The sequence below is a fragment of the Aeromonas sp. R10-1 genome (genome assembly GCF_040908465.1).
GTDB lineage: Bacteria > Pseudomonadota > Gammaproteobacteria > Enterobacterales > Aeromonadaceae > Aeromonas > Aeromonas caviae.
In genome coordinates this window covers 1-404,968 of sequence record NZ_JBFODT010000017.1, presented here as the reverse complement: position 1 = coordinate 404,968, position 404,968 = coordinate 1, and the positions used below count along the sequence as shown (strand labels likewise).

Below are 404,968 nucleotides of genomic sequence, written 5' to 3'. Positions count from 1 at the left end.
AGTGTAGTGGTCAACTAAATCCGGACACACAGTTAAGCCGATTTTCGGCCTCTGCTGGCGGTATCCCATCATTGTGTTGATGCGGGCGCCGCCAGTTGTAGTAATCCATCAGGTAGTAGCTGATATCCCGCTTGGCTTCCCGCAGGCTCATGTACCCCGTGGTCGGAAGCCATTCCGTCTTGAGGCTCCTGAACAGCCGCTCCATCGGCGCGTTATCCCAGCAGTTGCCACGCCGACTCATGCTCTGGGTCATGCGATAGCGCCACAGCCGTTGCCGAAATACCCGGCTGCCGTATTGGCTGCCCTGGTCGGAGTGAAACAGCACGCCAGACGGGCAGCCCCGTTGCTGATACGCCATGTCGAGCGCTTTCACGGCCAACTCAGCATCAGGCCTGCCGGACATCGCCCAGCCCACGACCCGTCGGGTGTGGAGGTCGAGCACCGCGGCCAGGTAATGCCAGCGGCCACCTGCCCATACGTAAGTGATGTCGCCGCACCACACCTGATTGGGTTGCGGGGCAGCAAATTCACGCGCCAGATGATTGGGAATATCCGGTCGTTCAGACCGCACGACCTGATAACGATGAGCTCCCGGTTGTTTGGAGACCAGCCCGACCTCCTTCATCAGACGACGCACCTTGAACCGGCCAATCTGATGCCCCAGTGCCCGCATCATTGACATCAAGGCCCGGCTGCCAGCTGAGCCTCTGCTCTCTTTGAACAGACACCGTAACTCACTTCTCTGCTGCCCCCGTTCACGGTTAATTGTGCGCCTGCGAGCCAGATAGTCGTAAAAACAGGCGGTTGGTATACCGAAAGCGCAACAGACCAGGGTGGTGGGGGCTTGCTCCCTTAATCGGTCTATCAGCGCGTACGTTCGAGTTCGTCCGCCATCAAGAGAGCAGTAGCCTTTTTTAGAATGGCCTTTTCGCGTTCAAGCCGGTTGATGCGGGCTTCCAACTCCTGAATTTTTTGCTGCTCAGGGGTCAGCGCCCGGTTAGCAGGTGTAGCGCCACTTCGTTCTGATTGAAGTTGCTGAACCCATCGACGCAGCACGGTTTCGCCGACATCCAGTGAACGGCTGGCTTCGGGGACTGAATAGCCTTGGTCGAGCACCAGGGATGCGGCTTCCAGCTTGAACTCGGCAGTAAATGAGCGACGTAATCTTGTCATTGAACACCTCAAATAATGGTGGCGACTGTACCACCTAAAACGGTGTCCGGGATGATTAGACCACTACATAGTGGATGTCGCTGAGCATAGACGAGGGAGGGCGCAGGAAAGGCAAGGGCGCTACTGAGGCTACATCTGATGGCTATACAAACAGATTATTCAGGATGCAGGTGATATCTGGTAAGAGCGTGATGTTGGAGGATCGCTCAGGCTGATTCCATTTTCTGTTGTGTCGCGGGCATGGGGTTCACAAAAGAAAAGGGGACAGCAGATGCTGTCCCCTCAAGTCATTTCGTCCATTCCCTGAACTGCCATGCTCCCTGCAATCCTTGACGCTATCCTTTCCTTTGGAAATTCCCCTTCCCAATCCGTTGGGGTGTCCTGTGGCCTTCCTAGCCTGGCAATCTGTCCTGATTGCTTCACCCTCTCCTTCCTGGAGGTGTCCATTACCACATCCCGTGGTGTTCCTGCGTCATCCTGACTGATAACCATCCTGGCTATCACGCTTCATCTTGAAGCTGTTCCTGACCGCGTCTTGCGGTGTCCTTTCATCCTTGATGAGCGACAATCCGTGCCACTCAACCTCATCCCCAGGTATCCAACTACCGCATCCTGCGGTTGTCCTGTCGATCCTTGTGATAACCATCCTGGCTATCAACCCCATCCCGAGGTGTTCCTTGCCCACATCCTGCAGGCTATTCCTTGTTTATGCGCTGTTTCTGCATCCTGCCGAATCAGCTCGTCCTTGTGAGACCCATACTAAGGCAATTGCAGGCTCGAACAAGGTGTGCAATCGGATTGAGCTCCGTGACATGTGGTGCAGAAATGGGCTGGTGTGGAATATTGTTTATGTTTATCAGTTATTTAGATGGTTTCCGTGGAAAGCATACCCAGTGCGGGATGGCTTCACGTACGGTTCAACACTGAGGGGTCTTACAGGGGGAATGGCAGATCTCTTACAAGCAGAAATCGGTAGGAAAACGATGGTACAGCCGCTTCAATCAGGGGTGTAAGAGTTCAAAATTAATTGAATACTTATGCTTTAAAAGTAGACAAAAGCCGAGATAAATCTCGGCTTTGTATTGTCTGCTGGTTTCTTTAGCTGACCCTTGTCCCAGGAGTCGGGTAGGCCTTGCGCAGTGATTCGGGTGCAAGCACCTCCAGGTTGCCGCTCATGTTGTTCAGCCAGGAGCGGAACTCGGGCGTATCCTGCACTTCGGTCTCCACCACCACGCTGCGCTTGTCGTAACGGGTCATACGCGGGTTATGTCCCGGGATTTGTCCATCGATCAGGGTCGGGCAGTTGGCATCGATGCGCCCGACGAAGCGGATCGGACCGCTGACGTCCTGATAACCCTGGTCGCGGATCAGCTTCTGGATATTGAAGTCCTTCGGCTGGGTCGCGCTGAAGTTGGTCAACTCCACGTTCTTGATGTGATCGAACGGAATGCCGTAGACCTTGGGATCCAGCTCGGACAGGGTACAGAGCAGGATGGGGCCATCGGGCTGGTTCAGGATGCCGAGGGGATTGATGCGGTCATAGCAGAGCCAGACAGTACGCTCCTTGATGACACGCTGGATCTCGGCGCTGAACTTGCGGCCACGCCAGAGGGCGTCGCGGATCAGGGTGCTGCGGCGGATCTCCGGATTGCCAGCGAAGGGGCGAGGTGACTGGTGCACGCTCTCCAGCCAGCGCTCGGCCAGTTCGCTCTGGCTGTCGCGGATCACCTGGCCAGCCTTGTCGATCAGCGGGTTCAATTCGGTCAGCACGCTTGCCGGCAACAGTTGGCTTGCCTGGTCGCTCCAGGTTTTCAGGGCCACTGCCAGCGAGAGCGGCATGATGTTGGCAAAGTCATTGAGACCATGGCGCTCGAAGCACCAGCCATGAGGCTTGCTGCGCTCATCGGAGGTGAGGTCGAACAGTCCCATGCCGGACATCTCTTCCAGGTCCCGTTGCACGGTACGGAGACTGACGTGAATGCCTTCCTCTTCCAGTTTTACCTGGAGTTGGCTGGCGGTCAGCTTGTAAGGGCGGTGCGGGATGCAACGCGCCAAGGTCAGTTGTCGTAACAGCTTCTTACTCATGGTGCATGCCTTCACTGGTTTAGCGTTGAGTGTATCCTAGCCATGGACTGCGACAGTCTATGTCGCAAGTTTTGCTGCGACAACTGTCGCCATTTTCATACATGAAGAAACAAAGCATTGATAAATAAAACAAAATAACAATGGAAAGGGGTTTTTTGAGCCCTTTTTTTATTGAAAGCAAGCCTTGCGAGAATGCTCGCGACCAGGGTGACTGGAAGGAAATGGAAGCAGTATGGAGGGGGAGGTGGGAAGGAGGTGAGGGACGGGCCCCCACCTCGACACGTCGTTATGCCAGCCAGGACCAGGCTGATTTGGTGATGGCTGCGCCCACCATGTAGCCGAATACTGCGAGAGCGGCCACTCCGGCCACCAGCTTCTGACCGCGGGCAGGACGCTTGAGCGCCATGACGCCCAGGCCGATGTAGATCACCAGGGCAATCAGCTTGGCCATCAACCAGGGCTGCTGGCCAGGGCTCATCTGCAGGGTCACCGCCAGCAGCACGCCAAACAGCAGCAGGAAGGTGTCGTTGATGTGGGGCAGCACCTTCAACCATTTCTGTTGCAGCCGCCCGCTACCCGCCAGCGCCAGGCTCCAGCGGTAGAGGAAGAGCAGCAGGCTGACCAGGGCCAGGGTCATGTGAAGGTGTTTGAGCATGGGGTAATAGGCAATCATGTTGCTTCCTTGTCGTTGTCGGGCAGACCGCTGTTCCATTGATGGGCGTGGGTACGCTCCTGTCCTTCCTGATCGTCTTGCAGCAGGTCGGAGAGGATGTCGCGGTATTGCAGGCTCTTGTTGATATAGGTGTGCTCGTCGTCCAGGTAGTTGACCTGTTCCCGCAGCAGCCGGTTGTCATACTGCTTGAACATCTGTCCCGCACGCCAGGCCTGATTGGCCCTGAACCCCAAGAGGGTGAGTGCTTCTACTCCAAGATCCACGGCCGATCCCAGGGTTTCGCGGTGCACGCTGTCTATCCCGTGGCGCAGGATCTCGTGGGCATGGGGTCTGTCCTGGGCACGGGCCAGTATTCTGAGGTGCGGGAAGTGCTTTTTCACCATCTCGATCACTTCGAGGGAGGTGGCCGGGTCATTGAGGGAGAGCACCAGCAGTTTGGCCTTGTGGGCGCCGGCCGCGTGCAGCAGATCGAGTCGGCTGGCATCCCCATAAAACACCTGGTAGCCGTACTTTCTCAGCATCTCTATCTGGCTGGCATCCTGCTCCAGGATGGTGGTGCCAATACCATGGCCGTGGAGCAGACGCCCCACTATCTGACCGAAGCGACCGAAGCCGGCGATGATGACCGGGTGTTCCACCAGCTCGGGCTGTTCGTGTTCGGGGGTGTCGCTCTGGTTGCGGTAGTCGAACCAGGGCTGGATCACCCGATCGTTGAGGATAAGCAGCAGCGGTGTCAGCGCCATGGAGAGGGCGACGACCAGAGTCAGCAGTGAGATGGTGCTGCCCGGCAGCACCTTGTTCTGGGCGGCGAACGAGAACAGCACGAAGGCGAACTCCCCGCCCTGGGCAAGGGCCAGGGCGAAGGTCCAGCGTTGGTTCGGGGAGAGGCGAATGACAAAGCCGAGCCCCATCAGCACCAGCCACTTGAGTACCATCAGACCGATCACCAGTGCTGGGATCAACAGGGGATGGGCGGCAAAGAGGCTGAAGTCGATGCCGGCACCCACCGACATGAAGAAGAGGCCGAGCAGCAGCCCCTTGAACGGCTCAATGTCCGCTTCCAGCTCGTGGCGGTATTCGCTGTCCGCCAGTACCACGCCGGCGAGGAAGGAGCCGAGGGCGGGGGAGAGGCCGACGGATTCCATCAGCACGGCGATGGCGATCACCAGCAGCAGGGCGGCAGCGACGAAGATCTCCCGCATGTGGGACTGGGCGATGGCGCGAAACACCGGCCGCATCAGGTAATGACCACCCAGCACGATGCCGGCGATGGCGGCCACCACCAGCAGGCCGTGCTGCCAGCCTGCCAGCTCTGAGCTGCCGCTGCTGGCGACCGGTGCGATGGCCAGCAGCGGCAGGATCGCCAGAATGGGGATGACGGCGATGTCCTGGAACAGCAGCACGGCGAAAGCGGAGCGGCCGCTCTCGCTCTGCATCAGTTTGCGCTCCTGCAGGCTCTGCAGCACGATGGCGGTGGAGGAGAGCGCAAGAATGAGACCTATGGCGAGCCCCTGCTGCCAGGGCAGACCCAAAAGATAACCCACCCCGGTCAGGGCGACACTGGTGAGCAGCACCTGCAGGCCACCGGTGCCGAGGATGGGCCCTTTCAGTTGCCACAACAGGGCCGGGCGCAGCTCCAGACCGACCAGAAACAGCATCAGCACCACCCCGAACTCGGCGAAGTGCATCACGTCTTTCTGCTCGCCCACCAGACCAAGCAGGAAGGGACCTATGATGATCCCCGCCAGCAGGTAGCCAAGGACGGAGCCCAGCCCCCACCGCTTGGCCAGCGGGACGGCGATCACCGCCGCCGAGAGGTAGATCAGGGCGTCAAACAGCAATCCATGTCCCATCAGCGGCTCCTCCTTAACATGATGAATGCCGGTGAGGGCTGGCCGGGCCTGCGCCCGGATCGAGTGTGTGTCATGGGAGTACCCCCAGCAGATCGCGCAGATAGGGGCTCTCGGCCAGCTGGGCCGGGGTCAGCTGCTCGTCACGCAGGGCGCACAGCAGTTGGCGATAGTCCTGGCCGCAGCGGCGCAGCGCCTCGGGATCCTCGAGTTTGTGGAAGGAGTGCAGCACGAAAGGGGGCAGCCAGCGCATGCCGCACAGCTGTGCGGTCTGCTGGAAGGGGAGCAGGAAGTCGAGCAGCGGGCGCTGGTTGTAGCCGGCGCGGCAGTAGGATTCGGGGCCGCCCCCCGTGGTGATGGCGCTGAGCCACTGCTTGCCGCTGAGGGCGTGGGCCTCGGGGCCGTAGGCATAGCCGTACTCCAGCACCAGGTCCATCCACTCTTTCATGATGGCCGGGCAGGAGTACCAGTAGAAGGGGTGCTGGAAGACGATGATGTCGTGCTCCGCCAGCAGGGCCTGTTCCCGTTTCACGTTGATGAACATGTCCGGATAGCGCTGGCAGAGATCGTGCAGGGTGATCCCCTCCAGCCCCTCGATGGCGTGCAGCAGTTGTTTGTTGGCCCGGGAACTCTGTAGCGCCGGGTGTGAAAAGATGACCAGAATGCGTTTCATGGGATTCCTGAAGAGGGTCTGCTGCCGGCACATGCGACAGACTGTGAGCTGAAACGTTATCAAGAAGCTCCCTGGCCCGCCAGTTCCGGGATCAGTGTGCGCAGCGCCGGATTCAGGGTCTGGTGGGCGGGGTAGCAGAGGCCGATGCGGCGGAACATCCGGGGGCCGCTCACGGGCAGGGTGCACAGGCCCGCTTCGTCCTCCACCAGCCCGTCGGGCAGGAAGCTGATGCCCACTCCGGCCAGCACCAGCGCCATCACTAGCCCCTTGCTCTCGGCCTTGGCCACCAGATTGAGGGTGAGCCGGTCACAGGCCAGCAGGCCTATGGTTTGCTGATGGGCTTCGCAGGGGGGACACTCAATGAAATCATGGTGTTGCAACTCAGCCAGCTCGATACGCGCCCTGCCCGCAAGAGGGTGTCCCCTGGGAACGCACAGCACGTACTCCTCTTCCCAGAGCGGCAGGAAGATCTCGTCCTCCCGGCGCAGGGCATCCAGGGTCAGCCGGCAGTCGGCCGGAGTGCCGTAATCGGAGAGGGTGAGATCCAGCTCGGGCAGTACCCCCTGCACCCGCCGAAGCAATCCCGCCAGCCGACGGCGGCTGAGGTCGGGCATGATGGCCATGTTGAGTCTCGCACGCGTCGCCTTCTGGCGAAACAGGGTCGGCAGGCGACGCGCCTCTTCCACCAGCTTGACGGCGTGGGGATAGAGATAGTGGGCCGGATCCTTCGCTTCCACCCCCTTCTTGCCCCGGATGAAGAGGCTGTCCCCCAGGCTCTCTTCGAGCTGGCGAAGGCCGGCGGAGAGGGAGGGTTGGCTCACGTGGCAGCGGGCTGCTGCCGCCGTGATGTTCTTCTCTTCATAGATGGCGATGAAGAAGCGCAGCAATCTCAGGTCCAGCATGGGGATACCATAGTTAATTCAGATGATAACCAGCGGAAAACTATATTTATCGCCGATGGATGTAGCGACTATAGTGACTGGGTCCCGTGCTGGCCAGCCCTTGTTTGACGCCCATTTCAACGCATCAGAAGGAAAACTCCATGTCCAAGTCCCTCGTGGTGATCACCGGCGCGTCCGCCGGGATCGGTGCCGCCATTGCCCGCGCCTTCTCCGCCGCCGGCCATCCGCTGCTGTTGCTGGCCCGCCGGGTCGAGCCCATGCAGGCGCTGAACCTGCCCGATACCCTCTGCATCGGGGTCGATGTCACCGACACCGCCGCCATGAAGGCCGCCGTGGCGCAGGCGGAGGCGCAATTCGGCCCGGTGGGATGTCTGGTCAACAATGCCGGCGTCATGCTGCTGGGACAGGCCGACGTGCAGGATCCCGCCGAGTGGCAGCAGATGCTCAACATCAACGTGATGGGGGTTTTGAATGGCGTGCATGCGGTACTGGCCGGTATGAAGGCCCGCCGCAGCGGCACCATCATCAACATCAGCTCCATCGCCGGTCGCAAGACCTTCCCGAACCATGCCGCTTACTGCGCCACCAAGTTCGCCGTTCACGCCCTGACCGAGAATATCCGGGAAGAGGTGGCCGATGTGGGCGTGCGGATGGTGACCATCGCTCCGGGCGCGGTGGAGACCGAGCTGCTCAGCCACACCACGGACGAGAGCATCAAGGCGGGCTATCACGACTGGAAGGATCAGATGGGAGGCGTCATTGCACCCGAGGTGATCGCCGACGCCGTGCTCTACGCCTGGCTCCAGCCGGCCAACGTCTGCGTGCGGGAGATCGTGCTGGCGGCCACCCGCCAGCAACCCTGATGCAGACGGGGGAGGGGTTGACCCTCCCCCTGGGCCAAGGGTTACCATAGGCCCTCTTTCGTCATTGAGTCGTCTCATGGTCCTGACCCGTCGCCAACTCGCTCGCGCCCGCCGCTGGCTCCCCCTGTGGAGTCTGGTGCTGGTGCTGATGTCGTTTGGCAGCCGTGCGGCCGCCGATCTCTGTACCCTGACGCCCCATTGCAGCCAGAGCGAGCGTACCCTGGAAAAAGCCATGCCCTGCGGCAGCTTCACCTCGGCGCTCGCCATGACGGTGCTCACCAGCGACAGCCTGACGGTTGCCCGGCTTGAGCCCGACAGGCCGACATTCCTCTCTCCCTCTCTGTTCATGCCGGAGGCGCCCCTGGAGCGTCTCGAGCGTCCGCCCCGTCACCACGGCTGAGTCGAGTTTCCCTTTCCGGGCATTTCTTCTTAACCGAGGTGAGATATGTACAAGTCCCTGTTACTGGCCGTGCTGGCCGGTACCGTCAGTTTTTCTGCTCTGGCAACCGGGCAGATGACCGTCTACAAGTCCCAGTATTGCGGTTGCTGCAAGACCTGGATCAAGCACATGGAAGAGAACGGCTTTGAGGTCAAGGTCGTGGAAACCGAGCAGCTTGACCCGATCAAGCAGCAGCATGGCATCACCCCGCAGCTGGCCTCCTGCCACACCGGGGTGGTGAACGGCTATGTGGTGGAGGGGCATGTGCCCGCTGCCGACGTGCAGAAGCTGCTCAAGGAAAAACCGGCGATCCGCGGTCTGACCATTCCGGGGATGCCCCAGAGTGCGCCGGGCATGGATATTCCGGGTCAGCCCTATCAGGTGCTGAGCATCAGTGACGAGGGCGCGACCAAAGCCTGGTCGAGCTACCCCGGCTGATGGATGCTGACCGTGAGCAGACACACTTCCATCATGTGAGGCACACCTGAGCGAACCCGTGTCGCCTACGGTCAGGGAGGAGGGCCGCCATCGCGAGATGGCGGCCCTTTTTCGCCGATTTGGGGGGTAATGTTCGGGGAGCCCTTGCAACCCCGGGCGACAAGGGGCAGATTGATCGCCAATTTTTATTTTCTCAGGGACGCTTTTCCCACTGCCTGCCGGTGTGCTGTCTGGATGCGTGCAGCACCAGCGGGAGGGGCTGCCCTGTGACAGCGCAAAGGATGCGACATGTTCACCTTTTCCCGGGGGTTGCTGCTGGCTTGCCTGCTTGCTGCGCCCTGTTCCCATGCCAACGAAGAGTCCGCCATGCCTACAAGCGATACTTCCACCCAGCCTGTCATTGTCCCCCCGGTGGCTGCCAAGCACCCCCATACCCTGAAAAAACACGGGGACACGCGCGTCGACAACTACTACTGGCTGCGTGACGACGAGCGGCAGAAGCCCGAGGTGCTGGACTATCTCAAGGCCGAGAATGCCTACACCGAGGCCATGCTCGCACCGATCAAGCCGCTGCGCGAGCAGCTCTACAAGGAGATGGTGGCCCGTATTCCCCAGCAGGACGAGTCTGTCCCCTATGTGAAGAACGGCTACCGCTATCAGACCCGTTACGAGCCGGGCAAGGAGTACGCCATCTACTCCCGCAGCAAGGTGGAAGGGGACGGGGCGCCCGCCCTGCTGCTGGATGGCAACCAGCGCGCCGAAGGCCACGAGTTCTATGCCCTTGGGGCGCTCGAGGTGAGCCGCAACAACCGTTGGCTGGCGGTGGCGGAAGATTATCTCTCCCGCCGTCAATACAGGATCCAGTTCCTCGATCTGGAGAGCGGCGCCTGGGCCGCCGACACCCTCGAGAACACCTCCGGCAACCTGGTGTGGGCCAACGACAGCAAGACGGTCTTCTACGTGCGCAAGCACCCCAAGACCCTGCTGCCCTACCAGGTCTATCGCCACGAGCTGGGCACGGATCCCGCGAAGGACACCCTGGTCTACGAGGAGAAGGACGACTCCTTCTATGTGAGCCTCTACGCCACCACCTCGGAAGATTTCATCGTCATCTCCCTCTCCAGCACCACCACCAGCGAGGCGCGCCTCATTGATGCCAATGTGCCGGGCCAGACGCCACGCCTGTTCCTGCCCCGCCAGGTGGATCACGAATACAGCCTGGATCACTACCGCGGTCGCTTCTATGTGCGCTCCAACAAGGACGGCAAGAACTTCGGCCTCTATGAGACCAAGGAGAGTCCGGTGGATCGCTGGAAGGCGGTGATCGCCCCCAATCCGGACGTGCTGCTGGAGAGCTATGCCCTGTTCAGGGACTGGCTGGTGCTGGAGGAGCGCAGCCAGGGGTTGACCCGGTTGCGTCAGGTCAACTGGCAGAGCGGCGAACAGAAGGAGATCGCCTTCGACGATCCCGCCTATGTCACCTGGCTTGCCTACAACCCGGAGCCGGACACCAGCGCCCTGCGCTATGGCTACTCCTCCATGACCACGCCGTCCTCCACCTATGAGCTCGACATGGACAGCGGCAAGCGGACTCTGCTCAAGCAGCAGCCGGTGGCGGGCTTCGTGCCTGCGCAATATGCCAGCGAGCGGCTCTGGATCACCGCCCGTGACGGCGTGGCCGTGCCGGTGTCGCTGGTCTATCGCAAGGACAAGTTCAAGAAGGCAGGGGGGGGTGCAGGCACCAATCCCCTGCTGGTCTACGGCTATGGCTCCTACGGCGCCAGCATGGACCCGGACTTCAGCAGCTCACGCCTGAGCCTGCTGGACCGGGGCTTCGTCTACGCCATCGCCCATATCCGGGGTGGCGAGGAGCTGGGCCGCACCTGGTATGAAGAGGGCAAGCTGCTCAAGAAGCAGAACACCTTCAACGACTTCATCGACGTGACCGAGGCGTTGGTGGCGCAAGGCTACGGCGCCAGGGATCAGGTCTATGCCATGGGAGGCAGCGCCGGCGGCCTGCTGATGGGGGCCGTCATCAACCAGGCGCCCCAGCTCTATCGCGGCGTGGTGGCCCAGGTGCCCTTCGTCGACGTGGTCACCACCATGCTGGACGAGTCCATTCCCCTCACCACAGGGGAGTATGACGAGTGGGGCAACCCGAACAAGAAGCGCTACTACGACTACATGAAGGCCTACAGCCCCTACGATCAGGTCAAGGCCCAGGCCTACCCGAATCTGCTGGTGACCACGGGGCTGCACGACTCCCAGGTGCAGTACTGGGAGCCGGCCAAGTGGGTGGCCAAGCTGCGTGAGCTGAAGACGGACGACAACCAGTTGCTGCTCAGCACCGACATGGAGGCCGGTCACGGCGGCAAGTCGGGCCGTTTCAAGGCCTATGAGGACATCGCCCTGGAGTTCGCCTTCATTCTGGAGCTGGCTGGCAGCAAGGCGTGATGGCCGGGCCCAAATGAAATCAGCTTGTTACCAAACCCCGTTCCGGCAGCCCCGGATCGGGGTTTTTGCATCTTGGCGACAAAAGCGTCATTAACGTCGTGTTTATGCTGTTCAGTATGCATTTCGCGATATAACGGACCAGGTATCTAATCCTTGCCAGTCAAGGGTTGCGAAAGAATCTGGGCGTGCTTTTTATTGCTTCCCTTTGATAGTTCATGTAATTAATCTGCCCTTGAGAAATGAATGATCCGCTTCAAACTTCTCGCTATTTAAATCCGCCATTTTGCTGTTTTGTTTGATTTATGTTGGTGTTATGTGCTTAATCGGAGCGTTAATGCTTTTGAACTGACCCGTTTCTGGTCAGATCACCTCCGATCGGCATGACGCTGATTATCTCACCGCAGGATGATGGTGGCTTTTGGAAGGGCGCGTGCCGCTCGACCATTTCCTCGTACGAGGTCGTATAGGCGAACCCCGTCTTGATGCGGGTCTGTCTCATATTCTCCCGGGAAACGGGTGAAATAAATCAATGAAAAGGATGAAGAACATGAAAGGATTATCCTTGGCGTGCGCCTTGTCGGCGGCTCTGGTCGGTGTGTCGTTTGGTGGTCCGGTGCAAGCGCAGGAGCGCTTCGTGACCATAGGCACCGGCGGTCAGACCGGCGTCTACTACGTGGCGGGCCAGTCCATCTGCCGCTTCCTCAACCGCGGCGCCGCCGATCACCAGATCAAGTGCAACGCCCCGGCCAGTGGCGGCGGTGTTGCCAACGTCAACGGCATCCGCTCCGGCGAATTCAACTTCGGCATCATGCAGTCCGACCACCAGTACAAGGCGATGAAGGGCGTCGAGCCGTTCAAGGCCGAAGGTCCGATGGATGACATCCGCGCCGTCTTCTCCCTGCAGAGCGAAGTGTTCACCATCCTGGCCCGCAAGGACGCCAAGGTAGCCAGCTTCGACGACTTGAAGGGCAAGCGCGTCAACATCGGCAACCCGGGTTCCGGTCAGCGTGACACCTTTGAAGAGATCATGACCGTGAAGGGCTGGGACAAGTCCGCCTTCAGCCTGGTTTCCGAACTGAAACCCGCCGAGCAGGCTTCTGCCCTGGGTGACAACAACATCGACGCCATGAGCTACTTCGTCGGCCACCCGAACGGCGCCATCCAGGAAGCCTCCACCACCACGGACACCGTGCTGGTGCCGGTCACCGGCCCCGAGATCGACAAGCTGCTGGCCGAGAAGAGCTACTACAGCAAGGCCGAGATCCCGGGTGGTCTCTACAAGGGCAGCCCGAACCCGACCCCGTCCATCGGTGGCAAGGCGGTGCTCTCCACCAGCGCCAAGGCTGACCCGGAAGTGGTCTACCAGCTGGTCAAGTCCGTGTTCGACAACCTGGACCGTTTCAAGCGCCTGCACCCGGCCTTCGCGGATCTGAAGGAAGCCGACATGATCAAGGTGGGTCTCTCCGCTCCGCTGCATGAAGGCGCTGTGCGTTACTACAAGGAACGTGGCTGGATGTAATCCGGCTGCGTCTTCGGATGTGCCCCGGACTCGCTCCTCCTTCGGGGGAGCGAGTCTCATTTATTGCAGTACCTACAGAGTCACACTATGCAGCAAACACAACAACAAGAGGCGTTCTCGGCCGAGGAGCTGATCGCCCAGGACGTCGGCGCCAGGCTGCCCGTCGGCCCCATGAGCTGGATCATCGCGGGTCTTGCGCTGATCTGGTCCCTGTTCCAGCTCTGGATTGCCTCGCCGCTGCCCTTCTCCCTTGGCATCGGCGTCCTCAACGACACTGAAACACGCTCGATTCACCTGGCCTTCGCCATCCTGCTCGCCTACCTGGTGTTCCCCGCCATGCGCAGCTCGCCGCGAGACAGGGTTCCCCTTGCCGACATCGCCCTCGGCCTCGTCGGTGCCGCCGTCGCCAGCTATCTGTTCGTGATGTACCAGGAGCTTGCCCAGCGTCCCGGCAACCTGACCACCATGGACTTCGCGGTGGCCTGCGTCGGCATTCCGCTCCTGCTGGAAGCGGCCCGCCGCGCCCTGGGCCCGGCCCTGGCGGTCATCGCTATCGTCTTCCTGGCCTACAGCCTGGCCGGCCCCTGGATGCCTTCCCTGCTGGCCCACCGCGGGGTGAGCCTGCATGCGCTGGCCAACCACCAGTGGATCACCACCGAAGGGGTGTTCGGCATCGCCCTTGGGGTCTCCACCAGCTTCGTCTTCCTGTTCGTGCTGTTTGGCGCCCTGCTCGAGCGCGCCGGTGCGGGCCATTACTTCATCCAGCTCGCCTTCAGCCTGCTGGGTCACCTGCGCGGCGGCCCGGCCAAGGCGGCCGTGGTCGCCTCGGCCCTGACCGGCGTCATCTCCGGCTCCTCCATCGCCAACGTGGTGACCACGGGCACCTTCACCATCCCCATGATGAAACGGGTCGGTTTCTCCAAGGAGAAGGCCGGCGCGGTGGAAGTGGCCTCTTCGGTCAACGGCCAGATCATGCCGCCGGTCATGGGGGCTGCGGCCTTCCTGATGGTGGAGTACGTGGGCATTCCCTATGTGGAGATCATCAAGCACGCCTTCCTGCCGGCGGCCATCTCCTACATCGCCCTGCTCTACATCGTGCACCTCGAGGCGCTCAAGCTCGGGATGCAGCCCATCGGCAACCGTCAGCCGCGCCCCTGGCTGCGTCGCCTGACCGGCTTCGCCTTCGGTGCCGCCCTCATCAGCGGCCTCTCCATGGCGGTCTACTACGGTCTGGGCTGGCTCAAGCCGGTACTGGGTGACTATGCCCTGCCGGGGATCAGCGTGCTGCTGGCCGTCGCCTATCTCGGACTGCTGAAGATCGCCGCGAGCAACGCGCCGCTGCCGGCGGAAGACCCGGACAAGCCGCTGGACGAGCTGCCCGAGACCCGCGCCGTGCTGCTCTCCGGCCTGCACTTCCTGCTGCCCGTGGTGGTGCTGGTGTGGTGTCTGATGGTGGAGCGCCTCTCCCCCGGCCTGTCGGCCTTCTGGGGTTCGGTGATGCTCATCATCATCCTGCTGACCCAGCGACCGCTGCTGAACTGGCTGCGCACCGACGGCAAGCATGACTACGGCTCCTTCACCGATGGCGTGGTGGACCTGCGCGAGGGGCTGATTGCCGGTGCCCGCAACATGATCGGCATCGGCATTGCCACCGCCACTGCCGGCATCATCGTCGGGGCCGTCTCCCAGACCGGCGTCGGCCTGGTACTGGCGGATCTGGTGGAGTTCCTCTCCATGGGCAACCTGCTGCTCATGCTGATCCTCACCGCGCTGCTGAGCCTCATCCTCGGCATGGGGCTGCCGACCACTGCCAACTACATCGTGGTATCGAGCCTGCTGGCGCCGGTGATCGTCACCCTGGGTCAGCAGAACGGCCTCATCGTGCCGCTCATCGCGGTGCACCTGTTCGTCTTCTACTTCGGCATCATGGCGGACGTGACCCCGCCGGTGGGGCTGGCCTCGTTCGCCGCGGCCGCCGTCTCCAAGGGGGATCCCATCAAGACCGGGATCACGGCGTTCTACTACAGCCTGCGTACCGCGGCGCTGCCGTTCCTGTTCATCTTCAACACCGATCTGCTGCTCATCAACGTGGACTTCGCCCATGGCGTGCTGATCTTCATCGTGGCCACCATCGCCATGCTGATCTTCGCTGCCGCCACCCAGGGCTTCTTCCTAGTGAAGAGCCGCTGGTACGAGAGCGTGCTGCTGCTGCTGGTGGCTTTCACCCTGTTCCGTCCTGGCTTCTGGATGGATCTGCTGCACGACCCGTATCGCGACACCGCCCCGGCCGAGCTGGTCCAGACCATGGGGCAGGTGGAGGCCGAAAGCACCCTGCGCCTGCGCATGGAAGGGGAAGATGCGGTGGGCAAGTTGCGCCGCTTCACCGTGCTGCTGCCGGTGCCGGAGGGCGCCAGTGGCGAGGATCGTCTGGCCAAGCTGGGGATCCAGACCTATGAGCAGGACGGTAAGATCCTGATCGACACCGTCACCTTCGGCAGCCAGGCCGCCGATCTGGGGCTGGAGATGGATCAGCAGATCCTGAGCGTCAAGGCGCCCACCGAGCGCTGGCCCAAGGAGCTGATGTGGCTGCCGGGCTTCCTGCTGTTCGGGGCCGTGGTCTGGCTGCAACGCCGCCGGGTCGCTCGACCCTGATCATCACCCAATAAAAAACGGCGCCTTCGGGCGCCGTTTTTTATGCTGGGCTGTGATGCCGGCCGCTTCGGGCCATCAGTCCAGGGCATCAGTTGGACTGGGTCTGCTTCTGTTTTTGCAGTTGGTCGAGGGTCTGCTGCTCCTGCGGGCTGAGGCCAAGCTGCTCGCAGGCCTGTTCAAAGCTGATGCCAAGATGGCACATCATGATATCGATAGCGGGCAGGTAGTTGGTCATAGCGTCTTCCATGGTGATCCTCCAGAACTGTCTCTTATGCCCGAGGGCGGGGATGGGGGCAATTAGACTTTAGGTGTAGGGTGCCATCTGCTTCAGCCTCTGCCACTGGCCGGGGGAATTTGCTACTCTTGCGGGCACTAAAGAGGTTGCCGCCCCAGGGTGAGCAGCCGGTGAGGAGCAGGGCATGTTATTGAGTTTCTTGATCATCGCATCGGGCTGGTGGCACATCCGCGCGGCTTACGGCTCAGACTCCCGTCAGTTCTACATCAGCAAACCCCTGACCATGCTGTTCATCATCGCCCTGGCGTTTGGCTACCAGAGCGACGATCACAACGGCTCCCACGCCTGGATCCTGCTCGGTCTCTGCCTGTCGCTGGCGGGGGACGTGCTGCTGATGCTGCCACGGGATCGCTTCATCCAGGGGCTGGCGGCATTTTTTGTCGCTCACCTCTGCTACATCGTCGGTTTCGCCCAGGGGCCCCTGGTGCTCAAGCTGGTGGACGGCCTGCTGCTGTTGCTGGTGGCCGGCATGGTGTTCGGGCTCCTGTGGGGCCAGCTCGGCGAGATGAGGATCCCCGTCTTCTGCTACATGCTGGTGATCATCGCCATGGCCTGGGTGGCCGCCGGTGCCTGGCATGCCTCTCTCACTGCCGGCAGCGCCGCCGCCCTGGTGGGGGCGCTGATGTTCCTCTTCTCCGACAGCATGCTGGCGCTGGACAGATTCCGCCGCCCCTTCCCACATGCCACGGCCTGGATCATGAGCAGCTACTTCGCGGCACAGTTCCTGATCGCCGCCTCCCTGGCGGGCTGACCGGCGGGCAGCCATGAAAAACGGGCCTTCTGGCCCGTTTTGCTATGTGATCCCCACCTTTCACGCCTCGACCGGTTCTGCGTCAGGGGCCCTCGGGGCCGGCTGCTTGAGCAGCAGCATCAGGGCGCTGGCGATCAGCAGGAAGATACCCATCACGTAGAACACCTGGTTGTAGGCCATGATGGCCGCCTCGCGGCTGATGGTGTTCGACAGCATGGCCCGGGCCTGCAACTGGGCCTGCTCCGGCCCGGCTCCCTGGGCCATCATGTTCTGGGCCAGCTGCATCAGATAGGCCTGCCCCTCGATGCTGGTGGCGGTCAGGGTGCTGCCGATCTGGCTGACATGAGTCCGGGTGTCGTTGTCGATCAGGGTGGCGATGATGGCGATGCCAAAGGCGCCCCCCAGGTTGCGCAGCACGTTGAGCAGGGTTGAGGAAGAAGGGATCTCGTCCGGCGTCAGGCTGGCGGTCGCCACCAGGGAGAGGGGTACCATGATGAAGGGCTGCCCCAGGGCCCGCACGATGAGGGACTGGATCAGCTGGGGCCCGGCGTAGTCGGCATTCATGTTCACGTTCATGAAGCAGCTGATGGCGAAGACCAGAAAGCCGAAGCTCACCAGATAGCGCGGATCTATCTTGTGGGTCAGCTTGGGGACCAGGGGGAGCACCAGCAACTGGGGCAACCCCATCCACATCAGCACTTCACCGATTTCCAGGGCGTTGTAATTGTGGATCTGGGTCATGTAGAGGGGCAGCACATAGATGGAGCCCATCAACCCCATACCGAGCACCAGGTAGGCGAAGCAGGCCAGGGCGAAGCGCGGGTTGTGCAGCAGCCGCAGGTTGACCAGGGGGTGGCGGCGCAGCAACTGGCTGATGACGAAGAACACCAGGGCCACCACCGAGATGACGGTGAGCCGCACGATGAAGCTCGAGCCGAACCAGTCCTCCCGGTTGCCCTCTTCCAGCACCACCTCCAGGAGGCCGAGACCCACCGCCATGGTGAGGATACCGATGAGATCCACCCGCTTGATCACCTCCCAGTCCACCGGCTTCCTGTCCAGTCCGTGGGCCAGCATGGCCATCACCAGCAGGCCGGGCGGCACGTTCAGATAGAAGATGTAGTGCCAGGACATCTGCTCCGTCAGCCAGCCCCCCAGGGTCGGGCCGATGGCGGGGGCGAAGGTGGCGCACAGGCCGAACAGCGCCATGCCGGTGGCTCGCTTGTGCAGCGGCAGCAGGCTGACGATGAGGGAGAAGGCCATGGGGATCAGGGCCCCGCCGGTAAAGCCCTGCAGCGCCCGAAAGACGATCATGCTGGTGAGGTTCCAGCTGAACGAGCAGAGCACGGAGGCGACGATGAAGGCGCCCGTGGTCCACAGCAGGTAGCGCCGCACGCTCAGTCCCCGGCTCAGCCAGCCGCTCAGCGGTATGGCGATCATCTCCGCCACCAGATAGGAGGTGGAGATCCAGGAGCTCTCGCTCAGGGTGGCCGAGAGTGTCCCCTGAATGTCTTTCAGGGAGGCGTTGGTGATCTGGATGTCGAGGATGGCCATGAAGGCGCCGATGAGGCCCCCCATGACCGCGATCCAGTTGCGGCGTGGTATGGCGTCCATCAGTGGGCGGCCACCACGGGATCAGGGGTGCGGGTGTCGACGATCACCTCGGTGGAGAGGCCGGGCAGCAGCTTGCCCGCCAGGGCGCCCGGATCCGGGATGCTGATCTTGACCGGCACCCGCTGCACGATTTTGGTGAAGTTGCCGGTGGCGTTCTCCGGCGGCAGCAGGGCGAACTTGGCGCCGGTGGCCGGAGAGAGGCTGTCGATGATCCCCTCGACCGGTTGATCCGGATAGGCATCCAGGATCACCTCCACCTTCTGGCCCGGCTGCATGTGCTGCAACTGGGTCTCCTTGAAGTTGGCTTCGACCCACACCTGGCTCAGGGGCACCAGGCTGGCCACCTGCATACCGGACTGGACGTAGAGCCCTTCCCGCAGGCTGCGTTTGCCGATGATGCCATCAGCGGGGGCTCGCAGCTCGGTGTAGCCGAGTTCCAGCCTGGCTTGTTCAAGCTGGGCCTCGCTCAAAGCCAGCCTGGCCTGGTTCTGCTTGGCTTCGGCATCCAGCACCAGCAGCCGCTCGCGGGCGGCCTGCAGGGCGGCTTTGGCCTCCAGTGCCTGGGCCTGGTTGACCTGCAAGCCGGCGCGCACCTCGTCCAGGCTGTCCTGGGAGCTGTAGTGACGCTCATTGAGCTGGCTGACCCGGCGCACCTGCTGCTGGGCCCGGACCTGCTCGGCGTTGGCCGAGCTGACTTTTGCCTCGGCCTGGCGGATCAGGCTCAACTGCTGGATACGGGTGGCGGCGAGGTTATCCGCCGTCGCCTGGTTGAGGTGCAGATCGGCCTCGGCCTCCGCCACCTTGGTCCTGTATTCGCGGTCGTCGAGCCGGGCGATGAGCTGGCCGGCCTTCACCGCCTGGTTGTCGGTCACCAGCACTTCGCTGATGTAGCCGGAGAGCTTGGAACCGATGCCGGTCACCTCGCTTTGCAGGTAGGCGTTGTCGGTGCTCTCGAAGTAGCGGCCATGCAGATACCAGTAACCGGCAAACAGCAGGCCGAGCAGGGCCAGCACCAGGGCGGCCAGCAGGGGGATCTTCTTGTGTTGACTCATGATATTGGTTTTCCTGAACTGTGGCGGGCAGGCTAACATCGTGCAACTGTTTCGATTAGTATCCATTCATGAGATATACAGTTTCACTGGTGAAACAATGGACCTGAATGCTGCCTTAATCCTCGTTCGTATCGTCGACAAGGGCTCCTTTACCGCCGCTGCCCAGGAGCTGGGCATGACCAAGGCGACGGTGAGCCGCCGCATCGCCGAGCTGGAGCAGCGTCTCGGCGCGCGGCTGCTCTATCGCTCCACCCGGCAGCTCACCCTGACGGAAGCCGGTGAACAATATTATCTACGCTGCAGCAAGGCGGTGGAGGAGCTGGCCCAGGCCGAGCTGATGCTCAGTGCCAGCCAGCAGGAGGTGACGGGGACCCTCAAGCTGGCGGTGCCCATCGAGACGGGACAGCTGGTGGTGGGCAGGCTGGTGGCGAACTTCCTGCAAGCCTATCCGGGCATGAAGGTGGAGCTGGAGCTGACCAACCGCATCGTGGATCCCATCAGCGAGGGGCTGGATGCCATCGTGCGGGTCGGCGACATGAGCGACTCCAACCTGGCGGCGCGGCGTCTCTGGAGCACCGAGCGGCTGCTGTGCGCCAGCCCGGACTATCTGGCGCGCCACCCGGTGATCCAGAGGCCCGCCGATCTGGTGCATCACGAGCGGATCGCGGTCAGCACGGGGTTCCTCGCCTCGCACTGGTGTTTCGAGCTGGATGATCGCGAAGTGCTGGTGGATCCCCCGTCCCGCTTCCAGGTCAACAACATCACCTGTGCCAGGGAGGCGGCGAAGGCGGGGCTGGGGCTGGCTTCCCTGCCCGCCATGCTGTGCCATGATGAGCTGGCGAACGGGACGCTGGTCTCCTTGCTGCCGGAGTGGCAGCAACCCAGGGTACCCATCTACCTGCTGTTTCCCGAGCGGCGCCTGATGCCGCGCAAGCTGAGGGCATTCATCGATTTTCTGGTGGCCAACGGCCCGGCTTACGGTATCGACAAGCTGCTGTAAGGGTTTCGAGGACAACGTATGGGGCGGTGGATGAATCTGTATCGGGCATCTCGCTCCCGGAAGATGCTCGCCCTGGAATGATGGTAGTGCTGGTGATGATGGCACTGGCAAGGGTTTCGAGGACAACGTATGGATCAGTGGATTAACTTGTATCGCGCCTCTCACTCCCTGGAGGCGCATGCCCTGAAAGGGGCCTTGGAGGTAGAGGGAGTCAGGGTGCGCCTCAGTGGCGAAGGGCTCTCCGGCGCGCTCGGGGAGCTGCCGGTGGATCTGCTGCAAGTGACCCTGATGGTGAACGAGCGGGATCGTCAGCGGGCGGGCCGGATCATCGAGCGCTACCAGCAGCGCCAGGGCAACGGCTGGCTGTGCGGTCAGTGCGGGGAGGAGAACGGCGCCAACTTCGATATCTGCTGGCGCTGCCATCACGATCCCCAGGATCACTGAACGCCCCTCGCGCCCTCAGCGCAGGGTGAAGTCGATGTCATCCCCCGCATGGGCATCGTGGTAGGTGGCGAGATCCAGCTCCTTCTCGCTGCGGGCGATGAGCACGGAGACCAGGATGTCGCCGGAGACGTTGACCGTGGTGCGCGCCATGTCGAGGATCCGGTCTATGCCGGCGATGAGCGCCACCCCTTCCAGCGGCAGTCCCACGGCAGTGAGGGTCAGGGTCAGCAGCATCAGCCCGGTACCGGGTGTGCCCGCCGTGCCGATGCTGGCCAGCGTGACGATGCTGATGATGGTCAGGTAGTCCACCAGATGCAGATCCACCCCGAAGGCCTGGGCCACGAACAGGGCGGTGACCCCCTGATAGAGGGCGGTGCCATCCATGTTGATGGTGGCGCCGATGGGCAGCACCTTGGCGGTGATGGCGGGGGAGACCCCGAGCCTGCGTTCGGCGCAGGCCAGGCTGATGGGCAGGGTGCTGCTGCTTGAACTGCTGGTGAAGGCCACCGCCTGGGCATCGACGATGCTCTTGAAGTAGTGCAACGGGTTGAGGCGCGCCATCAGGAGCAGCAGGCTGCTGTAGACGCCGAGCACGTGGAGCAGGCAGCCGAGGTAGACGGCGCCGATCACCTTGAGCAGCGGCAACAGCAGGCTGACGCCGTACTTGCCGGTCATCCAGGCCATCAGGGCGCAGACGCCATAGGGGGCCAGGGCCATCACCATCTGGGTCAGCTTGAACATTCCCTCCGCCAGAGAGGTAAAGAACAGGATGGCGGGGCGGCCGCGTCGTCCGGTGGCGTTGAGGGCGAGAGCGAGGGCCACGGCGAACACGATCACCTGCAATATCTTGCCATCGCCCATGGCCTGCACCGGGTTGCGCGGCACCAGGTGGCTCAGCACGCTGGCCAGGGTAGGTTGCTGCGCCATGGCGCCCCGTTCATAAGGACCCATGTTGGCGCCCATGCCCGGTTCCAGCAGCCAGCCCATCATCAGGCCGATGCAGATGGCAACGGCGGTGGAGCAGAGATAGAAGCCGATGGCCTTGCCGGCGATGCGGTCGAGCCGCTTGCCCTTGAGCAGGGCGGTGAGGCCTGCCAGGACGGAACAGAAGATGAGGGGCACCATCAGCATCTGGATGGTGTTGACGAACAGGACGCCGATGGGCTTGAGCAGCAGGGCCTGCTCGCTGAAGCAGAGCCCCAGACCTATCCCGGTCAGCATGCCGAGCAGGGTCTTCAACCAGAGCGGGCGACGGGTCCAGATCCGCCAGGGTTTGAAGACCAATCCATGGAACAGCATGACGCCAATGTCCTTATTTTCTGTCTGCGGTGGCAAAAAGGGGCGACAGTGTAGCCATCCCCCCGTCAGGTTGCCACATTATCGACAAAGCGGCGCTCACGACCAGCCCGCTGGCGTTAAAAAAGGCGTTTTGTTGGCCTATATCAAGAACCCTCTCCGGGCTTCGGGCTTTAATTGTCATCTGACATGATGATTAAAGAGGTTCGAAATGTCCCAATCGATACACGGTCACGAGGTGATGGAGATGATGCTGGAGCAGGAGAGTCCGTTTACCCGGGCCAGCCTCAGGGCGGCGATCGCCTCGCGCTTCGGTGCCGAGGCCCGGTTCCACACCTGCAGCGCCAGCGAGATGGACGCCGACGCCCTGATCGACTTCCTGGCCAGGCGCGGCAAGTTCATCGACTCGGAGTCAGGGTTCCAGACCCGCGCTGACAAGATCTGCAACCACGGATGATCGCCAGCGGCGGGCGCGGTGGTGCGCTCGCCGAATCCCGCCACCTTTGTTATATTTCGCCCTCCTTCCCCTCTTGTTGAAAGGTTCTGCCCGGGCGCTCTATGGACACATTCTCCGCTGCCGTCATGCTGTTTCTGATCATGGATCCGCTGGGCAACCTGCCGGTCTTCCTCTCCATCCTGCGCCATGTCGACCCCAAGCGTCGACGCAAGGTAATGCTGCGGGAGCTGTTGTTTTCACTGGTGATCATGATGGGCTTCCTGTTCGCCGGTCAGCAGATCCTGAGCTTCCTCAACCTGCGTCAGGAGGCGGTCAGCATCGCGGGGGGCATCATCCTCTTCCTCATCGCCATCAAGATGATCTTCCCGAGCCCCGGTGGCGTGACCGGGCTGGCGGCGGGGGAGGAGCCCTTCCTGGTGCCCATGGCCATCCCCATGATTGCGGGCCCCTCCATCCTGGCTTCCCTGCTGCTTCTGGCCAACCAGGAGCCGACCCGGATGGTGGACTGGTCATTGGCCCTGCTGATGGCCTGGGGGGCCAGCGCCGTGATCCTGATGTTCTACGAGCTGTTCAACAAGCTGCTGGGTGAGCGAGGACTCACCGCGGTGGAGCGGCTGATGGGCATGCTGCTGGTGATGATCTCGGTGCAGATGCTGCTGGACGGGGTACACCACTATCTGGCGGTGACGGGTCAGAACTGACGGGGCGAATGCTGACGTCAACGTGAAACGGGGCTTCTTGAGCCCCGTTTTTTTTGCGCGTCAGGCGGCAGCGGCCGGGCTATCCGCCGAGGTTTCCAGCTTGCCCATGATGAGGACGAGCAGGGTCTCCCGCAGCCAGCGATGGCCCGGATCCTCCTCGTGGCGCTGATGCCAGATGAGCAGGTGGGAGATGCTGTCCAGGGCGATGGGCAGTGGCAGCGGCACCAGGGGATAGACCTGGGTCGCGTGGCGGGCATAGAGCCTGGAGAGGGTCACTATCATGTCCGAGTGCATGCCCATGCGCAGGGCCGCCTCGAAGGAGGGCACGGTCGCCTCGATCCGGCGATAGAGATCCTGTTCCGCCAGCTTGTGATCCAGCATCCAGCGATCCCGCCCCTCGCAGTAGGTCTGCACATGGGGGTAGGCGAGGTAACGGGCGAGATCCCACTCGGGCTCCTGCAAGGCAGGGTGATCCCGCTGCACCAGGCAGGTGAGATCGTCGATGGTGAGCAACCGCTGGCAGATGGCGTTGGGCAGGGTGTCGAGGCGAAAATCCGAATTGATGCAGTTCTCCCGCACCGTGAAGGCGATATCCACCTGGCCCTGGCTCATTTCGGTCAGGCTGTGCTCGGTCCACTCCTCGTAGCGCAGGCGGATGCCAGGGGCCTGACGCTTCAGTTCGCTCAGGTAGAGGGGGGCAAACAGGGTGAAGGCGCTGTCCATGCTGGCGATGACGAACTCCCGCTCCGTGCTGGCGGGATCGAAGTCCGGCGGCTGGATCAGGTTGTCCAGGGAGAGCAGTATGGGCTGCAGTTGCTGCTGGAGATCCAGGGCGCGCGGAGTGGGATCCATCCCGTAGGCCGAGCGCACGAACAGGGGATCGTCAAAGGTCTCCCGCAACCGTCCGAGGGCCTTGCTGACGGCGGACTGGCTCAGGTGCAAACGGCGTGCAGCCCGGCTGCCGTTGCGCTCTTCCAGCAAAACTTGCAGGATTATCAACAGATTAAGGTCTATGCGTGCAAGCTGTTCCAGCAACATGATATGAATCCTCTTCAATTCCTAGATGAATATATACCATTTGTTTTCATATCTTGGCGATCCTATGCTCGACGGGTCTCTCGCCCTGGTGGCGGCTGGTACAGGATGTAGCGGTTGAGGGGACAAGTAGCACCGACTCATACGGCGGCCCATGGTCGCCGTATTTTTTTGCGCCTCGTCGCCGTTTTTGCGCGATTTTTTCGCCAACTTGCACCTGCCTTGATTTTGCCCAACAATCGATACGCTTTCTTTTGATACAACCTCCAGGTATCTAACAGTCAGGAGTCTCCCTATGGGACTGGGTGGCATTCATATCTGGCATCTGCTGATCCTGCTCGTGGTCGTCGTCGTGGTGTTTGGCAGCAAACGCCTGGCTGGCGCCGGTGAGGATCTGGGCACTGCCATCAGGGATTTTCGCAACGCCTTGCGCGACGATGACAATATCCGGAATAAGTAGGAGTGAACGTATGTCTGTAGACGAGAAAGTGGAACTGAACGAGACCTGTGACAGTTGCGGCTGTTTCGCCGAAATCGGCACCATCATCGGCGAAGGTGACGACGTCATGGAGCTGGTGATCGAGGCCGCGGCCGAAGCCGACGCCCGCGAGAAATTTGCAGCTTACGAGGCGCTGGCCAAGCAGGTCACTGCCGAAGCCAAAAGCAGCTGCGAGCTGAGCCGGGGCCCGGATGGCGTGCTCCTGAAGGCCCGCCTGCAATTCACCTGCACCGCCGAGAAGCTGATCTTCGAGATGCGCGCCCGCTCCCTCTGAGATCGTGATGACACGGCAGGCTTGCCTGCCGTCTTGCTCTGCCCCTCGCTTTTTCCCTCCCTTTGCGTTGTATAGTGAGTTATCCCACGGACGATCCGTTTTCCGTCCGGCATGCGCCGATCGGCAGAAGATCCCGCGACGCCCCATGACTTGGCGCAGGCGCCTTCTCTGACAGACCCGACGGTGCGCACCGGCCCACAGCGAGGTGGTTAAATCATGATGCGGCGATGGATCTGGGCCCTGCTGGCTCTCTGCTCTCTCCCTCTGCTGGCGGCGGATCTCAAGCCGCAGTTGCTGCCCCAGGCCGGTGATCTCGAACACATCCTGCAAAAAAAAGAGCTCAGGGCCCTGGTGGTCTATGAGCGGGGGTTTTTCTTTTTCGACAAGGGAGCCCAGTACGGCATCCTGGTCAATCAGCTTCAGGGATTCGAGCGCTGGTTGAACCAGACCTACCTGGCCAAGGAGAAGCTCAAGCTCAAGATCATTTATATCCCGGTGCGCCAGGACAAGCTGCTGGACTATCTGGCCGAGGGGCGCGGGGATCTGGTGGCCGCCAACCTGACGGTCACCCCCACCCGGCGCGAGCAGGTGACCTTCTCCCAGCCGCTGATCGCCCCCATCGAGGAGTGGGTGGTGAGCCAGCGGGATCTCCCTGCCTTCAATCGCATCACCCAGCTGTCCGGCCGGCGGATCTGGGTGCGCGCAAGCTCCAGTTATTTCGAGAGCCTGCACCAGCTCAACTGGCTGTTTCGGGAGCTGGGGTTGCCCCCGGTCTACATCGAGACGGTTCCCGAATACCTGCAGGACGGGGACCTGCTGGAGATGGTGTCAGCCGGGATCATTCCGCTGACGGTCACCGACAGCTTCAAGGGGCGGATCTGGCTCGACATGATTGGCGGCCTCAAGGCCCACAGGCTGATTCCGCTGCGGGACAAGGGGCGCAGCGCCTGGGCCCTGCGCAACAACAGCCCGGAGCTGCTCAAGGCGGTGAACGCCTACATCTCGGAGTCGAGCAAGCGGACCCTCTACAGTGACATGACATTGCGCCGCCTGCTGGCGCAGAGCGACCGCATGAGCAACATACTGGCGCCGGACCCGCTGGGGCGACTGTCGACCATTCGCAAGGTACTGGAGGCCCAGGCGGACAAGTATCAGCTGGACTGGCTGATGCTGGCCGCGCTGGCTTACAAGGAGTCGGGGCTCAATCCCAATGTCGGCTCTCACCGGGGGGCCGTCGGCATCATGCAATTGCTGCCGAGCACCGGCAAGGAGGTGGGGATCCGCGGCGCCAGACTCACCAGTCTGGAGGGCAATGTGGAGGCGGCCTGTCGCTACATGCGGCTCATCCTGGACACCTACTTCAATGATCCCGGGATGGACAGGCTCAATCGCCATCTGTTCGCCCTGGCCGCCTACAATGCGGGTCCGAACCGTGTCCAGGCATTGCAGGCCAAGGCGGCCGACAAGGGGCTGGATCCGAACGTCTGGTTCGGCAATGTGGAGCAGCTGGTGGCCAACGATGTGGGCCAGGGGCCCATCAACTACGTTGGCACCATCTACAAATACTACGTGGCCTACCGTTTCAGCCTGCCCCAGCTGGAGGGCAAGTCAGAGGCCATCGAGGCGGTGCAGCCCTGAGCCTGTCAATGCTGGCCGGGGAGGAGATCCTCGTGATGCTGCGCAAAGGGCTCCCAGCCCAGGTCCCGGTGCTGCTGGTACCAGGGCATCAACAGCCTGGCCGGGGTGGGATCCGGTTGGCTGGCATGAGGTCTCTGACTGAGGGAGGGGTGGTCGCGCAGTTCCATCATCGGCTCCTTGACACTGGGCTATCGGGGCGGTTGTCTGGGTTATGCCACCACCAGATGACAGGGAGATGACCCTTGATCCCCGCCGAGTTTGCCTTGCTCGCCGATCCCGGCGCAGCCCTCAAGGCCCGATGCCAGTTGATCCGCCAGGCTCGCCACCGAATCCTCGCCCAGTATTACAGCTGGGAAGAGGACGGCAGCGGCAAGCTGCTGCTGGCGGAGCTGGTGCGGGCGGCCCGGCGCGGAGTGGTTGTGCAACTGCTCATCGACGATCTCTACGGCGGGGAGAACCGCTTTCTGGAGGCGGTGGCGGCGGAACCGGGCATTGAGGTACGCCTGTTCAACCCCTTCTGGCTGCGGGGCTGGCGTCCTTTGACCCTGCTGCTGGAAGGGGTGCTGAGCTTTCGCCGCATCAACCACCGGATGCACAACAAGCTGCTGCTGGTGGATGGCAGCCAGGCGGTGATCGGCGGGCGCAACATCGGTGATCGTTACTTCGGGCTGGGGATGTCGCCTCACTTCATCGATCTGGATCTGGTCTGCCGCGGCCCCCTCTGTCAGCAGGCCGAGCAGGGGTTCGCGCTGTTCTGGCACAGCCGCTGGAGCCACCCGGTCCGTCGCCTGTTGAGACGCCCCTTGCTGCCAGCCGAAACCCGGGCCCTGAACGACTTCCTGCTGACCCTGACCGACCCCGCCATGGCGGCCGCCTATGATCTGCCGGCCACTTTGTTTGATGAGTGCCCCGTTCCCCTTTGCTGGCATCCCGGGCAAGGGCAGTGCTGGTTCGATCGCCCCGGCAAAGGGCTGGTCGCCCGGCCGACCACGGCGCCCCTGCTGGGACGCATGCTGGCGAGCAATCAGGGGGCCCTGAGGTTGGTGAGCCCTTACCTGATCCTGACACGGGGGCTGCGTCGCCGGCTCAAGGGGCAGCGACGGCAGGGGGTTGACATCGAGATCCTGACCAACTCCCTGGCCAGCACGGATGTGCCCCTGGTCTATGGCGCCTATCGACGTCACCGCCCCTGGCTCGAGCGTCAGGGGGTCAACCTGTTCGAGCTGACGACGGAGGCGTTCAGTCTGCATGCCAAGCTGATCCTGATGGGGAAGGAGGAGGCGCTGCTCGGCAGTTTCAACCTGGATCCCCGCTCCCTGATGCTCAACACCGAGTTGATGCTGCACCTCCATAGCCCGAGGTTGTGCGACGAGTTGCAGCAACTCATCGATGGCTGGTTGCAGCAGGCCGTGCACCCGGTGGCGGCGTCCCCCTCTGCATGGCGGCGGCTGCTGGCGCAATTGAGCGATTGGTTACCTTTGCACCGTTGGTTGTGAGTGGGATCCGCCTTGTGCGAGATCTCGCAAAGCCTTGTGCGCCTTCGAAGATAACGTTTGCCATCCAAAAACGGGACTGGATTGCATCGTATTGTTTTTAATCGATTTATATTAAGAGCGGAGTAACAATCCAGGTTCCTCGACTGCATAGAGGTGCGTGTAGAACGGTTTTTTATTTTATTTAACTGCGTAGTATTTCGAGTGCAAGGACAAACACGGCGGCTGGTCTGCCGTGTGGGTGACGGCAACAGGGGAAATGGGCCAACCGGATTGCTCCGGCAGGCGAGGCGGATCGGGAGCGGAAACCCGTGATGCCAGACAGGCCCCCGTGGTTGCGGGATCCCAATATGGAACATGCTATTTGCGAGGGGGTGACATGCGAATGTTGCCCCATTTTTTTTATGCCCGCCGTCCGTTTGCCCAATCAAAAAGACCGCCTGCTGGCGGTCTTTTGCGTGATGTCTCGGCGATCAGGCGAGGCCCGCCAGCAGACGACTCCAGTTGCGCTTGGCAACGAGGAAACCGTCTCGCAATGTGCGGTACTCCAGTTGCAGCCTGAGCCTGTCGTAGCGTGCGAGGGCTGTGCGCTTGCGCTGCTCCAGCAGTGACTTGCGGCTGGCATAGTAGTGCTGGATCTGCAGGCTCAGCTTGTCGTACTCCTCCTGCAGCAGTGCCTGCCAGCGTTCCCTGTCGTCCTGCTGGTGCACTCTGGCCTGGGCGCGCTTGAGCTGCATCTCCAGCCTGGCCTGCTCGATGCGTTCCTCCGGGCAGGATCTCAGGTCTTTGGCGAGCCCGCACCAGGCGGCGGTGCGGATCAGCCACTTGGTGGGATCGAACTGCCACCACTGAATGCCGTTGCGGTAGTCGTTCTCGAACAGGTGATGGAAGTTGTGATAGCCCTCGCCAAAGGTGAAGAAGGCCAGGATGCCGTTGTCCCGGGCGCTGTTGCGATCCGTGAACGGTTGGCTGCCCCAGATGTGGGCCAGGGAGTTGATGAAGAAGGTGGTGTGATGGGTCATCACCATGCGCAGCACCCCGGCCAGCAGCAACATACCGAGCAGATCCCCGTGCAAGAGGCCGAGCAGCAGCGGAATGCCGATGTTGGTGACCAGAGCCAGGGTCAGATAGTGCCTGTGCTGGAAGGCGACCACGGGGTTGTTTTGCAGGTCGCGCACATTGCTGTAGTCGTGGTAGGTATCGCGCTGGTATTCCCGCAGCATCCAGCCGATGTGGGAGTACCAGAAGCCGCGACCCGCACTGTAGGGATCCTTCTGGTTGTCATCCACGTGGCGGTGGTGGCGGCGATGATCCGAGGACCAGTGCAGCGCCGAGTTTTGCAGGGCGAGCGCGCCTCCGATGGCGAAGATCCATTGCAGGGCCGGGTGCGCCTTGTAGGACTTGTGGGACCAGAGCCTGTGGTAGCCGGCGGTGATGGAGATGCCGCAATAGCAGAACAGCAGCAGGAAGCAGAGCCACTGCCAGAGGTCGTAGCCCTGGCTCAGTCCATACCAGGGGACCGCTATCAGTGCCGTCAACCCGGAGAGGGCGAACAGCAAGGTGTTGGTCATGATGATCGGGGGGCGGTCCATTTCACTCGGCTCCTTTCAGCGAACAGCTGTTCACTATTCTCCATTGAGCCGGAATGCGGGTCAATGGTAAAAAAGTCGGAGACAAACCTGATCCCGGCCCCGCCTTCGGGTTATCATCTGGCCTCGCTAATCTCAAGGTGACTGTTTTCGTGGGTATTCGCGCGCAACAAAAAGAAAAAACCCGGCGTACGCTGATCGAGGCGGCGTTCAGTCAACTCTGCGCCAACCGCAGTTTCTCCAACCTCAGCCTGCGGGAAGTGGCCAGAGAGGCGGGCATAGCGCCGACCTCCTTCTATCGCCACTTTCGGGACATGGAAGAGCTGGGGCTGACGCTGGTGGACGAGGGAGGGCTGACCCTGCGCCAACTGATGCGCCAGGCGCGCCAGCGCATTGCCGGTGGTGGCAGCGTCATCAGCACCTCGGTGCAGACCTTCATGGAATTCGTCGAAAACAACCCGAACATCTTCCGGCTGCTGCTGCGCGAGCGCTCCGGCACCTCGGCTGCATTCCGTCAGGCGGTGGCCCGGGAGATCCAGCACTTCATCGCCGAGCTGACCGATTATCTGGAAGCCACCACGCAGGCGCCACGGGAAGAGGCCTATATCCAGGCCGAGGCCATGGTGACCATCGTCTTCAGCGCCGGTGCAGACGCCCTCGACATGACTCCGGAAGAGTGCAAGGCACTGTCGGAGCGCACCATCAGCCAGCTGCGGATGATCGCCATGGGCGCCGAGGTGCAGAACCGCAAGCGCCACGAATCTCTCACATAACGCAAGGATGGACAGCCTCATGCATGAACCGAACGCGATTCCGAAGAAGCCCCTGGTGCTGGCCCTGCTCATCGGCATCTGCGGTGATGCCTTCCTGTCGGCCTTGATGGAGTCGGTCGTCCCCTTCTCCTTCTACCCCCTCATCGCCCTGTTGCTGGCGGCCAGCCAGCTCTATCAGCACTATCGCCATGAGCCCATGGTGGGCAACACACCCAGCTGCATCCTGCTCTGCTTCTTTATCGGCGTGTTCGGCCATTCTGCCCTGGTCAAGGTGCAGTACCCCGAGCTTGGCAGCAACTTCTTCTCCCTCATTGCCATGCTGCTGCTGCTCGCCGCTCTCTCCATCAAGCTGGGAATCAGCCTCGGAAAAACGCAAAAGGAGTGACGAATCACTCCTTCTGGTCGGGCCGGGGGTGGCCTAGTCGGCCCTGGGGGGAGTCTCTCCCTTCTTCCTGGCGTCTATGATGGCCTGCAGCTTGGTTCGGATATCCATCATGCCGAACACCCCGAAGATCAGCACCTGGGTGAATTCGAGACGAGTGACCGCGAAGTAGGGTTTGCATGCCGCCTTGATCATGCTGGCCTGTACCCAGTGCATCAATATCACGATGACGCCGCACACCGGCAGAAAGCCGTTCAGTTTGCCCGGCAGGGTGCCCAGCAGGGCGAGTGCCACACCGAACCAGAAGAACAGCAGCACCCCCATCGCCAACAGATTAAACACCCGCTTCATCGTTTACCTCCCGTACATAGAGTTGATAGCAGGCCTGATGTGATCGACCTGCTTGTCCTTGAGCCGTTGTCCAAATTGACGGAGAAGGGGACTGTTCCCATCTCCCCTTTAAACAGCAGCGTCATGCTTGGTGTCCCGCAGATAGAGCTGATAGCAGACCTGACCAGCCTGCTTGTCCTTGAGTAGTTTCCAGTTGGCGGGCAGCGTCAGATCGGCCATCTCTTTTTCCCGCTCCAGATAGATGAGGGCATCGGATGCCAGCCAGCCGCGTTGCTCCAGAAGCTCGCACACCTGGGGCAGCAGCTCGCGACGAAACGGTGGGTCCAGAAAGACCAGATCGAACGGCGTGGCCGGGCCTTGCAGCCAGCTCACGGCATCAGCCTGGATCACCTGCCCCTGGCTGCTGCCCAGGGTCGTCAGGTTCTTCTTGAGCTGGTCGGCGGCGCCTCTGTCCATCTCGATCAGGGTGACCTGTTCGGCATAGCGGGACAAGGCTTCCAGCCCCAGCCCGCCGCTGCCGGCGAACAGATCCAGGCAGCGGGTACCGCGCACGTGGGGAGCCAGCCAGTTGAAGATGGTCTCCTTGACGCGATCCGTGGTGGGTCTGAGCCCTTCCACATCCCTGACGGGGAGTTTGCGCCCCTTCCATTGGCCGCTGATGATTCGTACCACGCCCGCTCGCCCCTGGGGGGCCGGGCTCTTGCTCGGGCTGTTACGGCTGGATTTCACTCTGGGCATCGCGTTTCGTCGTCAGAAAATAAAGTGATAGTATAAGGCGGTTCATTTTTATGCCGACCCGCCGAGGGACGGCTATCTTAGCAGTCAGCCTTTGATGTGAGTATTTTTAGATGGCAAAAGGTTTGTTTTCCTGGCTGGGTTTCGGCCGCAAGAAAGAAGAGGCTGAGGCCGTTCCATCGCAGGCGCCCGACGCTACCCCGGCGGTAGTCGAGTCGGAGGCCGCCGCTGTTCCCGCGCCTGTCGCCGATGTTGCCCCGGCTGATGCCCCCGCCGCCAAGCCCGAAGCGCCGCTGAGCGGCCCTGACGAAGGCCCCCTGGTTGTGGAAGAGCCGGAGGGCGAGCTTGAGCCCGTCATCGTCAATGAGGCCTTGATCGCCACCGAAGCTCAGGTCGCAGAAGAAGCCATTGTCGCCGCCGAAGCCCGCGCCGCAGAAGAAGCCCGTGTTGCCGCCGAGGCTCGTGCTGCAGAAGAGACCCGTATTGCCGCCGAGGCTCGCGCTGCAGAAGAGGCCCGTGTTGCCGCCGAAGCTCGCGCTGCGGAAGAGGCTCGCATCGCCGCAGAAGAGGTCCGTGTTGCCGCCGAAGCTCGCGCTGCGGAAGAGGCTCGTGTTGCCGCCGAGGCTCGCGCTGCGGAAGAAGCTCGTCTTGCCGCCGAAGCCCGCGCCGCAGAAGAAGCCCGTGTGGCCGCCGAAGCCCGCGCTGCGGAAGAAGCTCGTATTGCTGCCGAGGCACGCGCCGCAGAAGAGGCTCGCATCGCTGCCGAAGCCCGTGTCGCCAAAGAGGCCCAGCGAGCGGAAGATTTGCGTCTGGTCGCCGCGATGGAGGCTGAGGCCGCCGCCCTGGCCGCTCTGCCACTGGCCGCCAAGGTGGACGACGACACTCAGGAGAAGCCGCAGCGGGAGGGCTTCTTTGCCCGCCTCAAGCGCAGCCTGGTGCGTACCAGGGAGAATATCGGTTCCGGTTTCTTCGGCCTGTTCAGCGGCAAGAAGATCGATGACGATCTGTTCGAAGAGCTGGAGACCCAGCTGCTGACCGCCGATCTTGGCGTCGACACCACCACCCGCATCATCGAGGGGCTGGTACAGCACGCGGATCGCAAGCAGCTCAAGGACGCCGAGGCGCTCTACGGTCTGCTCAAACAGGACATGGGCGAGATGCTGGCCAAGGTCGAGCAGCCCCTGGTGATCGACACCAGCAAGAAGCCTTACGTCATCCTGATGGTCGGCGTGAACGGCGTCGGCAAAACCACCACCATCGGCAAACTGGCCAAACAGTTCCAGGCCGAGGGCAAGAGCGTGATGCTGGCCGCTGGCGATACCTTCCGTGCCGCTGCGGTCGAGCAGCTGCAGGTGTGGGGTCAGCGCAACAACATTCCGGTGATTGCCCAGCACACTGGTGCCGACTCCGCCTCCGTCATCTATGACGCCATCGAGGCAGCCCGCTCCCGCGGGGCTGACGTGCTGATCGCCGATACCGCTGGCCGCCTGCAGAACAAGAGCAACCTGATGGAGGAGCTCAAGAAGGTGGTGCGGGTGATGAAGAAGCTGGACGATGCGGCACCCCACGAGATCATGCTGACTCTGGACGCAGGCACCGGCCAGAACGCATTGAGCCAGGCCAAGCTGTTCAGCGAGGCGGTGGGCCTGACCGGCATCACCCTCACCAAGCTGGACGGTACCGCCAAGGGTGGCGTCATCTTCGCGGTGGCCGACAAGTTCCAGATCCCGATCCGCTACATCGGGGTGGGCGAGGGGATCGACGATCTGCGCCCGTTCGTCGCCAACGACTTCATCGAGGCGCTCTTCAGCCGCGAAGAATAAATCCGGCTGACATGAGTCGGCCCGGCCGTGACAAGCACGTGTTCCATACCCCGACTCCGGTCGGGGTATGTCACTATGAGGGCGCAGGCATGGCTCATCCGGGGAAGGATGACACGCGGCATGGTTGTGAGCGGTGTTGTCATCCAGGTGTTGTACCGGTACGGGGGAGTGAGCGCCCCATGCTTTATCCCGGTCGGGGTTTGTCAATCTCAGGGAACCGTTATGATTCGTTTTGACAAGGTCAGCAAGGTCTACAGTGGCGGTCATCAAGCGCTGCAAAAGGTCAGTTTTCACCTGCGCAAGGGGGAGATGGCCTTCCTGACCGGCCATTCGGGGGCGGGCAAGAGTACCCTCCTCAAGCTCATCAGCGTGATGGAACGGCCGACCGACGGCCGCGTCTTCTTCCACGGCGATGACGTCAGCCACATCCAGCGCAGTCAGATCCCCTACGTGCGCCGCCAGATCGGCATGATCTTCCAGGATCACCGCCTGTTGATGGATCGTACCGTGTTCGACAACGTCGCACTGCCCCTGGTGATCGATGGCTACAGCCATGGGGACATCAACAAGCGGGTGGCGGCGGCGCTGGACAAGGTCGGGCTGCTCGGCAAGGAGCGCTACCAGCCGCGCATGCTCTCCGGTGGTGAGCAGCAACGGGTCGGCATCGCCCGCGCCATCGTCAACAAGCCGCCCCTGCTGCTGGCGGACGAGCCGACCGGCAACCTGGATCCCCAGCTTTCCATGGACATCATGCGCCTGTTCGAGGAGTTCAACCGCTTCGGCGTCTCCGTGCTGATTGCCACTCACGATCTGGGGCTGATCGCCCGGATGCGCTACCGCACCCTGACCCTCAAGGCGGGTCGCATGTATTCGTCCGGGGAGGATCGCTGATGGCTATTGTTCGTCATAAACAGCCGCCGTTGCGTCGTTTGATGATGTATGGGGTGGATCATGTGCGTCAGGCCTTTGCCAGCCTGGGTGAGCTGTGGCGCAACCCGCTCGCCTCCCTGATGACCCTGGCGGTGCTTGGCGTGAGTCTGGCGCTGCCTTCCTGTTTCCACGTATTGCTGAAGAATGCCGAAGTGGTAGAGGGGAGCTGGCAGACCAGCTCCCAGATCTCTCTCTATCTGCGCAAGGATCTGCCGGAGCAGAGCATCCTCGACATGAAGCAGCGGATCCTGCTCTATCCGGAGGTGGAGTCCGTCACTTATATGAACCGTGACGAGGCGCTCAGGGAATTTCGGGAGATCTCCGGCTTCGGTGATGCCCTGGATTATCTGGACAGCAACCCGCTGCCGCCGGTGCTGAGCGTGATCCCGGATCCGCGCTGGCAGAATCCCGAAGGGGCCGCCGAGCTGCTCGCCAAGCTGGAGAACGAGCCCGGTATCGAGCAGGGCAAGCTGGATCTGCAGTGGCTGACCCGGTTGCAGGGGATCATGAACCTGCTGCGCCACACCATCACAGGTATCGCGGTGTTGCTGCTCTCCGCCGTGTTGCTGATCGTGGGCAATACCCTGCGCCTGAATATCCTGAACCAGCGTTCCGAGATTGAAGTGCTCAAGCTGGTGGGAGCGACCGATGCCTTCATCCACCGTCCCTTCCTCTATACGGGCATCTGGTTCGGGGTCATTGGCGGCATGCTGGCCTGGTGGCTGACCGAGGTGATGGTGATCTGGAGCGAGGGGGTGGTGAAGGAGCTGGCGGGGCTCTACAACAGCAACTTCCGTCTGGTGGGGATGGGGGCGTTCGACGGCTTCAATCTCATACTGCTGGGCGCCCTGCTGGGGTTGATCGCCTCCTGGTTCTCGGTACACAGGCACATTCGCGACATAGAACCGTCCTGATTAATTTGTCAGCATTTTAAAGCGCTGGATTTTGCGAACTGGATCAAGTAAAAGAGTGGCCCGTTTCTGGCACGGGCCACTTTCTCAGAGTAATCTGAATGGTGTCTGCGCCGAGGATCATATGTGGATCCTCTGAACCTTTTGATTTATCAATGGTCTATTGACTGCAGCAGAATGAATACGGGTATGGCCCCTATGCCTTGCTCGTCTGACTTGGCAAGCATGTGAAGGTTGCGAGCTCCGCAACAATGGACTTAGCATGCTACTTTTCAGGGGTCCTTTACTGTGACCCCTTTTTTTTGACTGTTCATTTATGATTCATGCCGTCAGCCTAAGATAGGCCGGGTTCATGCTGGGGTGATGTATGATGCAGCACGCAGAATGATACCTGGTCGGTAGACACGTCTTCTCAGGGTGTTAGACTGATTCGATAGAAAAGTAAGAGGTAGAACATGGGAACTTCATTGCAACGCACTATGGCTCTGATTCCGCAAGGTAGTCTGGAAGGCTATATCCAGGCCGTCAACTCGATCCCTGTGCTGAGCGTAGAGGAAGAGCGCGAACTGGCGATGCGTCTGCAGCAGGATGGCGATCTCGAAGCTGCACGCCAGCTCGTTATGTCGCACCTGCGTTTTGTCGTTCACGTGGCCAAGAGCTACTCCGGCTATGGCCTGCCTCAGGCCGATCTGGTGCAGGAAGGCAACATCGGCCTGATGAAAGCCGTCAAACGCTTCGACCCGAGCGTGGGCGTGCGTCTGGTCTCCTTCGCCGTGCACTGGATCAAGGCCGAAATCCACGAATATGTGTTGCGCAACTGGCGCATGGTCAAGGTGGCGACCACCAAGGCCCAGCGCAAGCTGTTCTTCAACCTGCGCAAGTCCAAGAAGCGTCTGGGCTGGCTGAACCACGAAGAAGTGCAGGCCGTGGCTGCCGACCTCGGGGTATCCGCTGCCGACGTCACCGAGATGGAAGCGCGCATGAGCAATTACGATCAGGCTTTCGATCTGGTCGGTGACGATGAAGACGAGGGTGGCTTTGCGCCGGTGCACTATCTGGAAGACAAATCTTCCGATCTCGCCGCGAACATCGAGAACGACAACTGGGACAGCCATGCCACCCGTCGTCTGAGTGCGGCCATGGCGACCCTGGACGAGCGCAGCCAGCACATCATTCGTGCCCGCTGGCTCGATGACGAGAGCAAGACCACCCTGCAGGAGCTGGCCGATACTTACGGCGTCTCGGCCGAGCGGGTGCGCCAGCTTGAGAAAAACGCGCTCAAGAAGCTGAAAGATGCCATGGATGCCTGACGGCCTCCTCCGGTAAGAAGCAGGGCCTGATGGCCCTGTTTTTGTTTTGCGGGGATCTGGTCGGCCTTGCCTTGGTTACCCTTGTGTATGGTATGTTGCCGCCACTGCCACAGTAGGGAGAGCAGAAGTGAAACTGTTGAACGACTTGTTTACCAACAACCGCGAGTGGGCGGAACGGATCAAGGCCGAGGATCCCAATTTCTTCGCTACCCTGTCCGCCCAGCAGGCACCCGAGTACCTCTGGATCGGCTGTTCCGACAGCCGGGTTCCCGCCAACCAGCTGATGGGGCTCTTGCCGGGGGACGTCTTTGTCCACCGCAACGTCGCCAACCTGGTGGTGCACACCGACTTCAACTGCCTCTCGGTGCTGCAATACGCGGTGGAGGTGCTCAAGGTGAAGCACATCATCGTCTGCGGCCACTATGGCTGCGGTGGCGTCAAGGCTGCGATGCAGAACCAGGAGCTGGGTCTCATCGACAACTGGCTGCGCAACATCAAGGACGTCTACTTCAAATACGGCGAACAGCTCGAAGCCATCGAGGATGAGCACGAGCGCTTCGACTACCTGTGCGAGCTGAACGTGGCCGAGCAGGTCGCCAACGTCTGCCACACCACCATCATCCAGAATGCCTGGCGCAAGGGGCAGGAGCTGGCGGTGCACGGCTGGATCTACGGCATCAAGGATGGCCTGCTGCACGATCTCGATCTCTGCATCAGCGGCCCTGACCAGATCCCGGACGTCTATCGCGCCTGGCCGGACATGCGTCCGCCCCACCGTCGCCGCTGAGGACCATCCGGTGGCTCCTGCGCTCTACCTTCAGATAAAGCAGCACATCCTGGACGGGATCCGCGAACGCCACTATCAGGCGGGCGACCGGATCCCGACCGAGGCCGCCCTGTGCGAGCAGTTTGCCGTGAGCCGCATGACGGTGAACAAGGCGCTGCGTGAACTGGTGGCCGAAGGCTGGCTGGTGCGCACCGCCGGATCCGGCAGCTTTGTGGCCGACAGGCGCACCGAGTCGCCGCTCCTGGCGATTCGCAATATTGCAGACGAGATCGCCGAACGGGGCAGCGAGTACAGCGCGCGGGTGATCCGGCTGCAACGTCAGGCCGCCGACGAGAAAGTAGCGGTACGTCTGGGCCTGCGGGTCGGGGCGCCCACCTTTCACAGCCTCATAGTCCATCAGGCCGATGGGGAGCCGCTGCAACTGGAGGAGCGCTTCGTCGATGCTGAGCGACTGCCCGGCTATGGCGAGCAGGATTTCACCCAGCAGACGCCAAACAGCTATCTGATGGAGATCTGCCCCCTCTCCGAGATGGAGCACGTGGTAGAAGCCGTGTTGCCGAGTGCTGGTGAAGCCGGACTGCTGCAAGTGAGGGTCGACACCCCCTGCCTGCTGCTGCACCGGCGAACCTGGTCAGACGGCTTTCTGGTCTCCTATGCCAGATTGTTGTCGCCGGGTTCCCGCTACAAGCTGAGCTCCAAGACGCGTCTCGCATAATTGTATATACATATTAAGCATTTAAAAGCCCACCTCTCGGTGGGCTTTTTTGTGCTTACACTCTAATAAAGCCGCTGTTATCAAGATGTGAACTTGATCCTTTCTTTCTTTTCAGAGATCGGCTATAAATTATTGTATATACATTTAGAGGTCGGTATGAACAAGGAACTGTTGAACTGCGAGCGGGTCTGGCTCAACGTGACACCCGCCACCCTGCGCCCCGATCTGGCGGACTACGGCCTGCTGGAGCCCCATGCCCTTGGCGTGCGGGATGGCAAGATCCACGCTCTGGTCCCCATGCAGGATCTCAAGGGCCCCTATGCCGCCTCCTGGCAGGACATGAAGGGGAAGCTGGTCACCCCCGGTCTTATCGATTGTCACACCCACCTCATCTTCGCCGGCAGCCGCGCCGAAGAGTTCGAACTTCGCCAGAAGGGAGTCCCCTATGCGGAGATTGCCCGCAAGGGGGGCGGTATCATCAGCACGGTGCGCGCCACCCGGGCAGCCAGCGAGGAGCGGCTCTATGAGCTGGCGTTGCCGCGGATCAAGTCCCTGATCCGGGAAGGGGTCACCACAGTCGAAATCAAGTCCGGCTACGGCCTCACCTTGGAAGATGAGCTCAAGATGTTGCGGGTGGCCCGTCGTCTGGGAGAGACGCAGCCCATCCGGGTCAAGACCACGCTGCTGGCGGCCCATGCGGTGCCGCCGGAGTATCGCGACGATCCCGACTCCTGGGTCGAGACCATCTGCCAGGAGATCATCCCGGCGGCGGCCGAGGCAGGTCTCGCGGATGCGGTGGATGTCTTCTGCGAGCACATCGGCTTCTCCCTTGCCCAGACCGAGCAGGTCTATCTGGCGGCGGATCAGTACAACCTCGCGGTGAAAGGGCACATGGATCAGCTCTCCAACCTGGGGGGCAGCACGCTCGCCGCCCACTTCGGCGCCCTCTCGGTGGATCATCTGGAATATCTGGATCAGGACGGGATCCAGGCGCTGGCCCACCGTAGCGTGGTCGCCACCCTGCTGCCCACCGCTTTCTATTTCCTCAAGGAGACCAAGCTGCCCCCGATCGCTGCCTTGCGCAAGGCGGGGGTACCCATGGCTGTCTCTTCCGACATCAACCCGGGCACGGCTCCCATCGTCTCCCTGCGCATGGCCATGAACATGGCTTGCACCCTGTTTGGCCTGACCCCGGTGGAGGCCATAGCCGGGGTGACCCGCCACGCCGCCAGGGCGCTCGGCGAGCAGGAACGGCTGGGGCAGCTCAAGGTCGGCATGCTGGCGGATTTCCTTGTCTGGAACTGCGGCCATCCGGCCGAGCTCAGCTACCTCATCGGCGTCGATCAGCTGGTGAGCCGTGTGGTCAACGGGGAGGAGACCCTTCATGGATAAGTTCAACGGGATCGACATGTCGGTCTGGCAGGGGCGTCAGGATCCCGAAGACGGTGAGTTGGCCCTGCGCTGGCACGATAGGGTGCAACCCTGGCAGGGGAATCGCGAACCCGGCGTGGTGCTGCTCGGCTTTGCCTGTGACGAAGGGGTCCGCCGCAACAAGGGACGAGTAGGCGCGGCCGGTGCACCGCTGGCGCTGCGCAAGCTGCTGGCCAACACGGCCTGGCACCTGGGCGCCCCCGTCTATGACGGCGGGGATCTGGCCTGTGAGGACGGCGATCTCGATGCCGCCCACGGGCGCTTGGCCGAGCGGGTCGCGAGTGCGCTGGATCAGGGACACTTCCCCCTGGTGCTGGGAGGCGGCCACGAGGTGGCGTTTGGCAGCTGGAGCGGCCTGAACCGTCATCTTGGCGGCGAAGGACGGGTCGGGATCATCAATTTCGACGCCCACTTCGATCTGCGCATGAAACAGGAGCAGGCGAGCTCGGGCACCCCCTTCTTCCAGATTGCCGAGCAGTGTGCTGCCCAGGGCACCCCCTTTCACTATGCCTGTCTCGGGGTGGCCGAAACCGCCAATACCGCGGCGCTCTTTGCCCGCGCCGAGGCGCTGGGAGTCTGGCACGTGCTGGACGAGGCGATGACGCCGACCGAACTGCCAGCCTTGCTAGGCGGGCTGGATGCCTTTATCGCCCGTTGCGACCACCTCTATCTCACCATCGATCTCGACGTGCTGCCGGCGGCGGTGATGCCGGGAGTCAGCGCTCCCGCCGCTCGCGGCGTGGAGCTGGCGGTCATCGAACCGCTTATCGCCCATATCCGGGCCAGCGGCAAGCTCAGGCTCGCCGATCTGGCCGAGTACAACCCGAACCTGGATCAGGACAACCGCAGTGCCCGCGTGGCCGCGCGCCTGGTTCACCAGTTGACCAAGTAGTGGCGCACCGCGCCGCCTGATTGCATCGCTAAACAAGGAGTGTCTATGTCTGTACAACACCAGGATCCCCGCCACGATCCGAGCCGCGTGATCCGTGCTCCCCACGGCACCCAGCTGACCGCCAAGAGCTGGCTCACCGAAGCGCCACTGCGGATGCTGATGAACAACCTGGATCCGGATGTTGCCGAGCATCCCCAGTCCCTGGTGGTGTACGGCGGCATCGGCCGCGCCGCTCGCAACTGGGCCTGCTATGACAAGATCGTCGAGGTGCTGACCCGGCTCGAGGACGATCAGACCCTGCTGGTGCAATCCGGCAAGCCGGTCGGGGTGTTCCAGACCCACAAGGATGCGCCGCGGGTGCTCATCGCCAACTCCAACCTGGTGCCCCACTGGGCCAACTGGGAGCACTTCAACGAGCTCGATAAAAAGGGTTTGATGATGTACGGCCAGATGACCGCCGGCTCCTGGATCTACATCGGCACCCAGGGGATAGTGCAGGGCACCTACGAGACCTTCTTCGCGGTGGCCAACCAGCACTTCAACGGCGAACCCAAAGGGCGCTGGATCCTGACCGGGGGCCTGGGTGGCATGGGCGGTGCCCAGCCTCTGGCCGCCACCATGGCCGGTTTCTCCATGATCGCCGTGGAGTGCGACGAGACCCGTATCGATTTCCGTCTGCGTACCCGCTACGTCGACAAGAAGGCCCACAGCCTGGATGAGGCGCTGGCCATGGTCGAGGAGGCCAAACGCAGCGGTACCGCCGTCTCCGTCGGCCTGCTCGGCAACGCCGCCGACGTCTTCGCCGAGCTGGTGGCTCGCGGCATCACGCCGGACGTGGTGACCGACCAGACCTCCGCCCATGACCCGGTACACGGCTACCTGCCCCAGGGCTGGAGCGTGGCCCAATGGCGCGATCTGCAAAAGAGCGCACCGGACGAGGTCAACGTGGCGGCTCGCCGCTCCATGGCCCGTCAGGTCGAAGCCATGCTGACCCTGCAATCCCGCGGCGCCGCCACGCTCGATTACGGCAACAACATCCGCCAGATGGCGCTGGAAGAGGGGGTCAAGAATGCCTTCGACTTCCCGGGCTTCGTGCCGGCCTACATCCGCCCGCTGTTCTGCGAGGGCATTGGCCCGTTCCGCTGGGTGGCGCTCTCCGGCGACCCGGAAGACATCTACAAGACAGATCAGAAAGTGAAAGAGCTGATCCCAGACGATCCCCACCTGCACAACTGGCTCGACATGGCCCGCGAGCGCATCGCCTTCCAGGGCCTGCCGGCGCGGATCTGCTGGGTCGGTGTCAAGGATCGGGTGCGCCTGGGCCTGGCCTTCAACGAGATGGTGAAGAATGGCGAGCTGAAGGCACCGGTCGTCATCGGCCGTGACCACCTTGACTCCGGCTCGGTGGCGAGCCCGAACCGCGAGACCGAGTCGATGATGGATGGCTCCGACGCCGTTTCCGACTGGCCGCTGCTCAACGCCCTGCTCAACACCGCCGGCGGCGCGACCTGGGTCTCCCTGCACCACGGTGGCGGTGTGGGCATGGGCTTCTCCCAGCACTCCGGCGTGGTGATCGTCTGTGACGGCACCGATGATGCCGCCAAGCGGGTCGGCCGCGTGCTGCGCAACGACCCGGCCACCGGGGTGATGCGTCACGCCGACGCCGGCTACGAGATTGCCATCAACTGTGCCGTTGATGCGAAATTGGATCTGCCGATGATCGACGCCACCGGCAAAGGGGTGAAATAAGATGTTCGAACTCAATCTGCAACCGGGCAAACTCTGCCTCGCCACCCTGCGCCGTGTCAGCCGCGAGCCGGTACACGTCAGCCTGGATCCGGCTGCCCTGGCGGGGATCCACGCCTCCGCCGCCGTGGTCACCAAGGTGATCGAGCAAAACCGGGTGGTGTACGGCATCAACACCGGCTTTGGCCTGCTGGCCAACACCCGCATTCCGGTGGAGCAGCTGGACGAGCTGCAGCGTTCCATCGTGCTCTCCCATGCGGCAGGGATTGGCGAGTACATGGATGACGCCACCGTACGGTTGATGATGGTGCTCAAGGTCAACTCGCTCGCCCGTGGCTTCTCCGGCATCCGGCTGACGGTGCTCGAGGCCCTGATGACCCTTATCAACGCCGAGGTCTACCCCGTGGTGCCGAAGAAGGGCTCCGTCGGCGCTTCCGGCGATCTGGCGCCCCTGGCCCATATGAGCTGCCTGCTGATCGGTGAAGGCAAGGCCCGTCACAAGGGTGAGCTGATCGACGCCGCCACTGCCCTGAAGATTGCCGGGCTGGAGCCCATCGCCCTGGCGCCGAAAGAGGGGCTGGCCCTGCTCAACGGCACCCAGGCGAGCACCGCCTTCGCGCTGGAAGGGCTGTTCCATGCCGAGGATCTCTACGCCGGCGCCATCACCATCGGTGCAATGAGCGTTGAAGCGGCGCTGGGCAGCCGCCGGCCGTTCGATGCCCGCATCCATGAGGTGCGCGGTCAGCGCGGCCAGATCGATGCGGCCGCCTGCTACCGCCACTTGCTGGTGGACGGCAGCGAGATCGGCATGTCCCACCACAACTGCGAGAAGGTGCAGGATCCTTACTCCCTGCGCTGCCAGCCCCAGGTGATGGGTGCCTGCCTGACCCAGATCCGTCAGGCCGCCGAGGTGCTGGTGTGCGAGGCGAACGCGGTCTCCGACAACCCCCTGGTGTTTGCCGAGGATGAGGAGATCATCTCCGGCGGCAACTTCCACGCAGAACCCGTGGCCTTTGCCGCCGACAACCTGGCCCTGGCCATCGCCGAGATCGGGTCGCTGTCCGAGCGGCGCATGGCGCTGCTCATCGACTCGCGCATGTCCGGCCTGCCGGCCTTCCTAGTGAACAACGGCGGGGTGAACTCCGGTTTCATGATCGCCCAGGTTACTTCGGCGGCCCTGGCCTCCGAGAACAAGACCCTGGCCCACCCGGCCTCGGTGGACAGCCTGCCCACCTCGGCCAACCAGGAGGACCACGTCTCCATGGCCACCTTCGCCGGTCGCCGGCTGGCGGACATGGCCGAGAACACCCGTGGCATCCTGGCGGTGGAACTGCTGGCAGCGGCCCAGGGGCTCGACTTCCGCGCACCCCTGCGCTCCACCGAGCTCATCGAGCTGGCCAAGGGCCGTCTGCGGGAAGAGGTCAGCTTCTATGACAAGGACAGGTACTTTGCACCGGACATCGAGGCGGCCGCCGCCTTGCTGGGCCGTGCCAGCTACAACGACCTGATCCCGGCCGGGACTCTGCCCAGCCTCTGAGACCCAGAGTCTGAGCAACCATAAATAAGACCGCCCATGGGGCGGTCTTTTCATTTCCGTCTCCCGCGCCTCGCGTCGGGGCCATCGGAAGCGCGCTGCGCAGAGTGGCAGCAGGCAGGTGGTGGCGGCCTTATCCGTGTTCAAACATCCGGAACAGATAAACCACGAACAGCACTGGGGTGAGTGCTGGCAGCCTTATCCGTGTTCAAACATCAGGAACAGGTAAACGACAAACAGCACAAGATGGGTGGCGCCGTGCAGGGCGTGGGTGCGGCCGCTGCTGAAGGTCACTTTACAGACCATGAGGGTGGTGATGAGCAGCACCATGTCGGCAGGGGAGAGGCCCAGGCGCACTTCCTGCCCCATCAGGGAGCCGATGAAAAGTACGGAGGGTACCGTGAGGGCGATGGTGGCCAGCACGGAGCCGAAGTAGAGATTCATGGCCCGCTGCAACTGGTTGTTGAAGGCCGCCTTGATGGCGCCGACCGCTTCGGGGGCCAGTACGATACAGGCGACGATGAAACCACCCAGCGCCATCGGGGCTTCCATCACGTGCACCCCGTAGTTGATGGGGATGGCCAGGGTCTTGGCCAGCAGGATCACCACCACCAGGTAGGCGAGCAGCAAGAGGGTGTGATAGACGTTGCTCTGCAGCGGGCCGTGGTGATCCTCGAGATCCTCGTGATCGCTGTCGACGAAGAAGTGGCTGTGGCTGCGGGTCTGGATCAGCAGGAAGACACCATAGAGCAGGATGGAGATGATGATCAGCATCCATGACATGGCCTTGGAGAGGCTGCCCAGGGTGCCGCCCTGGGTGAAGTTCGGCAGGACCAGACAGAGCAGTGCCAGGGGAATGATGGCAACCAGATAGGATTTGACCCCGTCCAGATTGAAGTTCTGGGTGTGATAGCGCCAGCCGCCAAACAGCAGGGTGAAGCCCACCAGACCGTTGGTGACCAGCATCACCACCGCGAACATGGTGTCACGGGCCATGGTGGGATTGGGATCGCCGGTCAGCATGACGGAGGAGATCATCACCACTTCCAGGGAGATGACCGAGAGGGTCAGGATCAGGGTACCGAAGGGTTCCCCGAGCTTGATGGCGAGGGCGTCAGAGTGACGCACGACGGAGAAGATGGCCCAGGTCACGATGGCAAGCAGGGCCAGCGACACCGGCAGGTAGACCGCAAGGGGGGTTGTCTCTGCCAGCAGGTCGCTCCCCAGGGTTTTGAAGAAGAGCAGGGTCAGCAGACCGGCAGGCAGAGCAATCTCTTGTCGGATAAAAGACTTCATAGGCAGTGGTTCTCATCTCGGGGCGGCCTCGGCCGACGGGGTATGGAGCGACTTGGTGCACCCAAGGTGCACAGACCCATGATAAGGGGAGATGCTCCTCATGCGGAGCATCATTTTGTTGCAAAGGGTGAGAGGCGGGGCAGGTACCGCCTCAGTGCGGGTCGGAGGGGCTGGTTGTCTCGCCCTCTTGCCATGCCATCAGCCAGAGCTTCAGTTTGCTCAGTGGCATGGGCTTGGCATAGACGTAGCCCTGGATCAGGTGGACTCCGTGGCGATGCAGGTATTCCACCTGCTCCTGGGTTTCGACCCCTTCGGCGATCATCTCCATGCCCGATTTGAGGCCGAAGGCGATGGTGGCATCCAGCACGCTGCGCTTGAGGTCGTCCGTGCCTATGGTATCCACGAACATCTTGTCGATCTTGATCTGGCGAATGCCGAGCCGTTGCAGGTAGGCAAAGCCGCCATAACCGGTGCCGAAGTCATCCAGCTTGAAGTGATAGCCCCTCTCCTGCAGAGCGGCGATCTCCGCCATGGCCCCCTGGATGTGCTTGATGGGATCCCGCTCGGTGAGTTCGAAGGTGAGGCGGGCCGGCGAGGGCCAGCCATGGCGCTGCAACTGGGTGCGCAGACGAGGCTGCTCGATATGGCCCGCCACCAGATTGACACTGACCCACTGATGCGGGGCCAGGACGGGAAGATCCGCCAGGATGCGCTCCAGCAGTTGGTCCGTCATCGGCAGGATCAGCCCCTGCTCCTCCGCATAGGCGATGAAGGTGCCTGGCGACACCAGATCCCGTCCTCGCTGCCAGCGCAGCAAGGCCTCGAATCCCACTACCCTTCGGTTTCTGCTGTCCACTATGGGCTGATAGAAGGGGATGAACTCCCGCCGAGCCAGCCCTCTTTGCAGCAATCCTTTGAGGGATCGCCGGTAGTTTCTAAGGCCCCAGTAGAGGGCCGCCAGCAGCGCCCCCAGCGCCCCGGCCGACCAGAGGCCATAGCGGTGTATCTGTGAGCGGGCGTAGCGTTTCAGTGCCTCGCCAGCCCAGAGGGTCTGTTCCACCTGATGCTGGGGATCGAAACTGAGCAGCCGCATCGGGTTTGTCTCTTCTCGAATGTGTTTGTTGCCACGGGGGAAAAAGAGCCCGAACTGGGCCGGGTGCTTATGGTTGAACTCCAGATAGAAACAGTCGTTGCAGGGGGGGCGCAGCAGCTCATGGCTCCAGCTGCTGTCGAGCACCCAATAGGCCAGATTGCCGTTGCGTCTCGCATAGACCAGGGTTTCGCGTTCGGTATCGAACATGGGGGCCGTGCTGGAAATATGAAAGTCGGGGGAGACCGGTATGCCGGCGTCGGCAAGCTGGGGCAGGGCTGGGCCCAGGGTGGAGCAGCCGCTCCCGTTGGCAAGCTGCAGGCCGGCCAGGCGAATATGGCGGTTGTAATACTGGGGTGAGCGCAGCAGCGCCATGTCTGTGGGGCCGCAATCGAAGGCAAAGTGGGCGAGTTGGGCGGGGACATCGTGATCCAGGAGCAGGTTGCGCTCCTGCTGGTAGTCGAGCAGAGCCCTTTCCTTTGTCTGCAACAGGTGGTGAGCCAGTTTGTCGCTCAACAGGGGGGTGAGCAACAGCATCAACAGCGGGGGCACACAGAAGAGGGCCAGAGGAATCCATAGCGGAGATCGTGCTGACATGGTGAGCATCCTTCTTCCCTGAAATGAAACAACCCGATTGAGACTCAAGCATCATAGCATTAGCTGCATCGATTTGAGCCAAGTTGGTCACACTTGGAACAAAAACGATAATTAATTGATAAATAAAGGATATGGCTACACACCTGAACAAGATTCAATCGCTGACCTGTCATAAATGACAATTGTCCAGCTTATCTGAAGTGGCTAAAGTAGCGGTGCGGTTTGACTCACCGTGTGTTCAATACTCCTGTATCTATTTTTGTCAGTAGCACAGAGTGTTAGTTTTGATATGAGTGTTTCTTTTGGTCCCCGTTGTGGGACCATTTTTCTGTCCGCTCCTCAGCCTGTGTCCCCTCGCTCTCTCCCTTGATGCCTCTCTCTTTTGCGACCTGCACTACGGCGCCGCATGACGCAGCCGCCCGCTTATTTGCAGAAGCGGGATCTTCATCCATAGGCGGCGTTTGGTCTGGGCTGATACCATGATGCCCTATGGATGCTGTCGGCTACGGAAAGGCACATGAAACTGACCACTCAACTCGTCTCTTTTATTACGCTGTGCGTGATCTCGGCCATGGCCATGGTGATGCTCGGCGGGGTCTTCAGTTTCCGCCAGATGGGAATGGAGCTGCAGCAGAACCGGGTCGACTCCCTGGTGGAGATCATCGACAAGCAGCTCGGGGTGACCGATGACCAGCAAGCCCTTGCCCGCTGGCTGCCCTCCCTGTTGCGGGCCTCCCATGTGGTGGAGCTGGAGATCCGTCAGGACAAGCAGCGGGTCTACTGGTTTCGCGATGTGCAGCAGCAGACGGACGAGAGCCTGCTGATCGCCTACAGCGAGGCGATCCCCAATCAGGCCGGGATGCGGGCCGACTTCAAGCTGGACAGGCCGTTCAAGGAGTTCGAGTACTCCATGAAGGCGATGTTCGGCATCTCTCTGGGTATCTTCATCGTGGTGTTCGGGCTCTGGTACTCCATCCGCTGGCTGCGTCTGCAGTTGCGCGGTGCCGAGCTGCTGGCGGAGCGTGCCCAGCTGATCCTGGATGGCAAGCTGACCAAGCTGGCCCATGACCCTGCCGAAGAGTGGCCTGTTTCGGCCAGTCAGGCCCTCACCCATCTGCTGACCGAGCTGGCCGACGCCCGCAAGGAGCGCAGCCGCTTCGACAACTTCATCCGCAGCAACGCCTTCGTTGACAAGACAACGGGCATCGGCAACCGCCTCTTCTTCGACAACCGGCTGGAGAGCGCCATCATGGAAGCAAGCGTGATCAGCGGCGGTGTGCTGCTGATCGAGCTGGCCGGTCTGGAGGAGCTGGATCCCGAGCTGAGCGGGCGCCCGAGCCAGGAACTCCTGATGGAGGCGAGCGCCACCATCGCCGCCTTCGTGCGAAAGCACAGCGGAGCCCTGCAGGCGCGCTATGCCGGTCAGGTCTTTGCCGTGCTGCTGCCTAACATGTCAGAGAGCGAGATGGTGGACGGTGCCAGCCAGTTGCTCAAGAGTCTGCAGCGGCTGCACTGGCCCGAAGCGGTCAATGCCGACACCGCCGTCTATCTCGGTGCGGTCTGCTACCAGGCACAGGATTCCCTGCTCAAGGTGCAGGAAGAGGCAGAGCTGGCGCTCAAGAGCGCACGCCTGCAAGGACACAGCGGCTGGTTCCTGTTCGAGAAATCCCTCAACGAGGAGGCGAGCAGCAAGGGAACGGTGCGCTGGCGCACCCTGATCAGCCGTCGCATCGAGGAGCAGGGCATCGACTTCTACGTCCAGCCTGTGCAGCAGGAGCGGGATCAGGTGGTGTTGCAGCAGGAGCTGCTCATCCGCCTTCACGACGAGCAGGGCCGGGAGCTGCAGGCGGGGGTCTTCATGCCCATGGCGGAGAAGGCCGGTCTGCTGCTGCCGCTGGACAGACTGGTGGTGGCCCGAGCCTTGCGACTGCTGCGCCAGCGACCGGCATCGAGCTGCCCTATCAGCCTCTCTCTGTGCGCCCAGAACCTGCTCACCCGCGAGTTCCAGCGCGAGCTCTTCTTCGAGCTGTTCCAGTTGCCGCGCAGTACCAACGAGGGGTTGATCCTGCAGTTGTCGGAGTCCCAGGTGACCCGCCACTACGAAGCCCTCAAGCGGCCGCTTCGGGCGATGCGCATGCTGGGGTGCAGGCTGGCCATCGATCATGCGGGCCAGGACGTGGTGAGCACCCAGTACATCAAGGAGTTCGAGATCCACTTCCTCAAGCTGCACCCCAGCCTGGTGCGGGAGATCCACCTGCGCCAGGTCAACCAGATGGCGGTACGCAGTCTGGTGGGGGGCTGTGCCAATACCCAGACCCGGGTCATCGCTGTGGGGGTGGAGAGTGGCGATGAGTGGAAGATGTTGCGACACCTGGGCGTGCATGCCGGTCAAGGTCCCTGGTTTGCCGACCCCGAGCCCCTCAACCTGCCTGACTAGCGCCCCGGCCGGGGTGACAGGCGGCCCTGCTCCTGCAGGCCCGCCAGCCCCTGCAAGCCACCGGTGTGGATGAAGATGATCTTGCTGCCGCGCGCAATGCGGCCTGCCGCCAGTTCGCGAAACAGCCCCCACATCGCCTTGCCACTGTAGATGGGTTCCAGCGGCAAGCCGGTTTCGGCACTGAATGCCTGCACCCATTGCCAGAGTGCCGGACTGAACCTGGCATAGCCGCCGTCGTGGTGATCCAGCGCGATGCGCCAGCCCGGGATGGTGGCCGCCGCCGGATGCAACCGGCATACCTCGCCGGTGATGAAGTCGGCCCCCTTGAGCACCGTGATGGCCAGGATCTGCTCCTGCGCCCGCTTGCCCGCGATGAGCCCCGCCAGGGTGCCGCCGCTGGCGCAGGGCAGCACCCAGAGATCCGGCGAGAAGGGCACCTCGTCGACCAGCTCGGCCACCCCGGGGATGGCCAGCGGGCTGCTGCCTCCTTCCGGTACCAGCAGGGTGTCGTCATCCTCGAACCGGGCAAGCCATTCGGGATCCTGGCGCCGGCGATAGTCCTGGCGGTCGACAAAAACGAGATCCATGCCCCAGCCTTTGGCCGCTTTCAGGGTGGGATTGCTGACGGTATCCCCTTCACCGCGTATGATGCCCGTGGTGCGCAGTCCCAGTCTGAGTCCTGCTGCGGCCAGGGCGTGGATGTGATTGGAGTAGGCGCCGCCAAAGGAGAGGATGTGGCCCTTGCCCAGCATCTGTGCCTGTTGCAGATGGTATTTGAGCTTTCGCCACTTGTTGCCGGAGAGGGTCGGGTGGATCAGATCGTCCCGCTTGCACCAGAGCGTGACGTCATGGGCTGCCAGCAGAGGATGCCGGATCCGGTGCAGGGGGGAGGGGAGCTGAAGGGGGGCCATGGGATCGTCTCCCGTGGGTGCCAGCGTGGTCGTCGATGCGTCGTTTGTCATAAAGTTGGAGGCTAATAGCCTGTTTATGTTAAGGTTTAGTCCGTTTTACGCGGCCAGGTGAAGATCCAGATGAAGTCACTGTTCAGACGTTCTCCCTCCAGCCATCAGGTCGGGATCCTGCTGGCCAGCGATCGCATTCTGCTGGCCTGCGTGGACCCCGTTCCCGTGTTTGCCAGCCAGCCTGTCAACGGCCCCCACGACTGGTCCAAGGCCCTGGCCGAGCTGTTTTCCCGGCACGGTCTGGCCAAGTCTAAGGTGCGGGTGGCCCTCGCGGCCAGCCTTTATCAGCAGATCCAGATCGACAAGCCTGCCGTCCCCGATGCCGAGATGGCGGGGGCCCTGCCCTGGGCCATCAAGGATTTCGTCAACGAGCCGGTGTTGCAGCTCGCCATGGATTATGTGGACCTGCCGACTCCCCCTGCCGGGCGTCCGCGCATCAATGTTGTCTGCATGCCCAAGAGCCGGGTGCAGCAGGTGGCGGATGCGGTCAACGGCGCGGCGACCCTGGAGGCCATCGTCAGTGACGAGCTGGCCATGACGGCCCTCTACGAGGCGGACCAGATGGTGCGCATGCTGCTCTGGCAACCCCGGGGGCAGGAGCTGCAACTGCTGGTCTTCCATCGGGGCGGACTCTGTTTCTCCCGCCAGTTGCGCGGATTTGCGAGCCTCACCGGCAGCCATGAGCCAGATGCCGACCAGCTCGACGCGCTGGCGCTGGAGATCCAGCGATCCATCGATTATCTGGCTGGCCATCTCAAGCTGCCCGAGCCCGGCCAGTTGCAACTGGCCATCGCCTCCTCCGCCATGGGGGTACTGGTGCGTCATCTGGAACAGACGTTCGGTTTCCCGGTGTCGGCCATGGCAAACAAGGCGGTACTGGCAGGAGTCGAATACCTCAGTGCCTATGGCGCGGCCCTGGGCAGGAGCGACTGATGAAACACCAAATCAACCTCTATGGCGCCGAATTCCGGCCAAGACGCCTGTGGGCCAGCCTGCCCCAGATGGCGTTGGTCTGGGGCGGCGTCCTGGTGCTGCTGCTGGGGGCCACCCTCTTCTATGGCTGGCAACAGCAGGGCCTCGATCGTGAATTGGCTGGCGTGCGGGCACAGCTCGACGTGCAGCGCGGCGAGGCCAGGCGTCTCGATGCGGAGCTGGCGCGCCATCTGGCGAATGCAGACTTGCAGCGGCAACTGGCCGACAAGCGGGAAGAGCTGGGGGCCAAACAGGCGCTGATGCAGCAGCTTGGCCACCTCTCCCTGCAAAAATCCCAGGGCTATGCGGGGGTGATGGCGGACCTTGCCCGCCTGCGGGATCCCCGCCTCTCCCTGCAACGGATCGAAATAAGCGACGGGCGCATCAACCTCGCGGGCGTGGCCGAACGCAGTCAGGACGTGCCCGCCTGGGTGAACCGCTTCAAACAGACCCCCTCCCTGGCGGGCAAGCAGTTTGGCGAGCTCACCCTGAGTCGGGACAAGGAGGGCCAGCTTGCCTTCCAGCTCAGTGGCATAGCGCGGGAGACTCCCTGATGGACATGAAGGCACAATGGCAGGGATGGGCGCAGCAGATCGCAGCCCTCAGCCTGCGTGAGCGGATCCTCATTCTGTTGACCGGGGTTGTGCTGCTCGGGGCCATGGGCATCTATGGCTGGCTGGATGACGCCGACACCCGGCTGGGCCAGGATCGGCAGGCCCTGGCTGCGGCGCAGCGGGATCTGGAGATCCTGACCCTGGAAAACCAGGGCAAGCAGGCCAGGCTGGGGCGGGATCCCGATGCCCAGGTGCGCGAGCAGCTCGCCGGCGTCGAGACGTCTCTGCGCCAGATGGATGCCGAGCTGCTGGCTCAGACGGTGGATCTGATCCCCGCCCACGAAATGCCCGCGGTGCTGGAAGCCCTGTTGTCCCGCTCCGCCAACCTGCATATGCTGGCGCTCACCTCCCTCAAGCCCGAGCCGCTGATGGCCGGGGAGCAGAAGGTGAACCTGTTCAGGCACGGCATCCGGCTTCAGCTGGAGGGCGGCTATTTCGATGTCTACCAGTACCTGAAAGCGCTCGAAGCCCTGCCTCGGCACTTCTACTGGAAGGGCTTTGACTACCGGGTGGTCGAGCATCCCAAGGCGGCGGTAGCGATGGAGATCTACACCCTCAGCACCAGCAAGGAGTTCATCCGTGGTTAAGCGGCATGTCGGCGGGACGGGAGCCCGCATTTTTGCCTTCCCATCCTGGCGCTGGCTGGCCTTGTGGGGGAGCCTGCTCGCGCTGCAGGCCCAGGCCGAGGTGCTGCAGGATCCCACCATGCCCCTAGCGGGATCCGGCTCTGCGGCGAGTGTCGCCAAGGAGGCCGGTCTGCCCAGGTTGCAGAGCGTCATCCTGGGGAGCGGGCCCGCCCTGGCGGTGCTCGACGGTCAAAGCTACCGGGTCGGCCAGCAGGTCAACGGATTCCGGCTGGTGGGGATCAGCGCCGACAGCGTGGTGCTGGAAAAAGCGGGCAAACGCCAGACACTGACCCTGTTTGGCAGCAAGATCCGGATGTGAAGTGGGTGTCGCACGGGATGGTGCGGGCCAGGTTTGTCGAGTTTCATAGCGAGTCAGGTGCACGAATAACATGAAAAAACACCATTTTTGTCTGCTTCCCCTCGCGCTGGCGGTGGCGGGTTGCACTACCTATCGCCACCCCGAGCCGGTACAGGCCAAAGATGCACTCAAGCAGGCGATGAGCGAGCAGAGCCCGACCGCCCCCCTGACTTCCCTGCCGCCCTCGGTGCAGAGCGAGCTGTTGCAGCTCAATCGTCCCCAGCAGCCGATGACCATTCCCGAGAAGCGGATGCGCATCGCGGCCCATGACGTGGATGCGGTGGAGTTCTTCGGCTCCCTGTTCAAGGGCTCCCGCTACAGCGTGGCGGTCCATCCCGGTGTGGCGGGCGTCATTTCGGTAGAGCTCAAGGACGTGACCCTGCAGGAGGCGCTGGCGACCGTCGGCGACATGTACGGCTTCGATGTGCAACGCAAGGGCAACGTGTTCCACGTCTATCCCGCCGGTCTGCGTACCGAGACCATTCCGGTCAACTACCTGATGATGGCCCGGCGCGGTCTCTCCCGTACCTCGGTGAGCACAGGCGGGGTGACGGCCAACGACAACAACAATGGCAACAACAACAACTTCGACAACGGCCTGAACAACAGTGGCAACAACAACAGCCAGGGCAACACCGCCAGCGGTGACAACAACACCAACAGCAACGGTACCCGCATCGAGACGGACAGCAACAACGACTACTGGACCGATCTGCGGGATGCCCTGCAGACCCTGATCGGCACAGGGGAAGGGCGGGCCGTCATCACCAGTCCCCAGGCGGGCCTGGTCACGGTGCGTGCCTATCCCAAGGAGCTCAAGGCGGTGCGCGAGTTCCTGGACCAGTCCGGCGAACACCTCAAGCGCCAGGTGGTGCTGGAGGCGCGGATCCTGGAAGTGTCCCTCAACGAGGGTTACGAGCAGGGGGTGGACTGGAGCGGCCTCTCCGCGAGTTGGGACGGCGGCAAGGGCATCACGGGGGGCGGCTCCCTCATGGACAGCCCCATCGCTTCGACCCCCAACCAGATCTTCCGGGCTCTGGGGGGCGGCGCCGGTTTCACCATCTCCGATGGCAACTTCAACGTCGCGGTCAGCCTGCTCAAGACCCAGGGGGACGTGAACACCCTCTCCAGCCCGCGCGTGACGGCCACCAACAACCAGAAAGCGGTGATCAAGGTGGGGACGGACGAATACTTCGTCACCAACGCCTCTACCACAACCACCACCTCGGGGACTTCGGCCCCCATCGTCACCCCGAACGTGGAGCTGACCCCCTTCTTCTCGGGGATAGCCCTGGACGTGACGCCCCAGATCGACGAGCAGGGCAAGGTATTGCTGCATATCCACCCCTCCGTCATCGACACCGAGGAGCAGAGCAAGACCATCAGCGTCGGCACCGCCGATCCCCTGGTGTTGCCGCTGGCCAAGAGCTCCATCCGCGAGTCCGATACAGTGGTGCAGGCCAACAATGGGGACATCATCGTCATCGGTGGTCTGATGAAGACCGACAGGCAGGAGATTGTCAGCAAGGTGCCCCTGCTGGGTGACATCCCCTGGGTCGGCGAGGCCTTCACCAACCGCCGGGAGAGCAACCGCAAGGTGGAGCTGGTGATCCTGCTCAAGCCCACCGTGGTGGAAAAAAACACCTGGCAGAAAGAGCTGCAACGCTCCTCCGAGCTGCTCGACAAATGGTATCCCCCCAAGGGCTGATCCGGGATGACGCGCCTGTTGAGCACTCCCTCTCCCATGTGGCGGCGCCTCCCGGCTGCCGCCACTCTGCCCTGCCTGACTGCGGTGGCGCCATGTCGCTGATCCGGGGCTGTCTGCGGCTGCGTGCCCGGGACTCTGGCCGGGAGGATGCATGTATCTGAGTCACTTCGGACTGCGGGAGGCCCCCTTCGGCCTGACCCCGAACACCGGTTTCTATTACGGCCTGCCCCCCCACGAGGAGGCCATGCAGGTGCTCAACTGGGCGCTCTCCCAGGGGGAGGGGTTCATCAAGGTGACTGGCGAGGTCGGCACCGGCAAGACCCTGCTCTGTCGCAAACTGCTGAGCGAGCTCGGCTCCGAGGCCTGCCCGGTGCGCCTGGCCTGGCTGCCCAACCCCCATCTCACTCCGGGGGAGCTGCGCACGGCCCTGGCCCTGGAGCTGGGGTTGACGCTGGCGGGGGAGAGCGAGCTGGATCTCACGGATCGTATTCACCGCCATCTGATCTCCCTGCATCGGCAGGGGAGCCGGGTGGTGGTGCTGATCGACGAGGCGCAAGCCCTGCCGGACGAGACCCTGGAGGCAATCCGGCTGTTTGGCAACCTGGAAACCGAATCTAGCAAGCTGCTGCAAATCGTGTTGTTCGGCCAGCCCGAGCTGGATGCCAGGCTCGGGCAGCCCCGTCTTCGCCAGTTGCGCCAGCGCATCGGTTTTTCCTACCGCCTGCGGCCGCTGCGGCTCGACGAGACCCGGGCCTATCTGGAGTACCGGCTGCAGGTGTCCGGTTATCGCGGGGCCGCCCTGTTCGATGGCCGCGCCCTGCGCAGGCTGTGGCGCGCATCCCGCGGCATTCCCCGCCTCATCAACATACTGGCGCAGAAGTGCCTGATGCTGGCCTATGGTCGCGGTGTGCGGCGGATCGACAGCGCCCTGGTCCGGCTCGCCATCCGGGATACCGATGATGCCCGCCGTGGCCGTCTCACCCTCTGGTGGCCCCTGTTGTTGTTGCTGGGCACCGCCCTGGCGTATGGAGTCTGGTCATGAGCGTGATCAATCAGATGCTGAAAGATCTGGATAGGCGTCAGCAAGAGGCCGAGGGAGCCGCCGTCTATGTGGCGCCGGTGCGCCAGCAAGGCTGGTGGATGCTGGTGCTGACCCTGCTGTGTACCCTGGCCCTGGGGATCCTCGGCTGGCGCACCTGGATCTTCTGGCAGCAGAGCCAGCGAGCCTCCCTGCCAGCGGCGCAGGTCGAGGCCCCCCGCACCGCCCCTGCGGTGGCGCCATCCGCGCCCCTGGCGGTGGTGGCCACCACGCAGGCGGTCTCCTCCGCCGCGCCAGTGGCAAAGGTGCCCGCTGCCAGTGCCGAGTCGACCGCCGCGAGAGTGGCCCCCTCCGCAGCCGAGCAGGCTCCGGCCGATGAGGCCGTGCTCGCCGATGAGGGCAATCCGGAGGAAGCGCTGGGGGACGAGACGATCCCGAGCGACGAGGAGCTGCAGCCGGACCTCTATGCCGAGCTGGCCGCGGAGCAGAGCGCCGAAGAGGCGCCTGCACCCGCCGCGCCGCGCAAACCCGGGATCCTGAAGATCGAGACGGTGGAACTCTCCGACGCCGAGCTGGCCACCCTGGCCGAGCGCAAGGCGACCACGGCCATGGCCAAGGGACGGATGCAGGAGGCGCAGGATGGCTACTACGAAGTGCTGGCCCACGATCCCCACAACCAGGGGGCGCGGGAACAGCTGGCGGGCCTGCTCTATGGCGCCGGACGGCTGACCGAGGCCGCCCAGGTGCTGGAAGAGGGGCTGAGGCTGGATCCCGCGCAGGCGGACCTGCGTCTGCTGCTGGCCCGTGTGGCCATCAGCGGAGGGGATCGGCAGAAGGCGCTGGATTGGCTCACCGGCTATCAGCCCGATATTGCCAGCAATCTGGATTATTACGCCACCTGGGCCGGCCTTGCCCAGGAGCTGGGGCAGCCTGTCCAGGCGTCCGAGATGTACGTCAGGCTGCTGCGCCAGCAGCCAGATCAGGGGCGCTGGTGGCTGGGACTGGGGGTGGCGGAGGATGGTCAGGGACACCGTCAGCGGGCACTGGATGCCTATCGCAATGCCCAGTTGCACGGCAATCTGGGGGAGGCCTCCACCCAATGGCTTGAACAACGAATTGGCCAACTGACCCATTGATTAAAGCGGCAGTTCGATGAGCCCATGCCATCGGACCAGGCAGCGGGCGTGAAGCAACAGAGATCGGAGCAACAATGGCACAACCCAGACTGAAAATGCGCCTAGGCGACCTGCTGGTACAGGAACAGATCATCTCGGATGATCAGCTGCAGCTCGCCCTGCAGCAGCAGCGCCAGACCGGCCGCAAGCTGGGGACCACCCTCATCGATCTCGGCTTCATCAGCGAGGTGCAACTGCTGACCTTCCTCGCCCGTCAGCTGGATGTGCCCTTCTTCGATCTCAACAACCTCACCATCGACGTCTCGGCCGTGGCGCTGTTGCCCGAGGTGCAGGCGCGCCGCTACCGGGCGCTGGCCGTCAACCTGAGCGACGACAAGGTCACCGTGGTGATGTCGGATCCGGCGGATCTGAGCGCCCTCGACGCCATCGCTGCCCTGCTCAGCCCGCGGGAGCTGGTGCTGGCCGTGGCCCGTGAAGGCCAGCTGCTGGAGTATTTCGACCGCCTCTATCGCCGCACCCGGGAGATAGAGAACTTCGCGGTGCAACTGCACGAAGAGCACCAGGAGACCGGCTTCGAGCTGGGGGCCGGCAGCCTCAATGCCGCAACCGACGAGGGGGAGGCGACGGTGGCCAAGCTGCTGCGCTCCCTGTTCGAGGACGCGGTACAGGTGGGTGCCTCCGACATCCATATCGAACCGGACGAGAAGGTGCTGCGCATTCGCCAGCGTATCGACGGCGTGCTGCACGAGAACATCCTCAACGAGGTGCGCATCGCCCAGGCGCTGGTGCTGCGCCTCAAGCTGGTGGCCGGGCTCGACATCTCCGAGAAGCGTCTGCCCCAGGATGGCCGTTTCAACATGAAGGTGCGCGGCCGCGACGTGGATGTGCGGATGTCCACCATGCCGGTGCAGTATGGCGAGTCCGTGGTGATGCGGCTGCTGGATCAATCCTCCGGCATCTTGTCGCTCGCCGAGACCGGGATGCCGCCCGCCATCCTGACCCGCTTTCGTCGTCAGCTCAAACGTCCTCACGGCATGATCCTGGTGACGGGCCCGACCGGCAGCGGCAAGACCACGACGCTCTACGGTGCCCTCTCCGAGCTCAACCAGGCCAGCCACAAGATCATCACGGTGGAAGACCCGGTGGAGTACCGCCTGCCCCGCATCAGCCAGGTGCAGGTCAATCCCAAGATAGGGCTCACGTTCTCCCAGGTACTGCGCTCCACCCTGCGCCAGGATCCGGACATCCTGCTGGTGGGGGAGATGCGGGACAACGAGACGGTGGAGATCGGCCTGCGCGGCGCCATCACGGGTCACCTGGTGCTGACCACCTTGCATACCAACGACGCCGTGACCAGCGCTCTGCGTCTCATCGACATGGGGGCGCCCGGCTATCTGGTGGCGAGCGCCCTGCGGGCCGTGGTGGCCCAGCGCCTGGTGCGGCGGGTGTGTGAACACTGCGCCTGCGAGACGGCGCCGGACGAGGGGCAGGCCACCTGGCTCTCCGTGCTCTCCGGTGAAGCGCCGGGGCAGCATCGCTATCGCAAGGGGCGGGGCTGCCAGAGCTGCAACTTCACCGGCTATGCGGGCCGGATCGGGGTCTACGAGTTGCTGGAGCTGGATCAATCCATGATGGATGCCCTGCGCCGCAACGATGCCGAGGGGTTTGCCCGGGCGGCGCGGGCGCACGAGCACTACCGCCCCCTGGCCCTGACGGCGCTCGACTATGCCCGCGAGGGGATCACCTCGGTGGACGAGGTGCTTCGGCTGGCCGAGGACCTGGGGTAACGCATGAAGCATCTGGATCGTACTGAATCACTCTGCCGGGGTCGCCCATGAACCGTTTTGCCTACAAGGGGCGTGACAGCCAGGGCCAGGCCGTCAGCGGTGTGGTGGAAGCGGTGAGCGAACTGGCCGCCGCCGAGCAGCTGATGCGCCGCGGGGTGATGCCCACCGAGCTGAAGGCCGGCAAGGCCAGGTCTGCCAGCATCGACTGGTCGCTGCTGCTGGAAGGGAGCGTCAAGCTGGAGGAGCTGGTGGTCTTCAGCCGCCAGATGTATGCCCTGACCCGGGCAGGCATCCCCATCCTGCGCGCCATCGCGGGGCTGGAGGAGAGCGCCCACAGCAAGCCCCTCAAGCGGGCGCTTCACGCCCTGGGGGAGGATCTGGCCAACGGCCGGCCGCTGTCGAGCGCGATGCAGTCGCACCCGAAGGTGTTCAGCAGCCTCTTCGTGGCCATCATCCACGTGGGGGAGAACACGGGTCAGCTGGAGGAGGCCTTCCTGCAGCTCGCCAACTATTTCGATCTGGAGCTGGAGACCCGCAAGCGGATCAAGACCGCCATGCGCTACCCCACCTTCGTGCTGATTGCCATCGCCGTCGCCATGGTGATCCTCAACATCATGGTGATCCCTGTCTTTGCCGGGATGTTTGCCAAGTTCGGGGTGGAGCTGCCGCTGGCGACCCGGATCCTGCTGGCCACCTCCCACTTCTTCGTTCACTACTGGTGGCTGCTGCTCGCCATCCTGGTGGGCGCCGTCGTCGGCTGGCGACGCTGGGTCGCCACCACCAAAGGCAGGCTGACCTGGCACAGATGGCAGCTGCGGCTGCCCATCGTCGGCTCCATCATAGAGCGCTCCCTGCTTGCCCGTTTTGCCCGCAGCTTCTCCATGATGCTCAAGGCTGGCGTGCCGCTCAACACGGCGCTGACCCTGGTGGCCGATGCGGTGGACAACGCCTGGATGGCGGGGCAGATCCGCGACATGCGGGGCGGCATCGAGCGGGGGGAGAGCCTGCTGCGCACCGCCGGGGCCAGCGGCCTCTTCACCCCTCTGGTGATGCAGATGATCGCGGTGGGGGAGGAGACCGGCCAGGTGGACGAGCTGCTGCACGAAGCGGCCGAGTATTACGAGCGTGAGGTGGATTATGACCTCAAGAGCCTCACCGCCCGCATCGAACCCATCCTCATCGGCATAGTGGCGGTCATGGTACTGGTGCTGGCGCTGGGTATCTTCACTCCCATGTGGGACATGATGAGAGCGGTGCGCGGCCAGTGACAGGGTTTAGCATCTTCACTCCTCTTATGGCGGGACATGATGAGAGCGGTGCGCGGCCAGTGACAGGGTTCAGCATCTTCACTCCCCTGATGGTGGGACATGATGAGAGCGGTGCGCGGCCAGTAAGCAGTATCTTCACGGTCATCCGGATGCCGCCCGTGCCGGGCACAGAGAACAAGGTATAAAAGAGCATGAGCAGAGAGTCCGAGCAGGATGAGCACTGGCTGGGGGGATATCGGCGGGTCGTCGTCTTTATCCTGCTGGCAGTCATCGTCACGACCCTGGTCATGAGCTATCGCAATCACAGGGAAGAGGCGCTGGCCATCAGCGCCAGCCTGCTCGGTGAGCAGTTTGCACAGCGGGCCCAGCGCCTGCACGGACGCTGGCTCGACGAGCGGCGTCCGTCGGTGCTCCATGCCGAGGGCACAGCCTGGCAGTTCGATGAGCGGGGCTGGCCTCTGGCGGTGCTGCCGCGCCAGTCGCCATCGGCCGATTGCCGTCAGCTCTGGCTCGCCCTGCTGGGGCACGATGAGGGGCTCTCATCCTGGCAGGCCCTTGCCAGCGAAGGAGGCGACGGGTGTGAATTTGGCCAGGAAGGACACTGGCTGCACTACAGCTTCACCGATGGCCGGGTGGTGGCCCGCCCCTGATTGGGTGCTTCAAGTATTTCATTGACATGATTTTTTTCTATCCGCATGAAATAATGCGGACCATTACGGAGGCAGCATGGCAGCAAAGAGAGTGAGACCCGTTAGGGCGCTTGGCCGGATGGCCGGTTTTTCCCTGATTGAGCTGGTGATCGTCATCGTGATCCTGGGGATCCTGGCCGTCACCGCCTTGCCCCGTTTTCTCGATGTGACCGACGAGGCGAAGAAGGCGAGCGTGGAAGGGGTGTCCGGCGGTTTCGCCACCGGGGTGTCCCTGGTGCGGGCCCAGTGGGAGGCCGAAGGGCGTGCCAGGCAGGATGGGCTCAACACCGTGCTCTATGACGGCTCGCGTTTCTATCTGACCACGCCGACCGACAGCCAGGTCAGCAATGGCGAGCTCTCTCCCGGGTATCCCATGGACACGGCAGCAAGTGGCACGCCCGATGTGGATCCGGCCAGCCTGACGGCGGCCCGCTGCCTCAATATTTGGGAGGGGTTGTTGCAGAATCCTCCCAAGGCTACTGCCCGCTTTGACGAGGTGCGCGGTAGCGGCAATGACCTGAAGTTCTATGCCACGGTGAGCAACAATGGACTGGATTCGGTCTGCCGTTACTATCTGGTCAACAGCCTGAGCAAGGGAAGTGATGGACGTTATCAGGACCCGCAAGGGAGCACGGATGCGTTCATGAGTTTCAGTTATCGCCCGGCCTCCGGCCAGGTGACCACCCATATCAATTGATAAACCGAGGAAAGACGTAATGAAAAAGCAATCGGGCTTTACCCTGATCGAACTGGTCATCGTGATCATCATTCTGGGCATTCTGGCGGTCACCGCCGCACCCAAGTTCCTGAATCTACAGGATGATGCGCGCACTTCTACCCTGAAAGGCGTTGAGGGCTCCCTGAATTCTGCTGGCGCCATGGTGTACAGCAAAGCCGTCATTGCAGGTAAAGACGCTGCCGAATCCGAAACGCTGGACATAGGCAATGGTGTCAACGTGGGGATCGCGTTTGGTTACCCCAAGGCAACCCAGGATGATCTTTCCAAAGTGCTCGAGCTGAGCTCTGGTGACTGGAGCTATAAAACTTCCGGTGCAAGCAGCATTCTGATCTTCCCGGCCGCTATTTCTTCCTCCACCGCGACCGATTGCTTCGTCACTTATACCCAGGCTACTTCGGTATCCCTGCCGACCTCTGAAGTGACAGCCTGTAAGTAAGGTCAATTTCAATCAAGATGGAGAGAGGGTCTCTCTCCATCTTCCTCCCAAGGAGTGCTGTGTCATGGCGGCACGAAGTGATGGTTTCACCCTGATTGAACTGGTGATCGTGATCCTGTTGCTCGGGATTCTGGCCGCCTTTGCCGTGCCTAAATGGCTGGGCAAAGGCGGCTTTGAAACCCATACCCTGCGTGACGAGCTGGTGGCCCGGCTGCGGCTGGTGCAGACCATGAACATGCAGGAAGGGGACGCGCGCTGCACCCAGCTGGTGCTGGAGGCGGGGCGTTTTGGCCATCTGACCGGGGCGAGCTGTGCGCCTGCCCCCATTTCGGGCTGGAGTGGGAATGAGCAGCGTCGCGGGCGCCTGGTGCAGGCGTCCGGCAACCTGCAATTCTCCCCCCAGGGGACATTCCATTTCGACAAGCGCAGCGGCAGGCCCCTGTGGCCTGGCTGCATCAATGGCTGCAATCTGGTGGTGAGCAGCGGCCAGGAGAGTGCCCGGCTGCGCATCGAGCCGGAAGGCTATATCCATGCGATCCCCTAAGGCGCGCCGCGGCTTCACCCTGGTCGAGTTCGTGGTCGGCATCGTGCTGCTGGCCATCGCCCTGACCGGCATCCTGGGGCTGCTTATCAATCAGGCTCCCCAGGCGGTGGACCCGGTGCAGCAGGTACGTGCCGCCCAGCTCGCCCAGCGCATCCTCGGCGAGATGCTGGAGAAGTCTTTCGACGAGCATTCCGATCACAACGGCGGTCGTTTTCGCTGCGGCGAAACGGCCGGTGTGCCCGCCTTCACCTATCCCCCCTGCACGGCGAGCGCCGACTATGGTCCCGATGGTGGCGAGACCCGCCCCTACGGGTTCAACGACGTGGACGATTTCGACACGGCAGGCCGCTGGGTGGACGCCAGCTACTTTACCCAGGCCTCGGCCTCGGCCGCGAGCAGCGAGGAGGAGTATCGGCGTTACCAGGTGAAGATCGCGGTGGTGCCGGACACCCTCTTTGGCAGCGCGGGGGAGGGGGCCGAGTCCATCGGCAAGCGCATCACCCTGACCGTGCGCCTGCCGGACGGGAGCGAGCTGGTCTTCGGCCTCTATCGGGGGAACTACTGATGGGCAAGCCACATTCCCGTGATGCCGCGTGGGAACACCCATGTGCCAGACTCGCCTGTTACCGCGTTCGACCCGGGCGTGAGGGGGGCTTCACCCTGGTGGAGCTGGTGATGGTGATCCTGCTGCTCGGGGTGATGGCGACATTTTCCAGCCAGTTTATCGGCATCGGTACCCAGATCTACGGAGATGCCAGCCGCCGCGAGCAACTGATGAGCGATGCCCGTTTCGCCCTGGAGCGGCTCAATCGCGAGGTGCGCGACGCGGTCCCCGGTTCGGTGCGGGTCGAGGACGAAGGGGGCGGTGCCCAGGAGCAGGGGGCCTGTCTGCGGTTCTGGCCCATCGCCACCGCTGGCCGCTACCTGGAGACGGCGAGCAGCACAGTGCTTCGCATCGTCGAGCCAGTCACCATGCCGGCAAAGGAAGATACGGCCATCATCTATCCGCTGCCTGACACGACCTCTGGCAGTACCATCACGCTGGACAAGGGGTGTGTGCAGGGGCGTTGCACTGCCAGAGTGACCGAGGTAGGAACTCCCGTCTCCGGGGCCGTGCCGCTGACCCTGGCTGGTGCGCTCGCCAAGGACTCGCCGGGCCAGCGCATCTATTTTGCGAATCAGCAGGTGCTCTATTGCGTGAGAGGGGGCAACCTCTGGCGCATGGCCAGGCCCCTCGACGACACCCTGAGCAGCAGCGAGACCACCCGGTTGATGGCCGAGCATATCCGCCCCGCGCGCTATTACTTCTATCGGGAACCAGCCGCCTTCAACCAGAGCGAGGTGGGGCTGCGGCTGGAGTTCGAGCAGCGCGACGAGGGCGTCGTCTTCCACCACAAGCTGGAGACCCTCAATGTGCCCTGACACTCCCTCCATGGTGAGGTCCCAGCGGGGCAGCGCCATCCTGATCGCGCTCTTTGTCATCGTCATCATGGCCCTGCTGGCGGCGGCCATGGGGCGTTTCCTGGTGGACAGCAGCGAGAAGCATACGGTGGAGGTGCGCGGCGTGCGTGCCCTGATGGCGGCCCAGAGCGGTCTGGAAGTTGCACTGTACCGACTCTATCCCAATGGGGAGTGGCAGGGGCAGGCCAGCCGGTGCGTCCCCGTGGCGCTCGACTTCACCGAGCCCGGGCTTGCCGGGTGTCAGGCCAGCATCACCTGCAACAGGGTGACGGTGAGTGCGGCCGGCGGGACCCAAACTGGATACCGATTCAGCAGTGAAGGGCGCTGTGGCCAGCCCGATGCCGGCAGTGGCCCGAACCCCGATTTTGCCGTCAGCCGCACCCTGGTGGCGGAAGCCTTTGATGGAGCGACGCCATGAGCCCCCTGCCAAGGAGCCAGACCCCATGAAGTCCAGCCAGCCTCTTCGCGGCGCCCTGTTGTGGATCTTGCTGGGATCCACCTCGGTGCAGGCCGCCAGCCAGTGTACCGAAGCCTTCCTCTTCCCGGTGCAGAGCCACGCCTCCCCCGGCGTGCTGAGCATGAACAATGAAAGCAAGATCATCAGCACCACAGTGGGGGCCAGTTACCCCTTCCTGACCAAAAACATCCAGCCCAACGCCAACTGCAACAACGGTGGTTTCTGGAACAACGGCACCTGGGTCTCCAATTGCAACGTCAGCGGCGCCCTTGCCAGCCCGCTCAAGGATGTGACCTTCATCAGCGACCCCGACGCGTTTCCGGCCAACCCGGGGGGCTTCCCCTCCTACAGCGGGAAAAATGATCTCGCTTGCGACGGGGTCATCTCCCCTGCTGCCGGTGACTACAAGAACGCCTCGTGGGGGGGCAACAGCTGCGTGGCGACCCTGAAATCGGGCCAGACCTATCGCTTCGATACCTTGTCTATCAGCGAAGGGGCGATGATCAACCTCAACGGTGCGACCGTCTATGCCCAGAAGATGACCATCAAGAATGGTTACAACAGTGGCGTCACCGGGTCGGGAGACCTTCATGTGAACGATCTGACGGTGACTGGTCAGGGCAAGCTCAATGACGCCAGGGTCACCGTCTACAGCACCCTTGAGGTCTCGGGCAATGGCAATACCGGGACTGCCGTCTTCCAGCCGCACTACCTGGACAAGGTCACCATGGAGGTCTCTGCCAGTGGCCAGAGCGTGCTCATGGGGGCAGGGGACTGGTTTATCAAAAGCCTGGGGATGAAGAGCAACAGTGCCATGACCTTCCAGGGGCAGAGCTCCCTCGCCGTCTATGGGCTCAAGATGGAAAACGAGAGCCGGATCTCCGCCGCAGGGAGTCGCAGCGATCTGACGCTTCTGCTTCACCAGACCCTGGAGGTGAGCGGCAACGGTACCCTCAACGGGTATCTGCAGGCCAGCTACCTCAAGACGTTCAAACACCAGAGCACCTCCAACATCAATTTCTACTTCCGTGGCGGCAACCACTGGATAGACAAGATGGAGCTCGGCCAGAACGACAGGCTGATCTTTGACAGCGGCAGTGCCGCGAGGTTGTACATCAAGAGCGATCTGGCCCTGAGCGACCAGATGGAGGTCAATGCGGGGGGCAAGGCCAACGACCTGATGATGTATCACTTCGGCAAGGTCACCATGAGCGGCAATACCAAACTCAACGCCATTCTCTATGTGAACGCCGGGGATCTGGCCATGAGTGGCCAGGCCGTGCTGACCGGTGCCGTGTCGGCGGTGAACGTCTCCATGACCAACAACAGCCAGGTGATCCACGAGCCCTTCAACGGCGACTGGCCGGGCATGTGTGAAGACCCACTGACCTGTTTTAGCGACGACTTCTCCGCCAGTACCCTCAGCAGCAACTGGGTGGTGGCTCAACGCAATGGCAGCACCTTGCCCTCTTTGCAAAACGGTCGCCTGCGGCTGACCCAGAATACGACCAACCAGGCCACCTCTGCGACCTTCCAGCGCCTCTTCCCGGGGGCCAGCAATCTGGTGACTATCGAGTTCGATCAGTATGCCTACAAGACCTCCGGCTCGAGCGGGGCGGACGGGATGGCGGTGGTGCTCTCCGATGCGACGATCACGCCCCAGCCCGGCGCCTTCGGTGGCCCGCTGGGTTATGGCTTCAAGACCGGGATCAGCGGTTTTGCCGGCGGCTGGATGGGGGTCGGTATCGACGAATACGGCAACTATGCCAACGAGGGGGGCTCCTATAATCCCGGGTCTCGTCCTCAGGCCGTTTCCATTCGTGGCTCCGGTGCCAGCTCGGGGACCTCGGGCTATCGCTATCTGGCGGGAACGGCGAGCAACCTGAGCCCGGCAGTGGACAGCGGAACCAATGGCAACCGCCCCCATCGTTACCGCATCACCATTGACTCGCGCACTGCCGGCAGTTCACTTGCGTCGGTTGAGCGGAACACGGGCTCGGGTTACACCATGCTGGTGGGGCCCATCAATATGGTGAACCAGACGGGGCAGGCGGCGGTGCCCGCCAACTTCCTGCTGTCGCTCACCGGCTCCACCGGTTCTGTGACGAACTACCATGAGCTCGACAACGTCCGGATCTGCGCCCTCAAATCCAATCCGGTGGGGACCCAGATCGATCACTTCGAGTTCGATCACTCCGGTCAGGCCCTGACCTGCAACCCCGAGACCCTCACCATCCGGGCCTGCGCCAACGCCAGTTGCAGCCAACTGTTCACGGACCCGGTGAGCGCCGTCCTGGCCCCCCTCAAGAATGGCAGCAACGGCTGGATAGCCGACAGCCAGGTGAGCTACAACGGTAACACCGCTACCGTGACCTTCAGCAACGGCACCGCCAAATTGCAGCTGCGCAACAATCTGGCGACGGCCATCACAGTGGGAGTGAGCGGCTCGACGCCGTCCACCAAACCCCTGAGTACCACCCTGTGCCGCGCCGGCAGTGGTGCCCTGAGCACCGCCGCCTGTACCTTGAGCTTTGCCGACAGCGGCTTCCTGTTCAATGTGCCGGATACCCTGGCCAACAGGCCCCAAGATGTAGTGATCAGTGCCGTCAAAAAGGACAATGCGACCCAGCAGTGTGTCCCCGGTTTTACCGGTGAGCGTTCGGTCGGCTTCTGGGGAACGTATGTCACCCCGAATGACAATTCGGCCGGGAGTCAGATGGCGATAGATGGCAAGACGATTTCGACTTATGCCGCCAATGTAGTCTCGCCAGCGGCGACAACCCTCAATTTGACCTTCGATGGTCAAGGCAAGGCGACGTTGAAGAGTGTTCGCTATCCGGATGCAGGCCAGATGCGGCTTAATGCCCGCCATGATGGCAGCGGTGATACCGCAGGACTGGTGATGACAGGGTCGGATCTCTTCGTCAGCCGCCCGGTGGGGCTCTGCATCACGCCCACCCAGGGGGCCTGCGCGGCAGGTGATATCACCTGCCCTGTGTTCAAGAGGACGGGAGACAGCTTCTCGCTCAATATCCAGGCCATGGCGTGGCAGAGCGACAGCGATAGGGATATCTGCACCGGCAATGGCACCACCCCCAACTTCGTGTTGTCCGACATCGCCCTGACCAGCGAGCTGGTGGCCCCTCAGGGGGGCGTGGCCGCCCAGGTCACTCCGACCAGGTACAGCCACGTTGCAGCCAGTGCCGGCCTCAATACCCCCGCCCTCAGTCTCAACGAGGTCGGGGTCTTCAGGATCAAGGCGACGCCACCGGTGGCAACGTCGCCAGAGGGAAGCACAGTATCAACGGGCTATTTCGGTTACACCATCCCTCCCGCCACCAGCGTGCCGCTGGGGCGCTTCGTACCCTGGGACTTCAACATGACGAGCGGCATCGTCACCCCGGCCTGCGGCGGTTTCAGCTATATGAGCCAGCCATTCGGGGTACAGACGGTGGTGGAGGCGCGCAACAAGGAAGGGAGTGTCACGAGGAACTACCGTGATGCCTTTGCCAGGGGGGCCCTCACCCTGGTGGCCGCCAACAATCAGGACGGGGTGGACAGATCCAATCGGCTGGCGCCGCTGGCCGCCAGCTGGACCGAAGGAACAGGCAAGCAGTCAGGTCAAACCCGCTTTATGCGGCTGCGCGAACTGACCCCTAGCCTGACCGCACCGGAAGAGCCCTTGCCGCTCCTGCGACTAGGGCTCAGAGTGACGGACGGTGAGACTCCTGAGACCAGCTTCCTCAGCGGTCGGAACATGAATCCGTCCGTCAGCGGCACTTGCCAGAGCGGGGTGAACTGCACCGCCAAACAGCTCTCCATTCCGAAGGGATCGGACGATACCATGATCGCCTACTACGGCCGGCTGCTCGCCAGCACCCGTCAGGGGGTCGATAGCGCCCCGCTGGCGCTGCCCCTGCAGGTGCAATATTTCGAAGGGGGCCTGTGGCGAGCCAATTCGCAAGATAGGCGAGCCAATTCGCAAGATATCTGTACCCAGATCTCCCTGGCGGGAGGTGGTATCGTCTTTACCGATGCGGAGCAACGCTATGACTCCGCGACGGGGGATCTGATCCTCAAAGACGGTACCCGCATTCGCCTTGGTCTCGGCAATGTGGCTCCGGGCGGTACTCAGGTCGGTTTCGACGCAGGCGAGACCCGGTTCCACTTCGCGCCACCCAATCAGGCGGTGCGCATTCCCTATCGGATCGTGCTGGAGCAACAGCCATCCCAACCCGTCTGGTTGGCGGATCCCGCCACGACGGGTCATCTGCAGGGGGAGGCGATTTTTGGTCGGGATCGGGGCAATGATCGGATTATTTATCGCCGCGAAGTGATGCCCTGACACCCGGGCTGACACGGGGAGATAGACGCATTGCTGTACAGTGGCGTCTTATCTCCTTGTTTCGTAGTGTTTGTCGGCCTGAGCGGGTGAGTGATGACTCGCATTTTTGTCGCGCCTGATTGATTGGCGACAGTTTGAGCGCTTGCCCATTGGGGTGGGCATTGGTAAAGTTAGCCGGTTTTCTGCACCTCCAAATTCTTAGGATTTCCCGTAGCCATGTTCAAAAAGCTCAGAGGCGTCTTTTCCAACGATCTGTCGATCGACTTGGGAACTGCCAACACCCTGATCTATGTAAAAGATCAAGGGATCGTCCTTAACGAACCCTCAGTTGTCGCCATTCGCCAAGAGCGCGGGAACGCCAAATCGGTCGCTGCTGTCGGTCATGCCGCCAAGCAGATGCTGGGTCGTACCCCGGGTAACATCTCCGCCATTCGCCCGATGAAAGACGGCGTGATCGCCGATTTCTACGTGACCGAGAAGATGCTGCAGCACTTCATCAAACAGGTTCACGACAACAACTATTTCCGCCCCAGCCCGCGCGTGCTGGTGTGCGTGCCCTGCGGCTCCACCCAGGTGGAACGTCGCGCCATCAAGGAATCCGCTCTGGGCGCCGGCGCCCGCGAGGTTTACCTGATCGATGAACCCATGGCTGCCGCCATCGGTGCCGGCCTGCCGGTCTCCGAAGCGACCGGTTCCATGGTGGTGGACATCGGTGGCGGTACCACCGAAGTGGCCATCATCTCCCTGAACGGCGTGGTCTACTCCCAGTCCGTCCGTATCGGTGGCGACAAGTTCGACGAAGCCATCATCAGCTACGTCCGTCGCAACTACGGCAGCCTGATCGGGGAAGCCACCGCCGAGCGCATCAAGCACGAGATCGGCTCCGCCTATCCGGGCGAAGAGGTGCGCGAGATCGAAGTGCGCGGTCGCAACCTGGCCGAGGGTGTGCCCCGCAGCTTCACCCTGAACTCCAACGAGATCCTGGAAGCGCTGCAAGAGCCGCTCTCCGGCATCGTCTCCGCCGTCATGGTGGCCCTGGAGCAATCCCCGCCCGAGCTGGCGTCCGACATCTCCGAGCGCGGCATGGTGCTGACCGGTGGTGGAGCTTTGCTCAAGGACATCGACCGTCTGCTGATGGAAGAGACCGGCATCCCGGTCGTCGTGGCTGAAGATCCCCTCACCTGTGTCGCCCGTGGCGGTGGCAAGGCGCTGGAGCTGATCGATATGCACGGTGGCGATCTGTTCCACTACGAATAAGACCCAAAGCCGGCCGAGCGCCGGCTCTTTTTTGACGACTCATGAAACCCATCTTCGGTAGAGGCCCTTCGCTTCAGTTACGGTTGTTTCTCGCCGTCATCATCTCTGTCGCTGCCATCGTCGCGGATTCCCGCTTCGGTGTGTTCAGCCATGTCCGCGTTTATCTGAGCTCCCTGGTGAGCCCGCTGCAATACATCGCCAACGCCCCCGGCACCCTGCTCGACACCATGTCGACCCAGGTGCAGACCCGCGCCGATCTCATCGAGCAGACCAAGCAGCAGGAGCAGCAACTGTTCACCCTGCGCTCGCGCCTGCTCAAGATGGATCAGCTGGAGCACGAGAACCAGCGTCTGCGCGAGCTGCTGGGGTCGCCGGTACACAAGGAGTCCCGCAAGATGGTGGCCGAGCTGCTGTCGGTGGATTCCGACCCCTTCAGCCATCAGGTGCTGATCAACAAGGGGGCGCTGGATGGCGTCTACAACGGCCAGCCGGTGATCAACGATCAGGGGGTGGTCGGTCAGGTGCTCCACGTGGGCTCCACCACCAGTCGCGTCCTGCTCATCACCGACTCCAGCCACGGTATCCCGGTGCGGGTGCTGCGCAACGACTTGCGCGCCATCGCCTCCGGCAGCGGCGAGCTGGACAAGCTGGAGCTGCGCAACCTGCCCCGCAACACCGACGTCCAGGTCGGCGATCTGCTGGTCACCTCGGGCCTGGGCGGCCGCTTCCCGGAAGGTTATCCGGTGGCGACCGTGACCCGCTCCGACTACGTGGAGGGCAAGCCCTTCGCCCAGATCGAGGCCAAGCCCCTGGTGGCGCTGGACCGTCTGCGCTACCTGCTGCTGCTGTGGACCGACAAGAAACCGGAAGTACACGACAAGGATGCCCTTGAGCCTGCGGCGAGCGCCTCGGCGGCCACGGCAACCTCGGCGGCGGGGGCGACGCGCTGATGCTGCAACCCGCCAGCGGCAGGATCTGGATCTGGTGTTCGATCCTGCTGGCCCTGTGCCTTTCCATCCTGCCGCTTCCCTTTCAATTCGAACCCTTCCGTCCGGACTGGCTCGCCATGGTGCTCATCTACTGGGCGCTGGCGCTGCCGCACCGGACCAACGTCGGCACCGCCTGGGTGGCGGGCCTGCTGCTGGACGTGCTGCTCGGCAGCACCCTCGGCGTGCGGGCCATGGCCATGGCCATCACCACCTACCTGGCGGCCTTCCAGTTCCAGAAGATCCGCAACTTCTCCCTCTGGCAGCAGGCGCTGATCATCGGTCTGCTCTCCCTGGTGGGGAAGATCACCGTGTTCTGGGCGGAGCATCTGTTCAGCCGGGCCAGCCTCAACTTCGCCTACTTTTGGTCGACGTTGACGACGATGTTAATATGGCCCTGGATTTTTATGGTCTTGCGCAAGGTGCGGCGTCGCTTCAATATCAAGTGAATGTGAATAAAAACAACGCATTGTAACTGCGCATCGTCTCATTGAGTGAAGTATGAACAAGCACAACGAACTGCAACTCTATCTCGCCTCGGGCTCCCCCCGCCGGCACGAGCTTCTGACCCGCCTGGGCTACCGTTTCGAGGTCCTCAAGCTGGATGTGCCGGAGCTGCGCAACGACGGTGAGAAGCCCCAGGATTACGTCTGCCGGCTGGCCCGCGACAAGGCGATGGCCGGTGTGGCCGCGGCGCCCACGGCGCTGCCTGTGCTGGGGGCCGACACCATAGTGGTGCTGGGGGAGCGGGTGCTGGAGAAACCCTCCGACCTGCTGGACGCCAAGGACATGCTGGAAGCCCTCTCCGGGCGGGTACACCAGGTGATGACGGCGGTGGCCCTGGCCACCCCGGAGCGGTGCGATGTGCGGCTGGTCACCACCAACGTGGCGTTTCGCAAACTGGACGAGGCCGAGATCGAAGCCTACTGGCGCACCGGCGAGCCGTGCGACAAGGCGGGCGCCTATGCTATCCAGGGCATTGCCGGCAAATTCGTCAGTCGCCTCGAGGGGAGCTACAGTGCCGTGGTCGGCCTGCCCCTGCTGGAGACGGACCTGTTGATCAAGCAGCACCTCGAGCAGACCCGGTAATCCTCTCGTCAGCAGTGCGCTGCTGAGTTACCCGTTGTTCGTCGTGCCAGAATTCAAAACTAGAAAGGCAAGGTAACTTATGTCGGTAGAACTGCTGGTAAACGTCACCCCCTCCGAAACCCGGGTCGCCTTGGTCGAGAACGGTCTGCTGCAGGAAGTGCATGTGGAGCGTCAGGCCAAGCGCGGCATCGTGGGCAACATCTACAAGGGCAAGATCAGCCGCGTGCTGCCAGGCATGCAGGCCGCCTTCGTCGACATCGGCATGGACAAGGCCGCCTTCCTGCACGCCTCCGACATCGTCCCCCATACCGAGTGCGTGGCGATCAAGGAGAAGGAGCAGTTCCAGGCCGGCAACATCGCCGAACTGGTGCGCCAGGGGCAGGACATCATGGTACAGGTGGTCAAAGACCCGCTCGGTACCAAGGGGGCCCGCCTCACCACCGACATCACCCTGCCATCCCGTTATCTGGTCTTCATGCCGGGCAGTGCCCACGTGGGGGTCTCCCAGCGCATCGAATCCGAGGCGGAGCGCGAGCGCCTCAAGCGCACCGTGGCCGGCTATGTGGACGAACTGGGTGGCTACATCATCCGCACCGCCGCCGAAGGGGTGGGGGAGCAGGAGCTGGAACAGGACGCCGCCTTCTTGAAGCGCCTGTGGCGCAAGATCCTCGAGCGCAAGCAGAAGTATCCCCCCTGCAAGATCCTCTATGAGGATCCCAGCCTGGCGTTCAGGGTGGTGCGTGACTTCGTCGGTGCCGAGCTCGACAAGATCCGGGTCGACTCGCGCCAGAGCTTCGATCAGCTCAAGCGCTTCACCGAGGAGTACGTGCCCGAGCTTGCCAACAAGCTGGAGTACTACACCGGCGAGTCGCCGATCTTCGATCTCTACGACGTGGAGAACGAGATCCAGCGGGCCCTGGAGCGCAAGGTGGAGCTCAAATCCGGCGGCTACCTCATCATCGACCAGACCGAAGCCATGACCACGGTGGACATCAACACCGGGGCCTTCGTCGGCCATCGCAATCTGGAAGAGACCATCTTCAACACCAACGTCGAGGCCACCGCCGCCATCGCCCGTCACCTGCGCCTGCGCAACCTCGGCGGCATCATCATCATCGACTTCATCGACATGCAGTCCGAGGATCACCGTCGCCGGGTGCTGCACAGCCTGGAGCTGGCGCTGGCCAAGGACAGGGCCAAGACCAACGTCAACGGTTTCTCCCAGCTCGGGCTGGTGGAGATGACCCGCAAGCGCACCCGGGAGAGCCTGGAGCACGTGCTCTGCGCCGAGTGCCCCGAGTGCAAGGGGCGCGGCCGGGTCAAGACGGTGGAGTCGGTCTGCTTCGAGATCCTGCGGGAGATCATCCGGGTCAACCGCGCCTACGACGCGGATCAGTTCACCGTCTATGCGGCCCCCTCGGTGGCCGATTACCTGCGGGGGGAGGAGTCCCACAGTCTGGCGGAGCTGGAAGTCTTCATCGGCAAGCAGGTCAGGGTGGTCTCCGAGCCGCTCTGTGGGCAGGAACAGTTCGATGTGGTGATGATGTAATTGGTCTATCGCTGGCTGAGTCGGGGCTGGTTGGCCCTCGGAGTCTTCTTCGTGCTGCTGGCCGTTCTGGTCAGCGTGGTACGACTGGGCGGCCCTTTGCTCAACCAGCACCGAGCGGCCGTGATAGGGACCCTGCTCGGAGAGAGTCAGCTCGAGGTGAGCGTGGATCACGTCGGGCTGGAGTGGACTCCCCGCGGCCCGGCCATCGGGCTGGAAGGACTGGCCATCGCCCCCGATTCGGGGCGTTTCTCCCTGCGCCTTGGCAAGGTGTGGGCGCACCTCGACTTCTGGCGCTCCCTCAACGAACTCAGACCGGTGTTTGGCCAGTTGATCCTGAGCGACGGCAACATCGCGCTGGACATGACCCAGCCCGCTACCCCCGTCAGCGGGAAGAGCGCGAACCAGCAGGAGGCCCTGCTGCGCTTCCTGCTGACCCAGCTCTCCACCTTCGATATTCACGACACTCGCCTGAGCCTCACCACGGCACTGGGGGAGGTGCGCGCCCTCGACATCGCCCAGTTGCGCTGGCAGAACCGCGGCAAGCGCCATCAGGGGGTCGGCAAGGCCTATCTCATCAACGGGGTGGGGGAGAGCACCCTGGACCTCATCATCGATGTGGATGCTCCCGAGGTGCGGCTCGACCGCCTCAAGGGCCAGCTCTATCTGGGGGCCCGGGAGCTGGACATCAGCCCCATGCTGGCCCGGATCCACGCCGGCGCGCCGCCGGTGAGCGGCCAGCTCGACTTCCAGCTGTGGAGCGAGTTCGAGCAGGGCAGGCTCGGCAACTCCCTGCTGGCCTTTGGCAACAACCACCTGATCTGGAAGGACGAGATCAAGGGGGAGCCGCACCGCCTCGACCTGCAGGGGGGCAAGATCCAGCTGCGCCGGGACGGCGAGGCGTGGCAGCTCGCCAGCCACGACGTCATCTTCAAGCTCGATGGCGCCACCTGGCTACACAGCCGCCTGCAGCTCGAGCGCATCGGCTCGCGCATCCAGGGCTATGTGCCCGCCATCGATATCGACCAGATTGCCAACTTGAGCCAGCTGGTCTCCGGCCTCTATCCCGAGCTGACCGAGACCCTCAAGCGCACCCGGCCAAGGGGACAGTTGCAGGAGCTGGTCCTGCAGGCCGACGGGGACTGGCAGGGGCTCTCTCTGCAGGGGCAACTGCGCGGCTTCGGGACCCGGGCCTGGCACGATGTGCCCGGTCTGCAAAAGCTGGACGGCGACTTCTGGCTGACCCCGAACGGGGGACGCGCCCGCCTGACCCTGGGCAAAGGCAAGGTGGATCCGGCCCGCCACTTCAAGGAACCCATCCCGGTGGACAGCCTGAGTGCGGCCCTCGACTGGTGGCGGGCGCCGCAAGGCTGGGTGCTCTATGGTCAGGACATTGCCCTGGAGAACCCGGATCTGCGCCTCGCCAGCCGGTTTCGCCTCGAGCTGTTCGAGCACCCCTTCCTCGCCCTGACCGGGCGGATCGACGTCAAGAACGCGGCCCATGCGGATCGCTACTACCCCCTGGCGGTGATGGATGAGGGGCTGGTGAGCTACCTGAGCGGCGCCATCAAGGGGGGCAAGGCCAAGGGGGCCGACCTGCTCTGGTACGGCGAATTCCGTGACTTCCCCTACGACAACGGCAAGGGCGTCTTCCAGGTGGCGGTGCCGCTGCAACAGGCCACCTACGAGTTTTTCCCGGGCTGGCAGCCGCTGACCGACCTGCAGATCGATCTGCTGTTCCAGAACGCCAGCCTCGACATGAACAGCCGCGCCACCCAGCTCGGCAAGGCCAGCTCCGACTCGGTGCACGCCTGGATCCCGGACCTCTATCCGGGGGCTCACCTCTACGTGGATGCCAAGGTTGAGGGCGAGGGCAAGGCCATCAGCGACTATTTGCAGGACTCGCCGCTGGGGGGATCCGTCGGTCAGGCGCTGCGGGAGGTGGAGATCCGCGGCCCCATGAAGGGCACGGTGAAGCTTGACATACCGCTGGATGGCGAGGGGGAGGTCAAGGCCAGCGGGGAAGCCAGCTTCAAGGACAACAAGGTGAGGATCGCCTCCCTGGATCTGCCCCTCGACGGGGTCGCAGGGACGCTCGAGTATGACAACGAGCAGACGCGCATTCACAACCTCAAGGCCAGCCTGTGGAACCAGCCGCTGACCCTGGATTATCAGGGGCGGCAACTGCCCCACGGCTATCAGGCCGATCTCAAGTTCCAGGGGCAGTGGGACAGCCGCCGCCAGCGCCGGGACATACCGGCCCTCGAGATGCTCCAGGGGCGCAGCAACTGGTCGGGTACCCTGGGGCTGACCCTGCCCGAGAACAAGGCGTTCAGCTTCCAGCTGGCGCTGGATTCCAACCTGCAGGGCATGGGGCTGGATCTGCCCGTGCCCCTGACCAAGGCGGCGGGTACCCGGCTGCCCCTCAAGGTGACGGCCCGTGGGCGGGATGGCAGCGCCGACATCCGCGCCGTGCTGGGGGCGGACATCGACATGCAGAGCCGCCTGGTGTACGGCGACGGCGTGCCCTATCTCAGCCGGGTGCGGGTCAACATCGGCCAGCCCGGGGCGCGGGTGATGCAGGACAAGCCCATGCTGCTCGCCATCAACCAGCAGCAGGCGGACGTGGCCGGCTGGCTGGCTCGTCTCAAGCAGTGGCTGCCGGTCGGTTCGGCGCCGAGTGACAATGCGGTGGTGGGCCCCTCTTTCTTGCCCCAGGAGTGGTGGGTAGATGGCCAGCTGGCCCGTGCCGACATCGGCAGTGCCAGCCTCAAGGCGGTGCACTTCACCCTGGGGCCGGTGAACCAGGCCACCGAGGTGATGATCGACAGCCCCGACGTGATGGGGGTGGTGCGGGTGCCGGTGGCCGATGGGCGCCCCATCGATGCCAAGTTTGCCCGCATCTACTGGTCCGGCAAGGGGACCGATCTCAGCCCGGATCCCGATGAGCGCCAGGACAGGGCCATCATGAATGCCATTCCCTGGCTCACCTTCAGCTGCGTGGATTGCCGCTTCGGCGAGCTGCCCCTGGGTGAGGTGAAGGGGGAGCTGCTGCCCGGGGCCAACCGGCTGGATCTCAAGGGACTGGAGATGCGCCTGGCGGGCAGCACCCTGCGCGGCAGCGCCGAGTGGCTGGCCCGTGGCAGCCAGATGCAGACCCGTGCCAGGGTGAACCTCGAGACCCGCAACAGCGAGCTCCTGCTCAAGCGGCTCGGCTACACCTCGCCCATCGGGGATGCCCCGGGCAAGCTGGCGCTGGATCTGAACTGGCGTGACGTGCCCTACCGCCTGAGCCTGCCGACTCTGGCGGGCAGTGCCGACTACCAGCTGGAGGGAGGCACCCTGCGGGAGGTCAACGACAAGGGGGCCCGGCTGCTCTCCCTGCTGAGCCTCGACTCCCTGATGCGCAAGCTGCGCCTCGATTTTCGCGATGTATTCGACAAGGGCTTCTATTTCGAGTCCATGTCCGCCTCCGCCAAGGTCAATCAGGGGGTGGTGGAGAACAACGACTTCTACATGAAGGGCGCCGCGGGCAACCTGCGGGGCAAGGGCATCGCGGATCTGGTGCGCTGGCGGCTCGACTTTGATCTGAGCTTCTCCCCCAACCTGGGCGGCACCCTGCCGGTGGTGGCGGCCTTCTCCCTGACCCCCATCACCGGGCTCTATGTGCTGGCCCTCTCCAAGCTGCTGGAGCCTGTGGTGGACGTGGTGACCCGCATCGATTTTCGGGTCTCCGGCCCGCTGGACGCCCCCAGGCTGGTGGAGGCGGGGCGGGATCGCGCCCGCATCAAGCTCAACCAGCACCAGAAGGATGCGGTGGATGCGGTGGCGCCCGGCCTGCCCGCCAAGGAGGTCACCCCCTTCCTGCTCGATCCCAAGCACCAGGGCTCGGGTCAGCGCTGAGGGCATGCTCCGGGCTGGGGGACTTTCCCCCGGCCGCCAAACCCCTCATAGTGCAGATATTGCCCCGCGAGCCGAGAAGGCCTTCTGTCACCGGTCACCGGCTCGCCCAACAGATGAGTGCGGATATTGCCCCGCGAGCCGAGAAGGCCTTGTGTCACCGGCTCGCCCAACAGAAGAGTGCGGATATTGCCCTGCGAGCCGAGGAGGCCTTCTGCCACCGGCTCGCCCAACAGAAGGAGCGCGTCATGTGGCTAGCCGCCATGCAGTTGATTTCGGGTCGTACCTGGCAGGATAACCGGGAGCGGATCGCCGCCGAGCTGGCGAGTCTGCCCGGGGAGCGCCCCTTGCTGGTGCTGCTGCCGGAAAACTTCGCCCTCTTTGGCGAGCGGCAGGGGTATCTGGACGGGGCAGAGCCGTTGGGAAATGGCCCAATCCAGCAGCAACTCTCTGATTGGGCCAAATCCCACGGCATCTGGCTGGTGGCCGGGGCCATGCCCACCGCCATCGCCGGTGCCGACCACATCCACACCAGTACCCTGGTGTTCGATCCCGACGGCGAGCTCAAGGGGCACTACCACAAGATCCACCTGTTCGACGTGGACGTGGCGGACAATCACGGCCGCTACCGGGAGTCGGAGACCTTCAGCCCGGGTGATCAGCCTGTGCTGGTGGACTCCCCCTTTGGTCCCCTCGGCCTTTCTATCTGTTATGATCTGCGCTTTCCCGAGCTGTACCGCCAGTTGGCCCGGGCGGGTGCCCGGGTGCTGCTGGTGCCTGCCGCCTTTACTGCCGTCACCGGCGAGGCGCACTGGGAGCCCCTGTTGCGGGCCCGCGCCATCGAGAACCAGTGCTACGTGGTGGCCGCCAACCAGGGAGGCACCCACGAGACGGGGCGCCAGACCTGGGGCCACAGCATGGTGATCGACCCCTGGGGCCGGGTGCTGGCCTGTCGGGCGTCGGGGCAGGGCACTGTGCTGGCGCCGCTGGATGGGGCCCTGATCGATGAATTGAAACGCACCATGCCGGTGCTGCAACACGCCCGCCTGCTGTGAGCCCGCGGCCGTGGATTTAACCGTTACGACATCTCGCATGAGAGTGGAGAGAAAGATTTGAGTCTATTGAGCCAGGTTAGTGCCTCCCTGTTGGCCCCGAACGATCTCGACGAAGGGCGGCTGCAACAGCTGCTCGGCAGCCTGATGAGCCATCAGGTGGAGTTCGGCGACCTCTATTTCCAGCGCAGCTGGCACGAGTCCTGGATGCTGGAGGACGGCATCGTCAAGGATGGCAGCTACAACATCGATCAGGGGGTGGGGGTGCGTGCCGTCAGCGGCGAGAAGACCGGTTTCGCCTACTCGGACGAGCTGAGTCTGCTGGCGCTGCAACAGTCGGTGACTGCCGCTCGCGGCATCGCCGCCGCCGGTGCTCACGGCAAGGTAAAAGCATGGGCTCGCACCGAAGCAAACCTGCTCTACCCGGCGCTGGATCCCCTGCAGACCCTCGACAAGCAGCAGAAAATTGCCCTGCTGGAGCAGATGGACAAGTTCGCCAGAAGTCTGGATCCCGCCATCAATCAGGTGATGGCCTCCATCAGCGGGGTCTATGAAGAGATCCTGGTGGCAGCCACCGATGGCACCCTGGCCGCCGACGTGCGTCCGCTGGTGCGCCTCTCGGTGACCGTCATCGCCGAGAAGGGGGATCGCCGTGAGCGCGGCAGCGCGGGGGGCGGTGGCCGCTTCGGTTACGACCATTTCCTCGAGCTGGACGGGCTCGAGAGCCGGGCGTTTGGCTATGTGCGCGAAGCGGTGCGCCAGGCGCTGGTCAACCTGGAGGCCATCGATGCCCCGGCCGGCACCATGCCGGTGGTACTCGGTGCCGGCTGGCCCGGTGTGCTGCTGCACGAGGCGGTGGGTCACGGCCTGGAAGGGGACTTCAACCGCAAGGGCTCCTCCGCCTTTGCCGGGCGCATCGGCGAGCAGGTGGCTTCCAAACACTGCACCATCGTCGATGACGGCACCCTGCCGGGTCGGCGCGGCTCCGTCTCCATCGATGACGAGGGGACGCCGGGCGGCTACAACGTGCTGATCGAGAACGGCATCCTCAAGGGTTACCTGCAGGACAAGCAGAACGCCCGCCTGATGGGCGTGCCGCTCACCGGCAACGGCCGCCGCGAATCCTACGCCGCCCTGCCGATGCCGCGCATGACCAACACCTATATGCTGGCGGGTCAGTACGATCCGGCCGAGATCATCGCTTCGGTGAAGAAGGGCATTTACGCCCCCAACTTCGGCGGCGGCCAGGTGGACATCACCTCCGGCAAGTTCGTCTTCTCCGCCTCCGAGGCCTACCTCATCGAGGATGGCAGGATCACCGCGCCCATCAAGGGGGCGACCCTGATCGGCAACGGCCCCGAGGCGATGAGCCAGGTTTCCATGGTGGGCCGTGATCTCGCGCTGGATCGCGGGGTCGGGGTCTGCGGCAAGGAGGGGCAGAGCGTGCCGGTCGGCGTCGGCCAGCCCACCCTCAAGCTGGATCAGCTCACCGTGGGCGGCACCCAGTAAGGGCGCCGCAGAACAAGCAGCAGAGAGAACCCATGCTTACCCTGTCGAAAATTTCCAATATCCGCAGTCAGCTCTCCCCCAGCGAGCTCAAGATCGCCGATTACATCTTGGCGTGCCCGGAGCAGGTGACCCATTTCTCCTCCCAGGAGCTGGCCCAGCAGGCTGACGTCAGCCAGTCGAGCATAGTGAAGTTCACCCAGAAGATCGGGTTCAAGGGCTTCACCGCCTTCAAGCTGGCGGTGAGCGAGGATCTGGGGCGCAAGCACGCCATCAAGACCGACAACGTAGGGGATCTCTACAACGGCATCGGCCGCGACGACGATCTGGAGACCATGGCCAAGAAGCTGGCCCAGGAGAAGATCAACTCCATCGTGGAGACCACCCAGGCGCTCGACAATGCCACTTTGGCGCGGGTGCTGGACGTCATCAACCAGGCTGGCCGGGTCCAGCTGGTGGGGATCGGCGGCTCGGCGCTGACCGCCAAGGATCTCTGGTACAAGCTGCTCAAGATCGGGGTCACCACCCTGTTCGCCCAGGACAGCCACGTGCAGATCTCCATCGCCCAGACCCTGGGCCCGGGGGACGTGCAGCTGGTGGTCTCCTATTCCGGCGCCAGCCGGGACGTGCTGGCAGCGGCCGAGCTGGCCAAGCGCAACGGCGCCACCCTGATCGCGGTCACCTCGTTTCGCAACACCCCTCTGCGGCAGATGGCCGACATGGTGCTGGACACCGTGGCCGACGAGAACGAGCTGCGCATCTCCTCCATCTCGTCGCGTACCGCCCAGAACACCATCACCGATATCCTGTTCCTCGGCCTGGTGCAGCGCCGTGACGAGGCCTGGGCGCTGATCGACGGCACCCGCGGTGCTATCGACCGACTCAACAAGGAGTGAAGCGGCCCGGCTGCAACAGACGCCGAGACCTGCCGAGAGAGAAAAACCACCCGCCTGCGGGTGGTTTTTTTATGGGCCAGTGCCGGCTCAGAGGGCGAGAGCCCAGCGCAGGAAGGCCTTGCGCTGAGCCTCGTCGGCGGCGAGGTAGCGTCGTTGCAGTTCAGGGTCGACGGGCACGGCGCCCGGGGTGGTTGCGGGCTGGGCGAGGGTGGCGGGCGGCGGAGTGATGGCCGCGCGAGCCGGTGCGTCGTAGCGGGCCAGCAGCGCCTGATAATCCGTCATCAGACTGTCCTGGCTGCGGGGGAGGGTGGTTGCCGACAGGGGGTGGCTACCCTCGGGGGTCTCAAGCCGCAGGTTGGGGTGGGTGGCAAAGTGGCGAATGGCCCGGGAGTCGGCCAGCGGCGGAGTGGTCAGTTTCAGGGTGCCGCTGGCGGGCAGGGTCAGGGTCAGCAGCAGCGGGGCGGAGCGGACGCGCCCCTGGCTCTCGTTGGTGGAGCCGGGGTCGAGGGGGCTGTCGAAACGTACCAGCAGTCGGGTGTCGCCAGCGGGCAGGGTGAGCGCTCGCTCGAAGGGGGAGACCTGGCCCCGGGATGAGGCCAGCAGGACGAGGGTGTCTGCCAGCTCCAGCCGGGCGGCCTGGACCGACAAGGTCATGGGCAGCAGCAGGATGAAGAGGAACAGGAGGCGGATCATGGGGAGCTCCAGCAGAAAGAAAATGCCGGCCAGAGGCCGGCAGGGGATCAGAACTCGTAGCGCAGGCCGAGGTGGTAGAAGCTCTCGCTGTTGCTGCTGCCGCCAAAGCTGGTGATGGTGCTGCCGGACAACCCGTCTTCACCGCCCCGGAACACGTAGGCGCTGTAGAGGGAGGATCGCGGGGTGAGCTTGTACTGCAGCTCCAGGGTGGTATCCCGCAGACTCATGCCGTCTCCCCCGTCGTTGTCGAGGTGACGATAGCCGGCGCGGGCTGCCCACTTCTGGCTGATGTCGTAGACGGCGGTCAGTTCCCATACCTTGTCTTCACTTTCTGCCCGGCCGTTGCGATAGCTCACCTGATCCTTCGCGTAGAGGGCGCCCAGCATCAGCGAACCCAGAGTGTAGCGGGCGCCGATGCCGCTGAAGCGGTACTGGTCGGCGTCGGGATCCACCTTGCTGGCATCGGTCTGGGCCGCCTTGCTCTGCTGGTAGGCGATGACCGGTGCCAGCTTGCCCGCCGCGCCGAGGTCGAAGGTGTAACGCAGGGCGCCGTTGTAGCCGTAGTCGAGATCCGAGGTGCCGTTGCCGAGGATGTAGGCCAGCGATACATCCAGATTGCCGAGAGTGTTCTGGTATTGCAGGGTACCGTCCTGGCGGAACACCTGGACCGCAGTGGAGTCTACCTTGCTGGCCTGGCGCGCCATGGAGACATCGGAGGCGGCAAACACGTCGCCGATGTCGGTGAACATGATGAGGCCGGAAGAGACCCGGCCACCGGTCACCTTGCCCCACTCGCCGCCATCGATCCCGGCCCAGACGTAACGGGCGGTGAGGTCGCTGCTGTTCTTCTGCACGTTGTTGGCGTATTCGGCGGCATTGACCTGGTACTGGGCCATGCCGATCACGGCCACCTGGTCGTTGACGGTCTGGCGGGCGGTGAAGCCGATGCGACCGTCGAAGTCCCCCTGGCTGTTGCCGTTTTTCTTGTCCGAGACGTTGAAGCCGAGGCGACCGTAGAGATCGACGTTGGAGCCGTCATCGGCCTGGTAGATGACGGCGGCCTGCGCCGTACCGGCGGCAAACAGGGCAGGAATGGCCAGGGCAAGCATGGACTGTTTCATTGTTGTCTTTCCTGTGTGGGCTCTTGTGCCAGAGCCGGGGTGAGTGAAGCCGTGACCCCGATTGCTCGGGGCCAGATAGCCAGCTGGATAGAGGAGAGAGGGTTAGCTCAGATCGACGTTCTTGCAGCCGAAGAGCAGGGTGAAGAGGTAACCGCCGAAGTAGGCAACCGCCAGACCGAGGCCATAGACCATCATGCCGGGGAAGATCCCCTGGGCCGAGGTCATCAGCGGCAGCGCGACGATGCCGGAAGGGCCGAACACGGTGTTGAGGCCGACCGGAAGGCCCATCCAGGAGATGAGACCGACCACGAACCCCCCCAGCGATCCGCCGCAGCAGGCGGTGATGAAGGGTTTGACCCTCGGCAGGGTGACGCCGTAGATGAGCGGCTCACCGACCCCGAGCAGGCCGGGGATGATGGTGCCCTTGACCTGGGTGCGTAGCAGGGAGTCCTTGGCTGCGCGACTGTAAAGCGCCAGGGCGGCGCCGACCTGGCCGGCCCCTGCCAGTGCGAGGATGGGGAACAGGGAGTTGAAGCCCTGGGCATCCATCAGTGCGAAGTAAACGGGCACGAACCCCTGGTGAATGCCGAACATCACCGAGATGAGGAACAGACCGGCCAGGATGGCGGTACCGAACGGGTTGCCATTGAGGTGGATGAAGAGCCAGGACATGCCGTTGTAGAGCTGCACCCCCAGGGGCATGATCAGGACGAAGGTGACGGCCCCCATGATCAGCAGGGTGATGCAGGAGGTGAGTATCATGTCGAGGCTGTCCGGCATGAAGCGACGCACCTGGCGTTCCACCGAGGCGCCGATGATGCAGGCGATCAGCACCCCGATGATGTTGCCACGGGGATCAATGTGGTGGCCGAAGAAATCGGTGATGCCTGAGTAGATGCCGCTGGTGGCTTGGGGGTCATAGCCCATCACAAACAGGGAGGCCAGAATGGCACCGTTGACCCCGGAGCCGCCGAACGCTTTCTGGGCGTTGTAGCCGATGAGAATGCTGAGGAAGCTGAACAATCCCTTGCTGAACAGTTTCATGTAACCGACCAGCTCCACCAGCATTCCGCCGGTGGCTGCGCTGTCCTGCAGCAGGGTCTGTTCGATCAGGGTGGCAAAGCCGAGCAGCAGCCCCGCGGCGATAAAGCCGGGGATCAGTGGTGTAAAAATGCTGGCAAACTTGGCCAGAAAGCGGTGGGCCGCACTGCTCTGTTTCTGCTTGAGTGCCTGCTTGTTGGCCGAGGCGATGTCGCCAAGCTCGGTGGGGGCCGCAGCCGGAGCCTCCAGCGCCCCCAGTCCTGCGCTCAGCATGTCGTTCATCAGCTCGCAGGCGGTCTGGGCCTTGCCCGGCCCCAGCACGATCTGGAACTGGTTGTCGCTCTCAATCACCCCCATGACGCCGGCGATGCGCTTGATGGTATCGCGATCCGCATGCAGGCTGTCCGCCAGGCTCAGTCGCAATCGGGTCATGCAGTGGCCGCAGTGGGTGATGTTGTCCCGGCCGCCGATGGCCTGGATGATCTGGCCGATCATGGTGTCAGTTATTTTTGCCATAAAGAACCCAGTCAGTCTGTGGTGTCAGCAGGGTGCCTAGCACCCCGTTCTCGTTATGTGATGGCCATCCCTGGCCAATGTGCGGTTGGCCGATCAGTGGGTGCACTGGCTGATGAAGCCGTTGCTGCTTTGCAGGCGGTGGCGGGCCTCATCGGCCGTGAGTCCAGCCAGGATCATCACGATGGCGGTCTTGCAGTGGTTGTCCGCCTCGGCCAATGCCCGCTCTGCGGTGGTGCGCTCGCAGTCGGTGGCCTCCATCACGATGCGTTTTTGCCGCTCCACCAGCTTGGCGTTGGTGGCTTCCACGTCCACCATCAGGTTGCCGTAGACCTTGCCGGTGCGGATCATGGCGCCGGTGGAGAGCATGTTGAGGATGAGCTTCTGCGCCGTGCCCGCCTTCATGCGGGAGGAGCCGGTGACGATCTCGGGGCCGACCACCGCCACCATGCTGATGTCGGCGGCCCGGGCCAGCGGACTGCCGGGGTTGCAACTGATGCTGCAGACCGTGGCACCCACCGCGCTGGCGTGGGCCATGGCGCCCAGTACGTAGGGGGTTCTGCCGCTGGCGGCGATGCCCACCAGCACATCGTTGGCGCAGAACTGGATGTTCTTCAAATCCCGGGCACCCAGCTCTGCGTCATCCTCGGCGTTCTCGACCGCCTGCAAGATGGCCTTGTGGCCGCCAGCAATCAGGCCTATCACCTGCTCGGCAGAGACGCCATAGGTGGGCGGGCATTCGCTGGCATCCAGGATGCCGAGCCGGCCCGAGGTGCCGGCGCCGATATAGACCAGTCGCCCACCCTTACCAAAGGCTGCCGCGATGGCATCGACCGCCCGGGCGATTTCGGGCAGCAGTTGGCCCACCGCCAGCGCCACCTGCTGATCCTCCTGATTGATGACGCGCAGCATCTCCAGGGTCGACAGCTGGTCGATTTCGACGCTGGCCGGGTTGCGGGTCTCGGTAATCATGCTTGATAGGTCAATGGTCATCGTTTCCTCTGCTTAAGGTCATCGCCACTCCCGGCGTAAAACATCCCTCTCGATGATGAACATGATCATCGATTTTTGATTTCTGTTATGAGATCAATGTCGCATAATTAATTATTCCATTTACTTCTGATTCTAAGTTGTGAAAATTCCTGCACGGAGAGGGCTGGGTGGGATCGGGGTGATGCCGATGGCACTAGAGGGGGGAGAGGCTGAAGGAGAGCCAATAAAAAGCCCCGGCAGGCGCCGGGGCTGGGAAAGGGGTCGGGTCAGTTGACCGAAATGGCGCGGGCGTCGATGAAGAAGCGGGCGTGGCCGTGGTCATCCACCCTTATCTGGGCGAGCAGGCGATCCTTTCGCTTGAACTCCCATCCTGTCTTGATCCGGGTCAGCGCGGGGCTGGCGGCACCGACCACGTTCAGATACTCATGAAACAGGCTGTAGCTTCCAATCTCGGTCAGCATCTTTTCCATTTGCATATCTCCTCAAGTGATGGGGTCAGCACATGCCACGCTAGCGGCAACCTTCTGAACCCTGCCTGTACAAAAACCAGACTACCCCATCAAGATGAAGGCAATATGATCAGGCGCAAGATCAGGAGGGATTTGCACGAAAAATGACACCGTTTTCAATCAGGGCTGGCGCGGCACGGCGAGATGATCGAGGGCGGTGGATCCGGCATGGGACGGCAAGGCGGCAGCGGGTTGTTCCATCACCTGACCATGGAAGACGGGATCCTGCGCCACCTCCTTGACGCCGTTGATGCAGAACTGCATACCCATGCACACCAGCAGGAAACCCATGATGCGGGTCATGGCGTCGATGCCGGTGGCTCCCAGGATCTTGCACACGGGATCTGCCAGCTTGAGCACACCCCAGCTGATCAGGCTCATCAGGGCGAAGGCGGTGACCATGGCGGCATAGATGACGACGCGATCGGCCTCGGCCGGCAGCTCGGCGATCTGGGCCGCGCCGCTGATCACCAGCGCCATGGTGCCGGGTCCGCACATGCTGGGCATGGTCAGGGGCACGAAGGCGATATTCTGGTTGGCCTCGACCCCGGCAGACTGGTTTGGCGAGGGGAACAGCATGCGAAAGCCGATGAAGGCGATGATGAGGCCACCGGCCAGGCGCAGGCCGGGAATGGAGATCCCGAACAGATCCAGGATGGAGGATCCGATGAAGAAGCTGACGCACAGGGTGGCGAACAGATAGAGGGCGGCCATGTTGATCTGGCGGCGAATGTGCTCGCGGGACATGCCCTTGCTCAGCCCCAGCAGCAGGGTGGCCGTGGTGGGCGGGTTGACCATGGGCAGCAGGGCCAGCAAGGCGAGAAAGACGACCTGGAAGAACATAGTGGACCTCGGGCAGATGGATGGATTGGGGTGAGCGGGCGGGTCGCCACCCGGTCGATGATATCCGCAAAGAACAAGCCCCGACAGTGCGGGGCTTGCTTGGGAAGGATCAGGCGGCCTGCGGGGTGGCCTGGCGTTGGCCGCGCTGGCGCAGCCAGAGCCAGATGCCGAGCACGAAACCGAGGGCGGCCAGGCTGACCACATAGTGGGAGGGGGCCAGCACGTCCTCCTTCATCCAGAGGGTGACCAGCATGGGGGTGAGGCCGCCGAAGATGGCGTAGGCCACGTTGTAGGAGAACGACAGCCCGGAGAAGCGCACCACCGGCGGGAAGGCATTGACCATGACGTAGGGCACGGCGCCGACGATCCCCACCGCAAAGCCCGCCAGCATGTAGAGGGGCACCAGCTGATCCGTGCCGACTGCCAGGCTGTGGTAGAAGGTATAAGTGGCGCCGGCCAGCAGCAGGGAGCCCAGGATGAAGGTAGGACCGCTGCCGATGGCATCGATCAGGCGACCATAGACGATGCAGCCCAGGGTGAGGGCGACGATGGCCAGGGAGTTGGCGGTCAGGGCATCGGCCGGGCTGATGCCGTGCACCTTCTGCAGATAGGTCGGGGTCATCAGGATCACCACCACGATGCCGGCGGAGAGCAGCCAGGTCAGCAGCATGGAGACGACAACGCTGCCCTTGTGTTCACGCAGCACCGTCTTGAGGGGCAGCTCCTCGGCCAGGGACTTGTTGGCCTGCATCTCGGCGAAGACCGGGGTTTCGTGCAGCCAGCGGCGCAGGTACATGGCGACGATGCCGAACACGCCGCCGAGCACGAAGGCCAGACGCCAGCCCCAGTCGCTCACATCGCCCGGGCTCATGCCACGGTTGATGGCGGTCGCCACCAGGGAGCCGAGCAGGATGCCGGCGGTCAGCCCCGCGGTGAGGGTGCCGCAGGCGACACCGACCCGGCGGGCGGGCACGTGTTCGGCCACGAAGACCCAGGCACCGGGGACTTCCCCGCCGATGGCGGCCCCTTGCAGGATCCGCAGCAGCAGCAGCAGGAGGGGGGCGGCGATGCCGAGCACGGCGTAGGTGGGCAACAGGCCGATCAGCAGGGTCGGCAAGGCCATCAGGATGATGCTGAGGGTGAACATCCGCTTGCGGCCGATGAGATCGCCAAAGTGGGCCATGATGATGCCCCCCAGGGGACGAGCCAGGTAGCCGGCGGCGAAGATGCCGAAGGTCTGGAACTGGCGCAGCCACTCGGGAATGTCGGCCGGGAAGAAGAGCTCGCCGATGACCACGGCGAAGAAGACGAAGATGATGAAGTCGTAGAATTCGAGGGCGCCGCCCAGCGCCGCCAGGCTCAGGGTTTTGTAATCCTGTCGATTGAGGGGGCGACCGTGGTCGTGCGATGTGCTGACTTTACTCATATCCTTATGTTTCCCATCGTTTTTTTAGTTATTCTCCCCGGTGTGCTGCGGGGATACGCTCACCCACGAGGGTATGCTTTTGTGTCCCGCAATGTAAATCGCACAATTCGCAACACTGTCTTGCAGCACGGTGCGGCAAGTAGCTGGAGAGATCATGACGAAGAAAAAGGTACTGCTCTCCTGGAGCAGCGGAAAAGACAGCGCCTGGGCCTTGCATCGCCTGCGCCAGGATCCGGCCATCGAGGTGGTGGGGCTGTTCACCACCCTCAACCAGGCGTTCGAGCGGGTGGCCATGCACGGGGTGCGCAAGCAGTTGCTGCTGGCACAGGCTGAGTGTGTGGGCTTGCCGCTGACCACCATCGACCTGCCCTGGCCCTGCAGTAACGAGGAGTATGGGCGCATCATGACGGGCTTCATCGCCGATGTGCAGGCCAAGGACATTTACCACATGGCGTTCGGGGATCTCTTTCTTGAGGATGTGCGCGCCTATCGGGAGCGGCAACTGGCGGGGACCGGCATCACGCCGCTCTTCCCGCTCTGGGGCAGCGACACGACCGAGCTGGCGCAGGCGATGATCGAAGCCGGGCTCAAGGCCAGGGTCTGCACCCTGGATCCGGGCAAGCTGGACGCCGGGTTAGGTGGTCATGAATTCGGCTCGGCCTTCCTGGCTGCCCTGCCCGCCGGGGTGGATCCCTGCGGCGAGAACGGGGAGTTCCACACCCTGGCCTGGGACGGCCCCATGTTCCTGCATCCCTTGCCCATCCGGGTGGGGGAGACGGTGCTGCGGGACGGCTTCGTCTTCACCGATCTGCTGCCCGCCACCGCCTAGTCGCGATTGGACTCCCGCTCGCCCTTGTCGTCGTTGTAACGCAGGGCGATCTCGTGGAACTGCTGGTGGATGCGGGCAAAGGCATCCGTGATGTCGGGGTCGAAGTGATTGCCTCGTCCCGCCAGTATGATCGGCACCACCTCCTGGTGGGACATGGCAGCCTTGTAGCAGCGCTTGCTGATGAGGGCGTCGTACACGTCGGCCAGCGCCATCAAGCGGGCCGAGAGCGGGATCTCGTCACCGTGCAGGCCATAGGGATAGCCGGTGCCGTCCCACTTTTCGTGGTGGTAGCAGGCGATCTCCTTGGCCAGTCGCAGAAACTCCACCTCTACCCCCAGCGCCTCCTCGGCATGGACGATGGCCTCCTTGCCGAGAATGGAGTGGTGCTTCATCTGGGCAAACTCGTCCGCATCCAGCTTGCCAGGCTTGAGCAGGATCCGGTCTGGCACGCCGACCTTGCCGATGTCGTGCAGCGGGGCCGATTTGAACAGCAGATCGATGGTCTTGGGGGTCAGCTCTGCACGAAAGCGGGCATGCTCGCAGAGGGTCTCCGCCAGCAGCCGCACATAGTGCTGGGTGCGCAGGATATGGTTGCCGGTCTCGTTGTCGCGGGTTTCGGCAAGAGAGGCGAGGGAGTGGATGGTGATGTTCTGGATCAGTTCGTTCTCCCGGGTGCGCCGCTCTACCTCCTGCTCCAGAAAGGCGTTCTGGTCGTGCAGCAGATCCCGCGCCGTTTTCAGCTCCAGGTGGTTTCTGACCCGGGCCAGCACGATGGCGGGGGTGATCGGCTTGTGGATGTAGTCGACGGCCCCCAGCGCCAGGCCGTGCGCCTCCGCACTCTCCTCCACCTTGGCGGTCAGGAAGATCACCGGGATCTCCCGCACCTGCGGCATCTCCTGCAGCGCCTGCATCACCTGATAGCCGTCCATCTGGGGCATCACCACGTCGAGCAGGATCAGATCCACCCGGGTGCCGGCCGAGAGGATCTCCAGTGCCCGCTGGCCGCTGATGGCGACCTTGACCCGGTAGTGGGGGCTGAGCAGGGCGCTGAGCAGGGAGAGGTTCTCCGGTGTGTCATCGACCACCAGCAGGGTGGGTTTGGTATCGGGATCCAGCAAGTTGAGCATGATGGCGCCTCACTCTTGGTTGAACAGATCGGGTTTGAGGGCCCGGACTTGTTGCAGATATGCCAGGGCATCGGCGAAGCGAAAACGGGTCATGGCATCGTGCATGGCCGGTGCTGCCTCGCCCAGCAGGGGGGCGAGCCTGGCCTGATTGCGCTGGAACAGGATGAAGGCTTCCGCATCGTCTTCCAGCAGCAGCCCGGTCAGTTGGTGCAGCAGGGGGGCCAGCTCGGCGGGGGTAGCCTCCGGCAACCCGGAGGTGGCAGGGGCCGGCAGCAGTGTCAGCAGGCTGGCGGCCAGTTGCTGCTGCTGTTGCAGCCCCAGCTCGGCCAGCGGCCGCAGGCTGGCGGCATCGTCTCCCCGGGCGAGGGCGCTCTCCAGCCGGGCCGAGACATCCTGCAGCGACCCGGCCCCCAGCGTTGCGGCTATGCCCTTGAGGGTATGGGCCTGTCGATGCGCTTCTTCCCGGTCATTCGCCTGCAGGGCGGCCAGCAGGGTTTCCATCGGCTGACTCCCCTGGCGGGCGAAACGTTGCAGCAGATCCCGATACCACTCCCAGTTATGTATCAATCGTTGCAGGGCTGGCTCGGCGTTGAGCCCGATCGCCTGCAGCTGTGGCAGCAAGGCGGTGGCGGGTGATGCGTGTGAGGCAGTGAGCGTGCTGTTGACCTCGCGGCTGAAGGAGGTTGCCCAGCGCTGCAGGGCCGCATACAGCCTGTCGGGGTCGATGGGCTTGGCAATGTGATCGTCCATCCCGGCAGCGAGGCAGCGTTCGCGGTCACCGGTCATGACGTTGGCCGTCATCGCCAGGATCGGGGTGTGTTGCCCGATGTCTTCCCGCTCGCGCAACAGCAGGGTGGCGGCCAGGCCATCCATCACCGGCATCTGCATGTCCATCAGGATCAGGTCGTAGTGGGTCTGGGCCACCATCTCCAGCGCGATGGCACCATTGCCGGCGATGCTGACATCGGCACCGACCGCCCGCAGCAGCTCCAGCGCGACTTGCTGATTGAGCTCGTTGTCTTCCGCCAGCAGGATCCTGAGTCCGTCGAAGCGGTAGCGATGGGCCACCTGCGGTGGTTTGAAGGTGAGTGAACTGGTTTGCTGGCCAAACAGGCCGATGACGGTATCGAACAGCACGGAGGCGCATACGGGCTTGACCAGCACCCGATCAAAGCCGGCGGCATCGGCCTGGCGAAAGACCTCTTCCCGTCCGTAGCCGGTCACCATGACCCGATAGGGACGCGGGCCCATGCTGCGGGCGATGAGGCGGCGACCGGTCTCGATGCCATCCAGCCCCGGCATGTGCCAGTCCAGCAATACCACTTCGTAGGGCTGCCCCTCCTGCTCGGCGCCGGCAATCATCTGCAGTGCCTGCTGGCCCGACTCGGCGGTGTCCACCACAAAGCTCATGCTGCGCAGCAGGGCGGCCATGATGGTGCGGGCGCTGGCACTGTCGTCGGCCACCAGCATGCGGCGTCCGCGCAGATCCAGGCTCGGCAGATAGCGGGATCTGCGCCTGCCCCTACCGAGTCGGGCGGTAAACCAGAAGGTGCTGCCCTGGCCCGGTTCGCTCTGTACCCCCACCTCGCCGCCCATCAGCTCCGCCAGTTTGCGGGAGATGGCGAGGCCGAGGCCGGTGCCGCCGTACTTGCGGGTGGTGGAGCTGTCCGCCTGCTGGAATGACTGGAACAGCCGCTGCTGCTGCTCCTGGCTCATGCCGATCCCGGTGTCCTGTACCGAGCAGTGCAGCAACACCTCCTGGGGTTGTTTCTCCAGGCAGCTGACCTTGACCAGGATCTCCCCCTGCTCGGTGAACTTGACCGCGTTGTTGGCGTAGTTGATCAGGATCTGGCCGAGGCGAAGGGGATCGCCATAGAGCAGGGTATCGAGCTGGTGATCGACCTCGAACAGCAGTTCTATACCCTTGGCCTCCGCCTTTTCGCCCACCAGAGTGGCCAGATTCTCCAGCACATGGTCGAGATCGAACTCGATCCGCTCTAGATCCAGTTTGCCAGCTTCGATCTTGGAGAAGTCGAGGATGTCGTTGATGATGCCGAGCAGATGCTGGGCCGAACGCTGGATCTTGCTGACATAGTCGAACTGCTGCGGATCGAGCCGGGTCTGCAGGGCGAGGTGGGACATGCCGAGGATGGCGTTCATGGGGGTGCGGATCTCGTGGCTCATGTTGGCGAGAAAATCGCTCTTGGCCCGGGTCGCGCCCTCCGCCAGCTCATAGGCCACTTCCAGCTCCTGGTTCTTGGCCTGCATCACCGCAAACAGCTCGTCCCGGGTCGGTTCGGCGAACTGCTGCTGCATCTGTTGCAGCAGCGGTTCATCGGGCCAGCGGGGCAGGCGGTAGACCAGGGCGATGGCGTTGTCCGCGTGCGCTACCAGCCGGATGCCACGTGAATGGCGGCCGTCCGGCTCGGGGGAAATAGGGGCATCAGCGGAGAGCGAGAGCCACAACTCCTGCGCGTGCGGCTCCAGCCACAACTGCAGTTGCAGCGGCTCAGCGTTTGCCACCAGCTGGCGTACCAGCTCGGAGGTAGCGCCTGCCAGCGGTGCCACGAAGGTGGGACTTCTGTCGAGGCAGGTGAGTACCTGGATCACCTTGCGCCGGGCGGTGAGTGCCGCCGCCGGGCCTGACAGCAGGGTTTCGCCGATCAGTTGCCGCATCTAGTCCTCCTCCCCTGCCTGCACACGCAGCACGATGCAGCTGGCATCGTCGGTGCTGCGGCCACTGTGGGCGATCACCTGGCGTGCCAGCTGGGCGGGCTCGGCGGTCAGCTCCAGCGCACCATCGCGCAGGTTGAGGGATTCGCTGATACCGTCCGAATAGAGCATCACCACGTCCCCCGCGACGAGTGGCTGGCGCTGCAGCAAGGGGGTGGGGAAACGCTCTCCCAGCACCCCGTCGCGGGAGATGCCGCGCCAGGGTTCGTGGCCGCGCAGGCAGATGCGGGTATTGCCGATGCCGGCATAGCTCAGCTCACCCCGTTCGCCGTTGACCAGGGCCACGCCGGCGGCGGCGCCCCGGGTACCGATGCAGTGCTGGTGCAGCAGTTGCAACAGGCGGGCCGGTTCCTGCTCGTGGGTTTGCTGCAGCGCAGCCTCCAGCACCTGTACCAGCTTGTTGGCCGAGGCACCGTGGCCGCTCACGTCGATCAGGATCAGCGATACCCCCTCCGGCCCCGGTCGGATGAAGGCCAGATCACCGGAGACCCGTTCCGGATAGCAGGGGCGGTTCTCGCTGGCCCATGTCAGCTGCAGGCCGGCGTGCGGCTGGCCTGTGCAGGCGAGAGGAGGGATTGGTCTGGATACCAGGGGCGCCGCGCCCAGCCACTTGCGGGCCTGCACCAGAGTTCCCCCTTCCGGCGGGGTACTGATGGTGAGCTCCGACATCATGCGGCGCACGCCGGGCAGGCCTAGCCCCAGGGTGCCCGAGGTGCTGTAGTGGTCCTGCATGGCCTGATGCACATCCCCAATGCCGGGTCCCTGATCGCGGGCGATGATGTCGATGCAGGGACGCCCGCTGGGATGGTGGAGGGTGAGGGTGATCTCCCCCCGCTCGGCGTATTTCAGGATGTTGCTGCCAAGCTCGGAGACCACGGTGGAGAGCATGGCACGGTCCACCTCGGACAGGTTGGCGATGAAGGGGAGGCGGCGTACCGCCATCACCGTCAGGTGCAGGTCGATGTCGTGGCGCAGCGGGTAGCTGGCTTCTTGAAGGCTCTGTTCCAACTGCATGATGCGCTACTCCTCATCCTTGAGCGTCCTGCGAACATGGGCGAAGGCATCGTCCATGTCGAGAAAGCAGCGCAGCGGCCCGGGCTCGGCATCGGCTAGCGCCAGGAAAGCGGCGATCCCTGCATTGAGCCCAACCAGCAGACAGACGGCACCGAGCAGGCGGCACACCTCGGCCAGTTTGCGTACCTGCCTGAATTCGTGGTGATCGAGCAGCATGACCCCGGAGAAGTCGAGCAGTACCGCGTGCTGGCGGCCCAGCATCAGCCGCTGGGAGAGGGCCTGCATCAGTTGCTGCATGCCCTCGTCACCGAGGTCGGGGCGCATGCTGACCACGATGCAGTCGGCCACGTCGGCGATGCCCAGATCATTGTTGAGCAGCATGCATCTCTCCTGGAGGCCTAGAGGGTGGATCCGACCCGCTTGAGGGCTATCTCGAAGGCATCCCGCAGGGTCGCCGTGGTGCGGATGTCGCCGACAGAGACCCCCAGCTCCACCATGGTGCGGGCGATGGCCGGCGAGACGCCGGAGATGATGGCCTCGCACCCCATGAACTGGGTCGCCTTGGTGATCTTGATCAGCTGATTGGCGACGCCGGTATCCACGGTGGCGACCCCGGCGATGTCCAGTACGAAGACCCGGGCCCGGGTCTCGGCAATCTTGGTGAGCGATTTGTTCATCACGTCGGCGGTGCGCATGGAATCGATGATCCCCACCAGCGGCAGCAGCAGGATCCCGTCCCAGATGGGGGTGACCGGGGTCGACATCTCCTGCAGCGACTTGTGCAGCTCCTCGCGCACCCTGGCGGCCTCTTCCGCCTCCTCCATGGCGCGCTTGAGCTGGTGATGCTGTTCTACTTGGGCTGTGATGTCGGTGGCAAACTTGACGATCTTGCTGGGCTTGCCGGTGAGATCCAGCACCGGGTTGTAGGAGCCCTGGATCCAGATCTCTTCACCCTGTTTGCCGATTCGGCAGAACTCTCCCGCCAGGAATTCACCGCGGCGCAGGGTTTCCCAGAAGGTGCGATAGTCGGCCGACTGGGCGTAGTCGGGATCGACCAGCAGCCTGTGGTGCTGGCCCTTCAGCTCTTCCAGCTGATAGCCCACTGTCTCCAGGAAGCGGGCATTGGCGTCAAGGATGATGCCATCCAGTGAAAACTCCACCTTGCCCATGACCCGGCTCAGGGCGTTGAGCTGTCCCTCGAAGTTGGCGTTCAGCTGCTTCTGTTCGGTCAGGTCCATGGTGTATTCGATGACCTGAACCAGCGCGCCCTGTTCGTCCAGCAGGGGGCTGCAACTGCCTCGCAGCCAGATGTCCCGCCCTTGGCGATCCAGCCGGTGAAACTCTCCCTCCTGTGCCTGCCCCGTTCGCAGCGCCTGCCAACGGGCGGCCTCGCCGGCGGATTCTTCCGCCTCAGCGGGGAGCAGCATGCTGTAGTGCTGACCCTTGAGCTCGGCCAGCTGGTATCCCATGATGGCGAGAAAGCGGGAGTTGGCATCCAGGATCAAGCCGTCTGGCGCGAGCTCGAGCCGTGCCATCAGCTGGTCGACGGCCTCCAGTCTGGCCTGGGGTGAAGCGGGAGTGACTGTGTTCGAATGGGCAGCGGCGGTGTGCACGTCCATGGCATCTCCGGTAAATGGTGCAATTGATTTGAATGCCATTAGAAGGCGTACAGCAGTTATAGCCCACCGGGGCGAGAGCGGGGGACAAGAAGTGCCGAAAGAGCCTGCTGGTAGGGGGGGCTTGGGCCTGGAGAGTTCGTCATGAACATCTTATATCGGGATTAATGTCATTATCGCCCCGCTTTGCCCTGGTTGCTGCCCGCCGTGGCAGTCGAAATCCCGACCAGCCCCGCCGGTGTCATTGCGGTGAGCCTGGCCCAGCAGGCCCCTTTCACTGGGTGTCGGTGACGCAGATTGCCAGGAGCCTGGATGGGCTGCTGCCGATGGCGGTGGGTTTCGACATCGACGACACCCTGCTCTTCTCCAGCCCGGGGTGCTATCGCGGCAAGCAGGCGTTCTCCCCCAATGGTGAGAGCTGCCTGAAGAATCCGGCCTTCTGGGAGAAGATGAGCAACGGCTGGGACGCGTTCAGCGTGCCGAAAGAGGTGGGCAAGGCGCTCATCGCCATGCACTTCCCGCGCGGCGATCACATCTACTTCGTCACCGGCCGTTCGGCCAACTCCACCTACTTGCCCCTGCCGCTGGCTGGCGCATGGGAGGAGGAGGTGATCGTCAACTCCCTGTACTGAGGTTCCCATGCATGGCAAAAGGGCCAGATCCTGTCAGGTTCCGGCCCTTCTTTTGGGCGTCTAGCGGGCGGCGAAGGTGTCGCAACTGGCGGGCTTGCCGCTGTCAAAACCGCGTTTGAACCAGGCGAGGCGCTGGGCCGAGGTGCCGTGGGTGAAGCTGTCGGGAACGACCCGGCCCTGACCTTGCTGCTGCAACCTGTCGTCGCCGATGGCCTGGGCGGCATTGAGCGCCTCTTCCAGATCGCCACGCTCCAGCACCTGCTCTTTTTCCATGTAGTGGCCCCAGACCCCGGCGAAGCAGTCCGCCTGCAGTTCGAGCTTGACCGACAACCGGTTCTGGGCGACCTGGCTCAGCCCCTGTTGCTGCTGGCGCACCTTGGTGGAGATGCCGAGCAGGTTCTGCACGTGGTGGCCCACTTCGTGGGCGATCACATAGCCCTGGGCGAAGTCGCCGTCGGCCCCCAGCTTGTCGCGCATGTCCTGATAGAAGGAGAGATCGATGTAGACGGTGCTGTCGGCCGGACAGTAGAAGGGCCCCATCACCGACTGCCCCTGGCCGCAGCCGGTGCGGGTCGCACCGCGATAGAGCACCAGTCTGGGGGCCTGATAGTGGTTGCCGCTTTGCTGGAACATCTCGCCCCAGGCGTCCTCCGTGGAGGCGAGCATCACCGAGGTGAAGCGGGCGAGGGGATCGTTTGCAGCCTGGGACGAGTTCTGACGCTGGGGCTGGCTCTGCGGGGCCGGATCCTGCAGCAGGGGGCCGAGGTCCACGCCGTAGTACCCCGCCACCATGACCACCACCAGCAGGATAAGGCGCCCCTTGCCGCCGATGGGCAGGCCGCGACCCCCGTTGCCGCCGCCTTGCTGGCGTCGGTCTTCCACATTGTTGCTCTCACGGCGATCTTGCCAGCGCATATCCCCATACTCCCGTCATTGGTGGTGGCAGTAATGATAATGGCTGGCGCCGGGGCTTGCCTAATCGGCCCGGGTCATTCGGCCCAGGGCATCTCGGGCAGGCTGTCGAGAAACTCGCCGTAACGGACGAGGTTGAAGGGGCCCTGTTCGGCCTCCATGGCCATGAGCTCGGCACCCAGGGCACAGGCGATATATTGCAGCGCCTCTTCACGGGGAGTGCCCTTCATCACCAGGCGCATCAGGGTGGCTTTCACCTGGAGGGGGTGGCCCTCGGCGAGCTGGTTCTCCACCATCTCCAGCAGTGTCTCTTCATCAAAAAATTCGGGGGTATCGGTCATGGCCGTTCTCCTGCCTGTTCCATGGGGTGGGCAGTATAGCGGGGACGCGGCTCCCGGGGGCGAAAATATCGTCCGGGACTTGCCAAGGGGGCGGGGCGGGAGCAGTCTTGGACACTCTCTCTGCCGAACGAGCCCATGTCATGATCCTCTCCGAGCGCCTGGAACTGCGCGAACTGACCGTTGTCGATGCCCCCTTCATTCTCGAACTGCTCAACGATGGCGATTTTCACCGCTACATCGGCGATCGCGGGGTACGTACCCTGGCGGATGCCGAAAACTACATCCAGCAGGGGCCTGCGGTCAGTTATGCCCGCCACGGTCACGGACTCTATCTGGTGGTGCGGCGGGAAGACGGGGCCAGGCTCGGCATCTGCGGTCTGATCAAGCGCGATACCCTGCCCTGTGAAGACATCGGCTATGCCTTCCTTCCCGCCTGGCGCGGTCAGGGTTATGCCATCGAAGCCGCGCGGGCGGCCATGGCAGATGGCCGCGAACGGCTCGGCATCGAGCGGGTGGTCGCCATCGTCACTCCGGGCAATGAGCGTTCGGTCCGGCTACTCGCCAAGCTGGGGCTGAGTCAGGGCAAACGGGTCAGGCTGGGAGCCGGCGAGGAGGAGTGCCTGCTGCTGGAGGCGCCGGACAAGGAGACTTGCGGGGTCTAGCCACCGCTCTGGGAGCGGGGCCATGCAGACTATGACGTCAGGCAAGGAGGCCGCCGTGAGCTGCGGCCTGTCTGCATCGGGCGCTGCCGGTGGGCAGGCAAAGTCAGTTGAGCTCTTCGATGGAGAACTCGCCGGCGATGCCATCACAGGAGATGGCGAAGCCGCCGCTGAAGCGGGTGCTGAACTGGATCAGGAACGTATCGTCGTCGTGCTCTTGCACGGGCAGGTTGATGGGTTTGCTGCGACGCAGGGGTTTGCGGATCTGTACGTGTTTCATCATGGTATTTCTCTATATAAATTAAGTGTTTGCTCCTTGTATTGGCAAATGTCAGGTCAATGGGCGCGGTCAGCACGATAGCGGACGAGCGCGCAGGAATACCCAGCCCGGTTCAGGGGCGTCTGCACTTTCAAGGAAGGCGCCAAGGACCACGCGGATGCATGATGCTACTTGGGAGTGGGCAGATCGGGTCTGCACCGTGAGAGCCGGGCAACGCAGGCAGACAGCCTGAACGGTTCTCAAGGCGAGTAAATCAGAAGAAGGTTATGCGGGTACTGGCAGGATTCATCGTGAGGTGAAGCATTGCGAACATAATCAGGGCTGATTAACTAGCCGACGCGCATTCTCTCCTCGAAATGTGTAAAAAGCAAACACTAATTGTGCGTTCACCCAGTCATTCCCTGTTTTTCACTGCCACGGGGGTGACAAAAGGGCTCCCGAGGGAGCCCTTTTCATTGCCGGTCAGGGACGGGCTCAGGCGTCGCCACAGGCCTTCTTGGCGGCGGTGATCATGGGGGTAATGGTCATGCCCTGTACCACGATGGAGAACATCACCACCGAGTAGGTCATCACCAGGATCACCTGGCGCAGATCGACGTTGTGCTCCGGGATCATCATGACACCGGATGGCAGTGCCAGGGCCATGGCCATGGCCAGACCGCCACGCAGGCCGCCCCAGGTGAGGATGCGCACCGAGAAGGTGTTGTAGCTGCGGAACTTGCGGAACGCCACATAGGGCAGGGAGACGCTGATGAAGCGGGCGGCCAGGCAGAGCGGCACCGCGATGACCAGCAGGATCCAGTCGCGCCAGGCCAGATCCAGCAGCACCAGTGCCAGACCGATCAGCAGGAACAGCAGGGCGTTGAGGAACTGATCCATCAACTCCCAGAAGTGATCCAGGTGGTGCTGGCTCTGCTCGGAGAAGCCGGAATGACGGGTCCAGTTGCCGATCATGATGCCGGTCACCACCATGGCCAGGGCGCCGGAGACGCCGATCATGTTGGCGAAGGCGAAGCCCGCGGTCGGGATGCAGAGGGTCAGCAGCAGCTCCAGGGAGCCGTCGTCGGTGGCGCTGATCATCACGTGGGCGATGAGGCCCAGCACGGCCCCGAACAGGATGCCGCCGAGGGCCTCATGCAGGAACAGACCGGCCACGCTGCCGAAGGTGGGCTCCACGCCGCCAAAGGCCACGGCAAACACGGTGGCGAAGATGACGAGGCCAACACCGTCGTTGAACAGGGATTCCCCCTCGATCTGGATGGCGATCTGGGGTGGCGCCTTCATCTTCTTGACGATGGCCAGTACGGCGATGGGGTCGGTGGGGGAGATCAGGGCACCGAACAACATGCAGTAGACCAGCGGCACATCCCAGCCCAGCAGCTTGGCGATGAACCAGAAGCCGTAGCCGATGAGGAAGGTGGAGAGCAGGGTGGCGGCTATGGCCAGAATGGTGATTTCCCACTTCTGGCTACGCAACGCCTTGAGGTTGATGCCAAGGCCGCCGGCGAACAGCAGGAAGCCCAGGATCCCCTTCAACAGGAAGTTCTGGAAGTCGATGCTCTCCATGGTCTTGATGGCGAGAGGCTCCAGATTGAACCAACCCAGTTTGCCAAACAGCACCAGCAGCGCGGAGATCAGCATGGAGCCCGCAGTGATGGCGATGGTGGTCTGGATCTTCACAACATACTGGTTGGCAAAGGCGATGAAGATCGCCAACGCTGCCAGGAAGCAGAGTGTGTAGTAGACGCTCATAGTTATTTTTCTCTTTGGTAAACAGCAAGCACGTATCCCTCTTGAGGACGGGCATAGGGTACTCCCGGGTTAGATCATGCTCATTACCTATTTATGGTTATATTTAATCGTCATCACGGACAGATAGACGGCTAGATTTCCATTTAATTTGATTGCTGCTAGGATGGGCATCACGCAGTTGCATGGATGTAAGGGGTACGAGCGGTGTCGAGCAGAGAGTCGAACAAGAAAGCGGATGTCACAACCAGGCTGGAAGCCTGTCTCAAGGAGCGGATCCTGATCATCGACGGGGCCATGGGCACCATGATTCAGGGTTACAAACTCGGTGAGGCGGACTATCGGGGGGAGCGATTTGCCGACTGGCATACCGACATCAAGGGCAACAACGACCTGCTGGTGTTGAGCCGTCCAGCCGTCATTCGCGAGATCCACGACCAGTATTGTGCCGCCGGGGCCGACATCCTCGAGACCAACACCTTCAACGCCACCCGCATCGCCATGGCGGACTACGAGATGGAAGCGCTCTCGGCCGAGATAAACCGGGAGGCGGCCCGCCTGGCCCGCGCCGTGGCGGACGAGTGGACAGCCAAAGACCCAGCCAAGCCGCGCTTCGTGGCAGGGGTCCTGGGCCCCACCAACCGTACCGCCTCCATCTCGCCGGACGTGAACGACCCGGGCAAGCGCAACGTCACCTATGACGAGCTGGTGGCTGCCTACACCGAATCGACCCACGCCCTCATTGAGGGCGGTGCCGACATCATCCTGATCGAGACCATCTTCGACACCCTCAACGCCAAGGCGGCCGCCTTCGCGGTGGACCTGGTGTTCGAGGAGCTGGGTTACAGCCTGCCGGTGATGATCTCCGGCACCATCACGGACGCCTCCGGTCGTACCCTCTCGGGCCAGACCACCGAGGCCTTCTATCACTCCCTTCGCCACGTCAAACCGGTCTCCTTCGGCCTCAACTGTGCGCTGGGGCCGGACGAGCTGCGCCAGTACGTGGAGGAGCTGTCCCGCATCAGCGAGACCCATGTCAGCGCCCACCCCAATGCCGGTCTGCCCAATGCGTTTGGCGAGTACGATCTGGACGCGGTAGAGATGGCGGAGCATATCCGCGAGTGGGCTTCGAGCGGCTTTCTCAACCTGGTGGGCGGCTGCTGCGGCACCACCCCGACCCACATCCGCGCCATGGCGGACGCCGTGGCGGGCATCAAGCCCCGCGCCCTGCCGGATCTGCCGGTAGCCTGCCGGTTGTCGGGCCTGGAGCCTCTCATCATCACGGCGGACTCCATGTTCGTGAACGTGGGTGAGCGGACCAACGTCACCGGCTCGGCCAAGTTCAAGCGCTTGATAAAAGAGGGGCTCTACGACGAGGCCCTCGACGTCGCCAAGCAGCAGGTGGAAAACGGTGCCCAGATTATCGACATCAACATGGATGAGGGGATGCTGGATGCCGAGGCGGCCATGGTGCGCTTCCTGAACCTCATCGCCGGGGAACCGGACATCGCCCGGGTGCCGGTGATGATCGACTCCTCCAAGTGGGAGGTGCTGGAGGCGGGCCTCAAGTGCGTGCAGGGCAAGCCGGTGGTCAACTCCATCTCCATGAAGGAGGGGGAGGACAAATTCATCGAGCAGGCGAAACTGCTGCGTCGCTACGGCGCCGCCGTCATCGTCATGGCGTTCGACGAGGTGGGCCAGGCCGATACCCGGGCCCGCAAGTTCGAGATCTGCCAGCGCGCCTACCGCATTCTGGTGGACCGCGTCGGCTTCCCGCCGGAAGACATCATCTTCGACCCCAACATCTTCGCGGTGGCGACCGGCATCGACGAGCACAACAACTACGCGGTGGACTTCATCGAGGCGGTGAAGGACATCAAGGTGCACCTGCCCCACGCCATGATCTCCGGCGGCGTCTCCAACGTCTCCTTCTCCTTCCGTGGCAACGAGCCGGTGCGCGAAGCCATCCACGCCGTCTTCCTCTACCACGCCATCAGGAACGGCATGGACATGGGGATCGTCAACGCGGGCCAGCTTGCCATCTACGAAGACATCCCGGCCGAGCTCAAAGAGAAGGTCGAGGCGGTAGTGCTGAACCTCAACGACAACGCCACCGAGGCGCTGCTGGCCATCGCCGAGAAGTATCGCGGTGCCGGCGCCCAGGCCGAGGATCCGCGGGATCAGGAGTGGCGCAGCTGGCCGGTGGGCAAGCGACTGGAACACGCCCTGGTCAAGGGGATCACTGATTTCATCGAGGAGGATACCGAGGAGGCGCGCGCCCAGGCCGAGAAGCCGCTGCACGTCATCGAGGGGCCGCTGATGGACGGCATGAACGTGGTGGGCGATCTGTTCGGCGCCGGCAAGATGTTCCTGCCCCAGGTGGTGAAGTCGGCCCGGGTGATGAAGCGGGCGGTGGCCTACCTGCAGCCCTACATCGAGGCGGAGAAGTCCGGCGGTTCCAGCAACGGCAGAATCGTGCTGGCCACCGTCAAGGGCGACGTGCACGACATCGGCAAGAACATCGTCGGGGTGGTGCTCCAGTGCAACAACTTCGAGATCGTGGATCTCGGGGTCATGGTCTCCTGCGAGACCATCCTCAAGACGGCCCGGGAAGTGAACGCCGACATCATCGGCCTGTCGGGCCTCATCACTCCGTCCCTGGACGAGATGGTGCACGTAGCAAAAGAGATGGAGCGTCAGGGGTTCAAGCTGCCGCTGCTCATCGGCGGAGCCACCACTTCCAAGGCCCACACCGCGGTGAAGATAGAGCAGAACTACTCCGAGCCCGTGGTCTATGTCTCCAACGCCTCCCGCGCCGTGGGGGTGGCCCAGAGCCTGCTGAGCCCGGAGCTCAAGCCCGCCTTCGTGGCCCGCATCGACAAGGAGTACGAGATTGCCCGGGATCAGCATGCCCGCAAGCAGCCGCGCTCCAAGCCGGTCAGCCTGGCCCATGCCCGGGCCAATCGCCATCAGCTGGACTGGGTGGGCTATGAGCCCCCGGCGCCCCGGGAGCCCGGCGTGCAGACCTTCGAAAACGTGCCCATCTCGGTGCTGCGCCCCTACATCGACTGGACGCCGTTCTTCCTGAGCTGGGAGCTGGCGGGCAAGTTCCCCCGCATTCTGGAGGATGAAGTCGTGGGGGAGGAGGCGACGCGCCTCTACGCCGACGCCAACGCCATGCTGGACCAGCTGGAGAAGGATGAGAGCGTGCGCTGCGCCGGCATCATCGGCCTGTTCCCCGCCAACGCCGTGGGGGACAGCATCGAGGTCTACACCGACGAGACCCGCACCCAGGTGCGCAAGGTGCTGCACCACCTGCGCCAGCAGAGCGAGAAGCAGGGCTTCCCCAACTACTGTCTGGCGGACTATGTGGCGCCGAAGGAGAGCGGCAAGCCCGACTGGATCGGCGCCTTCGCGGTGACCGGCGGCATCGGCGAGGAGGCCATCGCCAAGGCCTACAAGGCGGACCACGACGACTACAACGCCATCCTCATCCAGGCGGTGTGCGATCGCCTCGCCGAGGCCTTTGCCGAATACCTCCACGAGCAGGTGCGCAAAGTGCACTGGGGCTATGCCCCGGACGAGGCGCTCAGCAACGAGGAACTGATTCGCGAAAATTACCAGGGGATACGTCCGGCGCCGGGCTACCCGGCCTGCCCGGAGCACACCGAGAAGGGGAGCATCTGGGAGCTGCTGGACGTGGAGCAGGCCATCGGCATGCAGCTCACCGAGTCCTACGCCATGTGGCCGGGGGCGGCGGTATCCGGCTGGTACTTCTCCCACCCCGAGAGCAAGTATTTCGCCGTGGCCCAGATCCAGCAGGATCAGGTGGAAGACTACGCCATGCGCAAGGGGATGACCCTGGCAGAGGCCGAACGCTGGCTGGGGCCCAACCTGCACTGATCCCCGTCTGCCCCGCCTCACGCGGTGCGGGGCAGGCGTCGGGTACGCACGCCATATCGAGGTTGCCATGAAGATTGGATTTGTCGGTCTGGGGGCCGTGGTGCAGACAGCCTATCTGCCTGCACTTGCCGCACTGGCGGAAAATACCGAGATATGGGGTTTTGATCCCGCCATCACCCTGCCCGGCGTCATGTCCGCCCCGACCCTGGAAGCCCTGCTGGCCGAACCCCTGGATCGGCTGGTGATCGCCACGCCTTCCCTGCTGCATCTGCCCGTGCTGGAGCAGGCACTGGCCAGCGCCATTCCCCTCATCCTGGTGGAGAAACCCGTGGTGGCCACCCTGGCCCAGCACGATCGCCTGCGCGCCCTGCTGGCGGACCCCGAGGTCGCAGCCAGGGTGCTTGCACTGGATCACTGGATGGCCCGCAATGCCGTCCAGCAGTTGCTGCTGAGCGGCAAACTGGATGAAGGCTGGCAGCCTCGGGAACCAGAGGGTGCCGGGGTCGGGCTGGCCACCCTCGCCGATATCAGCGCGGTGGAGGGCTTTTTGCTGGAACCCTGCGGCCTGGACGAGGCGGGGCATCCCTGTGCCCTCAACTTCGCCACCGGGGAGCCGGATCAGCGGGTCCTGCGCCATCCAGACGGTGTGATCCTCGACATCGGTACCCATCTGCTGGCGATGATCCGGGAACTGCTGGTGGCCCTGGGTGGGGACGACCGCCTGCACCTGATCGCGGAGGACGTCTGCGACCGGCTGGGGCAGCCCATCCGGCGCGGGGATCTGGAGACCGCCGAGGGGCGGGCCTGCCTGCGCGGCGAGGCGGCAGGGGTGCCCCTGACCCTCTGGCTCGACAAGTATGCAGGTCCCGGGGTGGAGAAGAAGGGGCTTTGCCTGCACCTCAAGGACGGGCGGCGCATCGAGCTGCTTCGCTGCGGCAACCTGGAGTGGTTGCACCATCACGACGTCGACGGGATGCGGGGCTGGCAACATGAGGGGCCCCTCTATCGCCACTGCATCGCCCAGACTCTGCTGGCCCCCGTGCCTTTGGGAGGCTGGGTCGGCACCACGGCGCGCCGTTTGCAGGAGGTCGCCCTGCTGCTTGAGTTGCAACAAGGGCTGCGCGGCCCCCATTGACGTCGTTGTGCGCCATCGGACATGAGGGCTGGTGGCGGGCGCCGTCTTGCAGAACGGTCCGTTCTTGAGTGCGGCACTCTCGGTTTTTGCCTGTTCTTGCAGAACCGCGCATGGTGAGGGGAAAGGATTGGCGTTGCCAGTCGTTCATGGCACCTTATACTCTCCAGTCCGATTATCAGGTCTGCCATTTCCATGAATATTGCCATTTTATCCCGTGAGCCCAACAACTACTCCACCCGCCGTCTGGTCGAGGTGGCCCGGGCCCGTGGGCATCAGGTCGAGGTGCTCGACACCCTGCGCTGCTACATGAACATCGCCTCCCACAGCCCCTCCATCCATTACGAAGGACGGGAGCTGGAGAGCTATGACGCCGTGATCCCGCGCATCGGTGCCAGCATCACCTTCTATGGCACCGCCGTGCTGCGCCAGTTCGAGATGATGAGCACCATGGCACTCAACAGCTCGGTGGCCATCTCCCGCTCCCGGGACAAGCTGCGCGCCATGCAGCTGCTCTCTCGCCACGGCATCGGCCTGCCGGTGACCGGCTATGCCCACAGCACCCACGACGTACCGGATCTCATCACCATGGTGGGGGGCGCCCCCCTGGTGGTGAAGCTGCTGGAGGGCACCCAGGGGATTGGCGTGGTGCTGTGCGAAACCCAGAAGGCCGCGGAGAGCGTCATCGAGGCCTTTATCCAGACCAACAACAACATCCTGGTGCAGGAGTACATCCGCGAGGCCAACGGTGCCGATATCCGCTGCCTGGTGGTCAACGGCAAGGTGGTGGCCGCCATGCGCCGCCAGGCCCAGCCGGGGGAGTTTCGCTCCAACCTGCACCGGGGCGGCACCGCCGAAGCCATCAAGATCACACCGGAAGAGCGTGCCACCGCCGTGCAGGCCGCCAAGATCATGGGGCTGGACGTGGCCGGGGTGGATATTCTGCGAAGCGCCCGCGGCCCCCTGGTGCTGGAGGTGAACTCCTCCCCCGGCCTGCAGGGGGTGGAAGCTGCTTCCGGCAAGGACGTGGCGGGCAAGATCATCGAGTTCCTCGAGCTCAAGGCGAGCCGCAAGCACAAGCCGGCGGAATGAGTCCCAAACGAGTGTCAGACAGGTAAACACAGGGCGCCCTCGGGCGCCTTGTTGCTATCTGGGGGGGCTGGAAGGCAGCGGGCTTGCCGGGAACTGTCTCCCTTCTCCCGTTGTGTTGAACAGCCGGGAAGAAGGGCCGGGAATGAGGGGGCTATACCGCCCCGGGGGCGCCGGGGATCATCACCAGCCGGGCGCTGAAGACCCCATCCACCAGGTGGGTCTCAATCTGCCAGCCCAGCTTCTCGCAGATGCGCTGGATGATGGTGAGGCCGCAGCCGTAGCCGAGGATCTGATCCGGCGCGGCGGCGGTGGGGTTGCTGATGGTGAGCACCTGCTCGTGCAGGGTGATCTCGATGTGCCCCTCGGCGTAGCTCAGGGCGTTTTTCAAGAGGTTGCCGAGGGCGATGGCGAGCAGGGAGAGGGGGGCCTGCACCTCGCTCTCCTCGTCCAGTTGCAGGCGAATGTCCAGCGTCTCCCGTTGCAGCAGGGGGGCGAGGCGGGTCAGCTCCCGGCGAATGAGCGGCGCCACCTGCTGGGGCGGGCGCTCCACGGCCTCCTTGCGTCCCAGCAGCAGGAAGGTTTCGGTGAGCAGGGCCATCTCGTCGGCGGCGGCGCGGATGCGGCTGACGGCGCGGGCTGCCGGGGCGGGCAGGTCATTCACCTTGCCGAGCAGGGCCGCGGATCCCTGGATCACCATGTTGGGGGTGCGCAGCTCGTGGCTGGCAAAGCGGCTGAACTCCTGTTCACGGGCAAACACGGCGGCTACCTCGTGCTTGCCCGCCAGCAGCGCCTGCTCTATCTCTCGCAGCTCCTGCCAGGGGGCATCGGGCACGAAGTCCCCCTGATCCGGGGTCAGGTGGGCGACCCGCTGGCGCAGCCGCTCCAGCGGCCTGGTGATGTGACGCACCAGCCAGATGCCGAAGGCGAGGCTCCCCAGCAGCAGGGCCAGGCCGATGAGGCGGGTCACCAGATGCAGCTTGGCTTCGTAAGGGTCGAGGTAGTCGTCCGCATCGTCGTTGAACACCAGATAGAGCAGCCCCTGACCCGAGGGGTGGGCGCGTACCAGGAAGTGCTTGTCCTCCCGGCCCAGCTGATGCTCGAAGAAGCCTGGGCTCTGGTAGGCCTTGAGCCAGGCGGGCAGGCGGCCCGCCTCTGTCCAGTAGCTGGAGAACTGGCGCGGGCTGGGGGCGGGGGCCGCCATTCCGAGGCGCAACCAGTCGTCGTCATAGCGGGTTGCCTCCGCCTCCAGCCAGTGGCGCAGGCTCAGCTCCTCCATCTTGTTCTCGGCCACCACCATCAGCAGGCTCAGGATCACCAGCAGCAGCAGACCGGCCCCTCCCAGCGCCAGCACCAGGCGCCGGCGCAGGCTCGGCAGACCGGAGGCAAGGGGCGGCGTCGGGTTCGTCATGGGGTCACCAGCCGGTAGCCCTGGCCGTGCAGGGTCTCCAGCATGGGGGTGGGGAAGGGCTTGTCGAGGGCGCTGCGCAGGGCATAGATGTGGCTGCGCAGGGCGTCTGAGTCGGGCTCCTCGTCGCCCCAGACGGTGTCGAGCACCTCCTGGCGCGTCACCAGCTGGGGGGCGCGCTTCACCAGCAGGGTGAGGATCTGGAACGGGATCTTGCCGAGCTTGAGCTCCACTCCGGCGCGGGTGGCGCGGCCGCTGGCGGGATCCACCGTCAGATCGCCAAAGCCGAGGACGCCCATGTCCCCTCTGGGGCCACGCAGGCTGAGGGCCTCCAGGCGCACCTCCAGCTCCTCCATGGCGAACGGCTTGACCAGATAGTCGTCGCCCCCCGCCCGAAAGCCTGCCAGCTTGTCCTCCAGGCTGTCACGGGCGGTGAGAAAGAGCACCGGGGTCGCGATGCCGTCCGCACGCAGCCGCTCCACGGTACGCAGGCCGTCGAGGCGCGGCATCATGACGTCCATGATGATGACGTCGAAGCGCTCCTGGGCCAGCAGTTGCAGGGCGGCCTGGCCATGATAGGCGCAATCCACCCTGTGCCCGGCCAGCGCCAGATAGTCCATGATGGTCTCCGCCACCTGGGGACTGTCTTCCACCACCAGTATTTTCATGCTCTGATCTCCTGGTCTGTGCCGCTATTTCACGGCCATTTCACACCGGATGGGTCATCCTGTGTGCCAGTGTAACCCCGAGGATCCCCGATGAAGAAGTCTCTCTGCGCCTTCTGGTTATTGATTCTATTGCCTTTTGGTCTGGTGCAGGCGGCCGAGTTCAAGCTCACGGGCCGCACCACCTGGCAGCTTGGCCAGTTGATGGTCAACGGCATTCCCTTCGTGATCGATGAGCGCACCCGCTTCAAGGATGGCCTGGATGAGGACGATCTCGGCGGGACCTGGGTCGATCTGGAAGGGGTCGTGCAGGAGACGGCGGCAGGGGCGCGGCGGCTCGTTCGCGAGGTGGAGGCGCTGGAAGAGGAGGACGAGATGGAACTGGAAGGGCCGGTGGAAGGGGGACGGATCTGGGGCTATGTCACCTCGGATGGGAGCCTCTCCCCGTTCGAGGGACGCTGGCTGGAGCTGGAGTGCAAGTTTGACGGCATGCGCCTGAGCCAGTGCCGGGAGGATGACTGACCGGTCAGGGCGGACCGGGAAAAATTGCCCGTCCGGGGCCATAGTTAAACCTCACCCCGTGACCCCGGACCGCCTGCCATGACCCGAACCGCACTCTGCCTGCTGCTGTTGCCCTTCTGCACCCTTGCCGACGACGCCGAGCTCTGGCTGGTGGAGCTGGAGCACAACGACGGGGTGCGCCTGCAATTCCAGGGGGCTGAGCTGGAGCTCGGCAGTGCCGAACTGCACGGCGTGGCGCAGCCGGACGGGCTCGTGCCCGGCATGCACCTCGCGATCCAGAGCCGCTACGGCGTCGCCGAGACGATCCGGGTGCTCGACGGGGCGCCGGATCCGGCGCTCGGGGCCAGCTGGCGGAGGGCGGAGGATCGACTGCTCACCCATAATCAGCAGGCATTGCTGCTACAGGAACTCGGCGTGCTGGTGTTTGATGCTGACACTCGCTGGATCAACGGCAGCGCCGCCGATCTGCAACCGGGTCGCCGCTTGGTGCTGAGCCGGGATGAAGAGGGCCGCCTCACCGATATCCTCATTCCCGACCCCGAGGATCCCCTCGACGCCGAAGAGTGAGACCTCTCTCCCTTTCCCCTTGTTAATGGCTTGTACTTTAAATTTCCCCACTTATACTGGCGCACATCTTGTCGGAGTGCTGACCGTCGAACGACGCTAAGCTGAGACCGTTAATTCGGGATCCGTGGAACCTGATCAGGTTAAGACCTGCGAAGGGAAACAAGGGTAACTTGCGGGTTACCGCGCCGGGGAAGGCACACCTTCCCGCCAGCTGGAGGCAGACCGCCTCTGGCTGCCACAGGCGCACAGGGGGAGGTTGTCCCGCCGGGCCGTCAGGCCTGCGGATCTGCCACACAGGGCAGAGGGACGGCAGAGCAGGGAAGATCCATGCCCGACTCACTCCCCCGAGCACACCCCGCCGCAAGTTCATCTTCTCCTCGAACTCCAGACAAGCAAACACCCATAACTTCAACCAGTTAATGTGAGTTTTGCTATGTCTACCAATGTTTCTGATACCACCAAATCCAGCCGCCGCGAGCAGCGCTCCAGCGCCCAGACCTTTATCGACAACTTGAAAGGGATGGCTCATCCCAACTCCCGCCGCATCTTTATCCAGGGTTCTCGCCCTGACATCCGGGTGCCTTTGCGGGAAATCCAGCTGGCCGACACCTTCGTCGGCGGCACCAAGGAGGCTCCCCAGTTCGAGCCCAACGAGCCGGTGCCGGTTTACGATACCTCGGGCCCCTATGGGGAAGAGGCCGCCCCCATCGACGTGCGCCGTGGTCTGCCGCGCCTGCGCGAAGCCTGGGTGCTGGAGCGTGCTGACACCGACGCGCTGGACGGGCTGAGCTCCACCTTCACTCAGGAGCGGCTGGCGGACGAGGGGCTGGATCACCTGCGTTTCGAACATTTGCCGAGCGCCCGCCGCGCCAAGCCGGGCCGCCGGGTCACCCAGCTGCACTATGCCCGCCAAGGCATCGTCACCCCCGAGATGGAATTTATCGCCATCCGCGAGAACATGGGCCGCGAGCGAGTGCGCTCCGAGCTCCTGCGCACCCAGCATCCGGGTCAGGGCTTTGGCGCCAGACTGCCCCAGAACATCACCCCCGAGTTCGTGCGCGATGAGGTGGCTGCCGGTCGCGCCATCATCCCCAGCAACATCAACCACCCGGAAGCAGAGCCCATGATCATCGGCCGCAACTTCCTGGTGAAGATCAACGCCAACATCGGCAACTCGGCGGTCACTTCCAGCATCGAAGAGGAAGTGGAGAAGCTGGTGTGGTCCACCCGCTGGGGCGCCGACACCGTGATGGATCTCTCCACCGGCCGCTATATCCACGAGACCCGCGAGTGGATCCTGCGCAACAGCCCGGTGCCCATCGGTACCGTGCCCATCTATCAGGCGCTGGAGAAGACCAACGGCATCGCTGAAGACCTCACCTGGGAGCTGTTCCGCGACACCCTGCTGGAGCAGGCCGAGCAGGGGGTGGACTACTTCACCATCCACGCCGGCGTCTTGCTGCGCTTCGTGCCCATGACCGCCAAGCGCCTCACCGGCATCGTTTCGCGCGGTGGCAGCATCATGGCCAAGTGGTGCCTGTCGCACCACAAGGAGAACTTCCTCTACGAGCACTTCCGCGAGATCTGCGAGATCTGCGCCGCCTACGACGTGAGCTTGTCGCTGGGTGACGGTCTGCGTCCGGGCTCCGTCTACGACGCCAACGACGAGGCCCAGTTCGCCGAGCTGCGCACCCTGGGCGAGCTCACCAAAATTGCCTGGGAATACGACGTGCAGGTGATGATCGAGGGGCCTGGTCACGTGCCCATGCACATGATCGAGCGCAATATGACCGAGCAGCTCGAGCACTGCCACGAGGCGCCGTTCTATACCCTGGGCCCGCTCACCACCGACATTGCCCCGGGGTACGATCACTTCACCTCCGGCATCGGCGCCGCGCTCATCGGCTGGTACGGCTGCGCCATGCTCTGCTACGTGACCCCCAAGGAGCACCTGGGCCTGCCCAACAAGGAGGACGTGAAGCAGGGGCTGATTACCTACAAGATCGCCGCCCACGCCGCCGATCTGGCCAAGGGCCACCCGGGCGCCCAGATCCGCGACAACGCCATGTCCAAGGCGCGCTTCGAGTTCCGCTGGGAGGATCAGTTCAACCTGGCCCTGGATCCCGACACCGCCCGCGCCTACCACGACGAGACCCTGCCTCAGGAGTCCGGCAAGGTGGCCCACTTCTGCTCCATGTGCGGGCCCAAGTTCTGCTCCATGAAGATCACCCAGGACGTGCGCGACTATGCCGCCAAGCTGGAAGCCGTAGAGATAAAGCTGGTCGGCATGGACGGTCAGCAGGAGCGGGTGGTGGCCGAGGTGGAGAGCGGCATGGCCCGCATGGCAGAAACCTTCAAGGAGACCGGCGGCGAGATCTACCATCAGGCGGCGACCCTGAAGCAGGCCGCAGGGGAGGAGGCGTGAGCAGCGAGCGCGGGGCTGTCAGCCCCGCCGACCTGTCGCCTGTGACGCAGGCCCGCCCCGTGGTCTGGACCATCGCCGGGTCCGACTCCGGCGGCGGGGCCGGCATTCAGGCCGACTTGCACGCGATGCATGACCTCGGCGTGCACGGCTGCTCCGTCATCTCCGCCATCACGGCCCAGAACTCGGTGGCGGTGAAGATGGTCGACCCCGTGCTGATGCAGACCTTCGCCGCCCAGATCGATGCCCTGGGGCTGGATCTGCCACCCGCCGCCATCAAGATCGGCCTGCTGCCGACCCGGCTGCATGTGGAGGTGCTGGCACGCAGGTTGTCGACCGTCGAGGCTCCCTTCGTGGTCTACGACCCGGTGGCCATCGCCAGCACCGGCACCCCCATGGCGGAGCCCGGCATGCTGGTGGCGGTGCGCGAGCACCTGCTGCCGCGCCTCTCCTTGATCACCCCCAATGGTCCCGAGCTGGAAGCCCTGACCGGCCTGCCCGCCACCAGTCCCGAGCTGGTGCGCCTCGCCGCCCGGCGGCTGCGCGAACTCGGCGCTCGCGCCGTGCTGGTCAAGGGGGGCCACCTTGAATGGGGCGGGGATCTCTGCCTCGACTACTACCAGGATGAGACCCGCGAATTCTGGCTCGCCGCGCCGCGCCTCGATACCCGCCACGGTCACGGCACCGGCTGCTGTTACGCCAGCGCCATCGCCGCCGTGGTGGCGCAGGACTATCCGGTGGAGGACGCCATCACCCTGGCGCGCGCCTACCTGCAACAGGGCTTGGCGGCGGCGCAAGGGGTGGGGGCAGGCCCGGGGCCCATCGCCCATCTCGGCTGGCCTGCCGATCTGGCCCACTTCCCCCGTGCCGTGCTGGCGGGCTCACCGCTCGATCGCCGCTTTGGATTGTATGAAGCGAGCAGCGCCCGTCTGCCGCAGGGCCCCTTTGCGCCGACCGAACACAACCTTGGCCTCTATCCGGTGGTGGACTCGGTCAAGTGGCTCAAACGCCTGCTGGGGGCCGGGGTCAAGACCATCCAGCTGCGGATCAAGAATCTGCCCGCCACAGAGGTGGCGCCGGCCATTCGTGATGCGGTCGCGCTCGGTCGCCGCCATGGGGCGCGGCTCTTTATCAACGACTACTGGCAGCAGGCCATCGAGGCGGGCGCCTGGGGCGTGCATCTGGGGCAGGAGGATATGGAGACCGCCGATCTCGCCGCCATTCAGGCGGCGGGGCTGCGTCTTGGCATCTCCACCCACGGCTACTTCGAGCTGATGCGGGCCCGCGAGCTTGCCCCTTCCTATATCGCGCTGGGCCATATCTTCCCGACCAACACCAAAGCGATGCCTTCGCGCCCCCAGGGGCTGGCGCGGCTGCACCACTACCGCGCCCTGATGTGCGACTGGCCGACGGTGGCCATCGGTGGCATCAGCGAGGAGCGGGTGGCGGCGGTCAAGGCAAGCGGGGTCGGCAGCATTGCGCTGGTCTCGGCCATCACGGCGAGCGATGACTGGCAGGGCGCGACCGAGCGGCTGCTCGCTGCCGTGGGGGCGGGGGATGAACCGCGCTCGGCCTGCGTGATACGGGAGGCAGAACATGCGCTCTGATGCCGCTTCTCTTAGTGACAAAGAGTATCTGAGATACGGCCGCCAGCTGATGCTGGCGGAAGTGGGGGAAGCCGGTCAGGCGCGGCTCAAGGATAAGTCCGTGCTGATCGTGGGCTTGGGCGGGCTCGGCTCGCCGCTCGCCCTCTATCTGGCGGGGGCCGGGGTGGGCACTTTGTGGCTGGCCGATGGCGATACGGTGGACTCCAGCAATCTGCCGCGCCAGATCCTGTTCGATAGCGAGGCGGTCAACCACTCCAAGGCGGAGCTGGCCCGCGAGCGCTTGGCCGCCCACAACCCGCTGGTGGAGCTGATTGCCATCAATCAGCGACTCGATGCCGCCAGCCTGCCGGAGTTTGTGGCCGAGGTGGATCTGGTTGTCGACTGCTGCGACAACCTCGTCACCCGCCAGGCCATCAACGCCGCCTGCGTGGCCCAGGGCAAGCCCTGGATCTCCGCTGCCGCGGTGGGTTGGCAGGGGCAGCTGATGGCGCGCACCAGCAGTGAGCACGCCTGCTACGCCTGCCTCTATCCGCAGGATACCAAGATCAAGGAGAGCTGCGAGACCAGCGGCGTCACCGGCCCGCTGGTCGGGGTGATGGGCTCTTTGCAGGCGCTGGAGGCGCTGAAACTGCTGCTCGGGATGCCGAGCCCGGTCGCTGGTACATTGCGCCGTTTCGATGCTTTGACCCATCAGTGGCAGACCCTCACGCTGGCTCCCGACCCCGATTGCCCGGTCTGCGGCAGCACCCACCCGGCTCAGGAGAATTAACCATGAAGATCCGATTGAACGATATCGAGCTGACGCTGCCCACCGGTCAGCGCCTGACTGAGCTGCTGGCGGTGCAGGAGATTTCCCCTCAGGGGGTAGCGGTGGCCCTCAATGGCGCCGTGCTGCCCCGTGGCCGCTGGGCCGAGACCCGTCTCAATGACGGGGACGAACTCCACCTCTTCACCGCCATCGCGGGAGGCTGATCCATGATGCTCGCAGTCCCATCTTCGCGTGCTCTGCCTTGCGGCGGGGCCTCATCTCTTCTTATCGCAGTGGCCGGAGGCTGACATGCTCAAAATTGCCGATCACACCTTCTCTTCGCGCCTCTTCACCGGCACCGGCAAGTTTGCCCGCCCGGAACTGATGGCCGCCGCCATCGAGGCAAGTGGCTCCCAGCTGGTCACCATGGGCATCAAGCGGCTCGAACCGGGCAAGGCCCACGACGATATCCTCACGCCCCTTCGGCAACTCGGTGTCAAGCTGCTGCCCAACACCTCGGGGGCCAAGACCGCCGCCGAGGCGGTATTTGCCGCCCATCTGGCCCGCGAGGCGCTGGGGACGAACTGGCTCAAGCTCGAGATCCACCCCGATCCTCGTTACCTGCTGCCAGACCCCATAGAGACCCTCAAAGCCGCCGAGCAGCTGGTGAAAGAGGGCTTTGTGGTGCTGCCCTACTGCGGTGCCGACCCCGTGCTGTGCAAGCGGCTCGAAGAGGTGGGCTGCGCTGCCGTGATGCCGCTGGGCGCCCCCATCGGTTCCAATCAGGGGCTGGTGACCCGGGAGTTTCTCTCCATCATCGTCGAGCAGGCCAATGTGCCCGTGGTGGTGGATGCGGGGATCGGTGCGCCGAGCCACGCCGCCGCCGCCTTTGAACTGGGGGCCGATGCCGTGCTGGTCAACACCGCCATTGCGGTGAGCGGCGACCCGGTCGCCATGGGCCGCGCCTTTGCGCTGGCCTGCACTGCCGGGCGCAGCGCCTATAAGGCGGGCCTCGGCGCCCGCGCCCTGCAGGCCCAGGCCTCCAGCCCGCTTACCGATTTTCTGGGGGCGTTATGAGTCAGCATGCCAATGACCCCACCCCGATCCTCCCCTTGCCAGGGGAGGGAGTGTCGACTCCGCCCTCTTGTGAAGTAGGAGATCGGGGGGGCGGATTAACACCTCCCCCTTGTGAAGGGGGAGGCCGGGAGGGGGTTGAGAGAAAGTTGGAGAGTTTTCTCGATAGATGGCTCGAGCTGGAGTGGGACGATATCGGCATGCAGATCCGCGCCAAGACCGCCGCCGATGTAGAGCGGGCGCTGACTACCTCCCGCCGCACCCTGAGCGATTTTATGGCGCTGATCTCCCCGGCCGCCGAGGCGTATTTGCCGCAGATGGCAGCCGAGGCCGAGCGCCTGACCCGCCAGCGCTTTGGCAACACCATCGGCTTCTATGTGCCGCTCTATCTGTCGAACCTGTGCGCCAACGACTGCACCTACTGCGGCTTCTCCATGAGCAACCGCTTGAAGCGCAAGACCTTGAATAGCGAGGAGATTGAGCGCGAGTGTCTGGCCATCAAGGAGCGCGGTTTTGACAGCGTGCTGCTGGTGACCGGCGAGCACGAGCACAAGGTGGGGCTCGCCTACTTTCGGCAGGTGTTGCCCATCATCCGCCGTCACTTCAGCACGGTGGGGATGGAGGTGCAGCCCCTCTCTCAGGACGAATACGCCGAGCTGAAAACCCTCGGCCTCGATTCGGTCATGGTCTATCAGGAGACCTACCACGCCCCCACCTACGCCCGCCATCACCTGCGCGGCAACAAGCGGGACATCGCATGGCGCCTCGCCACGCCGGATCGGCTCGGTCGCGCCGGTATCGACAAGATCGGGCTGGGGGCGCTCATCGGTCTCTCTGCGGACTGGCGTGCCGACAGCTACTTTGTCGCCGAGCACCTCGCCTGGCTAGAGCGTCACCACTGGCAGAGCCGCTACTCGCTCTCCTTCCCGCGCCTGCGCCCCTGCACCGGTGGGCTGGAGCCTGCCGTGGTCATGTCGGATCGCCAACTGGCCCAGCTTATCTGCGCATGGCGTCTCTTCTCGCCCACGCTGGATTTGTCCCTCTCCACCCGCGAGTCCGCCACCTTTCGCAACGGCGCGGTGCGTCTTGGCATCACCCAGATGTCGGCCGAGTCGCGCACCCAGCCGGGTGGCTATGCCGAGGGGGATACAGAGGAGCTGGAGCAGTTCGCCATCCATGACGATCGCCCTGTGGGGGAAGTGGCCGCCGCCGTGCGGCAGGCGGGGTTGCAACCGGTGTTCAAGGACTGGGAACCCTTCTTGGGCCGATAGGGGCGGCCACGCCCCCCTTTGCCGTGCAGGACGCGAGGCCGCTGGCCTCGAAGGGGTTTCGCCCGCCCTTCGGGCTTGGGCGAGTAACTTTTCTTTGCGTGGCCAAAGAAAAGTCACCAATCGAGCGGCCACCCCCGCTTATTCGCCCGACTTCGTCGGGTTCCTTCGTCTCACCCGCTTGTCCGACGGCACGCGCCGACGGGCCTCTGGCCTTCGCCATCCATGGCTTCGGCCAAAGCCCGCTTCGAACATCCCTGTTCTCGCGCCAAATCGGGTCGAGCTGCGCTCGCCCTTTTCCGATTTGGCCCATGGCCCGGCGCCGCTCGCTCGACATCCTGTCTCGCGGCCTGGACAAGCGGGTTCGTCTCAGCGAATAAGAGGGGGAACCAAGACCGCGCCCGATCTTGGCCAGTTAGTACGGTGTGCGTTGTAATGCTCGTTCATGTCACACCTCTCAATATCAACAGGGAAATATCCCCAACTATCTGATATATGGCGTAGTATCGGAAATAACTGACTCTGGATGAGGCTTTCAAACTAGCGAAGAAAGACCCTCCAGCGATTCCAATACACAGGTTTCTTGTTCCTATGACGTCGATGTTTTATCTCCCGCGCAAGCTTTCTGGTGATAGCCAGATATACACAGAAGCAGAGCTATTGGCTGCTTCGAAGTTTGTTGTCGTTTTGGCGGAGCCTGGTGGGGGAAAAACCGAGCTGATGGAAAGTCTTGCGCGGCAGTTGGGGACAAAAGCCGTAACCGCAACCCGATTCCGGCATATGGGGGCAGAGGTAGAAAATAGTCCACTGGTGATCGATGCATTCGATGAACTGGCCAAGATAGATCAGTCAGGAATTCACTTAGTTCTAGCTAATGCCTGTAAGGCAAAAGCAACGCGAGTCATCATTTCAAGCCGTTCCAGTGAATGGAGCAATGCAGATACCCAGTTATTCGGCGAGTTTTTTGGGGAGCAACCTCTGGTCGTCAGGCTGTGTGAATTTGATGAGAGCGACCAGCAAGCTATTTTCCTGCATCATTACCCAGAAGAGAACTTCATCGCCTTTCGTTCAGAGGTAATTCGATTTGAACTGGAGCCATTACTGCCCAATCCACTGTTCCTGCAACTGTTTGCGGGTGCCTATATCGAGAGCGATAGACATTTCATCGACAAGCGATCCATTTTCAGCACGGCAGTCGAGCGTCTGGCCAAAGAGGCCAACTCCAGAGTCAGGAGCGCAGCCCACACTCTGACCTCACAGCAAAAAATTGAATTGGCAGCAGAAGTATTCGCCAAGCTACTGTTGTCTGGGGCTGAGGGGGTCAGTACCCAAGAGGCTATGGCAGATCGGATCTACCCGACGCTGGCATCATTGCTTCACCCTATTGCTTCCAGAAACGACATTCTGGCAACACAGCTCTTTAAACCGGGTGAGCGAGTGGATCTGCATCGTCCAGTGCATAAGATCGTTGCCGAATATTGCGCAGCGCACTATCTGACTCAACGGATTGCGGATCCAACCAAACCACTGATGCTTGCAAGCTGTTTCGCCGTCATCGCACCCAACAATACGGTGCGAGATGAATTACGGGGGCTATTGGGCTGGATGGCGGCACTGGGTGACCAAGCTATACAGGAAGAGGCCATCAGGATCGACCCTTATGCTGTGCTGGCCAACGGAGATCCTTCCCAATTGCTTCCTGGCTCAAAACGAATGCTGCTGGCGCAATTGAGGAAATTTGCAGCTCAAGATCCCTACTTCAGGCGGGGTGATTACTGGCGCAGGTTCAGCATCGCTGGTTTCTTCACGCAGGATGTGGCAGACGAACTAAAGCCACTGCTAGCAACTGGTGATGAAGGACATTTGCGCGACTTGATTCTTGAATTGCTGGCGGGGTCTTCGGCAATCGACTCACTGCAAGATGAATTGCACCAACTCGCCTTAGCTTCGCAAGAAAGCGCCCATACACGTATTCTGGCAACGAGATGCTTGCTCAAGATAACAGGCCGCGATCACTACGCAGACTTGGCCAGTCTCATTATTGAAGCGAGTGAAGTATCGCTTGAGATCGCGGCAGAAATCATTATTGCGTTGGGGTATCAAACATTCGAAAGGCAGTATTTATCTGATTTTCTTCTGGTTTGTGCAACGCTTTATCCTGGCCATGACGTACGAGAACGTACCATCGGGGCCCGCTACTTTATAAAAAAGTTTATTGCCAAAATTGATTTGGGATCTACCGAGTGGCTATTGGATGAATTGACCCGAGACCTTGCCTGCCATTGTGGTAAAAAATGCTACGAATGTGATTGTCGTAACGGTATAAGCAAAATCGCCGGCGCACTGCTTGATCACTATTTTGATACGGCTCAAGCACCATTTGATCCAGTGAAAGTTTGGCGGTGGACACAGGGTCTTAATTTTCATAAAAGTAAGAGGCCAGATGAAAGCAGTTCTGTTCGCACACTGTGTGCAGACCACCTTTTAAGGCAAGGTGTTATCGAGCTGGCATTTTCTAAGCTAATAGATAGAGACGATATTTTTCATACTAGACTGTATAATTTTGGCTGGCATGCTCACTCCGGACTAACTTTTCAATCGACAGATTATGAATTTATTGTAGACCTTGCTTTTGAAATGGAAAATGTAACGCTATGGGGATTTTTTATTGAAAGGCACCAATATTACCGCAAAAGTGAAGAGCGAGGGGCGAATGCTCTCAGGCGGCACATGCGTGAGCAAGCTTTGTTAAAGCCGGAGTTTATGAAGCTATGGGCAAGGTCTAACAAGGTAGCTAAGGAAGAGTTTCGATGGGAACATTATGAACGGAGTCGCAAACTAGCAAGGAAAATTAGGTGTCGTAACAAAAAGGATATGGCAGTACATGCAGCCAATATAAAGTATATAGAAGAGAATCGAGCGTTAGTTGAAAGTGGTCGTCATTGGGGGTGGTTGGTTCATTTTTCAGAACTTTTGTTGATGGCGCCAGACAGGATTGAATTGGAGTGTGGTGACAAAAATATTGTTCATAATGCTCTTATAAATTGTCTAGATTTTATTGCGCCGAATATACCAACTTTAAATAAGCTTGCAGAACTGCAGTGTGCTTCGCAGTACCTTAAAGTGGAAGTTATTCTCTATGCAGCCTGTATTGAAATTATGCGTGTCAACGGTAATCTGGAGGTCGTTGAATCTAGATTGTTGTCCGCGTTACGAACCAATATAAATATGGGTTATAGTGCAATATCAAATGAAGAAAGAGACCTGCTTAAAGCTGAAGTGGATCGCCTCATATTTTCCAACCCGGCAAAAGCAGAGAACTTTATTCGACAGTATCTAGAACCCCAACTTGTAAATAAAGCATGTAACAATACTGAGCTCTGGTTATTAAAAAGAGATGACAATTTCAGCCATCTACGCGCATCTCTTTCAATTGAGTGGCTCCAAAGTTATCCAGAACTAAATCTTTCTACATTGAGTGAACTTTTTGACATTGCTGCTCAGTATGGAGATCGTACTGACTTGAATGAGATTATTGCTAGTCGCTGTGGCGAGTTAATGTCTGTATGGCCTTCCTTAACTGACAATGATGAGATCGAGCAGAAACGTACGTTCTGGCTATTAAGATCGTTTTATTTTATTGAAGATACACCCGAGCAGTATTGGGACTGGCTTAAGAGAGACAGAGACACAGTTTTACTCTTCTATAGGTTCTCTAGCAGCATAAACAGGAGTGAAAATCCAAGCTGGCCTGCCTTAACTGCGGGTAAATCATATAACATATTGGACGCATTTATTGAACAGTGGCCAAAGGTAGATTTGCCTAGTGGCTGGGGAAGTGATAGCCCCCAAGATGAGAAAGCCTATCGATTTTTAAAGGACTTACTCTGGTCATTCAATACAGATGATGGAGCATCATACATTAAATTGTTACTCGCTGATCCTCGCTTTTCCGACTTCCATATGGATTTGCAGAGCATCTATGCCACCCAAATAAGGAAGAGGGCATTGCGAGATTTTACTCCTCCGCTGCCACAAGAAATCATCAAGCTGCTGGATGGTAATGAAGTCGTCACAGTGGAAGGCTTGCGCAAGCTGGTTCTTTACGAGTTGCAACGATATCAGCAAGATATAAATGGGGGCGAGTTCAATTCAGCAGAGCGCTTTTACGAAAAAGATGAAAGGCTGGATGAAGTGCGTTCAACCGAAATCATTGCTGAACGTATCAAGTTACGGCTTGAGCCCCAAAGCATCACCGTCACACCGGAACATCAGCTAAAAGATCGAAATCGGAGTGATTTCACTGTCACCAAGATGATTGGCGGTCAGAGACGGCTATTGGTGACGGAGGTCAAGGGGCAATGGCATCGAGAACTTTACACTGCCGCATCAGCCCAGCTCTATGAGCGTTATTCCATCCACCCAGATGCCGAACAGCAAGGCATATTCTTGGTTATCTGGTTTGGTGCTGACGAGGTGGTTGCAGGGAGAAAGAGTCATGGTATTGAATCTGCCGAGATACTGAAATCAGATATTGAGGAAAAACTCCCAGCCGAGTTATTAGGGCTAATTGACGTGTTTGTGTTGGATGTTTCTCGTTCATAAGTGGTCAATCTGGGGAAAGGAGTCTCGATATTGTGGGGGGGGCTGCGGATTGATGTTGCTTGGTTGAGATTCACATGACATCTGTATTGTGTTCTTGTCCTGCCTTATACACCTGTCTGGGCCAATCCCTGTCGCCTGATTGCCGGCTGCGCATCGACCCGGAGCCGGTTTGTCTCTAGCATGGGAGGGATGCGGGGCTGGTGCTCCGCCCCCACGGGCTTTTGGCGAAGTCCGTCCTGCGGACTTCTGGCGGAGAGAAAAGATGAAGCTGCGTTCCTTGTTGATGGTGGGTGCCCTGCTGCTGGGCGGATGTGCGGTCAATCCCTATGGGGGGACGCCTGCGCCGGTCGGCGAGCCGGACAAGCCGGTGACCAAACCAGAGAAACCCGTGGCCGAGCCTGACAAGGCCGAGCCGGTGCCTGCTCCCAAACCCGTGGCACCGACGGGGCTGGCGGTCGCCCTGGCCGATGACTTCCTGAAGGCCGCCGATGTGCAGGCGCTGGCGGGCAGCAGCCCGGTACTGCTGCTGATGGCGCCCCAGAACGGTACAGGTGAGCCCTTCAGCACCCAGCCCCTGGCGGTGGCCATGATCCAGCGCATTCAGGCCAATAGCGGCTTTCGTTTCGCAGACCCGGGCCAGGTGGCGGCCATCACGGGTCAGCTCGAATACCAGCAGGGGGGCATGAACCCCGCCTCCCTGGTGCGCCTGGGTCGCCAGACCGGGGCGGGTTACATGCTCTACGGGGATCTCCTCTCTGAAGGGGGCCGCTACCGGCTCGCCATGAGCCTGATGGATCTCAAGAGCGGCGAACTGCTCTGGAATGCCAGCCGATCCGCTGCCCGCTGATGTCGGCTCGCCGGATCCCTCTTGACCGGGATCCGGCCCTGCCCCCCTTGTCCGGGGGCGGGAATGCCCCTGTGGCGCCCCTGGCGTCACAGGGGGTGGCATGTCGCACTGCCTGAGGGCAAAAAACCTTCCTGACTGTCTGACAACCCTGGTTCTGACAGCATCCCCGATTGCTACTATTCACTTTGCCGGAGGCTTGTCCGGTGAACACGTCACCGACCGCATCCTTCCCGCCCGGCAGGCAGCTTTCTGCCCCTGTGCGATACTCCATGAGTCTTGTATAACAGGAGTACAGGGACCCACTCCCACGGATAGCAAGGAGCTCGGATGGCGCTCTCAGTGGCACAACTCTACGAAGTGATGGCCCAGTTGCCGGATCCCGTTTTCATCCTCAGCGAAGATGGCTACTACATCGAGTACATCGGCGGGATGGAGCAGCAGTCCTACCAGAACGGCAACCCGCTGATCGGCAGACAACTGCTGGACGTGCTGCCCGAGGACAAGGCGCAGTGGGTGATGGCGCAGGTGGCTCAGGCCCTCGCCAGCGGCCAGGTGCAGGTGGTGGAGTATGACCTCTCCCCCGCCGAGGTGGACGGCATTGACGCCGACGCCGGGCCCCAGGGAATGCAGCGTTTCGAGGGCAAGATAGCGCCCTTGCCCTCTTTATATGAGGGGAAGCGGGCGGTGGCCTGGATGACCCGCAGCATCACCCGCCAGCACGAGCTGCAACAGCGGCTCAAGCGGCTCGGGGAGACGGATCAGCTCACCGGCCTCTACAACCGCCACTTCTTCTTCGACCAGTATCACCACAGGGTGCAGGGGCAGCATCTCACCGGCCTCATCATGCTGGATCTCGATCACTTCAAGCAGATCAACGATCGCTTCGGCCACCAGACCGGTGACAAGGTCTTGTGCCGGGTCTGCGAGTGCGTCTCTGCCCAGTTGCGAGGGGAGGATCTCTTCGTGCGCAGCGGTGGCGAGGAGTTTTTGATCCTGCTGCCGCAGATAGACGAGGGGATATTGCTGAAGGTGGCGGAGCGGATCCGCGCCGCAGTGGCGGCCATGGCGCCGGATCCCGCCCCCGTGACCGTGAGCCTGGGCACCACCCTGATCCGGCCGGGAGAGGATCTTGGCACCGTGCTGGCCCGGGCGGACGAGTGGCTCTATCGGGCCAAGCGGGGTGGGCGCAACCGGGTGGCCCACGATGGGGTGCCCTGAGGGGCGCAGTGAACAGGAAAGAGGGCGACCCGGGGTCGCCCTCTTTCATTTGGCCGGGCCAGATCAGCCGAACAGGGTCGAGATATTCTGCCCCGCCATCAGCAGGCCGATGGCCAGGGCGCTGAACCAGACCAGGGTAGCGGCGACCAGGGCATAGCCGAGGGCGACGAAGAGCCCGTCCCGCTGCAACATGCCGATGGCCAGCAGCAGGATGGCCCAGGCGGGCATGGCGTTGGTGAAGGGAATGGCGCCCAGCGGCAGCATCAGCAGCAGGGCGGCCAGCATGATGAGCAGGCCGTTGCAGCGGTTGATGGTCACGCTGCCGGTCAGGATGAGCAGGCGCGGGCGGATGAAGCGGTCGATGCGGGCCAGCAGATCCGCCCCCTTGTGCAGGGTCGGCTTGAGGTGCTCGGCGGCGAAGCGGCGCTCCATCAGGAAGGCGGGCAGCCAGGGCACCCGGTTGAGGGTGATGCCGATGCCGATGAAGAGGATCAGCAGGCCAAAGGGGGTGCTGACGCCGGGAATGGAGACCGGCAGCAGGAAGGGAACCGTGAGCAGCACGCAAAACAGCAGCATGCCCTGCTCGCCCACCAGGGCCAGCATCTGGCGCAGGCTGATGTGGCTCTCCTCGATGGCGTGGGCGGTGGCCCTCAGGGTATCGGAGAGCGTGCTTTGGGGGTCGTTGAGTTGCGCGGCAACCATTCCTGAGATCCTCGTCTGTTGATGCCACCGCTGTGGCGCTGCCAGCTTACGGGGACGAGGTTAATCCCGGATGAATAACCCCGGGGAGCACAGATTTTTCCATCGGGAGCGGGGCTATGGGGCTGGTACAGCCCCCGTCCAGTGTGGGAGACGGGCGCTCTGATATGCTTTGCGCAGGTCTTTTCACCAAAGGATGAGCACATGAGAGGAGCGATGGGGATGGTGCCGGGGCTGCTGCTGCCCCTGGCGGGCTGGGCAGCCGAGTCCCCGGCGACGGGCTGGCAGCTGACTCCCTTTGCGGGATACAGCTCGGCCATCGACTTTCGGGCCATGGACGAGCCGGCCCCCACGCCGCACGGGAGCGACATCGACACCCTGCAAGGGGAGCGCTCCGGCAGCTGGGGGCTCTTCATCAGCAGGGAGGTGGATGACCCCGGCATGGTGGAGCTGCTCTACAGCCACCAGTCAACCCGGGTGTCCCCCGAACTGCCCGACAGGCTGACGGTGGACACCCTGCAGTTTGCCGGGGCCCTGACCCTCTCTGACAACCTGATGGCCCCCTATATCGGTGCCGGGATCGGGGTCACCCGCTTCGATGCCTACGACAGCGAGACGGCCCCTTCCATGTCCCTGGCCCTCGGGGTGCAGCCGCGCCTGACCGAACATCTGGCCGTGCGGGCCGAGGTGCGCGGTTATGGTGCCCTGGTCAACGACGACAGCCAGTTTCTCTGCAACCCCGAGATCTGCGCCTTTCGGGTGCGAGGGGAGCTCATCACCCAGTGGCAGGCCAATATCGGCTTGACCCTGAGGTTCTGAGCCCCGCTCGGACTAGGCGATGCCCTTGGTGACGCGGCTGAGGGGCTCGTTGACGTCGAACACCTTGTACTGCACCGCGCTGGCGCCCATGGCGAGCACCCGCTGCTCATGCATGGTGGCGTAGGCGAGGGCGCTCCCCTCATCCTCGAACAGATAGATGCCGCCCGCCTCGCCGGTGCGCGGGTTCTCGGTCCAGATCTTGGAGATGAAGCCCGGCTCCCGGGTGATGGAGTCGGCCAGCGGCATGGCCGCAGCAGTGAGGGCCGGTCCCATCATCTCGGCGGGGAAGTTGAAATGGATCTGCAGCAGGCTGGGCATGATAAACCTCTCGTGGGCGTTGATTGACGGAATCCGCATCATAGGAAGTCGGCATCTTGGCTGCAAGAAGGCACATTTTCGTGGCATAGTTACCGCAAAGTAACCACTCGCGAGCCATACCGTGCCCTCACTGCCCTGTCCCGCCTATCAGGTATTGCGCCTGCTGACCGGCAAATGGAAGCCGGCCATTCTGTTTCATCTGCGCGAACAGACCCTGCGCTTTGGCGACTTGCGCCGCTGCCTGCCCGAGGTGAGCCAGAAGGTGCTCACCGCCCAGCTCAAGGAGCTGGAGAGCGACGGTGTCATCATTCGCACCCTCTACCCCGACGTACCGCCCAGGGTGGAGTACAGCCTGAGCCCCCTTGGCGTCGCCCTGATCCCCCTGCTCCAGCAGATGCACGATTTTGCGCTGAACCACGTTGATCTGCTGGCTGGTCAGGGTCCTGTTTCTAGCGAGCCCGCAGCAACCAGCGGCTGAGGGCGGTGGCCGCCAGCAGTCGGTAGCCGAGCAGAGTGAGCGCCAGCAGCGCGGGTACCTTGAGGAGTTCCCACCACACCTGTTTGCCCTGGGGGCCGAAGATCATCAGCCACACCACCAGCATCATGTGCAGACAGTAGAGGCCGAGCACCTTGGGGGCCTGGCGCTCCAGCCAGCTGCCTTTGCCCCATGCGGGGTTGGCCAGCAGCAGGCCGAACAGCCCCAGCGCCCAGGGGAGCGAGCCCAGCAGGAAATCATGACGAGCGAGGGGGACGGCGGCAGCGCGCAGCAGACCTGCGGCCTCCAGGGCGTAGAGCCCCATCCCCGCCATCATCATCAGGGCGCAGCGCCTGGCGTCCGGCTGCCAGGCACGCAGGCGCAGCTCGGCGCCGAGAGCCACGAACAGCAAGGAGAAGAAAGGGCCGTTGCGGGTCAGCAGGGCCCACTCGCCCCCCGGCAGCAGCGGGCCATAGGAGCCGCCGATCAGGGCCAGGGCGTAGAGCAGGGCCCCCAGCAGCAGGGCCAGCCTCGGCAGGCGGACCTGCTGGCAGAGCCCCAGGATCAGCACCGCCACCATCAGGGCGGGCAGGAACCAGAGGTGGATCATGCCGCCCACCCACCAGACGTTGAGCGGATCCCCGAGCTGCATCTGCCACTGGCCTGCCATGGCGGGCAGGTAGCCCTCGCTCACCGCCGCGAGCGGGTTGAAGGGTATCAGCACGTAGAGCAGGCTCCACGCCAGCCAGAGCCCCAGCAGGGGTCGGCAGTAGCGCAGTGCGACCGTCAGCGGGTGGCCTGCGGTGAGGGCGGGCTGCAAGAAGTAACCGGCGCACAGGAAGAACAGCGGCACCGCGAAGCGGCAGAGCTGGTTGATGACGGCCCCGACCAGAGGGTAGGGCGTGCCGTCCCACAGGGCGGGGTCGAAGGGGTTGCTGAAAGGGGAGAGATGGATGGTCATCACGGCCAGGATGGCCACCACTCGCCCGCATTCGATGCTGGAGATGCGCATGATTCCTCGTGGCGTTCGGGAGCTGGGCGCACCCTATCAGCCGCAGGTGCTCCCTATCCAGCCGCCTGGTCGCCAACTGTGACCCCCATCGGCGGCCGGTTACCCTTTGTTACCCGAGGTGCGGGCAAGGTTACCGCCGCCGGGAGCGGGATCCCGTTTTGGTGTCGGTAAAAGGGCTAGAGCAGGGCCACCAGCACGGTGACCAGGGCGCCCAGCAGCAGCAGGGTGATGCCGCGACCGGCGGGGCCGTGCAGCTTGTTCCACATCAGCAGGCTGGTGAGGGCCAGCAGCAGCATGGCCAGGGCCGCCAGATCTCCCACCAGTTGCCAGGGCAGGCCGGTGCCCATGCCACGGTGCAGCCGGTTGAGGCTGGCAGCGAAGTTGGCCTGCTGCAGCTCGGTGCGCACCAGCAGAGTGCCTTCCACATAGCTGGCGGCCACGCTCTGGCTGAGGGTGACACCGCGCAGCTCCCAGCGGGCCGGCAGGGTGAGGGCGCCGGATGGTGTGGGCAGGGTCTGGGGCGGGGTGATCTGGGGTCGCCCCTCCTCGAACATGTCTGCATAACGCTGTTGCAGCAGGGCTTTCAATTCATCCGGGCTGGCCAGCGGCGTGCTCAGTACTATCTCTTCGCTCGACTTGGCGGTGTGGGGACCGGGCAGGGGCTGCACGGCCCTGTGTTGCAGCCAGAGGCCGGTGAGGCCGTAGAGCAGCATCAGGGTGAGGGTGGCAAAGCCTGCCCAGGCGTGGATGCGGCGCACCCACTTGTTGTTGTGCAGGGGGAGTTTTCTGCGTGTCATCGTTCGGTGCTTCATAACAATCTGGCCAGCGAACGCTGGCCAGAGGGGTCGGTAAACAGGGAGGATCAGAAGCGGTAGGCGGCGGTCAGGTGCAGCTGACGGGGCGTGCCTGGCATGATCTGGGCCGCGCTGGTGGCGCTGACGAAGTAGTCGTGATCGGTCAGGTTCTCCACGCTCAGCTGGGCTTCCCACTGGGGCCAGCGGTAGCCGGCACGGGCGTCGAAGCGGGCGTAACCGGGCAAGGTGGTGGTGTTGGCGTTGTCGGCGAAGCGATCCCCCACCGCCGTCATCCCGGTCTCGCCGAACCAGCCCTGCTTGCCGCTCTGGTAGCCGGCGAACAGCTGGCCGTTCTGGCGGGAGACGTTCATCGGTCGCTTGCCTTGCAGGTCCGCGTCTGCCTTGACCTGCTCGGCATCCTGGATGGCGACGCCGCCGCGCAGATAGATCTCGTCGGTCAGCTGGGCACGGGCGCTCAGCTCGATGCCGTCGGTGCGCTGCAGACCGGTGAGGATCACCTTAGTGGGATCCAGCGGATCCTTGCTGCGCTTGTTGTACATCTCCAGCCGGTAGAGAGAGAAGGTGGTGGCGAGGCGGCCGTTCAGCCAGTCGCTCTTCACGCCCCCTTCATAGAGCCGGGTGTGCTGGGGATCCAGGTTGTTGTTCTTGTCCCCCGGGGTGATGCCGATAAGCTCACCGCCCACCGGGGTGAAGGTCTTGCTGTAGGAGGTGTAGAAGGCATGCTCCTCGATGGGGTTCCACACCAGGCCCAGGCGCGGACTCAGGCTGGTGACCGAGAGGGTCTCTTCCTTGTCGAGGTCGTTGCGGCGGCTGGTGACGGTGAAGTCGTCGCGGCGCAGGCCTGCCAGCAGGTGCCAGTCGCCCAGGCTGAGCTGATCCTGCACATAGAGGCCGACACCGCGCACCCTGTGATGGGCGTCGCTGGAGAGTTTCATGGCGCCGTCGTAGGTGGGCAGGGAGCCCGGATCATAGAGGTTGCCTGCCGGGATCGGGTTGGCGTTCTGGTAGAGCTTGGGGGTGCGATCCTGCCAGCCCTGCTCCAGGCCCACCAGCAGACGATGGGCGATGGGGCCGGTCTGCAGCTGGCCTTCCGCCTCGGTGTTGCTGGTGAGGCTGCTGGCCTTGAGATCCTGCTGCCAGCGGGCGCGGGTCACCTTGTCACCCTTGACGCTGGTGACATAGGTATTGTCGAACTGGCTGTCGAGGGTGGTGTAGCCGAGCTGCTGGCGCAGTTGCCACTGATCGTTGATGTCCCAGGTGAAGCGGGAGCGGGTGGACTGGGCCACATCGTCGATGAAGTCGCGGCGTGTGTCGCTGTAGACGCTCTCGATGGGGACATCCGCCGGGCGACCATCGACGCCGGGAATGCCGCGATCCGGGGTGCGATCGTGCTCGTTGCGCTCGTATTGCACCAGCCAGTTCAGGGTGTCGGTGATCTCCCAGTTGACGGAGGGGGCCAGCAGGGTGCGCTTGCTGGTCACGTCGTCGCGAAAGCTGTCTTTGTCTTCCTGGGCCAGGTTCAGGCGCACCTGTACCCGCTCTCCTGCCTCGCCGTTGAGGTCGGCGGCGAAGCGTCGGCTGTCGAAGCTGCCGACCTGGGCGCTGACGCTGGAGGCTTGCCCCTTCTGGGGAACCTTGCTGACCCGGTTGACGATGCCGCCCGTGCTGCCACGGCCGTAGAGCACGGCGGCGGGGCCCTTAAGCACTTCGACCCGTTCGATGTTGCCAAGGTCGCGGGTGTATTGCATGTCGTCGCGCAGGCCGTCGAGGTAGAAGTCATTGCTGGCGCTGAAACCGCGGATGGTGACGCCGTCAAAGCGGGTGTCGCCGCTGGCGTTGACGCCAGGGATGCCGGTCAGGGCTTCACTCAGGGTGGGCTGGCCGAAGGCGGTCAGCTCGCTTGCCTTGACGCTCTCGATGCTCTGGGGCACCAGCTTGGCCGGGGTGGCGGTACGGGTCGCGGTGGCGACCTCTTCATGTTGGCTGCGTTTGCCGACCACGGTCAGGGTTTCGTCTTCGGCACGGGGGCTGGTGCAAACCGCCAGCAAGGCGACGCCCAGCAAGGCGCTCGGGGGGGTGGAATGGTTCATCTGGGTGTGACTCTTTGTCGACCAATCGGCCTGAACTTGTTGATTTATTTGTAATTATTGATTTCTCTCATCGCGAGAGGTTGCTAATGATATTGATTTTCATTTGCCTTGCAAGGAGAAGATGCAAGAAAAAGAGATCATTGGCGGGCAGGTACTGAGGGGGCTGGAATCTCGGGGAAAAGGCCGGGGGTGCCTTGGTTCGGTTCGGAGGGGACGCTACCATGGTGGCCTCGCGCCTTGGCGCACCATCCGGCACACACAGGGAGAGAAACATGGTCGAGATCATCAGGGCGGATCTGCACAACCCTCGCCACGGCGAGGCGCTGATCGCGATGCTGGACGAATACGCCAGGGACGAGATGGGGGGCGGCAATGCACTGGCGGACGAGGTGAAGGCGAATCTGGCCGACGCCCTGGCCGCGCGGCCCGGTGCCCATGTGCTGCTGGCCTGGGTCGATGGGGAGCCCGCTGGCGTTGCCACCTGCTTCGAGGGCTTCTCGACCTTCGCCTGTCAGCCGCTGCTCAATATCCACGACATGGCGGTGCACCCTGCCCATCGCGGCCACGGCATCGGCAAGCAGCTGTTGGCGGAGGCGGAGCGGCTCGCCCGGGAGCTCGGTTGCTGCAAGCTGACCCTGGAGGTGCTGGAGGGGAACAAGGTGGCCCAGGCTGCCTATCGCGCCAGCGGCTTTGCGGGTTATGAGCTCGATCCCGAGGTGGGCCGGGCCATGTTCTGGCAGAAGAAGCTCTGAGCCTCAGTGACAACGCGATCTTCCCAAATGAAAAACGGCGCGCAGAGTGCTCTGCGCGCCGTGTCGTCAGGTGGTGGCCGACTTAGAAGTCGTAGCGGGCCGCCAGCTGGAAGTCATCCTTGGTGTTGAGCTTGCCGCTGTCATGGCTGTCGAGGTTGTTGATGCGGTACTCGCCGATGACGCGCAGGTTCTTGTTGAACTTGTACTGGGCACCCAGGGTGTAGTAGTCGATGGAGTCGTAGTCAGACTTGCCAGCCTGCTCCACCTTCTGCTTGTTCCACAGGGCCATCAGGCCGAAGCCGCTCTCGAAGTTGTAACCCAGCGCCCCTTCCCAGCCGGTGTGATCCTTGCCAGTGGCCAGGAAGTCGCTGCCGTCGGCATAGCTCAGGGCGGCGTAGAGGGCCTTGTTGTCGTACTTGGCGGAGAGCAGCCACAGCTTGGCATCCTCTTCACCGCTCTTGTCGCGGATGCCCACGTTGTAGGCGGTCCCCAGGGAGAGGTTGAACGGGAAGGTGTAGGCCACGGCGGCACCGTAGGCGGCATCGCTGTCCTTGCTGGAGGTCTCTTCGGTGTCACCGCCATCGAACTTGTAGCTGGTATCGACCTGGAAACCGTTGAACAGGCCGGAGTACTTCAGCACGGAGCCGGCGCGGTTGGTGGCGAAGGTGTCGGTCTTGGCGCCCAGTGCCTCGTTGCCGTAACCGTCGGAGAGAGAGACATCAGTCCAGTCCGCCAGGAAGCCAGGAGCCCCCTTCTGGCGACCGAAGGTGACGGTCCCCCAGTTGGCGCCGACACCGGCGAATGCCAGACGGGTACGCAGGTTGTCGGAGTTCTCGCTGACGGTCTTCTCGCTGTCGTTGATGTACATCTGCAGTTCGTACTGGGCCAGCGCCTTGAGACCCGGGTTGATCTCGCTCTCTACCTTGGCGCCCAGACGGACAAACTGGTTGGCCCCCTGTTTGTCGCTGTATTCGTTCTTGATGTCACCGTTGGCGTCCAGCTCTTTCTTCTCGCCGAAGAACTGGCCGGCGTAGATGCGGCCGTAGAGGTCGAGCAGGGTGCTCTCGTTTTTGTACACTTCGACGGCTTGAGCCTGGAAGGCGGCGGTAAGAGCCAATGCTACTACTGTCAGCTTTTTCATCATGATCCCTTGTGTTGCAAGCTTTTGTTTTAAAAGACGGGGCCATGCTAGAAGTGACAGATGACAGTCGGGTGACCGTGCAATGAACAAACCGTGTCGGTTCCATGTCAGCGGGATGAAAACCGGGATTTATGTGGCTGGTCGCCACTTTTACGCGCAAAGGTTTGCCCTTGTGGTAGAATGCCGCCCGTTTTCGAGCTCCTAAGGTTGGATATGCGATGAGACGTGAACTGGCAATCGAATTTTCCCGAGTGACGGAAGCGGCTGCACTGGCTGGCTACAAGTGGCTCGGACGTGGTGACAAGAATATCGCCGATGGCGCGGCCGTGGCGGCCATGCGCCACATCCTCAATCAGATCCAGATCGATGGCGAGATTGTGATCGGCGAAGGGGAGATCGACGAAGCCCCCATGCTTTACATCGGCGAGAAGGTGGGCACGGGTCAGGGCGACGCCGTGGACATCGCGGTCGACCCCATCGAGGGGACCCGCATGACCGCCATGGGTCAGGCCAATGCCCTGGCCGTGCTGGCGGTGGGCGACAAGGGATCCTTCCTCAAGGCTCCCGACATGTACATGGAAAAGCTGATCGTGGGCCCCAAGGCGAGAGGCGCCATCGATCTCGATCAGGCCCTGGAGCTGAACCTCAAGGCCGTGGCCAAGGCGCTCGGCAAGCCCCTCTCCCGTCTGACCGTCATCACCCTGGCCAAGCCGCGTCATGACAAGGCGATCAAGGAGATGCAGGGCCTGGGGGTGCGGGTGTTCGCCATTCCCGACGGTGACGTGGCCGCCTCCATCCTCACCTGTCTGCCGGACAGCGAAGTGGACATGCTCTACGGCATCGGTGGCGCACCGGAAGGGGTGATCTCCGCCGCGGTGATCCGCGCCCTGGACGGTGACATGCAGGCTCGCCTGATCCCCCGCCACCAGGTCAAGGGTGACAGCCCCGAGGTTCGCGCCCTGGGTGAACAGGAGATCGCGCGCTGCGAGGAGCTGGGCATCGACGTGAGCAAGGTGCTCAAGCTCGAAGATCTGGCCAAGAATGACAACGTCATCTTCTCGGCCACCGGCATCACCAAGGGTGATCTGCTGGAAGGGATCACCAGCGACGGCGTCATGGCGACCACCGAGACCCTGCTGATCCGCGGTAAATCGCGCACCATCCGTCGTATCAAGTCGATCCACTTCCTGGATCGCAAAGACAGCGTGGTACGCGACATCATCCTGTGATGTGCTGACTCCCGCAGCAAGAAGCCCGGCACTGCCGGGCTTTTTGCGCTCTGCAGGGCGCCAGGGTACCCGGGCAAGGATAAGGCTTAGGAGAAACCGGACTCCTTGCTACACTGCGGTGCCCCACAGAGGAAAAATCACATGGAATGTCGTCAGGGATGTGGTGCCTGCTGCATCGCCCCCAGCATCAGCAGTGCCATTCCCGGCATGCCGGATGGCAAGCCCGCCGGTGTGCCCTGTGTGCAGCTCGATGCGCACCTGGGGTGCAAGATCTTCGGCCAGCCGGAGCGCCCGGCGGTGTGCGGCGGCTTTCGCCCCATGGCGGACGTGTGCGGCTCCCATCGCCAGGAGGCCATCTGGCTTATCGGCGAGCTGGAGCGGCTGACCGCCTGAGCCCTTGACCCTCTCCCTCGGGGAAAGGGTGTCTGCTTGTCTCCCTTCATCTCCGCCCCTTCTCCCGCAAGGGGAGAAGAGAGCCACCATTCGGAACAATGGCAATAAACAATACCAATAAAAAGAGGCCACAATTGCGGCCTCTTCCTGTTTCGTGACGAACTGGCGTCAGACGTCGGCCAGCTGTAATGCCTGGCGGTAGTACTCGTTGGCCTTGTTGGTCAGGCGGCGCTTGTCCATCACCTGGCCGAGGGCGTGGTAGAGGGCGGCATCAGGCGCCTTCGCCACTTCCTGCTCCAGCAGGCGCTGGGCTTCGTCCAGTTGACCGGCCAGCAGGCAGACCCGGGCCAGCGCGGCTTCGGCGCCAGGCTGATCCTGGATCTTTCTGAGCAGGGTCAGCATGGGCTGGTAGTCGTCCAGTTTGAGCTTGGGCAGGCGGGCGAACAGCTCGGGGGAGGGATCCTTGCGCAGGGCCTCCAGCCAGAGATCGGCGGCTTCGGCATCGGCCCCCAATCGGCGCAGGCGATCCCCGTAACTGGCCAGCAGCACGGGATCCTGGCGCTGTTTGCGGGGCAGACCCTGCCAGACCGTGCGCAGGGTGTCGAGGGAGCCGCTGGCGGCCTCCAGACGACCGCACCACGCCTGGTGCAGCAGGGTCTCTTCCTGCTGGGCGGTCAGCTTGCCCACCTTGCGCAGGGCAGGGGCGAGATCGATGAGGGCCGCCCAGTCTTCACGGGCCAGATACACCTGACGCAGCTGATCCAGCACCATGGGGTGGCGCGGGTTGAGGGCATAGATGGACTCGAGGCGACCGAGGGCGCTGTCGTACTGGCCCTGCTCAATCTGCAACTGGGTCTGGATCAGGGTCAGTGCCAGCTCTGCCTTGGGGTTCTCTTCCTGAGCTTTCTGCAGGTAGTGATCCCGGCGCACGTCATCGCCCCGGGCCTGGGCCACCCGGGCGGCGCTCAGGTAGTTGAGTAGCGGGGTGTCGCTGTTGTCGGCGCCCTTGATGAGGAGCTTCTCGGCCTGGTTGTAGTGCCCCTCTGCCATGGCCAGGGTGGCATTGACTGTTTGCAGGTTGGCCTTGCGGCGGCGGCGGGAGCCGAACCAGCCCTGGGTCTTGCGGCGCAGGCCGAACAGGCGGGCCAGCACCCATTCCACGATGAGCAGGGCGCCGTAGAACAGCACCGCCAGGATCACCGCGCTGGTGACCGAGGATTCCACCGTGTAGTTGCCCAGCGAGATGAGCACATAACCCTTGTTGCCGGAGGCTTCGGGACCGAAGATGAGGCCCGCCACCATCACGGCGACTATGACGATCAGACGAATCATGGTCTCCTCCTCAGTTGCCGGCCAGGATGCGTTGCAGGCGTTCGGTCAGCACCTGTTCCAGCATGGTCTGGGTCTTGAACTGATCCGGGTAGTCAAACTGGATCTGCTCGCCTTTGAGCTTGTCGAGCTCGGACTGCATGTACTGGGTGGCGCTGTTGTCGGCATCGAAATACTGGGTCAGCCAGCGCTGGGCCTTCTCCAGGCTGTCGACATAGAGGGACTGCTGTTCGCGATAGACGGCGAGCTGGGCCTGCAGCAGCTTGGTCTTGAGGTTCTCCCGCAGGAAGATCTCCTGCTGCGGGGAGAGCAGGGCTTCCACGGCGCCATCGCGACGACGGATGGTGATGAAGTTTTCGGTGAACTTGACCCAGTTCTTCTTCAGGTTGCTCTGCCACTCGTCCGGGTTGGTGCTGACGGTCTGGTCGGGCTCGCTCTTGGCTTCCGGCATGCTGACGGTGGAGAGGGGCAGCAGCTCGATCTGGTCCGAGAGGGCGGCCAGCTTCAGGGTCAACCCTTCGCGATCGACTCGCGGCATCCCCTTGAGCTTGGCGATGTCTTCCGCCAGCGCCTTGCGGATGGGCATCAGGCTGGGGTCGTTGAGCGCCTTGATGCGCTCGTCGGCGTTGCCGAGCAATGTGATGGCGGAGACGATGTCGTGTTCGAGCCACAGCTTGCGGCCCGCCATGCGCACCAGGTATTCGGATTCGGCCAGCATCCAGTCATTGGGGCGCTTGTCGTCCAGATCCAGCACCTTGGTCTGCAAGGCGTCCAGCGCCTCCTGCAACTGCTGCTGGCTCTTGCCGAGGGCACCGATCTGTTCGGCATCCTTGCTGCTGCCCTGATCAATTCTGGTCATGGCGTCGGCCAGTTGCTGCTTGAGGGCTACCAGTTCGGCCTGCTGGGCAACGGCGTTCTGGTGTCCGTGCACATAGAGACCACCGGCCAGCCCCAGGGCCAGCAGGATGGCGATGCCGCCAAGCACGGTGCCAGAGCTGCCCTTCTTGCTCCCTGTCGTTCCGGGCGCGGGCTTGTTGTTGTCGGCCACGGTGGCCGCGGCACTCGGCTGGACTTCTTGCTGTTCAGTCATTCCATCTTCCTCAGTTCCAGGGCGGCCACCAGAGCCTGGTTGGATGCACCTTGGGCAATCACGATACGGGTAAAACCAGCCCCTTCTGCCATCTCGGCCACCCGGGGACTGGGCACCACCAGCAGGCGGTCATAAAGCCAGGGGTGCTGCGGGCCGGGCACTAGGGCCAGCAACCGCTGCAACAGTTCGCCACTGGTGATGAGCAGGCTGTCGAGCCCGGCTGCCTGCCAGTGGCGGGTCAATGCGTCCCCGTCAAGATCGGGGTAGTGGCGCTCGTAGGTGGCACAATAGTGCACCAGTGCGCCCCGTGAGGCCAGCGTCCGGGCGATGAGATCCCGCCCGTCGTTGCCGCGCAGGATCAGCACCCGGCGGCCACTCACCCCTTGCAGTGCCGGCAGGGCCAGCAGCCCTTCGCTGCGGGGATCGGCCGGGCACAGGGCCTGGATGCCAACCTCGGCAAAGGCATCCGCACTCGCCTGGCCGACTGCAAAGTAATCAATATGTGGCCAGGTCTGACCAGTTTGCAACAGAAAATAATGTGCAAAATGAACGGCATGCATGCTGACGGCGATAACGAGGTCCGCCTCTCGCAGCATGTCACCCAGGTGAGGGAGGTCGCATCCCGGCCGGGTTTCCAGCAACGGACAGCAGAGCGGTGCATGACCCAACTGGTGCAGCATCTGCACCAGCTGGTTGGCCTGGGCGGCCGGGCGCACCACCAGGGGGACCATCAGGCGGCGCTCCGGGCAGATGACCGCGAACCGGTCCGTACTGCACTCATGCCCGGTAGACCTCGGCCAGGATGACGTCGGCGCCGGCGGCCAGCAGGCGCTGGGCCAGGGTGTGGCCCAGTGCCTCGCCCTCTGCCAGGGGGCCGCGGATCTCGTCGCGAATGACGCGGGCACCGTCCGGGCTGCCCACCAGGCCACGCAGCCATACTTCTTCTCCCTGTACCAGGGCATAGGCCCCGATGGGCACCTGACAGCCCCCTTGCAGGGCGCGGTTCATGGCGCGCTCGGTCAGCACCCGGATGCGGGTCTCGGCGTGCTCGAGCGGCGCCAGCAGGGCGTGCAGCTCGTGATCGTCGAGGCGGCATTCGATGCCGACCGCCCCCTGGCCGTTGGCGGGCAGGCTCTGCTCGGGCTCTATGAAGGCGGCGATGCGATGGGCCATCTCCAGTCGTTTCAGGCCGGCGGCGGCCAGGATGATGGCGTCATATTCACCGGCATCCAGCTTGGCGAGGCGGGTGTTGACGTTGCCCCTCAGGTCGCGGATCACGAGATCAGGGCGGGCAGCGCGCAGCTGGCACTGACGGCGCAGGCTGGAGGTGCCGACCACGGCCCCTTGAGGCAGCTCGTCTATCTGGTTGAAATGGTTGGAAACAAAGGCATCACGTGGGTCTTCGCGCTCACAGATGGTGTGCAGGCCGAGTCCGTCGGGGAACTCCACAGGTACGTCTTTCATGGAGTGGACAGCGATGTCGGCACGCCCTTCCAGCATGGCAGTCTCCAGCTCCTTGACGAACAACCCCTTGCCACCGACCTTGGCGAGAGGGGTGTCGAGGATCTTGTCACCCTGGGTGCTCATGGGCACCAGTTCGACCTGCAGATCCGGATGGAGTGCCTCCAGCCGATCTTTCACAAAATTGGCCTGCCACAGGGCCAGTGGGCTCTTTCGAGTGGCAATTCTCAGGGTTCGGGCTGCCATATCAATCAGTTGTTTCATCTTTTGAGAGGAAAACGATCTTACCACCCTTTGCAGGGGCTTTCATGGCGCAGCCCGCAAAAGCGGGGCCAAGCTCAAAAACGGGGGCTGAAAATTATTTTCATTCAGTCAATAATTGATTTTAAGTTATTGAAAATAGCTGGTTTTATTGCTTTCCTCTGATACCGTTACGAACGGGGTCAGAAATAATCCGGTGATTGTGTGCGGGCTTGTTTACCACTGCTGTTTGCATTGTTAACATGATCACACTTTTTTGACGTCTCCCCGTTTTGGTGCGTCATTTCTCTTCCCCATAGGTAGGGCATTGCTGGTTAAACTCGACACGCTGGTGGCGCGCTACGACGAACTCAATCGTCTCAAGACGCAACGAGCGCTGGATCTCATGAGTCGCTACGGGCAGCAGGTTTTCCACTTGCTGCCTGTCATGCTGCACTTCAATCACCCCCTGTTGCCCGGTTATGTGGCAGGGGATGTGCCTCATGGTATCTGGAGTTTTGTCGCCAACGAGGCCCAGCAGGCCTTCATCCAGGATCTCTGCCAGAACGCCAACTGCCAGGGCGGTCTCAGTACCCACGACAAGTCCATCCAGGGCCTCTACTCCATGGGGAGCACCTCCTCCATCGGTCAGTGCTGCCACTCGGATCTCGACATCTGGGTCTGTCACGTGGCCGGTCTGTCGAGCGAGCGCCTCGCCCTGCTGGAACAGAAGTGCCAGCACCTCTCCATGTGGGCCGAGCAGCGGGGGGTCGATCTCAACTTCTTCCTGATCCCCGAAGACAAGTTCCGTCAGCGCAACGATGCCCAGATGCAGGGGGAGAGCTGCGGCAGCGCCCAGCACCTGCTGCTGCTCGACGAGTTCTACCGCAGCGCCATGCACATCGCCGGCAAGCGGCTGCTCTGGTATCTGGTGCCGGCCGAATATGACGATCACTACGACGACTACGTCAACGGCCTGTTTGCCCACGGCAAGTTGAGCCAGGATGACTGGCTCGATCTGGGGGGCTTTGATCGCATTCCTGCCGAGGAGTATTTCGGCTCCGCCCTGTGGCAGCTCTACAAGGGGATCGACTCCCCCTACAAGGCGGTGCTCAAGTCGGTGCTGATGGAGGCCTACTCCCACGAGTATCCCAACACCCGGCTGCTGTCGGTGACCAGTCGCGACTGGTTCCAGCACAACGAGGGGATGCACTACCGCCTCGACAACTACTGTCTGATGCTGGACAAGGTGACCAACTACCTCAAGTCCATCGGCGACATGCAGCGCCTCGATCTGGTGCGTCGCTGCTTCTATCTGAAGGTGTGCGACGGGCTGAGCCATCCCAAGGAAGATCACTCCCCGGACTGGCGCCGGGAGCAGATGGCCCAGCTGGTAGCCTACTGGGGCTGGAGTCCGGAGCGCCTTTACCACCTTGATCACCGTCAGGAGTGGAAGGTCGAGGACGTCAAGGTGGCCTACGCCGAGTTGCTGGAGGCCCTGATGCAGAGCTACCGCAACCTCATCCAGTTCGCCCGGCGCAACAACATCAGCGAGTCCATCAACCCGGAAGACATCGGCATCCTGTCGCGCAAGCTCTATGCCGCATTCGAGAGCCTGCCGGGCAAGGTGCAGCGCATCAACCTCAAGATTGCGCCGGATCTCGGCGAGCCGGATCTCAGCCTGGTACAGGTACCCCACGGCCGCCTGAATCGCGCAGGCTGGTATCTCTACAAGCATTCCCTCGAACCCGCCGACATCATTGGCCGGGCGCCGCTCGAATATAACGGCTACATCAGCAAGCTGGTGGCCTGGGCCTATTTCAACGGCCTGCTGACGCCCCAGTCCCGGGTACACCTGTTCAACCAGGGCTCGGATCTGCACATCGACAACCTGCATCAGTTCTGTCGCGATCTTTCCGGGACCTTCCCGGTCAAGTATCCCCGCGCGACCAACCTGGCCCTGAGCCGGCCGTGCGAGATCCGCCAGCTCTCCATCTTCCTGAACCTGGAGACGGACCCGTCCAGCCACTGGGTGGGGCAGGTGATCGAGTTCGATGCCAACGCCGCGGACGTCTTCTCGTTCGGTCGCAACCAGGAGTGTCTGGTGGGATCCGTGGATCTTGTCTATCGCAACTCCTGGAGCGAGATCCGCACCCTGCACTTCGAGGGAGAGGAAGCCGTGGTGGACGCCCTCACCACCATCCTCGGCAAGATGCACCAGGACGCCGCGGCCCCCGAGATGATCGAGGTGTTCTGCTACAGCCAGCACTTCCGCTCCCTGGTGCGCACCCGCTTCCAGCAGCTTGTGGCTGAATGCATCGAGTTGCGTCTGGCCCGGGACAAGCAGCAGCTGGTCAAGACGCTGGCGCTCGGCAAGGAGAAGTACGGCATCTTCTTCGAGCGGCGCGGGGTGTCGGTCAAAAAGCTGGAAAACGCCATCGATTTTTACCGTCACATCTCCCACAACAAGCTGGATCACCTGCCGCTGCGCCTCGACAAGACTCACAGCCAGCACCTGCCCGGCATCGTCGACGCCTACGCCAGCGAAGGGCTGGTGCAGTTCTTCTTCGATACCCGGGATGCAGGCACCAACATCTATATCCTGGACGAGGCGAACCGGGTGGAGATCTACCAGCACTTCGCCGGCAACAAGGACGAACTGGTACAGGGGGTGAACCGGTTCTACACCTCGGGTCACGAGCGATTCAGCAATGCGGGTCAGTTCAGCAACTTCAACCTGCCCCAGTACTACGAAATCGTGCAGGTGGGTGACAAACTCGATGTGATCCCCTACCGCAGCCAGAGCCCGCAGCGGGACACCCCAGGAGCGGCGCGGGAAGTAGGATGATGCGCTGATAGCCGCACCGGCAAGATGGCAAACGGCCTGCATGATGCAGGCCGTTGTCGTATCCGTGGTGCGGGAATCTGGTGTGGAGGGGGCCGCGGCCAGTGGGGGATGCCGTCGAGCATCGCCGTCAGGGATGAAAGCAAACGGCCTGCTGATGCAGGCCGTTGTCTTACCCGTGATCCGACAATCAGGCGCCGAGGCGGGCCAGCAACCAGCTGCGAATGTCGCCCAGCTGGGGGCGGCAGATCTCGTGGCGCATGGGGTATTCGTGCCACTCGGGGCTGAGTCCCGCCGCTTCCAGCCGGTTCTTGGCGTCCCAGCCCATGGAGAGGTTCACCACGTCGTCATAGATGCCGTGCATGTAGCAGATGGGCAGGGCGCGGGCCGCCTCGCTCATCTCGCCGGGCAGGGCATCGGGTACCGCCAGGTAGGTGGACATGCAGAGCAGGCCTGCCAGTGGCACCGGATGGCGCAGGGCGGTGAAGGAGGCGATGACGCCCCCCTGGGAGAAGCCGGCCAGCACGATGCGCTCGGGGGTGAAACCCTCGGCCACCAACTGGTCGATCAGCGCGGCGATACGGGCCGCTGACTCCCTGACATGGGACTCCACGGCGCGATCCGCCGGATCCTCGAAGCTCTTGATGTCGTACCAGCCGCGCATCCGGTAGCCCATGTTGATGGTGATGGGACGCTCGGGCGCATCGGGCAGCAGATGGCGGACGGGCAGGTCGGCGGGCAGGGCCAGCGCCTCCACCAGGGGGGCGAGGCCTGCGCCGGAGTCCCCCAGCCCGTGCAGCCAGATCACCGCATGGCGGGCACCTTCGGGATGCAGATCCGTCATGAGAAGACCACGGGCTCGCCGGCCTGGGTGGTGCAGGCCCGGGTCAGCAGGGCCTTGAGCTCGTCGCCGAAGCGGTTGTCGATCCAGCGGTCACCGCGCAGCTCGAAGTGGAAGCCGTTCTCCCGGGTAGCGACCCAGATCTGGTGCAGGGGCTCCTGCTTGTTGATGATGACCTTGGTCTTGTTCTCGAAGCTCAAGGTCAGCACCCCGCCGGCGCGTTCGCAGTCGATATCCGGATACCCCTCGTCGATGGTGTCTTCCACATACTGGAAAAAGGCGTCGGTCAGGGCGTGATACTCGTGATCCTTCATCGGTTTATCCTGTTGCTTTTAACAATGTGAGTGCGATTATAGAGGGCCAAAAATTTTTTCGCAGCGAACCATTATGATTACCCAGTTCACCAAGTGCCTGTTTGCCGCGTCGCTGTCGCTCGGGTTGGCCGCCTGTGGCCTGACGGGGCCGCTCTACATGCCGCCGGCCGAACAGCCCGCACCTGCAGAGCAGACACAGCCCAAGACAGAGAGTACACCGCAAGCCGTCTCGCCTGCGACCGCTACACCGGCCTCAGAGGCCGCGCCGCAATAATCTAGGAAGGAACCGCCCCCTTGGATCACTTTAACTACGACGCAGACGGTCAGCTTCAGGCCGAACAGCTTCCCCTGCAACAGCTTGCCGACCAGTACGGCACTCCGCTCTATGTCTACTCCCGCGCCACCCTGGAACGCCACTGGCATGCCTTCGACCAGGCGGCTGGCGACATTCCCCACCTGATCTGCTACGCGGTCAAGGCCAACTCCAACCTGGCCCTGCTCAATCTGCTGGCACGCCTCGGTTCGGGCTTTGACATCGTCTCCGGCGGCGAGCTGTCCCGGGTGCTGGCGGCGGGCGGTGATCCGGCCAAGGTGGTCTTCTCCGGCGTCGCCAAGAGCGAAGCCGAGATGCGCCTTGCGCTGGAAAAAGAGATCCTCTGCTTCAACCTGGAGTCCGAAGCCGAGCTGGAGCGCCTGAATCGGGTCGCAGGCAGCATGGGCAAAAAGGCGCGGGTCTCGGTGCGGGTCAACCCGGACATCGACGCAGGCACGCACCCCTATATCTCCACCGGCCTCAAGCAGAACAAGTTCGGCATCCCCATCGAACAGGCGCCCGCCATCTACCGCAAGGCGGCGGCCATGGCCCACATCGAGATCAAGGGGGTGGATTGCCACATCGGCTCGCAACTCACTGAATTGAATCCCTTTATGGAGGCGGCGGACAAGCTGCTCAAGCTCATCGACGAGCTGGCGGCGGAAGGCATCCACATCCATCACCTGGACGTGGGCGGCGGTCTGGGGGTCAACTACGGCGCCGAGCAGCCGCCGCACCCCACCGAGTATGCCGAGGCGCTCAAGCAGAAGCTGGCGGGCCGGGATCTGACCCTCTTGTTCGAACCGGGCCGCGCCATCGTCGCCAACGCCGGTGTGCTGTTGACCCGGGTCGAGTTCCTCAAACCCGGCGAGACCCGCAACTTCGCCCTGATCGACGCCGGCATGAACGATCTGCTGCGCCCCTCCCTCTACGGCGCCTGGATGAACATCATCGAGGTGGACAGCCGCGCGACTCACGAGAAGGCACTCTATGACGTGGTGGGCCCGGTGTGCGAGACCGGCGACTTCCTCGGCAAGGAGCGTACCCTGGCGATTGCCGAGGGCTCCCTGCTGGCGGTGCGTTCCGCTGGCGCCTACGGCTTTACCATGTCCTCCAACTACAACACCCGACCCCGTGCGGCCGAGGTGCTGGTGGACGGTGACCAGGCGCACCTCATCCGTGAGCGGGAGCAGTTGGCGGATCTCTGGCGTGGCGAGCACCTGCTGCCGTGATGGATGGATTTTCAGCGTTCCTCCATGTGAGAGCGTGATTAACGGTGAGACAGGAACGCGCGATGTTGATTGAGTTTTCCAAAATGCACGGCCTCGGTAACGACTTCATGGTGGTGGATGGCGTCACCCAGAAGGTGTTCTTCAGCAACGACATCATCAAGAAGCTGGCGGATCGTCACTTCGGTATCGGCTTCGACCAGCTGTTGCTGGTGGAGCCGCCCTATGACCCCGAGCTCGACTTCCATTACCGCATCTTCAATGCCGACGGCAGCGAGGTGGAACAGTGCGGCAACGGGGCCCGTTGCTTCGCCCGTTTCGTGCGTCTCAAGGGGCTGGTCAACCGGGATCGCATCGCGGTCAGCACCGCCCGGGGCCGCATCACTCTGCAGCTGGAAGGGGAGAACCAGGTCACGGTCAACATGGGGGTGCCCCAGTTCGAGCCGGGCAAGATCCCGTTCCGTGCCCAGAAGGCGGAGAAGACGTATCTGCTGCGGGCCCAGGATCACACCGTGATGTGCGGTGCCGTCTCCATGGGCAACCCTCACTGCGTCATCGAGGTACCCTCGGTGGCCGATGCGCCGGTGGAGACCCTGGGACCCATCATGGAGCGCCACGAGCGCTTCCCCGAGCGGGTCAACGTCGGCTTCATGGAGATGGTCAACGCCAGCGAGATCAAGCTGCGGGTCTTCGAGCGCGGGGTGGGGGAGACCCTGGCCTGCGGGACCGGGGCCTGTGCGGCCGTGGTGATAGGCATCAGCCAGGGCAAGCTCAAGGAGCGGGTCACCGTCACCCTGCCGGGTGGCAAGCTGACCATCGCCTGGAAGGGACCGGGTCAGCCCGTCTACATGACGGGGCCGGCCGAGCACGTCTTTGACGGCCAGATAGAGTTGTAGACAAGGAGCGGGTGATCCCGCTCCATCAACGGATCATATCGGGGCCCTTGGCCCCTTTTTCGGATGGATCAACCAAGTTATGAGCGAACTCAAACGGCAGGAATCACTGGTGGATGAAGCCACAGTGCTGGAGTACCTGGCCCGTTATCCCGAGTTTTTCCTGCGTCACGGGGCCATGCTGGACAAGATCCGCATTCCCCATGCGCAAAAGGGCACCATCTCCCTGGTGGAGCGCCAGCTGGATAGACAGCGGGAGCGCATCGAGCAGCTGGAGCAGGAGATCACCGAACTGATGGGGGTCGCCAGCGAGAACGAGCGGATCTTCCGGGTCTATGCGGATCTCTACGGGGAGATCTACGGCTGCCAGACCCTGTTCGAGCTGAGCGCCGTGATGGGCAAGGCCTTCGTCCAGCGGCTGCGACTCACCGGCCTGCGGCTCTGGCTCAATCCCAGGCATTTCCAGCTGAGCGGCCCCGAGCAGCGTTTCCTGGCGCAGGGCAAACAGCTCGAACAACTGCTGGGGCAGCGCCTGCCCGGCACGGACTACTATTTCGGTCGCCTCAACCAGAGCGAGAAGCAGGCGCTGTTTGGCAATGATGTGCTGGTCAACTCGGTGGCCCTGATGCGGCTCGGGGAGCTCGGCGTGCTGGCCTTCGCGAGCTCGGATCCCAGCCACTTCACCCCCCACAACGACACCCTGCTGCTGGGTCAGCTGGGGCGTCTGCTGCAGCTGCGTCTGCCCGAGCTGGCCCGTGGCTAAGGCAACGACCCGATCCCCTGCCAAGACGCCCCCTACCGCCGACCCCCTGCCGGTCGCACTGGCGGGGGAGCTGGACGCCTTTATCGAATACCTTCGGGTCGAGCGCCAGCTCAGCCCCCACACCCGCAGCAACTATCAGGCTCATCTGGAAGCCATGACCGCCGAGCTGGTGAAGCTCGGGGTAGACGACTGGGCCCGGCTCGAGGCGAGCCAGGTGCGCAGTCTGGTGACCCGGATGCACAAGGGAGGGCTGGCGCCCCGTTCCCTTGCCACCAAGGTGTCGGCCCTGCGCAGTTTCTGCGACTGGCAGGTGCGCCAGGGGCGGCTCACCGCCAACCCGGCGCGTGGCATCGTCACCCCCAAGCAGGGGCGGCCCCTGCCCAAGAACCTGGACGTGGACGAGATGTACCAGCTGCTCAACATCACCGACGAGCAGGATCCGCTGGCGGTGCGGGATCGCGCCATCATGGAGCTGATGTACTCCTCCGGCCTGCGCCTTGCCGAGCTGGTGGGGCTCAACCTCGCGGACGTGAAGCTCGACGAGCGCCAGCTCAGGGTGATCGGCAAGGGCTCACGGGAGCGGGTGCTGCCCATCGGGCGGATGGCGGTGGAGTGGTTGCACAAGTGGCTCAAGGTACGCCCCCTGCTGGCCGGTGACGAGGGGGAGGCATTGTTCGTCTCCAAGCGCAGGCAGCGGCTCTCGGCCCGCTCGGTACAGGAGCGGCTCGACGGCTGGGGCAACAAGCAGGCTCTCAATGCCCACGTGCATCCCCACAAGCTGCGCCACAGCTTCGCCACCCACATGCTGGAATCCTCCGGCGACCTGCGGGCGGTGCAGGAGCTGCTGGGGCATGCGGATCTCTCCACCACCCAGATCTATACCCACCTCGACTTCCAGCATCTGGCCAAGGTATATGACAGTGCCCACCCGCGGGCGAAGCGGGATCCGGAAACGCCGGAGGATGAGTGATGTGGTGTGCGATCTGCGGGGATGACAATCTCCACGTCGCCTGGGTCAGGCGGGAGCCCGCAACGCCAGAGGATGAGGAGTAAAGAGGAACAGCCATGCAGTTTTACCGTCGCTGGCAGCCGGTGGCCGCCATCTCGTTCGATCTGGACGACACCCTCTATGACAACGGCCCCGCCATCGCGCGGGCGGAACAGTGGATGCTGGACCACCTGCGCAGCGAATACCTGGCTACCGCCATGCTGGACAAACCGCGCTGGCTCGCGCTCAAGCGCCAGTTGCTGCTGGACCACCCGGCGCTTAGCCACGACGTCAGCCTGGCGCGCCAGCGGGGCATTCGCGAGGCCCTGGTGCAGGGGGGCATGGAGCCCGGGCTGGCGGAGCAGCAGGCCCGGGCGGTGTTCACCGGTTTCATGGCCGAGCGCTCGAAGATAGAGGTGAGCGAGGCGACTCACGCCCTGCTGGCTCGTCTGGCGGCGCGCTACCCGCTGGCGGTGATCACCAACGGCAACCTGGATCTGGAGCAGGCGGGTCTGGCTGGCTACTTCACCCTGGTCTGCAAGGCGGGAGCGGGAGCCAGAATGAAACCGGCGCCCGACATGTTCGTGCAGGTGCAAGAGGCCCTGGGGCTGACCCCCGGCCGCATCCTCCATGTGGGGGATCACCCGGTGACCGATGTGCTGGGGGCCAGGCTGCACGGCTTTCGGGCCGCCTGGCTCAACGAGAGCGGTCAGTCCTGGCAGTCGCTGTCGCTGCTGCCGGATGTGGAGCTGGGGCAGTTGCAGGATCTGGCCACCCTGCTGCTCTGAGCTGGGGATGAGGGACAGATTCCGTGATCTATATCTGGCAATAACAACAAGGGAGCAAGGGTGTGAAGGGAATGAAGGGTGTCATCTGGCTGGCGATCCCCGTGATGCTGGCGGGATGCGATCTGGTGCAAGACCGTTACCGGATGGAGTTCAGGGACGGATCCTGGCGGGAGATCGCCATCTCCCCGTTTTCCGACGAGGCGCGCTGGCGCGAGGGGTGTGCCACCGGCGAGATCCAGGTGGACATGACCCTGCCCCTGAAACGGGGCAAGGTGGTGAATGGCCGGGAGCAACTGCTCATCGGCGGCGAGCTGTTCGAGCTGGAGGATGCCCGTCTCTATCGCGGCAACGGCATGGTGCTCGGGCAGGCCCCGGACCATATCCAGCGGGGTCTCAAGGGGCTGGATATCTGCCGAACCCTGCGCCCTGATCGCGGGGCCCTGCCCAAGCTCAAGGGCAAGGGATTTGGCGACTAGCCCGTCTGCTGCCTGAGCGGGCAGGAGGCGTCGCCGAAGGCAGTGGACAGCTTGATGGCGTGGGGGTTTCACAGGCCCGTCACGTCGGATGCCTCTGGGCAGCCCCCGATGTACGAGGCCCTCCCCAGGCTCAAGGGCAAGGGGTCGGCGACTAGCCGACCTGCTGCCTGAACCGGCGACAGGCGTCGCCAAAGGCGGTGAAGAGCTTGATGGAGTGGGGGTTCTCGCTGGCCTTCCACTCCGGGTGCCACTGCACCGCCAGCAGGAAGGGGGAGAGGGCGGGAGCGTGGATCGCCTCGATCAGCCCGTCTTCGGCATGGGCCAGGGGGGCCAGCCCCTTGGCCAGCGTCTTGATCCCCTGCCCATGGAGGGAGTTGACCGGAATCGACGGCTGCCCCATCAGCTCGGCCAGCCAGGTACCGGGCACCAGCTCGACCTGATGGCTCTCGCCATACTGCTCGTCCACCGGGTCATCCGCATCCTCCCGATGATCGTCATAACCCGGCTCGCAATAGACCTTCTGGTGAATGTCGCCCCCCAGGGCCACGTTGATCTCCTGCATGCCGCGGCAGATCCCGAGGATTGGCAGGCCACGGTCGAGGGCGGCGCGCACCAGGGGAATATCGAACAGATCCCTGTCCCTGTCCTGGGGCTTCTCCGGGGTGAGGTTCTCCTGGCCATAGAGGGCAGGATCGATGTTGGATCCGGCACCGCTTAGATAGACCCCGTCGGCGAGGTCCAGATACTGCTCCAGATCCTCGGTGCCACAGCAGGTGGGCACCAGCAGCGGCACGCAGCCGCTGATCTCCACCAGAGGCTTGATGTATTTGTGGGTCATGACCTGGTAGGCGTGGCCACTGCGGGCCTGGGCCCCCATGGTCATCAGCACGACGGGTTTGTTATGGGGACTGGGGTTGGGCATAGGTCACCTTGGCTATCCTTGGCGGTCTCATCCTGCGCCTTGGGAAGGCCCTTGCCGCCTCGGCTCGCAAGGGCATGCCTCAAGGCATGGTCGTGGGATCAGGGTCGCGCCAGCGTGCCAGAATCGTCGGTCAGCCTTGGCAACGACAGCCTGGATCCTGCCTCCAGTCTGCCAAGGCCGTTCAATATGTCAAACAAAATGATGCAATTATGTTAACCATTGATGCCGGGATACGGCTGTGAGTCCCATTTAATGGGGCTTGAGGGGGGATGCCTGGTGCGGCGAGCGATTTGATGGTGGATATATTAAACATCTGGCCGGGCGGCCGGATAGCAGAAGGGGCCCACAGGGCCCCTTGTCGACTCAGGCGTTCAGGATGAAACGTTCGATCACCTGGGCGACCCCGTCTTCATCGTTGCGCCCCGTAGTGTGCTGTGCCAGCGCCTTGATCTCGTCGGTGGCGTTGCCCATGGCGACCCCGAGTCCGGCGTAGGCGATCATGTGGTGATCGTTGCCCGCATCTCCCACCGCGATCACCTGGGAGGCATCCAGCCCCAGGTGCTCGGCCAGGGCGGCGACGCCGGTGCCCTTGTTGCTGCGCTTGTTCATGAACTCGAGGAAATAGGGTGCGCTGCGCACCACGGTATAGCGCTCGTGGAGTTCGGCGGGCAGCTGGGCGATGGCACGGGAGAGCAGGGGCTCTGGGTCAATCATCATCACCTTCATGATCTGCTCGTCGTCGGGCAGGGTGGCGAAGTCCACCAGGTTGATGGGTTGACCGATGAGGCGGGATTCGTGCTCGGTATAGGGGCTGATCCTGGGGCTGATGAGCCCCTGGCGGACGGAGAAGCCGTGGATGTTCACCCCCAGCTCACAGGCCAGGTGGGCGATGGCACGGGCATCGCTGCCGGTCAGCAACTGGCTGCGGATGATGCGTTGCTCGGACACCTGCTGCACCAGGGCGCCGTTGTAGCAGATGACGTAGTCATCCTGGCCGGTGAGGCCGAGCTCGGTCAGGGCGGCGGTCATGCCTTCCAGCGGGCGGCCGGAGGCCAGCACCACGGTCACGCCCCTGGCGCGGGCTGCCGCGATGGCGGCCTGGGTGCGGGGGGAGATTCGGCCCTCTGGGGTCAGCAGGGTGCCATCCATATCCAATGCGATCAGCTTGTACATCTTCTCACTACCTGAGTCTGGCCGGCCCGCCCGATGGGGCCATGGGGAGGCCGAGTGTAGCGAAAATCGCCGCCGGGATCACGCCGCCTGCCGACGCGGGGGCACGTTGCCCCTCAGCGCTGGCCCTGGTAGGGGGTCAGTTGCAGCTGATCTTCCCGGATGGCGAAGTGGATGGGGCCGTGCTCGATGTCGACCCTGTTGTGGTGGTGGGCCATCTCCACCTCGACGCCGGGGAAGAGGCGCTGGGTGGCGATGATGTCCATGTTGGCCATGAGCGCCTGCAGCTCCCGCTGCGCCTCGGCGAGCTGCTCGTCCAGGCTCTTGCTCTCGTCGAACTGGCGGGTGCGCAGCGCCTTGATCTTCTGCAGGGTCTCGGGATTGCGCTTGTCACGAGGCAGTTGCAGCAGACGCAGGATGAGATCCTGCAGCTTGTCTATCTGCTCGGCGCAGGTCTGTTTGCGCTGGCGCAGCGCCAGCTCCTGCTCCTTCTGGCTGAAATAGCCACCGAGGATCTGCAACCGGGTCCGGTTGGCCGCCGAGGCTCCGAGCACCGGGGCCATGATGAGCCGGTTGGCGATGTTGATGCCGCCGATGAGGTGCCCCTTGCGCATGGCGCTGTCCCCCACCTTGAGATCCTGGCCGCTGCGGCAATAGCAGTGACTGAGCTGGCTCAGGATATGGATGTCGCCATCGGCCTCCAGCTTGGCGTACTGGGCATAGCTGGCGTGGATCTCTCCCCCGGCGTTGAGGTGGCAGAGGTATTCGTCGTCTGCCAGCTTGCGCCCTATGATGCCGTTGCGCACCGTGATGGTGCCGCCGGATTCGATGTAGCCGCCCTCGACGAAGCCGCCGATCACCACGTCCCCGCTGGTCTTGACGCGCATGCCGGGCATGACGTCCCCGGTGACCAGCAGCGATCCCTCGAACTCGACGTGGCCGTGGCGGATGTCGACCTGCTTGACGTTGAGTACCTCGTCGACCCGCATCCCGGCACGCTCCTGACAGGGGAGCCCCGGGCGGGTCGCCAGCAGCAGGTCCGGATCCTCGGGGGAGAGGCAGGTGCCGTCACCCGGCGTCATGGCGCTCTCCTTGCCGTGGCGGGCGGTCAGGGTCTGGCCCGTCACGGTGAAGCCGTCGATGCCCTGGGTGGCGGGGTGCCTGCGCATCAGCAACGCCCCCGCCTTGACGGTGAGCAGGGTGCCGAGGTCGCGCATGTCCACCTTGCCGTGATCCCGCTCCTGGGGTTTGAGGATCCGCTCGGCTGCGGTCTCCACCAGCCGCTCCAGGCGGGTATCCAGGCCGTGCCTGGCGGCCTTGCCGAGGGCGATGACGGGATTGAGCTGGGCACCGGGTGCCGCCTCACCCGCTGCCTGGATGGCGGCGGCAAGCAGCCGCTCGCTCGCCCCCTGCTTGACCGTGCTGGCCGCCAGGGCCTCCTGCAACTGGGCCAGGGTCAGGGGCTGGCCGCCCCAGTCCGCGGTGATCTGCGCCCTGGCGCTCATCTGGTCCTTGTCCACCTGGATGAGCAGCCTGGCATCCTGGCGCCGGGCAATGGGGACTGGCGGATGTGCGGGGGCATCCGGCTCTGCGATGAGGGCGTTGAGCAGGGTGACGGCTTCGCGGATCCCCTCGCCGAGGGGTTCGTAGCGCCGGCAGTTGGAGAGTCGCAGCAGGGCCAGGACGTCGCTTTCCTGGATGGGCTCGGTGAGGCCTGGGGTGATGCGCAGGCAGACATAGCTCATGTCGGCCGACAGCTGAAACCACGCTTTGCTTAACACCGGGCCCTCCTTCGTTGTCCCTGTCCTGTTTGCCCCATGCCGGGGCCTCTCCTTGCCGGCATCCAATGCCGCCGGGGCGGATCCAACGCGCAGTATTCGGGTATTTTTCCTTCCGGGTCAACGATCTGAATGCAAATGGGTGAGCCGGGTTGAGGAAATATCGGCTGACGGGAGAGGGGCGGAGCCGGCCATGTCATGGGCTCCATTGCAGTTTTTTAGCGCAATATGCTGACTTTTTATTCTTTCGCTATCCAGAGTGTCCATCACGTTTAAGGTGGCGATGCAAATCACCTTGCCAGGCAGGAAGAGAAGGATTTTAATCTGCCGCCGCCCCAGGGCGAGGACCCTGGTCGCCATCGATCAGCCCCTTTTTCTGTCCAACCGAACGAGCCCCATGACCGCCCAAGGCCACCTGCTGTTTTCCGTCACCTGCGTCCTGCTTGCCCACAAAGTCGAACTGACTCCGGCCCTGGCCGATGCCAGCCTGTGGCACATCGTCCCCATGGCCCTGGCGAGCGCCCTGCTGCCGGATCTCGATCACCCCCGTTCCCTGCTCGGGCGGCAACTGCCCTGGATCTCGGGGCCGCTCTCCCGGCTGTTCGGCCATCGCGGCTTCACCCACAGCCTGCTGGCGGTGGGGATGGGGGTCTGGGGGCTGGCCCAGGTGGAAGCCCCCTGGTTACTGTCGGGGGCGGTGAAGGATGCACTCATCGTGGGCTATCTCAGCCATCTGCTGGGGGACTGGCTCACCCCCATGGGCATTCCCCTGCTCTGGCCCTGGCGTCGGCGCTTTCGCCTGCCCGGCCTGCCCCTCAAGAGCGGCGGGGGTTACGAGAGGGCCTTCTGCCTGCTGACCCTGGCGCTCGCCGGGTACTGGGTCCATGGCGGTGCAGGCTTGGCTCACTTCTAGCCCCGGGCGCCCTCCTAGCATGTGGCCGTTCGGGTCAGGGTGAGGTAGTCGGCGAACACCGGCAGCCCCAGCAGGTGGCGGCGCAGCATGTCGAGGGCGGCGAAGGCGAGGATCCGGCGACCGCTCGCGGGATCCGAGTGGCTGACCCTGAGCGTCTGGCCGTGCAGTTGCCCGTCGGCGCAGAGCAGCAGCGGCACGCCGTCCGGCCCGGCACGGCCTATGGTGAGGCTCAGGGGGGCGGCGGGCACCGCCAGTTGAGTGAGGTCGTCGCTCAGGGTGTGGCTGAAGCCGGCGGTCAGGGCCGGGTGCCCGTGACACATGGCCAGCAGGGCGCCCCGGCTCTCCCCTTCTTGCAGGTGCAGCGACCGCTCCCCCAGCAGGGCCAGGATCTGGCTGGCAGGCGCCTCGTTGCCACGCCCTACCAGCCAGGGGGCGATGGCCGCAAGCAGCCTCGCCTCGGCGGCGTCCATGTCGGCGGTGCTGGCACCGTGGCCGATGAGCTTGAGCTCGATGAGAGGCATGGAGGAGCGGTAGCCCAGCTCGATGCCGGCAGGCCAGGGGGCCGCATCCAGCATGTCGCTGAGGGCGGACTCCGAGACGCCGAAGGTGTAGAAACGGCGCAGCTCGGTGTCGGTCTCTTCCCCGGCCAGCGCCTTGAGGCGGGGCATGATCTGTTCGCGCACCATCTGCTTGAACTCGAACGGCACGCCCGGGGTGAAGAAGAGCCGGCTCTGGCCGTGGCTGGCCTGGTGGCGGACCACAAAGCCGCAGGCGGTGCCCACCGGGTTGTCGAGGATCTCGCAGTCCCGGGGCAGCCAGGCCTGCTTGGTGTTGCTCCGTGCCATGGTGCGGCCCCGGCAGGCATAGCGTTCGGCCATGGTGGCGAGCCAGTCCGGGAACAGGGTCAGGGGCTGGTCAAACGCCTCGGCCGCGGCCTGGGCGGTGAGGTCGTCCGCCGTGGGGCCGAGCCCCCCGCACACCAGTACCACCTCGGCGCGGTTGGCGCTCTCCTGCAGCACGGCTGTCAGATCCGCGAGGTTGTCCCCCACGGTGGCGCGGCGGCGCACCTGCCAGCCCTGCTCCAGCAAGAGGGCACTTAGCCAGGCGGCATTGGTATCCACCACCAGGCCGGTCACTATCTCGTCGCCTGTGCTGATGATCTCGATGCGCATGGGGACTCCTTGGGTGGGGCCAGCCCTCTCAGGGCTTGCCGTGTTCGAAGTAGTAGCTGATCCGGGTGCGGGGGTTGAGGTATTCGAACACCGCCGGGGGCAGGCGTTTGGGCTGGATCACCTTGGCGATGGTCAGCCCGGCCGCGTCGAGGTCGATGATGGCCGCCTCCTGGCGCGGAATGCGGGGGTCGTATACCAGCACTGCGGGGTAGAGCAGGCGGGAGGCGTTGACCGACATCACCAGCCCCACCTGGCCGTTGGAAAGCTGCACCACGCTACCCGGGGGGTAGACCCCCATCAACCGGATCAGCATGCCGAGGTGATCGGCGTTGAACTGGGACTTGCGCTGCTTGTAGAGGCTGCCGAGGGCCGCGTAGGGCACCTTGGCCTCCAGGTGGCAGAGGTTGTCGTACTCGTTGATGAGGGAGACGATCTGGGTGAGGGGATCGAGCTGATCGCCCTTGAGCCCCTGGGGGCCGGTGCCGTCCAGGTACTCGTGGTGGTTCTGCACTATCTGCTTGGCTGCTTCCGGAAAATCGCTGACCAGCCCCAGCAGTTCCAGGCCGTAGCGGGGATGCTGGGCCATCAGGTTCTGCTCCGGCTTGGTCAGCGGCTCCGTCTTGCGCAGGATCTGGCTCGGGATCCTCAGCTTGCCGATGTCGTGGAACAGGGCCCCCATGCCGACCTGACGGATCGCCTCGGCCGGCAACTTGCACTCCCGGGCGAGCAGCATGCTGAGCACGCTGACGTTGAGGGAGTGAAACTGCAGGCTGTTGCCATCATCGCTGTCTGAGACCAGGTGCAGCACCATCTCGTCCACCGAGAGGAGCTGCTCCGTCATGGCGTTGATCAGCTCCTGGGCCTCGCTGATGGCGTTGAGGGGGCGGGACTGGATCTTGCCCATGAGGTTGCGCACCTGGGCCAGGGATTGGCGGAACTGTTTCTCGCACTGCTGCAGGTCGCGGCGATAGCGCTGCAACTGCTCGATGCGCCGCAGTTTCTCCTGCTGCATCTCCTCCTGGCGGGCGACGAGACCCTCCCCCTCAACCTCATCCGCCTGGGGCTGGGTCTGGCCGAGGGGCTTGGGCGGCGTGTCGCTCTTGTCGGGAATGATGGTCACCAGCTTGAGGCCAAGGCGACGAATGAGCTCGATCTCCTCCTCGCTCTTGAGCTTGAAGCTGGAGAACAGAAACGGGTGCTCACGCCATCCCAAAGGCAGGGAGACATAATTGCCGACTTGCAGCCGTTCTACGGAGATCTTGATTCCTGTCATGGGGTTGGGCACGAGGGACACACTGAGCCGTATGCTAGTCAAAGGGCGGGGTGAATACAAAAGGTATCTGATGACAGCGGGAGCGCTTTATTATAGGCTTCTAGATGTCCAGACATATTTACCGATGCAGTACAGGGAGTCAGCATGCCGATCAAGATCCCGGACCAGTTGCCCGCCGCCGAAGTGCTGGGGCAGGAGAACATCTTCGTGATGACGGAATCCCGGGCCGTCACCCAGAACATCCGCCCGCTGCGGGTGCTCATCCTCAATCTGATGCCCAAGAAGATAGAAACCGAGATCCAGCTGATGCGGATGCTCTCCAACTCGCCCTTGCAGGTGGACGTGGATCTGTTGCGCATCGACGATCGGGAGTCGAAAAACACGCCCCAGGCGCACCTGGAGAACTTCTATCACGACTTCGAGCAGGTGAGAGGCAACAACTACGACGGCATGATCATCACGGGGGCGCCGCTCGGGCTGGTGGAGTTCGAGGAGGTGGTCTATTGGCCGCGCATCGTCGAGATCATCGAGTGGTCCCATCAGCATGTCACCTCCACCCTCTTCCTCTGCTGGGCGGTGCAGGCGGCGCTGAAAGCCTTGTACGGCATGGAGAAGCAGACCCACGGCGAGAAGCTCTCCGGGGTCTATCGCCACCACCGCCTCGACGAGCACGAGGCGCTGCTGCGCGGCTTCGATGACGAATTCGTGGCGCCCCACTCCCGCTATGCGGCCTTCGACGGGGATCTCATCCGCGCCCACACCGATCTGCAGATCTTCGCCGAGTCGGAAGAGGCGGGCGTCTATCTGGCCGCCACCAAGGATTGTCGCCAGGTGTTCGTCACCGGCCATCCGGAATATGACGCCCTGACCCTGGATGGGGAATACCGGCGGGATCTGGCGGCCGGGCTCACCCCCGTCATTCCGGTCAACTATTACCCGAACAACGACCCAAGCCAGACCCCGCGCGCCACCTGGCGTAGCCACGGTCACCTGCTGTTTTCCAACTGGCTCAACTATTACGTCTACCAGTTGACCAGCTACAAGGTGGAAGACATCGGCAAGGTGTTTACCTACCAGCAGCCCAAGGGATAGAGCCCATCAGTCCGCCCCGGCCAGCCGCCGTCCACGGGTATCGAGCCAGTGACGGTGGCTGGCCAGGGTGAAGGCCCGTGGCCGTCTGGCCCGGATGAGGGTCATGGCCTCCTGCTGGGGCAACCCCTGGGCCATCAGCAGCAGGGCGGCCGCCAGCCCGGTACGCCCGCTTCCGCCGTGGCAGTGAATGGCAAGGTGACGCCCCTCGCGCAGCAGGGCGAGCAGTCGGGGTTGCACCCCGGGCCAGGCCTGTTCGAAGGGGGCATCCGGTGCCTCGTCATCCGCAATGGGCAGATGGAACCAGCTCATGCCTCTGGCCTGCACCAGCTGCCCGAGAGAGAGGGGCCCGCACAGGGCCAGCTCCTCCACCGTCATCAGGGTCAGCACCCCGCCGGCACCGGCCAGCTGCAACTGGGCAAGGGCGTCGGCCATGGGGACCTGCTGGCTGCCGGGGCAGGGGGTGAGCAGGAGCTGGCCGTCGAGCCGTGGAACGTCCAGGCTCCAGAAGGGATGGGCACTGAGCATGGGGTTCCTCGTGGTGGCCGGGGTCAACGGGATCGGCATCCCGCGGGTGCGGCACAGCATAGAGGGGCCGGAGGCGATGTCAATCTGCGTTGTGTTCGGCCCGGTTTACGGGCAGAGTCTAAAAAAATCGAGTGATGCAAGGAGTAAAGATGAGAAACCTGGATCAACTGGACTTGGACATCCTGGCCCATCTGTTTCGCGATGCGGGCATGACCAACAAGGATTTGGCGGCCCTGGTCGGGGTGGCGCCGTCCACCTGTCTGGAGCGGGTGCGCAAGCTGCAGCAGGATGGCGTGCTCAAGGGGGCGCACTGCGAGGTGGATTACCAGGCCCTGGGCGGACACATCCAGGCCATGGTCTCCCTGCAACTGGCCCGTCACAGCCGCCAGATCATCGATGCGTTTCGCGACGCCATCCTGGCCCTGCCCGAGGTGATCAGCCTGTTCCACATGGGCGGCAAGGATGATTTCCTGGTGCACCTGTGCGTCTCCGATACCGAACACCTGCGCAATTTCGTCTTCGATCACTTCACCTCCCGGGAAGAGGTGGTGCACCTCGAGACCTCCCTGGTGTTCGAGCACAGGTTCAGCCGCTCGCTTCCCTGCTTCCCCCACCCCTGATGGGGTGAGCCGCAAGAAAAAACCGCCCGAGGGCGGTTTTTTTGTGGGCGGTTCCTCAGTTGAGAGCCAGCCGGCTGTCCTGCGCCGTCCGGTAGAGCCCCTGCTGATAGGCCAGGCTGCCCCACAGGACCAGCCCCAGGGCGGCATCTTTCATGGTGTCCGGCTGCTGCGCCGGGGTGAGCGTTTCGGTCGCATCCTCGTAGATGAAGCCTTCCGGCGCCCGCTCGGGCTGCAGGATCACCACATCCTTGCCACGCATCAGGGCGAAGTTCTTGTCGTACTGCATGATGGCGCGTCCCGGCCAGTCGGCGGGCATGCGAGTGAGATCCTTGCCCAGCATGGGGTAGTCGGCACTGATGCCCATGAGGGAGAGCAGGGTCGGGGCCATGTCGATCTGGCTGACGATGCGGGGATCCTTTCTCGGTGCTATGCCGTCCCCCAGGATGACCCCCGGGATGTGGAAGCGGGGGATGGGCACCAGGCTGGCTCCCCCGACCCGGCTGTCGTGATCGGCGATGACCAGGAACAGGGTGTCCTTCCAGTAGTCCGATGCCCTGGCCTTCTTGAAGAACTCGCCGACGGCGTAGTCCGCGTACTTGGCGGCGTTGTTGCGGGTCTGCTTGGGCTGCTCGTACAGGGCGATGCGGTTGTCGGGGAACTCGAAGGGATCGTGGTTGCTGGAGCTGAACACCAGGCTGAAGAAGGGTTTGCCCTCCTTGTGCAGCGCCGCGAAGGTCTCGTTGGCCTTGGCCATCAGATCTTCATCCGAGGCGCCCCAGGATCCCTCGAACACCGGGTTCTTGAAGTCCTTCTGCTCGACGATGGTGGTGAAGCCGTTGCCGAGGAAGAAGCTGCGCATGTTGTCGAAGTGGCTCTCGCCGCCATAGATGAAGCTGGTGTCATAGCCTCGCTGCTTGAGCAGGTCGGCGATGGTGAAGAAGTTGGTCTGGCTCTTGCCGAGCTTGACCACGGCCTGGGCCGGGGTCGGCGTGAAGCCGGTGAGCACCGCCTCGATGCCGCGTACCGAACGGGTACCGGTGGCGTAGAGCTGCTCGAACGCCCAACCCTCTTTCGACAAGGCATCGATGTTCGGGGTGAGCGGCAGGCCGCCGAGGGAGCCGACGAACTGGGCCCCCAGGCTCTCTTGCAGCAGGATCACCAGGTTTTTGGGCTTGCCCTGGTAGCTGGCCGTGTTGAAAGTCTGGCTCGGCAGATCGGCAGAGGTGAAATCGCCGAGAGGGCGGCCGCTCTCCTCGCGGACTATGTCGAGTACCTGATGGTCAGCCATCTTGCCGTAAAACTGGCTGGCGTCCTCCTCGGCCCCCATCTGCTTGATGGCAAAGAAGAGGGAGTAGGCGGAGTTGACGGTGAGGGCGTTGACCAGGGGATCGTCCGCAAAGGCCACCATGGCCGGATTCAGGGCGCGATGGCCGAGACTGGAGCGGGCGCCGAGGAAGCCGACGGCGAGGATCAGCAGGGCGAAGGCGGGGCGCCAGTACCAGCGGGGGAAGCTTAGGTCACGCACCAGGCGGCCGCTCAGCCACCAGCCACCGCCCAGCACGGCGCCGCTGAAGATCACGGCCAGCAGCAGCTCGCCCTTGCGGCCAGCCCACAGCATGGAGAGCACCTCCTTCGGATAGATGAGGTACTCCACATAGAGGCGGTTGGGGCGCACCCCGTATTCGGTGACGAAGGCGGGAGTGGAGATCTCGAGAAAGAGCATCAGCCAGAGCCCCAGGGTGAGCCAGATCCGGATAAGCTGCATCCAGAGCCGCCCCGGCGCGTGGGGCCCGGCCAGCAACTGGGTCAAGACGGCGGGTACGCCCCAGACCCAGCAGAGGGTGGCAATGTCGACGCGAATGCCTTGCAGCAGCATCTCCTGCCAGCCAGAGACGGCATCCACCCGTTCCAGTTGCCAGAGCCCCAGGCCAAGGCGGCTGACGGTCAGGGAGATGAGCGCGATCAATGAAAAGACGGCGATGGGCCAAACCGGTCCCAGCCATTGTCTGATGGTGGTCATATTGTTCCTGCAAACCTGTTTGCGCCCAGTCCCCGGGCGCATTGTTGTTATGGTGCAGGAGTATGACAGTGGCGCCTGGCAAAGGTTGCATGGGGGGAGGTATAAATGGAGAAACTGGCACGTTTTATGATTTTTTGTGACGGGATGCAGGGTTCGAAGAGAGCATAAAACGCTGGGGAAACTGTGATCCTGCTGGCACATCGAGACAATGGTCGTGCCTATAATGGCGCCGGATTTCTCAATCGGAGCCGAAGGGATGCCGGTCTTCATCGATGTGGAATATATGCAGGGCTGGTCTCTGTTCGTGGTGCTCTCCGACGGCACCACAGGCGTGCTGGATCTCACCCCCTGGCGCGGCCAGCCGCTGTTTGCGGCCATGGAGACCGAGCGTCGCTTCGCCCGTGTCTTCATCGATGATCGCCATCAACTGGCGTGGCCCTCGGGCTTCACCCTGGCGGCCCACGAGGTCTACCACCTGATCCTGCCCATCGACGAGCGTGCCGCCTTCCCCGATCGCAACATGCATCGCTTCTGACATGCTAACTCGTTGAGTCAGGTAACGTTTTCAGTCACAGACCCGCGTCGGTCAGGTCGTTATCATGACCCCAGTGCGGCGCTTTGGGCGCCCATCCACCACAGCGGGAACATAACAATGAAACAAGGAACGTTGCGTCGTGGCGGCCTCATCGGGGCCGCCCTGTTACTGACGGCTTGCGGCAGCGGGGGAGGCGGTGGCAGCAGTGACCCCCAGCCTCCGGTGGTCAATCCGCCCCCCGCGTCGGCCAGCCGCGCCTGCTACGGCAATGATCAGCCAGCCTGCAACCTGCGCACCTACCAGGTGATGGTGGAGTCCTTCGTCGACGGCGACGGCAGCGCCAACTACGGCGTCGGCTACGGCCCCTCCCGGCACAACGGCGATCTGCAGGGGATCATCGACAGCCTCGACCACATCAAGAGCCTCAACGTCAACGCCATCTGGCTAACGCCGGTGTTTGACTCCTGCGCCGGCCAGGCCGGGGACGACCGGCTGGATGCCACCGGTTACTTCGCCTGCGACTTCTTCAACGTGGATCCCAACTTCGGCAGCAACGCCCAGCTTAAAAAACTGGTGGACGGGGCGCACCAGCGCGGGCTCTATGTCTTCCTCGACGGGGTGTTCGGCCACGTCAACAAGGTGGGGGTGAGCAAGCCTTCACCAGAGGGGCGGCTGCCTGCCCTCAAGAGCGGCGGCGCAGGCTACCCGGGTCAGCTGGTGGATTACGGCCAGCCCGAGAGTCTGGCCTACTTCAAGGAGGTGGCCCGTTACTGGGTCGAGCAGTACGGCATCGACGGCTGGCGCCTCGATCAGGCTTATCAGTTGGGGCTGGATGACTGGCGCGCCATTCGCAGCGAGGTGGCCCAGGCCAGCGCGGCGCGCAAGGCCGCCGGCCAGCAGTGGGGCACCCTCGGCTACATGGTGGGGGAAGTGTGGAAGGGCGCCGACGAGATCCGCACCCAGGCCTATGGCCCGAGCGACAACCCGGCGCTCTCTTCGGCGTTCGACTTCCCCCTGCGCTACGGCTTGGTACAGGCGCTGGCGGTGGAAGAGTCCGGCAAGGGCGGACAGGGGGCCAGCGTGCTCGACGCCAGCTGGAACAAGGTGGAGAACTACCCGAATCACGCCATGCCCAACCTGATGCTGGGCAACCACGATCTGGTGCGCTTCGGCGATCTGCTGGAGCGGGGCAACTTCAATGGGGCGGACTACTGGCAGCGCCACAAGGCGGCCTTCAGCTTCATGGCCGCCCGCTCCGGTCCCATTACCTTCTACTATGGCGAGGAGTTTGGCGACGAGGTGCCTGGCTTTGCCAGTCAGGTGGGGGGCGACTGTGCGGCCCAGGGGCTCTGCGATGATCACGTGGCCCGCAGCGATGGCAAGGTTCCCGGTGTCACCGGCTTCGTGCCGAGCAGCGAGCAGAGCGATCTGAAGCAGTGGCTCAGCCAGCTGCTGGCCCTGCGCGCCGCCCACCCCGCCCTCTATCAGGGGGAGCGGGTCAAGCTGGTGGCCGAGGGGAGCGTCTATGGCGACATCAAGCAGACGGCGGGCGAGCAAGTAGTCTACCTGCTCAACGTCTCCACCACGCCTCAGAGCTACGCCGTGCCGGTCGGCAAGCTGCGCAGCGGCAGCGCCCTGGTGGATCTGCAGAGCGGCGAGAGCCTGGCCATCGGCGGCAGCAGCGTGACGGTGGACTTGCCGCCCCTCACCGGCCGCTTCCTGCTGGTGCGCTGAGGGAGGCAGACAACAGAAAGGGCTCCATAGTGGAGCCCTTTTTCATGGTGGCGGCTTACTTCTCGATGCCGCTGCCCAGATCGTCCCGGCGGGAAGAGACCGAGGGCTCGGCCCCGTGGCGCCAGTGTTCCAGCCGATTGTGCACCCCGCGGCGCAGGCTCTTGAAGCTGGCTTCCAGGTAGTCCACCCCCACCAGGATGGAGAGGGTGACGCCGGTGAGCAGCAGCGCCTGATGCAGCATGTCCATGCCGATGAGGGCGCCGAGGGCGGCCAGCATCCAGATGGCGGCGGCGGAGGTCACCCCTAGCACCTGACCATCCCGGGTCATCATCACCCCGGCCCCGAGAAAGCCGACCCCGGTGATGAGCTGACCCAGCACCCGCGCCTGATCGGCGCCCTGAGGACTGACGGCGGCGCCGATGGCGAGAAAACAGTAGGTGCCGAGCACGATGAGGGAAGAGGTGCGGATCCCCACCGGTTTGCCGCGAAGCTGCCGCTCCAGCCCCACCAGGGTGCCACACACCAGACAGACCAGGATGTTCTCCCAGCCAAGGGGCGCGATGTCCCACCACTGCATTGTCGTCATATCCACCTCTGCTCGCGATGCTTGTTATCCTGTCGCGCTCTGCCCCCGGTTCTCCAGCCGCTGGCGGAAGGCCCGGGCGAGGCGCTCGTAGAGGTCCTTTGCCTCCCTGTCTTCAATATCGCCACGTATCCAGGGGTTGTCGATGATTTCCAGCAACACGCAGCCCTGACCCTGCTGGCGCAGATCCACCCCGAACAGGCCGTTGCCGAGCTGGTGCACGGCGCGGCGGGCGGTTTGCAGCACCCGCTCCGGCACGTCGCTGAGGGGCAGCGCCTCGATGCGGCTCATGTCGAGGGGGTGTTTGCGGCGACGGATGCGGTTGCCGGGTTCGGGTCGGTAGCGGCGGCAGGCGAACAGCGGCGAGCCGTCGAGAAAGCCGATGCGCCAGTCGAACTCGGCAGGGATCCGGCTCTGGACCAGCAGCAGGGCGGAGCGGGCCAGCCCCTCGTCCAGCAGGCGGGCGAGCTGGATGTCATCGCTGGCCATGGCGAGGTCGCGCCCCTGGGCGCCGTCGGGGATCTTCACCATCAGCGGCAGACCGAGGCGCTGCACCAGTTCGTCCACATGCTGGCGGCCGCGGCGGGTCACGACGGTGGTGGGGGGCATGGGCACGCCGCTGCGCACCATCAGCTCGTAGAGATAGAGCTTGTTGCTGCAGGCGAGGATGGCGCGGGAGCTGTCGATGACCGGCATCTTGAGCTGCTCGGCACGGCGGGCAAACTCGAAGGTGTAGTGACCGACCGCGGTCTCGGCGCGCAGCCAGAGGGTGTCGAACTCCGGCAACCGCTCGATGGCCGAGGGAGGCAGGATCTCGGCCTGGATCCCCTGGGCAGCGGCCGCCTTGATGAAGCGCTCCAGCGCCAGGGCATCGCTGCTGGCGCGGCCGTCGTTGGGGTCGACCAGGATGGCGAGCTGGTAGCGTGGCGCCGTCAGTTCCTTGTCCCCCGTGCCCACCAGCGCCTGGGCGTGCTGCACCATCAGCGCCTTCTCGCTCGGGCTCAGCGCCAGCGGTGACAGGCTCTCCTGCTGGCGCACCGACCAGCCGTGGCGACCGCGCTTGAGGGTCAGCTCCTGCAGCGGCAACTGGCTCAGGCCGTAGTAATAGCGGGCGAGCCCCGCCAGCTCGCTCTGTTCGCACTGGCCGAAGATGGCGCGCACCCGGATCCTGTCTTCGCTCTGCTGGGCCAGCCAGCCCTGCAATTTGCGCCACAGCTTGGCGGGAGGCTGCTGGGGTTGCAGCCGGCTGATGGCCTGCAATCCCGGCAGGCAGTGGTGGCCGCGGGCCTGGGCCAGCAGGGAGCAGTAATAACCGGCCCCCAGGTGTTCCAGGCTGCGGCAGAGGTTGATGATGCGCGGACGCCCCCCTGTGGTGGGCAGACCGTGTTGCAGGTAGGTGCGGGCGGTCAGCAGATAGTCGGCATGGCAGGGCCAGTCGCCCGGCTCCTCGACGATGACATAGGTACTCATATTTTCAGGCTCCACAGAAAGGACTGCCAGAAACGGCAGGATCCCCAGTGGGCTTCGATGCACCGACAAGCACGACAATGGCGCGAGGGGAAACAAGAGGTTACAGTGCCTAATATTCTGCCTTGGTAACTTGTGATACAAGTCGCATTTCTGGTGCTGAGGATAAATAACCGAACAAGGACTCCCCGTGTTGACCGTGCGCGCCGCCCGAGCCGATGATTTGGGCGCCATCGTGAAGCTGGAACGCTACTGTTTTCCCCCCGAGGTCGCCTTCGGCCGCAGCCGCTGGCACTATCTGCTCAATCAGGCCAAGGGGCGCACCCTGCTGCTGCAAGACGAGAAGGCGCAGGTGATGGGCTATTTGAGCGTGCTGGAGCACAAAGGCTGGGATCGTCTCATCATCCAGACCCTCGCCATCCGCTGGACCATCCGCCGTCAGGGGTGGGCACGCCGCCTGCTGGAGCAGGTGATCCGGGAAGGGCGCGAGGCCGGCTGGGGGGCGATTCGCCTCGAGGTCGCCGACGCCAACCCAGAAGCCAGGACCCTCTATCAGGGGCTGGGGTTTCGCCCCGGGGTACGGCTGCCCGATTATTACGGGCCCGGCCAGCATGCCCACCGCCTGGTGCTGGCGCTGGGGGATGAGCGGCAGGAGCCATCATGAGTTGCGAGGATTGCCTGGCTACGGCCATCAGGGCCAAGCTCGGGCGCTGCCCGGTCTGTGCCGCCCAGACCTTTCTCATCGGGGTCGTCGGCTGGCTGGTCTGGTGGTGGTGCGGCGCCGATACCTCGGTCAACGCCCTGACCGGCCTGCTGTTTGCGCTGGGGGGCTCGGGTCTCTTCCTGCTGCATCTGGCGGTGTTCGCATGGCGAAAGCTGGGCAAACGCGACATATAACGTGCTGATTTTTCAAGAAGACAAATAACAATGGAGGTTCACATGATTGCAATGGTAACGGGCGCCTCGTCCGGCTTTGGCGAGGCCATCAGCCGCCTGCTGGTGAGCGCAGGCCACCGGGTGATCGGCACCGGGCGCCGCGCCGAACGGCTGGCCGCCCTGACCGAGGAGCTGGGCGAGCAGTTCCTGCCCCTGGTGTTCGATGTCCAGGACAAGGCCGCCACCCGCGCCGCCATCGAGGCGCTGCCGACCGAATGGCAACAGGTGGACCTGCTGGTCAACAACGCCGGCCTGGCACTGGGGCTGGAGCCTGCCCACAAGGCGGATCTGGAAGACTGGGAGCAGATGATCGCCACCAACATCAGCGGCCTGACTCTGATCACCCGGTTGCTGTTGCCGGGCATGGTGGCGCGCAACCGCGGCCACGTCATCAACATCGGCTCCATCGCAGGGACCTACCCCTATCCGGGCGGCAACGTCTACGGCGCGACCAAGGCGTTCGTGAAGCAGTTCAGCCTCAACCTGCGTGCCGATCTGGCGGGCACGGCGGTGCGTGTCACCAACGTGGAGCCCGGCCTGTGTGGCGGCACCGAGTTCTCCAACGTGCGCTTCCACGGCGACGACGCCAAGGCGGCCACCGTCTATCAGGGGGTGCAGGCCATCCTGCCGGAAGACATCGCCAATACCGTACTCTGGATCAGCGAGCAGCCTGCCCACGTCAACATCAACAGCATCGAGATCATGCCGGTGGCCCAGACCTTCGGTCCGCTCCACATCAGCCGTCGCTGATGTCATGACGAGCCGACTCCTGTCCACAAGAGGCGCCTTCGGGCGCCTTTTTTGATGGATCTGGTCGCACTCGGCATGGAGTGCAGAAGGAGGCGTGCTGTGACCCGTGCTGAACCGTCGGAAGAGGGGGTACTCAAGTTGGCCTGCATTTTGCTGTCTCCGGCTCATGGCGGGGAACCCATCCCCGGAGCCGGCGAGGCCGGCAGTGAGCGTGGAGCCTTCATGGATATCAAACCCTATGGTCATCAACTCGCCCAGAGCGCGTCCCAGAACCGTGCCCTGGCGACCCTCAGCGACAGCGACGACAAGCAGAGCGGCTGGTCTCAGCAGGTCAGCCTCTCCAGTCAGGTGCTGACCGGCAAGGCGCAGCAGGCGCTGACCTACGAGCATCTGGCCAGGAACGGCAAGAACACAGTCCTGACCAGTGGCGTCAAGGATGCGCGGGTGCAGCAGATGGTGGACAAGGCCCTGGGCTTTGATCGCAAAAAATTTGACGATCTCGAGCGTCAGCTCAAGGGGATAGCGGATGACAAGACCCTCTCTGCCGAGGAGCGCGAGACGCAGAGCAAGGACCTGGCCGCACAGCGCGATGCCATGCTCAAGGAGGCAATGGATCGCCTCACCGGCAAATCCGCCTCCCAGGCATGATGTGATTCAAACGGCAACCTTTGAGCGTTAAAGGTAAGGGGTTGCCCCCTTGCCACGGGGCCGGCAGGCCGTGGGAGGCACGGCCTGCCGTGATCAGGGCTCAGGGACTCTGGGGGGCGATCCCGATGGCGATGGCGGTGGTCTGCACGGCCTTGATCTGGTCCCCCTTGGCGATGAGGGCGAACTGGGCCGGATCCTGCACCTTGAGGGTCAGGGTATGGTCAACCCCCTTGACCCGGATGGTCTGGTGCGCCTTGTCCACGTCGATGACATCGGCATAGATGGTTACCTGCATGCCGGCGCCTGCAGCGGGTTTCTCCCCGGCGGCCGCCTTGCCCCCTTCTACTTCCACCACCCGTTTTCTCACCCCGGCGGTGCCCTTGAGCAGGGTCAGGTCCAGCAGTTGCAGATATCTCAAGGCCACGACATCTCCCACCTTGAGCTGGGGAAGGTTGGTCACCTCCTCCCCGGCGATCAGATCCAGGGTCTGCCCTTCGGCATTTTTCAGGCTGACCTTGCGGGTGGCCAGGTCGATGGCGGTGACGGTTGCCCTGGCCGTCAGTTCTTCGGCCAGGCTTGCTTGTCCGGGGGCCACGGCCACATGGGTGGTGACCTCGGCGGCATAGAGCGGGGGAGGGGCACAGAGGGTGAGGGCACCCGCAATCCAGGCGTGCTTCAGTTTCATGATAGAGACCCTGTGAGTGGGAAAGGGACCCCGGGAGGGGCTTGAGGGGGCGACGAACTCGTCTTCCCGCTATCACCATAGCAAAGCCGGGCAGGAGCGCCCGGCATCGGCAGGCTGGCATCGTATTTTTGACGACAGGCTCCCGTTTTTGACCTGATGGCACGGCAGGCGCACAATTCCCCGGCATGCAATCAACCGAGGGCTCTGCCGTGTACAACTTCCAATATGCCAATCCCACCCGCATCTGTTTTGGTGAAGGCCAGATCGCCAGGCTGCCCGAGCTGATCCCGGCCGGCAGCCGTCTGCTGGTGCTCTACGGGGGGGGCAGCATCAAGCAGAACGGGGTCTATGAGCAGTTGACCCAGGCGCTGGCGGGCCGGGAGTGGCTGGAGTTTCCCGGCATCGGCGCCAACCCCCAGTACGATCAGCTGATGGAGGCGGTGGCCCTGGTCAAGCGCGAGCGCATCGACTTCCTGCTGGCGGTGGGTGGCGGTTCCGTGGTGGATGGCACCAAGTTCGTGGCCGCCGCGGCCTGCTTCGAGGGGGACGACCCCTGGGAGATCCTGCGGGACAAGGCCTCCATCAAGGGGGCGCTGCCGCTCGGCTGTGTGCTGACCCTGCCGGCCACCGGTTCGGAGAGCAACCCCGCCGCCGTGGTGAGCCGGGGGGAGGCCAAGCTCTCCTTCTACAATCCGCTGGTGCAACCGGTGTTTGCGGTGCTGGATCCCGCCACTACCTACAGCCTTCCGCCGCGCCAGGTGGGCAATGGCGTGGTGGATGCCTTCGTCCACATCCTCGAGCAGTACCTCACCTTCCCGGTGGGGGGCGAGGTGCAGGACCGGCTGGCGGAGGGGCTGCTGCAGGTGCTGGTGGACAACGGTCCGCGGGCGCTGGCGGAGCCCACCAACTACCAGGTGCGCGCCAACCTGATGTGGGCGGCCAGCCTGGCGCTCAACGGCCTCATCGGTCGTGGCGTGCCCCAGGACTGGTCCACCCACGCCATCGGTCACCAGCTCACCGCCCTGCACGGGCTGGATCATGCCCAGAGCCTGGCTGTGGTGTTGCCCTCCCTGCTGCGGGAGCAATCGGCCCAGAAGCAGGAGAAGCTGGCCCAGTTCGCCGAGCGAGTATGGCACTCCAGCCGCGAGGACAAGGCACTGCGGATCGAGGAGGCCATCATCCGCACCGAGCAGTTCTTCCAGCAGATGGGGGTGGGCACCCGGCTTGCCGACTACGGGCTGAGCGAGAGCTGCATCCCCGGTATCTGCTCCAACCTCAAGCGTTTCGGGCTGACCGCCCTCGGGGAGCAGCAGGACATCGACCCCGACAAGGTAGCGCGGATCCTTTCTCACGCCCTCTAGGCCTGAGGCCCTTGGCCAAGGGGCGATCTGGACAATAAGTGCGGCCAGGATCCTTTCCCACGCGCTTTGATCATCTGGCTGAAGGCCGGAAAAGAGAACGCCCCGATCATCGGGGCGTTTTGCAGGGTGTCACCGGGGCACCGCCGTTTATTCGGCGCTGTGGTCCAGCTCGCGCTCCAGCGCCGCCGCCTTCTGGCGGGCCGGGTGAGTGTTGAGGCGCTGCCAGTAGGCCTGCAGATGCGGGAATTGGGCCAGCTGGCCGCTTTGGGCCAGCAGATCCACCAGGAAGGAGTTCAGGATGTCGGCGCCGGTGAGGCGATCGGCCACCAGGTAGCGGCGGTTTGCCAGCACCTCATCGAGATAACCCAGCACCTTGGCGCACTCGGCTTTGGCGTAGTCCGGCAGGAAGCGCATCGGGCTGCCATCCTTGCGCACGAACATGTCGAGCAGCAGCGGCAGAATGCCGGAGCTCTCGGCGAAGTGGAGCCACTGCAGGTATTCGGGATACTCCGGGCTGTCGGTGGCCGGTGCTAGCCGTACCGGGGCGTGGCGGGCAATCAGGTACTCTGTGATGGCACCGGATTCCGCCAGCACCCGCCCGTCAAACTCGATGACCGGCGACTTGCCGAGAGGGTGGACGGCCTTGAGCTCGGGCGGCGCCAGAAAGGTGGCGGCATCGCGCTGGTAGGCCTTGATCTCATAGGGCAGGCCCAGCTCTTCAAGCAGCCAGATGATGCGCTGGGAGCGGGATTTGTTCAGGTGGTGCAGGACTATCATGGAAACCTCGACGCAGTGACGGAAGGCGGTGATACGCAGCGCCCCGGCAGCAGGTTCACTTATGGATGAAAAAGAGCGGGCGTGGTGCCCGCTCCTTCGTCGATTGACTCAGGCCTCCAGCGCCTGATCCAGATCCGCCAGTATGTCCTCGATGGCTTCGATCCCCACCGACAGCCGGATCATCTCAGGTTTCACTCCAGCCTTGGCCTGCTCCTCTTCGCTCAACTGGCGATGGGTGGTAGAGGCGGGGTGGCAGGCCAGGGACTTGGCGTCGCCGATGTTGACCAGCCGCTTGAAGATCTTGAGGGCATCGTAGAAGCGCACGCCCGCCTCGTAGCCGTCCTTCAGGCCGAAGGAGAGGATGGCCGAGGGGCGACCGGCCATGTACTTCTCCGCCAGCGGGTAGTGGGGGTGACCCGGCAGACCGGCGTAGCTGACCCAGGCCACCTTGGGGTGGTGCTTGAGGTGGTGGGCCACCCGCAGAGCGTTGTCCACGTGGCGCTCCATGCGCAGGCTCAGGGTTTCCAGCCCTTGCAGCAGCAGGAAGGCGTTCATCGGCGCCAGCGCCGCCCCGGTATTGCGCAGCGGCACGGTGCGCACCCGGCCGATGAAGGCCGCCGGGCCGAAGGCCTCGGTGTAGACCACCCCGTGATAAGAAGGCTCGGGTTGGGTCAGCTGGGGGAAGCGCTCGGCGTGATCCGCCCAGGGGAACTTGCCCGAGTCGACGATGACGCCCCCCAGGGAGTTGCCGTGGCCGCCGACATATTTGGTCAGGCTGTGCACCACGATATCGGCGCCGTGTTCGATGGGTTTGCACAGCACCGGGGTGGCGACCGTGTTGTCGACGATGAGCGGCACGCCGCGGGCGTGGGCCACCTTGGCCAGGGCGGCGATGTCGACGATGTTGCCCGCCGGGTTGCCGATGCTCTCGCAGTAGACTGCCTTGGTCTTGTCGTCGATGAGGGCGGCGATGGCCTCGGCGCTGTCATCCTTGGCGAAGCGCACCTCGACCCCGAAGCTCGGCAGCATGTGGGCGAACAGGGTGTAGGTGCCGCCATAGAGCTGGGGGGTGGAGACGATGTTGTCACCGGCGGCGGTCAGCGCCTGGATGGCGTAGGTGATGGCGGCGGAACCTGCCGAGACCACCAGGCCGGCGATGCCCCCTTCCAGCGCGGCCATCCGTTGCTCCAGCACATCGTTGGTGGGGTTCATGATGCGGGTGTAGATGTTGCCCGGCACCGCCAGATTGAACAAGTCCGCCCCGTGCTGGGCGCTCTCGAACTCGTAGGCCACCGTCTGGTAGATGGGCACGGCCACCGCCTTGGTGGCGGGATCGCTGGAAAAGCCGTGGTGCAGGGCCAGGGTCGCATCTTTCATCACACACTCCTTGTTGGATGTCACCATTATGGATGGATAGACGTCCAATCTAGCAGTCCTGGCGCCGATGTAAACCACCCATTCCGGCAAAGCAATGCCGGGGGATGGGGGTGACCGGATGGCGTCGGTGACGGCGACCTCAGAGACGGCGGCGATACTCCCTGTCGTCTATCTGGTGCATGTCCCACTGCATCAGGCGGTTGAGCTGCACCATGGGATCTTCGACCAGCGTCAGAGGGCGGGGCAGGATCCTCAGGAAGTAGCGACGAAGGGTTTGCTGGATCCGGTTCGGTTTGAGGGGGTTGGCATGGCTCATGATGGTGCTCCTGTGCTGTGGTGTTCACGTTCGCCAGCAGTATTGAGCTAAAATGCGGAAGTAAAAACTGATGACTTTCAGAGACAGGATTTCCTCTTTTATGCCTACCACCCGCCTTTATCAGCAATTTCAACGGCTCGCCCAGCAGCTTGGCTGCGACGAGCGGGAAATCAGCCTCGCCGAGGTGGCGGACCTGCTCTGCTGCACCCCCCGCAATGCCCGCCTGCTGCTGCGCCGCATGGAAGGGCAGGGCTGGCTGTGCTGGACGGCGGAGGCAGGGCGGGGGCGGCGCTCCCGCCTCACCCTGCTCGACAACCAGGAGAGCCTGACCCGGCGCCGATTGCGGGATCTGCTGAGCCAAGGCCAGCTGGCGCAGGCGGTACGGCTGGCCGAAGATCGCCTGGATCTGCTCACCCCGCTGCTGATCGAGCAGCTCGGCCAGGCCACCCGGGAGGGGCGCCAGATCCTGAGGGTGCCCTACTACCGGCCCCTGCCCGGTCTGTTGCCCACCGCGCCCTTGCGCCGCTCCGAAATTCACCTGAGCCGCCAGATCTTCAACGGTCTGACCCGGCGAAACGAGGAAAATGGGGAAATCGAGGGGGATCTCGCCCATCACTGGGAGTGTCTGGCCCCCTGTCACTGGCGCTTCTATCTGCGCCCCGTGGTGCGCTTTCACCATGGCCGCGAACTGGTGGTGGAGGATGTGATGGAGAGCCTGCAGGCCTTGCGGGATCGCCCGCTGTTCGCTCATCTGGCTCGGCTGGAGAGCCGCTGGCCGCGCACACTGGACATCCATCTCGACAGCCCGGATCCTCTGCTGCCGCACCTGCTGGCCGAGCCGGTGGCCGCCATTCTGCCGCGGGAGCTCAAGGGGGAGGCGAATTTCGCCCTACAGCCGGTGGGCACCGGCCCCTATCGGGTGAGTGCCAACGATCCCCTGCACCTGTGCCTCGAAGCATTCGACGACTACTTCGGGCTGCGGGCCCTGCTCGACGAGATCGACATCTGGATGCTGCCGGAGCTGGTGGAACGGCTGGAGAGCCACGTGAGGCTGGGCAGCGACACCCCGGAGCTTGGCTCCATGCGCGGGGAGTCAGAACTGGAATCCGGTTGCTACTTCCTGCTGCAGGACGACAGATCGGCCCCCCTGCAGGACCCGGCCCTGCGCCAGTGGCTGACCCGGCTGCTCAACCCCATCGCCCTGATGGCCCGGGTGGCACCCGAACTGCAGCGGGGCTGGACCAGCGCATTGGGCCTCCTGCCCCACTGGCGCGAGAGCCTGCCTCTTCCCGAGCCCGGCCCGGTCAGCCTGCCAGCGCGGCTGGTACTGGCCTGCTTCAACCAGCATCTGGAGTTCAACGAGTGCGCCAGCGCCATGAGCAGCCTGCTGGCAGAGCAGGGGATCCAGCTCGAGGTGCGTACCCTGGACTACGGGCGCTGGGTGAGCGGGGAGGATGAAGATGTGGATCTCTGGTTCGGCACCCTCAACCTGGAGCATGAGCACGCCTTCGCCCCTTACGCCTGGCTTCAGGGCACCCCCTTGCTGCGCCGGGTGTGGGGCGGCCAGCAGGCCCTGTGGCAGGGATTGACGCAGTGGCGCGCCCATGGTGAAGAGCCCGGCCCCCGCGCCCTGCTGGCCGAGGTTCAGCGCCAGAGCTGGTTTGTGCCGCTGTTTCACCACTGGCTGGAGCTGGAGAGCCGGGTCGGCGTGCACGGCGTGCGCATGACGGCCCTTGGCTGGTTCGATTTTCGCTGCGCCTGGTTAAAGCCCGAGCAGGTGGCGCAGGAGCCGGAAACCGGTGGTGGCTCTCACCCCCAGGCAGGGACGCTTGAGTCGGGCGGGTTGGCGCGCTAGCCTGTGCGCGGTCCTACGACAAGGAGTCGACATCCATGCTGGAAATGCAGATCCAACCCCGTTTTCAAGAGACGGATGCCCTCGGCCACATCAACAACACGGTGCCGGCGGTCTGGTTTGAATCGGCCCGTGATCCCCTGTTTCGCCTCTTCTCGCCCGAGCTGGATGTGCATGACTGGCATCTGATCATCGCGGGCTACACGGTGCAATTCAAACGGGAGCTGTTCTATGGCCAGATGGTGTCGATCAAGACCGGCGTGCGGCGTATCGGTACCAGCTCCTTCACGCTCTGGCAGGAAGCCTGGCAGGGCGGCGAGCTGGCGGTGACCGCCGAGACGACCCTGATCCATTTTGACTACCGGACCCGGCAGTCCATCCCTTTGAGCGAGGCTCACCGGGAGGGACTGAGGGGCTGGCTGGTAGAGAGTTAATCCGGCCTTCGGGCCCACCACAGGACACTTATGCGCACAACCGCGATCGCCCTGAGCCTCGGCTTGGGACTGGGACTCTGCTCCCTGCCTTCATTTGCCGCCTCCCTGGCCGAGCAGTTCACTCTGATGGAGAAGGGGGCCGACAGCGCCCTCGATACCCGCTTGTTCAGCCACGATGGCGTTGACATCAAGGCCTGGGTCGACGGCACGCCCGTCATCATCGCCGTGCCCATCCTGAACGAGCAGGGCAAACAGGAAGGGGAGAGCCGTTACTACTTCAAGGGCGGCAAGCTGTTCGGGGTGAAGGAGCCCGCCGCCCAGTTCGCTTTCGATGACAGTGGCAAGCTGACCCAATGGCTGGACGACAAGGGGCAGCCTGCGGAGTTCGTCAGCAAGATGAGCATGCAGCAGCGGGAAGCCTGGCTGACCAGACGGGCGGCCGAGCTGGGCGGGTTGTTTGCACCGAGCACCGCCGAGGAGAGGGCTGACAAGGGCGTCAAGCTCAAGGGGGCCGAGCTCGCCCAGTGGCTCTGCAACGGCAAGCTGATGGCGCTCGCCGGAGGTGACAAGGTGACCTTCGAGCCGGCCAAACTCAAGAGGAGTGCAGAGGGCATCAAGGGAGAGGTTTCCCTGCGCCAGGATAAGGGGTGGCAGGATCTCTGCCTCACCTGCGAGGTGCAGGGCAACCGGGTGACTCGCCTCACCTGGCAGCCGCTGCCGGGTGCCAACAAGCCGCAGTAAGGGCGGCAGCGTCAAAGAATGGGGGCCCACTTGCGGGCCCCTTTTTCATGCCGGTTACTGCTCGCCCAGGGTGAGCCGGGTGAGGGCCTCCACCCGTCGCCACTGACCGGGCTCGAACCAGCGTGCCAGGATCTCCGGCTGCTGGCTGACCCGGGCCTCGGCAGGCAGGGGCCTGATCTCGTCCAGATAGCCGGCCAGCTGCTGCTCGAACCCCTGCTGGCTCTCTGCCAGCTGGTGCAACCGGTCTGCCGCCTCCGGTCCCAACTGTTCGCGCAGTGCGGCGTCACGCCCGGCTGAGGGCAGTTGTTCCAGAGCCTGCAGATCGCCGAGCAGGCGGCTGTTGGCCTCCGCCTCCCGAAACCACTGGGGCTGCTCCGCCAGCCAGAGCTCCAGCTCGCTCGCCAGCAGCGACTTGTCGGCATCGCTGGCCTCCGCCAGCGCCTTGCGGCGCAGGGTCCACTGCTCCATCAGCCTGTCCTCGGCAAACAGTTGCTCCTGCTCGACCGGGGTGAAGCGCTGCCTGCGCAACTGTTCGCGCTCGTCGAACAGCTTCTGCAAGCTGGCGAGGCCCGGATCCGCCGGCACCGTCAGGCTGCCCTCAGCCGCGAGAAAGGCTTCATGGCGGGCCTGTAGCGAGGACTTATCCGACGGCGGTGCGGCCTGCCTGACCAGAGGGGAAGCGGGCCCGGCATGTTGCGGCGAAGGGGCGGTTGCGTCAGCGGAGGGCCAATACTGCCAGCCCCCCAGCAGCAGGGCCGCCGCCAGCGGAGCAGCCATCAGCCATGCCCTGTTCATAGTCCCAGCCTCTGCAGGCGGTTGGCGTGCTGGCGATAGAGGTTGACCGGGTCGGTCTCGAACAGGTGGCGAATGCCGAACGACTGGTTCACCTCGTCCAGATGGTTCATGCGGTAGTGGGTGCCGATCACCTTGCCGAGGTGGCTGCTGCATACCCCGACCAGGCCGTCACTGGGCTCCTTGAAGAAGCTGCCGGTCAGCGCCAGCGCGGGATCTACCGGATCCAGGATGTTGGTCATGGTGCCGCGTCCGCTCCAGGAAAAGTAGTAGACCCCGTTGGCGGCCTGCATGGGCCCTTCGCCGCAATGCTGGCTCGGCAGCCCTTCCGGATAGCGCTGGTTGAAGCGCTGGGCGCCGGTGCTGGTGAGGGCGTCGAGGGCGGCGAGGGGATCCTGCGGCAGCTGGCTGCCCCCGGAGAGCAGCGAGATGACCCCGGACAGGGCCGAGGCGGCGGCCACAGCCAGACCTTCGGCCGCCGAGCCCGGCGTCACCTTGGCCCGCACCAGGTCGGCAATCTCAGAGCCATGGTTGACCCCGCCCACGCTGGTGGCGGAAGCGACCAGCTCGGGGGCGACCGAAGCGACGTAGCGAATGGTGGGGCCACCTTGAGAGTGGCCGATGAGGTTCACCTTCTCCGCCCCCGTGATGGCGAGCACCTGCTGCACCTGCTTGAGCAGCTGTTCACCGCGCAGCTCCGAGCTCTGGGTGGCGGAGACCTGTGCCACGTAGACCTTGGCGCCATCCCGGGTCAGGGCCTGGGGGATGCCGTAGAAGTAATCGACTCCGAGCAGCTTGTCGAAACCGAACAGACCGTGCACCAGCACTATGGGGTAGCGGGTCTGGGTATAACCGGCCCCCTGACCCAGCATGGGCAGGGCGCACAACAGCATCAATAGCCATCTTTTCATCTTCACCGTCCTTGTGAAAAAACCGGCTGCATTCTGGTCGTCACCGGGGCAGCCACCGGCCTCATGCCAGTACCGGCAGCATGGTGGCTGAACTCAGATGTATCTGTGGATGGGATCACTAAACCGGGGATTGCAGAAAAACCCTACCCATATGGGCAAAAAAGGCGGCACCAACTATTCCTTGTGTCTGCCCATTAAATAAGTTAAATAATAATTATTATCATTTGAATAGTCGAGTCATGACGGGAACCTGGGTGAAGGGGTGGGTCGGTACCACCGGAGCGGACAGCAGCATGGCGCACTGGAAGGCGCAGACCCTGAGTGGCAACCGTCATTTCGATGCGGGGGAGTACGCCAGGGCGCTCGACTGCTATCAGCAGGCGCTGTGGCTTGCCCGCCAGCAGTTTGCCGACTGGCACGATGCCGACGAAGCGGTGGCGGCCCTGGTGGTGGCCCATCACAACCTGGCGGATCTGCTGGTGGCCATGACCCTGCCGGATCGGGCCGCCGACCTGCTGTGTCACATCCATGATTGCCTGCTGGCCACCAGCCAGTCCCCCACCAGTTCCGCTGCCCTGCAGGAGGCGGCTGTTCGCCACGCCCGCAGCACCCGTACCGAGCTGCTCGCCTTTCTGGACAAACACGGTCATCACGACGGCATCCAGCGCAGCCTGGGTCAATGTCTGTGTCAGACCGGCTCTGCCCATCAACTGCATTGAGCCCAACAGGAGAGACAATGAACATGAGCCATACCCTGCCAGCCCTTCCTTACGCTTATGACGCGCTGGAACCCCATATCGATGCAAAGACCATGGAGATCCATCACAGCCGTCACCATCAGACCTATGTCACCAACCTCAATGCAGCCCTGGCCGATCTGCCGGAGCTGGCTGCCCTGCCGCTGGAGGCATTGCTTGCCCGTATCGACAGCCTGCCGGCCCAGGTTCAGGGGGTGGTGCGCAATCACGGCGGCGGCCACGCCAACCACAGCCTGTTCTGGCAGGTGATGAGTCCACAGGGCGGCGGCGAGCCGGACGGCGAGCTGGCCGCAGCGATGGAGCGGGATCTGGGTGGGCTGGAGGCCTTCAAGCAGGCCTTTACTCAGGCGGCGCTGAGCCGTTTTGGCAGCGGCTGGGCCTGGCTGGTGGTCGATGGGCGCGGCAAGTTGCAGGTGGTGAGCAGCGCGAACCAGGACAGCCCCCTGATGGAGGGGCTCACCCCGATACTCGGGCTGGATGTGTGGGAGCATGCCTACTACCTCAAGTACCAGAACAAGCGTCCCGACTACATAGCCGCGTTTTACAACGTGATCGACTGGGATGAGGTGGCACGGCGTTATGTGGCAGCGCTGGCCTGATCGCCGGAAATACCGAGCCCAATGAAAGAGACCCGCCTGTTGGCGGGTCTCTGCTATTGAGGAGTCAGTGTGCTGCCGGTTGGCTTTGCCGCACTGGCGGCAGCCGGATTATCCACGGGCGTAGCTTCGCTCGACACGGCTGCGCTGGTGGCCAAGGCACTGCTGGTTGCAGCCGCTGCACTGGTGGCGGTTGCCGCGCTCATGGCCGCTGCCGGCTTGGCTTTCGGCTGATGAGGGGGCGGTGCAATGGGCAGGCAGGGCTGGCTTGCCCCTATGGTGCTCAACGCCTGGCAGGGGACCGGGCCGCCGATGACGATGGGCTCGCCGAGGAACTTGGGACCCTTGTCCAGCACGTAGAGGTCGAGCAGCCCCATCAGGCGGGCGAACACCTCGCGCACCCGGGTCTTGATGCCCTGATAGGCGCTGGGATCCACGGCGTTGAAGCCGACCGCCTCGATGCCGAAATGGCGGGCGATGAAGATGGCACGCTCGTTGTGAAAGGCCTGGGAGACCACGGTGAAGTGGGCCTGACCGAACACCTCCTTGGCACGCACGATGGAGTCCAGAGTCCGAAAGCCGGCGTAGTCGCTGTAGATGGCGTTGGCCGGAATGCCGGCCTGGATCAGGGCCCGCCGCATTTGGCGCGGTTCGTTGTACTGCACGGTGGCGTTGTCGCCGGAGACCAGGATGTAGTCCACCTTGCCGTTGTTGTAGAGCTCGGCTGCGGCCTTGATCCGGTATTTGAAGTAGTGGTTCGGGCTGCCGCCAATCAGGTATTTGGAGGTGCCGAGCACCAGGGCGACCCGGTTGTAGGGCACCGCGTTGACGTCGTCGTAGGTGTAGTGACGGGCGTCCGAGACGGTCCACTCGCTGTAGCCAAGCAGGGCGGCGATGGAGGCCAGCAACAGGCAGAGGCAGGCGAGCAGGATCTTGGCAAACTTCTTCATGCGCGGTGCGGTTCGGGTCTGAAGTAAGAGAAGACAGGGGGCCATTCTATTACAAGTTGTTGTGGCGCGTCAGGTTTGATGGCGGCGCAGGGGCTCACTCGGGCAGAGGTTGTCGCAGCGCGCGCCAGGATCCCGGGCTTATCAAACGGCGCCATAAACAAGGGGCGGCCATGGCCGCCCCTTGTCATAGCCGTCTCGTTCTCAGTGGGAAGAGTCGTTGGCCTTGCACTCGTCGGAGTCCTTGTTGGTTTCCCACCAGGGCAGCAGCTCGCGGCCGAGCCACTGCTGGTAGGCCTCGCTGTCATTGGCAATCAGCTGGTCCAGCTCTGCTTCGAAGGCGCTCATGGCCTGCTCTCGATCTGGGCCTCGCAGGGCCCGGGCCATGGCCAGCCAGCTGGCGCTGCGACCGGTCTCGTTCAGGAAGCGGTGCACGGTGTAGGACCAGGAGTAGACCATCTCGCCGCCCTTGTCGTAATCCAGGTGCAGGATGTCGGCCAGGGTCGGACGATCCCCTGCCGGGCGGCCGGCGACGTTGTCCAGACCGCGGGCGAAGCACTGACCGTGGGCGATGAATTCCGCCAGCCCTTCCGACCACCAGGTGGTGCGGTTGAGCGGGTAGTGGCCGAAGCTGCCGTACTGGTTGAAGCGGCCGTCCAGGTAGTGCACGTACTCGTGGCGCAGGTTCCACACCTGGAACGCTGGGTGCTTCCACTCCGCCTCGTAGGCGAAGAAGCGGGCCTGGTTGCCGGGGCGCGCCGGATCCCCTTCGAGGTAGATGCCGCCGTTGTCGGTGGCGACGCCGCCAAACAGAGCACTGCCGTAGCGTTTCCAGTCGGCGGAGGAGTTGAAGACCACCAGTTCCAGCGCCTCGTTGTGATCGTCCGCCACCGGCTGCCAGCCGGTCTCCATCTGCTGGTGGAACTGCTGCTCTTCGGCACCCAGTTCACGGCAGATCCCCTCGGCCTGGCTCATGGTCAGATCCTGGGCCCGCAGGCGCAGGGTCGGCGAGCAGGTATGCTCGAACGGCAGCACGTCCTCCACCCGGACAGGGGTGCAGAGCCCGGCGAAGTCACCGCTGATGCAGGCTTCGCTGGTGCGGTCCGTGTAGGTCAGGTAGTAGGTGGAGAGGGTCAGTGACATGTCTTCCAGCAGATCCTGGCTCTGCTGGCCACCGGGGATCAGGTCGTGGTGGCGAATCAGTGCGATGACGGAGTCATCCAGCAGCTTGCGGTAGCCGTCGAGCTCGTCCGGGCGGGTATAGCGGGCGACCCGGTAGAGGCGGGTGTAGGCATCCAGCACGTTGTTGAGCAGGAACAGATCGGCACCATCCCTTCCTTGCCACAACGCGAGTTCGCTCATGCCGAGGGCGTGCAGCTGCTTGCGCAGCTCGCCATCCTGCTGGCGGAAGTCGTTGGCAAAGGGGTCGCTGTAGTCGCTGGCGAAGTCGAGGAAGTTGAGCAGATCGAACAGGCCGGTTGCCCAGGCGTGCTGACCGTTGATCTCGCTGGCATGGCGGGTGCTGTAGGCCAGCATCTGGTTGAACTCGCCGAGCAGGGTGCCAAAGCGGCTCTGCACTGCCGGGCTCTTGAACTGACCGTGCAGGGCGATGCTCCAGGCACCCATGACGGCGCCTACTTCGTCGCTGGCCTGCTCCGGGAAGAGCAGCGGATGGGCGCCCAGCGCGGTCAATGCCTCGGCCAGCGCCTCAGCAGCAGCCGGGCCGTCTTCCTTGTGCTTGCCGTAGTTGTGGTAGTTGTGGGCACGCACGTATTCCAGCAGCAGCTTCATGGCCGGATGGGCCGGCTGATTGGCCGCCAGCAGGCTCTGGATGCCGCGCGACACGGCCAGCAGCTTGGTGTCATTGTGACCATAGTTCTCCTGCCAGACCGGTGCGGGCTGGCCACTGGCATCCTGCACTATCTTGGCAGCTTCGGCGTCCAGTAGCTCGGTGCCCGGCAGATCCGGCTCGGAACAGGCGCAGCCGTCGGCACGGCGACAGTCGAGCTGCTCTTCCTTGCTGGCCAGCACGATGGGGCGATTGAGCACCCGGCTCTCCTGCCACTCGGTTGTTTCCGGCAGGGTCTGCCATTCGCTGCCCCCGACCGGGTATTGATAGCCGGTGTCCTTCAAGACCACCTGCACTTCGCTGCCGGCGGGCAGGGTTTGACGGCACACCCGGTAGCTGATGGTCTTGTCCCCTTCCTGACGGGTCTGGGGTTCATCGCACTCCTGCTGGGCCTTGATCTCATCCAGCAACCAGGTGTACTGGCGCCAGACGTGCAACTCGCTCACCTGCTTGGCGGCCTGGCTGCCCGCGATGGGCTGCAGGCGGAAGAAGATCTGCTCGAGGCGGCCATCCCGTTCATTGGGGGTCTCTTCCAACACCTTCAATTGCTGCCAGTTTTGCGGCTGGTACTGCCATGCCTGCTCGGCGCAGCGACCTTCGGCGTTGAGCTCGCAGCGATCCAGCTCCTGCTCGCTGTGACCCAGGATTACCCGCTCCGCCAGCGGCAGACGATCCTGACGCGGCGCGGTCGGGGTGCCCGCCAGCGGCTCCCAGCGGCCCTGCTTCATGCCGTAGCCATAGTCATAGCTGCTGGCCGGGACGGCCTTGCCGGCCGGTACCACCTCTTCACAGCTGAGGTAGCGGATCTGCCAGCCCTGCTCGATCTTGAGTTGCGGCTCGCTGCACTGCTGCTCTGCCAGTGCAGCCAGGTTGGCATCGCGCCAGTCGAAACGACGATACACCCTCAGCTGCTGATAGGGGGCACCGCCACTGCGGGCGCTCAGCTCGTAGGTCACTTCGGTGAGACGATCCCCCAGCTGACGGCTGGATTCGCCTTTGAGTTGATACTGTTGCCAGTCGGAGGGGGAGTAGTTGGCCAGCGCCGAAGTGGCAAACAGGCTCGGTGCTGCCAGGAGCAGCAGCCGGGGAGAGAGGTGCTTCATCATGATCCCTTTGGTGGATGGAGAGGCGTGGGGACCAGAGAGGGTATTGGGCTCCAAAGGAATATCAATTGGCCAGATGGCGCAGCGAAATGATGCATTCGGGAGCAAACAACATAAAAACAGCCCCAAAGGGGGCTGTGTTGATAGCAAGGACTCCGCCCCATATGGGGGAGGCGTCACTCCTCTTGTCGCAAGCTGCGGGCGAGCAGGGTGCGGGAGGGTTTCAGATTACCGCCGAGATCCGGCCAGGGATGCCACTGGTCCGGCACCATGAAGCCGGGTAACGACAGCCTGATCCAGGCGGCCAGCTCGGCAGATGGTGCCGGTTCGCCGTGCCAGTCGATGAAGGCGGCGGGCCTATGCCCCCACTCGTCGCTCGGTACAGGCACCACCAGGGCCTGGGCCACGGCGGGGTGATCCACCAGCCGCTGCTCTATGGTCTCGGGCTGGATGTTCTCCCCCCCCGAGATGAAGAGGTTGTCGAGCCGCCCCTCCACCACCAGATCGCCCTCCGGAGTGAGGCGGCCCTTGTCCCGGGTGTGGAACCAGCCCTCTTCATCGAGGGGGCGCACCAGCTCGCCCTCCCTGAAATAGCCGGCAAACAGGGTCTCACCGCGCACGCAGATCTCCCCCTGGCGGATGCAGACCTCCCGCCCCGGCAGCGGGCGACCCACCACGCCGGCGGCGCAGGGTTGCCCGGTGCAGACCTGGCTGCCCATCTCGGAGAGGCCATAGCTCACCTTGGGCTCCAGCCCCAGAGCGGTCAGCCGGTTGACCAGGGGCGCCGGGATGGCGGCGCCCCCGAGCAGCAGTTCTCGCACCCGGGTGCGGGATGGGTCGAACCCCTGTGCCAGCAGGCGCCAGAGCTGGGTCGGCACCAGCGAGAGGTGGGTGATGGGCTGATCCTCGAGCCGCGCCTTGAGGGGCCGGGTGCGATCGTCCAGCACCAGGGCGGCTCCCGCCAGGAAGACCCGGAACAGGATGGCGTAACCGCCGACGTGAAACAGCGGCAGGGAGAGCAGCCAGCCGCAGGCTTCGTCCAGGGGGATCAGGGTGGCGGAACCCCGGGCCGAGGCGAGGTGGTTGGCGAGGCGGTGTACCACCGCCTTGGGGGGACCGCTGGATCCCGAGGTGAGGATCATGTTGTTCGGCTGGTCGGGTATCAGCGGGGACTCCCCATCTGCGGCCAGCTCGCCCGTGAAGTCGAGGCTGAGGGCTTGCCAGTCGCCCGCCGGGATCTCGCCTGCCGACCAGAATGCCCGGGCCTCGAGCTGGCTCGCCAGTTCGCTGTGTCTGGTTGCCGGAAAGGCGGGATTGAGGGGGCAGAAGACGATGCCGCTGCGCACGCAGGCCCAGGCCAGCAACACATCCTCCAGAGCGCCGCGCACCACGGCGGCGAGATGATCTCCCCGTTCCAGCCCGGCCCGGGCGAGCTGATTGCACAGGCTGTTGAGGCGCAGGTCGAGGCGCTGGTAGCTAAGAGGCTCCCCGCTGTGGATGGCAATGCGATGAGGGGCCAGTGTCGCCCAGCGTCGTACCGGGCAGGTTTCCTGCCGTGGGATCTGACGGGTCACCATGGATCAGTCACGGTGAAACAGGGGGTCCATCCTGCCCGGATCGGGTTGCCCCTGCTTATCCAGCAGATCCCTGGCCAGCCAGCGGCGGGTATCGAGGCCAGGGGCCTGATCCGGCGCCCACTCCCCCGCGAGGCGGGCGAGCTGACCGAGGCCGAGACCGGACTCGAAACAGGAGGAGACGATCACCTTGAGCTTAAGTTCGCGAGCGCGGGCCACCAGGGCCTCGCTGTTGGCCAGGGACCCGAGCAGGGTCGGCTTGAGCACCAGGGCACGCAGTTGCGGGATGGGCTCCCAGGACTTGCCCTGGGCCAGCAGTTCGTCCAGCGCCACCGGCATGCCGGTGCGGCTGGCGACGAAGGCGATGTCCTCGAAGTCGGCGCACAGATCTTCGAGGTATTCGATGCGATTCGGATCCAGGTGGCCGCAGAAGGCCCAGGCCTCCTCGCGGGTCCAGCCCTGGTTGGCGTCCAGGACCAGCTTGAGGTTGGGGCGCCGATCGAGCAGCAGCCGGATCAGCGCCAGCTCGTCGCGCATGGGGTAGCGGGCTACCTTCAGCTTGGCCTTGAGGGGGGTCTCGTGCAGCCACTGTTTCCAGTTCTTGAGCAGCTCCTGGGGGGAGCCCTGGATCAGCGGATAGGGCTCGGGCAGGGGGGCACCCTGCTCGGGCCAGCTACGACGGGCGCAGTCGAGCCCGAACTGCACCGAGGGCAGCTGTGGTGTCGGGGTCTGTCCCCGCGCCAGCTGCGCCAGACAGTCGAGGGCGTCGGCCTGGGCGTCGGCCAGGGTCTCTTTGGAAAATCCTGGCAGGGGGGCTATCTCCCCCCAGCCATCGTCGATGCGTACCAGCAGGCCCTCGCGCGCTACCTGCAACTGACCGTGAAAGGCCAGGGGCTGGGTAAAGGGCAGTTGGTAGCGGTAGAGGGCGAGTGTCATCAGGGATTCCGCTTGTATTTGGAGAAGTCGGGACGGCGTTTCTCGTTGAATGCGTTGCGCCCTTCCTGACCCTCTTCGGTCATGTAGAACAGCATGGTGGCATTGCCTGCCAGCTCCTGCAAACCGGCCTGGCCGTCGCAGTCGGCGTTGAGGGCCGCCTTCAGGCAGCGCAGGGCCATGGGGCTGTGTTGCAGCATCTCGCGGCACCAGCGCACGGTTTCACGCTCCAGCTCGGCCAGGGGCACGACGGTGTTGACCAGCCCCATGTCGAGGGCCTGTTTGGCGTCGTAGAGGCGGCAGAGGAACCAGATCTCCCGAGCCTTCTTCTGGCCGACGATGCGGGCCATGTAGGAGGCGCCCCAGCCGCCGTCGAAGGAACCCACCTTGGGGCCGGTCTGGCCGAACTGGGCGTTGTCGGCGGCGATGGTCAGGTCGCACATCATGTGCAGCACGTGGCCGCCACCGACGGCGTAGCCAGCCACCATGGCCACCACGGGTTTGGGGCAGGTTCGAATGTCACGCTGGAAGTCGAGCACGTTGAGGTGATGGGTGCCTTCATCGTCCTTGTAGCCACCGTAGTCGCCGCGGATCTTCTGGTCGCCGCCGGCGCAGAAGGCCTTCTCGCCGAAGCCGGTGAGGATGATGGAGCCGACCTTGTCGTCGTAGCGGGCATCGGCCAGGGCTTGCAGCATCTCTTTCACGGTGCGGGGGCGGAAGGCGTTGCGCACCTGAGGACGGTTGATGGTGATCTTGGCAATGCCCTCTGGGGACTTGTGATAGAGGATGTCCTCGTAACCGGCGGAGCAGTCGTGCCACTCGACAGGGGCATAGAGCTCGGCTTCCGTCATTGCTTCAATCATGGATCTTCTCTTCTGGTTGGTGAGCCCACTCCCGCAGGAGCCGGGCAAAGGTATCGGGCTGGCTTGTGTGCAGATTGTGTCCGCCATCCAGAGCCAAGTGTTTGATATTGCAGTCTTGCTTTACCAACTGGCAAGCGAGGGCATGGAATTTGTGATCCCGGTTGCCGGAGACCCACTGCACCGGCAGCTGGGTATCCCGAAGCCAGGGGGCGAGATCCGGCTGCCGCCCTAGGGACGTGGCCCTCAGCATGGCGGCCACGGCCTTGCCGTCGTTGCCAAGGCGGCGTGCGGCCTGGCGGGTGCGGGCATCGTCGTCCAGGTCGGCGAAGACGCCCTGGCGGTACCAGTCGGCAAGCACCCGGGTCAGAGGCTCGCACTCGAAACGCCGGGCCCAGGCTTCATCGTGAGCGATGCGGGCCGGACGTTCACCGGCAGGCAGCCCGGGGTGGCAGTTCTCCAGCAGCAGGGCCTGCAACCCCGCCGGGGAGTGGCTGGCGTGATGAAGCGCGAGCCGCCCCCCCAGCGAATACCCCACCAGCCGGTAGTGGGCTATATCCCGTGCGGCCAGCTCGTCGCAGAGCCAGCGATGGGCCTCGTCAAAGCCGCTCACCCGCAGTGCCCGGTTGCGGCCGTGGCCAGGCAGATCCAGGGCATGGCACGAGACGCCGGGCAGGGCCTGGATGACAGGTCGCCAGTCGTCGGCGTCCCCCAGCAGACCGTGCAGCAGCACCAGCGGCGCGGCGGGGTCAGAGACCACGGATAGCGGCTCCCAGTGCCTTGAGATCCTCGGCGACCTCACTGCTCGGTACCTTGATTTCAATCAGGGTTACCCCGTTTTTCAGGGCTGCGGCATAGTCCCGCTCAAATGCGTCGAGGGTGGTGGGGGCCCGGTAGTGCAGGCCGAACATGGCGGCGGCGTGCTCGAAGTGCAGGCCGTGGGGCAGGCAGTAGTAGGTCTCCAGCAGGGCGTCCTGGGTGGGCACAGGCAGCATGCGGAAGATGCTGCCGCCGTCGTTGTTGAGCAGGATCACCACCAGGGGGCGGCTCCCCTTGCCGAGCAGCGCCAGGCTGTTGAGATCGTGCAGGGCGCTGAGATCCCCGAGCAGCAGGGTGGTGGGCTCGCGACTGTCAGGCGGGACCGACTGTGCGAAGCCGTATGCGGTGGCGATAAGGCCATCGATGCCGGAGGCGCCGCGGTTGGTCATCACCCGGCTGGGGCCCTTGCCCACCTCGCCCAGCATGTCCATCAGCCGGGCCGGCATGCTGTTGCCGACGAACAACTGACCCTGGATGAGCTGATTCAGGCGGTGGCACACTCCGAGCTCCGAGAAGCGATCACAGGCGGTGCGGATCTGCTGGCTGATGGCCTGCTGGCGCGTGGCCAACTGGTGCCAGGGCTGCTGCGAATGGGGGATTGGATGGGCGGCCGCAAAGGCGGCGGGGTCGCACACCAGGCGACGGCGCAGCCGGTAGTCGGGGTCGAGGCGTGCCGGCTGCGGGTCCACCAGCCAGTAATCCTGCCAGGGATGTTGTTTGATGAACTGGCCGAGGCGCTTGGAGATGAGGCGGGCGCCGAATTGCAGCAGTACCTCGGCGCGGGCCAGCTCGGCCACGAAGTCGCTGTGTTGCAGGGCGAGATCCGTGTGGACGAGGTTGCGATCATCGAAGCGGATCTGGCTTTGCAGATCCGCCAGCAGGGGCCAGCCGAGGCGGTCGGCCAGCTCGGCCACCGCCTTGCCTTGCACCGGATCCTGGATGCGCCCGGCGACGATGACACCGCGCTTGCCCTTCAGCTCCTCCCAGTCCGGCTGGGCGGGGCAGCCCGGCTCGCCCGCCAGCCAGGGGCTCCAGGGCTTGGCCGAGTGCAGCCAGTCGCCGAGGGGCGCCAGGTAATCGGAAAAGTCCAGATAGTGGTCGCCGGGGTAGAGGGGCTCAGGGTACATGCAGTTGAAGTGCACCGGCCCCGGGGTGTGCGCCTGTCGGGCCAGGGCCTGATCCACCGAGCTCAGCACGAAGGCTGCCGGAATGGTGGGAGTGGGGCTCGGCAGATTTTGCTGATAGACGGGGTAGCGACCGAAGATCCCCGGCTGATCGATGGCCTGGTTGGCCCCGTTGTCGATGAGCTCGGGTGGCCTGTCGGCAGAGAGAATGATGAGTGGGACCCCGGTGAGCTGGGCTTCCGCCACCGCGGGCCAGAGGTTGGCCACCGCGGTGCCCGAGGTCATGATGACCGCCACCGGGCGGCCGCTCCCCTTGGCCAGCCCCAACGCCATGAAGCCCAGACCCCGCTCGTCGAAGTGCAGATGGCGGCGAAAGCCCGGGTGGGCTGCGGCGGCCATGGTGAGCGGCGCCGAGCGGGAGCCGGAGGCCAGGGCGATGTCGCGTACGCCGAGGCGAAAGAGCTCTTCCAGCAAGAGGGAGGACCAGACATGGTTGAAGGTGGCGTGATGGCTGGCAAAGGCGTGATGCGCGGACACGTGGCTGGCGGACATGAAGCTCTCGCAGTGAGGAGTCGGTGAGAAACGCTATCCCAGCAGGGAGAGCACGTTGGCGATCTTGTTGTCGAGTTCGGCCCACTCGGCGGCGGGCTCCGATCCCGCCACTATGCCGGCACCGGCGAACAGGCTGATGCGCGGGCCCCTGATCCGGGCGCTGCGAATGGCGACGGAGAACTCCGAGGTCTCCCGGCTCAGCATGCCACAGGCACCGGCATACCAGCCGCGATCATGGGGCTCGCATTCACGGATGAAGGCGAGCGCCGCCTCGCGGGGGGCGCCCCCCACGGCGGGGGTGGGGTGCAGGGCAGCCAGCAGTTGCCAGTCGCAGACGCCGGGTTTGAGCTCGGCCTCGATGTCGCACTTGAGGTGTTGCAGCAGCCGCAATTTCAGAATGCGCGGCTCGGTCAGGGTGGCATCGGTCGTGAGGGGGGCCAGGCGGCTGAGAATGTCGGCGTGAACCAGCCGGTTCTCCAGCCGGTTCTTGCTGTCGGCCAGCAGCTCGGCGGCCAGGGCCGCGTCGGTCGCCTCCTCGCCGGAACGGCGAATGGTGCCTGCCAGCGCCTCGGTAAAGAGGTGGCCCTTCTCCCGGCGGTAGAGGCGCTCGGGGGAGCAGGAGATGAAGCTCTGCTCGGGGGAGAACTGGAAGCCGAAGTGGAAGCACTCCTGGGCGTGGCGGGCCCACTGTGTCAGCAGGGACCAGGGGCAGAGGGGCGCATCGTGCGCCTCGCTCTGGAGCAGACTCTCCCGCGACAGTACCACCTTGGGGGTGCGGGCCTGGAAGTCGGGGGCCGTGACCTGCTCCACCAGGGTCCGCCACTGGGCAGGGCCCGGCAGGTCCTGGCGCTGCCATGGCCGCTTTTGCAGGGCGGGCAGGGGGGCTTCGGGTTGCAGGGCATCGAGCGCCGCCTCGGCGGCGCAGAGTTCGGCTTCGAATGCGTGCCCCTCTTCCCGGGCAGGCAGCCAGAGATTGAGGCAGAGGCTGGTGCACTCCCCCCGGCGTACCAGTTCGATGCGGGGCAGCACGAAGCGGCAGGGGCCAAACCCCTGCCAGCCGGGCAGATCCGGGTCGAACGCCAGACCGCCGTAGTAGCGAGGGCTGTCTTCACTGGCCGTGCCGGCAAGGTCGCAGACCCGCTGGATATCCTCCGGCCGGGTCAGCTCGTGGATGGCGCCAAGCGCCACGTACTCGGGGCTCTGTTGCCCTCTGGCGTGCCAATAGATACGGGGGTAGAGCGTCTGGGCCGCCAACCAGCCGGGAAAGACGTCGACGTGAGCGGCCACGCGCAGTCGCACGAAACCGCTGACAGTGCTGTGACGCAGGGCGTCCAGTTGTTGCTTGAGGTGGGTCTGAGCCAACATGGATGTCTAGTCTGAGCCGGATAATCGCGATCGCTCCGGGGGAGGATGGCGCAGGTTGATGCCAAAGGGCGACGATTTCCTATATATTATCTGCCCATTCGTCCATGTAAATTGCCCGGGGGAGCCGACGCCCCCGCGCAGCCAAGTATACCTAAATCCGGTTCGATAACCCTTAACACGATCAATATCTGATTGTTTGGCCATCACAATATGACAAATACCTTCTCTGTTTGGTTGCTGGCGGCGCGTTTGCGAACTCTGCCCCTGGCGTGCTCCTCCATCTTGCTGGGCTCGGGGCTGGCAGCCAGCCGGGGAGCGTTCGACGGCACCATCATGGGGCTCTCCCTGCTGACCGCCATCCTGCTGCAAATTCTCTCCAATCTGGCCAACGACTATGGCGATGCGGTCTCCGGTGCCGACAACGGGGAGCGGATCGGTCCCCAGCGCGCCGTGGTTTCCGGCCTCATCACCCGGCACCAGATGTGTGTGGCCATGGGGCTGACCGCCCTGGCGGCCGTGGTGAGCGGCCTCTCCCTGCTGGTCTGCGCCTTCGGGGAGGCGTGGCAGCAGATCCTGACGTTCATCCTGCTGGGGGGAGCGGCCATCGTCGCGGCCATCACCTACACGGTGGGCAAGAGCCCCTACGGCTATCGCGGCTTCGGGGACATCTCGGTATTCCTGTTCTTCGGCCTGCTGGGGGTGCTCGGTTCCTACTACCTCTTCACCCATAGCCTGGAGTGGGACCTGTTGCTGCCTGCCACCGCCTGCGGCCTGCTGGCGACTGCCGTGCTCAACATCAACAACGTGCGGGACATCGAGACCGATGCCGCCAGCGGCAAGATCACCCTGGCGGTGCGCCTTGGCCGCAACCGGGCCATCGCCTATCACTGGGTCTTGCTGGGGGCTGCGCTGCTGGCGACCATCGCCTTCCTGCTGACCCAGCCTGCGAGCCTCTGGCCCTGGATCTTCCTGCCCGCCATGAAGCCCCTCACCGATGCCGCCCGTACCCTGCGAGAGAGTTTCGATGGCGAGGTGCTGACCGGCGCCCTCAAGAAGACCGCCATCAGCGCATTTCTGTTCAGCCTGCTGCTCTCCGCCGGGCTGGCGCTCACCTGAGGCCGACGCGTTTGGCAATGAAAAGGGCTCCCGAACGGGAGCCCTTTTTGCTGATGTGTCGATGCGTTGTTGTTCATCAGACCGATGTGATGATCGCCAGGGGAGGAGCATGCCGCCAGGCAAAGGATGATGCCAGGTGATGCAGACGACGAGGGCCCCCGACAGGGAGCCCTCGTGTGGATGAGGCGGGCTTGCCCCTGGGTCAGCTTGCCTGGGCTACGGCCGTGCGGCGAGAGAAGAAGAGACAGTCCAGCAGCCAGATGGCAACCATGGAGGCCCCCACCAGCGGGAAGCAGATCCCGAGCACGACCAGCACCGCGATGGCACCGCCCATGGGAGGCAGCTTGGCGGGCAGGGGCGGGGCGGCGAGGCGACCACTGGGACGGCGGCTCCACCAGATCCAGAGCCCGCTCACCGAGCTTGCCAGAATCATCAGGCAGATGAGCAGCATGACGAGCTGGTGCGGCCAGCCGTAGAGCTTGCCCATGTGCAGCATGACGCCGGTTTCCACCGTCTTGGCGACCGGGCCGTAATCCTGCCAACGCACGTCGACCAGCACCTTGCCGCTGTATTGGTCGATGTGCAGGGTGGCGTCGTTGCGGGGATCATCGGCAAAGATGGCGATGGTATAGACGCCGGTTTCACCGACCGGGGGGGTGATGCTGTAACCCGGGCTGACCCCCCGCTCGCTGGCGATGTCGACCACCTGTTGCAGCGGAATGCGATGGCTGGCCATGACCATGCCCTCGTGTCCGCCGCCATGGGTCATGGCGCTGTGATCATGGCTCTCTGCCGTGGGTTGGGAGCTCGGCATGGGCAGGGTCTCAGCCCCCCAGGAGACGGTCTGTTCGTGAGCCTGGTTGAGGCTGCGGGTGAGGGGGGCCGACTTGGGCACCTCGTTCCACATGGCCGCAGGGAAGCGGTTCCAGACATCGGCGAACTGGCCGCCCCAGAAACCGGTCCAGGTCATGCCCGTCAGCAGCAGCAGCAGCAGGAAACCTGCGCCCCAGAAGCCGACCACGGCGTGCATATCACGCCACCAGAGACGGCCGCGCTGGTGCATTCTCGGCCAGAGGATGCCTCCCACACCCGGTCCCTTGCGGGGCCACCAGAGATAGAGTCCGCTGACGAGGAGCACGATTCCCCAGCCTGCGGCCAGCTCGATCAGGCGATCACCCGTGGTGCCAAGCATCAGCTCCGCATGGAGAGCGCGCGCCACCGCCTGCAGGTTCCACTTGTTGTCCATGGTACCGAGCAGGGCGCCGTTCGCGGGATCCATGAAGAGGGTCAGCTCCTGCCCTTCACGCATCACGACTATCTGGGCGCTCGCGTCCGCTGCCACCGGGGGCAGGTATTTGCGCAGGCTGGCGTCCGGCATGGCGATGGTTGCCTTGGCCAGCAGCTGGTCGGCACTCAGGGTCTGGGTGGCGGGCGTCACCTTCATCAGCTGGGGGTAGAGCAGGTTGTCCAGCTGCGGTTTGAACAGATAGACGATGCCGGTGAGGGAGAGCAGGATCAGGAAGGGGGCGACGAAGAGACCGGCATAGAAATGCCAGCGCCAGATCCGTTGGTAATAACTTGCGTCTTGTTGCTTCATCGTTGATCCCTGGGTGAACGCCAAAAGGTTTCAGTAGGTGGAATGTTTTGAGTGGCGCGGATAATAGCAGCAACGTTTTGTTAACTGCAACAGAACATGTCGAAGAAATGTACATTCCGCCACCGGGGTAAAAACGGGGGTTGAATGGAGCTTTCCGTTCACAATGCGGGGAGCTTCATGGACTTTTCGGGGATAAATTCTTACTTTGTGGCAACACAGGGCATATCAGCCGCAGCGAAGGACTCAAGGCAGGAGGCGAACGTGCAAGTACACGGCCATTTTGAGATGCAGCGACAAGGGCAACTGCTGATCTGTCGGCCGAGCGGCCCTTTCAACCTGGCAGGCGCCATGGCCTATGAGGGCAAGTTCAGCCAACAGATAAACCGTTTGCAGGGAGCCCCCTGGGGCATCGTCGAGGTCGCGACCGAGTTCGAGGCCGCCGGCCCCGAGGTGCTGGCCCGTTTTCGTCGCCAGTTCAACTGGTGCGCCACTCATGGCTGCGCCTTTCTGGCGGTGGTCATGATCGGGGATTTCAAACGTTATCTGGCGGATCACGTCTTCAGCGAGCTTCCCTTTCAGGAGGTGCGCTATTTCGAGGAGGAAGCACAGGCCATCCACTGGCTGACACAGCGCCTCGAGGGGCTGCAAGGCAAGGAGATCCACGTCAGCACGGGTTGAACTTCCCGTTCATTCCAGCCTGATGAACCACTTGTCCCGCTCGTCGAGGCAGTCGGGCTCCCCCATCTCGAATTCACGGCAGATAAGCGGCCGCACCTCGTAGATGCGACACATCATGGTGTTGCGGTCGAGGGCGGCGCACCAGCCATCTTCCAGTCTGTGCATCACGGGCACTTCTCCTTCCCGTTCCTCGATATAGCGGTCCGGCACGCCGGTGTCGGTGAAGAGCATCACCTCGAGGCGGCAGCAGCAGGCTTCGCAGTTCTGGCAGCTCACATCGCTCTGGATTGCTTGGGTCATGTCACCTGTCTTGCCGCATGGCGGCGAATGATATGAAACAGGCGCCTGTCAGGCGCCTGTGGTCTGGCCGGGCGTGTGAAATACCTTAGCCCAGTTTGTGGGCACGGTAGCTGCGCCCCTTGATCTTGCCTTCCTGCAACCGCTTGAGGGCGGCGCTCGCCACCTGGCGCTTCACCGCCACGTAGGAGTACTGCTCGGAAATCTGGATCTTGCCCACATCGGCCCCGGCAATGCCGCCTTCGCCGGTCAGGGCGCCGAGGATGTCACCGGCACGCACCTTGCTCTTGCGGCCCGCATCGATGGAGAGGGTCACCATCTGCGGCGCGATCGGCTTGATGTCGCGGCCGATCCCGGCCAGGTCGCCCTGGGGAATGGGGGCCTGCTGGTACTCCTCGATGAAGTTGACGCGCTGGGCCTCGTTCGGCTGGTAGAGGCTCAGGGCCAGGCCCTGCTGGCCGGCACGGCCGGTACGGCCGATGCGGTGCACGTGCACCTCGGGGTCGTAGGTGAGCTCGTAGTTGATGACGGCCCCCAGCTCCTTGATGTCGAGGCCGCGGGCCGCCACGTCGGTGGCGACCAGTATGGTGGCGCTGCCGTTGGCGAAGCGCACCAGCACCTGATCCCGCTCACGCTGTTCCAGGTCACCGTTCAGCGCCAGCGCCGAGAAGCCCTTGGCGGCCAGGTGCTCGGCCACGTCGTTGCAGGCGCGCTTGGTGTTGCAGAACACCACGCAGGAGCCCGGTTGGTAGTGGCTGAGCAGCCAGGTGAGGGCATCGAGGCGCTGGCCGGCCGGCACTTCATACAACTTCTGTTCGATGGCGCTCTCTTCGTGCAGGGACTCCACGCTCACCTCCACCGGGTTGCGTTGCACGCCGCGGCTCATCTGGGCGATCCCTTCCGGATAGGTGGCGGAGAAGAGCAGGGTCTGGCGATCCCGCGGGGCGTGGCTGATGACGCGGTTGATGTCTTCGCCAAAGCCCATGTCCAGCATGCGATCCGCTTCGTCCAGCACCAGCGTCTTGAGGTCGTCGAGCTCAAGGGTGCCCTGCTCCAGGTGCTTGAGGATCCGGCCCGGGGTGCCGACGGCGATGTGGGCGCCAAAGCCCAGGGTGGCGGATTGCGGTGCGGTCGGGGTGCCGCCGCACAGGGTCACCAGCTTGACGTTGGGCAGGGTGCGGGCGAGACGGCGGATCTCGGTGGCCACCTGATCCGCCAGCTCGCGTGTCGGACAGAGCACCAGCGCCTGCACGGCTAGCCGGTTGACGTCCAGCTTGGCCAGCAGACCCAGGCCGAAGGCCGCGGTCTTGCCGCTGCCGGTTTTCGCCTTGGCGATCAAATCTTTGCCGTCGAGCACCAGGGGCAAGCTCTGGGCCTGGATCGGGGTCATCTGCAGATAGCCCAGGCTGGCGAGGTTGTCCTGCAGGGCGGAGGAGAGGTTCAGGCTGCTAAATTCGCTGTTGTTCACAAAAGGACTCTATGTCGGAAAACCAGAAATGGGGGTGCGCGGTGCGCAAGGGGGCGCATCATACCAGAATGTGCCGCCGGATGCGGTGAATATTTGAACGGTTGGTGTCATGGGTTGCCGATGGAGGCTTCTGTCTGCGTTGGCGGGCTTGCGGTATGTAAAAAGAGCACAATGGAACAGGGTGGTCATGGCCAGATCAGGATGAATGGCGAGAAAACGTTTTTAATTAAACATGTCTTGGTGATGATGAGTCATCGGAGGATGCCATATGGGATATAGCCGTTATAAAATATATATACGAATGAGGAATAAAATTAATAAAAGAGCATAACTTATTGTTTTTGATTTATTTTTAAGCTTTCTCAATGACGATTAATAATCATGTGTCTTGGCAATTAATTTAAAAACGTTTGTATTATTCCGCATGCATATTTTTACCGCGGATTGTGATGATTCTCTGATTTTTAAATATGCAGTTCTTTATGATGGCGCCGGTCAAAAATAACAATTCAATGGGTGCTACTGGTATGGAATACGTTCATTTCGTGCTCGGACTCGTGATGGTCCTGGCATTGGCGTTGCTGGCAAACCGCCGCAACTGGAAACAGATCAAGCTGCGTTACATCGGCCAGCTGCTGGTGGTCGAGCTGGCGCTCGCCTGGTTCATGCTCAACTCCGAAGTGGGTCTGGCGGTGGTGGGTGGCTTTGCCGCCGGCTTCACCAAGCTGATGGAGTTTGCCAAGCAGGGGACCGACTTCGTGTTCGGCGGTCTGGTCAACGAAGGGGCCTTCTCCTTCTTCCTGATGGTGCTGATGCCCATCGTCTTCATCTCCGTGTTGATCGGCATTTTGCAGTACATCCGTCTGCTGCCCATCGTCATTCGTGGCATCGGCACCGTGCTGGCCAAGATCAACGGCATGGGCAAGCTGGAGTCCTTCAACGCCATCAGCTCCATGATCGTCGGTCAGTCCGAGAACTTCATCGCCCTCAAGAACATACTGCCGCACCTGAACGAGAAGCAGATGTACACCCTGGCGGCGACGGCCATGTCCACCGTCTCCATGTCCATCGTCGGTGCCTACATGCAGCTGATCGAGCCGCGCTACGTGGTGGCCGCGCTGGTGCTCAACATGTTCAGCACCTTCGTGGTGCTCTCCCTCATCAACCCCTACGAGCCCGACAACACCGTGACCGATGCCAAGGCGCTGGCCGAGGGTGACGAGCACCACACGCCGAAGAAGGAGAACTTCTTCGAGATGCTGGGGGAATACATCATGGCCGGTTTCACCGTGGCGGTGATCGTCGGTGCCATGCTGGTGGGCTTCATCGCCCTGATCGCCCTCATCAACTACCTGTTCGAGGCGGCGTTCGGCGTCAACTTCCAGCACGTCATGGGCTACATCTTCTATCCCGTTGCCTGGATCCTGGGCATCCCGGGCAGTGAAGCGCTGCAGGCCGGCTCCATCATGGCGACCAAGCTGGTGACCAACGAGTTCGTGGCCATGATGGATCTGGGCAAGATTGCCGCCGAGCTCTCCCCGCGCACCGTCGGCATCCTCTCCATCTTCATGGTGTCGTTCGCCAACTTCAGCTCCATCGGCATCATTGCCGGTGCGGTGAAGGCGCTGAACGAAGAGAAGGGCAACATGGTTTCCCGCTTCGGTTTGAAGCTGGTCTATGGCTCCACCCTGGTGAGCCTGCTCTCCGCCGTTATCGCCGGTGTGATGATCTAGGTCCTCCCCCCGCGCTGCTCATGACGACCCCCTGCCTTGGCAGGGGGTCTTTTTTTGGGCAGATGAGCGGGTGAACAGAGGAGGGGAGTGGTCGGCAGCCCGGCCATCAAGCGCGGGGGTCTTCCACCTTGATGTTGGCGGGGACCCGCTTTTTGCCCAGCACCATGGCGCGGACCAAATCGCTGCGGGTGAGGCGATCGGTCAGGAGTACCACTGCCGCATGGATGCCAACGGCGGCCATCAGGGTGTTGGCGATGATGCCGTGCAGCTCCTCCAGCCACTCCTCGCCCCAGAAGGCATCCCAGGTGGTGAGCCAGCCGGTGACGACGGTCCCGACCAGGGACAGCAGCAGCAGCCAGATCATCAGGGAGCCGACCGGATTGTGGCCGAGGTAGTAGGGGTGGCGCCCCTGGGCGAGCTGGCGCAGGTAGTAGCGGACCCGGGCAGGGGTTGGCCACCACTGGCCGAAGCGGGCGTAATAGGGGCCGACCAGCCCCCACAGCAGGCGGATGATGAGCAGGATGCCCACCGCGTAGCCAGCATATCTGTGGGGTTTGCTGCCCTCTTCCAGCACGAAGAAGTTGAGCAGGCAGAGGGTGACGGTCGCCCAGTGAAACACCCGGATGAGGGGATCCCAGACTTTCACTTCAGAGGCAGGTGTCATGGCAAGGCTCCATGGTGGGGGCCGGGGGAAGACCGGCCCGGGGCGGCGTTACTCGTCGATCTCTTCTTTCACCTTTTTCAGGTCAGTCGGGTCGAAGTAGATCTCGACCTTGCGCTTCTCCTTGTCCCAGCCGTAGATCTCGTAGCAGCCGGTCTTGGTGGCCTTGAACTTCTTGATGTCGTAGCCCATCGCCTTGATCTGCTGCTGGGCGTCGGCTTCGCTCATCCACTTGCTCTTGTCGGCCTGGGTGCATTGGGGGTCGGCCAGGGCTGCGCCGCTCAACAGGGGGATCAGTAACAACAGGGGGGTCAGTTTCATTGCTTGCTCCTTGCGGGTGGTTGGGTCAACAGTCGCAAGGCTAATCAAGGAGCATTAAGGAAGAATTAAGGGAAAAGGGAAATGAATGGCTCTCCCCGGCAGGGGGCCGGGGAGAGGGTGATCAGCTCAGCTTGCCCCTGACCAACCACTTGTCCAGCGCATTGGCGAAGCGCTGCTTGTCGGCGGCGTTGAAGGGCGCAGGGCCACCGGTCTGGACGCCGGCAGAGCGCAGCTCCTCCATGAAGTTGCGCATCCCGAGCCGTGCCTGGATGGTCTCCCGGGTGTAGATCTCGCCCCGGGGATTGAGCGCCTCGCCCCCGGCGTCGATGACCCAGGAGGCGAGGGGAATGTCGCCGGTGATCACCAGGTCGCCGGGCTTGACCTGCTGGGCGATGACATGATCTGCCACATCGAAGCCCTTCTCCACCTGCTGGGTCTTGATGAAGGGGGAAGGGGGGACTCTGAGCCCCTGGTTGGCCACTAGCGTGGTCACCACCTGGGCGCGGTGGGCGGCGCGGTAGAGGATCTCCTTGACCGGGATGGGGCAGGCATCGGCATCAACCCAGATGGGCATGGCATGGCTTCCTGTGTCTGGAACGGGTGGCGCATCTTAGCATGGCTGGTGCGGGGCGGCTGCCCCGGGGCTGAGTCGTCCCCGCCTTTGGTGTAAGCTGGGGCCTGCACATGAAACGAGAAGGAGACGAGATGGATCGGGTGCCCGGTGACGTGATTTATGGCCTGACCCTGGACGGCAAGGGGGGCATGACCCCGCTGGCCGAAGGTAGCGAGATCCCCTGTGCCCAGCCCGGCTGGCTGCATCTGGACTACGGCAACCCGGAGTCGGCGCGCTGGCTGCTACAGACGCCGCTGCTGGGGGAGGCGGCCCGGGAGGCCCTGCTCGGCCAGAGCAATCGTCCCAAGCTGGTGCGGATGGGGGAGACGGTGCTGCTGATCCTGCGCGGCATCAACCACAACAAGGATCACAGGCCTGAAGAGATGGTGGCCCTGCGGATCTTCATCACGCCGGATCTCATCATCAGCAGCCGACGTCGTCCGCTGCTCTCCGAGAAAGATGTGTTCGAGCAGCTGTCGCTGGGGGGCGGTGCCGACACTCCCGCCGACTGGCTGGTGGAGATATGCGACGCCCTGACCGACCGGGCCGGGGAGTTCGTCGAGGAGCTGCACGACCAGATCCTGGATCTGGAAGAGATGGTGCTGATGCGCGACCTGCCCGCCAACGGTCGGCTTGCGCGCATCCGCAAGCAGCTCATCATGATCCGTCGCTACCTCTCCCCCCAGCGGGATCTGGTGGCGCGCCTGGCCAACGAGAAGATCAGCTGGCTGGACGAAGATGACAGGCGACGCCTGCTCGACATCGCCGACCGCTTGCGGCGCTGGCTGGACGATCTGGATGCCGGGGTGGCGCGCACCGCCGTGCTGGCGGACGAGATCAACAACCTGATGGCGGAGGCGACCAACCGCCGTGCCTACCAGATGTCGGTGATGGCGCTGCTGTTCCTGCCCGCCAGCTTCCTGACCGGCCTGTTCGGCATCAACCTGGGGGGGATCCCCGGGGCCGAGAGTCCGACCGCCTTCTGGGTGTTCTGTGGCTTCCTGCTGGTGCTGGCGACCGGACTGGCGGTCTGGCTCAAGCACAGGCGCTGGTGGTAAGGAGTGAACATGACGACATGGGAATCTTTTGGCGTGACCCTGCTGTTGTTGCTGGGGCACACCCTGGTGCGCGGCCTCATTCACAAGAGCCTGATGGCCCTTGGCCAGAGCCGGCAGGTGAGCGAGAACCGGGTACTCTACGTGGAGCACGTATTCCACTTCCTGCTGGGCTGCGCCACCCTGCTGATCCTGGCCGGGGTCTGGGGGCTCGACTTCTCCCGGCTGGTGGTGCTCGCCTCCTCCTTCTTCGCGGTACTGGGGGTCGCCATGGTGGCCCAGTGGTCGATCCTCTCCAACATCACCGCCAGCATCACCATCTTCTTCGCCTTCCCCTACAAGATTGGCGATCGCATCCGCATCCTCGACAAGGATGACTCCGTCACCGGCATCATCACCGAGATCGGCCTCTTCTACGTGCGGGTGAGGGATGACAACGGCGATCTGGTCACCTATCCGGCGAACCTTATTCTGCAAAAGCCGGTGAGGCGGCTGGAGGGAAAGGAGGCTGAGTCCACGCAGCCGGAATGAGAAAAGGCTCCCTCGGGAGCCTTTTTCGATGGCTGTTCAGCGTTCGAAGAAGCGGTAGAGGTGCTCGACCTGGACGGGGCAGTCGGCCACCAGGTGGATGTGGTCCCGTGCCTCCTCGGTGGACGAGAAGCTCATGGGGCACCCCAGGGTATCCGTCATCACGTAGAGGTGGCCGTCCTGCCCCCTGAACTCCACGATCCAGCCGGGGGAGACGATGTCGTGCATGATCTCCGCCTCCTTGAACCTGTGCTGCTGGTGAAGCGCGCGCAATTCACTGACTGTCATGACATCCTCCTATGACTCATGGCGCCACCCTCAAGTCTAGTTCTGCTTCCCGGTGGCGCCGTCATCGGATCAGGGCCCCGTCGCCCCCTCACGGGGCGGTTGCAGGGCGATCAGCAGCTCTCCGGGCTGCGGCGTGACAGGACCGGTGACCACCCTGGGTCTGGCCTTGGCATCCAGCACGAACAGAGGAATGGCGCCGGGATTGGCCTCCTGATACTGGTCCCAGTCGAAGGTGTCGCTCAGGCGGGTCGCCTTGATCTGTCCGCCCCGGCTCAGCAGGCCGCTCAGCCTGGCGAAGTTGATGTCGGCGCCAAACAGGTTCTGGCGGGCACGGAAGGTGGCGCTCTCCCGGTTGGCCTTGCCGTGCTGTTCGCTGGAACGCAGGGAGTGGACCTTCTCCTCCCCGTAGAGGTGGGCGAAGTGCAGCACCCCGAGGGCGTTGTTGTGGCGGCTGGGAGAGAGCGCCAGCACGGTGCTGATGCTGGTGAGGGGCAGGTGCCGCTCGGCGTGCTCCGACTGGGGGTTGCCGAAGTAGCAGGGCAGGCCGCTCATGCGGGCCAGCTTGCAGTGCTCCCAGGCAGGATCGGAGAGTTGCACCGGGATCCCCTGGTCCGCCAGCGCCTTGCCGATGGCCCGGGCCACCGAGTTGGCGCCGATGAGCAGCCAGACATTGGGGGCGCTCTGGCGCATGTCGAGCAATCTGGCCAATGGCGTGGCCGTCAGGCTCTGCAGCACCACGGTGAAGATGATGACCGCAAACACCAGGGGCACCAGCTTGTCGGCATCCTCGATGCCGGCCTCGTGCATGCTGATGGCGAAGGAGGCGCTGACCGCCGCCGCCACTATGCCCCGGGGGGCTATCCAGGCGAGCAGGGCGCGGGCGCGCCAGGGCAGGTCCGACCCCCGGGTCGAGACCAGGATGCAGAGCGGGCGGGCCACGAACTGCACCACGCACAGCAGGGCCAGCACCATGGGGCCGAGCTGCCAGAGCTGGGCCAGATCGAGGCGGGCCGCCAGCAGGATGAAGAGGGAGGAGATGAGAATGACGGCGAGATCCTCCTTGAAGGCCAGCACCTCCTCCAGATCCAGCCCCTCCTGGTTGGCGAGCCAGATGCCGAACACGGTCACCGCCAGCAGGCCGGATTCGTGACTGAGCCAGTCAGACAGGGTGAAGGTCACCAGCACCAGCGCCAGTACCCCGAACTTGTGCAGGCTGACCGGCAGCCAGTCCTTGCGGATGAGCAGGGTGGTGAGCCAGCCGGCACCGACCCCGATGAGCGACCCCACTCCCACCGTCTTGGCCAGGGCCAGCAGGGTATGACCGACCAGATCCCCCTGGCTGCCGAGGCGCACCGCCTCGAACACCAGTACCGCGAACAGGGCGCCGATGGGGTCGATGACGATCCCCTCCCAGCGCAGGATCTTGTCCACCTCCCGGACCGGGCGGATCACGTTGAGCATGGGGGCGATCACCGTGGGGCCGGTCACCACCAGCACGGCGCCGAGCACCATGGCGACCCGCCAGTCCAGCCCAAGCAGGAAGTAGCTGGCGGCGCCGATGACGGCAAAGCTGGTCACCATGCCGGTGGAGCAGAGGTTGCGTACCACCTTGCCGATCCCCTTGAGTTCGGTCAGGTGCAGGGTCAGCGCTCCTTCAAACAGGATGATGGCGACCGAGAGGGAAACCAGGGGAAACAGCAGATCCCCCAGCAACTGATCGGGATCGAGCAGACCGGTCACCGGGCCGAGCAAGAGGCCGCTCAGCAGCAGGAACAAAATGGCGGGAACGCGCACGGACCAGGCAAGCCATTGGGCGAGCAGGGAGATGAGGGCTATTCCGGCGAGGGAGAGAGCAATCATGCCAACCTCGTACAGGTGATGGGGTTGGACCTAGTGTAGCGGGGAAGGGGGGCAAGATGACACCCGCCAGGCGTGCAGGGGAGAGCCGCTCAGATCAGATGGGGCTCTCTTTGTGGAGTTCGGTGACGCAATCGGTCACCGCCAGCACCAGGGCGGAGCGCACCATCTGATCGAGCCGGTTGAGCTGCATCTGGTAGAGGGGCCAGTCCTCCTCGTTGGCCGGGGGATCCTGCGGCATCATGCTGCCCTGCTGGATGGCATTCAGGCGCTCGAGCAGATCGCGGACCGGCTTGTCGCTGAAGCGGTAATCCTTGGGGTCGCGTACCAGAAAGTCGCGGATCTTCAGGTATGCCTCGAGATCCTGATAGCGCTCGAGGGAGATGAGGCCGAGGGCGAAGATGAGCTTGAGGCGCACCTCCAGCTGGCCGAGGGGGCCGCTCTGGTTGAGCAGGGGTTCGATGGCGTATTTGACGGCATACTCCTCCTGGCGAAAGGCTCGCCGCATCAGGGAGTCGACCGCCTCTTCCAGGATGGTCACGACCTCGAGAAAGAAGCCGCGGGGGCCATCCTGCTCGTTCAGTCGCTCCAGTACTTCATCTTCCTGGTGTGTGGTCATAAGTGCTTCGGGTCCGGCTGACAGGGGGAGAGCAGGCCCTCCCCCGGTTTGTATCGTATGGGGTCCGTCACGGGCGGTGTGACGCCACCCCATCAGGTCACTTCAAGTTGTTGTAACGGGCGACGATGGTGCGTACCACATCGCTGTGCTCATCCAGGCCGGTGACGCGGGCCAGGGTCCGTGCCGGACCAAGTTCCGCCAGCATGGCCTGCAGCTCCACCGCCTGGGGATCGTCCTCATTGCGGTAATGCAGTGCGGCGGCGATGCCCTCCTGCAGGTGATCGCTCGGCAGGCCGTATTCCAGGGTGCCGAGCAGCGGCTTCACCAGCCTGTCCCCCGCCGCCAGCTTGCGCAGCGGCTGGCGACCGACCCGGTCAATCTCGTCCACCAGATAGGGGTTGGCGAAGCGGGAGAGGATCTTCTCGATGTAGGCGGCGTGCAGGCGCGGGTCGAAGCCGTAGCGTTTCACCAGCACGGCCCCGCTCTCCTCCATGGCGCGGCGCACCTTGCTGCGGATCAGCGGATCCTCGATCGCCTCGCGCACGGTGTGATAGCCCCTGAGCTTGCCGAGGTAGGCGGTGACGATGTGGCCGGTGTTGAGGGTGAACAGCTTGCGCTCGACGAAGGCCATCAGGTTGTCGGTGGGCTCCATGCCCGCTACCTGGGGCATCTCCCCCTTGAACTGGGTCCGATCGACGATCCACTCGCTGAAGCTCTCCACCGTCACCTCCAGGGGATCGTCGTTCGCCGCCGCGGGCGGAACGATGCGATCCACCGCCGAGTCGACGAAGCCGACGCACTGCTCGAGGGTGGCATGATACGCGACCGGCAGGTACTTGAGTACCTCCTCCTTGAGGTGGCTGGTGCCGCGCACCATGTTCTCGCAGGCGATGACGTTGAGGGGAGTCAGGTTGCCGGCATCGAAGCGGGCCTGCAGCCCCTTGGCCAGGGTGCTGGCAATCTTGTCCAGGATGTTGGGGCCGACCGCCGTGGTGACCAGATCGGCGGTGATGATACGGGCGATCACCTCGTGTCCGGCCGAGCTGACGGCGGCAACGTTGCGCACCACGTCCAGCTTCTGATCCGTGCCCACCACGTGCACCTTGTACTCCTGGCGGTGGTTGAGCTGGTCGATCAGGGTCTCGTTGACGTCGGCGAAGGTGACCTGATGGCTGGCGTCAGCCAGCAGTTTGCCGATGAAGCCCCGACCGATGTTGCCGGCACCAAAATGCAATGTTTTCATGATATTAACCTCTACAACCAAAGACGATGACGGATGATTACGCGGCCTGCTCGGCCCCCAGCAGATCCAGGAACTCCTGGGGATCCTGGGTGCTGGCCAGACGGTCGACGAGACCGGGCTCATCCAGTGCATTGGTCAGGCGGGTTATGACCTGTATGTGTTCATCGTTGCGGGCGGCAATGCCGATGACCAGGCGCGCCACCTCATCGGCGCCCTCGCCGAAGGCGACTCCGGCCGGGTACTGGCAGATGACGATGCCGGTGCGCTTCACGTGCTCCTTGGCGGCGATGGTGCCGTGGGGCACGGCGATGGATTCGCCGAGGTAGGTGGAGACCAGCTGTTCGCGCTCCAGCATGGCGTCGACGTAGTCCGGTGCCACATAGCCTCGCTCGGCCAGCAGCTTGCCGGCGGTCACGATGGCCGCTTCCTTGCTCTCGGCCTTGAGGCCCAGGTGCACGTCCTGCAGGCTCAGGGTGAAGACTTCCGGATCCTGCGGCTCGTAGCTGTCGTCGTTGGCCGCCACCAGCAGTTGCGGGTTGGCGACGTCATCGTTGGCCGCGTTGGCCAGGCTGAGGTTCTGCACCAGCTCCTGATAGAGGGCGTTGTCGAGGAAGTTGGTCAGCGAAATGTGCTGTGCATGCGGCGCATGGCGACGGGCACGGTCGGTGAGATCCTTGTGGGTGATGACCAGATCCACCTGATCGTCCAGGTTGTTGATGGCACGGTTGGTGACGCTGATGTCGAGACCGGCGGCCTGCACTCGCTTGCGCAGCATGCCGGCGCCCATGGCGCTGGAGCCCATGCCCGCATCGCAGGCGACGACGATGTTGCGCACTGCGGTCAGCTCGGTTTCCGGCTTCTTGGCGGCGGTGGTCTCGGGCTTGGCACCCTTCATGGCCTTCATCTTGCGGGTGGCTTCACCCAGGGCATCGGCCTCGTCGGCTTCCGGCTGCTGGGCACGGACGAACACAGCAGCGACCAGGAAGGAGACGGTGGCGGAGGCGACGATGGAGAGCAGCACCCCGATGAGGGAGGCTTTCGGCGTCATCAGCAGCACGGCGAAGATGGAGCCCGGGGAGGCGGGGGAGACCAGACCGGCGTTGAACAGGGTCAGGGTGAAGACCCCGGTCATGCCGCCTGCGATCACCGCCAGGATGAGGCGCGGGTTCATCAGCACGTACGGGAAGTAGATTTCGTGGATGCCGCCGAAGAAGTGGATGATGGACGCACCGGCAGCGGACTGCTTGGCGGCGCCACGGCCGAACACCATGTAGGCCAGCAGCACGCCCATGCCCGGACCCGGGTTCGCTTCGATCAGGAAGAAGATGGAGCGGCCCTGTTCGGTGGCTTGCTGGATCCCGAGCGGCGAGAAGATGCCGTGGTTGATGGCGTTGTTCAGGAACAGGATCTTGGCTGGCTCGACGAAGATGGAGGTCAGCGGCAGCAGGCTGTGGGCGACCAGGAAGTCGACACCACCGGCCAGGGCGCCGGAGAGCACCTTGACGAAGGGACCGATGACGAAGAAGGCGAGAATGGCGAGCAACATGCCGATGATGCCGGCGGAGAAGTTGTTCACCAGCATCTCGAAGCCGCTCTTGACGCGACCTTCCATCGCCTTGTCGAAGCGCTTGATGGCCCAGCCACCCAGCGGGCCGACCATCATGGCGCCCATGAACATGGGGATGTCGGTCCCCACGATGACACCCATGGTGGTGATGGCACCGACCACGGCACCCCGGTCACCCCCGATCAGCTTGCCGCCGGTATAGCCGATGAGCAGCGGCAGCAGGTAGGTGATCATGGGACCGACCAGCTTGGCCAAGGTTTCATTGGGCAGCCAGCCAGTGGGGATGAAGAGGGCGGTGATGAAGCCCCAGGCGATGAAGGCGCCTATGTTGGGCATGACCATATTGGACAGGAAGCGTCCAAAATTCTGTATCTTGACTTTGGTATCCGGTGATAACATGTCGGGACCCCGTTTTAAGCCTGTGTGATTAAAAGTGGTAGTCGGGATGACGAGTTTTGCCGAACTCCCATCCCAGTCGTCTAAGCAACTTCAATCTACCAGCTTGTGATCAAATTAGGCTGAAAACGGGGTGTCTTGTGACCTGGATCTCAAATACCCCGACCTCCCCCCTCCCGACATAGTGATGACGATCACAGTCAGTCGCTGTATTTCGGCTACATTTCGATCTTCTCGCCTCTGGGTGTCAATTTTTTGTGATTGATGTCTCGTTTTGCGGTTTGCGCAAATACGGTGTCAATGTGACTGTCGTCACAAAATCAAATTTTGCACTCAAATGAGTCATGATTTGTCGCCTCGTATTCGCAAGTAATGACGATGGATATGCCGTAGTTCATCGTTAATCACCAATGAATCATTTATTTTGTAACCCACTTTCAGTTTTTCCCCCGAGAGGATCGGTTCCGACAAGGCCTCTTGTGACGCCCGGGTGGCGGATCCTGATCCGCTCCCGTCTCGATCCTCCCTGCCGGTAGCGACGCAGGCTGGGGCCTGCGAACGGGTCTCCCATTCCGTCTGCCCGCGGAGCGCAGCCATAAAAAAAGCCCGCAGGATGCGGGCTTTTGCAGAGCAGACAAGCAGGGGGATCACTGCGCCTTGGGGGCCTCGTCGGCAGGCGCTGCATCGGCCTCGCTGGCAGGAGCGACCGGCGCCGGACCCGGCACCAGATCCACCGCCGGCTTGGCGATGAGGGAGCGGGTCTCTTCCACCGCCTCGGTCAGCTTCACCTCGATGATCTGGCCGAGCTCGTAGACCACCTCGGTCTTGTCCAGATAGACGCGGCCGTTGTCCCAGTTGCACTCCAGCCGATCCTTGTTGTCCAGGATATGGCGGGCGGGCATGAAGACCACGGCGCCGTTCTCCTGCAGGCGCAGCTTGAGGCCGGCGCGCATCACGTCGATGATCTCGGCGTTGAACACCTTGTCGGTGCCCGCATCGGCCTTGAGGTAGCGCACATAGAGCCAGTCGCCGATGTCGCGCTCCACCATGCGGTGCAGGCGGCGGCAGGCGGTCAGGTGCTCGGTCAGCTCCAGGCTGGGGCGCTCACCCGGGGTCTTGCCGGCGATGACCGCCTTGAGCAGGCGATGGTTGACCATGTCGCCGTATTTGCGGATGGGGGAGGTCCAGGTGGCGTAGGCATCCAGACCCAGGCCGTAGTGGGCACCCGGTTCGGCGGACATCAGGGCATAGCTCTGGAAGCGGCGGATCTTGCCGTCCAGCCAGCGGGTGTCCAGGTTGTCTATCCAGCGTCGCAGGGCGCAGAAGCCGGAGAGGCTGGCGATCTCTTCCTTCTCGAACGGGGCCTCGGCGGTCTTGAGCAGCTCGATGGCGCCGTCCAGGGACTCCTCGTCAAAGCCGGTGTGGACGTTGAAGATGCCGTAGCCGACCTCTTTGCCCAGCACGCGGCCGGCGCAGATGTTGGCGGCGATCATCGACTCTTCCACCATGCGGTTGGCGATGCGGCGCGGCTCCACGTGGATGGCCAGCACTTCGCCGTCTTCACCCAGCTCGAAGTCGTAGTCGGGTCTGTCCGGGAACACCAGGGCGTGCTCGGTACGCCACTTGATGCGGGCCTCCGTCATCGCCTTCATCAGGGGCAGCTGGGCCAGGACGCCGGCGTCGATATCCAGCGCTTTGCCGTGCTCGGCCCAGTCGGAGACGTCGTCATAGCTGAGACGGGCATGTGAGACGATGCGGGCGGCGAAGAACTCGGTCTCCTCCAGCAGCAGGCCATCCTCGGCGATGAGCAGACGGGCGCACAGGGTGTTGCGCTCCTCGCCCTCTTTCAGGGAGCAGAGCTCGTCGGAGAGGGTGCGCGGGATCATGGGTACGTTGCGCCCCGGCATGTAGACGGTGAAGGCGCGCTGGGCGGCCTCCTTGTCCAGCTCGCTCCCCTCGGCCACATAGGCGGTCGGGTCGGCGATGGCCACCAGCAGCTCCCAGCCGTTCTCCAGCTTGGTGATGGCCAGGGCATCGTCCATGTCCTTGGTCTTGGCACCGTCGATGGTGAAGAAGGGAACCTGGGTCAGATCCCGGCGGGGCAGCTCTTCCTCTTCGATCACCTTCCACTCCGGCAGGTCCGCCGGTTCAATCTGGGCCAGGTTGTGGCGCGCCAGCACCACCCACCAGGGCACGTTGTGATCTTCCTGGGTGGCGATGAGCTGGGTGATCTCGGCGGAGAAGTTGCCGTCCACCAGGGCATGGCGCTTGAGGGTGGCGACCACCCAGTCCCCTTCCTTGAAGGATTTCTCGTCCAGACCCTTCTTGGCGCGGGCCTTGATGGCGTCCTTGATGAGGGGGTGGTCGGGCACCACGTTGAGGCGGTCGCGGAACATCTTCACGCGGCCGACGAAGCGGGTGACGGCCTGCTCCAGCAGGGCATCCGGCTCGGCCACCTCTTTCTCTTTTTCAGTGCGGATCAGGGCGCTCACCCGGTCACCGTGCATCACCTTCTTCATGTAGGGAGGCGGCACGAAATAGCTGGTCTTCTCATCGACCTCCAGGAAGCCGAAGCCCCGATCGGAGGCGCGGATCACACCCTCTTTCTTGGGGATGTTTTCGCGGATTTGTTGCTTGAGCTGGGCCAGCAGCGGATTGTCTTGGAACATAAATGGGGAACCTGAGTGGAGACCTGATGGTTAATCGCCCAGCACTATACGTTTTTACCCCCCCAAAGCCAAGGTGAATGGCCCCCTCAACGGGGTTGCAGTGCCCGTCGTCCCTGCTGGATCAGGCGCTGGGATATCTGCTTGTGCAGCCCCCGCTCCAGCACCCAGCGGTGCCAGTAGAGCTGCTCGACCAGGTGGTGATCCGGGTTGAGATCGAGCAGGCGCCCCTCTTCCAGTTGCTGGCGGATCTGCAATTCCGGGATGAGGCAGCAGGCCAGCCCCTGCTCCGCCATGGCGACGAAGGCCTCGGAGGATCGCACCGTGTGGCAGGGGTAGCCACCGGGGGGGAGGGCGAAATGACGGGCCATGTAGCTGATGTGCATGTCGTCGCGCTGATCGAAGGCCACCGCCGGCGCCTTGGCCAGGGCCGCCGCCGTGAGGCCGTTCGGGAAGTGGCGGGCGACGAAGGTGGGGCTGGCGGTGAGCAGATAGCGCATCTCGCCGAGTTCGTCGACGCAGCAGCCCGCCAGCGGCTGGGGTTGCAGGCTGACGGCGCCGAACGCCTGCCCCTCGCGCACCCGGTCCAGGGTGCGGCTCTCGTCATCCACCAGCAGGTTCAGCTCGATGGGGTATTGCTCCAGCAGTGGCGCCAGGGCGGGCAGGAACCAGGTGGCCAGGCTGTCGGCATTGACGGCGATGCTGACCCGGATGGGGGCCCTGGGCTCGTCGGGGGAGAGTTCGCCGGCCAGCTCCAGCTCCAGCTGGCGCACCTGGCGATAGTGGGCCAGCAGCTTCTGGCCGAGCCCCGTGGCCTGCAGCGGCTGGCTGCGGATGATGAGCGGCTCCGCAAACTGCTGCTCCAGCTGCTTGATGCGCTGGGAGATGGCGGACTGGGTGATGTGCAGGCGCTGGGCGGCACGCTCGAAGTTTTGCTCCCGGATCACCGCGTCCAGGGCCAGCAGCAGCTTGTAGTCCAGCGTTTTCATCAGCATTCCTTATGAAAAAAGGGAGTTCAGCAAGAATGCTACTCAAGGGAGCGCCAGAGGACAACCTGACCGCCCCCATGGAGGGGGCCCGTGCCCGGGGCCGCCCCTGTGAGATGTGACAGTAGTCCTGGCATGAGATTCATAAGATACTCACCCGGTCCGTTTTTGCATGGGGTGGAAACGGACCATAGCGAGCGTCTTGAATCCCGGGCCGGTCCCGGGACTTTTTTTGCTCAGATGACGGCGAGCAGTGCATCCCCCGCCGGCCGGTAATGGCCCTGCAGGGGGCGATGGACGGCGCGGTCGAAACGCTCGTCCAGGTGGAAGCGGATGCCGACTCCGCGCACGGCCCCCAGATCCACCGCCTGGCGATGGCCGAGGCGTTCGATGGGCAGGCCGAGGCGGCGGAAGATGCGCTCCACCGGCAGGCTGACCACGGCCACCAGCTCGCGGATCCCCTGCTCCCTGGCGAAGGCCAGCACCTCGCGGAAGATGACGCAGGTGAGTTCGCTGATGCCGTTCTCCAGGCGAGGGGCCCGGTCGGCGTCGATGGCGAGGCGGGTCAGCTCCCACACGTCGTTGCCGCGCGGCGGGGCTTCGCCAGCGAGGGCGGTGGGGAAGATGCTGGGCAGCATGTAATCCTGGGCGCAACTGAGCAGGCGGATGCAGCCGCACAGCCCCTGCTTGTCTTCAATCAGCACCCAGTGGGTGTCGGGCTTGTCAAAGTTGTCCCGCTCCAGGCCACGGCGGGATTCCACGTCCCAACCGAGTCGATCGGAGAAGACGCGGTTGCGAAATCTGTAGAGCTCGTTTTCGACCTCCCATCTGGGGTGTTCTTTCAATTTTCCTTTGAAAACAAGCATTCATGTCTCTCCATTTCATGGTTAGGCGCTATAATCCAAGGCCTTGGCCAGGGGAGGCTTGCCTATGACACGCGACCAACTGCTTGAGTACCTGGAACATTTCACGCTGGTGACCGATGGCAACCGGTTGTCCGAGCTCATCGGCCGCTTCACCCTGGGAATGGGTTACGACTACTACCGCTTCGCCCTCATCCTGCCCATGTCGATGCAAAGGCCCAAGGTGGTGCTGTTCAACCAGTGCCCCAACTCCTGGGTACAGGCCTACACCCTGAACAACATGCTGGCCTGCGATCCCATCATCCAGCTCGCCCGCAGGCAGACCCTGCCCATCTACTGGAACCGGCTGGACGAGAAGGCGCGCTTCCTGCAAGAGGGGAGCATGGATGTGATGGGGCTGGCGGCGGAATTCGGGTTGCGCAACGGCATCTCGTTCCCGCTGCACGGGGCGGCGGGGGAGAACGGCATACTCTCTTTCATCACCCGGGAGCGGGCGTCGAGCGATCTGATGCTGGAGTCCTCGCCCATCCTCTCCTGGATGTCCAACTACATCTTCGAGGCGGCGATCCGGATCGTGCGCCAGAGCATGAGGGAGGACGATCCCCAGGAGCCCCTGACGGAGCGGGAGACCGAGTGCCTGTTCTGGGCCAGCGAAGGGAAGACATCGGGGGAGATCGCCTGCATCCTCGGCATCACGGAGCGCACCGTGAACTACCACCTCAATCAGGTCACCCGCAAGACGGGGTCGATGAACCGCTACCAGGCCATCGCCAAGGGGGTGAGCAGCGGCATCCTGCTGCCGAACCTGGAGCAGGTGGTGGTCACCAACTTCCCCTCCCTGCTGCAGTGAAAACAGGCCCGGCGGCACCGGCTCGTCGCCTGGCATCCCCTCTGTCGCCATCACCGCTGTCCTGCGCCGTCCCATCCTGCCGCCGATTCTCGGGGCGGGGCTGTGACCCCACAATTGTCAGATCCTGCAATTGACAACCTTCTTTGTGTGGTTTCGGCCTGGTTTTCATCAGTTTTATGAATGCATCAGAAAATGAATGAATTTCTCTGATTACCCGCGCCCCCTTATAGTGCGTTTCTCTCTTTCACAGGAACGCATCCCCATGTTCGCCACCACCCTGCAAGGCTTTACCCTCGGCCTTGCCATGATCATCCCCATCGGGGCCCAGAATGCCTTCGTGCTGAGCCGGGGCATTCACCGCAATCACCACCTGCTGACGGCGACCCTCTGCTGCCTGTGCGATCTCGTGCTGATCGGCATCGGGGTGTTCGGCGGGGCCAACCTGCTGGCGGCCAGCCCGATCGGCCTGGCCTTGCTGACCTGGGGCGGCGTGCTCTTCCTCGGCTGGTTCGGTATCCGTTCCCTGTGCAGTGCCTGGCGCGGCCAGGAGGCGGCCCTGGCGGACTCGCCCCGGTTGATGGGGGTCAAGAGCGTGCTGGCCATGACCCTCGGAGTGACCCTGCTCAATCCCCACGTCTACCTGGATACCCTGATGTTGCTTGGCTCCTTCGGCAGCCAGTTTGCCGAGGAGCTCAGACCCGCCTTCGCGGCGGGGGCCATGCTGGCTTCTCTGGTCTGGTTCTACGGACTGGCGTTCGGGGCGGCGGCACTCTCCCCCTGGCTTGCCAGGGGCCGGGTGCAGCAAGCCATTGATCTTGTTGTAGGTCTCATCATGCTGGTGCTGGCGGCCAAGCTGGCATTGGGTGCCATACCGGCCTCATGAGGCTATTTTTGTGCCGGGCTTCATAAAAATGAGTTCCGGTGCCATCTGCTGACATATTCGTCTGTTAAATTCCCGGCGCTGGTAAAGCGTTACTCATAATAAAAGGGAAAAAACAGTGAATAACACCATGAAGCTGGGGGCTATCGCCGCCATCGTGCTGCTGTCTGCCTGCAGCAACGAGAATGACAGCAAGGCGCAGCCGGGGACCGTCTCCCTGCGCCTGATCCAGACCTCCGACATCCACTCCAACGTGCTGGGGTACGACTACTACCAGAACAAGGAGGATCGCAAGTTCGGCCTCTCCCGCACCGCCCTGCTGATCCGCGCCGCCCGCGCCGAGAACCCCAACAACCTGCTGCTCGACAACGGTGACCTCATTCAGGGCACGCCGCTGGCGGACTACATCTTCGAGCAGTCCGGTGCCGGCTATCTCGAGAAGCAGGCGCACCCGGTGTTCAAGGCGATGAACGAGCTGGGCTACGACGCGGGCAACCTGGGCAACCACGAGTTCAACTACGGCCTGGACTACCTTGGCAAGGTACTGGCGGGAGCCGACTTCCCCTATGTGAACGCCAACGTGTTCGAGGCGGGGGCCTTCAAGCGCGATGCCAAGGGACAAATTGACTGGAGCGGCAACAAGTTCACCCCCTATCTGCTGCTGGAGCGCGAGGTGACCGATGACAAGGGCCAGCGCCAGCGCGTCAAGGTGGGCATCCTGGGTCTGACCCCGCCCCAGGTGCTGCAGTGGGACAAGCGTCATCTGGAGGGCAAGGTGGTGGTGGCCGACATGGTCGAGACCGCCAATCACTATGTGCCCGAGCTGCGCGCCAAGGGCGCCGACATCGTGGTGGTGGTGGCCCACACCGGCATCAATGCCAGCAGCTACGAGGCCATGATGGAGAACTCCGCCTGGCACCTGGCCAAGGTGAAGGGGGTGGATGCCCTGATGCTGGGCCACGCCCACAAGAACTTCCCCGGGGACTTCCCGGATCTGCCGGAGGTGGACAACCAGGCCGGTACCCTGAGCGGCATTCCCACCGTGATGCCCGGCTACTGGGGCAACCACCTCGGCATCATCGACCTCAAGCTGGAGCAGGTGGACGGCAAGTGGCAGGTGAAGCAGAGCCAGGCCAGCCTGCGCAAGATAGACGCCAGCGAGGGCAGTGCGGTGGATCAGCGGGTGGTGGACCTGGTGCAGGCGGATCACGACGCCACCAACCAGTGGCTGGACGAGCCGCTCGGCAAGATCACCTCCCCCATCCACAGCTTCTTCGCCCTGGTACAGGACGACCCCTCGGTGCAGCTGGTGAGCGATGCCCAGCGCCGCCACGCGGAGCAGTTGCAACAAGACGGCCTGCTCAAGGAGTCCTACCCCATCCTGTCGGTGGCGGCCCCCTTCCGTGGCGGTCGCAACGGCATCAATGACTTCACTTACGTGGCTCAGGGTGACATCTCCCTGCGCAACGTCTCCGACCTTTACATCTATCCGAATACCCTGCAGGTGGTCGAGGTGAACGGGGCCACCGTCAAGGAGTGGCTGGAGATGAGCGCCGGCCAGTTCAACCAGATCGACACCGGCAAGACCGGGGTGCAGTGGCTGGTGAACGAGAGCTTCCCCACCTACAACTTCGATGTGATTGACGGGGTCAGCTACGAGGTGGACATCACCCAGCCGGCCCGCTACAGCAAGGACGGGGTCAAGGTGAGCGACGGCCAGCGCATCAGCGGCCTCACCTTCAACGGCCAGCCCGTGGACCCGTCCCAGAAGTTCTACGTGGTGACCAACAACTACCGCGCCAGCGGCGGCGGCCACTTCCCGGGCATCGACGGCAGCAACATCGTCCATGAAGATCCCTTCGAGACGCGGGAGATCATCGCCCAGTACCTGAAGGCCCAGTCTGCGGACAACCCGGCTGGCTTCAGCCCGGCGGCCAACAACAACTGGCACATGAAGGCCCTGCCCGCCAACGTGGACGTGCGCCTCTACTCCTCGCCGACCGACGAGGCCAAGGCCCTGGCGGGGGCGGATCTGTCGTACCAGTCCACCCTGCCGATGGATGATGCCAAGCACCCTGGCTACGCCATCTACCGCCTGATCCGCCAGTAAGGCAGACGCTGGCAGCCAACAAAAAAGCCCTAGCAGTGCGAGGGCTTTTTCATGAGGCGCGGTGCCATCCTGCCCTGTCGTCTGGACTTGCCCGGTCGACGGGGCGGGAGGGCATCAGTAGTAGCCGGGATCGTCCGGATTGGGGCGGGTCTTGAAGCGGCGGTGCAGCCACATGTACTGCTCCGGCGCCTTGCGCACGGCGGCTTCAATCTCGCGATTGGCGCGGCTGGCATCCGCCAGGTCGTCACCGCTCGGGTAGTCCGCGAGCGGGGCCCCGATATGCAGGGTGTAGCCCTCCCGGGTGCGGATGTTGTAGCAGGGCAGGGTGACGGTGTTCTTCACCCGGGCCAGGGTGGCGGTCCCCGTGATGGTAGCGGCCTGCTCCACCGCGAAGTAGGGCACGAAGACGCTGGCATGGCTGCCGTAGTCGTGATCCGGTGCATACCAGAGGGCGTCGCCGTTGCGCAGCGCCTTGATCATCCCCTTCACGTCCATCCGGTCCACCAGGTATTTGTTGGAGGCGCAGCGACCGTGGTACTGGGCGTACTCCAGCACCGGATTGGTGTTGGGGCGATAGACACCGACCCCGGGGCGTACCAGGCCGAAGCAGCGGGCATTGAGCTCCAGCGTCAGGAAGTGGCAGGAGAGCAGCAGCATCCCCTGGCCCTTCTCCATGGCGTTGATGACGTGCTCTTCCCCTTCCACCTTCATCAGGCGGCGCATCCGCCAGTCTGGCCAGAACCAGGCCATGCCCACCTCGAAGATGGCGCAACCCACGCTCTCGAAGTTCTGCACCAGGAGGGCTTCGCGCTCATCCCGGCTGAGCTCGGGCATCGCCAGCTCCAGGTTGCGGCGGGCAATCTTGACGCGGGATTTCAGCAGCTTGCGGGCCAGGGTGCCGAGCTGGCGGCCCAGCCACATCTGGCTGCGCCAGGGCAGCAACACCAGCAGCCAGAGCAGGGAGAGGCCTAGCCAGCTCCCCCAGTAACGGGGATGGAACAGACGGGGTTCGAGGCGGGGAGCGTGTTCTTGGGCCATGAAGAGTCTCTTGTTCGCAAAGGCAAAGGGGGGAGTCCGACCGAACCGGGGGGCCTGTGTGGGGTGGCCCGGCGCGGATGCGGTCACTCGCATGTCGAGGATTCTATCCGAAAAGCGGGGGCGGGCGCGAATCGCCGTCATCTGGTCAGAGGGGGCGTCAGGGGGCAGGGCCGTGCTTTTTTCACGCCCCGGAAAAGAGTGTGATAAAATCGGCCGCTGAATTTTTCAGGTTTTGAGAGCCGATACAGATGAAAATCACCCTGCCCGAGTTTGAAAAAGCCCGCATCCTGGTCGTTGGCGATGTCATGTTGGATCGCTACTGGCATGGCCCTACCGGCCGGATCTCCCCCGAGGCACCGGTCCCCGTGGTCAAGGTCGAGCACATCGAGGAGCGCCCGGGTGGCGCCGCCAACGTGGCGCTCAACTCCGCCGCCCTCGGCGCCCAGGCCGTGCTGCTGGGCCTGACCGGTCAGGATGAAGCCGCCGATGCCCTCGCCAGCCAGATGGCCGGGGTCAAGGTGGCCTGTGATTTCGTGCGCCTGACCGACTATCCGACCATCACCAAGCTGCGGGTGCTGTCCCGCAACCAGCAACTGCTGCGCCTCGACTTCGAAGAGGCCTTCCACGACGTGGATGCCAGCCTGCTGATGGGCAAGGTGGAGCAGGCGCTGCCCCAGGCGGACGTGATGATCCTCTCCGACTACGGCAAGGGCGCCCTCAACGATGTGCCCGGCATGATCCGGCGTGCCCGCGCCGCCGGCATCCCCGTGCTGGTCGACCCCAAGGGGACCGATTTCGAGAAGTACCGCGGTGCCACCCTGCTGACCCCCAACATGTCCGAGTTCGAGGCCGTGGTGGGCAAGGTGAAGGGGGAAGAAGACCTGGTCGCCAGGGGGCTGGAGCTGGTCAAGCGCTTCGAGCTGGACGCCCTGCTGGTCACCCGTTCCGAGAACGGCATGACCCTGATCCGCGAAGGGCAGCCCGAGCTGCACCTGCCGGCCCAGGCCCACGAGGTCTATGACGTCACCGGTGCCGGTGACACCGTCATCTCCACCCTGGCGACTTCCCTTGCCGCAGGCAAGAGTCTGGATGAGGCCTGCGCCCTGGCCAACACCGCTGCCGGCATCGTGGTCGGCAAGCTGGGGACCTCCACCGTGAGCCCGGTGGAGCTGGCCAACGCCCTCTACACCGAGCAGGAGACCGGTTTTGGCGTCATGTCCGAGGCCCAGCTCAAGGTGGCCGTCCAGGCCGCCCGTCTGCGCGGCGAGAAGGTGGTGATGACCAACGGCTGCTTCGACATTCTGCACGCGGGTCATGTCTCCTATCTGGCCAATGCGGGCAAGCTGGGGGATCGCCTGATCGTGGCGGTGAACACCGACGAGTCCGTGCGTCGCCTCAAGGGGCCGGGTCGCCCGGTCAACCCGACCGAGCGTCGTATGACGGTGCTGGCGGCCCTGGGTGCCGTGGACTGGGTGGTCCCCTTCAGCGAAGACACTCCCCAGCGTCTGATCGCCGAGATCCTGCCAGACCTCCTGGTCAAGGGGGGCGACTACAAGCCCGAAGAGATCGCCGGTTACGCCGAGGTGACCGCCAATGGCGGCGAGGTGCGAGTGCTGAACTTCGAGGACGGCTGCTCCACCACCGACATCATCAAGACCATCCGCGAACGCGGATAAGCGTAAAACCCGGCCAAGGCCGGGTTTTTTGATGGGGCTGCCGGGTCGGTGACATGGCCGCTGCCTGGCAGGCCCCGACCAACGCACTTCCAGCGGCGAACAGAGATGAAAAAGGCGACCCCGGGGTCGCCTTTTCTCATGGTGTGCGCCTGGCTCAGGACTTCTTGGTGACCTGGGCGGCGGGCATCAGACCCTGGTTCACCTCTTCCAGATCCTTCTGCTCCAGGATGCCGGCGGCCTGCTTGAGGGAGAGGATGCTGAGGATGTAGTTGTAGCGGGCCTCGGAGAGCTTCTGCTTGGCCTGATACAGCTTGCGGGTGGAGTCCAGCACGTCGACGATGGTGCGGGTACCCACCTCGTAACCGGCCTCGGTCGCCTTCAGGGCGCTGTCGGCGGAGATGACGGACTGGCTGTAGGCGCGGACCGAGCCGATGCTGGCGTTCACGTTGTTGTAGGAGGAGCGGACCGTGCTCTGCACCGAGCGGAAGCTGCGCTCGAGCTGTTCGCTGGCGGCCACGTAGTTGAACTGTGCCTGCTTGACCTGGGAGGTGGTGGCCCCGCCAGTGTAGATGGGCAGCTTGAAGTTCAGGCCGATGTTGCCCTGATTGCTGTTGCTCTCGGGGTTGCGGATCTCGTCCTTGTAATCGTTGTAACCGGCGTTCAGGCCGGCGCCCAGATCCAGGGTCGGTTCATGACCGGTCTTGGCCAGATCGATCTGCTCCTTGGCGATGTCCTTGCCGATGCGGGCGCTGTGCAGCTCCAGGTTCTTGTCTAGGGCCAGTTCCAGCCACTTGTCGGAGTTGAACGCGGTCTTCTGCGGGCTGAAGCGATCGGTGTTGAGCACGTCCAGTTGACGGTGGTCGATACCGGTCAGCTCGCGCAGGCTCTCGTAGCTGTTGTCCAGGGTGTTCTCGGCATTGATCTCGTCCGCCAGCGCCTGATCACGCTCGGCCTCGGCCTCGTGCACGTCGGTGATGGCGGTCAGGCCCACTTCGAAGCGCTGCTGGGTCTGTTCAAGCTGACGCTCGACCGCGGTCTTGTTGGCACGCACGAATTCCAGGGTATCCATGGCCTTGAGCACGTCGAAGTAGGCCTGGGCGGTACGCAGCATCAGGTTCTGGTACTCGAGGTTGTAGGCCACGTCGGACTGGGTGGCGCTCTTCTCGGTCAGATCCAGGTTGACCCAGTTGCTGCGACGGTAGATGGATTGATCCAGGGTCACGGAGCCGGTAGCGCCCGTGTTGGTCATGGTGTCGTTCTTGTTTTGCAGGTGGTTCAGGCCGGCGCCCAGGTTGATCTGGGGCAGCAGGGCTGCACGGGATTCGTTGATCTTCTCGAAGGCCTGGTCCCGCTTGGCCTTGGATTCCAGCAGCTGGGTGTCCTTGATCTGGGCCTGTTGGTAAATATCGAGCAGGTTTTCGGCATGAGCGGCGCCGCTCACACCCAGCATCACCATGACTGACAAGAGTGTTCTTTTCATATGATAGTTTTAACCTTTTGTATCAACCCAAAGCTGTCCGCTGGATGAAGGGGGGATTGTCACCGACCAAGCTTGATTTCAGCTTAACCACTCTACTATAAGCAGATTTCATTGCGAACTGTCTCTTTTCCAGCTGCGGAAACGTCAAGGTCCGGGGCGAGTTTTCTCGGCAACGCGCCTAGCCAAATGCCCTGTGGCTGCTAAAATCCTTCCCTCATCGTCGGCGAGAGCGAGTGAATGAATGTTCATTCATGCCCCCGAATATTATGGTCAAACCAAGCCAAGTCAAGCTGGCAGGAGTCTCGAATGTCACAGCAAGCCTTGCCTCAAACCTGCCACTACTCCAGCGATGATGTGAAAATCATTGAAAAATCAGCTGGATATAATGGCTTCTTCAAGGTGAATGTCTACCGCCTGCAACACAGGCTGTTTGCCGGTGGCTGGAACGCCCCCATCGTCCGGGAACTGTTCGAACGTGGCCATGCCGCCGCCCTGCTGCCTTATGATCCGGTGCGGGACGAGATCGTGCTGGTGGAGCAGTTTCGCATCGGCGCCATGGAGACCAGCGCCACCCCCTGGTTGCTGGAGCTGGTGGCCGGCATCATCGATGAAGGGGAGACCGCCGAGGCAGTGGTGCGGCGCGAAGCGGTGGAAGAGGCAGGGATCGAGGTGGGACGCTGCGAACACGCCATCAGCTATCTGGTGAGCCCGGGTGGCAGCACCGAGCGCATCGAGGTGTACGTGGGCGAGGTGGATGCCAGTCAGGCCAAGGGGATCCACGGTCTGGCGGAAGAGGGGGAAGACATCCGGGTCCACGTGGTGAGCCGCGAGCAGGCCTATGCCTGGCTCAAAGAGGGGCGCATCGACAATGCCGCCTCCGTCATCGCCCTGCAGTGGCTGGCCCTGAATCACGGCGAGCTGCGGGCACGCTGGCTGGCGGGGCGCTGAGGTGACGCTCGTTCAGACCCGGGTCAGGTGCCCTGTGTCCGACTGGAACACTGTGCAGTGGGTCCACCCTTCATGGACCCTGATTGAGGGAGCCGCGACATGTCATTAGTCCAGAGCCCGATGAAGCGCTATGTCCCTGATTTGATGTCCTTGCAGCGTACCTGCGAGGTCAATTACATGGCGCTGATGAAACTGTTGCCGCCCGGCGGCAGCGTGGGTGCTGAGCGCCGCTATCAGGTCGGCAACGGCCTGCAGTTCCAGCTCACGGTGACCGAGGAGAGCCGCTTCACCAGCCAGGTGATCCTGGTCCAGCACAACCCCGAATTGCCGAGCTACTTGCAAGCCCGGATAGAGATTCGTTTGTATCATGATGTGCGAATGGCGGAAGTGTGTGCGGCGCAACAGATTTCAATGTTGCAACCACGTTATGATTATCCCAATCAAAAAATGCATCACAGGGATGAAAAGGAGCAGGTAAATCTATTCTTGGCCGATTGGTTGAGATTTTGTCTCAAACACGGCACCAGCCTGATTAACATCCTCTAGTCGAACCCATAAAAAAGAAGCGTGATTTTGGAAACAGAGCTACCTCAGGCGCCGGACGGCAGTGTGCGCCTGTTACAGATTACCGATACCCATCTCTTCGCCAGTGCCGAGGGGCGGCTGCTGGCCGTGCCCACGGCCCAGAGTCTGGCCGCCGTGCTGGAGCGGGTGCAGGCCAACGAGCACCCGTTCGAGCTCATCCTCGCCACCGGGGATCTTTCCCAGGATCACAGCCCGGAGTCCTACCAGCGTTTCGCCTCCATGATGGCGCCCCTGGCTCGCCCCATCTACTGGTTGCCCGGCAACCACGACGACGGCCCCCTGATGACCGAATACCTCCATGCGGCCGGCATCAGCGAGGCCAAGCAACTGGTGGGGGATCACTGGCAGGTGATCCTGCTGGATACCCAGGTGCGCGGCAAACCCCACGGGGTGCTGGGGGATCACCAGCTGGCGGCCCTGGATCAGGCCCTGCGCCAGCATCCCGAGCGCCATGCCCTCATCGCCCTGCACCATCAGGCGGTGCCGGTGGGCTGCGCCTGGCTGGATCAGCACAACCTCAAGAATGCCGACGACCTGTTCGCCGTGCTGGCCCGCCACCCGCAGCAGAAGACCATCCTGTTCGGCCACGTCCATCAGGAGTTTGACGAGGTGCACCACGGAGTGCGGCTCATCGCCAGCCCCTCTACCTGCATCCAGTTCAAGCCGCTCTCCGACGGTTTCGCACTGGACGAATCCGGCCCGGGCTGGCGCTATCTCACCCTGCACCCGGATGGCCGGGTGGCGAGTCAGGTGTGGCGCCTGCCGCTGGGGCAGTTCGTGCCCGACCCCAATGCCACCGGTTACTGAGGCGTTGCCATGAAGCCCGTCCTGCTCTATCTGCACGGTTTCAATTCATCCCCCGGCTCTGCCAAGGCGCAGCAGATGGCGGCCTGGGTGGCAGAGAACAGGCCCGATATCGAGGTGGTGATCCCGGCCCAGCCCAACACCCCGGCGGCGGCTTGGGGGGCCATCGAGCAGACCATTGCCGATCTGCAGAGCCGTTATGGCAACGAATTCAAGCTTGGCGCCGTGGGCAGCTCCCTCGGTGGCTTCATGGCCACGAGAGTGAGCGAGATGTACGGTTGCCGCGCCGCCCTCATCAACCCGGCGGTGCGCCCCCACGAGCTGCTCTGCGACTACCTCGGCCCCCAGACCAACCCCTACAGCGGCGAACGCTATGAACTGTTGCCCGGACACATGGACGAGCTGAGAGCGCTGGCGGTGCCGGTGACTGCTCCCGAGCGGCTCTGGGTGCTGCAACAGCAGGAGGACGAGGTGCTCGACTATCGCAAGGCGCTGGACGAATACCGCTTTGCCCGTCTCTCCCTGGAGTGTGGCGGCGATCACGCCTTCACAGGCTTCGAGCGCTACCCCGCCCAGATCGTCCGTTTCCTCGGGCTCTAGCCATGCAACTGCCGTTGGCCGCCTTCCTCGAACAGGTGCTGGCCACGGCTCAGGCGGGGCTCACCTACTCCCGGGATCCCTTCGACATCGCCCGCTTCGAGGCGCTGCGAGCGGCCACGGTGACGCTCATCACCAGCCAGAGCGAGCTGGCCCCCGACGCCATCGGCGACTGGATTGCCCTCGACAGCGGCTATCCCACCCCCAAGCTCGATGTGCGGGCCTTCATTCAGAACGATGCGGGCCATGTCCTGCTGGTGCAGGAGCGCAGTGACGGCTGCTGGACTCTACCCGGTGGCTGGTGTGATGTCGGCGATTCGCCTGCGGACGCCGTGGTGCGGGAAGTGAGCGAGGAGACCGGTCTCGCCTGTCGGGCGGTGCAACTGCTGGCCCTGTTCGACAAGCTCAAGCATCCCCATCCCCCGCAGTTGCCCCATGCCCACAAGGCCTTCTTCCTGTGCGAGGTGACGGGGGGCGCTCTGCTTACCGACACCGATGAAACCAAAGGGGCGGGGTACTTCCCCATCGACGCCTTGCCCGAACTCTCCCGCCACCGGGTGGTGGCGTCCCAGTTGCGCACCCTGCATGACCATCTTTTACAAGGGCGGCGGGATACCCTGTTCGATTAACCGGTTCGCAGCCTGACACTGCGGCAAGGAGGCAGCATGATCACACGCATCGGCAATACCCCCATCCAGAAGAAACAAAAGGCGAGCTGCCACTGCGGCGCCGTGGTGCTGGAGCTGACCCTGCCGGATGGCGTGGTGGATCCGCGCCGCTGCGACTGCTCCTTCTGTCGGCGGCGTGGGGCCATCGTCGCCTCGGTGCCGCTCTCCGGCATCCGCATCCTGCAAGGGGAGGCGGCGCTTCGTTGCTACCAGTTCAACACCCGCACCGCGAAACACTACTTCTGCAGCGTCTGCGGCATCTACACCCATCACCAGCGCCGATCCAATCCGGCGGAATATGGCTACAACCTCGCCTGTCTGGAGGGGGTCAACCCGTTCGATCTGGGAGAGGTGCCGACCCGGGACGGGGTGCATCACCCGGCAGATACCGTGGCCGATTGAACGCGAGGTGACTGCCCCGACGGGTGGCGGGGAGGACGGGCGAGGCGTTGTCGTGCCACTCCCGTGACGACGCCTCAGGGGGTCATCTGCTGGTGTAGCCCCCGCAATGGCTGTGTTAACCTTGCCCTGTCCGTCTCCCGGCGGACCCCGGCCTCTCTCTTCATTCCATCTCTGCCAACAGGGGGCACACCCGTGACGACTGCTTCAGCGCTGCCGGATCTGATCCTCGGGGCCTCGCTCTACTTTCCGCCCCTGTTCAAGGCCGTGCTGCTCGGCCTGCTGGGCTGGCTGCCGCTGCACCATCTGCTGCGGGACTGGCTCTATGGTGGGGATGTCTGGCACCCCCTGCTGATGGATCTCTCCCTCTTCATCCTCGCCGTCAGCGGCGCCCTATGGATATTGCTACATGGCTAAATCACCCCTTGCGACCCTCAAATACTTCTCCACCCTGCTGGTCTTTGCCCTGGCGCTGGTGTCGCTCTGGTGGCTGTGGAACGACTACATGCAGGGTCCCTGGACCCGGGATGGCAAGGTGCGGGCCGAGCTGGTCAGCATCACGCCCCAGGTGTCGGGCAAGATCGTCAGGATAGGGGTCAAGGACAACCAGCTGGTGAAGGCGGGGGAGCTGCTCTTCACCCTGGATCCCGAGCCCTATCGCATCGCGCTGGACAACGCCAGCGCGGCCCTGGCCAAGGCCAAATCGGATCTCGACAAGGCGGAGCACGAGGCGAATCGTCGCCAGAGCCTCTCCCGCACCGTCATCTCCGCCGAGGCGGTGGATGAGTCCAGGCTCAATGCCCAGGCGATGAAGGCGGCCTATGAGGTGGCCCAGGCCAATCTGGAGCAGGCCAGATGGTCCCTTGCCCGGACCGAGGTCCACGCCGCGAGCGACGGCTACATCACCAATCTGCAGGCCAGGGTCGGCAACTACGCCACCGCCGGGGTGCCCCTGGTGGCCCTGATAGACACCCACTCCTTCTATGTGCAGGGCTATTTCGAAGAGACCAAGCTCAGACACATTGCCCCCGGCAAACCGGCCGAGGTGGTGCTCTACAGCGGGGATCGGGTACTCAGGGGGGAGGTGGAAAGCATAGGGCGCGCCATTCACGATCAGAGCCTGGAAGGCAGCGAGGGGCTGCTGCTCGACGTCAAGCCGAACGTGCCCTGGGTGCGCCTGGCCCAGCGGGTGCCGGTGCGGATCAGGCTGCTGGCGATTCCCCCGGATCTGGTCTTGATCGCGGGCACGACCTGTACCATCACCATAGGGGACTAGAGTGAACCCCTCGCTCTGGCGCCAGACCCCCTGGGGCAAGGCCAACGGCGGCCAGTGGCGCTACGCCCTGCGCAATGCCCTGGCCATGTGCCTGTCACTCTGGCTGGCGTTCGTGCTGCAACTCGACTCTCCCTACTGGGCCATGACCTCCGCCGCAGTGGTGAGCTTTCCCACCGTGGGGGGCGTCATCAGCAAGAGCCTGGGGCGGGTGGTGGGCAGCCTCATCGGCGCCATGGCGGCGGTGATGATCACCGGCCTTGGCATCGGTGATCCCTGGCTCTTCAGCCTGCTTATCGCCCTCTGGCTGGGGGGTTGCACCTACATCTCCAACCACCATCAGAACAACGTCTCCTACGGTTTCGCCCTGGCGGGCTATACCGCCGCCATCATCGCCTTCTCCTGCGTCAACCTGACCGACCCGCAACATATCTTCGACATCGCCCAGGCCCGGGTGAGCGAGGTGATCGTCGGCATCCTCTGCGGCGGCCTGATGATGATGATCCTGCCGAGTTTCTCCGATGGCGAGACCCTGCTGGACTCCCTTGGCAAGAGCCAGACCCGGCTGCTGGAACATGCCCAGCTGCTCTGGCTCGGGGAGACGGGCGCCGATGTGCGCACCGCCCACGAGGGGGTGATCGGTCAGATCCTCACCCTGAACGTGCTGCGCATCCAGGCCGTCTGGAGCCACCACCGCCTGCGCCGCCACAACCAGTTGCTGAACTATCTGCTCCATCGCCAGCTGAGGATGGTCAGCCTCATCTCGGGGCTGCGCCGCATGCTGCAACACTGGCCAGAGGACGCCGTCGACCCGGCCCCCATGCTGGCCGCCGTGCTGCGGGAGCTGGGACAGGGGGGCTGCGACAAGCTGCGCATCGCCCGCCTGATGGCGCCCTTCGTGGCCCGTTCGGGGGATGATTATCGCTGTCAGGCCTTCTGGCTGCGGCTGCGCCACTTCTGCTGGAGCTACCTGGAGTGTCAGCGCTGGCTGGAAAGGCTGGCCCGCCACGATGGACAGGAGTGGCCGGCGCCGCCGCGCCACAGCTCTCTGACCAGCCACACCGACGGCCTGGAGGCGGCCTACAACGGGGGGCGTACCTTCCTCTGCGTGATGCTGGGCTGCACCTTCTGGATCCACACCCAGTGGGATGCGGGCGCCGCGGCCCTGACCCTGCTCGCCATCTGCTGCGTGCTCTATTCCGCCACCCCGGCCCCGGCCAAAGGGGCCCAGACCATGCTCAAGGCCATCGTGCTGCTCAGCTTTATCTGCTTCGGGGTCAAGTTCGGGCTGATGATCCGCATCGACGACTTCTGGATCTTCTGCGCCCTGCTGTTCCCCGCTCTCATCATCCTGCAACTGCTGAAATTGCAGCGACCCCAGGGGGCGGCGCTCTGGGGTCAGCTCATCGTACTGCTCGGCTCCTTCCTCGCCATCACCAATCCGCCGAGCTACGACTACCTCGCCTTCGTCAACAGCAGCCTTGCGCAGGCATTGGGGGTGATGAGTGCCGGACTGGCGTTCCAGCTCCTGAGGCCCAGCTCGGATCGGCGCAAGAGCCGCCGCCTGATGCACCGTCTGCGGCGGGATTTCGTGGACCAGCTGGCCCCGTCCCCGCATCAGAGCGAGGGGGAGTTTGAATCCCGGGTCTATCACGCGGTGAGCCAGCTCAGCCAGAGTCAGGATCAGGGGGCCCGGCTCTGGGTGCTGCGCTGGGGCGTGGTGCTGCTCAATTGCAGCCACATCGTCTGGCAGCTCAGGCTCTGGCGCAGCCGGGATCCGGCCCTCTATCTGGTGCGGGACGGCTGTCTGCGCTGCCTGAAAGGCATTCTGACCGAAGGGGGCGTGCAGCACGAGACTCTGGGGCGTACCCTGGCGGAGCTGGAGCGCATCAGCCAGGGATTGGGGGAACATGCAGACCCGGCGGCCCGGGCACTGGCGGGGCTGGTGTGGCGACTCCACTGCTCCCTCTCCCAGCTTGTGCAGGCCCTGCCCGGGGAACCCGCCTGATCCCGGGCGGGGAGGCCGGAGCCCCTCTGGATCACCCTTTGCGAGCGCCCCATTTGTCCCGGGCCCTCCCAGCGAGTAAGATTCCCCCCAAACGTCAATTCGCAAGGCCCTCCATGTCCACTCAATACAATGCGGATGCCATTGAGGTCCTCAATGGCCTTGAACCGGTGCGTCGCCGCCCCGGCATGTACACCGACACCACCCGGCCCAATCACCTCGGCCAGGAGGTCATCGACAACAGCGTCGACGAGGCGCTGGCGGGTCACGCCCGCAATTTGGAGGTGATCCTGCACGAGGATCAGTCCCTCGAGGTGATCGACGACGGTCGCGGCATGCCGGTGGACATCCACCCGGAGGAAGGGGTCTCCGGCGTGGAGCTGATCCTCTGCAAGCTGCACGCGGGGGGCAAGTTCTCCAACAAGAACTATCAGTTCTCCGGCGGCTTGCACGGGGTGGGGATCTCCGTGGTGAACGCCCTCTCCGATCGGGTCGAGGTGACTGTGCGCCGGGACGGTCAGGTCTACGACATCGCCTTCGAGCGTGGCGAGAAAGTGCAGGAGCTGACCATCACAGGCACCTGCGGCCGTCGCAACACCGGCACCCGGGTGCGCTTCTGGCCAGAGGCGCGCTACTTCGATTCGCCGCGCTTCTCGGTCTCCAAGCTCGAGCACCTGCTCAAAGCGAAAGCCGTGCTCTGCCCGGGCCTCACCATCAAGTTCCTCGACAAGAACACCGGCATCAAGCTTGAGTGGTGCTACGAAGACGGCCTCAAGGATTACCTCATCGATGCGGTCAAGCAGTTCACCTGCCTGCCGGAGCAGCCCTTCGTCGGCTCTTTCAGCTCCGAGCAGTCGGCGGTGGACTGGGCCCTGTGCTGGTTGCCGGAAGGGGGCGAATGCCTCGCCGAATCCTATGTGAACCTCATTCCCACCGCGCTTGGTGGCACCCATGTCAACGGTCTGCGCCAGGGGCTGCTCGACGCCATGCGCGAGTTCTGCGAGTTCCGCAACCTCTTGCCCCGAGGGGTCAAGCTGACCCCGGAAGACATCTGGGATCGCTGCGCCTACATCCTCTCCATCAAGATGCAGGACCCGCAGTTTGCCGGTCAGACCAAGGAGCGACTGTCGTCCCGCCAGAGCTCGGCCTTCGTGTCGGGCGTGGTGAAGGATGCCTTCAGCCTCTATCTGAACAGCAACACCGAGCTGGCCGAACAGTTGGCGGAGCTCTGCATCTCCAGCGCCCAGCGCCGGATGCGCGCCGCCAAGACGGTGGTGCGCAAGAAGATAACCCAGGGCCCGGCCCTGCCCGGCAAGCTCACCGACTGCGGCTGCGCCGATCCCATGCAGGGAGAGCTCTTCCTGGTGGAGGGTGACTCCGCGGGCGGCAGTGCCAAGCAGGCGCGCGACCGCGAATTCCAGGCCATCATGCCCCTGCGCGGCAAGATCCTGAATACCTGGGAGGTGGAGGCCGGTCAGGTGCTCGCCTCGCAAGAAGTGCACGACATCTCGGTGGCGATCGGGCTCGACCCCGACTCCGACGACCTCTCCGGCCTGCGCTATGGCAAGGTGTGCATCCTGGCGGATGCGGACTCGGACGGTCTGCACATCGCCACCCTGCTCTGCGCCCTCTTTGTGAAGCACTTCCGCACGCTGGTGGAGAAGGGCCACGTCTATGTGGCCATGCCGCCCCTCTACCGGATCGACATCGGCAAGGAGGTCTTCTACGCCCTCGACGAGGACGAGAAGAACGGCGTGCTGCAACGGGTCGAAGCCGAGAAGAAGAAGGGCAAGGTGATGGTGACCCGATTCAAGGGGCTGGGTGAGATGAACCCCAAGCAGTTGCGGGAAACCACCATGGATCCCAACACCCGCCGCCTGGTGCAGCTCACCATGGGCGCGGAAGGGGGGGCAGAAGGGGAAGATGGGGACGAGACCCTGCAACTGATGGACATGCTGCTGGCCAAGAAGCGCGCCGGTGATCGCCGCGAATGGCTGGAAGAGAAGGGCAACCTCGCCATCATCTAAAGCGAGTCGCAAGTACCCCGGCCCTCCCCTTCGCAAGGGGAGGGGGCCAAGTCTCTCCTCCCCCTCATGGAGGGGGAGGTTGGGAGGGGGTCTTGTGATTCACCGTCGGCCCCTTGCCGACCCGCATTTCCGGCGTGCCCTCTGAGGGCGTGCCATAGCAAGAGAACAACCTTATGAGTGATGCTATCAAGCTCAGTCTGTTGGATGAAGTAGAGCGCCAACCAGCTCCCGAACCGAAAGAGATAATCACATGAGTGATGCCATCGAGCTCAGTCTGGACGGGGTAGAGCGCCAGCCAATGCGCACCTTTACCGAACAGGCTTACTTGAACTACTCCATGTACGTCATCATGGATCGGGCCCTACCGCATATCGGCGACGGCCTCAAGCCCGTGCAGCGGCGCATCATCTACGCCATGAGCGAGCTGGGATTGTCGGCGCTGTCCAAGCACAAGAAGTCCGCCCGTACCGTGGGTGACGTGCTGGGTAAATATCACCCCCACGGCGACAGCGCCTGTTACGAAGCCATGGTGCTGATGGCCCAGCCCTTCTCCTACCGCTACCCGCTGGTGGACGGTCAGGGCAACTGGGGTGCGCCGGACGATCCCAAATCCTTTGCCGCCATGCGTTATACCGAGGCGCGGCTGTCGCGCTTCTCCGAACTGCTGCTCTCCGAGCTCGGCCAGGGCACGGTGGAGTGGACGCCGAACTTCGACGGCACCATGAAAGAACCGGTGGTGCTGCCCGCCCGCCTGCCGCACATCCTGCTCAACGGGGTGACCGGCATCGCGGTAGGCATGGCGACCGATATCCCTCCCCACAACGCGCGGGAAGTGGCCCACGCCTGCGTGGAGCTCTTGGACAACCCCAATGCTGGCCTGGATGCCCTGATGGCCCATGTGCAGGGGCCGGACTACCCGACCAACGCCGAGATCATCACGCCGCGCGACGACATCCGCAAAATCTACGAGACCGGCAAGGGCTCCATCAAGCAGCGGGCGGTGTGGAGCGAAGAGGATGGCGACATCGTCATCACAGCGCTGCCCCATCAGGCCTCCGGTGCCAAGATCATGGAGCAGATTGCCGCCCAGATGGTGGCGAAAAAGCTGCCGATGGTCACCGATCTGCGGGATGAATCGGACCACGAGAACCCGACCCGTCTGGTGATCGTGCCGCGCTCCAACCGGGTGGACGTGGAGGGGCTGATGGCCCACCTGTTCGCCACCACGGATCTGGAGAAGAACTACCGGGTCAACCTCAACATCCTGGGTCTGGACAACCGGCCCCAGGTGAAAGACCTCAAGACCATCCTCACCGAGTGGCTGAGCTTTCGCCGTGAAACGGTGCGCCGCCGCCTGCAGTATCGCCTCGACAAGGTGCTGGCCCGCCTGCACATCCTCGAAGGCTTGCTGATCGCCTATCTCAACATCGACGAGGTGATCGAGATCATCCGCACCGAGGAAGAGCCGGGCCGGGTGATGATGGAGCGCTTCAACATCAGCGAGACCCAGGCCGAGGCGATCCTCGAGCTCAAACTGCGCCACCTGGCCAAGCTCGAAGAGTTCAAGCTGCGCGCCGAACAGAACGAACTGGCCGAAGAGCGCGACAAGCTGGAACTGATCCTGGGTTCCGAGCGCCGTCTCAGCACCCTGCTGAAGAAAGAGATCCTGGCAGATGCCGAGAAGTACGGCGACGATCGCCGCACCCCGCTGGTGGAGCGCGCCACTGCCGTGGCCCTGACCGAGAAGGAACTCACCCCGAGCGAGCCGGTGACCGTGATCCTCTCTGACAAGGGCTGGGTGCGCGCCGCCAAGGGCCACGACGTGGACGTGGAGGGCCTCTCCTACAAGGCGGGGGACAACTATCTCGCCCACGCTCATGGCCGCAGCAACCAGCAGGCGGTGTTCCTCTCCACCCTGGGGAGAACCTACTCGTTGGAGGCCCACACTCTGCCGTCGGCCCGCAGTCAGGGCGAGCCGCTCACCGGTCGCTTCGCGCTGGGCGCCGGCGAAGAGGTACGCCATCTGGTGATGGGCAACGAGGGCGAGCCGTACCTCATCTGCTCTGATGCCGGTTACGGCTTCGTCTGCAAATATGACGACCTGACGGCTAAGAACAAGAACGGCAAGGCGCTGCTTACCGTGCCGGAAGGGGGCCTGGTGATGGCGCCCCAGAAGATAGGCGCGCCGGACACGGATCTCTGCATGGCTATCTCCAACGAGGGGCGCATGCTGTTGTTCCCGCTCAATACCCTGCCGGTGCTCGGCAAGGGCAAGGGCAACAAGCTCATCAGCATCCCCTCGGCGCGCGTGAAGGCGCGGGAGGAGTTTGTGGTGATGGCGGCCGTCATCCCGCAGGGCCAGTCCGTCACCCTGTTTGCCGGCAAGCGTAAGCTCACTCTTAAGCCATCTGACCTTGACTACTACCGCGGCGAGCGCGGCCGCCGCGGCGCCAAGCTGCCCCGCGGCTTGCAGCGGGTGGATCGCATCGAGATTGAAACCGTCGTCGGCGCCGAGCCGGCAGCCGGGGAAAATCAGGAAGGGTAAAGGCTAACTACCAACAAAAAGGAGCGATCAGATCGCTCCTTTCTTTTCTAAATCAGGTAACAGGAGATAAAGACAGGTATTCATCTTTTACCCATCCATGAATTCCTCTCTTACTGATATAGGCCCACTTCCCTTCCACTTTATATAGCAAAACAAAATCACCCTTTATAAGTCGTGTCGCTATATATGATGATGTGTTTGGCTTTTCACGAACATTTAATTTCGAGGGGATAACATATCTGACAAGCACATTACCCGACTTCAAGCTTGTCTCTTTTCTTTCATAGACCTTTGATGTGGATGAGGTAGATGGGGCCACCAATTGGTGGCTATACGTGTTTATACGGCATGTTTTACTCCATGAAATACATGAGTTACCGCATGGCTGTCCCTTTTTGCAGTTTTTGGCATGAGCAGGGCTGATCAATAAAATTAACAATGACAGTAATAAAAAAATCCTTTCAGTTGCCACTTTCATTCGCTCCTCAATAAGCGCTCTCATCCTGCATCGCATGACAATTTTAATGGCGAAGTATAAAAATAAAGAATTAATATATAAGCACGATATCATAACCAAGGTGAGGTTCATCGTGATCTAAGTCTATTTTATGTCTAGCGTTGAATGGTTCTTGAATACAGAGTTGATAAATATAAGAGAAGTCTAAGTTACATCCCCCTCATTCCCGACCCTTCTCCCGCAAGGGGAGAAGGGAGCCCAGACCGCAGCATTTTTGGAATGCGTGACATCTATGGCTACAGGTTGGCAGGCGCTGATCCCCTCTCCCCTTGGGAGAGGGTCAGGGTGAGGGGAGGCCGTAGGTCTGATTAGCGAAGCGTAATCAGACGTTCGCGAAAAAAGCTGCCGCCATGCTGCGGGCACGCCTACGGCTCTCTCTATCCATGGCTAGCCTGTGTATTGCGTGCATCAGGTGCCTGTGTGGCTGCCAAGCAGCAGCATCAGGCTAAACAGCAGCCAGTCATTGATGATGTGTGAGCCGGTCGATACCCAGATGTTTTTGGTGATGATGTAGCCACTGAGCAGCACGATGCGGGCCGTGCCGATCACCAGAAAACATTGCAGAAAATTCCAGTCATAAGTGGGCAGGTGCAGGGCTCCGAAGATTAGAGCCGTCGATAGCCAGGCGATGAGGATGGCGGACTTGCGGGTCAGGCCGAGCTTCTGGTGACAACACCAGAGGATGGCCAGAAAAGGCAGGATGGAGATCACCTCCTCGCCGAAGAGCTGGGGCGCCGTCTTGAGATAAAAGAGGATGCGCGCCGTATTGGACGCCTCTGCCAGCATGGCGTTGACCGGGTTTGCATTCAGCTGGAACAGGTGCTGCATGGTCATGGCAACGGCGATTGAGACCAGTATGTTGATGCCGGTAATCGCCAGCATCAAGAGACAATCCCGCCGCGTCGGCGTTCGAAACAGCGCTCGCCATGCCTTACCCGCTACCATGGCGAGCACGGCCAGGGGGATGAGAGGGAACAGGATGGCGGATACAAAGCCGCCCGCCGTGGTTTTATAAAATGCAAGGTGCGCCGTCAGCACGGTGAAACCCAGCACCACCCCCAGCAGGATGAGTGCCCAGCCACGGGCAGACGGGGTGTGAGGATCCTGGCGATAGAGGGGGAAATCCCCGGCGCTCTTGCGCTCGAGCCCGAGGCGCTCACTGTCATTCAATACCGGGAATGCTGTAGGTTGATGCTCACCCATGGTGATCCTCGGGATGTTTATCCGTTGCTGTGCAGACAACCCTACACCAGAAAGGGGGGAAAGGGGCGCCGCTGGCTACAACACGCCAGGGGAATGGCACCGCCGCCAATCAGTTGTCGAAGTTCCACTCGATGGGCAGCTCAAGATCGAAAACAAGCTGATCCCCGTCGAGGGTGAAGGCCACGCTGGTCTGGTGCTGGTCGTATTCGTCGATAAGGCGGCAGCTCTCGGAAAAGTTGGATTCGTAGCCGAGGCGGGCAGTGCCGCCGGTGCGAGCCTCGTCGAGTTCCACCCCCAGCACCCGCAGGGGATCCTTCTGGCTGAGCTTGACCCGGCTGTCACCCACATCCACCAGCCGCTCCAGCAGGGGGAAGAAGTCCTGCTTGTTGGCCTCGATGGCCCGGGCGATGACCTGCTCCAGTTCGGTGGCGCTGGCAAGGGCGGGATCCAGCGTGTAGCGGGTCTGGATGCTTTCCTGAGTCATATTGTGCTCCTTGGGGCAATGAACCTGCGTCGGCCATCAGCACGATAGGCGGTGAACAAGGTGTGCCTAGCCATTAAATAAGGTGGTGATTCATTCTGGTGGATAAAACCATCATAAAAAAACCGATGAAGGCAGCATATTGCTTCTCGTCAGGCGGGAATGCGGCCATTGCGCACCAGGGCCCGGCGGATATTTTTGCACATCTTGCCGAAGCGGTTGAGCTCGTCGAAGCTGGGCGGGATGCCGCGATCGATCTGATATTGCCAGTAGCAGAGGTCCGTATCCACCAGCTCCATCAGCTTCTTGGGGCAGCCGATGCAGGTGTTGTCCGGCCCGCATTTGAAGGTATCCGGTTGATAGAGCGGAAATTCCGCCTTCACGGCGTCGATGATCTGCTGCATGGCGGTCATGCGGTCCGGCTTTCTGCTCACGGTCTGGCTCCCCGGCGGCTTGTATGGGGGAGTCATTATATCCCTGACAAAATGTGGGCCAATGACGCTTAGGAGGTAGTCCGACTTGCGTGCAAGCCACTGCGCCCCGGATCCTGCGCCTGCTTCCCCCCTGGTGGTCTCTTTTGTCAGGCGCCGTTTCGGGTCATGATGAAAGCCCCGAACGAACCACTTTTTGACTGACCCCTCTGGAGGTGTGATGAGACCCTGTGCCCTGCTGCTGCTTTTTCCCCTGGTGTGCCAGGCCGAGGCCAGCCCGAGTGAACCCGTGCAGGAAGGTACCCTGGCCAATCAGCAGCTGATCCGGGATGCCATGGTGGGGGTCGCATCCTGGGTGGCCACCAAGGGGTGTGACGCGCCGGAGCGCTTCGTGCCCGTGGTGTTGCAACTTCCCGAGGGGGAGCCGGGCAGTCGCCACTGGCAGGAGCGCTGGACGGTGACGGGCTGTGGCAACGACTATCCCGTGGTGATCGATTTTCGGGAGACCGGGATGCAGAGCGCCATGTGGACCATTGCCCGATAGGGTCGGCGCCGCCATCTGCGAGCTGCAAAGATGACAACGCCCGGCAAGCCGGGCGTTGGGACAGGGTGAAGGGGAAAGCCCGTCATCAGAAGTCGTGGTAGAGGGGCCAGCCGAGCAGGGGGTGGCGGATCCCGGCGCGCATCTCCATGTTGTCGAGCTTCTCCGGCGAGGCGTCCTCTTTTTGCAACTGCTGGTACTGGCGCACAAACCCCAGGGTATGCAGCAGGTTGGGCACAAAGCCCGGGCTCAGCTCCTGACGCAGGGCGGCGGCCATGTCGGCGGGCAGCGCGCCCAGCATCAGCGTGAGCTGGGCGGCGAGGTAGTCGGTGTCGTACCAGCCTTCGTCGAGCTCAATCTCCCGCGCCAGTTTGCGCTTGAGATCCTGCTTCACCTTGAGCGGAGCGGCGCCACTGCCCTTGCCGCAGAGGATGCGGTAGAGCAGCGCCTCGGCCAGCTTGTCCTCCATGGTGGGGTGGTCGCTCTCGCAGGCGAAGAAGTGCTGGTCGATGAGCTCCATCAGGCGGCTCTTGTTGTGCTCGGTCAGCGCCTTCTCGTACTCCTGCCACCCTTGCCACTCCTCCACATCGGGGGGGCTGGAGATCTTGTCCAGCAGGCGCGCATCCACGTCACCGTAGAGGCTGTTGCCAGCCTGCTTGGGGCTGACGGTGATGAGCATGGACCAGCCCTTCTGGAACGGCTTGATGGGGCCTTCTGGCGCCTGCAACAGGGCCAGTGCCTTGGCCGGATCCCGTTGGGAGAGCTCCTGCAGACCGAGGCTCACCACGCCGATGACGTCGTGGGCGGCCTGCTCCAGCAGGTGCATCTTGTACTTGTTGTAGTACTTGTCGGCGAATTTGAGGCTCATCAGCACCGCCTTGCCTTTGATGGCGGCCAGCTGCTGCTGACTCAAGAGTTCGTTGTCGCGGCCAAAGCGCAGCACCTGGCTCAGAAAGGGGCCCTGGTTGGCATCGCGAATGACTAACTGCATGAATGGGCTCCTTAATCCAGAAAGCTGAACATGTCGTCGACGTCACCGTACTCGTCTTCCTCGACCTTGTTCTTCTCTTTGGCCTGCATCACCAGCTCGGCGGCAAACTTGTTGATGATGCCGTCCCAGGTCGAGTGCTCGTTGCGCAGCAGCGACTTGATGGATTTTTCCACCTCGGGGGCCAGCTCGCGAATGAGCATCAAGAGGCTGCGGGGGTCGTCCAGTGCATAGTCGTGGCTGTCTTCGGCCTGCTGGCGCTCGCTGTAGCGCAGGGACTCTTCGAGATCTTCCTCTTCGGCGTGCAGCACGTCGCGATAGCCTTCGTCCTCTTCATAGCGATCGCCGCGATAGAACTCGATAAAGGGGATGGCGAGGTAGAAGAGACCGGCCGGATCCTCGGCCACGCACTCGAGGATCTCCCGCTGCTTGGCTTCGCTCTCCTGGGTGCGGATCAAGTAGTTGAGGAAGTCGAAGGTGTGCTGTTGCAGCTCGTCGGCGTTGTTCTTGATCGCCTCTTCCCAGTAGAGGGGCTGCTGGCAGACGATGTCGCGGATCCGCTCCGGGGTCATCAGCTCGGAGATGATGGAGGGGAAGGAGATGTCGTGCTGGCCGTTGATCTGGGTCAGGGTAACGATATCAATGTTTTCAATCACTTCTGCCAACTGGTCGTCAGACATGGTCTTGGCGATCAGCTCGAACTTCTCGCTGGCCTGCTTCGGCTCGATGACGGCCAGCTCTTTGATCTCGATGGCGGTAATTTCTATCAGACTGTTGCTCATGCCTTGCCCCAATTAGAAACGGACTTCGTCGTACATATCCTGATCGCCGTCGTCATCACCATAGCGGTCACTGCCGCCGTGGTAGTCGGCGTCGGCATCTTCCCCGTCTTCCTCTTCTTCGTCCCGCAACTCATAGTCGTCATCACCGCGGTGGCTGCCGCGGGGCAGCGGGTTGTCCAGCAGGAACAGCACGGCGCAGGCTTCCATCAGCTGATCTTCGCTCTGGGCCCGCACCGCCTTGACCAGCGGCAGGATGGCGTTGTTGAAGCCGACGCTCACCTTGAACTCGTCCCAGGAGGGCTGCTCACCGCTGGCGAGCCACTTGTTCCACTGCGACTTGGCCTTGGGCGGGAACTGCACCCGGCCATAGAGGGCGAGCGGCAGGTATTCGGGCATGAACTCCAGCATGCTCATGTCGGCCAGCAGCAGGGCCTTCATCTGGTCGGTGAACTGCTCGAGCCCCTTGGGGTCATCCTGATCCCGGTAGGATTCGATGTTCTCGCTGGCATCGCTTTGCAGGGCCTTGAGCCGTGCCTGGTCCCATTTTTTTTGCATAGTCGCTCTTCTTGCCTGGTGGCTCAGGGGTAGAACTGGTCCCACATCTCCTGCATGGCAGCAGCGGGATCGGTCACGATGACGTTGTTGAAATCCTTGATAAAGGCGGCCCGCTGTTTCGGATCGGACAGCACTTCATAAGCCTGCTTTACCTGGTGCAGCCGGGCGGCTGCCTGCTCTTTCTCTTCTTCGCTCGCCCCGTGCAGCTTGTCGGGGTGGTACTGGTTCGACAGCCGTCGATAGGCTTTTTTGATGTCGTTTTCACTGGCATTGGACTTGACGCCCAACACCCGGAAGTAGTTGTTCATGACGGATCCTGCCTCACTGGCATGGTGGAATTCATCCTGTGTCGACCTGGTGGCGCAACGTCGGCAAACCAGGCTCGGCAAAAACCGGAGATTTTAACGGAAAGCCGGCGCCTCTGCCATGAAAGTGCGGTCTTTCTGTACGAAAAGAGCGGGCGGTGCGAGATGGCGGCGGGACTACACTGGCAGAGGGGGGCGGCAGGCCCCGGCGTTGCCCGGCCCCCTCTTGTCCGAACCATCCGGATTCTGCCGTCACAAGGAGTCATCGCCATGGTCAAGTCCGCGTTTTTCGTGCTCGCGCTGGCAGGCAGTGCCGCCTCTGCCAGCGACATACTGCCCGCCTCGCCGCTGATGGGGGATGTCACCAGGGCCCAGTTCATGGAGCGCGCCGCCCAGCGCTTCGCCTTGCAGGACAAAAACGGTGACGGCGTGCTGTCGGTTGCCGAGAAAGAGGCCAACCTGGCAAAGCTGGCTGGCGTGATGCAGCAAGCTGGCAAGCCGGTCCCGGAGCGGATGAGCCAGCTCAAGCCGTCGCGGGAGACCACCAGGGCCCAGTTCATGGCGCGACAGGAGGCGCTCTTCTCTCGCCTGGACAAGAACGGTGACGGGGTGATCGGGGAGTCTGAGCGTCTCGACATCAAGGCCAATCTGGAGAAGCGGGCGATGGAGGCCGCCCAATAGGGCGGGTTGTCAGCCCTCTGATGAAAAAGAGCCCGGTAGCGATACCGGGCTCTTTGCATCTCTGGCATGAAGGGGGGCTACCAGCTTGCCCAGAGCAGCCGCAACCTGAGCCCCCAGGCGCTGCTCCAGCCGGTGGTGCTGCTCACCAGAGCCCCATCCTTGATGACGAGGAAGGTCGGCGTCACCCCCACCTGCCAGCGGGCGGCCAGATCCCCGGACTCGTCGTTGTGGGTGGGGAAGGTCAGCCCCTTCTTCGCCATCCCGGCGCGCAACGGTTCATCGCTGCCGGAGCGCAGGGCCACCGTCAGCACATTTTCGCCCTCCTGCCAGAGCTGTTCCACCGTGGGAGTGGTGAAGCGGCACACCCCGCACCAGCTGGCCCAGTAGTAGACCAGCAGGGGCTTGCCGCGGCTCTGCTCGGCCAGCGTGGTGGTGGTGCCGTCCTGCAGGGTGAAGGGGGCCTCCATGGCCCCCGCCGGCAGGGTGGGGCTGCGCCACAGATCCACCAGGGTGGTGATGACGAGCGCCATCAGCAGTAGCCAGAGCGCCTCCTTGCCCCAGCGGCGCCAGCGGGGGACCTTTATGCCTGCATCCTCGGCCATGGCTTAGCTCCGCTTGGCCAGCTCGGTTTTCACCAGCTGCTCCAGCTCGTCATAGGGAATGGCGCCCGGCACCAGCTGGTTGCCGATAAGGGTCGCCGGGGTGCCTTGCACGCCGAGCAGGGTGCCGATGCGCAGGCTGTTGCGTAACTCTTCGGTGGCCTTGCCTGCGGGCTTGAGGGTCAGGTTGTCGGTGGCGGCCAGCGCCTTGTTGATGTCCGTCTCGGTCAGCATCCCCTGCTTGCTCATGAGCTTGTCGTGCAGGGGGAGGAAGCGGGCAGGATCCTGTTGCCACAGGGTCAGGCTGTACTGGGCTGCCTTGGCGGAGGTCTGCCCCTTGAACGGCAGCAACTTGATCACCAGCCCCAGATCGTCCGGATAGGCCGCGAGCAGCTTGGCGACAGCCGGGTCGAACTGCTTGCAGTAGGGGCAGTTGTAGTCGGTGAACAGCACCAGGGTCAGCTTGGGATGCTTGGCGCCGAGGCGCGGGCTGGTGGGGCTGTTGAACAGCACGTCCTGGTTGCCCTTGATGAAGTCACCCATCTGGGCTTGCTGGGTCGCGGCGTTCTGTTTCTCCCAGGATTCGGCTGCCTCGTCGAGGATCCCGGGGTTGGCGATCAGGGTCTCGCGAATGAGCTCCTTGATGCGGGCCTCCTGCTCCGGGGTGAAGGGGGCGGCGTGCAGCGTGGGGGTGCCTAGGGTGGCGGCGACCAGGGCGGTGCAGAGGGTCAGGGTTCGCAGTCTCATGGCATTCTCCTTAGAAATGGGTGGCATCGGCCTGAACGAGGCCGGCCTTGTGCAAGCTGTCGAGCAAGTCGGCCTTGTCCAGCAGGGGAGAGAGGACCTCCCCTTCCGGCAGGCCGGGCCCGTAGATCTGGTTGAAGGGAACGGCGGCGGCGCCGCGCTGGCGCAGGAAGGCGGAGATGGCATCGCTCGGCCGGCTCCAATCGCCGCGAAGGGCCATCACGTCAGGGGCCGACAGGGCGCGCTGCACCTCGTCACGCAGCAGCACGTTGTATTTGTTGGCCTTGCAGGTGACGCACCAGTCGGCGGTCACATCCACGAAGACCCGCTTGTTCTGGGCCAGGGCGTCGGCGATGGCCTGTTCGGAGAGCGGCTGCCAGGCGATGCGATCGACGCTGCCACCCCCTTTCACCGTGAGGGCGCCCCCCAGCAGCAGGGCGCCGCCGATGAGTGCCGAGAGGGAGAGAGCCAGGGTGAAACCGCGCAGACCATAACGCCAGAGGATGCCCATCAGCAGCGCCAGCACCATGGCGGCCATCAGCCAGCCGGTGGTCGTGCTGCCCAGATGGTTGCCAAGCAGGCTCGCCAGCCAGAGGCTGGAGCCCAGCATCATCAGCCCGAGCAGGATGCGCAGTCGCCCCATCCAGCTCCCCGGTTTGGGCAGCCAGAGGGCAAGGCGCGGCAGGGCCGCCACCAGCAGCCAGGGCAGGCTCATGCCAAGGCCGAGGGCCGTGAAGATGAGCCAGAGCTGGCCGAGGGGCGCCGCCAGTGCAAAGGCCACCGCAGTGCCGAGGAAGGGGGCCGAGCAGGGGGTCGCGAGCAGGGTGGCGAAACTCCCCTGCAGGAAGTGGCCGCCGAGCCCCTCGCCGCCGCAGGTGGCGAGGCGAGTGCTGAGATTGCTGGGCAACCTTATCTCGAACAAGCCCAGCAGGTTGGCGCAAAACAGCAGGGTCACCGCCACCATGAAGCCGATGAAACCGGCGCTCTGGAACTGGATCCCCCAGCCGACCGCCCCTTGTGTGGCGCGTAGCAGGCTGCTCATGGCTGCCAGCACCCAGAAGGAGGTGATTATCCCGGCGCTGGCGGCGAGGAACTGCTTGCGCACGCCTCCTTGTTCGCGCCCCTGCTGCTGCAACACGGTGCCGAGTTTCAGGGCCAGCACCGGCAGCACGCAGGGCATCAGGTTGAGGATGAGACCGCCGAGCAGCGCCGCCCCCAGCAGCCAGAGGAGTGGCTGCCCCGGGGCCGGCAGGGCGAGTGGCCCGGAGATGGTGGCGCGGGTCTGCCAGGCCTGCTCGCCGCTACCGAGCAGCAGGCCGAGGGATTGGCCGCGCAAGTCAGGGGCATCCCCCTGCCAGCCGTCGCTGACCGGCACCCGGGCAATCAGGGTGGTGCCGCTTACCTCGAGCGCGGGCTTGCCGAACTCGGCCCCCTCCAGCGCATCGATGAAGAGCGCAGGTTCCTGCCAGCCTTCTGCCCGCTCGGCCCGCAGTTGCAGCTGGTTGTGCTGGTAGCCGAGCTCGACCCGGGTGTCGGCGGGCAGCGTCTGCGGCAGGGTGCCCATGGCCCGGGCCCAGGCGAAGTCAAAGCCGGCCGGCGCTTGCTCATCCGCCGCCAGGGTGAAGGGGTAGTCGGTCAGGATGCAGACGTTGTTGCAGGTGGAGAGGCGCAAGGTGCCCTTGAGCGGCTGCCCGGCCGGGTAGCCCAGGCTCAGGGGGAAGCGTACCTGCTCCTGATAGCCCTGGGTGTTGAGCCCGGCCACCTCGAAGGGGCGCGGCGTGGGCCAGTGCCACTGGAAGTCGCCGACCGGCTCATCCCACAGGATCTGGGGCGCTATGCCCCCTTCACCCGGGCTGTGCCAGTAGGTCTTCCAGCCTGACGCCAGCTGGACATCGAGCAGGATGCGGGTCTGATCCGGGACGCTGCGGTCGGCTTGCAGCCTGACCTTGGCGTGACTGTTCTGGGGGCGGGTGAGCCACCCCGTATCGCTGGCCAATCCGCTGGATTGCCACAGCAGGCTGCCCAGTAGCAGGGCCGCCTTAAAGAGATTCGACATGTGTTGGGTCTCGCAAAAAAATGAGTGACAGCAGGCTGAAAAAGCGCGGCTGAACTCATTCCCGCCAGACGCAGAGGGTGAGGTGCAGTCGCCGCTCTGGCGGCGAGACATTGATGGGGGGAGGCAGTGCCGGCGCGCGCCGTGACAGGGGCACCAGCAGGGCAATCACGAAGGCGATGGCGAAGAAGAGTTGCTCCACGCACAGCAGACTGGCGGCGCTCAGCCACTTGCCGTTTAGCTGGCAGCTGTTGGGCTGCACACTGGCGGGCGTGCCCTTGTCGGCCTGGTCATCGGCTGAGGCGAACTGGGGCAGGGTCTGGCAACTCACGGCGTGATCGAGCAGGGCGAGGCGGGCCAGCGGCTGGGCCGCGCAATTGAGCACCAGCAGGCAGACCAGCAGCAGGAGTCGTGTCGCCGCGCGTTGTTGCAAAATCATGCTCGCCCCGTTCATCAAGATGGCCACATCCTAGCGGGCAATGGCGGGTGGGGCAAGCCGGGGTGGCCGGTGGCGTCCGGTGCTGGTCGGTTCTGTCTGGCGAACGCTTGTTCGCTAAAAGGGGGACCAGTATACTGCGCCGAGTCAAATTCCGAGGTGTTCGATGCTCAAACTTGCCCGTGTGCTGCTGCTGGCACTGCTGCTCGTCTTCTGGTTCCTGTTCGGCCTGTTGCTTTGTCTGGTGCGCCCGCGCCACCCGAACAACGTCTATGTCTTTGCCCGCATGTATCATGCGGTCTGCCCGCTGATCGGCCTCAAGGTCCGGGTGACGGTGGCCGACGAGGTCAAATCGGTGGGACCTGCGGTCTACGTCTGCAATCACCAGAGCAACTACGACATCTTCACCGTGACCGGCGCCGTGCAGCCCGGCGTGGTGGCGGTGGGCAAGAAGAGCCTGCTGTGGCTCCCCTTCTTCGGTCTCATCTTCTGGCTCTCCGGCAACGTGCTGATCGACCGCTCCAACCGCTCCCGCGCCATCGGCACCATCGGCCAGGTGGTGGATCGCATCAAGCATCGCGGCACCTCCATCTGGATGTTTCCGGAGGGGACCCGCTCCCAGGGGCGTGGTCTGCTGCCGTTCAAGGCGGGTGCTTTCCACACTGCCGTCCAGGCCGAGGTGCCCGTGGTGCCCATCGTCTGCTCCAGCTACTTCGGTCAGGTCGATCTCAACCGCTGGGACAACGGCGAGGTGCTGCTGGAAGTGATGGCCCCGGTGTGCAGCAAGGAGCACGGCGCCGCCGGCATCCGCGAGCTTTCCGACACCTGCCGGGAGAAGATGGAAGCCAAGCTGGCGGAGCTGGATGGCAAGCTTGGCCATCGGCCGGCGGCCTGAGCCCGGTTGCAGAGAAGAGAGGGAGCCGCTGGCTCCCTTTTTTATTGGTGAAAATCACCATCTTGTTGGTTTTTTTCACCACGCTGTATCCAGTGAACATCCATCGTCAACTTTCATCTAATTGTAAATAAAGGAAAAAATATTCTGGCACGGCTCTTGTAATGTCATGGGAAGAGAGTGACACCCTATCAACAAGGAGCCAGACCATGAGCGTATTCAGCCGCCTGACCGACGTGATCAATGCCAACCTGCACAGCCTGCTCGACAAGAGCGAAGAGCCGGAGAAGATGCTGCGCCTGATGATCGAGGAGATGGAGCAGGTCCAGGTCGAGATGAGAACCCAGGCCGCCCGCGTCATCGCCGAACAGAAACAGCTGGAGCGCCATCAGCAGGCGCTGCGCAACCAGATCCAGGAGTGGGCAGCCAAGGCCGAACTCGCCATCCAGAAGGGCCGCGAAGATCTGGCCCGTGCCGCCCTCACCGAGAAGCTGGCGGAGATGAAGCAGTGCGAGCGGCTGGAAGAGGACAAGGCGCGGGTGGCCGAAGTGCTGGCCCAGCTCACCGCCGACAGCGAGCGACTGGCGGCCAAGCTGACCGAGGCGCGGGAGAAGCAGAAGATGCTGACCCTGCGCGAGCAGACCGCCCACAGCCGCATCCGCGCCCGTGCCCAGGTGGACAACCAGCGCATGCACGAGCTGGTGGCCCGCTTCGACGGCTTCCAGAACCGGGTCGATCAGCTGGAGGCCCAGCTGGAGGCGGCGACCCTGGGGCAGAATCCGTCCCTTGAGGCCCAGTTCCGCGAGCTGGAGCTGAACGACGAGATTGAGCGGGAACTGGCCCGGCTCAAGGGTCAGAAGGTGGAGGCATAACATGACACCCTGGCCCAAGGATCTCGCCCATCGCAAGCTGACCGGGGTCTGCGCCGGTCTTGCCAGAGGGCTGGGGGTGTCCAGAGTGACGGTGCGGGTGGTGGCCCTGCTCGCCCTGATCCTGATGCCGCCGCTGGCCCTGGCGCTCTATCTGGTGGGGGTGCTCGTCATGCCTCCCCGCCGTGAACTTCAACGCTGGCTGGGGTGATCTCCGGATCGCCCCGTCGGCAAGTGCAAGCCCGTGAGGAGCACAACATGCTGGAATTTATCGTCTTGATCCTGGTGCTGATCGGCATGGCGCTGACCGGATTCACCGTGCTGGCCATGCTGCTGGTGAGCGGGGTCTTCGTGCTGTTTGGCGCCCTGGCCGGCATGTTTGCCCTCATCATCAAGCTGGCGCCCTGGTTGCTGGTGGTGCTGGTGGTGTGCTGGCTCCTCAGCAACAGGCGCAAGCAGTCGAACACCTACCGTTAAGCCCCCCTGATTTAGCATCCTTCCTTGGCCACTGCTTGCAGTGGCCCTTTTTATGGGGGCGACACAGGGTCGGTGTGCGGGGTGGCAAGCCAGGAAAGGCTCCAGCCGTGCCACAGCGCCGGCTCGTGTACCAGGCGCTCCTTGAACGCCTTGCTCTGCTGCTTGAGGCGGTACTCGAGGCGCAGCGCCTCGCGTTTGCCGGGGACCTCCTGCTGCCATACCAGGGAGAGGGGGCCCTTGCCGCGCAGGGCTCTGGCCCCCTTGCCGCTCTGGTGCTGACGCAGTCGCCGCTCGGGATCCGTGCTGATCCCCGCATAGAGTGCCCCAGCGCCAGTGCGTACCAGATAGACAAACCAGCGGGAGGGAGTGGGGGTGGCGAGGGTCACGAGGTGCGCCACCTGGCCCGCTGGCGCCCAAGCCGGTGCAGGGGCAGCAGGCTCACCAGCAGGCCGGCCCAGACGAAGGCAAAGCCCACGGATTTCACCGGATCCGGGATCTCGCCAAACCAGAAGAGGGCGAGCAGGAAGGCGAGGCTCGGCTCTATGTATTGCAGCAGCCCCACCGTGCTCATGGGCGTGCGCGCCACCGCATAGCAGAACAGCCCCACCGGCAGCAGGGTGGCGGGGGCGCTGCCCATCAGCAGCAGGCGATCGGTCCAGTCACCGGCCATAAACTGGCTGGTGCCCTGCAAGGTCAGCCAGCCGATGATGAGAAGGGCGACGGGCAACTGCACCAGGGACTCCAGATAGAGGCTGGTACCGGCGTCCAGTCTCACCTTCTTCTTGATGAGGCCGTAGAGGGCGAAGTTGGCCCCCATCACGAGGGAGAACCAGGGCAGCTGGCCGTAGGAGAAGAGCATGTAGGCGAGCCCCGCCAGGGCGAGCGCCACCGCCAGGTGTTTTTGCGGGGTGAGCTTCTCTTTGAGGAAGAGCACCGCAAAGGCGATGTTGAAGAGCGGGGTCATGAAGAAGGCGAGGCTGGTGGCCAGCACCTGGCCCGTGGTCAGGCACCAGGTGAACATGCACCAGCTGATGGACATCACTGGGCCCGCCAGCAGCACGAGGCCGAGCTGCCGGGGATCGCCGCGCAGGGCCCCCCAGGGCACCCGCTGGCCGAGGAGCAGAAGCAGGCCTCCCAGCAGCACCACGGACCAGAGCACCCGGTGGGAGAGCAGTTCCCACATGTTGATCTCGGGCATGAACTGGTAATAGAGGGGCAGCATGCCCCACAGCACGAATGAGAGGGCCGCGCTGCCGGTGCCCATCCAGTTCTTCATCTCTCTCCGTTTATTAAACTAAACAATGGCGGCTGCATGATAAGTATCCGCCGCTCCTTTCACAAGCGGGAGCGGGGAGAAAACTCTGGTACTATCGGGCCCATGAACCGACTCGATCCCCTGTTTGAACAGATCCGGGCCTGCCGCCTGTGCGAGGCCCACCTGCCACTCGGCCCAAGGCCGGTGATCCGCGGCAACGAGCGCGCCCGTCTGCTCATCATCGGCCAGGCCCCCGGCACCCGGGTACACGCCAGCGGCATCCCCTGGGACGATCCCTCCGGCGATCGGCTGCGCTTGTGGCTCGGGGTGGACAAGGCCACCTTTTACGATGAATCCCGCATCGCCATCATGCCCATGGGGCTCTGTTACCCCGGCAGGGGCAAGTCGGGGGATCTGCCCCCGCGCCCGGAATGTGCCCCCACCTGGCACGACAAGGTACTGATGCTGCTGCCCAACATCGAGCTGACCCTGCTCATCGGCCAGTATGCGCAGGCTTACTACCTGAGGGCGGCGGCGAAAGGATCGCTCACCGAGACGGTGCGACACTGGGCGGACTATGGCCCGGCCTGGTTGCCGCTGCCGCACCCATCCCCGCGCAACACCCTCTGGCTCAGGAAGAACCCCTGGTTCGAGCAGGCAGTGATCCCCCATCTGCAGCAGAGGGTCGCCCCCCTGCTTGACCCGGCAGGCTAGAGCGCCGGCTCGGCCTGGGGCTTGGGCTTGCTGCGGGCCATGGCGACCAGTGGCAGTATGATGCACAGGCACCCCAACAGCAGCGGCAGCCCCGGCTGTTCGTCAAACAGCCAGACCCCGATGGCGACCGCCATCAGCAGCCCGGTGTACTCCGCCGAGGCGATCTTGCTCGCCTCCGCCTTGCGATAGGCCATCACGCACAATCCTGCATAGACCATGATGAGCGCCGAGGAGCCGAAGGCGGGCCACCACATCTGCCATTGCCACTCGCCCCCTTCCCACCAGGCCAGCGCCAGGATGAAGGGCATGCTCAGCACATTGGTGAAAAACAGGGTCTGGGCGATGGGCTGCTGGAGCGGGATGCGCTTGATCAGCAGGTTGTTGACCGCCAGGGAGAGCGCCACCCCGAGCGCCGCCAGGGCGGCCCAGTTTACCTCGGTCGGGCGCAGCACGATGAGCACCCCGACGAAGCCGAGCAGCGCCGTCAGCACCTTCTGGCGCGAGAGTGCCTCCCCCGCCAGCCAGACCGCGAGCGGCACCATCAGCAGCGGGGCAGCATAGAAGAGGGCGTTGGCGGTGGCGAGCGGCAGCCGGGTGAGGGCGACCACCATCAGGCAGACACCGACGGCCCAGATATGGGCCCGCAGCAGGTGCCACTTGAGGGCTACCGGCGGGTTGCGCCGCCAGGACCAGAGCAGCCAGGGGGCGAGCAGCAGGGCCGCGGAGAGCTGGCGGAAAAAGACAAATTGGAAGATGGGCTGGTCCGGCTCCAGCACCTTGACGAGGGCATCGGAGAAGACCGCCACCATGTTGCCGAGGACCAGATAGAGGATGCCTATCCCGACTGCATTCATACCACCTCCAGATTCAGATGAGGGGAGGGTAGCCCGCGGTCTGTTATCCAGTAAAATGATAAAAAATCATCACGCATGAGAAATTTGGATAATGAAGCTGCCCCCCCTGCGCGCCGTTCAATATTTCGAGGTGGTTGCCCGCCTGCTGAGTTTTTCCCGCGCCGCCCTGGAGCTCAATGTCAGCCAGAGTGCGGTCAGTCACCAGATCCGTCTGCTGGAGGATTTTCTGGGGGAGCGGCTGCTGCTGCGCCAGGGGCGGCTGCTCTCCCTGACGCCCCAGGGGGAGATCTATTTCGAGGGGATCGCCGCCGGGCTGGTCCAGATTGCCCACAGCAGCGAGCAGTTGCGCGGGGGAGGCGAGATGCGGGTGCGGCTCGCGGTCTACAGCTCCTTTGCGGTGAAGTGGCTGATCCCGCGCCTGGCCGGGCTGCGCCAGCTCTATCCCGAGCTGGATCTCAGCCTGGAGATGGTGGCGGAAGATCCCGAGCTCTCCGACAGGGTGGCGGACGGTTTCATCACCGTCTCCCCCGAAGGGCCGGGTTACATGCACGATCTGCTCTATCGGGAGCGGCTGATGCCGGTGTGCAGTCGCCGGATGTGGCAGCAGGTGGAAGGGGAGTGGCCCGCCACCCTGTGGCAGTTGCCGCTGCTCTCCATCCAGGCTATCTACCGCGAGAAGGGGGAAGATTGGCGGCGCTGGGCCGAAATGGGGGGACTGACCATTCCCCCCGAGGCGAGGGTGCACCATTTCAGCCATATCCTGCTCGCGCTGGAGGCGGCGAACTGGGACCAGGGAATGGCGCTCATCAATGACTACATGTTGCAGCCGGAGGATCCGCGTCTGGTGCGGCTGCCCCTGCACGCCCTCGAGACCGGCGACAACTTCTATTTCGTCTTCAAGCGCTCGCGCGCCCATGAACCCGCCATCAGCCGGTTGCGTCAGTGGCTGTGGCAGGAGTCGCAGGCGAGCCTGAGACCCGGGGAAAACGAGCCTCTCAGGCGCGTCTGAACGGGCTGGGGGCCCTATGCAGAATGGACGGCACAGCCCACGACGCAGGAGTCTGATTCGGGAGGCCTGATGGCACTGGCGAGACCAGGGCCATCAGGAGCGGGTCAGGTGCGCTTGAACTGGCTCAGTACAAAGAGGGTGGTGGCGCAGACTACGACCGAGGGACCTGCCGGGGTGTCCTGATACCAGGAGAGGGCAAGGCCCCCCAGCACGGCGAGACAGCCTGTCAGGGCGGCAAAGCCGGCCATCTGCTCCGGGGTCTGGCTGAAGCGGCGGGCGGTGGCGGCGGGAATGATCAGCAAGGAGGTGATGATGAGCGCCCCGACGAACTTCATGGCCACGGCGATGACCAGGCCTATCAGCAGCATCAGCACGCAGCGCAGCACATCTACCCGCACCCCTTCCACCCGGGCCAGCTCTTCCGAGATGGTCATGGAGAGCAGGGGATCCCAGAGCCGCCACAGGGTGAGCAGCACCAGGGCGCCGCCGCCGTAGATCCAGAGCAGGTCCATGGGCTGCACCGAGAGCAGGTCGCCAAACAGGTAAGCCATCAGATCCACCCGCACGTTGTCCATGAAGCTCAGGGTGACCAGACCGAGCGACAGGGCGCTGTGGGCCAGAATGCCGAGCAGGGTGTCGGTGGCCACCTGCTGGTTGCGGCTCATGATGACCAGCAGCATCGCCATGGCGAGGCAGCAGACCACGACCGCCAGGGTGAGATCCACCTGCAGCAGGATGCCGAGGGCGATGCCGAAGAGGCAGGCATGGGAGAGGGTGTCGCCAAAATAGGCCATCTTGCGCCACACCACGAAGCTGCCAAGCGGCCCGGCCAGCAGGGCGATGCCGAGTCCGGCCGCAAGGGCGTATAACAGAAAGCTGTCCACGTGAAGATCCTAGTTGTTGCGAGAGGGCAGGCGGATGACGGGAGCCTGCGGTTCATGATGATGGTGTTCGCCATCGCAGTGGTGATGGTGGGTATAGACCGCCAGCACCTCCCGCTCCGGCCGCCCGAACAGGCGGGCAAATTCCGGGTGGCGGGCCACGCTCTGTGGCTCGCCGTGGCAGCAGACGTGGCGATTGAGGCAGATCACCTCGTGAGTGCTGGCCATCACCAGGTGCAGATCGTGGGAGACCATCAGCACGGCGCAGTGGAACTCGGCGGCCAGCTGGCTGATGAGGGCATAGAGCTCGATCTGGCCCGTGATATCTACCCCTTGCACCGGTTCGTCCAGCACCAGCAGCTCGGGCTTGACCAGCAGGGCGCGGGCCAGCAGCACCCGCTGCATCTCGCCACCGGAGAGCTTCTGCATCCGGTTGTCCAGCAGATCCTGGGCGCCGACCCGATTGAGCGCTTCCTCGATGGAGAGGCGGCTGTTCTTGCCAAGTTGCAGGAAGCGGCGCACCGTCAGGGGGAGGGTGGGGTCCAGATAGAGGCGCTGGGGTACATAGCCGACCCGCAGATCGCGGCGGCGGATGATGTCCCCCGAATCTGGGCGGAGCAAACCCAGCACCAGCTTGCTCAGGGTGCTCTTGCCCGCCCCGTTGGGGCCGACCAGGGTGGTGATTTTGCCTTTGTTCAGGGTAAAGGAGACCTTGTCGAGCACGAGTCGTCCGTCAAATGAGAGACAGACCTCTTTCAGCTCCACCAGTTGGGTCATGACAGCTCCGGGGTTTACAGCCTGTGAGAGTTATAATATAACAACGACGTTGGTTTGTTATATTATCACACACACACACCCTGACGAGACCTCTATGCGAATTCTTGCTCTGATCACTGCCCTGATGGCGGTGAGTCTGCCTGTCCGTGCCCTCGAGGTGCTGACCACCATCAAACCCCTGGGCTTCATCGCGGCGGCGATCACCGATGGTGTGAGCGAGCCCGGGGTGCTGCTGCCCACCGGTGCGTCGCCCCACGATTTTTCCCTGCGCCCTTCCGACATGCGCAATATCAAGGAGGCCGATCTGGTGGTGTGGGTCGGTCCGGAGCTGGAAGGCTTCATGGCCAAACCCCTTGCCCGGCATCTTCATGTATTGACCCTGACCCAGGTTCCCGGCATGCCGCTGTACAACTATGCGACCCAGGGGGAGCATGACGATCATCACCATGATGACAAGGATCATGACCATGCCGCCCACGACCATGGCTCACACGACGAGGGCCATGAAGGGCACCACCACGAAGGGGTGGATCCCCACATCTGGCTGGGTCCAACCCAGGCCAAGGTGATTGCCAAGGCGATTGCGACCGAACTGGGCAAGCTGGACCCTGCCAACCAGGCGCGCTATGCCGCCAATCTCGCGGCCTTCGAGGGCAAGGTTGACGCCCTGGACAAGGTGATCGCCGTGCAGATGAAGGCGGTGGATCAGAAGGGCTACTTCGTGTTCCACGAAGCCTATGGATACTGGGAGCGCCACTACGGCATGAGCTCCAAGGGACACTTCACCGTGAGCCCGGAGCGTCGCCCGGGAGCCAAGACGCTGATTGACATCCGCAAGGCGCTGGAAGAGAAAAAGGCGAGCTGCATCTACGCCGAGCCGCAGTTCTCCCCGGCGGTGATCGAGTCGGTTGCCCGCAATACCGGGGCCAAGGTGCTGCTGCTGGATGAAGTCGGCGAGCAGGTGCCGCTCGGTCCGGACGGTTATCCGCAATTCATGCAGCAGTTGGCGGACGCCTTCGCCCAGTGCCGCTAGGCCTTGCCCGACATTGACGATAGAGGCGGCGCGGCCAACTATACTGACCTCCAGCATCTGATATGGAGTGTCAGTCATGAAATGGTTGCTCGTCTCTGCCTGCACGCTGACCCTGCTGGGATCCGGCATACAGGCATCCGGTCTTTCCGAACACATCGCCAGCCCGGAACTCAGGGCAAAAATGCAGGCGGTCTATGGCACCAGAGCGATCCAGCGGTCCGAGGCCTTCTCTCGCCTGCTGACGCCAAGGGCCGGAACGACGGACCAGCAGAAGCTGGAGCTGGTGAACAACTACTTCAACAACCTGACCTACAGCGAGGATCCCAGACTGTGGGGGGATGATGATTATTGGGCCAATCCGCTGGAGTTCATCGGGGCGAGAGGAGGGGATTGCGAGGACTACAGCATCGCCAAGTACTATACCCTGATGGAGCTGGGGGTCGACGAGAAGAAGCTGCGGCTGGCCTATGTGAAGGCAATTCGTTACAACCAGTTCCACATGGTGACGTTGTACTTCCCGACCATCAAGTCAGATCCCCTGGTGCTGGACAACATCAATGGCCGCATCCTGCCGGGGAGCAAGCGCAATGATCTGCAGCCGGTTTACAGTTTCGATGCCAAAAGCATCTGGATCATGAAATCCCGCCGCGAGGGAACCCTGGCGGGGAGTGCCGATCGCCTGGCCCAGTGGACCTCGATGCAGAGCCGGTTCTCCAGCGAGCATCTGCGCTCCCCCCGTCGCCAGCTATAACTTGCCCGCCGCCTTCAACTCCTCGAAATATTTTCCCGCGCCCGGATGCTGTTCGACACTCAGCACCGGGCCTATTTTGTTGCGCGCCTTGTGAAACAGGTTCGCATAGCCATAGGTCTGTTCGTTGAAACTGGTTTGCTGGCTCAGCATGGCCCGGGTCAGCCGATAGACCTCGTCATCGGGAGTGGCGGCATTGGTCACCAGGGTGGCGGCGATGGCGAAGGTGGGGGTTGCCTTGAGGTTGCCCGGGTAGATGCGTGCCGGCACCTGGCTGCGCTGGTAATACCTGACCCCTTTGAGCAGCTGGTCCCTTACGGGCCCCTCGATCGCCAGGAAGCGCACGGCGCAGCGCTTGGCGGTGTCCAGCACGATGCGGTTGGGATGACCCATGACAAGGCCATAGGCATCGATCTGTTTATTGCACAACGCTTCGGAGAGATTGGCGACGCTCTTCAAATCGAGATCCTGCTCCTTTGCGCCCAGAACATTGAACAGGGCCAATGCCGTTTGACGAGTCCCTGAACTCTTCAGGCCCATGTCGATGGGGGCCAGCTTGAGCTGCTCCAGGGTGGTGATATCCCCATCGGCTCGCACCACTATGGTGAAAGGTTCGGCGTGGGTGGCAAAGAGCGCCCTCAGCTCGGGTTGTGGCTGGGCAGCGAAAGGCCCGGTGCCCTGGCTGGCCTGATAGAGCCAGTCGGACTGGACGAGCGCATAGGGTACCTCTCCCGTTTTCAGCTGGCGGAGATTTTCGATGGACCCGGAGCTGGCCTGTAGTTTGCAGGGCATCGTGGGGTCACTTTTTTTGGCCAGTCTGCAGAACTCCTTGATGACCTGGTAATAGATGCCTTGCTCCCCCCCTGTGCCTATGGTCATGGTGGTCGCGTGCAGGGTCGGTTGCCACAGCAGGGCGAGCAGCAGCAGCGGGATCCTCATGATGCATTCTCCTGAGTGGCATAACCATCGATGCCCCAACTGCGCAGCATGTCCACATCGCTTACGTCGCCGGCTTCCGCCAGCAAGGTGTAGCCGGAAGCATGGAGGCATTGGGAGAGCAGGTTCCAATAAAGGGGGGACTGGGTGAGCTGGCAACTGATGAAGACAGGTCTGATGGGGTCGAGCCTGGCCAGATTGTCGTTGTTCATCGGGATGTTGCTGAATGCCAGCTCAATCCCCTGGGACTGGAGTGCGGTCAGTCGTTCCTCGGCCAGGGGGGGGAAGATCGCCAGATCCCAGCGCCAGTCCAGCGTCTTACCACGAGCGCTGGTCAGCACGGGGGCAAACTGCGCCCAGTCTGGGTGGCCGAGCAGGCTGAGAGGCAGCTGGAGCCCTTCCGCCTTCTGAGTCAGCCAGTCGTTGAGCTGCCCCCGAATTTCATCCGGCGAACTGTCCGTGGTGGGGGGGTGCTTGGGTAGCAGGCGGCTGTAGAGCCTGATACTCCCCTGAGTGGAGAAGAAATGCTGCTGATAGGTGTTGCCATCGGTGTCGACCAGCCCAACGAGCTTCTGGTGGGTCGGGAGAGCGTCGTGCTTGCCAAGCTGGGTGATCTTGAGCCGCTGTTGCAGCAGGTCCCGCTTGCGTTCAGAGACCAGCTGGTTGATGGAGACAACGACTTCCTGCAATTCGCGAAGCCACGGGGTTGGCAGGTTGCCGCTGAACTGGCGTTTGCGGATCCGGGCCAGTTGCAGACTGATCTGTTCGAGGGGGCGCAGCAGGCGGCGGCACACCCAGGTGATCACCAGGCTGAACACCAGCAGGCCGGCGAGCAGCGCAAGTCCGGTACGACTGATGGCGTTCCACAGATGCTGGTAGGCGTAACCCTTGTGTCCCTCGAGCGTGAGGGTACCGAGAATGCGCCAGCCGTCGGTCAACTCCTGCTCAATCTTGACCGGTGGCATGTCGATAACTGAGGGGAGCCAGCCTGGAACATTTTGCTGTGCGGTGTGGAACACCTTCTGGAACAGCACCTGGCCATCCGGATCCAGCAGAACGACGGAGTTGACGAAGCCTCCGTCGAACATGGCGTTCACTATGGTCTCGGCAAGGACCTTGTCATCGTTGAGCAGAGTGCCCTGCAGCACCAGCCCCAGTGCGGTGATGGCGGTTTCAAGGTTGGCCGACATCTGGTCGAGAATAGACTGTCGTACCGTGGTGATCTCCAGCACGAGCAGCAGCGCGGCGCCGATGGTGAAGAGGATTAGGATGATTACATTTAACAATTTTACCAATGACATACCCACTCCATGGAGATGTTTTTGCAACATTTTCTGGGCCGGAGAGCACCACAACCGGACTTGGTTCTTAAAAATAGAAAAAAATGGCTGAAAATGACGATCATTTCTGCCCATGCTGGAAGGTTATGCATAAAATGTGAGTTTCGTGCATGGAGCTATGAACTTTTTGTAAGTATTTAGGTCTAAAAGCCAGATATTCGGTTTTTCATAATAAAAACTCATAAAAACAGACCCACAACCACCACCCTTAGATCTAATAACAGGATAGCGGATGAAACGTCTCCGTCCCTTGGTAGCCCAGGCTGCCAATTGGGAACCCCCGGTTCCCCGCAAGCATTTCTATGCCATGCTATTGCTCACGGCCATGACGCTGTCAGCGGTAGCCGTATTGCCAGCTCCCGGTGACATCCTGGAGCGGCCACTGCGTCTGGAGTTGCCGATCGCCACCACGGGCACCGCAACCAACGAAGACAACACCGACTTCAACGACATCCCGGATCACGAGCTGGTCGAGTCAGCCGCTCCCGAAGACGACATCCCGGCCGATGCCACGCCTCAATGGCAAGATTACCGGGTTCGCAACGGCGAGAACCTGACCACCATCTTCAACAACCTGGGGCTGTCCACCACCACCCTCTACAAGGTGCTGGATGCGGATGCCAAGAACAACCTGGCGCGTCTCAAACCCGGTCAGACCATCGAGTTGCTGATCGATCAGGACAACATTCTGCAGCAGTTGAAGATCCGCCTGAACATCAAGCAGACCCTGGTGCTGGAGCGTACCGACGACACCTATAGCGCCAACATGCTCAATGAAGAGGTAGAGTGGCAGCAGAAGAGCTATGACGGTGTCATCAACGGCAGCTTCTACGTCAGCGCCCGCAATGCCGGTATCCCGGCCAACCACATCCAGAAGATTGCCAACCTGTTCCAGTGGCGCCTCAACTTCGCCAAGGATTTGAAAAAAGGTGACAAGTTCAAGGTGCTGGTCCGTCAGGAGACGGTCGACGGCAAGAGTACGGGCAATACCCAGTTGCTGGGGGTCGAGGTGTTCAGCCAGGGCAAGGCCGTGTCAGCCTGGTTGTCGGAAGATGGCAACTATTATGACGGTCAGGCAAACAGCCTGGAGCGCGGTTTCCGCCGTTATCCGACTCACAGCCGTTACCGGGTCAGCTCCAGTTTCAACCCGAATCGCCGTCATCCCATTACCGGGCAGGTCCGGCCCCATGAGGGGACCGACTTTGCCTTGCCGGTAGGCACGCCCATCATGGCGACCGGTGATGGTGTGGTCCTCAAGGCAACCAGCCACCCGCTGGCAGGCACCTATGTTGTGATCAAGCACGGCCGTACCCTGATGACCCGTTATCTGCACCTGAGCAAGCTGCTGGTCAAGCCGGGCCAGAAGGTGAAGATGGGTGACAAGATTGCCCTCTCCGGTAACACGGGCCGCTCCACCGGTGCTCACCTGCACTACGAGGTGCGCATCAACAACCGCCCGGTGGATCCCATGAAGATCAAGCTGCCGATGGCGGAGCCGCTCTCCGGCAAGGACAAGCGTCAGTTCCTCGCCAAGGTGAAGAGCTACCGCAAAGAGATGGAGGCGGGCTGAACGGCTCCCTCCTGACGAAAAAGGCCCCGCCAACTGGCGGGGCCTTTTCATTGCAGAACGGCTTCAATAACCCTTGTCAAAGTCGATCCTGCCGTCCAGCTGCTGACCATCGATGAAGCGGATGTAGTTGCGGATGAAGATCTGGGCCACATCTTCCGGGAAGCTGTAGGCGCTGTTGTGAGGCGTCACGATGAGATTGGGCTGGTGCCAGAGCGGGCTGTCAGCGGGCAGGGGTTCCTGCTCGAACACATCGAGCACCGCCATGGCGGGCTTGCCGGCTTGCAGTGCCGCCAGCAGATCTCCCTCATGGACGGCATTGCCTCTGCCGACGTTGAAGAAGATGGCGCCCGGTTTGCAGCGGCCGAAGCGTTCGGCGGTGAAGAGATGGCGTGTCTCGCGGGTGGCGGGCAGCACGCTGACGATGACATCGGCCTGGGCCAGCATCTTGTTGAGTGCCGGCAACTGGTACACCTGATCGAACCCGGCACGCTCACGGCCACTGTGACTGATGCCGAGCACCCTCATGCCAAAATGCTTTCCGGTGTGGGCGATATGCTGCCCTATGCTGCCGGTGCCGAGCAGCAGCAGCGTCTTTCCCTTCAAGCCCTGATAGGGATGGCTCTGCCAGACGCCCTGTTGCTGCTGCTCGCGATAGAGTGGCAACTGGCGGGTCAGGCTGAGCAGATGGCCGAACACATACTCGCTCATCAAGGGGCCGAAGATGCCGCGGACATTGGTGAGCAGGTAGTCGCGGCGGCAACTGGCGTCCAGCAGCACATCGACCCCGGCATAAGTCGACTGGAGCCAGCTGAGCTTGCCGGCCTTGGCCAGCAGCGGCTTGGCCCGGGCAGGCTCGGCCATCAGGATATGAGCGTCACCGATAAGCTGTTCGGCCTCGGCCTGATTGTCGGCCCGAAGAATGTGCAGATGGGGAAGATGGGCCGCCTTGAGCAGGCGTTCATAGTGGCTGTTGTCCTGACTCAACAGCAGCAGGGTACGTTGGCTCATACTCTTGTTCCTTATCGTGTTTATGGCAAGGCGAGAGGGATGCTGTCTCCATCTTACCCCAGTTGATCGGGCAAGATAGTCGAGCAGGGCGCTTTTTCATTTTTAGACGGGGCCCTCGTGGGCTACAATCTGCCCCACATTTTGCAAAGGATCCGACTCCAGTGTTTGGTGACAAGTTTTATAAGCGACTGGCCGAGCTGCAGCCCTGGCAGCAAACCGTCTATACCCTGGCGCTGGCAGAGCGCATGTACCCCAACTATGTGCTCTTTACCCAGGCCTCCGGTTTCGGGGATGCGAGGGCATTCCGTCACGCGCTGGATCAGATGTGGAACTACCTGACGGTCAAGGGATCCCGCGTCAATCTTGGTGCCATTCTGGAAGCGTTTGAAGTCTACATTCCCGATCCCCGCAAGTTTGAATCCTACGGCGCCTATCCGGCACTGGACGCCTGCGTGGCGCTGGGTTGTGCCTACAACTCAGTGATCTGCCGGGTGGGGGAAGAGGCCAACGACGCCAGCCATGCGTCTGTCGGCACGGTCGCCGGCTTCATCGAGATGCTGGAAGAGCGGGATCTCAGCGATGAGGAGCTCTATGAGCACGAGTACATGGAAGCGGAGCTGGAGTTCCAGGTCGAACTGCTCAAACGGGTGGCCCATGAACGGGACAGCGACCGCATCCTTGCCATCCGCGCCTTCGCGGCCCAGGACGGCGTCTCCAACATCGGCATCAGCCTGGAGGCGTAACGCCATCGCGTACTGCCCATAAAAAAAGCTCCCGGTCGGGAGCTTTTTTTATGGCTGCGGTTCAGGCCCGCTCTTCGGTCAGGGGGCTGACACTCAGCACGGGGGCGGCATCGATGCCGTCGGCATTCATCATGGCGGAGATGCGTTGCAGGGAAGAGAGCAACAACCCCTGTTCCCAGTTTTCCAGCGCCTGAAAGCGTTGAATGAAACTCTCCTGCAAGGGGGTCGGAGCCTGGGCAAGCAGGGCGCGTCCCGCGTCAGTGAGCGTCGCATGCACCTTGCGTTTGTCGGTTTCGCTGCGAATGCGCTGCACCAGCTGGCGGCTCTCCAGTCGGTCCATGATGGTGGTCGCGGTGGCCTGGCTCATGTTGGTGTGATCCGCCAGCTGGCGCATGGAGATCTGGCCAAGCTCGTCGATCCCCTTGAGCAGCAGGAGCTGTGGCGAGGTCAGGCCGGCCTCCTTGATCAAGCGCTTGGAGTGCATGTCGATGGCACGGATGATCTGGCGCAGGGCGATCAGCACTTCATCATGTTTTTCCATGGGGTCTGGGTCATCGCAGGGCTGTGGAGAGGCGCGAAATTCTCCGCCTAATCCATAACAAGGTCAATATGGTTTTTGATGTAATGGTTTTAGCTCTAATGAATATTGTGTTAGGTTATCGGACAATTGCCCCATTCCAACCCGATATTTGAGGAGTGAAATCATGCATGACGACCTGGATATCAAGTCCCTGGTTGCCGACCTGCGTGTGGTCAGAGTTCGCTATGAACTGCCTGATACCGCGGCGTTTGTGCGTTATCAACCTGCCTATGACGAGGACCCCAACAACCTCAAGGTACACCACTACGATGGCGAGCTGCCGCTCTCTTGCAGTAACACAGGTTCTTTCAGTCTAAAGGAGTTGGTCAATGAGTTGCGCTATGCCTATGTGCTGGTTCACCTCTTCCCCGACGAGAGTGCCATGAACTTCTATCTGGCGGGTCTGGACAACGGCCTGGCACAGCTCGAGTTCATCGGTGGCTCCTATGACTTCAACCGCCTCTGGATCACCAGCGGTGTCTCCAATCTGGGGGTGCCCATGGCTATCTTCCTTGGCAAACGCCACGCAGTGAACGGTCAGCCGTCGGTGACCCTGGTGGATCACCGTGAGCAGGTGGCAGGTCGTCTGGCCTATCGCGCCATCGGCGGTGCCGGCGATCACGTGGGTGAAGACTTTTTCAACAACGACTAAGGAGGCCCGATGCGAGCAACCAAAGGGCTTTTGAAAGGCCTCAATCCCACCATGGCCATGACGGCCCTCACCGTCGTGACCCTCTTCCTGCTGTTCGGCGTCTTTGATCCGGATACCGCAGGCACCTGGTTTACCGGGGCCAAGGACACCATCATTGCTGGCTTCAAGTGGTATTACATCCTGGTGGTCGCCCTGTTCCTGTTCTTCGCCGTCTACCTGATGTTCAGCCGCTTTGGCAGCATCCGGCTGGGCGACGACGACCAGGTACCGGAGTTTGGCTACTTTGCCTGGTTCTCCATGCTGTTCAGCGCAGGCATGGGCATAGGCCTGGTGTTCTGGAGCATCGCCGAGCCCATGTATCACCTGCAGGGCAACCCCTTCATCACCGAAGGCATGACGCCGGAAGCGGCCCAGATCGCCATGCGCCTCACCTTCTTCCACTGGGGTCTGCACCCTTGGGCCATCTATGTGATCGTCGGCCTGTCGCTGGCCTTCTTCAGCTACCGGCGCAAGTTGCCGCTGGCCATCCGCTCCGTGCTCTATCCCATTCTTGGCGATCGCATCTACGGCTTCTGGGGCCATGCCGCCGATGTGCTGGCGGTGTTCGGTACCGTGTTCGGGGTGGCGACCTCCCTTGGGCTGGGCGTCTCCCAGATGAACACCGGCCTCAATCAGATGTTCGGCATGGGCGTGTCACAAGCGAACCAGCTCTGGCTCATCGGTGGCATCAGCCTGATTGCCACCCTGTCGGCCATCTCCGGTGTCGGGCGCGGGGTGAAGATCCTCTCCGAACTCAATATCTGGTTGAGCGTGTTCGTGCTTGGCCTCTTCCTGGTGCTGGGGCCGACCACCTACATCCTCAACGCCTATGTGCAGAACATCGGTGATTACCTGCAGAACATCGTCAAGCTGAGCTTCTGGACCAATACCGAAGCCAACGGTACCTCGGCCTGGCAGTCTAGCTGGACCGCGTTCTACTGGGGCTGGTGGATTGCGTGGGCACCCTTTGTCGGTATGTTCATCGCCCGCATCTCCAAGGGACGCACGATTCGTGAATTCGTGCTCGGTGTCCTGCTGGTGCCCTCCCTGCTCGGCATGCTCTGGCTCACTGTGTTCGGCGGGACTGCCATGAACCTGGAGCTGTTCGGTGGCGGCGGCGTAGTGGAAGCGGTCAATCAGGATGTCACCATGGCGCTCTACAAGACGGTGGAACTGCTGCACTGGGAGACCTTCGGCTGGATTGCCAAGGGGGTGCTGACCCTGCTTATCTGCACCTACTTCATCACCTCCAGCGATTCGGGCACGCTCGTGATTACGACGCTGCTCTCCATCGGCGATCAGGATCCCCCGGTGCTGCACCGCGCCATCTGGGGGCTGGGGCAGGGGCTGGTCGCGGCCATCCTGCTGGTCTCCGGCGGGCTTGCCGCCCTGCAGGCCGCCAGCATCATCGCCGCGCTGCCCTTCTCGGTCATCATGCTGGCCATGTGCTACTCCCTGATGCAGGGGCTCAAACAGGAGAGCCAGCACCAGTTCGAATACAGGCAGAAGCTCAAGCGCCATCCGGGGTCGGTCAATCTGAGCCTGATGGATCGCATCGGTCCGGGCTGATGACAGGTTCGGTCAAACGAAAGGGGAACCTCGCGGTTCCCCTTTTTCATGCCTGTTCGGCGGTCGGTAGCTACAGCATCTGCTTGAGTCGATAGAGCAGGTCAAGGGCCTGTCGCGGGGTCAGCTCGTCCGGGCGAACTGCTGCCAGCACCTCCACCACAGGATGGGGTTGCGGGGCGAGAGTGACCGGAGCCGGACGGCTTTCGCCGGCGGCGACCGGAGTGGCACTCTCCAGCTCGTGCAGTTTGTGGCGGGCCTGGTGGATCACCGATTTCGGTACCCCTGCCAGCGCCGCTACCTGCAGGCCGTAGGAGCGGCTGGCCGCCCCTTCCTGTACCGCGTGCATAAAGGCGATGGTGTCGCCGTGCTCCACCGCATCCAGGTGGACGTTGGCCAGCCCGCTCATCAGCTCCGGCAGACGGGTCAGCTCGAAGTAGTGGGTGGCAAACAGGGTGTAGGCGCCAATCTTGCTCGCCAGCTGTTCGGCACAGGCCCACGCCAGCGAGAGGCCGTCGTAGGTGCTGGTGCCGCGGCCAATTTCGTCCATCAGCACCAGACTGCGGGCGGTGGCGTTGTTGAGGATATTGGCGGTCTCGGTCATCTCCACCATGAAGGTGGAGCGTCCCGATGCCAGATCATCCGATGCCCCGATGCGCGTAAAGATGCGGTCGATAGGGCCGATGCGGGCGCTGTCGGCCGGCACGAAGGCGCCGATATGGGCCAGCAGCACGATCAGCGCGGTCTGGCGCATGTAGGTAGATTTACCACCCATGTTGGGGCCGGTGATGATCAGCATCCGCCGCTCCCGCTCCAGCCGGATGGGGTTGGCAATAAAGGGGTCGGTCATCACCTGCTCCACCACCGGATGGCGGCCCGCCTCGATGATGATCTGATCTTCGTCGATGAGGGTGGGGCAGCGGTAGTCGAGGGTCTCGGCCCGCTCGGCCAGGTTGGCCAGCACGTCCAGCTCCGCCAGCGCGGCAGCGGAATCCTGCAGATCGCCCAGATGCGGCAGCAGAGCATCGAGCAGCTCTTCGTAGAGGCGTTTCTCCAGCGCGAGCGCCTGGGCCTGGGCGGTGAGTACCTTGTCCTCGTATTTTTTAAGCTCATCGATGATGTAGCGTTCGTTGTTCTTGAGGGTCTGGCGGCGGATGTAGTGGGCCGGCACCAGATGGCTGTTGGCGCGGCTCACCTCGATATAGAAGCCGTGCACCTTGTTGTAGCCCACCTTGAGGGTGTTGATGCCGGTCAGCAGCTTCTCCCGCTCCTCTATGCGGGCGAGGCTTGCGGTGGCGCCGTTGGCCAGATCCCGCAGCTCGTCCAGCTCGGCGTTGAACCCTTCACGGATCACGCCGCCATCGCGGATCAGCACCGGCGGTACTTCCATCACGGCGCGCTCCAGCAGATCCAGCAGCTCGGGGAAGGTGCTGGCGCGATCGCGCAACTGCTGCACCGCCTCGTGCTCGCTCTCCGCCAGCAGACGCTGCAACTCGGGCAGTTGGGCGAAAGCCTGACGCAGGCGGGTGAGATCGCGCGGCCGAGCCGAGCGCAGGGCGAGGCGCGCCAGCACCCGCTCCACATCTCCCACCTGACGCAACAGGCTGCCCAGCTCGTCATAAAGGTTCTGCTCGATCAGCTCCTTGATGGTGCTCTGGCGACCTTTGAGGATCACCCGATCGCGGATCGGCTGGTGGATCCAGCGCTTGAGCAGGCGGCTGCCCATCGGCGTGGCAGTGCAATCGAGCACGGCGGAGAGGGTGTTGTCATGGCCGCCGGCCAGATTCTGGGTCAGCTCCAGATTGCGGCGGGTGGCCGCATCCATGATGACCGCATGATCGGGCTGCTCGAGGCGCACGCTGCGAATGTGGGGCAGGGCGGTGCGCTGGGTGTCTTTCACGTATTGCATGAGGCAGCCGGCGGCACACAGGGCGGTCTCGCTCTGCTCGACGCCGAAGCCCACCAGATCCTGGGTGCCGAACTGCTGGCACAAGAGCTTGCGGGCGGTACCGAGCTCGAACTCCCACTCCGGGCGGCGGCGCAGACCGCGGCGACCTTCGACATGGTGCAGGAAGGCGAAGGATTCGGGGTAGAGCAGCTCCGCCGGATTGGTGCGCTGCAGCTCCGCCAGCAGGGTCTCTTCTTTCTCGAACTGGTTGATGAAGAAGCGGCCGGAGCCGATGTCCATGGTGCCGTAGCCGAAGCGGCGGCCATCGTGGTAGACGGCGGCGATCAGGTTGTCCTGCCGTTCGCTGAGCAGCGCCTCGTCGGAGACGGTACCCGGGGTGATGATGCGAATGACCTTGCGCTCCACGGGCCCCTTGCTGGTGGCGGGATCCCCCACCTGCTCGCAGATGGCGGCCGATTCGCCGAGCTGTACCAGCTTGGCGAGATACCCCTCGATGGCGTGATAGGGCACCCCGGCCATCGGGATGGGGCTGCCGGCCGACTGGCCGCGCTTGGTCAGGGAGATGTCGAGCAGCTGGGAGGCCTTGCGGGCGTCGTCGTAGAAGAGCTCGTAGAAGTCGCCCATGCGATAAAACAGCAGGATCTCCGGGTTCTCGGCCTTGAGAGTCAGATACTGCTGCATCATGGGGGTGTGGGCGCTCAAGTTGGCGCCTGGCGCTTGGTATTGTGCTGTCATGTGCTATTCCAGAAGGTGCTCTTGCGGGCAAACGTCTGCCGTCATGGGTCTGAATCTGGGGGCCATTCTACATGCTCGAGGCAAGATGGTGAGGAGGAATCTCCGTCTTGGGGGCAAAGCCGGCATCCCGTCGCGGATCTGTGCATCCGGATGATGCTGACCAGAGTGGCCTGGGGGGAGCCTGGCCCAGAAGAGGCATGGGGGAGGAGAAATAGCATCCCCGCACGGATGCGGGGATGGGAGAGACGGGGAGAGTGTCGCCCTCAGTACATGGCTTCGTCGCCACTCAGCATCTCGTGCAGTTTGGCTTTCTGCTCGGGCGTCAGCACCCGGCTCACCTCGAACAGGTAGTGGGCGCGATGGTAGCGGACCTCGACCTGTACGTCGCTGATGGTCTGCAACTGCTTTCTCGCCGCCACTTCATCCCATTTGCCGGACTTGATCATGTTGACGATGACGTCCTGGCCGATTGCGTCGAGCTTGATTGAGCCCAGCTCCCTGGTGGCCTGCTCGCGCAGCCCCTTGATCTGCTCCACCTGCGCGCTGGAGAGGTTCAGCTCCTGGGCCAGGGTGGTCTCGCTCTGCAGCTCGGCGGTGCTCTCGGTGGCAAAGGCATGGGTGGCGATACACATTGCGAGGGCGGTCATGGCGACGTTGAACGGATGCTTCATCCGGCTTTCTCCTTGGTCTGATGGGATGGAAACCGCATGCATGGCGGTGTTGGAACATGATAACGAGCAGCCATGTACTGGAGCTTAAGCGACGACAACTTGCTGACGCAGTGGCCCCGGGGTCGGTTGCCCGAGGAGCGGGGCAACTGCATAATGAGCGCCATATTTCGCCTGGAAGAGGCCGGAAGAGGACGCGATGATGGGACTTGAAGCAGAGATCTCCCGCTTATCCCGGGAACTGGGCGAGGCACTGCTGGCCAGAGGCTGGCTGGCCGCCACGGCGGAATCCTGTACCGGCGGCGGGGTTGCCACTGCCATCACGGATACTGCCGGCAGCTCTGCCTGGTTCGATCGCGGTTTCGTGACCTACACCAACGAAGCCAAACAGCAGATGCTCGGCGTTAGCATCGACAGCCTGTTGCGCCACGGCGCCGTCAGCGAACCCGTGGTGCTGGAGATGACCCGGGGCTGCCTGGCTCGCTCCGATGCGGGTATCTGCGTGGCCATCAGCGGTATCGCCGGGCCTGGTGGTGGCAGCGAGGAGAAACCGGTCGGCACTGTCTGGTTTGCCTGGGCAGATCGTACCGGTCGTCACCACTCCCTGCTCGCACGTTTCGATGGGGATCGCCATCAGGTGCGCCAGCAGGCGGTCAGACAGGCCTTGTCCGGACTCCTGGCACTGCTCAAATAAATTGGGCTTGATACTGTATGCATAAACAGTATACTTAGCCCAACTTCACTTCTTACTCACGATTCCCAGCGGAGATTGGCATGGATCAGAACAAACAGAAGGCACTGGCGGCTGCGCTGGGCCAGATCGAAAAGCAGTTTGGCAAAGGCTCCATCATGCGTCTGGGCGACAGCAAGAGCATGGATATCGAAGCCATCTCCACCGGCTCCCTCTCTCTGGACGTGGCGCTGGGGATCGGTGGTCTGCCGTGCGGTCGTATCGTCGAGATCTACGGTCCGGAATCGTCCGGTAAAACCACGCTGACCCTGCAGGTGATCGCCGAAGCCCAGAAGAAGGGCAAGACCTGTGCCTTCGTCGATGCGGAGCACGCACTGGATCCTATCTATGCCGCCAAGCTGGGCGTCAACGTCGACGACCTGCTCATCTCCCAGCCGGATACCGGTGAACAGGCACTGGAGATTTGCGACATGCTGGTGCGCTCCAATGCCGTCGACGTCATCATCGTCGACTCCGTGGCGGCCCTGACCCCGAAAGCGGAAATCGAAGGCGAAATGGGTGACTCCCACGTCGGCCTGCAAGCCCGACTGATGTCGCAGGCGCTGCGTAAATTGACCGCCAACATCAAGAACGCCAACTGCCTGTGCATCTTCATCAACCAGATCCGGATGAAGATTGGCGTCATGTTCGGCAGCCCGGAGACCACCACCGGTGGTAACGCTCTGAAGTTTTACGCTTCCGTGCGCCTGGACATCCGTCGTACCGGCGCCATCAAGGAAGGGGACGAGGTGGTCGGCAACGAAACCCGCGTCAAGGTCGTCAAGAACAAGGTGGCGCCACCCTTCAAGCAGGCTGAGTTCCAGATCTTCTATGGTGCCGGTATCTCCAAGGAGGGCGAGCTGGTGGACCTGGGCGTCAAGCACAAGCTGATCGACAAGGCGGGCGCCTGGTACAGCTACAACGGCGAGAAGATCGGCCAGGGCAAAGCCAACGTGATGAAGCTCTTCTCCGAAAACAAGGCACTGGCTGCCGAGGTGGAAGTGAAGCTGCGCGAGCTGCTGCTCTCCGGCACCGCGCCGGTGGAAGAGAAGGCCACGGCTGCCGAGTACGACGAGTTTGAAGCTGAAAACGAACAAGAGTTCGAATAAGGAATGAGGAAAGGCCGGGTTGATACCCGGCCTTGTTGTTTATGGCGGATGAATCTGTGAACGGAACGGGCGAGCCCGTCGAATTGACCTTTGAAGAGCAGCTGGCGGCCGCCCGTGCCTACGCCATGCGCAGTCTGGCCCGTCGCGAGAGTGCCGAGTCGGAGCTGGCCAGACGCCTGCGTCAGAAGGGATTCGAGGAGGAGGTGGTCGCCGTTGTACTCGACCATTGCCGTGGCTATGACTGGGTCAATGACGATCGTTACGGTGCAATGGCGGTGCGGGCTGGTGCGGCCAAAGGCCATGGTCCGCTCAGGATCCGCTTCGACCTGCGCCGCAAGGGGCTGGATGACACCCAGATCGAGACTGCCCTGGATCAACCCGAGCTCGACTGGTTCGAACTGGCGCTTGCGTTGTTGTCGCGTCGGGCAAAGGCGACCGACCTTGCCGACTTTAAACTGCGCATGAAGTGGCTCAAATATCTGATGGGGCGTGGTTTTACCCAGGAACAAGCCCGTTACGCCCTCTCAGCCATGCAAGGTGAGCAATAGTGGCGCGCCGAGGTTGAACATCTATAGCAACTGGTGTGCGGTGCGGCTGGTGGGGAATATCAGCCCTTCGCCGAGTCTGTCGATGGCTGCCCTGTGGTCGAGCGAGGCATCCCGAAGCCCCCCTGTTGCGACGTCCTTGCGGGTGCTGCAGCCAAACGCTGGCCCCTTGGGGGCTATTTCACCCGCCAAGGGTCCCCACGTTTTACTTTACCCTGCAGAAAACTTACATTAATGCGGTTAAAAGTCCGTATTCGAATCAAGCAGGATTTTCCATGTACATGTCCACGTCAGAGATTCGCACTGCGTTTCTCGAGTATTTCCGCACCCAGGGACACCAGGTTGTCTCTTCCAGCTCGCTGGTACCGCACAACGATCCGACCCTGCTGTTCACCAACGCAGGGATGAACCAGTTCAAGGACGTGTTCCTTGGCGCCGACAAGCGTGCCTATCACCGTGCCACCACGGCCCAGCGTTGCGTGCGGGCTGGCGGCAAGCACAATGACCTGGAAAACGTCGGCTATACCGCCCGTCACCACACCTTCTTCGAGATGCTGGGCAACTTCAGCTTCGGTGACTACTTCAAACAGGACGCCATCCGGTTTGCATGGGAATTCCTGACCGGTACCCTCAAGCTGCCCAAAGAGCGCCTGCTGGTGACCGTCTACGCGACTGACGACGAAGCCTTCGACATCTGGGAAAAAGAGGTCGGCGTGCCGGCCGATCGCATCGTGCGCATCGGTGACAACAAGGGTGCTCCTTATGCATCCGACAACTTCTGGGCCATGGGCGATACCGGCCCATGTGGTCCCTGCACAGAGATCTTCTACGACCACGGCGATCACATCTGGGGTGGCCCTCCCGGTTCACCAGACGAGGATGGCGACCGCTTCATCGAGATCTGGAACGTGGTCTTCATGCAGTTCAACCGTCAGGCTGACGGCACCATGGAGCCGCTGCCCCGTCCGTCCGTGGATACCGGCATGGGTCTGGAGCGTATCTCCGCCATCATGCAGGGGGTGCACTCCAACTATGAGATCGACATCTTCCAGGCGTTGATCAAGAAGGCGGCCGAGATCGTCGGCACCACGGATCTGAGCAACCAGTCCCTGCGCGTCATCGCGGACCACATCCGTTCCTGCGCCTTCCTGGTGGCTGACGGTGTCATGCCCTCCAATGAAGGTCGCGGCTACGTGCTGCGCCGCATCATCCGCCGCGCCGTGCGTCACGGCCGCAAGCTGGGTGCTACCGACGTCTTCTTCTACAAGCTGGCTGCCGAGCTGGCCGTGCAGATGAAGGATGTGGCGGCGGAACTGATCGCCCAGCTGCCGCTGGTCGAGCGAGTGTTGCGTATCGAGGAGGAGCAGTTCGTCCGCACGCTGGACAGAGGTCTGCTGCTGCTGGAAGACGCCCTGGCCAACCTCGGTGATGCCAAGGTTATCCCGGGTGAAGTGGTGTTCAAGCTCTATGACACTTACGGCTTCCCGGCCGACCTGACCGCCGATGTGGTGCGCGAGCGCGAGATCGGCATCGACGAAGAGGGCTTCAAGGCCGAGATGGAGAAGCAGCGCGCCCGCGCGAAAGAGGCTTCCAGTTTCGGCGTGAACTACAACGACGTGCTGAAACTCGATTTCGAGACCCCCTTTACCGGTTACAAACAGCTGAGCCAGAACACCCAGGTGGTCGGTATCTACAAGGATGGTGTCGAGGTCAATGGCCTCATCGCTGGTGAAGAGGCCGTGATCGTGCTGGCGGAGACCCCCTTCTATGCGGAGTCCGGCGGTCAGGTGGGTGACAGCGGCATCCTCAAGGTGGATGACGGCATCTTCGCCGTCACCGACACCCAGAAAGCGGGCAAGGCGATCATCCACAAGGGCTATCTGGAACTGGGTACCCTGGAGAAGGGAGCCGAGGTCGAGGCCGTGGTCGATGGCGACCGTCGTCAGGCCATCGCCCTTAACCACTCCGTGACTCACCTGCTGCACGCGGCCTTGCGTCAGGCGCTGGGTGAGCACGTGACCCAGAAAGGATCCCTGGTGGGCGCCGAGCGCATGCGCTTCGACTTCTCCCACTTCGAAGGGCTGACCATGGCGACCATTCGCCGGATCGAGGAACTCGTCAACGCCCAGATCCGTGCCAACCACGAGGTGGCCACCCAGCTGATGGGGCTGGAAGAGGCCAAGTCAGCCGGTGCCATGGCGCTGTTTGGCGAGAAATATGAAGACGATGTGCGCGTGGTACGCATGGGCGACTACTCCACCGAGCTGTGCGGCGGTACTCACGCCAAGCGCACAGGTGACATCGGCTTCTTCAAGATCATCGCCGAGAGCGGCATCGCGGCTGGCGTGCGCCGTATCGAAGCGGTCACCGGCAAGAGCGCCATCGATCTGATGCACCAGTTGGGTGAACAGATCGAAGAGGCCGCCGCGCTGGTGAAGGGCGATCAGTTCTCCATCGCCGACAAGGTTCGCCAGGTACTGGACAAGGCCAAGATGATGGAGCGCGAGCTGGAACAGCTCAAGGCCAAGCTGGCGGCGCAGGCGGGTAACGACCTGCTGAGCCAGGTCATCGACATCAATGGCCAGAAGGTGCTGGTTGCCGCCCTGGAAGGGGTCGACCCCAAATCCCTGCGCGGCATGCTTGACGAGCTGAAGAACCAGATGAAATCCGGTGTCGTGCTGTTGGCAACCAGCAGTGATGGCAAGGTCAACCTGATCGCGGGCGTGACCAATGACCTGACCAGCAAGGTCAAGGCCGGTGAGCTGGTCAATCTGGTGGCCCAGCAGGTGGGTGGCAAGGGCGGTGGTCGTCCCGACATGGCACAGGCGGGTGGTACCCAGCCTGAGGCGGTGCCAGCGGCGCTGCAATCCGTTCACTCCTGGCTGGAAGAGCGCCTGTAAGCGGGCGAGGTGATCTGTGGCACTCTATGTACAGAAGTACGGTGGCACCTCGGTCGGCACGCTGGAGCGGATCGAGGCAGTTGCTGAGCGGGTTCAACTGACCCGTGCCCAGGGACATGACGTGGTGGTGGTGGTCTCAGCCATGTCGGGCGAAACCAACCGGTTGCTGGGCATGGCCCAGCAGCTGGACCAGGATGCCAACCGGCGCGAGATGGATGTGCTGATCTCCACCGGTGAGCAGGTCACCATTGCACTGCTGGCGATTGCGCTCAACAAGCGCGGTTGCCCCGCAGTCTCGATGACCGGTGATCAGGTCCGCATCCACACCGATTCCGCCTATGGCAAGGCGCGCATCACCCGTATCGACACCGAGCAGGTGGAAGCCGCACTCGGTGCCGGCAAGGTGGTAGTGATTGCCGGTTTCCAGGGGCGCGATGAGCATAATGCCATCACGACACTGGGCCGAGGTGGTTCGGATACCACCGCGGTGGCCGTGGCTGCGGCCATCAAGGCAGATGAGTGCCAGATCTTTACCGATGTGGACGGGGTGTATACCACGGATCCGCGCATCGAGCCCAAGGCGCGTCGCCTCGATACCATCACCTTCGAGGAGATGCTCGAGATGGCGAGTCTCGGAGCCAAGGTGTTGCAGATCCGTTCGGTCGAGTTCGCGGGCAAGTACCGCGTGCCGCTAAGGGTGCTGTCGAGTTTCGTCGACGGAGAGGGAACCTTAATCACATATGGAGGTGAGAGGATGGAAGCACCCCTGGTATCCGGCATTGCGTTCAATCGCAACGAGGCCAGTCTGACCATTCTGGGTGTGCCGGACAGGCCGACCGTGGCCGCGCAGATCCTGAATCCGATCAGCGACGCCAACATAGATGTCGACATGATAGTGCAGAACACCATGGGGGATGGCACCGCCGATTTCACCTTCACGGTGAATCGCGATGATTATCGCCGGGCCCGCGCCTTGCTGGAGGAGACCGCCAGCGAGCTGGGGGCCGCCTGCGTGCAGGGCAACGGAGAGATCGCCAAGGTCTCCATCGTCGGGGTCGGCATGTGGAATCATCCTGGTGTAGCGCGCACCATGTTCAAGGTATTGGGTGAGGAAGGGATCAACATGCAGCTGATCTCCACCTCTGAAATCAAGATATCCGTGGTGATTGACGAGAAGTACCTGGAGCTGGCCGTGCGTTCGTTGCACTCGGCGTTCGGGTTGGATCAAGAGCCTAATGAGCAGCCCTTGGGAAACAATCCCTGATTGATTTAGTTTCAACCATTTACCATATCGGTATCTTTGTAAGATAATGGCGCATATCGATATAAATACAAAACAGGATACAGGAGCAAGCGAATGCTTATTTTGACTCGTCGTGTAGGGGAAACCCTGATGATTGGTGACGAAGTAACCGTTACCGTACTGGGCGTAAAAGGGAACCAGGTTCGTATCGGTGTGAATGCACCGAAAGAGGTTTCCGTACACCGCGAAGAGATCTACATGCGGATACAGGCCGAGAAAGTCCCGGGCCAACCGAATTTCTAAGCCATTTCATGGCTGCCTGAAGGCGACATCCCGGATGTCGCCTTTTGTTTTTCAGGGGCCTGCAAATCGGCCTGCAGAGCCCGAAACTACTGGGTAAGTGTCGATATTGCTTGAATATTCCACTCTTTGGCCAAATGCTGAGCGAACGCTCTGTTTTCTCCAAAAAAGTGTTTGACTAAAAATCCCTGTGAAGTATTATCAGCCCCGCAAACGGAGAGGTGGCCGAGAGGCTGAAGGCGCTCCCCTGCTAAGGGAGTATGCGGCTTATACCCGCATCGGGGGTTCGAATCCCCCCTTCTCCGCCATTTTGCGCCCGTAGCTCAGCTGGATAGAGTACCTGGCTACGAACCAGGTGGTCAGAGGTTCGAATCCTCTCGGGCGCACCATATTTGACTCTTGGAGTCATGTGTTGACCATCAGCAAGTCGGCACTAAAGAAGGCTTACTGTTGAGTAAGCTTTTTTTATCGTTTGAAAACAGGGCGCCCGTAGCTCAGCTGGATAGAGTACCTGGCTACGAACCAGGTGGTCAGAGGTTCGAATCCTCTCGGGCGCACCATTTCAAGCAATACAATGATTTATGAGCGCCCGTAGCTCAGCTGGATAGAGTACCTGGCTACGAACCAGGTGGTCAGAGGTTCGAATCCTCTCGGGCGCACCATGTTTCAAGCAGTGCAACAATTTATGAGCGCCCGTAGCTCAGCTGGATAGAGTACCTGGCTACGAACCAGGTGGTCAGAGGTTCGAATCCTCTCGGGCGCACCATATTTCAAGCAGTGCAACAAGTTGTGAGCGCCCGTAGCTCAGCTGGATAGAGTACCTGGCTACGAACCAGGTGGTCAGAGGTTCGAATCCTCTCGGGCGCACCATACAGACAGCCTCGACGTCAGTCGGGGCTGTTTTTTTATGGGCGATATCCTCCTCCCCATCATGGGGTTGCCTCTCTCGTGTCCTTCTCCCTGACGCTCCCACGGGGGACGGTTCCCCCTGGCTGCACGTGCCCCCGGGTCACCACTCTCGACGTATCTTGCCTGGCAGGCTGCTGGCGCATCCCGTGGCCGTGCCTGTGGCGACCTGGGTGCCCTTACCATAACGCACTATGCTGTGCGGGGCTGGCGCCCTCTGGCGGTCTGCTGTGGCGTTTGGCGGGCAATAAAAAAGGATGCCGCGGCATCCTTTCATGTCTTCGTGGAGAGAATCAGCTTTTCAGCCACTTGCGGATGCGGTTGGCATCCCCGACAGGGGTGCGTTTGCCCACCGAGTTGAGCAGTACGATGGCGAGCTCCTGACGATCCGGTTTGGCACGCATCAGCAGGCAGCGGCCCGCCTCGTCGGTATAGCCTGTCTTGGAGAGGCGTACATCCCAGTCTGGGTTCTTCACCAGGGGGTTGGTATTGTTGAACATCAGGCTGTAGGCCGGCTTGTGAAAACGCATCTCCCTGCTGGTGTCCTGGGTGAATTCACGGATCAGCGGCTGTCGATAGGCCGCAGAGAGGAGCTTGGCCAGATCCTGGGCGGTGGAGACGTTGCGGGTGGAGAGACCGGTGGAGTCATAGTAGCGGGTGTTGCGCATGCCGAGCTGTCTGGCCTTGTTGTTCATGGCGCGGATGAAGGCTTGGCGACCCCCCGGGTAGTGGCGGGCAAGCGCCGAGGCCATGCGGTTCTCGGAGGACATCAGCGCCAGATGCAGGGCGTCGCGGCGGCTGACCTGGGTGCCCATGCGCACCCGTGAATAGGTGTGCTTGATGTTGTCCCTGTCGTTCTGATCGATGGTCAGGGTCTGATTGAGGTTCTGGCGGGCATCCAGCACCACCAGCGCCGTCATCAGCTTGGTGAGGGAGGCGATGGGGCGCACCCGGGTGGGGTTTTTCTGATACAGGGTCTTGCCGGTGTTGACGTCCATCACCAGGGCACTGCCCGATTTGAGCTGCAGCTTGGCCGGGTTGGGGGTCGCCAGGGCTGTCTGCGAACCCAGCAGTCCCATCAATCCACCTACCAGCGCGATTGCGCGAATCCAACACCCCATACAACCAACTCCATCCACAGCGAAAAAAGGCGCTAGATTCACTCATTTTTGTCCCTGCTTTACAAGAGCGAGCAGGGAGAATTCGCCACTATTTTCCATAAAAAAGGGCCGCCTGTGGGCGACCCTGTGGCTTGTCTCACTCTCTGGAGACGCCGGGCTTGCGTCTGCTCCACCAGCGCCAGACCAGAGCGATGAGGCCGCCCACCAGCAGCACGACCGGCAGGTAGAGAATGACGCTGAGAAATTGGGACTCATACTGCGCGGCCAGCTTGGTGTGGCTCAGGTAGTAACCCAGCCCGACCAGGGGGCAGATCCACATGATGGAGCTGATCAGGTTGACCACCAGGAAGCGCCCCTGGGGGATCTCGTTGGCGCCGACGATATAGGGGTAGGCGGTACGCACAAAGGCGATGTAGCGGGCGGTGATCAGGGTGATGATGCCGTACTTGTTGAGCAGGTAGTGCACCTTCTCCTTGTGCTTGTCATCGAGGTGGGACATCAGCCTGTGATACATCCGGGTGTGGCCGAGGAAACGCCCCTGCATGTAGCCAAGCCAGGTACCGACGAAGGTCGCCATGATCAGCAGCGGGACCACCGCCATCGGCAACACCCCCTGATAGATCAGCACGCCGGTCAGGATCAGCAGGGTATCCCCTGGCAGGAAGGCGGTGGGGATAAAACCATTCTCGAGCACCAGGAAGGTCAGCAGGACGACATAGACCATGAAGACCATCTTGGGATCAGAGAGTGTCGCCAGATCCTGATGCATAAAGGCGTGAGCCAGGTGGTAAAACTGCTCCATACATGCAAACTCCGCAGGTTAGCTGGGTTGGTCGGTCAAGGGCATGGCAAGTACCTTGTCGATGCGCAGGCCGTCCATATCCACGATTTCCAGTTGCCACTGTTCCAGGGTGACCAGGTCTCCGGTCTGGGGAAGGCGGCCAAGGAGCAGCATGATAAGCCCTCCAAGGGTGTGATAGTGATGTTTTTCTTCTTCCGGCAGACGAACCAGCTCCAGACAGTCCTTCAATTCTGGCAGTGGAATGAGGCCGTCGAGCAGCCAGCTGCCGTCGGCGCGCTGGAAGGCCCAGTTGTCCCCCCCATCTTCCTGCTGGAAGTCGCCGGCCAGGGTTTCCAGCAGATCCTGCTGGGTGACCAGCCCCTGCAGCTCGCCATATTCGTCCACCACCAGCACCATGTGCTCGGAGTGGGTACGGAAGTGGTTGAGCAGCTCCAGGCCGTTGAGGGTCTCCGGCAGCAGGCTGCCGTCCTGGGTCAGCGCCGCCAGATCGATGGGCTCTCCCTGGATGTAGGCGTGCAGCACCTTGCTGACGTTGAGGATGCCGACGAGATCCGACAGGCTGCCGTCACAGACAGGGAAGAAGCTGTGGCGATACTCCACCAGACGTTGGAGGTTCACTTCCAGCGGCAGTGACAGGTCCAGATAGCGGATGTCGCTGCGCGGCACCATCAGGGAGGCCAGGCTGCGTTCGTCGAGGCGGAACACGTTGCGCAACATAGTGTGCTCATGGTCCTCGATCACCCCCGCTTCGGAGCCCTCCACCAGCATGGCGTGGATCTCCTCCTGAGTGACGTTGTTGCTGCTGCGCTGATCGACCCGCAGCAGCCGCAGGCTGGCGTTGGTGGAGGCGGAGAGCAACCAGACGAAGGGACGGGTCAGGGTCGCCAGCCAGAGCATGGGGCGGGCTACCAGACAGGCGATGCGCTCGGCGCTGAGCTGTCCGAGGCGTTTGGGCACGAGCTCCCCTACCACGATGGAGAGATAGGTGACCAGCACGACCACGATGACGGTGGCGAGCAGGCTGCTGCTCTTGGGGGAGAGCCCCCACTCCTGCAGCCAGAGAGCGAAGGGCTGGGCCAGCAGGGACTCGCCATAGATACCGTTGAGCAGACCGATGCTGGTGATGCCGATCTGCACGGCGGAGAGGAAATGGGTCGGATCTTCCCCGAGCTTGAGGGCGATGGCGGCGGAGCGGCTCCCTTCGCTCGCCATTTTGGCGAGGCGTGCCTTGCGTGCCGTCACGATGGCGATTTCCGACATGGCGAAGACGCCATTGAGCAAAATCAATCCAAACAGGATCAATATTTCCATACTGCAGCAGCACTCCCGATAGAAAAGACCGCTGGCAGTGTAATGAATTTGCGGGCTCTGCGCTTGTGAAAGGAGGTGATTTGGCTCGTGAATTTTTGAATATCGTCCCGGCGGGAGGGATAAAACTGCGGGGCAGGAGAGGGAGAACTGAACCCATGACATGAAAAAGCCCCCGATAAACGGGGGCTTGTCATGTTGCGCTGTGGCTTAGAGCGCGGCGATCTCGGCCTGCTGGGCTTCCAGCTTGGTCAGCTGGAGACGGTAATCTTCCAGCTTCTCGCGCTCCTTGATGATGACCGCTTCCGGCGCCTTGGCGACGAAGGCCTCGTTGCCGAGCTTGCCTTCGATGCGGCCGCACTCGCCCACCAGACGGGCCACCTCTTTGGCCAGACGGGCCAGCTCGGCTTCCTTGTCGATGAGACCGGCCATCGGGATCATCAGCTCGGTAGCACCGATCAATTTTTTGACCGACAGCGGGGCGGTTTCACCGGCCGCCAGTACGCGGATGGATTCCAGACGGGCCAGCGACTTGAGGAAGGCCTCGTTGTCGGCTGCGCGCTGGGCATCCTTGGCATCGCACTGGAGCAGCACGTTGAGGGGCACGCTAGGCGCCACGTTCATCTCGGCGCGGATGTTGCGGATGCTGACGATGAACTCCTTCACCCACTCCTGATCCGCCATCGCGGCTTCGTCCACCTTGGCGGCGTCGAATTCCGGGAAGGCCTGAATCATGATGGTGTCGGCGTGCACGCCGGCCAGCGGGGCGACCGATTTCCAGATGGTTTCGGTGATGAACGGGATGATCGGGTGAGCCAGGCGCAGCAGGGTCTCGAGGACGCTGACGAGGGTGTGGCGGGCAGCGCGCTGCTCGGCCTCGGAGCCCTTGGTCAGTACCGGCTTGGTCAGCTCCAGATACCAGTCACAGAACTGGTTCCAGATAAATTCGTACAACACGCCTGCCGCGATATCGAAGCGATAGGTATCGAGGGCGGTACGGAAGTCACGGATGGCCACTTGCAGCTGGGACTGGATCCAGCGATCCGCCAGGCTGCACTGCATCTCGCCACCATTCCCTTGCGAAGAGAAGCCGCAATCCTGATCTTCGGTGTTCATCAGCACATAGCGGGAGGCGTTCCACAGCTTGTTGCAGAAGTTGTTGTAGCCATCCAGGCGCTTCATGTCCCAGTTGATGTCACGACCGGTGGAGGCGAGCGCCGCCAGGGTGAAGCGCAGGGCGTCGGTACCGTGGGCATTGATCCCTTCCGGGAACTGCTTGGCGGTGCGCTTGGCGATCTTCTCGGCCATCTGCGGCTGCATCATGTTGCCGGTGCGCTTCTCCAGCAGGTCTTCCAGGGAGATGCCGTCGATCATGTCGAGGGGGTCCAGCACGTTGCCCTTGGACTTGGACATCTTCTGGCCTTCTTCGTCACGGATGAGGCCAGTGATATAGACGGTCTTGAACGGGACTTGCGGCTGGCCGTTCTCGTCCTTGATGAAGTGCATGGTCATCATGATCATCCGGGCAATCCAGAAGAAGATGATGTCGAAGCCGCTCATCAGCACGTCGGTCGGGTGGAAGGTCTTGAGCGCCTCGGTGTTGTTCGGCCAGCCCAGGGTGGAGAAGGTCCACAGGGCGGAGCTGAACCAGGTGTCGAGCACGTCTTCGTCCTGACGCAGCACGGTCACGGACGGGATGCTGTGCTTGGCGCGCACTTCCTCTTCGTTGCGGCCCACGTAGACGTTGCCGGCATCGTCATACCATGCCGGGATGCGGTGACCCCACCACAGCTGACGGGAGACGCACCAGTCCTGAATGTCGCGCATCCAGGAGAAGTACATGTTTTCGTACTGCTTCGGCACGAATTGGATGCGGCCATCTTCCACCGCCTCGATGGCGGTCTTGGCCATGGGGGCCACGCGGACGTACCACTGGTCGGTCAGCATGGGCTCGATGGGCACGCCGCCGCGATCGCCGTACGGCTGTTGCAGCACATGATCCTTGATCTCGGCCAGGAGGCCCAGCTCGTCCAGCTTGGCGACGATGGCCTTGCGGGCGGCGAAGCGCTCCATCCCGGCGAACTCGGTCGGCAGGGCGGCGTCATAGGCGGTGCTCGGGTTGCCATTGGTATCGACCACTTCGGCCTCGGCACGCACGTGGGCGTCCAGGGTGAAGATGTTGATCATCGGCAGGTTGTGGCGCTTGCCCACTTCGTTGTCGTTGAAGTCGTGGGCCGGGGTGATCTTCACGCAGCCGGTGCCCTTCTCCATGTCGGCATGTTCGTCGGCAACGATGGGGATCAGACGGTTCACCAGCGGCAGCAGGATGTGCTGGCCGATCAGCGCCTTGTAGCGGGGGTCTTCCGGGTTCACGGCCACGGCGGTATCACCCAGCATGGTTTCCGGGCGGGTGGTGGCGACGATCAGGTGATCCTGGCCTTCGGCGGTCTTGGCGCCGTTGGCCAGCGGGTAGCGAAGGTGCCACATGTGGCCCTTGATCTCGCGGTTTTCCACTTCCAAGTCGGAGATGGCGGTGTTGAGCTTGGGATCCCAGTTCACCAGACGCTTGCCGCGGTACATCAGGCCGTCTTCGTACAGGCGCACGAACACTTCCTGGACGGCGGCGGAGAGGCCCTCATCCATGGTGAAGCGCTCGCGCTCCCAGTCCACGGAGTCACCCAGACGGCGCATCTGACGGGTGATGGTGCCACCGGACTCTTCCTTCCACTGCCAGATCTTGTCGATGAAGGCTTCCCGGCCGTAATCGTGGCGGGTCTTGCCCTCTTCTGCGGCGATCTTGCGCTCAACCACCATCTGGGTGGCGATACCGGCGTGGTCGGTACCCGCCTGCCACAGGGTGTTCTTGCCCTGCATGCGGTTGTAGCGGATCAGGGTGTCCATCAGGGTCTGCTGGAAGGCGTGACCCATGTGCAGGCTGCCGGTGACGTTCGGCGGCGGGATCATGATGCAGAAGGAGTCTTTGCTGGTGTCGCCGTGGGGCTTGAAGTAACCCTGGGCTTCCCAGTGCTGATAGAGCGCCTGTTCGATGGCGTTGTGATTAAAAGTCTTTTCCATGGTCTCGCCGTATTCTGGATGGATGGAGTCTGGTGTTGATTCGTCGTGGATCGAGGGTGGCACAGTCAGGGCTGCGCCGGATCCGGTGCGGCAAGGACGGGCTGATCCCTCATCTCGAGGGTATGGCCCGCCTGGCGATAGTGCTTGTAGCGCTCGCGGGCTTGCTGCTTTTGCGTTTCGTCAGTGGGGACAAAATCTACCACTTGAGCAAAGTGTCCTGCAAACAAAGGTGTCTGCCGGGCCAGGTTGATGAGGCAGGCATAGCGCCGCCGTGGCGGCTGATGGCCTATCTCCACCGGGGCCTGACCGCTCTCCCCCTGCAACTGGTGCGGCACGAAGCGATCGGGCGGCAACTGCCACAACAGCTCGTCCAGACGCAGGGCCTGGGCCTCGTCCTCGCACAGCAGATAGAGGTGACCTGCGCTCCAGCCATCGGCCGCAAGCTGGCAGGCGAGGCGCTCGACGGCGGAGGCATCCGCATCATCGGGCTGGCTCATCAGGTAAAAGGTCACTTGGCTCATCAGGTCGGTCCCGTTTGGCTGTGACGGACAGCGATTGGCCGTCTTCGGGAGCCGCGTCTGGCACGGACTTCCCGGATTCTCTCAATGAAACAAGGAAGAGGCAGGCCTCTTCCTTGTGATACAGGGTAACGCCTTCTCGCATCGCTTTTCGAGTCGATGGGGAAGGGGATCACTCCTTGTCTTCGACGTCCGCCACGCCGGCCCGGTTGAGCAGGAACTGGGTCAGCAGGGGCACAGGACGGCCGGTGGAACCCTTCTCCTTGCCGCTCTTCCAGGCGGTCCCTGCGATATCCAGGTGGGCCCAGTTGTACTTCTTGGTGAAGCGCGACAGGAAGGCGGCGGCAGTGATGGTACCGGCCGGACGGCCACCGATGTTGGCCATGTCCGCGAACGGGCTTTCCAGCTGCTCCTGATACTCGTCGAACAGGGGCAGGCGCCAGGCGCGATCGCCGGCCTGTTCGGAGGCGTTGAGCAGCTCGTGGGCCAGGGGGTTGTGGTTCGCCAAGAGGCCAGAGGTATGGTGGCCAAGGGCGATGATGCAGGCACCGGTCAGGGTCGCCACATCGATCACGGTCTCGGGATCGTAGCGGTCCACATAGGTGAGGGCATCGCACAACACCAGGCGGCCTTCGGCGTCGGTGTTGAGCACCTCGACGGTCTGGCCGGACATGGTAGTGAGGATGTCACCGGGGCGGTAGGCGTTGCCCCCCGGCATGTTCTCGCAGCCCGCCAGCACGCCGATGACGTTGATGGGCAGCTGCAACTGGGCCAGGGCGTGCATGGTGCCGAGCACAGAGGCGGCGCCACCCATGTCGTACTTCATCTCGTCCATGCCGTCAGCCGGCTTGATGGAGATGCCGCCGGAGTCGAAGGTCAGCCCCTTGCCCACCAGCACGATGGGCTTGGCGTCGGCGTTGCCCTTGTACTCGATGATGGCCATCATGGCTTCGTTCTCGGAGCCACGGGCCACTGCCAGGTAGGAGTTCATGCCGAGCTCGGCCATCTCCTGCTCCCCTACCACCCTGGTGGTGATGTTGTCATAGGCATCCGCCAGACGGCGGGCCTGGGAGGCGAGGTAGGCGGGATTGCAGACGTTGGGCGGCATGTTCGCCACGTCGCGGCAGATGCGCACCCCTTTCGCCACGGCTAGGCCGTGGTTGATGGCGCGCTCGCCTATGGTCAGTTCCCGACGCGTCGGCACGTTGAAGACCAGCTTGCGCAACGGACGGCGCGGTTCGGCCTTGTTGGTCTTGAACTGATCGAAGCTGTAGAGGCCCGCCTTGGTGGTTTCCACCGCCTGACGCACCTTCCAGTAGGTATCCCGACCCTTGACGTGCAGCTCGGTCAGGAAGCAGACCGCTTCCATGGAGCCGGTTTCGTTCAGGGTGGTGATGGTCTTGTTGATGATCTGCTTGTACTGGCGCTCGTCGAGTTCGCGCTCCTTGCCGCACCCGACCAGCAGTACGCGCTCGCTGAGCACACCCGGTACTTGATGCAGCAGCAGCATCTGGCCCGGTTTCCCTTCCAGGTCGCCACGGCGCAGCAGCGAGCTGAGGTAGCCGTCGCTGATCTTGTCCAGCTGTTCGGCAACCGGAGAGAGGCGGCGGGGCTCAAAAACGCCGACCACGACGCAGGCACTGCGTTGCTTCTCAGGACTGCCACTCTTTACACTGAACTCCATGGAATCTCCTACATCCTAAAGACAAAAGGCACCATTTATTGAATAATGCGGTGCTTGTTGGGGTATCAGAGGCGGAGCGAACAGTCACAGGCTCCGCAGTTCAAACTGGTAAAAATCCAATATAGGGCCCTATTTTTCAGGCATTCGACTAAAAACACAAGTTTACTTGGGAATGACTGTGATCGTTTTCCGATATTTGTTCAGGGAGACCCTGAAAACCCAGCTGGCGGTGCTGTTCGTGCTGCTGCTTATCTTCGTCAGCCAGCAATTTATCCAGATCATTGGCGATGCCGCCGATGGTGAGGTGCCGACGCGCCTGGTATCCACCCTCCTGCTGCTCAACCTGCCGAATATGGCGTTGTTGATGCTGCCTATCAGTCTGTTTTTAGCCATTCTGTTTGCTCACGGCCGTTTGTACGCTGAAAGCGAAATGACGGTGATGCACGCGGTGGGTTTCAGTCACCGTTTCATCATGGGCAGCGCCCTGGTGCTGGCCTTACTGACCGCCGCCGTCGCGGCGTTCAACACCGGCTGGGTCGCCCCCCAGGCCAAGGAGCGGGAGTACCAGGTGATCGACGAGTTCAAGGCCGATCCCGGTATCTCTTTCCTGCAGGCCGGCCGCTTCATGGAGCTCGACAAGGGGCGCCTGGTGGCCTACATCCAGGATCTGAACGACAAGGGGTCGGAGTTGCAGAAAATCTTCGTGCTGCAACGGGCCGAGGGTGGCTCACCCCCGTCAGTGGTGGTGGCCAACGAGGGGCAGGTGACCGCCGACAGCAACGGCTTGCAGTGGCTGACCCTGAAGGATGGCTCGCGCTACGAGGGGCATTTCACCGGCAAGCAGTTCCAGGTCTCGGAGTTCCGTGAATACAGCCTGGTGATCCGCCAGCAGGAGATGGAGCGATCCAACCGCAAGGCGGCGGCCAAGCCGACCCTGGCATTGCTCGGTACCCAGGACAACCAGCTGATGGCCGAATTGCAGTGGCGCCTGTCGCTGCCCCTCTCCATCCTGGTGCTCACCTTCCTGGTGGTGCCGATGGCGCGGGTCAATCCCCGTCAGGGGCGTTACGCCAAGCTGCTGCCGGCCATCCTGCTCTATCTCTCCTATTTCCTGCTGCTCAGTGCCGCCCGGTCGGCCATCGACAGCGGGCGTCTGCCCCACTGGCCCGGGATGTTCCTGGTGCCCCTGGTCTATCTGCTGCTGATAGGGTTGCCTCTCAACCTGCAGGGCACCAGCTGGTGGAACGGGGTCAAAGGGCAATTGTTCAAGAGAAAGTCAGCGTGATGCTGCAACCTGGGAGTCTCTGCTGATGTTCGGCATTCTCGATAGATACATAGGCAGGGTCATCTTCATGTCGATCCTGCTGTGCGAGCTGACCCTGGTCGGGCTCGCCGCGCTCATCAAGTACGTGGAGCAGTTGAAGGCGGTCGGGGAAGGCAACTACGACATGCTCAACGCCCTCTACTACGTGCTGCTCTCCATGCCCAAGGAAGCGGTGCTCTTCTTCCCCCTGGCGGCCCTGCTCGGTGGCCTCATCGGTCTGGGCCAGCTCGCGACCAGCTCCGAGCTGGTGGTGATGCAGGCGGCGGGACGCTCCAAGATCAGCATCGTCATGGCGGCGCTCAAGACCGCCATTCCCCTGATGCTGCTGGTGGGGCTGATGGGCGAGTACGTCGCACCGGCCGCCAAGCGGATGGCGGATGACATCAAGGCGGGGGCCATGTCGGAAGGGCGACTCACGGTCTCGGCCTACGGGGTCTGGGCACGGGATGGCAACAACTTCGTCAACATCAACGGGGTGCGCAATGATGGCGCCCTGACCGGCATCACCCTCTACCGCTTCACTCCGTCCCGCAACCTGATCGATGTGGTGCAGGCGAAGGAGGGGGTGTTCGAGGATCACCACTGGCTGCTGAAACAGGTGCACATCACCCGGTTTGACGATCCCACCCGGATCCAGGACGAACAGCATGCCCAGATGGCCTGGCAATCCGAGCTGACCCCCAAGCAGCTCGGGGTGGTCAGCATCGATCCCGAGAACCTGCCCATCTCGGGGCTGCGGGACTACATCGGTTATCTGGATGCCAACAAGCAGGATGCCGGACGCTACAAGCTGGAGATGTGGCGCAAGCTGCTCTCACCGCTCTCCGTGGTGGCCATGATACTGCTCGCCTCCTCCTTCATCTTCGGCCCGCTGCGTTCGGTGAGCATGGGGGCGCGGATGCTGATGGGGATCATGACCGGCTTCGCGGTCTATGTGAGCGACAGGGTGTTCGGCCCGGTCAGCCTGGTCTATGCGGTCCCGCCCATCCTCGCGGCCATCGCACCCAGCATGCTGTTTGGCGGCATCTCCTTCTATATCCTGAGCCGCAAACAGTAGCGGCCTGAAGGGCGGCGGGCTGCTGACAACAGGCGGCCATTGCTCTCGATGCACCGTTTCCGTCAAGGTTCTGGGCTGCAAGCCGTCAGTTCTGGTCAACAAAAAGGGCACCTCGGGGTGCCCTTTTGCGTTGCCGTCTTGGGATCAGCGATTGAGCTGCTCCAGGTTTTCCGTCTTGCCGAGCACCACCACCTCGCACTCGGCCCAGATGTCCTGGAAGGCGCGGGGGCGGGCGCGATTGAACACACACAGCAGGTTGCCCAGGCCAAAGGCCGAGGTAGCGAGCCGGATCAGGGCCTGGGTGACGCGAATGTTGCTGCCGTCCAGGTTCTGGATGCGCAGGCGCCAGGCCCGCATGCCGATGGTCTGGCCGGCGCGGACCCAGAACCAGGTGTAGAAACCGCAGATGACGAAGGCCAGCCAGGCGCTGTAGAGGGGGCTGGTGAGCAGCCAGGCGGCATCCTTGCCCTCGGGAACGTGCGCCATGCCGGTGGCCAGCAGCAGGTGGGCCACCCCCATGCCGATGAAGCCGGCGATGATCAGCAGGGCAATCACCACCAGATAGTCATAGAGCAGGGCGCCGAGACGGCGCAGCAGACCGGCGGACGGATGCCGGGGAGCAGGCTGGAGAGGGGAGGGGGTCTTGCGCTTGGCCATGATGATTATTCCATTAATATGATGCGGGCATTCTATGTAACTGGCCTGGCATCGGCAAGGCGTTGAATAAATGAGCAAACAACGGTGGGGGCAAGAAAAACACCTTGCATGGCCAAGCGCCATTCGTATAATCCCTCGCAGCTGCCCGGGTGGCGAAATCGGTAGACGCAGCGGATTCAAAATCCGCCGTAGCAATACGTGTCGGTTCGAGTCCGACCCCGGGCACCATCAGATTCCATGACAAAAGGCCATCCTCGCGGATGGCCTTTTGTTTTTCCGGGCGGTGCTAAGAGGTGTACCCACAGACCCACAGACCCACAGACCCACAGACCCACAGACCCTCAGACCTTCAGCCCTTCAGCCCTTCAGACCCACAGGCTGTCAGGCCATCAGCCTCTCGGACTGCCATCCCCTCAGTCGATATTCTGTGCGATGCGCCACAGCACGCCGGCGGGATCGTACAGACAGAATTCCTTCATACGCCACGGCTGGGTGACGAGCTCTGTGACCCGGACGCCGTAGCGGGCGGCGATCTGGCTCGCCTCCACTTGGGCCCGCCAGGCGGCCACGTCCTCCACCAGGAGGTGCATCATGAGCTGCTCGGCCAGCCCCGGGGGGTTGCCATCCTGCAGCAGGAAGCTTGCGTTGCCGAGATGAAAATAGGCCACGCCGTCGCCATCGGAGGCCAGGGTAAAGCCGAGATCCTGATAGAACTGCTTTGACAGCGTGAAATCTCGGGCAGGCACGAAGGCCTTGATTTCGGTCACGTTGAGATTGGGCATGGGCTCCTCGCGGCGCTGGGAACAGGGGAAGATGGCTTGCCAGTATGACTGGGCATTTCGGGGCAGGCCAGACGAATGGCGCGCGTTTGCACTCTTAAAGTGCTTGTGCCCCTCGGGTGGGGGGATATTGGCCGTCGGCCTCATTTGATTTCACCATGGTATGGCCCATTTCATTTATTTCATAAATACCTTAGCGGGATAGATAAGCCTGCCAAGGTGACATCACCACGGGTTCGCCCCGTCATTGTGAGGCGATTGGGTCATCCTGGTGCATTTTCCCGGCAATGCACAGCCAAAGTGCGATTTTCCCCCTGTAACCGGGCATCGTGCGCCAAGATGGTGCGTGTTGAATGTGATGAAAACATAACGCCATGAAATAAAAGGATTATTTTTCTTGGCCTGCTTTATGCTTTCCCTATGTCATGTCGCCATGATGTCTCCGTGAGCCACACAGGTGCGGTGGGCAGGTGGCCAGGTTGGAAATGCATATCAGGAAATGGACCCGGATGCCGGGACGACAAGGAGAGGGCTGTATGTTCAAGAGACTCGTAATGACTGGCCTGCTGGCGCTGGCCACCACCATGGCCGCCCCGGGCTGGGCCGAAGAGGTGGCCGCGCAGGCCGATGTGGTACAGGCGGCCGCGACCGTGACCATCAACAAGGGGGACAATACCTGGCTGATGGTGGCAGCGGCCCTGGTGATCCTGATGTCCGTGCCGGGCCTCGCCCTCTTCTACGGCGGCCTGGTGCGCGCCAAGAACATGCTGAGCGTGCTGATGCAGGTGTTCACCCTGTTCTGCCTCATCACCGTCCTCTGGGTGGTCTACGGCTACTCCCTGGCCTTCACCGAGGGCGGCGCCTTCTACGGCTCCTTCGACAAGGTGCTGTTGATGGGGGTGACGCCGGATTCCATCGCCGCCACCTTCAGCAAGGGGGTCGGGATCAGCGAGTTCATCTACGTGGTGTTCCAGGGCGCCTTTGCCGCCATCACCTGCGGGCTCATCGTCGGCGGCTTTGCCGAGCGGATGAAGTTCTCGGCGGTGCTGCTGTTCGCGGTGATCTGGTTCACCTTCGCCTATATCCCGATGGCGCACATGGTGTGGTACTGGGCGGGTCCGGATGCCTACACGGATGCGGCCGCCGCCGAAGCGGCCGGTGCCACCGCAGGCTATCTGTTCCAGCACGGCGCTCTGGACTTCGCCGGCGGCACAGTGGTGCACATCAACGCCGCGGTGGCCGGTCTGGTAGGGGCCTTCATGGTGGGCAAACGGGTTGGCTATGGCCGTGACCCCATGACCCCCCACAGCCTGACCATGACCATGATCGGTGCCGCCCTGCTGTGGTTCGGCTGGTTCGGCTTCAACGCCGGCTCCTCCCTCGAAGCCAACGGCACGGCGGCCCTGGCCTTCGCCAACACCTGGATCGCGCCGGCCGCTGCCGCCCTCTCCTGGACCTTCGCCGAGTGGGCGATGAAGGGCCGTCCCTCCCTGCTTGGCGCTGTCTCCGGTGCGGTGGCGGGTCTGGTCGCCATCACCCCTGCCGCCGGTTTCGTCGGTGTGGGGGGCGCCCTCATCATCGGCCTGCTCAGCGGTGTGGCCGGTTTGTGGGGCGTGCACGGTCTCAAGCGTCTGCTGGGGGCCGATGACAGCCTGGACGTGTTCGGCCTGCACGGGGTGTGCGGGATCCTGGGTGCCGTGCTGACCGGGGTGTTCGCCAGCCCGGATCTGGGCGGCACCGGGGTGTGGGACTATGTGACCAACCAGGTGGCCGAGGGGTACTCCATCCTGGCCCAGGTCAAGGTACAGGTCATCGGCGTGGGGGTGACCGTGGTCTGGACCGCCCTGGTCTCGGCCGTGGCCTACAAGCTGGTGGACCTGCTGATCGGTCTGCGGGTGAAGGAAGATGCCGAGCGCGAAGGGCTGGACGTGACCAGCCACGGCGAGAAAGCCTACAGCCATTGATCCTGCTGCCATGAATGTCATACCGCCGGCCCCGTCCGGCGGTTTTTTTATTGGGGCGGGCTGGCCAGGCTGCCCGGACCTGGCCGCTGGTGGCCGGGGTCGCTATTTGTGTTTGCGGGGTCTTTTATGCCTGCATTTTGGGCGGATCTCCGCTAAACTCTGCCACCCTTTATTCGGGGTCGCCGGGTCTGCCCCGTCGTCACCCTCTCTTTCATGCCTTCGGAGCCGCTCATGCCGTTAGTGGGACACCAACATCAGATCGATATTCTGGAACTGACCGACAAGGGGGATGGCAAGGGTCGCCTGTTCGATCGCCCCCTGTTTGTCGAGGGTCTGCTGCCCGGTGAGCAGGCGCTGGTCGAGTTGACCGAGGTCAAACCGAACTACCTGCACGGCAAGCTGGTCGAGTTGACCCAGCCGTCCGCCGACAGGGTGCCGGATTTTTGCCCCAATACCGAGTGCGGTGGCTGCCAGGTGCGCCCGCTGTCCTATCCGGCCCAGCTTGCCCTCAAGCAGAGCCTGGTGCAGAGCGCACTGGAGCAGGTCGGGCTGGGTGAGGCCGTGGTCAACCCCATCCTCGGCATGGAGACGCCGTTTGCCTACCGCAACAAGGCCCAGTACGCGGTGCGTGGCAGCGAGGCGGGCGCCGAGATCGGCTTCTACCGCAAGCACTCCCATGACCTCATCACCGCCGATGATTGCGCGGTGCAGGATTCGCTGCACGTGGAGCTCAATGCCCGGGTACGCAACTGGATGCGCGAGCACGACATCGCGGCCTATGACGAGGTGGCCCACACCGGCTGCGTGCGCAACCTGATGACCCGCAAGGGCTTCAAGAGCGGCGAGCTGATGGTGGTGCTGGTGACCCTGGGCGAAGCGCTGCCGTTCGAAACCGAGCTGCTGGCGGCCCTGGCGGATCTGCCGGTCACCACCCTGGTGCAGAACATCAACGAGGCGCGTACCAACCGCATCCTGGGTGACAAGAACCGGGTGCTGCTGGGCAGCGGGGTGATCCGCGACAAGATCCACGAGCTCGAATTCGAGATCTCGCCCCTCTCTTTCTTCCAGAACAACCCGAGCCAGACCGACGTGCTCTACTCCAAGGCGCTGGAGTATTGCGAGCTGACCGGCAGCGAGACGGTGTTCGACATCTATTGCGGCATCGGCACCATCTCCCTGTTCCTGGCAGGCAAGGCCGCCAAGGTGGTGGGAATCGAGTCGGTGGAGAGCGCCATCAGCGACGCCCGTCGCAATGCGGCCCTCAACGGCATAGAGCAGACCGAGTTCCACGTGGGCAAGGCTGAGCAGCTGATGCCTGCCCTGCATGCCGACGGGGTGAGTGCCGACGTGGTGGTGATGGATCCGCCCCGCAAGGGCTGTGACAAGGCGGTATTGCAGACCCTGGTGGCCATGGCGCCGCGTCGGCTGGTCTATGTCTCCTGCAACCCCCAGACCCTGGCCCGGGATCTCGCCTGGCTGGTCAAGCAGGGTTTCGTGTTGGACGAGGTGCAGCCGGTGGACATGTTCCCGCACTCCATGCACGTGGAAGCGGTTGCTCGCCTGAGCCTGCCAGCCAAGGCCTGATCGTCGCTCGGGATCTTCCCCTCGCGCGATGCAGGTGGAAGCGGTCGCCTGCCTGAGCCTGTCAGCGAAAGCCTGATCGGGCCGAGGGCGTGGCGTTAGCCAGATGGCTCTGATAAAAACGACTCCTGAGGGAGTCGTTTTTTTATGGTCGTGGTCGGCAGAGCCACCAGGCAGGGAGGTCGGCGTGATGATTCGTATGGCAGGGGTGGAGGATGCGGCGGCGCTGGACAGCTTCTTTGGGCAACTGGACAGGGAGACCCGCTTCATGCTGTATGAAGCGGGAGAGCGCCCCTCGGACATCGCGGGGCAGCGCAGGCGGCTCGAGGCCATGGCTGCGGCCCCCAATCAGGCCATGTGGTTGCTGGAGCTGGCGGGGGAGGTGCAAGGGTTTGCCGCGCTCCTTGGTGGCGGCCTGGCACGCAACCGCCACTGCGCCCTGGTGGTGATGGGGCTGCGTTCGGGGGCGCGCGGGCAGGGATGGGGTGAACGGTTGCTGCGCACCCTGATCGCGACCGCGAGGGATCTCGGTATCCACCGGCTGGAGCTGGGAGTGATGGCCCACAACGAGGTGGCCCACGCCTTGTATCGCAAGTGCGGGTTCGTGGAGGAAGGGGTGAGACGGCAGGCCTATCGGCTGGACGAGGGCTATGTGGACGAGATTGCCATGGGGCTGCTGCTGCCGCTGGACAGGCCATGACGCCGCTGGCCCCGAGATGCTGGTCTGGGGAGTTGGATTGGGGCAGGCTTGTGGGGAAACCATCAAGACAAGGAGGCGCCCATGAAGGGGATATTGCTGCGTTGGCTGGCTCGCTACGATGCCTGGTGCCAGGAGTGGGGACTCACACCGGAGAACCGGCGCTGTTGCGCGCCGGTACGCCATGATGAAGACGAGAAGCGCCCGGAGAAGGGCGACGACCTCACTGGAACTGACGGGTCACGGCGCCAGTGACGCTGTTGTAGTCGAACGATAGCCCGTCGGGGTATGCCGGGAAGCGGCCAACGGAGCTGCGCAGGGTATAGCGGCAGTTGTCGTGACGAAGGGCGCCGTCAGCCTGAGCGTCTGCCGGGATGAGCCGGGAGATGTAGTCACTGTCTGAATCCTGGTGCAACTCATCGGCCACCGTCAGATCGGTATCGAGCAGGGCGCCAAACAGGCTCTCGCAGTCGTCCCGGCTGCTGACGGAGATCTGATCGCTGTCGCCACCGGGGAAGACGGTATCGGGCCCCTGACCTCCCTGGTCCTCCTTGGTGCCCACCGGCCAGCCATGACTGTTGATGTCGAGATCCTGCCTGCCCATGCCGCTAAAGTTGTAGAGTGCCAAGGGCTCCCCCTTTACCTTGACCGCCCAGCCGGCGTGGGCGAGCCGGGCGGCACTGGCAAAGCTGCCCGCCGTGGCCGAGACGCTGCTCTTGAGCCCGTCGTCCTGGATGTTGATGAAGCGGGGCAGGGCGGTCACGGCCAGGATCCCCAGCACGATGATGACCAGCACCAGTTCTATCAGGGTAAAGCCTCGGGAAACGTGTGTTGGCATGGAATGAACCCATTGAGTACGACAGACAGGTAAGCGCGACATGGAATTGATAGACACCCACTGCCACCTCGATTTTCCGGTCTTTGACGCCGATCGCGAGGCGCTGCTGACCCGGTGGCGCCAGCTGGGGGTGGGCGAGTATATCATCCCCGCCGTGGGAGAGGAAAACTGGGGGCGGGTGATGGCGCTGGCCGGGCGCCACGACGACATCCGTTATGGCCTGGGGATCCATCCCTGGTATGTGGGCAAGCAGCCCCGGGATGTACTGACCCGGCTGGAGACCCTGCTGGCGAGTCGGCCCCGTGGGTTGGTGGCCGTGGGGGAGTGCGGGCTGGATCTGCGCTCCCATGTGCCGCAGGAGGGGCAGGTCGAGATGTTCGAGGCGCAGGTGCGGCTGGCCATGGCGCATGAGCTGCCCCTCATCGTCCACTCGGTGCGTGCCAACGACACGGTCGCCAAGATCCTGCGGCGCTTCACTCCGCCACAAGGGGGGATCATTCACGCCTTCAGCGGCTCCCTGCATCAGGCGGAGGTGTTCTGGCAACTGGGTTTCAGGCTGGGGATCGGGGGGGTCATCAGCTATGAGCGGGCCAACAAGACCCGGGAGGCGATACGCCAGATGCCGCTGGAGGCCTTGCTGCTGGAAACCGACGCTCCCGACATGCCGCTGCAAGGCCAGCAGGGGGAGGTGAACACGCCGGCCAGCCTGCCGACCATAGCCCGCTTGTTGGCACAATTGCGGCAGCAACCGCTGGATGATGTTATTTCGGTGTTACATGACTCCACCCGGCGGCTGTTCCCCCCAGGAAATCATGAAATTAACATTTGATTATCAAATGATGACCGAGTGATAAAAAACAGGGCCCATAAAAATCGTTTGCGGTCTAATTAAACGATGTTCAGGCCGTTTGTGGCTTATAAAATGTGACCAGTATTCTATTTTGTCGCACCGTAATTAGTATAATGCGCACCCTTGATTAGCGGCTTCAATACACAAATCGTTAACAAGCTGGCAGGTGCTACTAAAGAGGAAGTGTTAATAATGAATCTGATAATGGGTCTGGTAGGGATGGCGACGCTCATCCTTATTGCGGTGCTGTTCTCCAGCAACCGCAAGGCAATCAAAATTCGTACCGTAGGTGGCGCCTTTGCCATCCAGGCCGGTCTGGGGGCCTTCGTGCTCTACGTGCCGGTCGGTCGTGACATCCTGGTAGGCGTGTCCGACGCCGTCTCCAGCGTCATCGGTTATGGCCAGAACGGCATCGAATTCCTGTTCGGTGGTCTGGTTGGCAACAAGATGTTCGAAGTGTTCGGTGGCGGTGGCTTCGTCTTCGCCTTCCGCGTCCTGCCCGTCATCATCTTCTTCTCTTCCCTGATCGCGGTACTCTACTACCTCGGCATCATGCAGTGGGTGATCAAGCTGCTGGGCGGCGGTCTGCAGAAGGTGCTGGGCACCTCCCGTACCGAATCCCTCTCCGCCACTGCCAACATCTTCGTCGGTCAGACCGAAGCCCCGCTGGTGGTACGTCCCTTCATCTCCAAGATGACCGACTCCGAGCTGTTTGCCGTCATGTGTGGTGGTCTGGCTTCCGTTGCCGGCTCCGTGCTGGCCGGTTACGCCTCCATGGGCGTCAAGATGGAATACCTGATCGCCGCCTCCTTCATGGCTGCCCCGGGTGGTCTGCTGTTCGCCAAGCTGCTGGTACCGGAAACCGAGACCCCGAGCTACGACGAGAACACCGCAGAAGGTGAGCTGGACGACAAGCCGGCCAACGTGATCGACGCCGCTGCCGCCGGTGCCTCCGCCGGTCTGCAACTGGCCCTGAACGTGGGTGCCATGCTGCTGGCCTTCATCGGCCTCATCGCCATGATCAACGGCATCTTCTCCGGTGTGGGCGGCTGGTTCGGTTACCCGCAACTCTCCCTGGAGCTGCTGCTGGGCTGGCTGTTCTCCCCGCTGGCCTTCCTGATCGGCGTGCCCTGGAGCGAAGCGGTCGTGGCCGGTTCCTTCATCGGTCAGAAGCTGGTGGTCAACGAGTTCGTGGCTTACCTGAACTTTGCCCCCTACCTGAAGGATGAAGTGCTGATCAACGGTGTGGCCATGTCCGAGCACACCAAGGCGATCATCTCCTTCGCCCTGTGCGGCTTCGCCAACCTGTCCTCCGTCGCCATCCTGCTGGGTGGTCTGGGCTCCATGGCACCGAACCGTCGCGGCACCATCGCCAAGTTCGGTCTGAAGGCCGTGCTGGCAGGTTCCCTGTCTAACCTGATGTCTGCGACCATCGCAGGCTTCTTCCTGGCGCTGTCCGGCATGTAACATCGCCCGACTGACAGGATAAAGACGAACGCCACAGCGATTTGCTGTGGCGTTCTCGTTTGGGGTGGTGACAACCGTTTTCCTGTCAAGACTAATAATAAAGTGAGTCAAATCGGAGGTTCTATGAATGAAGTGCTACTGGCAATGGCGGCCGGCTTTATCGTTGGGGTGTTGTTTTCTTTCCTCAAGTTGCCGATACCGGCGCCGCCCGTCCTCTCCGGCGTCATGGGGATCGTGGGGGTCTATCTGGGGGGCATTGCCTACTCCTGGATCCTGACCCGCTTCTTCTCTTAAGCGCCTTCCAGCGCTGGATTTGCCGGGTGTGAGGTACCTCTGAAATTGGCAAATCCGGCTTGCAAACACGGGGTATCTCGGCTGAAATAGGCGATGCCAGCAGGGTGCTGGCATTGACTAATGCCCGGTGAATCCGGGTGTTGGCGGTCAAATGGAATTGATTGGGAAGTCGGGTCTGCGTAGTCGGCCTTTCTCAAGTCTTCATGGAACCAAGTCCGCACTTTTGTAAGAAAGTGACAGGGCTCTTGCCTTATTTGCAGCCGTATTGCCTGTGCACTTGCGCTGCAATTCCATATCCCGTTGCTCCGGGAACGTCTCTGCCGACCCTTGGTGTTCGGTGAAGCCGATCGCGGGTGATGGGGCTTAACAAGACTTTGGAGACATAGCATGACTGATCTGAAAGTGGCCGCCCAACGCGCCCTGAACCTGATGGACCTGACCACCCTGAACGATGACGACACCGATCAGAAGGTGATCGACCTGTGCCACAAGGCCAAGTCTCCGGCCGGCCTGACCGCCGCCGTCTGCATCTATCCCCGTTTCATTCCCATCGCGCGCAAGACCCTGCGTGACATCGGCGCCGCCGACGTGCGCATCGCGACCGTGACCAACTTCCCCCACGGCAACGACGACATCGAGATCGCCGTTGCCGAGACCCGCGCCGCCGTGGCCTACGGTGCCGACGAGGTGGACGTGGTCTTCCCGTACCGCGCCTTCATGGCCGGCAATGAACAGGTCGGCTTCGATCTGGTCAAAGCATGTAAGGAAGCCTGCGGCGCCAAGGTACTGCTGAAAGTGATCATCGAGACCGGCGAGTTGAAGGAAGAGGCGCTGATCCGTCGCGCCTCCGAGATCTCCATCGACGCCGGTGCCGATTTCATCAAGACCTCCACCGGCAAGGTGCCGGTCAATGCGACCCCGGAAGCTGCCCGCATCATGATGGAAGTGATCAAGGCCAAGAACCCGAAAGTGGGCTTCAAGCCGGCCGGTGGCGTGAAAGACGCCGCCGTGGCGGGTCAGTACCTGGCCATGGCCGAAGAGATCCTGGGCAAGGACTGGGTATCCGCCCGCACCTTCCGCTTCGGCGCCTCCAGCCTGCTGGCCAGCCTGCTGGCGACCCTGGGGCATGGCGACAAGCCTGCCAATACTAGCGGTTACTAAGCGGTGGCAGGGGGCGGTGCGCCGCCCCCTTCCGGATCTGGTTCGGTCTGTGTTCGTGCGTGATGCACGGAGGGAATGAAAGATGTTTTTGCCTCAAGAAATTATTCGCAAGAAGCGCAACGGTGAAGCGCTCAGTACCCAAGAGATTCAATTCTTCGTCCAAGGCATAACCAACAACACCATCGGTGAGGGGCAGATCGCGGCCCTGGCCATGGCGGTCTACTTCAAGGACATGACCATGGATGAGCGGGTTGCCCTGACCTGCGCCATGCGCGACTCCGGCATGGTATTGACCTGGGATCACCTCAATCTGGGCGGCCCCATCGTCGACAAGCACTCCACCGGCGGCGTGGGTGACGTTGTCTCCCTGATGCTGGGCCCCATGGTCGCTGCGTGCGGCGGTTTCGTGCCCATGATCTCCGGCCGTGGTCTCGGCCATACCGGCGGTACCCTGGACAAGCTGGATGCCATCCCCGGCTACCAGACCTCGGTCGACAACGACCGCTTCCTGAAAGTGGTGAAAGAGGCGGGTGTCGCCATCATCGGCCAGACCGGCGATCTCGCCCCGGCGGACAAGCGTATCTATGCGGTACGGGATATCACCGCCACCGTCGAGTCCATTGCCATGATCACCGGCTCCATCCTCTCCAAGAAGCTTGCCTCCGGGCTCGAAGCGCTGGTGATGGACGTGAAGGTGGGCTCCGGCGCCTTCATGCCGACCTTTGAAGCCTCCGAGGAACTGGCCAAGAGCATCGTCGCCGTGGCCAACGGGGCCGGCTGCCGCACCTCTGCACTCCTGACCGACATGAACCAGGTGCTGGCCTCCAGCGCCGGCAACGCCGTGGAAGTGCGCGAAGCGGTGCGCTACCTGACCGGTGAGTATCGCAACCCGCGCATCCACGAAGTGACCATGGCCCTGTGCGCCGAGATGCTGATCTCCGCCGGTCTTGCCAGCGATGACGGCGATGCCCGCACCAGGTTGCAGGCGGTGCTGGACAATGGCAAGGCAGCCGAGATCTTCGGGCGCATGGTGACCGGCCTCGGTGGTCCCGCCGACTTCATGGAGCGCTACGACGCCTACCTGCCCAAAGCCGCCATCGTGCGCCCCGTCTACGCGGCCCACAGCGGATTCGTCACCGCCATGGACACCCGTGAACTGGGCCTGGCCGTGGTCGCCATGGGCGGTGGTCGCCGCGCCGCCGCCGACAAACTCGATTATGCGGTCGGTCTGACCGACTTTATCCGCCTGGGTCAGAGCGTCGATGCTGACAAGCCGCTCGCCCTGATCCACGCTCAGACAGAAGCTCAATTTGCCGAGGCTGCCCGCATGGTGCAGGCTGCCGTGAAGATCGGCGACACCCGACCAGAGGCGCTGCCCGAGGTTTACCGTCGCATCGGTCTGGCTGATTTGTAACAAGGGGAAGTCCCATGAAACGTACCTTTATTCTGATGATGGACTCTTTCGGTATTGGTGCTGCCGCCGATGCCGACAAGTTCGGCGACGTGGGGGCCAATACCCTTGGCCATATCGCCAAGGCGTGCGCCGCCGGTGAGATCGAGGGCCGTGGCGCTCTCAACCTGCCAAACCTCAGCAAGCTGGGTCTGGGCCACGCGGGCGAACTCGCCAGCGGCACCTTCCCGGCCGGACTAAACAAGGATGTCGAGGTGATCGGTGCCTACGGCTTTGCCCAGGAGCTCTCCTCCGGCAAGGACACCCCGTCCGGTCACTGGGAGATTGCCGGCGTGCCCGTCTTGTTCGAGTGGGGTTATTTCCACGACCATCACAATAGCTTCCCGCAGGAGCTGCTGGATGCCATCGTCGAGAAGGCCGGTCTGCCCGGGTATCTGGGCAACTGCCACGCCTCCGGTACCCAGGTGCTGGACGATCTGGGCGAAGAGCACATGCGCACCGGCAAGCCGATCCTCTACACCTCTGCTGACTCCGTGTTCCAGATTGCCTGCCACGAAGAGACCTATGGCCTCGAGAAGCTCTATGAGCTGTGCCACATCGTGCGCGAGCTGCTGGAGCCCTACAACATCGGCCGCGTCATCGCGCGTCCGTTCGTGGGCAGCGGCAAGGGCAACTTCAAGCGCACCGGCAACCGCCACGACTACTCCGTGCTGCCGCCGGCGCCGACCGTGCTGGACTACATGAAGGAAGCGGGTGGCCAGGTGGTCTCCATCGGCAAGATCGCCGACATCTATGCCCAGCAGGGCATCACCAAGCAGGTGAAGGGGACCGGTCTGACCGAGCTGTGGGACAGGACTCTGGAAGAGGTGAAAGCGGCCGGTGACCAGACCATCGTCTTCACCAACTTCGTGGACTTCGACTCCTCCTACGGTCACCGCCGTGATGTCAAGGGCTACGCCGATGCGCTGGAGTACTTCGACTCCCGCCTGCCGGAGCTGTTCGACCTGCTGCAGGATGGCGACGTGGTGGTGCTGACCGCCGACCACGGCTGTGACCCGACCTGGAGCGGTACCGACCACACCCGCGAATACATTCCGGTACTGTTCTACGGCAAGCCGGTCAAGGCGGGCTCCGTCGGTCGTCGCGAGACCTTCGCCGACATCGGCCAGAGCATCGCGGCCTACCACGGCCTGCCCAAGCTGCAATACGGTACCAGCTTCCTGTGATGGTGACCCCGGGCCGGTTCGCCTGCCCGGGGTGCCACAGGGCCCCGGTTTCCTGTAATGTACCGCCGCCGCGCAGGCAGCGGACAATCCATAAAGACAATAAAACTCAACCTAGTGTGAAGGAATAAAGAGAATGGCAACTCCTCATATCAATGCGAAAGATGGCGCCTTTGCTGATACCGTGCTGATGCCGGGCGACCCCCTGCGTGCCAAGTACATCGCCGAAACCTTCCTGGAGAACGTCGAGCAGGTGTGCGACGTGCGCAACATGTTCGGTTTCACCGGCACCTACAAGGGTCGTCGCATCTCCGTCATGGGTCACGGCATGGGCATCCCGTCCTGCTCCATCTACGCAAAAGAGCTGATCACCGACTACGGCGTGAAGACCCTGATCCGCGTGGGCTCCTGCGGTGCCGTGCGTGAAGACGTGAAACTGCGTGACGTGGTGATCGGCATGGGTGCCTGCACTGACTCCAAAGTGAACCGTCTGCGCTTCAAGGACCACGACTTCGCCGCCATCGCCGACTTCGACCTGGTGGCCAATGCCGTTCAGGCCGCCAAGAACAAGGGCGTGGCCGTGCGCGTGGGCAACATCTTCTCCGCCGATCTGTTCTACACCCCGGACCCCTCCATGTTCGACGTCATGGAAAAATACGGCATCCTGGGTGTCGAGATGGAAGCCGCCGGTATCTATGGCGTGGCCGCCGAGTACGGTGCCAAGGCGCTGACCATCTGCACCGTCTCCGACCATATCCGTACTGGTGAGCAGACCACCTCCGAAGAGCGTCAGCTGACCTTCAACGACATGATCGAAATCGCGCTGGACTCCGTCCTGCTGGGTGACAACTGATCCCCCTCGCGTATAAAAAACGGCGGCCCTCGGGCCGCCGTTTTGCATTTTTGCGAAGCACGGTCAGAGATCGAGGGCGAAGCGCCCCTTGCCCGCCTGTTTGGCCTGGTACATGGCGGCATCGGCCCGGTGCAGCAGATCGTCGATGTGACAATACTGGCCCGAGTGGCAGAGGGCGCCCCCTATGCTGCCGGCAAGGGGCAGCCGATGACCGGCCACGTCTCCAGGAACCGCCATGGCCGCCAGCAGCCGCTCGCACAGGGCGGGCAGCTCCTGCGCCGGTTGGCGCAAGGCGGGCAGTATGATGGTGAACTCGTCGCCGGCCAGGCGCGCCACCATGTCCCCCGGGCGCACCTCGGCACTCAGCACCTGGGCGAAGCGTTGCAACAGAGCATCGCCGACGTGGTGTCCCAGCCTGTCGTTGATCCCCTTGAAGCCGTCGAGATCGAGGAACAGCAGGCCCAGGGGTTCGGCATTCTGACGCACCCGCTCCAGCTCCCGGGAGAGGCGCAGGGTGAAGGCGCGCCGGTTGGGCAGGCCGGTGAGGGGGTCGTGAGCCGCCTCGTGTTCCAGCTGGCTTTGCAGCGCCTTGAACTCGGTGATGTCGCTGCCGAGGATGTAGACCCCGGGCTCGTCGCCCCGGCTCGGGATCATGGTGATCCTGAGGTCGCGTCGGCCTATGGGGAGATCGAAACGGTGCTCGAAACTCACCTGCTCACCGGCGAGGGCTTTTGCCACATAGGCCATGGCCCTGCCGTGGGCCTCCTCGCCGATGACGTCCCGCACGCTCATTTCCCGCATCTGTTCGGTATCGAGCCCGAAGTAGCGGCAATAGGCCTGGTTGGCGAACAGGTAACGCCCCTCGGGCGACACCATGCTGATGGTGACCGGCAGGCCATCGGTGATGGCCCGCAGTCGGGCACGGCCACGCTCGATCTCCGCGAGCACCTGGCGGCGGGCCGTGATGTCGTGCAAAAACAGGGCGATGCGCACCTTGCCGTCGAACTGGTAACGCTCGGCAATCACCTCGACCGGGACGTGCCGGCCTGTGCGGGTGATGATGTCGCACTCCAGCCGCCGTGGCGGACTCTGCGGGTTGCCTGACAGGCTCAGCAGGGGATGCTCGGCGCCGAGCAGCCCGAAGAGGGGACGGCCCAGCATCTCGTCGGCGTGCCAGCCGAGCAGGGTGGTGGAGGCCGGGTTCCAGCCTGTGATGATGAAATCGGCATCGAGCTCGAGGAAGGCATTGCTGGTGTGCTCCAGCATGTGCTGCAAGCGGCGCTGCTCCTGCCACAGCTGCTGCTGCATGGCGCCGCGCTCGCGCATCTCCTGATGCAGCTGTTCCACCGTGCGGGAAAGCTCCCGGGTCCGTGACTGCACCTGCTGCTCGAGCCCTTGCTGCAGCCGCACGAGTTCGGCTTCGGCCTGTTTGCGCTCGGTGAGGTCGGCAAACACGGCGATCATGTGGGGGGCCATGGTGCGGCTCTGGCAGAGGGTCACGCTGAGCTGGACCCAGCACTGGGTGCCATCGGCCCGGATCATCCGCTTCTCCAGCCGGTAATCCTGCCGTTGCCCCGCGATCAGGGCATCGAACAGGGGCTGCTCCCGTTGCAGATCTTCGGGATGGGTCATGGCGAGCCAGGTCCGGCTCAGCATCTCATGCTCGCTGTAACCGAGCAGCCGCTCCAGCCCCGGGTTGGCTCTCAGCCATTTCCCCTCGAGGGAGGAGAGGGCCATGCCCACCGACGACTGGTTGAAGGTGAGGGTGAAGAGATGCTCCTTGTCTTCCAGCACCTGGTTGAGGGTGCGCACCTGGTGGCGCCGCTCCAGATCGTGCAGGGTGTTCTCCACCAGGCGGCCGAAGTCGTCGAGATCCCGGCAGGCCTCTTCATCGAGATGGCGCGGCACATGGTCCACCAGGCAGAGGGTGCCGAGCACCACGCCATCGAGGGCGCGCAGGGGGCGGCCGGCGTAGAAGACCACGCCGGGATCATCGGTCACCAGCGGATTGTCGGCAAAGCGGAGATCCCGTCTGGCATCCGGTACCTGCATGATGTCGGGGCGCAAAATGGCATGACCGCAGAAGGAGTACTCCCGGTTGATCTCGCACATATCGACCCCGGTGCGGGCGAGAAACCACTGCCTGTTCACGTCGGTCAGGGAGACCATGGCGATGGGGAGTGCGAAATGCCGGGTGATGAGCCGGGTGAGGCGATCAAGCTGATCGATGGGCTCGTGGTCGAGCAGGCCGAGGATGCGCAGTCGTTCCAGTCGACTGTGTTCATCCCGAGGCAAGGGGGGGGCAATCATGTGGCTCTCCTGCCAGTGATCTTGCCAGTGTTATATACAAGCCGGAGGATGTGATCCACTCCCGCTTATTGCGGAGCGGCGGGTTTGCTCTGTTTCTTGTGCTTGCGCACCCGCATGTAGTTGCGACGCACCCCGTAGGAGATGAGCAGGCCGGCCAGCAACATCACCAGCAGCATCAGGCGCTGTTTCTCCTGGTTGACCTTGAGATGGGTATCCTGTGCGGCCAGCAGTTTCTGCTCTTCCAGGGTGATCCTCAGATAACCCAGGGTCAGGTTTCCGTCCTGGATCTCCTGGACGAATTGGATGCGCCCCTTGCCCTGCTCCGGCAGGGATTTGTTGTCGCTGCCGATGGGCAGCAGGCTGTCCAGCGGCAGGGCGTTGTCCGACTGGGCGAGGGGAATGCCGCGGGTGTCATAGAGGGTGACGTCCAGAATGTCAGGCTCGGCGGCCAGATCCTGCGCCAGTCTCTCCAGTTCGCTCTCCTTGTCCTCCTTGATCCAGCGGCGCATGTCCCGGGCGGCATAGGCGACCAGCGCCTGTGCCCTGTCCCGTGCCGCCGCGTGCAGGGCGGCCTGGCTCTCTCCCTGCATGTGGATGAGCAGCACCAGCACCCAGAGACCGAGCAGGACTCCCGCCGCCAGGCTGACAACACGTTTGATGGGAAGATGACGCACAGAACCGGGCCTCTGGTAATGGATGAGCGGGGCTGGCTGGTGCCCCGGTGCCGCGAAGCGGGAAACAGGGTGGTCTGTTTCCATGTCTGCCCGCACCGCAGGCGGGATCTTGGCGCTTGCCTGTACAAAAAGCAATACGCTACTCTGGGCCCGCATGATGAACCCCATGATTTCCAAGGAAGGCGTCTCTCTTATGTTGTTGTCCCAACTTCCCCGCTCCCTGCACGACTGGTCCGGGGCCCTGAGCTGTGCCCCCTGCTGGCAGCTCACCAACGAAGCCCTGCTGCCCGCGGCCAACGCCCATGACAGCGCCTGGATTGTCCTGTTTGGCAAGGGGCTGGAGGCCGGTCATCTGGCCCGCCTGGCCCAGCAGCTGGATGCCCAGGGGCTCGAGGCCAGCCTCTATCCCGCAGGGGAGCAGGCCGGTATTCCACTGCTGCTGCTTGGCACCAACCGCTTCTCCCCCGAGCTGGTGCAGGCGCTCAAAGCCCAGGAGTGGGACATCGACCTGTGTCATCTGGCCGCCCTGCCTACCCTGAGTGAGCCCGGTCTGCTGGTGATGGACATGGATTCCACCGCGATCAGGATAGAGTGCATCGACGAAATCGCGCGACTGGCCGGGGTCGGTGAGCAGGTGGCGGCCGTTACCGCGGCGGCCATGCAGGGCAAGCTGGAGTTTGCCGACAGTCTGCGTGCCCGGGTGGCGCTGCTGGAAGGGGCGCCGGTCACCATCCTCGACGAGGTGGCGGCCGACATGCCCTGGATGCCGGGCCTGCCACTCATGGTCGATGCCCTCAAGCAGGCTGGCTGGAAGGTGGCGATCGCCTCCGGTGGCTTCACCCGCTTTGCCGGCGAGTTGCAGCGTGCTCTGGGTCTGGATGCCATTTTCGCCAACGAGCTGGCGGTGGAAGGGGGCTTGCTGATCGGCAAGGTGAGCGGCCCCATCGTCGATGCCGCCGCCAAGGCCGAGGCACTGCAACAGCTGGCCTCGGAGTACGGGGTGGTTGCATCCCAGACGGTCGCGGTCGGCGATGGTGCCAACGATCTCAAGATGATGGCGGTGGCGGGGCTTGGCATTGCCATTCATGCCAAACCCCTGGTACGTGCCCAGGCGGCGGCGACCCTCAATCACCACGATCTGGAAGGGGTGCTCTGCCTGCTCGGCGCCCTGGCTTGTCGCGACCGACGCTGGTGCTGATCCCGCTCAAGGAGGAGCCGATCACGAGATGGAACTGTTACAGCAATCCCTGTTTGTCCCCTGCGGTGAGCATCGACTCCATGTGCGCCATATCCAGCCCGGTGTCGCGGTGCATGCCGACCCCATCCTGATGGTGCACGGGGCCATCGAGAACGGCCGCATCTTCTACACCGAATCGGGCAAGGGGCTTGCCTGCTTTCTGGCTCGCCACGGGTATCAGGTCTATGTGGCGGATCTGCGTGGTCGGGGTCTGAGCACACCGACCATCGCCGAGCGGGCCGGCCACGGCCAGCATGAGCTGATCACCGAGGATCTGCCCGCCCTGCAGCACTGGGTATCGACCCGCCATGCCGGTGCCCGGGTGCACTGGATGGCCCACTCCTGGGGCGGCGTCATCATGGCCTCGACCCTGGTGCGCTTCCCCGAGCTGGCGGAGCAGGTTGCCAGCCTGGTGTTCTTCGGCACCAAGCGGGGGGTCTCGGTGCAGAACCCGGAGCGCTGGTTGAAGGTGGATCTGATCTGGAACCGGCTCGCCCCCTGGCTGGCGCGCCGCCGGGGGTTTTTGGCCGCCCGCCGGTTGAAGATAGGGGCCGATGATGAGCCCCTGCGCTACTTGCAGGAGACCATCCCCTGGGTCAAGTGCGGGCCCTGGTTGGACCCCTTTGACGGCTTCGCCTATGACGAGGCGGCGAGCCGGGTCAACTGGCCCCCGCTCTGGATGATCTCCGCCAAGGCGGACAAGGTACTTGGCCACCCCGTCGACGTGCGCCGCTTCAGCGACGAGATGGGGTCGGCCGCCCGCCATACCCGCCTTGGCCGGGACAACGGCAACCGGCTCGATTACGACCACATCAACATGCTGACGGCGCCCCAGGCACAGGAGGATCACTTCCCCGACATCCTCGCCTGGCTGCGCAACCCCCAGGCTGCCTGATAGACAAAAAAACGGGCACTTGCGTGCCCGTTTTTTGTTGTCTCCCGGCCCTGCTGGCTAGCGGGGCCCGGATGGTATGCCAAGGCGGAACAGGGTCGCCTCGGTGGTATCGGTCAGTTCACCCACGCCCACGACACTCCAGAGCTCCTCTTCCAGCTTCTTGGCCTTGTGAATGGCGAACTTGGCGATGTAGTCCAGTTCACCCGCGATGAAGCTGGTGTCCGGGCGGCCGGTGCGCGAAATACCCACCAGTACCGAATAGAACTCTCCCTGTTGCCGGGCCAGCTCGATGAAACGGCGCTTTTGATCCGGTGAGCTGAAGCTGCTGGCCAGGTGGCTGCGAAACAGGGGGGTTCCCCCCTGGGAGTGGAGGGCGGCGATGTAGACCTCCTCCTCTTCCGGCTTGTCTTCCCGCTCGATGGCGCGCAGGGGATTGAGCAGCAGGGCCTTGAGCAGTGCCCCCTGGAACAGGGGATACAGGTTCAACTGCTGATCCTGCTCGGCACAGATGCGCAGCAGACGGGAAAGGCTGCGTGGCTGTGGCGAGAGGCCGGCCGCGGCCAGTTTCGGGGCGGCCTTGAGCTTGTTCACATAGACGGGGGTGTTGAACAGGTGGTGGGTGTAGAGGTTGCGCAGCGCCCTGGCCATGCCGCGATAGCGATTGAACTCCCGGGTGGTCTTGAGCTTGTTCTGGTTGCTTTCAATAAGCAGGCTGAAGAACTGGTGGCCGGTATGGCGCTCAGCCGTCCCCTCGATGCACAGATGCAGCACGGTTCTGCTCAGGTTGAGGCTGACCAGCCGATAGGGCAGGCGTTGCAGGTCCATGTTCCTGGCGAGCTCCTGCAAACGGGGCAGGGCCACAGTGATGATGTCTCCCTTCTCCCCGTCGAACGGCTCCTCCAGCTCGATTTGCATGCCGTGGGCAGAGATGTCTCGGGTCCAGCCGACCCAGGATCGCTCCTTGTGATGCAAGACGATGGCCGTCTTGTGCATGTAGCGCGCCTCCTTGCGCAGTTGCACATAGTGCAGCGTCTCTATCTCGAAGGGGGCGGCATGGATGTCATGGCCAAAGCGCTGCAAGGCGTTGGCGTTGAGCGGCTCCTGGCTGGTCTCTCGCTGGAACTCGTCACGCTGGTTGTCCAGGTTTATCTCCTGCAGCATGCCCACGTATCCGAGCTGGGCCAGGCGCTCGCGCAGCAGCCTGTCCTGCAACTGGCTCGCCCCGCCCTGGGGGTTGTCGAGGTCGGCCTCCCGCAGGGTGCTGGCTTCCATGCTGAACTTGTACACCCGCCAGCTGGGGCGGCGGGCGCCGATCTGGAAGAAGAGCGCGGTCAGTCCGCTATGTTCCAGCTCCTCCCGGGTCGCGGAGAAGAAGTAGAGGTGGCTGCGTACCGCATGGGTAAAGCAGTAGATCAGCGTCTCGCGCAGCCCCTCTTTGCCTGGGAGCAACGAGGGCATGCGGGCCGCAGTGAAGAGGCTGGCGAGCATGTCGCGATTCTTGGCATCGCGCCAGTATTCGAGAATGTGCTGGTTGTTCTCGGTGCGCAAGGCGATCTCGAGGGCGGGGACGCTGCCCTTGCCGAAATAGAGGGGCATGCCGGTCATGCGCGGCAGATAGAACTGCTCATACCCCTTGATGACGGCGGCGGAGAGCAGGTAGTCGACGCTGACGCGATAGCGGCTGCGGTTGCGCTCGATGAAGTCGCGCAGGAACTCGTCGAACACCGGATGCTCGCCGTTCTTGAGCAGCCTGAGCCAGAATTTGTCCTCTTTTCTCTCCTCCCCCAGGATCTGGTAGCTGACCGGGTCACGCAGCAGGGGATGGGGATGATCGCGTTCCAGTCCGGTGAAAAAGACGGCTATCAGGTCGCCTGTCTGGTAGTCGGGCAGATAGGGCACGGATACCCGGATGCCGCCGAGGGAGATGTCGGAGCTCTTGGCGAGGATCTTCTCGCCGTTGGCGAGCTGGAGCACCATGGGAGAGCTGAAGTGCATGCGCTCTTCCTGTCGCCCGTAATGGCTGGCGAAGGGGATGGCGCTGACATCGAACGGACGAAACGGGCTGATGGGCAGCGCCAGATTGTCGCTGCGCCCCTGGTTGAGTTTGTACCAGGCTTGCAGCGCCTCGTAGACCCCCAGGGTGTAGCTGTCCCGGTAGAGGTAGCACTGGGATTGAAACAGCTCGATGGCCTCGGCGGGCATGAAGTGGGTCACCCCGTCGAACTCATGCACCTGACAGAGGGTGCCCAGCTCGTTGCGCATGTCGATGACGCGCCGACAGGGGGTGCACTTGCGTTTGAGTTCCATCTTCAGCAGGAACCGGCTGTTCGTATTTTCGTTCTGGGTCAGACGGTTGAAGATTTCGTCGAAGTCCTTTTCCCGGAGCAGGGGGACAAGTTGTTCTATCAGATGTAGTGGTTGTTCTGAATCCATGTATTCCTGCCGCGGAAAGTCACTTTTCCGATTCTGGGTTTGATCTGCCGGTCGCAAACAAGTATATCAAGCAGGAATTCATCCTGTCCCCGAGTTATCCATGGCCAAAAACAAAACCGCCTATGTTTGTTCCGAATGTGGAGCCGACTTCACCCGCTGGCAAGGCCAGTGCAGCGAGTGCAAGGAATGGAACACCATCACCGAGGTGCGACTGGGGGTGACGACACCCGGCAAGAGCGCTCGCTATACCGGTTATGCGGGCGCCGTCGGCAGCCAGGTGCAGACCCTGGCGGAGATCGCCACCACGGAGATCCCCCGTTTCAGCTCGGGCTTCAAGGAGCTGGACCGCGTACTCGGTGGCGGCGTGGTCCCCGGTTCGGCCATTCTCATCGGCGGCAACCCCGGGGCCGGCAAGTCGACCCTGTTGCTGCAGACCATGTGCGGTCTGGCGCAGCGCATGAAGACCCTCTATGTGACCGGTGAGGAATCACTGCAACAGGTGGCGATGCGGGCTGGTCGGCTGGGTCTGCCCACGGACAAGCTACGCATGTTGTCCGAGACCAGTGTCGAGCAGATCTGCCTCATCGCCCAGCAGGAGCAACCTCAGATCATGGTCATTGACTCCATCCAGGTGATGCACGTGGCGGATGTGCAGTCTGCGCCGGGGTCCGTCTCCCAGGTGCGGGAGTCGGCGGCGCTGCTGACACGCTATGCCAAGCAGAATCATGTGGCCATCTTCATGGTGGGCCACGTCACCAAGGACGGCACCCTGGCGGGCCCCAAGGTGCTGGAGCACTGCATCGACTGCTCCGTGCTGCTGGATGGCGGGCACGACTCGCGTTTTCGCACCCTGCGATCCCACAAGAACCGCTTCGGTGCGGTCAACGAACTGGGGGTCTTCGCCATGACCGGGCAGGGAATGAAGGAGGTGAGCAACCCTTCCGCGATTTTCCTCAGCCGCGGGGAGGAGCAGGCGCCGGGCTCCATCGTCATGGTGATCTGGGAAGGCACGCGCCCCCTGCTGGTGGAGTTGCAGGCGCTGGTGGATTACTCCCAGCTCTCCAATCCGCGCCGGGTGGCGGTGGGGATGGACCACAACCGTCTCGCCATGCTGCTGGCGGTGCTGCATCGTCACGGCGGGTTGCAGATGGCGGATCAGGATGTGTTCATCAACGTGGTGGGTGGCGTCAAAGTCGAGGAGACCAGCGCGGATCTGGCGCTGCTGCTGGCCATGGTGTCGAGCTTCCGGGATCAGGCCCTGCCCAAGGATCTGGTGGTCTTTGGCGAGGTGGGGCTCTCCGGCGAGATACGGCCCGTGCCCTCGGGTCAGGAGCGACTGCAGGAGGCGGCCAAGCACGGTTTCCGCCGAGCCATCGTCCCGCATGCCAATGCGCCCAAACATCCCATCGAGGGGATGGAGGTGGTGCCGGTGAAGAAACTCTCCGATGCCCTCGAGGCCCTGTAATCGACCATGAAAAAGGAGCGTATGGACGCTCCTTTGTTTTTCTGCCCGCCCGCTCAGGATTCGGGGGGGACGTGGTCTCGGTGCTCTTGCAGCAACTGCTCCAGCTCGCGATGGAGCAGTTGTTCCTCTCCGATGTTCAGCTCGATCATCCGCTTGAGGTGAGTGGCGCTGTCGATGTCGATGTGGTGGCAGTAAAACCCCAGCTTCTTGCTGGCTTCGTGGGTCAGCTCGACCTGCATCTTGATCTCGATGTCGCTGCCCCCGAGCACGAAGCAGATTTCGTACTCCTTGTCCTCGCTGGCGACCCAATCCTCGGGTCTGAGCAGCAGGGCTCCCTGCAGGGAGACATCGACCAGCTGGGTGCGCCACTGGTGTTCACCCTGGGTGAGCTTGGCGGCGGTCAAATAAAAAATCCGAGTAAAGTGGCGGCGCTCGGCCATGGTCGTCTCCGGTCTGCGTGCGAGCAAGATGCTCATTCTTCATGTTGCAGAGTGTAATCCAGCTGGCACGCCAGGATATTGAACTGGCTCCGATATTGAATATCAGACCTGCTGATGGCTGAGGGATTCCACCACCTGCAGCGCCTTGACCAGCCGATCCTCTTGTTTGAACCTGTCCTCCAGCACGGGGCCGAGCTGGTTCAGATCCTCGTCCAGTTGCAGCAACTGGGCTTCGTCGGCGTTGCTGTACTTGTCGTTGAACTCCAGTGCGAATTCGGTACAGGCACGGATATGGGGGTAGATGCGCTTGGCCAGCTCCAGTTTGTCCCCGCTGGCTTGCTCAAAGGCGGTGACGACATGGTTGTAGATCTCGAAATGGCCTGCGCTGACGTAATCGACCAGTTGTTCGCAAAAACGTTGCAGTTCTACATGGCCTGGGAGGGTGCGTTGCTTGCACTTGGCGGGCATGAGGCCTGCCAGTCGCATGTACTCGACCAGCAACGCCTGTCTGGCATCCAGCCAGTCATCTATTGCTCTGTGCTTGCCTGCCAGTGCGCGCTTGGTTTTTTCCAGTTCAGTTAACATAGTCCCTCCATGGGCATGGCATGCGGCACTCGGGTCGCACGCCTCCGGTCATTCTCATCGACTGACGACACTCCTATAACTAGGGAAAATCCAGTTGACCGTCAATAGGAGTGTAGGGATATTGTTACATCAGGCGGGGATTTGCATGCATCTCCCCACCGGTACTTCGCATCCTGTCGCCCATCCAGGGGACAAGGGGGCGATATATGTGACTATTTCCGCAGATCTTGATGAAAACCCCAGCATTCAAGCCAATCCGGCTGATAAAGCCTTTGCCTGAGTGTTTTTTTTTGAATAGAGTGGCCCGGTGCTAAATGCCCGATCATAAAGGAAATGTTATGAACAAAGCTCAACTTGTCGATGCAATTGCCGCCAAAGCAGACCTGAGCAAAGCTCAGGCCAAAGTCGCTCTGGAAGAGATCATCAATGGTATTACCCAGAGCCTGAAAGAGGGCGATGCCGTTCAGTTGGTGGGTTTTGGTACCTTCAAGGTCAACCATCGCGCGGGCCGTACCGGTCGCAACCCGCAAACCGGTAAAGAGATCCAGATTGCAGCTGCCAATGTGCCGTCCTTCGTGGCTGGCAAGGCGCTGAAAGACGCCGTCAAATAAGGTCGTCTTGTAATCAAATGAAACCCGGCTTGTGCCGGGTTTTTTCTTGCCATCTTCGTCAAAATTTGTTTCAGATACACTCAGGATATGGCATGCGCTGTAGCGAGGTGGATATGGAACAGAAAAGTGCCATTCGGCAGGTAGCCGTCCCCTGGGCTCCCTCTCGTCAACTCCCTCCCGGCCTGGTCGTGGCCGAACTGCATCAGGATATCTGGAGCGACACCCTGACCGTCATGCTGGGGCGTGCTCGCAGCATCGATCTGCCTCCGTTGCCCCTGTGCCGGGTGAGTTTTCGCCACATCTTCGCGGTGCGGGTGATGGAGGATTGTGATCTGGCGGAGGGGCGTGACAGCCACGTCATCGAGGAGCAGATCCAGCTCATCACCCCGTCCCGTTTCGCCAGCTGGTTCCATCAGGAATCCGATGGACTGCACCTGGATGAAGATTTGCAGCACTACCGCATCTCGACCTGGGATTACTGCGCCGATGTGCTGACCTCTTCTCCCCCTGAACTCCAGTTCATGGTTCAGGAAGAGTAGGCCAGACTGTCGGGTCACCTCCGTGGTGACAAAAAAGCCGGCGCAGGGGCGCCGGCTTTTTCTTGTTCGGGAGCGTGGGGCGCTTAGCCCAGGATCTGGTCCCGGTGCAGCCCCAGCACGATCAGCAGCCCGATGAAATAGAAGGCGCTGAGCTTGATGCCGAGAATGGTGAGCAGGCCGGCGCACAGACGCACCAGGGCCTTGTGCAGCCAGGATCCGGTGAAGCGGTACATGATCACTCCACCGCGTCGGCCGGCGCGAACTCCGGCACCTTGGCCATGGCGTCCAGCACCACTTGAATGTCGGCCCCCGGCTTGCAGGCATTCTCGCTCAGATGGCGACGCCAGGCGCGCGCCCCCTGCATGTTCTGGAACAACCCCAGCATGTGGCGGGTCATGTGGGAGAGGTAGTTGCCCTTGGCCAGCTCCTGTTCGATGTAGGGCAGCATCATCCGCACCACCTCATGGCGGCTTGGCACGGCATGGTTCTCGCCGAACACCAGATTGTCCACCTGGGCCAGAATGTAGGGATTCTGGTAGGCTTCGCGGCCCATCATGACCCCGTCGAGGTGCTGCAGATGTTCAAGAGTCTGTTCCAGACTGGTCACCCCGCCGTTGATGGCAATGGTCAGTTCCGGATAATCCTGCTTGACCTGGTAGACGCGAGGATAATCGAGGGGCGGGATCTCGCGGTTCTCTTTCGGACTCAGGCCGCTTAGCCAGGCCTTGCGGGCGTGGACGATGAAGGTATCGCAACCGGCGTCCCTAACCTGCTCGATGAAGGCCTGCAAGAACTCGTAGGAGTCTTGCTCGTCGATGCCGATACGGGTCTTCACGGTGACCGGAATGTTGACCACGTCGCGCATCGCCTTGACGCAATCGGCCACCAGCGCGGGTTCGCCCATGAGGCAGGCGCCGAAACGGCCGTTTTGCACCCGATCGGAAGGGCAGCCGACGTTGAGGTTGACCTCGTCATAGCCGCGCTCCTCGGCGAGCCTGGCGCAGCGGGCCAGGTCTGCCGGGTTGCTGCCACCCAGTTGCAGGGCGAGAGGGTGTTCCTGCTCGCTGTAGCCCAGATAGTCGCCCTTGCCGTGGATGATGGCGCCCGTGGTCACCATCTCGGTATAGAGCAGGGTCTGGCGGGTCATCAGACGGTGGAAATAACGGCAATGCCGATCGGTCCAGTCCAGCATGGGGGCGATGGAAAAGCGCTGCGCCTGCATAAAAATCATCCGGGTTGGCCAAACAAGGGGCGGGATTCTATCACAACGTGAGACAGCCCCAGAAAATGAATTTTGTCGCCGCGCACTGGGGGCCCTGTGATAGTATCCGGCTAATTGACAGGGTATCTGCGTGAACATGAATCAAGACCAACTTCTACAACGAGCGGAACGCCTCTGCGAGCAGCGAGGGATCCGTTTCACCCCGACACGGCGCCAGGTGTTCCGGCTGCTTGCCGCCCACGGCAATGCCATCAGTGCCTATGATTTGCTGGCCCAGTTGCAGCAGACCGAGGCTCATGCCAAACCGCCTACCGTCTATCGGGCGCTCGACTTCCTGCTCGAACAGGGCTTTGCCCACAAGGTGGAGTCGCTCAACGCCTTCATCTTCTGCTGCCACTTCGACCATGCCCACCCGATGCAACTGCTGATCTGCGATCGTTGCGGTGAGGTAGTGGAGCTGCACGATCCCGCCATCGACGGCGCCTTTTCCGAGCAGGCTCATCAGCATGGTTTTACTATTACCAACAAGACCATAGAAGCCCATGGTCAATGTGCCCGCTGTTCCGTTACCGTAGGAAGTCAAGATGAAGGCTGATTTTGTAAACCCGTTCCTGCTCTCCCTGCTCAACGTGCTCTCCACCATGGCACAGCTGGAACTCAAACCGGGCGCGCCCAAGCGCAAGACGGACGAGCTGGCTCGGGGAGATGTCTCCGGCCTGATTGGCATGGTGGGTCCGCAGACCCGGGGTTCCCTCTCCATCAGCTTCGAGAAGGGGCTGGCATTGGAGATCATGCGTCGCATGCTGGGGGAGGCGCCGGCCACCATCAACGAGGAAGTGACCGACATGGTGGGCGAGATCACCAACATGGTGACGGGCGGCGCCAAGCGCATGCTGGGGGAGAAGGGCTATGAGTTCGACATGGCGACCCCGGTCATCGTCTCCGGTCCCAATCACACCATCACTCACCGGGCCGACGGCGCCAAGATCATGATGCCGTTCGAATCGGAGTATGGCCGTGCCACCATCGAGATCTGCTTCGAGTAATCGCCATGTGGAAGATGCTGAAATGGAGTGTCATCGGTGGGGTGGTGCTGCTTATCCTGTCGGATATAGAGATCAGCACCTCTCTCTACAAGTACGAAGACAACCGCGTGGAGATCAACTTCCCGCGCTGGCAGGCTGACCAGCCCTGGGGCACCCTGCGCTGGCATGAGGGCCGGTTTGAGCATCACTGGTACGGTCTTGCAGGCAAACCCAAGCCAGCAACCGTACTCTGAGGAGCGCTCTCCACAACGGATGGACCAGATTGCACCAACAAAAAAGAGGCCAGCGAATGCTGGCCTCTTTATTTGGTCAAGATCTGTTATCAGGCTGCTTCTGCTGCCAGCTTGCCATTGCCACGCACCATGACACCGAGGCCACAGGCCAGCAGGGTCGGCAGCAACCAGGCCAGGCCCTTGTCAAACAGCGGCAGGAAGGCGAAAGCATCCATCTTCATGCCGGCGGCGCCCAGGCCGTCCAGGCAGCCGAACAGGAAGGCGACCAGCAGCACGGAGCGGAACACCAGGCGGGGGCGACCGAAGTAACCCTTCAGGAAGGTGACCAGCACCAGCGCCACGGCAACCGGGTAGATGGCGACCAGCACCGGAATGGAGAGGCTGATGAGCTGGCTCAGGCCCACGTTGGCCACGACGCCGCAGATGACACCCAGCAGCACGACCAGCTTCTTGTAGCTCATGCCGGTCAGGTTGTGGAAGAAGTCGGAGCAGGCGGAGATGAGGCCGACGGCCGTGGTGAAGCAGGCCAGGGTGATGATGGCAGCCAGGATGAACTGACCCGGTTGGCCGAACAGGCTCAGCACGTAGGCGTTGACGATGGCACCGCCGTTGCTCACGTCGGTGGCGACGCCGGCAGCGGTGTTGCCCAGCTGGAACAGGGAGACATAGACCACGGAGAGACCGATGGCGGAGATGATGCCCGCGATGGCCAGGTACTTGAACTGGCTCTGGTAGTCATGAATGCCTTTCTGGCGCAGCAGGTCGACGATCAGGGCGCCGAACATCAGGGACGCCAGGGTGTCCATGGTGTTGTAGCCTTCCAGAATGCCCTTCACGAAGGGGGTGCTCTGGTAGTCACCGGATGCGGCAGGCATGCTTCCTTGCGGTGCGACGAAGACACCGATGGCCAGAGTCAGCAGCAGCAGCATCAGCAGCGGGGTCAGGTACTTGCCGATGGCATCCATCAGCTTGCCCTGGTTCAGGGAGACCAAGATGGCCACGCCGAAGAACAGTACTGTGTAGGCAGCCAGACCGGATGGCCCCATGTCGCCAAGGAAGGGCTTGAGGCCCATCTCGTAGGCCACCAGGCCGGTACGGGGGGCGGCGAAGGCCGGGCCGATGATGATGTAGATGGCGACGGCCAGTGCGGTGGCCACGCCGGTCGGCAGCAGCTTGGTCATGCCGGCCCAGCCGTTGCCAGCCTTGGCGACGGCGATGATGGTGATGAGGGGCAGGCCCACGGCGGTGACCAGGAAGCCCAGCATGGCCAGGGAGAGGTGCTCACCCGCCATGAAGCCGGCCAGGGGCGGGAAGATGATGTTGCCTGCGCCCAGATAGAACGCAAAGGTCATGAAGCCCAATCCGAGTACATCGGACAATGTGAGTGATTTCGTCAAGTTCAACCTCGTCTGTCTTGTAAACTATTGCTTGTTATAGTTTTTTATTTGTCAGTGACCGGCACTTTCCGGGGGTAAAAAAAAGAGCCCCGCTGGTTTTTTCATCGCGACCAGTGGTTTGAACTGGTCTTGAGCGGGCGCTCATTTAGCAGTCAGCATAATGATGTGAAAAAATAGTTCAAGGCAAAATTTACATCTTCAAATAGAAGGGGCTGGTTAGTTGGATATATCTGTCGGAATAGCCTCCCGTGGCAGAATGGATCACAATTTCACCCCTCTCACACTTGTTTAATCCTCTGCCAAGCAGCAATAAAACACGATTTGCCTCTTTCCCCTCTCTGGTGGTAACAGCCAGATAACAACGCTCATACAGATCATAACTCGACGAAATGCATAAAATTTCATCCGCCATCGCCGTGGGCAGCACCAGGGCCAGTTGTCCGGTACGGCTCAGCAGGCGATCGCTGGCGGCCAGCAATCCCCTGGGGGCGAGCCCCCCGGTATGACGGGCCAGAGCCCTGGCCGGATCGCGGAGTGTCTGGCCTGCCGGGAAATAGGGCGGGTTGGAGACGATGAGATCGTAAGGGGGGGCGAGGTGATCCTGAATGGCGCTCTCTATGATGGTGACCCGCTCACGCCAGGGGGAGGCCGCCACATTCTCCTGGGCCTGCATGGCTGCATCCTTATCCAGTTCCACCCCGTCTATGTGGCAGTCGTTCGTGCTGCGCTGGGCCAGCATCAGGGCGATGAGGCCGCTGCCGGTGCCGATGTCCAGCACCCGGCGGGCGCTGTCGACTGGCGCCCAGGCTCCCAGCAGAATGCCGTCCGTACCGACCTTCATGGCGCAGCGGTCGTGATCGATGTGAAATTGCTTGAACGTGAAACCGTTGTTGCGCCCCATTCGGCCCTCCTCCTGTGCCTGCCCGCGGAAAATGGCCGGCGATTATAGCGGCTAAGCCACAGTCACCATAGGAGCCGGCGGCATAATCGCCTATAATCTGCCGCTTCCTTAATGACCGAGTATTGCCATGAGCCAGTCCTTTGATGATTTCGACCTGAATCCAGCCCTCAGTCGGGCCTTGGCCGAGATGGGATTCACCCGCCCCACCACCATCCAGCAGATGGTGCTGGAGCCAGCCCTGGACGGCCGCGATATTCTGGCTTCTGCGCCGACCGGAACCGGCAAGACCGCCGCCTTCCTGCTGCCCGCGATGCAGCACCTGCTGGACTTCCCGCGTCGCAAGCCGGGTCCGTGCCGCATGCTGATCCTGACTCCGACCCGCGAGCTCGCGCTGCAGGTGAGTGCTCACGCCAAGGCCCTGGCGGTGCACACCCATCTCAGCATCGAGACCATCATCGGTGGCGTCAGCCATGAAGAGCAGCTGCCTGCCCTGACCAAGACCACCGACATCGTGGTGGCCACCCCGGGCCGTCTGCTCGAGTACATCGAGAAAGAGGAGTTCGAGAGCCACGACATCGAGGTGCTGGTGCTGGATGAAGCGGACCGGATGCTGGACATGGGCTTCATCAAGGACGTGAACCGCATCGTGGAAGAGGCGCGCTACCGCAAGCACACCATGCTCTTCTCCGCCACCCTGGAAGGGGCCGGCCTCGAGAAGTTTGCGAGCGAGATCCTCAAAGACCCGGTTGAGCTGCACGCCGAGCCGCCCCGCAGCGAGCGCCGCCCCATCACCCAGTGGATCCACCTGGCCGATGATGCCGCCCACAAGCTGGCTCTGCTGGTGCACATCCTGAAAAACCCGGAAACCCAGAAGGCCATCATCTTCGTCAAGACCCGTGAGCGACTGGCGGAGCTTTCCGGCCAGTTGCAGGCGGCAGGCGTGCCCTGCGCCTGGATCCGTGGCGAGATGGAGCAGGCCAAGCGCATCGAGTCTATCCGCAAGTTCCACGAAGGGGAGGTGCCCTTCCTCATCGCCACCGACGTGGCCGCCCGCGGCATCGACCTGCCGAACGTCAGCCATGTCATCAACTACGACATGCCCTACGGCGCGGATGTCTATGTGCACCGCATCGGTCGTACCGGTCGTGCCGGCAACCGTGGCTGCGCCATCAGCCTGGTGGAAGCTCACGACATGGCCATGGTCGCCAAGATCGAACGCTACACCGAGGAGCGCCTCAAGCGCCGGGTGATCGATGAGCTGCGCCCCAGACACAAGGAAGCGCGGGTGCCGGTGAAGAAGAAAAAGCCGAAGGATGCCAAGAAGTCGGCAAAGAAGAAAAAGAAGTAATGCCCCCGAGCACAGTTGAAACGGCCATCCCAGGATGGCCGTTTTGCTGTCTGCTGCCTGGGGAGTGGCCTGAGAGAGGCGCAGAAAAAAGCCGACGCAAGGACGTCGGCCAACAAAAAGTGCTTACAACAGAGGATTCACAGAGTCAGACCCGAGGATCTCCGACTTGGTTCCCTTGAATGTGTAATTAATTTTCAGCGCGCTTGAACATCAGGGTATTGGCGTCGGACTCTTCCGGTACAAAGTAGTAGCCGTCGGCATTGAAACCGGTCAGCTGTTCCACCCGGGTGAGCCGATGCTTGATGATGTGGCGTGCCATCATGCCGCGGGCCTTCTTGGCGTAGAAGCTGATGATCTTGAACTGGCCGTTCTTCTCGTCCTTGAAGACCGGGGTGATGATGCGCCCCTGCAGGGCTCTCGGGCGCACCGACTTGAAATACTCGTCGGAGGCGAGGTTGATCAGCACGTCGTCCCCCTGGGCCGCCAGCGCCTTGTTCAGGTGCTCAGTGATGATGTCGCCCCAGAACTGGTAGAGGTCCTTGCCGCGCGGGTTGTCGAGGCGGATCCCCATCTCCAGGCGGTAGGGCATCATGAGGTCAAGCGGCCGCAGCACGCCATAAAGGCCGGAGAGCATGCGCAGGTGGGCCTGGGCGAAGTCGAGGTCGGCCTCGCTGAAATCTTCTACGGCCAGACCGGTGTAGACGTCCCCCTTGAAGGCCAGCAGCGCCTGGCGGGCGTTGGCCGGCGTGAAGTCAGGCTGCCACTCGGCAAAGCGGGCGGCGTTGAGGCCGGCGAGCTTGTCGCTGATCTTCATCAGGCTGGCGATCTGGTCCGGGCTCAGTTGACGAGCCCGGGTGATCAGTGCTGCGGAGTGGTCCAGCAGTTCGGGTTGGGTGAAACGGGAGGTCACCAGGGGTGACTCGTAATCCAGCGTCTTGGCCGGGGAAACCACAATCAGCATAACTGTCCTTTACTAGCGATGACGCACGCCCCTTATTCATCCAGGGTCACGTTGTCGAGAGTGCCTGCGCCCAGCTGCTCGCGACCCGACAGCTTGATGAGCAGTCGCAGGTCGTTGGCGGAGTCGGCATGGGCAAGGGCCTCACTGTAGCCAATTTGGCCGGCGCAGAACAGGCCGAACAGCGCCTGATCGAAGGTCTGCATGCCGAGCTCGCCGGATTTGGTCATCACCTCCTTGAGTCTGTGCATCTCTCCCTTGCGGATGATGTCGGTGACGAGCGGGGTGTTGAGCAGGATCTCGAAGGCGGCGACCCGGCGCTGCCCGTGAGCGGAGGGGAGCAGCTGCTGGGCGACGATGGCGCGCAGGTTGAAGGAGAGATCGAACAGGAACTGGCGGTGCTTCTCCTGGGGGACCAGATGCAGGATGCGATCCAGCGCCTGGTTGGCATTGTTGGCGTGCAAGGTGGCGAGGCAGAGGTGCCCCGTCTCGGCGAACTGGATGGCGAACTCCATGGTCTCCTGGGAGCGGATTTCACCGATGAGGATGACATCCGGGGCCTGGCGCAGGGAGTTTTTGAGGGCGACATCGAAGGATGCGGTGTCGATCCCCACCTCCCGCTGTGTCACCAGGCAGCGATCGTGCTGATGGACGAACTCCACCGGATCTTCCACCGTCAGGATGTGGCCGTCACCGTGCTGGTTGCGAAAGCCGATCATGGCCGCCTGGGTGGTGGACTTGCCGGCGCCAGTGGCGCCGACGAAGAGCACCAGCCCGCGTTTGGCCATGGCGACCTCCTGCAGGATGGGGGGCAGCACCAGCTCGTCAAAGGTGGGGATGCGGGTCTCGATGCGGCGCAGCACCATGCCCGGCATATCCTGTTGCCAGAAGGCGCTGACCCGAAAGCGCCCCAGCGAGCCCCGCTGGATGGCGTAGTTGGCCTCGCGGGTGTGAAGGAAGCGCTCGAAGTGGGTCTCGTCCAGGCTCTCCCTGATCAACGCCAGCGCCGTCGTCTTGTCGAGGGGAGCCGGCCCGAGCGACACCAAACGCCCGTTGACCTTGAGGGTCGGGGGGGCATCGACCGTGATGAAGAGATCCGAGCCCTTTTGTTCAACCAGTGCGGCGAGCAGAACATCCATGTTCATGGCGACTCCTTGGGTGTGCGAGCTTAAATGGTATTGGGATCGACCGCCTTGGCCTTGGCGTCGAGGGAGGCGACGACCCCCCGGTTGACCAGCTGCTTGAGGCTCTGGTCCATGGTCTGCATGCCGTGGGTCATCCCGGTCTGGATGACGGAATAGAGCTGGGCCACCTTGTCTTCCCGGATGAGGTTTCGCACCGCCGGGATCCCCAGCATGATCTCGTGGGCCGCCACCCGGCCGCCACCGATACGCTTGAGCAGGGTCTGGGAGATGACCGCCCGCAGGGATTCGGAGAGCATGGATCGCACCATGTCCTTTTCCGAGCCGGGGAAGACGTCGATGATACGGTCGATGGTCTTGGCAGCCGAGGAGGTGTGCAGGGTGCCAAACACCAGGTGCCCGGTTTCGGCGGCGGTCATGGCGAGACGGATGGTTTCGAGGTCCCGCATTTCACCTACCAGGATGATATCCGGGTCTTCCCGCAGGGCCGAGCGCAGGGCGTTGCTGAAGCTCTTGGTGTCGCGGTGTACTTCCCGCTGGTTCACCAGGCAGCGCTTGTTCTCGTGCACGAATTCGATGGGGTCCTCGATGGTGAGGATGTGGTGGTGGAAGTTGTCATTGATGTAATCGACCATGGCGGCCAGGGTGGTGGATTTGCCCGAGCCGGTGGGTCCAGTCACCAGCACCAGGCCGCGAGGGTACTCCGCTATCTTGCGAAATATCTCCGGCGCCCCCAGATCGTCCAGGGTCAGAACGGTACTCGGGATGGTACGAAACACGGCGCCCGAGCCGCGCGCCTGCTGGAAGGCGTTGACCCGAAAGCGTGCCATGCCGGGTACTTCGAAGGAGAAGTCCACCTCGAAGTTCTCCTCCAGCTCCTTGCGCTGGTGGTCATTCATGATGTCGTAAATGAGAGCATGGACTTCCCGGTGATCCAGGGCGGGCAAATTGATCTTGCGAACCTCCCCATCAACCCTGATCATCGGGGGGACCCCGGCCGAGAGGTGTAGATCCGAGGCCTTATGCTTTACACTGAATGCCAATAACTCTGTGATATCCATAGATTTGTTATTCTCCCATCACAAGATTACGAACGAAATATGAGCCAGATTGCCCAGCACCTGCTTCAGGTAAAGGAACGTATTGTAGAGGCTGCCCGGCGTGTTGGCCGCAGCCCAGATCACATCCAGTTGCTTGCTGTCAGTAAAACCAAGCCGCTGGGGGACATTCAGGCTGCCTATGCCGCCGGCCAGCGGCGCTTTGGCGAATCCTACGCCCAGGAGGCCGCGCTCAAGATTGATGCCTTGCGCGAGCAGAACGCCTGTACAGACATAGAGTGGCACTTTATCGGCCCGCTGCAATCGAACAAGTCCAAGCTGGTGGCGGAGCGGTTCGACTGGGTTCAAAGTGTCGATCGCGACAAGCTCATCGAACGCCTCAACAACCAGAGACCGAGTGGGCTCGCGCCGCTAAATATCTGTCTGCAAATCAATATTAGCGGAGAGAGCAGCAAATCCGGTACGTCGGAGCAAGAGATTTTCCGCCTGGCCTCCCTGGTGGCCCAAAGCGAGCGGCTGCGGTTGCGCGGCCTGATGGCCATCCCCGAGCATACCTGCGACGAGGGGGTGCTGGCGGCCCAGATGGCGCGCATGCAGGCTCTGTTCACCGAGCTTGCGCAACAATACCCGAGCGTCGACACCCTTTCGATGGGGATGACCGAGGATCTCGAGCCGGCCATTGCCCACGGCAGCACCATGGTGCGGGTCGGGACCGCCATCTTCGGGGCCCGTGACTATTCATGAGCAAGAGCCGGGACGAAAAACACCCCGGTCGTGCTTTTTTTCAGGTAAACAGGCGCGTGTGATGCTGTCAGCCCGCACAGGCTGGGTCGGTATCCGCTGCGATGTCAGTAACAGGAGTGTTTGATGCAGCAGAGAACCCTCGCCTTCATCGGGGCAGGCAACATGAGCCGCAGTATCATTGCCGGCCTCATCCAGGCGGGCTACCCGGCAGAGCGTATCATCGCCGCCAATCCCAGCCGCCTCAAGCTGGACGAACTGGCCAGCCAGTTCGGTATCCGTATCACCCAGGACAACGCCGAGGCGGCCCGGGAGGCCGAGGTGATCGTGCTGGCGGTCAAGCCCCAGCTGATGGCGGGCATGCTGACGGCGCTGGTGGCCGAGCTTGGCTCGCTGGATGGCAAGTTGCTCATCTCCATCGCTGCCGGCATTCGCGTCGCGCGCTTGCAGGAGATGGCTGGCGGTCACGAGCGCATCATTCGCACCATGCCCAACACCCCCTCCTTGCTGGGGCTGGGGATGACCGGGCTCTATGCACCGCCCGCCATCGGGCAGGCCGATCGGGCGGTGGCCGAACAGATGATGCAATCCGTGGGCAAGACCCTCTGGGTGGATGAGGAGGCCGGCATCAACGGCGTCATCGCGGCGGCGGGCAGTGCCCCGGCCTACTTCTTCCTGTTCATGCAGGCGATTGCCGAGGAGGCCGAGGCCATGGGCTTTACGCCGGAGCAGGCCCGCCTGCTGGTGCAGCAAACCGCCCTGGGAGCGGCCGCCATGGTGGAGCAAAATCCCGATCTGTCGCTGCAGACCCTGCGCGAGCAGGTGACCAGCAAGGGCGGGACCACGGCCGAGGCCGTCAAGACATTCCAGGAGCAGGGGCTGATGCCGCTGACCGCAAGAGCCATGCAGGCGGCCGTTACCCGGGCCGGCGAAATGGAAACCCTTTTCTGAATCCCTTTTAGCAAGGAGCCCGGATGAACACGGCTTACTTTTTGATTAACACTGTCTTTGATCTCTACCTCATGGTGGTGCTGCTGCGGGTCTGGCTGCAGTGGGCGCGGGCCGACTTCTACAACCCCATGAGCCAGATGGTGGTCAAGCTGACCAACCCGCTGGTGGTGCCCCTGCGCCGCGTCATCCCGGGTTTTGGCGGGCTGGACATGGCCTCTGTGCTGCTGGCGCTGCTGATCGCCGTTGGCAAGTTGGTCCTGCTCAAGAGCATGAATGTGCTGCAGGCGGACTGGCTCACTCTCTGTCTGTTTGCGACGCTCACCGTGTTGAAGAAGGCGGGTTCCATGATCTTCTGGATCCTGCTTATCCGCGCCATCCTGAGCTGGGTCAGCCAGGGTCGCAACCCCATTGAATACGTGATGCACCAGCTCACTGAACCCTTCCTGGCCCCCATTCGCCGCATCCTGCCTGCATTGGGCGGGCTGGATCTCTCCGTGCTGGTCGCCTTCATCGCGCTGCAGGCCATCAACTACCTGATGGGGGATCTGTTCGGCCAGTTGTGGTGGATGATCTGATGCCCGCCGTCCTGCTGGAAGGGGACGAGCTGGTGTTGCATCTGATGATCCAGCCCAAGGCGAGCCGGGATCAGATCATCGGATTGCACGGTGACGAGTTGAAAGTGGCCATCACGGCGCCGCCGGTGGATGGTCAGGCCAACAGTCACCTGATCAAGTACCTGGCCAAGCAGTGCAAGGTGGCCAAGGGGCAGGTTCGCATCCTGCGGGGGGAGCTGGGTCGGCACAAGACGGTCGCCATCGACGCGCCAAAGCAGATCCCCGCCGAGATTGCCGCTCTGCTCGATAATCAGGATTGATACGAGAGGGATGACATCATGAAAACTGCCTGGATGAGTTGCCTGCTGGCACTCCTGATGACGCTGCCGCTGCGGGCTGAGCAGATGCAGGAGCTGGGCCCCTGGAAAGTGCACTACAGCGCGTTCAACTCCAGCTTCCTCACCCCCGAGGTAGCCAGGACCTATGGCCTGGAGCGCAGCCGCTATAACGGCATCGTCAATATCGCGGTGCAGAACAAGCAGGGGGTGGCACAGGCGGTGGGGATCAGCGGCGAAGCCCGCAATCTGACCGGCACCCTTCGCACCCTGAATTTTCAGGAGGTGAAAGAGGGGAATGCCATCTATTACCTGGCAGTGCTGCCCTATCGCAATGAGGACACCTACCAGTTCACCCTGAAGATCATGGGGGAGGGGCAGCAGCAGACGCTGACCTTCCAGCAGACCTTCTACGTCGACTAGATTGCAGGATGAATGCAGATGCCCTGCCCCCACGGGGGCGGGGCATTTTTTTGCCCGGTGAACCTGTGCTCGACGTCAGTGGCTGGCCAGGGGATAGGTAAACAGGGCCAGGTGGGCGAAGTTGAACAGGAAGTGGAGCAGGATGGCGACACTGAGGCGCCCGCTCAGCTGGAACGCCAGGCCATAGCAGGCCCCCGCCAGCACGGCGAACAACACCAGCAACGGGCCACCGGCAAGATGGGCTGCGCCGAACAGCAGGCTGGCGACCAGGAGACCTGCCCAGGGCGTGCTTCGGCTTGCCACCCCTTGCTGGATGCATCCCCGGAACAGCGCTTCTTCCGCCACACAGGTGAACAGCAGGTTGTTGAACGCGAACAGCCACCACCAGTGGGGCAGTCCCGCTTCGGGTTTGAGGGCGCCCAGTTGCCAGGCGGCGATGAGCAGGGCCGCGAGCGGCAGGATGAGCAGGGCCAGCGGCCGCCAGCGCATCGTTCCACCCGGGCCGAGCAGGCCGGGGATGGCCAGCAGCAGGGCGAAGAAAATGAGCGGCTTGTCCAGATTGAGGTAGAGGGTGAAGGGCACGCTGGCCGGGCCCGCCTGCACCTTGTCGAGCACCCTGAGATTGTCAAAGCCGGGCACCAGATGCAGCGTCAGGGCGAGGGACCACAGCAGGACCAGCGTCAGTGCGACGCCGCGCCAGGGTGGGGGCAGGGTGGGAGTGCGCCAGGCCAGCAGCAGACCGGCGAGGCTGACAAGAGCGGCGAGGGGCGCGAGTCGCTCAAGCCAGAGGGCGGTAAGCAGGGCAAGTCCCAACAGGAGCATGCCGGGCCTGGTCCGGCGGGCGAGGCAGCAGAGTACGGCCAGCCCCAGGACGAGCCAGATGAGGATATCGGGGAGTGGTAACATCGAGTCTCCTTGTATGAATGAAGGGCGCACCTTAACGATCCCCATGGTCTGGTTCAAGGAAAAGGGGGGTGGCCGAGACTGGCCGGCAGAAGACGCGCAATGAAAAGCCGGAGCTGGGCTCCGGCTTGGACGGCGGCAAGATGCCACCGAGAGAGGCGATGGCCTTCCCGTATCAGCGACCGGACTCGGCGATGACCCGGGCGATGATGTCGGCGCGTTTGCTGGCTTCCAGCTCGCCCAGGGCGATGAGACCGGCCTTGAAGATGACGTTCTTCGGCAGACTGACGTCATCCAGGGTGGTGATGGCCTCGACGTGCATGCCGTTCAGGCGGCTGGCATCGCGCGGGCTCAGGTTGACCTGGGTGTTCAGCACCTGCTTGCCCTTCTTCTTGGGCTGGGCGGGTTTCTTCGGTTGATCCAGCTCGTCTTCCGGCAGTTCGTCATCAAAATCGTAAATGGACATAGTCAATCCTGTTGGGTTGCAAGGGGCATGCTCGCCCGAATGGGGGTAATCAGCCCATATCCTCGTTGCGGATAAAGGCGCGCCAGGAGCCGAGTACCTGGGCAAAATCTTCCAGCCCGCACATGGCCAGCTGTTCATCATCGTAGTAGGCGAGATCGTCGAGATCCTCGTCCTGCTCGATATTGAGGACATTGGCCTTCACCTCGGCTTCCTCGTGGGTCAGCAGCAGGGAGTAGTCGCCCCCCAGCAGCCGGTATTCGGTGCGGGCCCGGCTGGAGAGCTGGTCGATGATGGCGAACAGCTCGTCGAGCTTCTCCTCGTCCTTGCCCACCTCGTCGATCAACCACTGGCCGATGGCTTCATGGCCCATGGAGAACCGGGCGCGATAGCCACCGAACGGGTCGCGGCGAAATTCATAATCCATAGCGGAGTCCATATCGGAGGGTGAAACCACCACGGCGCAAAGCGGCATGATGCCGGATCCTTGATCCATGGTGGGGCACTGATAGCGTAAAGTGGCCTATTCTAGCGATCCCCCCCGCGCTTGTCTTGATGATGTGGGATCTTTAACGGGTGATCCCGGTGATGGCGCACGCCGGGGACCCTGTCAACGAATGGTATGGAGAGGCAATGCAGCTCAACGACGCGCTCGCGCATCAGATAGTCAGCCGGGCGATGAAGATCCTCTCGTTCTCGGTCAACGTCATGGATGAGCGGGGACTCATCATTGCGTCCGGCAATCCGGAGCGGCTGCACCAGCGCCACGAGGGGGCCGTGCTGGCCCTGACCGAGAACCGGGTGGTGGAGATAAGCGAGGCCACCGCCCGGGAGCTCAAGGGGGTGAGGCCCGGCATCAACCTGCCCATCGCCTATCAGGGGGAGCTGCTCGGCGTCATCGGCATCTCGGGGGATCCGGACATCGTGCGTGCTTACGCCGAGCTGGTGCGCATGACCGCCGAGCTCATCCTGGAACAGGCGGCGCTCACCGAGCAGTTGCAGTGGGACAAGCGCCACAAGGAGGAGCTGGTGTTGCAGCTCATTCGCGGCGAAGGGCGGGCCGATCAACTGCAACAGGTGGCCCGCTTCCTCGAGCTGGATCTCGCCCAGCCCCGGGTGGTGGCCGTGCTGGCGCTGGAGGAGGCCGAGCCCGCCCAGGTGAGGGAGCTGGTTCACCTGCTGGAAAACCCGGAGCGAGACAACTTGGTGGCCATCAACGGCCTGGACGAGATAGTGGTGCTCAAACCCGCCCAGCTCAGCGACGGCGTCTGGCAGTCGGCGCAGGAGCGCAGCCGGATCCGGCAGCTGCTCTCCCGTATTCCCCATTTCAAGGTTCGCATCGGGGTGGGTGATTACTTCGCCGGCATCCCTGGGCTGGCGCTCTCCTACCAGACGGCGCGAGACACCTTGCGCCGTGGCATGCGCCAGTCTCCCCGCAAGCAGGTCTATTTCTTCGAGGATTACCGGCTTTCAGTGCTGCTCGGCACCCTGGCGGACTCCTGGCAGGCGGATCAGTTGCGGGCTCCGCTGCAAAAGCTGGCGCAGGAGGACACAAAGGGAACGCTGCAAAAGACGCTGCGCCAATATTTCTTGCAGGATTGTGATCTGCATCCCTGTGCCGAAGCCCTGTTCATTCACCCCAACACCCTGCGTTATCGACTGACCCGGATAGAGCAGATAACTGGCTTGAATTTCAACAAGTTAGATGACAAGTTTCTGCTCTATCTCGGGCTCAGTCTCGATAGCTGATTTGTCTTTTCCAACAAAAATACAAGGCCGGTAAATGCTTTTTTTGGTTTTATGGCCAAAGCATTCCAGGCGGGGATCCCCATAATGGCGCCACTCATTACAACAACAAGGTGCCCGTCATGATCCCAGTCTCCGCGCTCGGCGCGCTCGCCGCGCTTTCCATCGCCATCTTCCTCATCCTGAAGAAGGTGCCGCCCGCTTACGGCATGATTGTCGGTGCCCTGGCCGGTGGCCTGATCGGTGGCGCCGACCTGACCCAGACCGTCGCCCTGATGATCGGTGGCGCCCAGGGGATCACCACGGCGGTGATGCGGATCCTGGCGGCGGGCGTGCTGGCCGGGGTGCTCATCGAATCGGGCGCCGCCACCACCATCGCCGAGACCATCGTCAAGAAACTCGGCGAAACCCGCGCCCTGCTGGCCCTGGCGCTGGCCACCCTGATCCTGACCGCGGTCGGCGTCTTCGTGGACGTGGCCGTCATCACGGTCGCCCCCATTGCGCTGGCCATCGCCCGCCGTGCCGATCTCTCCAAGGCGGCCATCCTGCTGGCGATGATAGGCGGTGGCAAGGCGGGCAACGTCATGTCTCCCAACCCCAACGCCATCGCGGCAGCCGATGCCTTCCACCTGCCTCTCACCTCGGTGATGGCGGCGGGCATCATTCCCGGCCTGTTCGGTCTGGTGATGGCCTACTGGCTGGCCAAGCGCCTCAACAACAAGGGCAGCAAGGTCGCCGCCGACGAGGTGGTGAGCTTTGACGGTGCCAAGTTGCCCGGCTTTGCCGCCGCCATCAGTGCACCCCTGGTCGCCATCCTGCTGCTGGCCCTGCGTCCCATCGCCGGCATCGTGGTGGACCCGCTCATTGCGCTGCCCCTCGGCGGCCTGGTGGGGGCCCTGATGATGGGCAAGTTCACCAAGGTGAACCAGTTTGCCGTCTCGGGCCTGGCCCGCATGGCGCCGGTGGCCATCATGCTGCTGGGGACGGGTACCCTGGCGGGCATCATCGCCAACTCCGGTCTCAAGGATGTGCTCATCAGCGGCCTGACCGCCTCCGGTCTGCCCTCCTATCTGCTGGCCCCCATCTCCGGTGCCCTGATGTCGCTGGCGACCGCCTCGACCACGGCCGGGACCGTGGTGGCCTCCAACGTGTTCAGCGCCACTCTGATTGAACTGGGGATCAGCAGCCTGGCAGGGGCCGCCATGATCCACGCCGGCGCCACCGTGTTTGACCACATGCCCCACGGCTCCTTCTTCCATGCCACCGGCGGCAGCGTCCACATGGGCGTCGGCGAGCGACTCAAGCTCATCCCCTACGAAACCGCGGTCGGTCTGACCATCGCCGTTGTCTCCACCCTGATGTTTGGCGTGTTTGGCCTCGCCTAAGGAACTGATATGAAAATTGTGATCGCCCCCGATTCATTCAAGGAGAGCCTGAGCGCCATGGCGGTGGCCGATGCCATCGAGGCCGGTTTCAAGCAGGTGCTGCCGGATGCCACCTACGTCAAGCTGCCCATGGCCGATGGCGGCGAGGGAACGGTGCAGTCTCTGGTGGATGCCACCGGTGGTCGCATCCTGCCGGTCGAGGTGACCGCCCCCCTCGGCAACAGGGTGCAGGGCTTCGTGGGCCTGCTGGGGGATGGCAAGCGCGCCGTCATCGAGATGGCGGCGGCCTCCGGCCTTCATCTGGTGGCGCCCGAGCTGCGCAATCCGCGGTTCACCTCCAGTGTCGGCACCGGGGAGCTGATCCTGGCCGCGCTGGAGATGGGGGTGAACCACCTCATCCTCGGCATCGGCGGCAGCGCCACCAATGACGGCGGTGCTGGCATGATCCAGGCACTCGGCGGCAAGCTCCTGAAAGCAGATGGTACCCCCATCGCGCCGGGCGGTGCCGGTCTGGCCGAGCTGGCCACCATCGACCTGAGCGGGCTGGATCCCCGTCTGACCGGACTCACCATCGAGGTGGCCTGCGACGTGGACAATCCGCTGTGCGGCCCCAAAGGGGCATCCGCCGTGTTCGGTCCGCAGAAGGGGGCAACTCCCGAGATGGTGGCCGAGCTGGATGCCAATCTGGCCCGTTACGCGGACTGCATCGAGCAGGCGCTTGGCAAGCAGGTGAAGGAGATCCCGGGAACGGGGGCCGCAGGCGGCATGGGGGCAGCCCTGGTGGGGCTGCTCGGCGCCGAGCTCAAACCCGGCATCCGGATTGTCATTGAGGCGCTGAACCTGGCCGAGGCGGTGGCCGATGCGGATCTGGTCATCACCGGCGAGGGCCGCATCGACAGCCAGACCATCCACGGCAAGACGCCCATCGGGGTGGCTCGCTGTGCCAAGCAGTTCGGCAAGCCGGTGATCGGCATCGCCGGATGCCTCACCGATGACTGCGGCGTGGTGCATGAGCACGGGCTGGATGCGGTGTTCGCCGTGGTCAATCGGGCCATGTCCCTGCCGGAGGCGCTGGCCACCGCCACCACCAACCTGCAGCTCACGGCTCGCAACGTGGCGGCTCTCTACCTGCTGCGCAAATGACCCTCTCTCCTGGCCGATGCGGTGCATCGGCCTGACCCTGCCCCGTGCAGCAGAGTGAGCGGCCCGGCGTGGCACCTCTGACGCACTTGCCGATCCTTGGGTCGGCTTTTTTTTATTATCCTGCTGTCTTTCATATGGTTTTTGTATTCTGACAAGGGGCTTTGCGGCATAGTGATCTCCCGACAGTGAGGGAGCCACGAGAAACAAGGCCTGCCTGAGGGAGGGCTTCCCATTCCGGGGGGCAATATGCGAGGTGCGAGCCATGATCCTGCTGACCCTGGGGGTGGTGTTGTTCACCCTGACTCATCTCTACCCCTGTTTCGCGGCACAGCACCGCGCCCGTCTGCGGGATCGGCTGGGGGAGAACCGCTACAAGGGGCTCTTCTCGCTGCTGGTGTTCGTCGCCATCGGCTGCATCCTCGCAGGCTGGCGCAGTGCCAGCCCCATGCCCCTCTATTTTCTGCCTGTCTGGGGGCCCACCCTGGTGATGGGGATCATGCCGATCGCCCTTGTCCTGCTGTGTGCGGGGCAGGGGGCGAACCATTTCCGTCGTTGGCTGGTGCACCCCCAGCTGCTCGGGGTGCTGCTCTGGTCGGGGGCCCATCTGGCGGTGAACAGCGAGGCGCGTTCCCTGGTGCTGTTTGGCGGGCTCGGTCTCTGGGCTCTCATCAGCATCGTCTGGATTTCGATGCGGGAGTGGGGTCGTCACCCCCGTGCCGCCGCCACCTGGCAGGGGACGGGGATCAGTCTGGGGGCGGGGCTGGCGCTCACGGCTCTGCTTATCTTCTGGGGACACGGCTGGCTGACCGGGATCCCCCTGCACTGATCCCTGAACCAGATTCCGGGGTCTTGCGTATGATGGACAAAACAATGGGAGTCACGTCGATGAAATGGTTCACCCTGCTGCTGATGCTCGGCTCGGGCGCGGTCTCTGCCGCCTGCCCCGATTACTTCAACGTGGAGATGCGGGAGCTCAACAGCACCCAGCGCCACAACCTCTGCCAGTTGACCGAGGGCAAGGTGGTGCTGGTGGTCAACACCGCCTCCTACTGCGGTTACAGCGGTCAGTTCCGGGATCTGGAAGCCCTCTATCAGGGCTACAAGGAGAAGGGACTGATGGTGCTGGGCTTCCCTTCCAACGATTTCTGGCAGGAGGCGGGCAACGAGAACAAAACCGCCGAGGTGTGCCGCCGGGACTACGGGGTGACCTTCCCCATGTTCAACCGGGTGGCGGTGCGGGGTTCGGATGCGGTGCCGCTGTTCAAGGGGCTGGCCGCTGCTGCCGACGGTGATGCGCCCAACTGGAACTTCCACAAGTACCTGGTCGGACGGGACGGCAAGCTGATTGCGAGCTATGGCGCCAACCAGAATCCGTCGGATGATCCTCTCAAACAGCAGATCATCGATGCCCTGGGGCACTGACCCTACCCCATGGCGGGCCACTCTGGAATAATGCGGCCCCGCCATCCACTCCGGTGACACCGTGCTGCAACGTCTTCCCCAAATGGTGATCTTCGATGCCCTGGTTCGTGAACAGGGCATCTCGGCGGCTGCGCGCCGCCTCGGGGTCTCCAAATCCCACATCAGCAAGCAGCTCGCCCTGCTGGAAACCGCGCTCGGCGCCCAGCTGGTACAGCGCACTACTCGCCGTTTCGGGCTCACCGAACTGGGTCTGGAGTATGCCCGCCACTGCCGCGCTCTGGTGGCGGTGGCGCTGGAGGCGGAATCCATGGTGGCGGAGCGCCGTGGCAAGGTGAGCGGCGTGCTCCATCTGGGGGTTGGTCAATCCTTCGGGCGGTTGCACGTGATCCCGCGCCTCAAGGCGTTTCAGGCACGTTATCCGGATCTGGAGCTGGAGGTGTCCCTGTTCGATCACCGCACCAATCTGGTGGATGAGGGGCTGGATCTCTGGATCACCACCTACGAGGACAAACCCGAGTCCCTGGTCGGGCAGCGACTGGCAGACATCGGCTTCGTGCTGGTGGCCTCGCCGGATTATCTGCTGAGTCACGGCACGCCACTGCACCCCAGGGAGCTGGCCCATCACAATTGCATCACCTACCAGAGCCGGGAGCGGCGCTACCACGAGTGGTCATTTCGCCAGGGCAAGGAGCGCCAGACGGTGCAGGTGGCGGGCAACTATCGGGTGGATCTGGCGGAAGCGGTGCGGGACGCCGCCTTGGCCGGGCTCGGCATCGCCTATGTGGCCAACTACCTGCTGGACAAGGAGCTGCAATCTGGTCAGCTCATCCCTCTGCTGCCCCAGTGGCAACCGAACCAGAAGATGGCGGTGCACGCCGTCTATGCCAGGCGAGAGCATCTGGATCCCAAGATCCGCCTCTTCATCGACTTCCTCAAGGAGAGCTTCGGACCCGGGCCCTACTGGGCGCAGCGACTCGCACCCTGGCTCGGGGGGAAATTGTCCGGCACTGAGGAATAATCGTTTCCATACAAGAACACTGGCCTGAGTGCGGTTTCAAAGTTGTGTCAAATCAGTCAGTTGGCGCAACCGATATCGTGCAAACGTTTTTGCTAACAGGGTTGTAACCCGGCGGGGTTGCGGCGGTGAGGGGAGGGGAGCAGAATCCGCGCCCATCTTCAGCCTCACTGGATGGAATCCCCATGATTGCCCTGCTTGGTATCCTGAGCATCCTGGCCCTGGCCGCACTCTGCTCTGATAATCGTCGTCGTATCCCGTTGCGAACAGTGGGCTTTGCCCTCTGCCTGCAAGTGCTCTTCGCCGCCCTGGTGCTCTGGCTGCCCGCCGGTCAGCAGGTATTGAACGGTGTCAGCGAGAGCGTCAGCAGCGTAATCGGCTACGGCCAGGAGGGGATTGCCTTCCTGTTCGGGGATCTGGCCAAGTTCAAGCTGGGCTTCATCTTCGCCTTCAACGTGCTGCCGGTGATCATCTTCTTCTCCGCGCTGATCGCCATCCTCTATCACATCGGCCTGATGCCCAAAGTGATCGCCCTGCTCGGCGGCGGCCTGCAGAAATTGCTGGGCACCGGCCGCGCCGAGAGCCTCTCTGCCACCGCCAACATCTTCGTCGGCATGGTGGAAGCGCCGCTGGTGGTCAAACCCTATCTCTCCAGGATGTCCGATTCCCAGTTCTTTGCGGTGATGAGCTGCGGGCTGGCCTCGGTAGCCGGCGGCACCCTGGTGGGCTACGCCAGCATCGGGGTCGAGTTGAAATACCTGATTGCGGCGGCCTTCATGTCCGCCCCTGCCGGGCTTGCCATGGCCAAGATCCTGGTGCCGCCCGCCGCGCAAGAGGAAGATCACCATGAAGACGTGGAGATCCCCCGCGCTACCAACGTCATTGAAGCGGCCGCCGATGGCGCCATGGCGGGTCTCAACATCGCCGTCGCCGTGGGGGCGACCCTGCTGGCCTTCGTCGGCGTGATCGCCCTGCTCAACGGCCTGCTGGGCTGGGCCGGCGACCTGGTGGGGCTGGAGCTGAGCTTCCAGATCATCCTGGGCTGGCTGTTTGCCCCCGTCTCCTGGCTCATCGGCGTCCCCTGGGATCAGGCCCAGGCGGCCGGAGCCCTGATCGGCACCAAGATCGTCATCAACGAGTTCGTCGCCTTCATTGCCCTGGTGCAGGATCAGACCTTGAACGAGTCGAGCAAGGCCATCGTCACCTTCGCCCTGTGCGGTTTCGCCAATATCTCTTCCATGGCGATCCTCATCGGCGGCCTGGGGGCCATGGTGCCGGAGCGCAAGTCCTTCATCGCCCGCTACGGCATGCGCGCCATCCTGGCGGGGGTGCTGGCAAACCTGATGAGCGCCTCCCTGGCAGGCTTGTTCCTCGCCCTCTGATAGACCCTGGAAGTCAGCACCTTCCGGTCATTGCCCGCTTCGGCGGGCTTTTTTGCACCCGCTTGCAGGCAAAAAAAAGCGCCTCTGGGGAGGCGCGGGGAAAAGACAGATTGGAAGCGTCACATGGGTGCCACCTGAATGAGGGATGAGCCGTCCCATCCAAGTGTGAAGCCATGATGCCTGATGCTCTCTGAAGCGCTTCTGAGGCGATTCTTCATACTGTGTTCATTTTCAAAATGCTGCTGCAATGTGATTTTTAAATGATTGATGCTGAAATAAAATAAATAATCAGTGATTTATTTTGCTGCACGGCTCAAAGGAAAGATGAATCGGGGCGGTGGGCATGCTCCTGCCATGGGGCGGATCCGGTGGCAGATTATCCCGGTGCAGGCTCAACACATCACGCAACCATGCTGCCAGATGGCAAGCAACCAGCATGTGATGGAGATGCTGTCCGTCATGGGCAGTGCAACGCCGCCTGCGGTCTGCTGTTGGGCCCAGCAACTCGTATGTGATGGAGATGCCGCTCGTCAGAGGAGCCGCGCGAGTGGCCTGCGGTCTGTGGTGCCTGCACCCGCAACCCGCATTTGACAGGAGGAGCACCCTTTCATGGGGTCAGCGCGAAGTGGTCTGCGGTCTCCTGCTCCAGTGCCAGCAACCAGCGCTTGATGGGGATGCCTCCCCCGTAGCCGGTCAGTTCACCGCTGCGCCCTATGACCCTGTGGCAGGGCACTATGATGCTGAGGGGATTGCGGCCATTGGCGGCGCCTACCGCCCGCACGGCCCTGGGGTTGCCGATGGCCTCTGCAATCTGGAGGTAGCTGACAGTCTCGCCGTAGGGAATGTCGCACAACGCCCACCACACGGCCTGCTGGAATGGTGTGCCCGTGGCGGCCAGGGGGAGATCGAAGCGCCGCAGGCGGCCGGCAAAGTAGGCGGAAAACTGCTCGACGAAGGGGGCCAGGGCGGCATCATCCCGCTGCCACTCCGGTTGCGGCAGGACGGGGCGCTCCCCTTGCACGAATTCCACGTGGCGCAGCCCGGCCCCATCGATGGCGATGAGCAGGGGCCCCTTGGCACATTCACAAAAGCTGTACTGCATTCTCTTGTCCTCGGGGTTGTGGCAGGTCACTCCAGCACGGGCTTGCCGCGGGTGGATTTGATCTCTCCCTTGCGTTTCTTGGCATCGACCCGCTTGCGTTGGGAGCTGCGGGTCGGTTTGGTGGCGTGGCGGGCCTTGGGGCGCCACGCGGCTTTTTTCAGCAGCTCGGTCAGGCGGCTCATGGCCTCCTTGCGATTCATGTCCTGGCTGCGATGGGTCTCGACCCTGATCTGGATGAAGCCGTCGTGAACCCGGTTGTCGCTGAGCCGCTCCAGTCCCTCCTTGTAGAGAGGCGGCAGGCTGGGGGAGTCGCGATAATCGAAGCGCAGCCAGACGGCGGAGTCGGTCTTGTTGACGTGCTGGCCGCCATTGCCCTGGGCCCGCATGGTCTGGAATTGCAGTTCATGCCAGGGGATGATCACGCTGTTGGAGATGACTAACATGGGGTGATGCTCTCATTTGGTGCATCAAGGGAGTCTGGTGCAGCTTGGTGCCTCATTATGGGGCGAGATGCGCTTCCTTGGTGATCCTGAGCCTTTCTGGCTCAGAGTGTCATGTCTATCTATATGAAAATAAACGATAAAAATACTTGGCACAAGAATTGATGACCCATTCGTGACATACCATGGATTGGGAGCAACCAGATGAAGCTGATTACTGCGATTATCAAACCTTTCAAGTTGGACGACGTGCGCGAGGCCATCGCCAACCTGGGGGTGGAAGGCCTGACCGTCTCCGAAGTGAAGGGTTTTGGTCGCCAGAAGGGGCACACCGAATTATACCGGGGGGCCGAGTACCAGGTCGACTTTCTGCCGAAGGTGAAGCTGGAGATCGCCACCGCAGACGAGAACGTCGAAGGGGTGATCGAGGCCATCTGCAAGGCGGCCTATACCGGCAAGATCGGTGACGGCAAGATTTTCGTCTATGACCTGCTGCAAGCGGTGCGTATTCGTACTGGTGAGAGCGACGACGAGGCGCTCTGAGTACGCTCCTTTGCCCGGCCGGGTCGGGCAAAGGTCCGGGCAGGTTCTGCCGACAGTGTGAATGGGTGGTCGTCGAAAGACCGGATGGGATTCCATCCGGTCTTTTTGTTTGGCCGCTGATTAAATAGATCGTTCCAACCCAGCAAACCGCCTTGATCCTCTCCTCCCGATTCATGCAGAATGCAAACGAAAATGGTTATCACTCTTTACGCAGACAAGGAACGGATGATGAAAATGAAGATGTTGGCACTGGCTTTCTCCACGCTTGTCGCCCAGTCGGCGTTCGCCGCCCAGGAGGTAAACGTCTATTCGAACCGTCAGGATGAGCTGATCAAGCCCATCATCCAGCAGTTCGAGAAGGAGACCGGGATCAAGGTCAATGTGGTGTTTGCCAAAGAGGGGCTGAACGAGCGTCTGGAACGGGAAGGCAAGCTCTCTCCGGCAGATCTGATGCTGACCGTGGACATCAGCCGTCTGACCGAGCTGGTGGACAAGGACTTGGTGCAGCCGGTGGACAGCAAGACGCTGCAGGAGAACATCCCCTCCATCTATCGCGATCCGGACAACCGCTGGTTCGCCCTGACCACCCGGGTGCGTGCCATCTACTCCAGCAAGGAGCGTCTTGGCAAGCTCGACACCATCCGCTACGAAGATCTGGTCAAGCCTGAATTCAAAGGAAAAATTTGTACCCGTAGCGGCAAGCACGAGTACAATGTGGCGCTGGTTTCGTCCATGATTGCCCATCACGGCATGGCGGACACCAAGACCTGGCTGGAAGGGGTCAAGGCCAACCTGGCGCGCAAGCCCCAGGGCAACGACCGTGATCAGGTCAAGGCGATCAAGGACGGCATCTGTGATGTATCCCTGGGCAACAGCTACTACCTGGGTGCCATGTTGAAGGACCCGGCGCAGAAGTCCTGGGCCGACGCGGTGGAAATCAACTTCCCGAACCAGGGTGATCGCGGTGCCCACGTCAACGTGAGCGGCGTGGCCATGACCAAGTATGCCAAGAACAAGGACGCAGCACAGAAGCTGATGGAGTTCCTCTCCGGGGATACCGCCCAGCACATGTATGCGGATGTGAATGCCGAGTACCCGGTCAAGGCGGGGGTCGAGCCTTCTGCCATGGTCAAGTCCTGGGGCACGTTCAAGTCTGACCCCATGCCGGTCAGCGATTATGCCAAGCACCGCAAGGACGCCTTGCAACTGCTGGATGAAGTGAAATTCGACTTGTAATCAGATGGGGCCAACGGCCCCATCAACTTCTGTGGACTCATGAAACATTTTGGATGGATTGCCGGCAGCTGGGCCACCGCCCTGCTGCTGGGTTTGCCGGTACTCGCCCTGGTCTTCTCCGCCTTCTCGGCTGATGGGGAACTGTTTGCCCACCTCGCCGATACCGTACTGCCCGACTATCTGCGAAACACGTCCGGCCTGGTGCTGGGGGTGGTCTGCCTCAGCCTGCTGTTCGGAGTGCCCACCGCCTGGCTGGTGGCCATGTGCGAGGTGCCGGGGCGCCGCGCCCTGCAATGGGCGCTGATGCTGCCCATGGCGATGCCCTCCTATATCGTGGCCTACGTCTATACAGACCTGCTCGACTACTCGGGCCCGCTGCAGGCGGGGCTGCGTGCCCTGTTTGGCTGGCAGGGACCGGCCGACTACTGGTTCCCGGCCATTCGCTCCCTCGGGGGCGCCGCCTGGGTGCTGGCGCTGGTGCTCTTCCCCTATGTCTATCTGCTGGCACGGGCCTCCTTCCTGGAGCAGTCGGTCAGCCTCATTCACTCCAGCCGTCTGCTCGGCTGCACCCCCTGGCAGAGCTTTCGCCGCCTGAGCCTCCCCCTGGCCCGCCCGGCCATCATGGTGGGGGCATCTCTGGTCGCGATGGAAACTCTGGCGGACTTTGCCACCGTCCACTTCTTTGCCATCAACACCCTGACCACCGCCATCTACGACACCTGGCTCGGCTACGGCAGCCTGGCGACCGCCGCCAAGCTCTCCTGTCTGATGCTGCTGGCGGTGGTGCTGCTCATCGCGCTGGAGCGCCGCTCCCGCCAGCGCCAGCAGGTGTTCCAGAAGTCCATGGGCTTCGAGCAGCCCCTGCGTTACCCCCTCGGGGGCCTGAGGGGCGTGCTGGCCGGGCTCTGGTGCTGGGGCCTGGTGCTGGCGGGGTTCGCCCTGCCGTTCGTCATCCTGTTCGATTACGGGGTGCGTTACTTCGCGCTGTCGTGGACGCCCGAATTCGTGCGCTTTGCGGGCAACAGCCTTGCCATCTCGGCCCTGACCGCCCTGCTGGCCATGGCCATTGCCCTGCTGCTCGGCTTCTTCCGTCGCCTCGATGGGGGGACTCGCAGCCTGCTGCCCCTGCGCCTCGCCGCCATGGGCTATGCCATGCCGGGGACCGTGCTGGCCATCGGCGTGCTGGTGCCGCTCACGGCCCTTGATTTTGGCATCAACGATCTGGCCGAGTGGCTCGGGATGCCGGGCCCCGGTCTGCTCCTGACCGGCACCCTCACCGCCATCGTGTTCGGCTATCTGGTGCGCTTCGTGGCCATCGCCATCGGGTCGGTGGAGAGCAGCATGAGCAAGATCTCCCCCAGCCTCGACATGGCGGCCCGCTCTCTGGGGCAGGGGGCGGGCGGCATGCTGCGTCGCATTCACCTGCCGCTGGTACGGCGCGGCCTCTTTGCCGGCGCCATGCTGGTGTTCATCGAATCCATGAAGGAGCTGCCCGCCGCCCTGCTGCTGCGGCCGTTCAACTTCGAAACCCTGGCGACCCACGTCTATCAGTTCGTCTCGGACGAGATGCTGGAGCGGGGGGCGCTCGGTGCCATCGTCATCGTGCTGGTGGGGCTGATTCCCCTGCTGTGGATCAACCGTACCCTGGATGGTCCAGGCCATTGAGCGGCCCCGTCCGGCATCACTACGCGAGAGGAAAAGAACCTTGTCCTGCCTGAATATCGAGAAGGTCAGCTGTCACTACAATGGCCGCCCCGTGCTGGAGCAGCTCTCCCTGCAGGTGGCCGACAACGAGATCGTCTGTCTGCTGGGGGCCAGCGGCTGTGGCAAGACCACGCTGCTCAAGGCGGTGGCCGGTCTGCTGCCCCTGGCCCAGGGGGAGATCCGGCTGGGAGAGACCCTGCTCGATGCCCCCGGCGTGAGTGTGCCGCCGGAGGCCCGCCATATCGGCATGATCTTCCAGGATTACGCTCTCTTTCCTCACCTGACGGTGGCCGAGAACGTCGGCTTCGGTCTGACTAAGGGGGAGCGTGCCCTGCGCAAGCAGCAGGTGGACGAGGCGCTGGCGCTGGTCAACCTGCAGGGGTTGGGGGAGCGCTATCCCCATCAGCTCTCCGGCGGCCAGCAGCAGCGGGTGGCCATCGCCCGCGCCCTGGTGTGCAAGCCGCGCCTGATGCTGCTGGACGAGCCCTTCTCCAACATCGACACCCAGGTGCGGATGAAACTGATCCTCGAGATCCGCGCGCTGCTCAAACAGCAGGGCATTGGCGCCATTTTCGTCAGCCACAGCAAGGAAGAGGCCTTCGCCTTCGCCGACCGGCTTGCCCTGTTTCGCGCCGGTCGCATCGAGCAGGTGGGGGAGCCGGAGCAGCTCTATCGCCGCCCCGGGAACCGCTTCGTGGCGGAGTTTCTCGGCGGGGTCAACTATCTGGCGGCCGAGGTGGTGGACAGCCACTGCGTGCAGACCCTCCTTGGAACCATCTGCGGTCAGGAGCCCCATGGCCGCGCGGTGGGGGAGCGGTTGCAGCTCATGCTCAGACCTCAGCAACTGGCGTTGACGGCGGCGGATGACGGTGAGCTCCGGGTGCGTGAGCAACAGTTCCTGGGCCATCACTGCCGGGTACTGGTCGAGTGTGGCGGCCAGCAACTGGAAGCCAGCATCGGTGAGCCCCTGGAAGGGGAGCGCTCGCGGGTGGCCGTGGCGCCTCATGCCCTGGTGTTGTTTGACCCCTTGCCCTGAGTGCGTGGTATTGTCGTGAAATCAATGAACTGGAAGCGCGCTGGTTTATAATCGCGCCACGCCCATAGCCAACGCACTTGGAGAGAGACATGAAAGCCCAAGCCGGGATCTGCGCAGAGCCGAATCTGCACGCCCTCTATCTGATGTTCAATCGCACCGGTGACGCCGCTGCCCTGACCTCCCGCCTGGCCAGCCTGCCAGCACTCTGGGAGGCGGTGAGCGCCGACTTCCCCGATGCGGCCTTCAGCGGTCTGGTCGCCGTCGGGGCCGACGCCTGGGATGATCTCTATCCTGCCGCCCGGCCGCCCCAGTTCCGCGGTTTCATGGCGCAATCCGCCAACGGTCAGGAGGCCCCCAATACCCCGTTCGATCTCTTCGTACAATTGCGTGCTGATCGGGTGGACGTGCTGCATCATGCCGGTCATCGCGTCATGGCCCTGCTGGCCAGGCTTGTTGAATTGGCCGAGGAAGTCCGCGGTTTTCGCAACCAGGATTGCCGGGATCTGACCGGTTTCGTCGACGGCACCGAGAACCCGCAGGATGAGCACCGCGCCGAGGTGGCGTTGCTGGACGGCGGCGAGTTCGCCGGTGGCTCCTATATCCACGTGCAGCGCTGGGTCCACGCCATGAGCGACTGGGAGAAGCTGGCCCTGAAGGAGCAGGAAGACATCATAGGTCGCACCAAGGTCGACAACATCGAATACGAGTCCGCCGACAAGCCGCTCACTTCCCACATCAAGCGGGTCAACCTCAAGACCCCGAAGGGGGAGTCCATGGAGATCCTGCGCCAGAGCATGCCCTGGGGCACCATGAGCGAGCAGGGGCTCTACTTCATCTCCTGCTGCCGCACGCCGCTGCACTTCAACGCCATGCTGGCCAGTATGTACAAAGGGGAAGGCAGCCACTTCGACCACCTGCTGCGCTTCACCCGGGCGGTGACCGGCGCGGCCTTCTTCGCCCCTTCCGTCGATTTTCTGGTGGCCGAGGGCAAATAAACCCGGCCTGCCGACCGTTCAAAACAAAAAATCCCGGCCAAGGCCGGGATTTTTGTGCGGATCGCCCAAGGCGACCGGATCAGGGCGTCTGCTCGAACAGCTCGAGGGCGGAGAGGTAGAGCTCCTCGATGTCGGTATCGCTGGTCGGGGTGATGAAGATGGTGTCATCACCGGCGATGGTGCCGAGGATCCCTTCGGCCTTGCCGAGGGAGTCAAGCAGGCGGGCGATCAGCTGAGCTGCGCCGGGGCTGGTGTGGATCACCACCAGAGCGCCGTTGTGGTCGACATCCAGCACCAGGTTCTTGAGGGGGCTGGAGGTGGTGGGCACGCCCAGTTCCACCGGCAGACAGTAGACCATCTCCATCTTGGCATTGCGGGTGCGAACGGCGCCGAAGCGGCTCAGCATGCGCGAGACCTTGGATTGGTTGATGTTCTCGAAGCCCATCTCTTGCAGGGCAGTCACTATCTCTGCCTGGGAGCCGAAACGCTCCTCTTTCAGCAAGGCTTTAAAGGCCTTGGCCAGTTTTTCTTGCTTGTCGTTATGTTTCATCTTGGACTCACGAATGAGGGGAGTGACCGCCTGTCACGCTCAGGCGGCAGATACGAACAGCGCTGCTATTTTGCATTCATATGCCTGTTTTGGCAAGGAAGCGGCGCTTGTTCTGCATATTGATTCAAATATAGCTTGCATCAACTTATGCTGGCGCTAGAATCAGGACGAAATTTTGAAAACTTATTCAATTGGGCTGTATGGGTATCGAATTAATCGGCATCGAAAAATCCTGGCACAAGGTGCCGGTACTGCAGCAGGTGAGCTTTCGGACTGCTCCCGGCGAGACCTTGGTATTGCTGGGCCCGAGCGGGGCAGGCAAGAGCTCTCTGCTGCGCATGATGAACTTGCTGGACACGCCGGATGCCGGTGTGTTGCGCATCGCAGACAGTGAATTTTCTTTCCCGTCCAGCCTCTCTACTGCCGAATTCAACCGTCAGGCACAGGCGCTGCGCCGCAAGGTGGGCATGGTGTTCCAGCAGTACAATCTGTGGCCGCACCTCACCGTGATGGAGAATCTGATTGAAGCGCCCGTCAAGGTGCTCGGCATGAGCCGCGACGCGGCCATCGAGAAAGGGGCCTATCTGCTGGCCCAGCTGCAACTGGCCGACAAACGGGACGCCTGGCCCGCACGGCTTTCCGGTGGCCAGCAGCAGCGGGTCGCCATTGCCCGGACCCTGATGATGGATCCCCAGGTGTTGCTGTTTGACGAACCGACGGCTGCCCTGGATCCCGAAATTACCAAAGAGGTGGCGGAGATCATCCGCACCCTGAGCCAGACCGGCATCACCCAGGTGGTGGTGACCCACGAGGTGGAGTTCGCCCGCAAGGTGGCCAGTCAGGTGATCTATCTGGAGAAGGGGCGGATCATCGAATCCGGCACCGCCGCCATCTTCCAGTCCCCGCAAACCAGCCGGTTTGCCGAATTCTTGATGCATTGATATTGAGTCGATAAGGAAGCTGTCATGAAAAAGAGTCTGTTGCTGATCGCCGCCATGGGTCTGCTGAGCACTTCTGTGCTGGCCAAAGAGATCAAGTTCGCCACCGAGGCAACCTATGCGCCGTTCGAATACCTGGATGACAAGAACGAGTTCCAGGGCTTTGACATCGATCTGGCCCGCGCGGTCTGCGAGCAGGCCAAGCTGGAGTGCAGCTTCCACAACCAGGCCTTCGACAGCCTGATCCCCAGCCTCAAGTTCCGTCGCTATGATGCCGTCATCGCCGCCATGGACGTGACGCCGGAGCGGGCCGCCCAGGTCGACTTCTCCGACATCTATTACGAGAACTCCGCGGTGTTCGTCGCCAAGAAAGAGACCTTCAAGGGGCCGGACGATCTGGTGGACAAGACAGTCGGCGTGCAGAACGGCACCTCCCACCAGTCCTATCTGGTGGACAACTGGGTGAGCAAGGGTCTGCTGACCGTGCCCTACGCCAGCTACCAGAGCGCCTTCCTCGACATGATGAATGGCCGTACTGACGGCGTGTTTGCCGATACGGCGGTGGCCGCCGACTGGCTCAAGCAGCACAAGGAATACGCCGTGGTTGGTACCCCGGTGACCGACGCCAAGTACTTCGGTACCGGTTTTGGCATCGCGGTGGCCAAGGGCAACCAGGAACTGCTGACCCAGCTGAATAAGGGGCTGGCCGAGATCAAGGCCAACGGCACCTATCAGAAGATCTATGACAAGTACTTCGCGCAGTAAGCCATGTTGAGCCTGTTGTTGGATGCAGCCTGGATGACCCTCGGGCTGGCCCTGGCATCCCTGGTCGGTGGCATGGTGCTGGCACTGGCATTCAGTGCGGCTGAGTTGAGCAAGCAGCGTGCGTTGGTGTGGCCCGTGGCCACCCTGACCACTTTGATCCGTGGTCTGCCCGAGTTGCTGGTGGTGCTCTTCATCTACTTCGGCTCGACCCAGGTGCTGTTCCTCATCACCGGGGAGTATGTGGAGTTCAGCCCGTTCGCCTGCGGTGTGCTGGCGCTCTCCCTGCTGTTTGCGAGCTACGCCACCCAGACCCTGCGTGCCGCCCTCAATGCGGTGCCCCCTGGGCAGCGGCTGGCGGCGCAGGCGCTCGGCCTGGGCAAGGGGCACACCTTCTTTCGCATCGTGCTGCCCCAGGCCTGGCGTCACGCCCTGCCCGGGCTCGGCAACCAGTGGCTGGTGCTGCTGAAAGACACCGCTCTGGTCTCCCTCATCGGGGTGAACGAGATGATGCGTCAGGCACAGATGGCTTCGGCCAGCACCTATCAACCCTTCACCTGGTACGCCGCTGCCGCCCTCATCTATCTGGCCATCAGTCTGGTGAGTGAATTCGGCTTGAAGCAGGCGTCCCGCTATACCCGCCGTTACGGAGGCTGACCATGCAGGATTACCTGATGACCCTGCTGGGAGGGCTGGCGATCACCTTGCAGCTCACCGTGTTCAGCTTGTTGCTGGGCGTGCTGATGGCGGCCGGCATGACCTGGGTGCTGGAGCGTCGCATTCCGGTGGCGACCCAGCTGGTGCAGCTCTGGGTACTGGTCTTTACCGGTACGCCGCTGCTCATCCAGATCTTCCTCATCTACTACGGGCCTGGCCAGTTTGAATGGCTCAAGGCGGGGCCGCTCTGGCCGCTGCTCAAGCAACCCTGGTTCTGCGCCGTGCTGGCGCTCGGTTTCAATACCGCAGCCTACTCCACCCGGCTGTTCAAGGGGGCGCTCGACGCCATCCCCGCCGGTGAAGTGGAGGCCTGCCGTGCGCTCGGCTTCTCGGCCGGACAGACCCTGTGGATGAAGACCCGCCATGCCGCCCGTCGGCTGGTCCCCGCCTATTCCAACGAGGTGATCCTGGTGCTCAAGGGGAGTTCGCTCGCCAGTACCATCACCATCATGGACATCATGGGGCTGGCCCAGCGTCTCAACGCCCAGACCTATGACACCCTGGCGGTGTTCACCGTGGCCGGAGCGCTCTATCTGACCATGAATGGATTGTTAACAATTGGTTTCCGCTGGTGTGAGCGTCGGGCACTGGCTTTCCAGTCCTGAAGCAGTCACATTTACCTCTTAATGGTGAGGAGGGCACAGGAAATCTGTGTCTTTCCTCCCATTTATCGCATATTCCTCTCCGCTTTCATCGCCGCTTGTTCCCTGGCTCACAGAACCCGTGATTACAACTGTTATCAGATTGTTTTTTAGGAGGGGATCCTTTAAGGTGAGGCGCACAATAAGAATCAGCGTTAACCCAACTAGAAACAACCTTAAACCTACGCTTAGACATGGAGTTGATCATGAAAGTTGCCGTTCTGGGTGCCGCCGGTGGCATCGGCCAAGCCCTCGCTCTGCTGTTGAAAAACCGCCTGCCTGCCGGTTCCGAACTGAGCCTGTATGACATTGCCCCGGTCACTCCGGGCGTGGCGGCGGACCTGAGCCACATCCCGACTGACGTGAAAGTAAAAGGTTTTTGCGGTGAAGATCCGAGCCCGGCTCTGGTCGGCGCCGATGTCGTGCTGATCTCTGCCGGCGTGGCGCGCAAGCCCGGCATGGACCGTTCCGACCTGTTCAACATCAACGCCGGTATCGTCAAGAACCTGGTGGAAAAGTGTGCCGCTTCCTGCCCGAAAGCACTGATCGGCATCATCACCAACCCGGTCAACACCACGGTCGCCATCGCCGCCGAAGTGCTGAAGAAAGCCGGTGTCTATGACAAGCGTCGCCTGTTCGGCGTGACCACCCTGGATGTGATCCGTGGCGAGACCTTCGTGGCCGAAGCCAAGGGCCTGAACGTTGACAAGGTACGTGTCAACGTCATCGGCGGTCACAGTGGCGTGACCATTCTGCCGCTGCTCTCCCAGGTTGAAGGCGTCAGCTTCACCGCTGAGGAAGTGGCTGCCATGACCAAGCGCATTCAGAATGCCGGTACCGAAGTGGTGGAAGCCAAGGCCGGTGGCGGTTCCGCCACTCTCTCCATGGGTCAGGCAGCCTGCCGTTTCGGTCTGTCGCTCATCAAGGGTCTGCAAGGGGAAGCCAACGTCATCGAGTGTGCCTATGTGGAAGGCAACGGTGAGCACGCCACCTTCTTCGCGCAGCCGGTGCTGCTCGGCAAGAACGGTGTCGAAACCGTGCTGGACTACGGCAAGCTGAGCGCCTTCGAGCAGGAAGCGATGGACAGCATGCTGGCCACCCTGAAGGCCGACATCCAGCTGGGCGTCGACTTCGTCAAGTAAGTCTCTACGTCGACCGCAAGGGGAGCCCAGGCTCCCCTTTGTCATTTTCGGGGCTGGGTGTAGCGGGCTAAGGAGATGGCCCTGGCTGCCGATAACAGAAGGCAGCAGGAGATCCCTATGATAAAACCAAGAACCCTCATCGCCATTATCGGTGTGTGCAGCTTCCCCTTGCAGGGGGCGGAGCCCACCTCGGCCGCCGCGCCCACCCAGGCGGTGGCGGTTGCAGCCGCGCCGCCATCCGCGGCGTCTGCACCCTTGTCAGCGGCCTCATCATCGGCCCAGCCAGCCCTGACGCCAGCCTCTTCTGTCGCCACGCCATCCCTCCCTGTGTCAGCAGCGCCAGCCCAGGTGCCATCCGCATCCGCACCTGTACCGTCCGCACCGGCAGCGGCGCCGCTGCCCAGGGCGACGACGCAGGCATCCGCTGCTGCGGGAGAGTTGCAGGCCGTGCCGCTCTATCGCCAGGACGAACTGCTCAACTGGATAGAGCAGGGGAGCCATCTGGCCCGGGTGAAGCAGGACAGGTGCCAGCTCACCCAGGATATCGAGGCGAGGGCCTCGGTGATGAAGATCCCTGCCTATCAGTTCCTCTGGGGGGACATGCTGGCCTGGGGAGTTTGCACCAAGCCGGACGCCCAGATCGGAGTGCAGTACATGTGGGAGGCCGCCAACCAGGGGCTGGCGCCGGCGCTGGAACAGCTTGGCCGCTATTACTGGAAGGGGATCCTGGTTCAGAAGGATCTGGTGCGGGCCGAGACCCTGATGCGGGAAGCCGCGAGCCTCGGCTTCTTGCGGGCACAGATGGAGTGGGTGGAGATGTTGCTGCAGGGCATGGGGAGTCCGCTGGATTACGAGGAGGCGTATCACTGGCTGCACGGCGCCGTCATCGGTGACAAGGCCATGCACCAGAAGGCGGCAAGCCTGCTCAGCCGGCTCGGCAACCGGATGCCCGCCAATGCCATCGCCCGTGCCAAGGCGATGCACTGAGTCCTGATAGTCCGCTTTGATATTACAAGGCCCACGAAGCTGTGTTTGTGGGCCTTGTGCATTTTCCCGGTCAGGGGAGGGATCAGAGACCCTGATGGGGGCCGAAGACCTCGTAGTGCATCCGCCCTGCAGGCACGCCCACATTCTCCAGCTGAGCTTTGACTGCTTTCATGAACGGGACAGGGCCGCAGAAATAGTAGTGGGCGTTGGCCGGAATGAGGTCGGTGACCTGCTCCAGTGCCAGAGTGCCGCTGAAGTCGTAATCCTCTCCTTTGACATCCTGCTCCCCCGGCTCCCGATACCAGATCCGGCTCTCCAGTTTCCCGTGTTGCCTGCTCTTTGCCCGGATCTCGTCCCTGAACGCGTGGTGGGCGCCGTGTTCGCAGGCGTGAAGCCAGCGAATATCCATATCCGGGCCCTCGGCCAGCAAGTGGTTGAGCATGCTCAGCATGGGGGTGAGGCCGACCCCGGCGGAGATCAGCACCACAGGCGTGTCTGTCTCCTCTTGCAGGAAGAAGTCGCCGGCCGGCGGCATGATGTCGACCGTGTCACCGATGTGAAGATGATCATGCAACAGGTTGGAGGCCTGGCCCCTGGGTTCGCGCTTGACGCTGATGCGGTAGTCGCGGCCATTGGGGGCGTCCGAGAGGGTGTACTGGCGGATCTCCTGATGCTCGAGGGCGGGATGAACCAGCTTGATACTGAGATATTGCCCCGGTTTGAAACGCAACACGGGGTTGCCATCGAGGGGGGCCAGGACGAAAGAGGTGATGAGTTCACTCTCTTGACGCTTCTCCTTGATGGTGAAAGGGCGGGTTCCCTGCCAACCACCGTCCTGGCTTGCCTTCTCCCGATAGAGCTCGCTCTCCCGGCCGATAAAGATGTCGGCCAGCACACCGTACGCCTTGCCCCAGGCGGTAAGGACCTCCTCCGTGACAGCGTTGCCACCCATTTCTTTGAGCGTGGCCAAGAGATGACTACCCACAATGTGATATTGTTCCGGCTGGATCAGGAAACCCGTATGTTTGTGGGCGATGCGTTCAATGGCTCCGGCCAGGGCCCCCAGATTGTCGATGTTCCTGGCATAGGCCGCCACCGCACTGAACAGTGCCAAGGGCTGTCCCCCGCTACGCTGGTGAGCCAGGTTGAAGACATCCTTCAACTCGGGATTGTGGCTGAACATGCGCTGATAAAAGTGCCGTGTGAGGTCAGGGCCCGCCGATTCGAGCAAAGGAATGGTGCTCTTGATGACGGCGATGGTGGCTTGGTCTAACATAGGAGGTCCTTTCTAATTGAACATCTGGAATGTCACTTATTAAGTTGCATCCTAAATGTTTAATTGATCTGGATCAATCATCAATTCTTCGCGCTAGGCGCTACAGGCACTATGAGACTAACGAGCTATACCGATTTTGGATTGAGAGCCCTGCTCTATCTGGCCACCCTGCCGGAGGGGGAACTGTCGAGCGTGGCCAAGGTATCCGCCTTGTACGACGTATCCCGCAACCACATGGTGAAGGTGGTGAACCAGTTGGTAAAACTGGGCTATCTGCAGTCACAACGCGGCAAGAATGGTGGCATCCGCATGGCGCGCTCCCCCGACGAGATCAATATCGGGCAAGTGATCCGGGCGTTGGAAGGCAATCTGGACGGGATCGACTGCAGCTCCCCGGTCTGCCATATCGTCTCCGTCTGTCTGCTCAAGAGTGCCTTGAAGGAGGCGATGAACGCCTTCCTCGCGGTGATGGATGGTTATACGCTGCAGGATTTGCTGGCAAACCGTGACGAGTTGCAGCAGGTGTTCGGTGAGCTCATCCCCACTCTGGTGCTGGAGCCGGATGACGAGAGCGAGTGAAACAAAAAGGCTGCCATTGGCAGCCTTTTTTCAATCCTCGTACCCTGAATCGTCCCGGTACAGGTGCGGCATGATCCTCGCCATCTTCACCATGTTGTTCTCCACTTCGAGAATCTCGATAGGGTAGCCCGCCAGCCTGACACTGATGTTGGGTTGGGGGATCTCCTCAAGGTACTCCAGGATGGCGCCATTGAGGGTCCGTGGGCCGTCCATGGGCAGGTGCCAGTCCATCTCCTTGTTCAGCTCGCGGATGCTGGCGGAGCCTTCGACCAGGAAGGAGCCGTCCGGCTGGGGATGGATCTCGTCACTCGGGGTCGGTGTCATGGAGGTGGTGAAGTCACCGACAATCTCTTCCAGGATGTCGTCCAGGGTGATCAGCCCCTGAATATCGCCATATTCGTCGACGATAAGGCCAATTCGCTCCTTGTTGCGCTGGAACTTGGCCAACTGCACGTTGAGGGGGGTCCCCTGGGGGATAAAATAGATGGGGTCGACTTCCCGCAGCAGGCTGGACTTGCTGAACTGATCCCGGGCGACCAGTCTCAGGGCATCCCGTGAGTGCAGGAAGCCGACGACGTCATCGATGTTGTCGCGATAGAGCAGGATCTTGGTGTGGGCGCAGTGGGCCAGCTGGCGCAGTATGATCTTCCAGTCGTCATTGATGTCGATGGCGGAGATCTCGCTGCGCGGGACCATGATGTTCTCCACCGTCATCTTGTCGAGATCCAGGATGCTTATCAGCATCTCCTGGTGGTGCTTGGGAATGAGATTGCCCGCCTCGTTGACGATGGTGCGCAGCTCTTCGGAATTGAGGGAGTCATCCTTGTTGTGCTCTAGACGCAAGAGTTTCAGCAGCAGGTTCGTGATGCTGTTGATGAGCCAGACAAGGGGAGCGAACGGCACCATCAGCCCCTTGAGGATCCAGGAGGCAGGGTAGGCTATCCGCTCGGGGAACATGGCCGCCAGTGTCTTGGGGGTGACTTCCCCGAATACCAGCACCACCAGGGTCAGCCCGAAGGTGGCAATGGCGACGCCGAGATCCCCGAACAGCCGGATGCAGACGATGGTCGCGATGGCGGAGGCCAGGATGTTGACCAGATTGTTGCCGATGAGAATGAGGCCAAGCAGGCGGTCCGGCCTGGCCAGCAGCTTCTCGACCCGGCGGGCAGCCTTGTGCTTGGTCTGGGCCAGATGCCGAAGCTTGTAGCGGTTGAGCGACATCAGACCGGTTTCGGAACTGGAGAAGAAGGCTGACAAAAGAATCAAGATAACGAGAACAATCAGCAATGTACTCGTTGAGATACTGTCCAAGAAGGGCTCCTGTAAGGATGGTTGGGGAATGTTCGTATGTCAGCTAAGCAGCACTTCCTTGACGAAACGGCTGCCAAAATAGGCCAGTGTCAGAATGAAGCTGCCGATGAGGCTCAGCATGATGACCTTGCGGCCGCGCCAGCCACGGGTATGGTGGCCCCAGAGCAGCAGAGCGTAAACGCACCAGGCCAGGATAGAGAGGATGGCCTTGTGGGACTTGCCCTGGGCAAACATGTCTTCCAGGAAGAACAGGCCGGATGCGATGGAGAGGGTCAGCAGCAGCAGACCTGCGGAAATGAGCTGAAACAGGCGCTTCTCCACCGTCATCAGGGGTGGCATGGCTGGCAGGTGGCTGATCTTTCTGGATTTCAGTTGCCTGTCCAGGCAGGCAAGCTGGAGGGCAAACAAGCAGGCGATCATCAGTACCGAATAGGCCATCAGTGCGAGGCCTATGTGCAGCAGTAACTGGGGGTGCGCTTCCAGATGGGTGATGTAGCGCCCGGGAATGAGCGCGCTGGCTGCCAGCAGCAGGGCTGAAAAACTGTAGACGACGGGCAGCAGGATCCAGCCGTTGAAGCGTCGGGTGACGCAGGTCATGAAGCAACTGATGATAAGGCTGACTAGCGAGGCCACGTTCAACATGCTGAGATTCTGGCCGGAATGGGTGGCCAGCACTTCGCTGCCCACCGCCATGCCATGGGCGGTCAGGGCCAGGCCGACACAGGCGAACAGCGATACTTGCCCGACGGGCTTGGCGCTGAGCAGCAGGTGCAGTGAAGCGATGATGGCCAGCAGGTAAAACGCCAGGGCCAGAACAGAGATCACGATCATAACCAGGTCGTTGTCAAACAAGCTTTATGGATAAGAGGGGCAGTATACCTTGCACAAGATATGCTCGCCAGTTGTGCCAGAGGCTAACTGCCCACATATAAGTAGGCGTTGATGGTCACCGTGCGGCGAATAATCGTCCTCCGGCGTTGACTGGGGTATACTGCCCTCCATTTGTTGACCTGCCCGCTCGATGGCAGGCCGCCGCGGCAAGCGGCGAGTAATCGTCCCTAGAGTGCTGACCGGGGTATAATGCCCCCAGTGTCACGCCAAGAACCGGAAAGCGTCATGTTTGAGAATTTGACTGAACGACTCTCGCGCACCCTGCGCAACGTCAGCGGCCGCGGCCGTCTGACCGAAGAGAATATCAAGGATACCCTGCGCGAAGTCCGCATGGCGTTGCTCGAGGCGGACGTTGCCCTGCCGGTGGTGCGCGATTTCGTGGCGCGCGTCAAGGAACGAGCCGTGGGCCAGGAAGTGGCCAAATCCCTGAGCCCGGGCCAGGCCTTCATCAAGATAGTCCATGGCGAACTGGTCACCGTGATGGGGGAGGCCAACGAACAGCTCAACCTGGCTGCCCAGCCGCCGGCCATCATCCTGATGGCAGGTCTTCAGGGGGCCGGTAAGACCACTACGGTTGGCAAACTGGCCAAACTGCTCAAGGAGCGCAGCAAGAAGAAGGTGCTGGTGGTCAGTGCGGACGTCTACCGTCCGGCGGCGATCAAGCAGCTTGAGACCCTTGCGGGCGACATCGGTGTCGACTTCTTCCCGAGTGATGCCAGCCAGAAACCGATCGCCATTGCCACTGCTGCCATCGATCAGGCGCGCAAGAAGTTCTATGACGTGGTGATCGTCGATACTGCCGGTCGTCTGCACGTCGATGGCGAAATGATGGCGGAGATCCAGGATCTGCACGCCACCATCAAGCCGGTCGAAACCCTGTTCGTGGTGGATGCCATGACAGGCCAGGATGCTGCCAATACCGCCAAGGCCTTCAACGAGGCGCTGCCGCTCACCGGTGTGATCCTTACCAAGGCAGACGGTGATGCCCGCGGTGGTGCCGCACTGTCGGTGCGCCACATCACCGGCAAACCGGTCAAGTTCATCGGTATGGGCGAGAAGACCGACGCGCTGGAGCCGTTCCACCCGGATCGTCTCGCCTCCCGCATCCTCGGTATGGGGGATGTGCTCTCTCTCATCGAAGAGGTGGAGCGCAACGTCGATAAAGAGAAGGCGGCCAAGCTGGCCAGCAAGGTCAAGAGTGGCAAGGGCTTCGATCTGGAAGACTTCCGTGAGCAGCTGGCCCAGATGCGCAACATGGGTGGCATGATGGGAATGCTCGACAAGCTGCCTGGCATGTCCGGCCTGCCGGACAACATCAAGGATCAGATGGATGACAAGCTCACCGTGCGGATGGAGGCCATCATCAGCTCCATGACGCCGAAAGAGCGTGCCCATCCCGATCTCATCAAGGGCTCCCGCAAGCGCCGCATCGCTGCGGGCTCCGGCATGCAGGTCCAGGATGTGAACAAGCTGCTCAAGCAGTTCACCGAGATGCAGCGCATGATGAAGAAGATGTCCGGCAAGGGCGGCATGCGCAAGATGATGGGCCAGATGAAGAACATGCTGCCTCCCGGATTCGGTGGTGGCGGTCGCGGTCCGTTCTGATTTTCCTGCTGGTCAGGTAGAAAGGCTCACCCTGGTGAGCCTTTTTCATGCCAATCCCTGCGCAAAAAATAGCTGGCTTGGTTGCAATTATTACGAATCCAAGTAGAATTACGCGGCTTATTTTAAGCTAGGGTCTGCGTATTTGCAGGCCTTGTTCATTAGATGTTTATGAGGACGATATGGTAACCATTCGTTTACAACGTGGTGGCGCGAAAAAGCGTCCGTTCTACCAGGTAGTAGTTGCTGACAGCCGTAACGCCCGTGACGGTCGTTTCATCGAGCGCGTCGGTTTCTTCAACCCGGTTGCTGCTGGTAACGCTGAAAAGCTGAACCTGGACCTGGCTCGTATCGAGCATTGGGTTGCTACTGGTGCCGCTGTTTCTGACCGCGTTGCCAAGCTGATCAAAGACGCTGCCAAAGCTGCTTAATCAGCCAAACGGTAAGGAGTTAAGGTGGAAAAACCTGTAGTTCTGGGCACCCTGGGTACCGTATACGGCATCAAGGGGTGGCTTAAAGTGAACTCCTTCACCGATGTTGCCGAAGCGATTTTCGATTACAACCCCTGGCTGATTAATCAGAACGGGGCGTGGCGTGAAATTCGGGTGTCATCCTGGAAACGTCACAACAAGGGTCTGATCTGCAAGCTCGATGGTATCGATGTGCGCGAGGATGCCCTGGCATTGACCAATGTCGAGATTGGCGTAGCCGCCGATCTGTTGCCTGCGTTGCCCGAGGGCGAGTTCTACTGGCGTGACCTGATTGGTTGCTCGGTAGTGACCACCAAGGGATACGACCTGGGCAAGGTGACCGAATTGATGGAAACCGGCTCCAACGATGTGTTGGTGGTTGAGGCCAATGTAAAAGATGCCTTTGGTGCAAAGGAGCGGTTGATTCCGTTCCTGGAAGAGCAGGTGATCAAGAATATTGATCTGACTGCTCGAACAATCGAAGTTGATTGGGATCCTGGTTTCTAGTTTCCCGCGGTAACACGAGTGCCGGAGGTTTCTTATGTGGATTGGGGTGATTAGCCTCTTCCCTGAAATGTTCCGAGCCATTACCGAGCACGGGGTAACGGGTCGGGCCGTCAAGAGTGGCCTGCTGCAGATTGAGTGCTGGAACCCCCGGGACTTTACCCACGACAAACACCGTACGGTCGATGATCGTCCTTATGGTGGTGGGCCCGGCATGTTAATGATGGTTCAGCCGCTGCGTGACGCGATTCATGCAGCCAAGCAAGCGGCGGGAGACGGGGCGAAAGTCATCTATCTCTCCCCTCAGGGACGCAAGCTGACTCAAGCGGGCGTAACCGAGTTGGCGACGAATCAGAAACTGATTCTGGTAGCCGGTCGATACGAAGGTATCGATGAACGCGTGATACAAACCGAAGTCGACGAAGAGTGGTCTATCGGGGATTACGTGTTAAGTGGTGGCGAGTTGCCTGCCATGACCCTGATCGATGCGGTTTCGCGTCTGGTTCCAGGAGTCTTGGGTGATCAGGCCAGTGCCGAGCAGGACTCCTTTACGGATGGCTTGCTGGATCATCCCCACTATACTCGGCCGGAGGTGTTGGATGGGCTGGCGGTGCCCGAGGCGCTGACAAGCGGCAATCACGAAGTGATTCGACGCTGGCGTCTCAAGCAATCGCTCGGACGGACTTGGCAAAGAAGGCCGGAACTTATTAACAACCTAGCTCTGACTGACGAGCAAGAATCACTTCTTGCCGAGTATGTCCGCGAAGTGCGTGACAGCGTTAAGTAGAGTTTTCAGTTTATCCTAGGTAAGGAAAGACAATGAGCAAGATTATTCAGCAGCTTGAACAAGAGCAAATGCGTACCGACATCCCGGCTTTTGCCCAGGGCGACACCGTACGTGTTCAAGTTCGTGTTAAAGAAGGTGGTAAAGAGCGTCTGCAGGCTTTCGAAGGCATCGTAATTGCCAAGCGTAACCGCGGTCTGCACTCTGCTTTCACCGTTCGCAAGATCTCCAACGGCGAAGGTGTTGAGCGTGTATTCCAGACTCACTCTCCGCTGATCCACAGTGTAGAACTGAAGCGTCGTGGTGATGTTCGCCGCGCCAAACTGTACTACCTGCGCAACCTGTCCGGTAAAGCTGCTCGTATCAAAGAGAAGCTCAACTAATTCGATTCGAATTGGTGTCGATATGTCGGCGAAAAGCTCGACAGGTAGTGAAAAGGCTCGCCAATGGCGAGCCTTTTTTGTATCCGCTTTCGGGTGTTCCAGCTCAACCTGGCTGGCTGACCCGCACCACCGAGTTGTCACGCCCGAAGGGGCCAGGCACATAGTCGTCCGCCTCCCAGTCGTTGTCATAAAGGGTTTCACCATCGGGTTGCACTAGCTGATAGCAATACTCGAAATGGCTGGGGCCATCGGTCGGCAGGTTGAGTGTCGCCTTGAACTCCCCGTTTTTCATCCTCTTCAGTTCAATGGGCTGCCACTGGCTGAATTCACCCAGCAGCAAGACCTGCTCGGCATCACCGGCGGCCTCCTTTTCGACGGCAAAGGTCACCTTGACCTCGGGACGCGATTTGAGGAATTGCTTGTTGATCGGCATATGGACTCCTTGTCACTGGCTGCGAAGAAAGTAGCGCTGGTTATTTTTATATCACTTTATGACAAGGATGTTGATAAACAGGATCAAAGGGGGAGGGCAAAATGGCGCTGCAGGAGTTGATGGGTGAACTCGATCTTGAGGTAGAAGCCCCGTGGTAGCGTCATGATGGGTTGGCCATTGCGGCCGATGGCGCGGGTCAGCGCCTTGCTGTTGGCCGCCTTGGGGCGCAGCTGCAATACCTGGCCGTGGCGCGCGCTGATCTGCTCCACTTCCCCCAGCACTATCATGTCCATCAGCTCTTCCCAGTCCTGGCGCAGCAGTCCTTCTTCCTCTTCATTCGGGCTCCATAGTAGCGGCATGCCGACGCGACGGTCGCCGACAGGGATGTCGCGGCTGCCTTCCACCGGGATCCAGAGCACCCGCGACAGCTTGTTGCGCACGTTCGACTCCTCCCAGCGCTGGCCGCTGACCCCGATGAGGGGGGCTACGCAGACAAAGGTGGTTTCCAGCGGGCGCCCTTGAGGATCGACGGGGATCGTCTTGAGCTCGATACCGAGATCCGGAAAATCCTGCTCGGGACGGCTACCTGCACTGGCCCCCAGCTGCCACTCGATCAACTGCCCTGTCCAGCCCTTGTCACGCCTGAGATCCCGCGGTACGGGGATGCCTGCCGTTGCGGCAAGCTGGGCCAGAGTGAAGCCCGCCATGGCGTAGGCTCGACTGAGCAGCTCTTGTTCTGACTGGGGATTGGCAGGCATGAGGGCTCCTCTGGAGATAATAGACATCGCAATACGGATCCTTGCATGGTATCGCTGATTTTGTAACCGATCCTCGCCCGACTATACACAGGGAGACATGGGTGACAGAATTCAACATATCTAAATGATTTTAAAGGGTTTTACTTTATTTATCCAGTATGTTGGCCCGCCTAATCTCCGCATAAACGAGTTGTCCAAGGGTTTGTGCGAGCTGTTGCACACAGTTATCCACAGAAATCTTGGATAACTGGCGTAAAGTGGTGAAAGGAAGCGTGGCACCAGAAATAAATGTGAGAGTACGCCGATTTTCAGCGCCATTTCGGTGCAGATAATGCGCCATATCTGTGGATAAATCCGTCTTGGTGGATCTTTGAGCAGTCGAACTTGTTCACAATTGACAGGCTGGATCCTCTTAGGCAAAAGACATGGATCTTGATCCAGCAATCAAACTATAACCTTATGTATTTAAATGTATATTTTGTTTTTAAGTGAATCGGGTATGATATGCTTCCGTGCAATGCCACAGTATAAAACTACTGTATATACCTGCTTGATCACAGGTTTATGCACAGTCTGGGTGGGCAACTTGCCTAGCATGAACCTTCAATTTGTTTATAACTTTGCTTGAAATGCCAAGTTATTCATGAATGGAAGATGACAGTCCCTGTTTGCCGCCACGGGGTGAATGTGGAACAATCTCGTTATAGATTCAGCCTTTATAAGGTGATCACGTGATAGATGGTGACGGATTTCGTCCCAATGTCGGCATCGTGATCTGTAACCGTGACGGACAAGTATTGTGGGCTAAGCGCTATGGGCAGCACTCCTGGCAGTTTCCGCAGGGGGGGGTTGATGATGGTGAATCGCCGGAACAGGCCATGTATCGTGAGCTGTATGAGGAGATAGGCCTCAAGCAGGACGATGTGACCATACTGGCGACCAGTCGCAACTGGCTGAAGTATCGCTTACCCAAACGACTCGTCCGCTGGGACAGTTCACCGGTCTGTATTGGCCAGAAGCAGAAATGGTTTTTGTTGCAGCTCGATCCTGGCAAAGAGTCCAGGATCCAGTTTGGCTGTCATGGTCACCCGGAATTTGATGATTGGCGTTGGGTCAGCTTCTGGTACCCGGTTCGTCAGGTCGTCTCCTTCAAGCGGGAGGTTTACCGCCGGGTGATGAAGGAGTTTGCCCCGCTGGCCATGCCAGTCCCCGTGGTGCAGGCTAACCGAAAAGATGGGCGGCGCAACCGCTCGCGTTAAGGAGCACAACTAGTTGCTGACGGAACTCAGACGCATCGTGGAAAGCATGGCCGAGGCCAACACCCTCGAACAGGCCTTGCAAGCATTGGTGAGCCAGACCCGGCTCGCCATGACGGTGGACTGCTGCTCCGTCTATGTGGCCGAGCCCGACATGCGCCGCTATCGACTGGCTGCGACCGATGGTCTGGCCGAATCGGCCGTGGGCAAGGCCACCCTGCCGTTCGAGCAGGGTATTGTCGGCCTGGTGGGTCAGCGTGAAGAGCTGATCAACCTGGCCGATGCCCCCTCTCACCCCAGTTTCAAGTTCCTGCCCGATGTGGCGGAAGAGGCGTTTCGCTCCTTCCTCGGCGCTCCCATCATGCATCAGCGTCAGGTGGTGGGGATTCTGGTCGTGCAGCAGAAGGAGAGCCGCCTCTTCGATGAGGGGGAGGAGTCCTTCATGGTCACCCTGGCGGCTCAGCTGGCTGCCCGCATCGCCCAGGCCCAGGCCAAGGGGTGGCTGCAGAAGACCGACTGGAGCAAGCCGCTGCGCGGTATTGCCGGGGCGAGTGGCATCGCCATCGCCAAGGCCTGGGTGTGGCGTCCACGCAAGGCGCTCAATACCATCACGCCACGCAAGGACGAGGATCATGCCAAGCAGCTTGCCCGTCTCGAGCTGGCGGTGGAGGAAGTGCGCCACGATCTGGAGAGCCTGGCACTGCGCTTTCGCGAGAGCTACAGCCAGGACTCGGTCGCCATCTTCGACATCTATCTGCACCTGTTGAACGATCCCGGCTACATCAAGCCCATCCGCAACAAGGTCAGCAAGGAACACTGGACGGCGATCTCGGCGGTCAAACTCATCAGCGATCGGCTGATAGAGCAGTTCAAGGGGATGAAAGATCCCTATCTGCGGGAGCGCTCCACCGATGTGAAAGACATCGCCCAGCGGCTCATCAGCCGGCTGGTGCAGGACGAACCCGAGCAGCTCACCATCGGCGAACCCGTGGTGCTGGTCGCCGATGAAGTAACGGCCACCATCCTTGCGGAGATCCCGAGGGAATTTCTGAGCGGTGTGGTGTCGCTCAAGGGCGGGACAAACTCCCATGCCGCCATCCTGGCCCGTGCCATGGGGGTGGCGGCCATCATGGGGGTGGATCTGCCCCTCGGTGACATCGGCGGGCGTACTCTGGTCATCGATGGCTACAGTGGCGATCTCTTCATCGAACCCAATCAGGTGATCCTGACCGAGTACCGTCAACTGCTGAGTGAGGAGCGGGCACTCGACACCCTTGTGCGCAGCGTCGACAACCAGCCCTCCGAGACCGCGGACGGCACCAAGGTCTCCCTGCTGCTCAACGCAGGGCTGAGTGCGGATACCGAGATTTCCCTCAATCATCTTGCGGATGGGGTGGGGCTCTATCGCACCGAGATCCCCTTCATGCTGCAGGACAGCTTCCCTTCGGAGTGGGAGCAGACTGCCCGCTATCGCGGGATCCTGGAAACCTATCGGGATCGCCCGGTTTGCATGCGAACTCTGGACGTGGGGGGGGACAAGCAACTGCCCTATTTCCCCATCGTGGAGGAAAATCCCTTCCTTGGTTGGCGGGGGATCCGGCTCACCCTGGATCACCCCGAACTCTTCCTGGTGCAGCTCAAGGCCATGTTGCGGGCCAGCGAAGGGCTGGACAATCTGGCCATCATGCTGCCGATGATCAGCAGCGTCAGTGAAATCAAGGCCTCCCGTCGTCTGCTGGATCAGGCGTGGCGCGAGGTGTCGGAAGAAGCGGCCAGCCGCGATGCGGTGATCCGCTACCCCAGTCTCGGGGTGATGATCGAAGTCCCCTCCGCGCTGTACATCCTGCCGGAGATGGCGCCGCTCATCGACTTCTGGTCGGTGGGCAGCAACGACCTGACCCAGTACCTGCTGGCGGTGGATCGCAACAATGCCCGTGTCGCCAGCATCTACGATGCCTTCCATCCCGCGGTGATCCGCGCTTTGCAACTGCTGGTCGATGCCTCCCGGCGCTATCACAAGCCGGTCTCTGTCTGTGGCGAGCTGGCTGGCGATCCGGTCGGAGTGCTGCTGCTCTTGGCCATGGGCTATCGCCGTTTCAGCATGAATACCCACAACATCTCCCGTATCAAATACGTGCTGCGGCAATCCGACCTTGGTGAGTTGAAGGCGCTGATGGCGGATGGTCTCAAGCATGACAATCCTCACGTGCTGCGCGGCCTGTTTGCCCGCTATCTGGAAGAGCACGGTCTGGGAGGCTTGCTGCGGGCTGGGCACAAGGTCAGGCTGCCCGATTGATATTCCGTCTTGTTACTGCGTAAGAATGATCGGAGAATGCGGCTTTTCTTATGATTGGGGCCGCCTATGCAGCACGACGGATATTGGGTTTTCTCGCAGATTGATCCCGTAGCATTCAGTTTGGGACCATTATCGGTACGCTGGTATGGTCTCATGTACCTGTTCGGTTTTGCCTTCGCCATGTGGCTGGCAGGTCGCCGTGCCGATGCACCCAACAGCGGCTGGACCCGCAACGAGGTATCCGACCTGCTGTTTTATGGCTTCCTCGGGGTGATCCTGGGTGGCCGTATCGGCTATGTGCTGTTCTACAACTTCGATCTCTTCCTTGCCGACCCGACCTATCTGTTCAAGATATGGACCGGTGGCATGTCGTTCCACGGTGGCCTCATCGGGGTGATCACCGCCATGATCTGGTTTGCCCACAAAACCCAGCGCCACTTCTTCACCGTGGCGGATTTCGTGGCGCCGCTCATTCCGTTCGGCCTCGGTGTTGGCCGCATCGGCAACTTCATGAACGGCGAGTTGTGGGGTCGGGTCACCGATGTCCCCTGGGCCATCATCTTCCCCGAGGCTGGGCCCGAGCCGCGTCACCCGTCCCAGCTTTACCAGTTCGCGCTGGAAGGGGTGGTGCTCTTCATCATCCTGAACCTGTTCTGGCGCAAGCACCCACCCCGTGGCGCCATTTCCGGGATGTTCCTGCTGTTCTACGGTCTGTTCCGCTTCCTGGTGGAGTTTGTTCGTCAACCAGACAGCCAGCTGGGTCTCTACTTCAATGAGATCAGCATGGGTCAGATCCTTTCTACCCCGATGATAGTGGCGGGGGGGCTCATGGTCTGGGCCGCCTACAAGCAGCCCCGTCTGTTCGGCAATGCACCGAAGGAGGCGAAGTAATGCGTGCCTATCTCGACCTGATGCAGAAAATTCTGGATGAAGGGACCGTCAAATCCGATCGCACCGGCACCGGGACAGTCTCCTTGTTCGGTCATCAGATGCGCTTCAATCTGGCGGAAGGATTCCCGCTGGTGACAACCAAGAAGTGCCACCTGCGCTCCATCATTCATGAGCTGCTCTGGTTCCTCAATGGCGATACCAACACCGCCTATCTGAAAGAGCACGGTGTCAGCATCTGGGATGAGTGGGCCGACGAGCACGGTGATCTGGGGCCTGTCTATGGCGCCCAGTGGCGCTCCTGGCCGGCGGCCGATGGATCTGTCATCGACCAGATCCAGAAAGCGGTGGATGACATCCAGCACAACCCGGATTCCCGCCGCATCATCGTCTCCGCCTGGAACGTGGGCGAGCTGGACAAGATGGCGTTGGCACCCTGCCACGCCTTCTTCCAGTTCTATGTGGCGGATGGCAAGCTCTCCTGCCAGCTCTACCAGCGCAGTTGTGATGTTTTCCTTGGCCTGCCGTTCAACATTGCCAGCTATGCGCTGCTGACCCACATGATGGCGCAGCAGTGCGATCTGGAAGTGGGGGACTTTGTCTGGACCGGTGGTGATGTGCACCTCTATTCCAACCACATGGAGCAGACCGCACTGCAACTCACCCGCGAACCGCGCCCTTTGCCGCAACTGGTGATCAAGCGTAAACCTGACTCCATCTTCGATTACAGATTCGAGGATTTCGAGATCCAGGGCTATGATCCTCATCCTGGGATCAAGGCGCCTGTCGCTATTTGAGTAAGCAATGAGCCTTGGGCGAGTCCCGTCTCTCAGGTGACGGTGAATTGACACTCAGCTATTAGGGGCGCCTGCGGGCGTCTTTTGCATTTTTGTGAATTTATATGCAATGTTCCGGGTGAAGATAAGGCTCTTGAAAGAGGGTAGTAACCGGCTTATAGCAGGCATTATCTGTTTTGCTTTCGGTTTTTTCGTTGTTATCAGCCATTAGAAACGATTTTTCATTGAGCTACTCGGGCCCTAGACTGAAAAAATGGAATCTTATGGGTAGTTAGATATGAGCGATGTATTCAAGCGTTTTCTCAAACTGGAGTCTGCTTCCGGGATCATTCTGATCCTGGCCGCCCTGCTTGCCATCGGCCTGGCCAATTCGGCACTGGCGCAACACTATCAGAGCTTCCTCAATACCGAGGTGCAGGTTCGCATCGCGGCGCTCGACATCAACAAGCCGCTGCTGCTCTGGATCAACGATGGCTTCATGGCGATCTTCTTCCTTCTGGTGGGTCTCGAGGTGAAGCGAGAGATGCTGGAGGGGGCGCTTTCCTCCCGGGTGCAGGCAACCTTCCCGGCCATTGCCGCCGTGGGTGGGATGTTGGCACCGGCCCTCATCTATAGCTTCTTCAACTACGGAGACGAGGCCACCCGTGCTGGCTGGGCGATTCCGGCCGCAACCGACATCGCCTTCGCTCTCGGGGTCATGGCGCTGCTGGGCAAGCGGGTACCGACCAGCCTCAAGGTCTTCTTGCTGGCGCTGGCCATCATGGACGATCTGGGGGTCATCATCATCATTGCCCTCTTCTACACCCAGCAACTGTCGCTGACTGCGCTGGCGATAGGTGTGGTGGCCACCCTGACCTTGCTCTGGATGAATCGCCGTGGTGAGGACAGGATTGGACTCTATATGCTAGTCGGCCTGGTGCTCTGGGTTGCCGTGCTCAAGTCCGGTGTCCATGCGACCCTGGCGGGGGTCATCGTGGGCTTCATGATCCCCCTCAACGGCAAGCGTTACGCATCGCCACTCAAGCATCTGGAGCATGTGCTGCACCCCTGGAGCGCCTTCCTGATCCTGCCGCTGTTCGCTTTCGCCAACGCCGGGGTATCGCTGGAGGGGGTCTACTTCTCGGCTCTGCTCAATCCGCTCCCCATGGGGATCATCCTGGGGCTCTTCGTCGGCAAGCCGCTCGGGATTTTCACCATCAGCTGGCTGGCAGTGAAATCAGGCATTGCCCAATTGCCGCAAGGAGTGAACTTCAGACAGATCTTTGCCGTCAGCATCCTGTGTGGCATCGGCTTCACCATGTCGATGTTTATCGCATCGCTGGCATTCGAGCATGGCGGACTGGACTACGGCAGCTACTCGCGCCTCGGGATCCTGGCAGGTTCCACACTCGCGGCCGTGATCGGTTACATCGCCCTGCGGATATCGCTGCCCAATCGGGAGGCGAATCAAAGTACGGAGGGGTTATGAGAAAACTAGGATGGTTAGTCATGCTGGCGAGCCCTGCACTCTGGGCAGATAGTCTGGCCGATTGTCAGCGGGATGCCACCTCGGCAAGTTGTTCTGCCTATCTCAACGGGGTGGTCGACAGCGCACTCATGCTGGGGGACTCTCAGGTAAAAGCCCGGTTCGGAGAGACCTTCGCCGAACGGGCACTGAGCAGTCGTGCCGGCGAGCGAGTCAAGCTGTCCAACAAGCGCTATTGCACCGAGCGAATGCCGGATGCCGGTCGTCTCAAGGCCCATCTGCAGGCACAGTTCGACGCGAACAAGGTTGACTCGATCAGCGACATGTATGACATTCTGGCGGTTGAACTCAGCTGCTACCGGAGCCCGCCTGGCGCGGGAACCCCATCGGATGTCACACCTTAACTACAACCATCTCTACTATTTTTGGATGACTCAGAAGAAGGGCTCCGTCACGCAGGCGGCGGAAGCCCTCTTTTTGACCCCACAGACCGTGACCGGTCAGATCAAACTGCTTGAGCAGCGTCTTGGCGGCAAGTTGCTGATCAGAAAGGGGCGCTCCCTTGAGGCCACCGAGCTTGGCCAACTGGTATTTCGCTATGCGGACAAGATGTTCAGCCTCTCCTACGAGATGCTGGATATCGTCAACTACCGCAAGGAGAGCCAGATCCTGTTCGACGTCGGCATTGCAGATGCACTCTCCAAGCGTCTTGCCAGCCGGGTACTGCTCTCCGTGATCCCCAATGATGGTTCCATTCACCTGCGCTGCTTCGAGTCGACCCATGAACTGCTCCTAGAGCAGTTGAGCGAGCACAAGCTCGACATGATCCTCTCTGATTGCCCGGTGGACTCCAGCCAGCATGCCGGGTTGCTGTCCAAGCGTCTGGGGGGATGCGGCGTCAGTTTCTTCTGCAAGGCGCCTCTGCCCTCCCAGCCTTTCCCTGCTTGCCTGGAAGAGCGCAAGCTGCTCATCCCGGGCCGTCGCACCGCCATGGGTCGTCAACTGACCCAGTGGTTCGAGCAGCAGGGGATTTCCCCCAGCATTCTGGGAGAATTCGACGATGCGGCACTGATGAAGGCGTTCGGCTTCTTCAACCAGGGCATCTTCATGGCTCCGACCATTTATCGGGAGGAGATCCTGGAGGGGGAGGAGGTGATGCTGCTGGGTGAAACCCAGGATCTGATGGAGGAGTATTACGTCATCTTTGCCGAGCGGATGATCCAGCATCCTGCGGTCAAGCGGGTATGCGAGAGTGATTTCTCCTTCCTCTTTGCGGGGCAGGAGGATTTCACGGCCATTCAGCCGGCAAGCCTCTCGTTTTAAATCGAGGGTGACGGCGCTATGATGCCTGTCTTGGAAGAGGAGGGTGAGATGCAATTGGAAGAGATGGAAGCGAATGCCGGGCGTGCCGTCACCCTGCTCAAGGCATTGGCCAATGAACGGCGGCTGTTTATCTTGTGCCAGTTGCTGGATAGGGAGCTGTCGGTCGGCGAGCTGAACGAGGTATTGGGATTGAGCCAGTCAGCCATGTCGCAGCATCTGGCGGTGTTGCGCCGGGATGAGCTGGTGGCGACGAGGAAGGAAGCCCAGACGGTCTATTATTCCCTGCGCAGCCATGAGGTGCGTGAGATGATCGGATTGTTGCACAAACTGTACTGTAGCGATCCCAAATAAAAAACCGGCACTAGGCCGGTTTTTTCAGCTTTCATCAGCGGATGCTGATTAAGCCATGGCTTTGATCTGGGCAGACAGGCGGCTCTTGTGACGAGCAGCTTTGTTCTTGTGGATCAGGCCTTTGGTCGCCATACGATCCATGATCGGCTGAGCAACAGCGAAAGCGGCAGTGGCAGCAGCCTTGTCACCAGAGGCGATGGCAGCGATCACTTTCTTCAGGTAGGTACGGGTCATGGAACGACGGCTGGCGTTGTGCTGACGACGTTTCTCTGACTGAAGAGCACGCTTCTTAGCAGATTTGATGTTAGCCAAGGTAAAACTCCTAAAACTGTCTTAGCGAGTGTATTGAAAAGGCCCGGAAATATGCCTTCCCAACCACATATTGTCAAATGATTTGTGCAAATAAACACCGCCCCCCGGTGGTGTGTCAGATGGGAGACGGTTAAACTGTCGGCCGATTCTAACAGCATTCTTTTCTTTCCGACAGTTCCAGAGGCCTCGTCTTGAGTAAGAAATTGATCAAATCCGGCATGATAGTGTCCGGAATGACGCTGGCATCCCGTGTGATGGGCTTGGTGCGCGATGTGGTCATCGCCAATTTGCTCGGTGCCGGGGTGGCCGCAGACGTCTTCTTCTTCGCCAATCGCATTCCCAACTTCTTGCGCCGGCTCTTTGCCGAAGGGGCATTCAACCAGGCCTTCGTGCCCGTGATGACGGAGTACAAGAAAAATGGTGACGAGCAGGCGGTTCGGGAGCTGTTGGCGGCGGTGGCGGGCACCCTGGGTGGCATCGTCACCGTGGTCACCCTGCTCGGGGTGCTGGGTTCCGGTGCCCTGACGGCTCTCTTTGGCTGGGGCTGGTTCTGGGATTGGCTGCATGGCGGACCGGCGGCGGAGAAGTTCGAGCTGGCCAGTCTGATGCTCAAGATCACCTTCCCCTACCTCTGGTTCATTACCTTCACCGCCATGGCGGGGGCCATTCTCAATACCTTTGGCCGTTTTGCCGTGTCCTCCTTCACGCCGGTATTCCTCAACATCACCATGATTGCGGCGGCCTGGTGGATCGCGCCCTTGATGGAGCGCCCCGAAATCTCCCTGGCGATCGGTGTCTTTCTCGGCGGTCTGGTCCAGTTTTTGTTCCAGTATCCTTTTCTGCGCCAGCTCAACATGCTGGTCTGGCCCAAGTGGGGTTGGCACCATCCCGGGGTGGTGAAGATCCGTACCCTGATGATCCCGGCCCTGTTCGGCGTGTCGGTCAGCCAGATCAACCTGCTGATCAACACCATGCTGGCGTCGTTCCTGGCTACCGGTGCCATCAGCTATCTCTATTACTCGGACAGGTTGCTGGAGTTTCCCCTTGGCCTCTTTGCGGTGGCCATCAGCACGGTGATCCTGCCTGCCCTGGCCAGAAAACACGTGGATGCGGATCCGGCGGATTTCTCTCGCACCATGGATTGGGGGGTGCGCATGGTGATGCTGCTCGGCTTGCCAGCCATGGTCGGTATCGCCGTGCTGCGCGAGCCCATACTGCGGGTGCTTTTCATGCGCGGTGAGTTCGGTCTGCACGAGGTGAGCATGTCGAGTGCCAGCCTGCTGGCCTCCACTACGGGGCTGCTCTCCTTGATGCTCATCAAGGTGCTGGCCCCCGGTTATTACGCCCGCCAGGATACCAGGACGCCGGTGCGTATCGGCATCATGGCCATGGTTGCCAACATGGTGTGCAACCTCATCTTCATCTATCCGCTCGGCTACGTCGGGCTGGCGCTGGCGACCGCCTGCTCCGGCACGCTGAACGCCGTACTGCTGTTCAAGGGGCTCTATCAGCAGGATGTCTATCGCCCTTCCCGCAACACCGGGCTGTTCTGCCTCAAGCTCTTGGCGGCAACGGTCTTGATGGGGGGGCTTCTGGCCTATCTGTCACCGGATCTCGCCCAATGGGGTGCCTGGAGCATGGGCAAGGCCAGCCTGGAGTTGACACTGCTGCTCTGCCTGGGCGGAGCGTTGTATGGCATTGTCCTCTTGGCATTGGGGATCCGGCCACGGCACCTGAGAGCCGGTCAGCAATAAGGAGTCAGCTGCAAGGGAGGGGGACAGTACAGGGGAGATGGGGGAGCGGTCTCAGGGGCTGTCGGGTTGGCCCGCCAACGAGGTGCGATGCTCCTGGCCGAGTCCGAGAAGCGGGCGGGATGGCTAAATCGGGTCAACGGCAGGGCTGACCCTGCCTGCTGCCTGATATATAATCCGCCGATTTCCATGGCAGCAACGCACAAGGCACTGATGGAGCTTATTCGCGGCATTCACAATATCAAGCCCCGTCACCGGGGCTGTGTATTGACCATAGGCAACTTCGATGGGGTTCATCAGGGGCACCATGCGGTGTTGGCCCGTTTGCAGGAGAAGGCCGCCCAACTTGGCCTGCCGGCCTGCGTCATGTTGTTCGAACCCCAGCCGCTGGAGCTGTTTGCGGGCAGTGCCGCGCCCGCCCGCCTCAGCCGTTGGCGGGAGAAGTACGAAGCCCTCAAGGGAATGCAGATCGATCGCATGCTCTGCGTGCGTTTCACCCATCGTTTTGCCGAGCAGGCGGCCAGCACCTTCATCGAGCAACTGCTGGTGGAGAAACTCGGCGTGCACTATCTGGTGGTCGGCGACGACTTTCGCTTCGGCAAGGGGCGGGAAGGGGACTTCCACCTGCTGGAGGAGGCCGGTCGGCGCTTCGGGTTCGAGGTGATCAGCACCCAGAGTTTCCAGCTTTCCCGCCAGCGGGTCAGCAGCACCCTGGTGCGCGAGGCCCTCAAAGCGGGCCGCATGGCGGAGGTGGAGCTGATGCTCGGTCGCCCCTATGCCATCAGCGGCCGGGTGGCCCATGGCGACAAGCTGGGGCGCACCATAGGTTTTCCCACCGCGAATCTGGCCCTCAAACGCCAGGTTGTCCCGGTCGGTGGCGTGTTTGCGGTGGAAGTGATATGTTCCGGCAAGACTTTCCCCGGTGTCGCCAATGTGGGTGTACGTCCGACCTTGAGCGGTACACAAGCCAGATTGGAAGTACATCTATTTGATTTTTCTGGTGATCTATATGGTCAGCAGGTCAAGGTGCTGCTTCGCCACAAGCTGCGCGAAGAGCAGAAATTTGACTCTTTCACCGCCTTGAAAGAGCAGATCGAACGAGATGCCCTGGCGGCCCGAGCCTGGTTCGGGCTGCCACAATTTCATTTACCCAGCACTCTTTTAGAAAAGAAGGGAACCCAGGACTGATGAGCGACTATAAACACACCCTGAATCTGCCGGAAACCGAGTTTCCGATGCGTGGCGATCTGGCCAAACGCGAACCCAACATGTTGAAACGTTGGTACGATCAGGATCTTTACGGCGCCATTCGCCGCGCCAAAGCGGGTAAGCCTTCTTTCATTCTGCACGATGGCCCCCCCTATGCGAACGGCAGCATTCACATCGGTCACTCGGTCAACAAGATCCTCAAAGACATCATCATCAAGTCCAAGGGCCTCTCTGGCTTCGATTCCCCCTATGTGCCGGGCTGGGATTGCCACGGTCTGCCCATCGAGCTGAAAGTGGAAGGCATGGTCGGCAAGCCGGGCGAGAAGGTTTCCGCCGCCGAGTTCCGAGCCGAGTGCCGCAAATACGCCAAAACCCAGATCGAAGCGCAGAAGACCGACTTCATCCGTCTGGGCGTGCTGGGTGACTGGGAACACCCCTACCTGACCATGGATTTTGGGACCGAAGCCAACATCATCCGCTCCATGGCCAAGATCGTTGCAAACGGCCACCTGCACAAAGGCTCCAAGCCGGTGCACTGGTGTACCGATTGCGGCTCCGCGCTGGCTGAAGCGGAAGTGGAGTACTACGACAAGAACTCCCCCTCCATCGACGTGCGCTTCAAGGCCGTCGACGAGGCTGCCGTTGCCGCCAAGTTTGATTGCGCCGAAGGCCACACCGGCAAGGGCGCGCTCTCTGCCGTGATCTGGACCACTACCCCGTGGACCCTGCCGGCCAACCGCGCCATCGCCATGCATGCCGATCTCGACTACGCACTGGTGCAGGTTGAAGGGGAGCATCCCGAGCGTCTGATCCTGGCCGCCGAGCTGGTGAAGGATGTGATGGATCGCGCCGGCATCGAGCACTTCCACAACTTGGGCTACGCCAAGGGTGCCGCACTCGAGCTGCTGCGCTTCAACCACCCCTTCTACAGCTTCGACGTGCCTGTGGTGCTGGGTGACCACGTCACTCTGGACGCCGGTACCGGCGCGGTGCACACCGCCCCTGGCCACGGTCAGGAAGACTTCGTGGTCGGTCAGAAGTACGGTCTGGAAGTGGCCAATCCGGTTGGCAGCAACGGCGTCTATCTGCCGGATACCGAACTGTTTGCCGGCCAGCACGTGTTCAAGGCCAATGCGGCCGTGGTCGAGGTGCTGACGGAGCGCGGCGCCCTGCTGCATCACAAGGTATTCAACCACTCCTACCCGCATTGCTGGCGTCACAAGACCCCGATCATCTTCCGTGCAACCCCGCAGTGGTTCATCAGCATGGAGCAGAAGGGTCTTCGGCAGCGTGCCCTGGAAGAGATCGAGCGTATCGAGAAAGAGGGCATCGCCGAACACGGCCAGAGCGGCTGGGTCCCGGCCTGGGGCAAGAATCGCATCCAGGCGATGGTCGAGAACCGTCCTGACTGGTGCATCTCCCGTCAGCGTACCTGGGGCGTGCCCATCTCCCTGTTCGTTCACAAGGATACCCAGGCGCTGCACCCGGAGTCCGTGCGCCTGATGGAAGAGGTGGCCAAGCGGGTCGAGCAGTCCGGCATCCAGGCCTGGTGGGATCTGGACAAGGCCGAGCTGCTGGGCGCGGACGCCGACAACTACGAGAAGGTGCCCGACACCCTGGACGTCTGGTTTGACTCCGGTTCTACCCACGCCTCCGTGGTCGACGCCCGTCCCGAGTTCAACGGCAAGCCGGCCGACATGTATCTGGAAGGCTCTGACCAGCACCGTGGCTGGTTCATGTCCTCCCTGATGATCGGCGTCGCCATGAAGGACAAGGCACCCTACAACCAGGTGCTGACTCACGGCTTCACCGTGGACGGTCAGGGCCGCAAGATGTCCAAGTCCATCGGCAACGTGGTCAGCCCCCAAGATGTGATGAACAAGCTGGGTGCCGACATCCTGCGTCTGTGGGTAGCGAGCACTGACTACACCGGTGAGATGACCGTCTCCGACGAGATCCTCAAGCGCTCTGCCGACGCCTATCGCCGCATCCGCAACACTGCCCGTTTCCTCTTGGCCAACCTGAACGGCTTCAATCCGGCGACCGACATGGTGGCGCCTGCCGACATGGTGGTGGTGGATCGCTGGGCCGTGGGTCGTGCCAAGGCGGTACAGGCCGAGATCATGGCGGCGTTCGACGAGTACAACTTCCACGGTGTGACCCAGAAGCTGATGCAGTTCTGCTCCATCGAGATGGGTTCCTTCTATCTGGACGTCATCAAGGACCGTCAGTACACCGCCAAGGCTGACAGCCTGGCCCGTCGCTCCTGCCAGACCGCCCTCTATCACATCGCAGAGGCCATGGTGCGCTGGATGGCGCCGATCATGAGCTTCACCGCCGACGAGATCTGGGCGCTGCTGCCGGGTGAGCGCGGTGAGTTCGTGTTCACCGAGGAGTGGTACGACGGCCTGTTCGGGCTGGAAGCGGGCGAAGTGCTGAACGACGAGTTCTGGGCCGAGATCCTCACCGTGCGCGGTGAAGTGAACAAGGCGCTGGAAGTGGCCCGTGGCGAGAAGCGCATCGGCGGTTCTCTGCAGGCCGAGCTGACTCTGTTCGCCAAGCCTGAGCTGGCCGCGCGTCTGAATGCCCTGGCCGATGAGCTGCGCTTCGTGCTGCTCACCTCCAAGGCCAGGGTGGTCAGCGTCGATGCCGCACCGGCAGAGGCCGTGGCGACCGAGCGCGATGACCTGTGGCTCTGCGTGGCCCAGTCTGCCGCCGCCAAGTGCGACCGCTGCTGGCACCATGTGGAAGACGTGGGCACCATTGCGGGTCACGAAGAGATCTGTGGCCGCTGCGTCACCAACGTCGAGGGTGACGGCGAAACGCGTCAATTTGCCTGATGAACATGACTCAACATAAAAGCGGCCTGCGTTGGCTGTGGCTGGCAGTGCTGGCCTTTGTTCTGGACCAGGCGAGCAAGCTCGCCGTGGTCAAACTGCTGCCATTTGGCTACCCGGGGGTGGAGATCACCCCCTTCTTCAACCTGGTCCATGTCTACAACAAGGGCGCGGCTTTCAGCTTCCTGGCGGATCAGGGAGGCTGGCAGCGCTGGTTCTTCGCCGTGCTGGCGTTCGCCATCTGTGGCCTGCTGATCCACTGGCTGCGCAAGCAGTCGGTCACCCAGCGCTGGAGCGGTATCGCCTACAGCCTGATCATCGGCGGGGCGCTCGGCAACGTGTTTGACCGGCTGGTGCTGGGCCATGTGGTCGACTTCCTCGACTTCTATTGGCAGCGCGCCCATTGGCCGGCGTTCAACCTGGCGGACAGCTTCATCTTCATCGGTGCCGCCATGATCGTGCTGGACGGCTTCCGTGGTGAGAAAAAACAGGACGCGACCTCATGAGCCAGCTGATTGCTGCGGACAGCAGCGTGCTGTTCCATTTCTCTATCAAACTGGAAGATGGCTCGGTGGCCGACAGCACGGCGCTGCACGGCAAGCCTGCCCGTCTGCGGATGGGAGACGGCAGCTTGACGCCGAGCTTCGAGCAATGCCTGCTGGGGCTGCGCGAAGGGGAGAGCAAGAGCTTTACCCTGGCGCCGGAAGAGGCGTTCGGCCTTTCCAATCCTGACAACATCTACCATCTCGATCGCGCCAAATTCGGTAACGAAGTTGAGCCCAAGGTGGGTACCATCATTCTGTTTGACCAGCCCAACGGCAGCGAACTGCCCGGGATCATCCGGGCGGTGGAAGGGATGTCGGTTACGGTCGATTTCAACCACCCCCTGGCCGGTCACACCGTCACCTTCGAGGTGGAGATCCTGGGAGTTGATGACGAGGAGAAGGTTCACTGATGGATATTCTGCTGGCTAACCCCCGTGGCTTCTGTGCCGGTGTCGACCGGGCCATCAGCATCGTCGAGAGCGCGCTGGAGAAGTTCGGTGCCCCCATCTATGTCCGTCACGAGGTGGTGCACAACCGCTACGTGGTGAACAAGCTCAAGGAGGCGGGTGCCGTTTTCGTCGAAGAGCTGGACGAGGTGCCGGATGACAGCATCGTCATCTTCTCCGCTCACGGTGTCGCCAAGGTCGTGCGCGAGATGGCCAAATCCCGCGCCCTCAAGGTGTTCGATGCCACCTGTCCGCTGGTGACCAAGGTGCACATGGAAGTCCATCGCGCCAGTCGCAAAGGCTCCGAAGCCGTGCTCATCGGCCATGCCGGCCACCCCGAGGTGATCGGCACCATGGGACAGTACGAGAACAGTGAGGGGGGCATGTATCTGGTGGAGACACCGGAAGACGTGGCCAGGCTCAAGGTGAAGAACCCGGATGACCTCTGCTTCGTTACCCAGACGACACTCAGCGTGGACGAGACCTCGGATGTCATCGATGCCTTGCGTGCGCACTTCCCCAAGATCCAGGGGCCGCGCAAGGATGACATCTGCTACGCCACCCAGAACCGCCAGGATGCGGTGCGGGAGATGGCCGGGCTGGTGGATGCCATGCTGGTGGTGGGATCGCGCAACTCTTCCAACTCCAACCGACTGCGGGAGCTGGCCGAGAAGGTGGGCGCCAAGGCCTACCTCATCGACGACGCCTCCATGATTGAGCCGCAATGGCTGTACGGAGTTGCCCGTATCGGGGTCACGGCGGGTGCGTCAGCCCCCGATGTGCTTGTTCAGAATGTCATTGCCCGTCTGCGCGAGCTGGGAGGCAAGATAGTGACCGAGCATCCTGGCCGGGAAGAGAATGTGGTGTTTGAAGTGCCGCCCGAGCTTAGAATTATTTAAATGTGGCCAGGATGGCCTGAGAATAAAGAGTTATGTTCCTGATGCCGGATTTGTCGTTGCGACCTATCCGGCATTAGACTATATGAACCGCCAGTCACCAAGGATGGGATATGATTGGGTTCTATCGAGGCTTTTCTCTCATTGAATTGATGATTGTCGTCGCAATCGTGGCGATTCTTGGCACTATTGCCTATCCCTCCTATCAGCGTTACCTGCTGTCCAGCCACCGAATTGATGCCAAAAAAATGCTGTTGGACGCCGCCAACAGACAAGAAACCTATTTTATGGATTTCAATCGGTATACCTCATCCGCAGCCGACTTGAATATCCCGGAGAACTCCGAATCCGGCTTCTATCACCTGGTCATCTCGGCCGGGGTCAATACATACATCCTGTTTGCCACGGCCTCTGGTGCACAGGGGTCAGACAGCGACTGCATCATTTTCTCCATCGACCAGGATGGTACCCGGAGTGCCACGCGGCTCGGGGATACTGTCAACAATGCTTGCTGGGACTAGGCGATGAAACCACTGCGTCATCGACACATAAGGGGATTCAGCCTGCTGGAGGTGCTGATTGCGGCCGTGGTGCTCTCCTTCGGCTTGCTGGGATTGGTTGCCATGCAGGTCACCGCCAAGTTTTCCAGCTACGAAGCGCGTCAGCGCACCATCGCCAACTGGCTAGCCAATGATCTGGTGGAACGCGCCAGGATCAACAAAGACAGCTGGGCTGGTCAGGGAACGACAGTGGTATCCGGCAACGCGATCCTGGATATGCCGAGCTGTGCCAACAACAATGGCACCATGTCGGATTGCAGCAGGACTGAGCGGCAGGCACTGGACCTCTTCTACTGGCAGCAGTCTCTGCTGGGAACCGCGGTATCCGGTGCCGCGTCACCTCTGCAATCTCCGGTCGGCTGCGTGATTCGTGGCGCCAACAACAGTTTGACCATAGGGATTTTCTGGCAGGGGCGGGAGTCTCTGTCCGATGGTGCCGTTGCAGTGGCCGCGGTGCGCAACAGTTGTGGGCTGGGCAATGCAGCAGACAGACAGAGGCGTCAGTTCGTACTGACGACCACACTATGAATGCCCGCGGCTTCACCCTGATTGAATGGTTGATTGCCATGTTGATCGGCGTATTTCTGGTCGGTGGCGGCTTGAGCATCTTCGTGGCTTCCCGTGCCACAACGGAGGATGCTTTCGATCAGAGCGAGTTGCAGGAGAACGGTCGTATCGCGATGCGCCTGGTTACACAGGACCTGAAATGGGCAGGCTTTTGGGGGGACTACACCGGTTCCCCCATGGCAGCGGGGCAAGGCGTGACTCTCAGCAGCGGGTCTGCGGTGCTTTCGGCGAACGATTGTCTGGACAATTTGGGGCGTGGCAGCTTGCCGCCCAGTGTGGGAACAAATCGGGGTGTCTGGGTCGCTCGGGTGGACAACAACAGGGCGATCAACGGGGGGGCTTTTGCCTGTATTCCCGTGACGTCACGTATTGCCAATACGGATGTCATCAGCATCAAGCGATTGATTGGGCAGCCCCTGGCCGATGCCGCAGCTACTGGCAATCGCTTCTATCTTGCTACTACGACGCAAGCGGCATTGATGTTCAAAGGGGGAGAAACAGTGCCCACGTTGACAAATATGCCGGCTCGTCAGCTCTGGGAATACCAGCACTTTATCTATTATCTCGCTCCCAATGCCGCAGGCAACCCGGAGCTGAGAAAGCGTTACCTGACTGCCAATGGGGGCTCGGTTCTGATCGGAGGCCCCATGGCGGAAGGGATTGAGCGCATGACGGTGCTGTTTGGTGTTGACGACACTTCTGTTGCCGATGGGGTCATTGATCGCTATGTCGCATCTACAAACGTGACCGAGCAGGAATGGAGCGAAGGGCGTGTCGTTGCTGCCCGTGTCTTTATTCTGGTGCGGTCGTCGCAAGCATCCAGCAGCTATGTGAACAACAACATCTATCAGGTAGGCAGTACCAGCGTATCAGGCAATGGGGATGGATTTCGTCGTTTGCTGCTGGAGAGCAGCGTGTCGCTGCGCAACCCGGTGGTCATGACTGGAGGTGGTTCATGAGGTCTCAGCATGGCGTAGCCCTGATCGTCGCTCTGATCATCCTGGTACCTCTGACGCTGATCGCCGTGGTGGTGATGCAGTCCTCCGGGCAGGATCTCAAGATGGCAGGCTCTGCGGCCAATTTCAGGCAGGCAGAACACAGACTGGAAGGCATCATCGAAGCGGCGGTACAGAGCAATAACATATCGACGGTGATTGCAGGCATGGGGTCTGCGCTGGGGGCGAGTGCTGCCATCAGTGTCAATAGCAGCAATAATTCAGCCAGTGTGGCCCTCACCAATCGCACAGAAACCGTCTGCAAACGCAAGGTGGATGCCAGCAGCAGCAATGTGATTCCTGTATGCAAATATGTCGAGCTACAGGCCGGTGTCAATTATGGAAAATATTCTCGCCCGCTGACCTGGACTGCGGGTGTGGAACAGCCACTGCTCACAAAATAGGAGCGAAGGATATGTGGTTACAACGATTCGGTTCAATTTTATGCTGGTGCAGTCTTGTTTTTGGCATGACGTCAACACGAGCCGATGACACCGAGCTTTTTATATACGACTTTAATAAGGCCGGTGATTTCAGACCTAAAGTGCTGTTGATATTTGATAACTCCGGCAGTATGGCTGACACCATGGAACAGATAAAGGAAGCTTATAATCCAGCGACTGTCTATCCAGCCTTGAGCAATGATCCCGATACAAGCAATACTAAACGATATATCTATTTTTCAACCGATGGGAGCATTCCCGCTATTAATAGCAACAAGCGTTTCTCCGACAAACTGAACGCTTGTGCCACCTCCAAGGGACCTCTTGCAAGTATCGGTTATTTTCAGTCGCAAGTCTGGACTTATGAAGTGACAAGTGGCAACCCTCCAGGGAGAGGGAGGGGAAGCTGGTATTCAATTAGTGGTTATCAGGAAAACAACATCGACTTGGTCGATTGCAAGCAGGATGTGACCGCAAATAACCCTGCCAACCCATACACAGGTACCTGGAGTGTTGGCACCGGGTATCCGGTCAATAAAACCAGCAATAATCAAGGCTCATGGTTTTATACAGCGGCAACAAGAGACTCTGTTAATGCCAGCAATACGGCCGTGGTGCTTTATTCTGCCAACTATATCAGGTGGTATTACGGGCCTACGGGTTATTCTATAGAATCCCGGCTGCGTATTGCCAAAGATGCAGTCAAAGGATTGATATCATCTGCCCCCGGGGTTGATTTTGGACTGGCTATTTTCAACAGGAATGACAGTGGCAGTACCAATGGCGGCAGAGTTGTCCGGGATATTCTGGGTAGCGAGATCACGTTGTCGAATGGCAAGACCGGAGAACAAGACCTGCTCGACAGGGTCGAAGGACTGACTGCCAGTACCAACACACCATTATGCGAGACGTTGAGTGAGGCGTATCGATTCTTTGGGGGACGAAGCGTTGTTTATGGCTTGCAAGGAGGCACGAGAGACACGACCGCCGAAAGCCCGGCTGGTACCTATCAAGCACCCTATGACAACTGCTCAAACAACGGCTACGTCATATACATCACCGATGGGGAGCCGACTCAGGACGGGGATGCAAATACCTTTGTCCAGGGATTGATAAATACATTGTCCAGCGATGAAAAAGCAGCTTATGGCACTACCGTTTCTTATGGTTCGGGGAACAGGTCCAGCAGTTATCTGGCCGCATTGGCGGGCTATATGAAACACAAGGATGTGAATGCAGTTTCTCCTGGTACCCAGACAGTCACGACCTTTACCGTCGGGTTTGGTGACGAGGCGATCAGCGGGGCCGGTAATTTGCTTGCTGAAACCGCCCGTCGTGGTGGCGGTGTTTATTATCCGGCAACCAACGCCTCTGCCCTGAGTGATGCGTTGAAGGCGTCGCTGCTGGCGATCCTGCGTATCAATACCTCGTTGGTGTCCCCCGCTATTGCCAGCAACAACTTTGACCGGACTCGCAGTCTCAACAACATCTATTACGCCATGTTTGAGCCGGATGATGGTCCCAGATGGCGGGGCAATCTGAAAAAACTGATTTTTTCTCCTGACGGTTATGTGGCTGACAGCCGGGGACTGCCTGCTATCAAGTTTGATGGCACCATCATCGACAGTGCCCAGACGTTCTGGTCATCCGGCCGTGACGGCAACGTTGTGGCTGAAGGTGGGGCGCAAGAGATGTTGGCGGGGAAAAGCAATCGCAGTCTCTATGTCATCAACAATGCCCAGAACCGTCTCGATCAGCTGACCAAGGCCAATCTGGTGACGCAGGCTGGCAGTGAAGCCGCGCTCATGACCTTCATGCAGGCAGTTACGACGACTGAACTCGATTCCCTGATCAACTGGACCAAGGGATTGGATGTCGACGATGAGGACTTTGATACATCAACCCTGATCCGCGCCCATATCATGGGTGACCCCCTGCACTCACGTCCCCTGGTGCTGAACTATGGCCCGCAATCCGGTAACCCGACGGATGCGCCGGACTTGCGTATCCTGTTTGGGACCAATGCCGGTTTCCTGCATATGTTCAAGGACATGGGGAGCACCATAGACGAAAGCTGGGCGGCGATACCTTATGAGTTCATGGCCAATCAGAAGGCGCTGCGTCTCAATGCGGAATCAGCCGAACATATCTACGGTGTTGACTCTTCTCCGGTTGCCCTTATCAAGGATGCCAATCGCAACGGGGTGCTGAAATCCTCCGAGAGCGATTTTGTTTGGGTATTCACCGGCTTGAGGAGCGGCGGCAAAGCCTATTATGCATTCAACGTTTCCAGCCCGGATACGCCGACACTGAAGTGGCGTCTGAACAGTCTGACGACTGGTTTTGGTGAGCTGGGGCTGACCTGGTCGGTGCCGGAAGTCGCGTTTGTGCCAGGAGTCAGTGATCCCGTGCTCATCTTTGCTGGCGGTTATGACGTGAACAAGAGCGTGCTGGGATTGGGAACCAGTGACAGCATGGGGAGAGGTATCTACATCGTCAATGCCGATACTGGGGCGCTGATATTCAGTGCGACCCCTGCTGCGACTTCAACCAGCAACCTCAGGGTCACGGAGATGACCGACAGCATGCCCGGATCGGTAGCTACGCTTGACAGCGATGGTGATGGCAAAGTCGATCGCATCTATGTGGGTGATACGGGGGGCAATATCTGGCGCATGGATCTCCCTGGCACCAACAAATCTGACTGGCGCGTCTTCAAATTTGCCAGCCTGGGGTCGGATGTCACTCAAGCCGATGATCGCCGTTTCTTCACCCAGCCTATCGTGGTGCGTACCATCAACAAGCAGGTCACCCGCACCGTTGTGGGAGAGAATGTGGTCTACTCCTATCAGGACCGTCCCTTTGATGCCGTGCTGATTGGGAGTGGAGACCGCAATCGCCCCTCATCGGAAGCGACCGTCCGCAATGGCTATTTCATGTTGCGTGATTATGATGTCGTGCCGCGTGCCGCCAATGCGCAGGCGAGAAGCCCCATCTTGATTACTGATCTTTATGATGTGACCTCTGATCCTTTGTCTGCCCAGACAAACACGGATGGAATATTGGCGACCAAGGCGGGAATTACCACTGCTAAAGGGTGGGTCAATTGGTTGAACGAACCGGGTGAGAAATCCATGGGGGCCGGGGTCGTACTTCAGGGCAAGCTTTACTTCACCTCGTTCCTGCCGCAAGTGCAGTCGTTCCAGCAATGCACCATTCAATCCATCGGGGCTGCACGCCAATACATGGTAGACATGCATTATGGCAGTTCCTTCCGTTATGTGGTTGATCTTGAAGGCAACCAGACACCTGAGCGTTATGTCGAAGTACAGAACAAGGTTGCCGACGATTTGGTGGTGCATGCAGGAGACGATGCCAAGATCCGCATTATTGGAGGCGGTGTCGGGGAAGAGGTCATCCTGAAAGATGAAGGGGATGGTGAGCCTGAGCGTTGTACCGGAGCGGGAGAGTGCAACCAGGGGGCAGAGGAGGCTGAGATGGATATGTCGCCCAAGAAAATTTACCTCTACGAAGGAGAGGCACAATGAAAACACGCAGCGGGGTGTTGGGTTTGTGCCTCTTGTTATCCGGGTCCGTCTTGGCAGATGACATAAAATGTTATGTCGAGCTGGTTAACGGCCAGAAGGTTGTCCTGCACGGTACTGTGGCAGACAACACGCCAAAGGCGGTGCAGGATAAATTCAAACAAAGAGGATACGAGGTGGATGGTGCGGTACAGCCTGTGAAGAAAATCCTGGAATGTCGCACTGCGGAGGAAAATTTCCAGTCAAAAGAGGGTCAGCAACAGGATGCCCGTCAACTGCGATAGCGAAGAACTTCATTCAGAGGCAGATATTTGCCTGGGTAGATTGGGTGGTGCGGCCGGAGGGAGAGATGACCAGATTTATCTGGGCATTTCCCGAACGACACAGCGTGATGGTGGCATTGGTACCCAGGCTGGTGCCATCAGGGCTGAAGGTAGTGGAAGTTCGATTGTTTGCAGCAGTCAGCGAGTCAGATAGCTGAGGGCTTCTTGCCAGGAGCTGCTCACCGTTATTGAAAATGTCATTGCCATTACCGTCGACGAACACGAGGAATTGGGTCGGATTGGCGGTGACACAATTGTCACTGGCATTGGCAAGGCACACAGTGACAGATTGCTGGTTGTCGATGGCTTGGCTGCGAGCAAAACGCAGATATTTCAAGAGTGTGCGAGATTCAAATTTCAAGGCATTCTCATTGAGCAGGCTCGACATGGCCGGTGCACCAATACCAAGCAAGATGACCCCCAGACTGACGGCGATCATCAGTTCCAGCAGGGTGAATCCTTTCTCGTCCTTGATCATGGCAGTATCTCCCTCGATTAGTTACATCTTATCTCCAGACAGCCAGAACACCAGCGCAAAGCCCAAGTGTTGAGCTGGCACAGCCAGCGCCTTTTCTTTATCATTCCCCATCATTTTCGAATTCAAGATGCATCGCCATGGCAAAAGCCCTCTCTCTGATGCTTGCCCAGTTAAATCTGACGGTAGGCGCCATCGAAGATAACTGTGACAAGGTACTGGCGGCAGCAGCCCTAGCCGATCAGCAAGGGGCCGATCTGCTGGTTTGCTCCGAGCTGGCCCTGACAGGATACCCGCCTGAGGATCTGCTGTTGCGCGCCGACCTGATGATCCGGGTCGAGGCTGCGCTGTCCCGCATCGCGGCATGGCAGGGACAATGTGCCATTCTGGTGGGCCATCCCTGGCGCGAAGAGGGGGCGCTTTACAATACGGCGTCTCTCTACGAGCGCGGTCAACTGCGGGCACGTTATTTCAAACAGGACTTGCCCAACTACGGGGTGTTCGACGAGAAGCGCTACTTCACTGCGGCGGCCGATACCTGTGTGGTGCCGTTCCGTGGCCATCAGCTGGGTTTGCTCATCTGCGAAGATCTCTGGCAGCCGGGTCCGGCGCTGGCCGCCAAGGCGGCGGGGGCCGAGCTGCTGCTCACCATCAATGCCTCTCCTTATGATCAGGAAAAACCCTGGATCCGCCGCGAGCTGATGGCGGAACGCTGCGATCAGACCGGCCTGCCGCTCATCTACCTCAATCAGGTATGCGGCCAGGACGAGCTGATCTTCGACGGCTGCTCCAAAGTGTTCAACAGCCAGGGCGAGCTGACCCACAAGCTTGCTCCATTTGCCGAAGAGCTGGCGCTGGTGCGCTTTGCCGATGGTCAGCCGGTGAAGGAGCGGGAACCCGCCGCACCGCTGGAGCCGTTGGCCGAGACCTATCAGGCCCTGGTGCTGGCGGTGCGCGACTATGTCACCAAGAACGGTTTTCAGGGCGCCGTGCTGGGCCTCTCCGGTGGTATCGACTCGGCGCTGACCCTGGCCATTGCGGCCGACGCCATCGGGGCGGACAAGGTGCAGGCGGTGATGATGCCGTTCCGCTACACCGCCCAGATGAGCGTGGAGGATGCCAAGGAGCAGGCCGAGCGGATGGGGGTGGAGTTCAACATCATCTCCATCGAACCCATGTTCGAAGGCTTCATGACGCAGCTGGCACCTCTGTTTGAAGGGACCGCCCGCGACACCACCGAAGAGAACCTGCAGGCCCGCTGCCGCGGTGTGCTCTTGATGGCGCTGTCCAACAAGCGCCGCCGTATCGTGCTGACCACTGGCAACAAGAGCGAGATGGCCGTGGGATACGCCACGCTGTATGGCGACATGGCGGGTGGCTTTGATGTGCTCAAGGACGTCCCCAAGACCCTGGTCTTCAAGCTGTGCGAATATCGCAACAGCGTGGAGTACGTGATCCCGCAGCGGGTCATCGATCGTCCCCCGTCGGCCGAACTGGCACCGGATCAGGTGGACCAGGACAGCCTGCCCCCCTATGGCATTCTGGATGCCATCCTCAAGCGCTACGTGGAAGAGGATGCGTCTGTCGCCGACATGGTGGCGGAAGGTTTCGAAGAGGCGGTGGTACGCAAGGTGATCCGCCTGGTGGATCTCAACGAATACAAGCGCCGTCAGGCCGCCGTCGGCCCCCGCATCACGGCTCGCAACTTTGGTAAGGACCGCCGTTACCCCATTACATCCGGGTTCGGCAAACAGAACTGGTAAGGAGTCACCATGAAGAAGATTGAAGCCATCATCAAACCGTTCAAACTGGACGATGTGCGCGAGGCCCTGGCCGAGATCGGCATCAACGGCATGACAGTGTCCGAGGTCAAGGGGTTCGGCCGCCAGAAGGGCCATACCGAGCTCTATCGTGGTGCCGAGTACATGGTCGACTTCCTGCCCAAGGTCAAGGTGGAGCTGGTGGTGCAGGACGAGGATCTGGATGCCTGCCTGGAAGCCATCCAGAACACAGCGCGTACCGGCAAGATCGGTGATGGCAAGATCTTCGTCTGCGAGGTGGAGCGCGTCATTCGTATTCGTACTGGTGAAGAGAACGAAGACGCGATCTGATGTGGTGGATGTGCCCTGTGATGAACAGCAAGAGTCTGTCGTTCTGATGTCGTTGTACCGTATCGGGGTCGTAGCGGCGTGCCTGATGGCACTCACCGCATGCAGTACCCGGCCGCCGGCACAGCCGGAAAACCTGTGCCAGATCTTTCGGGAGAAACCCGAATGGCACGAGGCGGCGCTCAAGATGAACGAGAAGTGGGGGACACCTGTCCAGGTAGTGATGGCCATGATGTACCAGGAGTCCTCCTTCGTGCATGATGCCCAGCCGCCGATGCAGTATTTCCTCTTCATCCCCACCGGGCGGGCCAGTTCAGCCTACGGCTATGCCCAGGTGAAAGACGAAACCTGGGCCGACTATCAGCGGGAAACCGGCAACGGCTGGAGCGATCGCGACGACTTTGCCGACGCCATCGATTTCATGGGCTGGTACACTCACAAGGCACAGCGGCTCAACGGCACGTCCAAGTGGGATGCCTATGGCCAGTATCTCAATTATCACGAAGGCTGGGGGGGCTACCGACGTGGTAGCTACCGCAGCAAGGGATGGCTAATGAAGGTCTCCCGCAAGGTGGAGGCCCGTGCCCAGCGCTACGGTGCCCAGTATCGACAATGCAAGGATCAGCTCTCCAGCGGGGGCTGGTTCTGGTAACCAAATCAGGAGTCAGAAATGCCGTTATTGGACAGTTTTACCGTCGACCATACCCGCATGGCCGCCCCGGCAGTGCGGGTGGCGAAGACCATGCAGACCCCGAACAAGGACACCATCACCGTGTTCGACCTGCGTTTCTGCGTGCCGAACGAGGAGATCCTCTCCGAGCGCGGCATCCATACTCTGGAGCATCTGTTTGCCGGCTTCATGCGTGACCACCTCAATGGGAATGGGGTGGAGATCATCGACATCTCTCCCATGGGTTGCCGCACCGGCTTCTACATGAGCCTGATCGGTGCGCCGGATGAAGCCCGTGTTGGCGCTGCCTGGCAGGCCGCCATGAGCGACGTGCTGACCGTGCAGGATCAGGGCAAGATCCCCGAGCTGAACGAATACCAGTGCGGTACTTACAGCATGCACTCGCTGGAAGAGGCCCATGCCATCGCCCGCCATGTGCTGGAGCGCGGTATCGGTGTCAACCACAATGACGAGCTGGCCCTGCCGGAAGAGAAGCTGAAAAGCCTCTGATCCCGATAAGGGAAGCATGAAAAAGGCCGGTCAATGACCGGCCTTTTTGCATCTGGTGGGATCAGGAGGGCAGTGGCATCACCCGATTGCGTCCCAGCTCCTTGGCCTTGTAGAGCAGCTTGTCGGTACGCTCGATCAGGGTGTCTGCCGTCTCCTGAGGGATGTATTCTCCCACACCGAACGAGGCGGTGATGTGATCGATGCGTCGCCCGGATTTGCGATCCAGAATCGACATCCGCTCGATGACGCGACGCAGGCTCTCGGCCATCTGGCGGGTCAGCGCCAGGGCGCGGTTTGGCACCAAGAGGGCAAACTCCTCACCCCCCAGGCGATAGGCGGTTATGCCCTCCTTGCTGGCCTCTCGCAGCCGCTTGCCGACGATGCGCAGCACCTGGTCCCCCAGCAGATGTCCGTATTCGTCGTTGAAGTTCTTGAAGCGATCGATATCGGTCAGGATCAGCGAGAAGGGCTGCTTGCTACGGATGAGGCTGTCCATCTCGAGATCGAAGGCGCGTCGATTGAGCAGAGACGTGAGCGGGTCCTCGGTGGCCAGCTTCCTCGTCTCGTTCAGGGCCTGTTTCAGCTCCTTTATTTCTTTCTCGGCGCTGCTGAGCTGGTTGCGAAAGTGGAGGGTGGACATGCGTACGTCACGCGACTCGCGCACGAGATCCCGCAGGATCCCCATGGTGTCTTCCAGGCTGAGCCCCTCGTCGTCTATCTTGCTCAGCTTGTCGAAACTCTTGTCGAGCATCTCCTGAAACAGCCCGGTATCGGAGATGGCATCCTGCATCGAGTGACTCAGCTCGCTGGCCATGGCCGCCAGGTTGAGTTTCATCGCCTCGATCTGCTGCTCGTCCTGAGCCGCAAGGTGCTGGTGGTAGAGACGCTCACAGGTGGTCAGGGAGAAGGTCCCCTGTTGTTTTATCGCCTGATCGACGGCATGGTTGAGTTCGGGCATGTCGCCGGAGACATAGCTGTACCAAAGGTGATAGTTGTTCGGCGTGGTGGGAATTTGATACTTGATCATCAGGGGAACCGCCTGTTTCAAATAGGCGGCAGATTGGGCGAACGAGTCCTTGCTCATGAGTTCCGAGTCTCACATACCTGCAAACTGTGTCCAGTATGACAGAGAGAATGGCCAAAAGGCAGTCGATGGATGCCATTAGCTCCCCCCTCCGATATAATGTCTGCGTTATTACCTACCCTAAGGCCTGCTTATGTCTCAAAAAGATCCTTTCCTCCAACGCGAGGCCGAAAAATACGAAAACCCCATCGCCAGTCGCGAGATGCTGCTGGAGCTCATCAAGGGCCATGAGAAACCCATGTCCCGGGAAGAGCTGGCCAAGGTCCTCAAGCTGACCGATGAAGAGCCGTTGGAAGCCTTGCGACGTCGTCTGCGCGCCATGGAGCGCGACGGGCAGCTCGTGTTCACCCGCAACCAATGTTACGCCCTGCCGGATCGCCTGAATCTGGTCAAAGGCTATGTGCTTGGCCACAAAGATGGATTCGGTTTTCTGCGCCCCGAGGGTGGTGGAGCGGATCTCTTCCTGAACAACCGCGAGATGCAGCGCCTGATGCATGGCGACTATGCCCTGGTGCAGCCGACCGAGATCGATCGCAAGGGTCGTCAGGAAGCGCGTCTGGTGCGCCTGCTCAAATCCCGCGAGGCGGACATCGTCGGTCGTTACTTCGTCGAGAACGGCGTCGGTTTTGTGGTACCCGATGACAGCCGCATCGGCCAGGACATCATCATCCCGGAAGGGGAGAACAAAGGGGCTCGCCAGAGCCAGGTCGTGGTCGTGCGCATCAACCAGCGCGCCACTGCCCGCTTCAATGCGGTCGGTACCGTCTTGGAAGTCCTGGGTGAGAACATGGCTCCCGGTATGGAGATCGAGATTGCCCTGCGTACCCACGGGATTCCGCACACCTGGCCGGAAGAGGTGACCAAGGAGGTCGCCGGTCTCGGCGAGCAGGTGCCGGAGAAGGCCAAAGAGGGTCGCATCGACCTGCGCGCCCTGCCGCTGGTGACCATCGACGGGGAAGACGCCCGCGACTTCGATGACGCTGTCTTCTGTGAAGCCAAGCGTGGAGGCGGCTGGCGCCTGTGGGTCGCCATCGCGGACGTTTCTGCCTATGTGAAACCGGGCACGGCCCTCGACACCGAAGCCTATCAGCGCGGCAACTCGGTCTATTTCCCCGAGTTCGTGGTGCCCATGCTGCCGGAGGTGCTCTCCAACGGTCTGTGTTCCCTGAACCCGCAGGTTGACCGGCTCTGCATGGTGTGCGAGATGACCATCTCCGCCGCCGGCCGCATGTCCGGCTACAAGTTCTACGAAGCGGTAATGAACTCCCACGCTCGCCTGACATACACCAAGGTAGCGGCGATCCTGGACGGGGATCCCAAGCTGCGTCAGCAGTATGATCCGCTGGTGGGCCACATCGAGGAGCTGAGCAACCTCTACAAGGCGCTCAAGCATGCCCGTCATCAACGCGGTGCGGTGGAGTTCGAAAGCGAGGAGACCCGCTTCATCTTCAACGCCCAGCGCAAGATCGACCGTATCGTACCGCTGGTGCGCAATGACGCCCACAAGATCATCGAAGAGTGCATGATCCAGGCGAACGTGGCGGCCGCCCGCTACATCGAGAAGAACGAGGCCGCCGCCCTGTTCCGGGTGCACGACCGCCCGGGCGAGGAGCGTCTGACCGGCTTCCGTGACTTCCTGGCCGAACTGGGTCTGGAGCTCAAGGGGGGCCTGGAGCCCGAGCCGAAGGACTTTGCCGACCTGGCCGCCAAATTCGAAGGGCGCCCGGATGCGGAATTGCTCTCCACCATGCTGCTGCGCTCCATGCGTCAGGCCATCTATCAGGCCGACAACATCGGTCACTTCGGCTTGGCCCTGAAGTCCTACGCTCACTTCACCTCGCCAATCCGTCGTTACCCGGATCTCATCCTGCACCGGGCGATCAAGTACCAGACCGCCAAGGAGCAGCAGGGCAACCTGCGCCACAAGTGGACGCCGAGCGGTGGCTACCACTACCAGCTGGAAGAAGTGGACCCCATGGGCGAGCACTGCTCCATGACGGAGCGCCGTGCCGATGATGCCACCCGCGACGTGGCAGACTGGCTCAAGTGCGAGTACATGCTGGATCACGTGGGTGACGAGTTTGACGGCGTCATCGCCAGCGTCACCGGTTTTGGCTTCTTCGTGCGTCTGGCGGAGATCCACATCGACGGTCTGGTGCACGTCAGCACCCTCACCAACGACTACTACCAGTTCGACCCCTTGCACCAGCAGCTGATCGGCGAGAACTTCCGCCGTCGCTACCGTTTAGGTGACAAGGTGCGGGTCAAGGTGATGGGCGTGAACCTGGACGATCGCAAGATCGACTTCGTGATGGTGGAAGAGCCCCTCAAGGCCACCGGCAAGAACGCCAAGGAGATGGCGCGCAAGCAGGCCGAGATCAAGAAAGAGAAGGCCAAGAGCGCCCAGCGCCACGAGAAACGCAAAGAGGGCAAGGAGAGCGGCAAATCCGACAAGGGTGGCCGTGCCAAGCCCAGCAACAGACGACCGAGCAAAAAGGCTCGCGACAAGGCCAAGAGCACTAAATGAGTACTGAACTGATCTACGGCATTCACGCCGTCTCCGCGCTGCTGGAGCGCACCCCCGAGCGCTTCATCGAGGTGTGGGCTCTCAAGGGCCGCGATGACGATCGGCTGCATCCCCTGCTGGCCGAGCTGGAGTCCCTCGGTATCAGGGTGCAGAGCGTGAACCGCAAGACGCTGGATGACAAGGCGGAAGGCAACAATCACCAGGGCATCATGGCCAAGGTGATTGAAGCGCCCAAGCTGGCCGAGCACGACCTAGCCAGCCTGCTGGACGATCTGGCGGCGCAAGAGACAGCGCCCTTCCTGCTGGTACTGGACGGGGTGACCGATCCGCACAATCTCGGCGCCTGTCTGCGCAGTGCCGATGCGGCCGGGGTGCATGCGGTGATCGTGCCGCGGGACAAGGCCACCGGCCTCACGTCCGTGGTGCGCAAGGTCGCCTGTGGCGCCGCCGAAGTGGTGCCGCTCATCCAGGTCACCAACCTGGCCCGCAGCCTGCGCGAGCTGCAGGAGCGCGGCGTCTGGATCGTGGGTACCGCCGGCGAGGCGGATCACGATCTCTATCAGGCCAAACTCACCGGCCCCATGGCGCTGGTGATGGGGGCCGAAGGCAAGGGGATGCGCCGCCTGACCCGCGAACATTGCGACGAGCTGGTGAGCATCCCGATGGCGGGGGCAGTATCCAGCCTCAACGTCTCGGTGGCGAGCGGTGTCTGCCTGTTCGAAGCCGTGCGCCAGCGCCGCGTCTGACAAGACGATGACCGACAGACCCCCCTTTGTCTGGGAACGGGTTGCAGATGAGCAGGAGGCCGAGTGCCTCCTCTCTTTTGTCCGCTCCCTGACCTTGCCCCCTCGCACCTGCCTCTGGCATGCCGGGGACAGTCCGGCGCTGCTGGTCAGGGTGGAGGAGGGGTTGTTGCGGGCCAGGGTGGTGCTGGCGGATGGCCGCGAGTACATCAAGGAGTTCTATTGGGAGGGGGACGAGTTTCTCGACTTCCACCACCTGCTCAGCGGTGAGCCCGCCCGCTACAGCGTGGAGGCGCTGGAGCCTTGCCGGCTGCAACTTTTCCCGCTGGCGGATCTGCGCCGACTCCCTTGCTGGCCCGCCTGGTATCACCATCTCCTTGAGGTGCAACTGCGCATCAAGGAGGAGAAAGAGCTGTTGCTGCTGACCGGGGGCCCAGAGGCGCGCTATCAGCATTTTCTGCGAAGCTTCCCCGCGCTGGATGCCAGGGTTCCGGATCACCAGATTGCCGCCTATCTGGGGATCACCCCCATCAGCCTAAGCCGCATCCGCAGGCGGCTGAAAACGCGCGTTCAGGGTTGAGCCAGAAGGGATTGCCGATGAACCTGGGCAGAGATCGGCTCTTTGTCGACTATGTCCGCATTGGATGAGAAGGGGGCCAACTTAACCAAGGTTAATGCCCCTCGTCGGGAGCAAGATTATGCTGTCAGACCCCATTAAACAGGAGTCATTCATGAACTGGAGTATGAAATCCTGGTCCGAGCTGACCACGGATGAATTGTATGAGCTGCTTGCCCTGCGCGCTGAGGTGTTCGTGGTGGAGCAGACCTGTCCCTTCCAGGATCTGGACGGGCTGGATCGCCGTGACGGCGTGCTGCATCTGCTCGGTCGTGAGGGGGATCACCTGGCGGCCTATGCCCGCATCATGGCACCCGGCATTGGTGATGACAGCGGCGCCGCCATCGGCCGCGTGGTCACCTCTCCCACGTCGCGGGGGGGCGGACTGGGTCACCGCCTGCTGGCGCAAGCGGTCAGAGAGTGCGAGGCACGCTGGCCTGCACACAGCATCTGGCTCGGTGCACAGGCCCACCTGCAAGGTTTTTACGGCCAGCATGGTTTCGTGGCCGAAGGGGAAGGGTATCTGGAAGATGACATCCCTCACATGGGGATGCGAAGGGAGCCTGCCTGACATCGTCAGGCGCCAGGAAAGGGGCAAGTAGCCCCTCACCCGTGGTGCATCGCATGGTTTTTTGCTACCCCGTGGTCATGTGGTCGTCAGTCCGGGGTGAGATACCGCCGCGCTGATCTGCCTGCGGGCCTCTCTGTCGGGGCACCGCCCCGGTAAGGGCGGTGCGGCATCAAGAGGGCTGGGGTGGTTCAGGGAGTGACCCGGGTGGTGAGGGTAAATCCCTCTTCACTGGAGGCCAGCGTCACCTGAACCTGGCCCAACTCGGTCAGACTGCCCACATGGGTGCCGCCACAGGGAATGGTGATCTCCCGACCCTCCACCATGCCATGCCAGTAGCGGGAATCGATGATGGCCTCACCGGCCCGGCTGCGGCGGATCTCGCCTCCCGCTTTGAGCCAGCGCATCAGTTGCTCGTTGACCTGGAGCGCTATCCTGTCGAGGTCGGCCAGCAGTGCCTCGCTGTTGATTCCCTTTTTTCGAAGGCTCTTGCCGATCCGGTACTGCTCCTTTGATCCTCTGGGCTCGACCCGGGAGTGCTGGATGGCGAGGCGGTCGAAATCCGGCTGCCCGAGAGCGTCAAGCTCGCTTGTCTCCTTTCGCCAATAGGGCGTGAGCGCCCGATTGAGGGCCAGTGCCACCAGGTGGCAGGCGCTGTGGCCCAGGCTCAGGGCATGGCGAGCCTCGGCATCCACTGTCAGTTCCACAGGCGAGCCAATGGCAAGGTGATGGGAACCGGCGAGGGGATGCACCACCACGAAAGCCCACCCATCCGCCCCTCGCTTGACCGGAATCTCCGTATCCACGAACAGCTCGCCTTCGGGACTGATGGCGCCCATGCGGCAGGGGCCCACGGCCGCTTCTCCCCCTTCCCAGCGCACTGTGCCCACGTCACCGGGTTGATCGGGCCAGAGGTGGCTCTGGGGATGAAAGGGGGTGAGGTCGGTGACCAGCAGGGTCGGATCCCCCTGTTTGCAACAGACGACGCTGGCCTGTTCCTGATGGTGGCCCAGTACGAAGCTGGCTCGGGTATGTTCCATGGCAGGGCTCCCGCAACGAGATGATGAGAAGGGAAAGGGGCAGCATACGCGAAAGTGCGAAGAGGCTCATCAACCCGGGTCAATGAGCCTCAAGATGGCGTTAGAGGGTGGTGACCAGCAGATAGGCATTGAGGCCGATCACCAGGGCGACGATGAGGCGCCCCACGGCCTGGGTGACGGGGTGATTGCGATGTGCCCCCATCAGGGCGCGATCACCGGTCAGGATCAGCAGCGGAATGAGAGCGAGGGCGATGCCGAAGCTCAGCACTACCTGGCTCAACACCAGAATTTCCGTGGTGTTGAGACCCATGGCGATCACCACGAAGGCGGGAGCCATGGTGATGGCTCTGCGCAGCCAGAGCGGAATGGTGAAGCGCACGAAGCCCTGCATCACCACTTGCCCCGCCAGCGTCCCCACCACGGTGGAGGAGATGCCGGAGGCGACCAGGGAGAGGCCGAACAGGGTGGCGGCCGCCTGGCCCAGCAGCGGGGTGAGGGTCTGGTAGGCCGACTCCAGCTCGGCTACTTGCTGGTTGCCGGAGCTGTGGAAGGCGGCCGCCGCCATGGCCATCATGGCCAGGTTGACGAAGCCGGCGATGGTCATGGCGATGGCCACGTCGACCCGGGTGCTGTGCAGTCGCTGGGTCACCGTGCCCTGCTCCTGGGTGTGCTGGGTCAGGGCCGAGTGGAGATAGATGACATGGGGCATCACGGTGGCACCAAGCACGCCGGCAGCAAGATAGACAGCATCACCATTGGGGAGACCGGGGAAGAGTGCCCCTTCCAGCAGACTCGGCAGATGGGGGCGCGAGAACACCAGCTCGACGATGTAGGCGGCGGCCACGAACAGCAGCAGGCCCCCCACCACGAACTCCAGCGGCTTCTGGCCGCGGGATTGCAACATCAGGATCCCCCAGGTGACCACCGCGGTGATGCAGGCACCTTCCAGCAGGGTGATGCCGAGCAGCAGCTTGAAGCCGACCGCAGCGCCGATGAACTCGGCGAGATCGGTGGCCATGGCGATGATCTCGGCCTGCACCCAATAGGCCCAGACTGCGGGCCTGGGCAGACGATCGCGAATGTGTTCCGCCAGGTTCTTGCCAGTGACGATACCGAGCTTGGCCGAGAGGGTCTGCACCAGCATGGCCATCAGGTTGGCCCACACCACTACCCACAGCAGTTGATAGCCGAAGGTGGAGCCGGCCTGGATATTGGTCGCAAAATTGCCCGGGTCGATATAACCGATGGCGGCGATGAAGGCGGGGCCGAGCAGGGTCAGCTTGAATTTGCGGGCCGGGATGGCCGTGGTGAGCGCAGGTTGCATACTGTCATCCTCCGTGGGGATATGAGGAAAGTATGGATCTAAATGATAATTGTTATCAATTAAAGTTTTGTATCGGGCTCATCGAGAAAAACATCTTGCTTCGCCAGTTGCAGTGGGAGAGGTGATTTCGTACAATACGCCGCCCTAGAAAGCAGCGTCTAAACATCACTATGTTCCTTGCCTCCGAGGTCTGGCTGCACCTGGGCGGAGGCTGAATTAATCCGTAAGGAGCTAAAATGCGTCATTACGAAATCGTCTTCATGGTTCATCCGGACCAGAGCGAGCAAGTACCTGGCATGATCGAGCGTTACACCGGCGCTATCACCACCGCTGGTGGTACCATTCATCGCCTGGAAGATTGGGGCCGTCGTCAACTGGCTTACCCGATCGACAAGCTGCACAAGGCTCACTACGTTCTGATGAACGTAGAAGCTGAACAGGCCGTTATCGATGAGCTGGAAACCAACTTCCGCTTCAACGATGCCGTTATCCGCAACATGATCATGCGCACCAAGCACGCCGTGACTGAAGTTTCTCCGATGGCCAAGGCCAAGGAAGAGCGCTTCACCCGTCGTGACGACGAGCGTCGCGAAGATGCTGTTGAAGCGTCTTCCGAAGAGTAATTCTTAGATCACCGCATTAGAGGATAAAGGCCATGGCACGTTATTTCCGTCGTCGTAAGTTCTGCCGCTTCACCGCCGAGAACGTTACCGAGATCGACTACAAAGATATCGTTACTCTGAAAAACTACGTCACTGAATCTGGCAAGATCGTACCGAGCCGTATCACCGGTACCCGCGCCAAGTATCAGCGTCAGCTGGCACGCGCCATCAAGCGTGCTCGTTACCTGGCTCTGCTGCCGTACACCGATCTGCACAACAAGTAAGAATCGGCCCGGCGCTTACGCCTAACTCAACGAAATTTATAGAGGAAAGGTAATGCAAGTTATCCTGCTCGATAAGATCGCCAAACTGGGCGGTCTGGGTGACCAAGTTTCCGTAAAAGCTGGTTATGCCCGTAACTACCTGATCCCGCAAGGCAAAGCTGTTATGGCCACCAAGGCCAACATCGAAGCCTTCGGTGCTCGTCGCGCTGAGCTGGAAGCCAAACTGGCTGCCAACAAGGCTGCTGCCGAAGAGCGCGCTGCCAAGCTGGGTGAGCTGGCTGCCGTTGTCATCGCCTCCAAGTCTGGCGACGAAGGCAAGCTGTTCGGTTCCATCGGTACCCGTGACGTGGCTGAAGCCATCACTGCTGCCGGCGTAGCCGTTGCTAAGAGCGAAGTCCGCATGGGCAACGTTCTGCGTAACACCGGTGAGTACGAAGTTGTTGTTCAGCTGCACGCTGACGTCAAAGCAACCGTACAAATCCAGGTTGTTGCTCTGTAATAGCGTTCCGCTCTTGCAGAAAAACCCGCGCACATGCGCGGGTTTTTTATTTTCAGATCAAGGGGTAAAGTGAAGGTCTGTTCCTCTGGAGGAGAACCTTTATGGCTGCCTGGGTCGAAGGTTGGGTCATCGAGCGCATCGAGTGGACACCCACCCTGCTCTCCCTGCGTGTGGAGGCGGAACTTGCCCCCTACAAGGCGGGTCAATTCACCAAGCTGGCCCTGGAGCAGGGCGAGCGTCGAGTCCAGCGTGCCTATTCCTTCGTCAATCCTCCCGGCACGCCCTATCACGAATTCTATCTGGTGGAGATCCCCGGCGGTGAGCTGAGTCCCTCTCTCGGTTCCCTGCAGGTGGGCGACAGCCTGCTGGTGCAGTCCCAGGCCACCGGTTTTCTGACCCTGGATGAGATTCCCCCGGGACGGGATCTCTGGCTGCTCTCAACCGGCACCGCCATCGGCCCCTTCCTCGCCATGCTGGCAGAAGGACAGGTCTTCGACCGCTTCGAGCATCTGGTGCTGGTACATGGGGTGAGAAAAGGGGAAGAGCTCAGCTATCAGCCGCTTATCGCCAGTTTTGCCGAGCAGCATGGCGAGCGTTTTCGCTATGTTCCCTTCGTCAGCCGTGAGACCTGGCCGGGGGCGATGGCAGGGCGTATCCCGGCAGCCATCGTCGATGGCAGCTTGCAGGCAAGGGTGGGGCTGAACTTCTCCCCCGAGTTGAGCCAGGTGATGATCTGCGGCAACCCCGCCATGGTGAAAGAGACTCAGCAGACCCTGCTCGGGCTGGGGCTTGCCAAGAACCTGCGTCGCGCTCCCGGCAATATCAGCATGGAAAACTACTGGTAGGGGAAAAGATTCCAGGGGCCACAGGCCCCTCAACCATGTCCATGGGCATGCTGGTCAGTGTTTTTGGTGGCCGTTGCCGCCGTGCTTGTTCTTGGGCTTGTCATGGCCCTGACCCGGGTTGTTGCCACTGTGAATGCTGCGGTTGTAATGGTCGCGGTATTTTCCATCCATGTTGTCGCAGTTGAGCTGGATGCGGCTGGTCCGGGTGCTGACATCCAGGCAGTTGTGCTGCCACCACTCGTACTCCTTGTCGTCCCAATCCAGGCTTACCCGGCCCTGGTCGGTGGAGATCCGGATGTCGTCATCGTGTTTGGAAGGAGGGGCAGCAAAGGCCATTCCCTGAACCAGAAGCAGGGAGAGCAGCAGTGCGCCGCGGGAAGTCATGGTCATGTGGGTCATCGCATCAAGGCTCCTGTCAGGGGGATCATTGATCCGGTTGCGTGCTGATCTGGTTGGTGCTGGGGGGCTGGTTGCGCTGCGTCTCGTCCTCCAGATTGAGGTTGGTCCTCTTGCAGTCGGCGGCGGCCGTGTCATCGCTCCCGAGATCGAAGCAGTTGCTCTGGGACCAGTCAAACTGCGTGTCATTCCAGTCCAGATTGAAGGTCAGCGCATCCACGGAGAAGGTCTGGCTCCCATCGTCCTGTGCCAGGGCGCTACCGGTGATCAGAAAAAGAGAGAGCAACAAAGCCGTCGTTCTGTTCATGATGTCCTCGAGTCGTGTTCGGTGGAAATGAGTGTAATGCGGCGGGCTTAACCCGAGCATAACCGCAGATGTCCTTCAGGTACGGGGTCGATTGTAGTGTTTTTCTGCTGCCGATTTGCACGTTTTGGTCGCACTCTGGGCAGCTGATCGTCCATGGGCGGGAATTCGGGGATTTGCCCTTCTCTCCGGAGGAGTGGCGACTATAATCTGCAGCCAACTTTTCCTGCAGATGTTTCCCGTTTCATCATGACTACTCAGGCTTGCGCCGCATTGCGCTACCCCAAGGGATGGTTCGCCCTCACGACTGTCTACAGTTTTACCGGGCTGGCCATTCTGGCTTCCATCGTCTTCTCCCTGCTGCTGTTTCTCTCCATCGACGAAAACCCCCTGATGAAGTGGCTGTTCGGCGGGCTGGCCATCATCTTCGAGCTGGGCAAGTTCTACGTCTGGTACGAGTACGGCGAGTGCAAGGCGAGGCGGGATCTGGGCGGCGCCTTCTGGTCGCTGCTGTTCTACAGCGTGCTGGCCGCCATCTCCATCGGGGGCAGTATCGGCGGCATCAACAGCGCCACCAACACCATCCTGAGCCAGCAGGCGCGTCACGAGCGGGAGATAGCCCGTTTCGACGAGCAGATAGCCAGCATAGAGCGGCAGATCCAGCTCAACGAAGAGGCGGCCCGCAAATACATCGAGATGGCGCGTATCTCGAGTGGCGTCAGCGGTCTGCAGCAGGCCAACACCAAGCTCAGGCTGCGTCAGGACGAGCTGCGCCAGGAGCGGGACGCCAAGCCGTTGGGGGAGCAGTCCTCCATGCTGGGGCTGATGAGCAGTCTGGCGGACGGGGTGGGCATGAGCATCGGCCAGGTGCAGTTCCTGCTGGTCTGCTTCCTGTCTATCCTGCTCGATGCATTTGGTGCCTTTTTCGTCAGCCTGATCGGTGAGGAGAACCGCTTCCGCCGTCAATGGATGTGGCAACGGGAGAAGGCGCAAGCCGAGGCCCGGGTCGCAGTGCCGACCCCGGAGCCGCCAGCCATCAGTAGACCCGTGCCCGAGCCAGCCGTGGTCGCCCAGGTGCGCGGCGCGCTGGAGAGCGGCGAGCTCAAATGCAGCAAACGCAAGGTGGCAGAGGCATTGTCACTGTCTCTGGAGGAGGTGGACCGGGTGTTCCAGCATCTGCTGGCGCAGGGCGTGCTGGGGCAGGGCAGCAATCGTCACTACCATCTTCGTGCCGAGCAGGGGTGATCCGGCTCAGTCGAACCAGATAAGACCCTCATAGGGCTGCTGTCTGAGGGAGGCGAGGCGGCTATCCAGGTTGCCTGCATGGATTTCCAGTCGGTGCCCGTCGGGATCCAGCAGATAGAGTGAATCCCCTTCGCTGCTGTTCTTCTTCCACTCCACGACGCCCGCCGCGCGCAGACGGGCGCAGAAGGCAGGAAACTGTTCAGGCGAGATGCCAAACGCGACATGGCTGTAATCTCTGGCCGGTTGGGGAGGATCGCAGGAGAGACAGAGCCAGAGATCGCCGAGGGTGAGATAGGCTCCCCGTGCCCATCTCACCCTGGGGCGACATCCCAGCAAGTCGACATAAAAGGCAACGCTTCTGTCGAGATCGCCGGTTGCCAGCGTGAGATGGTTCAGTCCATGCAGCATCTTCTCTTCTTCCCCCTTGTCCCTGAACCCTAGTGAGTGAGCACCATCATCAGGCTGAGGAAGGCGGCAAGCCCGCCGCCGATGCCGATGATCCAGTAAAAGCCCCTGGCCCCCTGTTTGAGCGGGATGCGGAAGTAGAGCAGAAACGCCCACCACCCTAGGGCCAGCAACAGAGGAATAAGAAACATTCGAGCCATGGTGTCCTCGCTGTTATTCTGTTGACCCTTGATCAATCAACAGGATGGATTGTGCAATGACGCAGCTACAGATTACCGCATTCGGCGACCCCTCGGTACTCAGGCTCAACCCTTCCCTGGACAAGGTGCCCGCGGAGGGAGAGGTCCGGGTGCGCATCTGCTTTGCGGGGGTCAACCCCATCGATGCCAAGACCCGGGCCGGTCTCGGCTGGGCGGCGGCCCAGAACAAGGACAAGCTGCCCTGGACGCCGGGCTATGACGTGGCCGGTGTGGTGGAAAAGGTGGGGCCCGGCGTGACCTCCCTGGCCGAGGGGGAACTGGTGTGCGGCATGGTGGGCTTTCCCCTCGCCGCCGGTGCATATGCCGAATCCGTGGTGGCCCGTGAGGAGGAGCTGGTCAAGCTCGATGGGGTGAGCCTCAGGCAGGGAGCGGCCTTGCCGCTGGCGGGACTCACCGCCTGGCAGGGGCTGCTGGAGCACGGTGGCTTGCAGTCGGGGCAGCGGGTACTGATCCTGGCCGGTGCCGGTGGCGTCGGCCATCTGGCGGTGCAGTTTGCCGCCGCCTATGGTGCCCACGTGGTTGCCACGGCAAGCGGCGACAATCACAGCTTCCTTCATAGTCTCGGGGCGAGCCGGATGGTGGATTACCACCAGGCCGGGTGGTGCACCGAAGCGATCACCGATGGTCCGTTCGATCTGGTGCTGGATCTGGTGGGGGGCGAGAGCGGCAAGGCGGCGCTGGCCTGCGTCAAGCCGGGTGGCCGTCTGGTGACGGTACCCACTATCACGGCCCAGCAGATCAAGGACGCGGGGGCCGAGCTCGGTGTCGAGGTTGTCGGCATGCTGGTCCATCCCGATCGAACGCAGCTGACCCAGATGCTGACGCTGCTTCGCCAGGGGGAAGTGAAGATCACCGTCTCCGGTGAATACACGCTGGCAGAAGGGGCGCTGGCCCATCAGGCCATCGAGCAGGGCCATGTGCGCGGCAAGCTGTTGCTGCGCATGTCCGCCGCAGACGGTCAGCCCGGATGATAGACTTCACCGGGATGGGGCTGGGAGGGCTGTTTCTGAGCGCCTTCACCTCCGCCACCCTGCTGCCCGGCAGCTCGGAAGTGTTGCTGGGCGCCATGGCGGTCAAGGGGGAGTGGAGCATGACCAGCCTGCTTTTCTGGGCGACGCTGGGCAATACCCTGGGTTCCATGACCACCTGGTGGCTCGGCTGGCTCGCCACCCACAAGAAAAAACCGGAAGATTTTCAAGGCCGTGGGGAACAAAAAGCCCTTGGTTGGCTCAAACGTCATGGTCACTGGTGTCTGCTGCTTGCCTGGACGCCTGTGGTCGGCGATGGTCTCTGTCTGCTGGCTGGTTGGCTGCGCCTCTCCTTCTGGCGCTCCCTCATCTTGATCGGGCTCGGCAAATTGCTTCGTTATGCCCTGGTGTTTCTGCTGGCCAGTCAGATCTTCTAGCCCTTTTGTCACTCACGAGGTACCCGTGAACAAACTCATTCCATTAAGCATGCTGCTGGGCTTCTCCCTTCCCGTGCTGGCGGCCCCGACCCTGGTGTCCGAGCAGGTCAAGCAGGAGGGCAAGCTCGGCATTCCCTATCAGATGTACAAGCTGGACAACGGTTTGACCGTGATCCTGGCCCCCGACCACTCCGATCCCCTGGTGCATCTGGACATCACCTATCACGTCGGCTCCTCCCGGGAAACCGTGGGCAAGTCGGGCTTTGCCCACTTCTTCGAGCACATGATGTTCCAGGGCTCCAAGCACGTTGGCGATCAGGAGCACATGCGGATCATCAACGAAGCGGGCGGTGACATGAACGGCACCACCAACAAGGACCGTACCAACTACTACGAAACCGTGCCGGCCAATCAGCTGGAGAAGGTGCTCTGGCTGGAGGCGGACCGCATGGGTTTCCTGCTCGATGCGGTGAGCCAGAAGAAGTTCGAGATCCAGCGCGCCACCGTCAAGAACGAACGGGCCCAGCGTATCGACAACCAGCCTTATGGCCTGGTGGGCGAGCGGGTGGGGGAGGCACTCTATCCGCGCACCCACCCCTACTCCTGGCAACCCATCGGTTATGTGGAGGATCTCGACCGGGTCGACGTCAACGACCTCAAGCAGTTCTTCCTGCGCTGGTACGGTCCCAACAACGCGACTCTGACCCTGGGCGGCGACTTTGATACCAAGCAGGCGCTGGCCTGGATTGAGCAGTACTTCGGTTCCATCCCGCGCGGTCCGGATGTGGCAGAACCGACGCCCCAGCCTGCCACCCTGCCGGCAACCCGCTACGTGACGCTGGAAGACAAGGTGCATCTGCCGCTCCTGTATATCAGCTACCCGACTGTCTCCCTGGGTGACCCGCAGGAGCCGGCGCTGGACATCTTTGCCGATGTGCTGGGGGGTTCTGCCAGCTCCATGCTCTACCAGTCCCTGGTGAAAACCGGCAAGGCCATCGAGGCGGGTGCCTCCCACTCCTGCGAAGAGCTTGCCTGTACCCTGACGGTCTATGCCTACCCCAATCCGGCGGCGGATGGCAGCCTCAAGACCCTCAAGGGCGAGGTGGACAAGGTGATCGGCGAGTTCGCCCAGCGCGGCATCAAGCCCGCGGATCTGGAGAAGGCCATCAGCAGCTATCGCGCGTCCGCCATCTGGGGACTCGACAGCATCGAGGGCAAGGTCAGCCAGCTTGCCATGGGGCAGGTGCTGGCCCGGGATCCCGACTATGTGTTCAAGAATCTGGATGCCATCGCCCGGGTCAAGGGGTCTGACGTCAAGGCTGCCTACGACAAGTTCATCCAGAACAAGCCTGCCGTGGTGCTGAGCGTGGTGCCCAAGGGCAAGAGCGACTGGCAGGCTGCGACCCCGAACTTCACTCCCGCCAAGCGGGAGCTGCCGGATTACAGCAAGCATGACAAGGTGCTGGCCGAGCGGCCGGTGAAAGATGACTTCGATCGCAGCGTGCAGCCCAAGGCGGCCGATGCGGTGAGCGTCAAGGTGCCCGCCATCTGGCGTGGCAAGCTCGACAAGGGGATCGAGATCATCGGCACCCACAGCGACGAGATCCCGGCCGTCTCCATCATGATCGCCCTGCCGGGTGGCATCCGGGCCGAAGGCAAGGGAGAGCTGGGGCTGGCCAGCCTCACCGCCGCCATGCTGGAGCAGGGGACGACGCGCCTCTCCGAGGCCGAGCTGAGCGACGAGCTGCAAAAACTCGGCGCCAGCATCAGCGTCTCCAGCGCCCAGTACAACAACCTCATCACCATCAGCAGTCTGGCGGACAAGCTGCCCGAAACCCTGGCGCTGGTGCGGGAAGTGCTGCTGCAACCCGGCCTGCGGGAAGCGGACTTCGAGCGGCTCAAGACCCAGATGCTGCAAGGCATGAAACAGAGCGAGCAGCAACCCGAGTGGCTGGCGGGTCAGGCGTTCCGCGAACTGGTCTATGGCAAGCAGAACCGCCTCGGCCAACCCTCTGACGGGGTGCTGGCGGACGTGGAGAGGCTGACCCTGGCGGATGTGAAGCGCTTCTATGAGGCCTATTACAATCCGACCAATGCCAAGGTGGTGGTGACAGGTGATGTGACCGCCCAGCAGGTGGAATCCGGTCTCGCCTTCCTGACCCAGTGGCAGGGGGCCGCCCCGACCCTGGGGGATCTCAAGCCCGGGGGAGAGCAGGCCAAGCCAGGCATCTATCTGGTGGACAAGCCGGGGGCCCCCCAGTCGGTGATCCGCATCGGCCGCCGCGCCATGCCGTTTGACACCACGGGAGACTATTTCATCGCCAACCTGATGAACTTCAACCTGGGTGGCAACTTCAACAGCCGCATCAACCTCAACCTGCGGGAAGATAAGGGCTACACCTATGGTGCCAGCTCGGGCTTCCAGGCCAACCGCGAGGCGGGGGTCTTCGCGACCGGCGCCAATGTGCGCACCGATGCGACCGTGGATGCCATCCGCCAGTTCCTCAAGGAGATGGACGGCTACCGCAAGAACGGGCCGACCCCGGTGGAGCTGGCCTACATGCGCAGCGCCGTCTCCCAGCAGGATGCGCTCTCCTACGAGACCCTGGGACAGAAGGCTGGCTTCCTGCTGCAGATGATCATGTACGACCTGAAGCCGGACTATGTGCAGGCCCAGAACAACCTGATCAAAACGGTGTCACCCGAGACGCTGAAGGCCAGTGCAGCCCGCTGGCTGGATCCGGCCGAGATGGTGATTGTGGTGGTGGGAGACAAGCAAAAGCTTGAAAAACCCCTGAGCGAGCTTCATCTTCCCATCTATCCACTGCAACTGCCCTGAGGGGCGTCGCAACAATAAGTGCCGCCCCGGGTGGGGCGGCCACACATGAGCCGTGAATATGACTACTACTAGCTTGTCGCTCACCGAGTTGCTGGCTGCGCTGGGCACCCCGGAACGGGTGACCGCCCTCAAGGGGATCCGGCGCGGGATCGAGCGCGAATGTCTGCGCATCACCCCCGAAGGGACCCTGGCCCAGACCGATCACCCCAGAAGCCTGGGGTCGGCCCTGACCCATGCCAACATCACCACCGATTACTCCGAGAGCCTGCTGGAGTTCATCACGCCGGCCACCGATTCCATCGAGAGCCTGATCGAGCAGCTCGGCGACATTCACCGCCACACCATTCATCATCTGGGAGAGGAGCGGATCTGGCCCCTCTCCATGCCCTGCTTCGTCGGTGACGAGGAGAGCATCCGCCTGGCCCAGTACGGCAGTTCCAACATCGGGCGGATGAAGACCCTCTATCGCCAGGGGCTGAAGAACCGCTACGGCAGCCTGATGCAGGTGATCGCCGGGGTGCACTTCAACTTCTCCATGCCGGACAGCTTCTGGTGCGAGTGGCAGGATCTGGTGGGAGAGGGCTGCTGCAGCCAGCGATTCATCTCCGACAAGTACATGGGGCTTATTCGCAACGTCTACCGCTTCGGCTGGCTGGTGCCCTATCTGTTCGGCGCGTCTCCGGCCATCTGCGACTCCTTCCTCAAGGGGCGCAAGAGCAGCCTGCCGTTCCAGAAGACCGGTAAGGGCACCCTTTACCTGCCTTATGCCACGGCTCTGCGCCTGTCCGATCTCGGTTACACCAACAGCGCCCAGGCGGGGCTCAAGATCAGTCATGACAGCCTGCCCGCCTATGTGAGCAGTTTGCGCCGGGCCATCAATACCCATGATCCCGACTTCGCCAGGATAGGGGTCAAGGTGAACGGCGAGTACCGCCAGCTCAACGACAACGTGCTGCAGCTGGAGAACGAGCTCTACGCGCCGATCCGCCCCAAGCGTACCCCCCGCAGCGGCGAGAAGCCCTCGGATGCGCTGGAGCAGCGCGGCATCGAATACATCGAGTTGCGCACGGTGGACGTCAATCCTTTCACCCCGTTCGGTATCGAGGTGGATCAGATCCGCTTCTTCGATCTCTTCCTGGTCTGGTGCCTGTTGCGCCCGTCCCCCGTGCTCTCGGATGACGAGGTTGCCCGCAACCGCCGCAACCAGAACAAGGTGGTGCTGGAGGGGCGTCGCCCCGGCCTGACGCTTGAAGATGAGCAGGGCAATGCCATCGGCCTCAAGGAGTACGGCCTCAAGCTGTTCGACGAGCTGGCCGAGGTCGCAGCGCTGCTGGATCGCTGCTGTGGTCGCAACCGCTATCGCGAGACGCTGGCGATGCACCGTGAGAAGCTGCTCGACCCCGAACAGACCTACTCCGCCCGCTTGCTCAAGCAGTTGCTTTCAAGCGGTCAGGACAACGGCTGCTTCGGCGATGCGCTGGCGAGCCGCTACCGGGAAGAGATGCTGGCCGGCGAGCTGCAGTACTGGGACGAGGCCTATTTTGCCGGCGAGGCGCGGGACTCCCTGGCCAAGCAGCGGGAGCGGGAACGCAGTGACAGCCTGTCGTTCGACGACTTCCTCGCTGACTATTTCGGTACCCGCCAGACCACGGCCTGAGGATGCCGCCAGGATGACGAAAGCCGCTCCCGGGAGCGGCTTTTTCATGGGAGCCCGGCGGTGGCCTGGCATAAAAAAACGGCCCGTTCGGGCCGTTTTGCATGGGGTGGTTCACCGGTCAGAGGATGAGACCACCGAAGAAGAAGCCGAGCGCCACTGCCATGGCGATGGTGGCCACACCCGGGATGAAGAAGGGGTGGTTGAACACGGCCTTGCCGATGCGGGTGGAGCCGGTGTCGTCCATCTCGACCGCGGCCAGCAGGGTCGGGTAGGTTGGCAGCACGAACAGGGCGCTCACGGCGGCGAAGGAGGCGATGGCCGCCAGCGGGCTGACACCCAGTGCCAGGGCGGCAGGCATCAGGGCCTTGGTGGTGGCACCTTGCGAGTAGAGCAGCATGGAGGAGAAGAACAGCACCACGGCCAGCAGCCAGCTGTATTGGCTCAGCAGATCGCCGGCGAACGCCTGGATCTCGACCATGTTGCCCTTCACGAAGACGTTGCCCAGCCAGGCTACGCCCAGCACGCAGATACAGGCGGACATACCGGACTTGAAGGTCGGCATGTTGGTGATCTGGGCCGCGTCCAGTTTGCAGAACAGGACCATCAGGGTAGCGGCGGAGAGCATGATGCCCATGATGGCGCCATCGCGGGGGATCGGCGGGCTGCTGATGAGGCCGACGTTGCCGGAGATGGCGGTGGCATAGGCCATCACGGCCACGATGGAGGCGACGAAGATGCCGACGGAGAGCTTGGCATAAGGCTTGATCTCAACCTGGCTGGTACCGCGCAGCTTGATGAGTCCCTTTGCTTTGCGCTCCAGATAGACTTCGTCCTGATCCAGCGGCTTGCCCAGCAGGTTGGCGATGAAGGCCCCCAGCAGACAGGCGATGAAGCTGGACGGGATGCAGATGGCCAGCAGGGTCAGGTAGTCGACGCCAAGCGGCTCCAGCATGCCGGAGAAGGCGACCACGGCCGCCGAGATGGGGGAGGCGGTGATGGCAATCTGGGAGGCAACGACCGCGATGGAGAGCGGACGGGAGGGGCGAATGCCCTGCTCCTTGGCCACTTCGGCGATCACCGGCAGGGTGGAGAAGGCGGTGTGACCGGTACCGGCCAGCATGGTCATCAGGTAGGTGACGACCGGCGCGGCGAAGGTGATGTGCTTGGGATTCTTGCGCAGGGCTTTTTCGGCCAGGTGCACCAGATAATCCATCCCGCCAGCCAGCTGCATACAGGCAATGGCGCAGATGACGGACGCGATGATCATGATCACGTCCCACGGGAGATAGGTCACCAGCTGATCGCTCGGGATGGGCATGCCCAGCCCCCAGGTCAGTACCAGTACCCCAAGACCACCGGCAAAGCCGATACCGATACTGCCTATCCGGGCCCCCAGATAGATAGCGGCGAGCACGACAAGTAACTCGATTCCAATCATAGCGAACACTCCATTTTCCAGTTTTTTTAGGTTTTATTAGGCTGAAAAGCCAATTCCCGATGGGGCTGTGGAGAGACCGCTCGGGAATTGACTTTAAATGGGCCGGGATAACCCCGGCCCATCTGCTCGCTTATACGGTGGCTTCGCGGGTGTAACGCTTGGCTTTGTATTGCGGGTTCATCAGGTTCTCGATGGAGAGGATCTCGTCCAGCTGTTCGGCGGTCAGCAGGCCGCGTTCCAGCACGACTTCGCGGACGTTCTTGCCGGTCTGGGCACAGATCTTGCCGACGATATCGCCTTCATGGTGACCGATGAAGGGGTTCAGGTAGGTCACGATGCCGATGGAGTTCAGCACGTGGTTCATGCAGATGTCCGGGTTGGCGGTGATGCCTTCCACGCACTTCTCGCGCAGGGAGATGCAGGCTTTTTCCATCAGGCTCAGGGATTCGAACATGGCCTGACCAATCACCGGCTCCATGACGTTCAGCTGCAGCTGACCGGCCTCGGCGGCGAAGGTGATGGTGACGTCGTTGCCGAATACCTTGAAGCAGGACTGGTTGACCACTTCCGGAATGACCGGGTTGACCTTGGCCGGCATGATGGAGGAGCCAGCCTGCATTTCCGGCAGGTTGATCTCTTTGAGCGCGGTGCGCGGGCCGGAGGAGAGCAGACGCAGGTCATTACAGATCTTGGAGAGCTTCATGGCCAGACGCTTGACCGCACCGTGCAGCATCACATAGGCGCCGCAGTCGGAGGTCGCTTCGATGAGGTCCTCTGCCGGCACGTAGGCACGACCGGTGATCTCGGCCAGACGCTTGATGGCAAGACCGGAGTACTCGGGCGGAGTGTTCAGACCGGTACCGATGGCGGTGGCGCCCAGGTTCACTTCCAGCAGCAGCTCCTGGCAACGCTTGATGGATTTGATCTCTTCACGCAGGGTGACGGCGAAGGCGTGGAACTCCTGACCCAGGGTCATGGGCACGGCGTCCTGCAACTGGGTACGGCCCATTTTCAGGATATGTTTGAATTCCTTGGCTTTGACATCGAAGGCGGCGATGAGGGCTTCCAGAGCGTGCAGGGTGGTGTCGGTGCTGTTGACCACGGCCACGCGGAAACCGGTGGGGTAGGCATCGTTGGTGGACTGGCACTTGTTGACGTGATCGTTGGGGTTGATGACGTCGTAGCGACCCTTTTCAAGTCCCATCAGCTCGAGGGCGATGTTGGCCAGCACTTCGTTGGTGTTCATGTTGACGGAGGTACCGGCGCCGCCCTGGTAGACATCGACCGGGAACTGATCGAAGCACTTGCCGGTGTTCAGCATCAGGTCGCAGGCTTCGACAATCTTGTCTGCGATCTCGGGACGGATGGTGCCCAGCTCACCGTTGGCCAGTGCAGCCGCCTTCTTGGTCAGGACCATGCCACGAACAAACTCGGGAACGTCAGAAATCTTCTGAGTGCTGATCTTGAAGTTTTCAACAGCGCGCAGGGTGTGCACGCCGTAGTAGAGGTCGTTGGAAACTTCTTTGGTGCCCAGCAGGTCTTCTTCAATGCGGACGTTCTTGATGTCGCTCATTGTTATGCCTCAGAAATCAAATAAATGGAAACGATCCTCACCGAGTGGTCGCGATTTCCCTACGCACATTTCATCCTGAAGCACCACACATCGGGTGGGGCAGTTGGGAGCCAGTTGCTCCCTGTGCAATGACTGGTGTTGATGTTACCCCAATTGAGGTATCCGGTATTAGACCTGGATCACTAAATTTGAGGCAACCTCAAATTTCTTGTGGTCATTAAACAGATATTGCAATCGGGCGATTAACTTTGACAGAACAACCACCTCAATCCCAGTTGGGCGGACAAATATTTATCCGTATTCCGGGGCCTGCGGCAGGAGAGGCTTGAAAAATGATCAACCAGCCCCATGTTAATGTCAGAAGACCTGAACCCGGCGCGTCAGCATCAGCGATGCGCGGCTGCCGACCGGACACCCCGGGTCCATTCATTCATCGCTCCGAGGTTGCTATGGGCAAGTTGTTACTGTTGTTGGTCGGGCTGGTATTGCTGGAGCTCACCGTCATGATCAAGGTGGGCTCCGTGATCGGGGCCTTGCCGACCGTTTGCTTGCTGGTGCTGACCGCCGTGCTGGGATCGTCGCTGGTGCGCAGCGAGGGGATCAAGACTCTGCTCACTGCCCAGCAGAAGATGCAGCTGGGGGAGATGCCCGGCCGCGAGGTGATGGGTGGCATGATGCTGGCGTTGGCGGGCTTGCTGCTGATTATCCCGGGATTTGTGAGCGATATTGTCGGCATCCTGCTGCTGCAGCCCTGGCTGCGCAACATGCTGGCCGACAAGCTGATTGGCAGCAATCAGTTCAGGATGCAGATGGGGGGCTTCCAGGCTCGCCAGCAGCCGTTCGAGCCGGGCCCGGGCGATGACAGACCCGGACAATCCCCGCGAGGGGGTGGCAACACCATCGAAGGGGAGTTCGAACGCAAAGAGTAATCGCGAGCCTCGGGCTGTGCCGTCAGGATCTCCCCTGATGGCACAGCCGCTCGAATCTGTGGCGGGCATACCCCCATGCCAGCAATCCGGCGGCCAGGTTCGCCAGCAGCATCCCCAGATAGACCCCCTGTTCTCCCCCCAGTTTTGCCCCCAGCCAGGCCCCTGGCAGCAAGAAGACAAACAGTCTGATGCCGTTTATCAGCAGTGACACCGCCGATGCCCTGACGCCGTTGAGGGCCGAGGCCAGCAGCATCACCATGCCCTGAAAGCCGTAGCCGATGGGGACCAGATGCAGATAGAGCACGATGAGTCGCACCACTTGCGGATGATCGCTGAACAGATCGGCGATGAAGGGGGCGAGAAGCCAGGTCAGCACGTAGACCCCAAGCTGGAATATCAGGGCGAAGCGCATGCAGAGCAGCAGGGCGGCCTTGGCGCGGGCCGGATTCCCGGCGCCGCAGTTCTGCGAGATGAAGGGGGCCAGCACGGAAGAGAGCGCCATCATCACGATGAGCAGCAAGGCCTCGACCCGGGATGCCGCGCCGTAGGCGGCGACCACCTCGGTTCCGAGCCCGGCGAAAATGATCATCAACACGGCGTTGGCCAGTGGGTTGAGCATGTTGGTAAACGATGCGGGCACAGCCACATGGAGCAGGGCGCGCCAATGGGCCAACAGCTGAGGGCGGGGAGAGAGGCGCCAGGTCAGCAGCGTCTCCCGCTTGCGCAGCAGATGGAGGCTGACCAGCATGGCCATCAACCAGGAGAGGGAAGTGGCGATGGCGGCTCCCCGAATGCCCCACTCGGGGAAGGGGCCCGGCCCGAAGATGAGCAGAGGATCCAGCACGCCGTTGACCAGACCGGCGACCCCCATCACCAGACTGGGGGTCTTGGTATCCCCCGTGGTCCGGATGGCCGCATTGCCGACCATGGGCACGACCAGCATGGGGACGGTCAGATACCAGATGAGCATGTAATCGTGGATGAGGGAGATGAGCTCGGGGCTGGCCCCCAGCAGGGTGAACAGAGGGGTAATGGTCATTGCCCCCAGTCCGGCAAGCAGACTCACCAGGATGACGGCGAGGAACAGGCAGTCTGTGGTGATGCGGGCAGCCTCGTCATGGCGACCCTGCCCCAGGGCATGACCGAGCAGGGCGCACAGGCCCGCTCCCAGCCCCATGGTCAGGGAGGTGACGACAAAGGTGACCGGGAAGGTGAAGCTGATGGCGGCCAGCGCCTGGGTACCCAGCATGCCGATGAAGAAGGTATCGACCAGGTTGAAGGCCAGGATGGCGATGATGCCCAGGATCATGGGGCCCGTCATGCGCAGCAGCATGGGCGTCATGGGGGCGGTCAGCATGGGGTTGGGTCGGCTCAAGGCAGAGTCTCTAGGTGCTTTGGGCCTGAATGCTGGCCGTCTCCATCCGCCTTCCTGATTGGGGATGGGTGATCCATCGAAGGTGTTCATAGTACGTGAAAATATTTTTTTTGTATTTGCCCTTGAAGGGCTAGCCCTGTTGCCCCAGATCAGGGGCATGACAAATTTGGCCGATTGCGGCCATTCCTCAAGCAACACAGAGACTCATTTTGGGAGAGTTATCGATGAAAATTCGTCCACTGCACGACCGCGTCATCATCAAGCGCATCGAAGCTGAAGCCAAATCCGCTGGCGGCATCGTCTTGACTGGCACTGCGGCCCAGAAGTCCACCCGTGGTGAAGTTCTTGCCGTGGGGACTGGTCGAATTCTGGACAATGGGGATGTCAAAGCACTGGCCGTCAAGGTGGGTGACAAGGTGATCTTCAACGAAGGCTACGGCGTGAAGACCGAAAAGCTGGATGGCCAGGACGTACTGATCCTGTCCGAGACCGACATCCTGGCGATTGTCGAAGAGTAATCACCCTCCCTCTTTTCCCGAATTGATTTAAGGATTGAAGAACATGGCAGCTAAAGAAGTTAAGTTTGGCAACGAAGCTCGCATCAAAATGCTGGAAGGCGTCAACATCCTGGCCGATGCCGTCAAGGTGACCCTGGGCCCGAAAGGCCGCAACGTGGTGCTGGACAAGTCCTTCGGCGCCCCGACCATCACCAAGGATGGCGTCTCCGTTGCCCGTGAAATCGAACTGGAAGACAAGTTCCAGAACATGGGTGCCCAGATGGTCAAGGAAGTCGCTTCCAAGGCCAATGACGCCGCCGGTGACGGTACCACCACGGCCACCGTACTGGCTCAAGCCATCGTCAACGAAGGCCTGAAGGCCGTTGCCGCCGGCATGAATCCCATGGATCTGAAGCGTGGTATCGACAAGGCCGTTGTGGCTGCCGTTGCCGAGCTGCAAGCACTGTCCACTCCCTGTGCCGACAACAATGCCATCGCCCAGGTAGGCACCATCTCCGCCAACTCCGACGAGAAGGTCGGCAAGCTGATTGCCGAAGCCATGGACAAGGTCGGCCGTGACGGCGTCATCACCGTGGAAGACGGTCAGGGCTTGGAAGACGAGCTGGCGGTGGTAGAAGGCATGCAGTTCGACCGCGGCTACCTCTCCCCTTACTTCGTGAACAAGCCGGAAACCGGCTCCGTCGAACTGGATGATCCCTTCATCCTGCTGGTGGACAAGAAAGTCTCCAACATCCGCGAAATGCTGCCGGTGCTGGAAGGTGTGGCCAAGGCGGGCAAACCGCTGATCATCGTGGCCGAAGACGTGGAAGGCGAAGCACTGGCGACCCTGGTGGTCAACACCATGCGTGGCATCGTGAAAGTGGCCGCCGTCAAGGCGCCGGGCTTCGGTGATCGCCGCAAGGCCATGCTGCAGGATATCGCCATCCTGACCGGTGGTACCGTGATCTCCGAAGAAGTGGGCATGGAGCTGGAAAAAGCGACCCTGGAAGATCTGGGCCGTGCCAAGCGCATCGTCATCACCAAAGAGAACACCACCATCATCGATGGCGTGGGTGATGCAGCCCTGATCGAAAGCCGCGTGGCCCAGATCCGTCAGCAGATCGAAGAGACCTCTTCCGATTACGACCGTGAGAAGCTGCAAGAGCGCGTGGCCAAGCTGGCCGGCGGTGTTGCCGTGATCAAGGTGGGGGCTGCCACTGAAGTTGAAATGAAAGAGAAGAAAGCCCGTGTTGACGATGCCCTGCACGCCACTCGCGCAGCCGTGGAAGAAGGCGTGGTTGCCGGTGGTGGTGTAGCGCTGGTGCGCGTTGCTGCCAAGCTGGCCTCCCTGCGTGGTGACAACGAAGACCAGAACGTCGGCATCAAGGTTGCCCTGCGCGCCATGGAAGCCCCGCTGCGTCAAATCGTCATCAACGCCGGCGAAGAAGCCTCCGTTATCGCCAATGCCGTGAAGAACGGTGAAGGCAACTACGGTTACAACGCCTACACCGAACAGTACGGCGACATGCTGGCCATGGGTATCCTGGATCCGACCAAGGTAACCCGTTCTGCCCTGCAGTTCGCCTCGTCCGTCGCCGGCCTGATGATCACCACAGAGTGCATGATCTCCGAGCTGCCGAAGAAAGATGCACCTGCCATGCCTGATATGGGTGGCATGGGCGGTATGGGTATGATGTAATCCCGTCAAGTCATCAAACGGCTCGCTTTTGCGGGCCGTTTTTTTTAGTGCTACTAAGCTGAAGTTGTTGATAGTGAAATGATCTGAGGTGAACATGCGATACTTAGGGCTTCTCCCGTTACTCCTTTTCCTGGCCTTGCCGGGCATGGCGCTGGCGACACCGCAGGGGCCGGTCATTCTCAAGGTGACGGGGAATCTGGACCCTGCCGACCCGGCAGATGGAGAGGTGCTGTTCGATATGGCCATGATCCAGGCGCTGCCGCAGCATGAGGTGGTGACGAGCAATCCCTGGGTGGACAAACCGCACAAATACGTGGGGCCGAAACTGGCGGACGTGCTGACTGAGGTGAAGGCCAACGGCAAGAGCATCACGCTCACCGCCCTGAACAGTTTCCAGATCCGGATCAACTGGGATAAGGTCAAGCAATACGATCCTATCCTGGCCTGGCAGGATGACGGGATGACCATGCGGGTACGTGACAAGGGGCCGCTCTGGTTTATCCTGCCACTGGATCAGCATCCCGAACTCAGGCGTTCCGAGTTCACCGACATGATGATCTGGCAACTGAGTGCGATCGACATTCAGCAGTAAAAACGGTGGTTTACGGGAGTACTGGGTGAAAGCGAAGACCAGGGCCTGGCCCTTACTCGGCGTTCTTTATCTATCCATTCTGTTGTTCACGGGTAGCACCCTCTATTGCTTGGTGCAGATACAAAATGCGACCCGGGTGATGGAGAAGTACACCTATGACGTCTCCTGGGCATTGATGCAGTTGCAGCTCGAACTGGGCCGCTTTCTCAATGCCGTCGAGATTTACCACTATGGCGGCATAGACCAGGAAGCCCTGCTGCTCCGCTATGACATTCTCTGGAGTCGTACCCCCATCCTCCTGAGCGGCCAACTGAGAAAAAGCCTCGCGGACAATCCGAAGACGCTGCGGCTGGTGAAACTGACCGAAAGCAGCATTCGCAAGCTGGAGCCTGATTTGGTCAGGCTCAAACCGGGGACGCCGGATTACCAGCAAGTCATGATGACACTGGCGCCCTTGCAGGAACCCCTCTCTTACTCTCTTGCTTCCGTCATGCAGAACAACATCAACGTCTATACGGGCAACGACGCGCGTTTTGGCCAGTTGCGCAATGCCCTGCTGTTCATGGTGTCGGGGCTGGTGGTGTCCGTCATTCTGCTCAGCGGCCTGCTGGTGCGAGAAGCCAGGCGCCATTTCAGGACCGCTAGGATCGATCCCCTCACCGGGCTCGCCAACCGACTGGCGCTGCTGGAAAAGATGGATGCCTATGTCACCCGTGACACCTCCTTCGGACTGGTGCTGGTCGACATCAACGACTTTCGCGATATCAACAGCAAATTTGGCTACAACACAGGGGACCTCCTGCTGCAGGAGGTGGCAAAGCGGCTGCGCGCCCTGTGCGAAAACGGGGAGTGGGTGGCGCGTTTGGGGGGAGATCAGCTTGCCATGCTGCAACGGGAGGGGAGCGATCTTCGCCAGGTCAGGGAGCTCGTGGCCAGAGTACTCCACTCCATCAAGCAAGACATCATCATCGACAACTACCCTTTCCGGCTTGAGGTCGGTATTGGTATCGCCTTCTTCCCGACCGACAGCAACCAGACCCAGGAGTTGCTCAGCCGGGCGGAGCAGGCCCTCTCTCACAGCCGCAAGACCCATGTTCCCTATGTCATCTATGACAGTTCCCTGCTCAACGAGACGGCCAGGCGCAAGCATCTTGCGTCTGACATGGTGATGGCGCTGGAGCACAATGCGCTCGAGCTCTATTACCAGCCCATCGTCAATCTGGAAAGTGGCCGCTGTGAAGCCGTGGAGGCGCTGCTGCGCTGGCGCCATCCCGAGCTTGGCTTTATTCCCCCCAACGAGGTGATCCAGGTGGCGGAAGAGTTCCAGCTGGCCGAGAAACTGGGTGGCTGGGTATTGAATACCGCATGTGAACAACTGCATCAGTGGCAGCATCTGGGTTTGGTGGACTTGCAGATGTGCGTGAATATCTCCCCGGGCATGTACCAGCGCAACCTCTTGAAGCTGGTGGCCAGAGCGCTGATGGAGCACCATATCCCTGCGTCCAGCCTGGTGCTGGAGGTGACGGAAGACACCACCATGCGCGAGGTCAAGAACTCGCTGCAGTTGATGCAGGATCTCAGCCAGCAGGGTGTGCATCTGGCCCTTGACGACTTCGGCACCGGCTACTCCTCCCTCAGCTATCTGCAGAAGCTGCCGGTGAGCAAGGTGAAGATAGACAGGTCCTTCATTCAGGGTATCGACACCTCCATCGAGGCGGCCGAACTGGTCGCCAACATCTGCCGTATGGGCTCCATGCTTGGCAAGAAACTGGTATGTGAAGGGATCGAGACCCAGGGGCAGCTCGATGTGCTGCGCTCATTGACCGACATACATCTGTATGGGCAGGGATATCTGTTCAGTCGCCCGGAGCATGCTGAAAAGGCCTATCAGACATTGCTGGAGATGGAAGAGCGCTGGTTGGCCCGGCGCTCGCCGGACAAGGCATATCTGCGTTGAACGATATGGCTCATGTCTCACCGGTCCCGGCCGATAGTCTCTTGGCAGGAGGTACACAATGGATATTTCTAGTTCTGCAAATGCGTCGTTCGGTTCTGCACTGATGGTGGCCAGCCTGGCCAAAAAGCAGCAGACCCAGGAAGGCGAATCCGCACTGAAACTGCTGGAAACAGCAGCGCAATCCGCTCCGGCAGCGCCGACATCGGCCAGCGCTTCCCTCGGAAGCAAGATCGATATCCGCGTCTGAGCGATAAAAAAGCCCCCATCTCTCGATGGGGGCTTTCTTTTTATTTGGTTGTTACCTGTCAGGCTCAGACCGGGAAAGGGGCCGGTGCCTCGAAGGTCATCCGCTCGCCGCTGCGGGGGTGGCTGATGGTCAGGCTGGCAGCATGAAGATAAAGGTGCGGTGCAGCCGCCAGCGCATCCGGGTTGGCGTAGAGGTTGTCGCCGAGGATGGGGTGACCCAGCTCCAGCATGTGTACCCGCAACTGATGGGAGCGACCGGTAATCGGGGTCAGCTTGATCAGGCTGTTGCCGTTCTCCACCTTCAGTTTTTGCCACAGGGTCAGGGCATGACGCCCCTCCTCAAAATCCACCTTCTGCTTCGGCCGGTTGGGCCAGTCGACGCAGAGCGGCAGATCCACTTCACCCGCATCCAGCGCCGGTTCACCCCACACCCAGGCGAGGTAGTGCTTCTCGGTCTCCCGCTCTCGGAATTGCCGGCTCAGCTCCCGGTGGGAGTTGGGGGTGAGCGGGATCACCAGCACGCCGGTGGTCGCCATGTCGAGGCGATGGGCAGCCGCCGCCTTGGGGTGCTGCTGCTTGACCCGATGGAGCACGCTGTCTTCATTCTCGGGGCCGCGCCCGGGGACGCTCAGCAGGCCAGTGGGCTTGTTGACCACCATGATGTCCTTGTCCTTGAACAGGATATCGAGCCAGGGTTCCAGGGGCGGGGAGTATACAAACATAGCGTCTCGCATCTTGAGTCAAAGCGGGGGCAAGCCCCCATCAGTTATGGGTAACCACGACAAAGCGGCCTTGTGTATCCAGTTTGAGCTGGGTCTGGCCGCTGTCGGTCGCTACCTTGTCAGTTATGGGTAACCACGATAAAACGGATGGCATCCAGCTTGAGTTGGGTCTGGTCGATCAGGTGGTGCAATTCTGCCTGCAAATTGCGCAGATAATCCAGCTCGCTGACGCGCACGTTCGGGTTGACCGCCTTGAGCGCTTCCAGCCTGTCCAGATCCTGCTGCAGGGTCTGCGCCATCTGGGCGCGGGCTTTGTCGACAATCCCGGCCTTCAGCTCTTCGGCAATGGCCTGGCCCTTGCCAATCAGACCGTGGATTACCGGCTGGGACGCAGTCACCAGCTTGCTGCCGAGGTGGCGGTTGACCGGCGTCAGTTGGCGGTTGAAGGCATCGAATGCCACTTTCTCGCCCAGATTCTGGCCGTTCTTGTCCATCAGCAGACGGATCGGCGTCGGAGGCATGAAGCGGTAGAGCTGGGGATGAGCCGCGGACTCGGCAACGAAGATCAGCTCAAGCAGGATGGAGCCGACCGGCAGCGCCTTGTTCTTGAGCAGTGCGACCGAGGTGGCACCGATCTCGGAACCCAGGATCAGGTCGATACCGCCGCGCATCATGGGGTGATCCCAGGAGAGCAGCGCCATGTCATCCCGTGACAGCGCGGTGTTGCGATCGAAGGTGATGGTCATGCCGTCTTGCGGCAGGCCCGGGAAGCTGGAGACCAGCATGTGATCTCCCGGGGTCAGCACCAGCGCGTTCTCGCCACGGTCATCCTGATTGACGCCGATCTCGTCGAACATCTTGAGAGCGAAGGAGATCATGCCGGTGTCGTCATCTTCGGCGGCCAGCTTGTCGACCAGCTGCTGGGCGGCGGTGCCACCGCTGGAGTGGATCTCCAGCAGGCGATCGCGACCCTGTTCCAGCCGGGCCTTGAGCGGCTCGTGCAGTTCGCGAGTCTTGACCAGCAGGGCGTCGAGGGGGGCCTGATCGCCTGTGTTGGCGGCCAGCAGCTCGAACAGCTCGTCACGCACCGCTTCAAATACCGGGCGGGCGGTCGGGCAGGTCTGCTCGAACGCATCGAGGCCATCGTGATACCAGAGCTGCAGGGCGCGCTGGGCAGTCCCTTCCAGATAGGGAACGTGGATCTCGACGGTATTCTGCTGACCGATACGGTCCAGTCGGCCGATACGCTGTTCCAGCAGATCCGGGTTGAGTGGCAGATCGAACAGCACCAGATGGCTGGCAAACTGGAAGTTGCGACCTTCGGAGCCGATCTCGGAGCAGAGCAGCACCTGAGCGCCCCCCTCTTGCTGGGCGAAATAGGCGGAGGCCTTGTCCCGCTCGAGGATCGACATCCCTTCGTGGAACACGGCGCCACGGATCCCTTCACGGGTGCGCAGTGCCTCTTCCAGCGCGATGGCGGTGGCTGCTTCGGAGCAGATCACCAGCACCTTCTGCTGACGGGCTGAGAGGAGCAGTTCCAGCAACCATTCGACGCGCGGGTCGAACTGGGTCCAGGTAGCGTTGTCGCCTTCGAACTGCTGGAAGATCTTCTCGGGATAGAGGTAGCGCAGGGCACGGGTCTGCAGATCGCCGCCATTGCCACCCATCATACCCATCACCTTGATGGCGGTCTTGTACTGCTCCGGCAGCGGCATGGGGTAGACGTTGAGGTGGCGCTCCGGGAAGCCCTGAATATTGGCGCGGCTGTTACGGAACAGCACCCGGCCGGTGCCATGCTGATCCAGCAGCTTGGCGACCGCCTGCTGACGGGCGGCTGTATCGCTCAAGTCCAGCCCTTCCAGCTGGCTGGCGAGGATTTGTTTGGCTTCATCGCTCAGGATCTCGCCATCCAGCAGCTCCTGGGCTGCGCTCGCGACCTGACCGTAGGCCTGCTCCTCGGCGAGGAAGGCCTCGTAGTCGTAGAAACGCTCGGGGTCGAGCAGGCGCAGACGGGCAAAGTGGCTCTGGTGGCCCAGCTGATCCGGGGTGGCGGTCAGCAGCAGCACGCCCGGCACCTGTTCGGCCAGCGCTTCCACCATTTCATAGGCACGGCTCGGCGCCTCTTCACTCCACTCCAGATGGTGCGCTTCGTCGACAACCAGCAGATCCCACTCGGCTTCCAGCACCTGCTCGAAGCGACGACGCTTCTTGCGCAGGAAGTCTAGGCTGCAGATCACCAGCTGTTCGGTCTCGAAGGGGTTCTCTGCATCGGCGAACGCCTCAATGCAGCGCTCCTCGTCAAACAGGGAGAAGTGCAGGTTGAAACGGCGCAGCATCTCGACCAGCCACTGGTGCTGGAGCGTTTCGGGCAGCAGGATCAGCACCCGATGGGCGCGGCCGGAGAGCAACTGCTGGTGAATGATCATGCCTGCTTCGATGGTCTTGCCCAGACCAACCTCGTCCGCCAGCAATACGCGCGGGGCGTAGCGGTGACCCACTTCATGGGCGATGTAGAGCTGGTGCGGGATCAGACTGACTTTCCCGCCAGCCAGGCCGCGAGTCGGGTTGCGGCGACGCTGGTGCTGGTTGACCAGCGCTTCGTAGCGCAGGGTAAAGCGGGACATCCGGTCAATCTGGCCGGCGAACAGGCGATCCTGCGGCTTGTTGAACTTGATGAAGTTGTTGAGAAACACTTCCTTGAGGGCAACGGGCTCACCATTGTCGGTGCGAACACCCACATATATAAGCAGGCCATCTTTCTCCTGCACTTCGTCGACCGTCATGGTCCAGTCTTCGTGGCTGGCTATCTGATCGCCCACATTGAAGCTGACCCGGGTGACCGGTGCCTCTTCTTTGGCATACATGCGGTTTTCACCGGTAGCCGGAAACAACAGGGTAACCATGCGTCCTTCAACAGCAACGACAGTCCCCAAACCCAGATCCGTCTCTGTATCACTAATCCAACGCTGGCCAAGTGCAAAAGGCATTAAACTCTCCAAAGCCCAAGAGTGTGAGAATCGCAAAGGGGCGCTATGTTACCCGAAGGCGGAAAGCCGATCATCATGGTTGTGCTGCAAGGGAAAGCCAAACTGATACAAGCTTGATCTGTCAACCTGCCGGCCTCAATACAGCATCCGGAATACCAATCTGCAGACCCTTTTCGTGCATTAATTCATCACCGCGGTCACTTTGTAATCGGTTGAACGATGAAAGCCATCTTTTCGCAATTATCTCCTTGCCAGAACGAATTCGCTCCCTATAATGCGCCTCCATCGACAGGGCAAGCGGCAACGCAAACAAGCCCGTCGGTGCCTCGTAAAAGCCTCGT

At 62.3% G+C, this 404,968-nt stretch carries 390 protein-coding genes, 7 tRNA genes and 1 riboswitch; of the genes, 240 read left to right on the top strand and 157 right to left on the bottom strand.

What is annotated here, in order from left to right; translation table 11 throughout:
* Positions 1-10 precede the first annotated feature (10 nt).
* From AB5Y93_RS08715 to AB5Y93_RS08690, 6 genes are all read right to left on the bottom strand, one after another.
* A protein-coding gene (locus AB5Y93_RS08715; protein WP_368229181.1) for an IS3 family transposase occupies positions 11-1,173 on the bottom strand; the annotation gives its coding sequence in 2 pieces (ribosomal slippage) (positions 11-918 and positions 918-1,173; 1,164 coding nt in all).
* A gap of 1,098 nt (positions 1,174-2,271) precedes the next feature.
* Positions 2,272-3,258 (bottom strand): YafY family protein, encoded by a 987-nt coding sequence (locus AB5Y93_RS08710; protein WP_029313511.1) that lies wholly within the window; start codon positions 3,256-3,258, stop codon positions 2,272-2,274.
* A 286-nt stretch (positions 3,259-3,544) separates the two neighbouring features.
* Complete coding sequence (locus AB5Y93_RS08705; protein WP_039040394.1) at positions 3,545-3,931, bottom strand: SirB2 family protein; 387 nt, start codon at positions 3,929-3,931, stop codon at positions 3,545-3,547.
* Positions 3,928-5,784: a monovalent cation:proton antiporter-2 (CPA2) family protein gene (locus tag AB5Y93_RS08700; RefSeq protein WP_010672573.1), complete on the bottom strand. Its 1,857-nt coding sequence runs from the start codon at positions 5,782-5,784 to the stop codon at positions 3,928-3,930. Before AB5Y93_RS08700 ends, AB5Y93_RS08705 begins: the two co-directional genes overlap by 4 nt.
* Before the next feature lie 70 nt (positions 5,785-5,854).
* Positions 5,855-6,454 carry an NAD(P)H-dependent oxidoreductase gene (locus tag AB5Y93_RS08695; RefSeq protein WP_010672574.1) on the bottom strand — a complete coding sequence of 200 codons (600 nt, stop codon included), beginning with the start codon at positions 6,452-6,454 and terminating at the stop codon, positions 5,855-5,857.
* Positions 6,455-6,513: 59 nt separating this feature from the next.
* Complete coding sequence (locus AB5Y93_RS08690; protein ID WP_368229180.1) at positions 6,514-7,356, bottom strand: LysR family transcriptional regulator; 843 nt, start codon at positions 7,354-7,356, stop codon at positions 6,514-6,516.
* 140 nt (positions 7,357-7,496) lie between these two features.
* Between AB5Y93_RS08690 and AB5Y93_RS08685 the strand changes: the two genes are divergently transcribed.
* From AB5Y93_RS08685 to AB5Y93_RS08660, 6 genes are all read left to right on the top strand, one after another.
* Positions 7,497-8,219, top strand: a complete 723-nt coding sequence (locus AB5Y93_RS08685; RefSeq protein WP_151027538.1) for an SDR family oxidoreductase — start codon at positions 7,497-7,499, stop codon at positions 8,217-8,219.
* Between the two features lie 76 nt (positions 8,220-8,295).
* Positions 8,296-8,619, top strand: coding sequence for a hypothetical protein (locus AB5Y93_RS08680; RefSeq protein WP_048208852.1), 324 nt, complete (start codon positions 8,296-8,298; stop codon positions 8,617-8,619).
* Positions 8,620-8,664: 45 nt separating this feature from the next.
* Positions 8,665-9,096: a DUF411 domain-containing protein gene (locus AB5Y93_RS08675; RefSeq protein WP_368229179.1), complete on the top strand. Its 432-nt coding sequence runs from the start codon at positions 8,665-8,667 to the stop codon at positions 9,094-9,096.
* Between the two features lie 288 nt (positions 9,097-9,384).
* Complete coding sequence (locus AB5Y93_RS08670) at positions 9,385-11,550, top strand: oligopeptidase B (RefSeq protein WP_049637321.1); 2,166 nt, start codon at positions 9,385-9,387, stop codon at positions 11,548-11,550.
* 547 nt (positions 11,551-12,097) lie between these two features.
* The gene (locus AB5Y93_RS08665) at positions 12,098-13,069 is read left to right on the top strand and encodes a TAXI family TRAP transporter solute-binding subunit (protein ID WP_029313514.1); all 972 of its coding nucleotides are present in this window, start codon (positions 12,098-12,100) and stop codon (positions 13,067-13,069) included.
* Positions 13,070-13,156: 87 nt separating this feature from the next.
* Entirely contained in the window at positions 13,157-15,721 is a 2,565-nt protein-coding gene (locus AB5Y93_RS08660) for a TRAP transporter permease (RefSeq protein WP_151027541.1), read from the top strand.
* Positions 15,722-15,809: 88 nt separating this feature from the next.
* On the opposite strand, the gene AB5Y93_RS08655 is transcribed toward AB5Y93_RS08660, so the two are convergent.
* Positions 15,810-15,968, bottom strand: a complete 159-nt coding sequence (locus tag AB5Y93_RS08655) for a hypothetical protein (protein ID WP_005332188.1) — start codon at positions 15,966-15,968, stop codon at positions 15,810-15,812.
* A gap of 172 nt (positions 15,969-16,140) precedes the next feature.
* Between AB5Y93_RS08655 and AB5Y93_RS08650 the strand changes: the two genes are divergently transcribed.
* Positions 16,141-16,767 carry a lysoplasmalogenase gene (locus AB5Y93_RS08650; RefSeq protein WP_010672583.1) on the top strand — a complete coding sequence of 209 codons (627 nt, stop codon included), beginning with the start codon at positions 16,141-16,143 and terminating at the stop codon, positions 16,765-16,767.
* A 60-nt stretch (positions 16,768-16,827) separates the two neighbouring features.
* On the opposite strand, the gene AB5Y93_RS08645 is transcribed toward AB5Y93_RS08650, so the two are convergent.
* Together AB5Y93_RS08645 and AB5Y93_RS08640 are read right to left on the bottom strand one after the other, a co-directional pair.
* Positions 16,828-18,381 carry a DHA2 family efflux MFS transporter permease subunit gene (locus tag AB5Y93_RS08645; RefSeq protein ID WP_368229178.1) on the bottom strand — a complete coding sequence of 518 codons (1,554 nt, stop codon included), beginning with the start codon at positions 18,379-18,381 and terminating at the stop codon, positions 16,828-16,830.
* Entirely contained in the window at positions 18,381-19,433 is a 1,053-nt protein-coding gene (locus tag AB5Y93_RS08640) for an HlyD family secretion protein (RefSeq protein ID WP_045522985.1), read from the bottom strand. Before AB5Y93_RS08640 ends, AB5Y93_RS08645 begins: the two co-directional genes overlap by 1 nt.
* Positions 19,434-19,530: 97 nt before the next feature.
* On the opposite strand from AB5Y93_RS08640, the gene AB5Y93_RS08635 reads away from it, so the two are divergent.
* Together AB5Y93_RS08635 and AB5Y93_RS08630 are read left to right on the top strand one after the other, a co-directional pair.
* Positions 19,531-20,433, top strand: coding sequence for a LysR family transcriptional regulator (locus tag AB5Y93_RS08635; RefSeq protein WP_010672586.1), 903 nt, complete (start codon positions 19,531-19,533; stop codon positions 20,431-20,433).
* 129 nt (positions 20,434-20,562) lie between these two features.
* Entirely contained in the window at positions 20,563-20,877 is a 315-nt protein-coding gene (locus AB5Y93_RS08630) for a DUF2007 domain-containing protein (RefSeq protein WP_010672587.1), read from the top strand.
* A gap of 15 nt (positions 20,878-20,892) precedes the next feature.
* Here AB5Y93_RS08630 and AB5Y93_RS08625 read toward each other — a convergent pair whose 3' ends face one another.
* Complete coding sequence (locus tag AB5Y93_RS08625; protein WP_041214291.1) at positions 20,893-22,176, bottom strand: dicarboxylate/amino acid:cation symporter; 1,284 nt, start codon at positions 22,174-22,176, stop codon at positions 20,893-20,895.
* A gap of 208 nt (positions 22,177-22,384) precedes the next feature.
* Between AB5Y93_RS08625 and AB5Y93_RS08620 the strand changes: the two genes are divergently transcribed.
* Together AB5Y93_RS08620 and AB5Y93_RS08615 are read left to right on the top strand one after the other, a co-directional pair.
* Positions 22,385-22,630, top strand: coding sequence for a YecH family metal-binding protein (locus AB5Y93_RS08620; RefSeq protein WP_039040405.1), 246 nt, complete (start codon positions 22,385-22,387; stop codon positions 22,628-22,630).
* A gap of 101 nt (positions 22,631-22,731) precedes the next feature.
* Positions 22,732-23,331, top strand: coding sequence for a YhgN family NAAT transporter (locus tag AB5Y93_RS08615; protein ID WP_010672590.1), 600 nt, complete (start codon positions 22,732-22,734; stop codon positions 23,329-23,331).
* A gap of 60 nt (positions 23,332-23,391) precedes the next feature.
* Here the strand turns inward: AB5Y93_RS08615 and AB5Y93_RS08610 are convergent, their stop codons facing one another.
* The gene (locus AB5Y93_RS08610) at positions 23,392-24,369 is read right to left on the bottom strand and encodes a LysR substrate-binding domain-containing protein (RefSeq protein WP_368229177.1); all 978 of its coding nucleotides are present in this window, start codon (positions 24,367-24,369) and stop codon (positions 23,392-23,394) included.
* 292 nt (positions 24,370-24,661) lie between these two features.
* On the opposite strand from AB5Y93_RS08610, the gene tatA reads away from it, so the two are divergent.
* The 3 genes from tatA (at position 24,662) to AB5Y93_RS08595 (ending at position 26,777) form a co-directional block, all read left to right on the top strand.
* On the top strand, positions 24,662-24,826 hold the full coding sequence (gene tatA, locus AB5Y93_RS08605) for a twin-arginine translocase TatA/TatE family subunit (RefSeq protein WP_010672592.1): 165 nt from the start codon (positions 24,662-24,664) through the stop codon (positions 24,824-24,826).
* A gap of 10 nt (positions 24,827-24,836) precedes the next feature.
* Positions 24,837-25,139 carry a DUF406 family protein gene (locus AB5Y93_RS08600; RefSeq protein ID WP_368229176.1) on the top strand — a complete coding sequence of 101 codons (303 nt, stop codon included), beginning with the start codon at positions 24,837-24,839 and terminating at the stop codon, positions 25,137-25,139.
* Positions 25,140-25,355: 216 nt separating this feature from the next.
* On the top strand, positions 25,356-26,777 hold the full coding sequence (locus AB5Y93_RS08595; RefSeq protein WP_042015292.1) for a lytic transglycosylase F: 1,422 nt from the start codon (positions 25,356-25,358) through the stop codon (positions 26,775-26,777).
* 5 nt (positions 26,778-26,782) lie between these two features.
* On the opposite strand, the gene AB5Y93_RS08590 is transcribed toward AB5Y93_RS08595, so the two are convergent.
* A complete protein-coding gene (locus AB5Y93_RS08590; RefSeq protein WP_181824839.1) occupies positions 26,783-26,944 on the bottom strand; it encodes a hypothetical protein in 162 nt (53 codons plus the stop codon).
* A gap of 75 nt (positions 26,945-27,019) precedes the next feature.
* Here AB5Y93_RS08590 and AB5Y93_RS08585 point away from each other — a divergent pair, with 75 nt between their 5' ends.
* Complete coding sequence (locus AB5Y93_RS08585) at positions 27,020-28,273, top strand: phosphatidylserine/phosphatidylglycerophosphate/cardiolipin synthase family protein (RefSeq protein ID WP_368229175.1); 1,254 nt, start codon at positions 27,020-27,022, stop codon at positions 28,271-28,273.
* Between the two features lie 470 nt (positions 28,274-28,743).
* On the opposite strand, the gene AB5Y93_RS08580 is transcribed toward AB5Y93_RS08585, so the two are convergent.
* The gene (locus AB5Y93_RS08580; RefSeq protein ID WP_368229174.1) at positions 28,744-29,862 is read right to left on the bottom strand and encodes a fatty acid desaturase; all 1,119 of its coding nucleotides are present in this window, start codon (positions 29,860-29,862) and stop codon (positions 28,744-28,746) included.
* 149 nt (positions 29,863-30,011) lie between these two features.
* Between AB5Y93_RS08580 and fabR the strand changes: the two genes are divergently transcribed.
* Entirely contained in the window at positions 30,012-30,632 is a 621-nt protein-coding gene (fabR, locus tag AB5Y93_RS08575) for an HTH-type transcriptional repressor FabR (protein WP_010672598.1), read from the top strand.
* 19 nt (positions 30,633-30,651) lie between these two features.
* Positions 30,652-31,017, top strand: coding sequence for a YijD family membrane protein (locus tag AB5Y93_RS08570; RefSeq protein ID WP_041212194.1), 366 nt, complete (start codon positions 30,652-30,654; stop codon positions 31,015-31,017).
* 33 nt (positions 31,018-31,050) lie between these two features.
* Here the strand turns inward: AB5Y93_RS08570 and AB5Y93_RS08565 are convergent, their stop codons facing one another.
* A complete protein-coding gene (locus AB5Y93_RS08565) occupies positions 31,051-31,365 on the bottom strand; it encodes a DUF1145 domain-containing protein (RefSeq protein ID WP_010672600.1) in 315 nt (104 codons plus the stop codon).
* A gap of 108 nt (positions 31,366-31,473) precedes the next feature.
* Entirely contained in the window at positions 31,474-32,103 is a 630-nt protein-coding gene (gene rsmD / locus AB5Y93_RS08560; RefSeq protein ID WP_201957245.1) for a 16S rRNA (guanine(966)-N(2))-methyltransferase RsmD, read from the bottom strand.
* A gap of 110 nt (positions 32,104-32,213) precedes the next feature.
* On the opposite strand from rsmD, the gene ftsY reads away from it, so the two are divergent.
* From ftsY to hutH, 10 genes are all read left to right on the top strand, one after another.
* Positions 32,214-33,923, top strand: a complete 1,710-nt coding sequence (gene ftsY / locus AB5Y93_RS08555; protein ID WP_368229173.1) for a signal recognition particle-docking protein FtsY — start codon at positions 32,214-32,216, stop codon at positions 33,921-33,923.
* Between the two features lie 222 nt (positions 33,924-34,145).
* Positions 34,146-34,814 (top strand): cell division ATP-binding protein FtsE, encoded by a 669-nt coding sequence (gene ftsE / locus AB5Y93_RS08550; RefSeq protein WP_010672603.1) that lies wholly within the window; start codon positions 34,146-34,148, stop codon positions 34,812-34,814.
* Complete coding sequence (gene ftsX / locus AB5Y93_RS08545; protein WP_029313524.1) at positions 34,814-35,767, top strand: permease-like cell division protein FtsX; 954 nt, start codon at positions 34,814-34,816, stop codon at positions 35,765-35,767. The genes ftsE and ftsX overlap by 1 nt, the downstream gene beginning before the upstream one ends.
* A 452-nt stretch (positions 35,768-36,219) precedes the next feature.
* A complete protein-coding gene (gene rpoH, locus AB5Y93_RS08540; RefSeq protein ID WP_279956117.1) occupies positions 36,220-37,074 on the top strand; it encodes an RNA polymerase sigma factor RpoH in 855 nt (284 codons plus the stop codon).
* Between the two features lie 127 nt (positions 37,075-37,201).
* Positions 37,202-37,861 carry a carbonate dehydratase gene (gene can, locus AB5Y93_RS08535; RefSeq protein WP_010672606.1) on the top strand — a complete coding sequence of 220 codons (660 nt, stop codon included), beginning with the start codon at positions 37,202-37,204 and terminating at the stop codon, positions 37,859-37,861.
* A gap of 10 nt (positions 37,862-37,871) precedes the next feature.
* Positions 37,872-38,576, top strand: a complete 705-nt coding sequence (gene hutC / locus AB5Y93_RS08530; protein WP_010672607.1) for a histidine utilization repressor — start codon at positions 37,872-37,874, stop codon at positions 38,574-38,576.
* Between the two features lie 156 nt (positions 38,577-38,732).
* Positions 38,733-39,968, top strand: a complete 1,236-nt coding sequence (hutI, locus tag AB5Y93_RS08525; RefSeq protein WP_368229172.1) for an imidazolonepropionase — start codon at positions 38,733-38,735, stop codon at positions 39,966-39,968.
* Positions 39,961-40,899: a formimidoylglutamase gene (gene hutG / locus AB5Y93_RS08520; RefSeq protein WP_368229171.1), complete on the top strand. Its 939-nt coding sequence runs from the start codon at positions 39,961-39,963 to the stop codon at positions 40,897-40,899. The genes hutI and hutG overlap by 8 nt, the downstream gene beginning before the upstream one ends.
* A gap of 45 nt (positions 40,900-40,944) precedes the next feature.
* Positions 40,945-42,648 (top strand): urocanate hydratase, encoded by a 1,704-nt coding sequence (gene hutU / locus AB5Y93_RS08515; protein ID WP_049637316.1) that lies wholly within the window; start codon positions 40,945-40,947, stop codon positions 42,646-42,648.
* A 1-nt stretch (position 42,649) separates the two neighbouring features.
* Positions 42,650-44,182, top strand: a complete 1,533-nt coding sequence (hutH, locus tag AB5Y93_RS08510) for a histidine ammonia-lyase (RefSeq protein WP_010672611.1) — start codon at positions 42,650-42,652, stop codon at positions 44,180-44,182.
* A 195-nt stretch (positions 44,183-44,377) separates the two neighbouring features.
* Here hutH and AB5Y93_RS08505 read toward each other — a convergent pair whose 3' ends face one another.
* A complete protein-coding gene (locus AB5Y93_RS08505) occupies positions 44,378-45,475 on the bottom strand; it encodes a calcium:proton antiporter (protein WP_010672612.1) in 1,098 nt (365 codons plus the stop codon).
* Between the two features lie 151 nt (positions 45,476-45,626).
* Positions 45,627-47,162, bottom strand: coding sequence for an EAL domain-containing protein (locus AB5Y93_RS08500; RefSeq protein WP_368229170.1), 1,536 nt, complete (start codon positions 47,160-47,162; stop codon positions 45,627-45,629).
* Between the two features lie 517 nt (positions 47,163-47,679).
* Here AB5Y93_RS08500 and AB5Y93_RS08495 point away from each other — a divergent pair.
* Entirely contained in the window at positions 47,680-49,599 is a 1,920-nt protein-coding gene (locus AB5Y93_RS08495) for an EAL domain-containing protein (RefSeq protein ID WP_041212201.1), read from the top strand.
* Here the strand turns inward: AB5Y93_RS08495 and AB5Y93_RS08490 are convergent.
* Positions 49,596-50,510 (bottom strand): 1-aminocyclopropane-1-carboxylate deaminase/D-cysteine desulfhydrase, encoded by a 915-nt coding sequence (locus AB5Y93_RS08490; RefSeq protein WP_368229169.1) that lies wholly within the window; start codon positions 50,508-50,510, stop codon positions 49,596-49,598. The genes AB5Y93_RS08495 and AB5Y93_RS08490 overlap by 4 nt on opposite strands.
* A gap of 120 nt (positions 50,511-50,630) precedes the next feature.
* On the opposite strand from AB5Y93_RS08490, the gene AB5Y93_RS08485 reads away from it, so the two are divergent.
* The 26 genes from AB5Y93_RS08485 to AB5Y93_RS08360 all read left to right on the top strand — a co-directional run bounded on the left by AB5Y93_RS08485 (position 50,631) and on the right by AB5Y93_RS08360 (position 80,972).
* Positions 50,631-51,494, top strand: coding sequence for a hypothetical protein (locus AB5Y93_RS08485; protein WP_041214302.1), 864 nt, complete (start codon positions 50,631-50,633; stop codon positions 51,492-51,494).
* Positions 51,494-52,087, top strand: a complete 594-nt coding sequence (locus AB5Y93_RS08480; protein ID WP_124244041.1) for a PilN domain-containing protein — start codon at positions 51,494-51,496, stop codon at positions 52,085-52,087. Before AB5Y93_RS08485 ends, AB5Y93_RS08480 begins: the two co-directional genes overlap by 1 nt.
* On the top strand, positions 52,087-52,734 hold the full coding sequence (locus tag AB5Y93_RS08475; RefSeq protein WP_223956086.1) for an MSHA biogenesis protein MshJ: 648 nt from the start codon (positions 52,087-52,089) through the stop codon (positions 52,732-52,734). The genes AB5Y93_RS08480 and AB5Y93_RS08475 overlap by 1 nt, the downstream gene beginning before the upstream one ends.
* Before the next feature lie 28 nt (positions 52,735-52,762).
* Positions 52,763-53,092, top strand: a complete 330-nt coding sequence (locus AB5Y93_RS08470; RefSeq protein ID WP_048209253.1) for an MSHA biogenesis protein MshK — start codon at positions 52,763-52,765, stop codon at positions 53,090-53,092.
* A gap of 70 nt (positions 53,093-53,162) precedes the next feature.
* Positions 53,163-54,839 carry a pilus (MSHA type) biogenesis protein MshL gene (gene mshL / locus AB5Y93_RS08465; protein ID WP_368229168.1) on the top strand — a complete coding sequence of 559 codons (1,677 nt, stop codon included), beginning with the start codon at positions 53,163-53,165 and terminating at the stop codon, positions 54,837-54,839.
* A gap of 151 nt (positions 54,840-54,990) precedes the next feature.
* Positions 54,991-55,881, top strand: coding sequence for an ExeA family protein (locus AB5Y93_RS08460; protein WP_010672622.1), 891 nt, complete (start codon positions 54,991-54,993; stop codon positions 55,879-55,881).
* A complete protein-coding gene (locus AB5Y93_RS08455) occupies positions 55,878-57,014 on the top strand; it encodes a tetratricopeptide repeat protein (RefSeq protein WP_102949026.1) in 1,137 nt (378 codons plus the stop codon). Before AB5Y93_RS08460 ends, AB5Y93_RS08455 begins: the two co-directional genes overlap by 4 nt.
* Before the next feature lie 74 nt (positions 57,015-57,088).
* Entirely contained in the window at positions 57,089-58,801 is a 1,713-nt protein-coding gene (mshE, locus tag AB5Y93_RS08450; RefSeq protein WP_043154387.1) for an MSHA fimbrial ATPase MshE, read from the top strand.
* Positions 58,802-58,848: 47 nt separating this feature from the next.
* The gene (locus AB5Y93_RS08445) at positions 58,849-60,069 is read left to right on the top strand and encodes a type II secretion system F family protein (RefSeq protein WP_043154386.1); all 1,221 of its coding nucleotides are present in this window, start codon (positions 58,849-58,851) and stop codon (positions 60,067-60,069) included.
* A 191-nt stretch (positions 60,070-60,260) separates the two neighbouring features.
* On the top strand, positions 60,261-60,719 hold the full coding sequence (locus tag AB5Y93_RS08440) for a hypothetical protein (RefSeq protein WP_201969621.1): 459 nt from the start codon (positions 60,261-60,263) through the stop codon (positions 60,717-60,719).
* 76 nt (positions 60,720-60,795) lie between these two features.
* Positions 60,796-61,455, top strand: coding sequence for a type II secretion system protein (locus AB5Y93_RS08435; RefSeq protein WP_041212210.1), 660 nt, complete (start codon positions 60,796-60,798; stop codon positions 61,453-61,455).
* A 19-nt stretch (positions 61,456-61,474) separates the two neighbouring features.
* Positions 61,475-61,933 carry a prepilin-type N-terminal cleavage/methylation domain-containing protein gene (locus tag AB5Y93_RS08430; RefSeq protein ID WP_041214309.1) on the top strand — a complete coding sequence of 153 codons (459 nt, stop codon included), beginning with the start codon at positions 61,475-61,477 and terminating at the stop codon, positions 61,931-61,933.
* 64 nt (positions 61,934-61,997) lie between these two features.
* The gene (locus tag AB5Y93_RS08425; protein WP_368229167.1) at positions 61,998-62,477 is read left to right on the top strand and encodes a Tfp pilus assembly protein FimT/FimU; all 480 of its coding nucleotides are present in this window, start codon (positions 61,998-62,000) and stop codon (positions 62,475-62,477) included.
* Positions 62,464-63,042, top strand: a complete 579-nt coding sequence (locus AB5Y93_RS08420; protein ID WP_167825710.1) for a prepilin-type N-terminal cleavage/methylation domain-containing protein — start codon at positions 62,464-62,466, stop codon at positions 63,040-63,042. Before AB5Y93_RS08425 ends, AB5Y93_RS08420 begins: the two co-directional genes overlap by 14 nt.
* The gene (locus tag AB5Y93_RS08415; RefSeq protein WP_167825711.1) at positions 63,042-63,899 is read left to right on the top strand and encodes a PilW family protein; all 858 of its coding nucleotides are present in this window, start codon (positions 63,042-63,044) and stop codon (positions 63,897-63,899) included. Before AB5Y93_RS08420 ends, AB5Y93_RS08415 begins: the two co-directional genes overlap by 1 nt.
* The gene (locus AB5Y93_RS08410; RefSeq protein ID WP_236752740.1) at positions 63,889-64,356 is read left to right on the top strand and encodes an MSHA biogenesis protein MshP; all 468 of its coding nucleotides are present in this window, start codon (positions 63,889-63,891) and stop codon (positions 64,354-64,356) included. The genes AB5Y93_RS08415 and AB5Y93_RS08410 overlap by 11 nt, the downstream gene beginning before the upstream one ends.
* Positions 64,357-64,381: 25 nt before the next feature.
* Entirely contained in the window at positions 64,382-68,740 is a 4,359-nt protein-coding gene (locus tag AB5Y93_RS08405; RefSeq protein ID WP_167825712.1) for a DUF6701 domain-containing protein, read from the top strand.
* A gap of 216 nt (positions 68,741-68,956) precedes the next feature.
* Positions 68,957-69,997, top strand: a complete 1,041-nt coding sequence (locus AB5Y93_RS08400; protein WP_005308111.1) for a rod shape-determining protein — start codon at positions 68,957-68,959, stop codon at positions 69,995-69,997.
* A 41-nt stretch (positions 69,998-70,038) separates the two neighbouring features.
* Positions 70,039-70,947 (top strand): rod shape-determining protein MreC, encoded by a 909-nt coding sequence (gene mreC / locus AB5Y93_RS08395; protein WP_029313545.1) that lies wholly within the window; start codon positions 70,039-70,041, stop codon positions 70,945-70,947.
* A complete protein-coding gene (gene mreD, locus AB5Y93_RS08390; RefSeq protein ID WP_010672635.1) occupies positions 70,947-71,432 on the top strand; it encodes a rod shape-determining protein MreD in 486 nt (161 codons plus the stop codon). Before mreC ends, mreD begins: the two co-directional genes overlap by 1 nt.
* Before the next feature lie 52 nt (positions 71,433-71,484).
* Positions 71,485-72,072, top strand: coding sequence for a nucleoside triphosphate pyrophosphatase (locus AB5Y93_RS08385; protein ID WP_010672636.1), 588 nt, complete (start codon positions 71,485-71,487; stop codon positions 72,070-72,072).
* A gap of 79 nt (positions 72,073-72,151) precedes the next feature.
* Complete coding sequence (gene rng, locus AB5Y93_RS08380; RefSeq protein WP_010672637.1) at positions 72,152-73,621, top strand: ribonuclease G; 1,470 nt, start codon at positions 72,152-72,154, stop codon at positions 73,619-73,621.
* The gene (locus AB5Y93_RS08375) at positions 73,622-77,521 is read left to right on the top strand and encodes a YhdP family protein (protein WP_368229166.1); all 3,900 of its coding nucleotides are present in this window, start codon (positions 73,622-73,624) and stop codon (positions 77,519-77,521) included. It begins immediately after the preceding gene.
* Between the two features lie 245 nt (positions 77,522-77,766).
* Positions 77,767-78,573: a carbon-nitrogen hydrolase family protein gene (locus AB5Y93_RS08370; RefSeq protein ID WP_010672639.1), complete on the top strand. Its 807-nt coding sequence runs from the start codon at positions 77,767-77,769 to the stop codon at positions 78,571-78,573.
* Positions 78,574-78,630: 57 nt separating this feature from the next.
* The gene (gene tldD, locus AB5Y93_RS08365) at positions 78,631-80,079 is read left to right on the top strand and encodes a metalloprotease TldD (RefSeq protein ID WP_069785497.1); all 1,449 of its coding nucleotides are present in this window, start codon (positions 78,631-78,633) and stop codon (positions 80,077-80,079) included.
* Positions 80,080-80,111: 32 nt separating this feature from the next.
* Positions 80,112-80,972: an SIS domain-containing protein gene (locus AB5Y93_RS08360; protein ID WP_011704383.1), complete on the top strand. Its 861-nt coding sequence runs from the start codon at positions 80,112-80,114 to the stop codon at positions 80,970-80,972.
* An 87-nt stretch (positions 80,973-81,059) separates the two neighbouring features.
* Here the strand turns inward: AB5Y93_RS08360 and AB5Y93_RS08355 are convergent, their stop codons facing one another.
* From AB5Y93_RS08355 to AB5Y93_RS08325, 7 genes are all read right to left on the bottom strand, one after another.
* Entirely contained in the window at positions 81,060-81,665 is a 606-nt protein-coding gene (locus AB5Y93_RS08355) for a DUF2057 family protein (protein WP_151027565.1), read from the bottom strand.
* Between the two features lie 47 nt (positions 81,666-81,712).
* Positions 81,713-82,786 carry a porin gene (locus AB5Y93_RS08350; RefSeq protein WP_368229165.1) on the bottom strand — a complete coding sequence of 358 codons (1,074 nt, stop codon included), beginning with the start codon at positions 82,784-82,786 and terminating at the stop codon, positions 81,713-81,715.
* A gap of 102 nt (positions 82,787-82,888) precedes the next feature.
* Positions 82,889-84,343, bottom strand: coding sequence for a PTS N-acetylmuramic acid transporter subunit IIBC (gene murP / locus AB5Y93_RS08345; RefSeq protein ID WP_368229164.1), 1,455 nt, complete (start codon positions 84,341-84,343; stop codon positions 82,889-82,891).
* 93 nt (positions 84,344-84,436) lie between these two features.
* Entirely contained in the window at positions 84,437-85,333 is an 897-nt protein-coding gene (murQ, locus tag AB5Y93_RS08340; protein WP_151027568.1) for an N-acetylmuramic acid 6-phosphate etherase, read from the bottom strand.
* Positions 85,334-85,599: 266 nt separating this feature from the next.
* The gene (locus tag AB5Y93_RS08335; protein ID WP_041212219.1) at positions 85,600-85,803 is read right to left on the bottom strand and encodes a hypothetical protein; all 204 of its coding nucleotides are present in this window, start codon (positions 85,801-85,803) and stop codon (positions 85,600-85,602) included.
* A 159-nt stretch (positions 85,804-85,962) separates the two neighbouring features.
* Positions 85,963-86,685, bottom strand: coding sequence for a MarC family NAAT transporter (locus tag AB5Y93_RS08330; protein ID WP_236275888.1), 723 nt, complete (start codon positions 86,683-86,685; stop codon positions 85,963-85,965).
* A gap of 109 nt (positions 86,686-86,794) precedes the next feature.
* Entirely contained in the window at positions 86,795-88,111 is a 1,317-nt protein-coding gene (locus AB5Y93_RS08325) for an MFS transporter (protein ID WP_103259375.1), read from the bottom strand.
* 154 nt (positions 88,112-88,265) lie between these two features.
* Between AB5Y93_RS08325 and AB5Y93_RS08320 the strand changes: the two genes are divergently transcribed.
* On the top strand, positions 88,266-88,940 hold the full coding sequence (locus tag AB5Y93_RS08320) for an adenine nucleotide alpha hydrolase (RefSeq protein ID WP_279990244.1): 675 nt from the start codon (positions 88,266-88,268) through the stop codon (positions 88,938-88,940).
* Here AB5Y93_RS08320 and AB5Y93_RS08315 read toward each other — a convergent pair.
* From AB5Y93_RS08315 to AB5Y93_RS08295, 5 genes are read right to left on the bottom strand one after another with little or no spacing between them, the layout of a single operon-like run.
* Positions 88,937-90,067, bottom strand: a complete 1,131-nt coding sequence (locus tag AB5Y93_RS08315) for an HD-GYP domain-containing protein (protein WP_368229163.1) — start codon at positions 90,065-90,067, stop codon at positions 88,937-88,939. The genes AB5Y93_RS08320 and AB5Y93_RS08315 overlap by 4 nt on opposite strands.
* Positions 90,068-90,076: 9 nt before the next feature.
* Complete coding sequence (locus tag AB5Y93_RS08310; protein ID WP_368229162.1) at positions 90,077-92,743, bottom strand: response regulator; 2,667 nt, start codon at positions 92,741-92,743, stop codon at positions 90,077-90,079.
* Complete coding sequence (locus tag AB5Y93_RS08305; RefSeq protein WP_368229161.1) at positions 92,744-93,814, bottom strand: SpoIIE family protein phosphatase; 1,071 nt, start codon at positions 93,812-93,814, stop codon at positions 92,744-92,746.
* A gap of 6 nt (positions 93,815-93,820) precedes the next feature.
* Positions 93,821-94,195 carry an anti-anti-sigma regulatory factor gene (locus AB5Y93_RS08300; protein WP_043154645.1) on the bottom strand — a complete coding sequence of 125 codons (375 nt, stop codon included), beginning with the start codon at positions 94,193-94,195 and terminating at the stop codon, positions 93,821-93,823.
* 17 nt (positions 94,196-94,212) lie between these two features.
* Positions 94,213-95,433 carry a PAS domain S-box protein gene (locus AB5Y93_RS08295; RefSeq protein WP_368229160.1) on the bottom strand — a complete coding sequence of 407 codons (1,221 nt, stop codon included), beginning with the start codon at positions 95,431-95,433 and terminating at the stop codon, positions 94,213-94,215.
* A gap of 284 nt (positions 95,434-95,717) precedes the next feature.
* Between AB5Y93_RS08295 and AB5Y93_RS08290 the strand changes: the two genes are divergently transcribed.
* Positions 95,718-96,062 carry an HAD family acid phosphatase gene (locus AB5Y93_RS08290; RefSeq protein ID WP_253584146.1) on the top strand — a complete coding sequence of 115 codons (345 nt, stop codon included), beginning with the start codon at positions 95,718-95,720 and terminating at the stop codon, positions 96,060-96,062.
* 60 nt (positions 96,063-96,122) lie between these two features.
* Here AB5Y93_RS08290 and AB5Y93_RS08285 read toward each other — a convergent pair whose 3' ends face one another.
* Together AB5Y93_RS08285 and AB5Y93_RS08280 are read right to left on the bottom strand one after the other, a co-directional pair.
* Positions 96,123-96,977 carry a neutral zinc metallopeptidase gene (locus tag AB5Y93_RS08285; RefSeq protein ID WP_223919359.1) on the bottom strand — a complete coding sequence of 285 codons (855 nt, stop codon included), beginning with the start codon at positions 96,975-96,977 and terminating at the stop codon, positions 96,123-96,125.
* A gap of 74 nt (positions 96,978-97,051) precedes the next feature.
* The gene (locus AB5Y93_RS08280; protein WP_104455135.1) at positions 97,052-97,315 is read right to left on the bottom strand and encodes a hypothetical protein; all 264 of its coding nucleotides are present in this window, start codon (positions 97,313-97,315) and stop codon (positions 97,052-97,054) included.
* Between the two features lie 140 nt (positions 97,316-97,455).
* On the opposite strand from AB5Y93_RS08280, the gene AB5Y93_RS08275 reads away from it, so the two are divergent.
* The gene (locus AB5Y93_RS08275) at positions 97,456-97,977 is read left to right on the top strand and encodes a GNAT family N-acetyltransferase (protein ID WP_049637292.1); all 522 of its coding nucleotides are present in this window, start codon (positions 97,456-97,458) and stop codon (positions 97,975-97,977) included.
* Positions 97,978-98,080: 103 nt separating this feature from the next.
* On the opposite strand, the gene AB5Y93_RS08270 is transcribed toward AB5Y93_RS08275, so the two are convergent.
* Both AB5Y93_RS08270 and AB5Y93_RS08265 read right to left on the bottom strand, forming a co-directional pair.
* The gene (locus tag AB5Y93_RS08270; RefSeq protein ID WP_336593196.1) at positions 98,081-98,257 is read right to left on the bottom strand and encodes a hypothetical protein; all 177 of its coding nucleotides are present in this window, start codon (positions 98,255-98,257) and stop codon (positions 98,081-98,083) included.
* Between the two features lie 471 nt (positions 98,258-98,728).
* Entirely contained in the window at positions 98,729-100,006 is a 1,278-nt protein-coding gene (locus tag AB5Y93_RS08265) for a sodium:proton antiporter (protein WP_010672654.1), read from the bottom strand.
* Between the two features lie 204 nt (positions 100,007-100,210).
* Between AB5Y93_RS08265 and metH the strand changes: the two genes are divergently transcribed.
* The 3 genes from metH to rimK all read left to right on the top strand — a co-directional run bounded on the left by metH (position 100,211) and on the right by rimK (position 106,130).
* Positions 100,211-103,906: a methionine synthase gene (gene metH / locus AB5Y93_RS08260; RefSeq protein WP_368229159.1), complete on the top strand. Its 3,696-nt coding sequence runs from the start codon at positions 100,211-100,213 to the stop codon at positions 103,904-103,906.
* A gap of 67 nt (positions 103,907-103,973) precedes the next feature.
* A complete protein-coding gene (locus AB5Y93_RS08255) occupies positions 103,974-105,041 on the top strand; it encodes a Gfo/Idh/MocA family oxidoreductase (RefSeq protein ID WP_368229158.1) in 1,068 nt (355 codons plus the stop codon).
* A 192-nt stretch (positions 105,042-105,233) separates the two neighbouring features.
* A complete protein-coding gene (gene rimK, locus AB5Y93_RS08250) occupies positions 105,234-106,130 on the top strand; it encodes a 30S ribosomal protein S6--L-glutamate ligase (RefSeq protein ID WP_010672657.1) in 897 nt (298 codons plus the stop codon).
* Positions 106,131-106,281: 151 nt separating this feature from the next.
* Here the strand turns inward: rimK and AB5Y93_RS08245 are convergent, their stop codons facing one another.
* Together AB5Y93_RS08245 and AB5Y93_RS08240 are read right to left on the bottom strand one after the other, a co-directional pair.
* A complete protein-coding gene (locus tag AB5Y93_RS08245; RefSeq protein ID WP_268451463.1) occupies positions 106,282-107,538 on the bottom strand; it encodes a HAMP domain-containing sensor histidine kinase in 1,257 nt (418 codons plus the stop codon).
* Positions 107,535-108,203, bottom strand: a complete 669-nt coding sequence (locus AB5Y93_RS08240) for a response regulator transcription factor (protein ID WP_049637286.1) — start codon at positions 108,201-108,203, stop codon at positions 107,535-107,537. The genes AB5Y93_RS08245 and AB5Y93_RS08240 overlap by 4 nt, the downstream gene beginning before the upstream one ends.
* 90 nt (positions 108,204-108,293) lie before the next feature.
* Between AB5Y93_RS08240 and AB5Y93_RS08235 the strand changes: the two genes are divergently transcribed.
* The 11 genes from AB5Y93_RS08235 to AB5Y93_RS08185 all read left to right on the top strand — a co-directional run bounded on the left by AB5Y93_RS08235 (position 108,294) and on the right by AB5Y93_RS08185 (position 123,078).
* Positions 108,294-108,722 (top strand): hypothetical protein, encoded by a 429-nt coding sequence (locus AB5Y93_RS08235; protein ID WP_029313554.1) that lies wholly within the window; start codon positions 108,294-108,296, stop codon positions 108,720-108,722.
* Between the two features lie 78 nt (positions 108,723-108,800).
* On the top strand, positions 108,801-109,289 hold the full coding sequence (locus tag AB5Y93_RS08230; RefSeq protein ID WP_041214323.1) for a hypothetical protein: 489 nt from the start codon (positions 108,801-108,803) through the stop codon (positions 109,287-109,289).
* 62 nt (positions 109,290-109,351) lie between these two features.
* Positions 109,352-109,465, top strand: a riboswitch (TPP riboswitch).
* Positions 109,466-109,722: 257 nt separating this feature from the next.
* Complete coding sequence (thiC, locus tag AB5Y93_RS08225; RefSeq protein WP_069785503.1) at positions 109,723-111,714, top strand: phosphomethylpyrimidine synthase ThiC; 1,992 nt, start codon at positions 109,723-109,725, stop codon at positions 111,712-111,714.
* On the top strand, positions 111,711-113,318 hold the full coding sequence (thiE, locus tag AB5Y93_RS08220) for a thiamine phosphate synthase (protein WP_368229157.1): 1,608 nt from the start codon (positions 111,711-111,713) through the stop codon (positions 113,316-113,318). The genes thiC and thiE overlap by 4 nt, the downstream gene beginning before the upstream one ends.
* Positions 113,308-114,087 (top strand): ThiF family adenylyltransferase, encoded by a 780-nt coding sequence (locus tag AB5Y93_RS08215; protein ID WP_368229156.1) that lies wholly within the window; start codon positions 113,308-113,310, stop codon positions 114,085-114,087. Before thiE ends, AB5Y93_RS08215 begins: the two co-directional genes overlap by 11 nt.
* Before the next feature lie 2 nt (positions 114,088-114,089).
* Complete coding sequence (gene thiS / locus AB5Y93_RS08210) at positions 114,090-114,290, top strand: sulfur carrier protein ThiS (RefSeq protein WP_010672666.1); 201 nt, start codon at positions 114,090-114,092, stop codon at positions 114,288-114,290.
* Positions 114,291-114,375: 85 nt separating this feature from the next.
* Positions 114,376-115,143, top strand: coding sequence for a thiazole synthase (locus AB5Y93_RS08205; protein WP_368229155.1), 768 nt, complete (start codon positions 114,376-114,378; stop codon positions 115,141-115,143).
* Positions 115,140-116,411, top strand: coding sequence for a 2-iminoacetate synthase ThiH (gene thiH, locus AB5Y93_RS08200; RefSeq protein ID WP_368229154.1), 1,272 nt, complete (start codon positions 115,140-115,142; stop codon positions 116,409-116,411). Before AB5Y93_RS08205 ends, thiH begins: the two co-directional genes overlap by 4 nt.
* A 588-nt stretch (positions 116,412-116,999) precedes the next feature.
* A complete protein-coding gene (locus tag AB5Y93_RS08195) occupies positions 117,000-121,013 on the top strand; it encodes an NACHT domain-containing NTPase (RefSeq protein WP_368229153.1) in 4,014 nt (1,337 codons plus the stop codon).
* A 262-nt stretch (positions 121,014-121,275) separates the two neighbouring features.
* Positions 121,276-121,860 carry a hypothetical protein gene (locus AB5Y93_RS08190; RefSeq protein ID WP_010672673.1) on the top strand — a complete coding sequence of 195 codons (585 nt, stop codon included), beginning with the start codon at positions 121,276-121,278 and terminating at the stop codon, positions 121,858-121,860.
* A 327-nt stretch (positions 121,861-122,187) separates the two neighbouring features.
* A complete protein-coding gene (locus AB5Y93_RS08185; RefSeq protein ID WP_323923054.1) occupies positions 122,188-123,078 on the top strand; it encodes a diguanylate cyclase in 891 nt (296 codons plus the stop codon).
* A 63-nt stretch (positions 123,079-123,141) separates the two neighbouring features.
* Here the strand turns inward: AB5Y93_RS08185 and AB5Y93_RS08180 are convergent, their stop codons facing one another.
* A complete protein-coding gene (locus AB5Y93_RS08180; protein ID WP_010672675.1) occupies positions 123,142-123,780 on the bottom strand; it encodes an exopolysaccharide biosynthesis protein in 639 nt (212 codons plus the stop codon).
* A 201-nt stretch (positions 123,781-123,981) separates the two neighbouring features.
* On the opposite strand from AB5Y93_RS08180, the gene AB5Y93_RS08175 reads away from it, so the two are divergent.
* Positions 123,982-124,596 carry an outer membrane beta-barrel protein gene (locus AB5Y93_RS08175; RefSeq protein ID WP_368229152.1) on the top strand — a complete coding sequence of 205 codons (615 nt, stop codon included), beginning with the start codon at positions 123,982-123,984 and terminating at the stop codon, positions 124,594-124,596.
* Positions 124,597-124,608: 12 nt separating this feature from the next.
* Here the strand turns inward: AB5Y93_RS08175 and AB5Y93_RS08170 are convergent, their stop codons facing one another.
* Positions 124,609-124,914, bottom strand: a complete 306-nt coding sequence (locus AB5Y93_RS08170; protein WP_128296856.1) for a monooxygenase — start codon at positions 124,912-124,914, stop codon at positions 124,609-124,611.
* Positions 124,915-125,035: 121 nt separating this feature from the next.
* On the opposite strand from AB5Y93_RS08170, the gene AB5Y93_RS08165 reads away from it, so the two are divergent.
* Positions 125,036-125,392, top strand: a complete 357-nt coding sequence (locus AB5Y93_RS08165; protein ID WP_042015355.1) for a helix-turn-helix domain-containing protein — start codon at positions 125,036-125,038, stop codon at positions 125,390-125,392.
* On the opposite strand, the gene AB5Y93_RS08160 is transcribed toward AB5Y93_RS08165, so the two are convergent.
* The 3 genes from AB5Y93_RS08160 to AB5Y93_RS08150 all read right to left on the bottom strand — a co-directional run bounded on the left by AB5Y93_RS08160 (position 125,364) and on the right by AB5Y93_RS08150 (position 129,306).
* A complete protein-coding gene (locus AB5Y93_RS08160; protein WP_284488429.1) occupies positions 125,364-126,401 on the bottom strand; it encodes an acyltransferase in 1,038 nt (345 codons plus the stop codon). The two genes, AB5Y93_RS08165 and AB5Y93_RS08160, sit on opposite strands and share 29 nt — an antisense overlap.
* Positions 126,402-126,577: 176 nt before the next feature.
* A complete protein-coding gene (locus tag AB5Y93_RS08155) occupies positions 126,578-127,198 on the bottom strand; it encodes a PepSY-associated TM helix domain-containing protein (protein ID WP_279990218.1) in 621 nt (206 codons plus the stop codon).
* A gap of 65 nt (positions 127,199-127,263) precedes the next feature.
* Positions 127,264-129,306 carry a TonB-dependent receptor gene (locus tag AB5Y93_RS08150; RefSeq protein ID WP_368229151.1) on the bottom strand — a complete coding sequence of 681 codons (2,043 nt, stop codon included), beginning with the start codon at positions 129,304-129,306 and terminating at the stop codon, positions 127,264-127,266.
* A 272-nt stretch (positions 129,307-129,578) separates the two neighbouring features.
* Between AB5Y93_RS08150 and AB5Y93_RS08145 the strand changes: the two genes are divergently transcribed.
* Positions 129,579-130,058: a GNAT family N-acetyltransferase gene (locus tag AB5Y93_RS08145; protein WP_134997104.1), complete on the top strand. Its 480-nt coding sequence runs from the start codon at positions 129,579-129,581 to the stop codon at positions 130,056-130,058.
* A gap of 82 nt (positions 130,059-130,140) precedes the next feature.
* Here the strand turns inward: AB5Y93_RS08145 and AB5Y93_RS08140 are convergent, their stop codons facing one another.
* The gene (locus AB5Y93_RS08140) at positions 130,141-131,199 is read right to left on the bottom strand and encodes a porin (protein ID WP_029313567.1); all 1,059 of its coding nucleotides are present in this window, start codon (positions 131,197-131,199) and stop codon (positions 130,141-130,143) included.
* 218 nt (positions 131,200-131,417) lie between these two features.
* Between AB5Y93_RS08140 and glpX the strand changes: the two genes are divergently transcribed.
* A complete protein-coding gene (gene glpX / locus AB5Y93_RS08135; protein WP_039040467.1) occupies positions 131,418-132,428 on the top strand; it encodes a class II fructose-bisphosphatase in 1,011 nt (336 codons plus the stop codon).
* Between the two features lie 141 nt (positions 132,429-132,569).
* Positions 132,570-132,821, top strand: a complete 252-nt coding sequence (locus tag AB5Y93_RS08130) for a YkgJ family cysteine cluster protein (RefSeq protein WP_010675884.1) — start codon at positions 132,570-132,572, stop codon at positions 132,819-132,821.
* A 168-nt stretch (positions 132,822-132,989) separates the two neighbouring features.
* Here the strand turns inward: AB5Y93_RS08130 and AB5Y93_RS08125 are convergent, their stop codons facing one another.
* From AB5Y93_RS08125 to hemC, 4 genes are read right to left on the bottom strand one after another with little or no spacing between them, the layout of a single operon-like run.
* Positions 132,990-134,153 (bottom strand): heme biosynthesis HemY N-terminal domain-containing protein, encoded by a 1,164-nt coding sequence (locus AB5Y93_RS08125; protein ID WP_010672692.1) that lies wholly within the window; start codon positions 134,151-134,153, stop codon positions 132,990-132,992.
* 10 nt (positions 134,154-134,163) lie between these two features.
* On the bottom strand, positions 134,164-135,240 hold the full coding sequence (locus AB5Y93_RS08120) for a uroporphyrinogen-III C-methyltransferase (protein ID WP_039039811.1): 1,077 nt from the start codon (positions 135,238-135,240) through the stop codon (positions 134,164-134,166).
* Entirely contained in the window at positions 135,237-135,971 is a 735-nt protein-coding gene (locus AB5Y93_RS08115; RefSeq protein ID WP_239052826.1) for a uroporphyrinogen-III synthase, read from the bottom strand. The genes AB5Y93_RS08120 and AB5Y93_RS08115 overlap by 4 nt, the downstream gene beginning before the upstream one ends.
* 46 nt (positions 135,972-136,017) lie before the next feature.
* On the bottom strand, positions 136,018-136,947 hold the full coding sequence (gene hemC / locus AB5Y93_RS08110; RefSeq protein ID WP_164882713.1) for a hydroxymethylbilane synthase: 930 nt from the start codon (positions 136,945-136,947) through the stop codon (positions 136,018-136,020).
* A 322-nt stretch (positions 136,948-137,269) separates the two neighbouring features.
* Here hemC and AB5Y93_RS08105 point away from each other — a divergent pair, with 322 nt between their 5' ends.
* Positions 137,270-139,789 (top strand): class I adenylate cyclase, encoded by a 2,520-nt coding sequence (locus AB5Y93_RS08105; protein WP_042879398.1) that lies wholly within the window; start codon positions 137,270-137,272, stop codon positions 139,787-139,789.
* Between the two features lie 187 nt (positions 139,790-139,976).
* Here the strand turns inward: AB5Y93_RS08105 and AB5Y93_RS08100 are convergent, their stop codons facing one another.
* Together AB5Y93_RS08100 and cyaY are read right to left on the bottom strand one after the other, a co-directional pair.
* Positions 139,977-140,630, bottom strand: coding sequence for an alpha/beta hydrolase (locus AB5Y93_RS08100; RefSeq protein WP_201997626.1), 654 nt, complete (start codon positions 140,628-140,630; stop codon positions 139,977-139,979).
* Entirely contained in the window at positions 140,627-140,941 is a 315-nt protein-coding gene (gene cyaY, locus AB5Y93_RS08095) for an iron donor protein CyaY (RefSeq protein WP_368229150.1), read from the bottom strand. Before cyaY ends, AB5Y93_RS08100 begins: the two co-directional genes overlap by 4 nt.
* A 73-nt stretch (positions 140,942-141,014) precedes the next feature.
* Between cyaY and AB5Y93_RS08090 the strand changes: the two genes are divergently transcribed.
* The 7 genes from AB5Y93_RS08090 to AB5Y93_RS08060 all read left to right on the top strand — a co-directional run bounded on the left by AB5Y93_RS08090 (position 141,015) and on the right by AB5Y93_RS08060 (position 146,391).
* The gene (locus AB5Y93_RS08090) at positions 141,015-141,215 is read left to right on the top strand and encodes a lipoprotein (RefSeq protein WP_368229149.1); all 201 of its coding nucleotides are present in this window, start codon (positions 141,015-141,017) and stop codon (positions 141,213-141,215) included.
* A 20-nt stretch (positions 141,216-141,235) separates the two neighbouring features.
* Positions 141,236-142,486: a diaminopimelate decarboxylase gene (gene lysA, locus AB5Y93_RS08085; protein WP_039039806.1), complete on the top strand. Its 1,251-nt coding sequence runs from the start codon at positions 141,236-141,238 to the stop codon at positions 142,484-142,486.
* A gap of 62 nt (positions 142,487-142,548) precedes the next feature.
* Complete coding sequence (dapF, locus tag AB5Y93_RS08080) at positions 142,549-143,379, top strand: diaminopimelate epimerase (RefSeq protein WP_029313578.1); 831 nt, start codon at positions 142,549-142,551, stop codon at positions 143,377-143,379.
* Positions 143,380-143,458: 79 nt separating this feature from the next.
* A complete protein-coding gene (locus AB5Y93_RS08075) occupies positions 143,459-144,139 on the top strand; it encodes a DUF484 family protein (protein ID WP_010672702.1) in 681 nt (226 codons plus the stop codon).
* Entirely contained in the window at positions 144,132-145,109 is a 978-nt protein-coding gene (gene xerC, locus AB5Y93_RS08070; RefSeq protein WP_368229148.1) for a tyrosine recombinase XerC, read from the top strand. The genes AB5Y93_RS08075 and xerC overlap by 8 nt, the downstream gene beginning before the upstream one ends.
* 95 nt (positions 145,110-145,204) lie before the next feature.
* Positions 145,205-145,915: an HAD-IA family hydrolase gene (locus tag AB5Y93_RS08065; RefSeq protein WP_128296375.1), complete on the top strand. Its 711-nt coding sequence runs from the start codon at positions 145,205-145,207 to the stop codon at positions 145,913-145,915.
* 71 nt (positions 145,916-145,986) lie between these two features.
* The gene (locus AB5Y93_RS08060; RefSeq protein ID WP_368229187.1) at positions 145,987-146,391 is read left to right on the top strand and encodes a hypothetical protein; all 405 of its coding nucleotides are present in this window, start codon (positions 145,987-145,989) and stop codon (positions 146,389-146,391) included.
* A 151-nt stretch (positions 146,392-146,542) separates the two neighbouring features.
* Here AB5Y93_RS08060 and AB5Y93_RS08055 read toward each other — a convergent pair whose 3' ends face one another.
* The 3 genes from AB5Y93_RS08055 to AB5Y93_RS08045 all read right to left on the bottom strand — a co-directional run bounded on the left by AB5Y93_RS08055 (position 146,543) and on the right by AB5Y93_RS08045 (position 150,264).
* A complete protein-coding gene (locus tag AB5Y93_RS08055) occupies positions 146,543-147,313 on the bottom strand; it encodes a gamma-glutamyl-gamma-aminobutyrate hydrolase family protein (RefSeq protein WP_368229147.1) in 771 nt (256 codons plus the stop codon).
* A gap of 363 nt (positions 147,314-147,676) precedes the next feature.
* A complete protein-coding gene (yidA, locus tag AB5Y93_RS08050; protein WP_041214347.1) occupies positions 147,677-148,486 on the bottom strand; it encodes a sugar-phosphatase in 810 nt (269 codons plus the stop codon).
* 113 nt (positions 148,487-148,599) lie between these two features.
* Positions 148,600-150,264 (bottom strand): FapA family protein, encoded by a 1,665-nt coding sequence (locus AB5Y93_RS08045; RefSeq protein WP_368229146.1) that lies wholly within the window; start codon positions 150,262-150,264, stop codon positions 148,600-148,602.
* A gap of 394 nt (positions 150,265-150,658) precedes the next feature.
* On the opposite strand from AB5Y93_RS08045, the gene AB5Y93_RS08040 reads away from it, so the two are divergent.
* A complete protein-coding gene (locus tag AB5Y93_RS08040; RefSeq protein ID WP_010672710.1) occupies positions 150,659-151,174 on the top strand; it encodes a metal-dependent hydrolase in 516 nt (171 codons plus the stop codon).
* 14 nt (positions 151,175-151,188) lie between these two features.
* On the opposite strand, the gene AB5Y93_RS08035 is transcribed toward AB5Y93_RS08040, so the two are convergent.
* On the bottom strand, positions 151,189-152,346 hold the full coding sequence (locus tag AB5Y93_RS08035) for a CinA family nicotinamide mononucleotide deamidase-related protein (protein ID WP_368229145.1): 1,158 nt from the start codon (positions 152,344-152,346) through the stop codon (positions 151,189-151,191).
* Positions 152,347-152,374: 28 nt separating this feature from the next.
* Positions 152,375-153,619, bottom strand: a complete 1,245-nt coding sequence (locus AB5Y93_RS08030) for an HD-GYP domain-containing protein (protein WP_029313584.1) — start codon at positions 153,617-153,619, stop codon at positions 152,375-152,377.
* A gap of 144 nt (positions 153,620-153,763) precedes the next feature.
* On the opposite strand from AB5Y93_RS08030, the gene metA reads away from it, so the two are divergent.
* Complete coding sequence (gene metA / locus AB5Y93_RS08025) at positions 153,764-154,711, top strand: homoserine O-succinyltransferase (protein ID WP_010672713.1); 948 nt, start codon at positions 153,764-153,766, stop codon at positions 154,709-154,711.
* A 6-nt stretch (positions 154,712-154,717) separates the two neighbouring features.
* On the opposite strand, the gene AB5Y93_RS08020 is transcribed toward metA, so the two are convergent.
* A complete protein-coding gene (locus AB5Y93_RS08020; protein ID WP_368229144.1) occupies positions 154,718-155,236 on the bottom strand; it encodes a tyrosine-protein phosphatase in 519 nt (172 codons plus the stop codon).
* A gap of 149 nt (positions 155,237-155,385) precedes the next feature.
* On the opposite strand from AB5Y93_RS08020, the gene AB5Y93_RS08015 reads away from it, so the two are divergent.
* On the top strand, positions 155,386-155,856 hold the full coding sequence (locus tag AB5Y93_RS08015; RefSeq protein WP_010672715.1) for an Lrp/AsnC family transcriptional regulator: 471 nt from the start codon (positions 155,386-155,388) through the stop codon (positions 155,854-155,856).
* 55 nt (positions 155,857-155,911) lie between these two features.
* On the opposite strand, the gene AB5Y93_RS08010 is transcribed toward AB5Y93_RS08015, so the two are convergent.
* Entirely contained in the window at positions 155,912-157,876 is a 1,965-nt protein-coding gene (locus AB5Y93_RS08010; protein WP_239052833.1) for an LTA synthase family protein, read from the bottom strand.
* Positions 157,877-158,132: 256 nt separating this feature from the next.
* Here AB5Y93_RS08010 and AB5Y93_RS08005 point away from each other — a divergent pair, with 256 nt between their 5' ends.
* Positions 158,133-158,411, top strand: a complete 279-nt coding sequence (locus AB5Y93_RS08005) for a DUF2442 domain-containing protein (RefSeq protein ID WP_039039795.1) — start codon at positions 158,133-158,135, stop codon at positions 158,409-158,411.
* Between the two features lie 117 nt (positions 158,412-158,528).
* Positions 158,529-160,145: an alpha-amylase family glycosyl hydrolase gene (locus AB5Y93_RS08000; protein WP_368229143.1), complete on the top strand. Its 1,617-nt coding sequence runs from the start codon at positions 158,529-158,531 to the stop codon at positions 160,143-160,145.
* Between the two features lie 55 nt (positions 160,146-160,200).
* Here AB5Y93_RS08000 and AB5Y93_RS07995 read toward each other — a convergent pair whose 3' ends face one another.
* Positions 160,201-160,731 carry an MgtC/SapB family protein gene (locus AB5Y93_RS07995; RefSeq protein WP_368229142.1) on the bottom strand — a complete coding sequence of 177 codons (531 nt, stop codon included), beginning with the start codon at positions 160,729-160,731 and terminating at the stop codon, positions 160,201-160,203.
* A gap of 24 nt (positions 160,732-160,755) precedes the next feature.
* Positions 160,756-162,198 carry a RimK family protein gene (locus AB5Y93_RS07990; RefSeq protein WP_368229141.1) on the bottom strand — a complete coding sequence of 481 codons (1,443 nt, stop codon included), beginning with the start codon at positions 162,196-162,198 and terminating at the stop codon, positions 160,756-160,758.
* 187 nt (positions 162,199-162,385) lie between these two features.
* On the opposite strand from AB5Y93_RS07990, the gene AB5Y93_RS07985 reads away from it, so the two are divergent.
* The 4 genes from AB5Y93_RS07985 to AB5Y93_RS07970 all read left to right on the top strand — a co-directional run bounded on the left by AB5Y93_RS07985 (position 162,386) and on the right by AB5Y93_RS07970 (position 164,529).
* Positions 162,386-162,859: a GNAT family N-acetyltransferase gene (locus tag AB5Y93_RS07985; RefSeq protein ID WP_045523057.1), complete on the top strand. Its 474-nt coding sequence runs from the start codon at positions 162,386-162,388 to the stop codon at positions 162,857-162,859.
* Entirely contained in the window at positions 162,856-163,092 is a 237-nt protein-coding gene (locus AB5Y93_RS07980) for a DUF3624 domain-containing protein (protein WP_041212265.1), read from the top strand. The genes AB5Y93_RS07985 and AB5Y93_RS07980 overlap by 4 nt, the downstream gene beginning before the upstream one ends.
* Before the next feature lie 42 nt (positions 163,093-163,134).
* A complete protein-coding gene (locus tag AB5Y93_RS07975) occupies positions 163,135-163,881 on the top strand; it encodes an SDR family oxidoreductase (RefSeq protein ID WP_263308775.1) in 747 nt (248 codons plus the stop codon).
* A gap of 222 nt (positions 163,882-164,103) precedes the next feature.
* Complete coding sequence (locus tag AB5Y93_RS07970) at positions 164,104-164,529, top strand: hypothetical protein (RefSeq protein ID WP_202044543.1); 426 nt, start codon at positions 164,104-164,106, stop codon at positions 164,527-164,529.
* Between the two features lie 100 nt (positions 164,530-164,629).
* Here AB5Y93_RS07970 and AB5Y93_RS07965 read toward each other — a convergent pair whose 3' ends face one another.
* Positions 164,630-165,214: a hypothetical protein gene (locus tag AB5Y93_RS07965; RefSeq protein WP_202044544.1), complete on the bottom strand. Its 585-nt coding sequence runs from the start codon at positions 165,212-165,214 to the stop codon at positions 164,630-164,632.
* A gap of 185 nt (positions 165,215-165,399) precedes the next feature.
* Here AB5Y93_RS07965 and AB5Y93_RS07960 point away from each other — a divergent pair, with 185 nt between their 5' ends.
* On the top strand, positions 165,400-166,575 hold the full coding sequence (locus AB5Y93_RS07960; RefSeq protein WP_202044545.1) for an iron-containing alcohol dehydrogenase: 1,176 nt from the start codon (positions 165,400-165,402) through the stop codon (positions 166,573-166,575).
* Between the two features lie 147 nt (positions 166,576-166,722).
* Here the strand turns inward: AB5Y93_RS07960 and AB5Y93_RS07955 are convergent, their stop codons facing one another.
* The 3 genes from AB5Y93_RS07955 to AB5Y93_RS07945 all read right to left on the bottom strand — a co-directional run bounded on the left by AB5Y93_RS07955 (position 166,723) and on the right by AB5Y93_RS07945 (position 169,045).
* Positions 166,723-167,352: a glutathione S-transferase gene (locus tag AB5Y93_RS07955; RefSeq protein WP_279990199.1), complete on the bottom strand. Its 630-nt coding sequence runs from the start codon at positions 167,350-167,352 to the stop codon at positions 166,723-166,725.
* Positions 167,353-167,460: 108 nt separating this feature from the next.
* Positions 167,461-168,729, bottom strand: a complete 1,269-nt coding sequence (locus AB5Y93_RS07950; protein WP_045523063.1) for an O-acetylhomoserine aminocarboxypropyltransferase/cysteine synthase family protein — start codon at positions 168,727-168,729, stop codon at positions 167,461-167,463.
* 139 nt (positions 168,730-168,868) lie between these two features.
* Positions 168,869-169,045: a hypothetical protein gene (locus AB5Y93_RS07945; RefSeq protein WP_080988754.1), complete on the bottom strand. Its 177-nt coding sequence runs from the start codon at positions 169,043-169,045 to the stop codon at positions 168,869-168,871.
* 100 nt (positions 169,046-169,145) lie between these two features.
* On the opposite strand from AB5Y93_RS07945, the gene sgrR reads away from it, so the two are divergent.
* The 3 genes from sgrR to AB5Y93_RS07930 are packed head-to-tail and all read left to right on the top strand — an operon-like array spanning position 169,146 to position 172,072.
* The gene (sgrR, locus tag AB5Y93_RS07940; RefSeq protein WP_368229140.1) at positions 169,146-170,900 is read left to right on the top strand and encodes an HTH-type transcriptional regulator SgrR; all 1,755 of its coding nucleotides are present in this window, start codon (positions 169,146-169,148) and stop codon (positions 170,898-170,900) included.
* A 35-nt stretch (positions 170,901-170,935) separates the two neighbouring features.
* Complete coding sequence (locus AB5Y93_RS07935) at positions 170,936-171,331, top strand: thioesterase family protein (RefSeq protein WP_201887995.1); 396 nt, start codon at positions 170,936-170,938, stop codon at positions 171,329-171,331.
* Between the two features lie 30 nt (positions 171,332-171,361).
* On the top strand, positions 171,362-172,072 hold the full coding sequence (locus AB5Y93_RS07930) for a hypothetical protein (RefSeq protein WP_368229139.1): 711 nt from the start codon (positions 171,362-171,364) through the stop codon (positions 172,070-172,072).
* A gap of 54 nt (positions 172,073-172,126) precedes the next feature.
* On the opposite strand, the gene AB5Y93_RS07925 is transcribed toward AB5Y93_RS07930, so the two are convergent.
* Positions 172,127-172,867 carry a lipase secretion chaperone gene (locus tag AB5Y93_RS07925; protein ID WP_368229138.1) on the bottom strand — a complete coding sequence of 247 codons (741 nt, stop codon included), beginning with the start codon at positions 172,865-172,867 and terminating at the stop codon, positions 172,127-172,129.
* Positions 172,864-173,775: a lipase family alpha/beta hydrolase gene (locus AB5Y93_RS07920; protein WP_368229137.1), complete on the bottom strand. Its 912-nt coding sequence runs from the start codon at positions 173,773-173,775 to the stop codon at positions 172,864-172,866. Before AB5Y93_RS07920 ends, AB5Y93_RS07925 begins: the two co-directional genes overlap by 4 nt.
* 293 nt (positions 173,776-174,068) lie before the next feature.
* On the opposite strand from AB5Y93_RS07920, the gene AB5Y93_RS07915 reads away from it, so the two are divergent.
* Positions 174,069-174,494 carry a hypothetical protein gene (locus tag AB5Y93_RS07915; protein WP_368229186.1) on the top strand — a complete coding sequence of 142 codons (426 nt, stop codon included), beginning with the start codon at positions 174,069-174,071 and terminating at the stop codon, positions 174,492-174,494.
* Between the two features lie 23 nt (positions 174,495-174,517).
* Positions 174,518-175,132 carry a superoxide dismutase gene (locus AB5Y93_RS07910; protein WP_368229185.1) on the top strand — a complete coding sequence of 205 codons (615 nt, stop codon included), beginning with the start codon at positions 174,518-174,520 and terminating at the stop codon, positions 175,130-175,132.
* A 53-nt stretch (positions 175,133-175,185) separates the two neighbouring features.
* Here the strand turns inward: AB5Y93_RS07910 and AB5Y93_RS07905 are convergent, their stop codons facing one another.
* The 8 genes from AB5Y93_RS07905 to AB5Y93_RS07870 form a co-directional block, all read right to left on the bottom strand.
* The gene (locus tag AB5Y93_RS07905; protein ID WP_368229136.1) at positions 175,186-176,124 is read right to left on the bottom strand and encodes a vancomycin high temperature exclusion protein; all 939 of its coding nucleotides are present in this window, start codon (positions 176,122-176,124) and stop codon (positions 175,186-175,188) included.
* Between the two features lie 156 nt (positions 176,125-176,280).
* Positions 176,281-179,028: a collagenase gene (locus tag AB5Y93_RS07900; RefSeq protein ID WP_368229135.1), complete on the bottom strand. Its 2,748-nt coding sequence runs from the start codon at positions 179,026-179,028 to the stop codon at positions 176,281-176,283.
* A gap of 176 nt (positions 179,029-179,204) precedes the next feature.
* Entirely contained in the window at positions 179,205-180,605 is a 1,401-nt protein-coding gene (menE, locus tag AB5Y93_RS07895; RefSeq protein WP_368229134.1) for an o-succinylbenzoate--CoA ligase, read from the bottom strand.
* 3 nt (positions 180,606-180,608) lie between these two features.
* Complete coding sequence (gene menC, locus AB5Y93_RS07890; RefSeq protein ID WP_368229133.1) at positions 180,609-181,538, bottom strand: o-succinylbenzoate synthase; 930 nt, start codon at positions 181,536-181,538, stop codon at positions 180,609-180,611.
* On the bottom strand, positions 181,538-182,386 hold the full coding sequence (gene menB / locus AB5Y93_RS07885) for a 1,4-dihydroxy-2-naphthoyl-CoA synthase (RefSeq protein ID WP_010672740.1): 849 nt from the start codon (positions 182,384-182,386) through the stop codon (positions 181,538-181,540). Before menB ends, menC begins: the two co-directional genes overlap by 1 nt.
* Positions 182,387-182,390: 4 nt before the next feature.
* The gene (gene menH, locus AB5Y93_RS07880; protein ID WP_368229132.1) at positions 182,391-183,155 is read right to left on the bottom strand and encodes a 2-succinyl-6-hydroxy-2,4-cyclohexadiene-1-carboxylate synthase; all 765 of its coding nucleotides are present in this window, start codon (positions 183,153-183,155) and stop codon (positions 182,391-182,393) included.
* Positions 183,145-184,890: a 2-succinyl-5-enolpyruvyl-6-hydroxy-3-cyclohexene-1-carboxylic-acid synthase gene (gene menD / locus AB5Y93_RS07875; protein ID WP_368229131.1), complete on the bottom strand. Its 1,746-nt coding sequence runs from the start codon at positions 184,888-184,890 to the stop codon at positions 183,145-183,147. The genes menH and menD overlap by 11 nt, the downstream gene beginning before the upstream one ends.
* Positions 184,891-184,923: 33 nt before the next feature.
* Entirely contained in the window at positions 184,924-186,255 is a 1,332-nt protein-coding gene (locus AB5Y93_RS07870) for an isochorismate synthase MenF (RefSeq protein ID WP_368229130.1), read from the bottom strand.
* 210 nt (positions 186,256-186,465) lie between these two features.
* On the opposite strand from AB5Y93_RS07870, the gene AB5Y93_RS07865 reads away from it, so the two are divergent.
* Positions 186,466-187,371, top strand: coding sequence for a 1,4-dihydroxy-2-naphthoate polyprenyltransferase (locus tag AB5Y93_RS07865; protein WP_029313608.1), 906 nt, complete (start codon positions 186,466-186,468; stop codon positions 187,369-187,371).
* 202 nt (positions 187,372-187,573) lie between these two features.
* Here the strand turns inward: AB5Y93_RS07865 and AB5Y93_RS07860 are convergent, their stop codons facing one another.
* The gene (locus tag AB5Y93_RS07860; RefSeq protein ID WP_368229129.1) at positions 187,574-188,968 is read right to left on the bottom strand and encodes a PepSY-associated TM helix domain-containing protein; all 1,395 of its coding nucleotides are present in this window, start codon (positions 188,966-188,968) and stop codon (positions 187,574-187,576) included.
* A gap of 285 nt (positions 188,969-189,253) precedes the next feature.
* Between AB5Y93_RS07860 and AB5Y93_RS07855 the strand changes: the two genes are divergently transcribed.
* Positions 189,254-189,646 carry a hypothetical protein gene (locus AB5Y93_RS07855; protein WP_368229184.1) on the top strand — a complete coding sequence of 131 codons (393 nt, stop codon included), beginning with the start codon at positions 189,254-189,256 and terminating at the stop codon, positions 189,644-189,646.
* A 9-nt stretch (positions 189,647-189,655) separates the two neighbouring features.
* Here AB5Y93_RS07855 and AB5Y93_RS07850 read toward each other — a convergent pair whose 3' ends face one another.
* Positions 189,656-189,946 carry a YkgJ family cysteine cluster protein gene (locus AB5Y93_RS07850; protein ID WP_039039772.1) on the bottom strand — a complete coding sequence of 97 codons (291 nt, stop codon included), beginning with the start codon at positions 189,944-189,946 and terminating at the stop codon, positions 189,656-189,658.
* A gap of 85 nt (positions 189,947-190,031) precedes the next feature.
* A complete protein-coding gene (dbpA, locus tag AB5Y93_RS07845) occupies positions 190,032-191,411 on the bottom strand; it encodes an ATP-dependent RNA helicase DbpA (RefSeq protein ID WP_368229127.1) in 1,380 nt (459 codons plus the stop codon).
* Between the two features lie 527 nt (positions 191,412-191,938).
* Here dbpA and AB5Y93_RS07840 point away from each other — a divergent pair.
* The gene (locus tag AB5Y93_RS07840) at positions 191,939-193,144 is read left to right on the top strand and encodes a NupC/NupG family nucleoside CNT transporter (RefSeq protein ID WP_010672751.1); all 1,206 of its coding nucleotides are present in this window, start codon (positions 191,939-191,941) and stop codon (positions 193,142-193,144) included.
* A gap of 106 nt (positions 193,145-193,250) precedes the next feature.
* Here the strand turns inward: AB5Y93_RS07840 and AB5Y93_RS07835 are convergent, their stop codons facing one another.
* The 3 genes from AB5Y93_RS07835 to AB5Y93_RS07825 all read right to left on the bottom strand — a co-directional run bounded on the left by AB5Y93_RS07835 (position 193,251) and on the right by AB5Y93_RS07825 (position 194,700).
* Entirely contained in the window at positions 193,251-193,808 is a 558-nt protein-coding gene (locus tag AB5Y93_RS07835; RefSeq protein WP_039039770.1) for a cytochrome b/b6 domain-containing protein, read from the bottom strand.
* A 48-nt stretch (positions 193,809-193,856) separates the two neighbouring features.
* Complete coding sequence (locus AB5Y93_RS07830; protein ID WP_010672753.1) at positions 193,857-194,126, bottom strand: PepSY domain-containing protein; 270 nt, start codon at positions 194,124-194,126, stop codon at positions 193,857-193,859.
* A gap of 121 nt (positions 194,127-194,247) precedes the next feature.
* The gene (locus tag AB5Y93_RS07825) at positions 194,248-194,700 is read right to left on the bottom strand and encodes a YaiI/YqxD family protein (protein WP_039039769.1); all 453 of its coding nucleotides are present in this window, start codon (positions 194,698-194,700) and stop codon (positions 194,248-194,250) included.
* 131 nt (positions 194,701-194,831) lie between these two features.
* Here AB5Y93_RS07825 and zntB point away from each other — a divergent pair, with 131 nt between their 5' ends.
* On the top strand, positions 194,832-195,797 hold the full coding sequence (zntB, locus tag AB5Y93_RS07820) for a zinc transporter ZntB (protein ID WP_174213885.1): 966 nt from the start codon (positions 194,832-194,834) through the stop codon (positions 195,795-195,797).
* Positions 195,798-195,806: 9 nt separating this feature from the next.
* The gene (locus AB5Y93_RS07815) at positions 195,807-196,325 is read left to right on the top strand and encodes a mechanosensitive ion channel domain-containing protein (RefSeq protein WP_039039767.1); all 519 of its coding nucleotides are present in this window, start codon (positions 195,807-195,809) and stop codon (positions 196,323-196,325) included.
* Between the two features lie 36 nt (positions 196,326-196,361).
* Here AB5Y93_RS07815 and AB5Y93_RS07810 read toward each other — a convergent pair whose 3' ends face one another.
* The 8 genes from AB5Y93_RS07810 to AB5Y93_RS07775 form a co-directional block, all read right to left on the bottom strand.
* Entirely contained in the window at positions 196,362-196,610 is a 249-nt protein-coding gene (locus AB5Y93_RS07810) for a hypothetical protein (RefSeq protein ID WP_010672757.1), read from the bottom strand.
* Positions 196,611-196,679: 69 nt separating this feature from the next.
* Complete coding sequence (locus AB5Y93_RS07805; protein WP_368229125.1) at positions 196,680-198,470, bottom strand: cation:proton antiporter; 1,791 nt, start codon at positions 198,468-198,470, stop codon at positions 196,680-196,682.
* Between the two features lie 94 nt (positions 198,471-198,564).
* Positions 198,565-199,086 carry an MltR family transcriptional regulator gene (locus AB5Y93_RS07800; protein WP_010672759.1) on the bottom strand — a complete coding sequence of 174 codons (522 nt, stop codon included), beginning with the start codon at positions 199,084-199,086 and terminating at the stop codon, positions 198,565-198,567.
* A 97-nt stretch (positions 199,087-199,183) separates the two neighbouring features.
* Complete coding sequence (locus AB5Y93_RS07795) at positions 199,184-200,329, bottom strand: mannitol-1-phosphate 5-dehydrogenase (protein WP_039039765.1); 1,146 nt, start codon at positions 200,327-200,329, stop codon at positions 199,184-199,186.
* 37 nt (positions 200,330-200,366) lie between these two features.
* Positions 200,367-202,295, bottom strand: coding sequence for a PTS mannitol transporter subunit IICBA (locus AB5Y93_RS07790; RefSeq protein WP_223955855.1), 1,929 nt, complete (start codon positions 202,293-202,295; stop codon positions 200,367-200,369).
* 644 nt (positions 202,296-202,939) lie between these two features.
* Positions 202,940-204,961, bottom strand: a complete 2,022-nt coding sequence (locus tag AB5Y93_RS07785; protein WP_103243799.1) for an exoribonuclease II — start codon at positions 204,959-204,961, stop codon at positions 202,940-202,942.
* Positions 204,962-205,047: 86 nt separating this feature from the next.
* The gene (locus AB5Y93_RS07780; protein WP_143237012.1) at positions 205,048-205,947 is read right to left on the bottom strand and encodes a LysR family transcriptional regulator ArgP; all 900 of its coding nucleotides are present in this window, start codon (positions 205,945-205,947) and stop codon (positions 205,048-205,050) included.
* A 233-nt stretch (positions 205,948-206,180) separates the two neighbouring features.
* Positions 206,181-206,810, bottom strand: a complete 630-nt coding sequence (locus AB5Y93_RS07775; protein WP_029313613.1) for an acyl-homoserine-lactone synthase — start codon at positions 206,808-206,810, stop codon at positions 206,181-206,183.
* Between the two features lie 64 nt (positions 206,811-206,874).
* Here AB5Y93_RS07775 and AB5Y93_RS07770 point away from each other — a divergent pair, with 64 nt between their 5' ends.
* From AB5Y93_RS07770 to AB5Y93_RS07760, 3 genes are all read left to right on the top strand, one after another.
* Complete coding sequence (locus AB5Y93_RS07770) at positions 206,875-207,657, top strand: LuxR family transcriptional regulator (RefSeq protein ID WP_368229123.1); 783 nt, start codon at positions 206,875-206,877, stop codon at positions 207,655-207,657.
* A 262-nt stretch (positions 207,658-207,919) separates the two neighbouring features.
* Positions 207,920-208,540, top strand: coding sequence for an L-lysine exporter (gene lysE / locus AB5Y93_RS07765; protein WP_128345556.1), 621 nt, complete (start codon positions 207,920-207,922; stop codon positions 208,538-208,540).
* A 127-nt stretch (positions 208,541-208,667) separates the two neighbouring features.
* Positions 208,668-210,647, top strand: a complete 1,980-nt coding sequence (locus AB5Y93_RS07760) for a bifunctional 2',3'-cyclic-nucleotide 2'-phosphodiesterase/3'-nucleotidase (RefSeq protein ID WP_324045912.1) — start codon at positions 208,668-208,670, stop codon at positions 210,645-210,647.
* Between the two features lie 114 nt (positions 210,648-210,761).
* Here the strand turns inward: AB5Y93_RS07760 and lpxL are convergent, their stop codons facing one another.
* Positions 210,762-211,685, bottom strand: a complete 924-nt coding sequence (gene lpxL / locus AB5Y93_RS07755; protein WP_103243797.1) for an LpxL/LpxP family Kdo(2)-lipid IV(A) lauroyl/palmitoleoyl acyltransferase — start codon at positions 211,683-211,685, stop codon at positions 210,762-210,764.
* Between the two features lie 248 nt (positions 211,686-211,933).
* Here lpxL and hldE point away from each other — a divergent pair, with 248 nt between their 5' ends.
* The gene (gene hldE / locus AB5Y93_RS07750; protein WP_039039759.1) at positions 211,934-213,361 is read left to right on the top strand and encodes a bifunctional D-glycero-beta-D-manno-heptose-7-phosphate kinase/D-glycero-beta-D-manno-heptose 1-phosphate adenylyltransferase HldE; all 1,428 of its coding nucleotides are present in this window, start codon (positions 211,934-211,936) and stop codon (positions 213,359-213,361) included.
* A gap of 154 nt (positions 213,362-213,515) precedes the next feature.
* On the opposite strand, the gene tolC is transcribed toward hldE, so the two are convergent.
* Positions 213,516-214,841 (bottom strand): outer membrane channel protein TolC, encoded by a 1,326-nt coding sequence (gene tolC / locus AB5Y93_RS07745; protein ID WP_368229121.1) that lies wholly within the window; start codon positions 214,839-214,841, stop codon positions 213,516-213,518.
* A 306-nt stretch (positions 214,842-215,147) separates the two neighbouring features.
* Between tolC and nudF the strand changes: the two genes are divergently transcribed.
* From nudF to parC, 11 genes are all read left to right on the top strand, one after another.
* Positions 215,148-215,789: an ADP-ribose diphosphatase gene (gene nudF, locus AB5Y93_RS07740; RefSeq protein ID WP_199767269.1), complete on the top strand. Its 642-nt coding sequence runs from the start codon at positions 215,148-215,150 to the stop codon at positions 215,787-215,789.
* A gap of 99 nt (positions 215,790-215,888) precedes the next feature.
* On the top strand, positions 215,889-216,335 hold the full coding sequence (locus AB5Y93_RS07735; protein ID WP_324058423.1) for a DUF1249 domain-containing protein: 447 nt from the start codon (positions 215,889-215,891) through the stop codon (positions 216,333-216,335).
* A 27-nt stretch (positions 216,336-216,362) separates the two neighbouring features.
* Entirely contained in the window at positions 216,363-217,181 is an 819-nt protein-coding gene (cpdA, locus tag AB5Y93_RS07730) for a 3',5'-cyclic-AMP phosphodiesterase (RefSeq protein WP_052815075.1), read from the top strand.
* A 9-nt stretch (positions 217,182-217,190) separates the two neighbouring features.
* Positions 217,191-217,778 (top strand): YqiA/YcfP family alpha/beta fold hydrolase, encoded by a 588-nt coding sequence (locus tag AB5Y93_RS07725; protein WP_368229118.1) that lies wholly within the window; start codon positions 217,191-217,193, stop codon positions 217,776-217,778.
* A gap of 2 nt (positions 217,779-217,780) precedes the next feature.
* Entirely contained in the window at positions 217,781-218,404 is a 624-nt protein-coding gene (locus tag AB5Y93_RS07720) for an NUDIX hydrolase (RefSeq protein WP_368229116.1), read from the top strand.
* A 36-nt stretch (positions 218,405-218,440) separates the two neighbouring features.
* Entirely contained in the window at positions 218,441-218,845 is a 405-nt protein-coding gene (locus AB5Y93_RS07715; protein ID WP_368229114.1) for a GFA family protein, read from the top strand.
* Positions 218,846-219,016: 171 nt separating this feature from the next.
* Positions 219,017-219,259, top strand: a complete 243-nt coding sequence (locus tag AB5Y93_RS07710) for a DUF1656 domain-containing protein (protein WP_042865381.1) — start codon at positions 219,017-219,019, stop codon at positions 219,257-219,259.
* Positions 219,252-220,118, top strand: a complete 867-nt coding sequence (locus tag AB5Y93_RS07705; protein ID WP_069651983.1) for an HlyD family secretion protein — start codon at positions 219,252-219,254, stop codon at positions 220,116-220,118. Before AB5Y93_RS07710 ends, AB5Y93_RS07705 begins: the two co-directional genes overlap by 8 nt.
* Before the next feature lies 1 nt (position 220,119).
* Entirely contained in the window at positions 220,120-222,123 is a 2,004-nt protein-coding gene (locus tag AB5Y93_RS07700) for an FUSC family protein (RefSeq protein ID WP_368229113.1), read from the top strand.
* Between the two features lie 113 nt (positions 222,124-222,236).
* A complete protein-coding gene (gene parE, locus AB5Y93_RS07695) occupies positions 222,237-224,147 on the top strand; it encodes a DNA topoisomerase IV subunit B (RefSeq protein ID WP_042877707.1) in 1,911 nt (636 codons plus the stop codon).
* Between the two features lie 250 nt (positions 224,148-224,397).
* Positions 224,398-226,692 (top strand): DNA topoisomerase IV subunit A, encoded by a 2,295-nt coding sequence (gene parC / locus AB5Y93_RS07690; protein WP_368229111.1) that lies wholly within the window; start codon positions 224,398-224,400, stop codon positions 226,690-226,692.
* A 52-nt stretch (positions 226,693-226,744) separates the two neighbouring features.
* On the opposite strand, the gene AB5Y93_RS07685 is transcribed toward parC, so the two are convergent.
* The 4 genes from AB5Y93_RS07685 to AB5Y93_RS07670 form a co-directional block, all read right to left on the bottom strand.
* Entirely contained in the window at positions 226,745-227,170 is a 426-nt protein-coding gene (locus AB5Y93_RS07685) for an SH3 domain-containing protein (protein WP_216944995.1), read from the bottom strand.
* Between the two features lie 447 nt (positions 227,171-227,617).
* Positions 227,618-228,412 (bottom strand): CPBP family intramembrane glutamic endopeptidase, encoded by a 795-nt coding sequence (locus tag AB5Y93_RS07680; protein ID WP_368229109.1) that lies wholly within the window; start codon positions 228,410-228,412, stop codon positions 227,618-227,620.
* 109 nt (positions 228,413-228,521) lie between these two features.
* Positions 228,522-228,896 (bottom strand): hypothetical protein, encoded by a 375-nt coding sequence (locus AB5Y93_RS07675; RefSeq protein ID WP_043152954.1) that lies wholly within the window; start codon positions 228,894-228,896, stop codon positions 228,522-228,524.
* A gap of 149 nt (positions 228,897-229,045) precedes the next feature.
* Positions 229,046-229,297, bottom strand: coding sequence for a hypothetical protein (locus tag AB5Y93_RS07670; RefSeq protein WP_039039818.1), 252 nt, complete (start codon positions 229,295-229,297; stop codon positions 229,046-229,048).
* Between the two features lie 247 nt (positions 229,298-229,544).
* On the opposite strand from AB5Y93_RS07670, the gene AB5Y93_RS07665 reads away from it, so the two are divergent.
* On the top strand, positions 229,545-229,868 hold the full coding sequence (locus AB5Y93_RS07665) for a hypothetical protein (protein ID WP_045523112.1): 324 nt from the start codon (positions 229,545-229,547) through the stop codon (positions 229,866-229,868).
* An 85-nt stretch (positions 229,869-229,953) separates the two neighbouring features.
* Here AB5Y93_RS07665 and AB5Y93_RS07660 read toward each other — a convergent pair whose 3' ends face one another.
* Genes AB5Y93_RS07660 through AB5Y93_RS07645 form a run of 4 tightly spaced genes read right to left on the bottom strand, consistent with a single transcriptional unit; the run spans position 229,954 to position 232,498 of the window.
* Positions 229,954-230,856 (bottom strand): hypothetical protein, encoded by a 903-nt coding sequence (locus tag AB5Y93_RS07660; RefSeq protein WP_368229108.1) that lies wholly within the window; start codon positions 230,854-230,856, stop codon positions 229,954-229,956.
* 11 nt (positions 230,857-230,867) lie between these two features.
* Entirely contained in the window at positions 230,868-231,635 is a 768-nt protein-coding gene (locus tag AB5Y93_RS07655; protein ID WP_010672787.1) for a hypothetical protein, read from the bottom strand.
* A 12-nt stretch (positions 231,636-231,647) separates the two neighbouring features.
* On the bottom strand, positions 231,648-232,190 hold the full coding sequence (locus AB5Y93_RS07650) for a hypothetical protein (RefSeq protein WP_128296340.1): 543 nt from the start codon (positions 232,188-232,190) through the stop codon (positions 231,648-231,650).
* Between the two features lie 23 nt (positions 232,191-232,213).
* Positions 232,214-232,498, bottom strand: a complete 285-nt coding sequence (locus AB5Y93_RS07645; protein ID WP_024943298.1) for a DnaJ domain-containing protein — start codon at positions 232,496-232,498, stop codon at positions 232,214-232,216.
* Between the two features lie 267 nt (positions 232,499-232,765).
* Here AB5Y93_RS07645 and AB5Y93_RS07640 point away from each other — a divergent pair, with 267 nt between their 5' ends.
* Entirely contained in the window at positions 232,766-233,176 is a 411-nt protein-coding gene (locus tag AB5Y93_RS07640) for an EF-hand domain-containing protein (RefSeq protein WP_010672789.1), read from the top strand.
* Positions 233,177-233,253: 77 nt separating this feature from the next.
* Here AB5Y93_RS07640 and AB5Y93_RS07635 read toward each other — a convergent pair whose 3' ends face one another.
* Genes AB5Y93_RS07635 through AB5Y93_RS07620 form a run of 4 tightly spaced genes read right to left on the bottom strand, consistent with a single transcriptional unit; the run spans position 233,254 to position 237,011 of the window.
* Positions 233,254-233,778, bottom strand: a complete 525-nt coding sequence (locus AB5Y93_RS07635) for a protein disulfide oxidoreductase (protein WP_214005039.1) — start codon at positions 233,776-233,778, stop codon at positions 233,254-233,256.
* Between the two features lie 3 nt (positions 233,779-233,781).
* Positions 233,782-234,522, bottom strand: coding sequence for a DsbA family protein (locus AB5Y93_RS07630; RefSeq protein WP_202041763.1), 741 nt, complete (start codon positions 234,520-234,522; stop codon positions 233,782-233,784).
* Positions 234,523-234,532: 10 nt separating this feature from the next.
* Positions 234,533-236,575, bottom strand: a complete 2,043-nt coding sequence (locus AB5Y93_RS07625) for a protein-disulfide reductase DsbD family protein (RefSeq protein WP_368229105.1) — start codon at positions 236,573-236,575, stop codon at positions 234,533-234,535.
* Positions 236,576-236,630: 55 nt separating this feature from the next.
* Entirely contained in the window at positions 236,631-237,011 is a 381-nt protein-coding gene (locus tag AB5Y93_RS07620) for a hypothetical protein (protein WP_039039817.1), read from the bottom strand.
* Between the two features lie 163 nt (positions 237,012-237,174).
* Between AB5Y93_RS07620 and AB5Y93_RS07615 the strand changes: the two genes are divergently transcribed.
* From AB5Y93_RS07615 to pspG, 4 genes are all read left to right on the top strand, one after another.
* Positions 237,175-237,903 (top strand): 1-acylglycerol-3-phosphate O-acyltransferase, encoded by a 729-nt coding sequence (locus AB5Y93_RS07615; protein ID WP_039039739.1) that lies wholly within the window; start codon positions 237,175-237,177, stop codon positions 237,901-237,903.
* 206 nt (positions 237,904-238,109) lie between these two features.
* Positions 238,110-238,772: a phage shock protein PspA gene (pspA, locus tag AB5Y93_RS07610; protein ID WP_010672795.1), complete on the top strand. Its 663-nt coding sequence runs from the start codon at positions 238,110-238,112 to the stop codon at positions 238,770-238,772.
* 1 nt (position 238,773) lies between these two features.
* Complete coding sequence (locus AB5Y93_RS07605) at positions 238,774-238,980, top strand: PspC domain-containing protein (RefSeq protein ID WP_010672796.1); 207 nt, start codon at positions 238,774-238,776, stop codon at positions 238,978-238,980.
* Between the two features lie 47 nt (positions 238,981-239,027).
* Positions 239,028-239,246, top strand: a complete 219-nt coding sequence (gene pspG / locus AB5Y93_RS07600) for an envelope stress response protein PspG (protein ID WP_010672797.1) — start codon at positions 239,028-239,030, stop codon at positions 239,244-239,246.
* A 50-nt stretch (positions 239,247-239,296) separates the two neighbouring features.
* Here pspG and AB5Y93_RS07595 read toward each other — a convergent pair whose 3' ends face one another.
* Positions 239,297-239,632 carry a GIY-YIG nuclease family protein gene (locus AB5Y93_RS07595; RefSeq protein WP_050498264.1) on the bottom strand — a complete coding sequence of 112 codons (336 nt, stop codon included), beginning with the start codon at positions 239,630-239,632 and terminating at the stop codon, positions 239,297-239,299.
* Positions 239,629-240,522 carry an EamA family transporter RarD gene (gene rarD, locus AB5Y93_RS07590; protein ID WP_113069038.1) on the bottom strand — a complete coding sequence of 298 codons (894 nt, stop codon included), beginning with the start codon at positions 240,520-240,522 and terminating at the stop codon, positions 239,629-239,631. The genes AB5Y93_RS07595 and rarD overlap by 4 nt, the downstream gene beginning before the upstream one ends.
* 102 nt (positions 240,523-240,624) lie before the next feature.
* Here rarD and AB5Y93_RS07585 point away from each other — a divergent pair, with 102 nt between their 5' ends.
* Positions 240,625-241,215, top strand: a complete 591-nt coding sequence (locus tag AB5Y93_RS07585) for a uracil-DNA glycosylase family protein (RefSeq protein ID WP_010672800.1) — start codon at positions 240,625-240,627, stop codon at positions 241,213-241,215.
* On the opposite strand, the gene AB5Y93_RS07580 is transcribed toward AB5Y93_RS07585, so the two are convergent.
* Positions 241,212-242,069, bottom strand: a complete 858-nt coding sequence (locus AB5Y93_RS07580; RefSeq protein WP_010672801.1) for a DMT family transporter — start codon at positions 242,067-242,069, stop codon at positions 241,212-241,214. The two genes, AB5Y93_RS07585 and AB5Y93_RS07580, sit on opposite strands and share 4 nt — an antisense overlap.
* Before the next feature lie 91 nt (positions 242,070-242,160).
* Between AB5Y93_RS07580 and AB5Y93_RS07575 the strand changes: the two genes are divergently transcribed.
* Positions 242,161-243,078, top strand: coding sequence for a LysR substrate-binding domain-containing protein (locus tag AB5Y93_RS07575; protein WP_010672802.1), 918 nt, complete (start codon positions 242,161-242,163; stop codon positions 243,076-243,078).
* Positions 243,079-243,182: 104 nt separating this feature from the next.
* On the opposite strand, the gene znuB is transcribed toward AB5Y93_RS07575, so the two are convergent.
* Positions 243,183-243,962 (bottom strand): zinc ABC transporter permease subunit ZnuB, encoded by a 780-nt coding sequence (gene znuB / locus AB5Y93_RS07570; protein ID WP_010672803.1) that lies wholly within the window; start codon positions 243,960-243,962, stop codon positions 243,183-243,185.
* 9 nt (positions 243,963-243,971) lie between these two features.
* Entirely contained in the window at positions 243,972-244,736 is a 765-nt protein-coding gene (gene znuC, locus AB5Y93_RS07565; protein WP_069785617.1) for a zinc ABC transporter ATP-binding protein ZnuC, read from the bottom strand.
* A gap of 94 nt (positions 244,737-244,830) precedes the next feature.
* On the opposite strand from znuC, the gene znuA reads away from it, so the two are divergent.
* Both znuA and AB5Y93_RS07555 read left to right on the top strand, forming a co-directional pair.
* Positions 244,831-245,769: a zinc ABC transporter substrate-binding protein ZnuA gene (gene znuA, locus AB5Y93_RS07560; RefSeq protein ID WP_368229103.1), complete on the top strand. Its 939-nt coding sequence runs from the start codon at positions 244,831-244,833 to the stop codon at positions 245,767-245,769.
* A gap of 76 nt (positions 245,770-245,845) precedes the next feature.
* The gene (locus AB5Y93_RS07555; RefSeq protein ID WP_368229101.1) at positions 245,846-246,520 is read left to right on the top strand and encodes a transglutaminase-like cysteine peptidase; all 675 of its coding nucleotides are present in this window, start codon (positions 245,846-245,848) and stop codon (positions 246,518-246,520) included.
* Here the strand turns inward: AB5Y93_RS07555 and AB5Y93_RS07550 are convergent.
* Complete coding sequence (locus AB5Y93_RS07550; RefSeq protein WP_042014953.1) at positions 246,515-247,456, bottom strand: TAXI family TRAP transporter solute-binding subunit; 942 nt, start codon at positions 247,454-247,456, stop codon at positions 246,515-246,517. The genes AB5Y93_RS07555 and AB5Y93_RS07550 overlap by 6 nt on opposite strands.
* On the bottom strand, positions 247,453-248,754 hold the full coding sequence (locus AB5Y93_RS07545) for a LapD/MoxY N-terminal periplasmic domain-containing protein (protein WP_368229099.1): 1,302 nt from the start codon (positions 248,752-248,754) through the stop codon (positions 247,453-247,455). Before AB5Y93_RS07545 ends, AB5Y93_RS07550 begins: the two co-directional genes overlap by 4 nt.
* 271 nt (positions 248,755-249,025) lie before the next feature.
* On the opposite strand from AB5Y93_RS07545, the gene mepM reads away from it, so the two are divergent.
* Positions 249,026-250,363 carry a murein DD-endopeptidase MepM gene (gene mepM / locus AB5Y93_RS07540; RefSeq protein ID WP_041212320.1) on the top strand — a complete coding sequence of 446 codons (1,338 nt, stop codon included), beginning with the start codon at positions 249,026-249,028 and terminating at the stop codon, positions 250,361-250,363.
* Positions 250,364-250,426: 63 nt separating this feature from the next.
* On the opposite strand, the gene AB5Y93_RS07535 is transcribed toward mepM, so the two are convergent.
* On the bottom strand, positions 250,427-251,371 hold the full coding sequence (locus AB5Y93_RS07535) for a D-2-hydroxyacid dehydrogenase (protein ID WP_368229098.1): 945 nt from the start codon (positions 251,369-251,371) through the stop codon (positions 250,427-250,429).
* Between the two features lie 161 nt (positions 251,372-251,532).
* On the opposite strand from AB5Y93_RS07535, the gene AB5Y93_RS07530 reads away from it, so the two are divergent.
* Positions 251,533-252,114 (top strand): YjaG family protein, encoded by a 582-nt coding sequence (locus AB5Y93_RS07530; protein ID WP_042864483.1) that lies wholly within the window; start codon positions 251,533-251,535, stop codon positions 252,112-252,114.
* Positions 252,115-252,175: 61 nt separating this feature from the next.
* Here the strand turns inward: AB5Y93_RS07530 and AB5Y93_RS07525 are convergent, their stop codons facing one another.
* Complete coding sequence (locus AB5Y93_RS07525; RefSeq protein WP_010672813.1) at positions 252,176-252,655, bottom strand: MarR family winged helix-turn-helix transcriptional regulator; 480 nt, start codon at positions 252,653-252,655, stop codon at positions 252,176-252,178.
* 163 nt (positions 252,656-252,818) lie between these two features.
* Here AB5Y93_RS07525 and AB5Y93_RS07520 point away from each other — a divergent pair, with 163 nt between their 5' ends.
* Positions 252,819-253,346, top strand: a complete 528-nt coding sequence (locus tag AB5Y93_RS07520) for a hypothetical protein (RefSeq protein ID WP_010672814.1) — start codon at positions 252,819-252,821, stop codon at positions 253,344-253,346.
* Positions 253,347-253,355: 9 nt separating this feature from the next.
* Positions 253,356-254,954, top strand: a complete 1,599-nt coding sequence (locus AB5Y93_RS07515; RefSeq protein WP_010672815.1) for a BCCT family transporter — start codon at positions 253,356-253,358, stop codon at positions 254,952-254,954.
* 70 nt (positions 254,955-255,024) lie between these two features.
* Here AB5Y93_RS07515 and mutS read toward each other — a convergent pair whose 3' ends face one another.
* Together mutS and AB5Y93_RS07505 are read right to left on the bottom strand one after the other, a co-directional pair.
* Positions 255,025-257,595, bottom strand: a complete 2,571-nt coding sequence (mutS, locus tag AB5Y93_RS07510) for a DNA mismatch repair protein MutS (protein ID WP_368229096.1) — start codon at positions 257,593-257,595, stop codon at positions 255,025-255,027.
* A 263-nt stretch (positions 257,596-257,858) separates the two neighbouring features.
* Positions 257,859-258,266: a Spy/CpxP family protein refolding chaperone gene (locus tag AB5Y93_RS07505; protein WP_368229094.1), complete on the bottom strand. Its 408-nt coding sequence runs from the start codon at positions 258,264-258,266 to the stop codon at positions 257,859-257,861.
* 199 nt (positions 258,267-258,465) lie between these two features.
* Here AB5Y93_RS07505 and pncC point away from each other — a divergent pair, with 199 nt between their 5' ends.
* The 12 genes from pncC to AB5Y93_RS07445 all read left to right on the top strand — a co-directional run bounded on the left by pncC (position 258,466) and on the right by AB5Y93_RS07445 (position 265,960).
* Positions 258,466-258,957, top strand: a complete 492-nt coding sequence (pncC, locus tag AB5Y93_RS07500; protein ID WP_029313644.1) for a nicotinamide-nucleotide amidase — start codon at positions 258,466-258,468, stop codon at positions 258,955-258,957.
* A gap of 80 nt (positions 258,958-259,037) precedes the next feature.
* Complete coding sequence (gene recA, locus AB5Y93_RS07495) at positions 259,038-260,102, top strand: recombinase RecA (RefSeq protein WP_368229093.1); 1,065 nt, start codon at positions 259,038-259,040, stop codon at positions 260,100-260,102.
* Positions 260,103-260,143: 41 nt separating this feature from the next.
* Positions 260,144-260,650, top strand: a complete 507-nt coding sequence (locus tag AB5Y93_RS07490) for a regulatory protein RecX (RefSeq protein WP_161646700.1) — start codon at positions 260,144-260,146, stop codon at positions 260,648-260,650.
* A gap of 272 nt (positions 260,651-260,922) precedes the next feature.
* The gene (gene alaS / locus AB5Y93_RS07485) at positions 260,923-263,547 is read left to right on the top strand and encodes an alanine--tRNA ligase (protein ID WP_368229091.1); all 2,625 of its coding nucleotides are present in this window, start codon (positions 260,923-260,925) and stop codon (positions 263,545-263,547) included.
* Between the two features lie 16 nt (positions 263,548-263,563).
* Entirely contained in the window at positions 263,564-264,811 is a 1,248-nt protein-coding gene (locus AB5Y93_RS07480) for an aspartate kinase (RefSeq protein WP_368229089.1), read from the top strand.
* A 93-nt stretch (positions 264,812-264,904) separates the two neighbouring features.
* The gene (gene csrA / locus AB5Y93_RS07475) at positions 264,905-265,093 is read left to right on the top strand and encodes a carbon storage regulator CsrA (RefSeq protein WP_005315760.1); all 189 of its coding nucleotides are present in this window, start codon (positions 264,905-264,907) and stop codon (positions 265,091-265,093) included.
* A 212-nt stretch (positions 265,094-265,305) separates the two neighbouring features.
* Positions 265,306-265,398: transfer RNA gene (locus AB5Y93_RS07470), tRNA-Ser, on the top strand.
* A 4-nt stretch (positions 265,399-265,402) separates the two neighbouring features.
* A tRNA-Arg gene (locus AB5Y93_RS07465) sits at positions 265,403-265,479 on the top strand.
* Between the two features lie 94 nt (positions 265,480-265,573).
* Positions 265,574-265,650: transfer RNA gene (locus AB5Y93_RS07460), tRNA-Arg, on the top strand.
* Between the two features lie 25 nt (positions 265,651-265,675).
* Positions 265,676-265,752 (top strand) — tRNA-Arg (locus AB5Y93_RS07455).
* A gap of 27 nt (positions 265,753-265,779) precedes the next feature.
* Positions 265,780-265,856: transfer RNA gene (locus AB5Y93_RS07450), tRNA-Arg, on the top strand.
* A gap of 27 nt (positions 265,857-265,883) precedes the next feature.
* Positions 265,884-265,960 (top strand) — tRNA-Arg (locus tag AB5Y93_RS07445).
* A 329-nt stretch (positions 265,961-266,289) separates the two neighbouring features.
* Here the strand turns inward: AB5Y93_RS07445 and pbpG are convergent.
* The 6 genes from pbpG to pepA all read right to left on the bottom strand — a co-directional run bounded on the left by pbpG (position 266,290) and on the right by pepA (position 274,504).
* Entirely contained in the window at positions 266,290-267,117 is an 828-nt protein-coding gene (gene pbpG / locus AB5Y93_RS07440) for a D-alanyl-D-alanine endopeptidase (RefSeq protein WP_052815403.1), read from the bottom strand.
* Between the two features lie 136 nt (positions 267,118-267,253).
* Entirely contained in the window at positions 267,254-267,919 is a 666-nt protein-coding gene (locus tag AB5Y93_RS07435) for a DedA family protein (RefSeq protein ID WP_010672956.1), read from the bottom strand.
* Positions 267,920-267,937: 18 nt separating this feature from the next.
* On the bottom strand, positions 267,938-269,230 hold the full coding sequence (locus tag AB5Y93_RS07430) for a hemolysin family protein (RefSeq protein ID WP_368229087.1): 1,293 nt from the start codon (positions 269,228-269,230) through the stop codon (positions 267,938-267,940).
* Positions 269,231-269,437: 207 nt separating this feature from the next.
* Positions 269,438-272,302: a valine--tRNA ligase gene (locus tag AB5Y93_RS07425; protein ID WP_368229086.1), complete on the bottom strand. Its 2,865-nt coding sequence runs from the start codon at positions 272,300-272,302 to the stop codon at positions 269,438-269,440.
* 65 nt (positions 272,303-272,367) lie between these two features.
* Positions 272,368-272,823 (bottom strand): DNA polymerase III subunit chi, encoded by a 456-nt coding sequence (locus AB5Y93_RS07420; RefSeq protein WP_010672959.1) that lies wholly within the window; start codon positions 272,821-272,823, stop codon positions 272,368-272,370.
* A 169-nt stretch (positions 272,824-272,992) separates the two neighbouring features.
* A complete protein-coding gene (pepA, locus tag AB5Y93_RS07415) occupies positions 272,993-274,504 on the bottom strand; it encodes a leucyl aminopeptidase (RefSeq protein ID WP_010672960.1) in 1,512 nt (503 codons plus the stop codon).
* Between the two features lie 172 nt (positions 274,505-274,676).
* Here pepA and lptF point away from each other — a divergent pair, with 172 nt between their 5' ends.
* Positions 274,677-275,789, top strand: a complete 1,113-nt coding sequence (gene lptF, locus AB5Y93_RS07410) for an LPS export ABC transporter permease LptF (RefSeq protein WP_029313726.1) — start codon at positions 274,677-274,679, stop codon at positions 275,787-275,789.
* A gap of 25 nt (positions 275,790-275,814) precedes the next feature.
* The gene (gene lptG / locus AB5Y93_RS07405) at positions 275,815-276,885 is read left to right on the top strand and encodes an LPS export ABC transporter permease LptG (protein ID WP_368229084.1); all 1,071 of its coding nucleotides are present in this window, start codon (positions 275,815-275,817) and stop codon (positions 276,883-276,885) included.
* 144 nt (positions 276,886-277,029) lie between these two features.
* On the opposite strand, the gene AB5Y93_RS07400 is transcribed toward lptG, so the two are convergent.
* Positions 277,030-277,542, bottom strand: coding sequence for an RDD family protein (locus tag AB5Y93_RS07400; protein WP_010672963.1), 513 nt, complete (start codon positions 277,540-277,542; stop codon positions 277,030-277,032).
* A 143-nt stretch (positions 277,543-277,685) separates the two neighbouring features.
* Here AB5Y93_RS07400 and AB5Y93_RS07395 point away from each other — a divergent pair.
* Positions 277,686-277,770: transfer RNA gene (locus AB5Y93_RS07395), tRNA-Leu, on the top strand.
* A gap of 185 nt (positions 277,771-277,955) precedes the next feature.
* Here AB5Y93_RS07395 and AB5Y93_RS07390 read toward each other — a convergent pair.
* Positions 277,956-278,324 (bottom strand): VOC family protein, encoded by a 369-nt coding sequence (locus AB5Y93_RS07390; RefSeq protein WP_104455214.1) that lies wholly within the window; start codon positions 278,322-278,324, stop codon positions 277,956-277,958.
* Between the two features lie 533 nt (positions 278,325-278,857).
* Here AB5Y93_RS07390 and amt point away from each other — a divergent pair.
* From amt to AB5Y93_RS07370, 4 genes are all read left to right on the top strand, one after another.
* Positions 278,858-280,285 (top strand): ammonium transporter, encoded by a 1,428-nt coding sequence (gene amt / locus AB5Y93_RS07385; protein ID WP_368229082.1) that lies wholly within the window; start codon positions 278,858-278,860, stop codon positions 280,283-280,285.
* A 231-nt stretch (positions 280,286-280,516) separates the two neighbouring features.
* Entirely contained in the window at positions 280,517-281,869 is a 1,353-nt protein-coding gene (gene rlmD, locus AB5Y93_RS07380; RefSeq protein ID WP_368229081.1) for a 23S rRNA (uracil(1939)-C(5))-methyltransferase RlmD, read from the top strand.
* A gap of 187 nt (positions 281,870-282,056) precedes the next feature.
* A complete protein-coding gene (locus AB5Y93_RS07375; protein WP_244072989.1) occupies positions 282,057-282,566 on the top strand; it encodes a GNAT family N-acetyltransferase in 510 nt (169 codons plus the stop codon).
* Between the two features lie 81 nt (positions 282,567-282,647).
* Positions 282,648-282,818: a DUF5363 family protein gene (locus tag AB5Y93_RS07370; protein ID WP_201955384.1), complete on the top strand. Its 171-nt coding sequence runs from the start codon at positions 282,648-282,650 to the stop codon at positions 282,816-282,818.
* Here AB5Y93_RS07370 and tppF read toward each other — a convergent pair.
* A complete protein-coding gene (gene tppF / locus AB5Y93_RS07365) occupies positions 282,787-283,401 on the bottom strand; it encodes a type IVa pilus pseudopilin TppF (protein WP_029313748.1) in 615 nt (204 codons plus the stop codon). The genes AB5Y93_RS07370 and tppF overlap by 32 nt on opposite strands.
* A 40-nt stretch (positions 283,402-283,441) precedes the next feature.
* Here tppF and AB5Y93_RS07360 point away from each other — a divergent pair, with 40 nt between their 5' ends.
* From AB5Y93_RS07360 to deoD, 7 genes are all read left to right on the top strand, one after another.
* The gene (locus AB5Y93_RS07360) at positions 283,442-284,230 is read left to right on the top strand and encodes a TatD family hydrolase (RefSeq protein WP_368229079.1); all 789 of its coding nucleotides are present in this window, start codon (positions 283,442-283,444) and stop codon (positions 284,228-284,230) included.
* A gap of 213 nt (positions 284,231-284,443) precedes the next feature.
* On the top strand, positions 284,444-285,718 hold the full coding sequence (locus AB5Y93_RS07355) for a NupC/NupG family nucleoside CNT transporter (RefSeq protein ID WP_010673026.1): 1,275 nt from the start codon (positions 284,444-284,446) through the stop codon (positions 285,716-285,718).
* Positions 285,719-285,841: 123 nt separating this feature from the next.
* Entirely contained in the window at positions 285,842-286,012 is a 171-nt protein-coding gene (locus tag AB5Y93_RS07350) for a XapX domain-containing protein (protein ID WP_010673027.1), read from the top strand.
* 387 nt (positions 286,013-286,399) lie between these two features.
* Positions 286,400-287,173 carry a deoxyribose-phosphate aldolase gene (deoC, locus tag AB5Y93_RS07345; protein ID WP_039039946.1) on the top strand — a complete coding sequence of 258 codons (774 nt, stop codon included), beginning with the start codon at positions 286,400-286,402 and terminating at the stop codon, positions 287,171-287,173.
* A gap of 82 nt (positions 287,174-287,255) precedes the next feature.
* Positions 287,256-288,587: a thymidine phosphorylase gene (gene deoA, locus AB5Y93_RS07340; protein ID WP_069652232.1), complete on the top strand. Its 1,332-nt coding sequence runs from the start codon at positions 287,256-287,258 to the stop codon at positions 288,585-288,587.
* Positions 288,588-288,601: 14 nt separating this feature from the next.
* Positions 288,602-289,810 (top strand): phosphopentomutase, encoded by a 1,209-nt coding sequence (locus AB5Y93_RS07335; protein ID WP_039039948.1) that lies wholly within the window; start codon positions 288,602-288,604, stop codon positions 289,808-289,810.
* Positions 289,811-289,943: 133 nt separating this feature from the next.
* Positions 289,944-290,660, top strand: coding sequence for a purine-nucleoside phosphorylase (deoD, locus tag AB5Y93_RS07330; protein ID WP_005341325.1), 717 nt, complete (start codon positions 289,944-289,946; stop codon positions 290,658-290,660).
* Positions 290,661-290,723: 63 nt separating this feature from the next.
* Here the strand turns inward: deoD and AB5Y93_RS07325 are convergent, their stop codons facing one another.
* Both AB5Y93_RS07325 and AB5Y93_RS07320 read right to left on the bottom strand, forming a co-directional pair.
* Positions 290,724-292,970, bottom strand: a complete 2,247-nt coding sequence (locus AB5Y93_RS07325) for a PAS domain S-box protein (protein WP_368229078.1) — start codon at positions 292,968-292,970, stop codon at positions 290,724-290,726.
* 65 nt (positions 292,971-293,035) lie between these two features.
* Positions 293,036-293,644: an AhpA/YtjB family protein gene (locus AB5Y93_RS07320; protein WP_319900697.1), complete on the bottom strand. Its 609-nt coding sequence runs from the start codon at positions 293,642-293,644 to the stop codon at positions 293,036-293,038.
* A 193-nt stretch (positions 293,645-293,837) separates the two neighbouring features.
* Between AB5Y93_RS07320 and serB the strand changes: the two genes are divergently transcribed.
* Positions 293,838-294,842 (top strand): phosphoserine phosphatase SerB, encoded by a 1,005-nt coding sequence (serB, locus tag AB5Y93_RS07315; RefSeq protein WP_368229076.1) that lies wholly within the window; start codon positions 293,838-293,840, stop codon positions 294,840-294,842.
* A gap of 28 nt (positions 294,843-294,870) precedes the next feature.
* Positions 294,871-295,776: an alpha/beta fold hydrolase gene (locus AB5Y93_RS07310; protein ID WP_223915661.1), complete on the top strand. Its 906-nt coding sequence runs from the start codon at positions 294,871-294,873 to the stop codon at positions 295,774-295,776.
* A gap of 57 nt (positions 295,777-295,833) precedes the next feature.
* Here AB5Y93_RS07310 and AB5Y93_RS07305 read toward each other — a convergent pair whose 3' ends face one another.
* Positions 295,834-298,209 (bottom strand): PilZ domain-containing protein, encoded by a 2,376-nt coding sequence (locus tag AB5Y93_RS07305; protein ID WP_368229074.1) that lies wholly within the window; start codon positions 298,207-298,209, stop codon positions 295,834-295,836.
* Positions 298,210-298,309: 100 nt separating this feature from the next.
* On the opposite strand from AB5Y93_RS07305, the gene radA reads away from it, so the two are divergent.
* Positions 298,310-299,674, top strand: coding sequence for a DNA repair protein RadA (gene radA / locus AB5Y93_RS07300; RefSeq protein ID WP_010673036.1), 1,365 nt, complete (start codon positions 298,310-298,312; stop codon positions 299,672-299,674).
* A 53-nt stretch (positions 299,675-299,727) separates the two neighbouring features.
* Here radA and AB5Y93_RS07295 read toward each other — a convergent pair whose 3' ends face one another.
* On the bottom strand, positions 299,728-300,114 hold the full coding sequence (locus AB5Y93_RS07295) for a PilZ domain-containing protein (RefSeq protein ID WP_029313755.1): 387 nt from the start codon (positions 300,112-300,114) through the stop codon (positions 299,728-299,730).
* Positions 300,115-300,216: 102 nt separating this feature from the next.
* Positions 300,217-300,699, bottom strand: a complete 483-nt coding sequence (locus AB5Y93_RS07290; protein WP_029313757.1) for an Rsd/AlgQ family anti-sigma factor — start codon at positions 300,697-300,699, stop codon at positions 300,217-300,219.
* 338 nt (positions 300,700-301,037) lie between these two features.
* Here AB5Y93_RS07290 and hupA point away from each other — a divergent pair, with 338 nt between their 5' ends.
* Entirely contained in the window at positions 301,038-301,310 is a 273-nt protein-coding gene (hupA, locus tag AB5Y93_RS07285) for a nucleoid-associated protein HU-alpha (protein ID WP_005305063.1), read from the top strand.
* A 113-nt stretch (positions 301,311-301,423) separates the two neighbouring features.
* Positions 301,424-301,849: a hypothetical protein gene (locus AB5Y93_RS07280; protein ID WP_368229072.1), complete on the top strand. Its 426-nt coding sequence runs from the start codon at positions 301,424-301,426 to the stop codon at positions 301,847-301,849.
* 83 nt (positions 301,850-301,932) lie between these two features.
* Here AB5Y93_RS07280 and AB5Y93_RS07275 read toward each other — a convergent pair whose 3' ends face one another.
* Together AB5Y93_RS07275 and dusA are read right to left on the bottom strand one after the other, a co-directional pair.
* Positions 301,933-302,082, bottom strand: coding sequence for a hypothetical protein (locus AB5Y93_RS07275; protein ID WP_080944170.1), 150 nt, complete (start codon positions 302,080-302,082; stop codon positions 301,933-301,935).
* Between the two features lie 2 nt (positions 302,083-302,084).
* Entirely contained in the window at positions 302,085-303,071 is a 987-nt protein-coding gene (gene dusA, locus AB5Y93_RS07270; RefSeq protein ID WP_201926726.1) for a tRNA dihydrouridine(20/20a) synthase DusA, read from the bottom strand.
* A 136-nt stretch (positions 303,072-303,207) separates the two neighbouring features.
* Here dusA and zur point away from each other — a divergent pair, with 136 nt between their 5' ends.
* Genes zur through AB5Y93_RS07255 form a run of 3 tightly spaced genes read left to right on the top strand, consistent with a single transcriptional unit; the run spans position 303,208 to position 304,350 of the window.
* Positions 303,208-303,666, top strand: a complete 459-nt coding sequence (zur, locus tag AB5Y93_RS07265; protein WP_049636537.1) for a zinc uptake transcriptional repressor Zur — start codon at positions 303,208-303,210, stop codon at positions 303,664-303,666.
* A complete protein-coding gene (locus AB5Y93_RS07260) occupies positions 303,656-304,117 on the top strand; it encodes a chemotaxis protein CheX (protein ID WP_010673043.1) in 462 nt (153 codons plus the stop codon). The genes zur and AB5Y93_RS07260 overlap by 11 nt, the downstream gene beginning before the upstream one ends.
* 5 nt (positions 304,118-304,122) lie before the next feature.
* A complete protein-coding gene (locus AB5Y93_RS07255) occupies positions 304,123-304,350 on the top strand; it encodes a hypothetical protein (protein ID WP_368229070.1) in 228 nt (75 codons plus the stop codon).
* Between the two features lie 89 nt (positions 304,351-304,439).
* Here the strand turns inward: AB5Y93_RS07255 and brnQ are convergent, their stop codons facing one another.
* Positions 304,440-305,747 carry a branched-chain amino acid transport system II carrier protein gene (gene brnQ, locus AB5Y93_RS07250; RefSeq protein WP_039040015.1) on the bottom strand — a complete coding sequence of 436 codons (1,308 nt, stop codon included), beginning with the start codon at positions 305,745-305,747 and terminating at the stop codon, positions 304,440-304,442.
* 190 nt (positions 305,748-305,937) lie between these two features.
* A complete protein-coding gene (locus tag AB5Y93_RS07245; protein ID WP_201895057.1) occupies positions 305,938-306,648 on the bottom strand; it encodes a tRNA1(Val) (adenine(37)-N6)-methyltransferase in 711 nt (236 codons plus the stop codon).
* Positions 306,649-306,775: 127 nt separating this feature from the next.
* Between AB5Y93_RS07245 and srmB the strand changes: the two genes are divergently transcribed.
* Positions 306,776-307,996, top strand: coding sequence for an ATP-dependent RNA helicase SrmB (gene srmB / locus AB5Y93_RS07240; RefSeq protein WP_041210934.1), 1,221 nt, complete (start codon positions 306,776-306,778; stop codon positions 307,994-307,996).
* A 187-nt stretch (positions 307,997-308,183) separates the two neighbouring features.
* Here the strand turns inward: srmB and yaaA are convergent, their stop codons facing one another.
* Genes yaaA through tapT form a run of 3 tightly spaced genes read right to left on the bottom strand, consistent with a single transcriptional unit; the run spans position 308,184 to position 311,157 of the window.
* A complete protein-coding gene (gene yaaA, locus AB5Y93_RS07235; protein WP_214003124.1) occupies positions 308,184-308,957 on the bottom strand; it encodes a peroxide stress protein YaaA in 774 nt (257 codons plus the stop codon).
* Positions 308,958-308,989: 32 nt separating this feature from the next.
* A complete protein-coding gene (locus tag AB5Y93_RS07230; protein WP_041214461.1) occupies positions 308,990-310,099 on the bottom strand; it encodes a PilT/PilU family type 4a pilus ATPase in 1,110 nt (369 codons plus the stop codon).
* Between the two features lie 23 nt (positions 310,100-310,122).
* Positions 310,123-311,157, bottom strand: coding sequence for a type IVa pilus ATPase TapT (gene tapT / locus AB5Y93_RS07225; RefSeq protein WP_010673050.1), 1,035 nt, complete (start codon positions 311,155-311,157; stop codon positions 310,123-310,125).
* A 39-nt stretch (positions 311,158-311,196) separates the two neighbouring features.
* On the opposite strand from tapT, the gene AB5Y93_RS07220 reads away from it, so the two are divergent.
* The 5 genes from AB5Y93_RS07220 (at position 311,197) to AB5Y93_RS07200 (ending at position 314,158) form a co-directional block, all read left to right on the top strand.
* Positions 311,197-311,898: a YggS family pyridoxal phosphate-dependent enzyme gene (locus AB5Y93_RS07220; protein ID WP_042014924.1), complete on the top strand. Its 702-nt coding sequence runs from the start codon at positions 311,197-311,199 to the stop codon at positions 311,896-311,898.
* Positions 311,899-312,021: 123 nt separating this feature from the next.
* Positions 312,022-312,846 carry a pyrroline-5-carboxylate reductase gene (gene proC, locus AB5Y93_RS07215; protein WP_368229069.1) on the top strand — a complete coding sequence of 275 codons (825 nt, stop codon included), beginning with the start codon at positions 312,022-312,024 and terminating at the stop codon, positions 312,844-312,846.
* Positions 312,847-312,869: 23 nt separating this feature from the next.
* Positions 312,870-313,421 (top strand): YggT family protein, encoded by a 552-nt coding sequence (locus AB5Y93_RS07210; RefSeq protein ID WP_042014922.1) that lies wholly within the window; start codon positions 312,870-312,872, stop codon positions 313,419-313,421.
* Positions 313,421-313,720 (top strand): DUF167 family protein YggU, encoded by a 300-nt coding sequence (yggU, locus tag AB5Y93_RS07205; RefSeq protein ID WP_041210939.1) that lies wholly within the window; start codon positions 313,421-313,423, stop codon positions 313,718-313,720. Before AB5Y93_RS07210 ends, yggU begins: the two co-directional genes overlap by 1 nt.
* 18 nt (positions 313,721-313,738) lie before the next feature.
* Positions 313,739-314,158 carry a DUF4426 domain-containing protein gene (locus AB5Y93_RS07200; protein ID WP_029313762.1) on the top strand — a complete coding sequence of 140 codons (420 nt, stop codon included), beginning with the start codon at positions 313,739-313,741 and terminating at the stop codon, positions 314,156-314,158.
* Positions 314,159-314,233: 75 nt separating this feature from the next.
* Here the strand turns inward: AB5Y93_RS07200 and AB5Y93_RS07195 are convergent, their stop codons facing one another.
* From AB5Y93_RS07195 to AB5Y93_RS07185, 3 genes are all read right to left on the bottom strand, one after another.
* Entirely contained in the window at positions 314,234-315,064 is an 831-nt protein-coding gene (locus AB5Y93_RS07195; RefSeq protein ID WP_324041348.1) for a CPBP family intramembrane glutamic endopeptidase, read from the bottom strand.
* Between the two features lie 172 nt (positions 315,065-315,236).
* The gene (locus AB5Y93_RS07190; protein WP_039039963.1) at positions 315,237-315,527 is read right to left on the bottom strand and encodes a hypothetical protein; all 291 of its coding nucleotides are present in this window, start codon (positions 315,525-315,527) and stop codon (positions 315,237-315,239) included.
* A gap of 49 nt (positions 315,528-315,576) precedes the next feature.
* The gene (locus AB5Y93_RS07185) at positions 315,577-315,951 is read right to left on the bottom strand and encodes a YacL family protein (protein WP_039039964.1); all 375 of its coding nucleotides are present in this window, start codon (positions 315,949-315,951) and stop codon (positions 315,577-315,579) included.
* Positions 315,952-316,157: 206 nt separating this feature from the next.
* Between AB5Y93_RS07185 and AB5Y93_RS07180 the strand changes: the two genes are divergently transcribed.
* The 7 genes from AB5Y93_RS07180 to AB5Y93_RS07150 all read left to right on the top strand — a co-directional run bounded on the left by AB5Y93_RS07180 (position 316,158) and on the right by AB5Y93_RS07150 (position 323,617).
* Positions 316,158-317,273, top strand: a complete 1,116-nt coding sequence (locus AB5Y93_RS07180) for a sugar diacid recognition domain-containing protein (protein WP_039039965.1) — start codon at positions 316,158-316,160, stop codon at positions 317,271-317,273.
* A 119-nt stretch (positions 317,274-317,392) separates the two neighbouring features.
* Positions 317,393-318,655 (top strand): GntP family permease, encoded by a 1,263-nt coding sequence (locus tag AB5Y93_RS07175; RefSeq protein ID WP_104455231.1) that lies wholly within the window; start codon positions 317,393-317,395, stop codon positions 318,653-318,655.
* A gap of 9 nt (positions 318,656-318,664) precedes the next feature.
* Positions 318,665-319,798, top strand: coding sequence for a glycerate kinase (locus AB5Y93_RS07170; RefSeq protein WP_368229067.1), 1,134 nt, complete (start codon positions 318,665-318,667; stop codon positions 319,796-319,798).
* A gap of 262 nt (positions 319,799-320,060) precedes the next feature.
* Positions 320,061-320,624: an NnrU family protein gene (locus AB5Y93_RS07165; RefSeq protein WP_042014912.1), complete on the top strand. Its 564-nt coding sequence runs from the start codon at positions 320,061-320,063 to the stop codon at positions 320,622-320,624.
* 59 nt (positions 320,625-320,683) lie between these two features.
* Positions 320,684-321,220 carry a glutathione peroxidase gene (locus AB5Y93_RS07160; protein ID WP_010673063.1) on the top strand — a complete coding sequence of 179 codons (537 nt, stop codon included), beginning with the start codon at positions 320,684-320,686 and terminating at the stop codon, positions 321,218-321,220.
* Positions 321,221-321,302: 82 nt separating this feature from the next.
* The gene (locus AB5Y93_RS07155; RefSeq protein WP_201901759.1) at positions 321,303-322,238 is read left to right on the top strand and encodes a LysR family transcriptional regulator; all 936 of its coding nucleotides are present in this window, start codon (positions 321,303-321,305) and stop codon (positions 322,236-322,238) included.
* 182 nt (positions 322,239-322,420) lie between these two features.
* Complete coding sequence (locus AB5Y93_RS07150) at positions 322,421-323,617, top strand: NupC/NupG family nucleoside CNT transporter (RefSeq protein ID WP_041214468.1); 1,197 nt, start codon at positions 322,421-322,423, stop codon at positions 323,615-323,617.
* 607 nt (positions 323,618-324,224) lie between these two features.
* Here the strand turns inward: AB5Y93_RS07150 and AB5Y93_RS07145 are convergent.
* Together AB5Y93_RS07145 and arfB are read right to left on the bottom strand one after the other, a co-directional pair.
* Positions 324,225-324,719 (bottom strand): methylated-DNA--[protein]-cysteine S-methyltransferase, encoded by a 495-nt coding sequence (locus tag AB5Y93_RS07145; RefSeq protein ID WP_368229066.1) that lies wholly within the window; start codon positions 324,717-324,719, stop codon positions 324,225-324,227.
* 26 nt (positions 324,720-324,745) lie between these two features.
* A complete protein-coding gene (gene arfB / locus AB5Y93_RS07140; protein WP_053288110.1) occupies positions 324,746-325,162 on the bottom strand; it encodes an alternative ribosome rescue aminoacyl-tRNA hydrolase ArfB in 417 nt (138 codons plus the stop codon).
* A 201-nt stretch (positions 325,163-325,363) separates the two neighbouring features.
* Here arfB and glnK point away from each other — a divergent pair, with 201 nt between their 5' ends.
* From glnK to AB5Y93_RS07115, 5 genes are all read left to right on the top strand, one after another.
* Positions 325,364-325,702, top strand: a complete 339-nt coding sequence (glnK, locus tag AB5Y93_RS07135) for a P-II family nitrogen regulator (RefSeq protein ID WP_005332325.1) — start codon at positions 325,364-325,366, stop codon at positions 325,700-325,702.
* Positions 325,703-325,930: 228 nt separating this feature from the next.
* Positions 325,931-326,938 (top strand): Fe(3+) ABC transporter substrate-binding protein, encoded by a 1,008-nt coding sequence (locus AB5Y93_RS07130; RefSeq protein ID WP_039039971.1) that lies wholly within the window; start codon positions 325,931-325,933, stop codon positions 326,936-326,938.
* A gap of 39 nt (positions 326,939-326,977) precedes the next feature.
* Entirely contained in the window at positions 326,978-328,603 is a 1,626-nt protein-coding gene (locus AB5Y93_RS07125; protein ID WP_223920570.1) for an iron ABC transporter permease, read from the top strand.
* Positions 328,604-328,643: 40 nt separating this feature from the next.
* On the top strand, positions 328,644-329,678 hold the full coding sequence (locus tag AB5Y93_RS07120) for an ABC transporter ATP-binding protein (protein WP_368229064.1): 1,035 nt from the start codon (positions 328,644-328,646) through the stop codon (positions 329,676-329,678).
* Between the two features lie 89 nt (positions 329,679-329,767).
* Positions 329,768-330,673, top strand: coding sequence for a Dyp-type peroxidase (locus AB5Y93_RS07115; protein WP_368229063.1), 906 nt, complete (start codon positions 329,768-329,770; stop codon positions 330,671-330,673).
* A gap of 79 nt (positions 330,674-330,752) precedes the next feature.
* Here the strand turns inward: AB5Y93_RS07115 and argR are convergent, their stop codons facing one another.
* Entirely contained in the window at positions 330,753-331,223 is a 471-nt protein-coding gene (gene argR, locus AB5Y93_RS07110) for a transcriptional regulator ArgR (protein ID WP_005308670.1), read from the bottom strand.
* A 200-nt stretch (positions 331,224-331,423) separates the two neighbouring features.
* Here argR and AB5Y93_RS07105 point away from each other — a divergent pair, with 200 nt between their 5' ends.
* The 6 genes from AB5Y93_RS07105 (at position 331,424) to AB5Y93_RS07080 (ending at position 336,410) form a co-directional block, all read left to right on the top strand.
* On the top strand, positions 331,424-332,164 hold the full coding sequence (locus AB5Y93_RS07105) for an ATP-binding cassette domain-containing protein (protein ID WP_010673072.1): 741 nt from the start codon (positions 331,424-331,426) through the stop codon (positions 332,162-332,164).
* A 24-nt stretch (positions 332,165-332,188) separates the two neighbouring features.
* Positions 332,189-332,926: an arginine ABC transporter substrate-binding protein gene (locus AB5Y93_RS07100; RefSeq protein ID WP_010673073.1), complete on the top strand. Its 738-nt coding sequence runs from the start codon at positions 332,189-332,191 to the stop codon at positions 332,924-332,926.
* 3 nt (positions 332,927-332,929) lie between these two features.
* Entirely contained in the window at positions 332,930-333,580 is a 651-nt protein-coding gene (gene artQ, locus AB5Y93_RS07095; protein ID WP_042014905.1) for an arginine ABC transporter permease ArtQ, read from the top strand.
* A 2-nt stretch (positions 333,581-333,582) separates the two neighbouring features.
* Complete coding sequence (gene artM / locus AB5Y93_RS07090) at positions 333,583-334,245, top strand: arginine ABC transporter permease ArtM (protein WP_039039976.1); 663 nt, start codon at positions 333,583-333,585, stop codon at positions 334,243-334,245.
* 242 nt (positions 334,246-334,487) lie between these two features.
* The gene (mdh, locus tag AB5Y93_RS07085) at positions 334,488-335,423 is read left to right on the top strand and encodes a malate dehydrogenase (RefSeq protein ID WP_368229061.1); all 936 of its coding nucleotides are present in this window, start codon (positions 334,488-334,490) and stop codon (positions 335,421-335,423) included.
* Between the two features lie 396 nt (positions 335,424-335,819).
* Complete coding sequence (locus AB5Y93_RS07080) at positions 335,820-336,410, top strand: tetratricopeptide repeat protein (protein ID WP_368229183.1); 591 nt, start codon at positions 335,820-335,822, stop codon at positions 336,408-336,410.
* 82 nt (positions 336,411-336,492) lie between these two features.
* On the opposite strand, the gene hmpA is transcribed toward AB5Y93_RS07080, so the two are convergent.
* The gene (gene hmpA / locus AB5Y93_RS07075; protein ID WP_368229059.1) at positions 336,493-337,686 is read right to left on the bottom strand and encodes an NO-inducible flavohemoprotein; all 1,194 of its coding nucleotides are present in this window, start codon (positions 337,684-337,686) and stop codon (positions 336,493-336,495) included.
* A 111-nt stretch (positions 337,687-337,797) separates the two neighbouring features.
* Here hmpA and AB5Y93_RS07070 point away from each other — a divergent pair, with 111 nt between their 5' ends.
* On the top strand, positions 337,798-338,265 hold the full coding sequence (locus AB5Y93_RS07070; RefSeq protein WP_039039978.1) for an Rrf2 family transcriptional regulator: 468 nt from the start codon (positions 337,798-337,800) through the stop codon (positions 338,263-338,265).
* A gap of 30 nt (positions 338,266-338,295) precedes the next feature.
* Here AB5Y93_RS07070 and AB5Y93_RS07065 read toward each other — a convergent pair whose 3' ends face one another.
* Positions 338,296-339,576 carry an HlyC/CorC family transporter gene (locus AB5Y93_RS07065; RefSeq protein WP_010673081.1) on the bottom strand — a complete coding sequence of 427 codons (1,281 nt, stop codon included), beginning with the start codon at positions 339,574-339,576 and terminating at the stop codon, positions 338,296-338,298.
* A gap of 39 nt (positions 339,577-339,615) precedes the next feature.
* The gene (ccsA, locus tag AB5Y93_RS07060) at positions 339,616-340,407 is read right to left on the bottom strand and encodes an inner membrane protein YpjD (protein WP_039040017.1); all 792 of its coding nucleotides are present in this window, start codon (positions 340,405-340,407) and stop codon (positions 339,616-339,618) included.
* 285 nt (positions 340,408-340,692) lie between these two features.
* Here ccsA and ffh point away from each other — a divergent pair, with 285 nt between their 5' ends.
* The 5 genes from ffh to rplS all read left to right on the top strand — a co-directional run bounded on the left by ffh (position 340,693) and on the right by rplS (position 344,210).
* The gene (gene ffh / locus AB5Y93_RS07055) at positions 340,693-342,072 is read left to right on the top strand and encodes a signal recognition particle protein (RefSeq protein ID WP_010673083.1); all 1,380 of its coding nucleotides are present in this window, start codon (positions 340,693-340,695) and stop codon (positions 342,070-342,072) included.
* Between the two features lie 179 nt (positions 342,073-342,251).
* Positions 342,252-342,500 (top strand): 30S ribosomal protein S16, encoded by a 249-nt coding sequence (gene rpsP, locus AB5Y93_RS07050; protein ID WP_010673084.1) that lies wholly within the window; start codon positions 342,252-342,254, stop codon positions 342,498-342,500.
* Between the two features lie 24 nt (positions 342,501-342,524).
* The gene (rimM, locus tag AB5Y93_RS07045; RefSeq protein WP_033114063.1) at positions 342,525-343,046 is read left to right on the top strand and encodes a ribosome maturation factor RimM; all 522 of its coding nucleotides are present in this window, start codon (positions 342,525-342,527) and stop codon (positions 343,044-343,046) included.
* A gap of 34 nt (positions 343,047-343,080) precedes the next feature.
* Positions 343,081-343,830 (top strand): tRNA (guanosine(37)-N1)-methyltransferase TrmD, encoded by a 750-nt coding sequence (gene trmD / locus AB5Y93_RS07040; RefSeq protein WP_005308699.1) that lies wholly within the window; start codon positions 343,081-343,083, stop codon positions 343,828-343,830.
* Positions 343,831-343,862: 32 nt separating this feature from the next.
* Positions 343,863-344,210, top strand: a complete 348-nt coding sequence (rplS, locus tag AB5Y93_RS07035) for a 50S ribosomal protein L19 (protein ID WP_005308701.1) — start codon at positions 343,863-343,865, stop codon at positions 344,208-344,210.
* A gap of 103 nt (positions 344,211-344,313) precedes the next feature.
* On the opposite strand, the gene AB5Y93_RS07030 is transcribed toward rplS, so the two are convergent.
* Both AB5Y93_RS07030 and mutH read right to left on the bottom strand, forming a co-directional pair.
* Positions 344,314-344,643, bottom strand: coding sequence for an isoamylase early set domain-containing protein (locus tag AB5Y93_RS07030; RefSeq protein WP_010673087.1), 330 nt, complete (start codon positions 344,641-344,643; stop codon positions 344,314-344,316).
* 83 nt (positions 344,644-344,726) lie between these two features.
* Positions 344,727-345,401, bottom strand: a complete 675-nt coding sequence (gene mutH, locus AB5Y93_RS07025; protein WP_042014896.1) for a DNA mismatch repair endonuclease MutH — start codon at positions 345,399-345,401, stop codon at positions 344,727-344,729.
* A gap of 731 nt (positions 345,402-346,132) precedes the next feature.
* Between mutH and rppH the strand changes: the two genes are divergently transcribed.
* The 8 genes from rppH (at position 346,133) to AB5Y93_RS06985 (ending at position 353,777) form a co-directional block, all read left to right on the top strand.
* A complete protein-coding gene (gene rppH / locus AB5Y93_RS07020) occupies positions 346,133-346,660 on the top strand; it encodes an RNA pyrophosphohydrolase (protein ID WP_010673089.1) in 528 nt (175 codons plus the stop codon).
* A 13-nt stretch (positions 346,661-346,673) separates the two neighbouring features.
* A complete protein-coding gene (gene ptsP / locus AB5Y93_RS07015; protein ID WP_041214477.1) occupies positions 346,674-348,953 on the top strand; it encodes a phosphoenolpyruvate--protein phosphotransferase in 2,280 nt (759 codons plus the stop codon).
* Positions 348,954-349,019: 66 nt separating this feature from the next.
* Positions 349,020-349,844, top strand: coding sequence for a prolipoprotein diacylglyceryl transferase (gene lgt, locus AB5Y93_RS07010; RefSeq protein ID WP_043153049.1), 825 nt, complete (start codon positions 349,020-349,022; stop codon positions 349,842-349,844).
* Entirely contained in the window at positions 349,844-350,638 is a 795-nt protein-coding gene (thyA, locus tag AB5Y93_RS07005; RefSeq protein WP_042014892.1) for a thymidylate synthase, read from the top strand. Before lgt ends, thyA begins: the two co-directional genes overlap by 1 nt.
* Before the next feature lie 277 nt (positions 350,639-350,915).
* Positions 350,916-352,106 carry a Na+/H+ antiporter NhaA gene (gene nhaA, locus AB5Y93_RS07000; RefSeq protein ID WP_049636461.1) on the top strand — a complete coding sequence of 397 codons (1,191 nt, stop codon included), beginning with the start codon at positions 350,916-350,918 and terminating at the stop codon, positions 352,104-352,106.
* Positions 352,107-352,126: 20 nt separating this feature from the next.
* Entirely contained in the window at positions 352,127-352,507 is a 381-nt protein-coding gene (locus AB5Y93_RS06995; RefSeq protein WP_175429470.1) for a hypothetical protein, read from the top strand.
* The gene (gene nhaR, locus AB5Y93_RS06990; RefSeq protein WP_010673095.1) at positions 352,494-353,426 is read left to right on the top strand and encodes a transcriptional activator NhaR; all 933 of its coding nucleotides are present in this window, start codon (positions 352,494-352,496) and stop codon (positions 353,424-353,426) included. The genes AB5Y93_RS06995 and nhaR overlap by 14 nt, the downstream gene beginning before the upstream one ends.
* Before the next feature lie 48 nt (positions 353,427-353,474).
* The gene (locus AB5Y93_RS06985; RefSeq protein WP_043153141.1) at positions 353,475-353,777 is read left to right on the top strand and encodes a metalloregulator ArsR/SmtB family transcription factor; all 303 of its coding nucleotides are present in this window, start codon (positions 353,475-353,477) and stop codon (positions 353,775-353,777) included.
* 48 nt (positions 353,778-353,825) lie between these two features.
* Here the strand turns inward: AB5Y93_RS06985 and rpsT are convergent, their stop codons facing one another.
* Positions 353,826-354,089, bottom strand: coding sequence for a 30S ribosomal protein S20 (gene rpsT / locus AB5Y93_RS06980; protein WP_005308808.1), 264 nt, complete (start codon positions 354,087-354,089; stop codon positions 353,826-353,828).
* Between the two features lie 191 nt (positions 354,090-354,280).
* Here rpsT and murJ point away from each other — a divergent pair, with 191 nt between their 5' ends.
* The 12 genes from murJ (at position 354,281) to AB5Y93_RS06920 (ending at position 368,167) form a co-directional block, all read left to right on the top strand.
* A complete protein-coding gene (gene murJ, locus AB5Y93_RS06975) occupies positions 354,281-355,843 on the top strand; it encodes a murein biosynthesis integral membrane protein MurJ (RefSeq protein WP_214005082.1) in 1,563 nt (520 codons plus the stop codon).
* Between the two features lie 210 nt (positions 355,844-356,053).
* Positions 356,054-357,028, top strand: a complete 975-nt coding sequence (gene ribF / locus AB5Y93_RS06970) for a bifunctional riboflavin kinase/FAD synthetase (protein WP_010673098.1) — start codon at positions 356,054-356,056, stop codon at positions 357,026-357,028.
* Complete coding sequence (gene ileS / locus AB5Y93_RS06965; RefSeq protein ID WP_368229058.1) at positions 357,028-359,889, top strand: isoleucine--tRNA ligase; 2,862 nt, start codon at positions 357,028-357,030, stop codon at positions 359,887-359,889. Before ribF ends, ileS begins: the two co-directional genes overlap by 1 nt.
* Entirely contained in the window at positions 359,889-360,392 is a 504-nt protein-coding gene (lspA, locus tag AB5Y93_RS06960; RefSeq protein ID WP_010673100.1) for a signal peptidase II, read from the top strand. The genes ileS and lspA overlap by 1 nt, the downstream gene beginning before the upstream one ends.
* Positions 360,389-360,841, top strand: a complete 453-nt coding sequence (gene fkpB / locus AB5Y93_RS06955) for an FKBP-type peptidyl-prolyl cis-trans isomerase (RefSeq protein WP_041210958.1) — start codon at positions 360,389-360,391, stop codon at positions 360,839-360,841. Before lspA ends, fkpB begins: the two co-directional genes overlap by 4 nt.
* A complete protein-coding gene (gene ispH, locus AB5Y93_RS06950; RefSeq protein WP_368229056.1) occupies positions 360,841-361,776 on the top strand; it encodes a 4-hydroxy-3-methylbut-2-enyl diphosphate reductase in 936 nt (311 codons plus the stop codon). Before fkpB ends, ispH begins: the two co-directional genes overlap by 1 nt.
* 110 nt (positions 361,777-361,886) lie before the next feature.
* Positions 361,887-362,294: a type IVa pilus pseudopilin TppA gene (gene tppA / locus AB5Y93_RS06945; protein WP_041210959.1), complete on the top strand. Its 408-nt coding sequence runs from the start codon at positions 361,887-361,889 to the stop codon at positions 362,292-362,294.
* Positions 362,295-362,297: 3 nt separating this feature from the next.
* Positions 362,298-362,861: a type IV pilus modification protein PilV gene (pilV, locus tag AB5Y93_RS06940; protein WP_042878837.1), complete on the top strand. Its 564-nt coding sequence runs from the start codon at positions 362,298-362,300 to the stop codon at positions 362,859-362,861.
* Positions 362,858-363,859 (top strand): PilW family protein, encoded by a 1,002-nt coding sequence (locus AB5Y93_RS06935; RefSeq protein WP_201888053.1) that lies wholly within the window; start codon positions 362,858-362,860, stop codon positions 363,857-363,859. Before pilV ends, AB5Y93_RS06935 begins: the two co-directional genes overlap by 4 nt.
* Positions 363,856-364,299: a type IVa pilus pseudopilin TppD gene (tppD, locus tag AB5Y93_RS06930; protein ID WP_049636457.1), complete on the top strand. Its 444-nt coding sequence runs from the start codon at positions 363,856-363,858 to the stop codon at positions 364,297-364,299. The genes AB5Y93_RS06935 and tppD overlap by 4 nt, the downstream gene beginning before the upstream one ends.
* Before the next feature lie 65 nt (positions 364,300-364,364).
* Positions 364,365-367,886, top strand: a complete 3,522-nt coding sequence (locus tag AB5Y93_RS06925; protein WP_234936650.1) for a pilus assembly protein — start codon at positions 364,365-364,367, stop codon at positions 367,884-367,886.
* Complete coding sequence (locus AB5Y93_RS06920) at positions 367,883-368,167, top strand: TapY2 family type IVa secretion system protein (protein WP_041210962.1); 285 nt, start codon at positions 367,883-367,885, stop codon at positions 368,165-368,167. Before AB5Y93_RS06925 ends, AB5Y93_RS06920 begins: the two co-directional genes overlap by 4 nt.
* Positions 368,168-368,180: 13 nt before the next feature.
* Here the strand turns inward: AB5Y93_RS06920 and AB5Y93_RS06915 are convergent, their stop codons facing one another.
* Complete coding sequence (locus AB5Y93_RS06915) at positions 368,181-368,684, bottom strand: GspH/FimT family pseudopilin (RefSeq protein ID WP_368229054.1); 504 nt, start codon at positions 368,682-368,684, stop codon at positions 368,181-368,183.
* A 137-nt stretch (positions 368,685-368,821) separates the two neighbouring features.
* Between AB5Y93_RS06915 and AB5Y93_RS06910 the strand changes: the two genes are divergently transcribed.
* The 4 genes from AB5Y93_RS06910 to luxS are packed head-to-tail and all read left to right on the top strand — an operon-like array spanning position 368,822 to position 371,969.
* On the top strand, positions 368,822-370,444 hold the full coding sequence (locus AB5Y93_RS06910; RefSeq protein WP_368229052.1) for an NAD+ synthase: 1,623 nt from the start codon (positions 368,822-368,824) through the stop codon (positions 370,442-370,444).
* 9 nt (positions 370,445-370,453) lie between these two features.
* Positions 370,454-370,792: a nitrogen regulatory protein P-II gene (gene glnB / locus AB5Y93_RS06905; RefSeq protein WP_005308848.1), complete on the top strand. Its 339-nt coding sequence runs from the start codon at positions 370,454-370,456 to the stop codon at positions 370,790-370,792.
* A 46-nt stretch (positions 370,793-370,838) separates the two neighbouring features.
* On the top strand, positions 370,839-371,441 hold the full coding sequence (locus AB5Y93_RS06900; protein WP_041214486.1) for a transglycosylase SLT domain-containing protein: 603 nt from the start codon (positions 370,839-370,841) through the stop codon (positions 371,439-371,441).
* An 18-nt stretch (positions 371,442-371,459) separates the two neighbouring features.
* Positions 371,460-371,969 carry an S-ribosylhomocysteine lyase gene (luxS, locus tag AB5Y93_RS06895; protein ID WP_010673112.1) on the top strand — a complete coding sequence of 170 codons (510 nt, stop codon included), beginning with the start codon at positions 371,460-371,462 and terminating at the stop codon, positions 371,967-371,969.
* A 61-nt stretch (positions 371,970-372,030) separates the two neighbouring features.
* On the opposite strand, the gene AB5Y93_RS06890 is transcribed toward luxS, so the two are convergent.
* A complete protein-coding gene (locus tag AB5Y93_RS06890) occupies positions 372,031-373,053 on the bottom strand; it encodes a GGDEF domain-containing protein (protein ID WP_010673113.1) in 1,023 nt (340 codons plus the stop codon).
* 133 nt (positions 373,054-373,186) lie between these two features.
* Here AB5Y93_RS06890 and rnr point away from each other — a divergent pair, with 133 nt between their 5' ends.
* The 4 genes from rnr to AB5Y93_RS06870 all read left to right on the top strand — a co-directional run bounded on the left by rnr (position 373,187) and on the right by AB5Y93_RS06870 (position 377,510).
* Entirely contained in the window at positions 373,187-375,580 is a 2,394-nt protein-coding gene (gene rnr / locus AB5Y93_RS06885; protein WP_010673114.1) for a ribonuclease R, read from the top strand.
* Positions 375,577-376,326 (top strand): 23S rRNA (guanosine(2251)-2'-O)-methyltransferase RlmB, encoded by a 750-nt coding sequence (gene rlmB, locus AB5Y93_RS06880; protein ID WP_368229051.1) that lies wholly within the window; start codon positions 375,577-375,579, stop codon positions 376,324-376,326. The genes rnr and rlmB overlap by 4 nt, the downstream gene beginning before the upstream one ends.
* A gap of 7 nt (positions 376,327-376,333) precedes the next feature.
* A complete protein-coding gene (locus AB5Y93_RS06875; RefSeq protein ID WP_368229050.1) occupies positions 376,334-376,903 on the top strand; it encodes a Crp/Fnr family transcriptional regulator in 570 nt (189 codons plus the stop codon).
* A gap of 151 nt (positions 376,904-377,054) precedes the next feature.
* Complete coding sequence (locus tag AB5Y93_RS06870) at positions 377,055-377,510, top strand: GNAT family N-acetyltransferase (protein ID WP_049636452.1); 456 nt, start codon at positions 377,055-377,057, stop codon at positions 377,508-377,510.
* Between the two features lie 188 nt (positions 377,511-377,698).
* Here the strand turns inward: AB5Y93_RS06870 and AB5Y93_RS06865 are convergent, their stop codons facing one another.
* Positions 377,699-378,547: a hypothetical protein gene (locus tag AB5Y93_RS06865; protein ID WP_279990105.1), complete on the bottom strand. Its 849-nt coding sequence runs from the start codon at positions 378,545-378,547 to the stop codon at positions 377,699-377,701.
* Between the two features lie 100 nt (positions 378,548-378,647).
* On the bottom strand, positions 378,648-379,871 hold the full coding sequence (locus AB5Y93_RS06860; protein ID WP_368229049.1) for an Nramp family divalent metal transporter: 1,224 nt from the start codon (positions 379,869-379,871) through the stop codon (positions 378,648-378,650).
* Between the two features lie 236 nt (positions 379,872-380,107).
* Between AB5Y93_RS06860 and rpsF the strand changes: the two genes are divergently transcribed.
* From rpsF to AB5Y93_RS06840, 4 genes are all read left to right on the top strand, one after another.
* Positions 380,108-380,494, top strand: coding sequence for a 30S ribosomal protein S6 (gene rpsF, locus AB5Y93_RS06855; protein WP_005331771.1), 387 nt, complete (start codon positions 380,108-380,110; stop codon positions 380,492-380,494).
* A gap of 32 nt (positions 380,495-380,526) precedes the next feature.
* Entirely contained in the window at positions 380,527-380,757 is a 231-nt protein-coding gene (gene rpsR / locus AB5Y93_RS06850) for a 30S ribosomal protein S18 (protein WP_005313392.1), read from the top strand.
* A gap of 52 nt (positions 380,758-380,809) precedes the next feature.
* Positions 380,810-381,256 (top strand): 50S ribosomal protein L9, encoded by a 447-nt coding sequence (rplI, locus tag AB5Y93_RS06845; RefSeq protein ID WP_010673120.1) that lies wholly within the window; start codon positions 380,810-380,812, stop codon positions 381,254-381,256.
* Positions 381,257-381,357: 101 nt separating this feature from the next.
* Positions 381,358-382,101, top strand: a complete 744-nt coding sequence (locus AB5Y93_RS06840) for a ferredoxin--NADP reductase (RefSeq protein WP_368229048.1) — start codon at positions 381,358-381,360, stop codon at positions 382,099-382,101.
* Positions 382,102-382,155: 54 nt separating this feature from the next.
* Here the strand turns inward: AB5Y93_RS06840 and AB5Y93_RS06835 are convergent, their stop codons facing one another.
* Together AB5Y93_RS06835 and AB5Y93_RS06830 are read right to left on the bottom strand one after the other, a co-directional pair.
* Positions 382,156-382,500 (bottom strand): hypothetical protein, encoded by a 345-nt coding sequence (locus tag AB5Y93_RS06835; protein ID WP_223916276.1) that lies wholly within the window; start codon positions 382,498-382,500, stop codon positions 382,156-382,158.
* 25 nt (positions 382,501-382,525) lie between these two features.
* Positions 382,526-382,804 (bottom strand): hypothetical protein, encoded by a 279-nt coding sequence (locus tag AB5Y93_RS06830; protein WP_368229046.1) that lies wholly within the window; start codon positions 382,802-382,804, stop codon positions 382,526-382,528.
* A 246-nt stretch (positions 382,805-383,050) separates the two neighbouring features.
* On the opposite strand from AB5Y93_RS06830, the gene AB5Y93_RS06825 reads away from it, so the two are divergent.
* Entirely contained in the window at positions 383,051-384,046 is a 996-nt protein-coding gene (locus AB5Y93_RS06825; protein WP_041214492.1) for a hypothetical protein, read from the top strand.
* Positions 384,047-384,052: 6 nt separating this feature from the next.
* Here AB5Y93_RS06825 and fos read toward each other — a convergent pair whose 3' ends face one another.
* The gene (fos, locus tag AB5Y93_RS06820; RefSeq protein WP_048209162.1) at positions 384,053-384,454 is read right to left on the bottom strand and encodes a fosfomycin resistance glutathione transferase; all 402 of its coding nucleotides are present in this window, start codon (positions 384,452-384,454) and stop codon (positions 384,053-384,055) included.
* A gap of 29 nt (positions 384,455-384,483) precedes the next feature.
* Positions 384,484-384,651 (bottom strand): hypothetical protein, encoded by a 168-nt coding sequence (locus tag AB5Y93_RS06815; protein WP_162513465.1) that lies wholly within the window; start codon positions 384,649-384,651, stop codon positions 384,484-384,486.
* 56 nt (positions 384,652-384,707) lie between these two features.
* Between AB5Y93_RS06815 and AB5Y93_RS06810 the strand changes: the two genes are divergently transcribed.
* Genes AB5Y93_RS06810 through gshA form a run of 4 tightly spaced genes read left to right on the top strand, consistent with a single transcriptional unit; the run spans position 384,708 to position 390,612 of the window.
* Positions 384,708-385,682, top strand: a complete 975-nt coding sequence (locus AB5Y93_RS06810) for an NADP-dependent oxidoreductase (RefSeq protein ID WP_201888062.1) — start codon at positions 384,708-384,710, stop codon at positions 385,680-385,682.
* Positions 385,679-386,116, top strand: coding sequence for a YqaA family protein (locus tag AB5Y93_RS06805; protein WP_029313803.1), 438 nt, complete (start codon positions 385,679-385,681; stop codon positions 386,114-386,116). The genes AB5Y93_RS06810 and AB5Y93_RS06805 overlap by 4 nt, the downstream gene beginning before the upstream one ends.
* Positions 386,117-386,141: 25 nt before the next feature.
* On the top strand, positions 386,142-388,955 hold the full coding sequence (locus AB5Y93_RS06800; RefSeq protein WP_368229045.1) for a M16 family metallopeptidase: 2,814 nt from the start codon (positions 386,142-386,144) through the stop codon (positions 388,953-388,955).
* Positions 388,956-389,013: 58 nt separating this feature from the next.
* Complete coding sequence (gene gshA, locus AB5Y93_RS06795) at positions 389,014-390,612, top strand: glutamate--cysteine ligase (protein WP_113978522.1); 1,599 nt, start codon at positions 389,014-389,016, stop codon at positions 390,610-390,612.
* Positions 390,613-390,730: 118 nt separating this feature from the next.
* Here gshA and AB5Y93_RS06790 read toward each other — a convergent pair whose 3' ends face one another.
* Positions 390,731-392,050 carry an anaerobic C4-dicarboxylate transporter gene (locus AB5Y93_RS06790; RefSeq protein ID WP_041210978.1) on the bottom strand — a complete coding sequence of 440 codons (1,320 nt, stop codon included), beginning with the start codon at positions 392,048-392,050 and terminating at the stop codon, positions 390,731-390,733.
* 130 nt (positions 392,051-392,180) lie between these two features.
* Positions 392,181-393,623, bottom strand: a complete 1,443-nt coding sequence (gene aspA, locus AB5Y93_RS06785; RefSeq protein WP_010673133.1) for an aspartate ammonia-lyase — start codon at positions 393,621-393,623, stop codon at positions 392,181-392,183.
* Positions 393,624-394,072: 449 nt separating this feature from the next.
* Between aspA and AB5Y93_RS06780 the strand changes: the two genes are divergently transcribed.
* A complete protein-coding gene (locus AB5Y93_RS06780; protein ID WP_103244213.1) occupies positions 394,073-394,552 on the top strand; it encodes an FxsA family protein in 480 nt (159 codons plus the stop codon).
* A 22-nt stretch (positions 394,553-394,574) separates the two neighbouring features.
* On the opposite strand, the gene AB5Y93_RS06775 is transcribed toward AB5Y93_RS06780, so the two are convergent.
* Entirely contained in the window at positions 394,575-395,909 is a 1,335-nt protein-coding gene (locus AB5Y93_RS06775; protein WP_368229182.1) for an MATE family efflux transporter, read from the bottom strand.
* 242 nt (positions 395,910-396,151) lie between these two features.
* Between AB5Y93_RS06775 and AB5Y93_RS06770 the strand changes: the two genes are divergently transcribed.
* From AB5Y93_RS06770 to AB5Y93_RS06750, 5 genes are all read left to right on the top strand, one after another.
* Positions 396,152-396,445 (top strand): co-chaperone GroES, encoded by a 294-nt coding sequence (locus AB5Y93_RS06770; RefSeq protein ID WP_005309514.1) that lies wholly within the window; start codon positions 396,152-396,154, stop codon positions 396,443-396,445.
* A gap of 43 nt (positions 396,446-396,488) precedes the next feature.
* Positions 396,489-398,123, top strand: a complete 1,635-nt coding sequence (groL, locus tag AB5Y93_RS06765; RefSeq protein WP_042864436.1) for a chaperonin GroEL — start codon at positions 396,489-396,491, stop codon at positions 398,121-398,123.
* A gap of 94 nt (positions 398,124-398,217) precedes the next feature.
* Positions 398,218-398,715, top strand: a complete 498-nt coding sequence (locus AB5Y93_RS06760) for a molybdopterin-binding oxidoreductase (RefSeq protein WP_045523305.1) — start codon at positions 398,218-398,220, stop codon at positions 398,713-398,715.
* 25 nt (positions 398,716-398,740) lie between these two features.
* Positions 398,741-400,672 carry a bifunctional diguanylate cyclase/phosphodiesterase gene (locus tag AB5Y93_RS06755; RefSeq protein ID WP_029313817.1) on the top strand — a complete coding sequence of 644 codons (1,932 nt, stop codon included), beginning with the start codon at positions 398,741-398,743 and terminating at the stop codon, positions 400,670-400,672.
* Positions 400,673-400,730: 58 nt separating this feature from the next.
* Positions 400,731-400,919: a hypothetical protein gene (locus AB5Y93_RS06750; protein WP_010673139.1), complete on the top strand. Its 189-nt coding sequence runs from the start codon at positions 400,731-400,733 to the stop codon at positions 400,917-400,919.
* Positions 400,920-400,983: 64 nt separating this feature from the next.
* Here AB5Y93_RS06750 and rluA read toward each other — a convergent pair whose 3' ends face one another.
* The 3 genes from rluA to AB5Y93_RS06735 form a co-directional block, all read right to left on the bottom strand.
* Positions 400,984-401,640: a bifunctional tRNA pseudouridine(32) synthase/23S rRNA pseudouridine(746) synthase RluA gene (gene rluA, locus AB5Y93_RS06745; RefSeq protein ID WP_041214498.1), complete on the bottom strand. Its 657-nt coding sequence runs from the start codon at positions 401,638-401,640 to the stop codon at positions 400,984-400,986.
* A gap of 119 nt (positions 401,641-401,759) precedes the next feature.
* Complete coding sequence (gene rapA, locus AB5Y93_RS06740; protein WP_368229044.1) at positions 401,760-404,627, bottom strand: RNA polymerase-associated protein RapA; 2,868 nt, start codon at positions 404,625-404,627, stop codon at positions 401,760-401,762.
* Positions 404,628-404,748: 121 nt separating this feature from the next.
* Positions 404,749-404,968 (bottom strand): hypothetical protein (locus tag AB5Y93_RS06735; RefSeq protein WP_368229043.1); only part of this gene is annotated, 220 nt, incomplete at its 5' end.

Coding starts and splice junctions, on each gene's coding strand:
- AB5Y93_RS08710 (WP_029313511.1), bottom strand. CDS start 3,258: ATGAGTAAGAAGCTGTTACGACAACTGACCTTGGCGCGTTGCATCCCG.
- AB5Y93_RS08705 (WP_039040394.1), bottom strand. CDS start 3,931: ATGATTGCCTATTACCCCATGCTCAAACACCTTCACATGACCCTGGCC.
- AB5Y93_RS08700 (WP_010672573.1), bottom strand. CDS start 5,784: ATGGGACATGGATTGCTGTTTGACGCCCTGATCTACCTCTCGGCGGCG.
- AB5Y93_RS08695 (WP_010672574.1), bottom strand. CDS start 6,454: ATGAAACGCATTCTGGTCATCTTTTCACACCCGGCGCTACAGAGTTCC.
- AB5Y93_RS08690 (WP_368229180.1), bottom strand. CDS start 7,356: ATGCTGGACCTGAGATTGCTGCGCTTCTTCATCGCCATCTATGAAGAG.
- AB5Y93_RS08685 (WP_151027538.1), top strand. CDS start 7,497: ATGTCCAAGTCCCTCGTGGTGATCACCGGCGCGTCCGCCGGGATCGGT.
- AB5Y93_RS08680 (WP_048208852.1), top strand. CDS start 8,296: ATGGTCCTGACCCGTCGCCAACTCGCTCGCGCCCGCCGCTGGCTCCCC.
- AB5Y93_RS08675 (WP_368229179.1), top strand. CDS start 8,665: ATGTACAAGTCCCTGTTACTGGCCGTGCTGGCCGGTACCGTCAGTTTT.
- AB5Y93_RS08670 (WP_049637321.1), top strand. CDS start 9,385: ATGTTCACCTTTTCCCGGGGGTTGCTGCTGGCTTGCCTGCTTGCTGCG.
- AB5Y93_RS08665 (WP_029313514.1), top strand. CDS start 12,098: ATGAAAGGATTATCCTTGGCGTGCGCCTTGTCGGCGGCTCTGGTCGGT.
- AB5Y93_RS08660 (WP_151027541.1), top strand. CDS start 13,157: ATGCAGCAAACACAACAACAAGAGGCGTTCTCGGCCGAGGAGCTGATC.
- AB5Y93_RS08655 (WP_005332188.1), bottom strand. CDS start 15,968: ATGGAAGACGCTATGACCAACTACCTGCCCGCTATCGATATCATGATG.
- AB5Y93_RS08650 (WP_010672583.1), top strand. CDS start 16,141: ATGTTATTGAGTTTCTTGATCATCGCATCGGGCTGGTGGCACATCCGC.
- AB5Y93_RS08645 (WP_368229178.1), bottom strand. CDS start 18,381: ATGGACGCCATACCACGCCGCAACTGGATCGCGGTCATGGGGGGCCTC.
- AB5Y93_RS08640 (WP_045522985.1), bottom strand. CDS start 19,433: ATGAGTCAACACAAGAAGATCCCCCTGCTGGCCGCCCTGGTGCTGGCC.
- AB5Y93_RS08635 (WP_010672586.1), top strand. CDS start 19,531: ATGGACCTGAATGCTGCCTTAATCCTCGTTCGTATCGTCGACAAGGGC.
- AB5Y93_RS08630 (WP_010672587.1), top strand. CDS start 20,563: ATGGATCAGTGGATTAACTTGTATCGCGCCTCTCACTCCCTGGAGGCG.
- AB5Y93_RS08625 (WP_041214291.1), bottom strand. CDS start 22,176: ATGCTGTTCCATGGATTGGTCTTCAAACCCTGGCGGATCTGGACCCGT.
- AB5Y93_RS08620 (WP_039040405.1), top strand. CDS start 22,385: ATGTCCCAATCGATACACGGTCACGAGGTGATGGAGATGATGCTGGAG.
- AB5Y93_RS08615 (WP_010672590.1), top strand. CDS start 22,732: ATGGACACATTCTCCGCTGCCGTCATGCTGTTTCTGATCATGGATCCG.
- AB5Y93_RS08610 (WP_368229177.1), bottom strand. CDS start 24,369: ATGTTGCTGGAACAGCTTGCACGCATAGACCTTAATCTGTTGATAATC.
- tatA (WP_010672592.1), top strand. CDS start 24,662: ATGGGACTGGGTGGCATTCATATCTGGCATCTGCTGATCCTGCTCGTG.
- AB5Y93_RS08600 (WP_368229176.1), top strand. CDS start 24,837: ATGTCTGTAGACGAGAAAGTGGAACTGAACGAGACCTGTGACAGTTGC.
- AB5Y93_RS08595 (WP_042015292.1), top strand. CDS start 25,356: ATGATGCGGCGATGGATCTGGGCCCTGCTGGCTCTCTGCTCTCTCCCT.
- AB5Y93_RS08590 (WP_181824839.1), bottom strand. CDS start 26,944: ATGGAACTGCGCGACCACCCCTCCCTCAGTCAGAGACCTCATGCCAGC.
- AB5Y93_RS08580 (WP_368229174.1), bottom strand. CDS start 29,862: ATGGACCGCCCCCCGATCATCATGACCAACACCTTGCTGTTCGCCCTC.
- AB5Y93_RS08570 (WP_041212194.1), top strand. CDS start 30,652: ATGCATGAACCGAACGCGATTCCGAAGAAGCCCCTGGTGCTGGCCCTG.
- AB5Y93_RS08565 (WP_010672600.1), bottom strand. CDS start 31,365: ATGAAGCGGGTGTTTAATCTGTTGGCGATGGGGGTGCTGCTGTTCTTC.
- rsmD (WP_201957245.1), bottom strand. CDS start 32,103: ATGCCCAGAGTGAAATCCAGCCGTAACAGCCCGAGCAAGAGCCCGGCC.
- ftsY (WP_368229173.1), top strand. CDS start 32,214: ATGGCAAAAGGTTTGTTTTCCTGGCTGGGTTTCGGCCGCAAGAAAGAA.
- ftsE (WP_010672603.1), top strand. CDS start 34,146: ATGATTCGTTTTGACAAGGTCAGCAAGGTCTACAGTGGCGGTCATCAA.
- ftsX (WP_029313524.1), top strand. CDS start 34,814: ATGGCTATTGTTCGTCATAAACAGCCGCCGTTGCGTCGTTTGATGATG.
- rpoH (WP_279956117.1), top strand. CDS start 36,220: ATGGGAACTTCATTGCAACGCACTATGGCTCTGATTCCGCAAGGTAGT.
- hutI (WP_368229172.1), top strand. CDS start 38,733: ATGAACAAGGAACTGTTGAACTGCGAGCGGGTCTGGCTCAACGTGACA.
- hutG (WP_368229171.1), top strand. CDS start 39,961: ATGGATAAGTTCAACGGGATCGACATGTCGGTCTGGCAGGGGCGTCAG.
- hutU (WP_049637316.1), top strand. CDS start 40,945: ATGTCTGTACAACACCAGGATCCCCGCCACGATCCGAGCCGCGTGATC.
- hutH (WP_010672611.1), top strand. CDS start 42,650: ATGTTCGAACTCAATCTGCAACCGGGCAAACTCTGCCTCGCCACCCTG.
- AB5Y93_RS08505 (WP_010672612.1), bottom strand. CDS start 45,475: ATGAAGTCTTTTATCCGACAAGAGATTGCTCTGCCTGCCGGTCTGCTG.
- AB5Y93_RS08500 (WP_368229170.1), bottom strand. CDS start 47,162: ATGTCAGCACGATCTCCGCTATGGATTCCTCTGGCCCTCTTCTGTGTG.
- AB5Y93_RS08495 (WP_041212201.1), top strand. CDS start 47,680: ATGAAACTGACCACTCAACTCGTCTCTTTTATTACGCTGTGCGTGATC.
- AB5Y93_RS08490 (WP_368229169.1), bottom strand. CDS start 50,510: ATGGCCCCCCTTCAGCTCCCCTCCCCCCTGCACCGGATCCGGCATCCT.
- AB5Y93_RS08485 (WP_041214302.1), top strand. CDS start 50,631: ATGAAGTCACTGTTCAGACGTTCTCCCTCCAGCCATCAGGTCGGGATC.
- AB5Y93_RS08480 (WP_124244041.1), top strand. CDS start 51,494: ATGAAACACCAAATCAACCTCTATGGCGCCGAATTCCGGCCAAGACGC.
- AB5Y93_RS08475 (WP_223956086.1), top strand. CDS start 52,087: ATGGACATGAAGGCACAATGGCAGGGATGGGCGCAGCAGATCGCAGCC.
- mshL (WP_368229168.1), top strand. CDS start 53,163: ATGAAAAAACACCATTTTTGTCTGCTTCCCCTCGCGCTGGCGGTGGCG.
- AB5Y93_RS08460 (WP_010672622.1), top strand. CDS start 54,991: ATGTATCTGAGTCACTTCGGACTGCGGGAGGCCCCCTTCGGCCTGACC.
- AB5Y93_RS08455 (WP_102949026.1), top strand. CDS start 55,878: ATGAGCGTGATCAATCAGATGCTGAAAGATCTGGATAGGCGTCAGCAA.
- mshE (WP_043154387.1), top strand. CDS start 57,089: ATGGCACAACCCAGACTGAAAATGCGCCTAGGCGACCTGCTGGTACAG.
- AB5Y93_RS08445 (WP_043154386.1), top strand. CDS start 58,849: ATGAACCGTTTTGCCTACAAGGGGCGTGACAGCCAGGGCCAGGCCGTC.
- AB5Y93_RS08440 (WP_201969621.1), top strand. CDS start 60,261: ATGAGCAGAGAGTCCGAGCAGGATGAGCACTGGCTGGGGGGATATCGG.
- AB5Y93_RS08435 (WP_041212210.1), top strand. CDS start 60,796: ATGGCAGCAAAGAGAGTGAGACCCGTTAGGGCGCTTGGCCGGATGGCC.
- AB5Y93_RS08430 (WP_041214309.1), top strand. CDS start 61,475: ATGAAAAAGCAATCGGGCTTTACCCTGATCGAACTGGTCATCGTGATC.
- AB5Y93_RS08425 (WP_368229167.1), top strand. CDS start 61,998: ATGGCGGCACGAAGTGATGGTTTCACCCTGATTGAACTGGTGATCGTG.
- AB5Y93_RS08420 (WP_167825710.1), top strand. CDS start 62,464: ATGCGATCCCCTAAGGCGCGCCGCGGCTTCACCCTGGTCGAGTTCGTG.
- AB5Y93_RS08415 (WP_167825711.1), top strand. CDS start 63,042: ATGGGCAAGCCACATTCCCGTGATGCCGCGTGGGAACACCCATGTGCC.
- AB5Y93_RS08410 (WP_236752740.1), top strand. CDS start 63,889: ATGTGCCCTGACACTCCCTCCATGGTGAGGTCCCAGCGGGGCAGCGCC.
- AB5Y93_RS08405 (WP_167825712.1), top strand. CDS start 64,382: ATGAAGTCCAGCCAGCCTCTTCGCGGCGCCCTGTTGTGGATCTTGCTG.
- AB5Y93_RS08400 (WP_005308111.1), top strand. CDS start 68,957: ATGTTCAAAAAGCTCAGAGGCGTCTTTTCCAACGATCTGTCGATCGAC.
- mreC (WP_029313545.1), top strand. CDS start 70,039: ATGAAACCCATCTTCGGTAGAGGCCCTTCGCTTCAGTTACGGTTGTTT.
- mreD (WP_010672635.1), top strand. CDS start 70,947: ATGCTGCAACCCGCCAGCGGCAGGATCTGGATCTGGTGTTCGATCCTG.
- AB5Y93_RS08385 (WP_010672636.1), top strand. CDS start 71,485: ATGAACAAGCACAACGAACTGCAACTCTATCTCGCCTCGGGCTCCCCC.
- rng (WP_010672637.1), top strand. CDS start 72,152: ATGTCGGTAGAACTGCTGGTAAACGTCACCCCCTCCGAAACCCGGGTC.
- AB5Y93_RS08370 (WP_010672639.1), top strand. CDS start 77,767: ATGTGGCTAGCCGCCATGCAGTTGATTTCGGGTCGTACCTGGCAGGAT.
- AB5Y93_RS08360 (WP_011704383.1), top strand. CDS start 80,112: ATGCTTACCCTGTCGAAAATTTCCAATATCCGCAGTCAGCTCTCCCCC.
- AB5Y93_RS08355 (WP_151027565.1), bottom strand. CDS start 81,665: ATGATCCGCCTCCTGTTCCTCTTCATCCTGCTGCTGCCCATGACCTTG.
- AB5Y93_RS08350 (WP_368229165.1), bottom strand. CDS start 82,786: ATGAAACAGTCCATGCTTGCCCTGGCCATTCCTGCCCTGTTTGCCGCC.
- murP (WP_368229164.1), bottom strand. CDS start 84,343: ATGGCAAAAATAACTGACACCATGATCGGCCAGATCATCCAGGCCATC.
- murQ (WP_151027568.1), bottom strand. CDS start 85,333: ATGACCATTGACCTATCAAGCATGATTACCGAGACCCGCAACCCGGCC.
- AB5Y93_RS08335 (WP_041212219.1), bottom strand. CDS start 85,803: ATGGAAAAGATGCTGACCGAGATTGGAAGCTACAGCCTGTTTCATGAG.
- AB5Y93_RS08330 (WP_236275888.1), bottom strand. CDS start 86,685: ATGTTCTTCCAGGTCGTCTTTCTCGCCTTGCTGGCCCTGCTGCCCATG.
- AB5Y93_RS08325 (WP_103259375.1), bottom strand. CDS start 88,111: ATGAGTAAAGTCAGCACATCGCACGACCACGGTCGCCCCCTCAATCGA.
- AB5Y93_RS08320 (WP_279990244.1), top strand. CDS start 88,266: ATGACGAAGAAAAAGGTACTGCTCTCCTGGAGCAGCGGAAAAGACAGC.
- AB5Y93_RS08315 (WP_368229163.1), bottom strand. CDS start 90,067: ATGCTCAACTTGCTGGATCCCGATACCAAACCCACCCTGCTGGTGGTC.
- AB5Y93_RS08310 (WP_368229162.1), bottom strand. CDS start 92,743: ATGCGGCAACTGATCGGCGAAACCCTGCTGTCAGGCCCGGCGGCGGCA.
- AB5Y93_RS08305 (WP_368229161.1), bottom strand. CDS start 93,814: ATGCAGTTGGAACAGAGCCTTCAAGAAGCCAGCTACCCGCTGCGCCAC.
- AB5Y93_RS08300 (WP_043154645.1), bottom strand. CDS start 94,195: ATGCTGCTCAACAATGATCTGGGCATCGCCGACGTGGCCGACTGCATC.
- AB5Y93_RS08295 (WP_368229160.1), bottom strand. CDS start 95,433: ATGGACGTGCACACCGCCGCTGCCCATTCGAACACAGTCACTCCCGCT.
- AB5Y93_RS08285 (WP_223919359.1), bottom strand. CDS start 96,977: ATGCGCTGGCAAGATCGCCGTGAGAGCAACAATGTGGAAGACCGACGC.
- AB5Y93_RS08280 (WP_104455135.1), bottom strand. CDS start 97,315: ATGACCGATACCCCCGAATTTTTTGATGAAGAGACACTGCTGGAGATG.
- AB5Y93_RS08275 (WP_049637292.1), top strand. CDS start 97,456: ATGATCCTCTCCGAGCGCCTGGAACTGCGCGAACTGACCGTTGTCGAT.
- AB5Y93_RS08270 (WP_336593196.1), bottom strand. CDS start 98,257: ATGATGAAACACGTACAGATCCGCAAACCCCTGCGTCGCAGCAAACCC.
- AB5Y93_RS08265 (WP_010672654.1), bottom strand. CDS start 100,006: ATGAGCGTCTACTACACACTCTGCTTCCTGGCAGCGTTGGCGATCTTC.
- AB5Y93_RS08255 (WP_368229158.1), top strand. CDS start 103,974: ATGAAGATTGGATTTGTCGGTCTGGGGGCCGTGGTGCAGACAGCCTAT.
- rimK (WP_010672657.1), top strand. CDS start 105,234: ATGAATATTGCCATTTTATCCCGTGAGCCCAACAACTACTCCACCCGC.
- AB5Y93_RS08245 (WP_268451463.1), bottom strand. CDS start 107,538: ATGACGAACCCGACGCCGCCCCTTGCCTCCGGTCTGCCGAGCCTGCGC.
- AB5Y93_RS08240 (WP_049637286.1), bottom strand. CDS start 108,203: ATGAAAATACTGGTGGTGGAAGACAGTCCCCAGGTGGCGGAGACCATC.
- AB5Y93_RS08235 (WP_029313554.1), top strand. CDS start 108,294: ATGAAGAAGTCTCTCTGCGCCTTCTGGTTATTGATTCTATTGCCTTTT.
- AB5Y93_RS08230 (WP_041214323.1), top strand. CDS start 108,801: ATGACCCGAACCGCACTCTGCCTGCTGCTGTTGCCCTTCTGCACCCTT.
- thiC (WP_069785503.1), top strand. CDS start 109,723: ATGTCTACCAATGTTTCTGATACCACCAAATCCAGCCGCCGCGAGCAG.
- AB5Y93_RS08215 (WP_368229156.1), top strand. CDS start 113,308: ATGCGCTCTGATGCCGCTTCTCTTAGTGACAAAGAGTATCTGAGATAC.
- thiS (WP_010672666.1), top strand. CDS start 114,090: ATGAAGATCCGATTGAACGATATCGAGCTGACGCTGCCCACCGGTCAG.
- AB5Y93_RS08205 (WP_368229155.1), top strand. CDS start 114,376: ATGCTCAAAATTGCCGATCACACCTTCTCTTCGCGCCTCTTCACCGGC.
- thiH (WP_368229154.1), top strand. CDS start 115,140: ATGAGTCAGCATGCCAATGACCCCACCCCGATCCTCCCCTTGCCAGGG.
- AB5Y93_RS08195 (WP_368229153.1), top strand. CDS start 117,000: ATGACGTCGATGTTTTATCTCCCGCGCAAGCTTTCTGGTGATAGCCAG.
- AB5Y93_RS08190 (WP_010672673.1), top strand. CDS start 121,276: ATGAAGCTGCGTTCCTTGTTGATGGTGGGTGCCCTGCTGCTGGGCGGA.
- AB5Y93_RS08185 (WP_323923054.1), top strand. CDS start 122,188: ATGGCGCTCTCAGTGGCACAACTCTACGAAGTGATGGCCCAGTTGCCG.
- AB5Y93_RS08180 (WP_010672675.1), bottom strand. CDS start 123,780: ATGGTTGCCGCGCAACTCAACGACCCCCAAAGCACGCTCTCCGATACC.
- AB5Y93_RS08175 (WP_368229152.1), top strand. CDS start 123,982: ATGAGAGGAGCGATGGGGATGGTGCCGGGGCTGCTGCTGCCCCTGGCG.
- AB5Y93_RS08170 (WP_128296856.1), bottom strand. CDS start 124,914: ATGCCCAGCCTGCTGCAGATCCATTTCAACTTCCCCGCCGAGATGATG.
- AB5Y93_RS08160 (WP_284488429.1), bottom strand. CDS start 126,401: ATGCGCATCTCCAGCATCGAATGCGGGCGAGTGGTGGCCATCCTGGCC.
- AB5Y93_RS08155 (WP_279990218.1), bottom strand. CDS start 127,198: ATGACACGCAGAAAACTCCCCCTGCACAACAACAAGTGGGTGCGCCGC.
- AB5Y93_RS08150 (WP_368229151.1), bottom strand. CDS start 129,306: ATGAACCATTCCACCCCCCCGAGCGCCTTGCTGGGCGTCGCCTTGCTG.
- AB5Y93_RS08145 (WP_134997104.1), top strand. CDS start 129,579: ATGGTCGAGATCATCAGGGCGGATCTGCACAACCCTCGCCACGGCGAG.
- AB5Y93_RS08140 (WP_029313567.1), bottom strand. CDS start 131,199: ATGAAAAAGCTGACAGTAGTAGCATTGGCTCTTACCGCCGCCTTCCAG.
- glpX (WP_039040467.1), top strand. CDS start 131,418: ATGAGACGTGAACTGGCAATCGAATTTTCCCGAGTGACGGAAGCGGCT.
- AB5Y93_RS08130 (WP_010675884.1), top strand. CDS start 132,570: ATGGAATGTCGTCAGGGATGTGGTGCCTGCTGCATCGCCCCCAGCATC.
- AB5Y93_RS08125 (WP_010672692.1), bottom strand. CDS start 134,153: ATGATTCGTCTGATCGTCATAGTCGCCGTGATGGTGGCGGGCCTCATC.
- AB5Y93_RS08120 (WP_039039811.1), bottom strand. CDS start 135,240: ATGACTGAACAGCAAGAAGTCCAGCCGAGTGCCGCGGCCACCGTGGCC.
- AB5Y93_RS08115 (WP_239052826.1), bottom strand. CDS start 135,971: ATGGTCCCCCTGGTGGTGCGCCCGGCCGCCCAGGCCAACCAGCTGGTG.
- hemC (WP_164882713.1), bottom strand. CDS start 136,947: ATGGCAGCCCGAACCCTGAGAATTGCCACTCGAAAGAGCCCACTGGCC.
- AB5Y93_RS08100 (WP_201997626.1), bottom strand. CDS start 140,630: ATGACGGATCTGCATCCCGAAGGTGCCCGCCATGCGGTGATCTGGCTG.
- cyaY (WP_368229150.1), bottom strand. CDS start 140,941: ATGAAGGATCACGAGTATCACGCCCTGACCGACGCCTTTTTCCAGTAT.
- AB5Y93_RS08090 (WP_368229149.1), top strand. CDS start 141,015: ATGATTACCCAGTTCACCAAGTGCCTGTTTGCCGCGTCGCTGTCGCTC.
- dapF (WP_029313578.1), top strand. CDS start 142,549: ATGTTGATTGAGTTTTCCAAAATGCACGGCCTCGGTAACGACTTCATG.
- AB5Y93_RS08075 (WP_010672702.1), top strand. CDS start 143,459: ATGAGCGAACTCAAACGGCAGGAATCACTGGTGGATGAAGCCACAGTG.
- AB5Y93_RS08065 (WP_128296375.1), top strand. CDS start 145,205: ATGCAGTTTTACCGTCGCTGGCAGCCGGTGGCCGCCATCTCGTTCGAT.
- AB5Y93_RS08060 (WP_368229187.1), top strand. CDS start 145,987: ATGAAGGGTGTCATCTGGCTGGCGATCCCCGTGATGCTGGCGGGATGC.
- AB5Y93_RS08055 (WP_368229147.1), bottom strand. CDS start 147,313: ATGCCCAACCCCAGTCCCCATAACAAACCCGTCGTGCTGATGACCATG.
- yidA (WP_041214347.1), bottom strand. CDS start 148,486: ATGTACAAGCTGATCGCATTGGATATGGATGGCACCCTGCTGACCCCA.
- AB5Y93_RS08040 (WP_010672710.1), top strand. CDS start 150,659: ATGACCGCCCAAGGCCACCTGCTGTTTTCCGTCACCTGCGTCCTGCTT.
- AB5Y93_RS08035 (WP_368229145.1), bottom strand. CDS start 152,346: ATGCGCATCGAGATCATCAGCACAGGCGACGAGATAGTGACCGGCCTG.
- AB5Y93_RS08030 (WP_029313584.1), bottom strand. CDS start 153,619: ATGACAGGAATCAAGATCTCCGTAGAACGGCTGCAAGTCGGCAATTAT.
- metA (WP_010672713.1), top strand. CDS start 153,764: ATGCCGATCAAGATCCCGGACCAGTTGCCCGCCGCCGAAGTGCTGGGG.
- AB5Y93_RS08020 (WP_368229144.1), bottom strand. CDS start 155,236: ATGCTCAGTGCCCATCCCTTCTGGAGCCTGGACGTTCCACGGCTCGAC.
- AB5Y93_RS08015 (WP_010672715.1), top strand. CDS start 155,386: ATGAGAAACCTGGATCAACTGGACTTGGACATCCTGGCCCATCTGTTT.
- AB5Y93_RS08010 (WP_239052833.1), bottom strand. CDS start 157,876: ATGACCACCATCAGACAATGGCTGGGACCGGTTTGGCCCATCGCCGTC.
- AB5Y93_RS08005 (WP_039039795.1), top strand. CDS start 158,133: ATGCCGGTCTTCATCGATGTGGAATATATGCAGGGCTGGTCTCTGTTC.
- AB5Y93_RS08000 (WP_368229143.1), top strand. CDS start 158,529: ATGAAACAAGGAACGTTGCGTCGTGGCGGCCTCATCGGGGCCGCCCTG.
- AB5Y93_RS07995 (WP_368229142.1), bottom strand. CDS start 160,731: ATGACGACAATGCAGTGGTGGGACATCGCGCCCCTTGGCTGGGAGAAC.
- AB5Y93_RS07990 (WP_368229141.1), bottom strand. CDS start 162,198: ATGAGTACCTATGTCATCGTCGAGGAGCCGGGCGACTGGCCCTGCCAT.
- AB5Y93_RS07980 (WP_041212265.1), top strand. CDS start 162,856: ATGAGTTGCGAGGATTGCCTGGCTACGGCCATCAGGGCCAAGCTCGGG.
- AB5Y93_RS07975 (WP_263308775.1), top strand. CDS start 163,135: ATGATTGCAATGGTAACGGGCGCCTCGTCCGGCTTTGGCGAGGCCATC.
- AB5Y93_RS07970 (WP_202044543.1), top strand. CDS start 164,104: ATGGATATCAAACCCTATGGTCATCAACTCGCCCAGAGCGCGTCCCAG.
- AB5Y93_RS07965 (WP_202044544.1), bottom strand. CDS start 165,214: ATGAAACTGAAGCACGCCTGGATTGCGGGTGCCCTCACCCTCTGTGCC.
- AB5Y93_RS07960 (WP_202044545.1), top strand. CDS start 165,400: ATGCAATCAACCGAGGGCTCTGCCGTGTACAACTTCCAATATGCCAAT.
- AB5Y93_RS07955 (WP_279990199.1), bottom strand. CDS start 167,352: ATGATAGTCCTGCACCACCTGAACAAATCCCGCTCCCAGCGCATCATC.
- AB5Y93_RS07950 (WP_045523063.1), bottom strand. CDS start 168,729: ATGAAAGATGCGACCCTGGCCCTGCACCACGGCTTTTCCAGCGATCCC.
- AB5Y93_RS07945 (WP_080988754.1), bottom strand. CDS start 169,045: ATGAGCCATGCCAACCCCCTCAAACCGAACCGGATCCAGCAAACCCTT.
- sgrR (WP_368229140.1), top strand. CDS start 169,146: ATGCCTACCACCCGCCTTTATCAGCAATTTCAACGGCTCGCCCAGCAG.
- AB5Y93_RS07935 (WP_201887995.1), top strand. CDS start 170,936: ATGCTGGAAATGCAGATCCAACCCCGTTTTCAAGAGACGGATGCCCTC.
- AB5Y93_RS07930 (WP_368229139.1), top strand. CDS start 171,362: ATGCGCACAACCGCGATCGCCCTGAGCCTCGGCTTGGGACTGGGACTC.
- AB5Y93_RS07925 (WP_368229138.1), bottom strand. CDS start 172,867: ATGAACAGGGCATGGCTGATGGCTGCTCCGCTGGCGGCGGCCCTGCTG.
- AB5Y93_RS07920 (WP_368229137.1), bottom strand. CDS start 173,775: ATGAAAAGATGGCTATTGATGCTGTTGTGCGCCCTGCCCATGCTGGGT.
- AB5Y93_RS07915 (WP_368229186.1), top strand. CDS start 174,069: ATGGCGCACTGGAAGGCGCAGACCCTGAGTGGCAACCGTCATTTCGAT.
- AB5Y93_RS07910 (WP_368229185.1), top strand. CDS start 174,518: ATGAGCCATACCCTGCCAGCCCTTCCTTACGCTTATGACGCGCTGGAA.
- AB5Y93_RS07905 (WP_368229136.1), bottom strand. CDS start 176,124: ATGGCCCCCTGTCTTCTCTTACTTCAGACCCGAACCGCACCGCGCATG.
- AB5Y93_RS07900 (WP_368229135.1), bottom strand. CDS start 179,028: ATGAAGCACCTCTCTCCCCGGCTGCTGCTCCTGGCAGCACCGAGCCTG.
- menE (WP_368229134.1), bottom strand. CDS start 180,605: ATGGTGACCCGTCAGATCCCACGGCAGGAAACCTGCCCGGTACGACGC.
- menC (WP_368229133.1), bottom strand. CDS start 181,538: ATGACACTCGCCCTCTACCGCTACCAACTGCCCTTTACCCAGCCCCTG.
- menB (WP_010672740.1), bottom strand. CDS start 182,386: ATGACGGAAGCCGAGCTCTATGCCCCTGTCGAGTGGCACGACTGCTCC.
- menD (WP_368229131.1), bottom strand. CDS start 184,890: ATGTCCGCCAGCCACGTGTCCGCGCATCACGCCTTTGCCAGCCATCAC.
- AB5Y93_RS07870 (WP_368229130.1), bottom strand. CDS start 186,255: ATGTTGGCTCAGACCCACCTCAAGCAACAACTGGACGCCCTGCGTCAC.
- AB5Y93_RS07865 (WP_029313608.1), top strand. CDS start 186,466: ATGACAAATACCTTCTCTGTTTGGTTGCTGGCGGCGCGTTTGCGAACT.
- AB5Y93_RS07860 (WP_368229129.1), bottom strand. CDS start 188,968: ATGAAGCAACAAGACGCAAGTTATTACCAACGGATCTGGCGCTGGCAT.
- AB5Y93_RS07855 (WP_368229184.1), top strand. CDS start 189,254: ATGCAGCGACAAGGGCAACTGCTGATCTGTCGGCCGAGCGGCCCTTTC.
- AB5Y93_RS07850 (WP_039039772.1), bottom strand. CDS start 189,946: ATGACCCAAGCAATCCAGAGCGATGTGAGCTGCCAGAACTGCGAAGCC.
- AB5Y93_RS07840 (WP_010672751.1), top strand. CDS start 191,939: ATGGAATACGTTCATTTCGTGCTCGGACTCGTGATGGTCCTGGCATTG.
- AB5Y93_RS07835 (WP_039039770.1), bottom strand. CDS start 193,808: ATGACACCTGCCTCTGAAGTGAAAGTCTGGGATCCCCTCATCCGGGTG.
- AB5Y93_RS07830 (WP_010672753.1), bottom strand. CDS start 194,126: ATGAAACTGACCCCCCTGTTGTTACTGATCCCCCTGTTGAGCGGCGCA.
- AB5Y93_RS07825 (WP_039039769.1), bottom strand. CDS start 194,700: ATGCCCATCTGGGTTGATGCCGATGCCTGCCCCATCCCGGTCAAGGAG.
- zntB (WP_174213885.1), top strand. CDS start 194,832: ATGGATCGGGTGCCCGGTGACGTGATTTATGGCCTGACCCTGGACGGC.
- AB5Y93_RS07815 (WP_039039767.1), top strand. CDS start 195,807: ATGACGACATGGGAATCTTTTGGCGTGACCCTGCTGTTGTTGCTGGGG.
- AB5Y93_RS07810 (WP_010672757.1), bottom strand. CDS start 196,610: ATGACAGTCAGTGAATTGCGCGCGCTTCACCAGCAGCACAGGTTCAAG.
- AB5Y93_RS07805 (WP_368229125.1), bottom strand. CDS start 198,470: ATGATTGCTCTCTCCCTCGCCGGAATAGCCCTCATCTCCCTGCTCGCC.
- AB5Y93_RS07800 (WP_010672759.1), bottom strand. CDS start 199,086: ATGACCACACACCAGGAAGATGAAGTACTGGAGCGACTGAACGAGCAG.
- AB5Y93_RS07795 (WP_039039765.1), bottom strand. CDS start 200,329: ATGAAAACATTGCATTTTGGTGCCGGCAACATCGGTCGGGGCTTCATC.
- AB5Y93_RS07790 (WP_223955855.1), bottom strand. CDS start 202,295: ATGTTATCACCGGATACCAAAGTCAAGATACAGAATTTTGGACGCTTC.
- AB5Y93_RS07785 (WP_103243799.1), bottom strand. CDS start 204,961: ATGTTCCAAGACAATCCGCTGCTGGCCCAGCTCAAGCAACAAATCCGC.
- AB5Y93_RS07780 (WP_143237012.1), bottom strand. CDS start 205,947: ATGAAAACGCTGGACTACAAGCTGCTGCTGGCCCTGGACGCGGTGATC.
- AB5Y93_RS07775 (WP_029313613.1), bottom strand. CDS start 206,810: ATGCTTGTTTTCAAAGGAAAATTGAAAGAACACCCCAGATGGGAGGTC.
- AB5Y93_RS07770 (WP_368229123.1), top strand. CDS start 206,875: ATGACACGCGACCAACTGCTTGAGTACCTGGAACATTTCACGCTGGTG.
- lysE (WP_128345556.1), top strand. CDS start 207,920: ATGTTCGCCACCACCCTGCAAGGCTTTACCCTCGGCCTTGCCATGATC.
- AB5Y93_RS07760 (WP_324045912.1), top strand. CDS start 208,668: ATGAAGCTGGGGGCTATCGCCGCCATCGTGCTGCTGTCTGCCTGCAGC.
- lpxL (WP_103243797.1), bottom strand. CDS start 211,685: ATGGCCCAAGAACACGCTCCCCGCCTCGAACCCCGTCTGTTCCATCCC.
- hldE (WP_039039759.1), top strand. CDS start 211,934: ATGAAAATCACCCTGCCCGAGTTTGAAAAAGCCCGCATCCTGGTCGTT.
- tolC (WP_368229121.1), bottom strand. CDS start 214,841: ATGAAAAGAACACTCTTGTCAGTCATGGTGATGCTGGGTGTGAGCGGC.
- nudF (WP_199767269.1), top strand. CDS start 215,148: ATGTCACAGCAAGCCTTGCCTCAAACCTGCCACTACTCCAGCGATGAT.
- AB5Y93_RS07735 (WP_324058423.1), top strand. CDS start 215,889: ATGTCATTAGTCCAGAGCCCGATGAAGCGCTATGTCCCTGATTTGATG.
- AB5Y93_RS07725 (WP_368229118.1), top strand. CDS start 217,191: ATGAAGCCCGTCCTGCTCTATCTGCACGGTTTCAATTCATCCCCCGGC.
- AB5Y93_RS07720 (WP_368229116.1), top strand. CDS start 217,781: ATGCAACTGCCGTTGGCCGCCTTCCTCGAACAGGTGCTGGCCACGGCT.
- AB5Y93_RS07715 (WP_368229114.1), top strand. CDS start 218,441: ATGATCACACGCATCGGCAATACCCCCATCCAGAAGAAACAAAAGGCG.
- AB5Y93_RS07705 (WP_069651983.1), top strand. CDS start 219,252: ATGGCTAAATCACCCCTTGCGACCCTCAAATACTTCTCCACCCTGCTG.
- parE (WP_042877707.1), top strand. CDS start 222,237: ATGTCCACTCAATACAATGCGGATGCCATTGAGGTCCTCAATGGCCTT.
- parC (WP_368229111.1), top strand. CDS start 224,398: ATGAGTGATGCCATCGAGCTCAGTCTGGACGGGGTAGAGCGCCAGCCA.
- AB5Y93_RS07685 (WP_216944995.1), bottom strand. CDS start 227,170: ATGAAAGTGGCAACTGAAAGGATTTTTTTATTACTGTCATTGTTAATT.
- AB5Y93_RS07680 (WP_368229109.1), bottom strand. CDS start 228,412: ATGGGTGAGCATCAACCTACAGCATTCCCGGTATTGAATGACAGTGAG.
- AB5Y93_RS07675 (WP_043152954.1), bottom strand. CDS start 228,896: ATGACTCAGGAAAGCATCCAGACCCGCTACACGCTGGATCCCGCCCTT.
- AB5Y93_RS07670 (WP_039039818.1), bottom strand. CDS start 229,297: ATGCAGCAGATCATCGACGCCGTGAAGGCGGAATTTCCGCTCTATCAA.
- AB5Y93_RS07665 (WP_045523112.1), top strand. CDS start 229,545: ATGAGACCCTGTGCCCTGCTGCTGCTTTTTCCCCTGGTGTGCCAGGCC.
- AB5Y93_RS07660 (WP_368229108.1), bottom strand. CDS start 230,856: ATGCAGTTAGTCATTCGCGATGCCAACCAGGGCCCCTTTCTGAGCCAG.
- AB5Y93_RS07655 (WP_010672787.1), bottom strand. CDS start 231,635: ATGAGCAACAGTCTGATAGAAATTACCGCCATCGAGATCAAAGAGCTG.
- AB5Y93_RS07650 (WP_128296340.1), bottom strand. CDS start 232,190: ATGCAAAAAAAATGGGACCAGGCACGGCTCAAGGCCCTGCAAAGCGAT.
- AB5Y93_RS07645 (WP_024943298.1), bottom strand. CDS start 232,498: ATGAACAACTACTTCCGGGTGTTGGGCGTCAAGTCCAATGCCAGTGAA.
- AB5Y93_RS07640 (WP_010672789.1), top strand. CDS start 232,766: ATGGTCAAGTCCGCGTTTTTCGTGCTCGCGCTGGCAGGCAGTGCCGCC.
- AB5Y93_RS07635 (WP_214005039.1), bottom strand. CDS start 233,778: ATGGCCGAGGATGCAGGCATAAAGGTCCCCCGCTGGCGCCGCTGGGGC.
- AB5Y93_RS07630 (WP_202041763.1), bottom strand. CDS start 234,522: ATGAGACTGCGAACCCTGACCCTCTGCACCGCCCTGGTCGCCGCCACC.
- AB5Y93_RS07625 (WP_368229105.1), bottom strand. CDS start 236,575: ATGTCGAATCTCTTTAAGGCGGCCCTGCTACTGGGCAGCCTGCTGTGG.
- AB5Y93_RS07620 (WP_039039817.1), bottom strand. CDS start 237,011: ATGATTTTGCAACAACGCGCGGCGACACGACTCCTGCTGCTGGTCTGC.
- AB5Y93_RS07615 (WP_039039739.1), top strand. CDS start 237,175: ATGCTCAAACTTGCCCGTGTGCTGCTGCTGGCACTGCTGCTCGTCTTC.
- pspA (WP_010672795.1), top strand. CDS start 238,110: ATGAGCGTATTCAGCCGCCTGACCGACGTGATCAATGCCAACCTGCAC.
- AB5Y93_RS07605 (WP_010672796.1), top strand. CDS start 238,774: ATGACACCCTGGCCCAAGGATCTCGCCCATCGCAAGCTGACCGGGGTC.
- pspG (WP_010672797.1), top strand. CDS start 239,028: ATGCTGGAATTTATCGTCTTGATCCTGGTGCTGATCGGCATGGCGCTG.
- rarD (WP_113069038.1), bottom strand. CDS start 240,522: ATGAAGAACTGGATGGGCACCGGCAGCGCGGCCCTCTCATTCGTGCTG.
- AB5Y93_RS07585 (WP_010672800.1), top strand. CDS start 240,625: ATGAACCGACTCGATCCCCTGTTTGAACAGATCCGGGCCTGCCGCCTG.
- AB5Y93_RS07580 (WP_010672801.1), bottom strand. CDS start 242,069: ATGAATGCAGTCGGGATAGGCATCCTCTATCTGGTCCTCGGCAACATG.
- AB5Y93_RS07575 (WP_010672802.1), top strand. CDS start 242,161: ATGAAGCTGCCCCCCCTGCGCGCCGTTCAATATTTCGAGGTGGTTGCC.
- znuC (WP_069785617.1), bottom strand. CDS start 244,736: ATGACCCAACTGGTGGAGCTGAAAGAGGTCTGTCTCTCATTTGACGGA.
- znuA (WP_368229103.1), top strand. CDS start 244,831: ATGCGAATTCTTGCTCTGATCACTGCCCTGATGGCGGTGAGTCTGCCT.
- AB5Y93_RS07555 (WP_368229101.1), top strand. CDS start 245,846: ATGAAATGGTTGCTCGTCTCTGCCTGCACGCTGACCCTGCTGGGATCC.
- AB5Y93_RS07550 (WP_042014953.1), bottom strand. CDS start 247,456: ATGAGGATCCCGCTGCTGCTGCTCGCCCTGCTGTGGCAACCGACCCTG.
- AB5Y93_RS07545 (WP_368229099.1), bottom strand. CDS start 248,754: ATGTCATTGGTAAAATTGTTAAATGTAATCATCCTAATCCTCTTCACC.
- mepM (WP_041212320.1), top strand. CDS start 249,026: ATGAAACGTCTCCGTCCCTTGGTAGCCCAGGCTGCCAATTGGGAACCC.
- AB5Y93_RS07535 (WP_368229098.1), bottom strand. CDS start 251,371: ATGAGCCAACGTACCCTGCTGCTGTTGAGTCAGGACAACAGCCACTAT.
- AB5Y93_RS07525 (WP_010672813.1), bottom strand. CDS start 252,655: ATGGAAAAACATGATGAAGTGCTGATCGCCCTGCGCCAGATCATCCGT.
- AB5Y93_RS07520 (WP_010672814.1), top strand. CDS start 252,819: ATGCATGACGACCTGGATATCAAGTCCCTGGTTGCCGACCTGCGTGTG.
- AB5Y93_RS07515 (WP_010672815.1), top strand. CDS start 253,356: ATGCGAGCAACCAAAGGGCTTTTGAAAGGCCTCAATCCCACCATGGCC.
- mutS (WP_368229096.1), bottom strand. CDS start 257,595: ATGACAGCACAATACCAAGCGCCAGGCGCCAACTTGAGCGCCCACACC.
- AB5Y93_RS07505 (WP_368229094.1), bottom strand. CDS start 258,266: ATGAAGCATCCGTTCAACGTCGCCATGACCGCCCTCGCAATGTGTATC.
- pncC (WP_029313644.1), top strand. CDS start 258,466: ATGGGACTTGAAGCAGAGATCTCCCGCTTATCCCGGGAACTGGGCGAG.
- recA (WP_368229093.1), top strand. CDS start 259,038: ATGGATCAGAACAAACAGAAGGCACTGGCGGCTGCGCTGGGCCAGATC.
- AB5Y93_RS07490 (WP_161646700.1), top strand. CDS start 260,144: ATGGCGGATGAATCTGTGAACGGAACGGGCGAGCCCGTCGAATTGACC.
- alaS (WP_368229091.1), top strand. CDS start 260,923: ATGTACATGTCCACGTCAGAGATTCGCACTGCGTTTCTCGAGTATTTC.
- csrA (WP_005315760.1), top strand. CDS start 264,905: ATGCTTATTTTGACTCGTCGTGTAGGGGAAACCCTGATGATTGGTGAC.
- pbpG (WP_052815403.1), bottom strand. CDS start 267,117: ATGGGGTGTTGGATTCGCGCAATCGCGCTGGTAGGTGGATTGATGGGA.
- AB5Y93_RS07435 (WP_010672956.1), bottom strand. CDS start 267,919: ATGGAGCAGTTTTACCACCTGGCTCACGCCTTTATGCATCAGGATCTG.
- AB5Y93_RS07430 (WP_368229087.1), bottom strand. CDS start 269,230: ATGGAAATATTGATCCTGTTTGGATTGATTTTGCTCAATGGCGTCTTC.
- AB5Y93_RS07425 (WP_368229086.1), bottom strand. CDS start 272,302: ATGGAAAAGACTTTTAATCACAACGCCATCGAACAGGCGCTCTATCAG.
- AB5Y93_RS07420 (WP_010672959.1), bottom strand. CDS start 272,823: ATGAGCCAAGTGACCTTTTACCTGATGAGCCAGCCCGATGATGCGGAT.
- pepA (WP_010672960.1), bottom strand. CDS start 274,504: ATGGAGTTCAGTGTAAAGAGTGGCAGTCCTGAGAAGCAACGCAGTGCC.
- lptF (WP_029313726.1), top strand. CDS start 274,677: ATGACTGTGATCGTTTTCCGATATTTGTTCAGGGAGACCCTGAAAACC.
- lptG (WP_368229084.1), top strand. CDS start 275,815: ATGTTCGGCATTCTCGATAGATACATAGGCAGGGTCATCTTCATGTCG.
- AB5Y93_RS07400 (WP_010672963.1), bottom strand. CDS start 277,542: ATGGCCAAGCGCAAGACCCCCTCCCCTCTCCAGCCTGCTCCCCGGCAT.
- AB5Y93_RS07390 (WP_104455214.1), bottom strand. CDS start 278,324: ATGCCCAATCTCAACGTGACCGAAATCAAGGCCTTCGTGCCTGCCCGA.
- amt (WP_368229082.1), top strand. CDS start 278,858: ATGTTCAAGAGACTCGTAATGACTGGCCTGCTGGCGCTGGCCACCACC.
- rlmD (WP_368229081.1), top strand. CDS start 280,517: ATGCCGTTAGTGGGACACCAACATCAGATCGATATTCTGGAACTGACC.
- AB5Y93_RS07375 (WP_244072989.1), top strand. CDS start 282,057: ATGATTCGTATGGCAGGGGTGGAGGATGCGGCGGCGCTGGACAGCTTC.
- AB5Y93_RS07370 (WP_201955384.1), top strand. CDS start 282,648: ATGAAGGGGATATTGCTGCGTTGGCTGGCTCGCTACGATGCCTGGTGC.
- tppF (WP_029313748.1), bottom strand. CDS start 283,401: ATGCCAACACACGTTTCCCGAGGCTTTACCCTGATAGAACTGGTGCTG.
- AB5Y93_RS07360 (WP_368229079.1), top strand. CDS start 283,442: ATGGAATTGATAGACACCCACTGCCACCTCGATTTTCCGGTCTTTGAC.
- AB5Y93_RS07355 (WP_010673026.1), top strand. CDS start 284,444: ATGAATCTGATAATGGGTCTGGTAGGGATGGCGACGCTCATCCTTATT.
- AB5Y93_RS07350 (WP_010673027.1), top strand. CDS start 285,842: ATGAATGAAGTGCTACTGGCAATGGCGGCCGGCTTTATCGTTGGGGTG.
- deoC (WP_039039946.1), top strand. CDS start 286,400: ATGACTGATCTGAAAGTGGCCGCCCAACGCGCCCTGAACCTGATGGAC.
- deoA (WP_069652232.1), top strand. CDS start 287,256: ATGTTTTTGCCTCAAGAAATTATTCGCAAGAAGCGCAACGGTGAAGCG.
- AB5Y93_RS07335 (WP_039039948.1), top strand. CDS start 288,602: ATGAAACGTACCTTTATTCTGATGATGGACTCTTTCGGTATTGGTGCT.
- deoD (WP_005341325.1), top strand. CDS start 289,944: ATGGCAACTCCTCATATCAATGCGAAAGATGGCGCCTTTGCTGATACC.
- AB5Y93_RS07325 (WP_368229078.1), bottom strand. CDS start 292,970: ATGATTGCCCCCCCCTTGCCTCGGGATGAACACAGTCGACTGGAACGA.
- serB (WP_368229076.1), top strand. CDS start 293,838: ATGTTGTTGTCCCAACTTCCCCGCTCCCTGCACGACTGGTCCGGGGCC.
- AB5Y93_RS07310 (WP_223915661.1), top strand. CDS start 294,871: ATGGAACTGTTACAGCAATCCCTGTTTGTCCCCTGCGGTGAGCATCGA.
- AB5Y93_RS07305 (WP_368229074.1), bottom strand. CDS start 298,209: ATGGATTCAGAACAACCACTACATCTGATAGAACAACTTGTCCCCCTG.
- radA (WP_010673036.1), top strand. CDS start 298,310: ATGGCCAAAAACAAAACCGCCTATGTTTGTTCCGAATGTGGAGCCGAC.
- AB5Y93_RS07295 (WP_029313755.1), bottom strand. CDS start 300,114: ATGGCCGAGCGCCGCCACTTTACTCGGATTTTTTATTTGACCGCCGCC.
- AB5Y93_RS07290 (WP_029313757.1), bottom strand. CDS start 300,699: ATGTTAACTGAACTGGAAAAAACCAAGCGCGCACTGGCAGGCAAGCAC.
- hupA (WP_005305063.1), top strand. CDS start 301,038: ATGAACAAAGCTCAACTTGTCGATGCAATTGCCGCCAAAGCAGACCTG.
- AB5Y93_RS07280 (WP_368229072.1), top strand. CDS start 301,424: ATGGAACAGAAAAGTGCCATTCGGCAGGTAGCCGTCCCCTGGGCTCCC.
- AB5Y93_RS07275 (WP_080944170.1), bottom strand. CDS start 302,082: ATGTACCGCTTCACCGGATCCTGGCTGCACAAGGCCCTGGTGCGTCTG.
- dusA (WP_201926726.1), bottom strand. CDS start 303,071: ATGCAGGCGCAGCGCTTTTCCATCGCCCCCATGCTGGACTGGACCGAT.
- zur (WP_049636537.1), top strand. CDS start 303,208: ATGAATCAAGACCAACTTCTACAACGAGCGGAACGCCTCTGCGAGCAG.
- AB5Y93_RS07260 (WP_010673043.1), top strand. CDS start 303,656: ATGAAGGCTGATTTTGTAAACCCGTTCCTGCTCTCCCTGCTCAACGTG.
- AB5Y93_RS07255 (WP_368229070.1), top strand. CDS start 304,123: ATGTGGAAGATGCTGAAATGGAGTGTCATCGGTGGGGTGGTGCTGCTT.
- AB5Y93_RS07245 (WP_201895057.1), bottom strand. CDS start 306,648: ATGGGGCGCAACAACGGTTTCACGTTCAAGCAATTTCACATCGATCAC.
- srmB (WP_041210934.1), top strand. CDS start 306,776: ATGAGCCAGTCCTTTGATGATTTCGACCTGAATCCAGCCCTCAGTCGG.
- yaaA (WP_214003124.1), bottom strand. CDS start 308,957: ATGCTGATTGTGGTTTCCCCGGCCAAGACGCTGGATTACGAGTCACCC.
- AB5Y93_RS07230 (WP_041214461.1), bottom strand. CDS start 310,099: ATGAACATGGATGTTCTGCTCGCCGCACTGGTTGAACAAAAGGGCTCG.
- tapT (WP_010673050.1), bottom strand. CDS start 311,157: ATGGATATCACAGAGTTATTGGCATTCAGTGTAAAGCATAAGGCCTCG.
- AB5Y93_RS07220 (WP_042014924.1), top strand. CDS start 311,197: ATGAGCCAGATTGCCCAGCACCTGCTTCAGGTAAAGGAACGTATTGTA.
- proC (WP_368229069.1), top strand. CDS start 312,022: ATGCAGCAGAGAACCCTCGCCTTCATCGGGGCAGGCAACATGAGCCGC.
- AB5Y93_RS07210 (WP_042014922.1), top strand. CDS start 312,870: ATGAACACGGCTTACTTTTTGATTAACACTGTCTTTGATCTCTACCTC.
- yggU (WP_041210939.1), top strand. CDS start 313,421: ATGCCCGCCGTCCTGCTGGAAGGGGACGAGCTGGTGTTGCATCTGATG.
- AB5Y93_RS07200 (WP_029313762.1), top strand. CDS start 313,739: ATGAAAACTGCCTGGATGAGTTGCCTGCTGGCACTCCTGATGACGCTG.
- AB5Y93_RS07195 (WP_324041348.1), bottom strand. CDS start 315,064: ATGTTACCACTCCCCGATATCCTCATCTGGCTCGTCCTGGGGCTGGCC.
- AB5Y93_RS07190 (WP_039039963.1), bottom strand. CDS start 315,527: ATGTCCATTTACGATTTTGATGACGAACTGCCGGAAGACGAGCTGGAT.
- AB5Y93_RS07185 (WP_039039964.1), bottom strand. CDS start 315,951: ATGGATTATGAATTTCGCCGCGACCCGTTCGGTGGCTATCGCGCCCGG.
- AB5Y93_RS07180 (WP_039039965.1), top strand. CDS start 316,158: ATGCAGCTCAACGACGCGCTCGCGCATCAGATAGTCAGCCGGGCGATG.
- AB5Y93_RS07175 (WP_104455231.1), top strand. CDS start 317,393: ATGATCCCAGTCTCCGCGCTCGGCGCGCTCGCCGCGCTTTCCATCGCC.
- AB5Y93_RS07170 (WP_368229067.1), top strand. CDS start 318,665: ATGAAAATTGTGATCGCCCCCGATTCATTCAAGGAGAGCCTGAGCGCC.
- AB5Y93_RS07165 (WP_042014912.1), top strand. CDS start 320,061: ATGATCCTGCTGACCCTGGGGGTGGTGTTGTTCACCCTGACTCATCTC.
- AB5Y93_RS07160 (WP_010673063.1), top strand. CDS start 320,684: ATGAAATGGTTCACCCTGCTGCTGATGCTCGGCTCGGGCGCGGTCTCT.
- AB5Y93_RS07155 (WP_201901759.1), top strand. CDS start 321,303: ATGGTGATCTTCGATGCCCTGGTTCGTGAACAGGGCATCTCGGCGGCT.
- AB5Y93_RS07150 (WP_041214468.1), top strand. CDS start 322,421: ATGATTGCCCTGCTTGGTATCCTGAGCATCCTGGCCCTGGCCGCACTC.
- AB5Y93_RS07145 (WP_368229066.1), bottom strand. CDS start 324,719: ATGCAGTACAGCTTTTGTGAATGTGCCAAGGGGCCCCTGCTCATCGCC.
- arfB (WP_053288110.1), bottom strand. CDS start 325,162: ATGTTAGTCATCTCCAACAGCGTGATCATCCCCTGGCATGAACTGCAA.
- glnK (WP_005332325.1), top strand. CDS start 325,364: ATGAAGCTGATTACTGCGATTATCAAACCTTTCAAGTTGGACGACGTG.
- AB5Y93_RS07130 (WP_039039971.1), top strand. CDS start 325,931: ATGAAAATGAAGATGTTGGCACTGGCTTTCTCCACGCTTGTCGCCCAG.
- AB5Y93_RS07125 (WP_223920570.1), top strand. CDS start 326,978: ATGAAACATTTTGGATGGATTGCCGGCAGCTGGGCCACCGCCCTGCTG.
- AB5Y93_RS07115 (WP_368229063.1), top strand. CDS start 329,768: ATGAAAGCCCAAGCCGGGATCTGCGCAGAGCCGAATCTGCACGCCCTC.
- argR (WP_005308670.1), bottom strand. CDS start 331,223: ATGAAACATAACGACAAGCAAGAAAAACTGGCCAAGGCCTTTAAAGCC.
- AB5Y93_RS07105 (WP_010673072.1), top strand. CDS start 331,424: ATGGGTATCGAATTAATCGGCATCGAAAAATCCTGGCACAAGGTGCCG.
- AB5Y93_RS07100 (WP_010673073.1), top strand. CDS start 332,189: ATGAAAAAGAGTCTGTTGCTGATCGCCGCCATGGGTCTGCTGAGCACT.
- artQ (WP_042014905.1), top strand. CDS start 332,930: ATGTTGAGCCTGTTGTTGGATGCAGCCTGGATGACCCTCGGGCTGGCC.
- artM (WP_039039976.1), top strand. CDS start 333,583: ATGCAGGATTACCTGATGACCCTGCTGGGAGGGCTGGCGATCACCTTG.
- mdh (WP_368229061.1), top strand. CDS start 334,488: ATGAAAGTTGCCGTTCTGGGTGCCGCCGGTGGCATCGGCCAAGCCCTC.
- hmpA (WP_368229059.1), bottom strand. CDS start 337,686: ATGTTAGACCAAGCCACCATCGCCGTCATCAAGAGCACCATTCCTTTG.
- AB5Y93_RS07070 (WP_039039978.1), top strand. CDS start 337,798: ATGAGACTAACGAGCTATACCGATTTTGGATTGAGAGCCCTGCTCTAT.
- ccsA (WP_039040017.1), bottom strand. CDS start 340,407: ATGATCGTGATCTCTGTTCTGGCCCTGGCGTTTTACCTGCTGGCCATC.
- ffh (WP_010673083.1), top strand. CDS start 340,693: ATGTTTGAGAATTTGACTGAACGACTCTCGCGCACCCTGCGCAACGTC.
- rpsP (WP_010673084.1), top strand. CDS start 342,252: ATGGTAACCATTCGTTTACAACGTGGTGGCGCGAAAAAGCGTCCGTTC.
- trmD (WP_005308699.1), top strand. CDS start 343,081: ATGTGGATTGGGGTGATTAGCCTCTTCCCTGAAATGTTCCGAGCCATT.
- rplS (WP_005308701.1), top strand. CDS start 343,863: ATGAGCAAGATTATTCAGCAGCTTGAACAAGAGCAAATGCGTACCGAC.
- AB5Y93_RS07030 (WP_010673087.1), bottom strand. CDS start 344,643: ATGCCGATCAACAAGCAATTCCTCAAATCGCGTCCCGAGGTCAAGGTG.
- mutH (WP_042014896.1), bottom strand. CDS start 345,401: ATGCCTGCCAATCCCCAGTCAGAACAAGAGCTGCTCAGTCGAGCCTAC.
- lgt (WP_043153049.1), top strand. CDS start 349,020: ATGCAGCACGACGGATATTGGGTTTTCTCGCAGATTGATCCCGTAGCA.
- thyA (WP_042014892.1), top strand. CDS start 349,844: ATGCGTGCCTATCTCGACCTGATGCAGAAAATTCTGGATGAAGGGACC.
- nhaA (WP_049636461.1), top strand. CDS start 350,916: ATGAGCGATGTATTCAAGCGTTTTCTCAAACTGGAGTCTGCTTCCGGG.
- AB5Y93_RS06995 (WP_175429470.1), top strand. CDS start 352,127: ATGCTGGCGAGCCCTGCACTCTGGGCAGATAGTCTGGCCGATTGTCAG.
- nhaR (WP_010673095.1), top strand. CDS start 352,494: ATGTCACACCTTAACTACAACCATCTCTACTATTTTTGGATGACTCAG.
- AB5Y93_RS06985 (WP_043153141.1), top strand. CDS start 353,475: ATGCAATTGGAAGAGATGGAAGCGAATGCCGGGCGTGCCGTCACCCTG.
- ribF (WP_010673098.1), top strand. CDS start 356,054: ATGGAGCTTATTCGCGGCATTCACAATATCAAGCCCCGTCACCGGGGC.
- ileS (WP_368229058.1), top strand. CDS start 357,028: ATGAGCGACTATAAACACACCCTGAATCTGCCGGAAACCGAGTTTCCG.
- lspA (WP_010673100.1), top strand. CDS start 359,889: ATGAACATGACTCAACATAAAAGCGGCCTGCGTTGGCTGTGGCTGGCA.
- fkpB (WP_041210958.1), top strand. CDS start 360,389: ATGAGCCAGCTGATTGCTGCGGACAGCAGCGTGCTGTTCCATTTCTCT.
- ispH (WP_368229056.1), top strand. CDS start 360,841: ATGGATATTCTGCTGGCTAACCCCCGTGGCTTCTGTGCCGGTGTCGAC.
- tppA (WP_041210959.1), top strand. CDS start 361,887: ATGATTGGGTTCTATCGAGGCTTTTCTCTCATTGAATTGATGATTGTC.
- pilV (WP_042878837.1), top strand. CDS start 362,298: ATGAAACCACTGCGTCATCGACACATAAGGGGATTCAGCCTGCTGGAG.
- AB5Y93_RS06935 (WP_201888053.1), top strand. CDS start 362,858: ATGAATGCCCGCGGCTTCACCCTGATTGAATGGTTGATTGCCATGTTG.
- tppD (WP_049636457.1), top strand. CDS start 363,856: ATGAGGTCTCAGCATGGCGTAGCCCTGATCGTCGCTCTGATCATCCTG.
- AB5Y93_RS06925 (WP_234936650.1), top strand. CDS start 364,365: ATGACGTCAACACGAGCCGATGACACCGAGCTTTTTATATACGACTTT.
- AB5Y93_RS06920 (WP_041210962.1), top strand. CDS start 367,883: ATGAAAACACGCAGCGGGGTGTTGGGTTTGTGCCTCTTGTTATCCGGG.
- AB5Y93_RS06915 (WP_368229054.1), bottom strand. CDS start 368,684: ATGATCAAGGACGAGAAAGGATTCACCCTGCTGGAACTGATGATCGCC.
- AB5Y93_RS06910 (WP_368229052.1), top strand. CDS start 368,822: ATGGCAAAAGCCCTCTCTCTGATGCTTGCCCAGTTAAATCTGACGGTA.
- glnB (WP_005308848.1), top strand. CDS start 370,454: ATGAAGAAGATTGAAGCCATCATCAAACCGTTCAAACTGGACGATGTG.
- AB5Y93_RS06900 (WP_041214486.1), top strand. CDS start 370,839: ATGTCGTTGTACCGTATCGGGGTCGTAGCGGCGTGCCTGATGGCACTC.
- luxS (WP_010673112.1), top strand. CDS start 371,460: ATGCCGTTATTGGACAGTTTTACCGTCGACCATACCCGCATGGCCGCC.
- AB5Y93_RS06890 (WP_010673113.1), bottom strand. CDS start 373,053: ATGAGCAAGGACTCGTTCGCCCAATCTGCCGCCTATTTGAAACAGGCG.
- rnr (WP_010673114.1), top strand. CDS start 373,187: ATGTCTCAAAAAGATCCTTTCCTCCAACGCGAGGCCGAAAAATACGAA.
- rlmB (WP_368229051.1), top strand. CDS start 375,577: ATGAGTACTGAACTGATCTACGGCATTCACGCCGTCTCCGCGCTGCTG.
- AB5Y93_RS06875 (WP_368229050.1), top strand. CDS start 376,334: ATGACCGACAGACCCCCCTTTGTCTGGGAACGGGTTGCAGATGAGCAG.
- AB5Y93_RS06870 (WP_049636452.1), top strand. CDS start 377,055: ATGAACTGGAGTATGAAATCCTGGTCCGAGCTGACCACGGATGAATTG.
- AB5Y93_RS06865 (WP_279990105.1), bottom strand. CDS start 378,547: ATGGAACATACCCGAGCCAGCTTCGTACTGGGCCACCATCAGGAACAG.
- AB5Y93_RS06860 (WP_368229049.1), bottom strand. CDS start 379,871: ATGCAACCTGCGCTCACCACGGCCATCCCGGCCCGCAAATTCAAGCTG.
- rpsF (WP_005331771.1), top strand. CDS start 380,108: ATGCGTCATTACGAAATCGTCTTCATGGTTCATCCGGACCAGAGCGAG.
- rpsR (WP_005313392.1), top strand. CDS start 380,527: ATGGCACGTTATTTCCGTCGTCGTAAGTTCTGCCGCTTCACCGCCGAG.
- rplI (WP_010673120.1), top strand. CDS start 380,810: ATGCAAGTTATCCTGCTCGATAAGATCGCCAAACTGGGCGGTCTGGGT.
- AB5Y93_RS06840 (WP_368229048.1), top strand. CDS start 381,358: ATGGCTGCCTGGGTCGAAGGTTGGGTCATCGAGCGCATCGAGTGGACA.
- AB5Y93_RS06835 (WP_223916276.1), bottom strand. CDS start 382,500: ATGACCCACATGACCATGACTTCCCGCGGCGCACTGCTGCTCTCCCTG.
- AB5Y93_RS06830 (WP_368229046.1), bottom strand. CDS start 382,804: ATGAACAGAACGACGGCTTTGTTGCTCTCTCTTTTTCTGATCACCGGT.
- AB5Y93_RS06825 (WP_041214492.1), top strand. CDS start 383,051: ATGACTACTCAGGCTTGCGCCGCATTGCGCTACCCCAAGGGATGGTTC.
- fos (WP_048209162.1), bottom strand. CDS start 384,454: ATGCTGCATGGACTGAACCATCTCACGCTGGCAACCGGCGATCTCGAC.
- AB5Y93_RS06815 (WP_162513465.1), bottom strand. CDS start 384,651: ATGGCTCGAATGTTTCTTATTCCTCTGTTGCTGGCCCTAGGGTGGTGG.
- AB5Y93_RS06810 (WP_201888062.1), top strand. CDS start 384,708: ATGACGCAGCTACAGATTACCGCATTCGGCGACCCCTCGGTACTCAGG.
- AB5Y93_RS06805 (WP_029313803.1), top strand. CDS start 385,679: ATGATAGACTTCACCGGGATGGGGCTGGGAGGGCTGTTTCTGAGCGCC.
- gshA (WP_113978522.1), top strand. CDS start 389,014: ATGACTACTACTAGCTTGTCGCTCACCGAGTTGCTGGCTGCGCTGGGC.
- AB5Y93_RS06790 (WP_041210978.1), bottom strand. CDS start 392,050: ATGATTGGAATCGAGTTACTTGTCGTGCTCGCCGCTATCTATCTGGGG.
- aspA (WP_010673133.1), bottom strand. CDS start 393,623: ATGAGCGACATCAAGAACGTCCGCATTGAAGAAGACCTGCTGGGCACC.
- AB5Y93_RS06780 (WP_103244213.1), top strand. CDS start 394,073: ATGGGCAAGTTGTTACTGTTGTTGGTCGGGCTGGTATTGCTGGAGCTC.
- AB5Y93_RS06775 (WP_368229182.1), bottom strand. CDS start 395,909: ATGCTGACCGCCCCCATGACGCCCATGCTGCTGCGCATGACGGGCCCC.
- AB5Y93_RS06770 (WP_005309514.1), top strand. CDS start 396,152: ATGAAAATTCGTCCACTGCACGACCGCGTCATCATCAAGCGCATCGAA.
- groL (WP_042864436.1), top strand. CDS start 396,489: ATGGCAGCTAAAGAAGTTAAGTTTGGCAACGAAGCTCGCATCAAAATG.
- AB5Y93_RS06760 (WP_045523305.1), top strand. CDS start 398,218: ATGCGATACTTAGGGCTTCTCCCGTTACTCCTTTTCCTGGCCTTGCCG.
- AB5Y93_RS06750 (WP_010673139.1), top strand. CDS start 400,731: ATGGATATTTCTAGTTCTGCAAATGCGTCGTTCGGTTCTGCACTGATG.
- rluA (WP_041214498.1), bottom strand. CDS start 401,640: ATGTTTGTATACTCCCCGCCCCTGGAACCCTGGCTCGATATCCTGTTC.
- rapA (WP_368229044.1), bottom strand. CDS start 404,627: ATGCCTTTTGCACTTGGCCAGCGTTGGATTAGTGATACAGAGACGGAT.